The organism is Pseudomonas sp. PS1(2021) (assembly GCF_020405165.1).
In the GTDB taxonomy this organism is placed as follows: Bacteria; Pseudomonadota; Gammaproteobacteria; order Pseudomonadales; family Pseudomonadaceae; genus Pseudomonas; species Pseudomonas aeruginosa.
This window is the reverse complement of record NZ_CP084484.1, coordinates 4,472,344-4,922,309: the sequence shown is the minus strand read 5'-3', so window position 1 is coordinate 4,922,309 and position 449,966 is coordinate 4,472,344. Positions and strand designations below refer to the sequence as shown.

The following is a 449,966-nucleotide window of genomic DNA, read 5'->3' as shown; positions in this document are numbered from 1 at the left end:
TTGCCGAGCAGTTCGGGGTTTCCCGGCCGTCGCTGCGCGAGGCGATCCAGAAACTGGTGGCGAAGGGGCTGCTGGTCAGCCGCCAGGGTGGCGGCAACTATGTGACCGAATCGCTGGGCGCGACTTTCAGCGATCCGCTGCTGCACCTGCTGGAAGGTAACCCGGAGGCCCAGCGCGACCTGCTGGAGTTTCGCCACACGCTGGAAGGGTCCTGTGCCTACTACGCGGCGCTGCGTGCGACCTCCCTCGATCACCAGCGCCTGACCGAGGCCTTCGAGGCGCTCCAGGCCTGCTATGCGCGCAACGACCAGGTCAGCGCGGAAGAGGGTGCCGCCGACGCGCGCTTCCACCTGGCGATCGCCGAGGCCAGCCACAACACCGTGCTGCTGCACACCATCAAGGGCCTGTTCGACTTGCTGCGGCGCAACGTGGTGACCAATATCGGCGGGATGTACGCGCAGCGCACGGAAACCCGCGCGCAACTGATGGAGCAGCACCAGCGCCTATACGACGCGATCATCAGCGGTCAGGCGGAGCTGGCCCGGGAGGTGTCCAACCAGCACATCCACTATGTGCAGGAGGTCCTGGCGGAGGTCCAGGAAGAGGCGCGCAGGATGAAGCGCTCGCAGCGCCGGCGCAGCGTGCAGGAAGACTAGCGAGGCGCGGGCAGGGACGCGCTCAGTCGTCCTTGCCGTGGCGCATGGCGCGCTGGATCTCCCGATCGGAGTCGCGCTCCTTCTCGGTGTGGCGCTTGTCGAAGTCCTTCTTGCCCTTGGCCAGGGCGATCTCGCACTTGACCAGGTGCTTCTTCCAGTACATCGACAGGGCGACGCAGGCGTAGCCCTTCTGTTGCACGGCGCCGAACAGCTTGCCCAGTTCGCGCTTGTGCAGCAGCAGCTTGCGCGTGCGCACCGGGTCGGCGATCACGTGCGTGCTGGCGGTGGTCAGGGGCGTGATGTGGCTGCCGAGCAGCCAGGCCTCGCCATCCTTGAGCAGCACGTAGCTGTCGACCAGCTGGGCCTTGCCGGCGCGCAGGCTTTTCACTTCCCAGCCCGCCAGGGCGACGCCCGCCTCGAAGCGTTGTTCGATGAAATAGTCGTGCAGAGCCTTCTTGTTCTGCGCGATGGTCCCCGAAGGGTGTTTCTTCTGCTTAGCCATAGGCGGCGCATTATAGGGAGTCGCCGGCTTCACCGCTATGGGGCGGCGTCGCGCTTGAGGGATAGAGGTGAATTTCGGACAATGCCCACTCTTTTCCTGGCCGCTGGCCAAGGTTTTGTAAGAAAAGTCTTCAAGTGGCGTCAGGCTGCGCTGAGCGTTTTTTCTGCCGAACCCTGGCCCCGGTCGACGGGCGCAGCGCGCCGCCGTGGCGGATGCCGCCGTCCCGCCGGCTATGCTTGGGGAGTCGCCCGCTCGACAGCAGAAGTGAGAGTTCTATGAGCACCCATATCCAGCGTTCGGCGCTGTTGCCTTATCCCGCCCGCGCGCTGTTCGATCTGGTGAACGACGTGAAGCGCTATCCGGAGTTCCTGCCCTGGTGTTCGGCCAGCCAGGTCCTGGAGGAGAGCGAAAGCCTGATGCGCGCCGAGCTGACCGTGGCCAAGGGTAGCCTCAGCCAGCGCTTCACCACCCGCAACGTGTTGGTGCCGGGAGCTTCCATCGAGATGAACCTGGAAAACGGACCGTTCACCGAACTGCATGGCGTCTGGCAGTTCAAGGCGCTGGGCGAGAAGGCCTGCAAGATCACCCTCGACCTGACCTTCGATTACGCCGGGCCGCTGGTCAAGGCGACCCTCGGGCCGCTGTTCACCCAGGCCGCCAACACCATGGTCGACGCGTTCTGCCAGCGCGCCAAGCAACTCTATGGCTGAGATCGCCGTCGAGGTGGTCTACGCGCTGCCGGAGCGACAGGCGTTACTGCGCCTGAGCGTGCCGGCAGGTACCAGCGCACGCGAGGCCGTGCTGCTCTCCGGCATCGGCGAGGCCTTTCCAGGGCTGGATGTGCAAGGTTGCCCGCTGGGTATCTTCGGCAAGCTCCTGGCACGCCCGGAGGAGCGGATGCTGGAGGCTGGCGAGCGGGTGGAGATCTACCGTCCGCTGATCGCCGATCCCAAGGAGGTGCGCAAGCAGCGTGCCGCACGTGCCCGGAGCGAGCGCGAAGGCGGTTAGCCGCGGGGTTTCCTGCGGAAATGAAAAAGCCCGGCGAATGCCGGGCTTTTTCGTGGAACGCCAGCCGTCATTGCGGGCTGGGATCCAGAGGTTCGGGAGTCGGAACCGGTACCGGCTGGGCTTCGTCCACTTCGCGCTGGAGCTGTTCCAGGGTGGAGCCCGGTTTCGGCGGCTCTTCTTTCTGCGCTTCCGGTTTCTGCTGGTCGGCCGGCTGGGTGACGGTGGTGCTGCCTTCCTTGCCGAGGATCGCTTCGTCGCGGCTGACGCCGGGCATGAAGTCGCCGTTCAGGCCGGCCAGCTGGTCGCTGTCGTTGAAGAACAGGCTGACGCGCTCCTGCTGGCGACGACCGCCGCCCGGCTGGATGCTGTAGAGGTAGTCCCAACGATTGGCGTGGAAGGTATCGACGATGAGCGGGTTGCCCATGATAAACCGCACTTGGCGTCGGGTCATTCCGGGACGCAACTGGTCTATCATGTCCTGCGTTACGACGTTGCCTTGCTGGATGTCGATTTTATAGACGCCAGGAAACGAGCAACCGGCGAGTGCGGCAAGCCCCGCGAAAGCGAGACAGGTCAGCATGAGCTTGGCGTTTTGCATCGGTGAGCGACTTCCACTATCTTGGCTGGGCAAATAAAAGCCCGATCATACCCGTATTCCGGGATACTGCGAAACATCCCGCGCTGAGAAAGCAGACATGGTTGAAAATAGCGAACTTCGAAAAGCCGGCCTTAAAGTGACCCTGCCGCGGGTCAAGATCCTGCAGATGCTCGACTCGGCCGAGCAACGCCACATGAGCGCCGAAGACGTGTACAAGGCGCTGATGGAAGCAGGCGAGGACGTGGGCCTGGCAACCGTCTATCGGGTGCTGACCCAGTTCGAGGCCGCCGGCCTGGTGGTGCGTCACAACTTCGATGGCGGCCATGCCGTGTTCGAGCTCGCCGATAGCGGCCACCACGACCACATGGTCTGCGTCGATACCGGCGAGGTGATCGAGTTCATGGATGCGGAAATCGAGAAGCGCCAGAAGGAAATCGTCCGCGAGCGCGGCTTCGAGCTGGTCGATCACAATCTGGTGCTCTACGTGCGCAAGAAGAAGTAGTCGCGCAACGGTTCCATGCGAAAACGGCGACCCTGGGGTCGCCGTTTTCATTTTCCATTGAAGGAACGTTCAGTTCTGGGCGGCCAGGTTGACCAGTTTCTTCGCGTGGGCCAGGGATTCCTTGGTCAGGTCGACGCCGCCGAGCATGCGGGCGATCTCCTCGATCCGCTGGGCCTTGTTCAGGGTGGCGACCGCCGTACGGGTTTCGCTGCTGCCGCGTTCCTTGTGCACGAACAGGTGCTGGTGGCCCTGGGCGGCGACCTGCGGCAAGTGGGTCACGGTGAGGACCTGGCCGCGTTCGCCGAGGCGGCGCAGCAACTGTCCGACCACTTCGGCGGTGGGGCCGCCGATGCCGACGTCGACTTCGTCGAAGACCAGGGTGGGGATGCGCGAGGTCTGTGCCGTGATCACCTGGATCGCCAGGCTGATCCGCGACAGTTCGCCGCCCGAGGCGACCTTGGCCAGCCCTTTCAGCGGCTGCCCGGGGTTGGCGCTGACCAGGAACTCCACGCTTTCCAGTCCGTTGGCCTGCGGCTCGGCGCTGTCGCCGGGATGCAGGACGATGGCGAAGCGCCCCCCGGGCATGCCCAGGCGCTGCATCTCCTGCTCCACGCTGGCGGCAAGAGGTGCGGCCGCGGCCTGGCGCAGGCGGCTCAGTTCTTCGGCTTTTTCCTGGTAATGCCGGGCGTAGGCGGCCAGCTCGTCGCCCAGGCGTCCGACCGCTTCGTCGTCGGCGTTCAGCGCCTCCAGTTCGTCGAACAGGCGCTGCTGCAGGTCGGCCAGTTCGGCGGGCTGGACCCGGTGCTTGCGCGCCAGGGAGTAAATGACGTCCAGGCGCTCCTCGACCTGCTGCTGGCGATTGGGATCGGCATCGAAGTGGTCGACGAAGCGGTTCAGTTCGCCGATCGCCTCCTCGACCTGGATCTGCGCGCTGGACAACAGGTTGACCGCTTCGCCGAGAGCGGCGGGCTGGCCGCTGAACGAGGTCAGGCGGTTGAGGCTGGCATTGAGCGCGGAAAGGACGTTGCCGGCATCGCTCTCGCTGCACATTTCCACGACTTGGCGGCAGGCGGCGAGCAGGCTTTCGGCGTTGCTCAGGGTCTTCTGCTCCTGCTCCAGGCTTTCCAGTTCGTTTTCGCCGAGGGACAGGTTTTCCAGTTCTTCCAGCTGGTAGCTGAGCAACTGGTGGCGGGCGCGCTGTTCGTCGCCGCTACGCGACAGGCGTTCGAGTTCCTGGCTGGTCTGCTTCCAGCGTTGCGCGGCGAGCTGCACCTGGCGCGCCAGCTCCTGGCAGCCGGCGTACTCGTCGAGCAGGCGCCGGTGGGTCTCGCTCTTCAGCAGCGACTGGTGCTCGTGCTGGCTATGGATGTCGATCAGCAGTTCGCCCAGGCTCTTCAGGTCGCCCAGCGGGCAAGGCGTGCCGTTGATGTAGGCACGCGAGCGACCTTCGGCAGTGATCACCCGGCGCAGGATGCACGGACCGTCCTGTTCCAGGTCGCGCTCGGCGAGCCAGTCGCGGGCCTCGGCGATGGCACTGACGTCGAAGCTGGCGAGAATGTCGGCCTTGTCCGCTCCGGGACGTACCGCGCCGCTGTCGGCGCGGTCGCCGAGGGTAAGGCCGAGGGCGTCGAGCATGATCGACTTGCCCGCACCGGTTTCGCCGGTGATCACGCTCATGCCGGTAGCGAGTTCGAGATCCAGGTGCTCGACGATGGCGTAGTTGTGAACGGACAGGTGAACCAGCATGGCGGGCGGCTCCGTGGGTTTTGTCTGGTTATTTATACAGTATTTTTTCCGGCTGGCAATTGCCGCTCGCCCCTTGAACCGTGGAAAGCCGTCCCCATATAGCCGGCAACGTTGCGAACTTATGCGTTCGCCTTGTATTTGCCAGCTTATTTTTGAAGGAGAGTGGCATGGCTGACGAACAGCAGACCCTGGATCAACAGACCCCCGAGCAGCCCACCGGCGCCGCCGAGGACCTGACCGCCCGCGTGCAGGAACTGGAGGAGCAGCTGGCTGCCGCCCAGGACCAGGCGCTGCGCATGGTCGCGGATCTGCAGAACGTACGCCGGCGTGCGGAGCAGGATGTCGAGAAGGCGCACAAGTTCGCGCTGGAGAAATTCGCCGGCGACCTGCTGGCGGTGGTCGACACCCTCGAGCGCGGCCTGGAGATGTCCGATCCCAACGACGAGGCGATCAAGCCGATGCGCGAAGGCATGGAACTGACCCTGAAGATGTTCGACGACACCCTGCGCCGCTACCAGGTGGAGGCGCTGAACCCGGAAGGCGAGCCTTTCAACCCCGAGCAGCACCAGGCGATGGCCATGCAGGAAAGCGCTTCGGCCGAGCCGGGCAGTGTCCTCAAGGTGTTCCAGAAAGGCTACCTGCTCAACGGCCGCCTGCTGCGTCCGGCGATGGTGGTAGTCAGCAAGGCGCCGGCGGAAACCCCGCCGTCCATCGACGAGCAGGCTTGAAATTCGACGCGACGACCCCATCTGGGTAGTCAACCGAGCACGAGACCCACGGGCGGGTCGCACGGAATCAAAGTTTCTGGAGAGTGAATATGGGCAAAATCATTGGCATCGACCTGGGTACCACCAACTCCTGCGTGGCTATCCTGGAGAACGGTAACGTCAAGGTCATCGAGAACGCCGAGGGCGCGCGTACCACCCCCTCGATCATCGCCTACACCAACGATGGCGAAACCCTGGTGGGCCAGCCGGCCAAGCGCCAGGCGGTCACCAACCCGCAGAACACCCTGTATGCGGTGAAGCGCCTGATCGGCCGTCGCTTCGAAGAGAACGTGGTTCAGAAAGACATCCAGATGGTGCCGTACAGCATCGTCAAGGCCGACAACGGCGACGCCTGGGTGGAAGTGAAGGGCCAGAAGATGGCGCCTCCGCAGATTTCCGCCGAAGTGCTGAAGAAAATGAAGAAGACCGCCGAAGACTACCTCGGCGAGCCGGTCACCGAAGCGGTGATCACCGTTCCGGCCTACTTCAACGACAGCCAGCGCCAGGCCACCAAGGACGCCGGCCGCATCGCCGGCCTCGACGTCAAGCGGATCATCAACGAGCCGACCGCGGCGGCGCTGGCCTATGGCCTGGACAAGGCCAAGGGCGACCACACCGTGATCGTCTATGACCTGGGCGGCGGTACCTTCGACGTGTCGGTGATCGAGATCGCCGAAGTCGACGGCGAGCACCAGTTCGAAGTGCTGGCCACCAACGGCGACACCTTCCTCGGCGGCGAAGACTTCGACATCCGCCTGATCGACTACCTCGTCGACGAGTTCAAGAAGGAAAGCGGCATCAACCTGAAGGGCGACCCGCTGGCCATGCAGCGTCTGAAGGAAGCGGCCGAGAAAGCCAAGATCGAGCTGTCCTCGACCCAGCAGACCGACGTCAACCTGCCGTATGTGACTGCCGACGCGAGCGGTCCGAAGCACCTGAACGTCAAGGTTTCCCGCGCCAAGCTGGAGTCCCTGGTCGAAGACCTGGTGCAGCGCACCATCGAGCCGTGCCGCACCGCGCTGAAGGATGCCGGCCTGGATGTTTCCGATATCCATGAAGTGATCCTGGTCGGCGGCCAGACCCGCATGCCGCTGGTACAGAAGACCGTTGCCGAGTTCTTCGGCAAGGAAGCGCGCAAGGACGTCAACCCGGACGAAGCCGTGGCTGTCGGTGCCGCCATCCAGGGCGCGGTCCTGGCCGGCGACGTGAAGGACGTGCTGCTGCTCGACGTGACTCCGCTGACCCTCGGCATCGAGACCCTGGGCGGCGTGATGACCGGTCTGATCGAGAAGAACACCACCATCCCGACCAAGAAGTCGCAGGTGTTCTCCACCGCCGACGACAACCAGGGCGCGGTGACCATCCACGTGCTGCAGGGCGAGCGCAAGCAGGCCGCGCAGAACAAGTCGCTGGGCAAGTTCGACCTGGCCGACATTCCGCCGGCTCCGCGCGGCGTGCCGCAGATCGAGGTGACCTTCGATATCGATGCCAACGGCATCCTGCACGTCTCGGCGAAGGACAAGGCCACCGGCAAGCAGCAGTCCATCGTGATCAAGGCATCCTCCGGCCTGTCCGAGGATGAGATCCAGCAGATGGTCCGCGATGCCGAGGCGAACGCCGAGGAGGACCGCAAGTTCGAGGAACTGGCTGCCGCTCGCAACCAGGGCGACGCGCTGGTTCACGCGACCCGCAAGATGATCACCGAGGCGGGCGACAAGGCCACCGCCGAGGACAAGGCGACCATCGAGAAGGCGCTGGGCGAGCTGGAAGCGGCGGTGAAGGGCGACGACAAGGCCGAGATCGAGGCCAAGATGAACGCTCTGTCCCAGGCTTCCACCCCGCTGGCGCAGAAGATGTACGCCGAACAGGCCCAGCAGGGCGAAGACGCTCCCCAGGGCGAGCAGGCGAAAGCCGCTGACGACGTGGTGGACGCCGAGTTCGAAGAGGTCAAGGACAACAAGTAAGCCCCGGCTTGCTTCTGCCCCGCGTGCCGGCCAGGCCGGTACGCATGATCCGCCACGCGGGAGCCTGCTCCCGCGTTGGCGTGTCTGGAGGGTCCTTAATTGAGACGGAAAGGTTATGGCGAAACGAGACTTTTACGAGGTTCTGGGGGTTGAGCGTGGCGCCAGCGAGGCGGACCTGAAGAAGGCCTACCGCCGCCTGGCGATGAAATACCACCCGGACCGCAATCCTGGCGACAAGGAAGCCGAGGACAAGTTCAAGGAGGCCAACGAGGCCTACGAGGTCCTCTCCGATGCCAGCAAGCGGGCGGCCTACGACCAGTACGGCCATGCCGGCGTCGATCCGAATATGGGTGGGGGCGCTGGTGCCGGTTTCGGCGGGGCGAGCTTCTCCGACATCTTCGGCGATGTGTTCAGCGATTTCTTCGGTGGCGGCGGTGCCCGCGGTGGCTCGCGCGGCGGCGCGCAGCGCGGCGCGGACCTGCGCTACACCCTGGACCTCGACCTGGAGGAGGCGGTACGTGGCACCACCGTTACCATCCGCGTGCCGACCCTGGTCGGTTGCAAGACCTGCAACGGCAGCGGCGCCAAGCCCGGCACCACACCGGTCACCTGCACCACTTGCGGTGGTATCGGCCAGGTGCGCATGCAGCAGGGCTTCTTCTCGGTCCAGCAGACCTGCCCGCGCTGCCACGGCACCGGCAAGATGATTTCCGATCCCTGTGGCTCCTGCCATGGCCAGGGGCGCGTGGAAGAGCAGAAGACCCTGTCGGTGAAGGTGCCGGCCGGCGTCGACACCGGCGACCGCATCCGCCTCACCGGCGAAGGCGAGGCCGGCAGCATGGGTGGTCCGGCGGGCGACCTGTACGTGGTGGTCAATGTGCGCGAGCACCCGATCTTCCAACGCGACGGCAAGCATCTGTACTGCGAAGTGCCGATCAGTTTCGCCGACGCTGCGTTGGGTGGCGAGCTGGAAGTGCCGACCCTGGATGGCCGGGTCAAGCTGAAGATTCCGGAAAGCACCCAGACCGGCAAGTTGTTCCGCCTGCGCGGCAAGGGCGTGGCCCCGGTGCGCGGCGGCGGCGCCGGCGACCTGATGTGCAAGGTGGTGGTGGAAACCCCGGTGAACCTGGACAAGCGCCAGCGCGAGCTGCTCGAGGAGTTCCGCAAGTCGTTGCAGAGCGACACCTCGCATTCGCCCAAGGCCAGTGGCTGGTTCGAAGGCATGAAGCGTTTCTTCGACGACCTATAAACAAAGCCATGGGCGCGGCCTGACAGCCGCGTCCGGGTTCCGCGTGGAGTGGTTTTATGCGACGTATAGCCGTAGTGGGCGCCGCCGGGCGCATGGGCAAGAACCTGATCGAGGCCGTTCAGCAGACCGGCGGTGCCGCCGGGCTGACGGCGGCGGTGGATCGTCCGGATAGCACCCTGGTGGGGGCGGACGCCGGCGAGCTGGCCGGTCTCGGCCGGATCGGCGTGCCGCTGTCCGGGGACTTGGGCAAGGTCTGCGAGGAGTTCGACGTCCTGATCGACTTCACCCATCCCTCCGTAACCCTGAAGAACATCGAGCAGTGCCGCAAGGCGCGCCGGGCGATGGTCATCGGCACCACCGGCTTCAGCGCCGACGAGAAGCTGCTGCTGGCCGAGGCGGCGAAGGATATCCCGATCGTCTTCGCTGCCAACTTCAGCGTCGGCGTGAACCTTTGCCTGAAGCTTCTGGATACCGCGGCACGGGTGCTGGGCGACGAAGTGGATATCGAGATCATCGAGGCCCATCACCGGCACAAGGTCGATGCGCCGTCCGGCACCGCCTTGCGCATGGGCGAGGTGGTAGCCCAGGCGCTCGGCCGGGACCTTCAGGAAGTGGCGGTCTACGGACGCGAGGGGCAGACCGGCGCGCGGGCGCGGGAAACCATCGGCTTCGCCACCGTGCGCGCCGGCGACGTGGTGGGCGACCACACCGTGCTGTTCGCCGCCGAGGGCGAGCGCGTGGAGATCACCCACAAGGCTTCCAGTCGCATGACCTTCGCCCGTGGCGCGGTGCGTGCGGCGCTGTGGCTGGAGGGCAAGGAGAACGGCCTGTACGACATGCAGGATGTGCTCGGTCTACGCTGAGACGCTGCCGCACGTCGTCTTATTGGTGGACCGGAATGTCGCGATTCTGTAAACTACAGCTTTAGTGTGTCCACTAAAAGCAGCGCAGCATGAATCGAAAAAAAGCGGGATGACTCTTCACGGTGTCATCCCGCTTTTTTACACCTGCGCGACCAGTCAGGCTTGATTTACGGGAGGTCTTCTTGACTAAGCCAGCCATACTTGCACTTGCCGACGGCAGCATTTTTCGCGGTGAAGCCATCGGTGCCGACGGCCAGACCGTTGGCGAGGTGGTGTTCAACACCGCCATGACCGGCTACCAGGAAATCCTTACCGATCCTTCCTACGCCCAGCAGATCGTCACCCTGACCTACCCGCACATCGGCAATACCGGTACCACCCCGGAAGACGCCGAGGCCAACCGTGTCTGGGCCGCCGGCCTGATCATTCGCGACCTGCCGCTGATCGCCAGCAACTGGCGCAGCAAGCAGTCGCTGCCTGACTACCTGAAAGCCAACGGCACCGTCGCCATCGCCGGCATCGATACCCGTCGCCTGACTCGCATCCTCCGCGAGAAGGGTTCGCAGAACGGCTGCATCCTGGCTGGTGCCGACGCTACCGAGGAACGCGCGCTGGAGCTGGCTCGCGCCTTCCCCGGCCTGAAGGGCATGGACCTGGCCAAGGAGGTCACCACCGCCGAGCGCTACGAGTGGCGCTCCAGCGTCTGGAACCTGGAAAGCGACAGTCACCCGGAGATCCCGGCCGGTGAACTGCCGTATCACGTGGTGGCCTACGACTACGGCGTCAAGCTGAACATCCTGCGCATGCTGGTGGCGCGCGGCTGCCGCCTGACCGTGGTGCCGGCGCAGACACCGGCCAGCGAAGTGCTGGCGCTGAACCCTGACGGCATCTTCCTTTCCAACGGCCCCGGCGACCCCGAACCGTGCGACTACGCGATCCAGGCGATCCGCGAATTCCTCGATACCGAGATCCCGGTGTTCGGCATCTGCCTCGGCCATCAGTTGCTGGCCCTGGCCTCTGGCGCCAAGACCCTGAAGATGGGCCACGGCCACCACGGCGCCAACCACCCGGTGCAGGACCTGGACAGCGGCGTGGTGATGATCACCAGCCAGAACCACGGTTTCGCGGTCGACGAGAGCACCTTGCCGGACAACCTGCGAGCCACTCACAAGTCGCTGTTCGACGGTACCCTGCAGGGTATCGAGCGCACCGACAAGGTCGCTTTCAGCTTCCAGGGCCACCCCGAGGCGAGCCCCGGTCCGCATGACGTCGCCCCGCTGTTCGACCGCTTCATCTCGGCGATGGCCGAGCGTCGCTGAGGAGCAGAGCCATGCCGACCCTGGGGATAACCGATTTCTGGACCTACGTGCTGGGTGTGGTTTTCGTGATCCTGTTGCCCGGGCCGAACTCGTTGTTCGTCCTCGCGACTTCGGCCCAGCGTGGCGTGGCGACCGGCTACCGGGCCGCCTGCGGCGTGTTCCTCGGCGACGCGGTGCTGATGCTGCTGTCGGCCCTTGGCGTGGCGTCCCTGCTGAAGGCCGAGCCGATGCTGTTCATCGGCCTGAAGTACCTCGGTGCGGCCTACCTGTTCTATCTCGGCGTCGGCATGCTGCGGGGCGCCTGGCGCAAGCTGCGCAATCCCGAAGCGACGGCGGCGCAGGCCGAACAGGTGGATGTCCACCAGCCGTTCCGCAAGGCGCTGCTGCTCAGCCTGTCGAATCCCAAGGCGATCCTGTTCTTCATCTCCTTCTTCATCCAGTTCGTCGATCCCGGCTATGCCTATCCGGGCCTGTCGTTCCTGGTGCTGGCGGTGATCCTGGAACTGGTCAGCGCCCTTTACCTGAGCTTCCTGATTTTCACCGGTGTGCGGCTGGCGGCCTGGTTCCGCCGGCGGCAACGGTTGGCTGCCGGCGCCACTTCGGGCGTCGGCGCCCTGTTCGTCGGCTTTGGTGTGAAGCTGGCCACCGCAACCCTGTCCTGATTATTGCAACGAGAGTCCCATGCCAAAACGTACAGACATAAAGAGCATCCTGATCCTCGGTGCCGGCCCCATCGTGATTGGCCAGGCCTGCGAATTCGACTACTCTGGCGCCCAGGCCTGCAAGGCCCTGCGCGAGGAGGGCTACCGCGTCATCCTGGTGAACTCCAACCCCGCGACCATCATGACCGACCCGGCGATGGCCGACGCGACCTACATCGAGCCGATCAAGTGGGCCACCGTGGCCAAGATCATCGAGAAGGAACGCCCCGACGCGCTGCTGCCGACCATGGGCGGCCAGACTGCGCTGAACTGCGCCCTGGACCTGGAGCGCCACGGCGTGCTGGAGAAGTTCGGCGTGGAGATGATCGGCGCCAATGCCGATACCATCGACAAGGCCGAGGACCGCTCGCGCTTCGACAAGGCGATGAAGGATATCGGCCTGGCCTGTCCGCGCTCGGGCATCGCCCACAGCATGGAGGAGGCCTACGGCGTGCTCGAGCAGGTCGGCTTCCCCTGCATCATCCGTCCGTCCTTCACCATGGGCGGCACCGGCGGCGGTATCGCCTACAACCGTGAAGAGTTCGAAGAGATCTGCGCCCGTGGCCTCGACCTGTCGCCGACCAACGAGCTGCTGATCGACGAGTCGCTGATCGGCTGGAAGGAATACGAGATGGAGGTGGTCCGCGACAAGAAGGACAACTGCATCATCGTCTGCTCCATCGAGAACTTCGACCCGATGGGCGTGCACACCGGTGACTCGATCACCGTGGCACCGGCGCAGACCCTGACCGACAAGGAATACCAGATCATGCGCAACGCCTCGCTGGCGGTATTGCGCGAGATCGGCGTGGAAACCGGCGGTTCCAACGTGCAGTTCGGCATCTGCCCGAACACCGGGCGCATGGTGGTGATCGAGATGAACCCGCGGGTTTCCCGCTCCTCGGCCCTGGCCTCCAAGGCCACCGGTTTCCCGATCGCCAAGATCGCCGCCAAGCTGGCGGTCGGCTACACCCTCGACGAACTGCAGAACGACATCACCGGCGGTCGCACCCCGGCGTCGTTCGAGCCGGCCATCGACTACGTGGTGACCAAGATCCCGCGCTTCGCCTTCGAGAAATTCCCGAAAGCCGATGCCCGCCTGACCACCCAGATGAAGTCGGTCGGCGAAGTCATGGCCATCGGCCGGACCTTCCAGGAGTCGGTGCAGAAAGCCTTGCGCGGCCTGGAAGTCGGCGCCACCGGCTTCGATCCGAAGCTCGACCTGAACGACCCGGAGGCCGACAGCATCCTCAAGCGCGAGCTGACCGTGCCCAGCGCCGAGCGTGTCTGGTACGTCGCCGACGCCTTCCGCGCCGGCAAGAGCGTCGAGGAAGTGTTCGAGCTGACCCGCATCGACGAATGGTTCCTGGTGCAGATCGAGGACCTGGTCAAGGACGAGGAGAAGGTCAAGACCCTCGGCCTGTCCTCTATCGATCGCGAGCTGATGTACAAGCTCAAGCGCAAGGGCTTCTCCGACGCGCGCCTGGCCAAGCTGCTCGGCGTCACCGAGAAGAACCTGCGCAGCCATCGCCACAAGCTGAAGGTACTGCCGGTCTACAAGCGCGTCGATACCTGCGCCGCCGAGTTCGCCACCGACACCGCCTACATGTATTCGACCTACGAGGAAGAGTGCGAGGCCAACCCGTCGAGCCGCGAGAAGATCATGATCCTCGGCGGCGGTCCGAACCGCATCGGCCAGGGCATCGAGTTCGACTACTGCTGCGTGCACGCGGCGCTGGCGATGCGCGAAGACGGCTACGAGACCATCATGGTCAACTGCAACCCGGAAACCGTCTCCACCGACTATGACACCTCCGACCGCCTGTACTTCGAGCCGGTGACCCTCGAGGACGTCCTTGAGATCGTCCGCGTCGAGCAGCCCAAGGGCGTGATCGTCCAGTACGGCGGCCAGACCCCGCTGAAGCTCTGCCGCGCCCTCGAAGAGGCCGGCGTGCCGATCATCGGCACCAGCCCGGACGCCATCGACCGTGCCGAAGACCGCGAGCGCTTCCAGCAGATGGTCCAGCGCCTGAACCTGCGCCAGCCGGCCAACGCCACCGCGCGCAGCGAAGACGAGGCCCTGGCTGCGTCCAAGGCCATCGGTTATCCGCTGGTGGTACGCCCGTCCTACGTGCTGGGCGGGCGGGCGATGGAAATCGTCTACCAGGAAGAAGAACTCAAGCGCTACATGCGTGAGGCGGTTCAGGTTTCCAACGACAGCCCGGTGCTGCTCGACCACTTCCTCAACTGCGCCATCGAAGTCGACATCGACGCGGTATGCGACGGCGAGATCGTGGTGATCGGCGCGATCATGCAGCATATCGAGCAGGCTGGCGTTCACTCCGGCGACTCCGCCTGTTCGCTGCCGCCGTACTCGCTGCCGCAGCACATCCAGGACGAGATCCGCGAGCAGGTCAAGAAAATGGCCCTGGAGCTTGGCGTGGTCGGCCTGATGAACGTGCAGATGGCGGTGCAAGGCGAGGATATCTTCGTCATCGAGGTCAACCCGCGTGCCTCGCGTACCGTGCCGTTCGTCTCCAAGTGCGTCGGCGAGTCGCTGGCCAAGGTCGCCGCCCGCGTCATGGCCGGCAAGACCCTGGCCGAGGTCGGCTTCACCCAGGAAATCATCCCGCCGTTCTTCAGCGTCAAGGAAGCGGTGTTCCCGTTCGCCAAGTTCCCCGGCGTCGATCCGATCCTCGGCCCGGAAATGAAGTCCACTGGTGAAGTGATGGGCGTCGGTGATAGCTTTGCCGAAGCCTTTGCCAAGGCTCAGTTGGGGGCCAGCGAGATCCTTCCGACCGCCGGTTGCGCCTTCATCAGCGTCCGCGAAGACGACAAGCCGTTCGCCGCCCAGGTGGCTGGCGACCTGGTCGCGCTGGGCTTCGAAGTGGTAGCCACCGCCGGTACCGCGCGTGTCATCGAGGCCGCGGGCCTGCCGGTGCGTCGCGTGAACAAGGTGACCGAAGGTCGCCCGCACGTGGTGGACATGATCAAGAACGACGAGGTCACCCTGATCATCAACACCACCGAGGGCCGGCAGTCCATCGCTGACTCCTACTCCATTCGTCGAAACGCCCTGCAGCACAAGATCTGCTGCACCACCACCATTGCGGGTGGGCAGGCGATCTGTGAGGCGCTCAAGTTCGGTCCCGAGAAGACCGTTCGGCGTCTGCAGGATCTCCACGCAGGAATCAAGGCATGAGCAAGTTCCCCATGACCGTCCAGGGCGCCCGCGCCCTGGAAGAAGAAGTGAAACACCTGAAGGGCGTGCTGCGCCCGCAGATCAGCCAGGCCATCGCCGAAGCGCGTGAACTGGGCGACCTCAAGGAAAACGCCGAGTACCATGCGGCGCGCGAACAGCAGGGCATGGTCGAGGCGCGTATCCGCGACATCGAGGCCAAGCTGTCCAACGCCCAGGTCATCGATGTCACCGCCATCCCGCACAGCGGCAAGGTGATCTTCGGCACCACCGTCGACATCGCCAACGTCGAGACCGACGAGACCGTGACCTACCAGATCGTCGGCGACGACGAGGCGGATATCAAGGGTGGCAAGATCTCGGTGAATTCGCCGATCGCCCGTGCGCTGATCGGCAAGACCGAGGGCGATGCCGTGCTGGTGAGAACCCCGGGCGGCGACGTCGAGTACGAGATCGTCGAGGTTCGCCATATCTAAGCGCGCTCCGTTGCGCGCAGGCGCGATCAGTTGGCTGCTGGCCCAGACGTTCTGGGTCGGCGGCCTCTGGTTGCTGCAGTTCGTGGTCCTGCCTGCGTTGGCCAAGACCGGACTGGCGCCGTTGCTGGTGGAAACCGTAGCCGCGGCGTTGACGCCGCTGCTGATCGGCTTCGCCGGATTCTGTGCGGTGCTGCAGGCGCTGGTGTTGGTGTCGAGCCACGGGCCGAGGAGCCTCTGGCGAGACCTTCGCGGTCAGTTGTTGCTCGCCGTCGCGCTGCTCTGCCTGGTGTATTTCCTGGTGCGTGGGCTGGCGCCCGAGGCGGTGCGCTGGCTGCTGTTCAACTACCTGGCGGTGGCGATGTGTGGCCTGCTGCTGGTGTTGCAGCCGGTACCGGGGCGGGACGAGGAAGGCGTCTGAACCAGGTCGGGAAGTTTCCCGACCTTGGTTGGATGGGGCATCAGATGCCGGCGAAACGGCTGATGTTCGAGAGATTCTTGTTCGGCTTCGGGTTCTTCCGATAGACCAGCGCCATCTTGCCGATGCTTTGCACCAGGTCGCTGCGCGACTGCGCGCAGAGTTCGTCGAGCAGGGCGCGGCGATCGTCGCGCTCGGCCAGCGCCAGTTTCACCTTGATCAGTTCGTGATCGTTGAGTGCGCGCTCGAGTTCGGCGAGAACGCCTTCGGTCAAGCCGTTCTCGGCTACGATCAATACCGGTTTCAGGTGGTGACCGATAGATTTGAACTGTTTCTTCTGCTCTTGAGTGAGCGCCATAATCAGACCCCTGGGAAAAAGTCGTCTATTTTACCCCAGTTTTAGTCCAAGTGATGCTGCCCCCGCCGACCGGGGGTGCCCGAAGAGGTATTCCGTGGCCCGCTCCAAAACCAGCCAGCGTTGGCTGAAAGAACATTTCGACGATCCCTACGTGAAGATGGCCCAGCGCGATGGCTATCGCTCGCGCGCCAGCTACAAGCTGCTGGAGATCCAGGAGAAGGACCGCATCCTGCGTCCGGGCATGACCGTGGTCGACCTGGGCGCCGCGCCGGGCGGGTGGTCGCAGGTCACCAGCCGGGTGATCGGCGACCGTGGTCGGCTGATCGCTTCGGACATCCTCGAGATGGACAGCATCCCCGACGTCACCTTCATCCAGGGCGACTTCACCGAGGACGCGGTGTTCGCGCGGATCCTCGAGGCGATCGGCGATCATCCGGTAGACCTTGTGATTTCCGATATGGCCCCCAATATGAGTGGAGTGCGGGCCGCCGACCAGCCACGCGCCATGTATCTCTGCGAACTGGCGCTGGACCTGGCCGGCCGTGTGCTGCGGCCGGGCGGCGATTTCCTGATCAAGATATTCCAGGGCGAAGGTTTCGACCAGTACCACAAGCAGGCCCGGGAAATGTTCGACAAGGTACAGATGCGCAAGCCCCTGTCGTCGCGTGATCGTTCGCGGGAACAGTATCTGCTCGCACGCGGCTTTCGCGGGGAATAGACTGGAATGATTGACCCTATAGCCTGTCTATTGGTCGATGACCTGTTGTGCCGGGACGGGCGAGGGTTCATAAAGGGTTACAGACAACGCCTGCGTGCGCGGGCGCTTGTGTAGTACTTTTGGCCGGAAGGAGTCTGGCCGTCGTGTGAAGCGGTTTCCAGGACGGAGCCGGCTTCAGAGGGTAGTCAATTGAACGACATGGCAAAGAATCTGATTCTGTGGCTGATCATCGCGGCGGTACTGGTGACCGTGATGAACAATTTCTCGAGCCCGAGCGAGCCACAGACGCTGAACTACTCGGACTTCATCCAGCAGGTCAAGGATGGCAAGGTCGAGCGAGTGACCGTGGATGGCTATGTCATCACCGGCAAGCGTAGCGACGGCGATACCTTCAAGACCATCCGCCCGGCGATCCAGGACAACGGCCTGATCGGCGACCTGGTCAACAACAACGTCGTGGTCGAGGGCAAGCAGCCCGAACAGCAGAGCATCTGGACCCAGTTGCTGGTCGCCAGCTTCCCGATCCTGGTGATCATCGCCGTCTTCATGTTCTTCATGCGCCAGATGCAGGGCGGCGGCGGCGGCCGCGGTGGCCCGATGAGCTTCGGCAAGAGCAAGGCGCGCCTGCTGTCCGAGGACCAGGTCAAGACCACCTTCGCTGACGTCGCCGGCTGCGACGAGGCCAAGGAGGAGGTCAGCGAGCTGGTCGAGTTCCTTCGCGATCCGGGCAAGTTCCAGCGCCTGGGCGGCCGTATCCCGCGCGGCGTGCTGATGGTCGGCCCGCCCGGCACCGGCAAGACCCTGCTGGCCAAGGCCATCGCCGGCGAAGCCAAGGTGCCGTTCTTCACCATTTCCGGTTCCGACTTCGTCGAGATGTTCGTCGGCGTGGGCGCTTCCCGTGTCCGCGACATGTTCGACCAGGCCAAGAAGCACGCGCCGTGCATCATCTTCATCGACGAGATCGACGCCGTCGGCCGCCATCGCGGCGCCGGCTTGGGCGGCGGTCACGACGAGCGCGAGCAGACCCTCAACCAGTTGCTGGTGGAGATGGATGGCTTCGAGATGAACGATGGCATCATCGTCATCGCTGCCACCAACCGTCCGGACGTTCTGGACCCGGCGCTGCTGCGTCCGGGCCGCTTCGACCGCCAGGTGGTGGTCGGCTTACCGGATATCCGCGGGCGCGAACAGATCCTCAAGGTGCACATGCGCAAGGTGCCGCTGGGCGACCATGTCGATCCTGCCGTCATCGCCCGCGGTACGCCCGGTTTCTCCGGCGCCGACCTGGCCAACCTGGTCAACGAGGCTTCGCTGTTCGCCGCGCGCTCCAACAAGCGCATCGTCGACATGCGCGAGTTCGAGCTGGCCAAGGACAAGATCATGATGGGCGCCGAGCGCAAGACCATGGTCATGTCCGAGAAGGAGAAGCGCAACACCGCCTACCACGAGGCCGGCCACGCCATCGTCGGTCGCCTGGTGCCGGAGCATGACCCGGTCTACAAGGTGTCCATCATTCCGCGCGGACGTGCCCTGGGCGTGACCATGTTCCTCCCCGAGGAAGATCGCTACAGCCTGTCCAAGCGCGCGCTGGAAAGCCAGATCTGCTCGCTGTTCGGCGGCCGTATCGCGGAAGAGATGACCCTCGGCTTCGAAGGCGTCACCACTGGCGCTTCCAACGACATCATGCGTGCTACCCAGTTGGCGCGGAACATGGTGACCAAGTGGGGTCTGTCCGAGAAGCTCGGCCCGCTGATGTACGCGGAGGAGGAGGGCGAGGTGTTCCTCGGCCGTAGCGCCGGCAGCCAGCACGCCAATGTGTCGGGCGAGACCGCCAAGATGATCGACCAGGAAGTCCGGCGCATCATCGACGACTGCTACGGTACCGCCAAGCGACTGCTCGACGAGAACCGCGACAAGCTGGAGATGATGGCCGACGCACTGATGAAGTACGAGACCATCGACTCCGACCAGATCGACGACATCATGGCCGGTCGCGTGCCGCGCGAGCCGCGTGACTGGCAGGGTGGTTCGGGTACCGGCACCCCGCCGGCCAACCTGGAAGAGTCGGGCCGCCGCGAGAACACCCCTCCCATCGGTGGGCCGGCCGGCGAGCACTGAGAGCCCTGAATGAGCAATCCGCAATACCCGACCCGACTGCCTTGCGGCAGTCGGGTTCTTGATTTGGCCCGCCCACATGTCATGGGCATCCTCAATGTCACCCCCGATTCCTTTTCCGACGGCGGCCGTTACGACCGGCTGGACGATGCCCTGCGGCATGCCGAGCGCATGGTGCTGGAAGGCGCAACGCTCATCGACGTCGGCGGCGAGTCGACCCGTCCCGGTGCGCGCAGCGTTTCTCCGACGGAGGAGCTGGAGCGGGTCGCTCCGGTAGTCGAACGCATCGCCCGCGAACTGGACGTCGTGATTTCGGTGGATACCTCCACGCCTGCGGTCATACGCGAAACTGCGCGTCTCGGAGCGGGTCTGATCAACGACGTCCGTTCGCTGCAGCGCGACGGTGCGCTGGATGCTGCGGTGGATAGCGGCCTGGCGGTCTGTCTCATGCACATGCGCGGAGAACCGCAGACCATGCAGGATGCGCCTGCCTACCAGGATGTGGTGGCGGAAGTCGGCGCGTTCCTGCAGGAGCGTGTGGATGCCTGCGTGGCGGCCGGAATCGACCGCGAGCGGCTGTTACTGGATCCGGGTTTCGGTTTTGCCAAGACACTGGAGCACAACCTGGTGCTGTTCAGGCATCTGCAGGCGCTCCATGGCCTGGGCCTGCCGTTGTTGGTCGGCGTTTCGCGCAAGAGCATGATCGGCAAGGTACTGGGGCGGGAGGTGGACGAACGCCTCTACGGCAGTCTCGCGCTGGCGGCCCTGGCGCTGGCCAAGGGCGCACGGATAATTCGAGTGCATGACGTGGCGGCGACCGTCGACGTGATGCGAATGATCTCCGCCGTTGAAATGGCGGATTGAGCACGGAAGACAAAAGATGAGCAGAAAATACTTCGGGACTGACGGTATCCGTGGTCGTGTTGGCGAGTTTCCGATTACTCCGGACTTCGTTCTCAAGCTGGGCTGGGCGGTGGGCATGGCCTTCCGCCGGCAGGGCAACTGCCGGGTCCTGATCGGCAAGGACACGCGCAGCTCGGGTTACATGTTCGAGTCGGCCTTCGAGGCCGGGCTCTCCGCTTCCGGCGCCGATACCCTGTTGCTGGGACCGATGCCTACCCCCGGCATCGCCTACCTGACGCGGACTTTCCACGCCGAGGCCGGGGTGGTGATCAGCGCTTCGCACAATCCCCACGACGACAACGGCATCAAGTTCTTCTCCGGGCAGGGGACCAAGCTACCGGACGACGTCGAGCTGATGATCGAGGAACTGCTCGATGCGCCGATGACCGTGGTGGAGTCCGCCCGTCTCGGCAAGGTTTCGCGGATCAATGACGCGGCGGGGCGCTACATCGAATTCTGCAAGAGCAGCGTGCCGACCAGCACCGACTTCAACGGTCTCAAGGTCGTGCTCGACTGCGCCAACGGCGCTACCTACAAGATCGCTCCCAGCGTCTTCCGGGAACTGGGCGCGGAAGTGACGGTGCTGGCGGCCAGCCCGAATGGCCTGAACATCAACGACAAGTGCGGCTCCACTCACCTGGATGGCCTGCAGGCTGCGGTGGTCGAGCACCATGCCGACCTCGGCATCGCCTTCGACGGCGACGGCGACCGGGTGATGATGGTCGACCATACCGGTGCGGTCGTGGATGGCGACGAACTGCTGTTCCTCATCGCGCGTGACCTGCAGGAAAGCGGGCGGCTGCAAGGTGGTGTGGTCGGCACCCTGATGAGCAACCTCGGCCTGGAGCTGGCTTTGCAGGAACTGCATATCCCGTTCGTGCGGGCGAAGGTCGGCGATCGCTATGTGATGGCCGAACTGCTGGCTCGGAACTGGATGCTGGGAGGGGAGAATTCGGGACATATCGTCTGCTGCCAGAACACCACGACGGGCGATGCCATCATCGCTGCGCTACAGGTGCTGATGGCGCTCAAGCATCGCGGCCAGACCCTGGCCGAGGCGCGCCAGGGGATTCGCAAGTGCCCCCAGGTGCTGATCAATGTGCGCTTCAAGGGCGAAAACGATCCGCTCGAGCACCCCTCGGTGAAGGAGGCCAGCGTCCGCGTCACCGAGCAAATGGGCGGGCGCGGTCGTGTCCTGCTGCGCAAATCCGGCACAGAGCCGTTGGTCCGGGTGATGGTCGAGGGCGACGAGGAAGCTAGCGTTCGTGCCCACGCCGAACAGCTGGCAAAAATTGTTTCTGAGGTATGTGCTTGATTTTGCTTGCCAGTCTGGAAACTGTTGAGTAACATCTGCGCCCACTTTGCCCCGCGAGGTACAGCATGCGTCGACCCTTGGTGGCCGGTAACTGGAAAATGCACGGTACGCATTCCAGTGTGGCCGAGTTGATCAAAGGCTTGCGTCAGCTGGCGTTGCCGAGCGGAGTCGATGTAGCTGTGATGCCGCCTTGCTTGTTCATCAGCCAGGTCATCCAGGGCCTGGCCGGCAAGGCGATCGATGTAGGTGCGCAGAACAGCGCCGTCGAGCCGATGCAAGGCGCGCTGACCGGTGAGACTGCTCCCAGTCAGTTGGCGGATGTCGGTTGTAGCATGGTCCTCGTGGGCCACTCGGAGCGTCGCCTGATTCTCGGCGAGAGTGACGAGGTTGTGAGTCGCAAGTTTGCCGCGGCTCAGTCGTGCGGCCTGGTGCCGGTGCTGTGTGTCGGGGAAACCCGGGCGGAGCGCGAGGCGGGCAAGACGCTGGAGGTTGTCGCAAGGCAGCTGGGAAGCGTGATCGACGAGTTGGGTGTTGGAGCTTTTGCTCGCGCAGTCGTGGCTTACGAGCCGGTCTGGGCGATCGGGACCGGGTTGACCGCGTCCCCCGCGCAAGCCCAGGAAGTGCACGCGGCGATCCGCGCGCAACTGGCAGCGGAAAATGCCGAGGTCGCAAAAGGTGTGCGACTCCTTTACGGCGGCAGTGTAAAGGCGGCAAGTGCAGCCGAGTTGTTCGGCATGCCGGATATCGATGGGGGGCTGGTAGGTGGAGCCTCCCTCAATGCGGATGAGTTCGGCGCGATCTGTCGTGCCGCGGGAAGCTGAAGATGCTGGAAAAGGTCGTAATTGTCGTGCACCTGCTGATGGCATTGGGTCTTGTTGGCCTGATCCTCGTTCAGCATGGCAAGGGTGCGGATGCAGGGGCTTCTTTCGGTGCAGGTGCTTCGGCAACTGTTTTCGGAAGCCAAGGTTCCGCTACCTTTTTGAGTCGGATTACTGGTATACTGGCAGCGGTTTTTTTCTTGACCAGCCTTGGCTTAGCGTACTTCGCTAAAGAAAAGTCTGATGCTCTGCAACACATCGGGCTGCCGGATCCGGCAGTTCTGGAGCAGAAGCAAGAGAAAGCACCGGCCGCTGACGATGTGCCGGTTCTTCAGGAGCAGTCCAAGCCTGCGGAAAGTGCAGGCGATGTACCGGCGGCTCCTGAACAGAAGTAAGAGAAAGGTTTCTGCCGAGGTGGTGGAATTGGTAGACACGCTACCTTGAGGTGGTAGTGGCCATAGGCTGTAGGGGTTCGAGTCCCCTCCTCGGTACCATATAAGCAAGCCCCGTCCTGCGGGGTTTGTCTCCGCAAGGTTCGGTTGACCCATCAGGGTGTCGGTCGTATAATCTTGCACCAGCTTTGACGCGGGGTGGAGCAGTCTGGTAGCTCGTCGGGCTCATAACCCGAAGGTCGTTGGTTCAAATCCAGCCCCCGCAACCAGTTTTTCAGGGCCCCTTTTTAGGGGCTTTTTGTTAGCTGGACAGTCCATGCCACGGTTCCGAGTGGCAATTTAGGGATGGGCGTTTCGCCCATTTTTTGTTTCTACGACATACGCGAGGCGATCAGGTGTCGAGCAAGCTAGAACAGTTGCAGGCCTTGCTGGCCCCTGTGGTCGAGGCGCTCGGCTATGAGTGCTGGGGCGTCGAGTTCATTTCCCAGGGTCGTCATTCGGTGTTGCGCGTCTATATCGACCGCCCCGAAGGCATCCTCATCGATGACTGTGAAGCCGTCAGTCGGCAGGTCAGCGGTATTCTCGACGTCGAAGACCCGATCAGCGGCGAGTACACCCTGGAGGTGTCCTCTCCGGGCATGGATCGGCCGCTGTTCACCCTCGAACAGTTCGCCAAGCATGCCGGCGAGCAAGTGAAGATCAGGCTGCGTTCGCCCTATGAGGGGCGGCGTAACTACCAAGGCATTCTCCGTGGTGTGGAGGAGCAGGATGTGGTGGTCCTGGTGGACGATCACGAGTACCTGCTGCCGATCGATTCGATCGACAAGGCCAACATCATTCCCCGTTTTGATTGAGACGCGAATCCGCGGATCCAATGGATTGAAAGGCGAGGCGTACAATGAGCAAAGAAGTACTGCTGGTTGTTGAGTCGGTATCCAACGAAAAGGGCGTACCGGCCGGCGTGATTTTCGAGGCGCTGGAGCTGGCTCTGGCGACCGCCACCAAGAAACGTTTCGAGGACGAGGTCGACCTGCGCGTCGAGATCAATCGTCATAACGGCAGCTACGAGACTTTCCGTCGTTGGCACGTCGTCGCCGACGAGGACTACCAGGACCCCGCCACCGAGATCACCGTCGAGGACGTCCAGGAGCAGAAGCCGGGCGCGAAGGTCGGCGAGGTCATCGAAGAAAAGATCGAATCCATCGAGTTCGGCCGCATCGCTGCGCAGACTGCCAAGCAGGTCATCGTGCAGAAGGTCCGCGAGGCCGAGCGCGCCCAGGTGGTCGATGCCTACCGCGAGAAGGTCGGCGAGATCATTTCCGGTACCGTGAAGAAGGTCACCCGCGACAACGTCATCGTCGATCTCGGCAACAACGCCGAGGCGCTGCTGGCCCGCGACCAGATCATTCCGCGCGAGACCTTCCGCGTTGGCACCCGCGTGCGTGCCCTGCTGAAGGAGATCCGTACCGAGAACCGCGGTCCTCAACTGGTCCTGTCGCGTACCGCGCCGGAAATGCTGATCGAGCTGTTCCGCATCGAAGTACCGGAAATCGCCGAGCAGTTGATCGACGTGATGGCCGCCGCCCGTGACCCGGGCTCGCGCGCCAAGATCGCCGTTCGTTCCAAGGACAAGCGCATCGACCCGCAGGGCGCCTGCATCGGCATGCGCGGTTCGCGCGTCCAGGCGGTATCCGGCGAGATCGGTGGAGAGCGGGTGGACATCGTCCTGTGGGACGACAACCCGGCGCAATTCGTGATCAACGCCATGGCTCCGGCCGAGGTGGCGGCGATCATCGTCGACGAGGATACCCATACCATGGATATCGCCGTCGCCGAGGACAATCTGGCGCAGGCTATCGGCCGCAGTGGCCAGAACGTCCGTCTGGCCAGCCAGTTGACCGGCTGGACCCTGAATGTGATGACCGAGGCGGATATCCAGGCCAAGCAACAGGCCGAGACCGGGGATATCCTGCAGCGCTTCGTCGACGAGCTGGATGTCGACGAGGAACTGGCCCAGGTACTGGTGGAAGAGGGCTTCACGACTCTTGAGGAAATCGCCTACGTACCGATGGAAGAGATGCTCAGCATCGATGGCTTCGACGAAGACATCGTCAACGAGCTGCGCTCCCGTGCCAAGGATCGCCTGCTGACCAAGGCCATTGCGACCGAAGAGAAGCTCGCCGACGCACAACCGGCAGAAGACCTGCTCAGCCTCGATGGCATGAGCAAGGAGCTGGCCCTGGACCTGGCGCTGCGTGGCGTAACCACCCGTGAAGATCTGGCCGAGCAATCGATCGACGATCTGCTCGACATCGACGGCATGGACGAAGAGCGTGCCGGCAAGTTGATCATGGCCGCCCGGGCCCATTGGTTCGAGTAAGCAGTCGCGGCCTGAGGAGAGAAGTGCATGACGCAAGTCACGGTGAAAGAACTGGCCCAGGTGGTCGACACACCGGTGGAGCGCCTGCTGCTGCAGATGCGTGACGCAGGTCTGCCGCACACCAGTGCCGAACAAGTTGTAACGGATAGCGAGAAGCAAGCCCTGCTGACCCACCTGAAAGGCAGCCATGGCGATCGCGCCAGCGAGCCGCGCAAGATCACCCTGCAACGCAAGACCACTACCACGCTGAAAGTGGGTGGCAGCAAGACGGTGAGCGTCGAAGTTCGCAAGAAGAAAACCTATGTCAAGCGCAGCCCCGACGAGATCGAGGCCGAGCGCCAGCGCGAACTCGAGGAGCAGCGCGCGGCGGAAGAGGCGGAGCGTCTGAAGGCCGAAGAGGCCGCTGCCCGCCAGCGTGCCGAAGAGGAAGCGCGCAAGGCCGAGGAAGCTGCGCGTGCCAAGGCTGCCCAGGAAGCAGCGGCTACTGCCGGTGCCGAGAGTGCCGTGGTGGCGGATGTCGCGGTTGCCGAACCAGTGGCCAAGCCTGCCGCCGTGGAAGAGCGCAAGAAGGAAGAGCCGCGCCGCGTGCCCAAGCGTGACGAGGACGATGACCGCCGCGACCGCAAGCACACCCAGCACCGTCCCTCGGTCAAGGAGAAGGAAAAGGTTCCTGCTCCGCGCGTGGCTCCACGCAGCACCGACGAGGAAAGCGATGGTTACCGTCGCGGCGGTCGTGGTGGCAAGTCGAAGCTGAAGAAGCGCAACCAGCACGGGTTCCAGAACCCGACAGGACCGATCGTGCGTGAAGTGAACATCGGTGAGACCATCACCGTAGCCGAGTTGGCCGCCCAGATGTCGGTCAAGGGTGCCGAAGTCGTCAAGTTCATGTTCAAGATGGGCTCCCCGGTGACCATCAACCAGGTCCTGGACCAGGAGACCGCCCAACTGGTCGCCGAAGAGCTGGGCCACAAGGTCAAGCTGGTCAGCGAGAACGCGCTGGAAGAACAACTGGCCGAGTCCCTGAAGTTCGAAGGCGAGGCAGTCACCCGCGCGCCGGTCGTCACCGTCATGGGCCACGTCGACCACGGCAAGACCTCGCTGCTCGACTACATCCGTCGCGCCAAGGTCGCCGCGGGCGAGGCCGGCGGCATCACCCAGCATATCGGTGCCTACCACGTCGAAACCGAGCGTGGCATGGTGACCTTCCTGGATACCCCCGGCCACGCCGCGTTCACCGCGATGCGTGCCCGTGGCGCCCAGGCGACCGACATCGTGATCCTGGTGGTCGCGGCCGACGACGGCGTCATGCCGCAGACCCAGGAAGCCGTGCAGCACGCGAAAGCGGCGGGCGTGCCGATCGTGGTCGCGGTGAACAAGATCGACAAGCCCGAGGCCAACCCGGACAACATCAAGAACGGCCTGGCCGCTCTCGACGTGATCCCGGAAGAGTGGGGCGGCGACGCTCCCTTCGTCCCGGTTTCGGCGAAGCTCGGTACTGGTGTCGATGAACTGCTCGAAGCGGTCCTGCTGCAGGCAGAAGTGCTCGAACTGAAAGCCACTCCGTCGGCCCCGGGCCGTGGCGTGGTGGTCGAGTCGCGCCTGGACAAGGGACGCGGCCCGGTGGCCACCGTGCTGGTCCAGGACGGTACCCTGCGCCAGGGCGACATGGTGCTGGTCGGCATCAACTACGGTCGTGTCCGCGCCATGCTCGACGAGAACGGCAAGCCGATCAAGGAAGCCGGCCCGTCGATCCCGGTCGAGATCCTCGGCCTGGACGGTACGCCGGATGCCGGTGACGAGATGACCGTGGTCGCCGACGAGAAGAAGGCCCGCGAAGTCGCCCTGTTCCGTCAAGGCAAGTTCCGTGAGGTGAAACTGGCGCGTGCCCATGCCGGCAAGCTGGAAAACATCTTCGAGAACATGGGCCAGGAAGAGAAGAAGACCCTGAACATCGTCCTCAAGGCCGATGTGCGCGGTTCGCTCGAGGCTCTGCAAGGCTCGCTCAGCGGCCTGGGCAACGACGAAGTGCAGGTCCGCGTGGTCGGTGGCGGCGTCGGTGGCATCACCGAGTCCGACGCCAACCTGGCGCTGGCTTCCAACGCGGTGCTGTTCGGCTTCAACGTGCGCGCCGACGCCGGCGCGCGCAAGATCGTCGAAGCCGAAGGTCTGGATATGCGTTACTACAACGTGATCTACGACATCATCGAGGACGTCAAGAAGGCCCTGACCGGCATGCTCGGCAGCGATCTGCGGGAGAACATCCTGGGCATCGCCGAGGTGCGCGACGTGTTCCGCTCGCCGAAGTTCGGCGCGATCGCCGGCTGCATGGTCACCGAGGGCATGGTGCACCGCAACCGTCCGATCCGCGTGCTGCGCGACGACGTGGTCATCTTCGAAGGCGAGCTGGAGTCTCTCCGTCGCTTCAAGGACGACGTCGCCGAAGTGCGTGCCGGCATGGAGTGCGGCATCGGCGTGAAGAGCTACAACGACGTCAAGGTCGGCGACAAGATCGAAGTGTTCGAGAAGGTCGAAGTCGCACGCAGCCTTTGATGGCGAGTGCGTAACCACAGCGCCCGGGCCGGCTTCCAGCTGTCCCGGGCGTTTGTCGCTTTTTTTTCCAGTGACCGGGTGTCGCTGGAGGCAGGTTGAAAAATGGCAAAAGACTACAGCCGTACCCAGCGTATCGGCGATCAGATGCAACGCGAACTGGCTCAACTGATCCAGCGCGAGATCAAGGACCCGCGCCTGGGCCTGGTCACCATCACCGGTGTCGAGGTCAGCCGCGACGTGGCGCACGCCAAGGTGTTCATCACCGTCATGGGCCAGGACGATGCCGGCAAGATCGCCCTGAACATGGAAATCCTCAACGACGCCGCCGGCTACCTGCGCATGCTGCTGGGCAAGTCGATGAAGCTGCGCAGCGTGCCGCAACTGCATTTCCACTACGACGAAAGCATCCGCCGCGGCGCCGAGCTGTCGGCGCTGATCGAGCGTGCGGTGGCCGAAGACGGCCGCCGCCACGGCGACGAGACCGAGGACTGAGCGTGGCCCAGGTGAAGCGTATCCGCCGCTCCATCAGCGGCATCCTGGTGCTCGACAAGCCGCGCGGCATGAGTTCCAACCAGGCACTGCAGAAAGTCCGCTGGCTGCTCAATGCCGAGAAGGCCGGCCACACCGGCAGCCTCGACCCGCTGGCCACCGGGGTGCTGCCGCTGTGCTTCGGCGAGGCGACCAAGTTCTCCCAGTATCTTCTCGATGCCGACAAGGGTTACGAGACGGTGATGCGCATGGGCATCACCACCACCACCGGCGACGCCGAGGGCGAACTGCTCGCCGAGCGGGACGTGACCGTCGGTCGGGACGATCTCGAACAGGCCCTGCCGCGCTTCCGTGGCGACATAGAGCAGGTGCCGCCGATGTACTCGGCGCTGAAGAAAGACGGACAGCCGCTGTACAAGCTCGCCCGTGCAGGAGAGGTAGTGGAGCGCGAGGCGCGTTCTGTTACTATTACGCGCCTGGATTTGCTCTCCTTCGAGCCGCCCTGTGCGACCCTGGCCGTTTCCTGCAGCAAAGGCACCTACGTGCGTACGCTGGTGGAAGATCTCGGCCAGGTCCTGGGCTGCGGCGCGCACGTCGCGGCACTGCGGCGGACCCAGGCCGGGCCGTTCGCCCTGGCCCAGGCGATCACCCTCGAGACGCTCGAACGCGTGCATGCCGAAGGTGGTCCGGAAGCGCTGGACCAATTCCTGATGCCGGAAGACAGCGGCCTGTTGCATTGGCCGGTGTTGCAGTTGTCCGAGCACAGTGCGTACTACTGGCTGCACGGGCAGCCGGTGCGGGCCCCGGAAGCGCCGAAGTTCGGCTGGCTGCGGGTGCAGGATCACACAGGTCGTTTCATCGGTATCGGTGAAGTGACCGACGACGGGCGTATCGCCCCGCGTCGACTGATTCGGTCATAAGACCGATACGAGGGTGGCTGTCAGCAGGCACGGTCATTCCTCCTTTTAAAACACGGGAAGCGATTCCCGGCCTGTTCACTCAGAGGAAGCCCATCATGGCACTGAGCGTTGAAGAAAAAGCGCAGATCGTTAACGAATACAAGCAAGCTGAAGGCGACACCGGTTCCCCGGAAGTGCAGGTAGCCCTGCTGTCCGCCAACATCAACAAGCTGCAGGATCACTTCAAGGCCAACGGCAAGGATCACCATTCCCGCCGTGGTCTGATCCGTATGGTTAACCAGCGCCGTAAGCTGCTGGACTACCTGAAGGGCAAAGACGTGTCTCGCTACACTGCCCTGATCGGCCGTCTGGGTCTGCGTCGCTAAGCGACGCCGGTCGGCAGCTTGAAGCAAGGAGCTGGAAGTCTGGCGTCGATACCCGCACACGAGGCGGGTATCGGCGTCGGGCTTCCAGCTTCGCGCTTTCTAGGAATCGATTCGGGTCCGACTCCCGGCATTCCACCGATTTCCCCCAAGGCAACATAGAAGGTAAAGACACCGTGAACCCGGTAACCAAGCAATTCCAGTTCGGTCAGTCGACCGTCACTCTCGAGACCGGCCGTATCGCTCGCCAGGCCACCGGCGCCGTACTGGTCACCATGGACGACGTCAGCGTGCTGGTCACCGTGGTCGGCGCCAAGTCGCCGGCCGAAGGCCGCGACTTCTTCCCGCTGTCCGTGCACTACCAGGAAAAGACCTACGCCGCAGGCCGTATCCCCGGTGGTTTCTTCAAGCGTGAAGGACGTCCTTCCGAGAAGGAAACCCTGACCTCGCGCCTGATCGACCGTCCGATCCGTCCGCTGTTCCCCGAAGGTTTCATGAATGAAGTGCAGGTCGTCTGCACCGTCGTCTCCACCAACAAGAAGTCCGATCCGGACATCGCCGCGATGATCGGCACCTCCGCCGCCCTGGCGATCTCCGGCATTCCGTTCGCCGGCCCGATCGGCGCCGCCCGCGTCGGTTTCCATCCGGAAATCGGCTACATCCTCAACCCCACCTACGAGCAACTGCAGAGTTCCAGCCTCGACATGGTCGTGGCCGGTACCGAAGACGCCGTGCTGATGGTGGAGTCCGAGGCCGACGAACTGACCGAAGACCAGATGCTCGGTGCCGTGCTGTTCGCCCATGACGAGTTCCAGGCGGTGATCCGTGCCGTCAAGGAGCTGGCCGCCGAAGCTGGCAAGCCGGCCTGGGACTGGAAAGCCCCGGCGGAAAACACCGTGCTGGTCAACGCCATCAAGGCAGAGCTGGGCGAAGCGATCTCCCAGGCCTATACCATCACCATCAAGCAGGACCGCTACAACCGTCTGGGCGAGCTGCGCGACCAGGCCGTGGCCCTGTTCGCCGGCGAGGAAGAGGGCAAGTTCCCGGCTTCCGAGGTCAAGGACGTATTCGGCCTGCTGGAATACCGCACCGTTCGCGAGAACATCGTCAACGGCAAGCCGCGTATCGACGGTCGTGACACCCGTACCGTGCGTCCGCTGCGCATCGAAGTCGGCGTGCTCGGCAAGACCCACGGTTCCGCGCTGTTCACCCGTGGCGAAACCCAGGCCCTGGTCGTCGCGACCCTCGGCACCGCGCGTGATGCCCAGCTGCTGGATACCCTGGAAGGCGAGCGCAAGGACGCCTTCATGCTGCACTACAACTTCCCGCCGTTCTCGGTAGGCGAGTGCGGCCGCATGGGCAGCCCGGGGCGTCGTGAAATCGGCCATGGCCGTCTGGCCCGTCGTGGCGTCGCCGCCATGCTGCCGACCCAGGACGAGTTCCCCTACACCATTCGCGTGGTTTCCGAGATCACCGAGTCCAACGGTTCCAGCTCGATGGCCTCCGTGTGCGGCGCCTCCCTGGCGCTGATGGATGCCGGTGTGCCGGTCAAGGCGCCGGTCGCCGGTATCGCCATGGGCCTGGTCAAGGAAGGCGAGAAGTTCGCCGTCCTGACCGACATCCTCGGTGACGAAGACCACCTGGGCGACATGGACTTCAAGGTTGCCGGTACCGACAAGGGCGTCACCGCCCTGCAGATGGACATCAAGATCAACGGTATCACCGAAGAGATCATGGAGATCGCCCTGGGCCAGGCCCTGGAAGCTCGCCTGAACATCCTCGGCCAGATGAACCAGGTCATCGCCAAGCCGCGCGCCGAGCTGTCCGAGAACGCCCCGACCATGCTGCAGATGAAGATCGACTCGGACAAGATCCGCGACGTCATCGGCAAGGGCGGCGCGACCATCCGTGGTATCTGCGAAGAGACCAAGGCCTCGATCGACATCGAGGACGATGGCAGCGTGAAGATCTACGGCGAAACCAAGGAAGCCGCCGAGGCCGCCAAGCTGCGCGTCCTGGCGATCACCGCGGAAGCCGAGATCGGCAAGATCTATGTCGGCAAGGTGGAGCGCATCGTCGACTTCGGGGCCTTCGTCAACATCCTGCCGGGCAAGGACGGCCTGGTGCACATCTCGCAGATCAGCGACAAGCGCATCGACAAGGTCACCGACGTGCTGCAGGAAGGCCAGGAAGTGAAGGTCCTGGTGCTCGACGTGGACAACCGTGGCCGCATCAAGCTGTCGATCAAGGACGTGGCTGCCGCCGAAGCTTCCGGCGTGTAAGTCGAGTCGTGATCGATGAAAACAGGGCCCTCGGGCCCTGTTTTCGTTTCCGCGACACGCTTCTCGGCGAAGGGGGCGAATCCTTGCATTTTGCAAGCCCTGTCATCGCCAATTCGGCATTCTGCAACCGTCTCGCTTCCAGCCTATTTTTTAACTTATTGTTTTTAAAGGATTTTATTTTAGAGAAAAACTGGCACAGCGCTTGCGATATCTACTATGCAACTGACGCCAGGAATGGCTGCAGTTTTTCGAAATCCATAGGAGAAACCGCAATGAAATTCAGCAAACTCGCTATTGCCGCTGCTACTGCCACTGCTCTGAGCTTCTCGATGGCCAATGCGTTCGCTGCCCAGCCCATCAGCCTGGCGGCCAACGACACTATGCAGAAAACCGAAGAAGCGGTTTCCGATACCTGGATCACCAGCAAGGTGAAATCCAGCCTGATCGCCAACAAGAATGTCAGTGGCGTCGATATCAAGGTCGAGACCAACAAAGGTGTGGTTTCCCTTTCCGGCAACGTGAAGAGCGATGCCGAGCGTGACCTGGCGATCGAGACCGCCAAGGGCATCAAGGGCGTGAAAGCCGTTTCCGCCGATGGCCTGAAATCGGTCGAGTAAGCGCCCGGGCCGAACGACCCCTTTTCCCTCGTCACCAGGAGGAAGACCGATGAATTCCGATGTGATCAAAGGTAAGTGGAAGCAACTCACCGGCAAGATCAAGGAACGTTGGGGCGATCTGACCGACGACGATCTCCAGGCTGCCGACGGACATGCCGAATACCTGGTCGGCAAGCTGCAGGAACGCTATGGCTGGTCCAAGGAAAGGGCCGAACAGGAAGTTCGCGACTTCAGCGACCGCCTGTGAACAGGTAGAAAGAAGCCCCGCCGGGATTGCCCGGCGGGGCTTTTTCATGGGCGCTGGATTCAGTCGCCGCGCCGGCTCTGGATGGCGCTGAGGCGGTTGCCCTCGAAACGGACGAAATACAGCATGCCGTTCCATGGGCCATAGACCCATTCCTGGACCTCGACCTCGTAGCGCTTGCCCCATTCCCCGACGACCTCGCGATAACCCAGGCTGTCGCGGCTGCGTGGCTCGCCGCAGCGCGCAAGGACGTCGGCGCTGCTGTCGCCGGTACTCACCAGGCGGCTGCCGCAACGCAGCGAATCGGCCTGAGCATGTGCCAACGGCAGCAGGGACAGCAACGCCACCAGCCCGGTGCGCGGAAGCGAGCGATTCAACGCTTGAACTCGATGCGTTTCAGCTTGTTGGCTTCGAAGGTCAGGATGTAGGTCACGCCGTTGCGCGGGCCGTACACCCACTCCTCGACCTTGAATTCCCGCCGATCGTAGCTGCCCAGGGTATAGCCGACGTCGTCGCGGTGATCCGGATCGCCGCACTTTTGCTGTACTTCGAAGGCCCGGTCGCCGACGCTGACCAGCGCACTGCCGCAACGCATGGTGTCGGCCTGCGCGCTCGCGCAGGCAAGGTAGAGCAGGGGGGCCGCGAGGGCGGCGAATCGCTTGTGCAAGGTATCACTCGCTATCCAGGTGCAGTTGGGTGTCGACATTACCCTTGTCTTCGCCTTCGGCGAAACTGACGTCGATCAAGTAGATGCGATCGTCCGGCAACTGGCCTTTCTCCACCAGGTAATCCTTGATCCGGGTGGCCCGGGCCTGGCCGATCTGGCGCAGCAGCACCTGGCTCTTGGCCCAGGAAGCGATCACCGCTTCGCGCATCTTCGCGGTGCGTTCGTCGCTGTCCAGTTCCTTCCACTCGGCTGGTGGCTGCTGCTTCAGGCGGGTCCGGTAGATGCCTTCGAGCAGCGGTGCCTGCATGTTCTCCGGCACCTCGAGCTGCTTGGCGTCGCTCGGTACCTTGTCGCCGCGACGCTGGAGCATGCGGTAGTAGGTGTTCTGGTATTCCAGTTCGAGACGCTTGGCGCCGATCGAGGGACCGTCAGCCGCGGCGGAGGCCACGCCTTCCACTTCCAGGCGCAGCGCCGGCCGCTCCTTGAGCGCATCGGCGAGCTTGTCGAGGTTGGCCTGGGCTTCTGGCGTCAGCTCGTCGCTGCCCGCGGCGAAGGGTACCGTGCCGAGATCCTCGTTACCGCCGGCGGCGAGGCCGGCGATGAACTTGAACGGCGCCTGCACGGCGCGCAGGACCAGGTTGCGCAGGGTCTGCCAGACGATCGGCATGACGCTGAACTCCGGGTTGTTCAGATCGCCGGCCACCGGCAACTGGATATCGATGTTGCCCTTGGTGTCCTTGAGCAGGGCTACCGCCAGCTTCACCGGCAGGTCTACGGCATCCGGGCTGTCGACCTTCTCGCCGAGTTGCAGGCCTTCCAGCAGGACCTTGTTTTCCGCCTTCAGTTGGCTGCGTTCGATCTGGTAGTGCAGGTCCAGGTTGAGTCGCCCCTTACGGATGCGGTAGCCGGCGAACTTGCCGGAATAGGGCGTCAGGGTGGTCAGCTCGACGCGCTTGAAGCTGGTGGTGATGTCGAGTTTCTTCAGCGGGTCGAATGGGTCCAGTTCGCCGGCGATGGTCACCGGTGCGTACTTGTCGACCTTGCCCTTGATGTCCACCTTGGCCGGCTGCGAGTTGCGCGTGTCGAGGGTGCCGACTTCGCCGCTGAGCTGCTGGATGGCGGTACCGAACGGCGGCATCAGGGTCAGGTCGGCGAAGTTCGCCGAGCCGTTGTTGATCCGTACGCCGCCGATGTGGATGCCCAGCGGCTTGCTCGCCGGCGCGTTCTTGCTTTCGGCGGCGGCCTTGCCGGACGAACTACCCGGTTGCGGGATGATCAGCTCGCTGACGTTGGTGCTGCGATCTTCGTTGATGATGAAGCGGGCGTAGGGCTCCTCGAAGGACACGCTCTGGATCGACAGGCTGTCCTCGTGCCGATAGGCGAGGCCGTTGAGGGTCAGCTTGGTCCATTTGACGAAGTCGCGGTCCTTGATGGTATCCAGGGTATGCAACTGGCTGACTTCGGCGCTGCCGTCGACGCTGAAGGCCAGCGGCTCGACGCTCTTCAGGTCGACCGCCAGCTCGCTGCCAAGGAAGCCGCTGCGCAGTTCCAGGCGGATGAACGGCGAGATGTAGGCCTGGGCCACGCGCAGGTCGATGTCGCGGGTACTGACCTTGAGCCTGGCGCTGACCGGGTCGAGCACCACCTGGCCGCTGGCCTGGACCTGGCCGCGGTTGCCGAGGCCGGTCTTGAGCTTGAGGTCGAAGGGGGTCTTGCCGAGGCTGTCGACGTTCTGCAGGTCGAGGTCCAGCGGGCCGACTTCCAGCGGGACCTCGGTGGCCGGCTGGCGATCCACCAGGTGCGCCTTGTAGCCGCGCAGCTGGGCGTCGCGCAGGACGATGTGCCAGGGCTTGGCGGGCGTCTCCGCGGCGGCTTTCGTACTTTCCGGCGGAGGCGTCTTTGCAGTGTCGGCGAGCTGTTGCGGAGAGTCGCTGGCTGCCTTGTCGATTTCCGCAGTCTTGGCCGTTTCCTGCCCGGTTGCCTTGCCGGTCTTCGGAGCCTTGCTCGTCTCTTGCTTGGCTACCTTGTCGGCAGCGCCTTCCGCGACCTTGGCGGACTCTTTGTCGTCCGTTGCCCTTTCCGTCTCGGCGACGCTGGCGTCCTTCTCCGCCGGCCTGTCCTTGCCCGCTTCGCCCGAGGCTATCACGGCTGCCTTGGCGGCACCGTCGGTTGCCGGTTCGCGGGTGGTCTTCGCCGCGTCGGTCGGGGCAGCGGCGGGATCGGTGTTTTCCGCCGGCTTGGGTGCAGGCGCCTTGCGTGGCGGCGGAGTGAAGTCGGCGAACAGTTTCTGCCAGTCGAGCTGGCCGTCCTTCTCGCGCGCGGCCCAGGCCTCCAGGCCCTGGCTGCGGACTTCGCCGAGCACCACTTCCTGCTTGGCCAGGTCCAGGGTGGTAGCGGCCACGTCGAGGCTGGCGAGCTTGGCCAGCGGCTTGCCCTGGGGCGAATTGATGCTGAAGTCGGCGAGTTTCAGCGCGGCCTTGTCGAGCAGCAGCTGGGTGTCCTTGGACAGGTCCAGGCGATAGTCGCTGGAGAGGCTGACCACGCCGTTCTCCAGCACCAGCGGGGCATTGTCGCGGACATAGGGCCACCAGGCCTTGAGCTGGATATCCTTGACGCTCAGGTGGCCCCTGGACGTGATCGGCACCAGGGTCAGGTCGCCTTCCCAGTCGAGGCGGCCGCCGTTCGGGCCGGTGGCGACCAGGGTCATCTTCGCGCCGTCGTCGGGCAGGGTGCTGAGGTTGTGCAGCTCGAAGCCCAGCGGATCGAAGCTGAAGTCCACCGGCTCGCTCGGTCGCAGGTCCTGGAAGTGCAGGCTGCCCTCGGCCAGTTGGATGCGGTCGATGCGCAGCGGGAACGGGTCGCTCGGCTGTTCAGGCTCGGGCGATTCGCTCGGCGGGATCCTGAACAGTCTGGCCAGGTTGAGCTGGCCCTTCTCGTCGAACAGCAGTTCGGTATGCGGACCTTCCAGCTCGACGTCGGCCAGGTGCAGCTGGCGTTTCCACAGGCTGTCCAGCTGCAGGTTGGCGTACAGCCGGCGGAAGGCGAGCTGGGGGTTCTTCTCCTCGCCCAGGCGCAGACCCCAGAGGGTCAATTCCAGGCTGAAGGGGTTGAATTCGATACGTTCGAGACGTGCGGGGACGGTGGCGTATTGCGCCAGTTGCTGGTTGGCGACGCGCAGCCCGATGCCGGGTATGAGCAGAAAGCCCAGCAGGCAATAGACGAGGAAGGTGATCAGCAGGGCGCTGACAGCGCGTTTCAGTCCTTTGGGCATGGCTCTCTTTCGTTTTCCGTTCTAAGCGGTGCGTTGGAGTATGGCACGGCCTCAAGGTTCCGACCGTGATTCGCGCCGTTTCAGAGCCTTTGGACGGGTATTCTCGCTGTCACGGCACGAAAGTTCAGTGGCTCACCGGCGGCAGACCCATGCGCCGGCAGGCTCGATGCATCGAAGCGTTGCGCACCGCCCAGCGCAGCAAGGGTACGCTGCGCCTGACGCTGCCGCGGATCAGGCGGCGTTGTAGCGGACTGAACGGGAGGTCGAGCATCGATCCGGCCCATTCCGGCAACAGCTCGGCGCCTGCGCGCAGCATCAGCGCGCCGAACGGCCTGGCCAGGGTGCTGGGCGCTGGTGCGTTGAAGAGAATCCGCACCACTTCGCGGGTGCGTTCGTCGCAACGCAGGCGTGGACGCATGGCCTCCAGGTAGGCGGCGATCTGCTGGCGGTCGCGCGGTACCGCGCGGGCGCCGAGGCGTTCGGCGACCAGGGCGATTTCCGAGTAGTAACGGTCCTGCTCGCTGCCCGGCAGGTCGGGATTGAGATAGCGCAGGTAGGACTTGAGAAAGCTGCTGACCTCGGCGACATGCACCCAGGTCAGCAGGTCCGGGTCGCTGGCGGAGTAGGGCGTGCCGTCGGGCAACTGGCCGATGACGCTTTCGTGGATGCGCCGGACCCGCTCGATCAGTCGCTCGGCATCGGCCAGCGGGCCGTAGGTGGTGGCCGAGATGAACTGACCGGTGCGACGCAGGCGCCCGAGCAGGTCGTCGCGGAAATTGGAGTGGTCCCACACCCCCGCCAGGGCCAGCGGATGGAGCATCTGCAGGAGCAGCGCGCCGATGCCGCCGATCATCATGCTGCTGAAGTCGCCGTGGACCTTCCAGCAGGCGGCATCGGGGCCGAACAGGCCCGGATCGCCTTTCGGCGACTCGAAGTCGACACCGCCGACGGCGAGCCCGGTAAGGCTCAGCACCTGGCTTTCGATATGGCGACGGACGCTTTCCATGGGGGGCTCGCTACGACAGGGCAGGCACGAGCTTAACCCAGGCGCCGGAGAGACTGGAACCGTCCCGCGCCGCAGGGCGGCGGGACGGTTGCGCGGGTCAGCGGTTGAGGCGGTTGTCGATCAACCCCTGCACCACTCCCGGATCGGCCAGGGTCGAGGTATCGCCGAGACTGTCCAGCTCGTTGCAGGCGATCTTGCGCAGGATACGCCGCATGATCTTGCCGGAGCGGGTCTTCGGCAGGCTGGGCGCCCATTGCAGGTGATCCGGCTTGGCGAAGCTGCCGATCTCCTTGCCGACCAGGGCCAGCAATTCCTGTTGTAGCGCCTCGCTGGGCTGACTGCCGGCCATCAGGGTGACGAACGCGTAGATGGCCTGGCCCTTCACGTCATGCGGGCAGCCGACCACTGCCGCCTCGGCCACCGCATCGTGCAGGACCAGCGCGCTCTCGACCTCGGCGGTGCCGATCCGGTGTCCGGAGACATTGATCACGTCGTCGACCCGGCCGGTGATCCAGTAGTAGCCGTCTTCGTCGCGGCGCGCGCCGTCGCCGCTGAAGTAATACCCGGGGTAGGGCTTGAAGTAGGTGTCGATCATCCGCTGGTGGTCGCCGTAGACGCTGCGGATCTGACTCGGCCAACTGGCCTTGATCGCCAGTACGCCGCTGCCCGCGCCGTCGATTTCCTTGCCTTTCTCGTCGAGCAGCACGGGTTGCACGCCGAAGAACGGGCGGGTAGCCGAGCCTGGCTTTAGCGCAGTGGCGCCGGGCAACGGGGTGATCAGGATGCTGCCGGTCTCGGTCTGCCACCAGGTATCGACGATGGGGCAGCGCTTCTCGCCGACCACCTGGTAGTACCACTCCCAGGCCTCCGGGTTGATCGGCTCGCCCACCGAGCCGAGCAGGCGCAGGCTGCTGCGCGAGGTCTGGCGGACCGGGGCGTCGCCTTCGCGCATCAGCGCGCGGATCGCGGTCGGCGCGGTGTAGAAGATATTCACCTGGTGCTTGTCGATCACCTGCCAGAAGCGCGAGGCGTCCGGGTAGTTGGGCACGCCCTCGAACATGAGGGTGGTGGCACCGTTGGCCAGCGGGCCGTAGACGATATAGCTGTGTCCGGTGACCCAGCCGACGTCGGCGGTGCACCAGTAGACGTCGCCATCGTGGTAGTCGAACACGTACTTGTGGGTCATCGCCGCGCCGAGCAGGTAGCCCCCGGTGGTGTGCAACACGCCCTTCGGCTTGCCGGTGCTGCCGGAGGTATAGAGGATGAACAGCGGGTCCTCGGCGTCCATCACTTCCGCCGGGCAGTCGGCTGAGGCCGCGTGGAGCGCCTCGTGGTACCAGATGTCGCGGCCTTCGACCCAGGGTATGTCGCCCTGGGTGCGCTCGACCACCACCACGGTAGAGACGTCCGGGCAGTCCTTCAGTGCCTTTTCCACATTCTGCTTCAGCGGGATGTACTTGCCGCCGCGCACGCCCTCGTCGGCGGTGATCACGGTGCGGCAGTCGGCATCGAGGATGCGGTCGCGCAGCGAGTCCGGCGAGAAGCCGCCGAACACCACCGAGTGCACCGCCCCGATACGGGCGCAGGCGAGCATGGCGTAGGCGGCCTCGGGAATCATCGGCATGTAGATGCAGACCCGGTCGCCCTTTTCCACGCCGCGGCTCTTCAGCACGTTAGCCAGGCGGCAGACGTTGTGGTGCAGCTTGCGGTAGGTGATGTGCGCGGATTCGCTGGGGTTGTCGCCTTCCCAGACGATCGCGATCTGTTCGCCGCGGCGTTCCAGGTGGCGATCGATGCAGTTGTAGGCGACGTTCAACTGGCCGCCCTTGAACCAGGTGGCCTGGCCTTTCCTCAGGTCGCCGTGGTGGACGCTGTGCCAGGGCTTGAACCAATCGAGGAAGGCCTTGGCCTGCTCGCCCCAGAACTCGTCGGGGTTCTCGACGGATTGGCGGTACAGGCGCTGGTAGTCGTCGTCGTTCAGGTAGGCACGCTGGCGGACGGCGTCCGGCACCGGGTGGACGCTGATCTCGAACATGGCGGTTTCCTTTGTTTTTCTGCTCCGCAAGGTGTCGAGAGACCGCACGCGGCCCCTCTCCAGGTTCGACCAAGGGTGGGCCAGGCGAGAGCCATGTTCAAGTGCCAAAGGCGCGAGCGGGGAAGGCGCCGGGGTCAATCGCCGGACGGAATGAAAAAGCCCGGCCTAGGGCCGGGCTTTGGGGAGAGGCGGATCAGCCGCGATGGCGGCCGCGGAAGAAGTCGATCAGGCCTTGGGTCGAGGCGTCCTCGGCCGGGGTTTCCTCGCTGCCGACCAGGCGCGAATAGACACCCTTGCCGAGTTCCTTGCCAAGCTCCACGCCCCATTGGTCGAAGGCGTTGATGCCCCAGAGGATGCTCTGTACGTAGACCTTGTGCTCGTACATGGCGATCAGCGCGCCGAGGCGGCGGGCGCTGATGCGCTCGACCACCAGGGTGTTGCTCGGTCGGTTGCCCGGAATCACCTTGTGCGGCGCCAGGCGCTGCACTTCGGCTTCCGGCAGGCCCTTGGCGCGCAGTTCGGCCTCGGCCTCCTCGCGGCTCTTGCCGAGCATCAGCGCCTGGCTCTGCGACAGGCAGTTGGCGTACAGCCACTGGTGATGGTCGGCCACCGGGTTGTAGCTGCTCACCGGGACGATGAAGTCCGCCGGGATCAACTGGGTGCCTTGGTGCAGCAACTGATGGTAGGCGTGCTGGCCGTTGCAGCCGACACCACCCCAGATCACCGGCCCGGTGCCGCTGGTGACCGGCGTGCCGTCCTGGCGCACGCTCTTGCCGTTGGATTCCATGTCCAGTTGTTGCAGATGGTCGGTGATATTCCGCAGATAGTAGTCGTAGGGCAGGATCGCGTGGCTGTTCGCGCCCCAGAAGTCGCCGTACCAGACGCCGAGCAGGCCGAGCAGCACCGGGATGTTGCGTTCGAACGGCGCGGTCTGGAAATGCTGGTCCATGTTGTAGGCGCCGGACAGCAGTTCCTTGAAGTTGGAGATGCCGATGGACATGGCGATCGGCAGGCCGATGGCCGACCACAGCGAGTAGCGGCCGCCGACCCAGTCCCACATGGGGAAGATGTTTTCCTCGCGGATGCCGAAGGCGATCGCGGCTTCCTTGTTGCTGGAGACGGCGATGAAATGGCGGTAAAGCTCTTCCTCGGTGCCGCCCTGGGCCAGGTACCAGGCGCGTGCGGCCTGGGCGTTCTTCAGGGTTTCCAGGGTCCCGAAGGACTTGGAGGAAACGATGAACAGGGTGGTCTCGGCGTTCAGGCGGCTGGCCAGTTCATGGAACTCGCTACCGTCGATGTTCGCCAGGTAGTGGCAGCGCACGCCTTTCTGGGCGAACGGCAGCAAGGCTTCGGATACCAGTTGCGGGCCGAGGAAGGAGCCGCCGATGCCGATGTTCACCACGTCGGTGATCGGCTTTTCGGTATAGCCGCGCCACAGGCCGTTGTGCACGTAGCCCACCAGCTCGGTCATCTGGTGCAGGACGCGGTGGACTTCCGGCATCACGTCGACGCCATCGACCAGCACCTTGTCGCCGATCGGTCGACGCAGCGCGGTATGCAGTACCGGCCGGCGCTCGGAGGCATTGATCGCCTCGCCGTCGAACATCGCCCGGATCGCGTCGCTCAGCCGTGCTTCCTCGGCCAGCTTCACCAGCAGGTCGATGGTGTCCTGGCGAATCAGGTTCTTCGAGAAGTCGAGGAACAGTCCACAGGCGCTGAAGGAAAACCGCTTGAAGCGCTCCGGATCGTCGATGAACGCCTGGCGCATCCTGAAGTCCTGCAGTTCCTGGCGATGGGCGGCCAGGGCGCGCCAACTGTCGAGTTGCGTGGCATCCAGCGGAGTGAGGTGGTGCTTCATGGCTGACCTTCTGGTTGGAATTCGATGGCGCACTTATTTGAACATGAAAAAGCCCGGATGAAACCGGGCTTTATCCAGAGGGGGCGAGGTCAGGCGACCTGTATCGGAATCGCCTCGCTGGTATGGCTGAGCTGGTTGCCCGGCGCCATGTACAGCATGCGCGGCTTGTGGCTGGCCAGTTCGGCTTCGCTGTAGTGTGCGTAGGCGCAGATGATCACGCGGTCGCCGACCTTGGCCTTGTGTGCCGCGGCGCCGTTCACCGAGATCATCTTCGAGCCGTTCTCGGCGCGGATCGCATAGGTGGTGAAGCGCTCGCCGTTGTCGACGTTGTAGATCTGGATCTGTTCGTACTCGCGGATTCCGGAGAGGTCCAGCCAATCGCCGTCGATGGCGCAGGAGCCTTCGTAGTCGAGGACGGCATGGGTGACTTCGGCGCGATGCAACTTGGCTTTGAGCATGATGGCGTGCATGGGGCGACTCCTATCGGGTCCGCGGGGGGCGGCAGAGTATGGCGAGTCCGTGGTGAGCGCTCAAGCCCCCGGGAACCGGGGGCTCGGCATGCGTCAATCGAGGTGGATTGAGAGGTTGTCGATCAGCCGCGTACTGCCCAGGTAGGCGGCGGCCAGGATCACCAGTTGGCGGTCGCCGGGTACCCCGGGGCGCAGGCTGATCGGCTCGCGGATTTCCAGGTAGTCGGGGCGCAGCCCGGCCTGTTCCAGGGCCTGGCGGGCGTCGGCGAGCAATGCCGGGAAGTCCTCGGCGCCGGCGCGTATGCGTTCGCCGAGCTGCCGCAGGGTGCGGTAGATCGCCGGGGCGGCGGCGCGCTGCTGCTCGTCGAGGTAACCGTTGCGCGAGGACAACGCCAGGCCATCGGCGGCGCGCACCGTCGGCTCGCCGAAGATCTGCACCGGCAGGTTGAGGTCGCGGACCAGCTTGCGGATCACCGCCAACTGCTGGAAATCCTTTTCGCCGAACAGCGCGAGGTCCGGCTGGACCATGTTCAGCAGCTTGCTGACCACGGTCGCCACGCCTTCGAAATGGCCGGGACGACTGGCGCCGCAAAGGCCTTCGGAGACGCCGGGAACATGGATGCGGGTCTGCCCGTCCATGCCGTCGGGGTACATTTCCTCGACGGTCGGGGTGAACAGCAGGTGGCAGCCGGCTTCGAGCAGGCGTTCCTGGTCGGCTGCGAGGGTTCGCGGGTATTTGTCGAGGTCTTCGCTGGGGCCGAACTGCAGCGGGTTGACGAAGATGCTGACGACCACGAAGTCGGCGCGTTCGCCGGCTTTCTTTACCAGCGCGGCATGGCCGGCGTGGAGGTTGCCCATGGTCGGCACGAAGCCGATGCGCTTGCCTTCGCTGCGGGCGCGCGCCACCGCGGCGCGCAGTTCACGGACGGTCTTGACGGTGTTCATGCGTTGAATCCGTGTTCGGCGGCGGGGAAGGACACGTCCTTGACGGCGCGGACGTAGGCCGCGATGGCGGCTGGGATGCTCTCCTGGCCTTGCATGAAATCCTTGACGAACTTGGGCGAGCGGCCGGTCAGCGAGAGACCCAGCATGTCGTGCATGACCAGCACCTGGCCATCGGTCGCCGCACCGGCGCCAATCCCGATCACCGGGATCTTCACCGCCTGGGTGATCTCTTCGGCCAGCACGCTGGGCACGCACTCCAGCAGCAGCATGGCGGCGCCGGCCTGCTCCAGGGCGATGGCATCGGCGCGCAACTGGCGCGCCTGGGTTTCCTGGCGGCCCTGGACCTTGAAGCCGCCGAACAGGTTGACCGCCTGCGGGGTCAGGCCGAGATGCGCGCAGACCGGCACGCCCATCTGTGCCAGGCGGGCGATCGGCTCCGCCAGCCAGGCCCCACCCTCCAGCTTGACCATGTGTGCGCCGGCCTGCATCAGGCGGACCGCGTCGGCAAGGGTCTGGGCCACGGAATGGCTGGATTCGAAGGCCAGGTCGGTGACGATCAGGGAACCTTTGTTACCGCGTTTCACGCAGGCCGTGTGATAGGCCATTTCCTCGTTGCTGACCGGCAGGGTGCTGTCGTGACCCTGCAATACCATTCCGAGCGAATCTCCGACCAGAAGCACGTCCACGCCGGCCTGGCTGGCGGTGTGGGCGAAGGTGGCGTCGTAGCAGGTCAGCATGGCGATCTTCTCGCCGCTCTGCTTCAACCCTTGCAGGGTGGTCAGGGTTACATCAGGCATGGAAAGGCTCCTCGTTGGGCCGGTGATGAGCCGGCGCGGGGCAAACGGCCACTTATAGTCCGGATGGGGTGGCTCGAAGTCAATTGCAGGTGTTACCGCATTGTTACGGCGTTACTGCCACTGCCGAACGCCGCGCCGCCTGCGGTTGCGCGCGCAGTGTACGCCCATCCGCGACGTCCTTCGTCAGCTTTTCGGTAACAGTGTGAAGAGCCCGCCGCGAGGTATCCGCGCAGCGGCGGGCAGGCAGGGTCAGGCGCCCGGAAGGCGTTCGATGCCCTCGAACGGACAGGCCGCGAGCAGCTCCGGCAGGTGGCGGCCATCGGGCAGGCGCAGGTCGGGGGCGAGATCGGCGAGGGGATAGAGCACGAAAGCGCGCGCCTGCATGTGGTAGTGCGGCACCTTCAGGCGCGGCAGGTCGAGCAATTGTTCGCCGAACAGCAGGATGTCCAGGTCGAGCGTGCGCGGACCCCAGCGCAGGTCGCGGACGCGCCCCTGGTCCAGTTCGATGGCCTGCAGGGCGTCGAGCAGGTCGAGCGGCGCCAGGTTGGTGTCGAGGGCCGCCACGCCGTTGACGAAGCGCGGCTGGTCGGCGGGGCCGAGCGGGTCGCTGATATAGAGCGGCGAGACGGCGACCAGGCGGGTCTCGGGAAGCCGCTCGAAGGCATCGAGGGCAGCCTGGATCTGCTCGCGCGGTTCGGCCAGGTTGCTGCCCAGCGCCACGTAGACGCGCTGGATCATTCGCCGCTTCCGCCGCTGCCTTCCTTGCGCGGCCCGCGGCGCCGACGGCCGCTGTTGCCGCCGCGGCGACGCTTGCGCGGGGCGCTGCCGTCTTCCTGGCTGACCAGGTCGCGGATCATGTTGCGCCGCTCGCTGTCGCTGACTTCCTGGTAATCGGTCCACCATTGGCCGAGTCCTTCGGTTTCCTCGCCGGCACTTTCGCGCAGCAGGAGGAAGTCGTAGCCGGCGCGGAAGCGCGGGTTTTCCAGGAGCAGGTCGGCGCGCTTGCCCTGGCGTCGCGGCAGACGTTCCTGCATATCCCAGATCTCGCGGATCGGCAGGGTGAAACGCTTGGGAATGGCAATCCGCTGGCACTGTTCGCTGATCAGTTCGTGGGCGGCTTCCTGCATCGCCGGGATGGCCGGCATGCCTTTCTCCTGCAACTGCGCGACGCGCGCCGGCAGGGCCGGCCAGAGCAGTGCGGCGAAGAGGAAGGCCGGGGTTACCGGCTTGCCCTGGCGAATGCGCGCATCGGTATTGGCCAGGGCCTGGCGGATCAGCTTGCCGGTGTAGTCGGGGTTGGCCTGCAGTGCCTTGGCGCTGGCCGGGAACAGCGGCGCGAACAGTTCGTACTCGACCAGCAGTTCGAAAGTGCGCTCGGCCCGGCCGGCGAGGAACAGCTTGAGCACCTCGTCGAACAGGCGCGCCGAAGGGATTTCCCGCAGCAGCGGGGCCAGCCGGCGAATCGGCGCGGCGCTGTGCTTCTCGATCTCGAAGTCGAGCTTGGCGGCGAAACGTACCGCCCGCAGCATCCGCACCGGGTCTTCCAGATAACGCTGCTCCGGATCGCCGATCAGGCGGATCAGGCGATTGCGGATGTCGTGAACGCCATTGGCGTAGTCCAGCAGCCGCTCGCTGGTGACGTCGAAGTACAGGGCATTGATGGTGAAGTCGCGGCGCTGGGCGTCGTCTTCCAGGCTGCCATAGACGTTGTCGCGCAGGATGCGGCCGCTTTCGTTGCTGGACGCGCGGCTATCGCCATCGTCCTGGCCTTCCGGGTGATGGGCGCGGAAGGTGGCGACCTCGATGATCTCGCGGCCGAAGTGCACGTGTACCAGTTTGAAGCGGCGGCCGATGATCCGCGCGTTGCGGAATTCGGCGCGGACCTGCTCCGGCGTGGCGCTGGTGGCGACATCGAAGTCCTTGGGAGCGATGCCGAGCATCTGGTCGCGTACGCAGCCCCCGACCACGTAGGCCTGGTAGCCGGCCCGCTGGAGGATCTCGACGACCTTGACGGCGTTCCGGCTGAACTGGTCCCGGCGCAGGGAGTGCTGGTTGTTACCGATGACTTCCGGGGTTGTACGGACGGCGCGCGGACGGCGCAGGGGGGAACGAATGGTCTGGATCAGCTTTTTCAGCATGGATGTGTTATCGGGAGCACGATGTGGGTGATTGCACGCCTGCGTTGCTCAAACAGGACGGACGTCGGGTAATGCTGCGGCATTATCAGGACCTCTCGGGCGAGGCGTGTTCTGTACCCGTTGAATGTTTGGCCCCGCGACGCACAGGGCGTCCCGGGCGCCGGAACCGACTGCGCCATGCATCCTGACAGAAACGAACAGGGGCCGTACATCCTGTTCCCGCGAAGCGGGAGAGGGCCGGGAAGGCTGCGGTGAATCTGGCAAGGCATGCGGATGGCCGCATAGTCTGCGCGGATTCTAGCATTGGATGGGGAAATGGTGTAAGGCGAAGGAAAAACGGGAAAAACGGAGGGAGGGGGTGAAGCTACTGGGGGAGCCGAAGCTCCCCCCCAAGTAGGTGCGTGCTTTGTTTTTATTATGATTTCGGGCTTGTTGTTTTTGTTTGTCGACCCGTCCCTTGAGCCAGTCGCTTCAGGGATATCTCCCAGGCTGGGAGTTCAATAGCAAACGGATTGCTTTGGTCGCTGATGCTGCCATGATCGTCGAACGATCCAACCAGTCTGTGCGCTGCCTCGAGGCAGTTTTATTCTTCTTCCGACTGGCTGCGGGACGGGTCCCGACAGCAACTCCTCTCCAAAAGAATCAGTTAGCTGCGCCTCCGCGATTTTGTTTTTGTTGTGCTGGAGTCGTTACGTGTTGTTTTTATTGTCTTCGTCGTTGCTTGTTATTGTTGTTGTGCCAATACATAAGCAGATGCCGTGCCAGTTTTTCGAAACCCAGTAAAATCAAGGGGTTGAGGTTTTCGGTGGGTCGGCGGAGGGCACAAAAAAACCGGGTTCCCGTTACCGATGAACCCGGTTTCTGTTACGCGGTACGTCCGCGGTAACAGGTTGCAGGGTGTTACGAGTCGGCCGAGGCCCCTGATTTACGCCGCGGAATGCCCAGGCGCTGGCGGCGTTCCCACAGGCATTTGCGGCTGATGCCCAGCTTGCGGGCCAGCTCGGTCTCGGTCATGTGGTCCTGGTGCTCGAGGACGAAGTGCTGGAAGTAGTCTTCCAGCGAAAGGTCCTCGGTGGGCTCGTGGTTGCTGGCCGCGGCGCCCGCCGGGCCGAGGCCGAGGTCGGCGGCGAAGTCGTCCTCGAGGTCGTCCAGCTCGATGTCGATACCCAGCAGGTCGGCGTGGATTTCCTGGCTCTCGCTGAGGATCACCGCCCGCTCGATGGCGTTTTCCAGTTCGCGCACGTTGCCCGGCCATGGGTAATGGCGGATCGCCTGTTCGGCGTCGTGGGCGAAGCTGAGCGGCGCGCGCCCCATCCGGGTGCACTGGCGAGCCAGAAAGGCGCGGGCGATCTCCATCACGTCGTTGCCACGCTCGCGCAGGGCGGGCAGCTTCAGCGAGATCACATGCAGGCGGTAATAGAGGTCTTCGCGGAATTGCCCGGTCTTGGCCAGGGTTTTCAGGTCGCGGTGGGTGGCGGCGATCAGGCGCACGTCGACCTTCTGCGATTGCACCGAGCCGACCCGGCGGATCTCGCCTTCCTGCAATACGCGCAGCAGGCGGGCCTGGGCCTCCAGCGGCAGTTCGCCGATCTCGTCGAGGAACAGGGTGCCGCCGTCGGCCGCTTCGACCAGCCCGGCGCGCCCGGCGCTGGCACCGGTGAAGGCGCCTTTTTCATGGCCGAACAGCTCGGATTCGATCAGGGTTTCCGGAATCGCCGCACAGTTCACCGAGATCAGCGGCGCCTTGGCGCGCTTCGACAGGTTGTGCAGGGCGCGGGCGACCAGTTCCTTGCCGGTGCCGGACTCGCCCTGGATCAGTACCGTAGAGTCGGTCGGCGCGACCTTGCGAATCTTGCTGTACAGCTCTTGCATCGGCGCACAGGAGCCGATGATGCCTATCTCGCCGTCGGCTGCCGCCGGGCTGGCGCCGCGCTCGCCGCCGGCCTTGCCGCCGTTGGCGGAGACCGGGGCCGCGCTGCGGTTCTCCTGGCGGTCCTTGAGGATGCGCGCCACGGCCTGGAGCATTTCGTCGTGGTCGAAAGGCTTGGCGATGTAGTCCACCGCGCCCATCTTCATCGAATCCACCGCCGAACGCAGGCTGGCGTAGCTGGTCATGATCAGCACCGGAATGCCTTCGGCGAGCTTGATCAGTTCGGTGCCGGGGGCGCCCGGCAGGCGCAGGTCGCTGACCACCATGTCGAAGGAGGGGATGGTGTAGCGCTCCTGGGCTTCCTGCACCGAGCCGGCTTCGCTGACCTGGTACTGGTTGCGCTCCAGCAGGCGTCGCAATGCAGATCGGATAATGGTTTCGTCTTCGACGATCAGAATATGTGCCATGTATTCAGCTCTCTCGACGTGCTCGTCTACAGCTCGGCCGTCGGGCCAGGGTGCCGCGGCAGGGTCACGCGGAAGCGGGTGCCGCATTCTCGCTGGTGATCCGTCGGGCTCTCGATGGTTATCTGTCCATAATGCTCTTCCACGATCGAATAGACCAGTGCGAGGCCGAGCCCGGTCCCCTTGCCGGGGTCCTTGGTGGTGAAGAACGGTTCGAACAACTGGTCCATGATCGCCTTCGGGATGCCGCTGCCCTCGTCCTCGACGACCAGGTCCACGGTATGTTCCGAGGCTTCGCTGCGGACCCGGATCGCGCCGCCCGGCGGGCTGGCGTCGCGAGCATTGGAGAGCAGGTTGATCAGCACCTGGGCCAGGCGCTGCGAGTCGCCCTCGACCCAGTGCGCCGGATCGCAGAGGTTGAAGAACTCTACTTCGACGCTACGCCGGTTCAGCGACAGCAGTCCGATGGCCTCCTGGGCGACTTCGCTCAGGCACACCGGTTCCAGGGCCTGCAGGTGGCTGCCGGAGTGGGCGAAGCTCATCAACGACTGGACGATGCGCGATACGCGCTTGGTCTGGTCGAGGATCTGCTCGCTGATCTCGGTCAGCTCGCCGTCGCCTTCGCGTTCCTCGCGCAGGTTCTGCGCCAGGCAGGCGATGCCGGTGATCGGATTGCCGATCTCGTGGGCCACCCCGGCGGCAAGGCGGCCGATGGAAGCCAGGCGCTCGGAGTGGACCAGCTTGTCTTCCAACAGTTGGGTTTCGGTGAGGTCTTCCACCAGTAGCACCAGGCCGCTGTTGCCCGGCGCCAGGGGTTCCTCGATGGCCGCCTTGTGCAGGTTCAGCCAGCGGGTGTGGCCGTCGTAGACCAGGCGCTGCTTGTGCAGGTGCTCGTCGGGGGCGTCGATGAAACGTTCCAGCAGGCCCTTCCAGGGTTCGGGCAAGGCCGACAGGCGCGAACCGACGACCTTCTGCGCGCCGACCCCGGTGAGTTCCTCGATGGCGCGGTTCCACATCAGCACTTCCTGGTCCTTGGCCAGGGAGCAGACGCCCATCGGCAGGTCTTGCAGGGTCTGCCGGTGGTAGCGGCGCAAGGTGTCGAGTTCGGCAGCCAGGCCAGTCAGCCGGGAGTGATAGTCCTCCAGGCGGCTCTCGATGAAGTGGATGTCCTCGGTGACATAGCTTTCTTCGCTGGTCTTGTAGGGAAGGAAGGTCTCCACGATGTCCTGGGCGACACTGGGTCCCATCAGCCCGGAAAGGTTCGCCTCGATGCGGTCGCGCAAGCGACGCAGGGCATAGGGGCGACGTTCGTCGAAGGGCAGGTGGAGATCGCGCAGGGCCTGCTCGACCTCCTTCTGCGCGGTCTTGGCGCCCAGCGGCTTGGCCAACTGGCTGGCGAACTCCTGCGGCGAACCGGCGAACAGTTCGCGGCGTTGCGGACGGCGTACGTTGTCCACCGCGCAGGCCTCGGCGGCGCCTTTTTCCTCGTCGCTGGCCTCGGTGAACAGCGACACCAGGGTGAATACCAGCACGTTGGCCGCCAGCGAGGACAGCGCCGCCAGGTGCCAGTTCGAATCGTCCAGCACGTAGATCACGTCGAACAGCGGCAGGTACAGGCCCTGTACGTTCCCCATCAGGGGCAGCAGCATGGTGATCGCCCAGACCAGCATGCCGGCGATCAGCCCGGAGATGAAGCCACGGCGGTTGGCGGTCGGCCAGTACAGCACCGAGAGGGCGCCGGGAAGGAATTGCAGGGTGGCGACGAAGGACACTATGCCCAGGTTGGAGAGGTCCTGTTCGGCGCCCAGCAGCAGGTAGAAGGCGTAGCTGGCCATGATGATGGCGACGATCAGCAGGCGCCGGGTCCATTTCAGCCAGCGGTAGATGTTGCCCTGCGCCGGCGGCTGGTAGAGCGGCAGCACCAGGTGGTTGAGGACCATTCCCGAGAGCGCCAGGGTCATCACAATAGTCAGCCCGCTGGCGGCGGAGATGCCGCCGATGAAGGCGGCCAGGGCCAGGGCCGGGCTGTCCACCGCCAGGCCGAGGCCGATGGTGTAGTACTCCGGTGTGGTCGAGGCGCCGAGGCGCAGCCCGGCCCAGAGGATCGGCGGTACCGCCAGGCTCATCAGCAGCAGGAACAGCGGCAGGCCCCAACTGGCGGAAATCAGCGCGCGCGGGTTGAGGTTCTCGGTGAAGATCATGTGGAACATGTGCGGCATCACGATGGCCGCGGCGAAGAACACCAGCAGCAGCGTTCGCCATGGACCTTCGGCCAGCGGCGTGTGCAGGGTGGTCAGCGCGGTCTGGTTCTGCAGCAGCCAGACTTCCAGGCCTTCCGGCCCGCCGAAGACGCCGTACAGGGCGTAGAGGCCGATACTGCCGAGCATCACCAGCTTGACCAGCGACTCGAAGGCGATGGCGAACACCAGTCCCTCGTGGCGTTCGCGGGTGGCGATGTGGCGAGCGCCGAAGAGGATCGCGAACAGGGTGATCAGGGTGCAGAAGACGAACGCGACCCGCTCCTGGGCCGGGTCGCGGGTGAGAATGCTGATCGAGTCGGTGACCGCCTGGATCTGCAGGGCCAGCATCGGCAGCACGCCGATCAGCATGAACAGCGTGGTCAGGGCGCCGGCCCAGGTACTGCGGAAACGGAAGGCGAAGAGGTCGGCCAGCGAGGACAGCTGGTAGGCGCGTGTCACCCGGAGGATCGGATAGAGCAGCACCGGGGCGAGCAGGAAGGCCCCGGAAATCCCCAGGTAGATGGCGAGGAACCCGTAGCCGTACTGGTAGGCCAGGCCTACCGTGCCGTAGAACGCCCAGGCACTGGCGTAGACGCCCAGCGACAGGGTGTAGACCAGCGGGTGGCGTACCAGCCGGCGCGGCACGTAGCCGCGCTCGGTGATCCAGGCGATGCCGAAGAGGGTGGAGAGGTAGGCGACGCTGATCAGGATCAGCTGGGTCAGGCTAAAGCTCGTCAGCATCGCGCTGGCTCTGCAGGATGAAAGTGACCACGATGAGGATCAGCCACAGCAGGTACGGGCGGTACCAGGCGCCGTTGGGGTCGATCCACCAGTCCATGATGGCGGGGGAAAAGAGATAGATGCCCACGACCAGGAGCAGGACCAGTCGGTAGATGTACATGCCGCTTCCCTCATGCTTGGGCCGGCAGGCTACAGGCTGCGGGTGGGTGCCGGCAAGCCGCCGGGCGGGCTACAGGCGTTCCTCGGGAAGGGTAGCGCAGCGCGGGATGCGCGTGGCGTCCCAGTGCGCGACGCCCCAGGCCAGCGCCTCGCTGGCGCTGGCCTGGGCCAGTTCGGCCGGCGGCCGCTGGCCGAGCGCGCGCAGGGCGCGGGTCAGCGGCGCGGCGGCCTGCTCGGCGGGCAGTGGCGGGGAGCGGTAGGACTTGCCGAGCTTGTGCCCGTCCGGCTGGACGATCAGCGGCACGTGCAGGTAGCGCGGCTGGCTCAACCCCAGCAATTCCTGGAGGTAAAGCTGGCGCGGGGTCGAGTCGAGCAGGTCGGCGCCGCGGACGATGTCGGTGATGCCCTGCCAGGCGTCGTCCAGCACCACCGCCAGTTGGTAGGCGTAGAAGCCATCGCGGCGCTGGATGACGAAATCGCCGACCTCGCGGCCGAGATGCTGGTGGACTTCGCCCTGCACGCGGTCGACGAAGCGATATTCCAGCTCCGGCACGCGCAGGCGGATCGCCGCATCCTCGCGGGCGTGCCCGGCGTCGCGGCAGAAGCCCGGGTAGATCCCGGCGAATCCCTCAAGCTGCTTGCGCGAGCAAGTGCAGGCGTAGGCCAGGCCGCTGCGCAGCAGTTGCTCGACCACTGCGGCGTAGTCCGGGAAGCGTTCGCTCTGCCGCTCCACCGCGCCGTCCCATTCGAAGCCGTAGCGCTCCAGGGTTTCCAGGATCGCCTGCTGGGCGCCCGGGACTTCGCGGGGCGGGTCGAGGTCCTCCATGCGCACCAGCCAGCGGCCGCCGACGGCACGTGCGTCCAGGTAGGAGGCGACGGCCGCCACCAGGGAACCGAAGTGCAGGTAGCCGCTGGGCGTCGGGGCGAAGCGGCCTACATAGGAAGAGGTCATGGCGCGAGCGGTGCGGCGGGGAACGGCGGAAACGAAACGGGGCGCCTTGGCGCCCCGTCGGTCCGGCTCAGGAGCCGAGTTGCTTCTCGCGGATTTCCGCGAGGGTCTTGCAGTCGATGCAGAGGGTCGCGGTGGGGCGCGCCTCCAGGCGACGGATGCCGATCTCGACGCCGCAGGAGTCGCACCAGCCGTACTCTTCGTCTTCGATCAGTTGCAGGGTCTCGTCGATCTTCTTGATCAGCTTGCGCTCGCGGTCGCGGGCGCGCAGTTCCAGGCTGAATTCTTCTTCCTGGCTGGCGCGGTCGGCCGGATCGGGGAAGTTGGCCGCTTCGTCCTGCATGTGATGCACGGTACGGTCGACTTCTTCCATCAGCTCCTGTTTCCATTTGTTCAGGATCGCGGTGAAGTGCGCGCGCATGCGCTCGCTCATGTACTCCTCGCCCTTGGTTTCCTGATAGGGTTCGAAGCCGCGGGTCATCTGCTGGCTGCTCTGTTGTTTTGCTTTGGTGGACATGAATGGCCGCCTCTCACTTTCGCTAATCCTGTCCGCGGCAGGGTTCCCTCGCCGGCTCTCCGGCCCCGCGGTCGCAAGCGGGCGAACTTACCAGAACGATAACCTTGGCGCTACTCCCGGTTGTCGAGGCTGGTGTCGCCCGCGTAATGGCTTGGTTAGAATCGGTTTTTCCTCGCAAAGTTCGGAATATCCATGGCTACCTCCTATAGCGCGCGCAGTCGGGCCATCGAGCCTTTCCATGTCATGGCCCTGCTGGCGCGGGCCAACGAGTTGCAGGCCGCCGGCCACGATGTGATCCACCTGGAGATCGGCGAGCCGGACTTCACCACGGCCGAGCCGATCGTCGAGGCCGGGCGCGCCGCCCTGGCCGCCGGGCATACCCGCTACACCGCCGCCCGCGGCCTGCCGGCGCTGCGCGAGGCGATCGCGAAATTCTACGGCGAACGCTACGGGGTCGACCTCGACCCACAGCGCGTGCTGGTCACTCCGGGCGGTTCCGGAGCCCTGCTGCTGGCCAGCAGCTTGCTGGTCGACCCCGGCCGCCACTGGTTGCTCGCCGACCCGGGCTACCCGTGCAACAGGCATTTCCTGCGCCTGGTGGAAGGCGCCGCGCAACTGGTGCCGGTGGGGCCGGACAGCCGTTACCAACTGACACCGGATCTCATCGAGCGGCACTGGGATTCAGACAGTGTAGGCGCTCTGGTGGCGACGCCGGCGAATCCGACCGGGACCCTGCTCGATCGCGACGAACTGGCCGGCCTGTCGGGCGCCTTGAAGGCCCGCGGCGGGCACCTGGTGGTGGACGAGATCTATCACGGCCTGACCTATGGCGTGGACGCCGCGTCGGTGCTGGAAGTCGACGACGACGCTTTCGTCCTGAATAGTTTTTCCAAGTATTTCGGCATGACCGGCTGGCGCCTGGGCTGGCTGGTGGCGCCGGCAGCGGCGGTGCCTGAGCTGGAGAAGCTGGCGCAGAACCTCTACATCAGCGCGCCGAGCATGGCCCAGCAGGCCGCGCTGGCCTGTTTCGAGCCGACCACCATCGCCATTCTCGAAGAGCGTCGCGAAGAGTTCGCCCGCCGTCGCGACTTCCTCCTGCCGGCCCTGCGCGAGTTGGGTTTCGGAATCGCCGTGGAGCCGGAAGGCGCCTTCTATCTCTACGCCGATATCAGTGCGTTCGGCGGCGATGCCTACGCCTTCTGCAAGCACTTCATCGAGACCGAGCACGTGGCCTTCACTCCGGGGCTGGATTTCGGCCGCCACCAGGCCGGCCACCACGTGCGTTTCGCCTATACCCAGAACCTGCCGCGCCTGCAGGAAGCGGTGGAGCGGATCGCCCGCGGCCTGAAGAACTGGCGGCCCTGATGCGTTTCGAGCAGCCACTGGAAGAAGGCCGCCTGCTGCGTCGCTACAAGCGTTTCCTCGCCGATATCGAGAGCGCCGGCGGCGAGCGCCTGACTATCCACTGTCCGAATACCGGTTCGATGCTCAATTGCATGAGCGAAGGTTGCCGGGTCTGGTTCAGCCGCTCCAACGACCCCAAGCGCAAGCTGCCGGGGACCTGGGAGCTGAGCGAGACTCCGCAGGGCCGCCTGGCCTGCGTCAACACGGCGCGGGCCAACCGCCTGGTAGAGGAGGCGCTGCTGGCCGGGGACATCGCGGAGCTTGCCGGTTTCACCGCTCTGCGCCGGGAAGTGGCCTACGGCGTGGAGAACAGTCGCGCCGACTTTCGCCTGGAATACCCCACGGGCGCACTGTTCATCGAGGTGAAGAGCGTCACCCTGGGCTTCGACGAAACCGCCGTGGCGGCCTTTCCCGACGCGGTGACGCTGCGCGGCGCCAAGCACCTGCGCGAACTGGCGGCGCTGGCGCGGGAGGGGAACCGTGCGGTGCAGCTGTACTGCGTGAACCTTTCCGGGGTCGAGGCGGTGCGCCCCGCCGACGAGATCGATCCAGCCTATGGCAAGGCGTTGCGCGAGGCGGCGCAAGCGGGCGTCGAGGTGCTGGCCTATGGCGCCGAGGTGACGACGGAAGGATTGCACCTGGCGCGGCGCCTCCCGGTGCGACTCTGAGGCACAGCCGCGCCGTGGGGCGCGGCCACTCTCAGCGGCGTTCGAGCAGGACGCCGCTTTCCATGTGGTGGGTGTAGGGGAACTGGTCGAACAGCGCGCAGCGGCTGATCCGGTGCGTGTCGTGCAGTTGGGCGATGTTCTGCGCCAGGGTTTCCGGGTTGCACGAAATGTACAGGATGCGCTCGAAGCGTCGGGCCAGCTCGCAGGTGTCCGGATCCATGCCGGCTCGTGGCGGATCGACGAAGACACTGCCGAAGGCGTAGCTCTTCAGGTCGATGTCGGCCAGGCGGCGGAACGGGCGAACCTCGTTCAGCGCCTGGGTCAGCTCTTCGGCCGACAGGCGCACCAGGCTGACGTTGTCCACCGCGTTGTCGGCCAGGTTGGCCAGCGCCGCATTGACCGAGGACTTGCTGATCTCGGTGGCCAGCACCTTGCGTACCCGGGTGGCCAGGGGCAGGGTGAAGTTGCCGTTGCCGCAGTACAGTTCGAGCAGGTCGTCGTCGCGCTGGCCGAGCGCCTCATAGGCCCAGCCGAGCATCTTCTGGTTGACCTCGCCGTTGGGCTGGGTGAAAGCCCCCTCGGGCTGGCGGTAGCGGAAGCGCCGGCCGGCGACCGACAGTTCCTCCTCCACATAGTCGCGTCCGACGACGATGCGCTTGCCGCGCGAACGCCCCACCAGGTTCACGCCCAGTTCCGCCGCGAGCTTTTCCGCTGCCTGTCGCCAGGCGTCGTCGATCGGCCGGTGGTAGCAGAGGGTGATCAGCGCGTCGCCGGCCAGGGTGGTGAGAAACTCCACCTGGAACAGCTTGAAGCCCAGCGCCGGGTCGGCCCAGGCCGCCTTCAGGCGCGGCATCAGTTCGTTGATGCGGCGGCTGGCGATGGGGAAATCCTCGATCAGGATCGGAGTGTGCTTGTCGCCCTGCTCGAACATCGCGTAGTGACGTTTCTCGTTGCCGGTTTCCCGCCACAGGCGGAATTCGGCGCGCAGCCGGTAATGCTCGCGCGGCGACTCGAAGACCTCCGGCGCGGGTGCCGCGAACGGGGCCAGCAATCCGGCGAGGCGGGACTTCTTGTCTTCCAGTTGCGCGGCGTAGGCGCTGGGGTCGAACTGTGGACGGCTCATGCGTTGAAGAAGCCCAGCTTGATCACGAACAGCACGGAGAGGATCACCAGCGCCGGGTTCAGTTCGCGCCAGCGCCCGGACAGCACCTTGATCGCGGTCCAGGAAATGAAGCCGAAGGCGATGCCGGTGGCGATCGAATAGGTGAACGGCATGGCCAGCGCGGTGACGACCACCGGCGTGGCGACGGTGATGTCTTCCCAGTCGATCTCTGCCAGGCCCGAGGCCATCAGTACGGCGACGAAGAGCAGCGCCGGGGCGGTGGCGAAGGCCGGTACGCTGCCGGCCAGCGGGGCGAAGAACAGCGCGAGGAGGAACAGGATGGCGACGACGATGGCGGTCAGGCCGGTGCGGCCGCCGGCGCTGACGCCCGCGGCGGACTCGATGTAGCTGGTGGTGGTCGAGGTGCCCAGCAGCGAGCCGCCCATGGCGGCGGTACTGTCGGCGATCAGCGCGCGGCCCATCTTCGGCATGTGGCCGTCCTTGCCCATCAGTCCGGCGCGCTTGGCGACGCCGATCAGGGTGCCGGAGTTGTCGAACAGGTCGACGAAGAGGAAGGCGAAGATCACGCTGACCAGGCCGATGTCCAGCGCGCCCTTGATGTCCAGTTGGAGGAAGGTCGGCGCCAGCGACGGCGGCATCGAGACCACGCCGCCGAACTGGGTCACGCCGAGCAGGATGGCGATGGCGGTGACCACCAGGATACCGATCAGCACCGCGCCGGTGACGCTACGCGCCTCCAGGGCGACGATCAGGATGAAGCCGAGGGTGGCGAGGATTGGTGCCGGCTTGGTCAGGTCGCCCATGCCGATCAGGGTTGCCGGGTTGTCCACCACGATGCCGGCGTTCTGCAGGGCGATCAGTGCGAGGAACAGGCCGATACCGGCGGCGATCGCCGAGCGCAGCGGCAGGGGGATGCTGTTGATGATCCATTCGCGGATGCGGAAGATCGACAGCAGGAAGAACATGGTGGCGGAAATGAACACTGCGCCCAACGCGACCTGCCAGCTGTGGCCCATGTGCAGCACCACGGTGTAGGTGAAGAAGGCGTTGAGGCCCATGCCGGGGGCCAGGGCGATCGGGTAGTTGGCGATCAGGCCCATGATGGTCGAGCCGATGGCCGCTGCCAGGCAGGTGGCGACGAACACCGCGCCCTTGTCCATGCCGGTCTCGCCGAGGATGCTCGGGTTGACGAAGAGGATGTAGGCCATGGTCAGGAAGGTGGTGATCCCCGCCAGGATCTCGGTGCGCACCGTGGTGTTGTGCGCCTTTAGTTGAAACAGCTTTTCCAGCATGTTGGATTCCCCTGAATGTGCTCTGCAACGATCCCCATGGCGCCAGCAGAAGTGGCCGGCCGCGGAGCCGGCCGCCGACCAGGGAAAACCGAATTTCCGCGTGGCGGGCGTTGCATCGCTGTCTCGTCGGCGCGGTATCGCGAACGATCCCGGCAGACGGCTGAGTCCCGAAAATGCGCGAGCCGCATGAAACGACCCACGCACGCCAGGGGCCTCGCGGCGGCCTGCGTGGGGTTCATACGGCTCGAAAAGGCGCGCATCATACCAGTTCGCGGGAGAGGGGTGAATTTCCGCCAGTCTAGTCGATCGTCGCTTCGCGGAAGGGCCTGCTCGCCCGCCCGGCGCGGGCGGCGTTAACATAGGCGTTGGCGTCCGGACGGACGCTCCGCCCAGGTTTTCTGCAGTACCTCATCATGAAACGCTCGAAACTCGCACTCCTTCCGCTGGGCCTGGCGCTGCTGCTGGCCGCCTGCGCCAGCGATCCGCTGCCGATCCCGCAGCACAGCTTCGGGGTCTATGCCACCGCCAGCACGCCTTCCGCGGCGTTCCGCACCCTGGCCGACCCGCAGGGCAAGGCCATGCTGGTGGCGCTGAAGCCCAGCCTGACCCAGGCTGACGTACTCCGCGCCGAGGTCCTGTACGACCAGAACGGTCGACCCGGCGTCGAAGTCACCTTCACCGAACCGGCCGCCCGCCGCCTGGCCGCGCTGACCGGCGAGGCCCGGGGGCGCACTCTCGCGGTACTGGTGGACGGGCGCCTGCGCCTGGCGCCGCGGGTGCGCGAGCCGATCCGCAACGGCAAGGTCTATCTCGACGGGTTGGCTTCGGTCTACGAGGCCAGGGAACTGGCCGATCAGTTGAATGCGCTGGGAAGCCAGCCGGGGCGCTAAGCGCCCGGCTGGCGGCGAGGCTCAGAGCGTCTGGGCCTTGAAGGTATCGCAACTGGCCGGCGAGCCGCTCTCGAAGCCGGTCTTGAACCAGCGCATGCGTTGCGCCGAGGAGCCATGGGTGAAGGAATCCGGCACCACCATGCCGCGGCCCTGGCGTTGCAGGCGATCGTCGCCGATGGCGTTGGCGGCGTTCAGGGCTTCCTCGATGTCGCCCGGCTCCAGCCAGTTCAGCCGCTGCTGTGCACGGTTGGCCCAGACCCCGGCGAAGCAGTCCGCCTGCAGTTCCTGGCGTACCGACAGGCCGTTGGCGCCCTCCATGCGCGCGCCGCGCTGGCGGGCTGCGTTGATCTTGGCCGAGATGCCCATCAGGTTCTGCACGTGGTGGCCGACCTCGTGGGCGATCACATAGGCCTGGGCGAAGTCGCCGGCGGCGGAGAAGCGCTGTTCCATCTCGCGGAAGAACTCCAGGTCGAGGTAGACTCGGCGGTCGGCCGGACAGTAGAACGGCCCGGTGGCCGACGAGGCGAAGCCGCAGGCGGAATTCACCCCATTGCTGAACAGCACCAGCTTGGGCTGTTGGTATTGTGCCTGGCCGCTGGCGAAGATCTGTTCCCAGGTGTCCTCGGTGTCGCCGAGGATCGAGCGGACGAACTCGCTCTGCTCGTCATTGGCCGCCGGGGCCCGACCGCCGGCCTGCTGCTGGGTGGCCGGCGCCGGGCTGTCCATCTGGCCGAGCAGCGACCCGAGGATCTGCATCGGGTCCTGGCCCATCAGCAGGCCGACCACCACCACGATGGCCACCCCACCCAGGCTGAGGCCCTTGCCGCCGATGCGCATGCCGCCACCGCCGCCTGCGCCTCCTTCGCCCCGGGCATCAATCACGTTGTCACTGCGTCGTCCTTTGCGCCAGAGCATGGCGGTTCTCCTGTACGTTTCGCTTCTTCAGTGTTGTCGTCGTCCGCCGCCAGCGCCACCCCGACCGTCAGGCCGAGGTCAGCAGCTCGGCGCGGGCGAGCAGTTGGACGTGGCCGCCGACCCTTACGCTACCGTCTGTCGCGACCTGGACGTCGAGTCGGCTCGGCCGGTCGAGGAAGCGTCCCTGGTGCAGGACGAAGGGTTCGCCGCGCGCGGCAAGCCCGTATTCCACCAGGTAGGCGGCGACCGGACCGGCAGCGCTGCCGGTAGCCACGTCTTCCACCAGCCCCAGGTTGTCCCAGGTGCGGCCCTCGCGCCCGTCGACGTCGAGCAGATAGACAAACGCCGCGCCGAGTTTATCCAGGGCTTCTTGCAAATCGTTGACCTGACGGGCTCGACCCAGTGCCTCGGCGGTCACCGGCAGGAGCAGGTAGGGCAGGCCGGTGCTCACCACCCGCGGCGGATGCCCGGACAGGTCGTTGGCCGATAGCGAGAAGGCTTCGGCGAACCAGCGGCAGGTCCCGGCGTCCGGGGTGGCGCCGAATTCGGCGCGGCCCTGGTCCATCTCGGCGTAGAAACCGCTGCCCGCCCGCACGCTGCGCAGGGCCACCGACTTGCTGGCCAGGTGCAGCGTCCAGTGCTGTTCGTTGTCGCCGCCGCGCAGGTGATGGAGCAGGGCGGCGGCGCCGAGCAGCGGGTGGCCGGCGAACGGCAGTTCTTCCTCCAGGGTGAAGATCCGTGCGCGGAAGGCCCGTGGGTCGTCGCCCGGCAGCAGGAAGATCGACTCGAACTGGCGCAGTTCGCGGGTCCAGGCCTGCATGGCGGCGTCATCGAGGGCGCTGGCGTCGTCGAATACGGCCAGGCCGTTGCCGGTGAGCGGACGCTCGGCGAACACATCGAGTTGCCAGTAGCGTCGGGACATGGGCCTTTTCCTGTGAAATGGAATGAAAAACGCGAGGGGGGACTCGACAAGCAGCCTATCGGCCTTTATGTTCGCCGACAAGAAAGCGCCTGGCTGGCGCTTTCCAGGCCGCCGCAGCGGTCGGCGTCGCTCGGACGGTTCCGGGCGCTTACGTTACTCCGAGGACAGCATGGCTGAATCACGCCCTGCGCGCCGTTTCGCGCGCATCGACCGCCTTCCCCCCTACGTTTTCAATATCACCGCCGAACTGAAGATGGCCGCTCGTCGCCGTGGCGAGGACATCATCGACCTGAGCATGGGCAATCCCGACGGGCCGACCCCGCCGCATATCGTCGAGAAGCTCTGCACCGTCGCTCAGCGCGAAGACACCCATGGCTACTCCACCTCGCGTGGCATCCCGCGCCTGCGCCGGGCCATCTCGCACTGGTACCGTGACCGCTACGACGTGCAGATCGACCCGGAAAGCGAAGCCATCGTCACCATCGGCTCCAAGGAAGGCCTCGCGCACCTGATGCTGGCGACCCTCGACCATGGCGACACCATCCTCGTGCCCAACCCGAGCTATCCGATCCACATCTACGGTGCGGTGATCGCCGGCGCCCAGGTGCGCTCGGTGCCGCTGGTGCCGGGCATCGATTTCTTCAACGAGCTGGAACGGGCGATCCGCGAATCGATTCCCAAGCCGCGCATGATGATTCTCGGCTTCCCCTCCAACCCTACCGCGCAGTGCGTCGAGCTGGACTTCTTCGAGCGCGTGGTGGCGCTGGCCAAGCAGTACGACGTGATGGTCGTGCACGACCTGGCCTATGCAGACATCGTCTACGACGGCTGGAAAGCGCCGTCGATCATGCAGGTACCGGGTGCCAAGGATATCGCCGTGGAGTTCTTCACCCTGTCGAAGAGCTACAACATGGCCGGCTGGCGGATCGGCTTCATGGTCGGCAATCCCGAGCTGGTCTCGGCCCTGGCGCGGATCAAGAGCTACCACGACTACGGCACCTTCACGCCCCTGCAGGTGGCGGCCATTGCCGCTCTGGAAGGCGACCAGCAGTGCGTCCGCGATATCGCCCGGCAGTACCAGCAGCGCCGCGACGTCCTGGTGAAGGGGCTGCGCGAGGCCGGCTGGATGGTGGAGAACCCGAAGGCCTCGATGTACGTCTGGGCGAAGATCCCCGAGCCCTACGCGCACCTGGGCTCGCTGGAGTTCGCCAAGAAGCTGTTGCAGGACGCCAAGGTCTCGGTGTCGCCGGGGATCGGCTTCGGCGACTACGGCGACGATCATGTGCGTTTCGCCCTGATCGAGAACCGCGACCGCCTGCGCCAGGCGGTGCGCGGGATCAAGGCGATGTTCCGCGCCGACGGGCTGCTGTCGCCGCAGAGGAAGGTCGATAGCCTGGCGGAGTGATCCTCACGTCCTGCTACAAGGAAAAACGCCGTTTTCCCTGGGGAAAACGGCGTTTTCGTTAGCGTCCCGGGTACTCCGCCAGTACCGAGGCCTGGCCGCTCCTGGTCAGGCCGACGACCTGGTAGGCGTCCTGGCGGTCGCCCATTTCCATGCCCGGCGAGCCGACCGGCATGCCCGGTACGGCGGCGCCGACCAGGTCGGCGCGTTCGCGCAGCTTGAGGATGTCGGCTGCCGGCACGTGGCCTTCGACGAACTTGCCGTCGATCACTCCGGTATGACAGGAGCCCATGCTGTAGGGCACGCCGAGACGGCTCTTGACTGCGCTCATGTCTGCTTCCACATGGTCGGTGACCTCGAAACCGTTGGCTTCGAGGTGCTTGATCCAGTCCTTGCAGCAGCCGCAGTTGGCGTCGCGGTGGACGTCGATGGCCAGCGGTTCGGCGGCCTGGACCAGGGAACCGTGGAGCAGGGTGGCGGCCAGGACGGCCAGGGGTGCGAAGCGGCGCATGGGATTCTCCTTGCTGCGAGCGAATGCCGGGAGCATACCGCTGGCACCCGCCGCCACCCAGCCGGTGAGCTGTATCCACTTGTGACGAAGCGATGCGCTGCCCGCCGCGCCGGGTTGCCGTTGGGCAGGGACGGATTGTCGCAGCGAACTCGTCGGCGCGGTTTGGGTCTGCTGTCCTTAGGGTTGCCGGGGCGTTCGCCGCCGGTGTCGAACTGACCGCTGGGGGCAACAGGCCCGAGGAGAAAGGGGATGCTCTTCGCCCGTTTGGTTTTGCTGGTTCAGGCGCTGGTATGGGGCGCGCTGGGAGTGCTGTACTGGGTGCGTCCCTACGAGATGGCCAATCTCAGTGGCATGCTGCTGATGGAGCCTTCGGCGGTCAGCGATGCGCGGGTGTTCTATGGCGGCCATCAGTTCGCCCTGGCGTTGTTCCTGCTGTTCGCCCTGCGCCGGGCTTCGCTGGTGCAGCCGGCGTTGATCCTGGTAGTGCTGCTGCAATCGATCCTGACCCTGTCGCGGCTATTGATTGCCTGGATCGAGGGCGGGATGGAGGCCGACGGCAACCTGTTCGGCCTGCTGTTCCGCGGCGCAATGGCTGCCCTGGGGATCGCCGCCCTGTGGTGGCTGCAACGGCGGCCGCCCCGGCTGTCGGCACCCGGCGAGAGCGCCGAGCGTCGCGAGGACGACTTCGACGGCCTGTGACATTCAAGGTTGACTGCGACTCGGAAAGTCCTTCAGCAACTGCGCGACGCCGCGGTCGAACGCTTCCTGGGTCAGCGCCGGATCGTGCAGTTGGCGGCTCAGCACGCTTTCCAGAAGGACCCTGCCGTTGCTTTCGTCAAGGATGCGCAGCGCCAGCCTGGCCTCGGTGTCTTCGGTCAGTTGGGTCTGGGTGAAGACGCCATCCTGGGTGATCACCGGGCGCATTTCCAGGCCCGGCTGGCGTTGCAGGCCGAGGGCGTAGATCACCCGCAGGTCGCCGTGTTCCGCCTGGTAGCGATAGCCCTTGGCCTCCAGGGCGCGGCGCACGGCCGTATCGAAACGCTCCTCGAAGTCGATGCGGTGCCCCTCGGCGCGTACCGCCTGGATGAAGAAAGTCCGGTAATCCGCCGCTGTTACGCCAGGTGCGAGCCGTACGGGGCCCGGTTCATTGCGGCAGGCATAGAGCAGCAGGCCGAACAGGAGCAGCAGGACGAAGCGCAGGCTGAATCGGCGCATGGCGCGTTCCTTCCTCTTTTTTATCTTTGTGCCGCAAGCCTAGCCGTTGCCTCGCGGCTTGCCGCCCATCCCCCGTTGGGTCAGTCGTCCAGCTCCACCCAGAGGCCTTCGGCGTCTTCCCGGCAGGGCAGGGCGCGCAAGCGCTCGCCAGCGCAGGGGCCGGCGACGCACTCGCCGGACTCGATGAGGAACAGCGCGCCGTGGCTGGCGCAACGGATCAGGCTGGCGCTGTCGTCGAGGAAGGCATCGGGCTGCCACTCCAACGGGATGCCGCGATGCGGGCAGCGGTTCAGGTAGATGTAGGCGCGGCCGTCGCGACGCACCGCGAACAGCCGCCGCTCATCGACGAGGAAGCCGCGGCTGTTGCCTTCGGCGAGATGGGAAGAGGGACACAGGTGGATCATGGGCGCTCCGTTTGCCGGGATCATTATCCCTGATCCGGAGGACGGCTTTCACCTGTGGCATGGAAAGCGCCCGGCATGGCCAGGCGCTGGGTATGGGGGCACTTCCGTGTGCGAAGGGGTAACGGGTCAGATGTCCCAGACCAGGTTGACCGCGAAATTGCGGCCTGGCTGGGACAGTCGGTCGATGTTGGCCGGGGCCAGCGCCGAAGCCTCGCCGACGCTGTCGTAGCCGCGCACGTCATCCCACAGCCAGTATTTCTTGTCGGTCAGGTTGTAGAGACCGGCGTTGAGGGTCAGGTCCTTGCTCAGCCTGTAGTAGGCGCTGAGGTCGAGGACGCCGAAGCCCGGGGTCTTGAACTGGCTGGCGGTGCCATCCGGGGTGTGGAAGGTGCTGTCGTCGACGCGATCCTTGCGTTTGACCAGGGTCCAGCTGAGCAGCCCGCCGTAGTTGCCGTCTGCTTCGTCGTAGCCCAGGCCGAACACTCCGGTGAGTGGGTTGACGCTGTTGATCGGCTCGCCGTTGTCCTTGTTGCGACCGTAGGCGTAGGCCACGCTGCCCTGGGTGTAGAGTCCCTGCGGCGCGCCGAAGGCGCCCAGCTCCAGGCGGCCCTTGAGCTCGACGCCCTTGATCACCGCCCGCTCGATGTTGTTGGACTGGAAGGTCTGGCCGTTGCCGCCGGTGCTATCGGTATTCAGGGCGTCTTCGTCGATGAAGTCGCGATATTTGTTGTAGAACACCGCTACACCGAAGCTGCCTTCGTCGAACTTGCCGCGCAACCCGGTCTCGAAGCTCTGGCTCTTTTCCGGCTTGAGGTTGGGGTTAGGCTCGATGTGGTAGCCCGCCTGCAGGTTCTCGAATCGACCGTACAGCGCCTTGGCGGTGGGCGTGCGGAAGCCCTGGGCGTATTGGCCGTACCAGGTGTAGTGCTGGGCGAAGTCGTAGGTCACGCCGAACTTGGGCGAAACCCGGTGCCATTTCTTGTCCGACTCGTCGACCGCGGTGTTCTGGCTCTGCTTCATGGTGCGCAGGAACTCGTCGGTGATGTGCGGCTCCATGCGCGTGTAGTCGTAACGCAGGCCGGGAGTGAAGGTCCAGTCGTTCCAGCTGATGCTGTCCTGGGCGAACAGGGCGTAGGTCTTCACCGTCGGATCGGGAAAGTCGCTGCTGCGTTCCAGGGCATCGCGCGGGCTGTCCGCGCCGGTGTCCAGGTTGGTGCCGGTGCCGCTGCGCATGCCGGTGACCTTCTGGTGCTTGAGATTGATCCCGTAGCTCAGCAGGTGCTCGGTCTCGCCGATGGCGAAGCTCTTGTCCAACTGGCTGTCGAAGACCCACAGGCGTTCCTTGTAGGTAGTGTCGCGGGTGCGCAGGACCTTGCGGGTGATCGGGTAGTAGAACTCGCGGGTCGCCTGGTCGGTCTTCGCCAACTGGTAGTTCAGGCTCCACTGGATGCGATCGGCGACCTGGCTGTCGAGCAGGAAATGGTGCTCCAGGCCGTAGCGCTCGCGAGTCAGGGTGTCGTTGCCCTTGCGCCACTGGTACATGCCGCCCGGCAGCATGCTCGGCGGGATGGCCGGCTTGCCCTTGTCGTACGGGCCGCCATAGGCGCTCTTCTGGTCGGTATCGACGTCGCTCTTGTACTTCTCGAAGACCAGCCCGAAGCGGCTGCCCTCGGCGTAGTTCCAGCCCAGCTTGCCGAGCAGGCTGTAGCTGTCGGCGTCTTCCGGGTTGGCTTCGCTGCGCGAGAGCCCGGTGCCGCCGTGGCCGCCGTTGGATTCGGTCTCGTGGCCCTGGCGGTAGCCATAATGCAGCAGGCCGTCGAAGTCGTCGGCGCGGCCGGCGACGGTGGCCGAGGTCAACCAGGAGTGGCTGGCCGACTCGTAGCCGGCCTTCAGCCGGGCGCCGACGTCCTTGCCGTCCTTGATGATGTCCGACGGGTCGAGGGTGAAGTAGCTCACCGCGCCGCCGATGGCGTTGCTGCCGTACAGCGCCGAGGCCGGGCCGCGAAGGATTTCCACGCGCTTTACGATGTCCGGATCGACGTAGTTGCGGTGGGTCTGCGCGTAGGGGCCGCTGAAGAAGTCGTTGGGCAGTTCGACCCCGTCGATCTGCGTAAGGATGCGGTTCCCGTCGATGCCGCGGATGTTGTAGCCGGTGATCCCGGCACGCTGGCCGGCGCCGCCGACCGAGACTCCCGGTTCGTAGCGCACCAGTTCCTTGATGTTGTTGACGTTCTGCCGGTCCAGTTGTTCGCGGGTCTGCACGCTGACGGTGCTTGGCACCGAATCCACTGCCTGCTCGGTACGGGTGGCGGTGATGGTGGTCGGGGTCAGCGGGACGGCGTTCCCCGCCAGGGCCAGGGAAGGGCTGAGCAACAGCAGGGCCAGGCAGGGGCGCAGGGCGAAGGGCGGGGAGAGCGGCATGTGGGACTCCTTGGGTCGGGCCGGTGGCGAATAGCCAGGGGGACGTCGGGCGCACAAGGTACTGCCAGAAAAACGCTAATGCAAATAATTATCAAATGGATTCAGATATGCGTTTTGTGGCAAAGTTCACCTGTTTTTGCGCGTAGCGCGACCGAACCGGATATGCCCGAGGAACCGTCGATGAGCAGCACTCCCAGCCTTTCCCATTCCCCTGCCGAGCTTTACCGCGCCTGGCAGGACCTGCGCGCCGAGCGACCGCAGCTACGCGCGCGAGACGCCGCCGCGCTGTTGCAGGTCAGCGAAGGCGAGCTGGTCGCCAGCCGGGTCGGCATCGATGCCGTGCGCCTGCGGCCGGACTGGGCCGCCTTGCTGCCGGCGCTCGGCGAACTGGGGCCGATCATGGCGCTGACCCGCAACGAGCATTGCGTCCACGAACGCAAGGGGCCGTATCGCGAAGTGACGGTCTCTGCCAATGGGCAGATGGGCCTGGTGGTCTCGCCGGATATCGACCTGCGCCTGTTCCTGGGGGGTTGGAACGCCGTCTTCGCCATTGCCGAGGAGACAGCGCGGGGTACCCAGCGCAGCATCCAGGTGTTCGACCAGCAGGGCGTGGCGGTGCACAAGGTGTTCCTTACCGAGGCCAGCGACGTCCGCGCCTGGGAACCGCTGGTCGAGCGCCTGCGGGCTGCCGAGCAGGATGCCGTGCTGGCGCTGCACGAACCCCGCGCACCGGCTGCGGCGCTCGTCGATGCGCAGATCGATGCCGCCGCCTTGCGCGAAGGCTGGGCCGCGTTGAAGGACACCCATCATTTCCACGCCCTGCTGAAGAAGCATGGCGCGCAGCGCACCCAGGCGCTGCGCCTGGCTGGCGGCGAATGGGCCGAGCGCCTGGATAATGGCGACCTGGCGAAACTCTTCGAAGCGGCGGCCGAAAGCGGGTTGCCGATCATGGTGTTCGTCGGCAACGCCCACTGCATCCAGATCCATACCGGGCCTGTGTGCAACCTGAAGTGGCTGGACGACTGGTTCAACGTGCTCGATCCGGAATTCAACCTGCACCTGAAGACCACCGGCATCGCCGAACTTTGGCGGGTGCGCAAGCCGAGCACCGATGGCATCGTAACCAGCTGGGAGGCCTTCGACGCCGACGGCGAACTGATCGTGCAACTGTTCGGCGCGCGCAAGCCCGGCGAGCCCGAGCGCGACGACTGGCGCGAACTGGCCGAATCCTTCAAGGCGCTCTGAGGAGAGATCATGCGTATCGATCGACTATTCAACGGGTTGGCGCTGGGCATCCTGCTCGGCGCCGGCATGGCCCAGGCCGCCGAGCTGCCGCAACGCTGGGTGAGCGCGGGCGGCTCGCTGAGCGAATGGGTGGTGGCGCTGGGCGGCGAGAGCAAGCTGGTCGGGGTGGACACCACCAGCCAGCATCCGCAGGCGCTGAAACAGTTGCCGAGCGTCGGCTACCAGCGCCAACTGGCTGCCGAGGGCGTGCTGGCGTTACGTCCGGATATCCTCATCGGCACCGAGGAAATGGGGCCTCCGCCGGTACTCAAGCAGCTCGAAGGCGCCGGCGTGCGGGTCGAGATCCTCTCCGCCAAGCCGGATCTGGAGGCACTGGAAAGCAACCTGAAGAAGCTCGGCGACTGGCTCGGCGTGCCCCAGCGCGCCGAGGCCGCCGAACTTGACTATCGTCAGCGGCTGCGGCGCCAGGCGGACTGGATCGCGGCCGCGCAGAAGAGTCAGCCGGCCCCGGGCGTCCTGCTGGTGATCGGCAACGCCGGCGGTCAGTTGCTGGTAGCCGGGCGCAATACCGGCGGCGATTGGGTCCTGAACCGAGCCGGAGCACGCAACCTGGCTACCCATGAGGGTTACAAGCCGATCTCGGTGGAAGCCCTGGCAGCGCTCGATCCGGTCGCGGTGGTGATCGCCGACCGCAGCCTCGAAGGTGATGCGGCGCGTGCCGCGCTGCTCAAGCAGAACCCCGGGCTCGCCGCGACCCGCGCGGCGCGTGACGGACGTCTGCTGGTGCTTGACCCGACGCTCCTGGTGGGCGGCCTCGGTCCGCGTCTGCCGGATGGCCTGGCGGCTCTCTCCGCAGCCTTTTATCCTTCCGCGAAACCGCTGAGTACGGAAGCCGCCCATTGAAATCGGTTGTTCGCCCCCGCGCACTGTTCGGTGCGCTGGGGATTTCGCTCGTGTTGGTCCTCTGGTTGTCCCTCGCCCTCGGTCCCGTCAGCCTGCCGCTGGGCGATACCCTGCGCGCCGCGCTGCGCCTGGCCGGGCTGCCGCTCGATGGAACGGGCCTGGCCCAGGCGGAAATGATCCTCGGCCAGATCCGCCTGCCGCGGACCCTGCTCGGCCTGGCCGTGGGCGCGGTGCTGGCGCTGTCCGGGGTGGCGATGCAGGGCCTGTTCCGCAACCCGCTGGCCGATCCAGGGCTGGTCGGGGTGTCCAGCGGCGCGGCCCTCGGCGCGGCGCTGGCCATCGTGTTCGGCGCCTCGCTGGGTGGTTTGCCGGCGTTCCTCGCGCCTTACCTGCTGTCACTGTGCGCCTTCGGCGGCGGCCTGGGGGTGACCTGGCTGGTCTATCGACTTGGCCGCCGCGATGGCCAGACCAGCGTGGCCACCATGTTGCTGGCAGGGATCGCCTTGACCGCGCTGTCCGGCGCGGTGATCGGACTGTTTACCTATCTCGCCGATGACGCCACCTTGCGTACCCTGACCTTCTGGAACCTGGGCAGCCTGAACGGCGCCAGCTACCCACGACTCTGGCCGCTGCTGCTGGTGGCGCTGCTGGTGGCCTGCTGGCTACCGCGCCGGGCAGATGCGCTGAACGCACTGCTGCTCGGCGAGTCCGAGGCCCGTCACCTGGGCTTCGACGTCGAGCGATTGAAGGCCGAACTGGTGCTTTGCACTGCCCTTGGCGTCGGCGCCGCAGTGGCGGCGGCGGGGATGATCGGCTTCATCGGCCTGGTGGTGCCGCACCTGATCCGTCTGGTTGCCGGTCCGGATCATCGGACGTTGCTGCCGGCCTCGATGATGGCCGGCGCCATTCTCCTGCTGCTTGCCGACCTGCTGGCGCGCCTGGCGCTGGCTCCGGCGGAGTTGCCGATCGGCATCGTCACGGCACTGATCGGCGCGCCGTTCTTCCTTTATCTGCTATTGCGGGGGCGGGCCTGATGCTGCGCGTGGAGAACCTGTCCATCCGCCGTGGCGGAAAGACTGTACTGGAAGGCCTCGAACTGGAGCTGCGGCCTGGCGAGATGCTCGGCGTACTCGGCCCCAACGGCGCTGGCAAGAGCACCTTGCTTGGCGCTCTCTGTGGCGAACTGGAGCCGGCCGAAGGGCTGGTGCTGCTCGACGAGCGCGGCCTCGACGACTGGCCGGGCGTCGCTCGCGCGCAGCGCCTGGCGGTGCTGCCGCAGAGTTCGTCGCTGGGCTTCGCCTTTCCGGTGGAGGCGGTGGTCGGCTTCGGTCGGCTGCCCCATTCCAGCGGCCGCGAGCGCGATGTGCAGATCGTCGCCGAGGCCTTGGCGGCGGCCGACGCCAGCCATCTGGCCGGGCGCAGCTACCTGGCGCTGTCCGGCGGCGAACGCCAGCGCGTGCACCTGGCGCGGGTGCTGGCGCAGCTGTGGCCGGGCGAGCCGGGGCAGGTGCTGCTGCTCGACGAACCGACCTCGGCGCTCGACCCGCTGCACCAGCACACCACCCTGCAGGCGGTGCATGATTTCGCCCGCCGCGGTGCCTCGGTGCTGGTGATCCTCCACGATCTCAACCTGGCCGCGCGCTATTGCGACCGCCTGCTGCTGTTGCAGAATGGTCGCCCGCACCTGCTCGGTACGCCCGAGGAAGTCCTGCGCCCCGAGCCGTTGCGCGCGGTGTTCGGCCTCGAGGTCCTGGTCCAGCGTCATCCCGAGCGAGGTCATCCGCTGATCGTCGCCCGTTAAAGGAGTCGCCATGCGCATTCGCCTGTTCGCTTTCTGTCTGCTGCTGGGCGGCTGCCAGTCCCAACTGCCGCCGCTGCCTGATTGGCAGAGCGCGGAAGGGCGCGACGATCCGCAGACGGGACGAATAGTCGAATTGCGCAGCGGCGTGACGCTGAGCCCGCAGCAACTGGTCGCACGCCTGGCGGCCGCGCCGCGAGTGATCGTCGGCGAGAAGCACGACAATCCCGATCATCATGCCGTGGAACTGTGGCTGGCGCAGGCCCTGGGCGAATATCGGGCGCAGGGCAGCCTGCTGCTGGAAATGCTCGATCCCGGCCAGCAACCACGGGTGGATGCGGTCCGCGCACAACTCGGGACCGGCAAGCCGGTGGCGAACCTGGAGCAGGCCCTGGACTGGCAGAAAGGTTGGGACTGGACGCAGTACGGACCCCTGGTGTCCTGGGCGATTGCGCAACCCGCGCCGTTGCTGGCGGCGAACCTCCAGCGGAGCGAGATCATGCGCATCTACAGGGAGCGTCCGCCGCTTCCCGGAACGGCCTCCAGGCGTGACAGCGTGCGCCTGCCGCTGCTTGCGCAGATTCGCGAATCCCACTGCGGCATGCTTCCCGACGATCAATTGCCGGCGATGCTCGCCGTCCAGCAGCAACGTGACCGCCGCATGGCCGAGCGTTTTCGCGATGCGCCACTGCCGGCGATGCTCGTCGCCGGCAGCTTCCACGCCCGACGCGACCTCGGCGTACCGGTCCACCTGCGCGACCTTGGTGCGGAGAAGGGTGCGCAGGTACTGATGCTGGTCGAGGCCGGGCAGGCGGTAACGACGCGTGAGGCCGACTACGCCTGGTACACGCCGGCACAGCCGGACAAGGACTATTGCGCGGAGATGAAGAAGGCACGTTGAAGGAAGGGCGCGAGGCCTGGAGCCGTGTATCGCGCTACGTTTTCGCGGGCAAAAAAGGGCCGGTGTCAAGCCCTTCGTGCAAATCACGCGAGGCTTGAAACCATATACGGGGCAATAGGTTAGCTCTGTTTCGTGCCGCTTGCAGGGGATGCGGCGTTGTGGGCTGGGAGCCACATGAGAGCCCTGGGAAAGCAAGCCGGGTCGCGCTGTAGCGGTGACGATTGCCAAGGGACGGTGGGCTTATTCGGTCATCATAGCCCAATGGTTGGCTGCGCTCCAGAACTAAGAACGTGCAGCGTTGGCGGAACCTTCAAAGGATGGCGGTAGCCCCGAACCCTAATCAACAGCTTGACCTGAGCCGGCGAGATCGGCTTTGACTTCTGCTCCAATGCATAAAAAGTGTCCGCAACACCGTTTGAGGGACATGCAACAAGGTGTATAGTCAAGAGCAGCAAAAGTTCACTGTATCTTTCCGGTCACCATAGGGGGAAAAATGGCTGATAAAAAAGTAGTTTTCATTGCATTCGCTATCGAGGACGAGAGGCAGAGGGATTTCCTTAAAGGACAATCGTTGAGTCCACGAGCTCCTTACGAATTTGTAGATATGTCGGTTAAAGAACCGTATGACAAGGATTGGAAAGATCGCGTCCGCACTCGCATCAGACGGTCTCACGGTGTAATAGTGCTGGTGAGCAAAAATTCTCTCAATTCAAGCGGTCAGAAATGGGAAATTCAATGCGCCAAAGAGGAAAATAAGCCGATTCGTGGAATCTGGGCCTATTCGACAGATCGAACACAAATTTCTGGCGTTACCACTTATGCGTGGAGTGACAAGAATATTAGCGATTTTATCGACTCGCTATAGGTCAAGGTCATGCGCAAAGCACTAATAGTAGGGATTGATCATTACGCAAATATAAATTCCCTCAGCGGCTGCGTTAACGATGCCCACTCTGTCAAGGCGGTTTTGGAGCGACACGCCGATGGGACTGTCAATTTTGCAACTCCCCGAGTGATAACTGGAACAGGTCCAGCCGACATTGTTGAAAAGCATTTCCTCAAAGATGCTGTACGAGAGCTTTTTAGCGGCGATGCAGATATTGCGCTGTTCTATTTTGCCGGGCATGGATACATTGAGGATACCGGCGGCTTCCTTTGCGCAGGAGATTGCAGAACGGGCGATGATGGACTTGCTTTGTCGGAAGTTATGACTCTAGCCAACAACTCTAGGGCAAAGAATAAAGTCATTATTCTGGACAGCTGCCATAGTGGTATTGCAGGAGACACCTCGAATCTGGCCGGATTTGCTGAAATAAAAGAAGGAACAACAATCCTCACTGCATCAACAGCAGAGCAATATGCCATGGAAGCTCCGGGCGGCGGCTCTGGTGTTTTTACAAACTTATTTGTTGATGCGCTTGGCGGGGCTGCTGCGAACCTTGTTGGCGATGTTACCCCAGGTAGCGTCTACGCTCACATTGATCAATCACTTGGCCCATGGGCGCAGCGTCCTGTATTTAAGACAAACGTTAAAACTTTTGTTTCTCTAAGGAAGGCTGCACCTCCAATTGGCCTGGCCGATCTCCAGGCCATAATAAGGCATTTCCCGAGTGCAGATTATCAATTACCCCTAGATCCCTCATATGAGCCGGAACGCTCCGAGGAACAGCGCAATGACCCAACCATTCCAGCGCCCAATCCAGTGAATAACGCTATATTCGCCATCCTTCAGCGATATGTAAAAGTTAATCTTGTTCGGCCTGTTGGCGCACCCCATATGTGGCACGCTGCCATGCAGAGAAAAGCTTGCGAGTTAACAGTGTTAGGTCAGCATTATTGGAATCTCGTAAAAGAAGGCTTAATATAGGTCTTGAAATGACAGACAACTTATCTCTATTGTCACGCAAAGATCTCATAGAGAAACTAGCCGCTATTGAACATGAACGCTGGGCTCATTGGCAAAGCTATCTGCATGAGCAATGTGTGCGTCAAGAAGATGGCTCGCTTATAATTCCCGCCAAGCTTGCAGAGCGTTGGGAAAAGCAAATAGCCACCCCATATACAAGCCTAAGCGATGAAGAGAAAAATAGTGATCGAGAGCAAGTTTATAGGTACTTGCCAGTTATAGAGTCAGAGCTAAGCTCGGATTGGAGATGAGTTCCGAGTCCTCTTAAGATGCTAAATTTATATATCTATTTTCGGATTTTCCTGAATCCCCGATCCCCCGCCATGAAGGCTTCCAGCATGTGCGGGATCAGCGTCGCTGCATCGACAGATTCGCCATAGGTTTGCGCATGGAGCTGCGCATAGCGGTCGAGTTCGTCTTTCAGACTGGCCGGGCATGTAAAAGTCAGCTTGACGCTGCTGCTGGACGGCAGCGGCCCCAGCCGCAATTTCTTGGTTGGCGTGCTCATCGTGATGTTCCTCGATTGAACATGAGCGGCTGGTAGGGGCGAAGCGTCAAATCGCGCGCAACGATGATCCGCACCGGCAGGCCCGGCCGCTCGGTCAAGGTGGGCTGGATGTTGAGGTTGCGCCGGGTCATCTCCTGCCCGACCTGATTGATGCTGTCCTGCGCGCTGTCGCGCCCGGCGATGATGATGCGGTCGCCGTCCTGGCGGTTCTCCGGCGCGGCCAGCTCGGCGCCAACGCCCAGCAGCGTGGTTAGCACCGCACCGGCGAAGATGCGATCCCAATGCCAATCAACGCCATCCTCCAGGCCGGCATAGCCGGCCGGGTCAGTGCCGGCCAGGTTGTCGAGCGTGAGCGAAGACGTGTCGGGCAGAATGATCCTGTTCCAGACGACTTGAACGCGGCTCTGCCCGTAACTGACCTGGCTGTTGTAGCGGCCCAGGATGCGCGAACCCTGCGGGATCAGCAGGAAGCGCCCGGTGGCCGTGTCATAGACCGGCTCCGTCACCGTGGCGATCACGTCGCCCGGCAAGTCCGACTTGATGCCCGTCACCAGCGCCCCGGCGACCACCGTTCCGGCCATGACCTGATACGGCGAGGCAGGCAGGGTCAGATTGCCGGAATTACGGGTTTCCGTGGTTCCGGCTTGCTGGAACGCCTCCTTCTGGTCTTGCCGGTTCTGTATGGCCGTCGGGTCGGCGGGCTGGGCCACCGTCGAGGCCGGCCCGGCCGCCATCGGGTCGAATGCCGCATTGGCGGCGAAGCCCGGCGCGGCGGCGACCTGCGACTGCGCCACCGGCGCGGCGTCCTGCGCACCCGAACGGAAGAACACCGGCGAGGCTGCGGCTGACTCGGCCTCCTTGCGCAGCGCGTCGTTGGGGTCGTGGCCGGGGGCCGCGTAGGCGGCCGTCACCGGCTGCTGCGAGTTCACGATGGCCGGGCCAAGATCGCCGGGCAACGGCGGCCCCAGCTCCGGCACCGTGGGCGGCAAGGCCGGCGGCAGCTTGGAGTAGTCCGTCGGCAGCGCATCCAGCCCTTCCGACTTCGAGACGCGATCGACGTTGTAAAGCTCGGTCTGCTCGCCCGCACCGCGCCGCTGCGGTTGCAGCGACCACATCAGCGCGCCGAGCACGGCGACCGACAGGACGCCGGCGAGGATGGCCAGCGTGCGCCGGTTCAGGCGCGTGACCGGGCGCGGCTGGGCGCGCAGCGCCACCGCCTCGGGCGCGATCTTCCCCGCCTGCGGCGTGGCGAGGTCGGGAGTGTCGTCCTGGGTCATGGTCAGTTCCTCCGTGCCACGCCATCCGTGCGCTCGATCCGCACCACGTCGCCTTTGTCTCCACCCAGGCGCAGTTCGGCGGCGCCGAACAGCCGATCCACGATGTAGTACGGCGAGCGGAAACGGTAGTTCACCAGTTGCCCGTCGCCCTGCGCGCCGATCACGAACAGCGGCGGCAGCTCGCCCTGGGCGATGCCCGCCGGGAACTGGATATAGACCTTCTCGCCGTCATCGAAGGCGCGTAGCGGCTTCCACGGCGGATTGCTGCCACTGATCGCGTAGCGGAAGCGGATCTTCTCCAGCGACAGGCCGGTATCCACCGGCGCGGTCGCCTGTGCGGCCTGCGACTGGCGCTGCAAGGCCAGCATCCGGTCTTTCGGGTAGTCCCAGGACACCGACGCCATCCACGCCCTTTCCGTCGAAGTCAGTTCCAGCAGGTACGTCCGGCGGCTGGTGGTGATGACCAGGTTCGTCTTCAACCCGGAACGGATCGGCTTGACCAGCACATTGACGCGCAACTCGTCGCCGCTGCCGCTGGACGTGTCGCCCACGATCCAGCGCACGGTATCGCCGGCCGCGACCGTCACCAGTTCCTCGCCGGGCTGGAGCGAAACCACGGTCACACGCCCCGGCGCGGCATAGACCTGATAGAGCGCGCCATCGGTGAAGGGCCAGACTTGAATCGCATTGACGTAGCCTTCGCGTGTGGGCGCGATGCGCGCCTCTGCATTGGCCTTCGACACGCGCACGGTCTCGTCGGCCGGTTCCGGCGCGGGCTTGGCCTCGTCCACCTCCGGCAGCGGCTTTAGCTGCGCCGGCAGCGCCAGCGGCTCGGGAATGGCAACAACCTCCACCGGCTGGGGCGGTTCGGGCAGCGGCTGGGCCTGCACCGGCTCATCGAGCGAGATGGTTGGCGGCGGCTTGCCCTGAGTGGCGCAGCCCGAGAACAGGACAGTCGAGGCCAGCAGGATCAACGGCAAAGCGTAAAAGCGGAAAGGCAGGTTCATGGCTTGGCTCCTTCGGAAGAATCCAGTTCGCGGCTCCACGACAGGCCGTTGACGTAGATACCCAGCGGGTTCTTGCGCAGGCGCTGCTCGGTGCGCGGGGTTTGCAGGACGGTGGAAAGCACGGCGTTCCAGCGTTCGGTGCCGGCGGGTGCGCCATTGACGTACCGCTGTTCCGTCCAGCGCACGTTGAAAGATGTGTCGCTGGCGCGAACCACGCTGGTGATCTGCACCGTCACCGATTCGCGGCCGACGCGGGCGAACGGATCGTTCTTGCTGGCGTAATCGTTGAGCACGGCCGCGCCGCGGTCGGTGGTGTAGTCGTAGGCATCGAGCCAGTTCTGCCGCACGACGATGGGGTCGATGGACAGCGAGCGCACCAGACTGACGAAGTGCGCCAAGTGGTAGGCGATCTGCGCATCAGCCGGCTTGTATGGCGTGGCGGCCTCGCCGACCGCACGCACTTGTCCGGCCTGATCGACCTCGATGACGTAGGGCGTCACGATGGACTGCGCCGAGCGCCAGACCAGGCCGCCGGCCATCAGCAGCGCCAGCACCAGGCAACCGAAGGCCATCAAACGCCAGTTCTTCGCCTGCACGCGGGCCGAGCCGATGCGCTCGTCCCACACCTGGGCGGCGGCTTGATACGGGGTGGCAGGCTGCGGCGTATCGGCATAGCGCACCTGCGGTCGCTTGAATCGCATAAGGGTTCTCCTTGGTGGTCAGGTATCGGAATCGCGCAGGCTCGGGCCTTGCCCCGAGCCGCCGCCGTCGCCACCGCGAAGCGTGTGGGCGGCGGTGGTCGCGGCATGGGTGATCTGCTGGCGGCGGTGCATCCGCTTGGCCCAGGCGGGCTGCTCTTGCTTCTGCGAGCCGGCGGCGCCGTCCGCGCCGTCGCCTGCGGCGGATTGGCCGGACGCGGCCCCTGCGCCGTCATCGCCCGAAGATCCGTTCCAGCCGGAACGGAAGGAACTGGTCATCTTCTGCCCGGCGGCGGACGCGCCCGACGCGGCACGGCGGCCAGCGGCCTGTGCGCCGGTCTTGGCGATGTTGCCAAGACCAGCCGCCGCGCCTTTGGCCCCGCCGCCCGCAGCGGCGGAGCCGGCCTGGAACGCCGACCGGGCGCTGCCTGCCGCCGACGTGGCGGCACGCGCCCCAGCGCCGGCCAACTTGGCGGCGGCTGGCGCCATGCGCGCCCCGGCTGCTACGGCACCACCTACGCCGGTCGCGGCGGCACCGATGGCAACGCCCGTGCCGACAGCGCCGACAGCGGCACCGGCCATCGCGCCCGCGCCAAGCTGCGGCGCCCCGGACACCAGGCCGGTGGCGATGCCGGGGCCGAAGATGCCCAGTGCCAGCAGAGCGAGCGAGGCCAGCATCACCACCAGGGCATGGTCGATGGAAGGCTCATCCGGCACGGTCTGGAATTCGGCGAACAGCCCCGAGCCGATGCCGACGATCACGGCCAGCACCAGCACCTTGATACCGGCCGATACCACGTTGCCCAGCACCTTCTCGGCCAGGAAGCTGGTCTTGTTCCACAAGGCGAACGGCACCAGCACGAAGCCGGCGAGCGTGGTCAGCTTGAACTCGATCAGCGTGATGAAAAGCTGCACGGCCAGCACGAAGAAGCAGAGGATCACCACTAGCCACGCGAGGAACATCACCACGATCGGGTCGATGTTCGTGAACACTTCGGGGAAGCCAGCCATGTCGCCGATCTGTTCCAGAATCGGCGCCCCCGCGTCGATGCCGGTCTTCGCCAGCCGCCCCGGTTGCAGGAAGTTCTCCATCGTGATGGCCGAGCCGGTGGCCGTCAGGCCCAGGCCGGCGAACGAGCGGAACACGATGCCGGCCAGCCAGTTGAAGTTGCCGATGATGTAGGCGAACGCACCGACGTAGAGCACCTTGCGAAGCAGCTTGGCGATCACGTCCTCGCCCTGGCCGGTGGCGTGGCTCATGGCCCAATACAGGCCGGCGATGGTCATGTCGATGACGATGAGCGTGGCGGTGAGAAACGCCACTTCGCCTTGCAGCAGGCCGAAACCCGAGTCGATGTAGCGCGAGAAGGTATCGAGGAAGCGGTCGATGATGGTCACGTCGTTCATGGCGTGTCCTCCGGTGGGGCGAGCGGCGTGTCGCCTTCTTGCATGTCGTCGGCGGGTGTATCGAAGCTCGGCGGGATTGGCGGCAGTTCGGCCAGCGAGTCGTACTCGTCCGGCCCGGTATGGCCGGCGAAGAAGCGCTGCCGGAAGGCTTCGGCGGCGGCGCGGCAGGCGTCCTCGCCCACGGCCTGCCGGTCAGCCGCGCATTGCCCGCGCAGCGCCTTGAGCCGCACGGGATCGGCGGCCAAGGCGTCGGCCAGGTTCTCGGCCGGCTGCTGGCCGCAAGCGGTCAGCAGCACGGTCAGCAGGACGGAAGCGCATCGCATGACCGTCTCCCGTCAATTGCCATAGAAGTCCACGCGCTGCGGCGTGTACGGCGTGCCGGTGCCGAGGAAGCGCCGTCGTACTTCGCGGGCGCGCTCGGTGGCCGCCGCCTGCCGCGCCAGTTCGAGCGAGGTCGCGCGGTCCTGGGTGATCTGGAGCTGCTGCGCCTGGATCGACTGCTTGGCCTGCAAGGCCAAGAGCTGGTTGGTCGCCTGCGCGGCCTGCAAGGCGCCGGTGGCGGACTGGCTCTGGCTCACGAGGTCGGCCAGCGCGGTTTCGTCCTCGCGCAGGTTCTGCGATACCTGCGCCTGCATGCGCATCGCGGTATGCAGACCGTCGAGCGTGTGCTGCCAACGCTCCTGCGCATCCCGGTACATCTGATCGCCGCTGACGGTCGCGGCGTACTGCTCGGGGTACAGCCGCGCGAAATCGCGGTCGAGGTTCTGCACGTCGTAAGCCAGCCCCTGCGCCTCGGCGATCAGGCGTTCAGTGGTGGCGAGCGTCGAACGCAGGCGGTTGACGATGTTGAAGTCCAGGCTCGCCAGATTGCGAGCCTGGTTCATCAGCATCTGTGCTTCGTTCTGGAGTTGCTGAATCTGGTTGTTGATCTGCTCCAGCGTGCGGATGGCCGTCAGCGTGTTCTGGACGAGGTTGGTGGGATCGACCACGACCCATTGCGCCTGGACGGTAGAGACGGTGCAGAGCATGGCCGCGACAGTGGCGGCGAGAAGACGCTTTTTCATGGCTGGTTCTCCGATAGTTGGGACAAGAAGGAAACAGCCGCCGGTGCGGACGGCAGCAGGTCGGCGGCCCAGTCGAGGCCGCTATGGCGCAGCCAGCCGCCGGCAAAGCCCGGCGCGCCGACCTGCGCAAGAACGCGGTCGATGTCGCATTGATCCTGCGGAGTCGAAGCGCCCGCGAACGCGAGCGCGGCCGGCCCCAGGTCGAGGTCGAACAGGCGGTTGCCGAGGCGGGATTGGTAGTAGTAGTCGCGCTTGGGTTGCGCGGTGGCGACAATCTCGATTTGTCGGCTGCTGAGACCGAAACCGTCATAGATCGGGCGAATCTGCGGTTCCGTCGCCTGCGGGTTGGGCAAGAAAATGCGGACGGCGCAGCTTTCGATGACGGCCGGCGCGATAGACGATTCTTTGATGTCAGCCAGCGATTGCGTATCGAAAACGACGGAGACCTGTTTTTTCCGCAAGGTCTTCAGCCACTGCCGAAGCCGTGCCGAGAACACCGGGTCATCCAGAAACATCCATGCCTCACTGAGGAAAAGCATGGTTGGGGAGCCATCGAATCGTTCTTCCAGGCGCGCGAACAAGTAGCTCAGCACGGCCAGAACGGCGGCCTTGCTGTGCATCAGCTCTTCCATCTCGAAGCACTGCACGTCGGCCATTCCGAGCCGGTCGTGATCGGCGTCGAGCAACTTGCCGTGTGCGCCGCCGAGCACATAGGGCGACAGGGCCTGGCGCAGCGCGTTGGATTGCAGCAGCACGGAGAACCCGGTCAGCGTCCGTTGCTCCACCGGCGCCCCGGCGAGGCTCCCAAGCGCCGACCAGATCGCCGCCTTCTCGTCGGGGCCGACGATCACGCCTTCATGCAGCAGCCGGCCTTCCATCCATTCGGCCGCCCAAGTGCGGTAGCTTTCTTGGTCGATGCGCGCGAGCGGCTGGAATGCGATGCCGCCATCGGCCCCGAGGTCATAGTGCTCACCGCCCAGGCCCAGGATGGCGGCGCGCAAAGAGCGGCCTATATCGAAAGCGAAGATGCGCGATCCCGGGTAGCGACGGAACTGCATCGCCAAGGTCGCCACCAGCACCGACTTTCCCATACCGGTTGGGCCGACAATCATCGTGTGCCCTACATCGCCAATGTGCGTCACCAGCCGGAACGGCGTCGAACCATCCGTGCGGGTGACGATCAGCGGCGGGCCGTTGAGATGGTCGTTCCTCTCCGGCCCGGCCCACACCGCGGACAGCGGCATCATGTGCGCCAGGTTCAACGTGGAAACGATGGGCTGGCGCACGTTCGCATAGGCGTTGCCGGGGATGGACGACAGCCAAGCATCGACCGCGTTGAGCGTTTCGGGGATAGTGACGAACCCGCGTCCTTGGATGACGCGCTCCACCATGCGCAGCTTTTCGTCCGCCACGCCGGCATCCGTGTCCATCACGGTGACGGTGGCCGTCAGGTAGCCGAAGGCGACTTGATCGCTGCCCAGCTCCTGCAAGGCGGCATCAGCGTCGGTCGCCTTGTTGCTGGCGTCGGTATCAACCAGCGGCGACTCTTGCTGGAAGATGGTTTCTCTCAAGAGCGCGACCACGTTCTTGCGCTTGGCAAACCACTGGCGGCGCAGGCGGCCGAGTTCCTTTTCTGCTTCGGCTTTGTCCATGCAGACAAAGCGCGTACTCCAGCGGTAGCCGAAGCCCAGGCGGTTGAGGTCGTCCAGAATCCCCGGCCAGGTCGAAGTCGGGAAACCTCGCACCGACACCACGCGCAGGTGCTGGTCGCCCAGCGTGGGCGCCAGGCCGCCGACCAGTGCGCAGTCAGCCAGCAGCGCGTCGATGTGGAACGGCACTTCGGGCACGCCCACGCGGTAGCGTCGTGTCGAGACGGTCGCGTGCAGATAGGTCAGCGTTTCAGCGTCATCGAGCCAGGCGATTTCCGGCATCACGCCATCGAGCAGGTCGAAGACGCGATCGGTTTCCGCGACGAAGGTATCGAGCCGGCCACGCCAGTCCACGCCATCGCCGGGCGCGTTCTCGTAGAGCATCTTCGCGGCGCGAGCACGGGATTCTTCCGGTGGCAGATAGGCCAACGTCAGGTGATAGCCGCTCTCGAAGTGGTGACCCGATTCCTCGAAGGCGGCGCGGCGTTCCTCGTCCACGAGCCAGGACAGCGGTTCGGGAAAGTCGGAATGCGGATAGTCCGCCGCCGGCCGGCGTTCGGCCTCGATGAACAGCGCCCAGCCCGACCCCAGCCGGCGCAGCGCGTTGTTGAGCCGTGCCGACGTGGCGATCAACTCGCCTTGCGTAGCGCTGTCCAAGTCCGGCCCGCGAAAGCGCGCCGTGCGCTGGAAACTGCCGTCCTTGTTCAGCACCACGCCCGGCGCGATCAGCCCGGCCCAGGGCAGCCAGTCGGCGAGTAACGCCGGACGCTGGCGGTATTCGGCAAGGTTCAGCATGGCATCCCCCTCACACGTCCAGCAGCGGCTTGTGCTTGATGTGCCGCGCGAAGACCTGCATGAACTGCGGATCGACGCGCGCGCCCCAGACCGCCAGCGAGTGGCCGACGATCCAGAGCACCACGCCGGGAATCCACAGTTGCAGGCCCAGCCCGACGGCGGCGGCCAGCGTGCCGTTGGCGATCGCCACGGTGCGCGGCGCGCCGCCCAGCAGGATCGGCTCGGTCAACGAGCGATGCAGCGGCACTTCAAAGCCCGGAAGATCGGTCGCCGTACTCATACGACCGCCCCACCGGAGAAGCTGAAGAACGACAGGAAGAACGAGGACGCGGCAAAGGCGATGGACAGACCGAAGACGATCTGGATCAGCTTGCGGAAGCCCCCCGACGTGTCGCCAAAGGCCAGCGCCAGGCCGGTGGCAATGATGATGATGACGGCAACGATGCGTGCGACCGGCCCCTGGATCGACTCCAGGATGGATTGCAGCGGCCCTTCCCAGGGCATCGAAGAACCGGCGGCCTGCGCCGTGCCGGCCGTCATCAGCATGATGGCGGCCAGCATCAGGCCCCGATGGGCAGGCCGGGCCAGGCGCCGCAGGCGTGCAAGGATGGGCACCGGATTTACGGAAGTACGGAAAGCATGGCTAGGCGTCATGGCAGTTCTCCAGAGGGGTCGGGGGACGGGAAAGGCGCAGCGGCAGCGGCTGCGAGGGAAACCGGCGGCAGCTCGGGAAGCGGCGCTTCCAGCGCGTCCGCCAGTTGGTAGCCAGCGGCGTCGAAGCCGACGACGCGGGCGATGCTTTCGACGCGGCGCTTACGGCCACGTCCGGCGATGTGGATGACGACGTTGACCGCCTCGGCGATCAACGCACGCGGCGGGTTCACCGCGACTTCGAGAATCAGTTGCTCCAGCCGCAGTAGCGCGCCCAGCGCGGAGCCGGCGTGGATGGTGGCGATTCCGCCTGGATGGCCGGTGCCCCACACCTTGATGAGATCCAGCGCTTCGCCGCCGCGCACTTCGCCGACGATCACCCGGTCTGGGCGCAGGCGCATCGTGGCGCGCACCAGCTCCTGCATCGACACCACGCCCGCACGGGTGCGCAGCGGTACATGGTCACGGGCCGCGCATTGCAGTTCGATGGTGTCTTCGAGTACCAGTACGCGATCGCCCGTGGCAGCGATCTCGGCCAGCAGCGCGTTCGCCAGCGTGGTCTTGCCGGTGCTGGTGCCGCCGGCGATCAGGATGTTCTGCCGCTCGCGCACGGCGCGGCGCAGGAAGTCCGCCTGCCCGGCGGTCAGGATGCCGTCGGCCACGTAGCGATCCAGGCCGATGATGTTCACGGCACGCTTGCGCAGAGCGAAGGCCGGCCCCGGTGCGGCCGGCGGCAAGATGCCCTCGAAACGCTCGCCGGTTTCGGGCAGCTCGGCGGTCAAGAGCGGTTGGCCGCGATGCACTTCCGCGCCGACATGCGCTGCGACCAGACGAATGATGCGTTCGCCATCGGCTTCGGGAAGTTCGACGCCCAGCGGCGTGCGACCCGACGACAGGCGATCGACCCACAGGGTACGGTCGGGATTGAGCATGATTTCCACCACGTCCGGGTCTTCGAGCGCGGTGGCGATCAGCGGCCCCATTGCCGTGCGCAACATCTGGATGCGGCGATCCAGCGAAGTCGCGGCCGACGAACGTGGCTCGGGCGGGAACTGCGGAACGGCGCTCATGAGGCACGCTCCGCAGCACGTTCATGGGCTTCGGCCAATGCCGCCGCGTCATCCATGCGTGCGGTGTCCGGGTGCAGTTCTTCCACCACGTCGCGCACGAGGCTGCGGCCGCGCAGCAGGTGGCGGCCAAGCTGTTCGACGAACTGCTCGAAGCGCGCCTTGCCCTGGGCGCGGGCCGCTTCCTGATGCGCTTCGGGAACCGGCGTGCTGACGGTCAGGAAGTAGCGGACGAACAGCGCCAGCGTTTCGATCTGGATGTTCTGGTCACGCTCCAGGCGTTCGGTCTGCCGCGACAGGCGATCCAGCCGCTTGGCAATGGCGGCCTCGCGCTGATCGCCCGCGTCGGGAGACAGCCAGGACGCCAAGGCAGCGGCAACGATGCTGGACTTCGACACGCCTTTCTTGGCGGCCAGTTCGTCCAGGCGCTTGGCGTGCTCGTGCTGGATGAACAGGTTGAGGCGGTATTGGCTCATAAGTCGATTCCGTCGTTGGGGTCGAGGGAAGCCAGCCGGGCCGTGCGCTGCATGGCCGGATCGAGCTGGCCGGGAAGCGCGGCAAAGGCAGGCAGCGGCAAGTCGTCGTCATCGAGCAGCGCCAGGTCGTTGGCGGCTGGCGCTTGTTCAGGGTGGTACTCGGCAACCTCGGATAGCTCCGGCTGCCGGCGCGGGCCACCGTCGTCGGTGCCGCCCAGGCCATCGGCGGGTGCCACGGCCGGCGCGGCAGGCACGGCCGGAATCGCCAGGCCGCTCCAGTCGTCGGGGCGCGATGGCGGCGCGTCGGCGTACTGCCCGTCCGCCAGCGGGGGCGGCGGCAGCACGCGGCGCTTGAAATTGGCGTCGGCGTAGTAGCGCAGTTTCTTCGCCCGAATAGGCGCGACGCTGGACACCATCACCACGGCGTCATCTGGCGGAAGCTGCATCACTTCGCCTGGGGTGAGCAGCGGACGTGCGGTTTCCTGCCGGGACACCATCAGATGCCCGAGCCACGGCGCGAGCCGGTGGCCGGCGTAGTTGCGCTGCGCGCGCAGCTCGGTGGCCGTTCCCAGCGTTTCGGAAATGCGCTTGGCCGTGCGTTCGTCGTTGGTGGCGAAGGTCACACGCACATGGCAGTTGTCCAGAATCGAATGGTTCTGGCCGTAGGCTTTGTCGATCTGGTTGAGCGACTGCGCGATAAGGAAGCTGCGGATGCCGTAGCCGGCCATGAAGGCCAACGCCGTCTCGAAGAAGTCCAGACGGCCCAGCGCCGGAAACTCGTCCAGCATCAGCAGCAGCTTGTGGCGGCGGTCGATGCCGTCGCTGCCATCGAGCGATTCGGTGAGGCGCCGGCCGATCTGGTTGAGGATCAGCCGGATCAGCGGCTTGGTGCGGCTGATGTCCGAAGGCGGCACCACCAGATACAGCGACACCGGATGCTCGGAAGCAATCAGATCGGCGATACGCCAGTCGCAGCGCGAGGTGACTTCGGCCACCGTGGGATCGCGGTACAGACCCAGGAACGACATGGCGGTGCTCAGGACGCCGGAGCGTTCGTTGTCCGACTTGTTGAGCACTTCGCGCGCAGCGGAGGCCACCACCGGATGCGGGCCATCGCCGAGGTGGGGCGTGGTCATCATCCGGTGCAAGGTCAGCTCGAAGGGGCTGGCCGGGTCGGACAGGAAGTTGGCGACGCCGCGCAGCGTCTTGTCCTTGCCCGCATAGAGCACGTGCAGGATGGCGCCCACCAGCAGCGCATGCGAGGTTTTCTCCCAGTGGTTGCGCTTCTCCAGCGCCCCTTCGGGATCGACCAGGATGTCGGCGATGTTCTGCACGTCGCGCACTTCATGCGCACCGCGCCGCACTTCCAGCAGCGGGTTGTAGGCCGCCGACTTGGCATCGGTGGGGTTGAACAGCAGGCAATGCGAGAAGCGCGAACGCCAGCCAGCCGTAATCTGCCAGTTCTCGCCCTTGATGTCGTGGATGACGGCCGAGGCAGGCCACGACAGCAGCGTCGGCACCACCAGGCCCACGCCTTTGCCCGAGCGCGTGGGTGCGAAGGACAGGACGTGTTCCGGGCCTTCATGCCGCAGGTACTGGCGATCATGCTGGCCGAGGAACACACCGGCCGGCTGCGTCAGGCCCGCCTTGCGGATGTCGGCGGCATCGGCCCAACGCGCCGAACCGTAGGTCGTGACCAGCTTGGCCTGCCGTGAGCGCCACACCGACATGGCGATGGCGACCAGCACGGCCAGTAGGCCGCTACCGCCGGCAATCGCACCGCCTACGTCGAAAATGTGCGGCGCATAGGCATCGAAGAAGAACCACCACTCGAACAGTCGCCAAGGGTGATAGACCGGCGTGCCAAAGAAGTCGAACCAGGGCGAGCCAAGACGTACTTGATGTCCGAGAGCGGCCGCTGTCCATTGCGTTGCACTCCATACGCCGGCGATCACGATGCTGAAAACAGCGGCGATCTGCCCGAACAGCACGCCCTGACCTTGCATGACTGGCCTCCGATTTCTCCTGCGCTGATTCCTCGCTCACACGCGGCACAAGGACGTGCCGCATGGCGTGAGGATCGGTGCCGGGTCGGTGCCGGTCAAAGACCGTTATCGGAAGAAAGGTCGAGTAATTGGAAAGAATTAGGGCCGCATCGGGCCAAGGAAAAACGCCGCAAGCGAAGGCGCATTGCGGCGTGTCGGGCAGAAAATGAAAAGTTCGTGGCGAATCGCCAGCGATCAGAACTTGGGCGGGTTCTCCGGCGGCGTATAAGGTGTGTTGCCATCACCATAAAACCGCTTGCGCGTGGCCTCGGCTACCCGGTTGCACAACACGTCGCCCAGCTTGGGGCGGTCGGTCTTGCACTGCTGGCGCAGTTCCTTGAGCCGTTCGGGGTTGGCCGCCAGCTCTTCCACTGTCGGGATGTTGGCTGCGGAACCGGCGGACTTCTGTGGCCCATCGGACTGGCCGCAGGCAGTCAACACGGCAACCAGCAAGAATGGGATGATCTTCTTCATGGCGTCAGTTCCTCCGGGTGATCGGGATTACGGCCTCGTATGGGCCTGGGGGTTTCCGGCTGTTCGATGGCCTGTGCGCGCTCAATAAACCGCGCCAACTCGTCGGACGGATCTCCGTCCAGCCGCAACAGATAGGTCGTGAGGGGCGACACGCGCGAAGCTAGCGGCCGGGCCACTACACCCGGCTCACGGCTGGCGGCAATGTGTGCACTGCCTGCTAGGCCGAGCGCAAAACCGGCCGAGACTAGGGCCATCATCAGGTCGGTGGACGAAACCCTCTCTGCAATCAGTGGCTCCACATCCGCACGGCGCAACACCCGTTCAACTTGCTTGGCATGGCCCTCACATGCCTGTGGATCGCACAGAACCAGTGGATAGCGAAGCAACTCATCCAAGGGGATGCGCTTGTGGGCCAGAAGCGGATGCCGAGCTGGCACGGCCACCATCAGCGCATCGCTCCATGCGGGCGTGGCGACGATACCGTCGCCCACTTCGTCGGATTGAGCAAACCCTACGTCATACAGATCGCTATGCAGCCCCTTGATCTGTTGCGATAGGGGCACCTCGAAGAACCGGATTTCGACCTCGGGTTCTTCCTGGCGGCAAAGTACGAGCAACGCAGAAAGGCGCGACGGCGTGATGCCGTCGGACAATGCCACGCGCAACTGGCCATGAAAACCGTTTGCTGCCGCTTTCACGCTATCGCGTGCCTGCTCCAAGGCGGAGAGCACGCGGCGCACGTGCTCCAGAAACAGCTCGCCCGCACGGGTCAGCCGAGTGCTGCGCGTGGTGCGGGCAAACAGCATCACGCCCAGTTCTTCTTCCAGTTCCTTGATGGCCCGTGACAGTGGAGACTGCTCGATGTGCAGCCGCTCGGCAGCGCGGGCGAAATGGAGTTCCTAAGCAACCGCAATGAAGCAGCGCAAGTGACGAAGTTCCATAGTCTTGTCCTTCCATGATCCATGTTGATTCGGGGGACGAGATGCACGCCTGCTGTAGCACCAGTCGAGCTGAGGCCAAATATTGAATAAACAATTATACATGTGTTCATATATTAGTCAAAGAAGCCTGCACCGTGCCGTGGTGATGTTCGATTGTGAGGAGATGAATGGTGCAAGCTGCACGAGGGCCAATGGGCATCGTGGAGGCCGCTTGCCAAAATAGTGCGAGCCCCACCGGGGCTCGCGAGATGCGGAAGGTGCTATGCCTTCAGGGGGAAAGCCCGAATCAGGCTGGGTTGATTTCCAGCGCGCCGCGGTTGATCTGGTCGCGCTCCATCGACTCGAACAAGGCACCGAAGTTACCTTCGCCGAAGCCCTCGCGGTAGTTGCCCTTGCGCTCGATGAACTCGAAGAACACCGGGCCGAGCAGCGGCTCGGAGAAGATCGGCCTCACGCTCACGGCCTACCTGAACGTGCGTCTCGAAAAGCACTCCGACTCGCACAAGCGCAATCCCATGGACGTGTTCCGCGCGTCGGTCCAGAAATGGCCGGAGGTCGTGGAATGCCATGCGCTGACCGGCGACATGGACTATCTGCTGCGGGTGGTCGTCAGGAACATGGCTCACTACTCTCGCTTCGTGCTCGACACGCTGCTCAAGCACCCCAGCGTGCAGGACTGCAAGACAAGCTTCGTGCTGGATCGGGTAAAGAGCACCACGGCCTTGCCCTATGAGCATTCGGCCGATTGGTGTAGCGGGGATGCAAATAGCGCTTGACCTTCCAACCGTGGCAAGGACCAGACTTCAAACACCCCAACCCGAAAGGAGTTTTCCATGCAATTCCATCTCGAAGACATGACCTGCGGCGGCTGCGCCCGCACCGTTACGAAAACGATCCAAACGATCGACCCCAACGCCAAGATCGTCACGGACCCGCCGACCCGCCGTGTCGAGGTCCAGACCTCGGCCTCGCAAGAGCAGATCGCCGCGGCCCTGAGCGAAGCTGGCTTCCCGCCGCGCGCGCAGTAACACCGCGTCGTGGCCGGCCTGCACACAGGACGGCCGATGCGAGCACGTGCGCTGCGCCGTACCTGGCGCGGCGCTCAGTGCATCCCAAGGTAGGCGACCTTGGCCCACATCCACAGGGCCATCGCCACCATCATCAGGTTCTCGGTCAGGGACACGAAGCCCAGCGGCACGTTGCTGTCCCCGCCCACACAGGCGCACTTGAGTTCCCGGCGATCGACATAGACCGCCTTGAAAACCGACACGGCCCCGACGGTCCCGATGAACAGCGCCAACGGAATCGACACCCACATCCCCACGCCCGCGACCATCAGGACGCCTGCGATGGCCTCCGCGAACGGGTAGAAATAGGCATACCGAACCCAGCGCTTGGCCAGCAGGTCGTAGTTGAGGAACATCGTCGCGAAGCCGTCCACGTCCTTGAGCTTCTGCAGCGCCAGGAGACACATGGCAAAGGCCACGAACCACTCTGCCGCCTGAATGCTCCAGAGCTGGCCGAAGGCCGCCCAGCTCGCCGCCAGCGCCATCGCGGCCGCCATGGCGAACAGCGCGATCACAGGGGTGTAGGTCACGGCGTTCTTGTCCTTCACGGACATGCCGAAGAATTTGCGCAGGTCGTCGTAGCCGCCCACGCGCCGCCCGTTTATGAAGACCTGGGGCGTGGTCTCGACGCCATGCTCCTTCTTGAACGCATCCGTCTGCTCGCGGCTCGCCAAGTGTTTGTCCTCGACCTCGTAGCCCTTGCGGTTGAGCAGATCGAGCGACTTCAGCCCGTAGGGGCAGGTATGGCCGGGCATGACCATCCGGTAGAGCGTGGCTTGTTTGGGCGCAGACATGCTGGACTTCTCCTGTGGGACTTTTCATGGGCCGGCCGCAGCGCCGACTATCACGGATTGAAGGACTTTGACGACATTTCCAGCCTAACCGGCGGTGGTGCAAGGGGGTGTAGGCATCTGGCTCCCGGGGCGGTCGTCAGGCTGCAACGCCGTCAGTCCTCCGTCTGCCAGAGCAACCCCGCCGCAGGCCGGCGCGCCCGCGGCGGCACGCTGGGTCCTAGTGGTTCTCCTTGGCATGGTTGATCGTGTACTTCGGGATCTCGACGGTCAGGTCCTCGTTCGCCACGATGGCCTGGCAGCTCAGGCGCGATTGCGCCTCTAGCCCCCAGGCCCGGTCAAGCAGGTCGTCCTCGCACTCCTCGACCTCGTTGAGGGAATCGAATCCCTTGCGCACGATGCAGTGGCAGGTCGTGCAGGCACAGCTCATGTCGCAGGCATGTTCGATCTCGATGCCGTTGTCTAGCAGCGCCTCGCAGATCGAGGTGCCGACCGGCACGTTCAGCTCGGCGCCCTCGGGCGCCAGTTCAGGATGGGGCAAGACGGTGATCTTGGGCATGGTCTCTCCCGGCTGCTCAGTGCGCACGCGGCTTCTTTGCCGCTGCGTTGCCACTTGCACGCCGTGGCACGGCGCCGGTGCGCGCTTCGGGCTCGTCGTCGCTGGTATCGAGTTGCTCCAGCGTGTGCAGGATCGGGCAGTCGGGCCGTTCGTCGCCGGCGCAGCACCGGATCAGCGCCTTGAGCGTCTCGGCCATCTCCAACATGCTCGCGATGCGCCGGTCCAGCTCGGAGATGTGCTGCTGCGCCAGGCGCTTGACGTCGGCACTCCGGCGCGACTTGTCGTTCCACAGTCCCAGCAGGTCCGTGATCTCGGCCACCGAGAAGCCGAGGTCGCGCGCACGCCGGATGAAGTGCAGCCGGTGTACGTCGTCCTGGCTATAGGCGCGGTAGCCCGAATCGTTCCGGTCGGCCGGGGGAATCAAGCCGATCTGCTCGTAGTAGCGGATCATCTTGGCCGAGACCTTCGAGGCCTTGGATGCTTCACCGATGTTCATGGTGTTCCTCCTTTCTCAATGAGCGGTATCCGCCGCCAGCGGCGGCTGGAAGCGGCGCAGGCGCAGCGCGTTGCCGAGCACGAACACGCTGGACAGCGCCATCGCTCCGGCCGCGAAGATCGGCGACAGCAGCACACCGTATGCGGGGTATAGGACGCCAGCGGCCACCGGGATCAGGGCCGTGTTGTAGCCAAACGCCCAGAACAGGTTCTGGCGGATGTTGCCGATGGTGGCCTTGGACAGCGCGATGGCGTTGGGCACACCCTGCAGGTTGCCGGACATCAGCACCACGTCGGCCGACTCCACCGCCACGTCGGTGCCGGTGCCGATCGCCAGGCCCACGTCGGCCTCGGCCAGCGCCGGCGCATCGTTGATGCCGTCACCCACGTAGGCGATCTGGCCGTGGGTGGCCTTTAAGCGGCGCACGGCTTCGACCTTGCCCTCGGGCAGCACTTCGGCCACCACCTCGTCGATGCCCAGTTGCTTGGCGATGGCCTGCGCGGTACGCGCGTTGTCGCCAGTGATCATCGCCACCTTCAGGCCGAGCTGGTGCAGCGCGGCAATGGCCGCGGGCGTGCTGGACTTGATCGGATCGGCCACCGCGATGATGGCGGCCAGTCGGCCGTCGATCGCGGCGTACAGCGGCGACTTGCCCTCATTGCCCAGGCGCTCGGCCGTGCGAGCGAAGCCGCTCACGTCCAACCCCAGCTCACGCATGAAGCGATCGGCACCGACCTCGACACGCGCGCCGTCCACGGTGGCGCGCACGCCCATGCCCGTGACCGAATCGAAGTCTGTCATCGTCGGCAGCGCGATGCCACCTTCCACGGCCGACTCGACGATGGCGCGTGCGATCGGATGCTCCGAGCGCGATTCGACAGAGGCGACCTTCGCCAGCACCTGGTTGCGGTCAAAGCCGTCGGCAATCTCCAGGTCGGTCAGGACCGGGCGGCCCTCGGTCAGCGTGCCGGTCTTGTCCACGGCCACCACCTTGGCGTCCTTGAGCAGTTGCAGGGCTTCACCCTTGCGGAACAGTACGCCCATCTCGGCGCCCCGGCCCGTGCCGACCATGATGGAGGTCGGCGTCGCCAGACCCATGGCGCACGGGCAGGCAATGATCAGCACCGCCACGGCATTGACCAGCGCGAAGGACAGCGCGGGCGACGGGCCGAACACCAGCCAGACCAGGAAGGTCAGCACGGCGGCCAGCATGACGGCGGGCACGAACCACAGTGTCACCTTGTCCACCACGGCCTGGATCGGCAGCTTGGAACCTTGCGCCTGCTCGACCATGCGGATGATCTGCGCCAGCATGGTCTGACCGCCCACGGCGGTGGCACGCAGCGTCAGCGCACCCTTCTGGTTGACGGTGCCGCCGACCACGGTGCTGCCTTCCGCCTTTTCGACGGGAATCGGCTCGCCGGTGATCATCGACTCGTCCACGAAGCTGCGGCCCTCGGTCACTTCACCATCGACCGGCACGCGCTCGCCGGGGCGCACTTCCACGATGTCGCCCTGCGCCACGTCGTTGATCGGGATGTCCACGATGCGGCCGTCGCGCAGCACGTGCGCCTCCTTGGCCTGCAGGCCGACCAGGCGCTTGATGGCCTCGGAGGTGCGGCCCTTGGCCCGTGCCTCAAGAAAGCGGCCCAGCAGGATCAGCGCCACGATGACGGCGGCCGCCTCGTAGTACACGTTCACCGTGCCGGCCGGCAGCAGACTGGGCGCGAATGTGGCGACCATCGAATAGCCGAAGGCTGCGGCCGTGCCGACCGCGACCAGCGAGTTCATGTCGGGACCCAGGCGGAACAGCGCCGGGAAGCCCTTCTCGTAGAAGCGCCAGCCCGGAATGGCGAGCACCAGCAGGGTCAGCACGAACTGCAGATACCAACTCTGCTGGATGCCGATGGTGGAAGCCACCCACTCATGCATGCCGGGAATCATGTGCGAGCCCATTTCGAGCACGAACACAGGCAGCGCCAGCACGGCGGCCAGGGTCAGGTCGCGCTTGAGTTCGGCGCGCTCGGCGTCCTTCTTCTCGGCGGCTTCCTCGTCGGCCTGCGCGCCGGTATCCACCGGGTTGGCCTCGTAGCCGACCTTCTCGATGGCCGCGATCAGGTCCGCCACGGCGGCCACGCCGCGCACGGTGGCACGCTCGGTCGCGAGGTTGACCGTGGCCTCGGTGACGCCGGGCACGGCCTTGAGTGCCTTCTCGACGCGGCCCACGCAGGAGGCGCAGGTCATGCCCTCGACCGCCAGTTCGACGGTGCCAGCCGGCACGTCGTAGCCGACCTTCTCGACCGCCTGGATCAACGCGATGCGATCGACAGGACTGGCCAGGCGGATGTCCGCCCGCTCGGTGGCGAGATTGACGGACACGCTGTCCACGCCCGGCACCTTGGCCAGGGCGGCCTCGACTCGGCCGACGCAGCTCGCGCAGGTCATGCCCTCGATGGGTAGGCTGATCGCTGCTGCGGTGGCACGAGCATCACTCGTTATTGGCATGCTCATGGTTGTTTCCCATAGTTGATATTCGACATGGGGGAGCTTAGGGTTTACCATCGTGGGAAGGTCAAGCGCTTTTTTCGGGTACTGTCAGGTTTCAGAAATGGCCCGGCGCACGGGGGAAACGAGGGGCCTTGGTCGCCAGGCTCGCCCTGGTCCCGGGCTGTGCGCGCGCTCAAGCGGTCGCAGCCTCGTTGATCCTGAAGGGCACGAACAGCCGTTCGAGGGTAGGAATTTTTGAGAGATGACTCCACGCAAACCAGCCAGTGCCCCACCGAAGGGCCCAAGCACCGATCTGGCCTCCCTGTCACAGAATGACGTGACCATCCTGGCCGAGACTTTCCGGCTCCTGGGCGATCCGTCGCGGCTCAAGGTCATGCTGTGCTGCATGAAGGGGTCCACGTCGGTAAGCGACATCGCGGAAGCCGTCGAACTCTCGCAGTCGTTGGTCAGCCATCACCTTCGACTGTTGCGTGGAGCCCGTCTGGTCAAGGGCGCGCGCCAGTCCAAGCAGATCTTCTATGAGGTAGCGGACAAGCACGTGAGCCAGGTGCTGCTGGACATGGCCATCCACATCGTTGAGGACAACAGCGACGACTAGCCTTGGTGCGAAACAGCCCTTACCGCGTCCCGTGAGGCCTATCCTTTCGGCCAGATCCGGTGCAAGTCATCCACGACCAGCACGTGATGGTGCCCGCCTTGGTTCGCGTGCTGACGCAAGTGGGGGTGATCCGCCGACAGGTTCGGATGGTCATGGGCCAAGTCCGACGGGTCGCTGGCCGGCCACAGCCGAAGCGCCAGCGCCACGCCAGCTAGGCCGATCAAGGACATGACGACGAACGTCGATTGCAGCCCCATGGCCGCGCCGAAGCGTCCGGCCAGCGGGTAGCAGATGAGCCAGCAGGCGTGCGACAGCGCGAAGTGGGCCGCGAAGATCGCTGGACGGTCCTCGGCGTGGGCCGAGCGGCGCAGAAGACGGCCGGATGGCGTCTGCGCCACGCTGTAGCCAAAGCCGATCACCAGCCACAGCGGCAGCAACAGCGCATAGCTCGGCAGCAGTGCGCCGATCGCCGTGCCCACGACGAGGACAGCGGCGCCGGTGAGCATCGCGGGTCGGTCGGCTACTTTCTCCAGTAGGGACGGCAAGACGAAGGCGGCCACCATCGAGCCGCCTCCGAACGCCGCCAGTGCCCACGCCACCTCGACTTCGCCCAGGCCGAAACGCGCCTTCACGAGCACCACCGTGTTCACGATCACCATCGCGCCGGCCGCCGAGACGGCCAGGCTGATCGCCAGCAGGCCCCGCAGGCGAGGCGTGGCGAGGTAGATGCGCGTGCCGCGCGTCGTTCGCTCCCAGATGCCGCGGCGCGGGCCGGGGACGGACGTGGGCAACCGCACGCTGACCACGAGAGCGGCTGAAACGAGGAAACCGAGCACCGTTCCCGCGAACAGGTTGTGAAAGCTGATGACGGTCAGCAGCGCGGCGGCCAGCATCGGGGAAATCAGGCTTTCCAGGTCGTAGGCCAGCCGGGACAGCGACAGCGCCTTCGTGTAGTCCTCTTCGTCGGGAAGGATGTCCGGGATGGTGGCCTGGAAGGTCGGCGTGAAGCCGGCGGATGCCGCCTGCAGAACGAAGATCAGCAGGTAGATCTGCCAGACCTCGGTGACGAAGGGCAGGCACAGCGCGACGGCCGCTCGCACGAGGTCCAGCGCCACGAGCAGCGAGCGCCGCGGGAGCCGGTCGGCGAAGGCCTGCGCGACCGGCGCGACCCCCGCGTAGGCCAGCATCTTGATGGCCAGCGCCGTCCCGAGCACCGCGCCTGCATCCGCGCCGGCCAGCTCGTAGGCCAGCAGGCCGAGCGCCACCGTCATCAGGCCGGTGCCGACGAGCGCGATCACCTGGGCGGTGAACAGGTGGCGGTAGGTGCGGTTATTCAGGACGGAGAGCATCGGACGGCCTCAGAGCAGTTTGGTCAGCGCCTTCATTTCGGTCAGAACGGAGTCCTCGTCATGGGACAGGCAGTGGTCGATGTGGTCGTGGATCAGGACGCGCTTGGCCGCCGTCACCGCGCTTTCCACCGCCGCGAGCTGGCGGGCGATGTCGAGGCAGGTTTCTCCCCCTTCGATCATCCCGATGACGTGCCGCAGATGCCCCTCGGCGCGCTTGAGCCGCTTCACCAGGTCGGGATGGGTGGTGTGCTTATGCATGTCTTCCATGCTGAAATCATATCCCCCCAGGGGGGATACTGCCACTGGATGTTAGATCAACGGCTGCTTGCCAGGCGGGGGGAATGGTCGCCGAGCCAGGCTAAGGCAATTGCCCGGAGCGGCATCCCGGCCGTGGTGAGACGCGAACACAAATGTGTACAACAATTCACATGAAAACATGTTCATGTGTTATATTTTGAGCCACAGTCAAAGACCCAGTTTCCCGAGGCCCCATGTCCCAATCCCACGCACATGACCATGGTCACGATCACGACCATGATCATGACCACACCCCGACCGTGACCAGCGCCAACGAGCGCAAGGTCCTGCTGTCCTTTTTCCTGATCTTCGGCTTCATGGTCGTGGAGGCCGTCGGAGGCGTGCTGTCGGGCTCGCTGGCCTTGCTGGCCGACGCGGGCCACATGCTGACCGACGCCGCGGCGCTCGCACTGGCCTACGCAGCATTCCGGTTCGGCCGCCGCGCGGCCGACAGCAAGCGCACCTTCGGCTACCTGCGCTTCGAGGTCATCGCCGGTTTCCTGAACGCCGTGACCCTGTTCGCGATCGTCGCTTGGATCGCCTACGAGGCGTGGGAGCGGCTGCAGGCGCCGCCCGTGATCCTGGCCGGCCCGATGATGATCGTCGCCGTGCTCGGCCTGCTGGTGAACGTGCTCGTGCTGTGGATCATGACCCGCGGAGAGACCGATCACGTCAACGTGAAGGGGGCCATCCTGCACGTGATGGGCGACCTGCTCGGCTCGGTCGGCGCCATCGTCGCTGCGATCGTCATCTACCTCACGGGCTGGACGCCGATCGATCCCATCCTGTCGGTCCTGGTCGCGGCGCTGATCCTGCGCAGCGCATGGAAGCTGCTCGCCAAGTCGATCCACATCCTGCTGGAAGGCGCGCCGGAGGATGCTTCGCCGGAGAAGGTGGAGCAAGGCCTGATGGGCGCCGTGCCGGGCCTGGCGGCCGTCAGCCACGTTCACGTGTGGCAGCTCACCTCCGGGCGCACGATGGCCACGCTGCACGTTCGCCCCAACGTGGACGAGGAAGCACGCGCCGTGGTCAAGCGCGTCGAAGCGGTGCTTCGAGAGCAATTCAGCATCGAACACGCCACGGTCGGGATCGACTGGAACTCGGGCACCGACGAGAACGTCTGCAGCTTGCAGCCCACGTCGGAGCGTCAGGACCACAGCGGCCACGATCACAGCGGTCATGACCACAGCGGGCACGACCACAGCGGCCATGATCATGGCAATCACAAGCATGGCGGCGGGCACAGCCACGGCCATGACCACGACCATTCCGCTCCTGGTCACAGGCATTGAGGCCGCGCGAGCCGGCTCGCACTCCACTTGAGGATTTGCATCCATGACGTCCCGCAAAACCACCAGCGCCGACACCGCGCAATGCTCGACCACCAGCCACGACGCGGCGACCGATGCCCTCGCAATGTCGCAAAGTGACGTCGCTGTTCTGGCCGAGACCTTCCGCCTGCTGGGCGACCAATCGCGATTGAAGATCCTGCTGCAGTGCATGCATGGCTCGGTCGCCGTGGGGGACATCGCCGAAGCGCTCGACCTGTCGCAGTCTCTGGTCAGCCATCACCTGCGGCTGCTGCGCGGTGCGCGCCTCGTGCGCGGCGAACGCCAAGCCAAGCACATCTTCTACAGCATCGCGGACCAGCACGTCAGCCAGGTGCTGCAGGACATGGCGGTCCACATTTCCGAGGACAAAGCCGACGACTGACCAGGCCCAAGCACCCAGGCGAATGGCAGGTTGCGAGGCGCCGGTACCCACGCCGCCGGTTAGCCTCAAGGACGTCCTCGATGCGGCCTGGGCGCAACACCCTGAATCGCGGGCCCTGCCTGGGCGCCGGGATGCCGCGCAGGCACAGCAATGGGCGGCGGCAGCTTGGACGCCTGAGCCTCCCGCGCTCGCAATCACCCACAAGACCGACCGGTTCAACCGCACAACGGCACTCGTGAGCTGGATGTCGGAGTGGCCACAGCGACGACGCGGGGTTTTCCCACCACCTTGTCCATGCAGCCTGCCCGCTAGGGCAACCCAAAGGGCTTGACCTTGCCTTCGTTGTAACGCCTAGCCTCCACACAAATTTCTGCAGAGCGCTTCGGAAGGGCCGGAGTCCTGCATCCAAGAAAGGGGCACTTCCATGCGTAAAAAAATCAGAATCGTTGTGGTGGCAGGCGTCATCGCAGCCGTCGGGGGCATAGCGATTGCCGCCCGCGACGCCAAGGACGAGGGCAAGGCCGCGGCGCCCCCGGCGGGCGCGCCGATGGCGCCGCAGGTGCCCGTGGCCGAGGTCATCACCCGCACGGTCGCGCCATCGGCCGAGTACACCGGCTTCCTGGCCGCGCCCAAGACCGTCGAGCTGCGCTCGCGGGTCGGCGGCGCCGTCGATGCTGTGAGCGTCCCCGAGGGCAGCCTGGTGCGCAAGGGACAACTGCTGTTCCAGATCGACCCCCGACCGTTCCAGGTCACGCTCGACACGGCTGCGGCGCAACTGCAACAGGCCGAGGTGCTGGCCAGTCAGGCCCAGGCCGACTTCGACCGCGCCGAGCGCCTGGTGGCGACCGGCGCTGTCGCGCGCAAGACCTACGACGATGCCGTCTCCGCGCGCAGTGCGCGCCAGGCCCAGGTGCAAGCGGCCAAGGCCGCCGTCGCTGCGGCGCGGCTGGATCTGTCCTACGCCCGCGTCACGGCGCCCATCGCCGGGCGCGTTGACCGCGTGCTCGTGACCGAGGGCAACCTGGTCAGCGGCGGTGTCGCCGGCGCGGCCACGCTGCTGACCACGATCGTGTCCATCGACCCGCTGCACGTGTACTTCGACATCGACGAAGCCACGTACCTCAACGTCGTGAGCCGCTCGCGGCCCGCTGCGGGCGCCGGCGGCAAGGCCTCGCTGCCCGTGCAGGTCGGGCTGACCACGGACAAGGGTTTCCCGCACAGGGGCGCGCTCGACTTCGTGGGCAACACCATTGACCGAAGCACCGGCACGATCCGCGCGCGCGCCGTTGTGCCCAACCCGGATGGGCGCATGGCACCCGGCATGTTCGCCCGGGTCAAGCTGTCCACCGGCGCGGCGCGCGAGGCCGTCCTGATCGACGATCAGGCCGTGGGCACCGACCAAGGGCGCAACTACGTGCTGGTCGTGGGCGAGAACAACCAGGCCCAGTACCGGCCCATCGAACTGGGGCCGGTGGTGGACGGGCTGCGCGTCATCAACGGCAGCCTGCAGGCCGGTGAGAAGATCATCATCAAGGGCCTCGTGCGCCCCGGCATGGCGGTCACGCCGCGCATGGTGCCCATGCAGCCGCCCGCGGCACCGGCCGCCGGCGCGGACCCCGCCAAGGCTGACGGCGCGGCCGGCTCGGCGGAGGCCCGCAAATGAATTTCCCCCGCTTCTTCATCAACCGGCCCATCTTCGCCATCGTCCTGTCGGTGCTGATGCTGATCGCGGGCGCGATCAGCTACTTCCAGCTGCCGCTGAGCGAATACCCGCAGGTCACGCCTCCCACGGTGCAGGTCACCGCTAGCTATCCCGGTGCCAACCCGCAAGTGATCGCCGATACCGTGGCATCACCGCTGGAGCAGGCGATCAACGGCGTAGAAGGCATGATGTACATGCAGTCTCAGATGTCCACCGACGGGAAAATGGTGCTCACCGTCTCCTTCGAGCAGCATATCAACGCCGACATTGCGCAGATCCAGGTGCAAAACCGGGTCTCGCGGGCGTTGCCGCGCCTACCGCCTGAAGTTCAGCGCATCGGTGTTGTCACCGAGAAAACGTCGCCGGACGTTCTCATGGTGGTGCATTTGCTTTCGCCTGGAGGTCGATATGATCCGCTGTACGTCTCCAACTACGCCACACTTCATGTGAAGGATGATCTGGCTCGTACGCCAGGCGTCGGCGATGTCCTAGTCTGGGGCGCCGGGGAGTATTCGATGCGGGTCTGGCTCGAACCCGCCAAGGTCGCTGCTCGTGGGCTGATCGCGAGCGACGTGGTTGCCGCCATCCGCGAGCAGAACATACAGGTTGCCGCTGGTTCGGTTGGTCAGCAGCCGGATGCCTCGGCGGCGTTCCAGGTCACGGTCAACACTCTGGGCCGACTGTCGAGCGAGGAGCAATTCGGCGAGATCGTCGTGAAGACGGGCGCCGACGGCCAGGTAACTCGCCTGCGGGATGTCGCCCGCATCTCGATGGGGGCCGATTCCTACTCTTTGCGCAGCCTGCTCAATGGCGAGCCGGCGGTGGGGATACAGATCATCCAGAGCCCGGGCGCGAACGCGCTGGATGTGTCTAGCGCGGTGCGCGCGGCAATGGACCGACTTCAAGCTAAGTTCCCCGACGGCATTGAGTATAGGATCGCCTACGACCCCACGGTCTTCGTGCGCGCCTCGCTCCAGTCCGTCGCCGTCACGCTGCTGGATGCCATCTTCCTGGTGGTGATCGTGGTGGTGCTGTTCCTGCAATCCTGGCGCGCGTCGATCATCCCGCTGATCGCCGTGCCGGTCTCGCTGGTCGGCACGTTCGCGGTGATGCACATGTTCGGTTTCTCGCTGAACACACTGTCGCTGTTCGGACTGGTGCTGTCCATCGGCATCGTGGTGGATGACGCCATCGTGGTGGTGGAGAACGTGGAGCGCCACATAGCGCTGGGCGAATCACCCAAGGACGCGGCGCGCAAGGCGATGGATGAAGTGACTGGCCCGATCCTGGCCATCACCTCGGTGCTGGCAGCGGTCTTCATCCCCTCGGCGTTCCTGTCGGGGCTGCAGGGCGAGTTCTATCGCCAGTTCGCGCTAACCATCGCGTTCTCGACCATCCTGTCGGCGATCAACTCGCTTACGCTGTCGCCAGCGCTGGCCGCCATCCTGCTCAAGCCGCACCACGGCGCGGCCAAGCCCGATCGCGTCACGCGCATCATCGACGGCGTGTTCGGCGGCTTCTTCCGCCGCTTCAACCGCTTCTTCGACCGCGCCTCGAATTCCTACGTCGGGGGCGTGCGCCGCGCGGTGCGCGGCAGCGCCATCGTGCTGCTGCTCTACGTCGGCTTCCTGGGCCTGACCTGGCTGGGCTTCCACAAGGTGCCTGCGGGCTTCGTGCCCGCCCAGGACAAGTACTACCTCGTGGGCATCGCCCAGCTTCCGACCGGCGCCTCGCTGGATCGCACCGAGGCGGTCGTCAAGGAGATGACCAAGATCGCACTGGCTGAGCCGGGCGTCGAGAGCGTGGTGGCCTTCCCGGGCCTGTCGGTCAATGGACCGGTGAACCAGCCGAACACCGCGCTGATGTTCGCCATGCTCAAGCCCTTCGATGAGCGCAAGGACCCGTCGCTGTCGGCCTTCGCCATCCAGGGCAAGCTCATGGGCAAGTTCAGCCAGATCCCGGACGGCTTCGTCGGCATCTTCCCGCCGCCGCCGGTGCCGGGCCTGGGTTCTATGGGCGGCTTTAAGCTGCAGATCGAGGACCGGGCGGGCCTGGGTCCCGAGGCGCTTGCACAAGCACAGGGCCAGATCATGGGCAAGGCCATGCAGGCGCCCGAGCTGGCGAACATGCTCGCCAGCTTCCAGACCAATGCGCCGCAGTTGCAGGTGGACATCGACCGGGTGAAGGCCAAGTCGCAGGGCGTGTCGCTGACCGAGGTGTTCGACACCCTGCAGGTCAACCTTGGCTCGCTCTACGTCAACGACTTCAACCGCTTCGGTCGCACCTACCGGGTAATGGCCCAAGCCGATGCGCAGTTCCGCATGCAGGCTGAGGACATAGGCATGCTCAAGGTGCGCAATGCAGCGGGCGACATGATCCCGCTGAGCGCGTTCGCGACCATCGAGCGCAGTTCCGGCCCCGACCGGGTGATGCATTACAACGGCTTCCCCTCGGCGGACATCAGCGGCGGGCCAGCGCCGGGCTACTCATCCGGCCAGGCCACCGCCGCGATTGAGAAGATCGTGAGCGAATCGCTGCCTGACGGTATGACCTACGAATGGACGGACCTGACTTTCCAGGAAAAGCGAGTTGGCAATACTGCTATCTATATCTTCGCGCTGGCGGTGCTGCTCGCCTTCCTGTTCCTGGCGGCCCAGTACAACAGTTGGTCGCTGCCGTTCGCTGTGCTGCTGATTGCACCCATGGCGCTGCTCTCGGCGATCGCCGGCGTCTGGCTCTCTGGGGGGGACAACAACATCTTCACGCAGATCGGTTTCGTGGTGCTGATCGGCCTGGCCGCCAAGAACGCGATCCTGATCGTGGAGTTCGCCCGCGCGAAGGAAAGCGAAGGGGCCGATCCGCTGGCAGCCGTGCTCGAAGCCGCGCGCTTGCGGCTGCGCCCGATCCTGATGACGTCGTTCGCCTTCATCGCTGGCGTGGTGCCGCTGGTGCTGGCCAGCGGTGCGGGCGCCGAGATGCGCCACGCCATGGGCATCGCGGTGTTCGCCGGCATGCTGGGCGTGACGGTATTCGGCCTGGTGCTGACGCCGGTGTTCTACGTCGTGGTGCGCAAGCTGGCGCTGCGCCGCGAAGCGCGCCATGCCCGTGTCGGCATGACCGACCAGCACGCATGACGGCCAGGAGGACATACGACATGAAAACATCTTTCGCATTCACACGACCCGCCAGGACGCTGGCGCCGCTCGCCCTCGCGGCGGCGTTGACTGGCTGCTCCATGGCACCGAAGTATGACCGGCCCGCAGCGCCGATCGACACGGCTTATCCCTTGGGCGCGGCCTATGTGGAACCGGCGGCCGCGACGCCCGACGACGCGATCACGGCCGAGATCGGCTGGCGGGACTTCTTCCGCGACCCGCTGCTGCAGCAGTTGATCGGCATTTCACTGGAGAACAACCGCGACATGCGCAAGGCCGCGCTCAACGTGGAGGCGGCTCAGGCGCTGTACCGTATCCAGCGTGCCGAGATGCTGCCGAACCTGGGCGTTTCCGCCCGCGGCGCGTCAGAGCGCGTACCGGCCGACCTCAGCACCACGGGGCAAAGCGACGTGCTCCGGCGCTACGACGTGGCCGGGGTGACGGCCGCCTGGGAACTGGACCTGTGGGGCCGCATCCGCAGCCTCAGCGACCGGGCGCTGGCGTCCTACCTGGCCCTCGACGAGACCCGCATCGCCACGCAGATGAGCCTGGTGTCCGAGGTGGCCAGCGCCTACCTCACGCTGCGTGCCGACCAGGAACTGCTGCGCCTGACGAGCGACACCCTCGCCACGCAGAAGCGCTCCTACGGGCTGACCACCCAACTGGTGGAAGCGGGCAACTCCACGCAGCTCGACCTGCGCCGCGCAGAGATCGCGTTGCGCACCGCCGAGGCCAACCATGCCGCCTACACACGGCAGGCGGCCAAGGACCGCAACGCGCTGGTGCTGCTGTTGGGCCAGCCGCTGACGCCGGAGCTGTCCCGGCAGCTTGACGAGGCCATGGCGCTGCCGGACGACATCGTGCCGACCGGCCTGCCGAGCGGCCTGCCGTCCGAACTGCTCGCGCGCCGGCCGGACATCCGCGCCGCCGAGCAGATGCTGATCGGCGCCAACGCCAACATCGGCGCGGCGCGGGCCGCGTTCTTCCCGACGATCAGCCTTACGGGCTCGGCGGGCACGGCCAGCGCTTCGCTGGACGGCCTGTTCGATTCGGGCTCGCGGGCCTGGAGCTTCCTGCCGCAGATCACGCTGCCCATCTTCCGCGGCGGCGCGCTGCGCGCCAACCTGGACGTGGCGCACGTACAGAAGCGCATCGAGATCGCCAACTACGAGAAGTCCATCCAGGCGGCCTTCGCCGAGGTGGCCGACGGCCTGGCGGGCAAGCGCACGCTCGATGAGCAGATCCGCGCGGAGCAGCTCCTGGTGGCGGCCAGCCAGAAGGCCTACGAGCTGGCCGAGCAGCGCTTCCAGGAGGGCGTGGACGACAACCTCACTGTACTCGACGCGCAGCGCACGCATTACGGCACGCAGCAGACCCTGGTGCGCACGCGCCTGACGCGGCTGAACAACCTCATCCATCTGTACAAGGCGCTGGGCGGCGGCTGGACTGAGCACACGGTGCAATCGGGCGCCACGGCGCAGCAGTCCGCCCGGTCGCCGGGATGAGGGCCGGCGCGCAGCGGTGGCGTCCCCCATCGCTGCGCGCGGAGAGCTGGATGAGGATTGGTGAACTCGCGCGCTTGACCGGCACGCCCCCTGAGAACATCAGGTTCTACGAACGGGAGGGCCTGCTGCCCGCTCCCGAGCGGTCCCGCAACAACTACCGGCGCTATGGCCCGGCCCATGTCGAGCGGCTTTACCTGATTCGCAACTACCGCGCGTCGGGCATCGGCCTGGATGACATGCGCAACTTGCTGGGCTGGACGCATCGCGAGTCCCCGGAACCCGAGCTGCTGACGCAGGCTGTCCGGGACCATCTCGCCTATGTCGAGGAACGCATGGCGCAACTGACCCGGGTGAAAGAGCACCTGCTCGCATTGGAACGGCAGGCTGTTCCTTCTGCCGCTCGGGAGATTTGCGAGGAGCGACCAGGTTGCGGCGGTTCATGAGCATCGCATGGCCGAATCATGGTCGGATAACTGAACATATATTCATGCGTGTAATATTTCCGGCCAGACAAACGAACAAGAAAGACCGCCCATGACCGACCAGAGCATCACGCGCCGAAACATCGGCGTTCTCACCGCCGCGCAGGCGCTCGGTGGCGCCAGCGCGCCCATCGTGATGTCGCTGGGCGGGCTGGTCGGCCAGCAGCTTGCCAAGGACTCGGCCTGGATCACCTTGCCCGTGAGCCTGTTCGGCCTGGGTCTTGCCATCGGCACCTTGCCTGCGGCGTTCATCATGCGGCGCCATGGCCGCCGCAACGGATACGTGGTCGGGGTCGGCTTCGGCGTGGCCTCGGGCCTGATCGCCGCGCTGGGCATCATGCTGGCCTCGTTCTGGATCTTCTGCGCCGGCACCTTCCTGGCGGGCTTCTACGGCGCGTATGTGCAGAGCTACCGCTTCGCAGCCGCCGACACCGCCGAGGACGCGCTCAAGGCCAAGGCGATTTCCTGGGTAATGGTGGGGGGTCTCGCGGGTGCCATCATCGGGCCGCAGTTGGTGATCTTCACGCGCGACGCGGTAGCGGGCACGCCCTACGTCGGCAGCTTCCTCAGCCAGGCGCTGCTGCCGCTGATCGCCCTGCCGATCTTGCTGATGCTGCGCACGCCGCGCCAGACCCCGGCCGAAGCCGCCGCCGACAGCGGCCGCACGGTGCTGCAGCTCCTGGCGATGCCGCGCTACGCGCTGGCCGTGGCCGCGGGCGTGGTGTCCTATGGGGTGATGGCGTTCGTGATGACCGCCGCGCCGGTGGCGATGGTCAACCACGGGCATTCGGTGGACAACGCCGCCCTGGGCATCCAGTGGCACCTGCTGGCGATGTTCGGGCCGAGCTTCTTCACTGGGCGGCTGATGGTGCGCTACGGCAAGGAGCGCGTGACCGCCGTGGGCATGGTGCTGCTCGCCGCCTCCGGGGTGGTGGCCCTGGGCGGGCTCGGCCTGTCCCACTTCTGGGGCTCGCTGGCGCTGCTGGGCATCGGCTGGAACTTCAGCTTCATCGGCGCGACGGCGGTGGTCACCGATTGCCACACCCCGGCCGAGCGCAGCAAGGCGCAGGGCATGAACGATTTCTTCGTCTTCGCCGCCACGGCGGCCGTGTCGTTCCTCGCGGGATCGATCCTGCACAGCTCGGGCTGGCAGGCGGTCAACTGGATGATCTTCCCGGCCCTGGCGCTGATCTTGGTGCCGCTGCTGTGGCAGACCGCGCGAAAGCCGGTGCGGCTAGGTCCGGGCTGATCGGGCCGATGCGGGAGGTGTTCCATCTAGCGGTCGCCTCAGGCGCTACATCACCTGCTTCCACCGCTGCAGCTTCGACAGCGCGTTGTCGTAGGCGGCGGAAGTGAAGGACTGGATCTTGCGCCGAGGGTCTTCATCGGCATCAACGGCGAAATGAGGGGCTTGACCTTCCAACAATGGGAAGCCCTACAGTGACTCCATCAATCTCATTCAAGGAGTTTTTCATGAGAGTCAACAAGTTCAGCCTGTTGTTCATTGCGGGCGCCGTCGTGGTCGCCATCGGCCTGATGGCCGTTCAGAAGAAGGTGGTCCCGTCGGGTGAAGTGATGCAGGCCAATGCGAGCGGAGATCACCAAGGGCACGCGATGCCCTCCAGCGCCTCGGCCAATGACAGCCCTTCCACGACCGCGTATCGCGCCGTGAACGACCAGATGCACGCGGGGATGGGAGCGCAGTTCACTGGCAACGCCGACGTCGATTTCATGCGCGGCATGATCCCGCACCACCAGGGCGCGATCGACATGGCCAAGGTGGCGTTGCAGTACGGCAAGGACCCGGAGGTCCGCAAGTTGGCTGAGGAGGTTATCTCTGCGCAGGAAGGCGAGATCGCCATGATGAATAAGTGGCTTGGAGAACGCGGCCAACAGGCGGCGACCGGCAGCTCGGGCGACGCCTCGACGACCGCCTACCGTGCCGGCAATGACCGCATGCACGCCGACATGATGATTGACTTCAGCGGCGATGCCGATGTGGACTTTATGCGCGGCATGATCCCGCATCACCAGGGCGAGATCGACATGGCCAAGGTGGCGTTGCAGTACGGCAAGGACCCGGAGGTCCGCGAGTTGGCTCAGGAGGTTATCTCTGCGCAGGAAGGAGAGATCGCCATGATGAAGAGCTGGCTTGCCGCTCGGGGAAAGTGAAGGCACGACCATGAACCAAGCCAGCACCCCGCGCATCATCATCTATAGCACTCCAGCCTGCCCGGACTGTCGGGTGCTGAAGGAGTGGCTGTCCCAGCAGAGCATCGTGTTTGAAGAACGCGACCTGACCGACCCGAAGATTTCTGCGGAAGCCAAGTCACGAACCGGCGTGCGCGTGGCTCCGATCACGCTCATCGGTAATGAGGTCTTCTATGGCACCTTTGCGAGCCAGAAGCCGGGGCTGATGAAGGCGCTCGGCCGTTCGACAAGTAGATGAAGGGTCTCAAGAAATACTTGGCCCGCGCTGCCGTCCAAGCTCCCAAGATACGCCGCCACCGCGCACCACGGCGGCGATATGCTGCCCCAGCCGCTGCTCGATCACCGGCCGCCACGGCACCAAGCTGAATCCCATGCCGTCGTCCAGCATCGCGTAGCGCCCGCTGGCGAGCATGACGCTGCGCCGGTAGATGCCAGCCACGCGCTGCCCGTCGGCCACCGGGCGATGCTCCAGGCCGGTTTCAGCGGCAATGCCCTTCGCGGCCTGTGCCAGTTCCCGGTTGCGCAGTGTGCCCAGCAGGTTGCGCGCCAGGATCACGCGCTGCCCGCGCCGCTCGGCCAGCCCCTGTTCGGCCAGGAAGTCGGCGCGCTGTTGCATGGCCTGTTTGGCCTCGCCACCAAAGCCCAGGTCGCCCAGGCCCGAGCCGCCGCCGATCAACTGCTGGTCGAGCCACGTGGCCCCGATCACGCGGGCCTGCCGCTCGATGGGCAAGTGCGATTTCAGCTCCACGGCCACGCCGCCCAGGCGCTGCGCGTCGTACTGGCGGCCACGCTCGGCCAGGTCGTCCGGCACCTTCCATAGCCCTTCGGCAACGCGCTCCACAATGCCGGCCCGACGCAGGGCCTCCAGCCGGCGGATGTGGGCGGCGACGACTTCTTGCGGGTCGCGTCCGGCCTTGGCCCGGCCCTGCCCGATCGCCAGGTGATGGTCAGTGCGGTACAGGCCATCGCTCGCCAGCGCGGCGATGTTCTTGTCGGCTGCGCGCACGTCGGCCGAGCCTTTCACCTCCACCACGGCGCCGCTCGGGTAGTTCGCCAGCTCGTCGCGGGCGTTGAGCGCGACGTAATGGGCCTTGCCGTCCACCCCGTCGATGACCAGATAGCCCCGGTCGCGCAGCTCGTCGGCCAGCCCCTTCGCGGCCACACGGCCGAGGATGGTTCGGCCATCGTCCCCCGGCTCGAACACGGCCAGCTCGCGCGGCTCGCCGCGCATGGCCCGCTGCACGGTGCGGATGATGTCGCCGCGCTCGCCCAGCGCGCGCAATGTCTTTTCCGCATCGGCATGGATGGCCCAGGTGCCGGGCTGCGTCTCGTCGGCCAGGCCCAGGCGCTGCAAGTGTTGCAGGCGGCCGATTAGCATCAGGCGTTGGCGCTGCAAGCGGGGGGCGTTGAACCTTTCGACGCGCACCAGGCCATCGCCGCCGGCCTCGCCTATCTCACGCTTGAGGGTGCGATCCAGGCTCGTCCACCGCTCTTGCTCCACCTCACGCTGCAAGGTCTGCTGGATCTCCAGTTCGGTGCGCGGCCCCAGCCATTCGGTCGCCAGCTCGGCGGCGCGATAGCGGAAGCCATCGGCGATGTAGTCGCCCGCGATGATGAGGTCTTTGCCGGTGTCGTCGCGCCCGCGCACGACGATGTGCGTGTGCGGGTTGTCGGTGTTCCAGTGGTTCACGGCCACCCAATCGAGGCCCGTACCCAGGTCGGCCTCCATGCGGCCCATGAGGTGCCGCGTGTAGGTGCGCAGGTCTTCCAGCTCCGCGCCATCCTCGGGCGAGAGGATGAAGCGGAAATGGTGCCGGTCGTCGGCGCAGCGTTCCTTGAAGGCGTCGAGATCGGCCACGTCTGTCTGCGGCCCGTAGGCTTGGCCCGGCTCGCCGTCGCGGCCCACGCCGTCGCGCTCGATGTAGCGCAGGTGCTTGGCGAGCGACTGCGGGCTGGCCCGCTGGTGGTTCACCAGCAGCGTCTTGATGGTCGCGCGCCGCGACATAGGCGTCAGCTTCGCCCCGGCGAAGCGTGCTGCCGTGTGGCCGCGCCCCAGGCGCGAGCCGGGCCGCTGGCCGGTGCCACTCGCCGATGCCGGACGGCGCACCGTGGACTTGCCGCTGCTGGCTTTGCCCGCCTGTTTGAGCACCTTGGAAACGAAGCTCTGCCCCTGGCCCTTGCCCCGGTTCTTCGGGGCGCTGGGGCGCACGCGGAAATCGTCGTCGCGGCGGTCGGTCATGGCTGCGCTCCCTGCAAGCTCTGGCGTGTCCTGTCGTGCGAAGCACGCGGACATGCCTGCATTGGCGCGACCTTCGCGCCGAACGCGGCACGGCGGCAAAGCCGCTCCGTGCCGCGCCACCCCCATGTGCAGACTGGCTTTCGACGCGGCCCGGTGCCGCGTCCTTTTGTCTTGCCTTCCGCCTTTACCCCTCGCTGTCGCTCCGGGCATCGGCGGCCCGGCGGCGCTGAGCTGCTTGCAGCCAGCGCACCGGCGAACGCGCCAATGGCCGCAGGCCGGGCGCGTTCGAGGAAAGACGCCTGCACGCTGGATGGCTGCGCCGGATGTTGCGCGAAGCGCGGCGCGAATGCGCCCGCGCTGCACACGCGCGACGACACGGCAGCAGCCACTGGAACGACATGCTCGATGGCACGATGAGAGGCACGGCGACGTGCAGCGAATCGGCGGCCATCATGGGCGTGTCTCCAGCCAGACCGGGTGCGCGATGCCGATCACGGCGGATGCGCTGACCGGGCCGAAATAGCGGCTGTCAAACGACGCCGGATTGGTCACGCTTAACAGGAACAGCTCGCCCGGTTCAAGGCGGCGGCAGAGCTGCAAGGATGGCAGCGGCCGGCCCAGCCGGTCGGCAGGCAGCACGGCGGCCGCAGGCACGCCGTCGATGCGTACCTGCCCGGCGACGATGCAAACGTGTTGCGGCGCGACCGCGCCCACACGTTTGAGCAGCGGCACGCGCGTCGGCAGGTAGCCGCGCTGCGCAGCCAGCATGGCGGCCCTGTCGGGCAACGGCACCAGCACGATGCTGTCCACGGACAGCGGACGTGGCAGCGAGGCGGTGCGCGGGTCGAACGGTTCAATGCGATACCAACCGACCGCCACGCTGTCGGACGGGTTGTAGGTCAGACGCGGCAGCGGCGACACGAAAGCTGCCCAGGCCAGCGCAGCGAAGCCGACAGCGGAGAAGCCCGCCAGCACGATGCGAACGCGCAGGCGCGAGCGAGGATGCGGCGCGGGTTCGTGCGTGCATGTGGTGTTGGAGCGGGCCGTCATGGCAGCGCCCTCCCGGCCAGCCAGGCGGCGTGCCGCTCGGCGGTGTATTCGGGCAGCGCCAGGCGGGCCGCCAGACGGTTGCCCAGCGTGCGCCAGTACGCGGGCGACACGTCGATGGCGGCGATACCCTGCGCGTCGATGTTGTCGATGCGTTCCAGCACGACACGCACCGCGTTTTCGCCTTCGGCGTGCAGCAGCAGGCGTGCGCCCGGCTGCACACCGGGGATGCGCTGCATGTCGTCCAGTGGCGTGGCGGCTTGCATCACCTTGAGCTGCCAACGGATCGTGCCGTAGTCGTTTGCTTCCCAGCGCACGCGGCAGAACATTGCACGCGGCAGGAACACCGCGCAGCGCCGCCAGCGGTCGAGCCGCAGCATGCGCGCCGGTTCGCCGAAGCGCAGGTAGAGCTTGAAGCGATGTTCGATGTAGGCCAGCGCCACGCGCGTCAGTGGCACGTTGCCGGCCTCGCCGGCGAGCGTCGAAAGCGAAGGCAGCGACGCAGTAGCCGGTGCAGCCGTCGCCGCGTGAGCGGCAGGCAGAACGGATGCGTTCATGGCAGGTTCTCCGGGCGCTTGTCGGGAAACTCCCGTTCCAGCAGGCCGCGCAGCATTTCGGCCACGGTCACGCCCTGGCCGAAGGCGGCGATCTTGATGCGCGCGCGTAGCGCGGGCGTCACGTCGAGCGTGAGGCGTGCGGTGTAGAGGTCGCCCTTGTTGAGCGCATCGGCGTCGCCCTGGCGAATCCACGCCTCGGCGTGCGGATTCGCGGGCGGACGCGCACCGATGCCGACGCGCTTGCTGCGTGATGGCTTTGCAGTCATGTCGGCCACCGCAGCAGTTCGTCCACCAGCGCGGCTATCTCGCGTGCGGCGGCGCTGTCCGGCGCCGTCTCGCGTGCGAGCCGACCGGCGGCCACGCTGTCGGCGAAGACGATGCGCTGGCGAACCTCGGCGCGCAGTGCCGGCAGCGGCTGTTCGGCCAGCGACTGCCGCGCCTCCCGACCGATCACCGTGGTGCTGACGCGGCGGTTGATGACGAAGGCCGCGCGCAGCGCAGGCCGGAACACCTGGGCCTCGCGGATCAGTGCCACCATCTCGGCGCTGGCCCACAGGTCGTAGGGGCTGGGCTGCACGGGGATCAGCACGCGCTCGGCCGCCAGCAGCGCGGAGCGCGCCAAGGCGGCGATCCTGGGTGGCCCGTCGATGATGACGTGATCGGCCCGCCTGGCGAGTTCTGGGGCTTCCTGGTGTAGCGTCTCGCGGGCGAGGCCCACGGCGCTGAACAATCGTGGCAAGCCCTGCTGGCTTCTGCGCTGCGTCCAGTCCAGTGAGGAACCTTGCGGGTCGGCGTCCAGCAGGACGACCGATTGCCCACGCATCGCCAGCTCGCCAGCGATGTGGGTTGCGAGCGTGGTCTTGCCGACGCCGCCTTTCTGGTTGAGCAAGGCGACGATCATGGCGCGGCCCTCCGAACTGGAAAGCCAGCGTGGTTTTGCCTTGCCGAACGGGGTTGGTTTTTGGTCTGCCTTTGCCTTCGGTACTGCGGCGCTTTTTGCCTTTCGGCAGTTGTCCACCGAAACGGCGCTTCTCTACTAAAAGTTAGAGAATTTAAGTTAGTAATGTTAGAGGGCGAGAAAACCCAGTGCTGGCGCGGGTTTGCGGCCGATTGGCACGCCTGATAGCACGATAGTGCCACGCCTGATAGCACGATACCCCGCACGCCTGATAGCACGACACCATTCACAGCTTGTCCCGAAGTTATCCCCGTGCCGTAGGCGGCACGGGCCGAAAGGTCAGCAGCTCCGTTCCGTCGTCCGGCATCCGCTCGATGCCCAGGACGTAGCCGGGCAGCGACTGCCGCGCCACCAGTGCGCGCAGGTCGCAGGCGAAGTCGTAGGGCTTGGCGGTGCTGCCGGATTTCTGGTGCAGGTAGCGGAAGTCGAACTGCCAGCCGTATTCCTGCTTGCCGCCGTGCTTGCGCACCAGGCGGTACAGCCAGCGCTCGATACCGCCGGTGAGCCGGAAATACGCCGGGTCGATGGTCAGCACCAGGGCCGCATTGAGCACGCCCGCATAGAACCAATCCGGCAGGATCAGCTCGATACCCAGCGGCGTGCCGCTGGCATCGGCCAGCTCCTTCCACTCGTTGATCCACGAGAAGCGGTGCAGGCGTCGCCCGGTCGTCTCGCGGATGGATGTGGCCACCGTGGTCGATTGCAGGCGATCCAGCGCGGCCTTGAGGCGCTGGTAGTCGCGCAGCGACTTGCCTCGCCCGATGAAGCGCAGGATCTCGTAGGGCGTGGCGCGCATCAGCCGCGACGGCCGCAGGCCCGCATCCTTCGCCTCCACGATCTGCGAGGCCGCCCAGATCAGGATGTCGGCATCCCAGATGGTGGCGATGCCGTGTTCCTGCGTGCCTTCCACGCGGATCGTCACGTTGCCGGCACGGAAGTCGATCGGCGCCGTGCGCCGCGACTTCGCCAGCGAGAAGAACGGATAGGCCATCAAGTCCTGGCTGTCGCGCGGCGCCATGTCGCCGGGCAAGGCGCGGAACAGGTCGAGCTGTTCGCGCTCCTGTGCCGGCCGCTGCCGGGACGGCAGCGCGGGACTGGACATGACGGCGGCCACCCGTGAACCAACGATCAGCGGCGATCACGGTAGTCACCCGCATGGCGCTCGGCATACTCGGGGTCGGACGTGGCATCGAAACTGCGCGCATCGGCCCAGGCGTCGAGGTCGGACACCGCGTACATGACGCGACGGCCGAACTTGCGGAACTTCGGCCCGCCGCCGATCACGCGCTGTTTCTCCAGCGTGCGCGGGCTGAGGCGCAGATATTCGGCGGCCTCGTCGTTGGTCAGGTAGCGTTGGGGCTGCGCGGGCGCAGCGACAGCAGCGGCGGCAGGCCGCAAGGGAGCAGGTCGCATGGGATGTACCTCCATCAAGCCCGGCCACACCACGCGGCCGGATAGAGGCACTTTCAAGAAAGCAAGGCTTCCTGCTAAGGGACGATTTGCAGGGGGCGCGAAACGCCCCCCCCTAATGCGGTGCAACTGGCGGAAGCTGCGCCAGGCGGCGATAACCGCCGCGCATCAGCGCCTCGCCACGACGCACCAGCCGCCGCACGCGGGCACGCAAGGCGCTGTCCTTGTGCCAGTCGGCCGCGACGGCATCCGCGCCGAACAGCCCTTCGGCCACCTCGCGCAAGGACGCGCCCGTCAGGGTCGCGTCGAGCGCCTGGAATGTGTGCAGTTCCAGCAGCGCGGTGGGCGTGGGCCGGGAACGGGCCGCCGCCGCAGGCGCGGCAGCCGTCGCCACGGCCAGGGCGTCCAGTTCGGCCGCGAGCGTGCGATAGCGCGCGCAAGGCGTGGCGCAGGCGCGGGTCGCGTACAGGTAGGCCATGCCGTCTTCCATCCCTGGCCCGAGGGCGAGTCGCAGGCAGCAGCCCGGCCAGTGCGACACCAGCACCAGGCGCTTGCCGTCGTGGATCAGGTGCTTGCGGCCTGGGACGCGCCAGAACTCGAAGGCATAGGCATCGGGTGGCGGATCGGCATCGGGGTAAAGCTGCACCACGGCATCGTGGTCGGGGAACCAGGCCGGATGCGCGTCACGCGCATCCAGGGCGGGATCTTCCAACAGGCGCAGGCCCCAAGCCTGCGCCGCGTCCGGCTGGCGGCGACGGCGCAGCCAGTCGCGCCGGTAGTCGGGATTCCTGCGCAGGTACTCCCACGCCAGCGCGGGGCCATCGAGATGCAGCGTGTAGAGATACGCTGCGGTCGGATACCAGTGTGCGGCGCTCGAATCAGCCATGACGCAGCCTCCTGTCGATCAGCAGGAACGTCGCTATGGATTGCGGCTTGCGGAGCTACCGTTTCAACATCAAACTGCCATCAAGATCGGGGTAAGCTGTAACTTGTGGTGTCAAGACCGATTCGCTCCGGTGCATTGCCAAAATCGTCTGAACGCGACGGCTGCACCGCCGGAAAATGGTGCGCAGCACTGGACACCGTGCCGCAGCCCGCGCCAAAGATCGTGACTGTTTCCAACACAGTCGCACCGCTTCGGTGCAAGAGTGCGGAATCAGACCCGCACGGTCTCGACTAAGACCGAAATAGTCACAATGCGTCCCGGCTGGACGGACTGCGCAGGGTTCGATCAGTCCGTGATCGAGCCGTTCTCCTGCGCCAGCCGGACGTACTCCGACAGCGGGCGTGCCGCCTGGAAATACCGATCCCGCCGCACCGGCAGCTTGCGCGGCCCGACGATGGCAGCCAGGTCGGACAACTTCACCGTCCCCAAGGCGGGCATCCCGATCCCCAGGTCGATCAGGCCGTAGGCCGTATCGCCATCGGCGGGATCGAGCGAGGCCAGCAACCAGGTCGCGTGCGCGTCCGGGGTGAACAGCCGCACAGTCGGCACCGGATCGGTGTCCTGCCCGGTGGCGCGGGCCTGGCCGTTGGCCAGCAACCGCGCCCGTTCTTCATCGGTGACAAGCGGGATCACGGCCGTGTCCCTTCCACGAATGAACGAAGCCGCCGAAGCGTATCCCCGTTTCCGCACGGATGCACAGATGCGCAAGTCCACGCATCCGCAGAAGCGTAGAGGCACGAAGGCGCATGTACGGAAGTCAGGAAAGACACGGATCAGGCTCTCCGCTTTTGAAGAAATCCGCCGAGGCGGATTTCTGTAAAGGCACGAAAACAGGTGAGATTGGATGAATGAGTTAAAGATAACGTGGTTTTAATTGTGTTGCGAATCGACGCTTCTGTCTATGCAGAAGCGACCCGTCCAGCGCGGCCGACCAGTCGGTGCCACTACCTTCGACGCCGAATTGGCCCAGGCCTTCGGCGCGGCGGTGCGTGCGCTGCGTACGGAACGCGGCATCGCCCAGGAGACGCTGGCCAACCTGGCGGGCATCGAGCGCTCGCACATGGGCAAGATCGAGCGCGGCGAACATGCGCCGACCCTGGCGGTGATCTTCAAGATCGCCGGTGCGCTGGAATGCAGTACCGCGGTACTGATGGCCGAGGCGGAAAGCCGACTTCAAGCCGCCGAGGCATAGCCGCTGGAAGGAAACACCCCGCCGCAACGGGCGGGGCGCTGCGGCCGTCAGGCCGCCTTGGGCTTGCTGCGCGACCAGATCAGGTCGTGCGTGCCGTCCTCGTTCTCGATCAGGCGGGCATACACCGTCGCCGGGAACGAAGGATCGTCGATGCTCACGGACAGGTACTCGCGCCCGGCCTCACTGGTCTTCTTCCACGCCGCGCCGACCTCGTGGCCGGCCGCCTGGAGGTGGAAATCGGGGGCGTTCTCGCTGTCGCCCTTGTCGTTGGGAACCAGCTTGACCTTGACGTTGAGCGTCAGGGTGCGAAGCGTGCCGGTGAAGCCGTCTTTCTCTGCGGTGAAGGTGCCGATGTTTGCCATGATGTTTCTCCTTTCGGGTTGAACAAGGTCGCGCCAGTGCGTCCTTGTTGTGATCCGGCCGGCGGGGGATGGGCTGGCCGCACCGCGCAGCGGTCGCAACACCGTGGAGAACCTGGAAGCGAAAAGAATTTGCTGCGCGAGGAAGCCGCGCAGCGGCGGGGAAATTGTTTTCGCTGGAAGGTTGCGGCCATGAAGCCCAAGGCGCAGCCGTTCCCTCGCCAGGATTCACGACAAGCCAAGGACGCACGGGCCGCCCACTCCCGAATGGAGACGTGGCCGACTCGGCATCCCCGAGTGACGGCTTCACCGGCTTGCGCCCTGACGCGGGCAAGGCCAACAGCCCAACGGCAAGCAAGAACGCCCCTTGCCGCTGCTTGCGGCAACATGCTTGAGGCGTGGCGTGGATGCTCCATAGCGAGGCCGGGTGGCGTGTCGGTGAACCGTCCTTTGTGACGTACAGGCGCGAACCGCCAGCGTCGAGGACGGCACGCTTTCGCACAACCTGCCGCAGCAAGTCGCTGCGTAGGCCCGCGCAGGCCTGTTGCGGCGGGCGCGCTGCTCTCGCACTGCTCATGCGGCTTCGGCGAGTTGGTTCAGGCCCGGGCCACCAATTGGATCGAAAATGACTCTGGCACTTCAGGTCATTTGAAGGTGGGGCTTATGGCGCGCGCACGGCAAATAGGCTGAACATGCGCTGACAGCCCTGTGGTTCGGGGACTCAGAGTTTAATGGAACGGCCGGTTCTTGGAGGTTCCCATCAGTGGGAAACTTCCGAACGGTCTTTGCTTTGTGTAAATTTCGTTGAGGTTGGGCATCGCTTGAATGGGGATGGGCCAACAGCCCTGATGCCCTCTGGCCTTTGCATCGGCTTGAGGTCGTCAACTGAATCTGATTTTGTTTCTGGACAGGGTTACTGTTTGGCCCATCGAATAATGAGTTTGCAATGATAAGCAAGAAAATCAAACAGCGGCTTCATCGCTTCGTGTTGCATGCCGTCATCTTTTCAGCCTGCTGCGCGGTGATTGGTGTAGTGATTCTATCCATTATTGCAGGGCGTGCTGCCGCCATCGATCACGCCGAAGACAACGCAGAAAATTTGGCGATCTCGCTTGCCAGGCAGCTTGATGACACCTTCAAAATGGCCGATGCGACATTGGGCCCGATGGTCGATCTAATGGAAGGAGCTGCGCGAATCGATCCCGAGAAGCTTCATGCTCTGGTTCTCAGGCAGTTGGGGCGATCAGATCGGATTCAAGGTATTTTCGTGTACGACGAGCATGGAAATTGGGTGCTTTCACCGAAACAGGAGGGTGTCGCTCTCGCCAATAATTCCGATCGTGATTATTTTGTTTTTCATCAGAATCACGATGACGATCAATCTTACGTGGGTAAGCCCATCCTTTCACGCATGGACGGCGAGCGCATTCTGACCATCAGCCGACGCTTCAATAAACCGGACGACACGTTTGGCGGCGTCGTGCTCATCAGTTTCAAAACAAGCTATTTCGAAGCGCTTTACCAGCAATTCGACTTGGGCCCGCAGGGGTTGATCAACCTCGTGAATAGCGATGGCGTCGTCTTGCTTTCCTCCAGACTGAATAATGAAGTGGCGCAGAATGGCGATCAGTGCAAGTCAGATGCAACCCGGACGACCTGGCAGGCCAGCTCTGTGTCAGCGAAGGATAGACACAGGAACCTCATAATCGCTGCTTCCGCTCCTGTTCCCCCCTACGACTTATGCCTCGTAGTCGGTTTGGACGGGGACGAAGCGCTTTCGACCATGCCGCTATTGATCACCATGGGGGCCGTCGGTGGAGGGCTTATCGTCATGCTTCTGCTAGGGGCTGCCCTATGGCTGGATCGTAAATTGATCGAGACCCTCGGCAATGAAATCAAGCTGATCGAAGAGTCGAGAACGGACGCGCTGACGCTGGTTGCCAACCGGCGAGCCTTTGACAATCACCTCGCAGCGATGCTTCAGGCCGCCCCACTGGTGCCAACCATGGGGAGTATTCTGCTGATCGACGTCGATCACTTCAAAGGCTTCAACGATCGATACGGCCACCAGGAAGGTGACGAATGTCTACGCAGGGTTGCTCATGAATTGAGTTCGATTGTCCATCGGCCCGAAGACCTTGTAGCTCGCTATGGTGGTGAAGAGTTCGCGATCTTGCTGCCGGGATGCGGGCTTGCCGTGGCCTGCCGCATGGCGCAGGAAGCTGTGTCGCGCATCAAGGCACTGGGCATTGAACACGCAGGAAGCTCTCATGGTGTAGTGACGATCAGCATCGGTGTCGCGGCGACGGCCATTCCTGGGAGTTATTCATCTGCAGCCCTGATCCGGGATGCGGATCGTGCGCTGTATTGTGCCAAGCGCGAGGGGCGCAATTGCTTCCGCGAGCACAGTTAGCGGGTTCGCGCGTCCGCAGAACTCCTATACGGGCGCATTGGGGGCTGCAGTCTGCGGTTCCAGAATTACCGGCGACGAACCGCCAGCGTCGGGGACGGCACGCTTTCGCACAACCTGCCGCAGCAAGCCGGGGCGTAGCCGCCCACGCTCCACCTATTGCGTCGGGACGCTGGCTATCTCGCAAGCGGAGCGCGCAGCGCCGCAGGCGCGAAGGCGTGAGGGATTGAAGCCGAATGGCCGTGACGCCACCGGCGGCACGGGGCGCAGCCCGAAAGCCCGGTGGCGCATGGCGCCGACACGCCCAGGTCGTTCTATATTTTCAGTAAGAAACCCAAGATAAGCACATGACCATCCAGCTCCGACACGAAACCACGGACGATATTGCAGCCATCGAAGCCGTCACGATTGCCGCTTTTGCCGATGCACCGCACACCAGCCACACTGAGCAGTTCATCGTGTGCGCCTTGCGTGCAGCCAATGAACTGACGCTTTCCATCGTGGCCGAGGAACATTGGCAGGTCGTCGGCCACGTCGCACTGTCCCCCGTCATGATTACCGATGACCAAGGACGGAAGGCTGATGGTTGGTACGGGTTGGGGCCAATCTCCGTCCTACCGCAAAGGCAGGGGCAAGGCATCGGTTCGCGCCTGGTGGAACAGGCGCTGACCGAACTGCGAACCATGCGGGCCGCAGGCTGCGTACTGCTGGGCGATCCCGCGTACTACACGCGGTTTGGCTTTCAGGCCCATGCGGGGCTGCAACTGCCGGGCGTGCCGCCCGGCTATTTCATGGCGCTGCCCCTGCATGGGACAGTGCCGGAAGGCATCGCGCACTACAGCGATGCCTTCAACGCCGCCGCCTGAGCCAGCGCGAAGGCGGCGGCATGGCGTTTTAGACTATGGAACGAATGACCGCTATGCCAAATAGCCGGATGTATGACTAATGCTCAAAGTGATTGCCCAAGACTTCATCAAGCCAGAGTGCATCGAGAATGTCATTCCCCTGTATCGGGAGCTTGTCGAGAAAACCAAAGAAGAACCGTTGTGCGTGTCTTACGAGCTTTTCATCGACGAGAAAGACCCTGGACACTTTATCTTCATAGAGGAATGGCCTGATCGTGCTGCGTTGGATGCACACTGCAATACCGAGCATTTCAAGAGATTGGTGCCACTGATAGATAAGCATCAACGGTCGCCTGGAACCTATCTGCTCATGGGTGCCTTCGAGTAAGCCAAGCCTGACACGCCGAAGCGCCCCGGCCGGAACCGGGGCGCTTATCTGCGGTGCAAGGTCACGCGGCCAGCGCCTCGGCCTGCGGCACATCCGCCACGGCGGCGGCATCCTCCGGCGCTTCCGCGCCCGCATCCGCCGCCACGGCCTGCGCGTCCTGCTGCGGGGCTTCGGCGCGGAAAATGGCGGGCATCCAGCCGGTGCCATCGGCCAGCCGTTCGGCTTCACTGGCAATGTCGGCCTTCTTGAGCTTCGCCAGCCGGGTGACGTGCGATGGCGCGAACGCGCCCACGGCTTCCAGAATCACGGCCTTCGGCACATGCCGGAAGTAGCCTTCTGCGGTCGGCTTCCACCATGCCGCCATGTCCAGCCCCACGGCCTGCGCCAGTTCCGCGCCCGGCTGGTGCGTCGTGGCGCGAGGCGTCACCACGTCCACGGTCGCCGCCACGCATACCGCCAGCAGCCGCACCAGTTCGCCTTGCTCCATCGCCAGCAGCGCGGCGAACAGTTCGGCGCTGTCCTGCGGCAGCGCTTCGCCCGCGACCTGCTGCAATTCGCGCAGGGCCACGGCGGCGGGCGACTCGGGCCAGTCGGAGGCCATGCCTTCCAGCCGGCCTTGCACTTTCAGGCTCACGCCTAGCGGCAAATCGTGGCCGTAATGGCTGTCCTGCAAGACGGTCTGCACCATGCCATGCACCAGCGCGGCCAGCGCGACTTGCGGATGCCGTGCGACTTCGATTTGCAGCGCGGCGGTGCGGTGGGCGCTCAACCGCTGCGCCAGCCGGTCGGACATGGCGGCGGTCTTGGGCTGCTCGTCGTTCTCGCCTTCTTCGTCGTTCGCGGCTTCGCCTTCGCTGCCGAAACCCTGCCGCAAGCGTTCCAGCGTGCGCAGCGCCTTGGCTTCGGCTTCGCGCATCAACCCGCGATGAATCACGGTTTCGCCGTTGCGGTCGATGGTGACGATGGCACCGGCTGCGGCCTTCACGTTCGTGGCGTAGTCCTGCAAGCCATCTTCCAGCGTCTGCAACTGTTCGCCCAGGGTTTCGCCTTCTTCCTGCAAGGCATCGGCTTTTTCCTCGTCGTCGGCGTCCAGCGCGGCATCCACGGCTTCGGCCAGTTCGTGCAGCTTGGCTTGCAGCTTCTCGATGCGCTGCGCTTCGCGTTTGTTCGGGCTGCGGCGTTCCTGCGGGGCGCGCTGGAAGGCGTGCAGGTCGGCATGGGTCATGCCGGGCGTGGCATCCACCCATGCCCAGCCCTCGGCCTTCACTTCGGCGGCGATGCCCGCCAGCTTGTCTTGCGCCAGCCGCTCCAGCAGCGCGGCGTCGGCCAGATACACGCCCTTATCGCCTTCCGCGAACAGGTCGCGGCGAATGCCGCCGCCTTCGCGCTCGTAGGTGTCCAGCCCGACGAAGCGCACCAGCGGATGCCGGTGGGCGTCGATTTCGCGCTCGGTCAGGCGTTCGCGCAAGTGGGACGGATGGCGCTGCCACGTCGGCGCATCGTAGAACGCGGCCTCCTGCGCGGCGTGGTCGTCGGTGATGGCAAGGGCCATCAACTGATCGAGCGAGACGGCCTCGGCGCGGTAGTCGGCCAGCAGGCGCGGCGAGACGTTGGCGAGTTTCAAGCGGCGTTGCACCACCAGCGGCGTGACGCTGAAATCCGCTGCAATGTCCTCGATGGGGCGGCCTTCGGCCACCAGCGCGGCGAATGCCTCGAACTGGTCGGCAGGGTGCATGGCTTCGCGCTGTACGTTCTCGGTCAAGCTGGCCGTGCGGGCGGTGGCATCGGCCACCAGCAGGCAAGGCACCTCCCATTCCTTGCTGATGCGGTGCTTCTTCGCCAACAACTTCAACGCAGCGAGGCGACGGCCACCTGCCACGACTTCGTAATGCTCGCCATCGGCGGCGGCAATCACGATCAGGTTTTGCAGCAGGCCGACACGCTGGATGCTGGCGGCGAGTTCGGGGATGGACATGCGCGGGGTCTTGCGCACGTTGCGGCCAGTGGGCCGCGACACCAGCCGCGACAGCGGCACCAGAATCAGGTTCTTGGTCGGGTCGGCGGCTTCCAGCGCGTGGGCTTGAATGGCGCGGGCTTCGGTTTGGGTAATGGCATTCATGGTGATAACTCCTTGCGGTTGGGATGCAGCAGCGAAGAAAGCGGCAAGGGCTGCTGCCTGCCCCAGCCGCGTGGGGATTCAGGCTTTCAACTGGCGCATGCCATCGGCCAGCAGCCAAAGCGCACGGTTGAGGCGGATGTTCTGGTCGATGCCCTGCACCGGGCGGGTTTGCTGGCGGCGTCCGTTGGCGCTGCGCCCGCGCAGGCCGCCTTGGGTCAGGTTTTCTTGCGTGCGGTTGAACACGCTCCACAAGTCCGGGCGGCGGTCATCGAACCGGCGCGGCATCAGGATTTGCGATTCGGTAATGGGCGCGGGCTTGTCGGGGTCGTCGTACTTGAGGGCCAGCGCGGCGCGGGCGAACACTTCGGATTCGCCATCGTTCAAGGTGATGGCGCGCATGGCATCGCGGGATTCCTTCACGCGGTCGAAGCCACGCAAGACTTCGTAAGCGCCTTCGATGACGGAACCGGCCACGTCGCCTTTGTGGGGCACGCGCACGTCTGCCACGGTGTCGCCGCAGACAAGGCCATTGCTGCACACGAACCGGAACATGCCGGCCAGCATCTGATAGCTGCTCGTTCCGTCATGGGAATTGAGCAAGACGATTTCGTTGGCTTCCGCGCCGTTGATCTGGCTGGCATGGCGCAGGCGCAGCATGTGTTTGGTGTGCTCGCGCTTGCCTTCATCGCGCACGCGGGTCTGGCAAGCCATGAAGGGTTGGAATCCTTCTTTGCGAAGCTCGGCCAGCACGGCGGACGTGGGGATGTAGGCGTACCGCTCGGAACGGCTCTCATGCGGGGCATCCGCGAAGATGGACGGGGCCACGCGGTGAATCTGGTCATCGGACAGCGGGTAATCGCTGCGCAGCGAGGGGGAACGGGAAGCGAATCGGGATGCGAGTTGCATGGTCTTTCTCCTGACAAAGAAGGGTTTGCTGTTCAAACCGCACACCGGATTCCTAGATTCGGAGCCCAGCCTTTCGGCTGTTCGGTGCGGTCGGCACGAGGAACCCGGTTGGCCCTGTTGCCACCGTCTTTCCTGAGTTCATCGCCCGCGACGGTCAGGAGCGCGCGGACGGGGGCCGTCAAGGAGGAAAGCGCAGGGTTGGTGCGGCCCGCAGGCGCAGCCGAGGACACGGCCCTGCGCGCCTTGACGGCACACGGCCGCGGGCTACAGTCGCGGACAAGGTGATGAGGTCAGGGGAGACGGCTGGACATGGGAACGGCCATCCCTGTGTGCCGACCGCACGCAAGCGAAGCGCGCAGGCCCGGAGCTGGAAGCCGGGCCGGAGGCGTCAGGGATGGAAGCCCGTCAGGGGCGAGACTCGCGCAGCGAGGCTCGATGCAACGCACGACAGCGCGACCCGGCCATGCTTCTTGGCCGGGGACGCTAATGCATGGATGCCTGTTCCAGGCCCGGAAGCTAAAATTGCCAGCGACCCAGGGGTGTCTGTTTCCGAGACACCGCACCTTTCAGAACAACAATGTGCGAAGACTGCATGGACGCCGATCTCGAAACGATGACTAGCCGTCCGTACTGTGCAGGCCAACGCAGCGATACCCAGGCATTCTGGCGCGATCCGGCCTTGCCCTTCGTCGAGAGCCGCCGCGCCTGCCAGAGCCGGGCCTGCTACAAGCCCCACCATCACCCGACCTTTTCCATTGGTGCCGTCGATGGCGGCACCAGCGTTTTCACCGGTGCCGCCGATGGCCCGGTTCTCCTGTCCCCTGGCACGCTCGTCTTCGTGCCCGCATCACGTGTCCATGCGTGCAACCCGGCTCCGGACACCGCCTGGAGCTACCAGATGCTGCACCTGGACGCCGCGTGGCTCCAGGCTGTTCGGCGGGAGTACGCCCGAACCGACGCGATGGACGACGAGCCGGTGCGCATCGTGACCGATCCGGCGGTCTATGCGCACTTCTGCCGACTCAACGTGCTGCTGTTCAAGGAAGGCGACCCGATCGAGAAGGAAGCCGCGCTGATCGAGTTCGTCGGGGACTACGACACCGAACAGGGGCTCTCCATCAAAGGGCCGACCGTGCCGTCGAACCTGGCGGAGCGGATTCGGCCCGCCCTGGACTGTCTGTGTGCTTCGCCCACCGCCACTACCACCCTGGAGAAGTTGGCAGAGCTGGCAGGCATGAGCCGCTATCAGGTGATCCGGGCATTCCGCGCCGTCACCGGCATGACGCCGCACGCCTGGCAACTCAACCAGCGCGTCAACCTCGCCAGGGAGTGGATTCGCAGCGGTGACAGCCTTGCAGACGTGGCCCAGCATCTCGGCTTCGCCGATCAGGCCCATTTCCAGCGGGTGTTCAAGGCGCATGCCGGTGTGACGCCCGGCCGTTTCCGGGCCTGACGCCGCAAGCGGCGCGGCTGCAATTTCCTTCAATACGGAAGGCGCTGCGGCCGGCACACTGCGTAGAAAAACTACGAGTGCGTCCTGAATGCAGCCGTTCCTGATGATTGCCGCAGCGCATTTCCTGGCGCTGCTTTCTCCCGGCCCCGACTTCTTCCTGATCGCCCGAACCTCGCTGTCCGCCGGCTGGCGGGTCGCCAGCGGCGCCTGCCTGGGGATCGCCGTCGCCAATGGCGTTTTCATCGTTGCCGCCTTCGCCGGCATGGCGGCACTGCGCCCGGACAGCCTCCCGTTCGTCGTATTGCAACTGGCCGGCTGCGCTTACCTGCTCCATCTTGGCGTGCTGTTCATCCGCCACGCGGGCCGCAGCGACCTGGATGTCTCGAATGGCGGGCGTTCCACGGCACCCGCGCATCCTTTCATCGCGTGGCGACGCGCAACCGGCATGGGCTTCCTGTCCGGCATCCTGAATCCGAAGAACGCGCTGTTCTACGCGAGCCTGGCCGCGATGCTGACCGGCGCGCATGCCAGCGCGGGCTGGAAGACGATCTATGGCGTCTGGATGTTCAGCGTCGTGTTGCTGTGGGATCTGCTGGTCGCGGTCATGATCGGCAACCAGGCCGTCCTGCGCCGCTTCGCGCGGGCGCTGCCGTGGCTGGAACGCATCTCCGGTGCCATGCTGATCCTGCTGGCGGTGGCTGTCCTTGTCCTCCTGGCGCGTTGAGAAGCACGCGATAGGGAATGGATTTCCGAAACGCTGTCTCGGATTTCCGAGGCAGCGTTTCCCCCAGGGTCGAGACGCCGCAGGGCGGCGCGATGCCCCGCGCAGTCAGCGCGCCCCGCGCGCCACCGCCAGCAGGACACCGAAGCCGACCAGCAGCCCGCCGAAGGCGCGGTCGATCCAGTGGCGCACGGCCAGCAGCCGGTCGCGCACGGCCCCGGCCGAGAAGCAAAGCGCCACGAGGCCGAACCAGGCCATGTGCGCAACCGAGATGAATGCGCCGTAGCCGATCTGCACCGCCAGCGGCGTGTCGGGCCGCACCACCTGCATGAACAGGCTGACGATGAACACCGTGGTCTTCGGGTTCAGCGCATTGGTCAGGAAGCCGGTACGCAAAGCCGCCATATCCGACAGCGGCGCCACGGTACTGTCGGCCAGCGCGCCACTGGGCTTGGCGCGCAGCATCTTCACGCCGAGATAGATCAGATAGACGGCACCGACCAACTTGATGGCGTTGAACAGCCAGAGCGACTGCTGGATCAACAGGCCCACGCCGACGAGCGTATAGGTGACGTGGACGAGCACGCCCAGGCCGATGCCCAGCGCCGTCAGCATGCCGGCACGGCGCGACAGCATCAGACTGTTGCGCGTGACCATCGCAAAGTCCGGCCCAGGGCTGATGACGGCCAGCAAGGTGATTGTGATGACAGCTATCAATTCGGTCATGGCGTATCCTGTCGAAGAACAACGAATTAGCGAGATGCTAGCGACTGCATCCCCCGGTGAATAACGATGTTTTCTGACAAGAATGGTGAGCTGGAATCACCATCGAGCGATTCGCGCCTGCCTTCGCTGTTGGCCCTGCGCTGCTTCGAGACGGCGGCCCGGCTGGAGAATTTCAGCCGGGCGGCGGCCGAGCTGCACCTGACCCACGGCGCGGTCAGCCGCGCCGTGCGCCTGCTCGAAGACGAACTGGGCGTGGCGCTGTTCGAGCGCCGCAGCCGGCGCGTGTTCCTGACCGATGCCGGCCGCACGCTGGCGCGGGCCGTGGGCAATGGGCTGGATCTGATGCGGCAGGCCGTCGGCGAGTTGCGCGCCAGCGCCCGCCAGGGGCGGCGCTGGGTGCTGTCGTGCGAGCCGACGCTGCTGATGCGCTGGCTGATCCCGCGCTGGCCGGACTTCCAGGCCCGGCATCCGGGGATCGACGTACACCTGGTCGCCGGTGGCGGGCCGTTCTCCTTCGCCAACGGCATCGACCTGGCCATCCGCCGCGACGACTTCCCCTGGCCCGATGGCTACCACGCCGAACCCTTGTTCGCGGAAAAGGTCGGCCCGGTCTGCCGTCCCGACAAGGTGGCGGCCTGGTTCACCACGAAGAAGGCCGGCGCCGCGCTCAAGGCCGGCGCACCGCGCCTGCACACGCGCACGCGGCCGGGCGCGTGGCCGGAATGGGCGGCGGCCGCAGACCAGCGCGCACCTGATGCGCCGGGACAAACCTTCGATCATTTCTATTTCAGCTTGCAGGCGGCCGTGGCCGGCCTGGGTGTGGCGGTCGGCCCGTGGCATCTGGCACGCGACGATCTGGACAGCGGCGTGCTGGCCGCGCCGCTGGGTTTCGTGGAGGACGGCTCGCGCTATTGCCTGTTGTCGCCGCGGCCCTTGCAGCCCGATAGCCCGCAGGCCGATTTGCTGGCATGGCTGCGGGCCTTGGCATAGCCACAATCGGGCGCAGCAAAAAGGGGCCGAAGCCCCTTGGTCAGATCAGGCCGCGTTCTGCGAACGACGCCGTGGTGCTGCCAGCGACGATGACGTGATCGAGCACGCGCACGTCCACCAGCCCCAGCGCATCCTTGAGCCGCCGGGTCAGCGCCCGGTCTGCCGCGCTCGGCTCCGGGTTGCCACTTGGGTGGTTGTGCGAGATGACCAGAGCCGCCGCGTTGAGCCGAAGCGCCTCCTTGACCACTTCGCGCGGATGCACTTCGGCCGAGTCGATTGTGCCGTGGAACATTTCCCTGTATTCGATCAGCCGATGCTGCGTGTCGAGGAACAACACCGAGAACACCTCATGCTCGAAGCCGGCCAGCTTGGCAAGCAGGTATTCCTTGACCGCCGCCGGTGAAGTGAAAGACGTACCCCGCTGCATCTTCTGGTCGATGACCAGGCGCGCGGCCTCCAGAATCTGATCGGCCGATGCCAGCGCATAGTGCCCGTGAGAGTCACGCACCAGCAAAGCGTCATCGAACGAGGAAAAGGACAGTTGCGACATGATCGTGCTCCGGTTGCTCGGGCGGAATTGCCCGGAACCGTGTTCAGCACGGCGCAGCGCAAGCAGTCACAAGGTCGAAGACGGCCGCCAGGACGCCAGCGCGCATGGCGCGCGCCGCCTTTGACGGCGAGAACGCCGTGGTACGGTGAAGGGAACAGCAAGACCGCCTAAACCCCGCCCACTGCACACACCCGCCTTTAAGCAAGCGCAGCGCGCAGGCCCGCGAGGGCCGAAGGCGTCAGGGGGCAGCGCCGAATGGCCGCGATTCGGCACGAAGCGCGAGGCGCAGCCCGCGAACCCGACGGCGGCACGCCGGGACGCCCGGTTATCGCTTGCGTCTCTTGGGGACGATCGTTCCGCGAGATTCGATCAGCCGCCGCGTGTTCTCCAGTTCCTCTTGCAGCACTTCGGCATCCGGCAGCACCATCTTGTAGTTCGCCGCCATCACCTTGGACGGCAAGCCCTCCAGCGCATACCGCGCCAAGGCATGGCCCTTGTCGGCGCAGAGGATCAGACCCACGGGCGGGTTCTCGTCGGCAAACGTCCAGTGCTCCTTCGCATAGTTGCAATAGAGGTGCATCTGGCCCACGTCGGCATGGGTCAGCGCGCCGAGCTTCAAGTCGATGATGACCAGGCAACGCAAGCGACGATGGAAGAACAGCAGATCGACCCGATACCAGGTCTGGTCGATGCGCAATCGGCGCTGCCGCCCGACGAAGGCGAAACCGTCGCCCAGTTCGAGCAGGAAATCCTCCAGCCGCCGGATCAGGGCTTGCTCAAGATCGGATTCCGAATACTCATCCTTGAGGTCAAGGAACTCCAGCACATACGGGTCTTTGATCGCGTCGTCAGGGGTGACGGCATCCCCGGGGTTGGGCACGGCGCCCTTGACCAGCATCGCCGCCTTGTTCTTCGACAGCGCCGTGCGCTCGTAGAACTGGCTGTTGATCTGCCGGTCGAGCTGGCGCACGCTCCATCCGCCGCGCAGGGCTTCGGCCTCGTAGAAGCGGCGGGCGTGTTCGTCCTTGACCGACAGCAGCCGGACGTAGGCCGACCACGGCAGCGTGAAGACCTGGGCCAGTTCATCGAGGCGCCAGGGACGCGCCCGCGCCACTGGCGCCGGGGAAGATTCGCTAGACACTGTCTGGCGAATTGGCCAGGTCAGGAAGAACGACCGCATTTGCTGCAAGTTCGGGCGGCTGAACCCGCGCCCGAACTGCGCGGTCAAGTCAGCCGACAGCCGTTCGATCAACTGTTCGCCGTACCCGGCACGCCGCTTGCCCCGTTGCTCGGCCTCCACGATCCGGCGGCCAATCTCCCAATAGCTGGCGGTCATCAGCGCATTGACGCTGCGTGCCGCCGCATGGCGGGCGGCATCGAGCACTTCCACGATACCGTCGTGGATGCCGGCATAACCGGCTGGCGGGGCGGCGGGGGTGTCCCCCGCCACCGAAAGCGTCTTCTTGCTCATGCCGTCGCCTCCGCAAGGCGCCGCACGCCCGTGATGGCCTGCCGCCGGCTCGCCACCAGCTCGGCCGCTTCCCGCACCGGCTTGTCCTCGGTGTGGACGTAGTGCATGAACATCGCTACGGTCTTGTGGCCCGTCAGCTTCATGCCCACCTTGGTTGGCACGCCCGAATTGGCAATGTCGGTGGTGGCCCGGTGGCGGATACCGTGCGTGCCAACATGTGGCACGCCGGCGGCCTTGAGCACGCGCTTCCAACCGCCATAGTGCTCGCCGTGGGTCAAGTGTTTGGTCGCGTCGTTGGGCGACGGCAGGACATAGGGGCAACCTTCCAGGCGCGGCGCCGTCGAAAGCAGCCGATAGGCTTCCTCGCTCATGGGTTTGGAAATGCCGCCGGTCTTGCTGTCGGGCCAGACGACGCGACGCTTTTCCAGATCAATCCAGTCCCATTCGAGCGGGCAGATTTCGGAGCGGCGGGCGGCAAACTCGAATTGCAGGCGGATCGCCAGCGGGATGACGTAGTTCTCCAGTCCCTCGGCTTCCAAGTGCTCCAGGTGACGGAAGATCCGCACCAGTTCATCGTCCACGATGAGCCGGGTTTCCTTGCCGGGCGGGTACATGGGAACGTGGCGGCACGGATTGGTGCCGTCCGGGCGAAGGCCCCACACTTCGGCCAGGTTGAACATCTTGCGCAGCACGCCGAAGGTGCGGTTCGCCTCGGCCGGCTTGTGGGCCAGCTTCTTCATCAGTGCGGCCACGTCCGGGCGCTTCACTTCCTGCACCTTCATCCGGCCCATGATGGGAATGATGTTGCGGTCGATGACCCCCTGATAGCCGCGCTGCGTGCTCGGCTTGTTGCGCTGCTTGGAGTAGTCCTCCATGAAGGTCTGGCAATACTCCTTCATGGTCGGCGCCTTGCGGGCGGCATTCTTGGCCGCGCTGGGGTCGCCGCCCTTGCGCACTTCGGCCAGCCACTCCTGCGCCATGAAACGGGCCTGTTCGACAGTCAGTTCGCCAAACTGGCCCAAGGCAGGCTTGCGGCGCTCGCCGGCGTTCGTGCGGTACTGGAGCATGAACACCTTGCGGCCGGCCGGGGTGATCTTGCACAGGAAGCCGGGCACCACGGTGTCCCGGAGTTCGACGGCCTGCGCCTGGGGCTTTGCCGCATCGATAGCGGACTTGGTGAGTTTGATTCTTGCCATGACGACTCCTCGGAAACCTCGGTTTCCAAGAGCCACATGGGAGCCACGCGACCGGAAGCCGGGTCAAGTTTCGGAAAGCACCGGCATATGATGGACGCGCCTAAGTTATTGATAAACCTGCTGTAGCGGGCTTAGGCGTAGTCCAGCGAAATGCCGGGCTGGAGTCATCGTCAAACAAAAAAAGACCCGGCAAAGTGCCGGGTCGAAACCGTGATTAGCCTGATGAGGAGATAATCTGAAGAGTCCGACTGCTTGGTCTCTCAGCTTACCTGCTGGCCTCGCGACCAGTTGTTGTAATAATAACTATTCTCATTATCAGGTCAAGCCGGTTCTCATTCATTCCATCGCCAGCCGATGAACGGTCGTCTCCGGCCGAATCGCAGGCAAAAAAAGACCCGGCAAAGTGCCGGGTCAAAAACCGTGATTAGCCTGATGAGGAGATAATCTGAAGAGTCCGACTGCGTGGGTCTCTCAGCTTACCGGCTGATCTCGCGACCAGTTGAGTGACATAATAATGATTCTCATTTCCATGTCAAACGCTTTCGCCAAACTTTTCTGCTAGCTAGTCGCGAGCCCTCTGGAATGGGCCTCAGGCGCTGCGGCGCAGGCGCAGCTGGGTCACTTCCCGGTTAAGCAGGTCTATCCGCCGGGCCATGCCTTCGATCAGGCTATGGGCGATTCGCGGGTTGTTCTGCATAAGGCCGAGGAACTGCTCCTTGGGAATCACCATCACCGTGCAGGGTTCGCTGGCGACCACCGTGGCGCTGCGTTTCTCGCGAGTGAACACGGCCATGGCGCCGAAGATCTCGTCCTTCTGCACATCGCCGACTTTCTGGCCGTCCACCAGCGCTTCGGCATGCCCCTCGATGATGATGAACACATGATCCGCATCGTCGCCCTGGCGGATCAGCGCCTCGCCCGCGGCGAAGTGGCGGAAGCCGGTGGCCGGGCGGACTTCCGGCTGCTTCAGGTGCGCCAGCGCATCGCCGAGCAGGGCAGTCTGTCCGATCAGGTACTGCAATAGCAGTTCCTGACGTTCCTGGTCAGCATGGATGTGCTGGAGCAGCGCATCGCGCGAATAGGGCAGCAGGCGGATCGGCTCTTCGTTGGCATGCCGGCAGGCGGGGAGCTCGAGTCCGCGTCGAAGGCCGAGGAGGTCGCCTTCCTGGAGGTAGAACAGTGGGCGTTCGTCGACCAGCGCATGCAGCAGGCCGCTTTCCACCAGGAATACCTGGTCGGCGGGCAGCTCGCGTTCCAGGTCGTCGCTACGTTCCAGTTCCAGGGCGGGGCCGCTGGGTGCCAGGCCTTCGAGCAAGCGGTGAGGGATTCCCTGCAGGCGATTGATCAATTGGTCGGCATAAGCCGGTTGCTCGCCGAGTAGATACATGGCCATTTCCTTGAGCTGCCTGGTCGGGAGAGGAGGTACGAACGTCCACGAGACGATAGGTGGGCGCCCGGGGGGAGTAAATATCTTCCCGTGGCAGGTGTGAGCTAGCTCTTGTTTCGCACGGGGAAAGTCTCCAGCTCGCCGAGCAGTGCGGCCTTGTGGTCTGGGGACAGCTCGTTCCAGTGAACGTCGAGGAGTGCGCCTTCGATGGCATAGAGCAAGACTTTCGAGGCTCGGAAGCCGCGCGCGCGGACCGCGCGATAGGCTCCCACCGAGCCGAGCCGACGCAGATCGGTGGCGCTGTGGATACCCACGGCATGCAACCATTGGGTCGAGGTTTTCCCGAGGTTTTTCAGGTTCAGCAGTTCGTCGTTCATCGTCGGTCCTTGCGATGCCGCTCAGAAGCGTGATGGCGCGGAACTGCCTGGAACCGGTCCGGAGCCGACAGGGCCGGCGCGATGGAGCGAGATGGCCGACGCGAGCGGCCTTCGCCCTTACGATCCGGCGTAGGCGGTCCGGGACCGATCCTCAGCCGGCCGGGTACCTGCCAGAAGTGTAGCGGCCTCCCGGCAAAACGTGGCCTGGCGTGGTCCTTCCGCTTCTCAGGGCTCCGGCAGGTAGCGCAGGCGGGTGCCGAAGTTCACCGACATGCGGATCTCGTCCGGCGCCAGGCGCAACGGGAAATACGTACCGGATATCTGCGCATGGGCCAGGCTGGCGCCCTCCAGGCGCGCCTCGCGCAGATCCACGCCGCGCAGGTCGGCGCCGCGGAAATAGGCATCGCTGAAGTCGACGCGGGCGGCATCCAGCAGACGCAGGTCGAGGCCGCGGAAGTCGCCGCCGGCCAGGTCGATCCAGCCGTCGGCCGGCTTCTGTCGGTTGAAGCCTTCGATGTCTTCGGCGTGGAGCAGTTGGTAGAGCGGCGAGTCGAGCTGACGGGGCGAGTTCATGGGCGGCGTCCTGTGCAGAAGGCTCGCCGTGAGTATAGAAGAGCAGCGGCATGGCGCCCGCCCTGGAGGGGCGGGCGCCATGGCAGTTCGTTCAGAGACCGGGCAGGCGCTGGCGAATGCCGTCGACCAGCCCGTCGAGGCTGGCCGCGTCGTGGGTGTCTACGCGCTTGCTCTGGACCGTCTCCGCCGCTGTCAGCGGCTCGCGGGTAGCCTGCTGGGTGCGGATCACGTCGAGAGTCGCGTCGGACGGATCCTTGCCTTCCGCCTGGCGTTGCGCAAGCCAGCCGGCGATCACCGCTTCGGGCGCCTGGCAGTCGAGGATCAGGAACGGCACGCCGGTTTCTTCCGCGATGTGGCAAGCGGCCTGGCGCTGATTCTGCTTCAGGTAGGCGGCATCGATCACCACCGGATAGCCGGCCTGGAGGATCTTCGCGGCCAACTGGTGAAGGTGCGCATAGGTCGCTTCGCTGGCCTGGCTGCTATAGATGCCGGCGGCGAACTGGCCCCTGTCGTGTTCCGGCTGCTCGCCGAACAGACGCTTGCGTTCGATATCCGAGCGCAGGCGCACGGCGCCCAGAGCCTCCACCAGACGCATGGCCACCTGGCTCTTGCCGACCGCGGAGACACCATGGGTGACCGCCAGGAAGCGCGAGGGAATGGCGCTGTAGCTTTCCGCCAGGTTGGCGTAGTTGCGGTACTGGCGCAGGGTCGCGGCGCGCTGCACGGCATCGGTCTGGTAGCCGAGGCTGAACAGCGCGACCTTGGCGCGGACCATGGCGCGGTAGGCCTTGTAGAAGTTCAGCAGTTCCAGGGCCTGGTAGTCGCCGGTGTGTTCCAGATAGAGGCTGACGAAGCGTCGAGCGTGGCACTTCAGGCCGCGATCTTCCAGGTCCATCGCGAGGAAGGCGAAGTCGGCGCAGACATCGGTGAAGCGGAACGGTTCGTTGAATTCGATGCAGTCGAACAGCACTACCCTGCCGTCGATCAGCGCGGCGTTGCCCAGGTGGATGTCGCCGTGGCATTCGCGGATGAAGCCCTTCGCCTTGCGCTCCTGGAGCACCGGCAGCAGGCGTTCGAAGCTGCTTTCCGCCCAGGCTTCGAGGGCATCCAGCTGTTGCAGGTCGGCCTTGTCCTTGAGCAGCGGGCGAACCTGCTCGAAATTCTGCCGCACCGGCGCCATGCAGGACTCGGCGGTGCCCAGCGGGTGCTCCAGCGGCACCTTCGGAGTGTTCTGGTGGAAGTGCGCGATCTGCTCGGCCAGTTCGTCAATATGCTGGTTGGACAGTTCGCCGCGGCCCTGGATTGCCGCCAGCAGGTTGTCCTGCGGGAACTGGCGCATCTTCAGCAGGTATTCGATTGCCTCGCCGTCGCCGCCGATCCGCGGCGCCTCTTCGCTGCCGGTGATCGGCAGGACCTCCAGGTAGAGATCGTCGGTGAGGCGCTGATTCAGGCGCAGCTCTTCGTTGCAATAGAAGCGGCGCTTGTCCAGGCTGGTGAAATCGAGAAAGCCGAAATCCATCGGCTTCTTGATCTTGTAGGCGTAGGGACCGGTCAACAGGACCCAGGAGATGTGCGTCTCGATGACCTCGAAGCGCTCCACCGGGTGGGGGTAGAGGGCCGGGTTCTGCAGGGCGGCGATCAGGGTCTGGCTCACGGGATATCCTTGCCTCTGAAATATGCGAAAACCCGCATTATGGCGGGAAGGGGTGACAGTGCAAACCTCGCTGGCGGATAGCAACCATTTGCCGGATCGCCGGTCGAATGCGCCGCGCTGCCGCCGCGCCTATCCACCGGGGCCGCGCAGACCGTGGATGCCGCCGATGCGGTGTCTGTCCGCTGTGGATAAAGTACGTATAATGCGCCGCCATGACGCGTCCCCGATCCCCCCGTTCCCGTAACAGCAAAGCACGCCCGGCACCCGGCCTGAACAAATGGCTCAGCTGGGCTCTCAAGCTCGGCCTCGTCGGCCTGGTGCTCCTCGCCGGCTTCGCCATCTATCTCGATGCCGTGGTGCAGGAGAAATTCTCCGGCCGGCGCTGGACCATCCCGGCGAAGGTCTATGCCCGCCCGCTGGAGCTGTTCAACGGCCTGAAGCTGAGCAGGGAAGACTTCCTGCGCGAACTCGACGCCCTCGGCTACCGTCGCGAGCCCAGCGTGAGCGGCCCTGGAACCGTATCGGTGGCGGCCAGCGCGGTCGAACTCAATACCCGTGGCTTCCAGTTCTACGAAGGCGCGGAACCGGCCCAGCGCGTGCGCGTGCGCTTCAACGGCAACTACGTCAGCGGGCTGAGCCAGGCCAACGGCAAGGAACTGGCGGTGGCGCGCCTTGAGCCGCTGCTGATCGGCGGCTTGTATCCGGCGCACCATGAGGATCGCATCCTGGTCAAGCTCGACCAGGTGCCGACCTACCTGATCGACACCCTGGTCGCGGTCGAGGATCGCGACTTCTGGAACCACCATGGTGTGTCGCTGAAATCCGTGGCGCGGGCGGTGTGGGTCAACACCACGGCCGGCCAGTTGCGCCAGGGCGGCAGCACCCTGACCCAGCAGTTGGTGAAGAACTTCTTCCTGAGCAATGAGCGCAGCCTGAGCCGCAAGATCAACGAAGCGATGATGGCGGTGCTGCTGGAACTGCACTACGACAAGCGCGACATCCTCGAGTCCTATCTCAACGAGGTGTTCCTCGGCCAGGATGGGCAACGAGCGATCCATGGCTTCGGCCTGGCCAGCCAGTATTTCTTCAGCCAGCCGTTGGCCGAGCTCAAGCTCGACCAGGTGGCGCTGCTGGTCGGCATGGTCAAGGGGCCGTCCTACTTCAACCCGCGGCGTTACCCGGATCGTGCGCTGGCGCGGCGCAACCTGGTGCTCGACGTGCTCGCCGAGCAGGGCGTGGCGACCCAGCAGGAAGTCGACGCCGCCAAGCTGCGCCCGCTCGGCGTGACCCGGCAGGGCAGCATGGCCGACAGCTCCTATCCGGCCTTCCTCGACCTGGTCAAGCGCCAGTTGCGCCAGGACTACCGCGACGAGGACCTGACTGAGGAAGGGCTGCGCATCTTCACCAGCTTCGATCCGATCCTGCAGGAGAAGGCCGAGACCTCCGTCAACGAAACGCTCAAGCGTCTCAGTGGGCGCAAGGGGGTCGACCAGGTCGAGGCGGCGATGGTCGTGACCAATCCGGAAACCGGTGAGATCCAGGCCCTGATCGGCAGTCGCGACCCGCGCTTCGCCGGCTTCAACCGGGCCCTGGACGCGGTGCGGCCGATCGGTTCGCTGATCAAGCCGGCGGTCTACCTGACCGCTCTCGAGCGGCCGAGCAAGTACACCCTGACCACCTGGGTACAGGACGAGCCCTTCGCGGTGAAAGGCCAGGACGGCCAGGTCTGGCGACCGCAGAACTACGACCGGCGCTCGCATGGCACGATCTTCCTGTACCAGGGCCTGGCAAACTCCTACAACCTGTCCACCGCCAAGCTCGGCCTCGACGTCGGTGTGCCCAACGTGCTGCAGACCGTCGCCCGGCTGGGTATCAACCGTGACTGGCCGGCCTATCCGTCGATGCTGCTGGGCGCCGGTTCGCTCAGTCCGATGGAGGTCGCCACCATGTACCAGACCATCGCCAGCGGCGGCTTCAACACGCCGTTGCGGGGGATCCGCAGCGTCCTCACTGCCGACGGCCAGCCGCTCAAGCGCTATCCGTTCCAGGTCGAACAGCGCTTCGACTCGGGCGCCGTCTACCTGGTGCAGAACGCCATGCAGCGGGTCATGCGCGAAGGCACCGGGCGTTCGGTGTACAGTCAATTGCCGTCGTCGCTGACCCTCGCCGGCAAGACCGGCACCAGCAACGACTCGCGCGATAGCTGGTTCTCCGGTTTCGGCGGCGACCTCCAGGCTGTGGTCTGGCTCGGTCGCGACGACAACGGCAAGACGCCGCTTACCGGCGCCACCGGTGCCTTGCAGGTGTGGGCCAGCTTCATGCGCAAGGCGCATCCGCAATCGCTGGAAATGCCGATGCCGGAGAACGTGGTGATGGCCTGGGTCGACGCGCAGACCGGGCAGGGCTCGGCGGCGGATTGCCCGAATGCCGTACAGATGCCCTATATTCGTGGCAGCGAGCCCGCCCAGGGCCCAGGCTGCGGGAGCCAGAACCCCGCCGGCGAGGTGATGGACTGGGTACGTGGCTGGCTGAATTGATCCGAGAGGACCTGACGTGAAGAAGATTTTCGTATTCGCCGCGCTTGCCGGCAGTGCCGTGCTCGCGGGCTGCGCCAGCCCGCAGCACGGGGCGATCCCGGTGGTGGATTCCGGTACTCCGGTGTCCAACCAGGAAAGCGGCGGTTTCCGCATCACCCGTACCCAGGTACCGCGTACCCAGCAAGGCGCCGCCACCCAGGGCATTCCCCAGGGCGGCGACTCCGGTGTGGTGGTGATGGTGCCGCAGGGCGCCAATTCCGCACCGATCCAGACTTTCCCGGCGCAGTCCGGCGCCGCGCCGATCAGCAGCGCTCCGCTCGGCACCGGCACCCAGTACCAGGCTCCGCCCAGCAGCGCCTCCACGCCACCGCTGGGTGGCAGCTACAACATGCCGCCCAGCGGCGCCAGTCGTTCCGCGCCCACCGGCATTCCGGCCTCCGGCTCGGCCGGCAGCCTGGCGGCCGACGAGCAGTTGGACGGGCCGGTCCTGGCGATGCTCACAACCGCCCAGCAACAGCAGGGCAGCGGCGACCTGAACAGCGCCGCCGCCAGCCTCGAGCGAGCCCAGCGCATCGCTCCGCGCGAGCCGCAGGTGCTCTATCGCCTGGCCCAGGTGCGCCTGGCCCAGGGCGATGCGGCCCAGGCCGAGCAGGTCGCGCGCCGTGGCTTGAGCTACGCCAATGGCCGGCCGGCCTTGCAGGCCGGGCTCTGGGAACTGATCGCCCAGGCTCGGGAGAAGCAGGGAGACTCCGCCGGCGCTGCGCTGGCCCGGCAGAAGGCCAAGGTCAGCTCCTGATGGATCGACGGGTCTATGCGCTGGCCGACCAGTTGTTGCTGATCGAGCGTGAGTTGCGTGCCCTCGGCTGGTGGAGCGAAAGCAGCCCCGCCCCGGAAGCGCTGGCCAGCCCCGAGCCGTTCTGCGTGGATACGCTGGCGCTCGAGCAATGGCTGCAATGGATCTTCCTGCCACGGATGAAGCTGATTCTCGAAAGCGACAGCGCCTTGCCGCAAGCCTCGGGTATCCTGGCCATAGCCGAGGTGGCCTATGCGCAGCGTGGCGAGGAAGTCGCCGGCCTGCTGGCGGCGCTTGGCGAGTTCGACCGGCTGATCGGCGGGCCGTCATGAAGCTTCGGCAGTAAAGAAAAACCCGGCTACAGGCCGGGTTTTTCTTTGCTTCAAGCAAGGCGGAGAGCCGGGTCAGCCCCATGCTGCGGGACGGGGCTGTGTTCGCCTCAGCGGCAATTCTCCTGGATCGCCTTTTCGGCCTTGGCGATTCGCTCCTGGCGTTCTTCCTCGCCGAGGCGACGGAGTTCGCCCTTGCCTTCGTCGACCCTTACGCGCGGGTTGTTCTTCAGTTGCGCGAGGTTGTTGCGGGTCTCTTCGCAGAACTGCTTGCGCTCGGCCTCTTCCTTCGCCACTTGCTGCTTCACCTTGTCGTCGATCGCCTTCTGCTCGGGATCGGCCGGTTTCTGCTGGATGGTCGGTGCCGGGGTCGAGGGGGGCAGGGGGAAGTTGTCCGGCGGCGGGGCGGTCTGGGTATTCACCGTGGTCGCTTGCGCACCTTGCGGCGGTTGTGCGCCGAAGTGGGTGACGCCCTCGGCGTCGACCCATTTGTAGATCGGGGCGGCCATGGCGAAAGAGGAGAGGGCGAGCAACAAGCTGGCCGGGAGGATCATGCGTCGCATGCGGAGTCCTTGGAATGCGCTAACTGCGGCTAACTATAACCAAATCCGCCAGCGCGGCATGCTGCACGGCATCACAACCGCCGCCGGAGACGGCCTCGCCGTGGCAAGTCCTCGCGGGAATCATGGGCATTTTGGAAAAGTTTGCTCTAAATCGGAATTTTCTAGCCATAAAATCTGTTTTTGGTCATTGATCAGCTTTTTTATGGAAGGGTATGGCAGCTTCCTTGGAATTTTTTTTGATAATTTTCAGAATAAAGCTTGACTTGCGTTCGACGAATGCGAAGAATCCAAGCTCGCTGTAGCGGGCCGTCTGCAACCCAGTCCCCTCTCCGGCAGACCATGAGGTGCCTACCCGCGCCGAAAGTTACACCCTGCTTCGCGTTACCTCGCGCTGGGTGGAAGAGCTCCGTAACACCAGGCGCCCTTCCAAGTTTGCTCAATCGGCAGTTGACGTAGCCGGTGACTACCGTCACCCATGCTCTGCCGGGCAGCCAACCGAATTTCGGTCGCCCGCCCCTGGGTGGCCGTATAGCGTTCTAGAGGTGAAAACGTGGAGCTTTTATCTGGCGCTGAAATGGTCGTCCGCTCGTTGCGCGACGAAGGCGTTAAGTACATCTACGGGTACCCGGGTGGTGCCCTCCTGCATATCTACGACGCGCTCTTCAAGGAGCACGACGTGACCCACATCCTGGTGCGCCACGAACAGGCGGCTACCCATATGGCCGACGGCTACGCCCGCGCCACCGGCAAGCCCGGTGTCGTGCTGGTGACTTCCGGCCCGGGCGCGACCAACGCCATCACCGGTATCGCCACCGCATACATGGACTCCATCCCGATGGTGATCCTGTCGGGCCAGGTGCCGAGCAACATGGTCGGTACCGATGCGTTCCAGGAAACCGACATGGTCGGGATCTCCCGGCCGATCGTGAAGCACAGCTTCATCATCAAGCATCCCTCGGAAATTCCCGAGGTGATCAAGAAGGCCTTCTACCTGGCGCAGTCCGGTCGTCCGGGGCCGGTGGTCGTGGATATTCCGAAGGACATGGGCGACCCGACGCAGAAATTCGAATATTCCTATCCGAAGAGGGTCAAGTTGCGTTCGTACAGCCCGGCCGTTCGCGGTCACTCGGGACAGATCCGCAAGGCCGCCGAGATGCTCCTGGCCGCCAAGCGCCCGGTGGTCTATTCCGGCGGCGGCGTGATCATGGGCAATGCCGCGGCGCCGCTGACCGAGCTGGCGCAGATGCTCAACCTGCCGGTGACCAACACCCTGATGGGCCTCGGCGGGTATCCCGGCGCGGACCGCCAGTTCCTCGGCATGCTCGGGATGCATGGCAGCTTCACCGCCAACCTGGCGATGCATCACAGCGACGTGATCCTCGCGGTCGGCGCGCGTTTCGACGACCGGGTCATCAACGGTGCGGCGAAGTTCTGCCCGAACGCCAAGATCATCCACATCGACATCGATCCGGCGTCGATTTCCAAGACCATCAAGGCCGACATCCCGATCGTCGGCCCGGTGGACAGCGTTCTCACCGAAATGGTCGCGATCGTCAGGGAAATCGGCGAGACCCCGAACCAGGATGCCCAGGCTGCCTGGTGGAAGCAGATCGACGAGTGGCGTGGTAACCGTGGGTTGTTCCCGTACGACAAGGGCGACGGCAGCATCATCAAGCCGCAGACCGTCATCGAGACGCTCTACGAGGTTACCCATGGCGATGCCTTCATCACCTCCGATGTCGGCCAGCACCAGATGTTCGCCTCGCAGTACTACAAGTTCAACAAGCCCAATCGCTGGATCAACTCCGGCGGTCTCGGCACCATGGGCTTCGGCTTCCCGGCGGCGATGGGCATCAAGCTCAACTTCCCGGACGACGATGTCGCCTGCGTGACCGGCGAGGGCAGTATCCAGATGAATATCCAGGAACTGTCTACCTGCCTGCAGTACGACCTGCCGGTGAAGATCGTCAACCTGAACAATGGTGCCCTGGGCATGGTCCGCCAGTGGCAGGACATGCAGTACAACAGCCGTTATTCGCATTCCTACATGGAATCCCTGCCGGACTTCGTCAAGCTTGCCGAAGCCTACGGGCATGTCGGCATGCGCATCACCGACCTGAAGGATCTGAAGCCGAAGATGGAGGAGGCGTTCGCCATGAAGAATCGCCTGGTCTTCCTCGACATCCAGGTGGACGCCAGCGAACACGTCTATCCGATGCAGATCCGTGACGGCGCGATGCGCGACATGTGGCTGAGCAAGACGGAGCGTACCTGATCATGCGACACATCATTTCCCTGCTGCTGGAAAACGAGCCAGGCGCATTGTCCCGCGTGGTCGGCCTGTTCTCCCAACGCAACTACAACATCGAAAGCCTTACCGTGGCGCCGACCGAGGACCCGACCCTGTCGCGTCTGACGCTGACCACCGTGGGGCACGATGAGGTGATCGAGCAGATCACCAAGAACCTCAACAAGCTGATCGAAGTGGTCAAGCTGGTGGATCTGTCGGAAAGCGCCCATATCGAGCGCGAGCTGATGCTGGTGAAGGTCAAGGCCACGGGCGCCCAGCGCGCCGAGGTCAAGCGCACCACCGATATCTTCCGTGGGCAGATCGTCGACGTCACCAGTAGCGTCTATACCGTGCAACTGGCGGGTACCAGCGACAAACTGGACAGCTTCATCCAGGCCATCGGCACTGCGTCGATCCTGGAAGTGGTCCGCAGTGGCGTCACCGGCATCGCCCGTGGCGACAAGACTCTGAGCATCTGAACTGAAAGCAGGCCCGCGAGGCCTTACTGAAGGGGAATTCCCATGCGCGTTTTCTACGATAAAGACTGTGACCTCTCGATCATCCAGGGCAAGAAAGTTGCCATCATCGGCTACGGCTCCCAGGGCCACGCCCATGCCTGCAACCTGAAGGACTCCGGCGTCGACGTCACCGTGGGCCTGCGTAGCGGCTCCGCCACCGTGGCCAAGGCCGAAGCGCACGGTCTGAAGGTTGCCGACGTGAAGACCGCCGTCGCCGCAGCCGACGTGGTCATGATCCTCACCCCGGACGAGTTCCAGGGCCGCCTGTACAAGGAAGAGATCGAGCCGAACCTGAAGAAGGGCGCCACCCTGGCCTTCGCTCACGGCTTCTCCATCCACTACAACCAGGTCGTCCCGCGCGCCGACCTCGACGTGATCATGATCGCGCCGAAGGCCCCGGGTCACACCGTGCGTTCCGAGTTCGTCAAGGGCGGTGGCATCCCTGACCTGATCGCCATCTACCAGGACGCTTCCGGCAACGCCAAGAACGTCGCCCTGTCCTACGCCTGCGGCGTCGGCGGCGGTCGTACCGGTATCATCGAAACCACCTTCAAGGACGAGACCGAAACCGACCTGTTCGGTGAGCAGGCCGTTCTCTGCGGTGGTTGCGTCGAGCTGGTCAAGGCCGGTTTCGAAACCCTGGTCGAAGCCGGTTACGCGCCGGAAATGGCCTACTTCGAGTGCCTGCACGAGCTGAAGCTGATCGTCGACCTGATGTACGAAGGCGGCATCGCCAACATGAACTACTCCATCTCCAACAATGCCGAATACGGTGAGTACGTAACCGGTCCGGAGGTGATCAACGCCGAGTCCCGTGCTGCCATGCGCAACGCCCTGAAGCGCATCCAGGACGGCGAGTACGCGAAGATGTTCATTACCGAAGGTGCGGCCAACTACCCGTCGATGACTGCCTACCGCCGCAACAACGCCGCTCACCCGATCGAGCAGATCGGCGAGAAGCTGCGCGCGATGATGCCGTGGATCGCAGCCAACAAGATCGTCGACAAGAGCAAGAACTAAGCGGCTCCGGCGACAGACGAAGAAACGCGGCCCCGGCCGCGTTTTTTCGTTCTTGCCTGGCGATCTGGTATAAAGCCTGGGCCGGCGGAGTTGTCTTCCTAGTCAGAAGTGCTGTCGGCATATTCGTACCCCATCAGTTCCCAAGGAATTGTCCATGAGTGAACGTCCCGAGGAGCCGAACAAGGCCTCCGACGAAGAAAGCCTGCTGCCCATCGACGAACATATAGAAGAAGGGCACGACGCCGAAGGGCGGAAGGTTCGTCACCGCGGTATCTACCTGCTGCCCAACCTGTTCACCACGGCGGCCCTGTTTTCCGGCTTCTACGCCATCATCAATGGCATGAGCGGCCAGTTCGCCAACGCCGCCATCGCTATCTTCGTGGCCATGGTCCTCGATGGACTGGACGGCCGCGTGGCTCGCCTGACCAACACCCAGAGCGCCTTCGGCGCCGAGTACGACTCGCTGTCGGACATGGTCGCCTTCGGTGTGGCGCCGGCGCTGGTCGCCTTCGAATGGGCGCTTGGCAGCCTCGGCAAGGTCGGCTGGATGGTCGCCTTCATCTACGTTGCGGGCGCAGCCCTGCGTCTGGCTCGTTTCAACACCCAGGTCGGCAAGGCCGATAAGCGCTATTTCATCGGCCTGGCCAGTCCGGCCGCCGCGGCGCTGGTGGCGGGCACGGTATGGGCGTTCAGCGATTTCGAGATCCAGGGCGCCAAGGTTGCCTTCCTCGTCGCCCTGCTGGTCGCCGCCGCTGGTGTGCTGATGGTCAGCAACATCAAGTACCACAGCTTCAAGGATCTCGACCTGCGCGGCCGGGTGCCGTTCGTGGCGATCCTTATCGTGGTGCTGGCCTTCGCCGTGGTCTTTACCGACCCGCCGCGCATCCTCCTGTTGCTGTTCCTTGCCTACGCGGCCTCCGGTCCTGTGCAATACCTGCTGCAACTGCGTCGCCGGAAGCAGCCGAGCTGATGTAATTTCCAACGGGCTCCGTAGTCTACTGGCACAAAGCTGGTCATTGCGGAGCCCGTCATGCTGATCAAGATTCCCTCCCGTTCCGACTGTTCCGAGTCGGAAGTCACGTCCGAAACCCTCTACCTGTCCCGTCGGCGCCTGCTCGGCGCTTCCCTCGCCGGATTGGCGCTGGCCAGCGGCCTGCCACGCCTGGGCTTTGCCGACGAGCAGCGCTATGCCGGCGTCGAGTCGGTACCGGCGCCGGGCTGGTTCGCCGAAAAGCTACCGCAGACCCGCTGGCAGGCGGTGAATGTCCAGGGGGAGGCGATCACGCCATTCAAGGACGCCACCCACTACAACAATTTCTACGAGTTCGGGCCGAACAAGGGCGACCCGGCGGAAAACGCCTCGGCCCTGAAGACCGAGCCCTGGTCGGTGGTGATCGACGGCGAGGTCGGCAAGCCGGGTACCTATGCCCTCGAGGATTTCGTCAAACCCTACCAACTGGAAGAGCGCATCTATCGGCTGCGCTGCGTGGAAGCCTGGTCGATGGTGATCCCTTGGCTGGGCTTTCCCTTGGCGGACCTGCTCAAGCGGGTCGAACCCAATGGGCAGGCGAAGTTCGTCCGTTTCGAAACCCTGCAGCGTCCGGAACAGATGGTCGGCCAACGCTCCGGTTTCTCGGTGATCGACTGGCCTTATATGGAAGGCTTGCGCATGGACGAGGCGATGCATCCCCTGGCAATTCTGGCGGTGGGCATGTACGGGCGGCTGTTGCCCAACCAGAATGGCGCGCCGTTGCGCCTGGTGGTGCCGTGGAAGTATGGCTTCAAGAGCATCAAGTCTATCGTGCGTATCAGTCTGGTCCGCGAGCAGCCGAAGACCACCTGGGAAAGCATTGCCGCCAACGAGTACGGGTTCTATGCCAACGTCAATCCGCAGGTCGACCACCCGCGGTGGTCCCAGGCCCGCGAGCGGCGCCTGCCCAGTGGGTTGTTCAGTCCCAATGTGCGGGATACGCAGATGTTCAATGGCTACGGGAGTGAGGTCGCTTCCCTTTATAGCGGCATGGATCTGAGGAAGTACTACTGATGCGCTACTGGTATCTGCGCCTTGCGGTATTCCTGGGGGCGTTGGCGGTGCCGGCCTGGTGGTTGTACCAAGCCTGGATCTTTGCCCTCGGACCTGACCCGGGCAAGACCCTGGTCGATCGACTGGGGCTGGGCGCCTTGGTATTGCTGCTACTCACCCTGGCGATGACGCCACTGCAGAAGCTGAGCGGCTGGCCGGGCTGGATCGCCGTGCGCCGCCAGTTGGGGTTGTGGTGCTTCACCTATGTGCTGCTGCACCTGAGCGCTTACTGCGTGTTCATCCTGGGGTTGGACTGGGGGCAGTTGGGCATCGAGTTGAGCAAGCGTCCCTACATCATCGTGGGAATGCTTGGATTCATCTGCCTGTTCCTGTTGGCGATCACTTCCAACCGCTTCGCCATGCGCAAGCTCGGTAGTCGCTGGAAGAAGCTGCATCGCCTGGTCTACCTGATCCTTGGGCTCGGCTTGCTGCATATGCTCTGGGTGGTGCGGGCAGACCTGGAGGAGTGGACCCTGTACGCTGTGGTTGGTGCGTCGCTCATGCTGCTGCGGCTACCCTCGATCGCTCGCCGCCTGCCCAGGCTTCGAACTCGTCCCGGTGTTTCGTAATAAAAGTTTCAAATAAGTGTTGACGCCAGTTTCTATCTCCCTATAATGCGCACCACTCCCGGCGACGACGAAGAGTAAATGCTTGAAAATCAAGGATTTACGGATTCTCTCCCAGGGGTGGTGAAGCGCTTCGGCAGGTTGTTCGCCGCAGCGGTTCGGTCCCGAAAGGGGTTCGAAACGAAGCTTCATCGAGGTGCTTGACAGCGAATTTGAACGCTGTAGAATGCGCCTCCCGCTGATCGGAAGATGGTTTGAAGGTCGGCGCAAGCGGTTGAGTAGAAAAGAAAATTTTCGAAAATAACGCTTGACGGAACGAGAGGTTGCTGTAGAATGCGCGGCCTCGGTTGAGACGAAAGCCTTGACCAACTGCTCTTTAACAAGTCGAATCAAGCAATTCGTGTGGGTGCTTGTGATGTAAGACTGGTGATCGCAAGATTATCAGCAACGCAAGTAACACTCGTGAATTCGAGAGTTTTATCTCTTTTAAGAGAATGCGATTGCTGAGCCAAGTTTAGGGTTTCTCAAAACCCAAGCAGTATTGAACTGAAGAGTTTGATCATGGCTCAGATTGAACGCTGGCGGCAGGCCTAACACATGCAAGTCGAGCGGATGAAGGGAGCTTGCTCCTGGATTCAGCGGCGGACGGGTGAGTAATGCCTAGGAATCTGCCTGGTAGTGGGGATAACGTCCGGAAACGGGCGCTAATACCGCATACGTCCTGAGGGAGAAAGTGGGGATCTTCGGACCTCACGCTATCAGATGAGCCTAGGTCGGATTAGCTAGTTGGTGGGGTAAAGGCCTACCAAGGCGACGATCCGTAACTGGTCTGAGAGGATGATCAGTCACACTGGAACTGAGACACGGTCCAGACTCCTACGGGAGGCAGCAGTGGGGAATATTGGACAATGGGCGAAAGCCTGATCCAGCCATGCCGCGTGTGTGAAGAAGGTCTTCGGATTGTAAAGCACTTTAAGTTGGGAGGAAGGGCAGTAAGTTAATACCTTGCTGTTTTGACGTTACCAACAGAATAAGCACCGGCTAACTTCGTGCCAGCAGCCGCGGTAATACGAAGGGTGCAAGCGTTAATCGGAATTACTGGGCGTAAAGCGCGCGTAGGTGGTTCAGCAAGTTGGATGTGAAATCCCCGGGCTCAACCTGGGAACTGCATCCAAAACTACTGAGCTAGAGTACGGTAGAGGGTGGTGGAATTTCCTGTGTAGCGGTGAAATGCGTAGATATAGGAAGGAACACCAGTGGCGAAGGCGACCACCTGGACTGATACTGACACTGAGGTGCGAAAGCGTGGGGAGCAAACAGGATTAGATACCCTGGTAGTCCACGCCGTAAACGATGTCGACTAGCCGTTGGGATCCTTGAGATCTTAGTGGCGCAGCTAACGCGATAAGTCGACCGCCTGGGGAGTACGGCCGCAAGGTTAAAACTCAAATGAATTGACGGGGGCCCGCACAAGCGGTGGAGCATGTGGTTTAATTCGAAGCAACGCGAAGAACCTTACCTGGCCTTGACATGCTGAGAACTTTCCAGAGATGGATTGGTGCCTTCGGGAACTCAGACACAGGTGCTGCATGGCTGTCGTCAGCTCGTGTCGTGAGATGTTGGGTTAAGTCCCGTAACGAGCGCAACCCTTGTCCTTAGTTACCAGCACCTCGGGTGGGCACTCTAAGGAGACTGCCGGTGACAAACCGGAGGAAGGTGGGGATGACGTCAAGTCATCATGGCCCTTACGGCCAGGGCTACACACGTGCTACAATGGTCGGTACAAAGGGTTGCCAAGCCGCGAGGTGGAGCTAATCCCATAAAACCGATCGTAGTCCGGATCGCAGTCTGCAACTCGACTGCGTGAAGTCGGAATCGCTAGTAATCGTGAATCAGAATGTCACGGTGAATACGTTCCCGGGCCTTGTACACACCGCCCGTCACACCATGGGAGTGGGTTGCTCCAGAAGTAGCTAGTCTAACCGCAAGGGGACGGTTACCACGGAGTGATTCATGACTGGGGTGAAGTCGTAACAAGGTAGCCGTAGGGGAACCTGCGGCTGGATCACCTCCTTAATCGAAGATCTCAGCTTCTTCATAAGCTCCCACACGAATTGCTTGATTCACTGGTTAGACGATTGGGTCTGTAGCTCAGTTGGTTAGAGCGCACCCCTGATAAGGGTGAGGTCGGCAGTTCGAATCTGCCCAGACCCACCAATTGTTAGTGTGCTGCGTGATCCGATACGGGGCCATAGCTCAGCTGGGAGAGCGCCTGCTTTGCACGCAGGAGGTCAGGAGTTCGATCCTCCTTGGCTCCACCATCCAAACAATCGTCGAAAGCTCAGAAATGAATGTTCGTGAATGAACATTGATTTCTGGTCTTTGCACCAGAACTGTTCTTTAAAAATTCGGGTATGTGATAGAAGTAAGACTGAATGATCTCTTTCACTGGTGATCATTCAAGTCAAGGTAAAATTTGCGAGTTCAAGCGAATTTTCGGCGAATGTCGTCTTCACAGTATAACCAGATTGCTTGGGGTTATATGGTCAAGTGAAGAAGCGCATACGGTGGATGCCTTGGCAGTCAGAGGCGATGAAAGACGTGGTAGCCTGCGAAAAGCTTCGGGGAGTCGGCAAACAGACTTTGATCCGGAGATCTCTGAATGGGGGAACCCACCTAGGATAACCTAGGTATCTTGTACTGAATCCATAGGTGCAAGAGGCGAACCAGGGAACTGAAACATCTAAGTACCCTGAGGAAAAGAAATCAACCGAGATTCCCTTAGTAGTGGCGAGCGAACGGGGATTAGCCCTTAAGCTTCATTGATTTTAGCGGAACGCTCTGGAAAGTGCGGCCATAGTGGGTGATAGCCCCGTACGCGAAAGGATCTTTGAAGTGAAATCGAGTAGGACGGAGCACGAGAAACTTTGTCTGAACATGGGGGACCATCCTCCAAGGCTAAATACTACTGACTGACCGATAGTGAACCAGTACCGTGAGGGAAAGGCGAAAAGAACCCCGGAGAGGGGAGTGAAATAGAACCTGAAACCGTATGCGTACAAGCAGTGGGAGCCTACTTGTTAGGTGACTGCGTACCTTTTGTATAATGGGTCAGCGACTTATATTCAGTGGCAAGCTTAACCGTATAGGGTAGGCGTAGCGAAAGCGAGTCTTAATAGGGCGTTTAGTCGCTGGGTATAGACCCGAAACCGGGCGATCTATCCATGAGCAGGTTGAAGGTTAGGTAACACTGACTGGAGGACCGAACCCACTCCCGTTGAAAAGGTAGGGGATGACTTGTGGATCGGAGTGAAAGGCTAATCAAGCTCGGAGATAGCTGGTTCTCCTCGAAAGCTATTTAGGTAGCGCCTCATGTATCACTCTGGGGGTAGAGCACTGTTTCGGCTAGGGGTCATCCCGACTTACCAAACCGATGCAAACTCCGAATACCCAGAAGTGCCGAGCATGGGAGACACACGGCGGGTGCTAACGTCCGTCGTGAAAAGGGAAACAACCCAGACCGCCAGCTAAGGTCCCAAAGTTGTGGTTAAGTGGTAAACGATGTGGGAAGGCTTAGACAGCTAGGAGGTTGGCTTAGAAGCAGCCATCCTTTAAAGAAAGCGTAATAGCTCACTAGTCGAGTCGGCCTGCGCGGAAGATGTAACGGGGCTCAAACCACACACCGAAGCTGCGGGTGTCACGTAAGTGACGCGGTAGAGGAGCGTTCTGTAAGCCTGTGAAGGTGAGTTGAGAAGCTTGCTGGAGGTATCAGAAGTGCGAATGCTGACATGAGTAACGACAATGGGTGTGAAAAACACCCACGCCGAAAGACCAAGGGTTCCTGCGCAACGTTAATCGACGCAGGGTTAGTCGGTTCCTAAGGCGAGGCTGAAAAGCGTAGTCGATGGGAAACAGGTTAATATTCCTGTACTTCTGGTTACTGCGATGGAGGGACGGAGAAGGCTAGGCCAGCTTGGCGTTGGTTGTCCAAGTTTAAGGTGGTAGGCTGAAATCTTAGGTAAATCCGGGGTTTCAAGGCCGAGAGCTGATGACGAGTCGTCTTTTAGATGACGAAGTGGTTGATGCCATGCTTCCAAGAAAAGCTTCTAAGCTTCAGGTAACCAGGAACCGTACCCCAAACCGACACAGGTGGTCGGGTAGAGAATACCAAGGCGCTTGAGAGAACTCGGGTGAAGGAACTAGGCAAAATGGCACCGTAACTTCGGGAGAAGGTGCGCCGGCTAGGGTGAAGGATTTACTCCGTAAGCTCTGGCTGGTCGAAGATACCAGGCCGCTGCGACTGTTTATTAAAAACACAGCACTCTGCAAACACGAAAGTGGACGTATAGGGTGTGACGCCTGCCCGGTGCCGGAAGGTTAATTGATGGGGTTAGCGCAAGCGAAGCTCTTGATCGAAGCCCCGGTAAACGGCGGCCGTAACTATAACGGTCCTAAGGTAGCGAAATTCCTTGTCGGGTAAGTTCCGACCTGCACGAATGGCGTAACGATGGCGGCGCTGTCTCCACCCGAGACTCAGTGAAATTGAAATCGCTGTGAAGATGCAGTGTATCCGCGGCTAGACGGAAAGACCCCGTGAACCTTTACTGTAGCTTTGCACTGGACTTTGAGCCTGCTTGTGTAGGATAGGTGGGAGGCTTTGAAGCGTGGACGCCAGTTCGCGTGGAGCCATCCTTGAAATACCACCCTGGCATGCTTGAGGTTCTAACTCTGGTCCGTAATCCGGATCGAGGACAGTGTATGGTGGGCAGTTTGACTGGGGCGGTCTCCTCCTAAAGAGTAACGGAGGAGTACGAAGGTGCGCTCAGACCGGTCGGAAATCGGTCGCAGAGTATAAAGGCAAAAGCGCGCTTGACTGCGAGACAGACACGTCGAGCAGGTACGAAAGTAGGTCTTAGTGATCCGGTGGTTCTGTATGGAAGGGCCATCGCTCAACGGATAAAAGGTACTCCGGGGATAACAGGCTGATACCGCCCAAGAGTTCATATCGACGGCGGTGTTTGGCACCTCGATGTCGGCTCATCACATCCTGGGGCTGAAGCCGGTCCCAAGGGTATGGCTGTTCGCCATTTAAAGTGGTACGCGAGCTGGGTTTAGAACGTCGTGAGACAGTTCGGTCCCTATCTGCCGTGGACGTTTGAGATTTGAGAGGGGCTGCTCCTAGTACGAGAGGACCGGAGTGGACGAACCTCTGGTGTTCCGGTTGTCACGCCAGTGGCATTGCCGGGTAGCTATGTTCGGAAAAGATAACCGCTGAAAGCATCTAAGCGGGAAACTTGCCTCAAGATGAGATCTCACTGGGAACTTGATTCCCTGAAGGGCCGTCGAAGACTACGACGTTGATAGGCTGGGTGTGTAAGCGTTGTGAGGCGTTGAGCTAACCAGTACTAATTGCCCGTGAGGCTTGACCATATAACACCCAAACAATCTGATGATTGTGTGTTGTAAGGTGAAGTCGACGAACCGAAAGTTCGCATGAACCGCAAACACCTTGAAATCACATACCTGAATCCGGATAGACGTAAGCCCAAGCGAACGGATATCCAACCGAATTGCTTGACGATCATAGAGCGTTGGAACCACCTGATCCCTTCCCGAACTCAGAAGTGAAACGACGCATCGCCGATGGTAGTGTGGGGTCTCCCCATGTGAGAGTAGGTCATCGTCAAGCTCCTATTCCAAAACCCCTGGTCAGCGATGACCGGGGGTTTTGCTTTTGCGCGCGGAAAAGTGGCAAGCCAGCAGCGCTGCGGACGGTAATCGAAAAACTTCGAGAGCTGCCGGGCGGCGTACTTCCGAGGGCATGGGAGACGCGATTTGCACTGTGCGCTCGTCTACAATAGCCGACAAATCCAGCCGAGCTCATTCATGTCCGATACCGATGTCCGTGGCCTGCAGGATCTTCCCCTGGAAGAACTGGTTGCTTGCCATGAGTGTGATCTGTTGATGCGCCGGGAACCCCTGGGACCGGGCGAGAAAGCCAATTGTCCGCGCTGCGGTTTCGAGTTGGCCGCGCATCGCCATCAATGGAAACGCCGTTGCTTCGCGCTGGTTCTGACGGCGCTATTTCTCTATATCCCAGCCAATTTCCTGCCGATCATGAATCTCAGCCTGCTCGGCCAGACCCGCAGCGATACGGTCTGGACGGGAGTGCTCGGTCTTTACGACAGTGGCATGCAGGGCGTCGCCATCCTGGTATTCCTGTGCAGCATGGTGATCCCGTTGGTCAAGTTGCTCTGCCAGTTGCTGGTGATGATCAGCGTGCGTTTCGGCATCGCCCGTCACATCGGCATGCTGCTCTACCGCGGCTATCACCATCTGCGCGAGTGGGGGATGCTCGAGGTCTACCTCATGGGTATCCTGGTTTCCATCGTCAAGCTGATCGACATGGCCGACCTCAGCCTGGGCATCGGCCTGGCCTGTTTCGTGGCGCTGCTGTTCACCCAGGTCTGGCTGGAGGTCACCATGTCGCCGCACCAGGTATGGGAAGCGCTGGGCGGCGAGGACGACGATGCGCGCGCTTGATGCCGGAATCCTGGTGTGCGGCGAGTGCCACCAGTTGAATCGCGCCGACGGGGACGAGCATCCGCGTTGCAGCCGCTGCGGTGCGGTGCTGCACGCCCGGCGCCCAAACAGCCTCACGCGCACCTGGGCGTTGCTGATCACCGCGGCGATTCTCTACATACCCGCCAACCTGTTGCCGATCATGACGGTCAACCTCTTCGGCAGCGGAATGCCCGCCACCATCATGGAGGGCGTGGTCGAACTGGTGCATGCCGACATGTTCCCCATCGCCATGGTGGTGTTCGTCGCCAGTATCCTGGTTCCTACTTTCAAGCTGGTGGGCATCGCCCTGCTGCTCTATTCGGTACAGCGGCACCAGCCGATGTCGGCCCGCCAGCGTATCCTGATGTATCGCTTCATCGAATGGATCGGGCGCTGGTCGATGCTCGATATCTTCGTCATCGCCATCCTCGTGGCGCTGGTGAATTTCGGCAACCTGGCGAGCATCGAGGCCAACCTCGGCGCCGCCGCCTTCGCCAGCGTGGTGGTGCTCACCATGCTCGCCGCCGTGACGTTCGACCCCCGGCTGATCTGGGACAACACCAATCTGGATGACGAGAATGAGTGATCTGCCAAGTCCGAAGAAACACAAGACCTCGAACTGGTCGGCGATCTGGGTGCTGCCGCTGGTGGCCCTGGCCATCGGTGCCTGGCTGGCGTGGCGTGCCTTCGACCAGGCTGGCGTGGACATCCAGGTTCGCTTCGAGAGCGGCGACGGGATCCAGGCCAACAAGACCGAGGTGCTGTACAAGGGCATCTCGGTGGGCAAGGTGACCGACCTGCATGTCAGCAAGGACATCAAGGGCGTGGTCGCGACCATCGAGATCAAGAAGGAAGCCCAGGAGTACCTGAGCAAGGACACCCGCTTCTGGCTGGTCAAGCCGCGTGTTTCCCTGGCTGGCGTCACCGGCCTGGAGACCCTGGTCTCCGGCGTCTACATCGCGGTCGATCCGGTGAAGGGCGAGAAGGAAGAACGCTACTTCACCGCGTTGAAGGAGCCGCCACCCCTTTCCGACAAGCTGCCCGGCCTGCACCTGACCCTCAAGGCCGATCGCCTGGGCTCCCTGGAGCAGGGCAGCCCGATGTTCTACCGGCAGATCCAGGTCGGCCAGGTGAAGAGCTTCCAGCTGGGCGATGACCAGAGGACCATCGAGATCAAGGTGCACATCGAGCCGGCCTACGCCGACCTGGTGCGCAAGCACACGCGATTCTGGAACGCCAGCGGCATCTCCATTTCCGGCGGCCTGTCCGGCTTCAAGGTGCACAGCGAGTCGCTGCTGACCCTGGTCGCCGGCGGTATCGCCTTCTCCACCCCGGAGAACCGCACCGACAGCCCGCCGACCGATCCGAGCAAGCCGTTCCGCCTGTACGACGACTACGACGCGGCCCAGGCCGGTCTGCGCGTGAAGCTGAAGATGAACGACGTCAGTGGTATCGATCCGGGCCGCACCCCGGTGATGTTCAACGGCGTGCAGGTCGGCCTGGTCAAGTCGATCGACATGGGCAAGGACTACAGCAGCGCCACTGCCGACCTGGCGATGGATCCGCGGGTCGAGGACATGCTGCTGGAAGGCACCGAATTCTGGACCGTCAAGCCAAGCATCTCCCTGGCCGGCATCACCGGCCTCGAGGCCCTGGTGAAAGGTAACTATATCGACGTGCGCTTCGCCAAGAGCGGCGCGCCGAGTCGCGAGTTCACCATCCGCCCGAAAGCGCCGCCGCTGAACACCGACGCGCCCGGCCTGCACCTGGTGCTGACCAGCGACAAGCTCGGCTCGATCGATATCGGCGCGCCGATCCTCTACCGCCAGGTCCGCGTCGGCAGCGTGCAGAGCTACCAGCTGTCGCGCGACCGCCAGCGAGTGGTGGTGGGTGTGCACATCGAGCCGGAGTACGCGCACCTGGTGAATACCTCGACGCGCTTCTGGAACTCCAGCGGGATCACCCTGACCGGCAACCTCAGCGGCGTGCAGGTGAAGAGCGAGTCGCTGCAGACCCTGATCACCGGCGGGATTTCCTTCGACACCCTCGATCCGAAGGCGCCGACCGTGACCAAGGTGCGTCGCTTCACCCTCTTCGACAGCGAGGAGGCGGCGATGGCCCGTGGCGTGGAAATCCAGCTGAGCATCGACAATGCCGACGGCCTGCGCGAAGGCACGCCGATCCGCTTCAAGGGCCTGGACATCGGCAAGATCGAAAGCGTCGAGCTGAACCCGGACCTCTCCGGGGTACTGATGAAGGCCCGCCTGACTTCCGCCGGCGAGCGCGTCGCCCGCAGCGGAACCCGCTTCTGGGTGGTGCGTCCGGCGCTCGGCCTGCTGCGTACCGAGAACCTCGGAACCCTGGTCAGCGGCCCCTATATCGAGGCGCTGCCGTCGAGCACGCCGGGCGAGCGCCAGGCACGCTTCCAGACTCTCGCCGAAGCGCCCAACCTGCTGGGCCGGGAAAGCGGCCTGCGGCTGACCCTCAGCGCGCCGCGCAAGGGCTCGATCAAGCCGGGCAACCTGGTGACCTACCGGCAGATCCCGGTGGGCAAGGTCGTCGACCTGGCCTTGGGCGAACAGGCCGACCGGGTGCTGATCAGCATCCTCATCGAACCGCGCTACGTACCGCTGGTGCGTACCGGCAGCCGTTTCTGGAATGCCAGCGGCTTCGGCGTCGACGCCAGCCTGTTCAAGGGTCTGTCGCTACGCACCGAGTCGATGGAGGCGCTGATGGAGGGCGGCATTGCCTTCGCCACCCCGAACAATGCGCAGATGGGCGAGCCCGCCAAGCCGGGGCAGACCTTCGCCCTGTTCGATTCGGCCAATGACGAATGGTTGGAGTGGGCGCCGAAGATTCCTCTGAAGGAAACCGCCCGCCGCTGATTGTCGGACCGGCAAAAAAGAAACGCCGCTTACCTGGGTAAGCGGCGTTTTCGTTCATGCCTGCCTGCTGGGGAGTGGGTGTCAGTGAGTGCTGAGATGCGCCCGGGTAGTCAGCAGGTACACCGGCAAGCCGGAGATCAGGATCAGCAGCGCGGCGTAGGGTGCGGCGGCAGCGTACTCCAGGTTGGCGGTGTGCACCCAGACCGAGGTGGCCAGGGTCGACAGCCCGGTGGGACCTAGCACCAGGGTGGCGGTCAGTTCCTTCATGGTGTCGAGGAACACCAGCACGAAGCCGGCGCCGATGGCCGGCGAGATGATCGGCAGGGTGATCCGCAGGAAGGCCATCAAGGGCGTCTGGCCGAGAGTGCGGGCGGCTTCCTCCAACTGCGGCGAGGCCTTTTCCAGGGCCACGCGGATCGGTGCCTGGGTCAGCGGCATGAACAGCAGGGCATAGGCGACCAGCAGCAAGCCGGTGGTCTGGTAGGTGGCTGGCAGGTAGTGCAGCGAGAAGTACACCAGCGAGAGTGCGATCACCAGTCCCGGCAACGCTTGCAGCAGGTACGGCAGGCGCTGGGTCCAGCGCGCCAGGGCGCCGGGGTAGCGCACCACCAGGATGCTTACCGGCAGCGCCAGCAGGCAACTGAGCAGGGCCCCGCCGAAGGCCAGCGACAGGGAGGAAAGCAGGGTCGAGGCGATTTCCATCAGCGGGAAGCTGGCCGAGGAGCCTTCGTACAGCCAATAACCGAGCATCACCAGGGGGATACCGGTACCGACCAGCACCAGCGTCGCCAGCAGCGCCTGGAGCGGCCACTTGCCAAGCCCCAGGCGGACCCGTTCGGCCCGCCGCGCGCTGCCCTGGCCGGTGCGTACCAGGCGGCCGCGGCCGCGCATGCGCAACTCCAGCCAGAGCAGCAGGAAGCACAGTGCCAGGAGTACCGAGGAGAGCATCGCCGCGGTGGCGTTGCTGAACTCCAGTTCGAACTCCTGGTAGATGGCTGTGGTGAAGGTCTGGTAGCGCAGGATCGACAGCGCGCCGAACTCCACCAGCATGTGCAGCGCCACCAGTAGTCCGGTGGCGGCCAGGGTCGGGCGCAGCAGCGGCAGGGTGACCCGCAGGAACACCTGGCGCCGCGACAGACCGAGCATCCGCGCCGACTCCTCCAGGGAAGGATCGATGCCGCGCAGGGTCGCTGCTACCGGCAGGTAGACCAGCGGATACTTGGACATGGTCATGACCAGGATGGCGCCGCCGAGGCCTTCGTACATCGGGCTCAGCGAAACCCAGGTGAAACTGCTGACGAAGGCGGGGATGGCGAACGGCAGGCACAGCACCACGTTCCAGAAGCGCCGCGCCGGCAGGTCGCTGCGCTCCACGCACCAGGCCAGGGCCAGGCCGAGCAGGGCGCTGAGCAGGGTCACGCCGAACATCAGCCACAGGGTGTTGCCCAGCAAGCGGAATACGTAGGGGCGCCAGAGCAGTTGCCAGGCGCTGTGCCAGCCGGCGTCCCAGGCCTTGGCCGCGACGTAGAGCAGCGGCAGGCTGGCCAGCAGGGCGAGGAGCAGGACCGGCAGGAACAGCCAGAATGGCGTTCGCCGGCGCGAGCCCGTGCGCAGGCGCACGGGCGTGGAGGCGGCGCCGATCAATTCAGGCCAACGTCGCGTTCGAGGCTGAGGGCCTCGCTGGCCTCACCCAGATCGGCCGGGGTCAGTTTCGGTGGGTCCAGTTCGGCGAACGGCTTCAGCGCCGGATCGGCCTGCATCCCCTTGCGCATCGGGTACTCGGCGGACTGGCTGAGGATCGCCTTCTGGCCTTCCTCGCTGAGCATGAAGGCGACGAACTGCTGGGCTTCCCTGGGGTGCTTGCTGGACTTGAGCACCGCGGCGCCGGAGACGGTGACCAGAGCGCCCGGGTCCTGGTTGCCGAAGTAGTGCAGGCGCGAGTTCAACTCGCCCTTTTCCTTCTTCAGGGTGTACCAGTAGTAGTTGTTGATCAGCGCCATGTCGACCTCGCCGTTTTCCACGGCTTTCATGGCGGTGACGTTGTTGGTGTAGATCGAGCCGAAGGCCTTCAGGCCGGTCAGCCAATCCTCGGCTTCCTCCTGGCCCTTGAGCTTGATCACGGCGGCGACCTGTTCGAGGAAGGCGCCACTGGTGGGCACGAAGCCGAAACGGCCGGACCAGGACGGATCGGAAAGATCCATCAGGCTCTTCGGCAGATCCTTCTCGTCGATCTTCTTCGGGTTGTAGGCCAGTACCCGGGTGCGGGCGGTGATGCCGATCCAGTCGCCGTTGCCGCCGGCGTGCTCCGGCTCGACCAGGGCCAGGGTCTCTGGCTCCAGCTTGGCCAGCAGGCCGGCGCTGGCCAGGCGGATCAACGGTGGCGATTCCTCGGTGTAGAGCACGTCGGCCGGCGAGCGCGCGCCTTCCTCGGTGATCTGGCTGGCGAGCTGGCCATCGCCGCCCTTGCGGATCTTCACCTGGATGCCGGTCTTGTCCTGGAAGGCCTTGGCGATGGCGATACCGGTGGCGGCGTGCTGGCCATTGTAGAGGGTAAGGGTGACGGGATCGGCCGCCGCATTGAGGGAAAGCGAACCGAGCAGGCACGCCAGGGCGGCGTGGCGGAAACGGTTGAGAAGTCGAACAGGCATGGATTCTCCCCGTGGGTTACAAATGCGAATGTAACCAATTATATCTTCGCGGGAGCCTCGGGCCTATCGGAAAAGTCCACGGCCCTGTCAGGCAGGGCCGTGGCAGACGCTTCACGCCGGTTCGCCGGCTTCCTCCGGCTCGCTGGCTGCGCGGGTTTCGCCGCTGGCGGCGGCATCCCGGCGACGGATGTATTTCCAGTCGGCTTCGTCGATATAGATGCCGTTCGGGCCGCTACCGCCTTCCAGGTCGATCGCCACGTGTGCGGAAACCTGCGGCTTCACGCTCGCCAGGATCGGCACGAAGCCCAGTTGCAGGCTGGTCTCCAGCAGCGCGGCCTGGTTGCGCTCGTCGATGTCCGCCGCCTCGTCCAGGTAGTAGGGCAGGCGCACGCGCCCGGCCTGCTCGCGGTCCATCAGGTGCAGCAACAGGTACATGTTGGTCAGTGCCTTGATGGTCATGGTGGTGCCGTTGGAGGCGGCGCCGTCGATGTCGGTGTGCATGATCGGCTGGCCGTTGACCTTGGTGATCTCGAAGGCCAGTTCGAACAGGTCCTTCAGGCCCAACTGGTTGTGGTTGGCGGCGACCAGGCGGGCCAGGTATTCCTTGGCCTCCTCGTTCTTCGCGTCCTGCTCGGCGCTCTGGGTCAGGTCGAACACCGAGAGGTTCTCGCCTTCCTCGTACTGGCCGGCGCTGTGGATGATCTGGTCGATGTGCTTGAGCGCATCCTTGTTCGGCGCGAGGACGATGCGGAAGCTCTGCAGGTTGGAAACCTGGCGCTTGTTGATCTCGCGGTTGAATAGGGCCAACTGGTGTTCCAGGTTGTCGTAGTCGCTGCGGATGTTGCGCAGGGTCCGGGCGATGTCGGTGACCGCCGCGCGGCGCGCCTTGGCCAGCGTCAGGGCCTCGTCCTGGCGATGCGCGTAGGCGTTGATCAACAGCTTCAGGCGGCGCTCGGTGTCGTCTTCGCTATCGAACTTGGCGACGCCCTTCAGGCGCACCTGGGCGTACAGCGCCTCGATCTGCCCGTCGATGCGCTGCAGCGCCTGCCAGGTGTCCTGGTAGTCGTTGAGCAGCGGCAGCAGGTTGTCCAGCGAGTCGTCCACCGGCTCCATGAACGGCGTGCCGAAGGGCAGGTCGGCCGGCAGTAGCTGGCGGCGGCGCAGGGCATCTTCCAGGGTGCGCTCCTTGGCCTCCAGGTCGCCCAGTTGCCGGGCCACCAGTTGCAGGCGCGCGGAGAGTTGCTGGACGCGCTCGGCGAAGGCGTCGCTGGAGCGCTTGAATTCGTCCTGGGACGCCTCCAGCTGGGCCAGTTCGGCGAGCTTCTCGGGCTCCTCGGCGGTCAGCGTCTGGGTGCGGCGGAAGTCTTCCAGGGCCTTCTGCGCATCCAGCACGTCCTGGTACAGCTTCTCTGCCTGGGCCTTGCTCGCGGCGCGGTCGGCGGCGACGCTCTGCTGGGTCTTGAGCTGCTTCAGCTCCTTCTCCAGGCGCTCCTTCTGGTCGCGCAGGGCGGCGCGGTCGGCCAGGGCCTGCAACGCCGGCGGTTCGATGTGCGACAGGTCGATGCTCAGGCCAGGGGCTTCGAAATGCTCGCCCTTGAAGTGGTCGAGGATGGCTTCGACGCTCTTCACCCAGACGTCGCCGTCATCCAGGTTCACCCCGTTCTCGCCGAGCGGCAGGCTGAACAGCGCGCCGTTGAACAGACGCATCAGGCGTTCCACGTCCTGCTGGCTGAACTCCTCGCGCAGGCGTGCGTAGCTGTTGTTGTCGGCGTGTTCGAGCTGCTGGCGGACGTTCTTCAGGCGTTTTTCCAGGTCGCGCAGGCGCTCTTCCAGGTCTTCGCTGGAGAACTGCCGCGAATGGGCCAGGGCGCCGGCCAGTTCGTCGTGGGCATCCTTGGCGGCGAGCAGCTGTTGTTCGAGGACCTTGGCGTCGTCGACCAGGGCGAAGCGGGTCTTGAGCACCGACAGCTCGCCGAGCCAGCGCTGGATGCCGGCGATCTCGCGCTCCAGGCGCATCAGCTCCTGGGTGCCGCCACGCTGTTCGTTCTGCAGGCCGTCCTGCTCGGCGCGGTATTGCTCGTGCTGGATCAGCAGTTCCTCGCGGCGCGCCCCGGCGTAGTCGTGCCAGGTGCCGAGCAGGCTGTCGAGCAGCGGTGAAAGGCGGTGCATCTTGCCGCGCAGTACGTCGCGCTGGGTCACGCCGTTGGCCAGGGCTTCCACCAGCGGGCCGGCGGCGACCAGCGCCTGGTAGTCCTGCTCCATCCGCCGCACGTCGCGGAAGGCCTCCTCGCAGGCGGCGATGTAGTCGACGTTACCCGAGCGCAGGCTGTGCTCGAAGGCGTCGAGGAACAGCTGCTTGAGCTTGGCCGCGGTGATCTCGCGCATGTGCAGCAGGTTGATGAACAGCGAGCGGAAGGTCTTCAGGCTCTGCTCGCTGGTGGAGCGCAGCGGGATCATGGTCAGGTCGAGCGGGATCGACGAGTGCCCGCCGACCAGCAGGCGGCGCAGCTCTTCCGGCTTCACCTCGTAGGCCTTGATGCCTTCGCGCTCGAGGTTGGCGAACAGCTCGCGCTGGCGCAGGCAGGTACCGTTCTTCTGATAGTGGTCCAGGCTCAGCTCGCCGGCGTAGGCGAAGAACTGGTGGCCGAAGCCGCCGCCCGGGCCGCGCCCGGCCACGCCGATCACGTGCGGACCGTGGGGCAGCATCAGTTCGAGGAGGATGTAGCTGGTGTCCGAGGCGAAGTAGAAGCGCCGCGACTGCTCCATGCTGTACTTGCCGAAGCTCATGTCCGACAGGCGGGCAAGGATCGGGAACTGCAGGGCGTTGATCGAGGCGCTCTTGCCCAGGTTGTTGGCGCCGTAGATCGACAGCGGGTTTTCCAGCGGGAAGATACCCAGGCTGTAGCCGGCGGTATTGAGCAGGGCGAAGCGGCGGATGCCGTAGCGGGTCTGGCTCATGCGTCAGCCTCCTGTTGCGCGTGTTCTTCGGCGATGGCGCGGGCGAGGGCGTCTTCCTCGCTCTCTTCGGACAATTCTTCGTCGCTGGCCATCAGCGGTTCGATCTCGCCGTCATCGACCAGCACCGGCGTCTGCAACGGCAGGTCGGCGTGCAGGCTGGCGGACAGGTTGCGGTCCTGCTGCACCGACAGGCAGACGTCGAGGAAACGGTGCATCGGCGGCATGAAGCGGTACACGCCGCTGTCCTCGGAGGCGAAGCCGAGCTGGGTCAGGCGGCGCATGACCTTCTCTTCCAGTTCTTCCTGGGTCTGCACCTCGGCCTGGAGGAACAGGTCGCGGTATTTCTCCAGCAGCGGCGGCAGCTCTTCGCGGCCGATGCTGCCGCCGTCCAGCACGGACAGCGGGTCGCGGCCCTGGTCGGCGAGGTGTTCGACGAGGATGAAGGTGAACAGCGCCAGGCGTTGGGCGGTCTTGTTCACCTGGGCGCCGACCTGCTCCGGGACGAAGTAGTAGAAGCCGCGGGTGTCGCAGACCAGCTCGAAGCCCATGGCGCGGAACAGGCCGCGGTACTGGTCCTGGTGCGAGGACAGCTGGGTGTACAGCTCGGGGTCGCGGTGGCTGATGTGGTAGCCCTTGAACAGCTCGCGGAAGATCGGCGCGAGCTGGGTCAGTTCGGAGAGATCAAGATGCATGGGTTTCGCTCGCGGAAAGGGTGTCTGCGTCCCTGGCCTGGCCCTTGTCCTTGGCGGCGGGGTTCAGGGCGAAGGAGCAGAGGCTGACGCAATGTTCGGTGGTTTCGTACTCGCGGCGTTGCAGGCGTTCGCGCTGGAAGCGCGCGTCGCGCGACAGCCGGGAGAACCAGTAGAGCAACTCGTCGGTGGCGCCGTCCGGTTCCTGGGCCAGCAGCCATTGCATGAGGTCCGGCAGCGGCAGCGCCGCCTGGCAGCGTTCGATCATTTCCCGCGCGGTCCGCGGTGGTCGCGCCGGCCCGTTGCTCTTGCGCGTGCCGCTGGACTTGGGGAACTGCGCCGGCTTCGGCTCGAAGCGGGCGAGGGCGAAGACGTAGCTCTCGACCTGCGAGGCGGTGCCGAGGAAGGTGCTCTGCGGCCGGGTGAACAGCGGCATCGCCGCCTGCGGCACGGCATCCAGGCCCTTGCGCCGGATCGCCGCCAGCGCCAGGGCGGCGCCACGGGTCACCGCGTTGTGCCGGCGCGCTTCCTCGCGCAGCGGCAGCAATAATTCGCGGGCGCGGCGCAAGGTCAGCTGGGCGTTGGTCTGCATCTCGAGGATGCGCGCGTGGGTGCGCAGCACCAGGTCGTCGTCGACCAGGTGGCCGAGGCGCTGCTGTTCGCCGAGCAGGCGCAGCAGGACCTGTTCGACCCGCCGCACGCCCTGCTCGAAGGCGCCGTCGGCGCTGACCAGTTGGATCATTGGCTCGACGTACTCGTCCCAGGTCGCCAGGACCTCCGCGTAGCGCTGCGCCAGGGGAATCTGCCGGTCGCTGGTCTTGGCCCGCTCGGCCACGCCGATCAGTGCCTGCTCGTCATTGCCGAGCTTCTTCAGTACATCGCGCACGCGCATGTCGAGCAGTCGCAGCTGGCGCGCCAGGTCCTGGCTGTCGCGGGTCTCGAAGGCGTCCTGGATGTACCCGGCGAGGCGCTCCAGATGGCGCAGGTAGGCCTCGATCTCCAGGCACAGACCAAGGCGATGCTCGTGGCGCAGGTAGGCGAGGAAGTCGTGGATCTGCGCGTTCAGCTCGAAACGGTTGGGGCTCTTGGCCACCGGGACCAGGATATCCAGGCGGATCCACTGGTCGAGCAGGGCGGTGATTTCCGCCGGGTTGCTTTCCGGTAACTGGGTGTTCAACTGGCTGCGCAGTTCCGCCAGGCTCAGGGTGCCGGCATCGAAGCGCTCGCAGAGAGGCTCGAGCAGGGCCCAGTGTTCGGCAAGCGCACGCAGTACGCGTCGGGGGTCGATCATCGGGAGGGCCGGTCCGTGGAAAAAGCGCCGATTGTACTGCAAAGGCACGGGCGACGCAGACGCCGCCGATGAGTGCGATGCAGGCCGTCGACACGTCTGCGGCGCAGGTACGGGCCCGGTATCGGTGGGTGGCATCTGGCTATCACCGAAGTGTCGAAAAGCGGCAGTTTATGACTGCGTAAGGACTTTCCTGCCCCGCCTGGTCCGGGGAATGGGGCTTCCAGGGGCTGGCACGCTTTCTGCTGAAGTCCCCTGGCCTGTCTATTCCAAATGAATGCCGACTCTTGAACGACGCCGCCTACGCCGAGGCCCGCTGGGCCGAACTGCAGAACCAGGGTGACCTTGCCTGGGACCTGGATGCCATCACCAACCGCAGCGAGGCGATCGCCTTCCTCAAACGTTTCGAGAACCGCCTGTGCATCTACTCGGCCTATGTCGAGAAGCTCTACAGCAACTACAGCTTCGTGATTCCCGAGAGCGACCATGGCGGCATCACCATCCTGCCCAGCGAGCAGGCCTGGCACGACACCTTCCACGATATCCCGCTGGCCGCGGTGGAGCCCACCGGGATCCATATCCTGCCGGGCGAGACCATGGGCTATCGCGGGCTCTACCTGAAGATTCCCGGCGAGCACCGCCTGGTGGCGTCGAAGGAATTGCCGTTCCAGGAAGGGTTGAAACTGCTGATCCAGCGTTACCAGGCTCACGACGACGTGTTCCTGCCGATCCTGGTCAAGGGCGACCTGCGCGAGTACGAAGCGCGCATGCCCTCGCTACACCTGCACCGGATCAACCCCGCCCGCCTCAGCGCACACTCCCTGCTCAGCCTCAACGCCATCAAGGGCGCCATCGCCGACCATCTGATCGGCCTGTTTCGCCAGCAGTGAAAGGCTGACGTTACCCCCGTGTGACGATGGGTAACATCCATCCTGGCCGAGCGACCGCTCATCCGCTGCAGCGAGCGCGGCGACCGCGTCGTTCGGCGGTTTTTCTCGACTATGGGTCGGCCCCGATTCGCCCGGGGCTTTCTATAGTGACTACAGGTCGCAGTGTCTCTGCCGTCGGCCACGAGAAGAACAAGAGGTGAGCCCATGTCCCGTCGTCTGCCCTTCCTGCTGCGTTGCGCGCTGTTCTGCGGCGCCGGTCTGCTGGCTGCCACCGCCCAGGCGAGGATGGAGTCGCTGGACGACGACCAGCTTTCCGACGTGGTCGGCCAGGCCTTCATCAACCTCACCACCGACGCCGCCAACGGACTGAACTTCACCCGCATCAACTTCGGCGCCGACATCGAGACCCAACTGAACATGAAGAAGCTGCAGTTGGGCCAGTACAACCGCAGCGGCGAGCTTGCCGGCAGTGCCGACATCGCCATCGACAACTTCGCCCTGGGCACGGTCAACGACACCACCGGCGCGATCAACCCGTTCCTCATCAGCAATCCCTACATCGAGTTCGCCTACGACGGCAGCAAGATGGTCGGCATCCGTATCGGTTTCGGCGAAGCCAAGGGCTACCTCTCGGGCGATATCAAAACCCTCACCGGCAACGTGCCGGTGGACCTGTACGGCACCGGCAGCCAGTTGGGAGGCAGCATTTCCTGCGGCCTGCTGGCCCTCGACTGCCTGGCGGCGAAGACCGCCATCACTCTCACCGGCAGCTCTCAGTACACCGCCCAGGCAGAACTGGTGAACAGCTCCGGCAACCCCGACCCGATCCGCGCTGCCATGATCGGCCTGAAGAACGGCACGGCCCTGGACATGCACGACAGCACCATCATCGGCAGCCTGGTGAACGTCCTGCTGCCCTTCCTGACCTCCAACGACTGCAAGCTGATGGGCGCCCAGACCTGCTTCAACCTGGCCCAGTACCAGTCGTTCCCGATCGGCACCGTGGATCCGAACAACGCGCAGAACTTCATCGACTCGTCGAAAGGCTTCTTCATCTCGATGCAGAGCCAGAACGTCCAGTGGCGCGACCAGCAGGATCCCTCCAAGCTGGTCGCCGCGCTGGCCGGTGCCTTCCTCAACATGTCGCGCAACGCCGATGGAACGGCGCCGATCAAGGTCGACTTCGGTCAGGCCTTCAATGGCATTCCACGGCAGGACACCTGCCTGGGCGGCCTGAACAAGGGCTGCTGAGATGAGTCGCGCCTGCCTGCTCGCGGCCCTGCTGGCCGCCCCCTTCGCCCATGCCGAGATGACAGCGCTCGATGACGAGCAACTGTCGGACGTGCAGGGTGCCGGCATCGGCTTCGTCCTCGACAGCGCCATGGTCGACGGCAACAAGGCCACCATCGCGATCAATGGCGTGACCAACACCGCCACCGGGCAGAACGTGCCGATCACGGTAAAGGAGCTGTACGTCGCCGCCACTGGCAGCAACAAGGGCAGCACCCTGGCGCCGGTGACTCTCGGCCGTCTCAATTTCCCGTTCAAGCTGAATCTGGCCAAGGGTTCGGTGCTGACCACCCAGCTCGACGACGGGCGGGTGGTCAGCACCTTGCCGGACACCGCGGACGTGATCGAACTGGCCTTCCCCAGCCTGGTGAGCGGCGCCGGCGGCCAGCCGTGCATCGCTGGTTACGCCGGTGCCGGCAGCAACTGCTCGAGCCGGGCCAGCGAAAAGGTCGACGCCGGCATCCGCTTCGACTTCGGCGTCACTTCCACGCGCACCGATGTGCTCAACCTGGACTTCTCCGAACTGGCGATGGACGGTTCCTACCTGCGCTTCTGGGGCGCCAACGCGCGCAGCCAACTGGTTGGCGAGATGCGCCTGAACCTCTACGCCAAGACTTTCGAGATCATGTCCTGCGGTGCTGGCTCGCCCAGTTGCGTCAGCGCCGCCGAGCAGGCTGCGCGCACCGTCTACCTGACCAACGCCTATGCCAGCGTCGCGCTTGGCTACGGGAAGTCGCAGCCGTTGCTGTTCTCGGTCACCGCCGACGGCAACTTCACTTTCGAACTGCCCAAGCTGACCCTGGCCAACGCCGCCGACTTCTACGCCAATGCGCCGCGCACCAGCCTGGTGATCGAGAACCTCAACATCGGCGGTACCCGGCCAGGCTACGGGCAGGTACCGACCGGCGGCTACAACATGGGCCGCAACGAGATATCCGGGCTCAGCTTCAACTACCTGAAGGTGACGTCGCACAACCTCTGAGGTGGCGGCGCGAAACGAGGTACGCAGCACATGGCCAAGCAGACTCATCCACTGGCAGGCGGCATCGGCATCCTCGCGGCGCTGGCGCTGCTGTTCAGCGCTTCGGCCGGGGCCGAGTTGCGCTCGCTGGGCGATAGCGATCTGGACGACGTGGTCGGCCAGGCCGGGATCAGCATCAGCGCCTCGCTCAATCTCCAGGAAAATCCTTCGCAGACGCGCTGCGCCGGCGGCTGCGGCGCGCGCCTGGCGATCCAGCCGGCCGGCAGCGGCAACAACTACCTGGTGATCGACGATATCAGCGGCAAGTTCAGCTTCGACGAAGTCACCCTGGACGTGGTGACCATCAAGGACGGCTTCGGCGGCGACGGCGCTGCCTTCAACCGCCCGGTGCTGCGCGTCGGCCTGAAGGACACCAGCTTCCAGGACCTGCGCTTCACCATCGCTGGCGCCAACAAGGCGCGCGGTACCGATCCCGGGCTGGTGCAGACCAACCTGGTCAGCGCACGCATCGACGGCACCCTCAAGCTGCAAGGCAACGTCAACATCTTCACCGTCGCCCCGCGTTGAGGGCGAACCGTCGCATGGCGGGACAAAGCCGCTCCGCCGAGGTCGAAGAACCGCTATCATTGCCTGCCTGAACGCCGGGGGCGAAACCGTCCCCGCGCATCGCCTATTTGCCGGTGCCCGAGATTTGATCGAAGAACAGCGTCGCCGCGCCTTCCTGGGCGCGATGCAGATAACCAGTTGGCTGCCCCGCCAGCCGTTGCCGTTCGCCGCACCCTCGCGGCCGGAGTTGCTGGAGACCCCGCCCCGGGAAGAGCCGGCGGTGCCTGTGCGTGCGCGCGCCGCGATCGATGCGCCGCAGGCCCGCGTCCCGCAAGCCGAGGCGCCGGCCAGCGCGCCGAGCGTGGCTCCCGCCGCGCCCGTGGAAGGCCGGGGGATCCCGATCAGCCTGCCGAAGCCGGGCGCCCCGGCGGCGAAGAAAGCCGAGCCGGTCGCGCCGGTCGAAGAGGCCCCGGCCGAGCAGCCGGCGGTCCAGGCCCCGCCGCCGCGCTTCGCCTTGCAACTGCTGCAGGCGGGCTCCTGCACCCTGCTGGTCGAACTGCCCACCGGCGAACCCTTCGCCAGTCGCGATCCGGGTTACCTGCTGCTGCGCGACCTGCTGCGCGCCGCCGGCCTGCCGGACAGCCCGCGGTTGATCGGCGAACCGGTACGCTGGCCGCTGCTGGCGCGCGGCAACCTCGACCAGGGGCCGCAGGCGGCCCTGGAGTTCGTCCAGAGCTTCGTCGCCGCGCGCATGGAGGAGAGCGAGCGTAGCCGCTGCCTGTGGCTGGTCGGCCTGCCGGCGATCCGCTTCGCCGGCGAGGGCGACGAGGGCAGCCTGTTCCGCGAACTGCAGGTGGACGGTCTGGGCGCAACCTGGGCCGTGCCGGGCCTGGAAGCCCTCATGGAAGAACCCGCCCTCAAGGGCGAGCTGTGGCGCGCCATGCGCCGTGTCCGTCAGCGCTGGTCGAGCGAGATTCAATGAGCGATGCGATTTCCTTCCGCCCGATGACCGAGGCGGACCTCGATGCCGTGCTGAAAATCGAATATGCCGCCTTCAGCCACCCCTGGACCCGTGGCATCTTCAGCGAAGGCCTGAAGAACTACCATTGCTGGCTGATGTTCGAGGGTAGCCAGCAGGTCGGCCATGGCGTCATCCAGATCATCCTCGACGAGGCGCACCTGCTGAATATCACGGTGAAGCCCGAAAGCCAGGGGCGTGGCCTCGGTCTGCGCCTGCTCGAACACCTGATGCGCGAGGCGGCCGGCCACCAGGCTCGCGAATGCTTCCTCGAAGTGCGCGCTTCCAACCAGGCCGCCTACCGCCTCTACGAACGCTACGGTTTCAACGAGATCGGCCGCCGTCGCGACTACTACCCCGCCGTCGGCGGGCGCGAAGACGCCCTGGTCATGGCCTGTACCCTGTTCGACTGAGGCTTGCTCCGCTTCCCTGCCGGCAACTAGCTATCACTTGGAGTAGCTGGCTGGCCTTCTGGCACCGCCGTACCCTTACCAGCATTCCGATTCTCGCCTGCATACCGCAGGCAGGTCCCTTCATGCGGTAACCCTTCGCTGGAGTGCGAAGTCAGGTCGACAGCGGCCGGTGGCAGGATGCGCAGACTGGAGCCCCCCATGTGCGACACCCTGATCCTTCGCCACCAGGGCCAGACCTGGTTCGCCAAGAACAGCGACCGCGAGCCCGCCGAACCGCAGCGTCTGCTGCGCCTGCCGGTGGTGCGCAACGATCCGGAAGCGCGCTTGCGCACCACCTACCTCGACATTCCCCAGGCCGCCCAGCGGCATGCGCTGGTGATCAGCCAGCCGAGCTGGATCTGGGGCGCGGAAATGGGCGTCAATGAGCACGGCGTGGCCATCGGCAACGAAGCGGTGTTCACCAAGCTGACCCGTCAGCGCGGCACCGCGCTGCTCGGCATGGACCTGCTGCGCCTGGGACTGGAGCGCGGCGCCAGCGCCCGCGAGGCGCTGGAGGTGATCACCGGGTTGTTGCAGCGTTACGGCCAGGGCGGCCCGGCCGGCTACCGCGACAAGCGCATCCGCTACGACAACAGCTTCCTCATCGCCGACCCCGGCGAAGCCTGGGTGCTGGAAACCGCCGGCAACCTGTGGGCGGCGAAGAAGGTCGAGCGCTGGGCCATCTCCAACGCCCTGACCCTTGGCCACGAATTCGACCTGTGCAGCCGCGACCTCGAGGACCAGGCACGCCGCCAGGGCTGCTGGGATGGTCGCGGCGACTTCCACTTCGCGCGGGTCTTCGACACCCGCCTGCTACCCTGGGTCGGCGGCGCGCACCGGCGCTGTCGGATCAACCAGCGCTTCCTCGACAGCCTGCCTGGCGAGCCGGACTGGCACGCGCTGTTCGCCGCGCTGCGCCACCATGGCCCGCGCGGGGACCACTTCCGCCGCCACAACAACCGCCAGGTATGCATGCACGCCGGCAGCTTCTGGCGGCCTTCGCAGACCACCGCCAGTCTGGTCGCCCGCTTGCGCGACGACGGCCCGCTGCTGGCCGCCACCGGTACTTCGGCGCCGTGCCTGGGACTGTTCCAGCCGCTGTCCTTCGATCCGGCCTCCGGCACCGCCGTGCTCAGCCAGCCGCGCGAGGCGGTACAGGAGTCCCCCTGGTGGCGCTTCGAGGCGGTGCACCGCCGCGCGCTCACCGACCGCGCCTTCCGCCGGCTCCTGCGCAGCGGCCGCGATTGGCTGGAACGGGAACTCTTCGCCGACCTCGAACAGCCCGACTGGCCGCGCCTGGCAGAGGATGCCGCAGCCTGGCACGCCTGTTGGCATGATCAGGTCGCCATGCAGCCGCTGGCGCAGCAGCGCTGGTGGCGTAGCCACGCCGCGCTGTGACGCTTGTCAAACGGGCATCGCCTTCCGTAAGGTGCTGCACCGGTCAAACGAGGGGCATGCCATGAGCGACTTGCAGCAACTGTTCGAGAACAACGTCCGCTGGGCCGAAGCGATCAAGCAGGAAGACCCGGACTTCTTCGCCAAGCTGGCCCGCCAGCAGACCCCCGAGTACCTCTGGATCGGCTGCTCCGACGCGCGGGTGCCGGCCAACGAAATCGTCGGCATGCTGCCCGGCGACCTGTTCGTCCATCGCAACGTCGCCAACGTCGTGCTGCACACCGACCTCAACTGCCTGTCGGTGATCCAGTTCGCCGTCGACGTGCTCAAGGTCAAGCACATCCTGGTCACCGGCCACTACGGCTGCGGCGGCGTGCGCGCCTCCCTGCACAACGACCAGCTCGGCCTGATCGACGGCTGGCTGCGCAGCATTCGCGACCTCGCCTACGAATACCGCGAGCACCTGGAGCAGTTGCCGACCGAGGAAGAGCGCGTCGACCGCCTCTGCGAGCTCAACGTGATCCAGCAGGTGGCCAACGTCAGCCACACCAGCATCGTCCAGAACGCCTGGCACCGCGGCCAGTCGCTGTCCGTGCATGGCTGCATCTACGGGATCAAGGATGGCCTGTGGAAGAACCTCAACGTCACCGTCAGCGGCCTCGACCAGTTGCCGCCGCAGTATCGCTTGAGTCCGCTGGGCGGTTGCTGCTGAGAGAGGCGGAAGCTCTTTCCCACGAGTTCCCCTCTCCCTGGAGGGACAGGGGAACTGTCGAGGACGGCTTCAGAACTCCACGCTATACGTCAGGCTGTAGGTCCGCCCCCGTCCCTTGTAGTCGAACAGTCCCGCTGGTGCGAGCCCGCCGTAGTAGACCTGCGCGCGTTGTCCCCAGACCGTGGTGTAGTCCTTGTCCAGCAGGTTCTGGATGCCCGCGGTGAGGGTGCCCACCGGCAGCGCCTGGGTGCCGAGCAGGTCGAACAGCGCGTAGCCGTCGATCTTGTTGCCCGGCTCGTCGTTCAGGTTGAAGGTGCGCACGCCCTGCAGGCGCAGGCTGCGCTGGTCGTCCTTCCAGCCGACGAAGGCGCCGGCCTTGGACGGGCTGGCCGAGGTCACGTCCTGCTTCAGCCAGCGGCCGTCGACCTTCTCCTGGGAGCGGATGGCCAGGCCGTTGACGCCGACCTGCCAGTGATCGTCCAGCCAGTAGGTAGCCTGGCCCTCCAGGCCGTAGTTGCGCTTCTTGGTGTCCTGCTGCAGCACCGCCAGGGTCTTCGAGTCGTACTTGATGCTCTTGTCCGACCAGGAATAGAACGCCGCCACCTGGGTATCCAGGGCACCGTCGGTGTGCCGCCAGCCCAGCTCGACCTGCTTGGTCTTGATCCCGTCCAGCGGCGAGTCGTTCACGCTGACCCCCTGCAACAGCGGGTAGTGGCCATTGCCGTCGGCTGCGCCGTAGCGTCCGAAACCGTAGTACTTGGCCGGATCCGGCAGCTCGAAGCCTTCGCTGTAGTTGGCCCAGACCTGTTGTTGCAGGTTCAGCTTGTAGATGGCGCCGACGTTGACCAGGTTGACGTCGTAGTCCTTGCTCCCGCCCGGAACCGCGTCGGCGGTCTTGCCGAGGCCGTTGGCGATGAGGATCTGCTGGTTCGCCGCAACGAAGTCGCTGACGTCGGTGCTCATCGACTGGCGCCGCACGCCGGCGCTCAGGGTCAGGTCGTCGGTGGCCTTCCAACTGCCCTGGAGCAAGAAGGCGCGGCTGTCGGTATCGATGTCCGGGTAGCGGCCCAGCTTGGCCTGTTCACTGGCTACCAGCCCGCCGCTGGCGGCGGCGAGCGGCAGGTTGAAGAGCATCTGGTCGGACGTGAATTTTTCCCGGTCCAGGTCCACCCCGTAGGTCAGGCTGGCGCGCTCCCAGGTCTTCACCAGGGCCAGTTTCATCCCGTAGTAGTCGGTGTCCTGCTGCGAGGCCGAGTAGTAGGAGGTGCCGTAGTTGATCGCGCCGCTATTGCTGTAGCGGATGGTAGGGAAGGGATTGAAGGCCATCTTCTCGTTGCGGTAGTAGGCCTGCAGGTAGAGGTCGTGACCCAGCACTTCCGGCGCGTGGTAGGTGGCGTTGAACTGATGGCGCTTGCTCTCCGGCTCGCGGTCGAGGTCGACGCCGCCCTTGATCGAATAGGGTGCCCGTCCGCGCAGGGCGTCGAAGTTGCGCCCAAGATCGAGGCCGCGGTCGCCGTCGTAGCCGGAGTCGTAGTACTGCAGGCCGAGATCGAGGCTGTGGCCATTGGCGAAAGTGAAGCCAAGGCTGCCCATCAGGTCCACCGACCTGTTGTACTGCAGGTCGGTCTGGGTGATGTCCGTCAGTACCTGGTCGCCACTGCCGTCGTAGGCCGCTCCGTTCTTCTGGTAGGCGATGGCCAGGCGGCCGTTGAACAGGTCGTTGCCGCCGCTGATCGACTGCGCCGCGCGCAGGTCGTGGTCCTCATGGCTCTGGAAGCCGCTGCGGGCGCCCAGCTCGGTGTTGAAGCGAGTGTCGCCGCCGACGCCCTTCTTGGTCACGATGTTGATGATCCCGCCGGTGGCGCCGCCGCCGTACACCGCGCTGGCGCCGGACATCACCTCGATGCGCTCGATGTTGAATGGGTCGATGGAGTCGAACTGCCGGCTGATGCCCCGTGAACTGTTCAGCGACACCCCGTCGATCATCACCAGTACGCTGCGTCCGCGCAGGTTCTGGCCGTTGTTGGTACGACCCTGGGAGCCGATATCCAGGCCCGGGATCAATTGTCCCAACGCCTCCTTCAGCGGCACGCCGGCCTGGGTCTGCTGGTCCAGTTGCTCGCGCTCGATCACCCAGACCGTGCCGGGCAACTCGCTGATGCTGGTCGGCGCGCGCGAGCCGATCACCACCATCTGCTGCTCCACCGGATCGGCAGCCAGCGCAGGAGCGGAAAACGAAGCGAAGAGGGACAGGGAAAGCGCCAGGGGAGCCGGGCGCAAAGGGATGGAGCGGGGCATGAGGAGATTTCCGAGTTGCTGTTGTTTTGATGGGCGGCAAAGCTAAACAAATCGATAATGATTATCAAATGATTCGAACTGTTTCAATGAGGCATGCCTGGCATCCAAAGCAAGATGAAATGCCTGACACGGGGCGCTGCGCATGGCGTGGCCCTACAGCGGATCCTCGGGCATTCCTCGATGATGATGCGGTATGCACATCTGTCGCCGGAGCACTTGGAATCGGCGATGCGCTTTTCTCCGATTACTCAGTCTGGCTACAAATTGACCACATGAGGATCTGTGGTAATCTGTAGTGAAGTTAACGCTTAACGTTAAGGGTTAATGAATGATTCTGACCTTTCGCTGCGACGAGACTCGTCAGCTTTTTGAGACGGGTCTTTCGAGGCGGTGGGGAGCGATCCTCACAGTCGCTACGCGTAAGCTTGCAATGCTTCATGCGGCTACGGAGCTTCGAGACCTGCGCTCTCCACCTGGAAACCGGTTGGAGCCGTTGCAGGGAAAGCGGGCGGGCCAACATAGCATCAGGATCAATGACCAGTGGCGTGTCTGTTTCGTCTGGACGGATGCGGGTCCCGAAGAAGTCGAAATAGTTGATTACCACTGAGGAGGTGGACCATGGCTACCAATGGTATGCGCCCCATCCATCCTGGGGAAATATTGCGCGATGAGTTTCTGATGGAGTTGGATATCTCTCCAGCTGCTCTAGCACGCGCTTTGAAAGTCTCCGCTCCGACAGTGAACGATATCGTTCGTGAGCAGCGTGGTATCTCCGCAGATATGGCGATTCGTCTGGGGCGTTACTTTGATACGTCCGCTCAGTTCTGGATGAATCTCCAGAGTGAGTATTCGTTAGCAACTGCTTATGCGGCGAATGGCAAGCAGATCGAACATGAGATTGAGCCGCTGCTTGCTCACGGATAGCAGTGACGTTGATCGTAGAGCCCCGCAGATGCGGGGCTTTTTTATGCGAACCGTAAATCGGTAAAGGGGGGCGTAGACGGTTTGTAGTCTGCCGACCAAAACAAAAAGGGGTTAGCTTGCGCTAACCCCTTGAAAAATATGGTGGCTACACCGGGACTTGAACCTGGGACATCAGCATTATGAATGCTGCGCTCTAACCGACTGAGCTATGTAGCCGAGTGGCGCGCATTTTCCGTATCTCGGGCGGGGCTGTCAACCCCTGGGGCTAGATAATTTTCTGATCTTTCAATCGTTTAGACGGAAGGGGTCGGATCGCCGGAGAGAGGGCGATGGGGAGGGGCAGGAGCGAAAAGCCCCGGCGCTTGGCCGGGGCTTTCCTGGGACGGGAAGGGGATTACACGTTGAAGCGGAAATGCATCACGTCGCCGTCCTTGACGATATAGTCCTTGCCTTCCAGGCGCCATTTACCGGCTTCCTTGGCGCCCTGTTCGCCCTTGAACTGGATGAAGTCGTCGTAGGCGACCACTTCGGCGCGGATGAAGCCTTTCTCGAAGTCGGTGTGGATCACGCCGGCGGCCTGCGGGGCGGTGGCGCCGACGCGGACGGTCCAGGCGCGGACTTCCTTCACCCCGGCGGTGAAGTAGGTCTGCAGGTTGAGCAGGCCGTAGCCGGCACGGATCACACGGTTCAGGCCGGGTTCCTCGAGACCGAGGGACTCGAGGAACATGTCCTTCTCTTCGCCGTCTTCCAGCTCGGCGATCTCGGCTTCGATCTTGTTGCACACCGGCACCACCACCGCGCCTTCTTCCTCGGCGATGGCCTTCACCACATCCAGGTGCGGGTTGTTCTCGAAGCCGTCCTCGGCGACGTTGGCGATGTACATCACCGGCTTGCTGGTCAGCAGGTGGAAGCTGCGCACCAGGCGCTTCTCCTCGTCACCGAGGTTCTTCAGCAGCGAACGCGCCGGCTTGCCTTCGGTGAAGTGGGGGATGAGCTTTTCCAGCAGGGCCTTCTGGGCCAGGGCTTCCTTGTCGCCGCCCTTGGCGTTGCGGGCGACTTTCTGCAGTTGCTTCTCGCAGCTGTCGAGGTCGGCGAAGATCAGTTCGAGGTCGATGATCTCGATGTCGCGCTTGGGGTCGACGCTGTTGGACACGTGGATCACGTTGTCGTCTTCGAAGCAGCGCACCACGTGGGCGATGGCGTCGGTCTCGCGGATGTTGGCGAGGAACTTGTTGCCCAGGCCCTCACCCTTGGAGGCGCCCGCCACCAGGCCGGCGATGTCGACGAATTCCATGGTGGTCGGCAGTACGCGCTCGGGCTTGACGATCTCGGCCAGGGCGTTCAGGCGCGCGTCGGGCATCGGCACGATGCCGCTGTTCGGCTCGATGGTGCAGAACGGGAAGTTTTCCGCCGCGATACCGGATTTGGTCAGGGCGTTGAACAGGGTGGACTTGCCGACGTTGGGCAGGCCGACGATGCCGCAGTTGAATCCCATGCTATGTCCCTCGCGCTCAGACAGGCGCTAGAAAAGTGGTTCAGGCCTTCTGGCTGTGCAGCTTCTGCATCGCCCGGGTCCAGTCCCCGGCGAGCATTTCCGGCAGCACGCCGAGGGCGAAGTCGATGCTGGTGTCGAGCAGTTCCTGCTCGCTGCGCGGGGCGCGGCCGAGCACGTAACCGGAAACCAGGCTGCTGTGCCCCGGATGGCCGATGCCAAGCCGCAGGCGATGGAAAGAATTCTGATTGCCGAGCTGGGCGATGATATCGCGCAACCCGTTGTGCCCGCCGTGTCCGCCGCCGGTCTTGAGCTTGGCGACGCCAGGGGGCATGTCGAGTTCGTCGTGGGCCACCAGGATGGCGTCCGGGGCGATCCGGAAGAATCCCGCCAGCGCCGCCACGGACTGGCCGCTGCGGTTCATGTAGGTGGTCGGGATCAACAGACGAACGTCCTTGCCCTGGTGGCTGAACTTGCCGACCAGGCCGAAATACTTGCGGTCAGCCACGAGGCTGACGCCCTGGGCATGCGCCAGGCGCTCAACGAAAAGGGCCCCCGCGTTATGCCGGGTCTGGTCGTATTCAGGACCCGGGTTTCCCAGGCCAACGATCAGTTGTACGGCAGTCACGACGGGAGCCCCTCTCTATAAAAAGGCGATCGAGTAATGAATTACTCGGCGGCGCCTTCTTCGCTACCTTCTTCCTTCACCACGCGGGAAGCGTGGATGTTGGCAACGGCCAGGTCGTTGCCGTGGGCCAGTTGTACCAGCTCGACGCCTTTCGGAGCCTTGAGGTCCGACAGGTGAACGATCTGGCCCAGCTCGACCTTGGCCATGTCGACTTCGATGAATTCCGGCAGGTCTTTCGGCAGGCAGGAAACTTCGACTTCGGAGATGGTGTGGGAGATCTCGCCACCGGCTTGCTTGACGCCAACGGCTACTTCTTCGTTGATGAAGTGCAGCGGTACGTGGGCGGTCAGCTTGTGGTCGGCGACCACGCGCAGGAAGTCGGCGTGCATCACGAAGCCTTTCGCCGGATGGCGCTGCAGGGCCTTGATCAGTACGGTTTCCTTGGCGCCGCCAACGTTCAGGGCGATCACGTGGCTGAAGGCAGCCTCGTTTTCCAGGAGCTTGGCGATTTCGCGCAGTTCCAGGGTTACGGACTGGGGCTCTTTGTCGCCGCCGTAAACGACAGCAGGAACCAGACCGGCGTTACGACGCAGGCGGCGGCTCGCACCTTTCCCCAGATCGGAACGCACTTGGGCATTCAGAATAAAGTCGACCATTGTGTATCTCCAAAAATAACAATGCGCCCGAACGCTTGCGACCAGCGTTCGGGCGATTTCAAAGGCCCCGCCGGAGCGGGGCGTTTTCGTTCAGGCGCGTTCGCCGAGGCTGGGCCTCAGCGGAACATCGCGCTGATCGATTCTTCGTTGCTGATCCGGCGCATGGCTTCCGCAACGACCGGAGCGATGTCCAGCTGGCGGATGCGGCCACAGGCCTGGGCAGCGGCGGACAGCGGGATGGTGTTGGTCACCACCAGCTCGTCCAGTACGGATTTCTCGATGTTCTCGATGGCACGGCCGGACAGCACCGGGTGGGTGCAGTAGGCGATGACCTTGGCGGCGCCGTGCTCTTTCAGGGCCTTGGCGGCGTGACCGAGGGTGCCGGCGGTATCGACCATGTCGTCTACCAGTACGCAGGTACGGCCTTCGACGTCACCGATGATGTGCATCACTTCGGACTGGTTGGCCTTGGGACGACGCTTGTCGATGATCGCAAGGTCAACGCCCAGGGACTTGGCCACGGCGCGCGCGCGCACCACGCCGCCGATGTCCGGGGAGACGATCATCAGGTTCTCGAAGCGCTGGTCTTCGATATCGTCCACCAGCACGGGGGAACCGTAGATGTTGTCTACCGGGATATCGAAGAAGCCCTGGATCTGATCCGCGTGCAGGTCGACCGTGAGGACACGGTTGACCCCGACGACGGTCAGCATGTCGGCCACTACCTTGGCGCTGATGGCCACGCGGGCGGAACGCGGACGGCGATCCTGGCGGGCATAGCCGAAGTAGGGGATGACAGCGGTGATACGAGTGGCCGAGGAGCGGCGGAAGGCATCGGCCATCACCACCAGTTCCATCAGGTTGTCGTTGGTCGGCGCGCAGGTCGGCTGAATCAGGAATACGTCCTTGCCGCGGACGTTTTCGTTGATTTCGACGCTGATTTCGCCATCGGAGAATTTGCCAACTGAAACATCGCCAAGAGGAATGTGCAGCTGACGCACGACGCGTCGTGCAAGATCGGGGTTAGCGTTCCCCGTGAAGACCATCATCTTGGACACGCTACAGGTACCTGTGTCGACCGAAGGGATCCGGATGAAATACAGAAGAGGAAAATGGCAGGGGCGGCTGGATTCGAACCAACGCATGGCAGGATCAAAACCTGCTGCCTTACCGCTTGGCGACGCCCCTGTGGTATTGCTCGAATGCCGTTTCGGCATTCCTTTCTCAGACCAGAGTTTCCAGCTTCCGGTGCAACATCGAGATGTTGCTTCCTTTGGCGACGAACCTCTGAAGGTGGTCTGGAAGAAGGGCCGAGACTTTATCAGCTTCAGCTTTGTTTGGGAAGCTCCCAAACACACAACCTCCAGTGCCGGTTAATCTAGCTGAAACAAATTTGTTTAGCAAGATCAAAGCGTTACGAACTTCTGGGTAACGCCTCTCGACTACCGGCTGACAGTCGTTTCGGCTGTCCCCCTCGAGAACGGTGCGCACTTTAATGGCGGGAGAATCGCGTGTCAACAGTGGATCTGAAAAAATTTCTGCTGTGCTGACAAGTACTTGCGGAACCACGACGAGATACCAGGGCTCCGGGATGTCCACCGGGGTGAGCTTTTCGCCCACGCCCTCGGCGAAAGCCGCGCGTCCGCGGGTGAAGACCGGCACGTCGGCGCCCAGGCGCAGGCCCAGGGCGGCGATGCGGTCCTCGTCCCAGCCGAGTTGCCATAGATGGTTCAAGGCCAGGAGCGTCGTGGCGGCGTCGGAGCTGCCGCCGCCGATGCCGCCCCCCATGGGCAAGCGCTTGTCCAGCCAGATGTCGGCGCCTTGCGGGCTGCCGGAGGCTTCCTGCAGCCCGCGCGCGGCGCGCACGATCAGGTTGCTGTCGTGCGGCACCCCGGCGATTTCCGTGTGCAGGCGTACCTGGCCGTCCTGGCGGGCTTCGAAATGCAGCTCGTCGCCGTGGTCGAGGAATTGGAACAGGGTCTGCAACTCGTGATAGCCATCGTCGCGGCGGCCGAGGATATGCAGGAACAGATTGAGCTTGGCCGGGGCTGGCAGGCTGAGGCGCACGCTCATGTCAGCGGCCGAGCTGGCGCGGCTGCCAGTCCTTGATCACTAGGGTGACGTCGAGGTCCTGGCCGTGCAGTTTCAGGCGCTCGGGTAGCCAGTAGCCGTTCTGTTCGGCGTAGCGGGTGTATTCGATCTGCCAGCCGTCCTGTTCCAGGCGCGCCAGGCGGCTGTCGGCGTCGAGGGTCAGGCGGCTCTTGCTGTCCGGCGCCGGGAGGCCGCGTACCCACCAGAGCAGGTGCGAGACCGGCAGGCGCCAGCCTAGTTGTTCTTCCAGCAGTGCTTCCGGGGACTCCGCCTGGTAGCGGCCCTGCCCGGCGACCTCCAGGCTCACCGCGCCTTCACGCCCGGTCAGGCGTGCTGCGCCGCGGCCGAGCGGGCCGGACAGGCGGATGTCGTAGTAGCCCTGGCGCTGCAGCCAGAACAGGGTGCCGCTGCCGGAGTCGCGCGGGGCGCGGATGCCGACCTTGCCGTCGATCTGCCAGGCATCCAGCTCGCTGAGTTGCTGCTTGTGGGTTTTCCAGGTCTGCGCATCGCCCTGGCCTTCCAGGGCTTCGTGGGAGGTCAGGCCGGCGCAGCCGCTGAGCAGGGCCAGCGCGGAGGCGGCGAGGAAAAGACGTAGACGCATGGTTTCAAGGAGTCTCGGCGCCGGTCAGGCGCTTGATGGTGCGGCGCAGCACGTCGCTGTCGGGCTGCTTGTCGAGGTATTCGCGCCAGATGGCCCGGGCGTCGTCTTGGCGCCCCTGGGCCCAGAGGACTTCGCCCAGGTGCGCGGCGACCTCGTGGTCGGGGTAGCGCTGCAGCGCCTGGCGCAGGTAGCGCTCGGCGTCCGCCAGCTTGCCCTGGCGATAGTTGATCCAGCCCATGCTGTCGAGGATCGCCGGGTCGTCCGGGTTCAGCTTGTGCGCCTTGAGGATCAGCTCGCGCGCCTCGGTGTAGCGGGTAGTGCGGTCGGCCAGGGTGTAGCCGAGGGCGTTGAGGGCCATGGCGTTGTCCGGCTCGCGGGCGATGACGAAGCGCAGGTCCTTTTCCATCTGCGCCAGGTCGTTGCGCTTCTCCGCCAGCATCGAGCGGGTGTAGAGCAGGTTGAGGTCCTCCGGGTACTGCTTCAGACCCTCCTGGATGGCCTGCCATGCCTTTTCCTGCTGGTCGTTGTTGGACAGCGCCTCGGCTTCGATCAGGTACAGCTGGATGGCGTAGTCGGGTTGCTCGCTGCGCGCCTTGTCCAGGCGCTGGGCGGCTTCGTCGACTCGACCGGCCTTGAGCAGGACGTCGGTCTGGCGCAGTTGCGCCGGGAGGAAGTCATTGCCCGGGCCGACCTGGGCGTACTCGTCGAGGGCACGCGCGGTGTCCTTCTGTTCCTCGGCGAGGCGGCCGAGGTTGAAGTGGGCGGCGTCGACGTGGCTGTCGCGCTCGACCAGTTCTTCCAGGTAGATCCTGGCTTCGTCCCAGGCCTGGGCTTCCAGGCAGACCAGCGCCAGGGAGAAACGCAGGTCGTCGTCGTCGGGGAATTGCTGGACCAGTCCGGCGAACTCGGCCTTGGCGTCGTCCAAGCGGTTCTGCTCCACCAGCAGGCGCGCGTAGGCGAGGCGCACGCGCTTGTCGTCCGGGTGTTCCTTGATCCCGGCCTTGAGCAGCGGCAGGGCCTCGTCGCTGCGCTTCATGCTCTGCAACAGGCGCGAGCGGAGCAGCAGGGGGGCCACTTCGTGGCGGCTTGCGGAGTTGTCCTCGAGCAGGGTCAGGGCTTCGTCCGGGCGGCCGTCCTGTTGCAGCAGCAGGGCCTTGCCGAACAGCAACTGGCCGTTGTTCGGGTATTTCTTCAACAGGTGGTCGAAGCTCTGCAGCAGGCCGGCGCGGGTATCCGGGTCGGTCTCCGCGGCAGACAGGGCGAGGAAGTCGAAGTGCGTGTCGCCCTGGCCGTTGAGGACCTTCTCCATGTACACCATGGACTCCTCGTAGCGCCCGGCGCGGGCCAACTGGATCGCGGCGGCGCGTTGGGCATCGAGGTTGTCCGGCGCGCTGCGCGCCCAGAGCAGGGAGGTGTCGAGGGCTTCCTGGTCGGCGCCGAGGTATTCGGCGATGCGGAAGGCGCGCTCGGAAACCCCGGGGTCGCGGGTTTTCTGCGCCTGCACCACATAGTTGCTCAGGGCGATGTCGAAGCGGTTGCGCTGCCCGGCCAGTTCGGCCACCAGCAGCGAATACAGGCTGTCCTCGCTGAAGGAGCCGTACTTTTCCGGCTTGGCCTTGGTCTCGACCGCGGTGTCTTCCACCGGCGGGGTGCCATCGGGAGTCTTGTGGATAAGTGACTGGCAGCCGCCGAGCAGCAGCGTGACGGTCAGCAGCGCAAGGGATTTGTTCATAGAGGAAGAAAGCCGGCCTTGAACCTGCGAGGGTGGCGCCATCATGACATAAGCCGTCCGGCAAGCCCAAGGGGGCCGGGACGGGCGTCGACGAAGCTGTCTATGGGGTCAATACATCGGCAATGGTTGTCCTGCCCTTGGCGAAGTAGGAGAATTGCGCGTTTCCCCGATTAGCTCAGCGATCCTGCATGGCCTTCATTGCCCTCGGCATCAATCACAAGACCGCCTCGGTGGCTGTCCGCGAGCGCGTGGCTTTCACTCCGGAACAGATGGTCGAGGCGCTGCAGCAGCTCTGCCGCCTGACCACCAGCCGCGAGGCGGCCATCCTGTCGACCTGCAACCGGAGCGAACTCTACCTGGAGATCGACCATCCGACCGCGGACGACGTGCTCGCCTGGCTGGCGGACTACCATCGCCTGACTCTCGACGAGTTGCGCGCCTGTGCCTATGTGCACCAGGACGAAGACGCGGTGCGCCACATGATGCGCGTGGCCTCCGGCCTCGACTCGATGGTCCTCGGCGAGCCGCAGATCCTCGGCCAGATGAAGTCGGCCTACGCCGTCGCGCGCGAGGCCGGCACCGTCGGTCCGCTGCTCGGCCGCCTGTTCCAGGCCACCTTCAGTACGGCGAAGACCGTCCGCACCGATACCGCCATCGGCGAGAACCCGGTGTCCGTGGCGTTCGCCGCGGTGAGCCTGGCCAAGCAGATCTTCAGCGACCTGCACCGCAGCCAGGCGCTGCTGATCGGCGCCGGCGAGACCATCACCCTGGTCGCGCGCCACCTGTTCGAGCAAGGCGTGAAGCGCATCGTGGTGGCCAACCGCACCCTGGAGCGCGCCAGCCTGCTCGCCGAGCAGTTCGGCGCCCATGCGGTGCTGCTTTCGGAGATACCCGAGGAGTTGGCCAACAGCGATATCGTCATCAGCTCCACTGCCAGCCAGTTGCCGATCCTCGGCAAGGGCGCCGTGGAGCGCGCGCTGAAGCAGCGCAAGCACAAGCCGATGTTCATGGTCGACATCGCCGTGCCGCGCGACATCGAGCCGGAAGTCGGCGAACTGGACGACGTCTACCTCTATAGCGTCGACGACCTCCACGAAGTAGTGGCGGAGAATCTCAAGAGCCGCCAGGGCGCTGCCCAGGCCGCCGAGGAACTGGTCGGCAGCGGCGTCGCCGAGTTCATGCAGCGCCTGCGCGAACTGGCTGCGGTGGACGTGCTGCGCGCCTATCGGCAGCAGGCCGAGCGCCTGCGCGATGAGGAGCTGGGCAAGGCCCAGCGGCAACTGGCCAACGGTGCCGACCCCGCCGAGGTGATGGCCCAGCTGGCCCGCGGCCTGACCAACAAACTGCTGCACGCGCCCAGCGTGCAGATGAAGAAAATGTCCGCCGAGGGCCGCATCGACGCGCTGGCCCTGGCCCAGGAGCTGTTCGCCCTCGACGAGGGCGCGCCGCGCCACTGACCGGTACCTATGCCTGCATGAAAGCTTCTCTGCTGAAAAAGCTGGATGTCCTCAGCGATCGCTACGAAGAACTGACGGCGCTGCTCGGCGACGCCGAGGTGATCAGTGACCAGACCCGCTTCCGCGCCTATTCCCGCGAGTACGCCGAGGTCGAACCGGTGATCCTGGCGTTCCGCGACTACCGCAAGGTGCAGGCCGACCTCGAGGGCGCCCAGGCGTTGCTCAAGGACAGCGACCCGGAGTTGCGCGACCTCGCCGAGGAGGAGGTCGCCGAAGCGCGCGGCCGCCTCGCCGCCCTCGGCGACAGCCTGCAGCGCATGCTGCTGCCGAAGGATCCCAACGACAGCCGCAACGTGTTTCTGGAAATCCGTGCCGGCACCGGTGGCGACGAGGCGGCGATCTTCTCCGGCGACCTGTTCCGCATGTATTCGCGCTACGCCGAGCGCCAGGGCTGGCGGGTCGAGACGCTGTCGGAGAACGAGGGCGAGCACGGTGGCTACAAGGAAGTGATTGCCCGGGTCGAGGGCGACAACGTCTACGCCAAGCTCAAGTTCGAGTCCGGCGCGCACCGCGTGCAGCGGGTGCCGGAAACCGAATCCCAGGGCCGGATCCACACTTCCGCCTGCACCGTCGCGGTGCTGCCGGAGCCGGACGAGCAGGCAGCGATCGAGATCAACCCGGCCGACCTGCGGGTGGACACCTACCGTTCCTCCGGTGCCGGCGGCCAGCACGTCAACAAGACCGACTCGGCGGTGCGCATCACCCACATTCCCAGCGGCATCGTGGTCGAGTGCCAGGAAGAGCGCTCGCAGCACAAGAACCGCGCCAAGGCCATGGCCTGGCTGGCGGCCAAGCTCAACGACCAGCAGCAGGCCGCGGCGCAGCAGGCGATCGCCAGCACGCGCAAGCTGCTGGTGGGCTCGGGCGACCGCTCGGAGCGCATCCGTACCTACAACTTCCCGCAAGGGCGGGTCACCGACCATCGCATCAACCTCACCCTGTACTCCCTGGGCGAGGTGATGGAGGGCGCGGTGGAACAGGTGATCGAGCCGCTGCTGCAGGAATACCAGGCCGATCAACTGGCGGCCCTGGGCGACTGACATGACCACTATCTGTACCCTTCTCAAGGATTCCCAACTGCCCGATTCGCCCAGCGCCCGGCTCGACACCGAGTTGCTGCTGGCGGCGGCGATGGGCAAGCCGCGCAGCTTCCTGCGTACCTGGCCGGAGCGCATCGTGCCGCGCGAGGCCAACGAGCGGTTCGACGACTGGATCGCCCGTCGGCGCAACGGCGAGCCGGTGGCCTACATACTTGGCCACCAGGGCTTCTGGAGCCTGGACCTGGAGGTCGCGCCACACACACTGATCCCGCGCCCGGACACCGAACTGCTGGTGGAAACCGCGCTGGCGACCCTCGCGGCGGATACCGCTACGGTGCTCGACCTGGGCACCGGCACCGGCGCCATCGCCCTGGCCCTGGCCAGCGAACGGCCGCTGTGGACGGTGACTGCGGTGGACCGCGTGGAAGAGGCCGTGGCGCTGGCCGAGCGCAATCGCCAGCGGTTGCTCCTGGAGAACGTCGAGGTGCGCCGCAGCCACTGGTTCTCCGCTCTCGATGGCCGACGCTTCCGGATGATCGTCGGCAATCCGCCGTATATCCCTGCCAGCGATCCGCACCTGAGCGAGGGCGACGTGCGTTTCGAGCCGAAGAGCGCGCTGGTCGCGGGTAGCGATGGCCTCGACGATATCCGCCAGATCGTCGCCCAGGCGCCGCAGCATTTGCTGGACGAAGGCTGGTTGCTGCTCGAGCACGGCTATGATCAAGGGGCGGCGGTGCGCGAACTGCTCGGCGCCCGCGGCTTCGCCGGGGTACATACGTTGCGCGACCTCGGCGGCAACGAGCGGATCACTCTCGGACAATGGGCATGCTGAGCGACGAGGAACTGCTGCGCTACAGTCGCCAGATCCTGCTGGCGCAGGTCGACGTCGAGGGCCAGCTGCGCCTGAAGCGCAGCCGCGCACTGATCGTCGGTCTTGGCGGCCTGGGTTCGCCGGTGGCGCTGTACCTGGCCGCGGCCGGGGTCGGCGAGCTGCACCTGGCGGATTTCGATACGGTCGACCTGACCAACCTGCAACGGCAGGTCATCCACGATGGCACCAGCGTCGGTGTCGGCAAGGTGGAGTCGGCGATGCGCCGGCTGGGCGCGCTGAATCCGCAGATCCGCCTGGTCAGCCATAGCGCCGCGCTGGACAAGGACTCCCTCGATGCCGCCGTGGCGGCGGTCGACCTGGTGCTCGACTGCACCGACAACTTCGCCACCCGCGAGGCGGTCAACGTCGCCTGCGTGCGCGCCGGCAAACCCCTGGTCAGCGGCGCGGCGATCCGTCTCGAGGGCCAGCTTTCGGTATTCGATACCCGCCGCGACGAAAGCCCCTGCTACCACTGCCTCTACGGGCACGGCAGCGAGGCCGAGCTGACCTGCAGCGAGGCCGGCGTGATCGGTCCGCTGGTGGGGCTGGTCGGTAGCCTGCAGGCGCTGGAGGCGCTCAAGCTGCTGGCCGGTTTCGGCGAACCGCTGGTGGGCCGCCTGCTGCTGGTGGACGCCCTCGGCACGCGCTTCCGCGAATTGCGGGTGCGTCGCGATCCTTCCTGTGCCGTCTGCGGGCAACGCCATGGCGGTTGAGTCGGCCGCGGTCGGCGTTTTCGATTCCGGGGTCGGCGGGCTCAGCGTATTGCGTGAGATTCGCGCGCGCCTGCCATCCGAATCGTTGCTCTACGTCGCCGACAACGCCCATGTGCCCTACGGCGAGAAGAGCGCGGAGTACATCCGCGAACGCTGCGAGCGGATCGGTGATTTCCTTCTGGAGCAGGGCGCCAAGGCTCTGGTACTGGCCTGCAATACCGCGACGGCTGCGGCTGCGGCGGAATTGCGCGAACGTTATCCGCAGGTGCCGCTGGTGGCCATGGAGCCTGCGGTGAAGCCGGCCGCGGCGGCCACCCGCAACGGTCGGGTCGGCGTCCTGGCCACCACCGGAACTCTGAAGAGCGCGCGTTTCGCCGCCTTGCTCGACCGCTTCGCCAGCGACGTACAGGTCTTCACCCAGCCCTGCCCGGGGCTGGTCGAGCGCATCGAAGCCGGCGATCTCTATGGGCCGCAAACCCGGGCACTGCTGGAACGCCTGCTGGCGCCCATCCTCGAACAGGGCTGCGATACGCTGATCCTCGGCTGTACTCATTATCCCTTCGTCAAACCCCTGCTGGCCGAGCTGATCCCGGCGGAGATGGCGGTGATCGATACGGGAGCGGCTGTCGCCCGGCAGCTGGAGCGCGTATTGTCGGCGCGGGCGCTACTGGCCTCTGGCCAGGCCGCGACGCCGCGTTTCTGGACCAGCGCGCTGCCGGAGGAGATGGAAAGGATCCTGCCGATCCTCTGGGGAAGCCCGGAAAGCGTAGGAAAATTAGTCGTTTAGTCGTTCCTGGCAGACGTGTCAGCGATTTTTTGAACTAAAGCGTTTGGTCTAGTATCTGCTTTAGTAAGTGCGCTCTTATAATGCGCAGCTTGAATGCGGGGGCTTTCATGCAACTTTCGAAAAGGACGTTTCAATGAAGAAACTACTTCCGCTGGCCGTTCTGGCCGCACTTTCCTCCGTCCACGTGGCGTCCGCCCAGGCGGCGGACGTCTCGGCCGCCGTCGGTGCGACCGGCCAGTCGGGCATGACCTATCGCCTGGGCCTGAGCTGGGATTGGGACAAGAGCTGGTGGCAGACCTCCACCGGGCGCCTGACCGGCTACTGGGATGCGGGCTACACCTATTGGGAAGGTGGCGATGAAGGCGCCGGCAAGCATTCGCTGTCGTTCGCTCCGGTATTCGTCTACGAGTTCGCCGGCGACTCGATCAAGCCATTCATCGAGGCCGGTATCGGCGTGGCGGCGTTCTCCGGCACCCGTGTCGGCGACCAGAACCTGGGTTCCTCCCTGAACTTCGAAGACCGCATCGGCGCCGGCCTGAAGTTCGCCAACGGCCAGTCGGTCGGCGTTCGGGCGATCCACTATTCCAACGCCGGCCTGAAACAGCCGAACGACGGTATCGAGTCCTACAGCCTGTTCTACAAGATCCCGATCTAGTCGGCACGGGCGAAAAAAGCCGGGTTCATCCCGGCTTTTTCATGCCTGCGATTCTTCCGCCACGCCGCACCGCCCTATGGAAAGAGCGAGCCATTTGGCGGGAGGCGATAGCTCGCTGACGCGCCCTACGCGCGACCATCGCGCGGCGGCAGGTTGCGGAAAGCCGCCAGCGCCCGTTCGCGGCTGGCCTTCAGGTCGACCATCGGCCGTGGATAGTCGACCCCGGCGAACAGCCCCAGGCTGGACGGATCGTGGATCGCCTTGCGCTCCAGGCCGGCCAGTTCCGGCAGCCAGTGGCGGATGAACTCGCCGCGTGGATCGAAGCGTTCGGACTGCGAGAGCGGATTGAACAGGCGGAAGTAGGGGACCGCGTCGGTGCCGGTGGATGCGCTCCACTGCCAGCCGCCGTTGTTCGCCGCCAGGTCACCGTCGATGAGGTGGCGCATGAACCAGCGTTCGCCTTCGCGCCAGTCGATCAGCAGGTTCTTGCTGAGGAACATCGCTACCACCATCCGCAGGCGATTGTGCATCCAGCCGGTGGCGAGCAACTGGCGCATTGCCGCGTCGATGATCGGTATGCCGGTGCGCCCCTGTTGCCAGGCTTCGAGTTCCGCCGGGGCCTGGCGCCAGCGCAGGGCTTCGGTCTCCTCGCGGAAGGGGCGGTGCCGAGAGACCCGGGGGTAGCCGACCAGGATGTGCTTGTAGAACTCGCGCCAGAGCAGCTCGTTGATCCAGGTCGCGGCGCCTTGCTGGCCGCCGCTGAACTCGCCGCGGTTGGCAACCAGCGCGGCGTCCAGGCATTGCCTGGGCGAGAGTACGCCGGCGGCCAGGTAGGGCGACAGTTGGCTGGTGCCGGGAAGCGCCGGGAAGTCGCGCCGTTCATGGTAGTCGGCCAGATGCTGGTCGGCGAAGTCGCGCAGGCGTTCCTGCGCTACCTCTTCGCCTGCCGGCCAGAGGCGGCGCAAGCTATCGGCCGGCCGCGGGAAGGCGGGCACGGCATCCGGCAGCGGGTCGCTGGCCAGCGCGTGCGGTGGCTGGGGCTGCGGACGCGGGCGGACACCCGGCAGGGCCTGGTACAGCCGTTCGTGGCAGACCTTGCGGAACTGGCTGAACACCTGGAAATAGCCGCCAGTTCGGGTCAGCACCGAGCCGGGGGCGAAGAACAGCTGGTCGAGGTGGCTGTGGAAGGCCACGCCCTGTTCACGCAGGCGTTGGCCGACGGCCTGGTCGCGGCGTTCCTCGTTCACCCCGTATTCCTGGTTGACGTGTACCGCGCCGACTCCCAGCTCCCGACAGAGCCGGCCGATGACTTCCGGGGCTTGCCGCCAGTGGCCGCAGTCGCGCACCAGCAGCGGGATGTTCAGCGCGGCGAGCTGGCGTTGCAGCTCGCCCAGGTTGCGCAGCCAGAAGTCGACCTTGCAGGGCGCATCGTCGTGTTCCCGCCACTGCGCCGGGCTGAGCAGGTAGAGAGCCACGCAAGGGCGCCCATCGGCGGCGGCGAGGAGCGCGCTGTTATCGGTGGTTCGCAGGTCGCAGCGAAACCAGATCAGGTTCATCGGAAGTCCGTTCATGGGTTCAACAGACCTCGTTCGCCGAGCAGGCGGCGGGCTTCCAGGGGCGTGCTCGCCAGCAGCAGGCCAGTTAGCGCCAGGGTTTCGAAGGCTTCGCGCTGGATCTCCACGGCCGGTCCGACCAGCACCACCGGGCAGCTCACCCCTGCCAGCAGGCGCGGCAGGTGCTCCGGATTGAGGCGATGACTGGCGTACAGCAACACGCCGCGAGCTTCCAGGCGTTCGCAGGCCAGGGCCAGTTCGGCCGGTGGCAGCGGCCAGTCGAAGACCTGTAGCGGCACCTCGCCGCTGCCGAGCAACCAACTGCACAGCCAGAGGTTCGGTTCCAGCGACAGCTCGGACTGGTTGACCAGCAGCAGCGGCGCGCCCTGTTGCAGCCGTTGCTGGTGATAAAGGCGGGCGCCCAGCTTGCTGCGCAACCAGGAGAAGAAGAAGGCCCGCTCCATGCGCGCGCCGAACTGTCCCTGCCAGCGTCGTTCGAGGTGCTGCAGCAAGGGTTGCAGAAGCTTTTCGCAGAGGGTCGCTACCGGATAGAGCGACGCGGCCTGGTTGAACAGATCGTCGAGGCGTCGCTCGGCCAGCGCGGCGATGGCGTCCAGCAGCTGTTCGTGCAGGCGTTCCCAGGGGGATTCGACATCCGCCGCCGGGGTTTCCTCCGGACGCTCCAGCAGCGCGCGCACCTGGCTGATGGCGACGCCACGCTCGAGCCAGACGAGTATCCGGCGGATGCGCTCGACCTGCTCTTCGCTGTAGAGCCGGTGCCCCTTGCCGGTGCGTTGCGGCACCACCAGGCCATAGCGGCGCTCCCAGGCGCGCAGGGTGACCGGATGGACGCCGGTCAGACGAGTGACTTCGCGGATCGGCAGGCCGCCGCGTTCGAGGTGGGGCGAGTTCATCGGGAAATCCTAGAGCGCGTTGCGCAGGCCGAGTTCGGTCGGGTGCGGTTGCAGGTAGGCCTGCTGGGCGATGTATGCATGCGGGTGGCGACGGAAGTGGTGCTTTAGCAGGGTCAGCGGTACCACCAGCGGCACGCTGCCATGCCGGTATTGCTCGATCAGCTCGCGCAATTCACGCCTGTCTTCGGTTGCGAGGTCGCGTTTCAGGTAGCCGCTCAGGTGCAGCAACACGTTGCCATGGCTGCCGCGGGTCGCGCAGCGGCGCAAGCCCTGCATCAGCTCGCCGAAGTAGCGAGTGCCGAGGGCTTCCGGCTGGTAGTGGCCGGCTTCGCCGAGCAGGCGGCCGAGGCTGCGGTAGTGCTCCGGCGAATGGGCCAGCAACTGGTACTTGTAGCGGCTATGGAAGGCGACGATGGCCGAATGGCTGAGGCCGCGCTGGCGCAGGGCCTGCCAGTGGGCATGGGCATACACGCGGGTGAGGAAGTTCTCCCGCAGGACCGGATCGTGCAGCCGGCCTTCTTCTTCCACCGGTAGCTCCGGCAAGGCTTCGCAAAGGGCTGCGGCGAAGCGTCCACGGCCTTCGGCGCGCGGCGCGCCGCCGCCTTCTGGATAGACCTTGACCCGTTGCAGCCCGCAGGACGGCGAGCGTTGCATGAAGATGAAACCGTCCAGCGTATCCGCCCGTTGCGCCACCCGCCGCGCATATTCGGCGAGCGCTCCGCCGACCGCCAGGCCGTCGCGGCTCCGCGCCTCGGCGGCTTCCGGAGTGCCTTCCAGGCGAATCGCCGGGCGCGGCGTGCCCAGGCCGATGGCCTGTTCCGGGCAGAAGGAGACGAACTCGACGTGCCGCGCCAGTTCCTCGCAAAGCGCGGATCGCTTGTGGCCGCCGTTGAAGCGCACCGGTTCGCCGAGCAGGCAGGCGCTGATGCCGAGTCGGGGCGTCAGGGAAGGGTGAGATTCGTGCATCGGTGTCGTCTCCCAAGGGGAAAGGAGGTTCGCGCGCAGCTCGACAGCCAGGCGGTCATACGACACATCCTAGAACTTATCTTGTACAGGTCAATGTATTTGTATAGGTATTTTTTTGTCACATCGGGCCGCCAGGCGACGGCCCGATCCCCTCAGAGATGTTCCAGCAGGCGCCGCGCGGCTTCCTGGCCGCTGAGCCAGGCGCCTTCGACGCGGCCGCTGGAGCACCAGTCGCCGCAGGCGTAGATGCCCAGGTCGGGATCGCCGAGGGCGCCCCACTGGTGGGCCTCCGCCGGGCGTGCATAGAGCCAGCGGTGGGCGATGCTGAAGGCGGCTTCCGGTACGGCGCAGCCGATCACTTCGGCGAAGGCGCAGCGCAGGTGCTCGACCACGTCCTCCTTGGCCATGTCGATGTGCTGCCGGCTCCACTGGCTGGTGGCGTGCAGCACCCAGGTGTCGAGGGTGGTGTCGCGCCCCGGCTTGCTGCGATTGCAGGCCAGCCAGGCGATCGGACTGTCGTGCACGAAGCAGCCCTGCACCGGGGTGTCGAGTACCTCGCGGAAGCCCAGCGCCACCGCCCAGGTCGGCTCCATGACCACGCTCGCGGCGGTGGCCGCCAGTTTCGGCACGCTGGCCAGCAGCGGCGTGGCCTGGGGAGCGGGGATGGCGATCAGGACCTGGTTGAACGGACCGTGGTTCTGTCCCTCGGAGTCCTGCAGGTGCCAGTGCTGCTTGCCGCGGAAGACCTCGGTGATGCGGCAGGAGAAGACCACTTGCAGATCGGTGAGCAGGGCGCGGGTGATCGCACTCATCCGCGGGATGCCGACCCAGCGTGGCTGCTCGTCCGGGGAGGGGCTCAGCTGGCCGTCGCGGTATTGGTAGAGAGCGGGTTTCCACTCGTCCACCCAGCCTTCCTCGCGCCAGTGTTGCAAGGCGTCGAGGAAGCGCCGGTCGCGGGCGGTGAAGTATTGCGCGCCGAGGTCCAGCGTGCCGGCCTCGCTGCGCTTGCTGGCCATGCGGCCGCCGCTGCCGTGGCCCTTGTCGAACAGTTGTACGGTCTGGCCGGCGGATCTCAATGCGTGGGCGGCGGAAAGCCCGGCGATGCCAGTACCGATGATGGCGATGGGGACGCTCATGACATGCCTCTCTGGTTGTGTAGCGTCTGGACAGGCGAATCAGGTTTCTTGTACAAGCTTGATTTAATGTACAGTATTGTGCGTGCTTCGAGGCGCACCTTGCATCGCGCCGATGGCGCGCTTGCGGCGCACGGCTCGCTTCCTGGCCTGTCGAACCTTCAGACGTTCCGTTCGGAAGTATCAACCGAGTTATCTGAAGAATAGACGGCTGGCGCCGTTCACTAAGGCACCAGTGCGATGCAAGCCCTGTTCCTTGGCTGAGTCGAAAACGACGCCAGGGTTCCCCGGCCGGAGCCGACGGATCTTCCATCCACAGGATAACGCCGGAATGGGGGAAGGATGCACGGTCATCGGGCAGATCGATGTCCAGGGTCCAGACTGAAAGGGCACGCAGGCAAAACGAGGAGACAGCCATGCACATTCTCTTGACCGGCGGTACCGGCCTGATGGGTCGCCGCCTGTGCGCCCGCTGGCGACAGGCCGGGCACCGGCTGACCGTGTTCAGCCGGCGGCCGCAGCAGGTGGAATCGCTGTGCGGCGTCGGCGTGCGCGGCATCGATCGTTTCGACGAGTACGGCGACCAGCCGCTCGACGCGGTGGTCAACCTGGCCGGCGAGCCGATCGCGGACAAACCCTGGAGTCACAAGCGCAAGGCCCTGCTGTGGGAAAGCCGGGTACGCCTTACCGAGCGCCTGGTGGAATGGCTGGACGCTCGCGAGCAGCGCCCGGACCTTCTGTTATCGGGTTCTGCGGTGGGTTGGTATGGCGACAGCGGCGAGCGCCCGGTGACCGAGGAGGGGGCGGCGGCCGGCGAGGATTTCGCCAGCGAGCTATGCCTAGCCTGGGAGCAGATCGCCCGCGAGGCGGAGAAGCTCGGCACCCGTGTCGTGCTGTTGCGCACCGGCCTGGTGCTGGCCCCCGAGGGCGGCTTCCTCGGGCGCCTGTTGCCGCTCTACCGGCTCGGCCTGGGCGGACCGCTGGGTGACGGCCGGCAATGGATGCCGTGGATTCATATCGAGGATCAAATCGAGCTGATCGATTTTCTTTTGCGGCGGACCGATGCCAGCGGTCCCTATAATGCGTGCGCTCCCAACCCGGCGCGCAACCGCGATTTCGCCAAGGCCCTGGGCCGGGCGCTGCACAAGCCGGCGCGGATACCGACCCCCGGGTTCGTCCTGCGCCTCGGGCTGGGAGAAATGTCCGGATTGCTGCTCGGCGGCCAGCGAGCCTTGCCGCAACGCTTGCAGGACGCCGGCTACCGTTTTCAATTCACCGACCTGGACGTGGCGCTGGCCGATGTCCTGGCCGCCCGACGAAAGGATCAGGCATGACCGAGAATGCCCTGCTGTTGCTCAACCTGGGCTCCCCGGATTCGACCCGGGTGGAGGATGTCCGCCGCTATCTCGACCAGTTCCTCATGGATCCCTACGTGGTCGACCTGCCCTGGCCGCTGCGGCGCCTGCTGGTGTCGCTGATCCTGATCAAGCGTCCGGCCGAATCGGCGCACGCCTACAGCTCGATCTGGTGGGACGAAGGGTCGCCACTGATCGTCCTCAGTCGTCGCCTGCAGGAGGCGATGAAGCCGCACTGGCCGCATGGGCCGGTGGAACTGGCGATGCGCTACGGCCAGCCGGCCATCGAGAAGGTCCTGCTCGACCTGGCGCGCCGCGGTATCCGGCGGGTGACCCTGGCGCCGCTGTATCCGCAGTTCGCCGACAGCACCACGACCACCGCCGAACAGGAGGTGCGCCGGGTGATCGCCGCCCATCGCCTGGGCCTGGAGGTCAGCACGCTGCCGCCGTTCTACGACCAGCCGGTCTACCTCGATGCCCTGGTGGAAAGCGTGCGTCCGTACCTGCAGCAGCCCCACGACCATCTGTTGCTGAGCTTCCATGGCTTGCCCGAGCGGCACATCCGCAAGCTGGTGAAGGATCCTGCCCACGACCTGCTGGCCGAGAACAGCCGCAACGTCAGCCCCGAAGCCCTCGCCCTCTGCTACCGCAGCCAGTGCCTGCGCACCGCCGAGGCCTTCGCCGAGCGCGCCGGCCTGGAGCAGGGGCGCTGGTCGGTGTCGTTCCAGTCGCGCCTGGGGCGCGCCAAGTGGATCGAGCCCTATACCGACGCCAAGCTCGACGAACTGGTGCAGCGCGGGGTGAAGCGCCTGCTGGTGATGTGTCCGGCGTTCGTTGCCGACTGCATCGAGACCCTGGAGGAAATCGGCATGCGCGGCCGCGAGCAGTTCATCAGTGCCGGCGGCGAGGACCTGGTGCTGATTCCCTGCCTCAACGACCACCCCGCCTGGGTCGGCGCCCTGGCCGACATGAGCGGGCGCCTGGCCAGGGCGCTCTGAGAGCCTGTTCATGGATCCGCTGCGCGTCGCGGTGTGACGGCTTTGAAAGCAGGGTTTCAGTCCTGTCCTGCTCCAACTCCAGCTCGCGAGATGCTGGACAGGCTCTGAGCGCATGCGGCGGCGAATGACCTGGCGGTCATTCGCCGGAACCCGCTTCCCGCATTCAGCAGTTCTATAGTCCCTCGCCCTGGGTATAAGCCCGGATGTTGCCGGCTTATCCTGCCTGTCGACCCCTCCCTTCGCATCCGCCGCTTCGGCGGCGTCCAGGAGTTCGGCATGCATAACAACAATAACGGCTATCCCTCCAACCTTGCGGCCTGGACCACGGTGGCGATCCTCATGGTCGCCTATGTGCTGTCCTTCATCGACCGGCAGATCCTCAACCTGCTGGTCGGCCCGATCCGTCGCGACCTGGCCATCAGCGATACGGAAATGAGCCTGCTGATGGGCTTGTCCTTCGCCCTGTTCTACACCCTTTGCGGTATCCCGCTCGGACGCATGGCCGACAACCGCAGCCGGCGCGGACTGATCCTGTTCGGCGTGCTGGTGTGGAGCGCGATGACCGCGGCCTGCGGCCTGGCGCGCAGCTATTGGCAGTTCCTCACCTTCCGGGTCGGCGTCGGGGTCGGCGAGGCGGCGCTGTCGCCAGCGGCCTATTCGCTGATCGCCGACAGCTTCCCGCGCGAGCGTCGGGCGACGGCGATCAGCGTCTACTCGATGGGCATCTACCTGGGCTCGGGGCTGGCCTTCCTGCTCGGCGGGCTGGTGATCAAGTTCGCCTCGGCCCAGGGCGACGTGCACCTGCCGCTGTTCGGCGAGGTGCGCCCGTGGCAATTGATCTTCCTCATCCTCGGCGCCGCCGGCGTGCTCTTCTGCCTGTTGCTGCTGGCGATCCGCGAGCCGGCCCGGCGCGGAGTCGGCGCAGGCGTGGCGGTGCCGCTGGGCGAGGTCGGCGCCTACCTGCGGGCCAACCGCAAGACCGTGCTCTGCCACAATTTCGGTTTCGCCTGCCTGTCCTTTGCCGGCTACGGCAGCGGCGCCTGGGTGCCGACCTTCTTCGTCCGCACCCACGGCTGGGACGCCGGTCATGTCGGGGTGGTCTACGGCAGCATCGTCGCGGTGTTCGGCTGTCTCGGCATCGTCTTCGGCGGGCGCCTGGCCGACTACTGGGCGAAGCGCGGGCGCAGCGACGCGAACATGCGCGTCGGGCTGCTCGCCGCCTGGGCGGTGATTCCCTTCACCCTGGTCTATCCGCTGCTGGACAACGCCAATTGGGCGGCGGCGCTGATGGCGCCGACGGTGTTCTTCCTGAGCATGCCGTTCGGCGTGGCCCCGGCGGCGATCCAGGAGATCATGCCCAACTCGATGCGCGGCCAGGCCTCGGCGATCTACCTGTTCGTGGTCACCCTGTTCGGTCTCGGCGTGGGCCCGACGGCGGTGGCGCTGGTCACCGATTTCGTCTTCGCCGACGACATGGCGCTGCGCTACTCGCTGCTGCTGGTGACCCTGGCCGCGGTGCTTGGTGCGGTGGTCCTGCTGGGGATCGGCCTCAAGCCCTATCGCGCCAGCCTGGAGCACCTGAAGGACTGGAGCCTGCGACGGGAAGGCGAGGGCGGCGAGGATTGGAAGGCGTCCCGGCAGCCGGCCTGACTCAGTAGGTGAGGATCACCCGCACGGTATCGCTGTAGGTACCGGCGGGGACGTTGCCCTGGGCCGGGTTGACGATGGCCCGGTACGGCACGTTCTGCGCGGCGCCGCTACCGGTGCCTGCCTGGGTGTTGCTGGTGGTCCAGACCGTCGAGTCTCCCGGTTTGTAGAGGTTGTACTGGATCGCGTTGGCGCCGCTGAGCATTCGCCGCCAGCCGCCGCTGAAGTTGTTGCCGTTGTCGAAGCCGATGGTATAGGTGGCGTTCAGGGTGCAGCGCACGCCAATGTTCTGGTTCACCGCGGTGAAGGCCGAGACCAGCGCGGCGCTGCCGAAGCTGAGGTCCGGAGCGCTGTCGATGAAGCAGTCCTTGAGCACCGTCAGGGTAACGTTGACGCTGCTGCTGGCGGTGCCGTCGTCGTATACGCAGACTGGGCCGATGCCCGCCGCGCACAGGTGCCAGGCCCAGTTCAGGCCGATGGTATCGGTATAGGTGCCGGCCGGCAGGGTCACCCCGGTGGCGGTGCGCAGGTACAGCGGCAGGCTGCCGTCGGTGGCGTTGAACAGGCCGAGGATGCCGAGGAAGGTGGTGCTGCTCCAGCGTACCGTCGAGCCGACGTTGTAGACGGTGCCGCAGCCGTTGTCCTTGCAGATACTGTAGGGCAGGTAGGTGCCGCTGGCGGCGTTGTACAGCCGCGGCGTGGTGCCCAGCGGATTGGCGGTGCTGGCGATGGTCGCGTCGATGGTGTTGGTGCTGAGGATCGACAACAGGCTGCCGGTGCACTTGAAGCCGGTGGTGCCGGTGATGGTCTGGGCGGTGCTGGCCACGGTGAACGAGCTCAGGCTGCCGAAATTGCCGGTGCCGGAGCTGGTGGTGCAGGCGGCGAGCAGCAACGGGCTGGCGCAGAGCGTAGCGAAGCCGAGCAGGCAGGCGGACGTGGAGTGGCGGCTCATGGCGTATCTCCGATCGGGGCCGAGCAGGTCAGCGGGCCGACCTGGCTGACGGTGGGTTTGCGCGTGTCCAGGCGGAAGCGTGCTTGGCAGGCCCGGCCGTCGGGGCGGACCACGCGTAGCTGGTTGTCGCTTTGCAATCCTTCGAAATAGACCTGGCCGTCCCAGCCGACGCTGGCGCGCTGGCCGCTGCCGGTTTCTTCGGCCTGGCTGCCCAGCGGCAGCGGTTCGCCGCGCTCGTCCACCAGGCTGATGCTGGCGGCGACTACGGCACGGATCGGGAAGTCCAGCAGCAGGCCGCTGCCCTGGCGTACCGCCACGCGCTGCTCGACTTCGGGCGCGCTGACGTTGGCCGGAAGGTCCAGCGGCTCGATCTGGAACTTCGCCGGGTAGTAGGCCGCGACCCAGGGCACCAGCAGGTGGCCGTTGTCGTCGGTGCTGCCCATCAGTTGGTTCTCGTAGCGGATCGGCACCTGTGGATAACCCTTGGTGCTGACCAGGACGAAGGCGTCGTTGATCCGGTTGCTGGCGAACACGGCGTTGTCCATCCATACCAGCGAGCCGCTGAGATCGGCCCAGCGCGTGTAGTTGCCGGTCTCGCCATAAAGGCCGCCCTGCAGTTGCACGTTCTGCATGCGCCAGGTCAGGTCGGCCTGCTGGTAGCGGCTGGCGCCGCCGCCATAGCCGAGGTTCCAGCCGAGGCCGCCCTGGCTCGGCGTGGAGCGGCTCCAGATCACCCGCTCGCTGTAGCGTCGGTCGCTGTCGCGGGTGACGCCGATGTTCAGCAGGCCGTTGATGTCGAAGGGAATCACCAGTTGCATCAGCGCGCTGTAGCCGTCGCCGTCGAGATCCTTGTTCAGCGCCAGGTAGAAGCTGCTGCGGCTGCCGATCGGGCGGCTGTAGGAGAGGTTGGCCAGGCGCGTGCGGCTGCCGTCGCGGGCGCGGATGTCGAAGTAGCCGGTACCGATGGTGCCCTGCTCGTCGAAGGTCAGGCTGGCGGTAGCCTGGTCGGTGCGCCGGCTCAACTGGTACTCGCCGTCCAGGGTGCCGAGGTCGCCATAGCCGGCGCTGCGCTCGATGTGTTGCAGGCTGAGGCCGAGCCGTCGCGAATAGTAGGAGTAGCCGAGCAGGTATTGCTGGCCGCTGTCGCCCTGGCCGTCGCTGCCGCTGGCCGCCAGGCTGAGGGTGCCGAAGGTGGCCACGGCGATGTCGCCGCCGATGCCGAGCAGGCGCAGGTCGCTGGCGGCCTCGGCGTGGGTGGAGAGGGTCAGGCGGTCGCTGACGCCGTAGCGGTAGATGCCGCTGGCGGCGTTGTCGGCATAGGAGAAGTTGCGCAGGCCGTAGTCGTCGCGCAGGCGCCCGACGGACAGGTCGAAATCGCTCAGGCCGCGCGCCAGCAGGGTGTTGGATACGTAGAACGGCAGGCTGGTCACCACTTGTCGGCCCTGGGCGTCGGTGGTCACCACCGTGGCTTCGCCGGCTCCGTTGATGTACGGCACGTTGCTGATGGCGAAGGGACCGGGCTGCAGGTCGGCGCTGCTGGCCTTGTAGCCGTTGATGAACAGGTCGACGGTGCTGGGTACGGCGGCCTGGCCGTCGAAGCGCAGCAGCGGATAGGTGACCAGGTCCGGACGTACGCCGAAGTTGCGGGCGAAGCGAAAGCCGCCCATGCGTACCGGGGTGGTCCAGTTCAGCGCGCCGTTGACGTAGTCGCCCAGTTGGTAGCTGTGCATGTTGCGTTCGTCGTTGTACAGCCAGTAGGTGTCGTAGCGCAGGTAGCGGCTGTCGAGGTTGTCGGCGTCGCCGAAATAGCGGGTGTAGACGCCGGTGTTGGAGATCACCCCGAAGCCGTCGAACAGGCGTTGCTCGAGCAGCGCGGAAAGCCAGGGCGTGGCGCCGTCGGCGGGGTCCGAGTAGTACAGGTCGTAGTTGAACAGCGCGCCGAGGCTGCTGCGCGCCGGGGCGCGGGCGACCAGTCCGGGATCGTCGAAGCGCTGCTCCGGCAGCCAGTCCGGCGGCACTTGCAGGTGCAGTTGCTGGCTGGCGCTGTCATAGTCCGCCCGGACCTCGGGCAGGGCGTCCACCGCGACCTGTCCGGCGGGGTTGCCAGGCAGGCGCACGCCGGCTTCGCGCAGGGCCGCGGCGTCGAGCAGGTAATGGCCATCGGCGGCGTTGACCGGCACCACCTGGCCGCTGTCGCGGCCGTTGATCACCAGTTCCAGGTAGTAGAGGACGTTGCCGCCGCCGGACGGAGCGGGTTGCGGCGGCGGCAGTCCGGCCAGGTAGTCCGCCGCATGGACAGGGGAGAGCAGCGCCAGGCCGATCAGTAGCGAGCGGTGGCGGCGAGAGCGCCGCTGACACGGGCGAGGCACGGGACCGACGTCCGCCTCAGTACCCGGGAACGCTGATCGGCGCGTCGTTGTCCGCCAGTTGCAGTTTCAGGGTCATGCCGGCGTCCGGCAGCAGCCCCGGCGGCAGCGGCCAGCGCATCTGCCGGCCGGGCAGCACGTAGCCGAGCAGGCCGTCCAGCAGCGCCAGGCTGCGGCCGTTGCCCTCCCAGCGGACATGGCTGAGGCGGGCGTGCACGCTACCCTCGTTGCGCACCTGCAGGTAACGCTTGCCCTGTTCCTCGACCAGCCGCCAGGCCAGCTTCGGCCGGGTCGCGTCGGCCGGGTCGCGCTCGACATCGCTGCGGGGCTGGGTCCAGACGCCGTCGGCGCTGACGAACAGCGGTACCGAATAGCGCATCTGGAACTGCAGGGCGAGACCGGGGCTTCGTTGCGTCTGCCCCGCGTCGCCGTCGGGCACTTCGTCGATCAGCACCCGATAGGCTTCCTCCGGCGTGCTGGGCTGGCCGCCCTGGCGGATCAGCCGGACCAGCTGCCGGCGGCTCGGCTCGACCTTGACGAAGGGCGGGCTGGGAATCACTGCCTGCTGGTTGCGATAGACGTCCTGGAAATCCGCCTGGGACCAGCCGAGCACGCGCACCTGCAGGGTCACAGGTTGCTTGCCGCGATTCTCCAGCCACAGCGCCGTGGCCGGTTGGTCGGCTTCGATGGCCGGGTTGATCGGCCAGATCAGCACCGCACTGGCGGCTTGTGCCGGGCCGCCCAGGAACAGCGCCAGCAGCGCCGCAAGCCAGCGGCCGGGGCGGAGAGGTAGGTGTGGACTGGGCATGTGATCCTCCATGACGGCTCAGAACGAAAGGGTGACGGTGACGGTATCGCGGTAGTTGCCGGCGGACGGCAGGCTGCCGACCGCGAACAGGCGTGCGTATACCGTGTAGGTCTGGGTGCTGGCGGGAAAGTTGGCGATGGTCCGCGCGAGTGCCCCGTTGCCCCAGACCTGGGAGTAGGCGGCATCCTGGTAGAGCTGGTAGGCGAGGGTCTCGTTACCGCTCACCCGCTTCAGGTAGCGCTGGCTGCTGCTGCCGCCATTGACCCCGTAGTCGAGGGCGACGGAGACGGTCATTCCCGGAGTGCAGGTCAGGACGATGGAGCCGGCCCCGGAGCTGCTGGCGACGTTAACCGGACTGGCCAGGTTGCCGAGGGTGCCGAAGCTCAGGGTGCCGAGGTCATAGGCGTTGTCGCTGATGGCGGTGCCGAAGGCGCAGCCGTTGGCGACCACCGCCTCGACCTGGAAGGCGCGGCTGATCGGCGATGGATCGGCATGCGCGACCAGGCTCGGCAGCGGGAGCAGGAGAAGCGACAGGAGTAGATGCCGGCTGGACATCGGCATCACCAGCTGATGGTCACGTTGACGGTGTCGCGGTAGGTCCCGGCGACCGGCGTGGTCTGTACCGGCACCAGGCCGTAGATGGGGTACCACTGGTCGTTGCCGTTGCCGGTGGCGGCAACGCCGGTGGTGTTGTCCCAGACGATGCCGCCGGGGCGGTCGCTGTACAGGTTGTAGGTCAGGGTGAGGGCGGTGTTGGCGATGTTCGCCATGCGCCGCGTGGCGACGCTGCCGTAGAGCCCGCCGTCGAGCGTGATCGCATAGGTCTGGCCGCTGGCGCACTTGACCCGGATGGAGCCTGCGCCTTGCTGGCTGGTGGCGCTGATGGCGTTGTTCAGGGAGGCGTACTGGCCGAAGTCGAGGGTGCCGAAGGTGATCGCGCCGCCGCTGCCGACGCTACCTGCCTCGCAGGCCGGGAGCAGCGTGGCGCTCAGGACGATGGTGGCGGTCTGCGCGTTTGCCGGGTTGCAGCCGAGCAGGCAGAGCAGTCCTCCGGTGAAGTAGCGGTTCAGGCTCATCGGTCCCCCCAGGACCATGCTGCCCGGCGCCGCGCCTGGCGGCGCGTCTTACCAGGCGATGGTGACCAGCAGGGTGTCGGTGTAGGTCCCCGCCGTCGGCGTGGGCGTGCTTTGTCCGGTGGGCACCACGCGGCCATAGAGGGGGATGTTGACCGCGGTGCCGGTGGAGACCGAGGAGATGTCCACCGGTGTGTTGGCCTGGATCAGCGCGCTGCGCGCGGCGTCCGAATAGATGTTGTAGGCGATGGTGCTGCTGGTGGTGGTGGTGTTCTGCATGTAGCGCTGGCCGCCGCTGGCGTGCAGGCCTGCGTTCACCGTCAGGCTCGGGGTCAGGCCGGTGCTGCACTGGATCTGGATATTGCCGCTGGTGCCGACGGTCTGCGCGTCGACCACGTTGGTAAGGTCGGAATGGCTGCCGAAGTCCAGGGTTCCCCACTGGTTGATACCGCCGCTGACGCTGCCGTTGATGATGGTGCAGCCGGCACCGATGACCATCTGCACGCCGACCTGGCCGATCAGCGTACCGGCGGCCTGGGCGGTGCCCAGCAGGCTGGCGCAGGCACAGAACAACAAGACTGCCGGAGTGCGTTTATTCATCTCTAACTTCCTGTCGATAACGAATGTCGGTGACGCAGGACGATGTTGGCGGATAAATAAAGTTCCCACGACTTTAAATGATCGGCCTTATATATCCGCCAAACTCGAAGTTCATGGCTGGCGACGCGCCGGGTGCGGCGCAGAGCGGCTCGCCAGTCATGCTTGACTGGCTATATAGCAGCGCGAATAAGCCTCTGCCAGTTAGGTGACGTGATTGTTTGGAAAATACAGGGAAGTTTAATTACAAAGTAGTAAGCGATTGGCTACATGCTTTTGAAAATAACGTGGCGGGTGGAAAATGGACGGAACAGCGAAGTGTTCCGTCCGTTGTTTTCAGTGTGAGTCCTTGTGTTGTTCGTCGAGCGCCTTGTTCTGCCAGCCGTCGTTGCCCGGCAGCAACAGGTTGAGGACGATGGCGACGATGGCGCACAGGGCGATGCCCTTCAGGCCGATGTCGTCGGGGCCGGTACCGCTGCCGATCAGCACGCCGCCGATGCCGAACACCAGGGTCACCGAGACGATCACCAGGTTGCGCGCTTCCGAGAGATCGACCTTGTGCCGGATCAGGGTGTTCATGCCGACCGAGGCGATGGTGCCGAACAGCAGGCAGAGGATGCCGCCCATCACCGGTACCGGGATGCTTTGCAGGATCGCGCCGAACTTGCCGACGAAGGCCAGGGTGATGGCGATCACCGCCGCCCAGGTCATGATCTTCGGGTTGTAGTTCTTGGTCAGCATCACTGCGCCGGTGACTTCCGCGTAGGTGGTGTTGGGCGGTCCGCCGAACAGGCCGGCAGCCGAGGTGGCCAGGCCGTCGCCGAGGAGAGTGCGGTGCAGGCCGGGCTTCTTCAGGTAGTCCTGGCCGGTGACGCCGCCCACCGCGATGACCCCGCCGATATGCTCGATGGCCGGGGCCAGGGCCACCGGGACGATGAACAGGATCGCCTGCCAGTTGAATTCCGGCGCGGTGAATTTCGGCAGTTCCAGCCAGGGTGCGGCGACGATCGCGGCGGTGTCGACCACGCCGAAGACGAACGACAGGGCGAAGCCGACCAGCACGCCGGCGATGATTGGCACCAGGCGGAAGATACCCTTGCCGAATACCGCCACCACCAGGGTGGTGAGCAGCGCCGGCATCGAGATCATCATCGCGGTGCGGTACGGCAGCAACTCGCTGCCGTCGCCGGCCTTGCCCATCGCCATGTTCGCCGCGATCGGCGCCATCGCCAGGCCGATCGAGATGATCACCGGGCCTATCACCACCGGCGGCAGCAGTTTATCGATGAAGCCGGTGCCCTTGATCTTCACCGCCAGGCCCATGAAGGTGTAGACGAAGCCGGCGGCGACTACCCCGCCCATGGTCGCGGCCAGGCCGAACTGGCCCTTGGCGAGGATGATCGGGGTGATGAAGGCGAAGCTGGAGGCGAGGAACACCGGTACCTGGCGCCCGGTCACCAATTGGAACAGCAGGGTCCCGAGGCCGGCGGTGAACAGCGCGACGTTGGGATCCAGACCGGTGATCAGCGGCATCAGCACCAGCGCGCCGAAGGCGACGAACAGCATCTGCGCGCCTGACAGCACCTGGCGCCAGAGCGGCTCCTGGAAGGCATCGCCCATGTTCAGGCTTCCTTCTGCTTGGTACCGAAGATCTTGTCGCCGGCGTCGCCCAGGCCCGGAATGATGTAGCCGTTCTCGTCGAGCTTCTCGTCGATCGAGGCGGTATAGATGATCACGTCCGGGTGGGCCTGGCGTACCGCCTCGATGCCCTCGGGGGCGGCGACCAGCACCATGGCGCGGATTTCCTTGCTGCCGGCCTTCTTCAGCAGGTCGATGGTGGCGACCATCGAGCCACCGGTGGCGAGCATCGGGTCGATGATCAGCGAGCGTCGCTCGGCGATGTCCGGCGCCAGTTTTTCCAGGTAGGTGCGTGCTTCCAGGGTCTCTTCGTTGCGGGCGACGCCGACCGCGCTGACCTTGGCGCCGGGAATCAGGCTGAGCACGCCGTCGAGCATGCCGATGCCGGCGCGCAGGATCGGCACCACGGTGATCTTCTTCCCGGAGATCTTCTCCACCGTCACCGGGCCGGCCCATCCGGGGATTTCGTACTGTTCCAGGGGCAGGTCCTTGGTCGCCTCGTAGGTCAGCAGGGCGCCGACTTCCTGGGCCAGTTCGCGGAAGTTCTTGGTGCTGATATCGGCACGGCGCATCAGGCCCAGTTTGTGGCGGATGAGGGGGTGGCGGATCTCATGTACGGGCATGGGCGACTGTCTCCAACGGGGGGCGGGCAAAAAAATTGCGCTAGCGTAATGCATTCCGCACAGTCTGGACCATTATTCTGATTCGCACTCGACCGCCGGGGGTTGCCCGATGGCGACCGGATGAGTACCTTTGCCGACTTTTTCTCAGCCCAGCCAGGGAGAAGCACCATGTCCGTCGATCTCGCGCACATCCGCCAAGTCAGGGCGGAAGCCGACTGCCTGTTCAACAACGACGAGGTCGAGGCAGCCATCGGTCGCGTCGCCGAGGCGATCAACCGCGATCTCGGCGAGACCAACCCGGTGGTCTTCTGCGTGATGAACGGCGGCCTGATCTTCTCCGGCAAGCTGCTCCCGCTGCTCGACTTCCCCCTCGAACTGTCTTACCTGCATGCGACCCGTTACCGCAACGAGACCTCCGGCGGCGAACTGTTCTGGAAGGCCAAGCCGGAAATCTCCTTCATCGACCGTGATGTGCTGATCATCGACGACATCCTCGACGAAGGGCACACCCTCTCGGCGATCATCGACTTCTGCAAGCATGCCGGCGCACGCGCGGTGCACACCGCCGTACTGGTGGACAAGGAACACGAGCGCAAGGCCCGGCCTGACCTCAAGGCCAGCTTCACCGGCCTCTACTGTGCCGACCGCTACGTGTTCGGCTACGGCATGGACTACAAGGGCTACTGGCGCAACGCCGCGGGCATCTTCGCGGTCAAGGGGCTCTGAGATGGCCGGACCGCGCTACCTCGACCAGCAATTGTTCGCCGAACTGGCGAGCGGGGCGGGTAACGCGCCGCGTGGTCGCCAGCATCACAACTTCCACCGCATGGAGGAGCCCTGCCATCGCATGGCGGTGGGCCTCCAGCCGAATACCTACATCCCGCCGCACCGGCACCTGGATGCGGGCAAGGCCGAGGCGCTGATCGTGCTCAAGGGCCGTCTCGGCCTGCTGGTCTTCGCCGAGGACGGGGAACTCCTCGACAAGCGCGAGTTGAGCGCCGCTGGGGACTGCCCCGGTGTCGACCTGCCGCCCGGGGTGTTCCATGCCCTGGTGGTGCTGGAGCCGGACAGCATCCTGTTCGAATGCAAGGCCGGGCCTTACCGCCCGCTCGGCGAAGGCGAGTTCGCCAGTTGGGCGCCTGCCGAAGGCAGCGCCGATGCGCCGGCCTACCGGGACTGGATGCGCGCCCAGTTCGCCTGAGCGCTTCGCTTCGGCGGCGGGTCGGCAGCCATGCTAGAGTGCCGGCTCGCCCTGTCCGGAGGTCCCGATGTTCGCCCGTAGCCTGTGCGGCTCCCTGCTCCTGTTCGTCAGTCTGGCCGGCCTGGCCGCCGAGAATCCCCCGATGCACGCGCGCTTCCTGCCGCCCGACGACGGCCAGTTGCGCCAGGAGGCGCCGGAGCAGCAGCAACTGATCCAGATCACCGAGTACAGCGTGGTGCTGGGCAACCAGCGGCAGTCCAACCAGCAGCCGATCCCGATCACCACGCCGACCCTGCTGCGCCTGAAGGGCAAACCGCTGAGCAAGGGCGCGACCCTGGCCCAGGTGCTGATCCAGTTCGACAGCGAAGGCAAGAGCCTGAAGAAACCGGTCTACGATGCCGGGACCCGCACCCTCACGCTCAACTACCCGCTGGCGCAGTACCCGGCGTTGCTCGACCTGCTGCGCAACCAGACGGTCTATTGCCAGTTCCTCGCCTATCCCAACGGCCATGTCTGGGCCGACCTGCACACCGGCGCGGTACGCGCGCGTTGAGCCTCGCCGCGCGCCGGGAGTAAACTGCCTGGCCTTATCCCGCGCCGGGCGAGCCCGGCCCCAGAGCCGTTGAGAGAAAGCGATGCGCAAAGACAAGAAACAGATCATTGGCGAAGAGATCAGTGACGAGTCGATCAAGCTGTTCCTCGGCGTCGAGCCGGCCGACGACACGCCCCCCTCGCTGCACAAGCTGATCAAGGCCTATCGCGGCCTGCGCATCGACGACTTCGAGCGCTTCCTCACCTTCTTCCGCGAGGCCGGCTACGATCTCGATGCGCGCGACGCCAAGGGCAACGACTTCGTCGCCCTGGTCGCCGACCAGCGCCAGGCCGCGCCCTACATCGAAGCGCTGCAGGCGGCCAAGGGCGCCTGAGCCGGCCATGCGGTGAAAAGCCCGCCCTTCGGCGGGCTTTTTCGTTGCGCGGCCCGCCGAAGAATCCCACCCGTCGGCGAACGCCAGCACCCGAATGACGGCTGGCGGTGGCAAGGGACGATAGGCATATGGGCCTTCTCGCATTGCGGAGCGCCAGGGAGACAGGGGGGGCAATGGCCAGGACTGCTTTATTCGCTCTGCGAGAGGCTGCTGCTTTTCTACACTCACAGGAAAAACAGCCTGCCGAGGTTCCCATGTACGTCCAGCCCTACGTCTGCTTCAACGGCCGTTGCGAAGAGGCCCTGCGTTTCTATGAACACGCCATCGGTGCCAGGGTGAGTTTCCTGTTCCGTTTCGACGAGGCGCCCGGTCCGGTGGTGGTGCCGGAAGGCTGGTGCGACAAGGTGATGCACGCCAACCTGCAGATCGGCGATAGCCAGATCATGGCCTCGGACGGGCACGGGCCGGCGTTGCAGCCGATCTCCGGGATTTCCCTTTCACTGAATACCCGCGACCCGCAGCAGGCGCGGCGCTGCTATGACGCCTTGCTGGAGGACGGCGGGCGGGTCGAGCTGGAGTTGGGCAAGACCTTCTGGTCGCCCTGTTTCGGTACCCTGGTGGACCGTTTCGGGGTGTCCTGGATGATCAATTGCGAGGCCGGCGCCTGACTCCACAAATGAAAAAGCCGCCCGAAGGCGGCTTGTTCCGTCGCGCGGCTCACTCGGCGTTGACCGGGGCCTGCACGTTGTTCTTCGCGGTCAGTTCCAGCACCTCGCTGCAACGGCTGCTGACGCTGCGGTACAGCTCGGCGTCGCTTTCCAGCTCTTTCTCGCGAGCCGGGAAGATTTCCTTCAGCTTGGCGCTCCACTCCGGCGAGCGGGCCTGCTCCGGGAAGCAGCGCTCGATCAGGCCGAGCATGATCGAGACGGTCACCGAGGCGCCCGGCGAGGCGCCCAGCAGGGCGGCGATGGAGCCGTCGTGGGCGGCCACCAGCTCGGTGCCGAACTGCAGGATGCCGCCTTTCTTCGGATCTTTCTTGATGATCTGCACGCGCTGGCCGGCGACTTCCAGGCGCCAGTCCTCGGCCCTGGCTTCGGGGTAGAACTTGCGCAGGGCTTCCAGGCGCTGTTCCGGCGACTGCATGACCTGGCCGATCAGGTAGCGGGTCAGGTCCATGTTGTCGCGGGCCACCGAGAGCATCGGCAGGATGTTGCCCGGGCGTACCGACAGCGGCAGGTCGAGGAACGAGCCATGGCGCAGGAACTTGGTGGAGAAACCGGCATAGGGGCCGAACAGCAGGGATTTCTTGCCGTCCACCACGCGGGTGTCCAGGTGCGGCACGGACATCGGCGGCGAGCCGACCTCGGCCTGGCTGTAGACCTTGGCCTGGTGCTGCTTGACGATTTCCGGGTTGTCGCAGCGCAGCCACTGGCCGCTCACCGGGAAACCACCGAAGCCCTTGCCTTCCGGGATGCCGGAAAGTTGCAGGAGCGGCAGGGCGCCGCCGCCGGCGCCGAGGAAGACGAAGCGTGCCTGGATCTCGCGGTCGCCGCCGTTGCGGGTGTCCTTGACGGTGACCCGCCAGCCGTTATCGGCGCGGCGCAGGTGGGTGACCTTCTGGTTGTAGCGGATCTGCGCGCCCGGCTGTTGCGCCAGGTGTTGCAGGAGCTGGTTGGTCAGGGCGCCGAAGTTGACGTCGGTACCGCCCTCGACGCGGGTCGCGGCGATCGCTTCGTCGGCCGGACGACCCGGCATCATCAGCGGCATCCACTCGGCGAGGGTGGCCTTGTCCTCGGAGTAGACCATGGTCTCGAAAGCGTGGTGCCTGGTCAGCGATTCGAAGCGCTTCTTCAGGTAGGCGATGCCTTCACTACCGCGCACGAAGCTCAGGTGCGGTACCGGGTTGATGAAGGTCTTCGGCGAGCCGAAGGTGCCCTTGGCGACCAGGTGCGACCAGAACTGCTTCGACACCTCGAACATGGTGTTGATGCCCACGGCTTTCTTGATGTCGATGCTGCCGTCGGCCGACTGCGGGGTGTAGTTCAGCTCGCACAGGCCGGCGTGGCCGGTGCCCGCGTTGTTCCACGGGTTGGAGCTTTCGATCGCGCCGGACTCCTGGAGTTCGACGACTTCCATCTTCAGGTTGGGGTCGAGTTCCTTGAGCAGGACCGCCAGGGTCGCGCTCATGATGCCGGCGCCTACCAGCAGCATGTCGACTGTTTCGTGATCGTTTTGCGCCATTAACGCTTCTCCAAAATCTTCAGCACCAAATTGACGACAGACGGGGCGGGGCCGAGGCCGGTACGGGCCGGCAGGCAGCGGCGGAGGGAGCCGTCATGTCCGATTCTTCGCAACAACGGCGGGACGCCGGGCGTCATCGCCTATGGATGCCGGGCGCGGGGCTGGCGATCTGGCAGCCTGGCTGGCCCATGCGGGCATCCGGTCGTGCAAGCACATTCGCGACGGAACGGGCCGTCAGGCTCTGGTCATGAGGTATCCGCTGCGGTCGCGTCTGCGGGGGGCTGTTTCAAGCGCTAATGGCGCACTTACCGACGCAAAACTCTTCATTGCTCGCCACACTCTCGTGAAGTAGTGAAATACCTTCGATCCACGCTCTTTTGGAGACATGGGCCGGAAGGGCTCGTCTGTCGCGGGCATGCCTTCGCAGAATCTGCGGGGTCATGCGGCATTCCTTGCCGAAAAACTCGCTACAGGCGTTTCAGGGCGTCTGCCTCATGGGGCAGCGCTCTACTGGCGGCTCTCTGTGGGGGGATGGCGCGGGGGCCGGAACCCGATCAGGAGGCGTCCTTATAATCGGGGGGCGATTATAACGGTGAAAATCAAAAAATACCCCGCTCCTTAGACTTTTTTCCCATTCCCGGTCACGAAGTGCCCGCCGGCGAAAGCCCCCTGGGACAATCCGCCGCGCCGTATCTGCCAAACGCCGGGCATGCGTGCCCTGCGCCACCTGCCACAGGCGAGGAACCGCGCCCCGTGGCGAACGTCCAAGGCAATGCTGCGGTGCCTTCGCGGCGCCGTTATACTGCCGGCCATTCGTGCCCAACCCATGGAGAGATGAGCATGCTGCATCGCCTGTTGCTCAGCCTGATGACCGCAAGCGCCCTGGTTCTCGGCGGCTGCGCCCTGAGTCCGCAACAACTGGACCCGCAACCGGTCCTTAAAGGACCGTTGACCGCCGTCGGCCATGGCCAGCCGGTGGTGGTCAAGGTGGTCGATGGCCGTCCCGGCCCGTCCCTGGGCACTCGCGGCGGCCTCTACGCCGATACCAGCACCCTGACCGTCCGTAGCGAGGACGTGGTGCCCAAGCTCCAGGCCCAGGCCGAGACGGCCGTGCGCCTGCTCGGCTACACGCCTTCGGCCAACGCCTACAACGCGCCGCAACTGACCCTGACCCTGGCCGAGCTGAAGTACCAGTCGCCGAAGGACGGCGTCTACGTCACCCAGGCCGACATCACCGCGACCTTCCGCGCCGACGTGCAGAACAGCAGCCGGCGCTACACCGGTCGCTACGGCGCCTCGCTGAACCAGCGCTTCGGCATGGCGCCGAACCAGGCGACCAACAGCAAGCTGGTCAGCGAGGTGCTCAGCGACGCCCTGACCCGCGTATTCAAGGACCCGACCATCGCTCAGACCCTCGGCCAGCAATGAGCCGGCGGTAACGAGAAAGCCCGGCGGATGCCGGGCTTTTTCATGCGCTCGGGAAACTCAGGCGGCCTGGTGGAACGGGTCCGGCTCGCCGATGCTGATGCGTTCGTCGGTCTCAGGCAGGTCGAGGTGTTCATGGCCGCAGGCGGTGCAGTACACCAGCCAGCGGTCGTCCTGGACATTGAAGGAAAGATCGACGATCACGGCCTCGATCTCGTCCAGGTGGTCGATCAGATAGTTATGTTCGTGGGGTGCGGTTTCCAGCATGACGACTCTCCTGTGTTGTCGTTTGCCTGGGTGGGGTTCTGTGACCGGCAAAGCACTTTCAGACTAGTCGGTCACCCTGGCGAGGCCGCGCCTTTTTTAGACGGATTGCTGCTAACCGCTGCGCTTCGTCGCGACAACCCGGGTGCCGCTGGCCGTCGCTCATGCATTCTGGATAGAATTCGACCAGTCCTTCCCTGCCGTCCCCGACGGTCCGTCCTGTCATCAGCTCACCCAAGGCGTTATTCGGTAGCCCCGGCGTGTGGTCCTGTTGCGGAGGTTATCGATGTCCTTGCAAGCCTTGTGGGCGCTGTTCCTCGCCCATCCCGCCCAGGCCGTGAACGGCCTTGCGCTGTTCTTCGGTGTCGCCGGCGCCTGGCTGCTGCTGGCCACCCGCGCACGCGAGCGTCGCGCCCTGGCGCGCTGGGCCGCGGCGGGGGAGGCGGGGGAGGCGGGGGAGGCGGCATTGCCGATGGACGAGGCGACCCTGCGGATCAACCTGTTCTTCTACCGATTCGGCACCGCCTGCCTGGGCCTGGCGCTGCTGGTCAGCTGGGCCAGCACGCGGCTCTGAGAGCCCTGCTCGGCGAGCCGAACCGCACGCGGATAAGCGTATCGCGGTTATCCGTCCATCGCCTGCGGGTTCGAAGCCGTTGTCCGATGGAGAAGCCCGGCGGCGCCGGGCTTTCGTCTTCAGGATTGCTGCTTGATCCGGTATTGGTTGAGCACCGGGTTGGCGTATTGCAGCACCAGCCAGGGGCGCTGCTCGGCCGGGCATTGCTCCAGGCGGCGGTTCCATTCCTTGCGCGCCTTCTCCAGCTCCTCGCTGCCGAACAGGCTCTCGGCCGTGGGGACGGCGAGGCCCGGGTCGCGGTTCTCGCTCATCTCGTAGGCCAGGTAGTGCACCGGGAACAGACGGTAGTTGCCGAGGATCTGCCGGTCCAGTTCGGCGGCCAGCTGCTTGGCGTCGCTGAACTCGCCCTCCAGCTCGGCGCCGAAGTTGATGTGCACGCGGCCCTTGTAGCCGGTGATGCCCAGGGCGATGCTGGCATCGTCCTCGCCCGGCGCCTTGCGGTACTCGCCGGTGCTGGCGCGGGTGTGCAACTCGCGGGCCTTGGCCAGATCGCAGGGGTCGTATTCGTAGCTGATCGACACCGGGATGAAATGCAGGGCGCGCACCATTTCGGCGAAGGGTTCGTCCTTGCGGCTCATGTGGAACATCTTGAGGATCGCCGAGTCGGTACGGTCGTCGCCGTCCTTGGCCCGCCCTTCGGCCTGGGCGATCCACACCGACTGGCGGTCCTCGCGGATCGAGTGGTTGATGTAGGCGGAGAGCGTCTGGTAGGCGGCGAGCTTCTCGCGCCGGCCGCTCAGCGAACGGTGCACGATGAAGCTCTTGTTCAGGCGCATCAGGTCGCTGACGAAGGATTTCTGCAGCAGGTTGTCGCCGATGGCGATGCGCGGGGTCGGCAGGCCGGCGTGGTACACGGCGTAGTTGACGAAGGCCGGGTCCATCACGATATCGCGGTGGTTGGCGATGAACAGGTAGGCGCAGCCTGGCTTGAGGCGATTGACCCCGGAGTAGGTGACGCCATCGGTGGCCTTCTCGATGGTGTGGTCGACGTAGGGCTCGAACTTGTCCTGCAGCGTGGCGACGCTGCGGATGCCGGTGACCTCGCGGGCCAGGCGATGGGCTATAAGAGGTTTGAGCAGCCAACCGAGGGGACCGGCCAGGCGCGGGAAGCGGTAGCGGACCAGGGCGCCGAGGAAGGCGTCGTCGCTCAGGAGGCGTTGCAATACCGCGGGGACTTCGGCGTCACTGTAGGGTCGGATGGCTTCGAACTCGCCCATCATGCTTTCTGGTTCCATATGGATGCTGCGAAGGCCGCCCAAGGGGGTGGCCGAAAATTGAACCGCGCGATTATAAACGGAACTCATAGGGGGTGCAGCGATGCTCGAAAGCCAGGCCTATAGCTGCCCTTACTGCGGGGAACCGGCCGAGGCGCTGCTCGACCTGAGCGCCGGCGACCAGCAGTACTACGAGGACTGCCCGGTGTGCTGCCGGCCGATCCTGTTCGACCTGCGCACCGATGGGCAGGACTGGTCACTGAACGTCCGCCGGGAGGATGACTGATGCAGCGCGTATATGAGCCGGCCGACCTGCTGGAAGCCGAGATGCTGGTGGGAATGCTCGCCAGCGAAGGGATCGCCGCCCATGTCAGCGGCCGCCACCTGGTCGGCGCCATCGGCGAACTGCCGCCTGGCGGACTGCTGGCGTTGTTGGTGGCGGACGAGCAGACGGAGCGGGCGCGGGAACTGATCCTCGCCTACAACGCCGCCGCCCCGCTGGCCGAGGAGCCGCTGGAGCCCTGCGGCCCCGGCAGCCTGTTGTGTTGAGGCGTCCGCCGCTCAGTCGGCCGCCAGTTCGAAGACCTGCCAGCGCACCGAGCTGACGCCCTTCTCCAGGCTGACCCGGCTGACCAGGTGTTCCAGCTGCGCCGGAGCTTCGGGGGTGCCGAGCAGTTCGGCGCGGACTTCCAGCTTGGCCGGGTTGTCCAGATCCTCGCTGTGCAGCGATTGCAGGCGCAGGTCGCTGCTGCCGAGGCTGTGCAGCATCAGGCTGCGAACCTGGATCTCGTCCTCGGCGCGGCAGACGATCTGCACTTCGTAGCGTTGCTCGGCCTCGCTGGCCGGCAACACGTCCTGGCGGTTCAGGCGTTGGGCGATGTCGCGCAACAGGATGTTGGCGCAGAGCACCACCAGGCTGCCGAGCGTGGCCTCCAGCAGCAGGCCCATGCTGCACAGGACGCCGATGGCGGCGGTGCACCAGAGGGTGGCTGCGGTGTTCAGGCCGCGCACGTTGAGGCCGTCGCGCATGATCACGCCGCCGCCGAGGAAGCCGATCCCGGAGACCACATAGGCGGCGATCCGTGAAGCGTCGCCGGCCAGGCCGGGCACGCCCTGGGTCATCAGCACGAACAGGCAGGCGCCAGTGCTGACCAGCGCATTGGTGCGCAGGCCGGTGAGGCGTTGGCGCAGCTGGCGTTCGGCGCCGATCAGGGCGCCCAGGACCAGCGCGACCGCGACGCGCAGGAGAAATACTTTCCAATCCATGTTTCACCTCGTTGCCGGCCGACGGCCGGAGCTGGCGCGGGCCGTCGGTCCGCGCGGATAAAGGACGATGGATTGCGCAGGACCGCGGCTTCCCGCTGCGCGGTTGGCGCGAGGGAAGGGACACGAAGGGAAAATGGGGATGCGTCATCCCGGACGGGATGCGGATCGCCACTGTCCGCCATGTTCGGCGAGGCAGTGGCAGAGGGTTCTGCTGGACTAGCTCGCCGGATGGACCTGTCGCAATCGACTAGGGCTGTTGTCCAATGCAGGACTCCTGTGTGGGTTACAGAATGCGGGCGGCACCTTAAGCCTGGAGGATAGGCGCGTCAAGTTAAGATTGGGTTTCATTCAGCTTGCGTTCGGCAAGGCCAGTGTGGCGCTTCGGGTTACACTGTGCGGCTTTCCCTCACCAGGCAGTGCCAAGCATGAGTGGTCGTTACGCCCTGTTCCGCTGGAATCCGTCGCTGGCGGCCCTGCCGGGCTTTCCGGCGGATTGGCGGGCGCACTGGAACATTTCTCCGGCGAACCAGGTGCTGATGGTTCGCGAGGACGCCGGTGCGCGCCGCGCCGACATGGCGCGCTGGGGGCTGACCCCGGCCTGGCTCACCGACCTGTCGCGTACGCCCAGCCACGCACGGGCGGAAACCCTCGCCGAGCAACCGATGTTCCGCGAGGCGTTCCAGCAGCGCCGCTGCCTGCTGCCGGCCAACGGCTTCTATGAATGGCGCGGGGTGCGCAAGCGTCCGTACTGGGTCTCCACCGGCGAGCGCCTGTTGTTCTTCGCCGGCATCTGGGAGGCCTATCCGGTGCATGGACAAACCTGGCTCAGCGTGGCCCAGGTATCCCAGGCGGCCGCCGAGTTCCGCCGGCCGCTGCTGCTCGACGAGGCCGAGCAGGATACCTGGCTGGCTCCGGACACGCCGCTGCCGGCGCTGATAAGCCTGCTCGCCAAGCCCCAGCCGAACCTGCGCAGCGTGGCCCTGGCCGGCTTCGTCAACAAGCCTGAAACCGACGGGCCGGAGTGCCTGACCCCGGCCTGACGCTAGACCCTGAACTGATTCACCAGGCGCCGCTGCTGCTCGGCCAGGCGGGTCAGCTCGGCGCTGGCCTGCGAGGCCTCGTCGGCGCCGCCGGCCACCTGGTTGGCGACCTGGCCGATGTTGGCGACGTTGCGGTTGATGTCCTCGGCCACCGCGCTCTGCTCCTCGGCGGCGCTGGCGATCTGGGTGTTCATGTCGTTGATCACCGATACCGCCTGGGTGATCGACTCCAGCGCCTCGGCCGCCTGGCGCGCATGGCGCACGCTGTCGTCGGTGCGCTCCTGGCTGTCCTGCATGACCTTCACCACGTCGCGGGTGCCCTGCTGCAACTGCTGGATCATGCTCTGGATTTCTTCGGTGGCCTGCTGGGTCTTCTGCGCCAGGTTGCGTACCTCGTCGGCCACCACCGCGAAACCGCGACCCTGCTCGCCGGCGCGGGCGGCCTCGATGGCGGCGTTGAGGGCGAGCAGGTTGGTCTGCTCGGCGATACCGCGGATCGCCACCAGGATCGCGTTGATGTTTTCGCTGTCCTTGGCCAGGTTCTGCACCACTCCGACCGCGCGGCCAATCTCGCTGGCCAGGGCCTGGATCGCCGCCGAGCTGCTTTCGACGATCTGCTTGCCCTGGTGCGCGGCCTGGTCCGCGTGGTTGGCTGCCTCGGCGGCGTGGGTGGCGTTACGCGCCACGTCCTGGGCGGTGGCGGTCATCTCGTGGACCGCGGTGGCCACCAGTTCGATCTCCGCCAGTTGCTGCTGCACGCCCTGGTTGGTGCGGATGGCGATGTCGGCGGTGTGCTCCGAGGAGTCGCTGACCTTCTGCACCGATTGCACCACCTGGCCGATCATGTTCTGCAGTTTGCCAAGGAAGGTATTGAAGCCCTTGGCGATGGAGCCCAGCTCGTCGGCGCGCTCGCTGCTCAGGCGGCGGGTGAGGTCGCCTTCGCCCTGGGCGATGTCGTCGAGCATGCCGACCAATTGGCGCAGCGGCCGGGCGATGCCGTAGCCGACCAGCCAGACCACCAGCAGGCCGAGGGCCGCTACCACCAGGCCGGCCAGGCTCATGCCGAGGATATCCTGCTGGCGCTGGTCGCTCAGCTCGCCCTGGAGTTGCTGCAGTTCGCCGAATACCGCCGCCTGGGGAATCTGCAGCATGAGGGTCCAGCGCACGCCGCTGTCGGCGATGGTGAAAGGCAGGAACAGCTCGATGTGGCCGTGCTCGGCGTCGATGTCGTAGAGCGGCTGGTCGACCGTGAGGTTCTTCAGGTTGTCCACTTCGTTGCCGTCGAGGACGCTGCCGGCGGGCTCGCCGAGCTTGCTGTCGTCGCGGGTGTAGGCCACCAGGCGGCCGTTGCTGGCGATCAGCGCCATTTCCCCGGCGCCATCGTAGAGCTGCTGGTCGGCGCGCTTGAGCAGGTCCTGGATGAAGGCCAGCGAGAGGTCGGCACCGACTGCGCCGCGGAACTGGTCACCGACCATGATCGGCACGTTGAAGGACGACATCATCACGGTCTTGCCGCCCATTTCGTAAGGGGCCGGGTCGATGATGCAGGGACGCTTGTTCTCTTTCGGACAGGCATAGAACTCGTTCTCGCGCACCCCGGTGGGCAGCAGCTTTTCGCTATCGATGCTGTCGGCCATGGCCTCCACGATCGGCTTGCCGTCGGCGCCGCGATACCACCAGGGCAGGTAGCGGCCGTCCGGGCCGTAGCCCTTGCCGGGTTGCCCGGCGAAGGCGGCATCGGTATCGAAGGCATTGGGTTCCCAGGCCATGAAGGTGTCGAGCAGCTTGGGGTTGTTCTGCACGGTGCTGCGCAGCAGCGCGGAGATTTCGTCGCGGCTGGCGTTCAGCTGCGGCATGCCGTCGGCGCCCGGCTCGCCGAGCAGGCGGGTGCTGTTGGCCAGGCCGTGGACCACCGTCAGCGGATACTCCAGCTCGCGCTGGATCTGGCTGACCTGGGCGCGGGCCAGGGCCACCAGGCGCTCGTTGATGACCTTCTCCAACAGGCCCTGGGTGCGTTGCTGCACCAGCTCCTGCGTTCGCGCGCCGGCGAACAGGGCGTACAGCACCAGCACCACGACGACGCTTAGAACGCTGGCGCCGGCGAGGGCGGCGACAGAAAACTGGATCGACTTGAGCTTCATGATGGGACTTCTGACCCTTGTTGGAATTGTCTCTGAGGAGCTTATCGGCAGGAGGACGGCAAATCCTTAATCGGCCGTCGGAGATTTCCTCGCCAACGGCTGTTGCCGGCGTTCGAGGCGCGGCCTACCATGCGCTCGGCCTTCAGAGGAGAACAAAGGACCATGGCTCATCCCTTCCGATTCGCCACCCTCGCCGGCGCGCTGCTGCTCGCCGGTTGCCAGGCAGTGAACACCACCAGTGGCGGCGCCGTCGGCGTCGACCGCAAGCAATACATGTTCAGCATGTTGTCCAGCCAGGAAGTCGACCAGATGTACGCCCAGTCGTACCAGAAGACTCTCGGCGAGGCGAAAAGCGCCGGCGTGCTCGATACCAGCAGCGCCGACGCGCGGCGAGTCAAGGCGATCGCCCAGCGGCTGATCCCGCAGACCGCCGCCTTCCGCCCGGACGCCACCGGCTGGAACTGGGAAGTCAATGTGGTGAAGAGCGACGAGCTCAACGCCAACTGCGGTCCCGGCGGCAAGATCATTTTCTACACCGGGCTGATCGACAAGCTGAAGCTCACCGACGACGAGATAGCCGCGGTGATGGGCCACGAGATCGCCCACGCCCTGCGCGAGCATGGGCGCGAGGCCATGTCCAAGGCCTACGGCGTGCAGGTGGCCAGCCAGATCGGCGCCCTGGCCGGCCTCGGCCAGGAAAGCCTGCAACTGGCCAATACCGGCGTCGACTACCTGATGACCCTGCCCAACAGTCGTGCCAACGAGAACGAAGCCGACCTGATCGGTCTCGAGCTGGCCGCCCGCGCCGGCTACAACCCGGAAGCGGCGATCACCCTCTGGCAGAAGATGGGCAGGGCCAGCGGCGGCGCCAGCCAGCCCGAGTTCACCAGCACCCACCCCTCCGACAGTTCGCGGATGGCCAATCTCCAGGCCGCGATTCCCAAGGTGATGCCGCTGTACCAGCAGGCCAGGCGCGGCAAGTGAGGCCAGGGCGCGCGGTCGCGGGGGGCGGCCGGCGCGCCGACAGGCTTACCATCGGAAACGCCTGTTGTGTATTTCCGTAACCTGCTGTTTGGTATCTCGCCGGTGTTCGGCCTAGACTGCTGGCCGACCCGCTTGCGGGACCCGTGGACGAACAGCCACTCTCACGCCCTGGAGCTCATGTGAAATACGCCGTACTCGGAGCCACCGGCCTGCTGGGACATCACGCCGCGCGCGCCATCAGGGCCGCCGGTCACGATCTGGTGCTGATCCACCGTCCTTCTTCGCAGATCCAGCGTCTCGCCTATCTGGAGCCCGAGTGCCGGGTCGCCGAGATGCTCGACCACGCCGGCCTGGAACGCGCCCTGCGCGGCCTCGACGGGGTGATCTTCAGCGCCGGCTACTATCCTTCGCGGCCGCGCCGCTGGCAGGAGGAAGTGGCCAGCGCGCTGGGCCAGACCAACCCGTTCTATGCCGCCTGCCTGCAGGCCAGGGTGCCGCGCATCCTCTATGTCGGTTCGGCATATGCCATGCCCCGCCATCCCCAGGGACTACCGGGCCACGAGGGGTTGTTCTACGACAGCCTGCCGAGCGGCAAGAGTTCCTACGTGCTGTGCAAATGGGCGCTCGACGAGCAGGCCCGGGAGCAGGCGCGCAACGGCCTGCCGGTGGTGATCGGGATTCCCGGCATGGTACTCGGCGAACTGGACATCGGCCCGACTACCGGGCGCGTGATCACCGCCATCGGCAATGGCGAGATGACCCACTACGTCGCCGGCCAGCGTAACGTCATCGATGCCGCCGAAGCCGGGCGCGGACTGCTGATGGCCCTTGAGCGCGGGCGTATCGGCGAGCGCTACCTGCTGACCGGGCACAACCTGGAAATGGCCGACCTGACCCGGCGCATCGCCGAGCTGCTCGGCCAGCCTGCGCCGCAGCCGATGTCGATGGCCATGGCTCGCGCGCTGGCCACCCTGGGCCGCTTGCGCTACCGGGTCAGCGGCCAGTTGCCGCTGCTCGACGAAACCGCCATCGAGGTGATGGCTGGCGGGCAGTTCCTCGATGGACGCAAGGCCCGCGAGGAACTCGGCTTCTTCTCCACCACCGCCCTCGACGACACCCTGCTGCGCGCCATCGACTGGTTCCGCGACAACGGCTATTTCAATGCCTAGGACGGTTGGCTAGGGCAGCGCTTTTTCCGCGAAGGGTCGGGTCTGCAGTCCCAGCTGGGCGCGAAAGCTCTCCATGTCGAACATGGTGCACAGCTCCTGCAACTGGCCCTGCGGGTTGAACACCCAGAAGCCCATCGCGGAAATGCTCAGCACCTTGTCGCTGGCCGGATAGCCCAGGGTCGGCCGGACGATGGTGCCGATCAGCGTGCTCCAGGTGAACACCTTGCGTTCCTCGCCGATGCAGTCTTCGACCACGACCTCCAGGTCCGGCATCGCCGTGCGGATGTCCTGCAGCAGGCGGATATAGCCGGCGGTATCCAGGGGACGGCCGATGAACGAGCTTTTGTAGAGGAAATCCTTGCTGTGCAACTGCTCCACCAACGCCATGCGGCCCTTGTTCCAGGACAGCTCGATGTGATGGCGGGCGAGTCGTTTCAGGTCGTGTGAGGGCATCTCCGGCTCTCGAGGGCGAGTGGTGGGGCAGGCATCCGGTGCCTGCCTGAACTGTAGCCGTTCCTATGCATTTTGCATTGGCCGCCCAGCCATCCCGGGCCCGGCGGCGCAGTCCTTCAGAGCCAGCCGGTCAATTGCGCGGCGTGCCAGGCGGCGTACAGGCCAAGTGCGGCGAAGGCGGCCGCGGCCAGGCGGCGGATCAGGGTCAGCGGCAGCTTGTCGGCGGCCAGGTTGCCGATCAGTACCACCGGTACGTTGGCGATCAGCATGCCCAGGGTGGTGCCGATCACCACCAGCCAGAAATGCGGATACTGGGCGGCCAGCATGACCGTGGCGACCTGGGTCTTGTCGCCCATCTCGGCGAGGAAGAACGCGATCAGGGTGGTGAGGAAGGGGCCGTATTTCTTCAGTCCGGACTCTTCGTCGTCGAGCTTGTCCGGTACCAGCGTCCACAGGGCGACGGCGATGAAGGAGGCGGCGAGGATCCAACTGAGGGTGGCTTCCGAGAAGAAGCTGGCGACCCAGGCGCCCACCGCGCCGGCAGCGAAATGGTTGGCCAGGGTGGCGGCGACGATGCCGGCGATGATCGGCCACGGCTTGCGGAAACGCGCCGCGAGCAGGAGTGCCAGCAACTGGGTCTTGTCGCCGATTTCCGCGAGGGCAACGATGAGGGTAGGGACGAACAGCGATTCCATCAGGCTTCCTAAGGGGCGGGTCGACCAATCACCATGACACGCGCCATCTGCCCGCCCCGGGTCAGATCGTGCGTGTCATAGGTCTTGTCAAACCCTTGGCCTGTCTGGGCAGGCTTGGGTCGCGCGCGCCATGGTCTGCGGACCAAGTGTGTTGACGCGTGCCGGGCGAGGCCGGTGCGGCGCTCGCGGGAGACTACTCCCCTAGGACGGGGCGCATTCTGCCCAAGCCGGGCGGCTTGGGCAAGCCCGGGACGGAAACTTTCGTCCGGGAGGGCGGCGAGGGAGCCTGATCGCAAGGAAACGTGCCGGCATCCGCAGCGATCCGCGAGGAATCGCTGGGCGGCAGGGTGAGTCAGGTATTGGTCGGGCTGACGTCCATTTCGTGGTAGCGAACGAAGCGTGCGCGCTTCTTCCAGCGGTATCCCAGCCAGATCGCCAGGAACAGCGGCAGGCTGATATAGGTGGCGAGGAGGCCGATCCAGTCGATGCGTTCGCCCACCAGCGCCTGGTAGTTCTGCCCGAGGGTGATGACCATGCACAGGGCGAAGGCGAACAGCGGCCCGAAGGGGAACAGCTTGGCCCGGTAGGGCAGGTCTTCCAGGCGGCCGCCCTGGGCCAGGTAACCCTTGCGGAAGCGATAGTGGGAGATGGCGATGCCCAGCCAGGCGATGAAGCCGCACATGCCCGAGGTGTTCAGCAGCCATGTGTAGACGGTGCTGTCGCCGAAGGCCGAAGTGAGGAAGCACAGGGCGCCGACCAGGGTAGTGGCGTACAGCGCGTTGCGTGGCACGCCGCTGCGCGAGACGCGGGAGAACAGGCGCGGTGCCTTGCCCTCGAGGGCGAGGTTGTAGAGCATCCGGGTCGAGGCGTACATGCCGGAGTTGCCGGCGGAGAGGATCGCCGAGAGGATCACTGCGTTCATCACCCCGGCCGCCGCGGCGAAGCCGGCGCGCTCGAAGAGCAGGGTGAAGGGCGACACGCTGATGTCGCTGGCATCGTTCTTCAGCAGGTTCGGGTCGGTGTAGGGAATCAGCATGCCGATCACGAAGATCGCCAGGATGTAGAACATCAGGATGCGCCAGAACACCTGGCGAATGGCGATCGGGATGTTCTTCCGCGGATTTTCCGATTCACCGGCGGCGATGCCGATCAGTTCGGTGCCCTGGAACGAGAAGCCGGCGATCATCGCCACCCCGACCATCGCCTGGAAGCCGCCGACGAAGGGCGCGTCGCCCATGGTGAAGTTGCTGAAGCCGGGCGACTCCACGCCATGCATGATGCCGAAGATGGTCGCCAGGCCGACGCCGATGAAGATCACCACCGTGACTACCTTGATCAGGGCGAACCAGAATTCGCTCTCGCCGAAGCCGCGCGCGGAAATCACGTTGAGGCCGAACATGATGCCCAGAAAGATCGCGCTCCAGTAGATGCCCGGCACCTCGGGGAACCAGAAACTCATCACCAGTTGCGCCGCCACCAGTTCCGCGGCGATGGTCACCGCCCAGTTGTACCAGTAGTTCCAGCCGAGGGCGAAACCGAAGCCATCTTCGACGAACCGGCTGCCATAGGTGCAGAACGAGCCGGAAACGGGCATGTAGGCGGCCATCTCGCCGAGACTGGTCATGAGGAAGTACACCATCAGCCCGATCAGTGCGTAGGAAAGCAGCGCACCGCCGGGCCCGGCGGTGGCCACTGTGGCCCCGGAGGCGACGAACAGCCCGGTGCCGATGGAGCCGCCGATGGCGATCATGTTCAGGTGGCGCGGCTTGAGCACCCGCCGCAATTGCTGGCCCTGGCTGGCGTTCAGGTCAGTCATCGGCGGCCTCCCGGCGGGTGGCCACGGAAGGGTCTGGCTGCGGGCGTGCGGGCAGGGAGAGGAAAAGCTTCATTCACAGGGTTCCAGGCAGAAATCAGGAGCGACGGGCGGAGTAGATGCGGAAACCGTCGCCTTCGGCGAGTGTCCGGCAGGGGCCGAGGTGGCGTTCGATCAACGGCGGGTACTTCAGGAAGCTGTTGGCGACCAGGCGCAGTTCGCCGCCCGGCGCCAGGTGCTCGGCGGCGCGTTGCAGCAGGCGCTCGGAGGCCTGGTAGTCGGTGTGCACGCCCTGGTGGAAGGGCGGGTTGCTGACGATCGCGGCGAGTTCGCGCGGCGCGCCGTCGATGCCGTCGGCGGCGATCACTTCGCCGTCCAGGCCGTTGGCGGCGAGGGTCAGTCGGCTGCTCTCGACAGCGAAGGCGTCGACGTCGAGCAGGCTCAGGCGACTGGCGGGGTAGCGACGCTTGAGGACCGCCCCGAGTACCCCGGCACCGCAGCCGAAGTCCAGCAGATGGCCGCCGGGCAGGGCTTGCAGTTGCCCCAGCAGCAGCGCGCTGCCGCGATCCAGGCGGCCATGGCTGAACACCCCCGGCAGGCTCACCACCTGCAGCTCGCCATCGGCCAGCGGCAGGCTGTAGCGCTGGGCCAGGGCGTGCAGGTCGGGCTCGGCCGGCGCCTGTTCGATACGCACCTGCCAGAGCTGGCAATGCCGCGCGCTATCCAGTTTGCGGGGCTTGCCGTAGGCGGCCAACTGCTTGCTCGCGCGCTCGATCCCGCCGCGCTTTTCGCCGACCAGGAAGAGTTCGCCGCCGGGCAGGCGGGCGGCCAGGCTGGCCAGCAGGTAGTCGGTCAGTTCGCGGGACTTGGGCAGGAACAGAACGGCCGAAGTCCAGGCGCCGGTCGGCGCGCGCGTGTCGAAACGGCTACGGTCGGGGAAGCGGGCGTCCAACTGCGCCTGCTCGCCGGCGTGCCAGCTCCAGCCCTGGGCCTGCGGTAGCTCGGCGAGCAGGTCGTCGGCGGGCAGGCCGGCCAGCAGCAGCGGGGTCGCGAAGAGGTGGCGCTGGCGCAGCAGCACTTCACTGCGAGGGTCCATGCGGGCTCCGGAAAAAATGGGAAATCTTAACAGGCTTGGGCCTGGCATACCCGCATGGATTGTCGGCGAGGATCGCCGTTCATCCGTGCGCGGTGCCCGCAGCGCCGTATCAGCCGGCGTTGACTACCCGCAGGGCGCGCCCGGCCTTCCATGCCTCTGCGTTTTCCGCCAGTTGGCCGACGATGCGCTGCCGCGCCTCGCGACTGCCCCAGGCGTTATGGGGGGTGACGATCAGGCGCGGGATGTCGGGGGCCAGCAGCGGATTGCCGTTTCTCGGCGGCTCGACGCTGAGCACGTCGGTGGCGGCGCCGCCCAGGTGGCCGCCGCGCAGGGCGTCGGCCAGCGCCTGTTCGTCGACCAGGCCGCCACGGGCGGTATTGACCAGGAAGGCGCCAGGCTTCATCAGCGCCAGTTCGGCGGCGCCGAGCATCCCGCGGGTGTCCTCGGTCAGCGGGCAGTGCAGGGTCAGGGCGTCGACCCGTGGCAGGAGTTCGCCAAGCGGCAGGCGGTCCGCCCGGGCGGGCCGTCCTGGCAACTGACCGAGCAGCACACGCATGCCGAACGCCTCCGCCAGCCTCGCCACCGCCCCGCCCAGTTCGCCATGGCCGAGCAGGCCGAGGGTCTTGCCTTCCAGTTCGACGATGGGGAAGTCCAGCAGGCAGAACTGGCTGGATTGCTGCCAGCGGCCGCCGCGTACCGCGTGCTGGTAGTCCGGCAGGCGCGTAGCCAGGGCCAGCAGCAGCGCGAGGGTGTGCTGGGCTACCGAGGGCGTGCCGTAGCCATGGCAGTTGGCGACGACGATACCGCGCTCGCGAGCGGCAGCGAGATCGATGTTGTTGGTGCCGGTAGCGCTGACCAGGATCAGTTCCAGCTCTGGGCAGGCGGCGATGCATTGCGCGTCGATCGGCGCCTTGTTGCTGATCGCGACCCGCGCACCGTGCAGCCGCGCGGCGACTTCCTGCGGTTGGCTGGCGGCATGCAGTTGCAGCTCGTCGAAGGCGGCGTGCAGGGGGCGCATGTCCAGATCGCCGAGGTCGAGGGAGGCATGGTCGAGGAAAACGGCGCGCAGGGCATGGCTCATGGACGGTTCCTTGGCGGCAGCGGACGGGGGCTGCCTAGCCTAGCAAACCCGCGTGCCAGGGAGGTCTTCCGGTTTTCTTGACAGTGATTATCCAGAAAGTATTGTCGGTTTTTTGACGGTATTACATATTTAACCTCTGTAGTGTCATTTTTGAGTCACTCCGACGAACGGTCGCCCTTTCAAGTGGACAATTTTTGATCTGAAAGGCATTTTTTTGGCACACAAGGCGCAATGTGAATTGCTTCTCAGATTTTCGTCATTTAACTGACGAAATGCAGTGCTGGAAAACTGACGTGCGCCACGCAGATAGGGAGATTTTCATGGTCCGTCCGGATAGCCAGCGCGGCAAGCGCACCTCTTCGAAAGCTGGTAGGGAAGGGCGTTTCGTCCTTGCCGCCAGCAGCACCCTCATGTTCGCCATCGCCAGCATCAACGCGGCCATGGCGGCACCTACCGGTGCCCAGTTCAACCCCAACGAGATCAAGATCAGCCAGCAGGGCAAGACCACGCTGATCGACCAGAGCACCCAGCGCGCGATCATCAACTGGAAGGGCTTCGACGTCTCCGCCGACGAGGCGGTGCGCTTCAACCAGCCCGGCGTGACCTCGTCGACCCTGAACCGGGTCACCGCAGGCCAGGAAAGTGTGATCGCCGGGCGCATCTCCGCGCCCGGCCAGGTGATCATCTACAACTCCAACGGCGTGGTATTCAGCGGCTCGGCCAAGGTCGACGTGGGCTCCCTGATCACCACCACGGCGAACATCAGCGACGAACACTTCCGCCAGGGCAAGCTGATCTTCGACCAGCCCGGAAACCCCGACGCGCGGATCGTCAACGACGGCAGCATCAGCGTCGCGGAGAAAGGCCTGGCGGCCTTCGTCGCGCCGTCCGTGGCCAACAACGGCGTGATCAACGCCCGTCTCGGCACCGTGGCGATGGCCGCCGGCAACGCCGCGACCATCGACCTCTACGGCGATGGCCTGGTGTCCATCGCCGTGACCGACCCGGTTACCCGCAAGCCGCAGGATGCCCAGGCGCTGGTCAGCAACGGCGGCGCGATCCAGGCCGACGGCGGTAGCGTGCTGATCACCGCCGAGCAGGCTTCCCGGGTGGTCGACAACGCGGTCAACCTGTCCGGCGTGATCCTCGCCCGCGGTACCGAGGTGCGCGAGGGCAGCGTGGCGCTGGTAAGCAAGTCCGGGGACATCCAGGTCGCCGGCAAGATCGACGTCAGCGGTCCGAAGAGCGGCGGCGACGTGCTGGTCAGCGGGCAGCAGGTGGCCCTGGCGAGCACCGCCAGCATCGACGCCCGCGGCGCCGCACAGGGCGGCAGCGTGCGCATCGGCGGCGACTTCCAGGGCCGCGGCGAGCTGCCACGAGCGAAGAACGCTACGCTGGCCAAGGGCGCCAGCATCGACGTCTCGGCTACCGGCAAGGGCAATGGCGGCCTGGCGGTGGTCTGGTCCGACGGCAATACCCGCATGGACGGGCGGATCCTCGCGCGCGGCGGCGCCCAGGGCGGCAACGGCGGCCTGGTGGAGACCTCCGGCAAGGTCAACCTGAGCATCGCCGACAGCGCCTACGTCAGCGTCGCCGCACCCTACGGCAACGGTGGCACCTGGCTGCTCGACCCGACCACCCTGCGCATCGTCGCATCCGGCGGCACCTCAGGTTCGGTGGGGGGCGCCAACGGCGCCAGCGGCGACGCGACGGTGAATGCCTCGGTGGTCACCGGGGCGCTGGCAGGCGGCAAGGTGACCCTCAGCGCCAGCGACCGGCTGTCGGTGGAAGCGCCGCTGATCACCAGCAACCTGGGCGGCGCCAGTCGCGGCCTGGAACTGATCGCCACCGGACCTGCCGGTGCGGTGGATATCTCTGCGCCGATCCTGTTCCGCAACGGCAGCCTGGCAATCCGCGCCGGCGGCAACATCAACTTCCTCAGCGGCGGCACGCCGCAGACCAGCGGCATCGTCGACCTGGGTAGCGGCACCCTGTGGATGCAGACCAGCACCGCCGGCAAGATCAGCCAGCAGGCCGGTACCGCGCTGATCGCCGCCAACCTCGCCGGCCGCGCCGGTAGCATCGACCTGGCTTCCTGGGACAACTACGCCGGCAACCTGGCGCTGCAGACCTTCAACGGTACGCTCAAGTACCGGCAGAGCAACGCCACCGGCGTGACCACGAGCGGCACGGTGTTCGATCCGTTCATCAACCAGAGCATGACCGGCACGGCGCAGAACATCGTCTCCAGCGTCGGCACGCGGATTCTCGAGGCCAACAGCGTCGGCACCACCGGCAACTACACGCTGACCGCCGACGGCAACAGCGAGTTCGACCGCCTGGTGTTCACCGCGCTGCCCTATCGGCGGGTCAGCGGTTCCGCCAGTTTCCCGACCAACGACTCGTCGGACTACCTGGTGACCAACCTGCGCTACCAGGTCAACGGCAGCAACGTCACCGCCACCCCGAACGGCGGTGCGCCCAGCGGGTTCACCGTCGCCGCCGGCAACGGCAGCGTCACCACCTGGACCGGAAACTGGGGCACCAGTTGGGGCGTCAAGGGCTTCGGCGGCGTGATCGGCGTGACCGACGAACTGCAGTACGACGTCGGCACCGGCCTGACCGAGGAACTGATCTTCGGCCTCGGCGGCAAGACCAGCCGCGTCGATACTCGCCTGGACCTGTTCATGCGCGAGGGAGCGTTCAACAGCTTCGCCGAGCGCGCCCAGGTGGAGATGTTCAAGACCACCACCACTGCCGGCGACATCCTTTCCCGCCAGCAGACCGCCACCCTGACCGCCAATGACGCTACCCGCGTCTACGGTGATGTGAATCCGACTCTGACGGCCACGATGTCCGGCATCAACGCCATCGACGCCTACGTCAACAGCCAGTTCAACGACCTCTACCAGGCGACCGCCAGCACCACGGCGACCCAGGCGTCGAACGTCGGGCAGTACGCGATCACCGGTAACGCCAATGGCAGCGAGTATTTCAGCCAGCGTTACCAACTGGTGCGCCAGGACGGCAAGCTGACCGTCACGCCGGCGCAATTGATCGTCAGCGCCGACGCCAAGACCAAGGTCTATGGCGACGCCGATCCGACCCTCACCTACCAGGTCAGTGGCCTGAAGAACAGCGATACCGCCGCCGGCGTGCTGAGCGGCAACCTCGGCCGGGTGGCCGGGGAGAACGTCGGCAACTACGGGATACTTCAGGGCGGGCTGGGCCTCAACACGGCCAATTACACCCTCAGCTACGTCGGCAACGACCTGCGCATCACTCCGGCGCAACTGAACGTGATCGCCGATGCCAAGACCAAGGTCTATGGCGACCTCGATCCGGCGCTGACCTATCAGGTCTCCGGTCTCAAGCGCGGCGATACCGCCGGTGCGGTCCTCAACGGCGGCAGCCTGAGCCGCGTGGCTGGCGAGAACGTCGGCGTGTACGGCATCAACCAGGGTGGACTGGGCCTGGTCAGCAGCAATTACACCCTGAACTACCAGGGCAATAACCTGACCATCACCAAGGCACTGCTGAATGTGATCGCCGATGCCAAGACCAAGGTCTATGGCGATGCCGATCCGAGCCTGACCTACCAAGTCAGTGGCCTGAAGAACGGCGATACCGCTGGCGCGGTGCTTAACGGTGGCAGCCTGAGTCGCGTGGCTGGCGAGAACGTGGGTGTGTATGGCATCAACCAGGGCGGCCTGGGTCTGGTCAGCGCGAACTACGACCTGAGCTACCAGGGCAATAACCTGACCATCACCAAGGCGCTGCTCAATGTGATCGCCGATGCCAAGACCAAGGTCTATGGCGACGCCGATCCGGCACTGACCTACCAGGTTTCCGGGCTGAAGAACGGCGATACCGCCGGTGCCGTGCTCAACGGCGGCAGCCTGAGCCGCGTGGCTGGCGAGAATGTCGGCGTATACGGCATCAACCAGGGCGACCTGGCATTGAACAGCGGCAACTACGATCTGAGCTACCAGGGCAACAACCTGACCATCACCAAGGCACTGCTCAATGTGATCGCCGATGCCAAGACCAAGGTCTATGGCGATGCCGACCCGAGCCTGACCTACCAGGTCAGCGGCCTGAAGAATGGCGATACCGCTGGCGCGGTGCTCAATGGCGGCGGCCTGGTTCGTGTCTCCGGCGAAAACGTAGGCAACTATGCGATTCAGCAGGGTGGCCTGGGTCTGGTCAGCGGTAACTATGACCTGGCTTACCAGGGCAACAACCTCACCATCACCAAGGCATTGCTGAATGTGATCGCCGACGGCAAGACCAAGGTCTATGGCGACGCCGACCCGAGCCTGACCTACCAGGTCAGCGGCCTGAAGAACGGTGACAGCGCTGGTTCGATCCTGACCGGTGGGCTGAACCGCGTCGCAGGCGAGAACGTGGGTGTGTATGGCATCAACCAGGGCGACCTGGCATTGAACAGCGGTAACTACGACCTGAGCTACCAGGGCAATAACCTGACCATTACCAAGGCGCTGCTGAATGTGATCGCCGACGCCAAGACCAAGGTTTACGGCGACGCCGACCCGAGCCTGACCTACCAGGTCAGCGGCCTGAAGAATGGCGATACCGCTGGCGCGGTGCTCAATGGCGGCGGCCTGGTTCGTGTCTCCGGCGAAAACGTAGGCAACTATGCGATTCAGCAGGGTGGCCTGGGTCTGGTCAGCGGTAACTATGACCTGGCTTACCAGGGCAACAACCTCACCATCACCAAGGCATTGCTGAATGTGATCGCCGACGGCAAGACCAAGGTCTATGGCGACGCCGACCCGAGCCTGACCTACCAGGTCAGCGGCCTGAAGAACGGCGACACCGCCGGTGCCGTGCTCAACGGTGGCAGCCTGAGCCGCGTGGCTGGCGAGAATGTCGGCGTGTACGGCATCAACCAGGGCGACCTGGCATTGAACAGCGGTAACTACGACCTGAGCTACCAGGGCAATAACCTGACCATCACCAAGGCACTGCTCAATGTGATCGCCGATGCCAAGACCAAGGTCTATGGCGATGCCGATCCGAGCCTGACCTATCAGGTCAGCGGCCTGAAGAACGGCGACACCGCCGGTGCCGTGCTCAACGGCGGCAGCCTGAGCCGCGTGGCTGGCGAGAATGTCGGCGTGTACGGCATCAACCAGGGCGGCCTGGCATTGAACAGCGGCAACTACGATCTGAGCTACCAGGGCAACAACCTGACCATCACCAAGGCACTGCTCAATGTGATCGCCGACGGCAAGACCAAGGTCTATGGCGACGCCGACCCGAGCCTGACCTACCAGGTCAGCGGCCTGAAGAACGGTGACAGCGCTGGTTCGATCCTGACCGGTGGGCTGAACCGCGTCGCAGGCGAGAACGTGGGTGTGTATGGCATCAACCAGGGCGACCTGGCATTGAACAGCGGTAACTACGACCTGAGCTACCAGGGCAATAACCTGACCATCACCAAGGCGCTGCTGAATGTGATCGCCGACGCCAAGACCAAGGTCTATGGCGATGCCGATCCGGCACTGACCTACCAGGTTTCCGGGCTGAAGAACGGCGATACCGCTGGCTCGGTGCTCAATGGCGGCGGCCTGGTTCGTGTCTCCGGCGAAAACGTAGGCAACTATGCGATTCAGCAGGGTGGCCTGGGTCTGGTCAGCGGTAACTATGACCTGGCTTACCAGGGCAACAACCTGACCATCACCAAGGCACTGCTCAATGTGATCGCCGACGGCAAGACCAAGGTCTATGGCGACGCCGACCCGAGCCTGACCTACCAGGTCAGCGGCCTGAAGAACGGTGACAGCGCCGGCTCGATCCTGACCGGCGGGCTGAACCGCGACGCAGGCGAGAACGTGGGTGTGTATGGCATCAACCAGGGCGGCCTGGTGCTGACCAGTGGCAACTATGACCTGGCCTACCAGGGTAATGACCTGACCATCACCAAGGCGCTGCTCAACGTATTCGCCGATGCCAAGAGCAAGCAGGTCGGCACCGCCGACCCGGCGCTGACCTATCAGGTTTCCGGCCTGAAGAATGGCGATAGCGCCGGTCAGGTGCTCGCCGGCGGGCTCGGTCGGGTGGGCGGCGAAGCCGTAGGCCAGTACGACATCCTCCAGGGTGGGCTTGCCCTCACCAGCGGCAACTACCAGCTCAACTACCAGGGCAACCTGCTGAGCATCCTGCCGCTGCCGGTCACGCCGGGCGACCTGGGGCAACTGGCAGCGCTCTCCGACTTGCGCGAACTGCAGAAGGGGCGCGATCCGGATACCCCCGGGGATGCGGTCTACCGCACCACCACGCTGGAAAACCCGTTCCTCGAAAACCCGTTCCTGCGCGCCTACGCTCTGGGCATGGACGTCAGCGATCCTAACCTGCTGCCGGCTACCGCCGCGGGTCCGGCGGAGGACGCCAGTGCCAAGCGGGTGGGGCAGTTCACCGATCGTCCGCTCAGGGCAGAGGCCGAGAGTGGGGCGGGTTGCTCGAACCAGAGCTACCTGGCCGACTACTGGAGCTGCTTCAACAAGCCTCTGAATTTCTAACCCTTTTCGCAATGCGCACTATCGTCTCCGGGCGGTAGTGCGTCATCTGCCCGAGGTGAATGATGAAACCTTCGCAATGGACGCTTCGCTGGGTGACGCTCTGTGGCTGCGGGATGCTGGCTGCTTCCGCCGCCGCCGTGGAGTTGCCAGGGACTGTACAGCCATCCCAGCTCGATGAACGCTTCAAGCCCCGCAGCGAGCCGCAAGCCAAGCCCGAGGCGCCGCTGGTGGTGCCCAAGCAGGTCGCGCCGCAAGGCAGCGAACAGATCCGCTTCGAACTGCGCGAGATACGCATCGAAGGCAACACCCGCTATGACAAGGCGGTGCTCGAGTCCTATTACCAGCATATGCTCGGCAAGCAGGTGTCCCTGGCCGAACTGGTCGACCTGGCCAACCGCCTCACCGCCAAGTACCGCCAGGACGGGTACCTGTTGACCCAGGTAGTGGTGCCGGAGCAGAGCATCGAGGGCGGCAAGGTACGCCTGCAGGTGATCGAGGGTTACCTCGAACACGTGCAGATCAAGGGAACCGTCGATGGGCCGCGGGTGCGAGTGGAGGAACTGCTCGCGCCGCTGACCGAAAAACGTCCGCTGGATGCCGATACCCTGGAGCGCGGCCTGCTGCTGGTCGGCGACCTGCCGGGGGTCAACGTGCAGAGCGTGCTCAGCCCGGGTCAGGCGCTGGGCTCGTCGAACCTCGACGTGGCCTTGCAACAGCAGCGATACGAAGGCTTCGTCAGCCTCGACAACCGCGGCTCGCACTACACCGACCCGACCACCCTGGCCTTCGGCGCCACCGAGTTCTCCCGCCTGGGCTTCTACGAGCAGATCGACGTGCTCGGCGCGATCTCGCCGTTCAGCGATGCCACCCGCTACATCCAGTTGCGCGGTACGTTGCCGCTGGGTGGCATGTTCGCCGGCGATACCCTGCAGATCATGGGTTCCTATTCGAAGGTCAACCCGGACATTCCGGACTCGGTATTCCCCTTCGACAGCGTCAGCAAGAGCACCGAAGGCAGCATTTCCTACAACCATCCCTTCATCCGCTCGCGCTCGCAGAACCTGAGCGGCGGCCTGGCGTTGCAGTGGAAGGATACCGAGACCCGCCTGCGCGACTTCGCCAGCGACGCCTCGAACCCCGGTCGTGACCATGTGCGGGTGTTCCAGCAACGCCTGACCTATGACTGGGTCGACCGCTGGATGGGCATCAACCTGGCGGAGGTGCGCAACAACATCGGCCTGGACATGTGGGGCGCGACCAAGAAGGACGATGAACGTCGTTCCCGCGAAGTGGCCGACGGACGTTTCGTCTATCTCAACGGCAACATCGGGCGTCTGCAAGGGCTCGGCGGACCCTGGTCGGTGTATGGCGAGTTGCAATGGCAGTACAGCTTCGACCCGTTGCTGCCGAGCGAGCGCTTCGGCGTCGGCGGCAGCGGGATCGGTCGCGGCTTCGCCCCGGGCAACATCACCGGTGACCGTGGCTTCGCCCTGAAGCTCGAACCGCGCTATGGCCAGGCGGTGGGCTATAGCTGGCTGCGCAGCTACCAGGCCTACGCTTTCTACGACTGGGGCAAGACCTACAACCTCGACGTGGACGATGACGAGCAGCAGAAGCTCGGCTCGATCGGTGCCGGGGTGCGCTTCAACCTCACCGACCAGTTGTCGTTCAACCCGGAGATTGCCCGCCAGGTCATCGGCGAGCCAGCCGACCAGCGCGATGGGAAGCGCGAGACGCGGGTCCTGTTCAACGTGGTGGCGCGCTTCTGAACCCTGCCGGCCTCCGTTCCGGAGGCTGCTGACGGAGCCCCTCTCCGGTTCTGCGGAGAGGGAGGTTCGTGCTCAATTCCGAGTGTTCTTCTCAAACTTTCGATTTCTTCGATTTTTCATATCGATGCCGTCAATCCGTGCCAAGGCCGGTCGGAGAGGCGTATTCTTGCTGTAACTCCTGTGCTAGAGCGGTTAGTCGCACTATTTCAAACGTCGATGAATACTATTGGCGCGCTTCGTTTTCCAATCGAGTTTCCCGAACAGAGAATGGCCCCACGTAACGAATACCTGGAGCCACTGCCATGAAACGCCCGCTGATCCTCGCCATCGCCCTTGCTACCCTGACCGCCAATGCCGCCTTCGCTGCACCGCGGGTCGAATCCATCGCCCTGCGCGGTGCCCAACAACTGATCGCCTCCGACGGTTCCGACCGTACCCTCGAACGCCTGCGCAAGACCCAGGCGCCGCGCGTCCAGGAAGAACGCCGGGTCGCCGAAAGCGGCAGCGAGCAGACCATCGATCGCTTGCACCGCGACATGACCAGCCGCGAGGCGCGCCTGGCCGAGAACGGCAGCGAACAGACCGTCGACCGTCTGCACAAGGACATGGGGCGCGTCGATCTGCGCCTGGCCGACAACGGTAGCGAGCGCACCGTCGACCGCCTGCATCGGGAGATGCGGCGCCCCGCCTGACACCGCGGATCACGCCGCAAGGTGCGAGAAAAGCCCGGCTCGATGCCGGGCTTTCTTATTGCCGAGAAGGTGCGGTGTTCCATGGGGAGGACGGATAACGCCCCAGGCGTTATCGCCGATACGCCGCTGTCGGGGCAGCGACGCGCGACGGCATTGGCCTCAGTGCAGGCGGTCGCGTTGCGCCAGGCTAGGGAACAGCTTCATCCATGCTCCGGTGACCACCAGGGTGCCGACCCCGCCGAGGACCACTGCCGGTACCGTGCCGAACCAGTGTGCGGTGAGCCCGGACTCGAACTCGCCGAGCTGGTTCGAGGCGCCGATGAACAGGCCGTTCACCGCGCTGACCCGGCCGCGCATCTCGTCGGGGGTCTCGAGCTGCACGAAGGCGCCGCGGATGACCATGCTGACCATGTCCGCGGCGCCGAGTACCACCAGCACGCCGAGGGACAGCCAGAACGATTTCGACAGGCCGAAGGCGATGGTTGCCAGGCCGAAGATGCCCACGGAGAGGAACATGATCCGCCCGACGTTGCGTTCGATGCTGAAGTGCGCCAGCCAGAACGACATCGCCAGGGCGCCCACCGCTGGAGCCGAGCGCAGCAGGCCGAGGCCCCAGGGCCCGGTGAGCAGGATGTCCTTGGCGAACACCGGGAGCAGGGCGGTGGCGCCGCCGAGGAGCACGGCGAACAGGTCGAGGGAGATTGCGCCGAAGATGTCCGGTCGGCTGCGGATGAAACGGATGCCGGCGAGCAGCGAGTCGAGGGTGGCCTTGCCCTGGGTGAGCGGCTGGTTGCGTACCGGCAGGCTGAGCGTCAGGACGCAGGCGAGGACGTAGAGAGTCGCGGTCGGCACGTAGACCCAGGAGGCACCGAACGCATAGAGCAGGCCGCCGAGGGCCGGGGCGGCAATGGTCGCCGCCTGCATCGCCGAAGCCGAAGCGGCCACCGCGCGCGGGAACAGTCCGGCCGGTACCAGGTTCGGCAGCAGCGCCTGGGTGGTCGGCATTTCGAAGGCGCGGGCGGTACCGAGGGCGAAGGCGAGGACGAAGATCATGTTGCGGGTGATCTCTCCCGAAGCCGCGCCGAGCACCAGCGCCACCGCCACCAGGGCCTGGCCGGTCTGGCAGAGGGCGGCGATCCTGCGTCGGTCGTAGCGGTCGGCAACGTGCCCGGTGTGGAGCATGAACAGTACCCGCGGGAGGAATTCGACCAGGCCTACCAGGCCCAGGTCGAGGACATTGCCGGTCAGTTCGTAGATGTGCCAGCCGATGGCCACGGTGAGCATCTGGAAGCCGCTGGCGGTGCAGACGCGGGCCAGCCAGAAGGCGAGGAAGGGACGATGGCGGAGCAGGGAGCTGGGTTGGCTGGACATGCTGGGGTCGGGCGTTTCGAGAGGAGGGCGGAGAGTAACATGCGGTTACCTCTTGGCTGTTGCCATTGCCGAAATCGAAGATTCAGAGAAGCGCACGAAAAGGTTGGAGTCGACCTGGCGGACGACCAAAGTCGAGTGTCCATGGGGCCTTCCAGCGGTAGACGGGACTTTTCCTCGGGTGCGACTTGTCGCTAAAATTAACTCCTGAGTCAGGTTTTTCCGCCTGCGTGCTCCACCTCGTCCGTCCGGGCGAGCTGTTCAAGCCTGAATAACGACATGGGGGGGAACCGTACCACCCAGAGGAACTTGCATGTCCAACCGTGATATATCCCGGCGCGCCTTTCTCCAGGGCGGGTTGATCGCCGGCGTGGGTGTCACCCTGGCGCCGCTCGGCAGCCAGGCGTTCGCTGCCTTGTTCGAGAACCAGGTGACCGTTTCCGCCCAGCGCTGGATGGCGGGCAACGGCCAGGTCCGTTTCCGTAACGACGCCTTGTCCAAGGTCTGCGGCAACAAGGTGTTCGCCCGCGATATCCGCGCCAGGGACATGCCCGGCTGGCCGCAGCAGCAAGGCCACGCCATGTTGCTGAAGACCGTTCGCGCCGACCGCATCTACGAAGGCCACGACCTTTCCTGGCTGGGCGCCGAGTTGCAGCCGGACCGTATCGTCACCGCCGCCGACCTGGAGAAGGACGGCATCGTCTTCCCCGAGGCGCATTCGCCCGATCCGCTCCTGCCGCCGGGCAAGGTGCCGATGTTCATCGGCCATCCGGTGGCGATCCTGATCTGGAACGACTTCGAGCGCTTCCGCCGGGCCAAGCTCAAGCTCAAGTTCAACGACAAGGCGATCCGCTATGGCGCCCAGGCCCCGCTGTACCAGGGCGATCCCTACGGCAGCTATCGCTTCGTCCGGGTCGGCGGCAAGACGCCCTACGAGGACGACGAGTTCTCCAGCCTGAAGGACTCGATGCTGTTCCCCACCATCCTCAACCGCAAACCGGTATGGACCCGCGAGCCGAAGCTGCACGGCGACCTCACCGAGCAGGGGCTGTTCCATGCCAAGCGCATGGCCGAGCAACTGGAAAACCCGCCGCAGGACTGGCTGGTCTTCGACGAGCGCTACAAGACCCCATCGATCGAGCCGGCGGCATTGGAGCCGGACAACGGCAACGGCTGGTACGACGCGGCGAGCAAGACCTTGCACTTCGTGGTCGCCACCCAGTGCCCGTTCGAAGTCGCCTACGAAAGCGTGCACATGATCAAGCCGTCGCGCTTCGCCCTGGAGAAGCTCAACATCCATCCGGGCTATACCGTCGGCTACGGCTCCAAGGACAACAACATCTTCGTCTTCTATGCCGCGCTCGCCGCGCTGTATGGCGAGGGTGTGCCGGTGCGCCTGGCCAACGACCGCTACGAGCAGTTCCAGAGCGGCATCAAGCGCCACCCGTTCGACATCCGCTACCAACTGGCGGTAGACAGGAACGACCTCGGCTTCCGCATCTTCCGCGCCGACATGAGCGCCGACGGCGGCGGGCGCGCCAACTACAGCGCCTCGGTGGCGGCGGTGGGCGCCACCGCCGCGCAGTCGATCTACTACATGCCGCAGAACGACCTGGCGGTCACCGCCTATCATTCGCGCGGCGTGGAGGCCGGCTCGATGCGCGGCTACGGTACCCTGCAGACCATGGCCGCGACCGAGATGATGGTCGACGAGATCGCTGGCCGGCTGGGCGTCGACGCCATCGACCTGCGTCGTCGCAACGCCCTGCGCTCGGGCATGAAGAACACCCAGGGCGCGGTCCCGGCCGGTGCCCTGCGCCTGCACGAGATCCTCGACAAGGCCGCTGCCCACGAGGTCTGGAAGGACCGCGACGCACGCAAGAAGCGCTTCGACGCGGAGGACCCGGACAACTGGTATGGGGTCGGCTTCGCCATTTGCCAGAAGGACTTCGGCACCGGCGCCGAGGCGCCGATGGCGAGCATCGAGTTCAGCGCCGACGGGCGCATCAGCCTGCGCCACATCGGCACCGAGATCGGTACCGGGATGTCCACCTCGCAGGCCTTCGTGGTCGGCGACTTCCTCGGCCGTCCGGCGGACGAGGTGAAGACCGCCGAGACCGAATGGCCCGAGCTGCGGCTCACCACCAAGGGCAATCCCTACCTGATGAGCCAGGCCGAGCAGGACGCCGCGCTACGCGATCCGCGCTGGGTCGGCAAGCTGGCCTCGCCGTCGTCGGCGACCAACTCGGCGTTCTATTTCAGCCACGCCACCCGCGAAGCCGCGCGCGTACTGTTCAACCACGGCCTGTGGCCGGCGGCCCTGGCGCTGTGGCGCAGCGGTCCGTTCGGCGGCCAGGCCAATCCCTATATGGTGCGCCGCGAAAACGCGGTATGGGTCGACGGCCAGTTGACCGGCAACGGCCTGGCGCCGATTCCCTTCGCCGAGCTGGCGAAGAAGGCCCACGAGATGGGCCTGGTCACCGGCGTCAGCGTCCACGGCTTCAACCGCTGGAGCTGGGCCGAGGCGGACTTCGTCATCGATGGCGTGCGCGAGCGCCTGCCGCTCGACGCCATGGCGGTGAAGTACGGCGACGGCGCGCCGGGAGTGAAGAAGGCGATGATGAACAGCGCCGGCTTCCACCTGCTCGACCGGCAGAATCCGGCTTATCCGGCGACCCAGCTGAACAACGCGATGGTCACCTACTACAGTCCGGTGGCGACCCTGGTCGAGCTGAAGGTGAACAAGGGCAGCGGCGAGGTGCAGGTGCTCGACCACCATTCCTGGATCGAGTGCGGCCGGGTGCTGGTGCCGGAGCTGGTCAAGGGCCAGCTGGAGGGCGGCATCGCCATGGGTATCGGCCATGCGCTGCTGGAGGAAATGCCGCTCTACGAGGGCGGCCCTGCGGAAGGGGACTGGAACTTCAACCGCTACCGGTTGCCGCGGGCGAAGGACGTGGCGGTTTGGAACCAGACGGCGGAGATCCTCCCGCCGCTGTCGCCGACCGATCCGGCCAAAGGCATCGCCGAGGTGGTGATGATCCCGGTGGTCGGCGCCATCGCCAACGCCGTGGCGCACGCCACCGGCAAGCGCGTCCGCGACCTGCCCATCACTCCCGCCCGCATCAAGGAGGCCCTCCATGGCTAACCGCAAGCTCCAGATGACCCTCAACGGTCAAGCCGTCGGTCCGGTGGAGGTCGCCGAAGACCTGCCGATGATCGACTACCTGCACGAATACCAGAACCTCACCGGCTCGCGCCTGGGCTGTGGCCAGGGCATCTGCCATGCCTGCGTGGTGATCGTCGACAATCCGGACGGCACCAGCGAGGAAGTGCGCACCTGCATCACCGGCGCGCACTACTTCGACGGCAAGAAGGTTCGCACCATCGAGGGCCATGCCCAGCGCGACGAGAATGGCGACATCCGCGAGCTGAACCCGATCCAGCAGAAGTTCGTCGACCAGTTCGCCTTCCAGTGCAGCTATTGCGCGCCGGGCTTCGTCAACGCCGCCACCGTGCTGGTGGAAAAAGCCCAGCGCCAGCCGATCAAGCGCAGCGAGCTGGAGCAGGCGATCGAGGACAGCCTCGGCCATCACATCTGCCGTTGCACCGGCTACGTGCGCTACTACAGCGCCACCCGCGACGTGCTCGACGAACTCGGCCTGGTCAAGGAGGCTTGAGGATGAAGCGGACCCTTTCCGGCCTCGCCCTGGCGCTGGCCGCGCTGTCGCCGTTCCTGGCCTCCGCCGCCGGCGCCGACGCGGCGCTGGTCAAGCGCGGCGAATACCTCGCCCGCGCCGCCGACTGCATGGCCTGCCATACCGCCGAGGGCGGCGCGCCGTTCGCCGGCGGGCTGCCGATCCAGTCGCCGTTCGGCACCATCTACGGCACCAACATCACCCCGGACAAGGAACACGGCATCGGCGCCTACAGCGCCGACGAGTTCTTCGCCGCTCTTACCGAGGGCAAGCGCAAGGACGGCGCCTACCTCTATCCGGCGATGCCCTACACCTCCTATCACCTGATCGAGCGCGAGGATGCCGACGCCATCTACGCCTACCTGATGGCCCAGGAGCCGATCGCCCGGCCGGCGCCGCAGACCAGCCTGAGCTTCCCGTTCAACGTGCGCATGGGCCTGGCCGGCTGGAACCTGCTCTACGGCAAGAGCGTGCGCTTGCAGCCGGAGGAAGGGCGCAGCGAGGCCTGGAAACGCGGGCAGTACATGGTCGAGGTGCTCGGCCACTGCGGCGAGTGCCATACCCCGCGCAACCTGGCCGGCGCCCTGGAGCAGGACAAGCGCCTGAGCGGCGGCCTGCTCAACGGCTACCTGGCGCCCAGCCTGCTGCCCGGCGACCTTGCCGCGCGCGGTTGGACCCAGCCGGACCTGGCGAGCTTCCTCAAGCACGGCATGAGCGCCCAGGGCAGCATGTTCAACGAGATGTTCCCGGTGGTGCACCACAGCACCCAGCACCTCGACGACGGCGACCTGGCGGCCATGGCCACCTACCTGCTCGGCGACCAGCCGCCGCCGGCCAAGGTGGTCCAGGCGCTACCCGAGGCGCAGCTGAACGACAGCGGCAAGCGCGGTCGCCAGCAGTACCTCAACGTCTGCGCCGGCTGCCACGGCGGCGAAGGCGAGGGCAAGCCGCATATCGCGGTGGCGATGAACGGCAACACTACCCTGCGCCTGCAAGACCCGCGTAATCTGTTGCGAGTGATCGAAGACGGCATCGTCGAACAGCAGTTCACCGGCTTCGAACGCATGCAACCGATGCCCGGTTTCGCCGGGAAACTCGACGACGAGCAACTCACGGACCTGCTCAACTACCTGCGCCAGACCTGGGGCGGATTGCCCGGTGACCTCGGTCCCCAACAGGTCGCGCAATTGAAGACGGAGAGCGCTTCGGTGCATACCGTCAAGGTGAAGTGAATCGTGCAACACCTCGATCTACAGGTGGTCCGCCAGGCGCTGAAGTGGTCCGTGGGCGGCGAACGGGTGTGGTTCTGTACCGTGCTCACGACCTACGGCTCGGCGCCCCGTGCGCCGGGATCGCTGCTGGCGGTGAACGCCAACGGCCACTGGATCGGCTCGCTGTCCGGCGGCTGCGTCGAGGATGATTTCCTCGAACGGGTCGCCGCCGGCGGTTTCCCCGATCCCGCGGTGATCGTGCGCTACGGCGAGGGTGACGACCCGAACTCGAACGTGCGCCTGCCCTGCGGCGGCATCCTCGACGTACTGGTGGAAAACCTGGCGCCGGACTGCGACGTCCAGGCCCATCTGCGCGAGATGGAGTCGGCGTTGCTCGGCCAGCGCCGCCTGCTCCGCGAGGTCGAGCTGGGCAGCGGCGCGCGCAGCCTGCGCGACGATTCCAGCCACGGCCCACGGGCGGAACGCGACGGTGAGCGCGTGCGCCTGCGCGTCGGTGCCGCCCAGCGCCTGTTGCTGGCCGGCTATTCCAGCGTCGCCCATGCCTGCGCCGAGTTCGGCAAGGGCCTGGGCTTCGAGGTGATCCTCTGCGACCCGCGCGAAGAAGCCTTGCGCGGCGTGGTGCTGGAGGGGATCGAGATCCGTCGCGAGCTGCCCTCGCTGTTCATCGCCGACGGCGGTTGCCACGCCGATACGGCGGTGGTGGCGTTGACCCACGATCCGAAGATCGACGACCTGGCGATGCTCGAGGCGGTGCGTACCGAAGCCTTCTATATCGGCGTGATGGGATCGTGGGCGACCTCGGAGAAACGCTTCGAGCGCCTGCGGCGCATCGGCGGCCTGGGCGATGCCGAACTGGCGCGGATCCACGCGCCGATCGGCCTCAACCTGGGGAGCAAGACGCCGGCGGAAATCGCCCTGGCGGTGCTGGCGGACATTCTTCGCATCCGCAACGGCATTCCCCGCGAGCGGCTCTGATGGTCGCCGCCGACGAGGTGCTGTGCCTGGTCCTGGCGGCCGGGCAGGGGCGCCGTTTCGGCAGCGACAAGCGCCTGGCGCGGCTGGCTGATGGCACGACCCTGCTGGCGGCCAGCGTGGCGCGGGCGCGCGAGGCGTTCGCCGAGGTGCGGGTGGTGGTGCGTGCCGGAGAGACCCCGGCGAGCCTGGGCCTGCCGGCGCAACAGCGGCTTGTCCACAGCCTCGACGCCTCGTCGGGCATGGGCCACAGCCTGGCCGCCGGCGTCGCGGCGGCGAGGAACAGCCCGGCCCGGGCCATCGCCGTCCTGCTCGGCGACATGCCCTGGATCGCCGCCGATACCCTCGAGCGTCTGGCCGCGATGGCCACTCCCGAAGCCATCGTGTTTCCCCTGTACGACGGCCATCGCGGCCATCCGGTGCTGTTCGGCCGCGCTTTCTGGGACGCGCTTGCACAACTGGACGGCGACCAGGGCGCGCGCCGTGTGCTGCAGGCCCATCGTCCGGCCTGGTGCGAGGTGCCGTGCGACGATCCGGGCGTACTCCGCGACGTGGACACCCCGGCGGCGCTCGGCTGACTATTTTCCCGCTTTCAGGATCACGAACTTCGGATTCGCCGCGACCTGCTCGACCCCGCGGAACAGCCGCTTGAGCTTGGCGTGGTAGCCCAGGTGGCGGTTGCCGACGATCCACAGTTCGCCGCCCGCCGCCAGGGCATCGCGAGCCTGGAGAAACATGCGCCAGGCGAGGAAGTCGCCGACCACCTGCTGCTGGTGGAACGGCGGGTTGCACAGGACCAGGTCCAGCGAGCCCGCCGCCTGGCCGGCCAGGCCATCGTCGGCGCGGAACGTCGCCGGCCGCTCGCCCAGCGCCGCTCGCCAGTTTTCCCGCGCCGACTGCACGGCCATGTACGACTCATCCACCAGGGCCAGCTCGGCCTGCGGGTTGAGCAGCGCGTAGGCGATACCGAGCACCCCGTTGCCGCAGCCCAGGTCGGCGGCGCGTAGCGCGCCGAGGCTGCGTGGCAGGTGCGGGAGGAAGGCGCGGGTGCCGATGTCGAGACCCTCCCGGCAGAATACGTTGGCGTGGTTGAGCAGCGTCAGCGGCGGCTGCTCCAGGCGATAGCGGGTCGGATAGGGCGAGCGCGGTTGCGGGCGCTCCGCTGCCTCGGCGATCAGCAGGCGGGCCTTCTTCACCGCCAGCGAAGCGTGCATCGGGCCGATGTAGCGTTCCAGCAGGTCGCCGGCGGCGCGCGGCAAGTGCTTGACCATCCCCGCGGCGACGACCTGCGCGCCCGGTGCCAGTTGGCCGTGCAGGCGGATCAGTTGCTCCTCCAGCAACGCGAGGGTCTTCGGCACCTTGACCAGTACGTGATCGAAGGGCCCCACGGCGGTTTCGCTGGCCGGGACGAAGCGCACCGAACCCAGGTCGAGGCCGTTGCGCGCGAGGTTCTTGCGCAGGGCGAGGAAGCCCAGGTGCGAATCGCCGCTGCTGGTGACCTGAACGTGCGGCGCCAGGCTCGCGGCGAGGGCGCCGAAGGCGTCGTTGAGGACCAGCACCCGGCATTGCGCCGTCACGCCCCGTTCGTGCAACTGGTTGAGCAGGTATTCGTCGGCGGCATCGAACGCCTGGAGGGGCTCGCCGTCCTGCTCGGGCTGGCGGACCAGGTCGAGCTGGGCGAAGGGGGTGGCGAATAGAAGCATCGGGTTCCCGGCGGGGCGAATCCCGCTCGTCAATTAACAATCTGTCGAAACTGAGAGCTGGTTGGAGTTCTCCAGCTTGTGCGGCACACGGATATGCCGAAAAATTCTTTACCCGGCTCTGGTTAGTCGTTTCCTTACCGACGAGTCATCCAGCCGGGCACGCCAATAATAACCGGGCTAGGGCTTCGATAGCGCCTGTCATGACCCGGTAGCGCCTGGACGGGCGCCTTCGCCACTTCGAGCGGTGACCGTCACCCAACCCGTTTCCCGAACGAGACCCGTGCGAGCCGTCGCGGGGCTCGTCGTTGCCATCGCACAGGTACATCGATGTTCAAGCCGTTTGTCGGTGTGGCGCTCGCCGCACTGTTCGCCGTTTCCGCCGTCGCCCATGCCGAGGACGCCGGCCCGATCGTGATCAAGTTCTCCCATGTGGTCTCCGACGACACGCCCAAGGGCAAGGGGGCGCTGTTGTTCAAGAAGCTTGCCGAGGAGCGTCTGCCGGGCAAGGTCAAGGTCGAGGTCTACCCCAACTCGACGCTGTTCGGCGACGCCGACGAGATCGAGGCCCTGCGCGCCAACAAGGTGCAGATGCTGGCCACCTCGCTGTCCAAGTTCGAGCCCTATACCAAGCAACTCCAGGTGTTCGACCTGCCGTTCCTGTTCGATGACCTGGAGGCCCTGAAGCGTTTCCAGAAGCGCGACAAGAGCCGCGAACTGCTGCGCTCCATGGCCAAGCACGGTATCTATGGCCTGGCCTACTGGAACAACGGCATGAAGCAGCTTTCCGCCACTCGCGAGCTGCACCGGCCGGACGATGCCAAGGGCCTGGTCTTCCGTATCCAGCCGTCGTCGGTGCTGGAAGCGCAGTTCGCCATGCTCGGCGCCACCGCCAAGCAGTTGTCCTACGCCGAGACCCTCAAGGCCATGCAGGCCGGCAGCGTGCAGGGCACCGAGAACACCTGGTCGAACCTCGCCGGACAGAAGATCGACAGCGTGCAGCCGTACATCACCGAGACCAATCACGGCGCGCTCAGCTACATGCTGATCACCAGTTCGGCGTTCTGGACCGGCATTCCCTACCAGACCCGCACCGAACTGGAGAGCATCGTCGACGAGGTCACCCTGGTGGTGAACAAGGAAGCCGAAGCGCTCAACCAGAAGGAGCGCGAGCACCTGCTGGCAGCCGGCAAGAGCCGCCTGGTCAGCCTCAGCGCGGAAGAGCACGAGGCCTGGCGCAACGCCATGAAGCCGCTGTGGAAGAACTACGAGGCGCAGATCGGTAGTGACGTGTTGCGCGCGGCCCAGGTGGTCAACCGCAAGCGCTGATCGGCCGCTGGCTATTCCCGTCAGCGGGGATAGCCACAAGCCTTGCGGGTGTTTCTGCCGGGTGCTTTGCGGGACACTAGGGGAGTATCGGTATCCGGAGCGGACCATGACCGCCAGCGAAGAGAAATTCACCCGCCAGACGCTGCTCGACGTGCAGCCTCTGACTCCCAACCTGTTCACCCTGCGTACCAGCCGCGACGCGGGATTCCGGTTCCGCGCCGGGCAATTCGCCCGGCTCGGCGTGTACAAGCCCAGCGGCAGTATCGTCTGGCGCGCCTACTCGATGGTTTCGGCGCCTCATGACGAATTCCTCGACTTCTTTTCCATCGTCGTCCCGGACGGCGAGTTCACCAGCGAACTCAGCCGCCTGCGCGAGGGCGACCAGTTGCTGGTCGATCGCCAGGCCTTCGGCTTCCTCACCCTCGACCGCTTCGTGGATGGTCGTGACCTTTGGCTGCTGGCCACCGGTACCGGTGTGGCGCCGTTCGTCTCGATCCTGCAGGACTTCGAAGCCTGGGAGCGCTTCGAAAGCATCAAGCTGGTCTACAGCGTGCGTGAGAGCAAGGAGCTGGCCTACCGCGAGCTGATCGCCGGCCTCGCCGAGCGCGAATACCTGGCCGAGCATGCCCACAAGCTGCAGTTCATTCCGGTGGTGACCCGCGAGCAGGTACCCGGTTGCCTGAACGGACGTATCACCACGCTGATCGAGAACGGCGATCTGGAGCGTGCCGCCGACCTGGAACTGACCCCGGAGCATTCGCGGGTGATGCTCTGCGGCAACCCGCAGATGATCGAGGACACCCGCGCCGTGCTGAAGGCTCGCGGCATGAACCTCAGTCTGACCCGGCGCCCGGGGCAGGTGGCGGTGGAGAACTACTGGTAGGTGCTTGCCCGCGCAGTAGCGGCGGATAGCGCCGCCGCCCGGCGTGTTGTCCGGCAATGAAAAAGGGCCCGAACGGGCCCTTTTTCATTGTTCCGCCGACGCGATCACGACTTGTTCTGCTGGGCTTTCAGCAGATCGCGGATCTCGGTCAGCAGGGTTTCCTCGGCACTCGGCACTGGCGGTTCGGACGGCGCGACGGCTTCTTCGCGCTTGAGGCGGTTGATCGCCTTGACCCCCATGAAGATGGCGAAGGCCACGATGACGAAGTCGAGTACGGTCTGAATGAACTTGCCATAGGCCAGCACCACCGCCGGCACGTCGCCTTCGGCGGCCTTCAACGTTATCGCCAGGTCGGAGAAGTCGACTCCGCCGATCAGCAGTCCGATCGGCGGCATGATCACATCGCCCACGAAGGACGAGACGATCTTGCCGAAGGCCGCGCCGATGATGATACCGACAGCCATATCCACGACATTGCCCTTGACGGCAAAGGCTTTGAATTCACTCAGAAGACCCATGGGTTCACTCCCTGTATTTCGCTAATAGGTAAAGGCAGTCTAATGCAGCCTTCGGCAAGTTGCTCAGGCTGGAAGATTGGTGTTTTGGTTCCCCCCGGCAACGCGAAAATTCGCAAGGCATACGTTTGCGTCGGGTCTTGTGGGGAGAAACGAAGTTTAGAGGAAAAACATTACACTCATGTCGATTTTCAGGAATTCGCCAAGAAAGAAGACAAAGCAACTTCGGCAACTTGGAACTGCGCCATGCAGATGCCGGAAGTTGAAGTTGGAGTGGCGAGGTTCTCCGACCTAACTTCGCAGGCAAATAACGAAGGTGAACTCGTTTACCGGCGAGCGAACTGGGAGTCCCTGGTGCACCAGCGCGGGCTTTCTTCGGCTGGCGGTCTTTTTTTATTTCTTTTTGCGATTCATGGGCGCATTGATATTCCTAATCGGCGCGGTGAGGTTTTTCAATTTAGCGTCGCCGGCGGCGCTCCTTACCTTGGTCGGGCGCAACAAGACGCCTGACAAGCCATTAGGAGCTCTTCCATGAACCCTTCCCTGAACGCCTTCCGTCCCGGCCGCCTGCTGGTGGCGGCAAGCCTGACCGCCAGCCTCCTGTCGCTGTCCGTGCAGGCCGCGACCCTGACCCGTGACAACGGTGCGCCAGTGGGCGACAACCAGAACTCGCAGACCGCCGGGCCCAACGGTTCGGTGCTGCTGCAGGACGTGCAACTGCTGCAGAAGTTGCAACGTTTCGACCGCGAGCGCATTCCCGAACGCGTGGTGCATGCCCGCGGCACCGGCGCCCATGGCGAGTTCGTCGCCAGCGCCGATATCAGCGACCTGAGCATGGCCAAGGTCTTCCGCAAGGGCGAGAAGACCCCGGTATTCGTGCGCTTCTCCGCTGTGGTGCACGGCAACCACTCCCCGGAGACCCTGCGCGATCCGCGCGGTTTCGCCACCAAGTTCTATACCGCAGACGGCAATTGGGACCTGGTGGGCAACAACTTCCCGACCTTCTTCATCCGCGATGCGATCAAGTTCCCGGACATGGTCCATGCCTTCAAGCCGGACCCGCGCAGCAACCTCGACGACGACTCGCGACGCTTCGATTTCTTCTCCCACGTGCCGGAGGCGACCCGCACCCTGACCCTGCTGTATTCCAACGAGGGCACCCCGGCCAGCTACCGGGAAATGGACGGCAACAGCGTGCATGCCTACAAGCTGGTCAACGCCAGGGGCGAAGTGCACTACGTGAAGTTCCACTGGAAGAGCCTGCAGGGCCAGAAGAACCTCGATCCGAAACAGGTGGCGGAAGTCCAGGGTCGCGACTACAGCCACATGACCAATGACCTGGTGAGCGCGATCCGGAAGGGCGACTTCCCGAAATGGGACCTGTACATCCAGGTGCTCAAGCCCGAGGACCTGGCGAAATTCGACTTCGACCCGCTGGACGCGACCAAGATCTGGCCGGGCATTCCCGAGCGCAAGATCGGCCAGATGGTGCTGAACCGCAACGTCGACAACTTCTTCCAGGAAACCGAACAGGTCGCCATGGCGCCGTCGAACCTGGTGCCGGGCATCGAGCCCTCCGAGGATCGCCTGCTCCAGGGACGGCTGTTCGCCTACGCCGATACCCAGATGTACCGGGTCGGCGCCAACGGCCTGGGCCTGCCGGTCAACCGCCCGCGCAGCGAGGTCAATACCGTCAACCAGGACGGCGCGCTGAACGCCGGACACAGTACCAGCGGGGTGAACTACCAGCCGAGCCGGCTCGATCCGCGCGAGGAGCAGGCCAGCGCCCGCTACGTGCGGACCCCGCTGAGCGGCACCACCCAGCAGGCGAAGATCCAGCGCGAGCAGAACTTCAAGCAGACCGGCGAGCTGTTCCGCTCCTACGGCAAGAAGGACCAGGCCGACCTGATCGCCAGTCTCGGCGGGGCGTTGGCGATCACCGACGACGAGAGCAAGTACATCATGCTTTCCTACTTCTACAAGGCTGACAGCGACTACGGCACGGGCCTGGCCAAGGTGGCCGGGGCCGATCTGCAGCGCGTCCGGCAACTGGCGGCGAAGCTCCAGGATTGATCGCAACCGGGGCGGCCATCCAGGCCGCCCTTCCTCTATCGGTTTGGTGGGAGATGACGACGATGCGAGGTTGGATTCTGGCAGGCTTGCTGCTCGCGGCGCTGGCCGCGCAAGCTGGCGAGGTGCATGGGGTCGAGGTCGAAGCGCGGTTGCGCGACTACTTCTTCGATGCCGCCCGACGCGGTGACCAGGCCATGCTGAAGGAGTTCGTCGAGGCCGGCTTCGACCTCGATGTGCAGGATGCCAAGGGCTATACCGGGCTGATCCTGGCCGCCTACCACGGCCATGGCGGAGCGGTGGAACAATTGCTGGAGGCCGGTGCCGACCCCTGCGTCCAGGATGCGCGCGGCAACACCGCCCTGATGGGCGCCATCTTCAAGGGCGAGGTCCGCATCGCCCGGCGCCTGATCGGCGCGCAATGCGGCCCCGACCAGCGCAACGGCGCAGGGCAGACCGCGGCCATGTACGCGGCGCTGTTCGAGCGCGAGGAGCTGCTCCAGGCGCTGTCGGCGCGCGGTGCCGACCTTGGCGCCCGCGATGCGCTGGGCAACAGCGTGGAAAGCCTGCGACGCGGCGAACTGAACGGCACTGCGGCGGCGAGGTGATCGGGGGCAATGTTCGGAGGAGGCCTGCTGGGCTAGTCTGGAGGTGTCGTATACAACGTCAGAGGAGGTCCGTCATGCCGCTCGAGCAACATCCGCTTTCCCGGGAGTTTCCGGATTTTCATGCCGAACTGAAGCAACTTCATGGCAACGACGCCCACTTCACTCGCCTGGCGGCGGACTATGAGAGCCTCGACAAGCGCATCTATGAGGTCGAGGGCGGTCGCGAACCCCTCGACGACCTGGCGCTGCAGGGGTTGAAGCAGCAACGGGTGCAACTCAAGGACGAAATCGCCGAGAGGCTGAGGAAGGCCAACGGAAAAGGCCATTGATTCATTCACGACAACGGCATGAAAAAGGGCGCCTCCGGCGCCCTTTTTCATGTGGGCATGCTCAGAAGGCGCCGCCGAAACGGAAACTCTGTCCGACCGCGACGAAACCCAGGCCCACCAGGGTGATCGCGGCGATGTGCCAGCCCAGCTTCGGCAGGCTCTCGGCGTCCAGGTTCGGGATCAGGCGCAGGCGCGCATGCACGCCCAGGGCGGCGGTCGCCGCCAGGAGCAGCAGCTTGAGCTGCAGGGCACGGGCCACCGACGTGGCGCCGAACCAGTGGTCGAACGGCAGCCACAGGCCGCTGACCACCTGCAGCAGCAGGGCGGGGATGCCGATCCGCTCGTAGACCTGCTCGAAGGCGCGGATCGCCTGGGGATCGCGGCGGCGCAGGGCGCCGGGGAGGATGCCGAGGGCCAGGACCAGGTGGCCGCCGACCCAGATCGCGGCACCCAGCAGGTGCAGGAACAGCAGTGTGCGCATGGAAGTCTCCTTGTCCGGCCATCAGTGTCGCGCGAAGCGCGGTCGATCGAGGCTGATCGGAATCAAGCCAGCGGCTATCATCTGCGCTTTGCCCGCGAGAGGAGTTCCCATGGCCAAGGCCAAGCGCATGTACGGCTGCACCGAGTGTGGCGCGACCTTCCCGAAATGGGCCGGCCAGTGCGCGGACTGCGGGGCCTGGAACACCCTGGTGGAGACCGTCGTCGAGGCCGCGCCGAGCGGCTCCGGCCGCGGCGGCTGGGCCGGCCAGCAGGCCAACCTGAAGACCCTGGCGGAGGTCAGCGTCGAGGAAATGCCGCGCTTCACGACCGGCTCCACCGAACTGGATCGGGTTCTCGGCGGCGGCCTGGTGGACGGTTCGGTGGTGCTGATCGGCGGCGATCCCGGCATCGGCAAGTCGACCATTCTCCTGCAGACCCTTTGCAACCTGGCCAGCCGCGTCCCGGCGCTGTACGTCACCGGCGAGGAATCCCAGCAGCAGGTGGCGATGCGCGCGCGGCGCCTGTCGTTGCCGGAAGACAAGCTCAAGGTGATGACCGAGACCAGCATCGAAACCATCATCGCCACCGCGCGCCAGGAGCAGCCGCGGGTGATGGTGATCGACTCGATCCAGACCATCTTCACCGAGCAGTTGCAATCGGCGCCGGGCGGCGTCGCCCAGGTCCGCGAGAGCGCCGCGATGCTGGTGCGCTATGCCAAGCAGAGCGGCACGGCGATCTTCCTGGTCGGCCACGTGACCAAGGAAGGCGCCCTGGCCGGCCCGCGGGTGCTCGAACACATGGTCGACACCGTACTGTATTTCGAGGGCGAATCAGACGGCCGCCTGCGCCTGCTGCGGGCGGTGAAGAACCGCTTCGGCGCGGTCAACGAACTGGGAGTGTTCGGCATGACCGACAAAGGCCTGAAGGAAGTGAGCAACCCTTCGGCGATCTTCCTCACGCGGGCCCAGGAAGCGGTGCCCGGCAGCGTGGTGATGGCCACCTGGGAAGGCTCGCGGCCGATGCTGGTGGAGGTCCAGGCGCTGGTCGACACCAGTCACCTGGCGAATCCGCGGCGGGTGACCCTGGGCCTCGACCAGAACCGCCTGGCGATGCTGCTGGCGGTGCTGCACCGGCACGGCGGTATCCCGACCTACGACCAGGACGTGTTCCTCAACGTGGTGGGTGGGGTCAAGGTGCTGGAAACCGCCTCCGACCTGGCGTTGATGGCGGCGGTGATGTCCAGCCTGCGCAACCGCCCGCTGCCGCACGACCTGCTGGTGTTCGGCGAGGTCGGGCTGTCCGGCGAGGTGCGTCCGGTGCCGAGCGGCCAGGAGCGCCTGAAGGAAGCCGGCAAGCATGGTTTCAAGCGTGCCATCGTACCCCTCGGCAACGCGCCGAAGGAGGCGCCGGCGGGATTGCAGGTGATCGCCGTGACGCGCCTCGAGCAGGCCCTGGACGCCCTCTTCGAGTGACCCGCCTCAGTCGTCGTGGGCGCTGACCAGCAGGGCCAGCTCGCGCTCGAGGAGTTCCTCGTCGCCCAGGTTCAGTTCCACCAGGCGGCGCAGGTGGCTGATGGAGTCGAGGTCGATGTGCTGGCATTCGAAGCCGAGCAGGCCGTCGCGAGCCCAGGCCAGGCTGATCTCCATGCGGATCAGTACATCCAGGCCCAGGTACAGGCGGGCCTCGAAGGGCCGTTGCGGGTCGCCGTTCCAGTCCTGCGGCTGGCCGACCAGGATGCCGTGCAGGGAGACGTCGTGGAGCAAGACCTCCCAGCGCCGTTCGCCCTGGAGGATCTCGCTGTCGGCGTCGAAGGCGATCCGGTGGAAACGTCGACGTTCGTCGTGCTGGTCACTCATGTCGCGATCCCTCGGTGCGCGCTGCTGGATACCACTATAGCCAAGCCATGCCGGCGGGGAAGTGGCGGAATTCGATCGGCGGTGCCGTCCGTCCCCGCCTGTGCGGCTGGATCGGCGGCATGTGTCCGAGTTTGACAGTTCGTCAAGTCTCGCCAAAGCTGCTAAAGCGTTTTTCTCCAAAATACAACTGCGGAGCGCAGACATGGACAAGCGACTTTTGAGCAAGGGGTTGGTTCTGGGGCTGCTGAGCCTGGGCAGCATGACGGCACACGCCGACGCGGCAGGCGGTAATGGCTGTGGTTGGGGCAACATGGTGTTCGAGGGCCAGCGCGGCCTGTTCCCGCACCTGCTGGCCACCACCACCAACGGTACCTCGGGCAACGCCACCTTCGGCATGACCTCCGGGACCAACGGTTGCAACACCAATGCACGCCTGGGCTATGGCGGCCGCTCGATCTTCGCCATGAACGGGATGCTCGACAACATCGCCGAGGACATGGCCAAGGGCCAGGGCGAAGCGCTCGACGCCTATGCCGTGCTGCTCGGCGTGGAAGCCAAGGACCGGGCGCACTTCGCCCAGGTCACCCAGCAGCATTTCGGCGAGATCTTCGCGAGCAAGGATGCGACGGGCGAACAGGTCCTGAGCAACACCCTGGCGGTGATGAGTCGCGACGGCACCCTGGCGCGCTACGCCAAGCAACCGGCCTGAGACCTCAGGCCCAGGAAAGAGCCCGCTACGGCGGGCTTTTTCGTGTGCGCGGCCTGCCCGCCGGAGGTTGCCGCCTTCGTTGCCACGGCAGACGAACGGCTTGGGCATGCGGCGTTTTCCCAGGGCGCTTCCTACGGAGAGGGCAAGGTCGCGCCGAAGCGTTTTCGCCTGGCCGGCCCTTGTCGGCCATGGACTTTTCCGGCGGATTCCTGCGACATTGCGCCTACCGCCATCGCGCGGTAACCGCTCTAGACTAAGGTCGTATGACCCCTGGTCGGTTCGCGGCTAGAATTTTCGCTGCAGAACTGCGCCCTCCATCTGTCGGAAGCCAAACACTATGAACAATAACAATAGCCTGCTACGTCACCTCGCCTGGCTGGTGGTGGCGATCGTGGGCGCCGCGGCCCTGGGCGTCGTCGCCCTGCGTCGTGGCGAAGCGATCAACGCCTTGTGGATCGTGGTGGCGGCGGTGGCCATCTACCTGGTCGCCTACCGTTACTACAGCCTGTTCATCGCCAGCAAGGTGATGCAACTGGACCCCAACCGCGCCACTCCCGCGGTACTCAACAACGATGGCCTGGACTACGTCCCGACCAACAAGCACATCCTCTTCGGCCACCACTTCGCCGCCATCGCCGGCGCCGGTCCGCTGGTCGGTCCGGTCCTTGCCGCGCAGATGGGCTACCTGCCCGGCACCCTCTGGCTGATCGCCGGCGTAGTCCTCGCCGGCGCGGTGCAGGACTTCATGGTCCTGTTCATCTCCAGCCGCCGCAACGGCCGCTCGCTGGGTGAGCTGGTGCGCGAGGAAATGGGCCAGGTGGCCGGGACCATCGCGCTGTTCGGCGCCTTCCTGATCATGATCATCATCCTCGCGGTGCTCGCGCTGATCGTGGTGAAGGCTCTGGCCGACAGCCCCTGGGGCATGTTCACCGTCCTCGCGACCATTCCCATCGCGCTGTTCATGGGCGTCTACATGCGCTTCATCCGCCCCGGCCGGATCGGCGAGATCTCGATCATCGGGGTGTTCCTCCTGCTCGGTTCGATCTGGCTCGGCGGGCAGGTCGCGGCCAGTCCGGAATGGGCGCCGCATTTCACCTTCAGTGGAATCCAGATCACCTGGATGCTGATCGGCTACGGCGCCGTCGCCTCGGTACTGCCGGTGTGGCTGCTGCTGGCGCCGCGCGACTACCTGTCGACCTTCCTCAAGATCGGCACCATCATCGGCCTGGCGATCGGCATCCTGATCGTCATGCCGGAACTGAAGATGCCGGCCCTGACCCAGTTCACCGACGGCACCGGCCCGGTCTGGAAAGGCAGCCTGTTCCCGTTCCTGTTCATCACCATCGCCTGCGGCGCGGTGTCCGGCTTCCACGCGCTGATCTCCTCGGGGACCACGCCGAAGCTGCTCAACCGCGAGCCCGACGCCCGCTACATCGGCTACGGCGGCATGCTGATGGAGTCCTTCGTGGCGATCATGGCGATGGTCGCCGCCTCGGTGATCGAGCCGGGCATCTACTTCGCCATGAACAGCCCGCCGGCGGTGGTCGGCGCCGACGTCAACGCGGTGGCCGCGACCGTCAGCAGCTGGGGCTTCGCCATCACGCCGGAGCAACTCACCCAGACCGCCCAGGACATCGGCGAGACCACCATCCTGGCCCGTGCCGGCGGCGCGCCGACCCTGGCGGTGGGGATCGCGCACATCCTCCACCAGGTGCTGCCGGGCGAGAACACCATGGCCTTCTGGTACCACTTCGCGATCCTCTTCGAGGCCTTGTTCATCCTCACCGCGGTGGACGCCGGCACCCGTGCCGGGCGCTTCATGCTGCAGGACCTGCTGGGCAACTTCGTGCCGGCGCTGAAGAAGACCGAGTCGTGGACCGCCAACATCATCGGCACCGGCGGCTGCGTGGCGCTGTGGGGCTGGCTGCTGTACCAGGGCGTGGTCGACCCGCTGGGCGGGATCAATACCCTGTGGCCGCTGTTCGGCATTTCCAACCAGATGCTCGCCGGCATCGCGCTGATGCTCGCCACCGTGGTCCTGATCAAGATGAAGCGCCAGCAGTATGTCTGGGTCACCATCCTGCCGGCGGCCTGGTTGCTGATCTGCACCACCACCGCGGGCCTGATCAAGATCTTCGACAGCAACCCGGCGGTCGGCTTCGTCGCTCTTGGCGAGAAGTACGCCACCGCGCTGGATGCCGGCCAGGTGCTGGCGCCGGCCAAGGATATCGGCCAGATGCAGCACGTGGTGCTGAACGCCTACATCAACGCCGGTCTGACCGTGCTGTTCCTGCTGGTGGTGTTCAGCGTACTGTTCTACGCCATCAAGGTCGGCATCGCGGCCTGGGGCAAGAGCGAGCGGACCGACAAGGAAACCCCGTTCGAGCCCATCCCCGACGCCTGACCGGCCGCGCTCCCCGGTTCGCCGGGGAGCCTTAACGAGGAACTCGCCATGTTCAATGACCTCAGTCGCATGGGCAAGTACCTGGGCCAGGCCGCCCGGATGCTGGTCGGCATGCCCGACTACGACACTTACGTCGAGCACATGCGCAACAAGCACCCGGACAAGCCGGTGATGACCTACGAGGAGTTCTTCCGCGAGCGCCAGGAGGCGCGCTACGGTGGCGGCAAGGGTCGGCCGATCCGCTGCTGCTGAATCCCCATCCTTCCGCGGGCCACGTCTGACGTGGCCCGCGTCTTTTCTGGAAGTTGCGCATGTCCGAAGTAGCCAACGACAACCACGCCCCGATCCCCGTCACCGTGCTCACCGGCTTCCTCGGCGCCGGCAAGACCACCCTGCTCAAGTACCTGCTGCAGGCCGAGCACGGCATGAAGATCGCGGTGATCGAGAACGAGTACAGTGAGACGCCGATCGACGGCCAGTTGCTCGGCGTCGAGCCGGTGCAGGTGATGACGCTGTCCAACGGCTGCGTCTGCTGCTCGATCAACACCGACCTGGAAAAGGCCCTGTTCCTCCTGCTGGAGCGCCGCGACAACGGCGAAATCGACTTCGACCGCCTGGTGATCGAGTGCACCGGCCTGGCCGATCCGGCGCCGGTGGCGCAGACCTTCTTCGCCGACGAGGAACTCTGCCAGCGCTACGTGCTGGACGGCATCATCACCCTGGTGGACGCCGCCAACGCCGAGCGTCACCTGCAGGAAACCATCGCCCAGGCCCAGGTCGGCTTCGCCGACCGCATCCTGGTGAGCAAGACCGACCTGGTCGACGCCGCCACCTTCGAGGCCCTGGGCCAGCGCCTGCAACGGATCAACCGGAGGGCGCTGGTGCATGTGGTCGAGCACGGCCGCATCGACCTGGCGCACCTGCTCGACGTACGTGGCTTCAACCTCAACGCCGACCTCGGTCCTGGCATCGGCCTGCGCCCGCTGCGAGCGGTGGCAGCCAAGGACAGCCGCGATCGCATCGGCACCCTGGTACTGCGCAGCGACACGCCGCTCGATCTCGAAAGGCTGAGCGAGTTCATGGACGACCTGTTGCAGTGGCATGGCAATTCCCTGCTGCGCTACAAGGGCGTGCTGAACATCGCCGACGAGCCGCGTCGCCTGGTGTTCCAGGGCGTGCTGCGACTCTACGGCTTCGACTGGGATAGCGAGTGGCGGGACGACGAGGCGCGCGAGAGCGTGATCGTGTTCATCGGCGACAACCTGCCGGAGGACAGTATCCGCGAGGGCTTCGAACGCATCGTCGAAGGCCGCTGAGGCGCATCGACGCCAAAGGAGCGTGGAAATGGACAGGAACGCATTGATCGGCGCCTGGCGGGACTGCATCCGTGGCGCGGACAAATCCTGGGTGCTGTTCGCCCAGGGCACTTGCGTGATCCTCACGCAGCCGGAGCCGGACCTCGCGGCCCAGGCGCGGGCATTGCTGGCCGAGTGGGGAGCGGTACAGGTCGGCACGCCGGCGGGCGACTTCGGTGTGATCACCCTGGACAACGGCCGCGGCTGGGTGGTGACCGGGCATCACCCGGACATCCTTACCTTCGTCCCTCGCGAGGAACTGGAGGAGGACGCCGGCGAGCTGCTCGTCGGCATGCACGGCCGCTCCCGGCGGGGCGAGGATGCCGAGGCCTTGGCGGTGATCCATGTCGAGGACCGGCGATAACGCTACCCGGCGCCTCCTCCCTCGGAGGAAATGAAAAAGCCCGGCATTTGCCGGGCTCTTTCGTCTTGCCTTGTCGCTTAGTTGCCGTAGACCGGGAACTTGGCGCAGATCGCCTTGACCTTCTCGCGTACGCCGTCGACCACGGACTCGTCGCCCATGTTCTCGAGGATGTCGCAGATCCAGCCGGCCAGCTCGCGGCACTCGGCTTCCTTGAAGCCGCGGGTGGTCACGGCCGGGGTACCGATGCGCAGGCCGGAGGTGACGAACGGCGAGCGCGGGTCGTTCGGGACCGAGTTCTTGTTCACGGTGATGAACGCGCGGCCGAGGGCGGCGTCGGCGTCTTTGCCGGTGATGTCCTGCTTGATCAGGGAGAGCAGGAACAGGTGGTTCTGGGTGCCGCCGGAAACCACGTCGAAACCGCGGTCGAGGAAGACCTGGGCCATGCTCTGGGCGTTCTTCAGGACCTGCTGCTGGTAGGTCTTGAACTCCGGCTGCAGGGCTTCCTTGAAGCACACCGCCTTGGCCGCGATCACGTGCTCCAGCGGACCGCCCTGGGCGCCGGGGAATACTGCGGAGTTGAGCTTCTTCTCGATCTCCTCGTTGGCGCGCGCCAGGATCAGGCCACCGCGCGGACCGCGCAGGGTCTTGTGGGTGGTGGTGGTGACCACGTCGGCGAACGGCACCGGGTTCGGGTAGACGCCAGCGGCGACCAGGCCGGCGACGTGGGCCATGTCGACGAACAGGTAGGCGCCGACCTTGTCGGCGATGGCGCGGAAGCGGGCGAAATCGAGGACCTGGGAATAGGCGGAGAAGCCGGCGACGATCATCTTCGGCTTGTGCTCCACGGCCAGGCGCTCGACTTCGTCGTAGTCGATCAGGCCATTGGCGTCGATGCCGTACTGCACGGCGTTGTACAGCTTGCCGGAGGAGGAGACGCTGGCGCCGTGGGTCAGGTGGCCGCCATGGGCCAGGCTCATGCCGAGGATGGTGTCGCCGGCCGACAGCAGGGCCAGGTAGACCGCGGCGTTGGCCTGGGAGCCGGCGTGCGGCTGGACGTTGGCGTAATCGGCGCCGAACAGTTGCTTGGCGCGGTCGATGGCCAGTTGCTCGACGATATCGACGTACTCGCAGCCGCCGTAGTAGCGCTTGTGCGGATAACCTTCGGCGTACTTGTTGGTCAGCACCGAACCCTGGGCTTCCATCACCGCCGGGCTGGTGTAGTTCTCGGAGGCGATCAGCTCGATGTGCTCTTCCTGGCGCTGGGCTTCCTGCTCCATCGCGGCAAAGAGTTCGGCATCGTAGCGGGCGAGGGTCAAATCACGGCTGAACATGGCGGTCCTCATAAGGATCGGTGCTGGGAAAAGGCGCGCATTCTAACCCATGCGGCGGGTGCTGGCACATGAAAGGCCATCATGTCGCGGACAAGCGGCGCTCAAGCGCGCCGCACGGCGGCTCAGCCCTCGTTGAACATGAACAGCACGTCGCTGGCGTAGAGCATGCCGAACTGCTCGGCGGGCATCGGCCGGCCGAACAGGTAGCCTTGCACCTCGTCGCAGCCGTGCTCGCGAAGGAAGTCCAGCTGGGCCTGGCTCTCCACGCCCTCGGCGATCACCATCAGGTTCAGGCTGTGGGCCATGGCAATGATCGCCCGGGCGATCTGTGCGTCCTGTTCGCCGTGGGGCAGGCCGTCGACGAAGCTGCGGTCGATCTTCAGCACGTCGATGGGGAACTGCTTGAGGTAGTTCAGCGAGGAGTAGCCGGTGCCGAAGTCGTCCACCGCGATGGCCAGGCCGAGGCGCTTGAGCCCGGAGAGGATCTGCATGGCCTCGGCGACGTCGCTCATCAGGATGCTTTCGGTCAGTTCCAGCTCCAGGCATGCCGGCGGGATGCCTGTCTCGTAGAGGATCGCGGCGATCCGCTCGCCCAACTGGCCATCGGCGAACTGCCGTGCCGAGAGGTTCACCGAGACCTTTGGCACCCGCACCTTGGCCTTGTGCCAGCTGCGCAACTGCTTGCAGGCTTCCGCCAGCAGCCAGTCGCCGACCTGGGCCACCAGGCCGATCTCCTCCAGCACCGGAATGAACTCGCTCGGCGGAACCAGTCCGCGGCGCGGATGCTGCCAGCGCAGCAGGGCCTCGGCGCCGGTCAGGCGGCGGCCGTCGCCGGTGAACTGCGGCTGGTAGTGGAGGACGAACTCGCCCAGTTCAAGGGCGCGGCGCAGGTCGCTTTCCAGTTCCAGGCGCTCCAGGGCGCGAGCGTTCATCTCGGCCTGGTAGAACTGGAAGTTGTTCTTGCCCATCTCCTTGGCGTGGTACATCGCCGTGTCGGCGTTCTTCATCAGCAGGCTCAGTTCGGCGCCGTCCTGGGGCGACAAGGCCACGCCGATGCTGGCGGTGACGAAGAATTCACGGCCTTCCAGGGTGAACGGCCGGGCCAGACGGCCGAGGATCAGCTCGGCGACCTGGATCGCCCGTTTCAGGGCGATCTCGCGGTCGCCCTGGGAAGGCAGCAGCAGGGTGAATTCGTCGCCGCCCATGCGCGCCACGGTATCGTCCTGGCTGACGCAGGCGCTCAGGCGGGTCGCCACTTCCTGCAGCATGCGGTCGCCGGCGGCGTGGCCGAGGGAGTCGTTGATCGGCTTGAAGCGGTCGAGGTCGAGGAACATCAGCACCACCCACTGGCCGTTGCGCTCGGCCTGTTGCAGGGCGGTATGCAGACGGTCCTGGAACAGCGTGCGGTTGGGCAGGTGGGTGAGGGCGTCGTAGTAGGCCAGGCGGTGGATGCGCCGCTCGCTGGCCTTGCGCTCGCTGATGTCGCTGAAGAAGCAGACGAAGCTGACCAGGTCGCCTTCCTCGTCGCGCACCGCGGTGATGCCGACCCAGGATGGATAGAGCTCGCCGGTCTTGCGCTTCTGCAGGATCTCGCCTTCCCAGCTGCCGCTGTGCTGCAGGCTGGCGAGCACGTGCTTGAGCTGGTTGGCTTCCTGGCGGTCGGCGGTGAGCAGGCGCGGCTGCTGGTCGAGCACATCGGCCGGGCTGTAGCCGGTCAGGCGCGAGAAGGAATCGTTGACCTGGACGATGTAGCCGGCCGGGTCGGTGACCATGATCGCCGCCGTGGAGTGTTCGAATACCGTCGCCGCCATCCGCAGCTCGCGTTCGGCGCGGCGCTGCTGGCTGATGTCGCGGGCGATGCCGAGCAGGCCTTCGAAGCGGTCGTGCTCGTCCCACATCAGGACGATCCGCAGTTCGATGGGAATCTTGCGTCCGTCGGCGCGCAGGCAGTCGAGGGCGAACAGATGCTGACCAGGGTTTTCCCGCAGCTCGGCGAGCTTCTGGCGGTCGCCGATGGCGTGCCGCACGCGGCGCAGCAGGCCGTTCAGGCGGCCGAGCTGGCGCGGGTTGGTGGCGGTCTGATGGAGGCCGTTGAGCAGCGCCCATTCCGGGCTGTAGCCGAACACGTGCTGTACCGAGGGGCTGACGTAGCTGGCGTTGAGCTCGGCGTCGGTGGAGAAGATCACGTCGCTGATGTTTTCCGCCAGCATGCGGTAGCGTCGGCCGTTCTCGCGCAGCGCGTTGTTCGCCTCGACGGTGAAGGTGATGTCCTTGGCCACGCCGATCAGGCGCGCCACGCGACCGCTGCGGTCGCGGCTGAAGGCCTGCTCGCGGATGTCGAACCAGTGCCAGCGGCCGTCGCGGTGGCGCCAGCGCAACTGGCTGTCGAGCAGCAGGCCGTCGCCGACCACGTGCTGCAGGTTGCGGATGCGCCAGTAGTATTCCTGGTCGTCGGGGTGCAGCAGGGTTTCCCAGAAGTTCTCGCCCATCCGCGCCAGTTCTTCCTGGTTGTAGCCCAACTGCTGGCCCAGGTGATGGTTGCTGAAGATCACCCGGCGCGCGTGCAGGTCGTGGATGTAGAGGGTATCGGGCACCGCCTGGACCGCGTCCGACCAGAACTTCTCGCGCTCGATCAGCGACAGTTCGACTTCCTTGCGACTGGTGACGTCGGACAGGCTGAGGGGCACCGCATGCCATTCGCCGGGGTTTTCCGGCAGGCGCAGTTGCAACCACAGGTGCCGCGGCGTGCTCTTGCCGCAGCGCAGCGTGGCTTCCAGTTCGAGTACCGGCCGGCGTTCGATGAGCGCCTCGATCACCTGCAGGCGCAGGCTGTCCGGTTGTAGCGGGCCGTGGTCGAGCAAGCGCTGCCAGGCCTGTTCGGTGGAATCGATCTGTAGCAGGCGGCGACTGACATCGTTGATCTCGGTGATGCGGATCCGCTCCAGCAGCGCCTGCTGCCGCCCGGGTTCGCCGGCGAGCCAGGCGCGCAGTGCGGCGCAGCTGTCCAGGCCTTGCTCCACAAGAGCCTGGCGCAGGGCGGAGAGGTCGAGCACGCAGAGGGCCACGCCGACCCCTTCGAAGATGTCCTGGTAGCGCCGCCGGGTTTCCTCCAGGACGCCGAGGGCGTGCTGTTCCTCGGTGACGTCGCGCAACACCCAGACCTGCCCGCCCTGGAGTATCTGCTCGCGGAGGGTCCAGGCCTGGTCGGCGAGCGCCGGATAGCTGGCCAGCGGATGGCGGCTGAGGGTGAACGTCCGCGGCTCGCCGCGCACCCGCAGCGGCAGCAGCTCGCTACGGGTCTCGCCGTCGCCACCGGCGTCCGTCAGCCAGCCTGGCTCGAGGTCCGGCAGCAGGCCCAGCAGATGATGCTGGCGGGCCTGGGCCGAACTGATGCCGAAGAGGCGTTCGGCCTGGGGATTGAGGTAGCTGAGGCGGCCGTCGGCGCGGGTCACCAGCACCCGCTCGTCGATCGCCGCCAGTGCCGTGGCCGCCTGGCGCAGGCTGCGCTGCGAGGCCAGGGTCATGGCGCGCAGGCCCTGTTGCTCGCGGTGCAGGCGCAGCAGCATGTACACGGTGACGCCGACCAGCAGGAGGAAGATCGCCAGCTCGCCGCCGATTCCCGGCAGCAGGCCGAGCCGCACTCGCGTGCTGTCGTAGAGCCCGCGAAGCTGCCAGTCGCTGTTGCGCAGCGGTTCCACGCCGAGGGTCTGCATGTCGTCGAGCAGCGCCGTGCTCCCCGGGGTATGCCAGAGCACCCGCCCGGCGTATTGGTCTTCCAGGCGCCAGAGCAGGTTGCCGGTGGGCAGGTCGGGACTCCACTGGGCGAGGCTGTCGCTGGCCAGGTGCAACAGCCAGAAGCCACTGTCGCGGCGGCTGCCGGGTTCGCGCAGGGGCAGGTAGAGGGATTCGCCGTCGCGCGGGTCGAGGCAATAGTGGTAGAGGCCGGAGCCGGCGTGCTGGCGCAACTGCTCGGGCAGCGTCGTTTCCGGCGACGGGCTGTCCGTCTGCGGGGCGCTGTCCACCCATTGCAACTGGCGCACCTGCGGCAGCGCATCGCTGATGCGCGGCAACAGCCTGCCCTGTATCTCGCCACGCTCGCTGGGGGGCACGCCCGGGAGCAGGGCGAGGGCGGTGCGCGCCTTGAGTTCGAGGGTCAGGGACAGGCGGTCGTTGAGACGATCGAGCTGGGCCGCGGCTCGCTCGTGTTCGAAGCGTTCCTGCTGGCGCAGCTCCTGGCTCATCTGCCAGAGCAGCAGGCCGAGCATCAACAGGACCAGCAACAGCAGGCCAGCCTTGGCTGCCGGTCGGTCGGGTACGGTCAGTGGGTCGCCGGCGGGAGGCGGCGACGGGGTTAGCGAGGGGGTCGACACTGACCGGAATTCCTGGGGGAGGTGTGATTCGGTAGACAGTTAGGATGCCCGGAAGCAAGGCCAAGTGCCAGTATCGCCGACGAGCGTCACGGTCCTTTCCGGCTGTCGAGGCACTTTGTCGCAGGACCGGTGACGACTGATTTTCCCGAGTGTCGAGCAGGCCTCCGGGCGGCCGAAGTCGACGGCACGCGGATCGGTCCGTGCCATGCGGCGACGAGAGGGGCGCCGCCGCGGGCGCGAGGGTCAGGAGCGAGCCGGATTGGAGGCGCCATGGAGGAACATCTGCTCCAGGGTATGCGCGGAATTGGAGCTGGCCGCCCGTCCGCGACGTTCCGCATCGACCATGCCGTAGACCAGGGTGATGAACAGTTCGGTGAACACGGCCGCCGTGATGTCGATGCGAAACACGCCTTTCTGCTGTCCGCGCAGGAAGAAGGCGTCCAGCGCTTCCAGGTAGGACTGCCAGCGTGCGCCTTCGCCGTGCGGGTCGAGGAAGTCCGGGCGGTACTGGAATACCAGGAATACCAGCAGCTCGCGGTGGGTGAGGTGTTCCTTGATCAGGCGCTGCAACGCCTCCAGAGGCTCGGCATGCTCCAGGTCGCAGGCCTGGATGATCTGGTTCAGTACGGTCTCTCCGTGGTCCTCGAGCATCTGCACCAGGTTGTCCCGCGTGCCGCAGAAGCGGTGCAGGGTGGCCTTGCTTACGCCGGCCGCCTCGGCCAGTTCCTTCAGCGTCGCTCGCGGGCGGTCGACGATAGCGACTGCCAGCGCCTTGATGAGTCGCTCGTCATGGGAAATCAGGGTCATCGATGGGTCCCGGTTGGTTTTTCTGATTGTGCGCATTGTGCAGAAAACTGGCCTCGCGTCCAAAGGAATTAGCTGTCAAAAGATCATTTGAGACAATATTGACTCAATTAGCTCGAAAAAGTACCATTCGATCCGTTTTCAATCAACGGTCGGGTGTGTCATGGCTGATTTGCGTGCAATAGGAAGGATCGGGGCGTTGGCTATGGCCATCGCGTTGGCGGGTTGTGGGCCGGCGGAAGAGCGACAGGAGGCCGCCGAAATGGTGTTGCCGGTGGAGGTCCTGACGGTGCAGGCCGAGCCCCTGGCGCTGAGTTCGGAACTGCCTGGGCGGATCGAACCGGTGCGTGTCGCCGAGGTGCGCGCGCGGGTGGCCGGCATCGTCGTGCGGAAGCGCTTCGAGGAGGGCGCCGACGTCAAGGCTGGCGACCTGCTGTTCCAGATCGATCCGGCACCGCTGAAGGCTGCGGTGTCGCGCGCCGAGGGTGAGCTGGCGCGGAACCGCGCGGTGCTGTTCGAGGCGCAGGCGCGGGTGCGTCGCTACGAGCCGCTGGTGAAGATCCAGGCGGTCAGCCAGCAGGACTTCGATACCGCCACCGCCGACCTGCGCAGCGCCGAGGCGGCGACCCGCTCGGCCCAGGCCGACCTGGAGACCGCGCGCCTGAACCTCGGCTACGCCTCGGTCACTGCGCCGATCTCCGGGCGCATCGGCCGCGCGCTGGTGACCGAGGGCGCGCTGGTCGGGCAGGGCGAGGCGACGCTGATGGCGCGCATCCAGCAGCTCGATCCGATCTATGCGGATTTCACCCAGACCGCGGCCGAGGCCCTGCGCCTGCGCGACGCCCTGAAGAAAGGCACCTTGGCCGCCGGCGACAGCCAGGCGCTGACCCTGCGCGTCGAAGGGACGCCCTACGAGCGCCAGGGCGCGTTGCAGTTCGCCGACGTGGCGGTGGATCGCGGCACCGGCCAGATCGCCCTGCGCGGCAAGTTCGCCAACCCCGACGGGGTCCTGCTGCCGGGCATGTACGTGCGCGTACGTACGCCCCAGGGCATCGACAACCAGGCGATCCTGGTGCCGCAACGGGCCGTGCACCGCTCCAGCGACGGCAGCGCCCAGGTGATGGTGGTGGGCGCCGACGAGCGCGCCGAGGCGCGCAGCGTCGGTACCGGCGTCATGCAGGGTTCGCGCTGGCAGATCACCGAGGGCCTGGAGCCGGGTGACCGGGTCATAGTCGGCGGCCTGGCTGCGGTGCAGCCGGGGGTGAAGATCGTGCCGAAGCCGGATGGTGCCCAGGCGCAAGCCCAGTCACCTGCGCCGCAACAGTAAGGGCGGGTTCGCCCCGAGGATTTTCCGATGTCCGAATTCTTCATCAAGCGGCCGAACTTCGCCTGGGTGGTGGCCCTGTTCATCTCCCTGGCCGGCCTGCTGGTCATTTCCAAATTGCCGGTAGCGCAGTACCCCAATGTCGCGCCGCCACAGATCACCATCACCGCCACCTATCCCGGCGCCTCGGCGAAGGTGCTGGTGGACTCCGTCACCAGTGTGCTCGAGGAGTCGCTGAACGGCGCCAAGGGCCTGCTCTACTTCGAGTCGACCAACAACTCCAACGGCACCGCCGAGATCGTCGTCACCTTCGAGCCGGGCACCGATCCGGACCTGGCCCAGGTGGACGTGCAGAACCGCCTGAAGAAAGCCGAGGCGCGCATGCCGCAGGCGGTGCTGACCCAGGGCCTGCAGGTCGAGCAGACCAGCGCCGGTTTCCTGCTGATCTATGCGCTCAGCTACAAGGAAGGCGCTCAGCGCAGCGACACCACCGCCCTCGGCGACTACGCCGCGCGCAATATCAACAACGAGCTGCGGCGCCTGCCGGGCGTCGGCAAGCTGCAATTCTTCTCTTCCGAGGCGGCCATGCGGGTCTGGATCGATCCGCAGAAGCTGGTGGGCTTCGGCCTCTCCATCGACGACGTGAGCAATGCCATCCGCGGGCAGAACGTGCAGGTGCCGGCCGGCGCCTTCGGCAGCGCACCGGGCAGTTCCGCGCAGGAGCTGACGGCGACCCTGGCGGTGAAGGGCACCCTGGACGATCCGCAGGAGTTCGGCCAGGTAGTGCTGCGCGCCAACCAGGACGGCTCGCTGGTCCGGCTCGCCGATGTAGCGCGCCTGGAACTCGGCAAGGAGAGCTACAACATTTCCTCGCGACTGAACGGCACGCCTACCGTGGGCGGGGCGATCCAGCTGTCGCCCGGGGCCAACGCGATCCAGACCGCTACCCTGGTGAAACAGCGTCTCGCCGAACTGTCGGCGTTCTTCCCCGAGGACATGCAGTACAGCGTGCCCTACGACACCTCGCGCTTCGTCGACGTGGCCATCGAGAAGGTGATCCACACCCTGATCGAAGCGATGGTCCTGGTGTTCCTGGTGATGTTCCTGTTCCTGCAGAACGTCCGCTACACCCTGATCCCGTCCATCGTGGTGCCGGTGTGCCTGCTGGGTACGCTGATGGTGATGTACCTGCTGGGGTTCTCGGTGAACATGATGACCATGTTCGGCATGGTCCTGGCGATCGGCATCCTGGTGGACGACGCCATCGTGGTGGTGGAGAACGTCGAGCGGATCATGGCGGAGGAGGGGATTTCCCCGGCCGAGGCCACGGTCAAGGCGATGAAGCAGGTGTCCGGCGCCATCGTCGGCATCACCCTGGTGCTCTCGGCGGTGTTCCTGCCGCTGGCTTTCATGGCCGGTTCGGTGGGGGTGATCTACCAGCAGTTCTCGGTGTCGCTGGCGGTCTCGATCCTGTTCTCCGGCTTCCTCGCCCTGACCTTCACCCCGGCGCTGTGCGCCACGCTGCTCAAGCCCATTCCCGAAGGGCACCACGAGAAGCGCGGCTTCTTCGGCGCCTTCAACCGTGGCTTCGCCCGCGTCACCGAGCGCTATTCGCTGCTCAACTCGAAGCTGGTGGCGCGCGCCGGACGCTTCATGCTGGTGTACGCCGGCCTGGTGGCCATGCTCGGCTACTTCTACCTGCGCCTGCCGGAAGCCTTCGTGCCGGCGGAAGACCTCGGCTACATGGTGGTCGACGTGCAACTGCCGCCTGGCGCTTCGCGCGTGCGCACCGATGCCACCGGCGAGGAGCTCGAGCGCTTCCTCAAGTCCCGCGAGGCGGTGGCTTCGGTGTTCCTGATCTCGGGCTTCAGCTTCTCCGGCCAGGGCGACAATGCCGCGCTGGCCTTCCCGACCTTCAAGGACTGGTCCGAGCGAGGCGCCGAGCAGTCGGCCGCCGCCGAGATCGCCGCGCTGAACGAGCATTTCGCGCTGCCCGACGATGGCACGGTCATGGCCGTGTCGCCGCCACCGATCAACGGTCTGGGTAACTCCGGCGGCTTCGCATTGCGCCTGATGGACCGTAGCGGGGTCGGCCGCGAAGCGCTGCTGCAGGCTCGCGATACTCTTCTTGGCGAGATCCAGACCAACCCGAAATTCCTTTACGCGATGATGGAAGGACTGGCCGAAGCGCCGCAACTGCGCCTGTTGATCGACCGGGAGAAGGCCCGCGCCCTGGGGGTGAGCTTCGAGACCATCAGCGGCACGCTGTCCGCTGCCTTCGGCTCGGAGGTGATCAACGACTTCACCAATGCGGGGCGCCAACAGCGGGTGGTGATCCAGGCCGAACAGGGCAACCGGATGACCCCGGAAAGCGTGCTCGAGCTATACGTGCCTAACGCTGCTGGCAACCTGGTACCGCTCAGCGCCTTCGTCAGCGTGAAATGGGAAGAGGGACCGGTGCAATTGGTGCGCTATAACGGCTACCCGTCGATCCGCATCGTCGGTGACGCCGCGCCCGGCTTCAGCACCGGCGAAGCCATGGCGGAAATGGAGCGCCTGGCCTCGCAGCTGCCGGCCGGCATCGGCTACGAGTGGACCGGCCTGTCCTATCAGGAGAAGGTCTCCGCCGGGCAGGCCACCAGCCTGTTCGCCCTCGCCATCCTGGTGGTGTTCCTGTTGCTGGTGGCGCTCTACGAGAGCTGGTCGATCCCGCTGTCGGTGATGCTGATCGTGCCGATCGGCGCCATCGGCGCGGTGCTCGCGGTGATGGTCAGCGGTATGTCCAACGACGTGTATTTCAAGGTCGGCCTGATCACCATCATCGGTCTTTCGGCGAAGAACGCGATCCTCATCGTCGAGTTCGCCAAGGAACTCTGGGAGCAGGGGCATAGCCTGCGCGACGCCGCCATCGAGGCCGCGCGCCTGCGCTTCCGGCCGATCATCATGACTTCCATGGCGTTCATCCTCGGCGTGATACCCCTGGCCCTGGCCAGCGGTGCCGGCGCGGCGAGCCAGCGTGCCATCGGCACCGGTGTGATCGGCGGGATGCTCAGCGCCACCTTCCTCGGCGTGCTGTTCGTACCTATCTGTTTCGTCTGGCTGCTGTCGCTGCTGCGCAGCAAGCCGGCACCCATCGAACAGGCCGCTTCGGCCGGGGAGTGAACGAGATGCGCAAACCTGCATTCGGCGTATCGGCGCTGCTGATCGCCCTGACCCTCGGCGCCTGCTCCATGGCGCCGACCTACGAACGTCCCGCCGCGCCGGTGGCCGACAGCTGGAGCGGCGCCGCCGCCCAGCGCCAGGGCGCGGCGATCGACACGCTGGATTGGAAGAGTTTCATCGTCGATGCCGAACTACGCCGCCTGGTGGACGTGGCCCTGGATAACAACCGCTCGTTGCGCCAGACCCTCCTGGATATCGAGGCGGCCCGCGCGCAGTATCGAATCCAGCGCGCCGACCGGGTTCCGGGCCTGAACGCCGCTGCCACCGGCAACCGCCAGCGGCAGCCGGCCGACCTGTCCGCCGGCAATCGCTCGGAAGTGGCCAGCAGCTACCAGGTCGGGCTGGCCCTGCCGGAGTACGAACTGGACCTCTTCGGTCGGGTCAAGAGCCTGACCGACGCAGCCCTGCAACAGTACCTGGCCAGCGAGGAGGCAGCGCGCGCGGCACGGATCGCCCTGGTCGCCGAGGTCAGCCAGGCCTACCTGAGCTATGACGGCGCCCTGCGGCGCCTGGCGCTGACCCGTCAGACCCTGGTCAGCCGCGAGTATTCCTTCGCACTGATCGACCAGCGCCGCGCGGCCGGCGCCGCCACCGCGCTGGACTACCAGGAAGCCCTTGGCCTGGTGGAGCAGGCGCGCGCCGAGCAGGAGCGCAACCTGCGGCAGAAACAGCAGGCATTCAACGCGCTGGTGTTGCTGCTGGGTAGCGACGATGCCGCGCAGGCGATTCCGCGGAGTCCGGGGCGGCGGCCGAAGCTGCTGCAGGACATCGCACCCGGCACGCCGTCCGAGCTGATCGAGCGACGCCCGGACATCCTTGCCGCCGAACATCGTTTGCGGGCGCGCAACGCGGATATCGGCGCGGCGCGCGCGGCGTTCTTCCCGCGCATCAGCCTGACCGGCAGCTTCGGCACCTCCAGCGCGGAAATGTCCGGCCTGTTCGATGGCGGCTCGCGCTCCTGGAGCTTCCTGCCGACGCTGACGCTGCCGATCTTCGATGGCGGGCGCAACCGTGCCAACCTGAGCCTGGCCGAGGCGCGCAAGGATTCGGCGGTGGCCGCCTACGAGGGGACCATCCAGACCGCTTTCCGCGAGGTCGCCGACGCCCTGGCGGCCAGCGATACCCTGCGTCGCGAAGAGAAGGCCCTGCGCGCCCTGGCGAACAGCAGCAACGAAGCCCTGAAGCTGGCCAAGGCACGCTACGAGAGTGGCGTCGACAACCACCTGCGCTACCTCGATGCGCAGCGCAGCAGCTTCCTCAACGAGATCGCCTTCATCGACGGCAGCACCCAGCGGCAGATCGCCCTGGTCGACCTGTTCCGCGCGCTCGGCGGAGGCTGGGACGAGGGACGGAGCCTGGTGGTACATCGAGGCGGCAGGAGTTGAGCGGGTAAACGTGTGGGAAACGGTGCTAGCGGGTGGCAACTGCCGCCCGCTCAAGGGCTGGCAGGTTGTGCGGGGTTCGACGCGCCACGCAGGAACAGCTCCTCCAGCGTGGCGGACAACCCGGCGCTGGCCGCGCGACCGCGGCGCTCGGCATCGACCATGCCGTAGATCAGGACGATGAAGAGTTCGCTGAAGGTCGCCGCGCTGATATCGATACGGAACACACGCTTCTGCTGGCCGCGCAGGAAGAAGGCGTCCAGGGCTTCGACATAGGACTGCCAACTGGCGTCCCCATGCCCGGCCTGGCGTCCCGGGTTCTGCTCGAACATCAGCAGCGCCAGCAGGTCGCGCTGGGCGAGGTGTTCCCGGATCAGCTCGCGTAGCGCTTCCCGCGGCTCCAGCCGCTGCAGGGCGGCGCTGTGGGTGAGGCGTTCGAGGGTACTCCTGGCATGGCTTTCCAGGCGCCGCTTGAGACCTTCGCGGGTACCGCAATGACGGTTCAGGGTTGCCCTGCTCACTCCTGCCAGTTCCGCCAGTTCTCCCATGGTGGCGCGCGGATGATTGACCATCGCGGTGGCCAGGGCCTTGAGCAGGCGCTGGTCCTGAGACGACGGGGTTGGCGCTGGGTCGAGACTGTCCCTGTGCGGGGAGTCGGGTAGCTGGGCGGATCTGGGAGCGAGTGTCATTTTTGAGGTTTTTTTTGTTCTTTTGAGACTGATTTGGATCAATTGTAGCAGGCTGGATCTCCCCACGCCTTGCTTCGCGTCAGGTCTTGAGCGGCAGCACCATGGCCGCGAGCAGTGCCAGGCCCACCCAGACCTCGCACGGGGCGATGGTCGCCGCCTCGCTCAGGCAGAACGCCTTTGACAGGACGAGGGTAGCGGAGACAGTAAGGGCGGCCAGTACGCTGCTCAGCGTCACCGTAACGGCCTGGAATCGGACGGCGAACATCCGCCGGCAAAGCGCCCCGCCCCACGAAAACCGGGGTGGCTGGCCAGCTTTCTCTCGGTCTGTCATATACTTGGCCGAGTTTTTTTCCTTTTCTTCATGAGGTGCTCGTTTTGGCTCAGTACGTCTACACCATGCATCGGGTCGGCAAGATCGTTCCGCCCAAGCGTGAAATCCTCAAGGACATCTCCCTGTCGTTCTTCCCCGGCGCCAAGATCGGCGTGCTCGGCCTGAACGGCGCGGGCAAGTCCACCCTGCTGCGGATCATGGCCGGCGTCGACACCGAGATCGAAGGCGAGGCCCGGCCGATGCCGGGGATCAACGTCGGCTACCTGCCGCAGGAGCCCAAGCTGGACCCGCAGGCCACCGTGCGCGACATCGTCGAAGAGGCCGTCGGCCAGATCAAGCAGGCCCAGGCGCGGCTGGACGAGGTCTATGCCGCCTATGCCGAGCCGGATGCCGACTTCGACGCCCTGGCCGCCGAGCAGGCCAAGCTGGAGGCGATCCTGCAGGCATCCGACGGACACAACCTGGAACGCCAGCTGGAAGTCGCCGCCGACGCCCTGCGCCTGCCGCCGTGGGATGCCAAGGTCGAGCACCTGTCCGGCGGCGAAAAGCGCCGCGTAGCGCTGTGCCGCCTGCTGCTGTCGGCTCCCGACATGCTGCTGCTGGACGAACCGACCAACCACCTGGACGCCGACTCGGTGGCCTGGCTGGAGCATTTCCTGCACGACTTCCCCGGCACCGTGGTGGCGATCACCCACGACCGCTACTTCCTCGACAACGTCGCCGGCTGGATCCTCGAACTCGACCGTGGCCATGGCATCCCGTTCGAAGGCAACTACTCCGGCTGGCTGGAATCCAAGGCCGCCCGCCTGGCCCAGGAAGCCAAGCAGGAAGCCTCCCACGCCAAGGCCATGAAGGCCGAGCTGGAGTGGGTACGCCAGGGCGCCAAGGGCCGCCAGGCCAAGTCCAAGGCGCGCCTGCAGCGCTTCGAGGAACTGCAGTCGCAGGAATTCCAGAAGCGCAGCGAGACCAACGAGATCTACATCCCGGCCGGTCCGCGCCTGGGCGACAAGGTCATCGAACTGCACAATGTGACCAAGGGCTACGGCGACCGCGTGCTGATCGACAACCTGTCCCTGAGCATTCCCAAGGGCGCCATCGTCGGTGTGATCGGCGGCAACGGCGCGGGCAAGTCGACCCTGTTCCGCATGCTTACCGGCAAGGAGCAGCCGGACTCCGGCACCATCGAGATCGGCGAGACCGTGCAGATCGCCAGCGTCGACCAGAGCCGTGACAGCCTGGAAGGCAACAAGACCGTGTGGGAGCAGGTTTCCGACGGTTTCGAGCAGATCAAGATCGGCAACTACGAAGTCCCGTCGCGCAGCTATGTCGGTCGCTTCAACTTCAAGGGCGCCGACCAGCAGAAGTTCGTCAAGGACCTCTCCGGCGGTGAGCGTGGCCGTCTGCACCTGGCCCTGACCCTGAAGCAGGGCGGCAACGTGCTGCTGCTCGACGAACCGTCCAACGACCTCGACGTGGAAACCCTGCGTGCGCTGGAAGAGGCGCTGCTGGACTTCCCCGGCTCCGCCATCGTGATCTCCCACGACCGCTGGTTCCTCGACCGGATCGCCACCCACATCCTCTCCTACGAGGACGATGGCAAGGTGACCTTCTTCGAAGGCAACTACACCGAGTTCGAGGCGGACCGCAAGAAGCGCCTGGGCGACGCCGCGGCCCAGCCGCACCGCGTGCGCTACAAGAAACTGGCGTAAGCGCACCCTCGAGAAACCGCCCGCCGGCGTTGCCGGCCGGCGGTTTTTTCATGCCTGGAATTCAACGAGCCATGCGCTGGGGAACATGGGAACTGCGCAGGGACACCTCCATCGGCGGTACCCGGGGGAGGCTCCCACGCAGCATGCCTGAGCCTTCACCTAACTAAAGATGGGGGTGCATCGACGGCCGCGATGGTGTCAGCTCTGCTAGTGGTCTGCGCAGCCGATCCGTGCGCTCAATACCGCCTGCCCGGAGAGGCCGCGCCATATGGCGAAGCCCGGCGGAATCGAGTACCGGCATTGGCCGGGCGGACCAGCCGCTACCTTCGCTCGGCGCTGGCGCCTCGGGGTAGCGTTGCCGGTGGTGGCGGCTTGTGCGCTGTCTCCATCATCAGCAGTATGGCCGTTCGGCCTGTATCGCCGGCCTTGCGGCGGTACGACCGGGCGGGCCTTGAAGGGATGCGAGCGGTCGGGTGCGAATGCCAACAACAAACAAGCACGAATCATTGATCTCCCTGCGGGGGATCGGCAAGGGCTACCTCCTGGGGGGGCAGCCGCTGCAGATACTGAAAGACGTCTGCCTGGACATCTTTCCCGGAGAAAGCTGCGCGATCGTCGGCGCGTCGGGCTCGGGCAAGAGCACCCTGCTGAATATCCTCGGCCTGCTCGACCGCCCGGACAGCGGTGCCTACCGCTTCGCCGAGCACGACATCTTCAGCGTCGACGGGGACCGACTGGCGGCGATCCGCAACCGCCTGATCGGCTTCGTCTTCCAGAGCTTCAACCTGTTGCCGCGGCTGAACGCGCTGGACAACGTCGCGCTGCCCCTGAGCTATCGAGGGATGCCGCGCCGCGAGGCACTGGAGCGGGCCGAGGCGATGCTCGCCCGGGTCGGCCTGGCCGAGCGCGCCGGCCATCGTCCGGCGGACCTTTCCGGCGGCCAGCGGCAGCGCGTCGCCATCGCTCGCGCGCTGGTCGGCGAGCCGGCGCTGATCCTCGCCGACGAACCAACCGGCAACCTCGACGCGAGCACCGCGAAAGAAGTGCTGGAGCTGCTCCTCACCCTCAACCGCGAGCGCCAGGTGACCCTGGTGGTGGTCACCCATGATCCCAGCCTGGCCGCCCGTCTCGGGCGCCAACTGACAGTGCGGCATGGCGAGGTGCACGAGGACCTGGCGGAGGCCTGCCGGTGAGCGCCAGCCCGTCGCCCCGGCAATTGCTTCACGAGGCCCTCGCCAGTCTTCGCGGGCTGGGGCGCCGCTCGCTGCTGGCGTTGCTGGGTATCGTCATGGGCTGTTCATCGGTGATCGCGATGCTGAACATCGGCAGCAACGCGACCGACGAAGCGATGAGCATCTTCAAGGACATGGGCACCGACACCCTGGTGGTGCAGTTCCCGTTCGCCCCGCAGGCGCCGATGCCGATGCCGGCGTCGCTCGACACCGAACCGCTGCTCCGCGACGTGGCCGGTCTGGAGCACCTGGCGGCGCTGGGCCTGTACTCGGCGCCGGTGACCTTTCATGGACGCACCAGCAACGTCAGTATCGTCGGCGCCAGCGCCGGGCTCGCGGCTGCCGCCAGGCTGCGGCTGCGCGAAGGACGTTTCCTCTCGCGCTTCGACGATCACGACACCTACGTGGTGGTGGGCGCGACAATCGCCGAGGCCCTGGAGGCGCCCGGCGATCCGCTGCGCCTCGGCGAGCAACTGACGGTCAACGACTATCTGTTTCGCGTGATCGGCATTCTCCAGCCGCAGGCCAGCGCCGCTCTCTTGCCGTTCGCCGCCAACGACTCGCTGTTCGTGCCGGCGCCGGGCATGCCGCGCCTGCAGCCGGCCGCCGAGGTCAGCCATGTGGTGGCGCGGGTCTCGCCGGGAGCGGACGTCTATAGCGTCGGCGCGGCCCTGGGCGCGGCCCTGACGGCGCGGTTGCCCGGTCACGAGGCGCAGGTCCAGGTCTCGCAGCAGGTGCTCGATGGACTCAAGCGGCAGACCCGGACCTTCACCTACCTGCTGGCCGGACTGGGGATCATCTCCCTGCTCGGCGGCGGCGTCGGAGTGATGAACGTGATGCTGATGAGTGTCGCCGAACGCCGCCGGGAAATCGGCGTGCGAATGGCGCTGGGCGCGCGCCAGCGGGACATCCGCAACCTGTTCCTGATCGAGGCGGTGACCCTGACCGCCGCGGGCGCGCTGTCGGGCGCGGTGCTCGGCGTGGCGGCTGCGTATCTCTACGCCAGGTTCTCCGGCTGGACCTTCTCCCTGGCCTACGCGGCCCTGCCGCTGGGGATGGGCAGTACCCTGCTGGTGGGGCTGTTCTTCGGGCTCTATCCGGCGGTCTCGGCGGCTCGCCTGCAACCGGTCGAGGCGCTGCGCGATGAATAGGTGGGGCCTGGGCGTGCTGTGGCTGGTCACCGCTCTTCCGGTGGCGGCCAGCGTCAACCCGGCGCTGAGTCCGGACGTACCGAGCATGGCCCGCGAGCAGGGCAGGTCGGTGCTGCTCAGCGAGCAGGTGATCGACCTCAGCCTGAGCGACGCGGTCTATCTTGGCCTGCGCAACAACCGTGGAATCCGTAGCGCCTACCTGCAACGGATCGCGCAGAAGTTCGACCTGCGCGTCGCCGCCGACGCCTTCAACCCGAAGCTGGTGGTGCGCGGCGACTATCGCGCCAACCGCGCCACCGAAGACCGCACGAGGACCAGCAATGTCTCGCCCACCGCGACCCTGCTTGGCGAATATGGCACTCGCTTCAGCCTGGCCTGGGTCAAGCAGTTCCGCACCGCCGACGAGGCCGGGCGCTACCGCAGCGATGGCCTCGACCTGACCGTCGTCCAGCCGTTGCTGCGCGATGCGGGCTGGGACGTCACCACCGCGCCGCTGCGCCTGGCACGTCTCTCCGAAGACGCCAATCGCCTGCAACTCAAGGCCAGCGTGTCGCAGACCATCAGCCAGGTCATCGGCGCCTACCGGGAGCTGCTGCGCGCCCAGGAGCAGGCGCGCATCGCTCGCGAAGCCCTGGCGCGGACCCAGGAGCTGCTCGAGGTCAACCGGGCGATGATCCGCGCCGGGCGAATGGCCGAATTCGAGATCGTGCAGACCGAGGCCGACGTCGCCAGCCAGGAGCTCAACGTCGAGGAGTCCACCAACCAGGTCGACAGCGCACGCCTGGCCCTGCTGCAACTGCTGGCGCTGGACCTGTCGACGCAAATCCGCGCCAGCGATGCGCTGGCCGCCACGCCGATCGAGGTCGACCGCCAGCAGGCGATCAGGACCGCCCTGCAGCAGCAACCGGAATACCTGCAACGCCTGATCGGCAGTCGCCAGGCCGACCTCAACCTGGTGCTGGCGAAGAACCAGCGCCTGTGGGATGTCTCGCTGGTGGGCGGCGCCAGCCAGATCCGCGACCGCTACAGCGAGGGCGGTGGCGACAATTCACGCAGTTGGGACAGCTACGCCGGGGTACAGGTGGAAATTCCCATCGGCGACCTCAGCCGCCGGCAGGCCGAGGTGCGCGCCCAGGTCGACGTAGAGAACCAGAAGATCCTGATCGAGGATGCCCGGCAGACCCTGGAGCAGAACGTCATCGATGCGGTGCGCGACCTCGGCACGCGCTGGCGCCAGTACCAGATCGCCCAGCGCGCCACCGCGTTGTCGCGGCGCAAGCTGGAGATCGAACGGGAAAAGCTGCGCGTCGGGCGTTCGAGCAACTTCCAGGTGCTGAGCTTCGAGACCGACCTGCGCAACGTCGAGAACACCCAATTGAATGCTCTGATCTCGTTTCTCAATGCGCAGACGCAGCTCGACCTGATCGTCGGCATGACCCTGGATAGCTGGGAGATTTCGCTCAATGACCACTGACCGGTTTTCCTTCCTGCGCCGGCCGGCATTGTCGCTCGCCGCCGGCCTGGCGGTTGTTGCGGCGCTGGCCTGGCTGGTCCTCGCCGGCGGCACCGCGAAACGCACGGAAGGGGAGCGCTGGGTCGCCGTACGGGCGGCCCCGCTGGTGCATCAGATCGGCCTGGTCGGACGCCTGGAACCGGGGCGCGTGGTGACCCTGGCGGCGCCCTTCGCCGGCAATGTCGAGGCGCTGCTGGTGGAGCCGGGACAGCGGGTCGCGGAAGGACAGGAGCTGCTGCGCATGGACACCCGCGAGATCGCCGTGCAGGTGCGCGAGGCACAGTCGGCGTTGCTCAAGGCCCGTCGCACCCTGCAGGACCTGCGCGACTGGGAGCGTGGCGAGGACATGGCGCGGGTCCGTCGTGCCCTGCGCAGCGCGCAGCTGGCGCAGAGCAGCACCGAGCGCAAGTTGCGCGAGACCCGCGAGCTGTTCCAGCGCGGGATCGTCCCGCGCAACGAACTCGACGATCTCGAACAACAGGCCAGCCAGCAGCGCATGGACCTGGAGGCGGCCCGGCGGGAAGTGGAGTCGACCCGCGCCAAGGGGCAGGGCGAGAATCGCCAGATCGCCGAAATGGACCTGGCCAACGCCAGCGTGAAATACGAGACGCTGCAGGCCCAGCTGGATGGCCGTACGGTGCGCGCGCCCTTTGCCGGTATCGTCGTCGCGGCGCCCGGCCTGGCTGGCGAGCAGGGCAGCCGCGAACCGGTGCAGGCCGGTAGCAAGCTGGGGCAGGGCCAGGCGTTGTTCGGCCTGGCCAGCGTCGAGCGGCTGAAGGTATCTGCGAAGGTTTCCGAACTGGATATCAACCAGTTGCGCGAAGGGCAGGCGGTGGAAATCAGTGGCGACGGCTTCGAGGGCACCACGCTGGCGGGCGTCATCGCCGCCCTCGGTGGTCAGGCTCTGCCCGGCATGGCCCAGGGAGGCAGCCCGCAGTTCGAGGTGACGGTGTCGGTAGCGCCGCTTGATCCCCGCCAGTTGCAGAAGATTCGTCTGGGAATGAGCGCCAAGCTGACGGTCACCACCTATCGCAACGAACAGGCCATCGTCGTGCCGCCGGAGGCGATACGCCACGAGGGTGACCGGCTGTTCGTGGACGTTCGCCAGGCTCCCGGCGCCAGCGTGATGGCGCAACAGGTCAAGATCGGACGCTCCACGCCGGAGGGCGTGGAGGTGTTCGAGTTGCAGCCGGGTCTCGTTCGCGTGCCGTCCTCGTCCGACCGATAGTTGGCAACCTAACTTTGGGTTGGCTGGGTGGCTTCGCGAGCTGCCAATTCTGGTAGGTACGCCCCGTCATGGTGCGTTTCTTCCCGACGCGGATGTTGACAGAGGTATCAGGATTCCTTCGCGACGACGCTTCGTCCGCCCTCCACGGCATTCACCGACCTTCCTTCGGAGGGGCAACCCCCTTCTTTCGCTAGGCTTTTCCAGAGCCGCGCTGACCGTACTCTGGCTCCCGTCGTTGACTGGTCCACTGCCCCTTCGTGGTGATTGCCAGCCCTGTCAGGCCTGCGTTCGCGGAGGTCGGCCAGGTGGGCATCTCGAGGCGCGGCGGGTTGGCAAACCCTATCGGATCTTTCCGATATCCGGTCTGTCCCGGCTCGTCGTGGGGACCGTCAGCGTCGGCACCGGATAGGACTCATGAGGTAAAGCCTCTCCCGATCCCGGTACGCACGGCCAAGGCGGGTGGTGTGGTTCGCCTGGCAGGTGGATCGGACGGGAAGGCACAAGGTGGTCGTGGGGGCGGGTCGGCGACGATCCTGCCGCATGATCAAGGCTCGGCAACCGCGAGCGTTGCCAACTCACTGGAAGGATACAAAACAATGAAATCCATCAAGTCCCTGCCGTCCTTTGCTGCTCTTGCTCTCTGCCTGAGCGTTTCGTCCATGGCCAGCGCGGCCACCATCACCCCGGTCAACTCGGCCTTCACCGCACCTGGCACCATCAGCGTGAGCTCGCCGGCGTCGCTCAATCTGCCAGTGACCTGCAACATCACCTTCAAGGGCAAGACCGCCGCCGATGGTTCCTATGCCTCGATCGACAGCGTCACCGTCAGCGGCAGCAACACCCTGTGCAGCGTGCCGCAGATGACCGGCCTGCCGTGGAAGCTGACCGTTTCCAGCACCACCGCCGGCAAGGTCGATGGCGTCGGCTTCAAGATTCTCTCCTCTACCTGTGGCCCGAGCACCGTCAACGGTTCCTGGAGCAACGCCACCAATACCCTCAGCGCCAGCAATCAGTCGCTGGCAGGCAACTGCAAGATCAACAGCCTGAGCGTGAAGCCGACCCCGGCCTTCGTAGTCAACCCGTAATCCGGGCTGCCGCTGGCGCCCTCGGCGCCAGCGGTTTCGCGCTCCCGCTGCCAGGCGTCCTTCGCGGGCCGGCAGGTCCGAGGGAGTTTCCGCCGGAAGCGGCGCAGAATCTCGTTCGCACATGGAAAACGGTCTGGGGGAGGGTGTCCGCCAGGACGCTCAAGCAGGCCGACCATCGTGCCCCGTGCACTAGCAGTCCACCAGGGGTGAAACCTTGAACAACAAAAACGATATTTCCTGCCTGTTTGCCAGAAAACCATTGCCATTGCTCTGCGCCCTGATCGTCGGCGGACTGTTCGGCACGTCCCAGGCGCAAGCCGGCGGCTTCATGGTGCCGACCACCAACACGGCGGGCTGGGGCCGCGCGATGGCAGGCGGCTCGCTGTTTCCCAACGATCCGAGCGCCGCGTTCAACAACCCGGCGGCCATGGCGTTCATCGACAAGCGGATCGCCCAGTTGACGGTCAACTACGCCGATATCGACATCAAGTACAACGGCGATGCCTACGACTACCAGGGTAATCCCATGACCGGCGGCTACCAGGACGGGCCGGGCACCCCCGAGCTGGGTACCAACGATGGCGGCCAGGCCGGATTCGGCGCGTGGCTGCCGACCGGCTTCCTGGTCGTACCGATCAACGACCGCTTCGCCTTCGGTCTGAGCCAGGTCGTTCCGATGGGAATGCGCAGCACCTGGGACCCGAACTGGAAAGGCCGCGATTTCGCGGTGGACACCAAGATCGAGACGATCGGCCTGACCGGCTCCCTGTCGTTCAAGGTCAACGACAACTTCTCCCTGGGCGCCGGGGTGATCATCCAGCGCACCTCCGGCTTCGTCAGCCAGAACCTCGATCTCTATGCCTCGGCCGCCAACTCCCCGGGCATGGGCGGGATTCCGTTCCCGGCCTCGAACTCGTCCGCGCTGATGCGGGTCAAGGTGGACAACACCTCGCCCGGCTTCTTCGCCGGCGCGGTGTGGAAGCCGACCGACCGCGACACCCTGGGCTTCGCCTACCACGCGAAGATCCGCAACAAGCTGAAGGGGCACTACAACCTCTACGACCACGACGGTGGACTCACCGAGGGCGCCATCGAGGGCGGCACCCCGGGCCTGGCCTATCCGGGCCTGGACCTGCGTATGGGCGCTTCCGCCTCGGCGCGCCTGGATATCCCCGCCTACGCCTCGCTGGATTGGGTACACCAGTTCAACGACCGTCTGAGCCTGGGCGCCAGCGCCACCTGGACCGAGTGGTCGTCGTTCCAGGACCTGACCCTCAAGTCCCACGGCAACACGATCGTCTCCATTCCCTACACCTACCGGAACACCTGGACCCTGGCGGTGGGCGGCGACTACAAGGTGACCGACCAGTGGACCATGCGCGCCGGGGTCGCCTACGACCAGACGCCGACCCACAATGCCACCCGCGATCCGCGGATTCCCGACGGCGATCGCTACTTCGCCTCCCTGGGCGCCGGCTATCGCTTCCAGTCGATGCCGGAGTTGTCGATCGACGCGGCCTACTCGCGGCAATTCGTCAAGGAGGTGCCGTTGAAGACGGTCAACCAGGATCGCCTGGGCGGCGGGCGGCTGGATGGCAGGGCAACCAGCAAGGGACAGGTGTTCAGCCTGTCCGCGACCTACGACTTCTAGACCCGGCCGTAGGTAGAGGAAGGGCCTCCCCCTGGCGGGGGAGGCCCTTTCGCATCTGGCGCCGGGATGCACGCGAACGGTGCTTTCGTCGCCCTTCAACAGTGCGTGGCCAGCCCGGGAGGCAGCCTGGTTCCGGGCGCGTGCTCTGGCCCGAGCCGTTCTGGCGGACCCGGAAAGTTTCAGTTTTGCACCATAAAGATTCATCAATGCGTCATTTCGCACTTTCTAGGTGCCGCCTGGCTTGTTAGAGTCACGCGCAAAAAATTGTTCACAAAACTAGAAACCGGTGAGAAAAATGACGCAATCCGTCGACGCTTTCCTCGAGCGCCTGAAGCGGCGCGATCCCGATCAGCCCGAATTCCACCAGGCGGTGGAAGAGGTGCTGCGTTCCCTCTGGCCGTTCCTCGAGGCCAACCCGCACTACCTGGAAGCCGGCATCATCGAACGCATCGTCGAACCCGAGCGGGCGATCCTGTTCCGCGTACCCTGGGTCGACGACCAGGGCCGGGTACGGGTCAACCGTGGCTACCGGGTGCAGATGAGCAGCGCCATCGGCCCCTACAAGGGCGGCCTGCGCTTCCATCCCTCGGTCAACCTCGGGGTGCTGAAGTTCCTCGCCTTCGAGCAGGTCTTCAAGAACTCCCTGACCACTCTGCCCATGGGCGGCGGCAAGGGCGGCTCCGACTTCGATCCGAAGGGCAAGAGCGACGCCGAGGTGATGCGTTTCTGCCAGTCGTTCATGAGCGAGCTGTACCGCCACGTCGGCGCCGACCTGGACGTGCCGGCCGGCGACATCGGCGTCGGCGCGCGTGAGATCGGCTACCTGTTCGGCCAGTACAAGCGCCTGTCCAACCAGTTCACCTCGGTGCTGACCGGCAAGGGCCTGAGCTATGGCGGCAGCCTGATCCGCCCGGAGGCGACCGGCTTCGGCTGCGTCTACTTCGCCCAGGAAATGCTCAAGGATCGTGGCCGCGGCTTCGACGGCCAGCGGGTGGCGATCTCCGGCTCGGGCAACGTCGCCCAGTACGCGGCGCGCAAGGTCATGGAAATGGGCGGCAAGGTGATCTCGTTGTCCGATTCCGAAGGCACCCTGTATGCCGAGGCGGGGCTCTCCGACGAGCAGTGGGAATACCTGATGGAGCTGAAGAACGTGCGCCGCGGGCGCATCCGCGAGATGGCGGAGCAGTTTTCCCTGCAGTTCCTCGAAGGGCGCCGGCCCTGGGGCCTGGCCTGCGATATCGCGCTGCCCTGCGCGACCCAGAACGAACTGGATGCCGAGGATGCGCGGCGCCTGCTGGCCAACGGCTGCGTCTGTGTCGCCGAAGGCGCCAACATGCCCTCGACCCTGGAAGCCGTCGACCTGTTCCTCGAGGCCGGCATCCTCTACGCGCCGGGCAAGGCGTCGAACGCCGGCGGGGTGGCGGTGAGCGGCCTGGAGATGTCGCAGAACGCCATGCGCCTGCGTTGGAGCGAGGGCGAGGTGGATACCAAGCTGCACGGCATCATGCAGTCGATCCACCATGCCTGCCTGCTGTACGGCGAGGAGCAGGGGCGGGTCAACTACGTGAAGGGGGCGAACATCGCCGGCTTCGTCAAGGTCGCCGATGCGATGCTGGCGCAGGGCGTGGTCTGAGGTCGTCCCATAGAGGAAAAACGGGGCTCCAGGGGAGCCCCGTTTTTCCTTGTGGCGGTTATTCCGCGGGACGCGGCGTGGTCTCCGTGCTGGCCGGCAGCAGCGGATATTCGACGCGCGGCTGCTTGCCGCTCAGGCTGTGCAGGAAGGCGACGATGTTCTCCACTTCGTCCGGCGCCAACTGCTTGCCGAGCTGGGCGTTGCCCATGATCGCCACCGCGTCCTTGAGTTCCCAGACCTGGCCGCTGTGGAAGTACGGCGCGGTGAGGGCGACGTTGCGCAGGGGCGCGGCGCGGAATACGTACTCGTCGCTCTGGGTCTTGGTCACGGCGAAGCGGCCCTTGTCGCCGCTGGGCAGCACGCTGGCGTCGGGCTTCTTCACCAGGCCGAACGGGAAGTAGGCCTGGCCGCCCAGGTTGATGCCGTTGTGGCAGGCGCTGCAGCCACTGTCCATGAATGCCTTGAGGCCTTTCTTCTGCTGTGCGTCGAGGGCTTTGTCGTCGCCCTTGAGATACAGGTCGAAGGGCGAGTCCGGAGTCACCAGGGTCGCCTCGTAGGCCTCGATGGCCAGCGCCATGTTGTCGAAGCTGACCGGCTTGCCGGCCTTGGGGAAGGCCTTGCGGAAGGCGTCCACGTATTCCGGGATGCTGCCCAGGGTCTGTTCGACCAACTGCGGGGTACTGTGCATCTCGACGCTGTTCTGGATCGGACCCTTGGCCTGCTCCCCCAGGTCCTTGGCGCGGCCATCCCAGAACTGCGCGGCATTGAACACCGCGTTGAAGACCGTCGGCGAATTGCGTGGCCCCTTCTGCCAGCCGTGACCGACCGACGTCGGGACGTTGTCGGCGCCGCCGGTGCCGACGTTGTGGCAGGTGTTGCAGCTGAGCACATGGCTGCGTGACAGGCGCGGGTCGAAGAACAGTTTCTTGCCGAGTTCGCGCTGTTGCTCGCTGATGGGCTGGCCGCGTAGCTCGGTGACCTGCTCGGGGATGGGTTTGAACAGCGCGCTGGCCTGGTCGTGCAGGGCATCGGCCTGGGCGAGGGGCGTGGCGAACGACAGCAACAGGCTGCCAAGCGGGAGCAGTTGCGAGGACTGCATCTTTTTTTCTCCTTATCAGGCGTTACAACCGGTCCTGTGAGGAGAGGCCAGCGGCGCGCTGCTCGGCTTGACGTGGATCAAGCGCACCGGGATCGGTGCTGCGGATGGTTGTCGCAGCGTGCTTCAGCGCTCGCGCAAGGCCCGGGCCAACGCGCGGTCGCGGTCGCGCTGCCAATCGTCGTCGCGGTCGTCCCACTGGCGTTCCTCGAAACGCCGCCGCTCTTCGCTCCGCGCCATCGACCGGCATTGCTCGAAGCCGTCGCCCCAGCCGCTGGCGTAGATCGCCTCGCGCAGGTAGCGGGGGACGTCCTTGCGGAATTCGCCGCTGATCGAGCCGGCCGCCTGGCGGCCGCTACCGCAGCCATCGTCGAAACCGTCGGCATAGGCGGGCGGGTAGCCCTTGGCGAGCAGGTACTGGTGGGTGCTTTCGCAGCCGCCGAGCAGGGTGGCGGTGAGCAGGATCAGGGCGAGGACAAGCACGCCGAGACGCGAAGAAGACATGGCCGGGACTCCTCGACCGCCGGGATGGGGCTCCCGGAGATTCGCGCCGGGCCCGCTGGCAGGTCCGGCGCGAGTCTAGGTCGGCATTGGTGAGGAATTCGTCAAGCCGATGTGATGACGATGCGATGACCGCCGCCGTCCAGCGCCTGGTCGCCGATCCTCACCGGCAGGAAGCGTTCGATAACCCGGCGGTTGCTTTGCAGATGGGCGCTCAGCCGCGGCGTGGTGAAGCTGCCGGCGCCGGCCAGGGCCATGGGCAGCAGCAATTGGTCGGCGAGGTGCTCGTCCGCCGCGCAGCCGCTTTCCATCCAGCCGATGGCTTGCGTCGCGACCTGTTCCGCCACCCGTTCGGCGCTGACGCCGGCCTGGCCGAAGGCGCAGAAGGTCGCGCAGATGTGCTCGCAGTCGATCCGCAGCAGCAGGGCGTTGCCCGGCCCCTGGTCCTCCGCGAGGAACTCCAGCTGGCCTTCTTCGTCGCTCCAACCGAGGCGCTGGCGGACCCTCTCCAGCTCACGCTCGCCGACGTGCCCGGGAATCCCGGCGAGCAGCGCCCGCGCCTGGCGCCGCAGCGCCGCGCCGGGATGCTCCAGTTGCAGCGGCCGCCAGCGTGCCGGGCGTACCCGCGCCAGCAGCTCGCCACCGCCGGCGGGTACGAAGCCGTGGCGCAGCAGTTCCAGGTCGACTTCCGCGCCCATCCGCTGCAACAGCGGCAGCCAGCTGTCGCGGAGAAAGTCCGCCGGCGGCGCCAGTGGATTGTGGGTGCCGCCGCTGATCCTCACCCGGCTTTCGCCGTTGGCCGCGAGCAGCGCCGGCAGCAGGGTTTGCAGTACCAGCGAGCAACTGCCGGCGGAGCCGATGGCGAAGGCGTAGTCGCCGGCGCGGATCGCACCGGGCCGGAACGCCAGCTCGCGTGAGCCGAGCTCGGCACCCTCGACCTCGGCCGCGCAGATTTCCGCCGCCGCGCGCACCGCGGTGAGGTGCTGCCGCAGCAGCCCCGGACGGCTGCGCCGGCCACGGATGTTGCGGATGCGCAGCGGCTGGCCGCTGGTCATCGACAGGCTCAGGGCGCTACGCAGGATCTGCCCGCCGCCTTCGCTGCCGTCGAGTTCGATGAGGTCCTTTCTCATGAGGTTTCCCTTGTGTATTGCCATATCTTGTCGTGGAGGTAGCGATCCAGCAGTCGGCTGTCCTGGCGCGCGCCGGTTGGTTGGGTGGCCCCTCGTTCGGCCTGGAGCAACTCCGCTTCGATGAAGCGTTGCAGCGCCAGGCGCGGAGGGCCGTAGGCCGATTCGTCGCGCTGACGCTTGAGGCTCAGCAGGGCATCCAGTTCTTCGCGCAGCGACGGATCGTCCAGCGTGGCTTCCACTAGCCTCTCGAACGCCACCGGCGGCAAGCCCAGGCCTGCATCCAGCCAACGCACCGCGAACAACGGACGCAGGACGTAGAGGTATTTCTTCAGCCGGACGCTGTCGCCCTTCAGGTAGCCCCGGTAGTTCTTGCGTGCCATCGACAGGTAGTGATGGCGACTGCCTGGTACGGAGTGAAAGGCGCTGCCCAGCCAGAGCAGTTCCTCGCGCACGCCAGGCTCTTCCCGATACACCAGCGGCGAGCCGAGCCACTCCAGCAGGGCCGGGTTGGATTTGCGCATCAGGCGCAACGCCTTGCGCAGTTCCCAGCCGCTGATGTCCAGCTCGTCGCTCAGCGGACGTTCTATCACGTCGCGAGGTTCCTCGACGCGCTGATACCACTCGGGCTGATGCACATAGACGAAGCGTACGTCGTAGTCGCTGTCCGGCGAAGCGAAGCCCCAGGCCCGGCTGCCCGACTCGCAGGCGTAGAGCACGACTACGTCGTGCTCGCGTTCGATCCGTTCCAGCTCATCCAGTACCCGCTCGCGCATGGCGGCGGGGAGCGGATGGCGTTCTTCCCTGTTCATTTCGATTCTTCCCCAGCGGGCGCCACAGGGCGCCCGTCATCCTTTCACGCACACCACCTGACGCAGGGTGTGCAGCACTTCCACCAGCTCGCGCTGGGCTTCCATGACCCGGTCGATGTCCTTGTAGGCCATCGGGATCTCGTCGATCACGTCGGCGTCCTTGCGGCATTCGACGTGGGCGGTGGCGCGCGCCTGGTCGGCGACGCTGAAGACCTTCTTCGCCTTGGTCCGGCTCATGGTCCGCCCGGCGCCGTGGCTGCACGAGCAGAACGCTTCCTGGTTGCCGAGGCCGCGGACGATGAAGCTCTTCGCCCCCATCGAGCCGGGAATGATGCCGAGCTGGCCCTTCTGCGCGGACACCGCGCCTTTGCGGGTGACCAGTACCTCCTGGCCGAAGTGGCGCTCCTTCTGCACGTAGTTATGGTGGCAGTCGACCGCCTCCAGGTTGGCTTCGAACGGCTTGCGGATCACCTGGCGCGCCGCCTCGATCACCGCGTGCATCATCAGCGCGCGGTTCTGCCGGGCGAAATCCTGGGCCCAGCCGACCGCTTCCACGTAGTCGTCGAAGTGCCGGCTGCCTTCCTCGAAGTAGGCCAGGTCCTTGTCCGGCAGGTTGGCGATGTGCTGGCGCATGTCCGCCTTGGCCAGTTCGATGAACAGGTTGCCGATGGCGTTGCCGACCCCGCGCGAACCGCTGTGCAGCATGAACCAGACGCGGTCGGCCTCGTCCAGGCAGACCTCGATGAAGTGGTTGCCGGTGCCGAGGGTTCCCAGGTGCTGGCGGTTGTTGGTCTTCTCCAGCCTCGGGTGCTTGTCGGTGATCGCCTTGAAGCGACCGGCGAGCGCCTTCCAGGCCTGGTCGGCGGCCTCCGGTACCTCGTGCCAGGCGCCGCGGTCGCGGCGGCCGAAGGTCTTGCCGTGGGGTACCGCCTGCTCGATGGCGCTGCGCAGGCCGTGCAGGTTGTCCGGCAGGTCGGCGGCGACCAGCGAGGTGCGCGCGGCGATCATTCCGCAGCCGATATCCACGCCCACCGCGGCCGGGATGATCGCGCCGAGGGTAGGGATCACGCTACCGATGGTCGAGCCCTTGCCCAGGTGTACGTCAGGCATCACCGCCAGGTGCTTGAAGATGAAGGGCATCTTCGCTGTGTTCAGCAACTGCTGGCGCGCTTCCTCCTCCACCGGGACGCCCTGGGTCCAGAGCTTGATCGGCTTGCCGCCGGCCACTTCGAGGATATTCATGTCTTTCATCGTGCTTTCCTTGTGCTCCGCGCCGTCTTGTCGACGGCGCGGCCATCGTTCGTGATCAGGCCTGCTTCAGCGTGACCAGTCCGTTCAATACCTGGTCCAGGCCACCGAATACCGAAATCCGGTCGATGCGCTCGGCCACCCGCTCCAGGGTTTCCAGTTCCTTCAGACGCAGCGCGGTCGGGTTTTCCTCCATGACCTTCGCGGTATTCAGCAGCGAGCGGGTCGCCGAGGTTTCCTCGCGGCGGCGGATCACATTGGCCTGGGCCGCCTTCTCCGCCTCCACCACCTGCGCCAGCAGGGTCTTCATTTCGCCCGGGATGATGATGTCGCGTACGCCCAGGCCGCTCACTTCCAGGCCGCTGTCTTCCAGCTTGGCGGCCAGGTGGGCGCTGACCGCTTCGTCGATCGACTGCTTGTTCTCCAGCAGTTCGTCGAGGGTACGGGTGCCCACTGCCGCCCGCAGGCCGAACTGCAGCTCGCGGTACAGATACTCCAGCGGTTTGCTCAGCCGCGAGAAGGCGGTGAGCACGTCGCTGTAGCGCCAATTGGCGGCGAGGTTCAGGCGCAGGCTGACCTTGTCGCGGGTGAGGATCTCCTGGCCGCTGACCTCTAGCGCCTGGATACGGGTGTCGACCAGTTCCACGCTGACTTGCCGGTTGTAGCGCCAGAAACCGTATTGTCCAGCTTGCAGCAGGCCGGCAAGGGCGCCGTCGACCTTGAGCACGCCGACCTGGAACGCCGGCACCTGGACCAGCAACACTGCGTCCAGGCCCGCCAGGGCGCGGTCGCGCAGGTTCGGCTGGTGCAACTGGGCGACCAGCGCGGCGGACAATCGATAGTCCTGGGTCAGGTCGATGCGCTCCAGGCGCTGCTCGGTCTGGCCTTTCCAGTACAGTCGGCGGCTGCCCGGTGCGAGCAACTCCACCAGCACGCCGTCCTCGTAGCGCAGGCCGGCCTCGTTGTCGCCCAGGTCCATCCGGGTGAAGTAGCGCTCCACCAGCTGCGGTTCGCTCTGCCGCAGGTAGCCGGCCAGGCGGTGTTCGAACTGCGGGGTGTTCAGGCTGAAGCTTTCCAGGCTCAGGCGGTCGTACGGATCGAAGCGGCGGTAGGTGCCCGGTTCGAGCACGGCGAGGAAGTCGCCTTCGGAATACAGCAGGCCGCGTTCGTTCTTCTTCACGATAAAGCGCTTCAGCATTTTCATCTCTTCATTCCTTTCATTCTTCCGTGGTGCCGGTGTTGCCGGCCCGTCGAGCGTCGTGGGTGGAGCGCGGAGGAGGTTGGCCTGGCGGACGTCCTGTCCATATGATCGATTCCCTCGATCCCCGGCCTGCCTTGCCCCGTGCCCGAACCGCGGGCCGGACGGGCCGGCGGCGGCTTCGGCTCCCTTGCGTTGTCCGGCCTTCCTGGCCGCTTGCGCAGTTCGCCTCGGCCACACCGGCGGGTGTTGCCATTGAGTGATTGCCGTTAAGGCAACGTTCGAGCGGGAGTCGAACCCGCGACAGACCATTTCGTGGATGGTTGCTCTACCAGGCTGAGCTATCGAACCGCGAAGCGGCATTGCCGTCATTCGCGAATGACCGTCGTTGTTGCGGGCGGCATGCACGACGCCGACACCAGGGGTGGGCTCGGGCACCGGCGGGACTGGAGTCCCGACCCGTCGGCCTGCATGGGCGATGCGGTCGAAATGGATATAGCGAGCGGCGTGCCAGGTTTTTATCGATGAGACTGTTTCTTGCTTAACTGTTTGATTTTAAAGGTGAATAAATTTTTTATTGCGCTTCGTCGGCGAATTCGATGGAGAGATGCCTGGCTATTTCTATATATTTTCATATCGATCTTTATCTTGAAGGATAAGCGGTGATGAAACGCACGGTCGCCATCGGCTTCATCGGCGCCACCCTCGACCGTCTCGGCAAGGGCGCGGCGCGCTGGCAAAAGTGGCGGCCGAGCATCGGCCTGTGCCAGCAGCCGGACCTGCTGATCGACCGCCTCGAACTGATCCACGGCAACGACGCCCGCGACCTCGGCCTGGCCGAGCGGATTCGCGCCGACATCGCCGCGGTGTCGCCGCATACCGAGGTCCGCCTGCAGCAGATGGAACTGCGCAACCCCTGGGACTTCGAGGAGGTCTATGGCGCCCTGCACGATTTCGTCAGCGCCTACCCCTTCGACACCGAGCGCGAGGACTACCTGGTGCATATCACCACCGGGACCCATGTCGCGCAGATCTGCTGGTTCCTCCTTACCGAGGCGCGCTACCTGCCGGCCCGGCTGGTGCAGACCTCGCCGTCGCGGCGCAAGGACGAGGCGCGCCATCCCGAGGGCTCGGCGACGCTGATCGACCTCGACCTGTCCCGCTACGACCGCATCGCCTCGCGGTTCCGCCGCGAACAGGAGGAAAGCCTGGCTTTTCTCAAGTCGGGAATCGCCACGCGCAATGCCGCTTTCAACCGCTCCATCGAGCAGATCGAGCGGGTCGCCGTGCGTTCGCGGGCACCCATGCTGCTGGTGGGGCCGACCGGTGCCGGCAAATCGTTCCTCGCCCGGCGCATCTATGAACTCAAGCGCAGCCGGCACCAGCTCGACGGGCGTTTCGTCGAGGTCAACTGCGCCACCTTGCGCGGCGACGGCGCGATGTCGGCACTGTTCGGTCACATCAAGGGCGCCTTCACCGGCGCGCAGAATGCGCGCGAAGGCCTGCTGCGCGCAGCCGACGGTGGCATGCTGTTCCTCGACGAGATCGGCGAGCTGGGCGCCGACGAACAGGCGATGCTGCTCAAGGCTATCGAAGAGAAGCGCTTCTTCCCGCTGGGTTCGGACCGTGAGGTGGAGAGCGACTTCCAGCTTATCGCCGGGACCCACCGCGACTTGCGCGGACGAGTGGCCGAAGGCCTGTTCCGCGAGGACCTGTTCGCCCGCATCAACCTGTGGACCTTCGAGCTGCCGGGCCTGGCTGGACGCCGCGAGGACATCGAGCCGAACATCGACTTCGAACTGGAGCGGCACGCCCGCGAGCAAGGGCGGCAGGTGCGTTTCAACCTGGAGGCCAAGCGTCGCTACCTGGCCTTCGCCGGTTCCAGCGAAGCGCGCTGGGCCGGCAACTTCCGCGAGCTGTCGGCTTCCATCACACGGATGGCGACCCTGGCCGACAGCGGGCGGATCGACGAGGCGCTGGTCGAGGAGGAGATCCTCCGCCTGCGCCAGGCCTGGGGGCTCGATGCGGGCCGGGAGCCACTGGCCGATCTGCTGGGGCAGCGGGTGGAGGCCCTGGATCTGTTCGACCGCCTGCAACTGCAGGCGGTGCTGGAGGTGTGCCGCGGGGCTAAGACCCTTTCCGAGGCGGGACGCCGGCTGTTCGCCGTTTCGCGCCAGGACAAGCGCAACCCCAACGACGCCGACCGGCTGCGCAAGTACCTGGCGCGTTTCGGCCTGGACTGGGCGCAGATACGCGCCTGAACACCACTTCGGGATATCCTTGGCGTCTTTTCACGGGCTCCAGGGACGAATGCCGATGAGCGAGATAATGGACGTCGAGCGACTGCGCCAGCGCTGCGCGGCCGGCGAAAGCTTCAAATACCTGTATTTCTGGGGACATCGCCCGGCGACGGATGACAAGGTCGGCAAGAGCTGTTTCAGCCAGTGGTACGAGGCTTCGTTCAAGCTCGACGGGGTGCGCTACGCCAGCGCCGAGCATTACATGATGGCGGCCAAGGCACGCTTGTTCGACGACCCTAGGTTGCTCGAGCGCATCCTGGCGGCGCGCAGCCCAGGCGAGGCGAAGGCCCTCGGCCGCGAAGTCGCCGGCTTCGACGAGGCACGCTGGAACGCCGAGCGGGTGGGAATCGTGATCGAAGGCAACCTCGGCAAGTTCGGCCAGAACGCTTCGCTGAAGAAATACCTTCTGGGCACCGCCGACCGGGTGCTGGTCGAGGCCAGCCCGGTGGACGCGATCTGGGGCATCGGCCTGGCCGCGAGCGATCCCCTGGCAGCCGAGCCGGCGACCTGGCAAGGCCTCAACCTGCTCGGCTTCGCCCTGATGGAGGTGCGCCGGAGGCTGGCTCAGTAGTAGTACCAGCGCAGCTCCAGCTTCACCTCGTTGATCGGCTTGCCGACATGGCTGAACTCGCGTTCGGCGCTCAGGCGCAGGCCGAGGTCGCGGCCCAGCTCCACCTGCTGGACGAAGCCCAGGCTGCGGCGCACTTCACCGTTGTGGAAGTAGTCGCCCTTGGCCTCCAGGGTCAGGTTGCCCAGCGGGTTGCGCCACAGCAGGCCGCTGTCGAAGCCCACCGCCGGGGCGATGGCGGCGGCGAAGTCCCTGTTGTTCTCGATCCGCGCGGTGCCCATGGCGTAGAGCAGCAAGTCGTCGCCGAACATCCAGCTGCCGCCGGCGCCGCCGTTCAGGTGGCTGACCAGGTTTTCGTCGCCGTCCTCGCCCGGCACCCGCTCCAGGCCGCCGGCGACCTGCCAGGACAGCGGCTTGAGCAACTGGTTGCGCGGGGTCAGCGAGCGGATGGTGACCAGGTCGAGATTCTGCAGCTGCCAGCGGTTGCCTTCGTACTGGCGCAGCTTGAGCTGGCCGATCTCGATCTGCGCGCCGAGGGGGAAGCCATAGGCGTTATCGGCGAGGTCATGGTAGGCCATGCGCAGGCCGTACTCGGCGAAGGCGCGGTCATCGCGGCTGCCGACGCCGAACTGCCAGGTCCGTGACTCGTGGCCGTCTTCCGGCTGGCCGGGGCGCTCGACCTGGAGGTCCGGCGGCGGGTTGCGGTTGATCGCACGCAACAGGTTGTAGCTGCGCGAGGCGATGCCGCTGTCACGCGCCTGACCGGTGGCGCGGTAGCGCTCCAGGCGGAAGGCGGCGTCCTGGATCAGCGCCTGGCGCGGCATCGGCAGGGCCTTGAAGTCGGGAGCGTCGAGCAGGCTGTCGTCGTCCGCCAGGCGCTTGGCCCAGTCGCGCTCGGCATGGTCGAGCGGTTCGGCGCGGGCGAGCAGTTCCTTCTCGCGCGACGGCCGGTAGTCGATGCGCTCGATCAGCCCGGCGTTCTTCACCGCGCGGACGGTGTCGGTGGGGATCGCGGTAAGCGGGAACTGCTCGGTCAGCTCGATGCCCGGGCGGGCGATCTCCATCAGTTCGAGCAGGCGGAACGAACAGTTCTCGTCGAAGAAGTAGTAGTCGAAGCGGACCTGCTTGAGTTCCCAGACGTGTTCGACCATGCGCCCGGTCTCCTCGGGCGTCAGGTTCAGCTTGTATTCCCAGAGGTCGCGGTTCTCCAGGCGGCTGTATTCGGCCAGCTTCTCCCGGTACGGGACCAGCGCGAACATGCCGGGATAGCCGCCCATCAGGCCTTTCCAGGCATAGAGGATGCTGTTGTCCATGCCTTCGATGTAGGCGCCGAAGTTCAGCGCGTAGCTGAGCAGGGCAGTGTTGTTGCTGGTGACGTCGGCCTGGTCGATGCGCAGCAGGGTGTGGCCGAACATCGACGACGGGCTGTTCAGGTAGGCCGCGGGGAACACCAGCACCGCGCTGTGCGGGTTGATGTCGCGGTACCAGTTGTCGTATTCGCCGCACTGCGGCTGCGGCAGGTCGTCGAGTTGCAGTTGCTGGCGCAGCCAGCGGGTGCGCGCCGGGTAGACGCACTGAGCGTGCTTGTCGCCAAGGCTGGGCGAGGCATAGAGCGCCTTTAGCGTGGCCGCCAGTTCGGCGTCCGGGTGGCTCTCGCCGTTGTCGGCGAGGAAGAACCGCTCGTCGTCGACGTAGCTGCGCCAACCGCCGAGCTTGCCGCGTTCGTAGTGGCCGAGGGCGATCCAGTAGGGATCGGCGGCCAGTTGCTGGAGGCGGGCCTCGGGAACCGTGGGCGCAGCCAGAAGGGGGGAGCAGGCGCACAGCGCCATCCAGGGCAACAGGCGTTTCGGCATCGGCAAGGCTTAATGCTTGGGGAAAGGGGCCTGCCCGCGAACGGGCAGGCGGCGAGGCTCAGGCCTGCTCGGCGTACTTGGCCAGGCGGGCGTCCTGTTTCAGGATCGCCTGGGTGTTGGCATAGACGTCGGCGGCGGTGGCGTCGGACTTGTTGAAGATCTCGGAGAAATGCTCATGGGTGACGGCGGCGAAGTGCTCGCGGTCCTGCGGTTGCACGCCCAGCACCACGGCATAGGTGGTCAGCGCTTCGCCATTGCCCTTGGCCATGTCTTCGGACAGCTCGTCCATCATGCTGCCGAGCACCAGCAGGGGCTTGCCGCCATAGGACAGCGCGCCGTTGGTATGGCAGCCGTTGGTGCCGGTGGTCATGCCGAAGGTGTTGTTGCCGGAAGTGCCGTTGGTGGTCGCCGCGACCACGTGGGTGGCCACGCCGCGCTGGCCTTTGAAGAGCATGTTGCCCCAGCCGCAGCCGGCGCCGCCGGGAGCGTCGGCGAAAGCGTTGAAGGAGGCGGCGGCGAACAGGGTACCGAGCAGAATCCGTTTCATCGTTTGTTCTCTCTTGAGGTGGATCGGAGCCATCTGGAGCGGGCCAGCGACGCCGTGAGCTTTTCGGAATGCCACCGGGGTGTCAAGGCACCGAATGGGTGGCAGCGCGCAATGCCGGGCGAAAATTGACCGGCGTCAGCGGCAATCCGCTTGGAACCGTCCAGACTTGGGAAAGTTCTGGTCGGTCTGAGCGAAACCGGCCTTGGTCAGCCGTTCCTCATGCAGGAGGTGGATATGAGCGCTTTCGACCCCGCTACCGCCCTGGAAACCCTGGCGACCGAGTACGCGGCACGCGCCGCGGCGATCCGCCGGGACCTGGCGCGCAGCCATTCGCCGGACTTTGCCGAGCAGGCGGTGCAGCGCCAGAACGACGAAGTGCTCGAAGGCCTGCTCGCCGAGGCGGAGGCGGGGATGCGCCAGGTCGGCCTGGCCCGCCTGCGCCTGGCGGAAGGTCGCTATGGCCAGTGCGAGCGCTGTGGCGAGGCTATCGAACCGGCGCGCCTGGCCGCCCTGCCTGCGGCGGAATACTGCCTGCGCTGCGCCGACCTGGTACATCGGTGAGATAGCGCCATCCGCGCCTTGTCAGTGGCGCGAGGCTGGGGGGAGAATGCGGGCGACGACACCCCGCGGCGATCTGCCGCCCGATGCAAGGATTCCCGATGCCCGATTCCGTCGCTGCCGGCCTGCGCCTGGCGCCAGAAGAACTGACCCGCCCGTTCGCTCCCGAGCAATTCGCCTTCGACACCACCGATGACCTGGAGCCCTTCCGCGGCGTGCTGGGCCAGGAGCGTGCGGTCGAGGCGCTGCAGTTCGGTGTGGCGATGCCGCGTCCGGGTTACAACGTATTCGTCATGGGCGAGCCGGGGACCGGACGCTTCTCCTTCGTCAAACGCTATCTGCAAGCCGAGGGCAAGCGCGTCGCCACGCCCTCCGACTGGGTCTACCTGAACAATTTCGACGAGCCGCGCGAACCTCGGGTGATCGAGCTGCCGCCGGGCAGCGCGACCGAATTCAGCGCCGACATCGACCGTCTGATCGACAACCTGATGTCGACCTTCCCGGCGGTCTTCGAGCATCCGGCCTACCAGCAGAAGAAGAACGCCGTCGACCGCGCTTTCAACCAGCGCTACGACCGCGCCCTGGACTCGGTGGAGCGGCGCGCCCTGGAGAAGGACGTGGCGCTGTACCGCGACAGCGCCAACGTCGCCTTCACCCCGATGAAGGACGGCAAGGCCCTCGACGAGGCCGAATTCGCCCAGTTGCCCGAAGCCGAGCGCGAGCGTTTCCACAAGGATATCGCCGCCCTCGAGGAGTACCTCAACGAGGAACTGGCGAGCCTGCCGCAGTGGAAGCGCGAGTCGAGCAACCAGTTGCGCGAGCTCAACGAGGAAACCATCACCCTGGCCCTGCAGCCCCTGCTGGCGCCTCTGGTGGAGAAGTACAACAACAACCCGGGCGTCTGCGCCTACCTGCAGGCGATGCAACTGAACCTGCTGAAGACCGTGGTCGACCAACTGGTCGACGACAGCCGCACCGACGCCCAGCGCAAGCAAGGGCTGATCGAGCAGTACGCGCCGAACCAGGCCATCGTCCACCACGCGACCAGCGGCGCGCCGGTGGTGTTCGAGTCGCACCCGACCTACGACAACCTGTTCGGCCGCATCGAGTACAGCTCGGACCAGGGGGCGCTCTACACCAGCTACCGGCAGTTGCGTCCGGGGGCGCTGCACCGGGCCAACGGCGGCTTCCTGATCCTGGAAGCGGAAAAGATGCTTGGCGAGCCGTTCGTCTGGGACGCGCTCAAGCGTGCCCTGCAGTCGCGCCAGTTGAAGATGGAGTCGCCGCTGGCCGAACTCGGCCGCCTGGCTGCGGTTTCCCTGACCCCCCAGGTGATCCCGCTGCAACTGAAGGTGATCATCATCGGCTCGCGGCAGATCTACTACACCCTGCAGGACCTCGATCCGGACTTCCAGGAGATGTTCCGGGTGCTGGTGGACTTCGACGAGGACATCCCGCTGGGCGAGGACAGCCTCGAACAGTTCGCACAGTTGCTCAAGACGCGCACCTCGGAAGAGGGCATGGCGCCCCTCAGCGGCGCGGCGGTGGCGCGACTGGCGACCTACAGCGCGCGCCTGGCCGAGCACCAGGGGCGGCTTTCGGCACGGATCGGCGATCTGTTCCAGTTGGTCAGCGAAGCCGATTTCATCCGTCAGCTGGCGAACGAGGAGGTGATCCAGCTCGGCCACATCGAGCGTGCCCTCAAGGCCAAGCAGACCCGCACCGGACGGGTGTCGGCGCGGATCCTCGACGACATGCTGGCGGGGATCATCCTGATCGACACCGCTGGCGCCGCGGTCGGCAAGTGCAACGGACTGACCGTGCTGGAGGTGGGCGACTCGGTGTTCGGCGTGCCGGCGCGGATTTCCGCGACCGTCTATCCGGGCAGCAGCGGCATCGTCGATATCGAGCGCGAAGTCAACCTCGGCCAGCCGATCCACTCCAAGGGCGTGATGATCCTTACCGGCTACCTGGGTAGCCGCTACGCCCAGGAGTTCCCCCTGGAAATCTCCGCCAGCATCGCCCTGGAACAATCCTACGGCTACGTGGACGGCGACAGCGCCTCGCTGGGCGAGGTCTGCACGCTGATCTCGGCGCTGTCGCGTACGCCCTTGAAGCAGTGCTTCGCCATTACCGGCTCGATCAACCAGTTCGGCGAGGTGCAGGCGGTCGGCGGCGTCAACGAGAAGATCGAGGGCTTCTTCCGCCTCTGCGAAGCGCGCGGCCTGACCGGCGAGCAGGGTGTGATCATCCCGCGCGCCAACGTCACTACCCTGATGCTCGACGAGCGCGTGTTGCAGGCGGTGCGCGCCGGGCAGTTCCACGTCTACGCGGTGCGCGAGGTGGACGAGGCGCTGGCGCTGCTGGTGGGCAAGCCGGTCGGTGCCCAGGACGAGAAGGGACGCTTCCCGAAAGGCAGCGTGAACGATCTGGTCGTGGCGCGCTTGCAGGAGATATCCGAACTCGGCATGGAAGAGGACGACAAGGAAAAGGACAAGCCGGCGGAGAAAGAGACCGTCGCGGCGAAGGACAAGGCCGCGGCGAAGAAGGACTGAGTCCGGCGCGTTGCCGGAACCTGCCGAGGGCGGGGCTAGAAAGCCCCGCCCTCGTGCGTTTCAGCCCTGTGGACAAGTTCCCGCCGGCGCTATGCGGAACCTGGCGGCAGGTGTAGGCTCAAAACTGGGAACCCCCGTGAGGATGCCGCCATGCCGCGTAACCTCTGCCTCATCCGCCCTTGTCTGGGGCTGACCACGCGAATCGAATGCGTGGTCAGGCCGCTGGCCGGAGAGAACGGACTCTGGACCCTGCTTTGCGCCGCCGGCATGTCCGGCTCCCAGCCTTCGGCGATCAAGGCCCAGGGCCCCTTCCACGGACCGCTGGTGGCCGAAGGGGTGTTGCAGGCGATTGCCGACTGCCTGGCCCAGCAAGGCTATATCGAAGCCGTCGACCCGCCGATCTGGCGCCTGCACCTGCAGGGCGAACTGCGCCGACTCAATGGCGAACGACGGCCGCATGTCGGCGACTACCTGTTTCGCCCGGAATCCTGAGCGGCGCCTGGGCAAAGCCTGAGCAATCCGGCCGAGGCCCCGTGCCATCATCGCTGGCGGGATCCATCCCGGCTCGGTGCACATATTTATCCACAGATTTTCTGGATAAAAACCGCCGGCCGCTGCGTTATACTCGCCGCCCCATTTTCCCCTGCACATACACACAAGAGACCATGGAACGCTTTTTCGAAAACGCCATGTACGCCTCGCGCTGGCTGCTGGCTCCCATCTACATGGGCCTGTCGCTGGCGCTGCTGGCGTTGACCATCAAGTTCTTCCAGGAAATATTCCACGTCATCCCGAACATCTTCGCGATGGCCGAGGCCGACCTGATCCTGGTCCTGCTCTCACTGATCGACATGGCTCTGGTTGGCGGCCTGTTGGTCATGGTGATGATCTCCGGCTACGAGAACTTCGTTTCGCAACTGGACATCGACGAAGGCAAGGAAAAGCTCAGCTGGCTGGGCAAGATGGATTCCGGCTCGCTGAAGAACAAGGTGGCCGCCTCCATCGTGGCGATCTCTTCGATCCACCTGTTGCGCATCTTCATGGACGCGAAGAATGTGCCGGACAACAAGCTGATGTGGTACGTGATCATCCACATGACCTTCGTGCTCTCGGCGTTCGCCATGGGCTACCTGGATAAGCAGACCCGTCACTGACGACCCTCTCCAGTGTTTCGCTCGCGCCGCCCGGCCGTTGTAAAACGGACGGGCGGCGGCGTTTCCGGCTTGCGTTGCCTGCCGCCTGGGCAAGACTTTCCTGTGATATCGGGCGGACGCCGGGAGCGGGCGTCCTTCGCATCGTCGGGGCCTGCCGGCCGGACGATGCCGGGAATCGGGCCGGCGCTGTCGGGACCGAGGCGGTTGGCGGAAACCTGGAGGCTTCCGCTGCCTGCGCAACCTCGAGAGGTTCGCGATGAACATGCAGGATCTCGCCGGCCGGGTCCAGGCCGGACATATCGACGCCTTGCACCTGGTGTCGCTGGAGGGCGGCATCTATGTCCTGGAGGCGCAGATGGGCGACCGCGCCTATCCGGTGGAGGACGATCTCGGCCAGCCGGTCAGCCTGCGCTCCGTGGAGCATGCGCGCCAGGTACTGCGCGGGCTGGACAGGGTTCCGGTGGAGTTGGTGTGCGCCGATGTCGATGACGAGATGTGTGGACTCCTGGCCGAGTCGGGTTCGTTTATCGGCGGGCTGCCGCTGTCGATCCGCCAGGGTTGAGCACAAGCGGCTGCGCTGGTAGGGGGGAAGGGCCTTCTGTGCTAGGCTGGCCGCCCTTTTTCGACCCCACAGCGGAGCAGCGCCATGAGCGAACTCAACCTGACCACTGACGAAGCCCGTGTCAGCTACGGCATCGGCCGTCAACTGGGCGACCAACTGCGCGAGAATCCGGTTCCGGGCATGACCCTGGACGCAGTCCTGGCCGGCCTGTCCGATGCGTTCGCAGGTATCGACAGCCGGGTTTCCGGCGAGGCGCTGTCGGCCAGCTTCCAGGTGATCCGCGAGCGCATGCAGGCCGAAGCCCAGGCCAAGGCCGAAGCCGCCGCTGGCGAAGGCCGCGCCTACCTGGCCGAGAACGCCAAGCGCGAAGGCGTGACCGTGCTGCCCTCGGGCCTGCAGTTCGAAGTGCTGAGCACTGGCGAGGGCGCCAAGCCTTCCCGCGAGGATACCGTGCGCACCCACTACCACGGCACCCTGATCGACGGCACCGTATTCGACAGCTCCTACCAGCGCGGCCAGCCGGCCGAGTTCCCGGTGGGCGGCGTGATCGCCGGCTGGGTCGAAGCGCTGCAACTGATGAACGCCGGCTCCAAGTGGCGCCTGCACGTACCGAGCGAACTGGCCTATGGCGGCCAGGCGGTCGGCAGCATTCCCCCGCACAGCGTGCTGGTGTTCGACGTCGAACTGCTGGAAATCCTCTGAGGCGCATCGGCCCCAGGAAGGAGCGAAACGCCCCGTCGAAGCATCGACGGGGCGTTTTTCATTGCGGCATCAGTAGCGGGCATCCAGCGGACGCTTGTCCTTCGGCCAGTCCTTGATCTTGTCCGGGAAGTCCGGGCGCGGCTGGTGCGAAAAGTACTCCGCGACGTCCACTGCGTCCTGGTCGCTGAGGCCGCCCTGGCCGAGCGGGAAGCGTTCCTGGAAGCCGACCGGCATGTTGTGCTTGACGAAGGCGGCAGCGGTGAAGGTCCGCGCCATGCCGGCGCCGATATTGAACGACTCGTCGCCCCACAGCGGTGGGAAGAGCATCTCGCCGGCGCTGTTCCTCAGCCCCTCGCCATTCTCGCCATGACACACCGCGCATTGTCGGGCGTAGACCTTGCGGCCGTTCTCCGGGTCGGGCTTCAGCGCCGGGTCGACCTTGCCGACGCCGCGGCCGGCGACCTTGTCCTGCGGCCGGGTGTTGTTCTTCATCCAGTCGAAGTAGGCCACCATCGCCTGCATGTCGGCAGAGTCCGGCGGCAGAGGCTTACCGTTCATCGAGCGCCGGAAGCAGCCGTTGATGCGCTCCTCCAGGCCGATGACCTTGCCCGCCCGGGGCGCGTAGCTGGGGAAGAACGCCGAGACGCCGACGAAGGGCGAGCCGTCGGCTACGGTTCCAGCGTTCAGGTGGCAACTGGTGCAGTTCAACTGGTTGCCGACGTTCGCCGGCAGCAGCTCGCGGGTCTCCAGGTGCAGGCGCATGCCGCGTACCACCTGTTCGGCGTTCGGCGCCGCGAGCATGTCCGCCAGGCGTGGAGAGACGAAGGTCGTGGCCGGGCCGTTGCCGGCCTCGATCCGCTGGCGCAGTTTCTTCACCTGGCCGGCATCGATCGACGAACCCTGGTTGCCCCAACTGCTGCGGACGAAGCTGAGGATCTCGGCGATTTCGCGGTCTTCCAGCTGGGCGAAGCCGGGCATGGTGTAGACCCGCGAGTGGGTTGCGGTCTCCGCGGTTTTCCAGCCGGTAAGGGTGATATGCAGTAGCGTGCTCGGGTTGGCCGAAGCGACCGTGGGGTTGCCGGCCAGCGGCGGGAACATACCCGGGACGCCGCTGCCGTCCTTGCGGTGGCAGTCGGAGCAGAACTGCGCGTAGCCGAGACCGCCCCGCGAGCTGTACAGGTCGACCGGTGCTGCCAGTGGGCGTTCGCTGTCGGGCATGGGCAGGTCGTCCTTGCCGGCCGGCAGGGACTTCAGGTAGCTGGCGATGGCCAGCAGATCGTCGTCGCTGAAGTGCTGGGTGCTGTGGTGGATGACATCGGTCATGCTGCCGGACACCGTGGCGAAGCGGTTCTGCCCGGTCTTCAGCAACTGCACGGTGTCCTCCACCGTCCACAGGTTGCGCAGGCTCAGCGCTTGCCATTGTTCGACGGTTTCGCCGGCGAGGTAGAGCTGCCCGGAACGACCGGCTTCGCTCATGGCTTTTTCCTGGAAGGCGATGCCGCGCGGAGTATGGCAGGCGCCGCAGTGGCCGAGTCCCTGTACCAGGTAGGCGCCGCGGTTGATCACCGGGTCCGCGTCGCTGGAGGGGGTGAACGGCGCGTCGTCGAGGAATGCCCAGTTCCACAGCGACAGGCCCCAGCGCTGGTTGAACGGCCAGCTCATCGCGCTCGGCGTATTCGCCTGGGTGACGGGTTGCACGCCGTGCATCAGGTAGGCGTACAGCGCACGCATGTCTTCTTCGCTGATCTTGGCGTAGGACGGGTAGGGCATCGCCGGATAGAGATTCACTCCCTCGGCGGTCACCCCCTTGCGCATGGCGCGGGCGAACTCTTCGAAGCTGTAGCGGCCGATGCCGGTCTCCCGGTCGGGAGTGATGTTGGTCGAGTAGATGGTACCCATTGGCGTCTTCAGCTCCAGGCCGCCGGCCATCGGCGCGCCCTGCGGGCCGGTATGGCAGGCGATGCAGTCGCCGAGCTGGGCCACGTAGCGGCCTTTTTCGATGAGCGCAGCGTCCGTGGTCGGTTCGCTGGCATGGAGCAGGGGAACGATGGAGCACAGCGCGCCGAGCAAGCCGAGGCGCGGGAAAGAAGCAGGCATTTCCTCATCCTTAGGCGTAGGCGTGGGGCGGTCCCCTCGGCCACGGTCCATTCTTTTTTTCGTTATGCGGCCGTCGACAGGACGACGGTCACGCCGCTGTTGTAACGGCTTTCAGGCGAGGTCGGCTTGATGTGGATCAGGCAGGAATCCCTATCGCGGCTAGGGGCTGCCGGCGTGCTCGGGCGAGGCGTTGCGGAAAGACCGGGACATGAGGAAAGTGACTCCGGGAAGGTCGTCCGTGACCTTCCCGGAACCGGCCGGAGGCGCCTTTGCCTCCGTTCGTGCGATCCGCCTCCCGGGCAGCGGCGCACGGATGACGCGTCCTGGCGTCATCGCAAAGGCTCAGCGCAGGGCGCGGGCGTAGCAGAAGAGGAACAGGTTGCGTACCAGCTCCTTGAGGATCAGCGGTTCGCTCGAGTTCAACTCGTGCAGGTCCAGGCCGCCCTGGTCACGCAGTTCGTCCAGCGCGTCTTCTTCCAGGACTGCGCAGATTTCCCCGGTTTCCCGGTGCAGGATCCGCAGGTAGGGGTGTGGCCGATCAAGCCAGGCATCGATCAAATAAGTCATGGCGCTCATCTCCGTGACAAGACTGTGAGATGAGAATAATTCTTATTATCGTAATAGCAAGTCTTGATCGTGCCTTTCGTCGCAAAACGAAAACGCCGCCGTGAAAACGGCGGCGTTCGTCACAAGTCGAGCCCGGTTCAGTGGGTTCGGGCGACAGCGAATTCGCTGAGTTCGACCAGGGCGGAGCGGTATTCGTTGTCCGGCAGCGTATCCAGGCAGGCGATGGCGCGGGCGGCGTAGTCGCGGGCGAGGTTGGCGGTATAGTCCAGGGCGCCGGCAGCCTCGACGGCGGCACAGACGCTCTCCAGGTCCTGGCTGCCGCCTTGCTGGATGGCCTTGCGTACCAGCGCGGCCTGCTCCTCGGTGCCGTCGCGCATGGTGACGATCAGCGGTAGGGTGGGCTTGCCTTCGGCGAGGTCGTCGCCGACGTTCTTGCCGAGGGTCGCGGCGTCGCCGCGGTAGTCGAGCAGGTCGTCCACCAGTTGGAAGGCGATTCCCAGGTAGTCGCCGAAGCGGCGCAGTGCCTCGGACTGTTCCTCGCCGGCCTGGCACAGCGCGGCGGCGCTGTGGGTCGAGGCCTCGAAAAGCATCGCGGTCTTGCCGCGGATCACTTCCATGTAGGTCTCTTCGGTAGTGCTGGCGTCGCGTACCTTGGACAATTGCAGCACTTCGCCCTCGGCGATCACCCGGGTGGCCTGGGATATGATGCGCATGACCGGCATGGAACCCAGCTCGACCATCATTTCGAAGGAGCGGGCATAAAGGAAGTCGCCTACCAGCACGCTCGGCGCGTTGCCCCACAGGGCATTGGCGGTGGAGCGGCCGCGGCGCAGGCCGGAGGCGTCGACGACGTCGTCGTGCAGCAGAGTGGAGGTGTGCAGGAATTCGATGGTGGCGGCCAGCAGGCAGAGGTCGTCGCCCTTGTAGCCCAGGGTCTTGCCGGCGAGCAGGACCAGCAGCGGGCGCAGGCGCTTGCCGCCGGCGGAGATGATGTAGTCGCCGATCTTTTCCACCAGGGGAACGCGGGAGGTGAGTTGGCGACGGATGATCCCGTCGACGGCGGTGAAATCTTCCGCCACCACGCGGTAGAAGGCCTGGGGTTGCATCAGTGACAATAGCTCCACAAAGATTGCGCGGCATGCTAGGTGGCAGGGGGGGGACTGTCAAGGAAAGGCCCGTGGCACTTGCCTCGGCCTGGACCTTTCCGTACAATCGCGGGCCCTGAACTTCCTTGGCATACCCTGCCTTACGCAATTGCACGGGCGTCCGATCCGACCCCATGCAGCCATGCCGGCCGATTCCTACTTCTATAAAGCGTCGGGTGAGCAGGTTTAACGGAGATACACATGTACGCAGTGATTGTTACCGGTGGCAAGCAGCACAAAGTCACCGAAGGCGAATTCCTCAAGGTCGAGAAACTCGACGTCGCTACCGGCGAAGCGATCGATTTCGACCGCGTCCTGCTGGTTGCCAATGGCGAAGACGTGAAAATCGGCCTGCCGGTCGTCGAAGGTGCGAAGGTTACCGCTGAAGTGGTTTCCCACGGCCGTCACGACAAGGTCCGCATCATCAAGTTCCGCCGTCGTAAGCACCACATGAAGCGTCAGGGCCACCGCCAGTGGTTCACTGAAATCAAGATCACCGGCATTCAGGCCTAATTCCTTTCTGGAGGATATGACTCATGGCACACAAAAAAGCTGGCGGTTCTACCCGCAACGGCCGCGACTCAGAAAGTAAACGCCTTGGCGTGAAACTGTTCGGCGGCCAGGCTGTAAAGGCTGGCAACATCCTGGTTCGTCAGCGCGGCACCAAATTCCACGCCGGTTACGGCGTTGGCCTGGGCAAGGACCACACCCTGTTCGCGAAAGTGGACGGCGTGGTCAAGTTTGAGACCAAAGGCGCCTTTGGTCGCAAATACGTGAGCATCGTTGCTGCCTAAGCAATAGCTCGCTGAAAAAGCCCTGTCTCGCGACGGGGCTTTTTTGTTTCTGCGCCGGCTTCCGGCCATGCCCTGCTTTCGGGGCATCCTGTATCCTATGTTTTTTCTGTTAACCCGCCCTCGTGGTGGGAGGCATATCCATGAAATTCGTCGATGAAGTATCAATCCACGTGAAAGCCGGTGACGGCGGCAATGGCCTCATGAGCTTTCGTCGCGAGAAGTTCATCGAAAAGGGCGGTCCCAACGGCGGCGACGGTGGCGATGGCGGTTCCATCTACCTGGAAGCCGACGTCAACCTGAACACCCTGGTCGACTATCGCTACACCCGCCGTTTCGATGCCCAGCGCGGCGAGAACGGCGGCAGCAAGGACTGCACCGGGGCCAAGGGCGACGACCTGATCCTGCCGGTGCCGGTCGGTACTACCGTGATCGACGCCAATACCCAGGAGATCATCGGCGACCTGACCGAGCCCGGTCAGCGGCTGATGGTCGCGCAGGGCGGCTGGCATGGCCTCGGTAACACCCGTTTCAAATCCAGTACCAATCGGGCGCCGCGCCAGACCACCCCGGGCAAGCCGGGCGAGGCGCGCGACCTCAAGCTGGAACTGAAGGTGCTGGCCGACGTCGGCCTGCTGGGACTGCCGAATGCCGGCAAGAGCACTTTCATCCGCGCAGTGTCCGCGGCCAAGCCGAAGGTGGCCGACTATCCGTTCACCACCCTGGTGCCGAACCTCGGCGTGGTCAGCGTCGGTCGCTACAAGAGCTTCGTGGTCGCCGACATTCCCGGCCTGATCGAAGGTGCCGCCGAAGGCGCCGGGCTGGGCATCCGCTTCCTCAAGCATCTGGCGCGGACCCGTATCCTCCTGCATCTGGTGGACATGGCGCCGCTGGACGAAAGCGATCCGGCCGATGCCGCCGAGGTCATCGTTCGCGAGCTGGGTCGCTTCAGTCCGGCGCTGACCGAGCGCGAGCGCTGGCTGGTGCTGAACAAGATGGACCAGATCCTCGATCCGGCCGAGCGCGAGGCGCGCAAGCAGGCGGTGATCGAGCGGTTGGGCTGGGAAGGCCCGGTCTATGTGATCTCCGCCCTGGAGCGCGATGGCACCGAGGCGCTCAGCCAGGACATCATGCGCTATCTCGACGAGCGTACCCTGCGCCTGGAAGAAGATCCGCAGTATGCCGAGGAGCTGGCCGAACTCGACCGGCGTATCGAGGACGAGGCGCGGGCCCGTCTGCAGGCCCTGGACGATGCGCGCGCGCTGCGGCGTTCGGGGCTGAAGAACGCTGGTGCGGTGGATGACGATGATTTCGATGATGAGGAAGACGACGGCGACGGTCCGGAGATCTTCTACGTTCCCTGATGGCGTGATACCCCGCCGGGCGGGCCGGCGGGGCTGAAGAGTCGAAGCCTGGGCTTCTAAGGTTGAGGGTATGCGGGACAAGGTGACTGGCGCGCGGCGCTGGGTGGTGAAGATCGGTAGCGCCCTGCTGACGGCCGATGGCCGTGGGCTGGATCGCAATGCCATGGCCGTTTGGGTCGAGCAGATGGTGGCGCTGCATTGCGCCGGCATCGAGCTGGTGCTGGTGTCGTCCGGCGCCGTCGCCGCCGGTATGAGCCGCCTGGGCTGGGTGTCCCGACCTAGCGCGATGCACGAACTCCAGGCCGCCGCCTCGGTGGGACAGATGGGGTTGGTGCAGGCCTGGGAGTCCAGCTTCGCCCTGCATGGCCTGCAGACCGCCCAGGTGTTGCTGACCCATGACGACCTCTCCGACCGCAAGCGCTACCTGAACGCCCGCAGCACCCTGCGGACCCTGGTCGAGCTGGGCGTGGTCCCGGTGATCAACGAGAACGACACGGTGGTCACCGACGAGATCCGCTTCGGCGACAACGACACCCTGGCGGCACTGGTGGCCAACCTGGTCGAGGCCGACCTGCTGGTGATCCTTACCGATCGCGACGGGATGTTCGACGCCGATCCGCGCAACAATCCCGATGCCCAACTGATCTACGAGGCGCGTGCCGACGATCCGCAGCTCGATGCGGTGGCCGGCGGCAGTGCCGGCGCCCTGGGGCGCGGCGGAATGCAGACCAAGCTGCGGGCGGCGCGCCTGGCGGCGCGTTCCGGCGGGCATACGGTGATCGTCGGCGGGCGTATCGAGCGTGTCCTCGACCGCCTGCGCGCCGGCGAACGCCTCGGCACCCTGTTGACCCCTGATCGCAGTCGCAAGGCGGCGCGCAAGCAGTGGCTGGCCGGCCACTTGCAGATGCGCGGCACCCTGGTGCTGGACGATGGGGCGGTGAAGGCGGTGAGCCAGGATCACAAGAGCCTGTTGCCGGTTGGGGTCAAGGCGGTCCAGGGCAGCTTCCGTCGCGGCGAGATGGTGGTCTGTGTGGACCAGGGCGGGCGCGAAGTGGCGCGCGGCCTGGTCAACTACAGTGCGCTGGAGGCGCAGAAGATCCTCGGTCAGCCGACGGATGCCATCGAGGCCTTGCTCGGTTACGTGGATGGGCCGGAGCTGGTGCATCGCGACAATCTGGTTCTGGTCTGAGGAGAGGGCGAATGCGCAAGCTCGCGGGGTTGCTGGGTGGTCTGCTGCTGTTGCCGGCGCTTGCCGGGGCGGAGGAGATCGGCGAGGTTTCCACGGTGTTCAAGTGGGTCGGGCCGAACGACAAGATTGTCGTCGAGGCTTTCGACGATCCCAAGGTGCAGGGCGTGACCTGCTATCTGTCGCGCGCCAAGACCGGTGGGGTCAAGGGCGGCCTGGGGCTGGCGGAGGATCGCGCCGAGGCGTCGATCGCCTGTCGCCAGGTGGGGCCGATCCAGTTCAGTGGCGAACTCAAGGATGGCGAAGAGGTGTTCAAGCAGCGCACTTCGCTGGTGTTCAAAAGCATGCAGGTGGTGCGCTTCTTCGATCGCAAGCGCAATGCCTTGGTCTATCTGGTCTACAGCGACCGGGTGATCGAAGGTAGTCCGCAGAACGCGGTGACGGCGATTCCCCTCATGCCATGGCCGACCGCTCGCTGAAGCAAGCGAGTCGCGGGCAATAAAAAACCGGCCATTGGCCGGTTTTTTATTCGAGCAAGGCGTGCCTTAGGCGGCAGCGGTGCTGAGGGCCTTGATGTGGCCGCTCAGACGGCTCTTGTGACGAGCAGCCTTGTTCTTGTGGATGATGCCTTTGTCAGCCATGCGGTCGATCACCGGTACAGCGGCGGTGAAGGCGGCCTGGGCTTTTTCCAGGTCCTTGGCGTCGATGGCTTTCACGACGTTCTTGATGTAGGTGCGCACCATGGAGCGCAGGCTGGCGTTGTGGCTGCGACGCTTCTCAGCCTGTTTGGCGCGTTTTTTGGCGGAAGGTGTGTTGGCCACCGTCGAGCTCCTCGAAAAAAACTGGGTAAATAGCGAACAAATTAAGGCCGCGAATAATGCCGTCGCCTCCAGGGGTTGTCAAGGGGCTGCGCATGCGGCCGGAAAGATCGGCGACGGATGTCGCCTGCTTTCTTGCGGGTGATTTATTCCGGCGCGCATTCTACACTCGGCGCGCCCTTGCGGACCGCCGTTCGGCGGCGAGGGCGCACTCGCGCGATGAACCGGCCCGGCCGGTCGCGGTCTTGGACAGGATCAATTTCGACATGCCGGCAGCCCGACATCCATGAATCTTCTCAAATCATTGGCGGCGGTGAGTTCCATCACCATGCTGTCGCGGGTCCTCGGCTTCGTCCGCGATACCATCCTGGCGCGGATCTTCGGTGCCGGCCTCGCCACCGACGCCTTTTTCGTCGCCTTCAAGCTGCCCAACCTGTTGCGGCGGATCTTCGCCGAGGGGGCGTTTTCCCAGGCTTTCGTGCCGATCCTGGCAGAGTACAAGAACCAGCAGGGCGAGGAGGCGACGCGGACCTTCATCGCCTACGTTTCCGGCTTGCTCACGCTGGTGCTGGCGCTGGTCACGGCGCTCGGCATCCTCGCCGCGCCTTGGGTTATCTGGGTCACCGCGCCGGGCTTCGCCGATACCCCGGAAAAGTTCGCCCTGACCACCGACCTGCTGCGGGTGACCTTTCCTTATATATTGCTGATCTCGCTGTCGTCCCTGGCCGGCGCGATCCTCAACACCTGGAACCGCTTCTCTGTGCCGGCCTTCGTGCCGACCCTGCTGAACGTCGCAATGATCGGCTTCGCGCTGTTCCTCACGCCTTATTTCGATCCGCCGGTCATGGTGCTGGGCTGGGCGGTGCTGGCCGGCGGCCTGTTGCAGCTCCTCTATCAACTGCCGCACCTGAGGAAGATCGGCATGCTCGTGCTGCCGCGCCTGAACCTCAGGGACAGCGGCGTCTGGCGGGTGATGAAGCTGATGCTGCCGGCGATCCTGGGGGTCTCGGTGAGCCAGATCTCGCTGATCATCAACACCATCTTCGCCTCGTTCCTGGCAGCCGGTTCGGTGTCCTGGATGTACTACGCCGACCGCCTGATGGAGCTGCCTTCCGGCGTATTGGGCGTGGCGCTGGGGACGATTCTCCTGCCGATGCTGGCGAAGACCTATTCGAACAAGGATCGCCATGAGTACTCGCGCCTGCTCGACTGGGGCCTGCGCCTGTGCTTCCTGCTGGTGCTGCCGTGTTCGCTGGCCCTGGCGATCCTCGCCGAACCTCTGACCGTCTCGCTGTTCCAGTACGGCAAGTTCACCACGGTGGACGCGGCGATGACCCAGCGCGCGCTGGTCGCTTACTCCGTCGGCCTGCTCGGCATCATCCTGGTCAAGGTTCTTGCGCCGGGCTTCTATGCCCAGCAGAACATCCGTACGCCAGTGAAGATCGCGCTCTTCACCCTGGTTTCCACCCAGCTGATGAACCTGGCCTTCATCGGCCCGCTTCAGCATGCCGGCCTGGCCCTGTCCATCGGCCTGGCCGCCTGCCTGAATGCCGGGCTGCTCTACTGGCAACTGCGCAAGCAGCGTCTGTACCTGCCGCAACCGGGCTGGGCGAAGTTCCTGGTCAAGCTGGTGGTCGCGGTGCTGGTGATGTCGGCGGTGCTGCTGGCCACGATGCACTGGCTGCCGGCCTGGGAGCAGGGCGCCATGCTGGAGCGATTCCTGCGCCTCGGCCTGCTGGTGGTTGCCGGTCTCCTGGCCTATTTCGGTATGCTCGCGCTGCTGGGTTTCCGCCTGCGCGACTTTTCCCGTCGGGCGGTGCTGTGAAGCGCGTCCGGGCTGGCGGCGGGATCATGCCGTTTTGCCTGTTGTCCGGCGCCCGGTACGCGTATAATCGACCACTTTCTGAGCAATAAGCGTGCTATGCAGCTGCTTCGCGGACTACACAACCTGCAGCCCCTGGCCGGGGGCTGCGTCGCCACCATCGGTAACTTCGACGGCGTCCACCTCGGGCACCAGGCTATCCTGGCGCGTCTGCGCGAGCGCTCGCTGGAGCTGGGCGTACCCAGCTGCGTGGTGATTTTCGAGCCGCAGCCGCGCGAGTTCTTCTCCCCCGATTCGGCGCCGGTGCGTCTGACCCGCCTGCGCGAGAAACTCGAGTTGCTGCGTGGGCAGGGCGTCGACGTGGTGCTCTGCCTGGCCTTCAACCGCCGCTTGCGGGAGCTGTCGGCAGCCGAGTTCGTCCGCCAGGTCCTGGTCGATGGACTGGCGGTGCGGCACCTGGAAGTGGGCGACGATTTCCGTTTCGGCTGCGACCGCTCCGGTGACTTCGCCTTCCTGGTGAACGCCAGTCGCGAGCAGGGGTTCACCGTCGAGGCGGCCGCCACCGTCGAACTGGACGGCGTGCGGGTGAGCAGCACGCGGGTCCGCCAGGCCCTGGCCGAGGGCGACCTGCATCTCGCCGAGCGCCTTCTGGGGCGTCCCTTCAGCCTGAGCGGACGGGTCCTGCATGGACAGAAACTCGGCCGGCAACTGGGCTCGCCCACGGCCAACATTCAACTGAAACGGCGCAAGGCGCCGTTGAACGGGGTCTACCTGGTCAGTACGCTGGTCGATGGCCAGCGTTGCCAGGGGGTGGCGAACATCGGCACCCGCCCTTCGGTGAACGGCGACGGCCGTCCCCATCTGGAAGTGCACCTGCTCGATTTCGCCGGCGATCTATACGGCCGGCATCTGCAGGTGACCTTCCACCAGAAGCTGCGCGACGAGCAGCGTTTTGCCTCCCTGGAGGCACTCAAGGCGGCGATTCTCGCGGATATCGCCGCCGCCCGGGCCTACTGGCTGGGCCAACCGCTTGATTGAAGAGATCCTGAACAGGCCCTGAGATGACCGACTACAAAGCGACGCTAAACCTTCCGGAAACCGCCTTCCCAATGAAAGCCGGCCTGCCCCAGCGCGAGCCGGAAACCCTGAAGTTCTGGAACGACATCGGTCTGTACCAGAAGCTGCGGGCCATTGGCGGCGACCGTCCGAAGTTCGTCCTGCACGATGGCCCTCCGTACGCCAACGGCAGCATTCACATCGGTCACGCGGTCAACAAGATTCTCAAGGACATCATTGTCCGCTCCAAGACCCTGGCGGGCTACGACGCGCCCTATGTGCCGGGCTGGGATTGCCACGGCCTGCCCATCGAGCACAAGGTCGAGACCACCCACGGCAAGAATCTTCCGGCGGACAAGACCCGCGAACTGTGCCGCGAATACGCAGCCGAGCAGATCGAAGGGCAGAAGGCCGACTTCATCCGCCTGGGCGTGCTCGGCGAGTGGGACAACCCCTACAAGACCATGAATTTCGCCAACGAGGCGAACGAAATCCGCGCCCTCGCGGAAATGGTCAAGCAGGACTTCGTGTTCAAGGGCCTGAAGCCGGTCAACTGGTGCTTCGACTGTGGTTCGGCGCTGGCCGAGGCCGAGGTCGAGTACGCCGACAAGAAGTCGCCGACCATCGACGTCGGCTTCCCGGTGGCGGATGCCGACAAGCTGGCCGCGGCCTTCGGCCTGGCGGCCCTGGACAAGCCGGCGCAGATCGTCATCTGGACCACCACGCCCTGGACCATCCCGGCCAACCAGGCGCTGAACGTGCATCCGGAGATCGACTACGCGCTGGTCGATGCCGGCGATCGCTACCTGGTGCTGGCCGAGGCCCTGGTCGAGTCCTGCCTGGCGCGCTACCAGCGCGAGGGCAAGGTGGTCGCCACCGCCAAGGGCGAGGCGCTGGAACTGATCAACTTCCGCCATCCGTTCTACGAGCGCCTGTCGCCGGTGTACCTGGCCGACTACGTGGCCCTCGATGCCGGCACCGGTATCGTCCACTCGTCGCCGGCCTACGGCGAAGACGACTTCTATACCTGCAAGCGCTACGGGATGAGCAACGACGACATCCTCAGCCCGGTGCAGAGCAACGGCGTCTACGTCGACTCGTTGCCGTTCTTCGGCGGCCAGTTCATCTGGAAGGCCAACCCCAACGTGGTGGCCAAGCTGGAAGAGGTCGGCAGCCTGCTGGCCCACGAAACCATCAATCACAGCTACATGCACTGCTGGCGGCACAAGACGCCGCTGATCTATCGCGCCACCGCGCAGTGGTTCGTCGGCATGGACAAGCAGCCCAGGCAGGGTGCTTCCCTGCGCGAGCGAGCGCTGGAAGCCATCACCCAGACCGAATTCGTCCCGGGCTGGGGCCAGGCGCGTCTGCACGGAATGATCGCCGGGCGTCCCGACTGGTGCATCTCGCGCCAGCGCAACTGGGGCGTACCGATCCCGTTCTTCCTGCACAAGGCCAGTGGCGAACTGCATCCACGCACCGTGGAGCTGATGGAAGAGGTCGCGCAGCGAGTCGAGAAGGAAGGCATCGAAGCCTGGTTCAAGCTCGACGCCGCCGAGCTGCTCGGCGAGGAGGCCGCGCAGTACGAGAAGATCAACGACACCCTGGACGTCTGGTTCGACTCCGGCACCACCCATTGGCACGTGCTGCGTGGTTCCCACCGGATCGGCCATGCCAGCGGCCCGGTCGCCGATCTCTACCTGGAAGGTTCCGACCAGCACCGCGGCTGGTTCCACTCCTCGCTGCTGACCGGCTGCGCGATCGACAACCATGCGCCGTACCGCCAGTTGCTGACCCACGGTTTCACCGTCGACGAGTCCGGCCGCAAGATGTCCAAGTCGCTGGGCAACACCGTGGTGCCGCAGACCGTCATCGATACCCTGGGCGCCGACATCCTGCGCCTGTGGGTGGCTTCGACCGATTACTCGGGCGAGATCGCGGTATCCCAGCAGATTCTCCAGCGTAGCGCCGATGCCTACCGGCGGATCCGCAATACCACGCGCTTCCTGCTGTCCAACCTGAACGGTTTCGATCCGGCCACGGATCTGCTGCCGCCCCAGGAAATGCTGGCCCTGGATCGCTGGGCGGTCGATCGCGCCCTGCTCTTGCAGCGCGAGATCGAAGAGGCGTACCGCGAGTACCGCTTCTGGAACGTCTATTCCAAGGTGCACAACTTCTGCGTACAGGAGCTGGGCGGGTTCTACCTGGACATCATCAAGGACCGCCAGTACACCACCGGCGCCAACAGCGTCGCCCGGCGCTCCTGCCAGACCGCACTGTTCCACATCGCCGAGGCCCTCGTGCGCTGGATCGCCCCGATCCTGGCGTTCACCGCCGAGGAAGTCTGGAAGTTCCTGCCCGGCGAGCGTGCCGAGTCGGTAATGCTCGCCACCTGGTACGACGGCCTCAGCGAACTGCCGGCCGACGTGACGCTGAATCGCCAGTACTGGGAGCAGGTCATGGCGGTGAAGGCCGCGGTCAACAAGGAGCTGGAGAACCAGCGCGCGGCCAAGGCCGTGGGCGGCAACCTGCAGGCCGAGGTCACCCTGTATGCGGAAGACGCGCTGCAGGCCCAATTGGCCAAGCTGGGCAACGAGCTACGCTTCGTCCTGATCACCTCGACCGCGACCCTGGCGCCGCTGTCGGCGGCTCCGGCCGACGCGGTGGACAGCGAAGTCGCCGGCCTCAAGCTGAAAGTGGTCAAGTCGACCCACGCCAAGTGCGGTCGTTGCTGGCACCATCGCGAGGACGTCGGTCAGCACGCTGCGCATCCTGACCTGTGCGGTCGCTGCATCGAGAACATCGAAGGCAGCGGCGAGGTTCGCCACTATGCCTGACGTCGATCGTTTCGGGCGCTTGCCCTGGTTGTGGATCACCGTGCTGGTGTTCGTCCTCGACCAGGTCAGCAAGGCGTTCTTCCAGGCCGAACTGAGCATGTACCAGCAGATCGTGGTGATCCCCGATCTGTTCAGCTGGACCCTGGCCTACAACACCGGTGCCGCCTTCAGCTTCCTGGCCGACAGCTCGGGCTGGCAGCGCTGGCTGTTCGCCCTGATCGCCATCGTCGTCAGCGCGATCCTGGTGGTCTGGCTGAAACGCCTGAAGAAAGGCGAGACCTGGTTGGCCATCGCCCTGGCGCTGGTGCTCGGCGGCGCCCTGGGCAACCTTTACGACCGCATGGTCCTTGGCCACGTGGTGGACTTCATCCTGGTGCACTGGCAGAACCGCTGGTACTTCCCGGCGTTCAACCTGGCCGATAGCGCCATCACCGTCGGCGCCGTCATGCTGGCGCTCGACATGTTCAGATCGAAGAAATCCGGAGAAGCCGCCCATGGCTGAGTCGACCCGCATTGGCCAGGAGAGCCGCGTCACCCTGCATTTCGCCCTCAAGCTGGAGGACGGCAACATCGTCGACAGCACCTTCGACAAGCAGCCGGCCTCGTTCAAGGTCGGCGACGGCAACCTGCTGCCGGGCTTCGAACAGGCGCTGTTCGGCTTGAAGGCTGGCGACAAGCGCACCCTGAGCATTCTTCCCGAGCAGGGTTTCGGCCAGCCGAATCCGCAGAACGTGCAGATCATGCCGCGCGACCAGTTCCAGGACATGGAGCTGGCCGAGGGCCTGCTGGTGATCTTCAACGACGCGGCCAAGACCGAACTGCCGGGCGTGGTCAAGGCGTTCGATGAGCAGCAGGTGACCGTCGACTTCAATCATCCGCTGGCCGGCAAGACCCTGGCCTTCGAAGTCGAGATCATTGACGTCCAGCCGGCCTGAACCGTCGGTCGCTGCGCCCTTCCCAAGCGGGGAGGGCGGTAGCAAGGTTCATTCGTCCAATCACCGCGTCGCCCACGAGACCGCCATGCAAATCAAACTCGCCAATCCCCGCGGCTTCTGCGCCGGCGTGGATCGCGCCATCGAGATCGTCAACCGTGCCCTCGATGTCTTCGGCCCGCCGATCTACGTGCGTCACGAGGTGGTGCACAACAAGTTCGTCGTGGACAACCTGCGCCAGCGCGGCGCCATCTTCGTGGAGGAACTCGATCAGGTGCCGGACAACGTCATCGTCATCTTCAGCGCCCACGGCGTTTCCCAGGCGGTCCGCAAGGAAGCCGAGGGGCGCGGCCTGAAGGTTTTCGACGCGACCTGTCCGCTGGTGACCAAGGTGCACATGGAAGTGGTGCGCTACAGCCGCGACGGCCACGAATGCGTGCTGATCGGGCATGAAGGGCACCCCGAGGTGGAAGGCACCATGGGCCAGTACGATGCCAGCAACGGTGGTGCCATCTACCTGGTGGAGGACGAGGCCGACGTCGCCGCGCTGGAGGTGCGCAAGCCCGAAGCCCTGCACTACGTGACCCAGACGACCCTGTCGATGGACGACACCTCGAAGGTCATCGATGCCCTGCGCGCCAAGTTCCCGCAGATCCAGGGACCGCGCAAGAACGACATCTGCTATGCCACCCAGAACCGCCAGGATGCCGTGAAGGAACTGGCCGACCAGTGCGACATGGTCCTGGTGGTGGGCAGCCCCAACAGTTCCAACTCCAACCGCCTGCGCGAACTCGCCGAGCGGATGGGCACGCCGGCCTACCTGATCGACGGCGCCGAGGACATGCAACGCGGCTGGTTCGACGGTGTGCGTCGCATCGGAATCACCGCAGGCGCTTCCGCGCCGGAAGTGCTGGTGCGCGGCGTGATCGCCCAGCTACGCGAGTGGGGGGCGTCGGAGGAGCAGGAACTGGAGGGGCGGGAGGAGAACATTACCTTCTCGATGCCCAAGGAACTGCGGGTCAAGGCTTTGTGAACCGTGCGCAATGAAAGAGCCCCTCTTGTAGAGGGGCTCTTTCGTTTCAGCGCCAGCAGTCGTTGACGGTGCTGTTGTTGCCGGTCTTGCCGGCTGCGCCGCGTTCGCCGAGCTGATTGAGGGTCAGCTTGCCGCAGGTCTTGTCGCGGGTCTGCGAGTTGATCGGCGTGGCGGTCAGGGTATAGGTGGTGCTGGTGGGCGTCGCTATGGTGAGGTTGTACAGGTTGTTCGGCGAGTTGGCCGAACTCATGCCCAGCTTGGCCACGTCCTTGGTGTAGCCGACCCCGGGGTTCTGCGAGTAGTAGCGTTCCTGGCGCGCGGCCGCGTCCGAGAGCAGCGCCTGGCCCTCGGTGCGGTTGGAGCGGATCACGTAGTTCTGGTAACTGGGAATGGCGATGCCGAGGAGGATGCCGATCACCGCCACTACCACCACCATTTCCAGCAACGTGAAGCCCTTCTGTCTTGTCCTCATCGGGGCTGCTCCTCCCCGTCCTGGCGGGGCTGTTCTTTCTCGATCATCTCGGCCAGCTCCTGTTCGCTCATCTGTTTGTGAATGTAGATATCGGTGATGGTGGACCACGGCTGGCTGACGGTGCCAGAGTAGGACACCACGGAGCCCGGCTTGACCTGAAACAGGCTGGGCATGCCGTTCCTGACGGTGCTGTTGGGCAGGCGGTAGAGCCGGTGGTCGATGTCCACCAGGTTCTTCTCGACCTGGACTTCGAAGACCACGCCAGCGCCTTCGAAGGTCTGGGGATCTTCGGCCCAGCAGAGGCCGGGAACGGCCAGGGCCAGCAGCATAGGCAGCACTTTCATATCAGTTCTTTCCTTCGATGGGGCGCCAGTTCTGGCGGCCACGGGTGTTCGGACCGGGGTTCACGGTCAGGCATTCGCCCGAGGAGCAGACTTCCGGATTGCCCTGTTCGTTGGTGCTCAGCGTCAAGCCTCCCAGGCCTTTCTGCTCGGTACCGGATACCGCGACGTTCTGCTTGTTGTAGCTGTAGTCGGATTTCGAGTCCACGACGCCCTGGCGTGCCAGGTCGAACACGGTGAAGCTGGTGCGACCGCCGGTATAGGGATCGAGGCCATAGGTCCAGTTGCTGGCGCCGTCGGCACAGGGGTCATCGTTCGGGGTGATGGTTTGCAGCAGCACCACCTGGCCGATGGCGATCATGTCCTCGATCAGCATCTCGCCCTTCAGGGTGCCGTTGACCATGAAGTCCAGATACCAGCCGGACTGCTTGGTGCTGCCGTCATTGTTCAGCCAGTTGACCGGGTTCTGACTGGCGATGCGAATGGTGCGAGCGGTCGAGGCGAAGGTCGAGTCGGCCTGGAGGTCCAGGGTCTGCTGCTGCAGGTTGCCGCGCGTCAGTCGGGGTGTGCTGCCCGCGGCTTCGCCCTTGGTTTGCTGGTCCCAGATGCCGTAGAGCGTCTGGGCGCGGCTGGTATCGGCCCGGGCGTCGGCGTTCTCGAAATACTTGCCGGTACCGAAGATCACGATGTAGCCCTTGCGTGTCGGATGGCGAACCAGTGAGGGCGCGGCGGTGATCGCTTGCGCCGCGCCGGCGGAGTCGACCGCCGAATAGAGCGGCTGGCCACCGAAAGACACCCTGAAGCTCGAGGCCACCGCCGGGCCGTCGTTGGCTCGGCTGAACGGATCGTCCTGGTTGACCTTGCCGGCGATCAGGTCGAAGCGCCAGAGGTTGCCTTGCAGGTCGCCGGCGTAGGCGTAGTCGGCTACGCCGTCGCTGTTGTTGTCTGCCAGGCGAGGGCTGGATAGACCGTTGGGTACGCCGGTCCTGCCGGTGACTTCCAGTTTGCGGGTGATGGCCCCGGTCTCCAGGTCGATGATCAGCAGCGCGGCCTTGTCGTTCAGGCTGGAATAACCGTTTCCGGTGACCACGGCCCACTTGCCGTTGTGCAGCCGGGCGACCGTGGGTTTGGGGAAGCTGTAGCCAAGGTCGGGCTCCTGGTCCACGCCGATTTCCCAGAGCAGCTTGATGTTGGCGGGGTCGGTCACGTCGAGGGCGAACAGACCCTTGCCGCCGGCGCGCAGGCTGCCGATCAGCACGGTATGCCAGGCGCCGCCGAAGAAGGCGTCGGCGACCACCGGCGAGCCGTCGACGTAGAACTGGTGGGCGCCGCCCTGGTAGCCGCGGGCGGTCAACTTGTGGAGCTTCTCGAAGACCGCGCTTGGGATGAAGGCGAAGGTCTCGTTACCGTCGGTATCGAAACCGTGCAGCATGCCGTCGTTGGCGCCGACGTATACCCGCGGGGCACGGGTTTTCTGTGCTTCTGCGAACGTGGAGTAGTTGCCGCTGGGCTCGATCGGCTGGGCCAGGTAGGTCAGGTACTGGGCCTTGCCGACCGTCGCCGGCGAGGAGTTGATGATATCGCCGAGGATCGAGTTGCGGGTGCGGAAGTTGTCGCTGTTCTCCTTGCTGCGATCGCCACGCAGGAAGGCCACTCGGTCCTGGCCCTTGGTGTCGGCGACATCGTTGCGGTCCGGATCGCGGTTCAACTGCCGCTGCTGGTCGGCGCTGAGGCTGCCCCAGGTGAACTCCTTGAGGCCCGAGGTACCGGATCCGGCCATCATGATCTTGCGGCCAGCTCCACCGTTGGGCATCGCGTCGAGGATACTCTGCGCGCTCCACAGCTTGGTCTGCACGGTGGCCTTGTCCTGGGTGGTCAGGCTGTAGCGGGTCAGGTCGCCAGCCCAGTTTTTGTCGCTGGCGAAGCTGGTCTGGTAGGCGAAGCGGGTCAGCTTGTCGCCAGTGTCGTCTTCCTGCAGGGACGAGCTGATGGCGGGGCGGGATGCCGGCAGGTCCTTGCCCGAAATTCGGTTGAGGATGTCCTGGAAGGCCGCGACCAGTTGGTCCGGCGAGTCGGCGCTGAAGAACTCGCCCCGGGAGTTCACTGCGGCGTGCCACAGGTCATAGACGTTGTTGCTATGGTTATTCGAAGCGTTCGGCCAGCTGAGGCGCCCGGCGGCGATTTCGTCATAGCCGCCGGAGTAGGTGGAACCCTCCCACTTCGGGCTGGTGAGGCTGGTGGTCAGGCCCAGGCCCAGGGTATAGGTCACCATGTGCTGCCAGGTCGCCGGATCGTTGCGCGGATTCCAGTACTCCGCCGAGGGATTGGCCTGGTCCGGGTAGGGAATGTACGGCTTGATATTGTCGTCGATATCCGGCCGGGCATCGGTGGCCCAGTAATGGAAGGCCTGGTCGGCCAGGGTATTGGACGCAGCATCCCTGTAAGGCGTCTGGCTGCTGTAGCTCTTGCCATCGGGGAGGCTACGACTCGTGCTGTCGGCATTGCCTACGCTGGCCGAGTCGTTGTTCCAAAGACCATCGGTCATCAGAATGTGATAGCTGCCACGGCAGCTGTATTCCGGCGAGGTCTGGGTACCAGGTCGATAGGCATAGGGGCCGTTGACGCCGGTCTTCTTGAGAAACTCCCCTGCTCGAGTCATGGCCTGACGCAGCGGAGTACCACCTCCGACCGACAGGTTCTCCAGCCAGTTGAAGAAGTTCACCCGATGTTGCCCGGTGAAGTCTCTCAGGTAGTTGTTGTAACAGTTACTGGAGCCACTGCCGATCAGGCACGAGGAACTGTTCAGTAGTTGCCAACTGATCCGGGCGTTTTCAGGCAGGCTGTAGAACGCCAGGTTAGCGGCGGTCTGGGTGGCCAGGGCGCGGGTACGATAGAAGGAGTACCAGTTGGCGAAGTTCTGCTGCTGGGCCGCGCCGCTGATTTCCACACGGGTGTAGCAACTCGAAGTGGTGAGGCTGCAACCGCGGCCCCCGCTGTATTGGTAGTAGAAGGCAGGAGCCCCGTACCAGTCGATGCTGGACTCGGTGCCTGCTCCCGATCCGCCCTGGTACTGCACCGTTGGCCTGTAGTCACGGGAAAGGTTTACCCGGCCTTCCTGAGTGAAACCGTTGCGCCATGCCGCGGTGAAGCTGGGCTTGGAATAGTCCTGCACCTGGATCTGGCCATTGGAAAGGGTCACCTTTTTCGGCAGCTTGTACTGGGTATTCGGGTCGAAGTACATCGGGTTGTAGCTGTTCGACGCGAAATAGACGTTGTTGCGGCTGTTGACCAGGCTATCCGGTGCATAGGCATAAGCCATACTGCCCGAGTCGTCGAGAGTCACCAGCATGTTCGGGGCGACGCCCTGGATCAGCATCAGCGGCTGCTGGCTGACCGACAGGGCGGCGGCGTGGGTGGTCTGGGCGGAGAGCAGGACGGCGCCGCTGAGCGCGGCTGCCAGCGAGGTCTTGCCGATCTGGTGGAGTACCGATTTCATGCGAGGCTCGATCAGTTGGTATAGAGATGGGCGAGAACGGTCTGCAGGACGGTTTCGCTGTTGGTCTGGTTGCGCGCGACGCTATTGGTCTCGTAGTAGAAGGTGCCGATGCCGCGCATCAGGTTGCCGTATTCGGGGCTTTCCGCTTCGTTGACCTGGCCGCCCGAGGGAATGGGCAGGTTGTTCCACTGCACGCTGTAGAGCGTGCCCGCGGTGGTCGCGCTGCTGATGTCGCTGCCGCGGTAACTCATCCAGGTATTGGCGATGCCCTTCAGCACGCCGACCGGATTCTGGTGGGTGTCCGCCAGCTTCAGGTTCAGCGCGGCGAGGTCCAGCAGGCAGGGGCGGGCCACGTTGTCGGCCGTACAACCGGTGCCGGGCTCCGGCGGACGCAGGGTGTTGACGAAGCGCCGCTCGCCTTCGCGGAGTCCGGACTCGGCGGCGTTCTGCAAGCGAGTCTGTTCGATGACGTTGCCGGTGATGCGGCTTTCCAGTACCACTTCGCGCATGCTCGAGACCGCCAGCAGGGTGACGATCACCAGGATCGCCAGGGCGATGACCAGCGTGGCGCCGCGCTGTTGTGCAGGGAAGTTGTTCATGGCACGAGATTCCTGAGTGTCTGGCTGCCCTTGGCGATCTGGTAGAGGCGGTCCTTGTCATTGCCTTGCAGGCTGGTCTTGGACGAGGGGTAGAGCGTGATCCAATCGTCCAGGGTCTTGCTGTCGCCCTGGCGCAGGTTCTTGTCGCTGGCCATCAGCGCGGAGTAGCGCAGGGCACGCACCGGACGGTCGGCGATGTTGGCCTGTTCGACGAAGCTTTCCACCTCGCGTTTGCCGGCCATGGTCGGGCCGACGCCGTACTCGAGCTTGAAGTCGACCAGGCCGCTGACGATCTCCTGGCCTTTTTCCTTGATTGTCTGCGCGGAGCAGGCGAGGCTGCCGGGGACATCGGCGGTCGCGGGAACGAACAGAACGCGTGCGGTGATGGCCTGGGCGGTAGCGAAGGGATCGCTAGGGGTGGTGATCGAGTTGCCTTCGCAGTCGTAGGCTTCGCCTGGCGCCGGTTGATAGCGGTAGCAGAATCCGCTCTGGCCGGCCTTGACCACGGCGGGCACCAGGGTTGAGCCGGCTTTGAATGCCTCGCAATAGGCGGTTTTCTGCTGCGCCGGGAAGGCAAACTCGTTGGGGTCGTCCGCACGCCTACGGAAACCCACCTTGGCCAGTTGCTGGTCCAGGAACATCATGGCGAAGCGTCCGTTTTCCTGGTTGCCTGCCTGGCCTTGCTGGAACAGGTAGTTGCGCTTGTTGTCCAGGTAGATCTGGGTAATCCCGAGAATCAGGAAGCTGCTGATGGCGAGGGCCACCAGTAGTTCGATCATGGACAGGCCCGATTGCCGTCGGGAGCGGTTGTTCATGCTCATGGCTCGACCCTGAGGGTGTAGTAGCAGAGGGAGGTGTCGGCGCTGCTGTCGGCGGCGTTGACGCAGGCGCCTTGCTTGCCGCGCCAGGCCAGGCGGATTTCCAGCATGGAGCCCTTGCCGTCGCAGTCGCCCGGCTTCGAGCTGCGGCAGATGTAGTAGTCGCTCTTCAGCAGGTCGCCAGCGCCTGGCAGTTCGTTCTTCACCTGTTCCGCCCAGCATCCCAGGCGGTCCTTGATCGCGTCGGGCAATGGCGTGCAGGAGGACGGCGCGGTGGGGAACGCCGACCCCTTGGCCTTGAAGAAGTCGGATTGCGTGGCCATCTGGTCCTTGACGTCGTACAGCGCCTTCGGGCTCGCCCGCATGCTTTCCAGCAGGTTGCTGCCGAGCATGGCTGCCTTGTTGCGCTCGACCGAGTCGGCGGTGTACTGGATGGTCTTGCCCTGCATGGCGATCATGCCCAGCACGCCGATGCTGATCAGCAGCAGGGCGACCAGCACTTCGATCATGCTGAAGCCGGATTGGTGCAGCGACCTGTGTCGCGATTTCAATAGCATGACTGGGGCGCCTTGGAGGAAGGTTCGAGTTGGATCCGGCCGGCCTGGCTGATGCTCAGCACGCGGCCCCCGTCGGTCTTGCCGTTCTGGCAGATTGCGAAGGTTCGTTCCGTTGGCGGTACGAGGGTACCGTTGGCCGTGAAGGTCAGATGTTCCACGGCGCTCTTTTCCTTCGCTGTCAGCGTGGCGGCACGGAAGCCGTCGTGTTTGCGCAGGGGCGCGGCGATCGAGCCGGAGGCCAGGACACCTATGCTCAGGCCCTTGCCCCAGTCCTTGTCCTTCAGCGCCTGGATGCTGATCGCGCGCCTCTGGGACACGGCTTCGCTGCGAGCGTACTGCAGCATCGCATTGAGTTCCTCGGCGGCGCTCTGCAGTTCGTTGCGTTCTGTCAGCTGCTTGAAGTTCGGAATGGCGAAGCTCGCCATGATGGCCAGCAGGACGACGATGATCAGCAACTCGATCAGGGTGAAGCCGGTCGAGTTGGAACGATATGACATGCGGTTGCTCCAGGGGGTCTACGCCTGGAAAGCATGCCAAACGGGCCTGGGAGCGTCTTGCGGTCGTTGACGGTCGGCCCGTGGGGCAGGACAACTGGTCCATGATCATCCGGAAGTGCTGCATAGCTCACGTTTCTCCCGGTTCTCCCTGGCGCTCGCGGTACGGAGCCGGCCCTGCCGGTTGAGGATCAGTTGCCAGGCAACGGTATGCCTTCCGCAGAGCAGAAACCGCCCGTTGTGAATGTTGAGCTGGCCGCTGGGGAGGAACCTGAGGCGGTTCGAACGGTTCCAGCGGAGCCTTTCCTTCTTTGCAAGCGCGCGTCCCACGAGGAGCCGCTTCCCTCCGTCTTCCGCCAGCAGCCAGCCCTCTCCCCAGTCGCTGCCGCAGTGACGGCCATCGGTCGACGGACAGAGCGTCACCGGGCGCTGGTAGGCGACGGCATGGGTTCTGCCCAGCTGGATGCTCGCGCTCAGCTCGTGCAACACACTTCGCTGGCGATTGCCGTCCAGCCAGGCTGCCATCCCGGGCAGCGCCAGGCTTCCCAGTATCCCCAGCAGAACCAGCGCAAACAGCAGCTCGGTGAGCGTCAACGCTCTCTGCGACCTTTCGACCATGGCAGGCGGTCCTTTTGCTCGTATCATTCCGCGACGGTCGTATCTCGCCGGATTTTCCCCGTTGCCTCAATCAGCTGCGGGATGAGGCGTATGACCGACTTTTCTGCAACCCCTGTGTGATCGTGGAGGCCCTGGTGTCGGAAAGAGTTGTGGTAGTGGGCGCTGGCGTCATCGGCCTGTTGACCGCCCGGGAGCTGGCGCTCGCCGGACTGCGGGTGACCCTGGTGGAGCGGGGCGAGAGTGGGCGTGAGGCATCCTGGGCGGGAGGCGGGATCGTCTCGCCGCTCTATCCGTGGCGCTACAGCCCGGCGGTGACCGCCCTGGCGCACTGGTCGCAGGACTTCTACCCGGCCCTGGGGCAGCGTTTGCTCGACGAGACCGGGCTCGATCCCGAGGTCCATACCGTTGGCCTGTACTGGCTGGACCTGGACGACCAGACCGAGGCACTGCAGTGGGCACGCAAGCACACTCGGCCGTTGAGGGACGTGCCGATCGAGGAGGCCTACGCGGCGGTGCCCGGGCTGGGCGCCGGCTTCCAGCGGGCGGTCTACATGTCGGGCGTGGCCAATGTGCGCAATCCTCGCCTGGCGCGCTCATTGCGGGCATCCCTGCAACAATTCGCCAATCTCGAACTGCATGAACAGACGGAGGTGCGCGGCTGGTTGCGCGACGGCGATCGAGTGGTCGGCGTGGCGACCTCGCGTGGCGAGATTCGTGGCGACAAGGTGCTGCTGGCGGCGGGCGCCTGGAGCGGCGAGTTGTTGAAGCCGCTTGGCCTGGAACTGCCCGTGGTACCGGTGAAAGGGCAGATGATCCTCTACAAGTGCGCGGCGGATTTCCTGCCGCGCATGGTGCTGGCCAAGGGGCGCTACGCGATTCCGCGGCGCGACGGCCACATCCTGATCGGCAGCACCTTGGAACATTCGGGCTTCGACAAGACGCCGACCGACGAGGCGCTGGAAAGCCTCAGGGCGTCTGCGGCAGAACTGTTGCCGGAACTGGCGGACATGCAGCCGGTGGCCCACTGGGCAGGGTTGCGCCCGGGCTCTCCCGAAGGCATCCCCTATATCGGTCCGGTGCCTGGCTTCGACGGGCTCTGGCTGAATACCGGGCACTACCGCAACGGGCTGGTCCTGGCACCGGCGTCGTGCCGTCTGCTGGCGGATCTCATGAGCGGGCGGGAACCGATCATCGACCCGGTCCCCTACGCCCCGGCTGGTCGCCTCTGAGGAGCGAAAACCAAAAGGCCTGTCTTCGGACAGGCCTTTTCACTTTCAGTCGATGCCCAGCTTTTTCAGGCGGTAGCGCATCGAGCGGAACGTCAGGCCCAGGCGCTGGGCCGCGGCGGTGCGGTTCCAGCGGGTCTCCTCGAGCGCCTGCATGATCAGCTTGCGCTCGATGTCTTCCAGGTAGTCCTCGAGGTTGTCTATTTCGCTCAGGCTCGCGGCGCCTTCCTGGCTGGCACCCGGCGCATCGGCCAGGCGCAGGTCGTGAGGCTGGATCTGGTCGTCTTCGCACAGGGTGTAGGCGCGCTCCAGCATGTTTTCCAGCTCGCGGACGTTGCCCGGGAAGCGGTAGTTCTTCAGCTTCTCCTGTGCGTCGCCGGTCAGCCTGGCGGCCGGCAGGCCGGTGTCGCCGGCCAGGCGCTTGAGGATGCGTTCGGCGAGCAGCGGGATGTCCTCGCGGCGTTCGCGCAGCGGCGGTACGCGCAGCTCGATGACGTTGAGGCGGTAGTAGAGGTCCTGGCGGAAGCGCCCGGCGCCGACTTCGGCGGCGAGGTCCTTGTGGGTGGCGCAGAGGATGCGCACGTCGACGGCGACCTCCTGCTGGCCGCCGACCGCGCGCACGGCCTTTTCCTGGATCGCCCGGAGCAGTTTGACCTGCATGGCCATCGGCAGGTCGGCGACTTCGTCGAGGAACAGGGTGCCGCCGCTGGCGGCCTGGAACAGGCCCTGCTTGTCTTCGATAGCGCCAGTGAAGCTGCCTTTCTTGTGGCCGAAGAACTCGCTTTCCATCAGTTCGGAGGGAATCGCGCCGCAGTTCACCGGCACGAACGGCCGCTCGATACGTGGCCCCTGCTCGTGGATCAGGCGCGCCACCAGCTCCTTGCCGCTACCGGACTCGCCACTGATGTAGACCGGCGCCTGGCTGCGCGCCAGCTTGCCGATCTGGTTGCGCAGGGCGCGCATCGGCGGCGACTCGCCGAGCAGGCGGTTGTCCACCGGCGCTTCCTCGGCTTCCGGGTTGCGCAAGCGCAGGGCGGTTGCCACCAGCTCCCGCAAGCGACCGAGGTCGACCGGTTTGGTGAGGAAGTCGAAGGCACCGGCCTTGAGCGCCTGGATCGCGGTGTCCAGGCTGCCGTACGCGGTGATCATGGCCACCGGGGTCTGTGGATGGCGCTGCTGGATGTACTGGACCAGATCGAGGCCGCTGCCGTCCGGCAGGCGCATGTCGGTGAGGCACAGGTCGAACGGCTCGCGGGCCAGCAACTCGCGGGCTTCCTTGACGTTGCGGGCGCTGCGGGTGTCCAGCTTCATGCGGCCGAGAGTGATTTCCAGCAGTTCGCGGATATCCGGTTCATCGTCGACGATCAGGGCTTTTTGTCGGCTCATGCGTGCGGCTTCCGTCAGCTGAGTTTGCGCGGGTGGGCGAAGGTGATGCGGAAGCAGCCGCCGCCTTCCTCGCGATTGCGGTAGTCGATCCGTGCCTGATTGCTCTCGCAGAGCTCGCGGGAGAGATAGAGGCCCAGGCCGGTACCTTTGCTTTCTGTAGTAAAGAAGGGTTCGAACAGGTTGTTCAGTTTGTCCGCCGGTACGCCGGGACCGTCGTCGATGACTTCCAGCACCGGCAGGTCGCTCTCCGGGTCGCGCGCGAGGCTCAGCCAGACCTGGCCGCGCCCGTGCGCCTGGGCGCTGTAGCGAAGACCGTTCTGCACCAGGTTGCTCAGCACCTGGTTCAACTGGTGTGGGTCCATGCGGGTCTGGATGTCGCCGGCACCGAGCTGCAGGTGCAGTTGGCTGTCGTTGCGCAGCCTGCCGGGGTATTCGTCGACGAACCGCTGAAGCCACTCCTTCAGGTCGAGCTGCTGCGGTTCGGCCTGGCGGCGACGGGAGAGCTGCAGGACGTTCTCGATGACCAGGTTCATCCGCTTCGACTGGTCCTGGATGATCTGCGTCAGGCGTCGGTCCGGGGCATCCAGTTCCTCTGACTCCTGCAGCAGTTGGGCGGCGTGGCTGATCGCGCCCAGCGGGTTGCGGATCTCATGGGCGATGCCGGCGGTCAGGCGGCCGAGACCGGCCAGCTTCATCTGCTGCGCCTGCTGGGCGATCTGCGAAATGTCTTCGAGGAAGATCAGCACGTGCTGGTCGTCTTCGCGGTTGAGGCTGATAAAGCTGGGTTGCACCGTCGGGCCATCCGGCACCACCTTGAGCGTCGGCGGACGGAGGCTGGGATTCAGGCGCCATTGCTTCATGCAGTGCATCAGCATCGGGCTGTGGCGGCCGAGGCTGGCGCCCTGCACGTCGTCCTGCCTGAGCAGGCCGAGGGCGGCCTGGTTGGCGAGGAGGATGGCCTGACGGCTATCGACCACAAGGATGCCGGTGCGCATGCGCTGCAGGATCAATGCGTTGAGTTCCTCCAGGTTGGCGACCGTCTCGGCGCGTTCTTCGGCCAGCGTTTCGGTCTGCTCCTGGCGCCGCACCAGGGCCTGGATCACCAGCGCGGCGGCGAAGCACAGGGTGCCGAGGCCGCCGGCCTGGACGTAGTGGTTGGTGGCGTCCGGACTGCTCAGGCTGAGGAAGAAGGTCAGGTAGAGCAGACCGAGGCTGGCCGCCGCCGCGATGACCAGGCCGATGCGCCCGCGCAGCAGGATGTTGGCAATGGCCACCGCCACCACCAGCAGGCTGCCGATGCCGCTGGGTACGCCGCCACCTGCGTAGAACAGGCCGCAAAGCATCAGCACGTCGGTGAGCGCGAGGATGAAGATCGGCAGCAATTGCCGTGACGGCGGCAGGAACAGCGCGACCAGGATGTTGAAGACCAGGTAGCACCAACTGCCGACATGGAACAGTTCAGGGTGGACGAGCTTGAGGACCTGATCTTCCAGTTCGCTGGAGATCAGCAGGACCAGTACCAGGCCGATGGTCAGGCGGTACAGGTGGTACAGACGGAGGATGCGTTGCCCCTGCTCCTCGCTCAGCCGTAGCCGTTCAGCGCGCACGGTCGCCCTGGTCCTGGCGCAGGTGCGCCTGGCTGCAATACCAGCGTTGTTCGTGGGCGAGGGCGTTGGCCTGCGGCACGTGGACGCCGCAATGGGCGCAGCGGACCATCGGCGATGCGCTCGGCTCGTCCTGCGGACGTTGCTGCTGGCGCGGAGTGGGACGGGTAAAGCGACGCCAGAGCCAGAACGCGATGGCGATCAGGGCGATCCAGAACAGGAGGCGGAAAAGGCCCATGGTGATCTCGGAGGCTGGAGAAAGCTGCAGTTTAGCCAAGCCGCCGGCTCGATCCCAGCCGGGAAGGTCCAGGCTGTGCGGCGTTTGGCGCTGGGAGAGGCATGGCGGCGGGCAAAAAGAAGGGAGGCCTGCGCCTCCCTTCGGTGTTTCGTGCGATCAGTCGAAGAGACCGAAGGTCATGTAGCTCCACCAGGAGCGGCCGGAGTCTTCGTCGTCATCGCTCTCCGGCTTCTCGTCGTCGGCGCTGTGATCCTGGTTTTCCGGCTTCAGTTCGGCGGGGATCTCCCGCTCGGCATCCTCGTACTGCTTGATCACGTCCTTGGCGGCCTGGGTTTCCATGTGCGGCGGCGGCTCGCCGCCTTCGATCAGGCCCAGGGTGGCCTTGGCCAGCCAGGAGCGGGTGTCGGCCTCGCTTTCGCGGGCGACGAACTCGCCATCCTTGAGGCTGGCGTTATCCGGATAGTTGAGCTTGAGGGTTTCCAGGCTGGTGCTGGCCAGGTCGTCGAGACCCAGGCGACGGTAGGCTTCGACCATGATCGCCAGGCCATCGCCGACGGCCGGGGTTTCCTGGAAGTTCTCTACCACGTAGCGACCGCGGTTGGCGGCGGCGACATAGGCCTGGCGCTTCAGGTAGTAGTGGCCGACGTGCACTTCGTAGGCCGCCAGCAGGTTGCGCAGGTACACCATGCGCGCCTTGGCGTCCGGGGCGTAGCGGCTGTTGGGGAAGCGGCTGGTGAGCTGGGCGAACTCGTTGAAGGAGTCGCGGGCGGCGCCCGGGTCGCGCTTGGTCATGTCCAGCGGCAGGAAGCGCGCCAGCAGGCCGCGGTCCTGGTCGAAGGAGGACAGGCCCTTGAGGTAGTAGGCGTAGTCGACGTTGGGGTGCTGCGGATGCAGGCGGATGAAGCGTTCGGCGGCGGCGCGGGCGGCTTCGGGCTCCATGTTCTTGTAGTTGGCGTAGATCAGCTCGAGCTGGGCCTGCTCGGCGTAGCGGCCGAAGGGATAGCGCGATTCGAGGGCTTTCAGCTTGGTGACGGCGCTGTTGTAGCTCTTGTTGTTGAGGTCGTCCTGCGCCTGCTGGTACAGCTGGCTCTCGCTCAGGTTCTCGTCGACAGTCTCCTTGTTCGAGGAGCAGGCTGCGGTGAGGGCGAGGATGGCGATCAGCAGCAGGTGTTTCACTTGCATGGCGGCTTGCGTCCCTGGGACGGTCGGCTTGGCCTCAACCGTCTGTTATGATTGGCGCCCCAGGCACCCCCTGGGACAAAGACCCCGTATTTAACCACAGCGCGTAGCCGATTCCAAAAGCCGCGCTGAGCATCGTCTCCTACTCATGTCCGATATGATTCAACGCGCGGCCGAGGTGCCGTTCGAGCTGGGTGGCCAGCGTCTCGACCAGATCGCCGCCCAGCTTTTTCCCGAACACTCCCGCTCCCGTCTGGCCGGCTGGATCAAGGACGGACGCCTGACCGTCGACGGCGCCGTGCTGCGCCCGCGCGACATCGTCCACAGCGGCGCGCAACTGGTCCTGGAGGCCGAGCAGGAAGCCCAGGGCGAGTGGCTCGCACAGGACATCGAGCTGGAAATCGTCTACGAGGACGAGCACATCCTGGTGATCGACAAGCCCGCCGGCCTGGTGGTCCATCCGGCTGCCGGCCATCAGGACGGCACCCTGCTGAATGCCTTGCTCTACCATGTCCCGGACATCGCCAATGTGCCGCGCGCCGGGATCGTCCACCGCCTGGACAAGGACACGACCGGCCTGATGGTGGTGGCCAAGACGCTGGAGGCCCACACCAAGCTGGTGGCGCAACTGCAGGCACGGTCGGTCAGCCGCATCTACGAGGCGATCGTGATCGGCGTGATCACCTCCGGCGGCACCATCGATGCGCCGATCGGACGGCATGGCGTGCAGCGGCAGAAGATGGCGGTGGTCGACGCCGGCAAGGTGGCGGTCAGCCATTACCGCGTGCTGGAACGCTTCCGTGCGCACACCCATACCCGGGTCAAGCTGGAGACCGGGCGTACCCACCAGATCCGCGTGCACATGAGCCATATCGGCTATCCCCTGGTCGGCGATCCGGTCTACGGTGGGCGCTTCAGGATTCCCCCGGTGGCCAGCCAGACCCTGGTCCAGACTCTTCGCGAGTTCCCCCGGCAGGCGCTGCACGCGCGCTTCCTCGAACTGGATCACCCGGCCACCGGCGTGCGCATGAAGTGGGAGTCGCCGCTGCCGGAAGACTTCCTCTGGCTGCTCAGCCTGTTGCGCCAGGATCGCGAGGCGTTCGTCGGATGAACGCCTGGCTGACCCCCGACTGGCCGGCGCCGGCCCGTGTGCGGGCCTGCGTGACCACGCGCAGTGGCGGGGTCAGCCAGGCACCCTTCGACAGTCTGAACCTTGGCGCCCACGTCGACGACGATCCGCGCGCCGTGGAAGAAAACCGCCGACGCCTGACCGAGCGTCTGGAATGCCGGCAGAGCTGGTTGGACCAGGTGCACGGAGTGACGGTGGTGGAGGCCGACCCGAGCCGGGTGCTCAGGGCCGACGCCAGCTGGAGCGCGATGCCGGGCGTCGCCTGTACGATCATGACCGCCGACTGCCTGCCGGCGTTGTTCTGCGACCGCTCGGGCACCCGCGTGGCCGCGGCCCATGCCGGCTGGCGCGGGCTGGCGGCGGGCGTGCTGGAGGCGACGGTGGACAGCCTGGGCGTGCCCGGCGACGAACTGCTGGTCTGGCTGGGGCCGGCGATCGGCCCGCGGGCCTTCGAGGTCGGCGGCGAGGTCCGCGATGCATTCGTCGCTGCGCACGCCGAGGCGCGCTCGGCTTTCGTACCTAGCGCCAATCCGGGCCGCTTCATGGCCGACATCTACCGACTCGCGCGGATCCGCCTGGGCGCCCATGGCGTCACCGCCGTGCATGGCGGTGGCTTCTGCACCTTCAGCGATACCGCGCGCTTCTATTCCTACCGCCGCTCGTCGCGTACCGGCCGTTTTGCCAGCCTGGTCTGGCTCCAGGACTAGGCCCGCGCAGGTTATCCGGCGGCAACTGACCGATGTCACGGTCCGGTCGCTTGAACCGCGGAAAATCGCCCTTATCTACTGAGTCATCTCGGCGGGCTTTTCTTCATCAGGGACACCCATCGTTCCGGCCCGCTCTATAGAAGGAAGGACGACCCATGCGAATAGACCGTTTGACCAGCAAGCTGCAACTGGCGCTCTCCGACGCCCAGTCCCTGGCCGTTGGCCATGACCATCCGGCCATCGAGCCGGTGCACCTGCTTTCCGCCCTGCTCGAGCAGCAAGGCGGTTCGATCAAGCCCCTGCTGATGCAGGTCGGCTTCGATATCGCCGCCCTGCGCAGCGGCCTCAACAAAGAACTCGACGCGCTGCCGAAGATCCAGAGCCCGACCGGCGACGTGAACCTGTCCCAGGATCTCGCACGCCTGCTCAACCAGGCTGACCGCCTGGCCCAGCAGAAGGGCGACCAGTTCATCTCCAGCGAGCTGGTATTGCTGGCCGCGATGGACGAGAACACCAGGCTCGGCAAGCTGCTGCTCGGCCAGGGCGTGTCGCGCAAGGCGCTGGAGAATGCCGTGGCCAACCTGCGTGGCGGCGAAGCGGTGAACGACCCGAACGTCGAGGAGTCGCGCCAGGCGCTGGACAAGTACACCGTCGACATGACCAAGCGCGCCGAGGAAGGCAAGCTCGACCCGGTGATCGGTCGCGACGACGAGATCCGCCGGACCATCCAGGTCCTGCAGCGGCGGACCAAGAACAACCCGGTGCTGATCGGCGAACCCGGCGTCGGCAAGACCGCCATCGTCGAGGGCCTGGCCCAGCGCATCATCAACGGCGAAGTGCCGGACGGCCTCAAGGACAAGCGCCTGCTGGCCCTGGACATGGGGGCGCTGATCGCCGGTGCCAAGTTCCGCGGCGAGTTCGAGGAACGCCTGAAGGCGGTCCTCAACGAACTGGGCAAGCAGGAAGGCCGGGTCATCCTGTTCATCGACGAACTGCACACCATGGTCGGCGCCGGCAAGGCGGAAGGCGCCATGGACGCCGGCAACATGCTCAAGCCGGCTCTGGCGCGCGGCGAGCTGCACTGCGTCGGTGCTACTACCCTCGACGAGTATCGCCAGTACATCGAGAAGGATGCCGCGCTGGAGCGCCGCTTCCAGAAGGTGCTGGTGGACGAACCGAGCGAGGAAGACACCATCGCCATCCTCCGTGGCCTCAAGGAACGCTATGAAGTGCACCACGGGGTGAGCATCACCGACGGCGCGATCATCGCCGCGGCCAAGCTGTCGCACCGCTACATCACCGATCGGCAACTGCCGGACAAGGCCATCGACCTGATCGACGAGGCCGCCAGCCGCATCCGCATGGAGATCGACTCCAAGCCGGAGGAACTGGATCGTCTCGACCGTCGCCTGATCCAGCTGAAGATCGAGCGCGAGGCGCTGAAGAAGGAAGACGACGAAGCCACCAGGAAGCGCCTGGCCAAGCTGGAGGAGGATATCGTCAAGCTCGAGCGCGAATACGCCGACCTCGAGGAGATCTGGAAGTCCGAGAAGGCCGAGGTGCAGGGCTCGGCGCAGATCCAGCAGAAGATCGAGCAGGCCAAGCAGGAGATGGAGGCGGCGCGGCGCAAGGGCGACCTCGAGAGCATGGCGCGCATCCAGTACCAGACCATCCCGGACCTGGAACGCAGCCTGCAGATGGTCGACCAGCACGGCAAGACCGAGAACCAGTTGCTGCGCAACAAGGTGACCGACGAGGAAATCGCCGAAGTGGTTTCCAAGTGGACCGGTATCCCGGTGTCGAAGATGCTCGAGGGCGAGCGCGAGAAGCTGCTGCGCATGGAGCAGGAGCTGCATCGGCGAGTGATCGGCCAGGACGAGGCGGTAGTCGCCGTGTCCAACGCCGTGCGCCGTTCGCGCGCCGGCCTCGCCGATCCGAACCGGCCGAGCGGCTCGTTCCTCTTCCTCGGCCCGACCGGGGTGGGCAAGACCGAGTTGTGCAAGGCGCTGGCCGAGTTCCTCTTCGATACCGAGGAGGCGCTGGTGCGGATCGATATGTCCGAGTTCATGGAGAAACACTCGGTGGCCCGCCTGATCGGCGCGCCTCCGGGCTACGTCGGCTTCGAGGAAGGCGGCTACCTGACCGAGGCGATCCGCCGCAAGCCTTACTCGGTGGTGCTGCTGGACGAGGTGGAGAAGGCCCATCCGGATGTATTCAACATTCTCCTCCAGGTGCTCGAGGACGGACGCCTGACCGACAGTCACGGGCGTACGGTGGACTTCCGCAACACCGTGGTGGTGATGACCTCCAACCTCGGTTCGGCACAGATCCAGGAGCTGGCCGGCGACCGCGAGGCGCAACGTGCCGCAGTGATGGACGCGGTCAATGCGCACTTCCGTCCGGAATTCATCAACCGGATCGACGAAGTGGTGGTATTCGAGCCGCTGGCTCGCGAGCAGATCGCCGGCATCGCCGAGATCCAGCTCGGTCGCCTGCGCAAGCGCCTGGCCGAGCGCGAGCTGAGCCTGGAACTGAGCCAGGAGGCGCTGGACAAGCTGATCGCCGTCGGCTTCGACCCGGTCTATGGCGCACGCCCGCTGAAGCGGGCCATCCAGCGCTGGATCGAGAACCCGCTGGCGCAACTGATCCTGGCCGGCAAATTCGCGCCGGGTGCCAGTATCTCGGCGAAGGTGGAAGGCGACGAGATCGTCTTCGCCTGACCTCTTCGTGGACGGACAGGGAAAGCCCCGCTTCGGCGGGGCTTTTTCATGGGCGTCCGGTGGGAGTGAGAGCGCTGCCGCATGCAGTGGAAGGGCCGTTTTGCCGCTCGTGGAAAAAGAAGAAAAACTTTTTGGATCAGAGGGTTGACATGCCCGCGTGCATCCGTAAAATGGCGCGCCTCTGAGACGCGAATCCAGCAACACCGGAAGCGTCCAGGGTTGGAAGAAAGACGTTCCGCGATAGCTCAGTCGGTAGAGCAAATGACTGTTAATCATTGGGTCCCTGGTTCGAGTCCAGGTCGCGGAGCCAACTTCCAATCGGGGTATAGCGCAGTCCGGTAGCGCGCCTGCTTTGGGAGCAGGATGTCGGGAGTTCGAATCTCTCTACCCCGACCACCTCATACTTGGGTCGTTAGCTCAGTCGGTAGAGCAGTTGGCTTTTAACCAATTGGTCGTAGGTTCGAATCCTACACGACCCACCATTTCAGGTTCATGGCTCCACTGGATAATCTCTAGTGGCTGGGCTGGTTGCACTCTAAGTTGCCGGTCTGCAGCCGTCTGCCGCGAACATTAGGCCCCCTCTGGCGTGATGTCAATATGAGATAACCCACCGTAATTGGTGGGTTTCTTCGTTTTTGGGCCTCTGATTCCTTCTGACTGACGTGCAAAAACGCCCCCGGTGTAATCAGCGATTAAAGGGGGTAGATGAGCGGGCACACCGCTGTGCATGTCTCCGCCAGCAGGTTGACGCCTGGAAACTAGATGCTCTCGGCCATTCCCGTCTTTCTACTGGCCGGGCGATCGAGTTACAGCGGCCTTACCGTTCGCCGGAAAGTCGCCTGCATTTCATCGTGCTAGGTCATTCCGCTTTGGCTGGCACTCTCCCACCGGGGTGAGCGCCCCTGTTCCGGCCTTGCTGCGGTCATTAACGCTGAGGCAGAGCGTGCCATGTACTGCGCCATCAAACCCATCACGACCGTCTGTTCGAAGCGCTCTGGCGATGGCGAAGCCCAGCTCTCGGCCCCATGGCACGGCATCTCGCTGATGACAGGAGGGGGGAGAGACAAGCGCGTCGCCGGTCGAGCCGACTCCGGCGCGCGAGCACGGGCGGCAGGCCGTGCAGCCCGCGTTGCCGATGGTTGCTTGGCGTGTGAAGAGGGTGGCCGGGCAGCCGATGGCTGCTCGGAGCGAGAAGGCGGAACCGGCGCGGCAGCCTGTGGCGAGCGGCTGTAGTCGATTTTGTGCCGGTGTCTCAACGCATCGTGCGCTTGTCGCCTTTCGTCGAGCACGGCCCGAATCTGATCGTGATCCGTCTCGATATAGCTCATTGTTGTTTGGATATTGGAGTGGTTGAGTAGATCCTTGGCGACATGGATATTGCGCTCATGCTGCTTCATCAGGTCACTCGCCAGCGTATGCCTGAAGCGATGCGGTGTCATGCGCACGCCGACTTTCTCCGTCAGCTTCCGGTACATGGCTTCGACCTGATCGCTGTTCATTTCCTGGCGCGAGTAATGGGGCGAGAAGCGATTGACGTTGAACAATTGATCCGTGCTCTTGATTCCCGCGGTCTCGGCTTCATTCAGGAGTCGATGTATGTGGGGAGCCATGCCGTCAGTGATGGGGATGGAGAATTCCCGGTGGGTCTTTTCCGTCTCGCCGCGCACCACGATGATTCGGTTGTCCCACTGCACGTCGCATTTGCGAATGCACAGCAGGGCATTGAGGCGGATGCCGGTATCGTAGAACGTCTCGAAGACGCATCGCCAGAACCAGGCCGGGGTGATCTGGGCGCGCTCGCCCGTACAGTGCTCGGAGCTCTCCAGTACTTTTAGCCAGGCCCGTGCGTTCTGTATGGCCTCGAGCGCCACGGTTTTACTGGGTCGCTTCGGTGGAATCACGCCGGTTTTATTGAAAGGATTCACCTGGGTGTGCGTCAACAGTTCGGACTCGATGGCATGTCCCCAGATGGTGCGCAGGTGGCTCGAATAGGTGTTCCAGCTCCGCTTGGACAATCCCTGCTCCAGGACTTCGCGGCGCCATTCCAGTATGCCGCGGTGGGTTATCTCATGTACGGAGACGGCTGGGCCGAAGTGGCGGATCAGGGCGCGAGCAGCTGCCCGGTAGGTCTTCTGGCTGGCCTGGCGCAAGTCATGCGCGAGGAGGTACTCCTCGGTGAGCTGAAGCGGGGTCATTGTGCACCCCCTTCAGCATCGTTGATGACGGTAAGGCTTGGGTTGTCCAGGGGCTGCTCAGGGAACAGCAAGGTCGGATCCTGGAGCAGATAGGCCTTGAGTTCTTTCGTCTTGCGCGGACCTGATACCTTGATGGTCCAGATGTTCAGGCTCTTGCTGGTCTTGCGATGCAGGTTCTGTTTCTCGAATGCGCGCTGCACCAGTTTCCAGCCGTTGGTCTCCTTGGCCTGGGCCAGTTTTTCAAGCTCAGGATGCTCCTGGACATAACGCTTGAAGATTCCTGGCGTGACCAGCATGGCGGTCCCGTCGACGGTATGCACCAAAGCCTTGGTGTCGTTAATGAACAGGCGACGGGCCGCGATGCCAGATTTCATCCAGCCAACGAATCTCTGTCCCAGATCAGTGCTTCTGCTAGGCATAAATACGTCTTCAACTGTTTCGGGAGCGTAATCTGCTGGCTCCGCGGTTCCTAATGGCTGCTGTAGGTTCTCCTCCCCGCGAGTGTTGGTAGGAGAAGCAGCTGATGAGTCGTGGCTAGTGTCTAGCTCTTCTGGTGGCGAATTGATACTACCAAGAAGCGCGTACAAATCGTCTGTTTCTTCCTGGTCATCAGTTGAGGGCTTCGCAACTCTCGGCGCAGGTTGGCGGAGCGTCATCTTGGCTTCTGGTACCTGTGGCTGTTCAACCAGTTCGATGGGGATTTCGCAGGTTGTTTCCGACTTTTCCGTGGAGGTGTTTCCATCTGCAACGACGAGTGATCCGCTGTAGGGTGCGGGACGCTCGGCAGGGTCTGTCCAGATCAGGGCTGGAGCAATCTTGAGCAGCGTGAACTTGTTTCTCCATCCAGCACCGTTGTCTACCGTGGCCGTCCAGATGGCCTTGTCCTCGGCGTTGGTCTGGATGATGGCTTGGTCCTGAAGCATGTTGAAGAGCGTGCTATTGGAAGAGGGCACGCCTTCGATTCCCTGGGCTAGTAGGTAGGCTCTCAACTGGTCGGACACAGGCTTGCTCACGAGCCAGAGTGCGTCCTGGGTCAGCCAGCCGTCGGACGGGCCGCCCGGTTGATTCAGCTTGAACTTGTCCTTCACCAGGAAGCGAAGGCCGTCTGCCAACTGCCGCTGCAGCGACTGCTTCGGTGCGGCCAGTGCTCGATCAGGATTCCCCCCGAGCTCCTGCGCCACAGACGCCTGGTCTGCCTTCACGATGATCTCGCCGAGGATCCCGGCGTGCTCGTACTGCCCAGCGAACAGGTATATCAATTGAGCCCACAGCTCTGGAAAGCGACTGAGCCAATCGAGTGCAGTGCGCGGTAGCAGTTGGTGGATGAGGAGTGCTGAGGCAGCGCCGTGGAGCTGGTATTCGCGGGACTTCACGTACTTGAAGCGGTATGGCTGGTTGATCGGACCGTTCCAAGGGTGCCAGGTGCTGCCGTCCTGAAGCTCTACCTGCAGGTCTACGACGATCTTGCCTATGTCGTGAGCCAGGGCGCCATACGCCGCGGCGGCCGACCAGGCTTCAGCCTGGGCTGACTGTGACTCCGGCGCTGCTCCGATCGGGAGCAGGTAGGTCTGCCGTACCTTCAGTGCGTAGGCCACGATCTCCAGGCCGTGATCGATCATCCCGCCTGGATGGGCATGGTGATGGTTTTCCGAAGCAGGGAGCTGCTGGACCAGCTCGGCATAGTTGGCCAGTGGCCGCCGGTAGATCTCCTCGAATTGCTGCTTGGATAGCGAGGCACGTTGCCAGATGTTCTCCAGTAGCTGCCGGCGGCGAGGCGTGCCGAGCAGTTCCATACTGCTCAGAGGAGGGAGGAATCCCCCAGGGGCAGCTTTGGTTAGTGGGCTGGGGGAAGGCTTCCTGGATATCCAGGAAAGGAGTTGAAACATGGGAAGCTCCATGACGATTCATGGAGTGGGCTTTTCCACCAGATCAGGGGCTGCAACAACGATAAAACAACGTTAGCGGGGAAGGGTATTTTGTTGGCGATGTGCCATCTTGGTCTTGTGCTTTGCCTGGGAGGAACTGGGCCAGGCTCAACCATGGGGCACCTGCTGGTGGGTGTTCACCCGTAGCCTTTTCTTGTTCGCCGGCGCGAACGAAGCCATTTCTGCCTTCCGGCAGGCCCTTTCGGGTAGGGCTTTTACCCTTGTGAACCATTCCCTTCGCCCTTCAAGCCCATTTCCCCTTTGGGCCATTTGTGCCCCGGTGTCGCCGGAAAAATACTTCATGGGTCAGGTTTGGTTTTTTCGAGGCGCCGCACCCTGTAACTGGGCACCCTCTCGTTGCGGACCTGGCCAATCTGGCCGAGTCAGACAGGAGATGGATACGATGAACCATGACGACATACTGAATAACCGGGCGGAGCTACTCCAAGAGCAAAACGGGGATGACAGCGGGAGCCTATGCCATGACGAACTCATCTTTGCGCTGCAGGATAAACATCACGCCTTCTCCCTTGGCTTGAGCACCATTCTTCAGTGCTTGAGAATGGCCGAGCATGAAGGGGCGGTCCCCGAACTTCCCGAGAGCTGGTGGAGCCGGATGGCTAATCGATACAGGCTGAATTGATTATTTTCATGGAGAGCGGTGCGCTATGGATGTCTACAAGTTGAAGCCAGAGGAAACTGATGAGCGACCAATCGAGCGCGAACGTTTCGAAGAAGAAACGCGACGCCAGGAGCCTTGGTTCTCCACCTCTGAAAATGGCACGGAGGGACATTTCGCTGTCTGTCCCGCCTGTGACAATCCAGTACAAATCATAGGTCTTTATCATTTGCCCGCCAATGTGGCTCGTCCCTATGGGCGTCATTACGCTCGTTCGGTTCGAGACCTTGCCGAAGCGGATGAGGAGGCGCGAGAGAACTGCCCTTATTTCAAACCAAGGGTACACCAAAAGACAGAGCGGAAAGCCTCGGTAAACGGCACGCCTCTGAAAATAGTAAAAATACTGATCGAGCAGTTCGACAGGGTTATTTACCTGCTGCGGAAAGAACTGGGCGTGAATATCTCTCAAAACCTGGCTATCCGGATGCTGGAACAATACAGAAGGGAGAGAGGATATCTTTATACTGGGGCAACCCTGACCAATATTCCCTGGATATTTGCCTATATGGCTGATTCTCAGAGTCTTTTCGGACAGCTTTTACTCGATGACGACCTTATCAAGGCAGTCTCCGCTGAAGTGCCTGCGGCCTCGATTGATGAGTATAGCCGAGTCTCCTCGAAGGTGGATGAGTCAGGGAGAAAGGAGTATTTCGATCTCAATATGTGCTTTGTGAAGCACCGGTTTCGTAAGGACAGCCTTGAGGGTGAGCTGACCGAGGGGATGGAAATGCTGGTTTCCACAGAGCGGAAAGGAAAGGCTATCGATATATATACGAAGTCGATTGTATTTAACCGCCAGTATTTCCAACGTTTGATTGCTTTGCCCGAGGATCATCCGCATAGAGACCGTAGCTTGGTCGAGGCGGCGCGTCGGGTGCTGGGTGACTTGCTGCCCGCCGGATGATCCGGAGATGATATTCGGCTTCGAAGTCATCGGTTGCGAGGCAGGTGGCGCTCAAGCTCCATCGAGTCGTGCAGCACGCGAACTACCTTGAGCACCTGGTCTGTCGCAACCTAGTAGAAGACGAAGTGCCTGGGGCGGATGACCTTACCGACGTTGGGCATCGAGCGGCAGTAAACGCAAAAAACGAGGTGGATGCTTCGCAGGCCTGCGCCTACTTCTTCACGGTCGAGGCTGCTCGATGTTCTGGGCACGGGTTGCCAATTCAGCTGTTTCGGCGTATAGATGATGGCAGTATGCCCTTTTCTGAGGGCGAGGAGAGCGATGATGAACGCACATGCCAACAAAGGTTTCGCCGCCCGGGTCGGTTATGCTCTGGGGTCGATTGTGCGCTTCTTCCTGCATGACCGCCGCCCTGTGCTGCGTTGGGTCAAGCGCGTCAGCCTGTTCGTGGCTCTGTTCATTATCCTTGTCCAGAACTTTACCTGGCTGGCCAGTACATTCATGACCTTGCTGTCGTTTGGGTTGATTGGGTGGGCGCTGGTTAAAGGTGACTTTTCGATCTTCCAGCAGTTGGAGAAAGATGCAGCCCAGGCCGCGTCATATAGACGAGATTTTTTTGGAAACAAGCTAGACTGGATGGGACGACGAGAGGATGGGATCCACTCTCATAATGAGTAACAAAATGAAAGGGGGCTGTTAGCCCCCTTTTTTGTCAGTCTCCCTTAGAAATTGATGATATTGCTTGCTTGGCTACTCCCCCACCTTGAGCTCCAGCTTGTTCTACTCCTCTAGTGCCGTTACTGAGATCACTGAGAACTGTCCCAACTTTCATGCCGGACCAGCCAACTGCGGTAATCCACAGTGTTGGCAGTATCACGAACATAGATCCCATGACGAAGTTCAGAATTGCATCTTGAGTAGCCGTGTCCAGTCCCATAACTGGGTTGAATGAAAGATGCGGTGATCCTGAGCCGTAGAAGGCATCAAGTATCGTGCTGTCGATGTATCTGGCCAGTTGGAACCAGAAGTCGACGAACATCATGGCGAAGAACACCACCGTCATGGTCATCGCCACCTGCAACTGGTATGAGCCGATAATCAGGATCATCGGCATGCAGATGACCATGGCCATCTTCAGGAACGACATCACCATGGGCAGCGCCTGGCGGACCATGTCCATGGCAGGAAAGTAGGCCAGGCTGCCCAAGGCCACGCCGAAGGTGCCTCCGGTACGAGCCAGTCCATTCCAGACGGTACCGCCAACCTGCCCACCATAGTCGGTATAGACATTGCCTTTGACCTGGCTCGAGGGGGAAATGACCTGGCGGATCACGGCCTCGGTCACTTCGTCCTGGTTCAGCCACTTCGCCCACTTGAGGAAGCTGGTCATCAGGTCCGGATCCACCTGGTCCTTGATCCGATCACGCAAGCCGATCCCTGAGTCAGCCCACCACTGCTTGCAGGTGGGGTAGCCACCACCACCGCCTACCTGGGGCAGGCCAGCATCGCGGGTAGCGTTGTAGGGCCAGGGCTCGCGTGGGGTCTTTGAGTAGTCGGTGTCGTAGTAGCCCGGAGTGTTGAGCAGGTAACGCGAGCCGATCCAACTCAGGTCCTGCAGGGCTTTGTTATTCTCGGCCACCGAGCCCAGATCGGGCTGGCGCATGAACAGTCGCGCGCGGGAGGGGCCGTAGCAGTCCCTGGAGAAGTCGGCGACTTCCTGAGCCAGCAGCGGGTTATTGATCCGGGTGTTGTCCACCTCCATGCGCATCTGCCGCAAGTCCGCCCCGCAGGGGATAGAGGCGACGGCGGCAGCGGTGAAGCCTTTGGACAAGGCATGCATCATCGCCCACCAGATCGGCATCTGTGCGCTCTTTCCGGCTAGACTGCTGAAGGAGGTCGACCAGCCGGTGTCCGCCGGTGCCGGCAGGTTGTACTGGCACTGCTGGGCGCGGGCCTGGTCGAACTGGAGGGTGTCGAAGCTGACGGGGATAAAGGGGATCCCGGCAAACGCCACGACAACGTAGCCCATGTACATTTGGGTTTCGATCCGAGCCAGGGCCAGTACACCCTTGTTGCCTTCATCGGCTCCTTCGCCGCGGACCTTCAGCCACTCGCGAATGACGATAGTGATGAAGGGAATCGCGAAGATGCCGGTATCGGAGATGATGTTCCAAATCCCATTATTGATGATCCAGCCTAGGAGGGTGAGGTAGTACTCCAGGTAGTCATTGGTCATGAAGGTCATGCTAAGCCCCCCGTGTGAACGTAGGCTTTGCTGGACTCGAGCAGGACGAACAGCAGAATGACCAACAACTCGATGCGCAGGATGCGCGGGCGCTGTGCCGCAGGGAATGCTCTCTTCTGTTTCACTTTCAGCCAGCCGAACGCAAGCAGGCCGTACAGACAGAGCCTCCAGGCCAGTAGCGAGTCGTAGTGCTGGTCGCGCCAGGCCTCAAGAGCCTGAATACCGCCGAAGTAGTGCACGGCAACCACGCTGAGAAAAAGGCCGGCCAGCGATAGGAGGAGTAGCATCAGCAGGCCAAGCAGTGTGATGCTCAGCAGCTTGCGCGCAGTGAAAGCTGAGTTTGGCTTGTTCATCAGAGGCGCCCCTCGGATTTACGGTCGGTTTTGGCGGGTTCCTGCAGGCGATCGAGGCGATCGGCATCGGGCGCCGACTCGAACACGCCACTGGACCCTGCGGCGCGCTGTTGCCCGCGCTCGATGACCCGCATGGGCGAATTGCTTGCCAACTCGCGACGGAGTTCCAGTTCGGTCTTGAGATTGGAGATCTCCTGCTGCAGGAGGCTGGTCTGCTGATCGACGGCTTGGGTGGCCAGGCCGTTGGCGGCGACGTTGGGCTCCTTGGCGCCGGCGAACATCAGGCGCTGCAGTAGCAGTGCCTTGCTGAGCACGTCCATCAGGGAGACATCGGACGCCAGGCGGCGCGCCAGGACGTCCTGGTCACGCTCGTCGCGCAGCGCCTCGATGACGCCGCGGGTGATCGGCAAGGCATCGGTGCCGGCCGCAGCCAGGTTCTCTGCGGTTAGTGGTTTCCTCTTCGACAGCAGTTCCTGCAGCGACTGGAGCTTCTTGTCGTAGGTCTCCTGGATCAACGGGGTAAGGCCGACACCTGCCGCCGTCACCGTCTTCTGGCAGCCTTCGCAGGTCTGTTGCTGTTGCTCCCCCAGTACCCGGGTGGCGAATGCGGCGGCTTCCTGGGGGGAGGACCAGGTGTTGCAGACCAGGCCGTTGTTGCAAGTGGCGGAAGGCACTCTCGACGAGTCATTCACCGAGCGGCTGGTCAACAGGTTGTAGCCCGCCCGGGTCACGTCGTTGACGATGCGAATGGGCTTCTGGCCGGAGCCGCCGGCCTTGTCTCCACCGACCCAGGTTACGCCATCGTTACCGCCCTTCTTCTCCACTGCTTCGAGGGCGGATACGGCGTCTTTCCCGCCAGAGGCCAGCGTGGCGCCCAGGGCCTGACCTTCGGCGATTTTCCCCCAGCCGGTCTGCTCGCCAGCGATGTCGGCCATCTTCTCGGCGATCGCTCTGCAAGTCCCTTTCGAACGGTCGTAGTCGATCCGCGCCTGCAGGATGCCATTGGTGATCAGGTTGTAGAGCTGAGGGTTCGCGCGCTGGATGATCAACGCCGGCAGCGACATGACCGCGCCGGTCGCGTTCTGGATGACTGAGCCCATGATGTTCTGGAAACCCTGTGTGGCACCGTTGAGCTGGTTCTCCAGGGTGGTGCTCAGGTTCATGTTTCCGCACATCATGTCGTTGTTCCAGCCGAAGCCGACGCCGATCGAGTCCATCTGGCCGGCGCTGCCCATGCTCACCGCACTGCCGCCGCCAATGCTGTAGAGGACCTCGTCGCTGAGCACCGTGCCGGTCTTGGACACGTTGATCGGGTCGTCGGCCTGGGCAAGTTGCGCTGCGAGCAGCCACATCAGCGCGACCGAGGTGATGTTCATTCGCATGATTCGTCTCCGTGTCCTTATTGGAAGTCGGTACTGCCGAGGAAGATCTGCCCCTTGCGCTGGCAGCAGGAGTAGGGACGCCAGAGCGCCCAGGCGTAATCGCCGTCGACGGCTTGCGTCTTCGGCCCTGAGTTGGGAAACACCGCGCAGTTGAGGCTCAGGGATGGGGTCAGCTCCTGCCATTTCCCGGTCGAGGCATCGCCCTCTTTCAGCTCGCCCGCCGGCCAGTAGCCGTCCTTCGGGGCTGCGCGCATGGGGAGGTAGACGTGGAGCTGGCCGATTCGCGTGGTGATGTCGCCGGCGCGCTGGGCGATGACGGCCGCCGTCTTGTAGTCGTCGGTCTGGTGCAGGAATCCGCTGCGCGGATAGAGGTTCCCCCACATGTCGCCGGAGAAGATTCCACCCACCTCGCGCAGCCCTGGGATCAACGCTTCGGGGTACACCTGCTCGGGAATTCCATGCCGCCAGCCAATGGCGTCCAGTGTGCTGAGGAAGTAGGGCACCAGCGGAAAGGTGGCGCCAGGACAAACGTACCCAGAGGCGCTGGCGAACCGGCTGAACGTGGCCCCGCCAGGATGGCCGATCACATCCGCTTCCTTGAAGCGGCCGATGCTGTTCTCGGCCTTGTAGTTGGTGGTCGCGTCATTGCCGGCCTGGGCGAGTGGATTCGGTGCGCCCAGCGCCGACACCTCGGTCCAGGGGTTGCCCCCGGTATTCGCGTAGCTGGAGACGACTGCGTCAGGCACGTAGTGGCGGACCTTGACCGACGTCTTCACTTTGCAGCCATGCGGGCCGCAGAGCAGCCAGTAACAGATCCCGACGACCTTGTATTCGAGGCACTGAGGGGAAAGGGTGGAGGAGACGATGGCAGCGCTGTTGATCGCGGCCGAGGCCGTGAACGAGAGGCTGAAGGTGGCGGCCGCCGCTGCCAGGCCGCGGAGGTTGAGGCTGGTCATCAGCGCGACCTCCTGGCCTTGGCGATCAGCTCAAGCGCGCGCGAAACATCCGGTTCGCCGTAGACCACGTACTGCCTATCGACTACTACGGCAGGGATCTTCTCGACACCGAGACTCCACGCATCGGCGACGTCTTGTTGTGCCTTGACCAGCTCTGCCTGCAGGCGGCGCCCATCGGGGCTTTGTAGCAATCGCTTAAACGCCGCTTGAGCATGCTGTGGATCCTGGGGCAAGGCGGCAGTCAGTTGCTCTTCGAGGTGTTCCTGGGCGTCCAGAAACAGAACACGCGACGATCCGGTGGCAGAGACCGGATGAGCCTTGTCGGTGATGACCCAGGTTTCGGCCTGGCTCGCGCCGCTCAGCAGTACCAGTAGTACGCCAACGGCCAGCGTTTGTGGCCGCCGGCCAGGGGGGGAGTGATGAAGAGGCATGGGTCTGTACCGGTTCTAGAAAGGTACAGACAGCAGACAGGATCACTTCCGATAGGGCAGCAGGAAATCATCAACTCGTAGGTGGTGTATTTTTTCGAGCCGTGATCGAGCGCTGCCACGTACATAAGTAGGGGTGACGCCTGCATGTCCTGGGTAGCATAATTCCTGTATGTAGCTGGCTAATTGATATTAGGGAGTAGTCGAAGTCATGGAGCGCTTGCTCGAGAGCATTTACATCAATGCTCGGCCGGCAATGGAGTTGAGGCTTAGCCTCACCAGCTCCGGCCGCAAGAGAATGGTAAAGATTGTGGATGGGGAGGAGGTCGAGGTTCTGCCAGGTGAAGTGCAGTGCATCCTGGAGGCCCAAAAGAGGGATGTTGGAATCCTCGCCGATTTCTTAGCCAAGAGTCTCTTGGCGCGACGCTAGAGATCCTTGGCTAGCCAGTCTATCGCCGACAGCAACGTGGTCTCGTCGGCCATGCCTTCAAGCTTCACGCTTCGTCCCGTCTGGTTGTCCCGGATGACGAGGGTCGGGGTCGCTGTAATGCCCTTCGACCGTGCAATGTCGATGTCCAACTTGATATCTGAGTCAATAAGTTCGTTGTCTTTCGCACATTTCTCCAGTCGAGCCTGGTCCAGTTCAGGAAAGTCCAATGTGCCGCCAGGCAGCCCGCCCCCGTTGCCGGCCGACTGAGCGAAGATCGCATCGATAGCGCTCCAGAAGGCTTTGGCGCCGCCTTGGATCCCCGCGCACTCCACCAGGCGAGCCTGGTGGCGGGCCGCCTCGCCATGCATCTGCAGGGGAAGATGGCGCCAAACCAGGTTCACGTCCGGATGGCTGTCTACCCAGCGCTTAAGCCGCGGGGTGTAGACCTTGCAGAAGGGGCACTCCAGGTCGGCGTATTCATTGATCGTCCAGCGCGCTTTCGCATCGCCGTAGAGGCTGTGGTTGGCTGGCAGGCCCTTCACCAGAAGCTCTACCCCTACGGCGGATGCAGCCAGCAAGACCAGCAGCAGCCCCGCCCAGGGCAGGGCGGGACCTTGAAATCGCTTCGCTGCCCAGCCGCCCTTCAACAGTCTCACGCTTGCCTCCGCTGTAGGATTTCCGCGCGGTCCACGGCCTCGATGAGCGCCTGTTGGGCCGTATCAGGCTGTGGATGCTGTTGCAGCCATTCATCCAGGAGCTGCTTTATCTGCGGGACTATGTCTCGGCGATCGACCGCCCTCAGTTGTATCTGCTGCAGCTCCTCGATCAGTACAGGAGCGCATATCCTGAGCGTCTGCAGGGCATCTTCTTCGGGGTTCTGCAGGATCTGGGTCAGGTTGTCGATCAGGTTCTGGGTCAGCGAATTCAGAGCTCTCATTCGTCCTGGCACTCCACTGCCGGTTGGTCTGGGAAAATAATGGGGAAGGGTGGCAGGCCGCGCGCCTGGTCGAGATCCGCTGCGACCTGCAAGGCCGCCTCGAGCTCGTCGCAGCCGGTGGCTTGCATGATGCTGTAGCGCTGGTTCTTTTCTTCGTTTTCGGTCATGGCCAGGGCCAGGTAGAGACTCGGGGGAACCACACGAAAGAGGTACTCCTTGCCCTTGGCCAGGAGCACGCCCTCGGTGAACTTGCCGCTTTCCTTGCGGGCCGAGAGCATCATCGACTTCTGCGCCGGCGACAGCTCGCGGAACCTGGAGATCTTCTCTACCTCGTCGGGGGGCATGTTCAGGCATAACCACCACTCGATCATGTTCAGCATCGGTGCCCCGGAGGCTGGGATGTCGTCGATGTTCTGGGTGGCGAGCCAGAACCAGGCGCCCAGTTTCCGCCACATCTTGGTGATCTTCATGGCGTAGGGCAGCAGCAGCGGGTGCTTGGTGATGATGTGCCCCTCATCGGTGATCTTGACGATGGGCCGGCCCTTGAACTGGTCGCGTTCGGCGATGTTGTTCACGGTGTTCAGCAGCGAGATGTAGGCGATCCCGAGCTGGGCGGCGTAGCCTTCGCGCGCGTAAGTCGCGAAATCCACCACGGTGAGGTCGGCTTCAGGCCAGGGCGTGCCTTCGCGATTGAACATCTCGCCGTCGGCACCCATGCAGAACATCTGCATGGCTTCCGCCATTTCGGCCAGGCGCGCGCGCCGTTCTGGCGCGGAGCCATCGCTCCTGGAGGCCTCGTAGAGCGCATCGCGCACGTCCTGGGTGAGCACCGTGCGGTTCGCGGCGGCGCAGGTCCTGGCCGCCGCCAGAATCGCCTGGCGGATGGCGCTGCGATCGGCACGGGTCAGGCGCGCGTCTTCCTTCTCTTCGCCGCCGGTGATCATCAGGCGCGCGACGATCTCCATCTCGCCGAGGATGTCTCGTTGATCGTCCTCGAGGTCGGCCTTGCTGCCCTGGACCGAGTCCGAGGCCTCGATGTCTTCGGCATCCAGGACCTTCACCTGGTCGGGACTCTCGACCAGCTTGATGGCGTCCGCGAACGGCGCCAGGCTGACGCCGGAGCCCGGGGCGAGGCGGACACGGTGGACCGAGAGGCCAAACCGCTTGGCGAAGTCGGCCAGCAGGCCGAAGCTGTTGCCCGCTTCCGCGACGAACATCCGTGGCAGGTACATGGCGAGCATCTGGCTGATGAGGTTGGTCAGGGACGCTGACTTGCCGGACCCGGTTGGGCCGAAGATGAAGCCGTGGGCATTCATCTGCCGGTCCAGCTTGTTGAACGGGTCGAAGGTCAACGGCGCGCCGCCACGGTTGAACAGCGTGAAGCCGGGGTGTCCGGTACCGGTGGTGCGCCCCCAGATGGGCGACAGGTTGGCGATGTGCTGCGCGAACATCATCTGGGTGTACCACTCCAGGGCTCGCTTTTCGTTCGGATCGAAATTGCAGGGCAGCCAGCGCAGGTAGCTGTTCAGCGGTCCCACTTCGTTCTGCGGTTCGACCGGCACCAGGCCGGCGCCGAGCAGCACGTTGCTCAGGGTGATGCAGCGCTCCTCCAACTGGGTATGGTCGCGGCCGCGCACGAACAGAGCGATCGAACCGCGATAGAGCTTGTGCTCCCGGCCGATCAGGCGGCGAACGGTGGCCACGTCCTCGCGGGTGTGGATCGAGGCCTGGTTGTCACCAACGGCCTTTTTCGAGAGCTGCTGCAGATGCCCTTCCAGCATGTCCTGCGGCGTCACCACCATGGTGATACACAGCAGCGTATCCTCGGGCATGCGATCGAACAGGGCGTTCAGGCCATCACCCTTGAGCGTCTCGCCGGTGAAATGCCCTGTCAGCGGCGCCTTGTTCAACTGGTCGACCACGATCACTCGGTGTGGCATGGCATCGAACAGCCATACGCCCTGGGTGGCATCGGAAACAGGCTGCCGATAGAACAGGTTCTGGGAGAAGTCGGTGCCGTCGGCCAGCGGCAAGTCATCCTGCAGGATCGGTTCGTCCGGCCGGCATACCAGTTCGTAGAAGCGACGTAGATCCGCATCGGTCTTGCCGAGGTGATCCGGGTGCGGGTTGAACCAGCGGATCAACCAGTTCCTGATCTCCTGTCCGCCCATGCGCGAAGCGACGATGCCGGCGTTCGCCAGGCCGCCTTGGATACGCTCGCAGATGGACTTCAGGTACGCCGCCGGGTCCTGTCCGCGAATCTGCGCATCCGCCTTGCGGATCCGGCGGTAGACGACCATCCGCACGCGCCGCTGTTGTCCTCGCCAGGGCAGCTTGCTGACGGCGGTGTCGACGAACAGTCCGCCCGGCTTCGAAATGCCCTCCAGGTGATGCTTCATGAGCGCCAGGTACATCTCGCTGAAGGCTGATCCTCGCGCTCGAGGATGGACGTACTGCCTCAACTGCTCCTGGAAATTGTCCCAGCTGATCTCGTCCTGGGCGTAGAACTGGACGATCCAGGGCGAGGTTTCGTGCTCGTCGAAGGAGTTCTGCAGGGCTTCTTTCAATGCGTCCCGGGCGTTCTGCATCCAATTGGGATCGCGACCCTCGGTGCCCAAGGGCACCAGCTCGAAGAAGACGGCACGCGAACGTCCATCTTCCAGGAGCATCACCTGTTCGTCGGGCAGGTACTCGGCCCAGGGCAGCAGGTCGACGAACGATGGGTCGTGATCGTAGAGGCGTGACGCTTCAGCCTGCGTGGCGCCATTCTTGCTCCCGGTGTTGGGTAAAGGGATACCCATGGCGGCCAGTCGCGCCAGATAGCGCTCAGTCGCTTCTTCCACGGCCGCTACGTCCAGCGCTCCTGAATCTTCGGGAGCGTCTGCCGGTACCGACTGAGGCTGTGTGCGACCGCGCAGAAGGGTTTGAAAAAGGCCCATCAGTAGTCCTCCGTGCGCTCGCCCGGCATGGCGTACTGGACTCGCTGGTAGAAGGGGAACACGGTGGTATAGCCCGGTACCGGGGCGGGATCGCTGCCGGCTAGGTGCGGGAACACATACATGACCAGGTCGGGATTGGGCAGTCGTTTGAACTGGCTGTGGATCTCGTTGCTGGCCGTGCGGGTGTAGTCGGCCTGGTCGTTCGCGGAGGCAACCTGCTGCGGATTGATCGGGCGCCGCAGCGTTTGCCTGGCATCGAGGAGTAGCCGGCCACGGCTGTTGCCTATCGAGCTGGTTGCACCTTGTTCCCAGACGTCGAGCATGTTGGCCTCGCCGTGGGGCAGCATCTCCTCCTTGCTGGTGGAGCACGCTGCCAGGGTTAGCGCGCAGGCCAGGCCGGCGCAGAGACGAAGAAGGGGGTTAGTCCAGGTCTGCTGTTGCATGAGCGGCTCCAGAGCTGTAGTCGACCTTGCGGCCCTTGAGTTCGTAGTCGATCGCCAGTTGCTGATCGAGATGCACTGCGACCCGCGCACCTGGCTGCACGTAGACGGCGGCGAAGGCCTCCCCGTACAACTTGTTCATCCACTGCCGGATGTCGCTGACGCCGCCGGAGAGGATGCTGTTGAGGGCCGAGTTGCTGTTGGTTCCGGTCGTCCCGAAGCTGGTGCCGTTGCCGCTGAAGACGGTACTGGTGTTGTTCTCGTCGGCGTCCAGGAGCTTGGCGATGCCGGCCCCGGCAGCCGTGAGTAGGCTCTGATTGCCCAGGTACTCCTTGGCATTGGATCGGCGATCACCGGCGATGCAGGGGATGCCGTAGGGGTCGCTGATCCAGCCGAGGCCGCCCTGGATGGTTTTCTGGTCGGCGCTGGCGGTCTGGTTGTTGTTGCTCTGGTTGTCATTCACCTCCTCGGCCGGCGCCGGGAAGGTGCGCACGGTCCCGTCGTTGAACACGAACGTGAGGCTGCGGATCTGCCCACGCACGCAGGAGAGTGTCCAGTCGCCCGAGGCGGTCCCGCTGGCTACCGCGCCGGCCACGTCCGGCAGCTCGATGCCGTTGGCGGTGAGATTGTCCGGGCCGATGAGGATTTTGAACGGGTAAGGATCATTGACCGTCCCGTCGACCGGCACACGACCGATCAGCGCGGACATGGCCACCGATCCCATGAGCGTCGAGTTCTGCGGCAGCGTGTAGGTCTTGCGGACGAGCTTGCGGTTTTCCAGGTCGGATCGCTGTTGGCCGACGGGGTGCAGCCCGTCATCGATCCGCTCCAGCGCGTTCTGTCCGCGATCGACCGCATTGCCGAAGGAGGTCGGGAAGCTGAATCCGCTCGGTTGGGTGGTGGAGCCGGCGGCCAGCGGCTGGCCATTGGCATCGACCGCGCGGGCGTCCTGGGGCTCGATCCAGACGATGTCCGATGACGACGAGCCCGCTCCCTGAAAGTGCTGGCCATCCTCTGGTCGCACGCCGAATCCTACGGGCAGGTCGGTGTCGCCGGCCTCGGGAATGTGGGTTAAGTTCTCGAGCCGTTTCTGTACCTGGTCCAGGATCGTCTGGCTACGGTTTTCCTGCTGTTGCTGCAGCTCCTGGGCGGTGTTGTTGAGCTTCTGCTCTATGTTCTGATCGATGTTGCGCAGGCGGCCCTGCAGGTTCTCATTGGCGGCTTTGAGCGAGTCATTCTCTTGGATCACCTTGCTGATCTGGTCCTTGAGCTGCCGGCTTTCCGCCACGATGGTGCGTAGTGTGTCGGCGGGCGTGTCGCCGTCGATGCCCAGGGTTGCCGCTTCTTCCGACGTTACCGTCGGGGTTGCGGCGCCTTGTGACTGCGCACTTTCTTTCTTGCCCATCATGCTCACGCCGATCAGGATGGCGCCGATCACGACGGGGACGACCAGCAATTTCAGGAGGGGATTACCGGTCAGCGCCACGACGGCCTCCTTTGGGATCGATCTGGCTGATGGAGGAGGGCAGGAGCGCGTCGGCAAGGCCGCGGCCGCGCGTCACCAGATACACGGTAGTGGTGTCGGAGGCGTCGCCCCGGGCTCCCAAGTACGGGTGCTGGAAGGTCGCGGCGACGAAATTGCCCATCAGGTCCCTGGGATCCAGGGCCAGGTGCTGGGCGCTGGCGTTCTGCAGCTTCACCGCCGTGACGTAGTAGTCGTCCAGCCGCCAGGCGCCCAAGGCGGTAGCCGTGATGGGTAGGCTGGGGAGCAGGGTGGTCAGGTCGAGCTGTCGCTTGACGCGCACCTGACCGACGCCATCTACCGGTTCCACCGTGCGAAGCGGGGCATAGAGCATCTGCGCCGCATAGCGCGTCAGAACCACGGGGACGGGCGTTTCGCGCGGCACGGCCTTCGGTGCTTCTGCCTGCTCGGTCTGTTTCGCTGCTGCCGATGGCTGGGCTTCCCGGGGCTGGCCATAGTGCGGAGCCACGGGCTCGCCGGCGACGATCCTGACCGGCTCGCGCGGTTGTTGATCGGCTGCGGCTTCGGTGGCGGCGATATCTATGAGCATCTGCTCGCCATTGGTCGCGTCTTGCAGACGCAGCCGCGCCGGAGGAATCGGCTCGTTGGCGAGCAGGTAGAGTGCACCGCCGGTACTCTGGACGCGCAACTTGCCCTGCAGGTCCCGAGGAACGCCGACTCGCACGTTCCTGTCGACGAACACAATGCGTTCCTGGCCGACCGTCAACGGAATGGCCAGCGGAATGCGCTCCCAGCGCAGAATCTCCACCGCTTGTGCCAGTGCGGGTAGGGCAAGCATCAGCAAGAGCGTGGCTCTCGACTTCCGGATCATAGACCGCCCTCCCGCTTGGTGGGGGCGACCGGCTCCTCGAGTTCGATACGTTGAGGCGTATCGGAGTAGCAGTCCCACTGCAGGCCGAAGGGATTGGTCTCTGGGTCGACGTCGGCGCGGATGACGTGCAACGGGTAGCGGGCCAGCGCGCGCTTGATTTTCTCGCCGGCGTAATACTCCGTGCTGTCCATGTCCAGGTTGACGGTCCAGTCATTGATCGAGTGCTGGATCACGCGGCCATTGCTCTCGCCAATGCCTCGACCGGGGATTTCCGAGGTGGTGCGCTCGCGTCCCCTGAGCTCGCCGGCGTTACGACGAAACTCGAAGTCTTTCTCCAGGAAGACTTTGCAGGAGGGAGTGAGGTAGGCGGCGTAGCGGAACAGGTTTCCCTTGTAGTCCACCTCGCCGTCCTTGGGCCAACGTTGCACCTGCTGGAAGATGTAGAGACCGAATGCATAGACACTCTCTGGCGGAATGTCCCACCACAACCGGGTGCTCCCTGAACGCAAGTCGGGCGGAATGTGGATCCAGAGGTCCTTGCGGGCTTCCCAGACGCAGTAGGCCAGCACCACGATGACCATGCACAAGAAGCCGGTGATGAACCGGAACGTGTTGATGTGAGCCTGCTGTTGCGCGGTGTGTTTTCTGAAACTCATGGGGACTCCGTGCGTCGACTGGTCCAGGCGCCGGAGCGCGTCACCAGGCGACGGTTGCCGAAGACGGGAAAGCGCAGCGAGAGGGCCAGCTCCACCTGGCGGTAGAACCAGGTGTCAGGCCGCCCCCGCTTCATCCGCCGCAGGACGCGGCTGCCGATACCCAGGCCGAGGGCGCCTACCAGCAGCGCGCCCAGTGGAATGCAGGCAGCGTTACCTGCGACCAAGGCAGCCGGGATGCCAAGAACGAACCCGACTGCTCCGCAGGTGAAGACCGTGATCCACATTTCGTCTGCGGTCAGGCCGCCGATGACCACCGGTTGCCGGTTCAAACGGGTCGGCAGGAAGCTGAGGGTTCCATCCTGAAACAGATGTTCTTCGGGCATGGGAAGGCCCTTACATGATGGTGGTGGCTTTGGTGACGAGATAAATGATCAAGATCAGCAGGCCGACACCTACGGCTACGCCCGCTCCGAGATCCGACCACTTCTTCTTCCCGTCATGGATGGCGTGATAGGTGCCGTAGGTATGCCAAGCGACCCCAAGAAAGACAGCTGCGCAAATGAGGAGCGCGAGGAGCATCGCTCCGTCATAGCCGAAGTTCTGGATGGTTTGCATGATTCCCGACCCTTCCCCACGGCTAGGGGCCTCGGGTTTGGGGAGTGCAGCCAAGGCGACACCTGGGAGTGCCAAAGAGATGGCTGCCAGGCGCCGGCAGAGGGTGGACAGTTTCTGGAGGGTGAATTTCAGCATGAGTGTCTCCGTATGGGTCAGCTGAGGAGGAAGAAAGAGGTGATGCCGAGGAGGACCACGATCCGTATCGCGGAAACGCCGGCAGTGGCGCTGTCGAGGTTGTTGGTGGCCCAGCCGCGCCAGGTGCTGTACATCGCCCAGGCGGACCACAGCAGGAGAAAGGTCATCGCTGCTCCAATGAACAGCCCCTCGCCGGCCGATGGGGGAAAGCCAGCGGCGGCCTGGAACGCTGATGTCTGGGCTCCGCTCATGCTCACGGCATCGGCCCTCCGCGCAGGGTGTAATTCCCGGATAGGTCGGAAGGGTCACGCGGCTGCGCGCGGCTGGGGGTCATGTAGTCCTGCAGGCCTTGGCGGATGCGCTGCAGGTCAGCGGCCAGGCGTGAGTAGTCGAAGTAGAAGCGCTGTCCGGGCTCATCGGCGCTCTGGGCACTGCGGCGGGCGGTGTCCTCGAGGGCGTTGAGCTGCCGGATCATCACCTCCAGGTTCGCCTGCTCGGAGGCGCTCGCTGCGAAAGCTCCTGTGCGACCAGCGCACTGCAGGCCAAGACGGCCAGGCAGCTTCGGCGAAGGGATGGATGTGGAGTGTTCACGGCGAATCTCTTGCAGATCAGGGTGCGATCAGCTTGCCGATCGCCCTGATTCCATTCCGCAAGAAATACTCGGCGCGGGTTCGGGGTATTTTTTTATGAGGTTGCGCGCTTGAAAAACAGCAGGTAGCTGACGGGCAGAGCGACGCCCCAAGCCCAGCCTTGGGCGTTTTGATTGCCGATCTCGGTTACGCCCCGCATGAGTGGCTGAACGCTCACCAGCTCCCAGCCTTCCTGGCCCAGACGCACGACCTCGGCCCAGCGCAGAGGGTTGAGCAAGGCGTGGTCGTCGGGTTCCAAGGTGTCTTCTTTGTGTTTGAACATCGCGACGCCCTTGGTGAGGGTTTTGTAGGGAATGACGATGTTCTCGACATGGTATTCGAAGGACTGTTTTATGCTCATGGTGTGCTCCTGGATCGGTTCGGGGAAAACCGCACCGTTTCAGGGGCAGGGGGAGGGCTTCAATCGAAAATACCCTTACTGGGTACCGTGGATTTCTGCAGTTTCGCTTTACTCCCTATTACTGACCACCAGCTCCTTCAGCTTTCTCTCGTCCACGTACCGCTGCATGATCGACAGCACCAAGCTGTTGATGGCGAGGATCTTCATCGCTCGGGTCACTGCGACGTAGATCAGGTTCAACTCATCGTCGCGCTTGCCTGGGTCGGTGTCGGGGGACAGCGGGTCCGCGTTGAAGTCGTCGTACAGGCAAACGAAATCCCATTCCAGCCCCTTGGCCTTGTGTGCGGTGGTCAGGGTGATTGTTGCGTCCAGCTCATCGTCAAGGGTCAGTGAGCGAAGCTCAAGGATCCGCGCAGGCAGATCAGGGTAGGTCGATATGATCTTGATCGAGCGAAGCATCTCACCGTCCTGGCTGATCTCGGCGATCTCCACGTACTGGGTGTAGTCGCGGTAGTCACGGAGCAGTTTCTTGTTCTGGACGTTTTGGCGTAGGCCTCGGCTGAATGCGTACAGATCCTCCAGGTCGCGCAGCGAGTAACTGTCGATACCGCCTACCCAGTGGAATTTGGGCTCCGGATGATTGCGGACCAGCTGCAGGGCATTCTCGATGACGCCGATAACGGTGCGGTGAATGAAAGTGCGGTGAGGAAGGTCCGCCGGGAGGGACTTTTTCACCAGCGTCTGCGGGCCCAATCCTTGAAGTTTCCGTGTCTCGCCCTTGTAGGAGAGGATGATGTTGGCCACGTGCGCAATCGCGGGGCCGAACCGCCAGCTCTGGGTCAGGTAGTGCTCCTCGGCGCCGACCATCCAGTCGCTGTTCAGGGCATCTTCCGCGCCTCTGAACCGGTAGAGCTGCTGGTGGGGATCGCCGACGATAGCCATTCTGATGCGCTGCCAGTGGGCAATGTCCGCGATCACTGGGTTGATGTCCTGTCCCTCGTCCAGGAGCATGCAGTCGAAGCGCTGGCTCAAATCGGGCTTGCTCAGTTGATACAGCTTCAGGTAGCCGTCATGGGGCATCAGCATGCCGGTGTCCTGGAGATCTACCATGCGCCTCCAGACTACTCGCGCCATGTCCAGGCCCTGCTTGAGGAAGCGTTCCTGGGCACTGGTGAGGAACGCCTTGTCGCGGAAGCGCGGGAAGTGCGGTCGGCCGAGTTCCGCGTCGGCGCTGGCCATGTAGTTGTTCAGCGTGGCCAGCACGTCACGTACCAACTCCCAGTCTTGGGTATCGAGTCCGCGGGCGATATCGGTCAGACGCAGGTTCTTCGTCTTCTTGTGGGCGTACTGGATGCCGTACACCGCATGAGCCAGGCTGTGGGCGGTCTTGCAGACTACGTTGCGGGGAAACTTGCCCTTCGCGGCTTTCTCCACCGAGCTGTTGTAGCAGAGATAGAGGATTCTCAGGGTAGGGTTCGCCTTGGCAAAGCCCACCAGGGTGGTCGTCTTGCCAGTGCCGGCGAAGGCCCGCACCAGGATCTTCGATGCCTTCGACTGGATGATCGGTGACTGTTCGTGAGTCCACTGCATAGGTGTCTCCGGAGATACGAGGGCTTCCAGATTGGTAGGTGTCTGGTTAAACAGGGGGGCTGTGGCTGTGGAGCTAGTCAGGGCATGGCATCATTTGTCGTTCGTCTCCCTGAAGGCATCGAAATGAAAATTTGGCGATTTGCGTTGATCTTTTTGATTCTGCTTTTTGCTGTCGCGTGGTTCTCATCTAGCGAGTTGAGATCACACGCTGTGCCTTGGTTGATTCACTGGTTCGAGGTGCTCAACCGATAGTGCGCCGGTGACGAATACACAGGTAGCAAAGGTGCGTAATGACCATTGTCATAGTCGCCAGGCATAGTGAAAATCCGGCACATAGCGTGAGAAATGCCGCACCCTCGGCGGCCCCTGTAGTCGCGTGGGGGGCTATCGTCTCCATTGTTGGAATCAACCGATTTATCACCTGTACCACGGCATAGACGTATAGCATCGAGGTCACGCTGAGCCAGGCGAGCGGAGTTAAAACGGCCTGTCTGGTCCATGGACCACGACGAGTACCCACTCGAACCCAGGTTGCGATGAGCAGCCATTGGACTGACAGCAATACCAGGGCGACTTCGACGAGGATTTGCCAATACGTGCCGGTCTCCTTGAGCCTGCCCATCGTCATGAGTACAGCCGCTGAAAGCAGCAGTACAAGGACAGTCAGCGTGATCCAACTGGCGTGTAGAGCCGTGTCGCGCGAAGGCAAGAGTTGTTTAAGCGGTAGGGCCATGAGCGTCTCCTCGAGGACTAGAGGTATTTCTTGAAGGTGGATGCTGTGATGCACACCGCTACGCCGAGCAGCGCGGCGCAGGGCAGCAGGATGAGCAAGGGGTTGATGCTGATGGGGATTGCCAGGTAGAGCGTCCAAGGGACGACCGCTAGCGGAATGATGCTGCCGCGCGCCTTGTGGTAGAGGTAGCTGGACTCCCGGCCGGCGCCGAACTTGCGCAGGTCCCGGCGCACCAGGCCGTCCACCAGGCCGGTGAACGCGGCCATCAGGAACAACGGGATCGTCATGACCAGGATCACCAGGCGCACGACAAATGTCAGCACCGTGTACAGCGCGGCCAGGCCGTAGTTCTGCAGCGTGGAGACGCCCTGGGCGGTGAGATAGCGAACGTCCAGAGGGCTCCGTGGCCCGGCCTGCGCGATGGTGGTCATGTTGGTCATCCAGTCGACTATCCCGGTCTTCACGAACAACCAGTCATAGGCCAACTGGGCCAGCCAGGTGGCGGTTCGACCTGGCTCCTGCACGATGACGCTGTGCAGCAGACCCTGCGACAGCCAACTGAGTTCGTACTCGAACATTGCCTGGGCATGCTTCCAGCCCGCGTCAGGCCAGAAGAAATACAGGCAAACCCACTCTACGATGATTGCGCCGACCAGCGAACCGAACATCACGCCGAGAAATTGGAAGGGCGTACTGATGATGGTGCCGACCAGGGTCTTCTGGCTCTCTTGTTGCTGCTCTGCACGTTGAGTGACTTCAGCCATCATGCGGCATCCTCACCGGCGCCGAGGTGACGGAAATCGTCGACCAGGTCCTGGGGCAGACCATCCTGCAGGGCGGAGTATCCCGGCGCCTCCCACCACTCGCTGTTGGCGGCCTGGCCCTTGCGCATACCGGCAGCCAGCTCCTGCAGGCTTTTCGGCATCACCTCGTCGGGATCGACCGCCGGCAGCGGCATTCGGATCTTCCAGAGATTGCCGCCCTCGAGCAGCGCGAACGCCTGTCCTTTGGGCAGACCAACGATGTGGGCCGGCTCGAGCATCGGCACGCTGGTCATCTGCACCTGGTCGTGCGAGCTGGAGGTGAAGGCTGCCTTCTTGTTGTTGATTGCGTCGTTGGCGCCGCTCGCCGGCGTGCTGGTGTAGATCTGGACCTTGGGGAGCTGGTTGGTCAGGAGTTCGGCCGTGGCGGTCTCGCGCACCCGCAGCATGAACAGGTTGTTGAAGTTGCCGATGATCTGACCGGCCTTCGCGCGGGAGCCGATCTTGGCCTCGATGTCGCTCATGGTCTGGGTGTAGGCCGTCACCTGCACGCCGGCGCCGCCCGCTTTGTTGACCATGGGGATGAACTCGTCGCCAATCAGCTCGTTGAACTCGTCGGCATGCAGGTTGATGCGGACCTTGCCGCCAGCGAGCGAGCCGGGCAGGCCGTCATCGACACCATGCTTGTAGATGTGACCCGCCACCGAGACCAGGTCGCTGAACATGGAGTTGCCCACCGCGGCGGCGACCTCGGTATCCGATAGTGCGTCGAGGCCGACGTAGACCACGGCGCGTTTGCGGATGACCTGCATCCAGTCGAAGATCGGCCGCGGATCGTTGAGGTCCGCGTAGTTGGGCGAAAGCAGCTCCGAGATCCGCCCAGTGGTGAGTTTCTCCAGCAGCGGCAGCAGCGAGGCCACGATCTTGTCGAAGTAGGTCTTGTCGTAGCGCACTGCGCTCTTCAGGCCTTCCATGACCGGGTCGGCGATGCGTTTCTGTGTCAGGTACTGGTCGATGGCCACGACCCGCAGGGGCCGTCCTTTCATGTTGAACGGGATGTTCTTGTCGTTGAGCTTGCCCTCGATCTGGATGATCGTGTCCCAGGCCCTGGGATCGTGCTCGCTGATGTATTTCTGGGCATATTCGACGAACAACGCATCGATGTTCACGACGTGGCGGAGGATCTGCTGGTAGTCCGGGCGGATACCCAGCGCGTGCAGCGCGCGGGCGATGATGTTGACGAACCGCCAGGCGAACTCACGGAACGCCGCGCTGTTGCCTTCGCCGGAGAGCTGGCCGGCGACGCGGGTGGCGACCTCGGAGATCCGGCCGAACCGGCCGACGGCGTTGTAGCGTGCCGACAGGTCAGGATGACCGAGATGGAACACGTAGAACTCATCCAGGCGGCCGGCACGCTCGCACTCCACGTACATACGCTTGAGCAGGTCAGCATCGCCTTTCGGGTCGAAGACGATCACCACCTCGTAGTCCGGCTGCTCCTCTGCGCGCCGGCGCCGATAGCCGTGGTGAACCGTCTGGGTCCGCCGACCCATCTTCGCCCGCCGGCGTCGGCCCCGGCAGTGGGTGCGGCGAATATCCTGGGTGATGAACAGCTCCGCGAGTCGCGTCTTACCTACCCTCGTAGTGCCGAGTACCAGTGTGTGGCCGACGCGCTCGCCCAGTTGCAGGCCTACGTCCTGTTCGCGCGGCTCGATGCCATGGAGCCGAGGCAAACCGCCCACGGGCGGCAGCGGCCGTGCGGGGTTCCAGGCCACGTCCCAGGCAGTGGCTTTGGCGACCAGCTTCAGGGGGAAGGGGGCGAACTCGAGCTGCTTCTCCAGCCGGCGCGCGCGCTCGTAGAGCGGCGAGGGCTCGACGTAGGAGGCGAACTGGGGCAGGTAGGTATCTGCCAGGCGCTGCGTATGCTTCTGCGTCCAGCGAAAGCCCTTGCCGATGAACAAGTGTTCGTTGCTGACCGGCATTTCGGCGCTGGTCATCGTGTACTTCGGCAGTCGGCGAATGTTCCGCCGGTAGCGGAGCACCACGCCGGCCTGCTTCAGCCGCACGACGCCCAGCCAGACGAAGCCCAGCGCGGCCACGATGCCGAACAGCGGAGTGAGGGCGAACGTCCACGGCGCGACGATGCAGAGCGCGGCCGCGGTGAAGCACACGGTGGTGGTGTAGAGCTCCACGGCAGGCCGCAAGAGCGCTTCCAGCGGGTACTGGCCAGCCATGGGTTACACCTTCAGGCTTGCCGGCGAGTGCAGGCGGCCCGGTCGGCGGCGCTTGGCATGAAGTTCGAGCACCTGTTTCCTGGCTTGCTCTACCTCATGATCGGGCAGCATCTGCTCCAGCAGCTCACAGAGGGTCGATTCGTCCTCGAGGGCCGTGGACGTCACCTCACCGCCGTAGCGTGAGATCAGGCCGAGCAACTCCTGGTACATGAGTTGGCGTGCCTGAGCGTCGCTCGGCTGCTTGATGACCAGGGTGATCAGGTGAGTAGTCATGAGGACTCCTACTGCTGGATGGCGGTGGATGTGATGAGGGCGGGGTAGTGCCGCAGTCCGAGCCGGTCGACCAGGTCGTCCGCCGGCGCCGGCAATATCTGAAGTCCTTTCCCCCAGGCACGGATTTCCGTCAGGCGCGCTTCGCTGGCCACGTTCACTGCCAGGCCCACAGCGTGGAGGCCTCGGAGCTCGTCGCCTCGCTCTTTCAGCCAGGTTCGAGACAGCGTGTCGTCGCCGACGAGGAACAGAGGTTGCAGGCCTGGGGCGTTGATGGCGCGCCCCTGAACCTGGCCTGGCGAAAGGCGTGCCGAGCGAACTGGAAACGCACCTGAGCCACGGACACCCAGGTCGCCAGGTCCTGGTGCGGCAGCGGATGGCTGCGGATCCAGGCCCTGGTAGTAGGGGAGCGCTGAGGCTCCGCCGAGGTCTTCGACAACGATCAGCCCGGCGGCCCAGGCTTGAGTCGCGAACGCCGTGCAAAATGCCAGCGTGGCAAGGATCTTCTTCATGGATTGGTCACCAGTAGGTTGACGCCGAGGACTTGGCTAAGGTGGCGGGATACCGTCCTACGGTATTTGGCGGCAGGCGCGCCGCCGGCGGGGCGGTGGTAGCGGCCGGCAACTTGGATCCAGTCCACCGGTCTTCCCGGGGCGGATGCATACAGGGCGTCCCGCTGCTCGATCAGGATGTCGGAGGTGGCGTCCAGGTTCTTGTACGGATCCAGGGACTCGCAGGGGCTGGAGAAACGATGTCCGTTCCAGCCGATGTTGACCTGGCCGAGGCCGGAATCGACGCTCTTGGCCCCGTAGAGGTTGATTGCCGCGAGTAGCGCTGTGCAGGCGGCGGTGCGGGTCGCGTAGTAGTAGGATTTCCCTGCGACGTTCAATGTCCAGGGCCAGGGAACGTATTCGCCGCGCAGCAGGACCTTGCTCTCGGTCAACGCGACCGAGTAGAGCACCTCGGCCGGAACCCCTTTGGGCAGGGCGATCTGCTTATACGCCGGCGGTGGATCCACGGCGGCCTGAGCGATGTTGACCAGGGCCAGCAGGGTGGCCAGTTGGAGGGCTCGAACTACAGACGTTGCCATCGGCCGTTCACCTCCTGTACCAGGGCGGGAAGGGCCCCACCCAGTCCCAGGGCCATCCAGCGGCCCTCGTCATGATTGAGCGTGATCTGCTTGCTGCGAACCTTCTTCGGGTCGATGCCGGCGAGGATTGCCCAGTGCCGCACTCGCTCTGCGTCGTTCTGGCTACCGACGAAGTAGAGGTCGAACTCCTTTTCTGCATGTTGCAGGTCGCGCACCCGCTGGATGCAGGCGGTGCAGTTGTCCTGGACAAACAGCGCCAGGCGTCCGCTGCTCTGTAACGCTGGGCTCATGTTCGGCGCGCCTGATGGGTTAGCCGTGCTGCTTTCGGTGAGGCGGATCACCCCCTCGCCTGGATAGGCGCGGGCGAAGGCTTCGTCGTATGCGCGCTGGTAGGCGAGTTCCTTCTCGACGCGGCGCCGTTCGGCCTGGACCTGTAGATCGGCATACCGCCGCCGTTCCTCTGCCGATCGCGCCTCGATGCCCAGCGCGGTCAGCGGGTCAATGCCAGGCGAGTACACGCCCCGGGGGCCCTGCATGAGCGTCTGGTAGCGGGTCCATTCCTGTTGGTTCAGTCCCCACTCCTGGGCCAGGTCGCTCTGAGATGTCTTTTGTTTCAGCGTGCCGAGTTGGCTACCGGACAGCTGGCTGCTGGTCTCTCGGCTTGCCGCAGCCTCCTGGCCGACTGCGGGATAGCTCAGCAGCAGCACCAGGCCGGACAGGAGCGATACGGTTCTGATCATGGGCGGGGTCCTATGGTTGGATGCGAACGCTGCGCGAGGCGCCGGCGACGTCGAAGTGCGCGGTACCATCGTCAAGGTCGGTCAGTCGCCAGTTCGTGCCGGCGACGGCATCTCCCTGGCGAATGAGGTAGATCTGGCTGAGCTGGGTGGATCCCGGAGGTGCAACCGACAGAAACCGTTCGCCCCCGCGATACTCCACGCCAAGGATCGAGAAGGGCGGGGGCTCCATCGGTTTGGGTTTCGGCTTGGGCTTGGCGGGTATGGGGCGTTTTGGCGCTGGCACGATCAGCGGCGGCGCTTTGGCCTGCTTTTCTTGAAGCGTGCGGACAGAACCGTCCAGTGTCTCCACGGTTGCCTTGAGCACCAGGATATCGCCGGCCGAGGCGGTGGTCTGAGCCAGGTTCTCGACGGCATCGGAGGCCTGCTTGGCGAACGCCTGCGCGGCGTCAATGCGGTTGGACAGCGCCTGCTGGCCTGAGCGGAAGTCCTCGTTGCTGACCAGGTGCTGTCCATCCACGGCGTCGAGGCGCTCGTCGACTCGATTCAAGCGAGCCAGGATCGCCTCTAGCGAGGTCTTTTCCGCGGCACTATCCACGCCTGATCGGAGCTGAACGAGTTGGTACTGCTGGTAGCCCAGCAGGCCGGCCATTGCTGTCAAGCAGAGGCCAAGAATCATTGATGCAGGGGATGGGCGTTTCAGTTTCATGGGTGTCCTCGCGCGAAGCCAGGGACACCCTCTCAAACGAAGCACATCTGATGCAGTAAAAAATAGTCAGTCGGAGGGGGAGGTATTTTTTCAGGCAGGGACCTTGCAGCCCAGAGGGACGGCTCTAGCAGTGTGAAGATGCCTGGAGAGCAAGGGGCTGACCTCACAACTTATTAAACTACGGCCACTCTGCATGGGGCAGTGCGTTGTGCAGGTGGTCCTACTGAAATCCGGCAGGAGCCCGTTTTCTGAATATGTGTGTCCTGCCATTTTTGACAGTTCAGGCTTGACAATAGGGTCATCTCCGAAGGGTTGACTTACACTCTTCGGCGGTTGCCGGTATGGGACCAAACATAAAGGAGATATTCAATCGAGGACTGAGACATGCCTTTCCGAATGACCTGTTTGCAAGCTGCCATCACTGTGGCATTCGCCACGTCCACCTCTTTCGCTTTCGCCGCGCCGTTGCCGGATGCCGGCAAGCTCACTGAACCCAATCAGCCAGGACAGATGCTGACCACGGAGCAAGCGTTTGAGGCCGAGATTCTGGAAGTAGCTAAAGCGCAGCGCGTTTCGCCGAATCAGGCGCGCAGCATCTTGAACATTGAGGCGCAGTCGGGCGAGATCGTTGCGGCAATCCGGGAGCGATATAAGAACCGGCTCGCGGGAATCTTCATTGAGCACAACGCTGAGGGCCATCGTCTGGTTGTCCGTCTGAAAGGCGCGGAGCTTGTTCCGAAGCAATCGCACCAGTTCGGCGATGACGTCCTGATCGTCGATTTCCAGCCTGGCGCAACACATACGGTCAACGAATTGGTGGCCGCGTTGAATACTGTGACTCAAGGCGATGTTGCCGCCAGTATTCCCGGTGCACACGGCGGATATGTTGATGAACGCACCGGTGAACTGGTGATAGAGGTCAACCCTAATTCTGAAGCTGGCAAGGGCTCAGCCGCGGTTGTAGCCAGAGAGATGGTCCAGAAGCTTGTGGGCGTCCCTGTTCGGATAGAAAAGGGCGAAGCAGCCGAGATCCAGGCGGTGTTCGGTAGTGGTACCCTAGGCAACGGTTGTACAGCAGGGTTTACGGTCAACCATGCCGCTTCTGGCTTGCAGGGCGTTCTGACTGCGGGTCACTGCCAGACCGCTAGCGGTAGCGATACGTATTCAGGTATCGACGGTGCAACCGCCACCTTGGAGCAAAAAGGCTGGGTGCAAAACGCTAAAACCGATCTTCTCTGGTACAAGGGAACGACAGAAGAGAAGTTCGGTCCCTGGTTCTATGCGGATGCTTGGCGGCAAGTTACCGGTCGCCGCACACAAGCGGCAACTGCGGTGGGCGCGAGCTTTTGCCATTATGGCAAGACATCGGGTTACTCTTGCGGGGTTATCAAAACCGTGTATGGCAACCCAGGCTCTATCTGCGGTGCGCCGAACGAAAGCAACCCCTGCAATGCATCGTTTGTGGGCGTTGAAGGCACGGACTTGCGCTGCCTGGGTGGCGACAGCGGTGGTCCCTGGTTTACCGCCGCTACCTTGGCCGCTGGCATCCATTTCGCAGGACCGAAGAGTGGCGTGGGCCGGTGCTGGTACTCCAGCACCGACTATGCTTACTCGGATCTCGGGTTGAATCTGCTGTATAAATAGTTGCCATAATCTCGGGCAAGAACGGTCAAGCCTTCGGGCTTGGCCGTTGTTCTTCAGGGGTATCATTCGGACATGAAGACCACACGAATTCTTACACTGGTGGGTCTGTTCATTGCCAGTCCAGTTTTTGCGACAGACGCTCCACGTCCTGCTGGCCACCCGCAAGCGCATGGGGAGTCCATGGAGCCGCCGGCAGACGCTGGCCCGCTCGTTGAGCGCTTGCGTGCACAGTATGGCAAACGGCTTGCTGGCTTGTATTTCGAGAAATATCCTGACCGTCTTGTCGTGCGCCTGACGGGCGAAAATCCGGTGAAGACGCAGATACGCCGGATCGGTGCGCAGCGAGTCGAGGTTGTGTTTCTGCCAGGTGCGGCGCATACCTACGCGCAACTGACCGAGACTCTGGAGAAGCGGGGTAGCGAGATCGACCGCCTGTTGCCTGGCGCACATGGAAGATATGTCGATGAGAGAACCGGCGAAGTAGTCATTGCTGTACAGCCTGACGCGACAGTGGCTGACGCGCAGCGAGCCGAACTGGAGAAGGCTATCGGCGCTCCGGTTCGGATTGAGGTTGCGGAGCCAGCCGTATTGCAGAGGGGCCCATAGAGCGCAGGCAGATTACTCCGTTGAGTACCAGCTCCATCGTTCGCGCTCTGGCAACTTCTTGTACGCGGTCGATCAAATCGGAGCTGGTTTTTAGAGACTCCTGACAGTCGTCAGCTAATAGACGTCTACAGCGCTTAGTTTAGCTTCATCAAACCGCTCAGTTGTTGGGGCGGAGAACCGAAAACGCTCTCCAGGACCTATATCTGCACCATGTGCTAAGGTATTGCCAACGACCTCGCCTCCTCTATAGAGTTTGAATTTTACAAATAAGTTACCAATAGGAACCTTGCTAATATTTTTCGCCACCCCCGTAATGCTGGAGTATGCACCGTTACTAACAACTTGAATGTCAGAGACCTCAACTCTTTCATTCGCCATTGCGAGTGAAGAGGTTAGGAGGATTGCCGATAAAATTAAATTTTTCACTGAGTGGGTTCCTTTTTAAGAGTGATCGAATGAGACTTTTAACAGTAAACTATGCAGCTATCAAGCCCTATATGGAATTTGGGGTAATAGTCTTGATATTCGACCTCGGAAGTAATTCTTGAGATATAAAAAAAGGCCACCCGAAGGTGGCCGATGTTTCATGCTGCAATGAGCAGTCGTGCCAACGCCATCTCCACCGAATCCCCATCCTGGTTCAACGAGTCGAGACCTGACTCGGGAACGTCTCCCGACGTGCTCTGAGCCACAGCGATCTTCTTGGCCATCAGCTGTAAGCAGGTGATCTGCGAGCTGCCGGCGTAGCCGAAGAACACCACCCGCACCGGGTGCTTCTGCCCGATCCGCCACGACCGCCGCGCGGCCTGCTGCAAGGTGTACACGTTGTACCCCGTCTGCAGGAACGCGATGGTCGGGAAGTCCAGCAGGTCCAGCCCGGTCTTCACCAGCTCCGGGTTGGTGATCAGCACATCGATGCCGCGATCGACCTGGTCGAGGATCCAATCCTCGCGTCGAGCGGTATCGACCGAAGCACGTAGCACAGCCACCTTCAGCCCGGATTGCTCGAGCACTTTCTTCAGCCTGGACGTGGTGTCGCGCGTCCCGCTGTAGACGGTGTATGCCAGAACCTTGCGGCCCTTCGCTTTCTCCTCGAGGCAGAGGTCCACCAGCGCCTGCTCCTTGGGCATCAACTGCTCGTCGCCGAAGATCGCTGGCACGAAGGCCAGTGTGTCCCGGCTTCGCGGATGCTTGACGATCTCCGGTCGGAAACAGCAGTCCGGCCAAGCCAGCAGCACGTTGAGGACCACGCCCAGGAGCGTGGTATCTCGTCGCGCCAGAGCCTGGCGGAGCTCCGCTGTCAGCGTGGCCGCCAGGCGCTGATAGGCCGAAGCCTGATCAGGCGCCATCGGCACGTCGACGAACTCCTCCTGGTAGTCGGGCAGTACGTTGCCACCGATATCCTTGAGCTTCAGGAACACGGTGAACGGCAATACGAAGCGGTGGATGCCCTTCGGGCCGAAGCCGGGAGCCTTCACCGTGCGTACCGAGAGCTTCTTACCCCGCGCTGTCTTGTGCGAATCACCGTCGCGCTCGGTGTAGATATCCTTGAGCACACCGTGGTCGCGCATGAACGACATAGCTGCGGGAGCCATGCTGCCGCGCGCGTTGGGCCGATAGCCGTCCTCGATCATGCGCTGGGTGAGGATGCGGAACAGGAGATAGAACAGATCGTCGGCGTAGCCGCCCATGAGCGTTCCGGTCAGCAGCACGGTTTTCCGTGCCTTGGCTGCGAGAACGCCCATGGCCTGGCCCTGGGCCGAACCGCTGTTCTTGTACTCATGCCCCTCATCCACCACCAGCAGGTGTGGGATGAAAATAAAGTTTCATCCTAAGAGCCTCATGAAGCGCCCATTTTTAAGAGGGGCAATGATTAGCAAAGTTGCTTAAAGTTTCATCCTAAGAAATGGAATACAGCCAAAATGGGTGTAAACCGTGATAATAAAGTTTCATCCTGATCTTGCATGCATTACGAATTACCGCCGGCCTCAGTTGATGCCTGATCGGTGGATATCCTCCATGGCGATCTCCTTGGCGACCCCGGAGATGTCGATCATGAGGACAATCATGCAGAACAAAGAAGGAGCAACTCATAGGCACTGGGCAAGCTCGATTGACCTCTGCCTTGTTAAGGAAACTCCGAACAAGCTCCTGCTGATCTGTTGAAATAGCACCCCCGTCGTTCCTGATCCCTGATGCATGACCCAGATGAGCTTTTCCGATGTCGAGTACGCCGGCAAACGCAAACAGACCCGGCGTGAGCGCTTTCTAGCAGAGATGGAGCAGGTGGTGCCTTGGGCAGGCTTGCTGGCACTGATCGAACTGTTCTACCCCAAAGCCGGTAATGGTCGACGACCGTATCCGCTGGAATCCATGCTGCGCATCCATCTGCTGCAAAACTGGTTTGCCCTGAGCGATCCAGCGATGGAGGAAGCGCTGTATGAGATCACCTCGTTACGGCAGTTTGCTCAGTTGTCACTGACCCAGGGCAGCATCCCGGAAGACACGACGATCATGAATTTCCGCCACCTGTTGGAGAAGCACGGTTTGGCGTCCGGCATCCTAGCCGTGATCAACGACCACCTGGGTGATCGAGGCTTGTCACTGCGCCAGGGCACCATCGTCGATGCCACCATTTTTCATGCCCCCAGCTCGACCAAGAACCAGGACGGCAAGCGCGATCCTGAGATGCACCAGACCAAGAAGGGCAACCAGTATTGTGTGTCACGAACACAGGTCAGATGACCTGTGCTGCTGTGCCGAAGATGGAAGTAGGCCTTCCGAAGTCGGCTTGCAGGAGCGGACTTCAAACCACCCGGTGCTGCTGCATCCAAAAGGTGTGGTGGTGAGCGACCGAGGAAAAGTCATCCCTGAGGATGGCAGGTGAGTATGGAGAAGATGAGCGAAAGCAAACCGTCCGATGACGCATCGTTATGCCCAAGGTGCTGCCGAAACTGAGGTGGAGTACTGGCTTCAGGACAAGTCGGGGCGTTACCTGCTTACGGACCCGATGGCAGCCGGTGTATAGGCGGCATGATCTTCATACAGGCTTTGGTACGGAACGTGAGAACCTTGTTCCAGATGCGAAGAAAAATGACAAATGGCCAACACCATGAGGAAGAATACCGATGCTGGAACGAGGGGCGGAGCTTCCCGTAGTAGCGATGAAGCCTCTGTAATGGAGGTGGAGCGAAGGGGCGGCGTTATCCGGCCGACGAGCGTTGCCAACCTCCGGGGATGAGTGGCGTGAGCTCGGCGAAACCTTATGACATAGCGAAACGCACGGTATGGGACGCCTACCAGCAGGTCAGGGCCAACCGCGGTGCTGCCGGCATCGACGATGAAACCATCGCCGATTTCGAGCGGGATCTGTCTAAGAATCTCTACAAGCTGTGGAATCGGATGTCGTCGGGGTCGTACTTCCCGCCTCCGGTCAAGCAAGTAGAAATTCCCAAGGCATCGGGAGGCACGCGCAAGCTGGGAGTGCCCACGGTTGGTGATCGTGTCGCGCAAACCGTGGTCAAGCTTCTCATCGAGCCGGAGCTGGACTCGATCTTCCACTCGGACTCCTATGGGTACCGGCCGGGACGATCAGCGAAGCAGGCGGTGGCGATCACGCGTGAGCGCTGCTGGCGATACGACTGGGTGGTGGAGTTTGATATCAAGGCAGCCTTCGATCAGATCAATCATGGGTTGCTGATGAAGGCGGTGCGCCTGCACATCAAGGAGGACTGGATACTTCTGTACATCGAGCGGTGGCTGGTTGCGCCGTTCGAAACGGATGACGGCATGCGCGTCCCACGCGAACGCGGCACCCCGCAAGGTGGAGTGCTCAGTCCCCTCCTGATGAATCTGTTCATGCACTATGCCTTCGACACCTGGATGCAACGTACCAGCCCCAACTGCCCGTTTGCCCGCTACGCCGATGATGCGGTGGTGCACTGCCGCAGTCGAAAGCAAGCGGAGTACGTGATGCGCTCCATTGCTTCACGGCTGGCTGCCTGTGGCTTGACGATGCACCCGGAGAAATCGAAAGTCGTGTACTGCAAGGACAGTAACCGTCGCGCAGGTTATCCGCATGTGAGCTTTACCTTCCTCGGCTTCACCTTTAGGCCGAGGAAGGCGCTCAGCAAACAAGACCAGCTCTTCACGAGCTTTTCCTTCCGGGAGCGAGTGCGGATGCCTTAAAGCGGATGCGGCAAGCGGTACGCAGGTGGCGACTCAATCGCCAAACCCACGTGACGCTGGTCGACGTGGCTCGGCTCTACAATCCAGTGATACAGGGGTGGTGGCAATACTATGGCTCGTTCTATCGGACAGCCATGCTTGGCATCTTCCAGCACATTGACCGCGCGCTTGAACGCTGGGCCCGACGAAAATACAAGGCCCTTCATAGGCGCAAGCGGCGCATTAGCCAATGGCTGGACAAGATGCGGACTGTGGTACCCCGGCTGTTTCATCACTGGCGAGTGACCGGGCAGCAAGGTTGGATAACGGGAGCCGTATGACGCGAGAGTGTCACGTACGGTTCTGCGAGCGGCTGCGGGGGCAGTTCCCGCGGCCGACTCACCACTTCGGCATGAAAGCGCACATTGGTGCCGACGCCGAGTCTGGCCTGGTGCGTAGCGTGGTCGGCGCAGCAGCCAACGTGGCCGATGTCACGCAGGTCGATCAGTTGCTGCATGGTGAAGAAAACGAAGTCTGCGCCGATGCAGGTTACACCGGGGTGGAGAAGCCTCCCGAGCATGAAGGGCGCGAAGTCATCTGGCAGATTGCGGCTCGGCGCAGCACCTACAAGAAACTCAGTAAGCGCAGTGCCTTGTACAAAGCCAAGCGCAAGATCGAGAAGGCCAAGGCCCAAGTGCGCGCCAAGGTCGAACACCCGTTCAGAGTGATCAAGCGTCAGTTCGGCTACACCAAAGTGCGCTTCCGTGGCTTGGCTAAGAACACGGCGCAGCTGGTCACGCTGTTTGCCCTGTCGAATCTGTGGATGGCGCGCCGACATTTGCTGACCGATGCAGGAGAGGTACGCCTGTAAAACGCAGAAATCCGGGAAAAACCCGGATTTCTGGATGAATTAGCCGGCTGTGGTCGGCCTGGAAGCACATGGAGCAAGCTACAGCCTGACTGGCGCTGACTTGTTCGGAGTTTCCTTAATGTCCGTTCAAGTCCCAGGGCTGAGTTACGTCGTAGCGCCGACCTTCGGTGTGGCCCACCACGCGGGCCAACGCGGTTCAGTGCCAGAACGCATGTCCAAGGGCCCGGTGGCTAGCCAGATGCTATCGACGCGAGTCACTGAGCGAGCCCACGAACAAAGAGGGCCTCCTTCAGGATCGGAGGCTGGCAATGGCAGCCTGACTTAAACGAAACGGCCTCCACAAAAGTCGGTGCGCAATATATAAGCCAAGATTGGTATGATGCCCTGAAGTTTGTGATGCACACCTCAACCGGAGTTAAGGATGATCCGTCCCGCACCGATTCAGCTCACTTAAGGATGGTCTGAAAAAGACTTCCGAATCTGGTGAAATACGCCGATCCCGCCAGCTGAGTTTTTCCATGAAGCAGATGACCTTCGCCGACGCCGAGTACGCCGGCAAGCGCAAGCAGACCCGTAAGGAATTGTTCCTGATCGAGATGGATCAGGTGGTGCCGTGGAAGGGATTGATTGCCCTGATCGAACCGCACTACCCAAAGGATGAAGGTGGTCGTCCAGCCTATCCGCTGATGGCCATGTTACGTATCCATCTGATGCAGAACTGGTTCGGCTACAGCGACCCGGCCATGGAAAAAGCGCTCTACGAGACGACCATTCTGCGTCAGTTCGCCGGGCTGAGCCTGGAGCGCATTCCCGACGAAACCACCATCCTCAACTTCCGTCGCTTGCTGGAGAAACATGAGCTGGCAGCCGGCATCCTCGGCGTAATCAATGGCTATCTGGGTGACCGAGGTTTGTCGTTGCGCCAAGGCACTATCGTCGATGCCACGCTGATCAATGCGCCAAGTTCGACCAAGAACAAGGACGGCAAGCGTGACCCGGAAATGCACCAGGCCAAGAAGGGAAACCAGTATTACTTCGGCATGAAGGCGCATATCGGCGTTGATGACGAGTCCGGCCTGGTGCACAGCGTGGTGGGGACGGCAGCCAACGTTGCAGACGTTACCCAGGTCGACAAACTGCTGCACGGTGAGGAGAACATGGTCGGTGCCGACGCGGGCTACACCGGCGTAGAGAAGCGCCCGGAACATGAAGGCCGTGAGGTGATCTGGCAGATCGCCGCCCGCCGCAGTACGTATAAGAAGCTGAGCAAGCGCAGCGCGCTGTACAAAGCCAAGCGCAAGATCGAGAAAGCCAAGGCCCAGGTGCGTGCCAAGGTCGAGCATCCGTTCCGGGTGATCAAGCGTCAGTTCGGCTATGTGAAGACACGCTTCCGTGGCCTGGCGAAGAATACGGCACAGCTGGTGACGCTGTTTGCGCTGTCGAACCTGTGGATGGCGCGCCGGCATTTGCTGACGAATGCGGGAGAGGTGCGCCTGTAATGTGGGAAATGGCCGCTGCGAGGTTATCGCGGCGGCCAGAAACACTGAAATGAGCGGGTGATCTGATCGTTTTTGATTGGTTTGCTGCTTTCAAAATCGGCGACGGCTGAAGTCGACTGAAAATACAGGACTACTTCAGACCATCCTTAAGGCTTTTAGCACTATGCTGATCCGAAGATTTATTGATTTATGCAAGTGGCGAGACTTGGTGTTCAATCTTGTCGCGAAGGAAATCAAGATCCGCTATATGGGGGCCGCACTAGGCTTTGCATGGTCACTGGGTAACCCACTCGTCGTCACCCTCACCTACTACATGGTGTTCACCTACATACTGCCTAGTAATCAGGACAGATTCGCCTTGCATCTTGTGACTGGGGTAGTCCACTGGATGCTCTTCAGTCAGATAATCCTGCAAAGTAGCGATTGGCTTATCGGCAATAATAGCCTGATTCGCAAGCTTAGTTTCCCGAGGATATTGCTACCACTGTCAGGTGCCCTGACTGTCGGCGCGTTCTGGCTGGTAGCTATTGCGGTCTATGCAGCTCTCTACAAGTTCCTCGGCGGTTATCCAGGTAGTGCGTTGCAGTGGTACCCCCTGGTGCTAATGCCCTATGTCCTGATGATTATGGGCCTTGCCTTGGCCATCAGTGTTTTGCAAATCACTTGGCGCGACATAAAGCATGTCACCGAGGTGTTTGTACCTCTTCTGTTCTGGCTCACCCCCATCGTTTGGGTTACCTCGGCACTGCCGCACGATATCGCTCAGATCGTTTCATTCAACCCGCTTGCACCATTCTTCAACAGCTTCACGGCGATTTTGCACGAGAGCGTGCAGCCGTCCTTGCGAGACCTCGCCCTGTGCTGGGGGATAGGGTTAGCCTCAATCATCACCGGGCTACTGGTGTTTAAGCGTGCAGACAAGGTGGTCGAACTTTTATGAGTAAGGTCATCCTCAAGGTCGAAAGCCTAGTCAAAGACTTCACCATCCGTCACAACCACGGCGGCATGAAACACAAGCTTGCCGGGCTATTTAATCCGCGCTTCCAGGAGCGCATCGAAACACTCCGCGCCGTAAACGATGTCTCCTTCACCCTATGCAAGGGCGAATCTCTTTCGCTTATCGGCCACAACGGCTCAGGGAAAAGCACGCTACTCCAGCTGGTCAGCGGAATTCTCCTGCCGAGCAGCGGTTCCGTTCAGTCTTTCGGTCGAGTGGCACCGTTGATCGAGCTTGGGGTCGGCTTCCACCCGGAGCTGACCGGAGAGGAAAACATCTACTTGAATGCCAGCCTCTATGGGCTGAGAAACAAAGAAACCCGCGCTCGCTTCAACGACATCGCTGATTTCTCCGGGCTTGGAGACTTCATTGATACGCCCGTCAAAAACTACTCGTCAGGCATGTACATGCGCCTGGGCTTCTCTGTGGCCGTACATGTTGAGCCTCAGATACTGCTGGCTGATGAGGTTCTGGCGGTAGGTGATCAAGACTTCCAAGACAAGTGCTATCAGCGCATTCGCCATATGCAGGAAGACGGTATGGCTTTGATTCTGGTGACCCACTCAAAAGAGCAGGGTCAGCGGTTCTGCCAGCGGTTCCTGCATCTTGAAAAGGGGCGCGCTATCGATGAGGGCTGCTTCTAGCGCTCAGTAATCGACGAACGCGACACAGACACGCCATCAGGCAAACACATAGACCAACTAGAGGTGACTCTATGCTCCAAATTATCGTACCTATGGCTGGCGCCGGCAGCCGTTTCGCAGTAGCAGGCTACAAAGATCCCAAGCCGCTCATCCCTGTGCATGGCGTGCCGATGATCAAGGTTGTGATCGACAACCTCACCCCCCAACGTGACCACAAATTCATCTTTATCTGCCAGGCCGCGCATGTTGCAGCTTATGGTTTGCGCGAAAAACTCAGCACTTGGGCGCCGGGTTGCGAGATCGTAGAACTCAACGGCCTGACCGATGGAGCAGCCTGCACCGTTCATGCAGCCAAGGCCCTGATCGACAACGAGCACCCGGTAATGATCGCCAACAGCGACCAGTTCGTGGACCTGGATATCGACGACTACCTGGCCGCCATGGATAACGCTGCCGCAGATGGCATCATCATGACCATGAAGGCTGATGACCCTAAGTGGTCCTTCGTCGGCTTCAATGAGCTGGGAACCATCAACCGCGTAGTCGAGAAAGAAGTTATTTCCGATGAGGCAACGGTTGGCATTTACAATTTCCGCAGCGGTCATCAGCTGATCGAGGCCATCGAGCAGATGTTCCAGAAGGGCCTGCGCGTCAACGGCGAATTCTATGTCGCTCCAGCCTATAACGAAATCATCGAGAAAGGCGCCAGGATCATCCACTACACCGTAGGCTCCGAAGGCCAGGGTATGTTCGGCCTTGGCATCCCGGCAGACCTCGATTACTTCCTCGCTCAACCTATCAGCCTGCAAGCAACTGCTGGGAAGGGCTGCTGATATGGAAATCATTAGCCATCGGGGCTACTGGCTTGAACTGCATGAACGGAATCAGCCCGTCGCTTTCCATCGTTCATTCGACTTGGGGTTTGGTACTGAAACCGATGTTCGTGACTGCGCTGGGCGCCTTCTGATATCCCATGACATGCCTACCGGCGATGAAATGACCCTGGATGATCTCTTGGACATCATGGGGGGGCGCAATTTGCCGCTTGCGATCAATATCAAGGCAGACGGCCTGGCCAAGGCTATTGCAGCCAAGTTCACCGAAAGAGGCCATACCAACTGGTTTGTTTTCGACATGGCAGTGCCAGACATGCGCAGCTATCTCGCTGAGGGCGTCAGCACTTATACGCGATACAGTGATGTAGAGCCCTCGCCGGCGTGGTTGGAGCAGTGTGTCGGTGTCTGGCTTGATCATTTTGAGCCGGGTTACCACCCAAATCGGGAAATCGTGAAGCACCTGAATCAAGGGAAAAAAGTCTGCGTGGTTTCACCTGAACTGCATGGCCGCGATGTTTCCCACGCTTGGGACTCCCTACATATGCTCAATGATTTACCCGGGCTTACGCTTTGCACTGACAGGCCAGAGCAGGCTCATGCGTTTTTCAGTAAGGCTCGTTAAGCGGCCATTCACTTAAGGGATTAAACAATGATCAAAGCTGTTATTTTCGATATGGATGGTGTCCTCATCGAAGCCAAAGACTGGCACTACGACGCCCTGAACAAGGCACTGAATCTGTTTGGCTACAACATCAGCCGTCATGACCATCTGACCAGTTATGACGGCTTACCGACTTCTCGCAAGCTGGAAATGCTGAGCGCTGAGCACGGCCTCCCGAAAGCACTGCACTCTTTTATCAATGAGATGAAGCAGGCCTACACGATGGAAATCGTATACGCCCAATGCAAGCCCACTTTCGTTCATCAGTACGCGCTGTCCTCCCTGAAGAACCAGGGCTACAAGCTGGCAGTAGCCTCCAACTCCATCCGCAATACGGTTGAGATCATGATGGAGAAGTCGTGCCTGGATCAGTACCTGGATCTCAAGCTATCCAACCAAGATGTTGCCAAAGGTAAGCCATCGCCGGATATCTACATCAAGGCCATTCAGGATCTCGGCCTGCTGCCCCACCAATGCCTGATTGTCGAGGACAACGAGAACGGTATCCGCGCTGCTCGCGCTTCCGGCGCCCACGTCCTTGAGGTCGCTGAAACCACTGACGTGAATCTCGAAAACATCCTCAATAAGATTGAGGAAATCAACGCCATGGCCAGTTACAAGGAGGTATCCCTGTGAACAAACACCCCAACATCATCATTTTGGCCGGCACCAAAGCCGGCGAGTCGCATCATGAGGGCGATTTCCCCTATTACCTCACCGAAGCGGACGGCGTACCCCTGATTCAGTCGCTGATCGAAAATTGCGCCTCCCTCAACCCGGACAAAATCGTCTGCATGTTCCCGGTTGCGGAGGTGAACAAGTATCACCTGCGCAACATGGTTGCCCAGATGCACCCGGCCGCCGTAGCCCACCCGGTTCACGAATCCACCATGGGCGCTGCCTGCACTGCTCTGCTGGCCAGCGAGGACATCGATAGCGATTCCGAGCTGATGATCATCAGCGCCAACGAAATCCTGGATGAGCCGTTCCACAAGATCATCACGAGCTTTCGGGCCGAAGGCCGCGATGCAGGTGTGGTGATCTTCAAGTCCCTTCACCCCCGTTACGCCTTTGTTCGGCTGACGGATACCGCTGATGTGATCGAGGCTGCTGAAAAGAACCCGATCAGCCCTCACGCGGTTGCTGGCCTGTATTGGTTCAAGCAGGGAAAAATGTTCGTCGAGGCGGTCAAGCACATGATCCGCAAGGACGCCAAGGTCAACGATTCGTTCTACATCGCCCCGGCCCTGAACGAGCTGGTTCTGCAGCATAAGAAAATCGGCGCTTACCGTGTTGAGCCCGCTAAATACCGCCCGCTGAAAAGCGCAGCACAGGTTCACGCCTACGAATCTCACGGGAGCCGCGCATGAACACAGCAAACCTTGGCGACATGGTGAAGGGCTGGTTTGTTGGTGGTTTTGAGCCAACAGCATTCAGCACCCAGGCCTGTGAAGTCGGTGTAAAGGCATATGCGGCCGGTGATAGCGAGGTGGCCCATTACCACAAGATCGCCACTGAGGTGACCCTTGTGCTCAGCGGCTCGGTCTCCATGTGCGGTAAGACCTGGGGCGCCGGCGACATTATCGTTCTGGAACCCGGCGACATCACTGCATTCGAGGCCCTCACCGACGCCACAACCGTGGTGGTTAAGGTGCCTGGCGCGCTCGATGACAAATACATTGTTAGCGAATAACTGATGAAGACGACCCTGCTCAAACACCACAGATCCCTCGGTTACCTTAAAACTCGGAAGCTCGTGGACCTGCCGGCCGATCTGGATCTGCCGGCCAGTACCTCCAACCTGATCACCTTCAGGGCCAGCACGAAGTTGAAAGCTGCGGAGGTCATCAAAAATCTCCACGCGGCCATGCGGCCGACGAGCATGTTTGGGGCAGGGTCTTACGCTTTCTACGGAGTACAGAGCGATTCTCCGCTCGCCCCGCTGCTTTTGTGGGACGCTGCGCACTTCCTTCTTGTTGGCCAGCGCCTGACCGTTATCGAAGATTCGCCTATGGCGTCTTACCTCGACAGGGAATATTTCCGCTCGGGCCTGGTAGCAGTGGAGCGCACGCCCACCAAAATCGTTTATGAGAAAGTAGCGAAGCTACCGGCCGAGGGTGACGACGATCTCGATAGCTGGACCTTCGGCATTCCCGTAGGCCCAGAAGACGCCACGGTGCTGAACGCCGTTGTTAAGCGGATTTTGGAGATTGATATCCCCAACAAGGAAATCGTCCTCTGCGGCACTCCTGGCCAGAACTTCGCCTACTTCGACCAGGTACGAATCGTCGGTGAAGACATCACCGCGCCACCGGTTCAAATCTGCAAGAAAAAGAATCGCCTGGCTCAAGAGGCCACCTACAACAACCTGGTGATCCTGCACGACCGGGTTTTTTTGCCGAAGCATTTTGGTGAAATGGTTCGCCGCTTTGGCCCGCGCTATCCGCTGATGACGCTTCAGAGCATGTTCTTCGACAACCGGGTGTCGCTGCATCCACGTCGATACTCCGACTACGGCCTGGCCATGGGTGAAATTGCTCAGGGCCTGCAGGGCCTTCACCGCACTTCGGGCGCGGCGGTGAGCATTGCACCTTCGGTCTTCACGGAGATCGAGCGTACTGGCTTTTGCTTTGCGAGCCCCATGCGGTTCTCAAAGGATATGAGCTACCCGACCGGCAGCCTCTACATCTGCCGAAAAGAGGTCTGGAACGCATACCCCTTGGACGAATCCCTGTTCTGGGTTGAATTCGAAGATATCGAGCAAGGTTTGCGCGCCGGCGAAGCCGGTATCCCAAGTCGCGTCAATCCCTTCGGCATCTCCCAGTCGATTACATCCCGAGCGCTTCTCGGTGTGCGCTCTCCTGTTGAGATGGCATCTGGCAAGCTTGGCTACACAAGCCCCAATTTCTTCTCGATTTTAAGCAAGAAGCCCCTGTTCAAGATGTCAACGCCGGCGGCGCTCGCAAAACTGCGGCTTTTCGCCAACAAGTACGTTGCAAACCACGAAGGATTCAGCATACCGACCGGCGCCAAAGCGATGTCAGCCCGGAAATGGGTTGAACTGATCAACCTCGTCGTACAGCAATCGACATTCGGCAACGACATTGAATCTGTCCGCCAATTCATTGCCGACTACGAGAAATTTGTTCTCCTGGATCAACTGCCCAACACGCAGCAGGAGGCCATTGCTCATCAGTTCCTGCTCGATCCTGCAGCTGCCAAGCAGTCGCTGATTACCAGTAGCAGCGAGATCCGAAACATGCTTTATCAGCGCCCCTATCAGAGCTGGTTCTATCAGGGCCTGGGCGATTACTTCCACCGCAACCTGTTGTCACTTCCCGGCATCCTGATCTCTGCCGTTCGGGCATACGCCAGCAACGGCAAGGTTTTCTACTTCGAGAGCCTGCCTGCTGCCGTAAAGGCGATCTACAACTCAACGCCCTTCAGCTCGTACACGGAGAAGTCAAAGTGAAAATTTTCGTCGCTTCCAACGGCTTTGATGAAACGCCAGGCCAGCTTGTCGCACAGCTTGCACGCATCGATGTGAAGCCGGGCAAGGCCACGCCCGTTGTGGTTGTTGATGAGCGCTACACGATCAAGCAGGCGCTGACTGACGGTGCAGAGCCCGCGTGTGCCGCATTTCACCTTGACGACTTCCTTCATGAGAAGGGCAGCATCGCTGATGGCGTCATGGTCGTAGACACCAATCAGATTGCCACCAAATTAAGCGGCCTGGCATCAGACTGGGTTGTATTTGAGTTTGGTCAAAACGATCAGCAGACCTGTTTGGATTTCGTCCGCAAGGTCAGCCGTTACAACTACATGAACCCGGCTATGCGCGGCCGCAACGTAGTGTTCTCGGTACCCAGCATGTACCTGGCTTTCTTCGCTCGCATGCTCAATGAAGCGTTCAACAATCTGCCTGTCGGGCCACTCGCAGTCGCCCAGTCCGGGCAAGTTGGGATGCTGATGATGTCCACTAAGATCGAACGTGTCTTTGTGAGCCTTCCGCTTCTTTCAGCGCCACTCATCCGCCTGAATCGGCTGGTGATGTTCGTCTACCGGCGCTTTGTAAAAGCGGTTTAGGGCGCCACTGCCGCTGAGGATTTGATGTGAAACGAAGAACTTTGATGGCCGGGATGCTCTTGGCCAGCGGCGCTGTCGCGGGCCATCTCGCAACTAAGCGTCTCTATGGCAGCGCCTCTACAGTTCAGAGCCCTGCTGATTTTGCCGCAGCGATGTCCGGTGTTCGACTTCAGTACGTCAGCCAGGAGCTGCTTCTGAAACTCTATACCCAAACCGTGGCTGACCAGGATCGTCAACAGATTGTCCGCGAGGTGGTGAACCACAATCGCAATCTGTTCGTGGCCAATGCATACGAGCGGCACCATGGCCAGCCCGGCTTCTATAGAGTGACTGAGTAACCCATGTTTATCGACACGCTGATTATCGGAAATGGTTTTGCTGGCCGGACAGTCGCCGGCGGCCTGCAGGGCGAGTGTCTCATCGTTGAACGCGGTGAAAAGTTCAATATCTTCGAGCGCCGTCAGCGCTTCATGCAGATGGACAAGACATACCGTCACGACGCGCTTATCCGCCGGTCCTACGAGTCAAAGCACCCGTTCAACGTGCCCGAGCAGATGCCCAAGGACTGCGGCTCTGAGTACATCTTGGTCGATGGTGGGTGCTCCAATCACTGGGGTGGCCTCAGCTTCAGGCTGAGCGAGAATGTGTTTGAAAACCGAGCGGGAAATTTTCCCTGGCCTTTTAGCTACAAGGATCTGACGCCCTACTACAACCGGGCGGAAACCTTGCTTCGCATCAGCGCCGACCCGCGTGACCCTGATGGGCGCAACCCCCGGGCTCATATCAAAGGATCTGATCTCTGGCATCAGGCGCTCGGTCAGTATTTCCCAGGCGCATACATCGGCGCTCAGGCGCACAACCTGTCAGGAGAAAACCCTGATGGGCAAGGGCAGTGTCTCGGTGCTGGCGACTGTGAACTTTGTCCGATGGATGCCAAGACGCGCTCGCTTCATGTGAGAGCCGGTGCCCAGGTGCTGAATGGCGTCATGGTTGACCGCCTGCGTTTCGAGGGTGGCAAGGCCGTCGAAGCCCTGTGCATGACTGAAGACGGCCCACTCGCTATCGGTTTTAACCGGGTGATCATCGCTGCCCACGGTGTCGAATCGCTGAAGGTGCTCTGGAAGAGCAATCTTCCTGAGAACACCCCAGCGCACCTGCTTGGCCATCACTACCAGGACCATGCGGTAGCCGAACTGGCGTGCTCAATGCCCGGGGCGAAAGTGCCGTTCTTGCAGGTAAATACTGCTGCACAGGTGGTGATCCCTGAGCTGTCTGGTGAGCATGACGGGATCGAGTACACGACCCTTGCCCTGATGACGCCACCCAGCGAAGCCGCTGCTGCCGCCGCGCTCGATATCGGCAAGGTGAATGCATGGAGCCTGCAGGGCGCAATTGCTGATATGGGGTCGGTCTTGAGCTTGTATGTGCTGCTTGAAATACCGCCGGAGTGGGACGTTTCGCTCTCATATGCCGATGGAAAGGTCTCCATGGATACGGGCGGCTATCACAAGAACAAGGTTCGCTATAACGCGGTCATCGACACCATCTACCGCAAGATGGCATCCCTCGGGGCCAATCCCATACGCGCCGCCGAGCAGAAGCACTACATGAATGCCTTCGGTACCCACCACCTGGTAGGGATGCTGTCCATGGGCGAAGGCCCACGCGCAGTCGTAGGGTCAGACTTCAAGCTCAAGGGCACTGAGAACGTCTCGATTGCAGGTTCAGCGCTTTTCCCTCGTTGCGGCTCAAGGAACCCAACCGTTACCGTTGTGGCGACTAGCCTCATGTTGGCAGAGGGCCTCAATGCTGAAATGAGCGGTTCACTGATTAGCAAGGCTCTTTGAGATGAGTCAATGGTTGGCTAAGGTGGACTCACGCGAAATTAGCGTGGCTATCCAGGGGCCTCTATACCGCTCACTGGCCCCTACCAGGGGAATAGATGCTTGCGTCGCGTCCGTGCGCAAGCATCTGCCTCACGCAGAAATTATCGTCTCCACCTGGGCGGATGAGGATCTGTCCGATATCGACGCTGACCATATCGTTACAGCTGCAGACCCTGGCGTACTGCTCGACTTCAACGGTAACCGCCACAACACAAACCGCCAGATCGTTTCGACCGTTGCCGGTATTCAGGCTTCGAGCAGAGATTATGTGCTCAAGCTGCGCTCTGACCACGTTCTGACTGGATCGCGCATAGCTGTCATGGGCGCCTATGACCCTTCGGTGCCCTTCGGTAAGCGCCTGCTCAAAAAGCCCATCACCGTAAGCACCCTGTTCATCCGAAACCCCGCGAAAGTACCCCTGCTGTTCCACCTCTCCGATCTGGTGCAGTTCGGCACCCGCGAGGACATGCTTGAGTTCTGGGACCAAGAGCTTAAGCTTCAGGAAGAAGCTTTCGCCCCTACTCCCTACAAAAATCCCATCGGAAATTTCGTAGGGTACAGCGCTATGCGGATGACCCCTGAGCAGTGCTTGATGCTTGGTTTCATGCGTAAGAAGGGTTATCACATCTCTCTGCAGACACCGGGGGATATCTCACCTGAGCTTGTGGAACTGTCTGAACGCCTGCTCTCCGAAAATTTCACCGTGCTCGACTGGGAGACCTGTGAGATTGATTTCCCTGAGCGTTTTCGCAAAACCGGCTACTCGCTGAAAACGGTCTACACGGCCAGTGAGCTGAAGGCTGCTGGAGAACTTGATCCATATGGCCGTAAAGCACGGTACCGAAAAATTTGGCTGAACAAGTACATCTTCAACTATGGCCGCTTGGCCTGGTGGATTGCGCTGGCGTCGATTCTGCTCACAGCAGTGTCTCCAGACATCGCAAAGACCGCCAGGACCTTCATGCGCAAAATCAGGGGGCTTGAGCACCCCAATAACGACAGGGTTTGAGAGGTAGTCGTGAAGGTATTGGTTACTGGTGCTTCAGGGTTTATGGCCCGTTCATTGTTGGCCAGGCTCCGCGCAACGCAAGGAATCCAGCTCGTCACACTTTCAAGGAAAAAGGAACTCCCTGACGTCCTCGACTCCAGCACCCTCAATCAGTGCTTCTCTACTGCGAACTTCCTGGACCTTCTCAGCGGCGTTGATGTTGTTGTCCATACCGCAGCACGAGCCCACGTCTTGAATGAGACCGCAGCCGATCCGCTCGCCGAGTACCGGAAGGTCAATGTCGACTTCACGCTCAACCTCGCCCGGCAATGCGTCCAGAGTCAGGTGAAACGCTTCATCTACATCAGCTCAATCGGCGTTCATGGTGTTACCAGCGACCAGCCATTCACTGTATGGGACGTGCCCGCACCGGAGGAGCCATACGCCATTTCTAAGATCGAAGCGGAGCGTGGGCTGGTGAATCTATGCCAAGCTCGTGATATGGAGCTAGTCATCATTCGCCCACCACTGATCTACGGTCGGGAGGCTCCGGGCAACTTCGCCAGAATGGTAGGCTGGGTTTCCAGCGGTATACCTCTCCCCCTGGGGGCTGTCGATAACCGGCGATCACTGATCAGCATCGCCAACCTCGTCGACCTTATCTTGGTCTGTCTCGATCACCCCCGTGCAGCAGGCAAGGTACTACTGGCCTCAGATGGGGAGGATGTTTCCACCCCCGATTTGCTGCGCCGCGTCGCACGAGCGATGGGCAAACCCGCCCGCCTGATCCCCGTCCCCACAACGGTTCTTCGTGCTGTCGCTAGTCTTGTAGGTAAAAAAAGCATGGCCAGACGGCTTACCGGCTCGCTGCAAGTTGACATGAGCAGCACGACCGCATTGCTCGGATGGACTCCACCCTTCAGCCTTGATGAAAGCCTAGCTCAATGCTTCGGGAGCCCCGATGTGCGCCAGTAAGGATCAGCACTCTCATACTCATACCAAGCTGATTCTAGCACCCAACATCATTCAATCCTTGGCAAGCATTGCGGATTCCACGGTCATCTGGCCACCCATTCCATGAGCATCTGACCACTGATTCCACGGTGATCCGGCCACCCAGCAAGCATATTGGCCGCACTAAGGTGATTCCAAGCGGTTCGGCGTGCAGCCTAGGGCATCACGTATACGCTGCTTCCAGCCATAAAACCCAGCATGGTTGGTGCCAGATAAACCTTCTTTGGGGTGATTTACAGAGTGCAAAGGCTCACAGAAGCGCGTCATAGTGCGCGGCCAGCGCAACGAACCTTTCACTGTCTGCCTCAGGAACTTGTCGATGCATTTCTCGGCTTCAACACCTGCTTTGAAGCCCATGATCCGCGTTGACATGGTCTTCCGGTTGTCTGAGGTATCTATTTCTAGAAGGTAGCGTTGATCGCCGTTTTGCAGCCTGAACCTCGCCAGCAGATAACAGCGTGATTTTTCGTGATCGATCATGTGGTAGCGGCAGCGTGGAACGGGCGGCAGCGGCCTTACCTCCAGTGATACCAGCGCAACTCCAGACTCTTGGGTGATCTGTTCAATGATCTCACGGAGCAGCGAGAAGCGATCCGCAAACCGCTCATGCTCCTCCCCCTCGCCCAATTGCTGGAACTCTCCAGGCGCTATGCCACCGCCGCTCACGGGATCAGCTACGCCGAAAAACTTGCTCTCTCTGCTCGGACATTGCTCGTCGTCGACCTTCTTGCCGTGACCGTTGGCACGCTCCCCGTTGTAGGAGATCTTGGTGCGCAACTGAGCATCAAACGTGACTCCCTCAACGGGCAGGTGAATCAACCTCTGCTCCTTGGCAGCAGTCGGCTCTTCGTCAGCATCCACCTCCACCTCTTCAGCTCCCGATGGCACAGATACACAGCCTGTGTTCTCTCCCCTGACGGGCAACTTGAGAGCAGGGTGATGGAAAAAAATATCACCGCGATGGCTAAACCGGAGCCCCTGAAGCTTTTCGATCTCCCAGACCAGCAATTCGTTGCTTTCCGGATCAAAGGGGCCTCGCACATCCATGGTGGTACCCACGAGGGAAGGGGGTGCCATGAAGTCGAACTGCCACCTGGCATACGCCGACTCTTGCGGTATCCGCTCTTGCCTTTGATTGAGGCTTTGCCAGATTGACTCGAAGGATCGCTTCACATCCTGATTCAGCAGCAGCCAACTGAAATGGTCTCTGTATCCCTTGATTTTGAGAAGCTGACTTGGCGCACCTGTCTTCGGGGGCGTATGGATATGAACAACATCGCCCTCTCTGTAGACCGTGAAGGCCATGTCCAAGCCATTCGGTGCGAAGGCTGCACGGACGATGAAGGCAGCGTGGAAGAACATTTTTCGCGCCAGCTCGAATTTCGGCAGCCAGACGGTCAGACTGCGGATTTCGGTGAACGTGACCGAGCGTTTCGCTAATACGTGACCGGTGCTTCCGCCCCGGTTGCGCGGGTTGTGGATTGTAATCGCATCGGTCACGATGCGGTTTGCTCCTCAGCTTTTTTCCGGCGCAGTGACTCGCCCTTCAACGTCAGTCGGTAAGCGCTGTGCACCAGGCGGTCAAGGATGGCGTCGGCCAGGGTCGGGTCGTTGATCCAGCCATGCCAGTGTTCGATTGGTAACTGGCTGGCCAGGATGGTGGAGCGGTTGCCGGCACGGTCGTCGATCACTTCCAGCAGGTCGTGCCGGGCACCTTCTTCCAGCGGGGCCAGCGCCCAATCGTCCAGCACCAAGACATCGACCTTGGCCAGCTGTTGCAGGGTACGGCCGAAGCTGCCGTCGCCATGAGCGATGCGCAGTTGCTCCAACAGGCGCGGGGTGCGCAGGTACAGAGTGCTGTAGCCCTGGCGGCAGGCCTGGTTGCCCAGGGCGCAGGCCAGCCAGGTCTTGCCGGCGCCGGTCGCGCCGGTCAGCAGCAGGTTGTGCTGCTGGCGGATCCAGTCGCCGCCTGCCAGGCTGGCGATCAGGCGCTCATCCAGGCCGCGGCCAGGGCGGCGGTCGAGGTCTTCCAGGCAGGCGTTGGCATATTTGAGCTTGGCCTTCTTGCGCAGCCGTACCAGGCGCTGGTTGTCACGCCAGGCCAGTTCGCGGTCGAGCAGCAGGCCGAGGCGCTCATCGAAGCTCAGGCTGTGGCTGGCCGGCAGCGTCCATTGCTCTTCCAGGGCGCGGGCCATGCCGTCCAGGCGTAGCTGGTGCAGTTGATTCAGGGTGTGTTGCAGCATCATCGAACAGCTCCTGTTGCGGGGGGTGGTAGTAGTCGGCGCCACGGACGTTCTCGTGGTCGCTGGGTAAGCTCGTTTCGGCGGTGCGCGTGGGCAGCGGCTGCTGATCCAGGCCTTGCTGGAGCAGGTTGCGCACGCTGCGCCCGGTGAAGGCGCGCAGCTGGACGGCCCGTTCGGCGGCGGCTTCCAAGCGTGCATTGCCGTAGCGACGAGCCAGCGAGAGCAGGCCGAGACAGGCGCGGTAGCCCATCTCCGGATGCGGCTTGTGGGTCAGCTGGTGATCGATCAGTTGGCGCGTGTAGGGGCCGATCCGCGCGCCCCAGTCGAGCAGGCGTTGCGGCGTCCATTCGCGATGGGCCTGGTGTGCGGCGGGCATGTGTTCGCGCTGGGTGCTGTAGGCGCCGCGACGGCCCAGCAGCACATGGCTGGCCACGCGCCGGTTGCCATGCAGCACTTCCAGGGTGTGCGCTGTCAGCCGCACCTCGACGCTCTGCCGGGCCAGGGCGGAGGGCACGCTGTAGAAGCTGCCATTGACCTCGATGTGGTAGTCGATGTTGACCTTGCAGCGCTTGAAGCTGGCGACCTCGTAGGGATGTACCGGCAGCGCTCGCAAGGCCGGGCGATCCAGGCGCTCGAACCAGTCGCGCCGGCAGCCATCGAGGCGCTTGAACGGGCGTCGATTCAGCTCCTCCAGCAGCTCGGCGATGGCCTGGTTAAGCGCATGCAGGCTGAAGAACTGCCGGTGGCGCAGTCGCGCCATGATCCAGCGCTCGACCACCTGCACCGCCACCTCGGCCTTGGCCTTGTCCTGGGGTTTGCGTGGCCGGGCCGGCAGGATCACCGTCTGGTAATGCCGCGCACACTCCAGCGTTGCCCGGTTCAGACCCGGCTCGTAGCGATCTGGCTGGGCGACCAGGGCGCGCGGATTGTCCGGCACAACCATCTCCGGCACACCGCCAAAGTAGGTCAGTGCCTGGCCCAGCGAAGTCAGCCAGTCCACCTGGGTTTCGCCCGGCGTCGCGCAGGCATAGGTGTAATTCGAGGCGCCCAGGGCGGCGACGAAGATATGCGCCCGGCGGACTTCGCCGGTGGCCGGGTCGACCACCGGCAGCGTCGGCCCTGCATAGTCGATGAACAGCTTCTCGCCCGCGCGGTGCACCTGGCGCATCGAACGTTTGAGCGTCTGGGCGTAGCGCCGGTAGTGCTCGACGAACTGGGTGTAGCGGTAGGTCGGCTGGCCCGCATGCGCGGCGAGATATTCCTCCCACAGCAGCTGCAAGGTCACGCCCTTGCGCCGCAGCTCGCGGTGGATGCTCAGCACGTCGGGTGGCACCCGCTCACCGCGCGGCTTGTTTGTCGGCGCCGACGCAAACAAGGCGGCCGCCAGTGCGGCCTCGTCCATGGCCGCCAGCGCCGGCCAGTCCAGTCCGGCCACGCGCGCCGCCGTGACGTATTTGCTGACCACGCCTTTGGACAACTGCAAGGCGCGGGCGATCTTCTCGTGGGACAAACCGGCCTCGAACTTGAGGCGCAGACATTCTTTGATGTTTCGCATGGCTACTCGCGGCGCCGCCATCTTCCCCTCCCGAAATCGGGCGAGGGTGACGGCGCATCAGGTCATGCGCAACGAGAGGAAGGCTTTCGCTAAGCCGTGACCGGCGATTTCGGTAAGCCGTGACCGCCGGTTTCGGAACGGGCGGAAAATCGGTCACGTTGCTACCGAAATGAGCGGTCACGCGTTAGCGAAATGACCGGTCACGATCTACCGAAACGGCCGGTCACGATGCTCCGAAATCCGCAGTCAGACCATTGACCTCGAACACAAAGCATCGCTGTCCAGATATCTCAGGATTTGCAGCAAGCCTTCTGGCCAGACGTGGGCACTCACCCAACTGCCGTTCCCGCCAGGTATCTATTGCAGGAAGCACCACCGTCTTCTTGAAACCACTGGGACGATAAGGAGCCCCTTCTTCGCCAAGAAACTCGCGACCAACGGCCAAGACACACGACATCTCCTGTGCGAACCGCTGCAACTGCAACTTACCGTTACGCTCAAAGAGAGCCGCCAAGCGCCACTCGGCCGCCGAAGTCGGGGCCCTGAAAAAATTTCCAACGGCCAGCAACCTGGATCCGTTCGGGATCTGACGAAATACTGTCCTATTCAATCCAACTTCCTACCAATCGAATGAATTCAGTGGTCAGAGGTGCCATCTTGCTCTTTTCTAACCCACAACGCTTTTCCAGCTCCCAGCGCCTGGACGTTATGCCAGTCTGTACATCCTCCAGCATTGCTGCAGTCAGGCGACGGATCTGATATTCCCCGACAGACTCGGCATAGCGATCCAGGAAAGTGCGGCACAGGGGCAGTTGAGCGAGATGATGCTCGACTGATGCCCGATGGGGTAGCTGCTGCAGGAACCAGTTGCGACTCCTGCGCGGAAGGCTCCGGTCTTCTTCGCTGTCTCTGCCAATTCGGATCAGCAGGCGTACCAGCTTTCTGTCTCGCGCTTGCCAGTCAACATAGCTGTTGTTGCCCTGTCGGCGCGGTCTGGCCTGATTCTCAGCCATCAGCCAGCTTCGGTCATGACGATAGAGCCAGGCGTAACATGCCTCTCCTCCGTTTTGCCTGGCAGCCTTGGCGCCACCGTGGTTATCCAGTGCTTGCAGCCAAACGGCTCGGTATTGCTGCTTTTGCTCAAATTCAGCGGGGAGCAGCTGCACTGACCGGTCGGAGGCAGGGTCGACCTGGCGAATCTTCGCCTCGCTGATCAGCTCGCCAGCATGCTGGCCAGGGCGCAGACTGGTCCAGACGATCAGATGCTGCAGCGCACTGAATCCCTTGCGATGCTTCCTGAACATCGCCAACAGCCAGGGCGGAGGCTCCCCGGATGTCAGCAGACCGTTCGCAGCAAGCCAATCCCTGCGATGGGATGCCAGGATCTTCTCCCAGATGACTGCAGCCCTGACCTGCCGGCCGCGCCTGGCGCCGCACTCTGTAGCCAGATACCGGTACAGATTGGTCCAGCGTCCGTAGCCAGGCGATTGCACCTCTTCGAGCGCCAGCAGCTGCATGGCAGCCTTGGCGAGCCTGATAGCCTCTTCGCCCACGGGACTCACGCGAAGATCACGAGGCAGAAACAGTGGAGAGGCTGGATGAAACTCATGCCGCTGCGCTCGACGGAACGGGATGGGTGAGCCCAGGAGCTGGCAGCCATGCTCTGGGCAGGCATCTATCCCTTGGATCTGCCAGCTACGCCGCCAGTAGGGCTCACCGAAACGGACCGCCATGTCCTCGAAGCAGACAGGGCAGTAACGCAGCCACTCGGGCCATTTGACCAAGGCCGTCGATGCCCCAGACAAACCAATCGTCGGCCGGTCAGGAGCGAGCATGGCCTGAAAAAGATCGGTACGGCGCTCCGGCGGAATGAAAGGGGCATAGAGCGGGAACAGCGTGTGATTCAGGATCATGCCTTCCGCATCCAAGCCCGTGTTGTTCGCCAACGCAGTCAGGTGTGTGGGCAGATCGGTGATCGCGGCGACCTTGCTGTCACCGAACAGCATGTACAGCAAGGTCTTGTGGTTGCCTATCCCCAGATGTACCCGGCACCGGGCAATACCGCTGTAAAGCAGTTCGTCCGGGTAGAGCCTGGGGAAGTACATGTCAGCTCGCTCTCAGCAGAGGCCGCAGATCGAGGATCAAGCCAGCCTGCTTGAATCTGTCATAGGCCTCGCTTTCAGGCCCATCGGCATAACGTCGGCGCAGATCCTCCTCGGATAGGCACCCCCACTCCGTCCGCTTAACTCTGGAAATGCCGGGCCTCTTGGGAGCGTCCTGCGCGAGGTAGGCCGTGGCCTTGTGAATCAGGGCCGCCAGCGGGATGTCTGCGGATTTCGGAGCATCGTGACCGGCCGTTTCGGTAGATCGTGACCGGTCATTTCGCTAACGCGTGACCGCTCATTTCGGTAGCAACGTGACCGATTTTCCGCCCGTTCCGAAACCGGCGGTCACGGCTTACCGAAATCGCCGGTCACGGCTTAGCGAAAGCCTTCCCTCTCGTTGCGCATGACCTGATGCGCCGTCACCCTCGCCCGATTTCGGGAGGGGAAGATGGCGGCGCCGCGAGTAGCCATGCGAAACATCAAAGAATGTCTGCGCCTCAAGTTCGAGGCCGGTTTGTCCCACGAGAAGATCGCCCGCGCCTTGCAGTTGTCCAAAGGCGTGGTCAGCAAATACGTCACGGCGGCGCGCGTGGCCGGACTGGACTGGCCGGCGCTGGCGGCCATGGACGAGGCCGCACTGGCGGCCGCCTTGTTTGCGTCGGCGCCGACAAACAAGCCGCGCGGTGAGCGGGTGCCACCCGACGTGCTGAGCATCCACCGCGAGCTGCGGCGCAAGGGCGTGACCTTGCAGCTGCTGTGGGAGGAATATCTCGCCGCGCATGCGGGCCAGCCGACCTACCGCTACACCCAGTTCGTCGAGCACTACCGGCGCTACGCCCAGACGCTCAAACGTTCGATGCGCCAGGTGCACCGCGCGGGCGAGAAGCTGTTCATCGACTATGCAGGGCCGACGCTGCCGGTGGTCGACCCGGCCACCGGCGAAGTCCGCCGGGCGCATATCTTCGTCGCCGCCCTGGGCGCCTCGAATTACACCTATGCCTGCGCGACGCCGGGCGAAACCCAGGTGGACTGGCTGACTTCGCTGGGCCAGGCACTGACCTACTTTGGCGGTGTGCCGGAGATGGTTGTGCCGGACAATCCGCGCGCCCTGGTCGCCCAGCCAGATCGCTACGAGCCGGGTCTGAACCGGGCAACGCTGGAGTGTGCGCGGCATTACCAGACGGTGATCCTGCCGGCCCGGCCACGCAAACCCCAGGACAAGGCCAAGGCCGAGGTGGCGGTGCAGGTGGTCGAGCGCTGGATCATGGCGCGACTGCGCCACCGGCAGTTCTTCAGCCTGCATGCGCTTAACCAGGCCATCGCCGAGCTGCTGGAGGAGCTGAATCGACGCCCGTTCAAGCGCCTCGATGGCTGCCGGCGCGACTGGTTCGAGCGCCTGGATCGCCCGGCCTTGCGAGCGCTGCCGGTACATCCCTACGAGGTCGCCAGCTTCAAGCGCTGCAAGGTCAACATCGACTACCACATCGAGGTCAATGGCAGCTTCTACAGCGTGCCCTCCGCCCTGGCCCGGCAGAGCGTCGAGGTGCGGCTGACAGCGCACACCCTGGAAGTGCTGCATGGCAACCGGCGCGTGGCCAGCCATGTGCTGCTGGGCCGTCGCGGCGCCTACAGCACCCAGCGCGAACACATGCCCGCCGCACACCAGGCCCATCGCGAATGGACGCCGCAACGCCTGCTCGACTGGGGCGCGCGGATCGGCCCCTACACGCGCCAACTGATCGATCACCAGCTGACCCACAAGCCGCATCCGGAGATGGGCTACCGCGCCTGTCTCGGCCTGCTCTCGCTGGCTCGTCGCTACGGCAATGCACGCTTGGAAGCCGCCGCCGAACGGGCCGTCCAGCTGCGCGCCTTCACCGGGCGCAGCGTGCGCAACCTGCTCCAGCAAGGCCTGGATCAGCAGCCGCTGCCCACGCGCACCGCCGAAACGAGCTTACCCAGCGACCACGAGAACGTCCGTGGCGCCGACTACTACCACCCCCCGCAACAGGAGCTGTTCGATGATGCTGCAACACACCCTGAATCAACTGCACCAGCTACGCCTGGACGGCATGGCCCGCGCCCTGGAAGAGCAATGGACGCTGCCGGCCAGCCACAGCCTGAGCTTCGATGAGCGCCTCGGCCTGCTGCTCGACCGCGAACTGGCCTGGCGTGACAACCAGCGCCTGGTACGGCTGCGCAAGAAGGCCAAGCTCAAATATGCCAACGCCTGCCTGGAAGACCTCGACCGCCGCCCTGGCCGCGGCCTGGATGAGCGCCTGATCGCCAGCCTGGCAGGCGGCGACTGGATCCGCCAGCAGCACAACCTGCTGCTGACCGGCGCGACCGGCGCCGGCAAGACCTGGCTGGCCTGCGCCCTGGGCAACCAGGCCTGCCGCCAGGGCTACAGCACTCTGTACCTGCGCACCCCGCGCCTGTTGGAGCAACTGCGCATCGCTCATGGCGACGGCAGCTTCGGCCGTACCCTGCAACAGCTGGCCAAGGTCGATGTCTTGGTGCTGGACGATTGGGCGCTGGCCCCGCTGGAAGAAGGTGCCCGGCACGACCTGCTGGAAGTGATCGACGACCGTGCCGGCAACCGCTCCACCATCCTGGCCAGCCAGTTACCAATCGAACACTGGCATGGCTGGATCAACGACCCGACCCTGGCCGACGCCATCCTTGACCGCCTGGTGCACAGCGCTTACCGACTGACGTTGAAGGGCGAGTCACTGCGCCGGAAAAAGCTGAGGAGCAAACCGCATCGTGACCGATGCGATTACAATCCACAACCCGCGCAACCGGGGCGGAAGCACCGGTCACGTATTAGCGAAACGCTCGGTCACGTTCACCGAAATCCGCAACCCAGGGAATGCCTTTTTCCTGCCAGTAGCGCCTTTCAAGCTCAAGCCTCTCGATAACTTCAGGCTTCTGCAAGTCGGTACTGTACTTGGCCTGAATCGCGATGCTCGGGCGCTGAGGATCTTCGAAATCCACCAGAAAGTCGCTGGTCAGTACCTGCGGGGTACCCTTATAACGACCGTGGGGTAGGCCAAGCTCCTCGGCGATGCGCACCGTATCTTCGACCCGCATCGGAAACTGTTCACGGATATCGGTGACATGGGGAGACCGATCCAAGGTCAGGAAGATGGCCAGTTCAAGATCGGATAGAAGATGGTGTAAACGCCGGTTCTTGCTGCCAGGCAGGCGGTGGGAGCGACCCAGCGAGGACACGTCCCTGGTGTAGATGAAGGGCTTGTAGTCCGATCCCTGGCCTTGGCCACGCCCGTCCTTGAGCCTTCTATCGATCTGGGCCTGGGTAAGCCCCTTGAATGTTCCAGACATGAGAAAGCCTGCCCCCGCTGTGTCGATGACCTCAACATAGCGGATGCAGGCTCAGGATGAAACTTTATTTATAAGGATGATACTTTATTTGAACGGATGAATCTTTATTTGCATCCCACAGCAGGTCGAAGTAGCCGTTGGGAAGTTGTCTTTTTATGAACTCGGTCGGTTGGTAGCCGCCTTCGCCGAAGCCGAACTCGATGTTCGCCATCGATCGCTCCATGCGTTTGGCCTGCCGATCGCTGAAGACGAAGTCGCCCTTGGCGTCCATCAGGTTGATGAACTCCGAGACGTTGTCCACCAACATCGTGGCCAGGAAGTCCTCGCCGAAGTCGTTCAGCAGGCGCTCCGCCCTGACCGGGCCGATGGTTGGAATCCGACACATCGACGTGAGGATCGTTGCGCGCCGGTTGCCGCCGTCAGGCTTGCCTGGCCGGATCAGCGTCCAGAGCGCCCCACGACAGGAGGAACAGGTACGTCGACGGTCACCACGCTCGAACTCCTCCACCGTGACCAGGTTGCCTTCCAGGTCCTCGAGGACCTGGCCGCAATCCGGGCACGCAGCGAGCAGTTGGCCGCCGGCGGCGCGCTTCTTCCAGCAGGCGAGCCGCCAATGGAAACCCATCCGCATCCGCACGCGGCCGAGGATGAAGAACTCCTGGCGTCCGTCGTAGGCGTCGCCCATCTGATCTCGTAGCTTGAGCAGCTTGAGCAGAGTATCTGGGCCATTGAGTACCCAGACGCGGGCGGCTGGGATGGTCTCCAGAATCTCGCGGCGCCACTTGTAGACCAGGTGCGGCGGAGAGATGACCAGGGTCCGGCGATAGCCGGCCGCGTGCATGACCGCTGCGACAGCGATGGCCATCATGGTTTTCCCGGTGCCCATCTCGGCGTTGATGATCCCGGCCTGCTCGTTACGGTCCAGCAGCAGGGCGGTGATGGCCTGGACGACCTCGGCCTGGGCCGCGAAGGGCTTGCGCTTGAGTCGGTCCATCACCAACTGGCGGTGAGCGTTGTCGGAGCCGGTATAGACCGGGGGGTTGGAGCGATTGAGCGACTCCAGGAGCTCGTCGCCGAACTCGTCGATGAAGTCGGTCAGGTTGATGTTCAGGGAGGAGGCGGCCAGGGCGGCCGGTTGGGTCTGAGCGTTCATGTGCATCTCCTGCAGGTGAAGGAAGAAAGCAGGGCATGCACGTCCCTTTCGGGTATCGCCATACCCTGCAGGGTGGAGTGGAAGGAATCGCCGTGGGGGCGAGGTCAGTAGTCGCTAGGGAGCAAAAGCGTGGTTGAGCTGCGGTCTGCCTCGGTGATGATCCAGAGCCTGGATTCGCCGCCGGCATCGATGTCGTAGGACGACAGCAGCCTATCGCCGAACTTCAGGGCTCTCTGGTTGGTGTTCCAGTCTTCCTGGTCCAGCGTCCCCCAATCTCCCGCCAGATGGCGGTTCAGCAAAGGCGCTGGGTTGAGTTGACCGGTTTCCACCAGGTGGCTCACGGCAGCGGTCATTACGACTTGGCCAGGGCTGAACAGCAGCGGTTCGGGGGCCGGCTCAGGTTGGGGCTCTTCAGCCTCTTCCGTGGTCGCAGCCGACGAGCTGATGGTCAGCACGCGGCCCTGATTGACCGAGGAGGGTGTCATTTCCCATGCCCGGATGATCGGGATGAAACGGTCTGTGAGGATCCTCACCTCGGTGATGTTGCCGTCTTCGTCTTCGGTGAATTCGGTCTTGCGGGCCTTGTCCTTGTAGGTGTCACCCTTCACGACCAGGATCCGGCCCGACTTCGAGCGCACGACGCCGGAAATCGCGCCGGCGGCCAAGGCCAGGGCCAGGTGCCAGCGAGACAGCTCGCGGACTGGTGGGCGGGGCTGCAGCCCCGCTTGCGCGAAGTGCAGGTTGAAGTCAGGCCAGAGACCTCGCAGCCGCTGGATCTCGCCGGCGAACTGCTCCGGCTCCAGGGTTACTCGATAGAAGTGCTCCAGCTCGCTGGTGGCCGGCAGAACCACATAGGGTTCCCACGGCCAAGCCGCTGGAATTTCCTCGGCCTTTTCCTGGCCCGCGCCGATCGCCTGCAGGCGAGACCTCACCTGATTGGCGTCCGCCCGGGCCAGGTCCTGTCGACGGACCCGGATGCCGAAGATCACCACCTGTTTGAAGGTAGGATCCGCGGCTGCGTAGATGCGCAGGCCGGTGAAGTGGTTGCTCAACCAACCGGTCAGCTCATCGTCCAAGACGTAGTGAGGAACAATCAGGACCATGACGCCGCCGTACTGCAGCAACGGCAGGCAGCGCTGGTAGAACGCTTTCTCCAGACGCCTGCGGCCGCTGCCCTGGTACTGCGACGCACCGGAGTGGTCCGCCACCAGGTCGCCATAAGGCGGGTTGAGCCAGAGCAGTCCGAACGACTGCCTGCTGATCATGGTGTCGAAAAGGTCACTGTGCAGCACTCGCTCAAGCAAGCCTCGAGCATGGTCGGCGCGCTCGCGGTCGTACTCGACAGCGAGGGCTTGGACCTTGTCGCGGCCGAGGATGTGTGCTGCCTCAGCCAGGGCAACCCCCTCACCGGCGCAGGGATCACAGATCCTCATCCTGCCCGACGGGGCGGGAGCGAGGGCTTGCAGAGCGCGTTCGAGGGTGACCTCATCGGTAGGGAAGTAGCCGTTGCGTGCAAAGTTGCGCGCCAAGCGCGGGAACATGAGGGCCATGGGGCCTCCTTGAGTCTGAGAGGGATGGCTCAGGCTTGTGCCTGAGCATCGGTGGTAAGAATGCTTTCGCGGATCAGCTCACCGAGGGTGGGCTCGAGCACGTCGACCCGCAGGGCGAGTCGCCAGGCGCAGACGTTGCCGATCGTCCCTGGCAGGGCGGTCAACATCTGGTGCTGGGTGAGGACCTCCATCACCGGCTCGCGCCAGTGCTGCAGGAGGGGGAGCGGACAGGTTTCCATCACCAGCGGCCAGAGCCTCTGGTGTGGATCCTCATCGCGCTGCAGGAGTGCGAAGGCGAGGTGATTGCCTCGGTCGGGCGCCGAGGCGCGCCGATCGAACAGCCAAAGATTGAGCAGGCTGCCGAACAACGTGCTGCGGAACTGGCGGGTGGTGCGTTTCTCCAGGAGATCCTGGTTTGGGAAGACAGGTAAGCGGCGGCCGTCCACGATGATGTGGAAATGGTCGATGCCATTTTCTTCCCGGCCCAGCGTCAGCCTGGCCAGGAACTCTTGTGTCACGGTGTCGCGGCCCCAGGCCGAAAGAAAGACCAGGTTGCGCTGCTCGTCGCACACGCAGGCGTCGACGTACAGGTCTGGGCACTCTTCGATCTGGTAGAGCGGGGTGGGACTGGGCATAGGAACCTCCTGGAAGGAGGAGCCACGCCGCCCTCAAGGGGCGGTGAAGCCCCTCGGGGTGTAGTCCAACTGGTGCAGGGGAGCGTGGTGGCTACCGAACGCTCTTGGTGTGAGGGTCGAACCTGAGCCCATCGGCTTGGTGCAGCGGCCCTTGGCCGATCAGGAAGACCTGGCAGAGGTACTGATCGCGTAGCGCGACAGCCGCTTCGGCCTGCTCCAAGGTCAGCGACAGCTCCTCGATGAACAGGTCGATGAGCTCGTCGTCGCCGGCGACGTCGTTGTTGGACAGTTGGTCCTCGAGGTAGGCGAGGGTTTCCTGGGTGAGGTTGGTGAACAATGGGTTCATGGTGTGCTCCTGGTGGTAGACGAGGAGCGCCCTTGAGGGAGCCCCTCAAGGGAAGTGGTTGGTGCGGTCAGGCTTGGTGTTCGTGCGTCAGGCGTTCACGCCATTCCTGGTTGATCTCATCGTGAGCCAGGTCCAGGAACTCCAGCGGACAGCCGTAGTAGAACGGGCCGGCGCTTTCCGGAATGGTCTTGTAGCCCCATTGCCCGGCCGAGCAGTCCAGCAAGTGCAGCTCGATCATGGTGATCGAGTGACCGGCCGGCTTGCCGAAATAGAATCCGGCAAGGTGAAAAGTTCGTTTTACGACAGTCCAAAGTTCATTGCCGGAGACTGCGTGTGCCAGCACCTCGGTGCTGCCTGCGAAGGTACTGGTTGGGGCCAGCAGCTCACGCAGCAGGTCTTCCTTCGTCTGATGTGAGAAAAGCCATCCCATAGGTGTGCTCCTGTGGTTGGCCAGGTCTCCCTGACGGGAGAACCCGGCAGGGGTGGGTAGGGTGTTGCTTCAGCGTGTTGCGCGCTCAAGGCGCTGGAGGAGCCGGTAAGCTGTTTGCCTGGCCTGCCAGTCGCAGTACAGCCATGGCTCGTTGTCGGCCGCATGCTCCGGCGAAGGGGTCTTCACCCGCTCACGCAGTGCGATGATGGCCTGGTCGACGACGGATCGGTCGAACACTGCATCGCGGAACTGGTCAGCCAGATTGTCCAGTCCGACCTCGCGCAGCGAGGCGCAAACCAGCAACAACTCCTCGCTGAAGCCTGGGGTGTTGTAGATCGATTTCATGCGGCCTCCTTGCGGGTCCACACTTGTTGTTTGAAGTCGAGCTCATAGCCCAGCGCGCCGAGCCGCACGCACTGTTGACGTAGCCGCTTGCGGTCGACCGTGGTGTCCAGCTTGACGATTTCGCCTAGCGGCCAGACCGTCCCGAACAGCTCTGCATCTGCGTCTGTGTCCGGAGTGGCGGCCTGCTCTGCAGGAGCCGGAGGGGACATACCGAAAGGCGCGTCCTCCCCTGTTGCAGCGGGGCGCAGAGGCTTCGGTTTCTGGGGCGACTTCGGCGGTACCGCCGGGGCTACTGTGGGCTGCTGGATCGCGGGCACTTCGTCGAGCGGATCCACCTCATTGCCAGAGAGACGCTCTGCCTCCTCGTCGCTGAGGTTGTCCACGTCGTCCAGCGTCATGCTGTCCAGCTTTGCGCGGATCTCGACGACCAGCCGGCCGCCGGTGGTGTAGTAGGAGGGACGGATCTCGGTGATGGCGAAATCACCGCGGTACTTGCCTTCGATGTGCTGGTCCAGGAGAGCGTCCTTGATGACGAACTCCCCGATCGAGGTCGAGAGCTTTCCCACGTTGAACTCGCCATTGCGACCGTTGATGGTTCGAATGGCCAACTGGCCGGGTATGTTGATCATGGCGTGACCTGCGAAAAGGATGATCCCGCCGAAGCGGGATCGTGGTGAGGGGAGAACTACTCGGTATCCGGGTTGCCCGGGAGGCTTTCTTCCTGCAGCTCGATGCGCAGGTAGGAAGGCTCATCGGACGGCTCGACTATCGAGAGGACCAGCAGCGCGAGCGCGCGGTCCTGCCCCTCTTCCTCCTTGTGGTACAGGTGGAATTGGATGTGCTTCGCGGTCGGCTGGAGCGAAAGCTCCTGCCAGGCGGTTTGAACGACACTGGCCAGCCGGGTGCCCATCTCGTCGACCCTGGCAGGGTTGGCGAGATAGACCAGGCGCAGCCAGGCCGCGTTGGTGAGAACGATCGGGAGTTTGAGGTACGCAGCAGTGTGGCCTGCGCTGGAGTGGTTGTTGAGAGAGGTCATGAGAGGTCTCCGAATACGCAGGCCTCTCCCGCGGGATGAGGTCCCCGCGTGGGTGGGTAGGATGCACTCCATCACTTGCGTGATGCGACCGCGCTGCCGAGTGCTGTGGCGGTCTTGGGTGGGTTAGCGCTTGCGCGCCGGAGCCTTAAACCCTGGCTCCTTGGGAGGCGCTGTCAACGACAGCGAGCCAATTCGAATTCGAGGGCTGGCGGGATGTCCCGCCGGCCGGATTGCTCAATCGTCATAAAGTGGCAGGCCCTTAAGCGTGGGCGCGAATGGATCGAGTACCAGGAACCGAATGTCTGCTTGTCCCGCGAGGTGAAGTAGATCGACCAGGTGTTCGTCGAGGCCGAAGGCAAGCTGTTCTTGTCGAAGAGCGGCTGCGGTCATCTCCAGGATCTCCAGACACTCATCCGTCCAAGGGGTGTTGTGCAAGCGAAAGCCCACGGCACCGTGCTCGTTACACCAGAAGAGCGATACCAACACCGAGGGCAAGCGGATTGGCATCTTGGTCGAGAACCTTTCGTAGAGGCTATTCCACGCGCTGATGGGTAGATGTGTTTTTCTGATCTCCCAGCAGCGGTTATAACCGCCACCGAACGAAAGGTATCGAACGACACTCTCGGCTTGGGTCAGTGAGTATTGATCTCCGATAAGCTTTTTTCTGCCGTCCTGCTCACCGTAGATGCTGTAAAGTACGTTTCTCACTATTCCTTGGTGAGGGCATTTTTCAACTCTTTCATCGTCTAACTCTTGGACTACCACGGCGAAATCGTTATTGAAGTAGCACAGCTCGCACTGAAAATATTCGTCTGGGAGGTGCTGCTGGGTTTCATGCAGAGCGCGGTAGCACGGTAGATTGTTGCCTTCGTCAGTGATCTGCAGGTTTCGCTCGATGCGGAAACTCTCATAGCCGCGAATAAACGGGTTGAGTTGAGTCATGGGATATCTCCGGTTGCCGGGAGGCCCATGCCCTTGGAGGCTATGGACCTCCAGGTGAGTAAGGGGCGCCGAAGCGCCCAGGTGATGTCGAGTTGTTGCAGTTAACGCGATAGGTCTTCTTAATATTCCCGTTGCGTCCAAGTGCCGTTGTCTAATGCCTGTTGGGCAAGTTCGCGTGAGGGGTAATATTCAACCGACTCGCGCGAGGCTGGTCCTTCTTCATCAAGGGTGCCGATATAGAAGCCGGCGTTGGACATAAGAACCTGCAGCGGCAGTTCGAGACGAAGATGGGCGAGTGCCCGCTTTCCGTAGTGCATGGTGATTCTCCTTTCGGTAGGAAACACCAGTCCCACGGGGGACTGTGGTCCCCTAAATGGGAAATGTTTGGCGATTAGGCCAGGGCAGATACCTGGGCATTGTTGCTGGCCAGGAGCAGCCAGGCGAAGTTGCAGAAATGACTGCTAAGCAGCAACTCGTCCTCGACGTCGGAGAGGCAAACTTCCTCTACTTCCGGCAGGGCGGGCAGATCTACGATTTGGATATTGCTCATGATGATCTCCAGATAATGGAGAACACCACGCCCTGGGGAGATGGTGCCCCCCGGATGGGTATGCGATGAAGAGTGGCGCATAGCGTAGGTAGTGAAAGGCCCTCGGGATGAGGGCCGGTATTCAATCAAGCCGTGTTCAAGCAGCGGCTTGTTCAGCGTGCTCAGCGGGGGCTGCGGGCTCACCTTGAGGTTCGCCTTGGCCTTGCTGGGCTTTTTCAGCTTCTTCCTTCGCATCGTAGACGGTGGTGCCATCCACTTTGATCCAGGAGATGAAGAGCAGCCGGCCTTTGAGGCTTGCGCCGGACTGGCCTTTTTTCTCGCCTTTCTCGTAGGTGAAGGGATCCGCCCAGATGTCGCCGATACGGAAGGAAATCAGCACCTTCTTCTCGGCCTCGACTGCTTCCTTGCAACGGCGGACAAGCTTTTCAGCCTGGGCGCCGACCACTTTGCAGTCGATGTAGGAGTATTCCACGCTGTCTGCCGCGCCATGGAGGGCTGCGACGGTTACGGCGAGGAATGGTTCACCTCGGCGGATCGGTACCTCGCGGATGCGATTGAGGTAGCCGATACCGGTGGTGTGCAGGTCGAAATACTTGGCTTCTTGGGCTTGGGTGTTGTTGCTCATGATGATTCTCCAGTTTCGGGGTATACGGATTTAATGGTTGATGGGGCACCTTTACCCCACCAACCTGATACCATTATCAGATGGTTGATAGATCGACTCCGTAGTTGAGTTCCTCTGCGAAGTCCGGCAGTCCGTAACCGATGGTTTTCTTGTAGAAAGGAGAGACCTTCGCAGTCGGTGCCTTCTTCTTGTGCTTCGTGGTGTAGAGCATTCGTGCCCGCATCACCTCGAAGGAGTAACCGCGCCCTTCACGGTTCTTGTCCTTGGCCAGTCGGTTGATGGACTCCGTGTAAGCGTTGGTGACGGGCATGTCCGTCTCGAAGTAGGTCATGGTCTCTTCGCGCCAGTTTCCCACTGCCCTGACCAGATCGCTCCAGACTTCCTTTTGGCCTTCGGGATGGTGGCTATCCACTCGTCCAGGGCGGCTTCTGCCTGGAGCCGTGTGGTGGCGTCCCAGATGCCGTAGAAGCGCTCCTTGTGCTCGTAGGCGGCCAGCAGTTGCGGGAACGCGCCTGTCCAGGTCTCCATGATGAGGCGCTCCCGGTCTGAGACTTCGTGAGCGCGTTTCAGCAGGATTTTCCGGTCTCCCTTGAGAGTCCGGCTCTGGGACGGTTTCAGCTCCTTTCTGAGGCCCTTGCGCACTCTCTCTAGGGCATCGTTGGCCATGCGCACCACATGGAACTTATCGACCACGATACGGGCCTGGGGCAGCACAGCCTTGACCGCTGCCCGGTAGGGGTTCCACATGTCCATGCTGACGATCTCGACCTTCTGCCGGTCTTTCAGCTTCATCAGGTAGTTGGTCACCACGTCCTGGCGGCGGGTGGCCAGCAGGTCGAGCAGGGTTCGCTCCTCAATGTTGGTCAGAATGCAGCGGTAGCGCTTGTTCAGGTATAGCTCGTCAATGCCCAGGATGCGGGCGTCTCGAAGCGGTGCCAGCGCCCCAGGAACTCGGCGCGGGCGTTGAAGATGTCGCGCACCGTCTTCTCGTCCAGGCCGGTCTGTGCCGCCACAAAGGTGTAGGGGTGGTTGAAGGATTCCTTCTCCACGTACTCATGCAGCCGCAGTGTCATACGGAATCCGTCCACCATCTCCGGTAGCTGGGGCCTGAATGTTGTCTTGCAGGCCCGGCAGGTGTATCGGCGGCGGACCACCCAGAGAGTGACCCGCTTGCCGTGGATGGGCAGATCACGATAGGGGAACGTCACGCTTGCCGAACCGCACGAACTCACCCTGCACGCCGCACCCCTCGCAGGCTACTGGTGTAGGTGCTTCAAGCCGAAAATGTATGTCTTCATTCTGCTCATCAGAATCCACCAACTGGTACCCAGGAAGGCTTAACGAATTAATCATCTCCCGCCTTGATCAGAAAAACAGGTAGGTGGCGTAACCGGCAATCATCGCCATAGCAAAAATGACTGCTAAAAACGCCGCTAAAAGCTTCAGCGTGAACAAAGAGCGCAACAGAATGAGCTCAGTCAGGCTGGCTCCGGCACTGCCGATGATAAACGCTAGCACCGTCCCGGCACCCACGCCTTTGGCCATCAGAGCCGCTGCCAGAGGTATGACGGCTTCAGCGCGAATATACAACGGCAGGCCGATGACAGCGGCAACTGGAATGGCAAAGGGATTATCTGGGCCTGCATACTGCTCCAATAAGTCAGTGGGCATGAAACCATAGATCACGCTGCCAATCGCAATACCGATGAGCAGGTAAGGCAACACATCGATAAAGTCCGACCAAGCTTCCCGCCACACACCACTGTACTTCCCTTCTTTCTTAACCGTGACAGTGGGTTGACTGTCACAGCATTCGCTAGACGTAGAGACTGTTGTCTTCCTATCAGCCCCGCAAGAAGCCGTCTTCGGAGTGGTGTCGCAGCTGTTGGTGCCGCAACTCGATGCGGTCGATGTAGCACTGCACGGGCTTGCTGATGAACTACATCCACTGCTCTCTTGTGTCGCCGTCCGGCGCACATAACGCTCGAAGCCAAGCGTGTGAAGCAGCCATCCGGCACCTACCGCGACCACCAAAGCGGCGAGCACATAGATAGCAGTAAGTGTCCATCCAAACGTGGCAACCAGCAGGCCGACGACGATAGGATTCAGCAACGGAGATGAGAAAAGAAACACCATCATCGGCCCAAAACCGGCCCGTGCCCGAATCAACCCTTTCAACATGGGGATAGTCGAGCAACTACAGAAGGGCGTTATAGCTCCTAAACCAGCAGCAAGAAAATAGCCTCGCTTCCCACTGGAAGTCAGTAACGCTTCCACCTTGGATGGTGGGATGTGACGTTGAAGAACTCCGACCAGCAAGCTAATGCCAATGAATAAAACCGATAGCTCGATAGCGAGAAAGGCGAACATGCCTAGAGCGTCTTGGAGTTGAGATGACATTCAATATTACTCCTATATTTCTAGTATTGTCGAAATGATGTACGCAGCCTACTTGCGTTTATCCGACCTGTCAACTATAATTCTAGAAACATCGAATTATTGGGGCGTGCTATGGATCACGAAAAGGTTGCAGCCAGCTTAGCTGAGCTAGGAATAGTCACCGACTGTCCGTGTTCCGCTTTCTGGTCAAAGCTGGCCATGATGGGGCTTCGGTCGGAGATATCCAGAAGGGGCTGGGTATTCCTGCTTCGACGCTATCACATCACCTTGCGCGCATGGCCAAGGTAGGGCTGATCCGGCAGGAGAAACATAGCCGCACGATTGTCTGTATACCCGAGTATGGGCACCTAGAGAATTTGATCGGTTTCTTACAAGAGGAATGTTGTGCAGGTGTCCGGATTGCGCATGAACCAGAACCGCTTTGACGCTTGCCCAGCTCTCGCTGTCCTCCCTAGTCAGCATCGCTATGAAGACTCAGGCGAAGGTGGAAACAGAAAATTGGCAGTAGAGTAGGCTGAAGAGGATCAATCAGATAATCCGCTGAGAAAGATTTTCTTCTTTACATCTTTGGCATTTTATCAACCAGAAATTCCGGATACCCCAGTTTCGTAAGCGAAAGCGGAGAAACACCTTGCCCGTCAGGGAAAAGTATTCCCCGCATGGGTCGGTATTGGGAGGTAAATCAGAGGGAGAGGGCTTCCATCAACCTGTGGGTTGATTGATCGCGCTACCGGAAGCTGGTGCGATCTTGGGTTCGATCTACACGGAAATCCGTGTCGTAGTCTTTCAGATCATGACTACTGGGGGAGGTTTGCCGACAACGTCAGCAGCTCACGTGGTAAAGGATGGGCAGGGGAAAAATGAATGTCAATACCCATGAAATGAAAAAAGCGCCCAGGGTTGGGCGCTTTCATGGTCAATGATGACGGGGAAGAATCCGATGTTTTTGGCACCAGGTCTTGACTTGAGGCCAACTGAACCAGAGGGCTATGCCGGAGCAGATAACCACCAGGCTGGTCATGATGATCATGCCGAACTCGGTCTGGGACATTTCACTCCTCCTCCTCGGTGAGAGCGATACCTATGAGCCAGATTACCATACCCATGACGAAAGCATATGCCGTCAGCAAGCGGTGCTCGCTGAGGAAGATGCCCACCAGGCTCGCGGCAACGGCAGTGGTACCGATTTTTCGGAGATCATCTGCGAATGCAGAACGTTTCGATTTCATGGTTTTCCTCGAAAAATGCCGGAAAACCACCCTGCGGGATGGTTCCCGGCAGGGTTGGGTGGTAGCAGTGGCTATTAGCGGCCGAGAGCAGCTACTTGTTCATCCGTCATGGTGGACAAGTAGTCCTGCCAGCGTTGGTGGTATTGCTCCTGAGTACGCCGATGGAGTTCCCAAGAGACTGCGCTACCAGGAGGTGCTGGCAAAAGAGCAATCTCATGATCGTTCAGGGACTCTAACTGGAGAGGGGGCCTCCCCATTTCGCTTTCGGAGTTGGGTGCAATCAAATGGTCGAGGAACCCATCTTGAGCTCCTTCCTGACTGGCGTTTCAGCTTTGGCGGTCGCCTTGGCCGGCTTGGGTTGGCGTGCGCGCTTGGGCTTTTGCACCTCGCGCGTATTGGCTAGATACCAGTCATTCAGGTTGACCTTCTTTAGCCGGACGATGGCTGGGATGTCGCTGATGTGTTCTAGCTCGCCAGCGGTCGGGCCGGCCAGGAAGGCAGGATCGATGCGCTGGACGCTCAACGCAACCGGCGCTTGTGCTTGCACTACGACCGGAGGGCGACTGAGCGCTCGGCGGAACTCACGCACAACACTGCCGAGGGCAAAGCCGATTTCGAAGCTGGTGGATTGCTTGGACATGGTGTTTCTCCTGCAGGTTGAGGGTGCGGAGAAAACACTGGCCCTGGCGGGGAAGTGGATTCCCCGCTGGGTTGCGGAAGGGAGCTTCTATCGACCGAGGCCGACCGACCGCGCTACCAGAAGCTATGCGGTCTTGGGTTGGATCAACACGGTGGGCTGTGCTGCAGCCTTTCGGATCCGAGCTGCATGGGGCATGTTGCTGACAACGTCAGCAGGACATGGGAGGAGGTTGTACGCGTTGAGCGCGGAGGTCAAGGAGAATAAGCGACAGCCCCTATAAAGGGGCTGTCGGGCGGGAGCCAGGCGAAATCAGTGAGCGGTGAACAGCTCAGCCAGGCTCTGGGCGGTGAGGATGGCGTCGGCCCAGGCTTCGAGCTGGGCCTGGGTGGCGGCTTCCAGCCGGGCGCGATCGGCAGCCGACAGCGGGCCAAAGCGGCGCTCCGCCAATCGGGTCAATAGTGCCGCCTGACCTTCCTGGCGTCCTTGCTGAAGACCTTGCTGAAGACCTTCGCGCTTCCAGGTTTCGGACCATTGTCCGGTGTGTTCGGTGAGCATGATGTAGATGTCCTCCAAGGTTTCGGTCGACGGTAGCTGGTTGGCTTGCCGGTTGAGTTTTTCGGCGACGGTATGCCGGATCCAGACGTTGAAGGCACGCCTTACACTATCACATTCGGGGGCGTGCAACAGCTTTTGCAGGGTCTTGACGGCTTCGATCGCGTGTTGAGGGTGGGCGCTGTTTTCCAGGTGCAGGACTTGGGCTACCAGGTTGTCGTCCTTGGGCAAGGTTGTGACATCCAGGTGTCGTTCGTCGAGCAGGAAGTAGCGCAGTTTGGGTTTATAGGCGGCCAGGGGCGAGTCCGCGGGGATCTCGAACAGGTCGGCGGTGTCGAGTGGGCCGCTCCATCGGGCGCTACCGTTGTAGAGGACGATAGGGAAGACCGGTGGTAGAGGCTGTCCAGGCAAGACGACCCTCTGTCGGGCGAGGTCCTGGTAAAGCAGACCTATGTAGGTCATCAGGCGAATGGCCATCCAGTAGTCGTCGGTGCTCTGGAACTCGAGCAACAGGTAGAGGTAGATCCAGTGGTCATTGTCGAGGCGAACGCGCCATAGCAGGTCGTTGTGGCGGTCGCGCAGGTCGTCGGAGACGAATTGGCCGCTGACTTTCTCCAGGGATTTGAAGTCCAGGCGCTGGACCCACTGTTCGGGGACAAAGCCGCGGAGCAGGTCGCGGACCAGGTCAGGGTGGGAGAATAGGAGTTTGTAGGCGCTGTCATATTGGGCCATTGAATTTCTCTTGGTGGATGATGAGGGCGTCCCAATGGGGCGAGCGTAGTGAGATTGTGCCGAGCGGCGTCAGAAAGGGTCGAGCATGGTGAATCTCCTGTGTTGCGGGCACGATGGAGAACACCGACTCCTTGATGGGAGGGTGTTCCCATCAAGAGGGGGGAGGAGGCGCTCCAGCAGAAGCTGCTGTATCCGCGCTGCCGAGCGCTGTGCGGACTTGGGGGTGGATCGACACGCTGGATTGTGCTGCAGCATTTCGGATCCGAGCTGCATGGGGGCATGTCGCTGACAACGTCAGCAGATCACGCGTTCATCATCGAAGCGGGGGGGCGAAAGTGTCAAGGTCAAGCAGGAGGGGGAGCGGATGCAGCGGGCGGAGAGCGAGGGCGGAAGAGCGCGGCTGGTAGAAACCCTGTCAAAGGTTTCCCCAGCCGTGTCTGGAAGGGGAGTCAAGTGAGCCACCTGTGGTTGAATCGTCGATCCCTGGGCATTGATCGTCTCGATCCCATCACCCGGCCATTATCGTGGCTTGGCCAGCAAACAGTAGGCACGCATCCGCGTACAAAGGGAGCCCTGCGTATCACCGGCGGGCCACCGGCAGGGAGAAGGATCCCGATGGGTAGCCTGATAGTCCTAGAGCAGGAGCATCAGGCTACCCATGGAGAGGGGAAAAGGAGGGGCCGTAACACCAGTACGACCCTTAAATCGAGGAAACACCGAACCTCTTGAGAACCCTATGTGCCTTTAAACTCGCTCGACACGAGTTGACGGCTGCATGACAAGCAAAAGAACAGGGAGACACAGGGAGAATTCTCAACCAGATCCGCACGCCCCACCCGGTGTTGTAGCGTGCTTACGGTTTGGCGATGAGGCGAACCTGCATCACCAGGGCGCTACTGATGACCGTCAGTAGCCAGCGGGGTGAAATCAAAGTTGATGGCATTATGTGTTCAGAAGGCCGGTTTATCAAGCTGCGCCGGGGTTTACTGGCCTGTGGGGGTTAGTTGACCGCGACCACCGCGCCCTCGGGGATGGGTGCAGGGAGCACAATGGCAGTGGCTCCGAGGCGGCGCGTGACTAACTGGCCGTTGCGCCTGACGCCAACCAGGTCGGATTCCGTACCGGCATCCACGGCTGCCGCCAGCCCTGCCGGCGGCGAGGCGATGAAGGCGTAGCTGGTGTCGGCGGCGATGTAGCCCTGAAGCCGCGCTGGCTTGCGGAACCAGGCCGGTAAACCAAGAGCGGAGTCCGCCGGCGAACCGCTGAAACCGGGGTTGGCGTGTGCGTACTCCGCCAGCCTGGAGCGGTAGAGCAGCAAGCTCCTGGCCAGGGTATCGACCTCGGCCAGTTCGGCGCTCGAGGTCGCGTGGTCGCTTTGTACACTCAGCCAGGTTCCGGTGAGCAGGGTGAGCAATAGGGCAATCCAGAGCAGCGGCATGATATCTGGAGGACTCCCTAGTTGAGGTAGGTGGCCGTCACACGCATGCCGGCGGAGTTGCCGAATCCTGCGAGCACAACGGTGCTGTAAAGGCAGAACCGGTGTCCGGCTTTCACCATGGCGGAGATCGAGGCGTCTTCAACTACGTCAGCGTTTCGCCCAGCGGTGGAGCGCGCTTGACCGACGATCACGCCATCGACTTCCAGGCGCAGAACGCCGGGGCCGGAGCCATTGATCAGCGCGTCCCTGGAGACCGCTTGGCAGTGGGTGCGGGGTCGGTTATCGGCGGGATACTGTGCCAGCACCACAGGGGTGGCGATATTCACGCCACTGGGCCGTTTCCACAGCCCATCGGTGCAGAATAGGGGGCCGCTGTTGTCTCTGCCTACCAGGCCATTGGGGAGCATCCTGCATTTTCTGCCGCCAAACCATTGATCTGAAGGTACTCGCCGACGGTCGTTCTGCCTTCGGAGGTGAGCTTTCCTCCTCTGAGCTCACCGCCGGTATAGACGCTCTTGTTCATCCACGACCTGACCCAGGCGCTGTCGCTCATGTACCAGCCACCGTCCCATTTCTCGTTGTACCAGCCCGAGTTGCCGCGGGTCCTGAACCAGCCACCCGTGTAAGTCTCGCCAGAGATATCGGCGGTTCCTGCCTTCACTGTGCCAGTGGCAGTCATGTTGCGTGCGCTGATGTCCGCGCTGGTGGTGATGTTGCCGCTGGCCGTGATCGCTCCGGCAGCGGCGATATTGTTGCCGCCCATGTTCAACGCCGTGTTCATCCGGTTGAGCTCGGGATGGCCGGGGACGGAATTGCGGTAGAGGTATTCGTTGGCAATGGCACCGTCCTGGAAAAACAGCGCCGTCGCCAGGTGTCCAGCGCCGGGATCGCTGCCGAAATTGCTTAACGCCACCTGCCAGGCGGCGCCCTGAGCAATGCCGGTATTGGCTTTCGAGATGTACCCTCCCTGAGCGCCCATGAGCTGGGCGATCCGCCGGATCGACATCTCCGGGGCTGCCTGCCCCCCAGTGGTGACGATCAGTGTTTCGAGTTGGTTCGCGGCGGGCTTGCGAGCCCGCACCTGGTACTGCTGGCCGAAGATGTTGGTGTCGCTGAAGCCTGCGGGCAGGTAGCGGGTGTTGCGCAGCATCGGGACGGTGATCACCGCCGGGGCCGTGGCGCCGGCGCTGGCCAGAACCGTGCTGAAGTTGTCCTTCAGGTATTTCTCCGCTGCCTTGGCCACCTGTTGTTGCTGCTGGGCCGCGTGCTGTTCATTCAGGCCGTCCAGGTAGCTCATCAAGACTGAGATGCCACCGGTAGTCGCGATTGCGATCACGACCAGGGCGATCATCAATTCGATCGAGATAAAGCCGCGGTTGAGCTTGGTGTTATTCATAGGTTGGCTCCCACAGGCTTCTGCGAGCCTGGCGATTCACGTCGTCCTCAAGCAGGTGAATCTGCTGCCGGCGAATCTTGTCTCGCATGGCGACGGAATCCACACTGGTGAAGAGCAACGGTTCCGCGTGCAGCCGTCGAGCGGCGCCATCACTTACCAGTTCCTGGCAGATCACCGCCTGAATGCCCTCGGCGACCACATCGTAAGCATTGGATGCGAGCGGTTTGGCCAGGGTGATCAGCCGTTCGATGGCTTGGGGGCAGTTTTTCGCGTGGATGGTCGAGATGACCAGGTTGCCGTTCAGCGAAGCTTTGCAAGCCTGATAAGCGGTGTCTTCGTCGCGGATTTCGCCAATCAGCACCAGGTCGGCTCCGGTACGCAGCGTGCGCAACAGGGCTTCGCTGTAGCCTCCCGAGCGTCGCGAGGTCCTGACCTGGATACAGCGGCCGAGTCCATGCTGGCCGCTGAGATTGGTTTCCTGCGGATCTTCGACGGTGAAGCCCACCCCGCCCAGGGTTTGCAGTCGGGCGAGGATCAGAGAGGCGGCAGAGGAGGTTTTTCCGGTCGCCATATCGCCACAGAACAGGACCAGGCCCTGCAACTGCGGATCCATCAGGGCGGAGACCACTTCGCTCGGATAGCCGATGTCTTCGAAGCTTCTGACTTGGGCCGTCGACCGGCGCAGCACGAAGACACTCCCGCCGTTGAAAGCATCTTCCAGTTGGGTAACGCGCAGTAGCACGCCGTCGACGACGATGGCGAACTCAGGATCCTGCAGCTCCTCCAGCGTTTGCCTGCAGAGCTGGAGCAGTTCCTGGGCGTGCGACTCCCACTCGCGAGGCACCTCGACTCGGCGCGCGCCGACGCCGGCCAGGCCCTTCACGTCGGCGAAGCCTTCACCGAGGTAAAGGTCGACGAACTGAGCCTGAATGATCGGGTTCACACTCACGAACTGTAGGTCCAGGTAATGCTGTTGCTATCGCTGCTGCAGGCCTGGGTCGCAGCCGCAGTGGTGACCTCACCAGTGATAGCGGTGCCGCTGTTGATCTTGGTCTGCTCGAAGGTGTTCTTCGCGATTTTGGTGCCCAGGGTGATACAGGCATCCTTGGGCAGCTTGCTGGTGGTGATCGAGAAGCCCATGCCGGTGGACGAGACAGTGACCGATCCGCCGTAGACGTTGTAGACGACGCCGGAGGAGACACTCATGTTCTTCGGCACGCCGTTGATTGCGATCAGGCTCGGGATCAGGTTGGTACCGCTGGAGCCGTAGCCCGAAGAGGTCTTCAGGGCACGTGCGTTGGCCGCAATGACGCTGATGTTGCGCTGTTCCTCGTTGGCGTTGGACGAACTGAACATCCCAGCCGCTGCGGCCAGGCCCAGGCCGACCCCGATGGCGATGATGATCAGCACGATGATCATCTCGATGGAAACGAAACCGCCCTGCGTCGGACGGGAGGTGCGTTGCGTAGTGCTCATGGAGCGCTCCTTGGTGAGGTTTCAGTGGTTCATGGATTGGATGAGCTGCTGTGCCTGGTAGGCGCCGAGCAGGACCAGGATCATCAGCGCGCCGATGAAGATCAGGGCGAAGTTCTTCACCAGCCCGGCGGCCAGCTCGATCTGCTTGAGGCTGGTCTCCTGCCAGCGGCGGCTGAACTTGACCAGAGCTTCGGAGAAGCCTCCCCGGTTGGCGAGGATGCACAGGTACTGGATGGCCTGTCGGTCGGGGAAATCGTGACCGGCGCTGCGAAGGGCGACTCCCAGGTTCTGGCCCAGGCCCACGCCGTAGCGGGCAGCTTCCAAGCGCTGCTTCAGCCAGGGCGGGGAGATCTTGATCATGCTGGCCAGGCTGTCGTAGGGGCGTATGCCGGCGTTGAGCATGACGGCCATGTTCAGCAGGAAGGTGGTGCCCTGGAGCATGCGGTAGATGGACCAGGGCGGCAGCATCCGGTCCAGCCAGACCCGGCCTTTCCAGCGGTAGGTCGGTAACGTGACGATGACCACCACCGTGAGGGTGATGACGGCGACCAGAACGTAGATACCAGGTCCTGTGACGAAGCTGGCAATGGCGTTGAGCGTGGCGAGCGGGCCGGTCCACGTGACTGGATCGGAGAGCCTGGCCAGGCTGGGGACCATGCGATAGGCCACGATGCACAGCAGGAACACCATCATGGCGGACAGCGCCGAGGGATAGAGCAGCGCCTGCCAGATGGTGGCGCGGATCCTGGCCTGGGCCTCGACCAGGGAGACGGCATCGCCCATGGCCTGAACCAGGTTGCCGCTCATCTCGCCGGCCTCGATCAGCGCTCGCTCCTGGGCGGGCAGATAGAGCGCCATGGCGGTGGCCAGACGCTTGCCGTTGGACAGCCCCATCAGCGCTTCGCGACTGGCGATGGCCACCGGATGAAACGGATGCTGTCCCTCATGAGCGAAGATCTTGTGCACCTCTGCCACAGCGTCCTTCAACGGGACCCCGTTTTCGAGCAGGGTGGACATGCTTTCGTAGAACTGCAGGCGTTCCTTGCGGCCGAACTGCTTGCTGTAGAAGGCGAACTGCAACTGCTCCCAGAAGCCCCCCATCAGCACGCCTCCTGCGAGTAGAAGCTGTCGTCGAGCAGATGCTCATCGAAGTCGAGTGGCCCAATGAAATCCTCGACCATCTGCGGGTCGAACATACCCTCGTTGATGCGGCGGATGGCGTGGGCGTGCTTGGTGATGCCCTGCATGGTCTTGACCCAGTAGTTGCGTGCCTCGGCTGGGCCGCCTTTGGCGAACACACGCATGAAGGCGAGGGTGGGCAGCACCACCTCGGCGACGATCGAGCGGCCGTTGACCCCGGAGCCACGGCAGGCCTGGCAGCCAGGCCCCTTGACGTACACCTGGGAAACATCGGTCAAGCGCTGGACCCGTTCGACCAGGTCGAGCGCGAGCTGGTCTTGGTGGTCTTGGAAGCGCACTTTGCAGTGGGGGCAGAGCTTAGGCAGCAGGCTCTGGTTGATCAGGCCGGTCAGCAGGGCCGGATCGAACAGCAAGCCGGGGTCGACGCCCAGGTCCTTCAGGCGCTGGACAATGCCGATCGCGCTATTGGTGTGCAGGGTCGACCACAGGCCGTGCCCGGTCATCGCGCCACGGAAGGCGGCGACAGCGGCGAAGAGGTCGCGCACTTCGCCGATCATCATGTAGTCCGGATCCAGGCGCATGCCGTTGGCGATGCCTGCGGCCCAGGCCTGGCGTTCTGCGTCTGGGTCAGTGGCGTCATAGACCAGTGGGGTCTGGTTGATGCCTTCGCCGCGAATGCGGTATTCCGGTGGATCCTCGATGGTCAGGATATGCTTGGATCCGCCATGCAGCTTATCGAGTCCTTCCATGGTGACCTTCAAGGTCATCGACTTCCCTGACCCGGTGGGGCCGGACAGGATGTTGATGCCGTAAGGCATGCGCATCATGCGATCGAACAGCGCGTTCTGCTCGGGCAGGTAGCCGAGCTGCTCCAGGCTGTCGAGGCCGGTATCGTCGTAGAGCAGCCGCAGGATCATCAGGAACCCACCGGCGCGCGGGCGGGTCGCGATCCGGGCGCCGAACAGGTTCAGCTTCTCGACGAAGGCCTGGCTCATCCGCGCGTCCTGGTCCAATTGCGGCTTGAAAAGCGGCTCGGCCACGTCGCACATGGACTGGTAGATGGTTGCGCAAAGTTCGTGCAGTTCCTGGCTGCGGTACTGCTCGACGGTCTTCAGCAGGCCGTCGACGCGGAAACGGATCTTGCTGCCGGTGCCGGCGGGACTCACGACGAAATGCACGTCACTGGCGCGCAGCTCTGTGGCCTTACGAATGATCTTGACCACGCGCTCCTGCATCTGGGTGGCGCGCTGGCCATCGCTATCGACCAGGCCGTCCATGGCGACGGCGCGGTAGAGCTGGTGAATGGTCTGCAGGTCGGTGAGGTTGAGCTGGTATCGGAAGCCACGGCGATCGAGACGGTCGATGAACGACAGAACGTGAATGTCGTTCTGGTGGCTCTCCGATAGATAGAGCGTGCCGTCGGCGGCCAGGGCCATGATCTCTTGCAGGTGCTTCGAGACCTCCCACTCGCCACCGTCGGCGGTGAGCAGTTGGGTCACCATGGAGGGCTGTACAAGCGCGGCAATTTGAAGGTTCGTCATGGCGGTACCTACTGGATGAACGGCTGCGGTACCGCCCCGGGCAGCGCCGGCGGAACGGAGGCGCCTTGGGCCGAGGAGGCGGCTTGGGTCGGGGCAACGCTGGAGAAGCCCACGGGCACGCGGTTGCCGTCCTTGTCGGTGAGTACGACCTGGTCCAGGAAATCGACTCGACGCGGTAGTTGCCCGGCAGCTCCGCGCCGCTGGCGGCGTCCACCTCGTACCCGCCCGGGAACAAGAATGTGGCAGTCATCTTGCCGCCGGCGCCGTAGATGGTCCGCACCACTGGCGGAACCGGCTGCGTGATCGTCGGCGCCGCCGCCGGCACCGGCATGGCGAACGTCTGCCCCTGGGCGCTGACGACCTGGCCGGTTTCGCCTTTGCCCTCCAGTTGCCGCTGCGCCGTGGCCAGACGCACCTTGGCCTCGGTGAGGATGGCCTGGGCCTGGATCTCCGCCAGTTCGCCAACGGTGCCGGCGCAGGCCTGGCCGGACGCGAGGAGGAAGAGCACGGCCACGGCCATGCCGATCGGCTCAGTTCGCATAGATTTCTCCTGTGACAGTCCAGTCCAACTGGCTGTCCTTGAGCGTGGTTTCGAGGTTGGTGATGCGGACCCCGGCGGCGGGCAGCCCCTGGAAGGTCAGGTCTGCCGGGAGCCTGGTCTGGGCGCTGAAGGTGAATTTCTTCCAGGAGGGCAACACCACTTGCTGCTCCGTCGCCGCTTCCGCGCCAGGAAGGGGCGGAGTTGTCTCCTGGCTGATCGACAGCTTGGGCTCGACACCCTGACGGTACAGATGGCTGGTGAGCGCCTGCAGCGCGTCGTCGGCTGGCTGCAGCGGCTCATCGCTACCGATGGCGACTTTCAGGTCGACCTTCAGGGCCGCGGTGTTGCCGTTGTCGATGACGAAGGCGGGGCGGTCAGCGAACAGGTGCTGGCTGGCCGCTGTCAGGTCGGCTGCCGTGCTGTTGCCGGTACGGTGGTAGGTGGCGACCAGGACCCTGCCGTCGCACTTGCTGGATTCGAAGAGCCAGCCCTGGATCGACAGCGACAGTACCCCCGTTGCCTTGCTACAGGCGCGTAGCATGTCCTCGAGGTCAGGCATGAGCGTCCAAGGCTTCTGCAATGAAGCCAGGTCCAGCGGCTGCTTGGCCTGGGCGTTCTTCTCGGCCAGCTCGGCGAGGCGCCTCTGCTCCTCGAGGAGCGCGGCTTGTCTGGCGAGCTCTTGCTGGTGGGCATTCCATAGGTAGTAGGCGGTTAGCGACCCGCCTACCAAGCAACCGAGCAGGGCCACTGCCGTCCACTCTCTGGCGGACAAGCCGAAGGTGAGTTGCCGGAGGCGGTAGTCGCGCCGCAGGCGCTTCGGCGCGAGCAGTTCCTCGATGTCGAAGTCCTTGACGGGGAAATCGAATCCTTCGGGAACGAAGACCTGTGCGTTTCGAAGCACGCCGCGCGTAGAGAGCTTCCTGATCCGGTCCCTGGCTTCGTCGAAGGTAGTGACCAGGTCCTGGCCGGGGACGATCGCACCATCGAGCGTGGCGACCAGTGCGTAGCGGTCCTCGTCGACCTTCCAGCAGGCCAGGAAGTCGCCTTCGAACTGGCCTGAAAGCGCCGAGGCCAGGGAGTACATGCCCTTGACTGCGCCTTGCGACTTCGAAACGAAGCCGGCCTGGATCACTGTCGGCGAATGGCGGATGGCAACGATGTCCAGATGCTCTTCCTTGCCCAGCTTGCGCGCTTCCTTCATGTACTGCCGCTGGCTGGATAGCGGCCGCCAGAACAGGCCGCTGACGAACTTGTTGCCGTGGTAGCTCAGGATCGAGACGTCTGGTCCACGGCTACCGATGTCAGGCTTCTCCATGGTTCAGCCCAGCACGACGGGGGTGATCAGCACCACGATGACCTCGCGTTTGGTATTGCGGGTCAGCCCGCCGCCAAGGCCGAAGAATCCGGCGTCGCCGGTGCCGACCTTGTTGGTATCCTCGGTGGTCTGGTCGAAGCCGGAGAGCACCAGGTCTCGCCGCTGCGCAGGCGTACCTTCTGGTCGAACAGTTGTATGTCGTAGCTCGGGAACTGGGCTTTGGAGTCCCCGCTGGTCTGCATTTCGAACGTCGGTCTGGAGGTCATGTTGATGTTGATCTTCAGCAGCATCTCGCCGCTTTCCATCACGAACGGCAGCAGGCTCATGTTGTAGCCGCTGGTCACGGCGCCCGGGATCAGCGAGGTGGTACTGCCGACCTGGGCGACGTTGGAGATCTGGCTGGAGGCCAGGTAGCTGTCGTAGCGGCCGATCTGGATCGGCGCCGACTGGAGGTTGAGCGTGGTCACGGACGGGGAGCGGACGGTCGAGACGCGACCCTGCTGGGCCAGCGCCTGGACCATGGCCTTGGATCCTGCCCAGGCACTGTTGGCGGTATCCAGGATGCTCACGGAGCCGGAGATCGCGCTTTGATCGATGCCTGGCATGGTGTTCTTCAGGCCGATGCCCCACTTGTTGTTGAGCGACTTGTAGACCAGGTTCCAGTCGATCCCCAGTTGATCCTTGTCGGTCAGGGCGACCGAGAGCACGTTGACGTTCAGCAGCACCTGCTTGGTGATGCTCTCGTTCTCCCGGTTGACCAACTGCTGGACGCGGTTGAGGACCTCTGGTCGGTCGGTGACGGTCAGGGTGCCCGTGGCACGCGACAGCGACATGCGTCCCATGCTCGGCGTCAGCATCGAGTTGATGCTGTTCTCTATGTCGCTGAGGATCGAGGTCTTCAGCTCGGAGCTGGTGGTCTGCTTGCTGCCGGAGTCGCCGCTGATGCCGGAGCTGCCATTCTGTCCAGTGGATCCGGAGCCATCCCCGCTGATGCCGGCGGCCGTCGTCATACCGGAACGCACGGTGGAGTCCACCGTGTTGACGTCGTCGAAGGCGTAGATGCGGAAGGTCCGAGTGTCCAGGTAGTAGAACTCGACCCGTTTCTCGGTTGGGTTGTAGCGCCAGGACACGCCGGCGCGGGCGGCGATGAGATCGAGGAACCCGCTGACCTTGCCGTTCCATTTGATGTTGTACAGAGACCGCGGGCCGTAGGACCCGAAGCTCGACCCGATGCTGCCGCCGGCACCTAGGGACATGCCGTTGGCGACGGAGGCAGGAAACAGCATGGTGGCCATGTCCTGGCCGCCTTGGATGGGCGGCGGGGCGTTGCTCGCGCGCTGCTGAGGTTGCAGGGCAAAAGCGGCCGGGTTCAGCGCGTCGGGCGTGATACTGACCGCCAGGTGGCATTGGTTGATGACTTCCTGGGCGGCCTCCTGCAGCGACGCTGCGCCTGCAGGGCGCCACGTCACGATGCAGTCACTGGACAAAGTGTGCGAAACGCTCAGGGGTTTCGTGCTGACCCAGGGTTTGTCGGAGAACACCACCGTATCGCGGCGATCCGGTCGGGTGTTGCGCATCTGTGCTGCGATCGTCGACGCGGAATCTGCCGTAGCTTCGACACGATCCGCCGACTCGTTCACCCGTGTGACCGAACAACTGGCCAGCGCGGGGATCAGGAGGCAAGGCAAGAGGTTCTTCAGGGGGGCACGCATCAGTTCTTGCGCTCCTTGATGATGATCAGGGACTGCGGCCGGCTGGCGTTCACCAGGAAGGGCCGTTCGGCAGCGTCATACAGCGGGAACAGCTCGGATACCGCGTCCTCGAAGGAGCCGTGGAAGCTCAGGGGAGCTTCGATCGGATAGTTGAGATCCTGCGGCTCCCAGCGGACCGTCCAGCGTGCGCGCTTGGCCCAGGCTTCCAAGGTGTCGCGCAGGGTTGATCCCGTCTCGGCTGACCAGGACTGTGCCAACTGCCGGCTCGGCTCCGCCGGCGTGAGCACCTTGACCGGAGGGGCGGAAGCCACGGCCGGAGTGGGCGGCATGGACTTCACGGCGGAAGCCAAGGGCTTGATCGGTGCCAAAGCCGCGGGAGGAGAAGAGGGGTGGCCATCCTTGGCCGGTGCTGCTGGGGGGAACACAGTGGTGGATTCAGGCTTCTTGGTCGGAGCGGGGCTGGTTGTGATCGGCGCCGGCGTTGGCACCGAGGCGACCACGACGGGCGACTCCAGCGTGCTGACTTTCTCCGTGGAGGAGGGTTGCGCTACCGCCGCTGGAGTTGGGGCAGCGGGCTTCGCATACAGTTGCTGGACTGGTTTCGGCCTCGGCGCCGGGGGAAGTTGATAGCCCGGGCGAAGCACGAAGCAGACCTGCCGCGCCACTTCGTCGACCTTAACCTGCCAGGCTGGACCGGAGAGGACCTGGAGGGTGTTGCGCAGGGTCATGGGGCCGAGCTTGTACTGAGCCGCCGGCAGCGGCCGGGTGTAGAGGATGTTCACATGACCGGCCTCTGCCGGGCACAGCGAGTAACCCGAGCGGCTCATCACGTACTGCATGGCATCCTTGACACTCGGGTTCATGCTCGACGGGATGGTCACGTCGATGATCTGTGCCATCAGGTCGCGCTGGCCAGCGTCCGGCTGGGTGCTGACCAGGGTGTAGCGCCCGTAGCGCACGACGGGCTCCTTCTCCGGTTGTACGCCATTCGGGTACAGGTCCGGTGAGAGCAGGTCTGGATTGCGGCTGCTGTCGAAGGCGGGCCTGGCCGGCTCAGCCTTGTGGGTCGTGCAGCTGGCGAGCAGCAGGCACAGCGTGAGAGTGGTCAACTGCCTGGTCATTGAGGCCCCCTTTGATGATGGGGCACACAGTGGCAGGCCATCCGCCATGCTTCAGCAGGAAATACTCGGCTGGAACCTGGTGTATTTTTTAACTCGCTCGAATGTGGTGCTGTGGTCAGTGATACGCCGGAAGGTTAGGAGGCGTTTCGATGGCTGTGAGGCATACTACATGATGTCATCGCGGCTTCATTGCCCCGACTCGAAGTGAGGAACTAATGAACGTATTTGCGCTTATCACTAATCCCGAAGAACCTATCGATCTGACCGAAGACAACTACTACAGACGAACTAATAGAAAGGAGCCGTACATCCAGACGGTTAACGGTGAGCTGAGGTCATATGCAATCTGCCCGTCATGCCAAAACCCAACTGTCATGGTTAACAGAACAGCAACGGAAACCCGTAGTGGTAGTTTCTATGCGAGGCATCATAAGGGTAATGTTCGTGGTATTGCTAACTATAATGAGAGAAGGTATTTAACGTGTCGTCTCGCTAATGCGGCAAGAATGGATCAAAAGGTAAGACGTCCTTCGTCTCGGAAAGAAGAAAGTGATGAGGTTAAGGTGGCTTTGGTAGAGGCGTTTGATCTAGTGGTTTCGTTTATCGAGTCAGATACTGGAGTCAGGTTCGTAGATCGGGTTTTAGAGGAGATGCTTGAAGATTTCGGCAAGAACAAGGGCTATGAATATTCGGCGATCAATTTGTACAACCTGCCCTATGCGTTTGCTTATATGACAGAGTCCAAGGATATTTATGGGTGTTCTGTAAGCAATGAGGTTGCAGAGGAAATAAACAAATTATCCGAAGGTTTTTGGGCTAGGTCTTACTTTGGCTTGCATTACATAAATAGGAAGGAGGGTAGCCGCTCCAAGATACGGCTACTGTTCTTCGGTCATACGGAGTCGATGAAGAATGGTGGGAGAGAGTCTATCGTCATGCGGGTCGTGGAGATACCTCCAGGTGCAGAGGTTGACACTGCCAGAGTGCTTTATGAGAAATCGATCATCCTCGACAGTGCCAAGTTCTACAACTACTACATGAAGCGCAAACGGCGCGTGGAAATGGCACGGTCAAAGCTGCGTTAACAATGTCTCTCTGATTTTTGAGTCCATCACTGACTCTATCTCATCGTAGGTGAAGGGATATCGTGCAATTTCATCCTCGACGAGTTCTACGTATAGTGCTGGAACCGTAGGTTCACGGTGAAGGTAATATAAGGCGATTGCTGTCGCCATTTCGCAAAATCTATCTGGTTCTGACAGCGCCTCCTTAATATTCGCTAGCAGCTCTGGAGAGGCGGCTTGTGCGAGCTCGTAGAGCGCCTCGATCTTCAGCAGCGCTTGCAGAACCATATTTTTTCTGTAATCGATAGTCGGTGAGGGCTGCTCGAATCTCATTTTGGGGCGTCTCCTGCTGAACAGTCGTGTCGTTGTGAACGAGCTTGCTTCTTGCTCGGTCGTGTTGCAGCGGGAAATACTCGGTTGGTGGGTATATCCTTTTATCCTGCGACACTTAGCCCTCGGCAAGGCTCGCCGCCAGCAGCGCGCGGTTCCCATCGACCTGCTCGGGCTCAATGAGGTCCTGGGCAACCTGGCGTTTCGCGTTGAGCAGTTGCCACAGCTGCTCGTCGATCGTGCCCTCGACCAGTGGGATCTTCACCACGACCATGCGGAGCTGGCCGTTGCGGTACGCGCGGTCTTCAGCTTGTTCCTGCTGACCGGGAGTCCAGGGCAGGCCGAGGAAAAACACGTAGTTCGCCGCAGTGAGGTTGTTGCCCGTCCCGGCGGCCGCCGTGGTGCAGATGAACACCCGGCAGTCGGGATCCTGCTGGAAGCGATCGATCGCCTTCTGCCGCTTGGTGAGCGAGTCATTGCCCACCAGCGTGACGCAGCCGAGCCCGGCCTGCTCGCAGAGTTCCTTCAGCGCAGCCACGGTCGGCTTGAACTCGCAGAACAGGATCACCTTGTCCTCGGCGTCGAGCTCGCTCAACAGGTCCATCGCCACGCGCACCTTCACCGTTTCCAGGTAACGCCGCAGCGCGCCGAGTCGCGCGAAGACCGGTCGGTCCTCGAGGCGCAGCACGTCGTATTGCTGGCGTTCCTCGGTGGAGAGGGCCACCTTCAGCAACTGCCGCTGCTTTCCCTTGAGGCTGGGCAGCACATCTTTGCGCCTGCGCAGCATCCAGTCACCCAGCTCCGCCCGCAGACTCTGGCGGAACTCCGGGTTGCCGGCGAAACGGTCGCAGAACTCTTTCAGCGGCAGTTGGCCGATGGGGTGGCCTGAGAGGCGCAGCAGGGTGTGCAGCTCGGTCTCGCGGTTGAGCACCGGCGTGCCGGTAAGCAGGTAGCGGTTCGGCACTTGGGCGGCAATGTCGAAACCGTGCCGCGTGCATTGCGCCGTCGGTTCCTTCATCCGCTGCGCCTCGTCGATGACCATCACGGCGAAGCGCGAAGCGTTGGCGACGAAGGGGCTCAACTGCTCGTAGTTGACGAGGATCCACTGCGCCTCTGGGGTGTCCTGCTGGATGGCCACGGTGGCCGAGGGATAGACCTCCTGGATCTCCCGCTGCCAATTGATCAGCAGGGTGGCCAGGGTGATGACCAGAATTGGTCTGCCCGCCGCGCGGATCGAAGCGGCAATGACCGCCTGGCGGGTCTTGCCCAGTCCCATGTCGTCGGCCAGTAAGGCGCTGGTCCTCTGCAGCAGATGAGCGATGCCGTCAGGCTGGTGGGCCAGTAGTGAGTAGCCCTGGAGCGCCGCCTCGATATCAGCCGAGCTGTACTCGGTGCGCTCGATCTCCGGCACCGCGGCGAGGTAGATGTCAGAGGCTGACTCGTCCTCCTGGGATGGCGTTGCCGGTTCCTGCTGTGGACCGCCGATGCTCATGCTGGGCAGCTCGGTCGACGGCGCGAAGCTGCCGTCGCTGAGCAGCTCCTGGACAGTATCCAGAATCTCGAATTGTTCCTCGGCGAGGCCAAGCTCCAGAATCAGGTTGCTTCGGAGCAGCTCGGGAGTGGTGTCGATGCGCCAGGAACTCGATGGGCGCAGGAATACCCCGCGCATCCGCCGAGCCACCGCCACCACACCAGGATGGAACTCGCCTGACAGTAGGACGCCTCCCTCGGCCAGGGGCGCGATGCGCAGCAGCATCCCCCAGGTGAAGGCCTGTCGGTCAAGCAAGGCCTGCGCGGATTCGACCAAGGAGCTGAACTCCCGCCAGGACTGGGAGTGAAGGCCTCCAGCAAGCTCGGCGAGACGGTTGTACAGAGTGTCCAGTTCAGGCAGCAGCTTGCCTTTGGGGACCCGCCAGTAGCGGTGCAACGGATGCTCCCGGGCGCTGATGAAGAAGCCGGACAGCTCTAGCAGCGCGCGGTTGCTGCCTGCGATGTAGGGGATCTTCAAGCCGAAGTCGTAGCCGTCGAAGATCGCCCGCTGCAGAAGCGTCGAAGGTGTCGCGGAGGTACGATTGACCAGGCGTGGACGGTTCATCGGTCTTCCAACTGAGTGAGCAGCCACTTCGCCGTGGCTTCGGCGAGGCCCGCCTTCCAGCGACCATTGGCGAAGCGCGTCATGTGGACGGTCATGTCGGGCCAGTTCAGGTTCGTCGCTATGGCTCCAGAGCGAATTCGTTCCATGAACCAGCGGTATGCCTGGCCGGCAGGCGAGTCGGTCGGCACGGGGGCATTATCGAATTCGCGCAGTTGCACCGTGGAAAGGTGTTTGGGACTCCAGGGCCTACCTATAGGCTCGCCATGCTCACGCCTGAGCTCCAATTCGGCAGAGGCCAGCGGACGACCAGCCTCACGGACTGAGAGCAGTCGACAGTCTCCTCGGTAGGCGGCCTGGTCGTAGCTATCGATGCAATGTGCCAGAGCGATATGTTCGGCATAGAGGTCGGCGGGGCAGCGGAGCTCGACGATCTGCAGGCCATTAGGGCAATCGACAAGACCGACAGGCAGCATTCCCTCCCAGGTGGTGTACTCGTCGGTGTCGACCAGATCGGGCAGGCTGCTCTGCACTGCAGCACGCAGCTCCCTCTGGACCTGGTGGTAGTCGTCCACCAGGTTGCCAGCCTGTCGGTAGGTACAATGACCCAGATACGCTTTCAGGGCGCTGCGCGCCTGCCGAACAACCTGTGAGTTCCCCTGGTCGAGGGCGGAATAGAATTCCTTGATGTCGCTCAGCCGTGCAGTGATTGCAAGCCATGCCGGATCCTGCCAATCCGACGGGCAGCCGTTGAAGAGACGGTTATAGTCGGGCTTGGCGTTGTGAATTTGCCAGGGGATCGCATTGTAGGCGGCATAGAATGCTGTCCATTGAGCGCGAGTGATCGGCCGCCGATTACCTAGCGATGCAGCCAGTAGGAGAGCATGCCATCCCGAATATCGGCCTTCCCGTTTGCGATGGAAGAGAGCGCCTCCCGCACGGCCGGGACTTACGTGACTAAGAAATCGAATCGAGGCCCGTGGCGCCTGAAATAGCCAGGCGAAAAAGTTGATGACCGAGATCCCTTCGTCCGCGACCTGCCCAAGAATACGGCCCATATCGAGGTAAAAACCGCATGGCATGGCTGAGGCCTGCGGTCGTTCACTATCAATCAGGGAAAAGGGGCAAGGAAGGTAATGGTGGATGCTCTCGCCGTTGTCATTGGTCGTCGTGTGAGGCCAGACTCCCTCCTCGCAATCCACCAGTAGCGGCGTCAAGACCGGCTGAGCCTTCAGCATTTGCAGCCGGCGCACCTGGTTGCCTTGAGCCAGCCAGTTGTAGAGCTGGGGCGAGAGGCACCGAACCGAGCGGATGGCGAACAGCAGGTCTTGGTCCAGGACCTGTCTGAAGGTTCGCAAGACCGCTCCGATCTGCTTCAAGTAGAACTGGTGCCTTGGCGCGTAGTAGCGCTTGTTGCTGTGGCTCGGATACACGAGGCGATGTGGAAGTCCGAGGTCGTCCCTGGCCATCTGTGTGGCTAGGTCGTGCGCTCGCTTGGTGTATGAGCTGAGTACAGCAACTGCGTCGTCGAACTTCTCAAGGCGCTGTAGCAGCTTCAACGCCCCTGCTGGGGACGGCGTGCTTGCCGGGATACGATGGGTAGGCTTGCACTCCCACGCACCGATCAGTTGACCGTCGAACACCTGGAGTAGTGGCCCTGCACGCATGATGGTGTAACGCACACCGTTGTCTGCAGCGACGGTGATGCACCAGCACCTGGTCGTAGAGGTGCTGCGCAGGTAGTGACGGATGAACTTGGTTCGAGCTGTCCCAGCGAGGGAGAAATGCGTTGCCCAGGTGTTGGCAACGGCGAGCTGCCGCTCGCTGTAGCGGGCAAGGAATGGATCCTGTAGCGGCCCGCTAGGGGAGGCGTTGTCGAGAGGTGCCACGCGCATGCTCCTGTGTAAGCGAGCAGCACTGTGGCTGGTCGGTGTGCTACGGATCGATGGGAAATGTTCAGGCCACGCGGCCTGTATTTCTTTGGATTACGAGGCCAGGAACACCAGGTGGACGCTGAGAGTCACTGCAAAGAGAATTAAAACGGTGAAGCTGAACATCATGACCTTCATGGCCACTGACCTCAAAAGGAGCCCCCGACAGGCCTGTGTGCGGGAACAGGGTGTCGGGGGCGGGGAACACGCCGGGGATATACAGCGTGTATGGCTGAGCGTAGCTGGCCCGAATAGCGATGCAAGTCTGACTGCGAACTCAGCCTGAAATGAGACATTTCAGCCTTGCCTTCCAGCCTCGCGGTTGCTCTTCAGATGGTTTTCCCCGCATGAGGTCGATGAGTTGCTCCCTCGCCTGTGCTTCATTCAGGGATCTTTCCTCCTGGGTCTTGAGGTTCAACCAGTTCAATGTGGTCTGGTAGGTATCCATCTTCCAGCCAGCAGTATCTTCCCGGCCCAACTGCACACGCTCCGGATGGATTTGCACAGGTAGCCCTTGTAGCAGGAGTTGTTGCCGGAGTTGCCCGTACAGGCGGTAGAAGCTGTCGTTGACCTGGTAGTGGTTGAGCGTCACGTCGTGGAGCTGGCTCTTCTGCTGCTCGGCCAGGAAGAATCGAGCAATACAGGTGCGGTGGTTGCCGTCGGAGCCGACGTAGAAATTCAAGCCATCGAGTGTGTTGTAGTGGATCGCGGGCCTGCGCTCCGTTGGCTGCAGGTAGTAGCTCGGGTTGTCCAACAAGGCCTGCAGGTTTCGCTGCATTCGCTTGCCGCCAGTGAGGAAGTCGAGCCAGGACCTTCCCCGGTAGTCTTTGCGGTCGGTACCCACGACGCGGAACACATTGATCGATCCCGTCTCGGTCCAGTAGTGGCTTTGAAGGAAGGCGTGCTTTTCCTGGGGGTAGGCTTCCTCCCACGACAGCAGGACCTCTGATGCCCATGCTGGCGGTTGCTCGACTTGCCTGCGCACGAAATCGAAGTTGAGGTTTCTATCAGTGCGGGTCTGCGTCGTCATACATCACCTATAGCCCGCGCGGGTTGTCAAGATCAGGCTGGCCGTTCTTGTCAGGGTAGCTGACCTTGCAGCCGGTTGTGCGGTAACCGCTGCAGCCCCAGAAGTCGAAGCCGCCCTTGCCGGCTTTCTTGCGGTGGGCCAGGGGCAGACCGCACTTGCCGCAAAGGAAGTCGCTGGTCGGCGCCGAGGAGATACTGGCGGTGGAGCTTGCGCGTGGTTCGTCCTGTGCGCTGGGGAGCGAGCGGAGTGTCTGCAGTTCTGTCTGTAGTAGCTGGTAGAACTGCTGGACCACGTTCATGTAGGTGTCCTCGCTGTTGGCGATCCGGTCCAAGGCGACCTCGAGGTTGCGGGTGAAGTCGAGGCTGAGGAAGCTGAAGTTGTGCTCCAGGAGCGCGATGGTGGCCTCTCCCAGCTCGCCGGGGATCAGGCTTCGCCCCTTCATCTGCACCTGGCCCTTGTCGATGATGTTCTTCACGATAGAGGCGTAGGATGATGGCCGACCAATCCCGTGGCGCTTCATCTCACCCACCAGACTGGCGTCGGTGAATCGCTTGGGAGGGGTGGTTTTCTTCTCCAGGACCTCGCCGCTGTAGACCTTGAGTATCTGGCCAGGCTCCAGCGCCGGGATGGGATTTGAAGGCGTTTCGTTCTTCTGCTCCTCTGCGTCATCGCCCTGCAGCAGTTTTCGCCAGCCAGGCACGCTCAACAGCTTCCCTTTGGCGCCGAAGCGCAGCGGCTTTTTGTCGGGGCCGACGCCCAGGAGGGTGATGGTTCTCACTGCGTACACGGCAGCTTCGATCTGGCTGGCAAGCGCACGAACTCGAATGAGCTGGTACAGGGCCTGCTCATCAGCAGTTTCACCGGCGGTAGCGGCCGTCCAATCGGTGGGGGTGATGGCGGGGTGGCCCTCTTGGGCGTCCTGGTCAGCCTTGAACATCCGCTGTTGCTCAACACACTTCAGCCCCAATGCCTTGGCGACAGCACGGATATCCGGCATGGAGTCCTTCGAAATATTCGGGTTGTCCGTCCGGTGGTAGGTGATGAGCCCCTGTTCATACAGCCGCTGGGCGATCTTCATCGTCTTGTCGGGTGACCACTTCAGCGCATTCCCGGCGGCCATCTGGAGCGAGGAGGAGATGAAAGGTGGCGGAGGCGTATCGGTTTCTTCGCCATCGATGCAAGTCTCGACGATGACATTGCGTATAGCCCCCACCAGTTCTGCGAGTTGACGATCCTGGACATACGGGAACTCCTTGCTGGCAAACGTGGGCACTGGATCCCACTCCGCCTTCCAGGTGCGGCCGTCGCTGGGCGAAACGAAGGCCAGTTCCACCCCGAAGTGCTTGATTGCTGTGAAGGCGCGAATCTCCCGCTCTCGCAGGACCACCAGGTACACCGCGACGGACTGCACGCGCCCGGCGGTGGTTGGCCTGCCCATCACGCGCCGCAGCTCTGGCGTGACCAGATACCCCACCAGGCGATCGATGACGCGACGGCATTCCTGCGAGGCGACCTTCGGGAGGTCCAGACGGCGCGGCGAGCTGAGCTCGGCGCTGATGCACGACTTGGTGATTTCCTTGAAGGCAACGCGCTTGTAGTTCTTGATCCCGGCAGCCTGGAGGATGTGCCAGCCGATGCTTTCGCCTTCGCGATCCGGGTCGGATGCGACGTAGATTTCCACGGCTTTCTGCCGCAGCTCCTTCAGCCGTGCTACGGTTTTTTCCTTGCCCGAGAGGATCTGGTAGTGCGGTTTGAAATCCTGGCCCACGCCGACGGTGAGCATCTGCGGATCCTGCCCGTGAACGGGTAGGTCTCTGATGTGGCCGGCTGTCGCCTCGACCTGCCAGGTCACGTCGGGACGAATCGAGGGGAGAAGGGACCTCAGCTTTTTCAGCTTGCCCGGGGCTTCAATGATTACGATGTGCATCGGCGGAATCTCTCGGAACAGTCGGTCGAACTGTCGCGATCAGAGAGCGGGCCAACAATGCGAAATGGACGGTGCGCTGTTGCAGTTTTCGGGAGGAACTAAAGGGTAAAGTCATCAGAAGTCGAGCTGCTGTTGCTGCTCCTGGGCATACCCTTTCAACCAGGACGCTCGCATAGCAGGATGACTGTAGGGGCAGTCGAACACCCGTAGCCCTTTCCGCGCGGCCTCAGCACCAATAGCCCGTACAGTCCGGTGGGGATCGTTGAAGTGTCGTCTGTCCAGCTTGTCGGTATCAGTCGCTCTCTTTGACACACTGCACCTCGTACTGCGAGATTTCCGGATCGGAAGCCCTTGCCACCAGAGACTTCACGAACGGGCGGCCAAAATTAAGACAGGGAGTTTGCAGGCGCCATCCTTCGAAACTGGTTGGCGTCATACATTGCCCTTCCCACGCGAACGAGATCGGCGCGATTTTGCTCGGACATTCCGGACATGTAATTGAGGATATCCAGCTGCTCTTGAGTGAGCGCTTTCACCGCCGCTGGAACATGTCGGCCAGTGACTACGTATAGAACGTCGACTCCGATCTCGATGGCTTTAAGCAGATAGGTGGTATCGGGACTGCGCCGTCCCTTCTCATACGAAACCTGAGTGTTCTTCGTCACCCCACAGTGCTGTGAAAAGGCGTCTTGGCTCATTTCCAGTCGAAGCCTTTCTTCCCTCAGTCGATTTCCGATCATTGTGGTTGATCCAGTTGCTCGAGTGTTTTTAAGAGGCTGCGGGCGGCGAAGAGTGATGCTTGCCACCCGCAGCTTCACGAATGGGCGGCCAAAAATTAAGCCGCCTGCTACATGGGGATGTCGTCGTCGAAGGCGCTGTCGTAGTCCTGCTGCGATTGCGCATCCTGCTGAGCAGGTTGCTGCGGCACCTGCCGAGACTGATGTTGTGTCGACTGGCCGTTGGTAGACGGCAACAGGGTGACCTCGGCCAGGCGATGCGGAAGGATGGAAATGCGCGAGGCTTCGACCTTCAGCGCCTGGACTTCTTCGCCTGACTCTTTGTCCGGCCAGCGGTCCATGATCGCCCTGCCTTCGACCTTGACGCGCATACCTTTCGTGAACAGTTCGGCGAAACGCTGGGCATCCTGATGCCACCACTCGACGCTGCACCAGAAGCCGCCGCGATCCTTGTAGCCGCCTTGCCCATCGGGAATCGAGTTGTCGAACATCACGTTCAGTCGCAGCAACTGCCGCGGAGGATTGTTGCCGTTGGGGAAGCTGCGGTGCTCCGGCGCCGAGCCGATGTTGCCTTCCCAGAAGACGGGGGTAGCCATGATGAATCTCCAGTCGGTTGAGTAGGGGGTTAGTGGGTGGAGCGTGGTTTGAAGGGGGCGCGAGTGGCGCGGCTGGCCACGTACCCGAGCAGCTCGCGCGCCTGTCGTGACGTGGCGGCCAAGGTGTTGGCCATGTGCTCCTTGAACACATCGCTGGCGAGCTTTTCGACGCCGCTGTCGTAGAGGGAGTTGAACAGCAACTCGGCATCGTGGGCCGAGCGCAGCAGGCCGTAGAGCAGGTCCTTGGCGATGGAGGAGCCGGCCACGCTGGGCAAGGACTTGGCGGCCACGCCTTCACCGATGATCTGACCCTGGAGGAAGTTCAGGGCCTGCTTGATCTGCTCGGGAGTCGCCGCGTTCAAGGACTCGACGGCCAGGTAGTTGCATACGACCTGTTCTGTCCTGGGGCGGGCCGGCTCGCCGAGGGTGTGGTCGCGCATCAGGTCGAGGGTCTTGATAGCGAACTGGAGCAGGTGGTTGTGGCTGAGGATCTCGGGTTGCTCGATGATCGCCTGTTCCATCTTGTTGAAGGCGTTGATGTAAGCGACCTTCCAGTGCATAGCTTCCTTGCCAGTGAACCCCATGCAGAGAAGGGTGAAGCCGTCGCGAGTCATGCGCACGTATGGCTCTGGCCTGTTGTTCGCTCCCGTGCGGGAACACTCCTCAAAATTGAGGAGTGCAAAATCCTCGGGACATTCCAAGTTTTTGATATCCCGTAACACGTTGTCGTGCCTCTTCCGAAAATGCTTGGCGACGTCGAGGCTGGTCGTGGTGGGCTTGCCGCCGATGATCTCGACGCTGACCTCGGTGGAGGGCTGGGCTTTGGTGTTGGAAACGGTCTTGCTGCTGATGTTGCTCATGTTGTCTCTCCGTTGGTGATTGCTTCGTCGAAGGTAGAGCGGTACAGCTACATGCCCACGGAACCAGGGCGGGTCTGACTCTGCTGCAGTCGGCCCATGAACTCGGCCTCGGCCTGGTCCATCTTCTCCGCGCACTCTGCGGCCTGCTTGCCGATGGAGTGGATCAGGCTGATCTGCATGTTGAGGGTGATGCGCTGCAGCTCCATCTCGTAGAGGTCTTGCAGCAGGTATTCCGGGGTCTTGTCCTGGCGCAGCATTTCCGCCCACACCCCGACGCCCATCCGCCGGGTTGCAATGTGCTGCCAGCGAAGAAAGGTTGTGTGGGCGGATGTACGCTGCTCGATGAGTCGGGTGGGCAGAAGAGTGAAGGGAGGGCGACGAACCTGGGCCAGCAGTCCCTGGGCAAGTTCCAGTAATCCCTGCTCCAGGGCTTCGCACTGTTCCGCCAACTGGGCCAGCTCCCTATTACCTTTAAAAGGCTTTAAAAGGCCTTTTAGTGAGGCACTGTGTTGCAACGCCTGGAAGGCAGTTTGTTGCAGTGGGCGGAAGGCACTTTGTTGCAGAGCGCCTTGCTGGTCCTTATCGAGCTGCCGCATTCCGATCAGTCCTCGAGCTCGACACGGTCAGCGTCATCATCGGCATCACCGTCAGAGCGGCCCCGGGTGATCGGCGGAGCGAAGTTCGAGCGTCGAGTGCCCTCCAGGATGTCCTGCGGGATCTCGCCGAACTTCTCGTACATCTTCCGCGCGGCTTCGGCGCGAGCATTGTTTGCGGCGAAGTCGTCGCGAGTGGCACCCGAGAACTGGTAGCTCTGGGCCAGACCAAAGAGGCTGCGCAGCACCGACGCGCCTTCGTCGAGCCAGACCTCCATGTCGCGGCGACCGACCAGCCCGACGTGCTGGGCCAGCAGGATTCGACGGGCGAGTTCGTCGTAGTTGGTCAGGAGATAGACTGCCTTGAAGCCGAGAGGGTTGGAGATGAACAACGGGACCTTGACCGGTGTGACGGACAGGTTCTCGGAGATATCGAGGGTCGCGGGCAGCTTGGCCATGACGTCATCCAGTCGCTGGTCGATGGCCTTGAGTGCGGCTTGGCAGCTCTCGACTTTCTCTTCGATCTGAAGCAGCCACCAGTCGGAGTACGGATCGTCCTGTGCTGCCCCGCGGTGCATGCGATTCACGTATGCGCAGAAGCCGGAGAGGCCGAGGATGCTGTGCTTGGCATCCGACTTCTGCCGGCCGGTCCAGATGCGGGCGGCGTGATAGGTGTGAAGCGTCAGGGCGACATCGCTGCGGAGAGAGCCGATCTGAAGCCGATGGGTTTCAGCCATGGTGCAGTGTTCCTATATAGGGAAGGGGTTCGGCCACATCGTGCTGATCGGGGTAGGAGCGCGCAGTAGGAAATACATGGTTCGTCGCTGGGGAATTTCCCATGGCGACTCGGAGCAAGGCACCCAGCTCGCTGTCGGCGCCGAAGTCAGTTCCTGGTGGAGTGGTTCCAGTGGAAACACTCATCTTGCCGTTGGCGCCGACTTGGGTATCTCTACCGTTGGTAATCTGGTTGGCAGTTCATGTAGTTGGCTTTGTTGCATGAAGCTCCCCACATCGCTTTTTCTGCCATTTCAAAGCGATACATCTCAACCGTAATGGTCAACACGGTTACTGAATACCCGAACACGGTCAGCATTAACAACAGCCTGAGTTCTCGGTCGTTCCACGCATCTGTAAAAAGTGCAGAAAGAACGAGAACGACCAAAAAGAAAGGGGCCATGCTCAAGAACATTGTTTGAGTTCCTCGTGAGTGGTGATGCCTCGCTTTGGCGAAGTGTTTCGGCCCGAAACACCCATCTTGCCGCCGATACCGAAGTGGATCCCTGGCAGAGTGATTCCAGTGGAATCACCCATCTTGCCGCCGGTGCCGTGGCTTGGTCCTGGCAGAGTGGTGCGGGCCGAAACACCCAGCTCGCCGCCGGCACCGAGGTCGATCCTTGGCAGAGTGTTGCGGGCCGAAACACCCAGCTCGTCGCCGGCACCGAGGTCGATCCTTGGCAGAGTGTTGCGGGCCGCAACACCCAGCTCGCCGCCGGCGCCGTGGCTTGGTCCTGGCAGAGTGTTGCGGGCCGCAACACCCAGCTCGCCGCCGGCGCCGTGGCTTGGTCCTGGCAGAGTGTTGCGGGCCGCAACACCCAGCTCGTCGCCGGCACCGAGGTCGATCCTTGGCAGAGTGTTGCGGGCCGAAACACCCAGCTCGCCGCCGGCACCGAGGTCGATCCTTGGCAGAGTGTTGCGGGCCGAAACACCCAGCTCGCCGCCGGTGCCGTGGCTTGGTCCTGGCAGAGTGGTGCGGCCCGCACCACCCAGCTCGCCGCCGGTGCCGTGGCTTGGTCCTAGCAGAGTGGTGCGGCCCGCACCACCCAGCTCGCCGCCGGTGCCGTGGCTTGGTCCTAGCAGAGTGGTGCGGGCCGCAACACCCAGCTCGTCGCCGGCACCGAGGTCGATCCTTGGCAGAGTGTTGCGGGCCGAAACACCCAGCTCGTCGCCGGCACCGAGGTCGATCCTTGGCAGAGTGGTGCGGCCCGCACCACCCAGCTCGCCGCCGGTGCCGTGGCTTGGTCCTGGCAGAGTGTTGCGGCCCGCACCACCCAGCTCGCCGCCGGCGCCGTGGCTTGGTCCTGGCAGAGTGGTGCGGCCCGCACCACCCAGCTCGCCGCCGGCACCGAGGTCGATCCTTGGCAGAGTGTTGCGGGCCGAAACACCCAGCTCGTCGCCGGCACCGAGGTCGATCCTTGGCAGAGTGGTGCGGCCCGCACCACCCAGCTCGCCGCCGGTGCCGTGGCTTGGTCCTGGCAGAGTGTTGCGGCCCGCACCACCCAGCTCGCCGCCGGCGCCGTGGCTTGGTCCTGGCAGAGTGGTGCGGCCCGCACCACCCAGCTCGCCGCCGGCGCCGAGGTCAGGACCTGGCGAAGTGATTCGGGCCGAATCACCTAGCTCGCCGCCGGCGCCGAGGTCGATCCTTGGCAGAGTGTTGCGGCCCGCACCACCCAGCTCGCCGCCGGCGCCGAGGTCGTTCCTTGGCAGAGTGGTGCGGCCCGCACCACCCAGCTCGCCGCCGGTGCCGTGGCTTGGTCCTGGCAGAGTGGTGCGGCCCGCACCACCCAGCTCGCCGCCGGTGCCGTGGCTTGGTCCTGGCAGAGTGGTGCGGCCCGCACCACCCAGCTCGCCGCCGGTGCCGTGGCTTGGTCCTGGCAGAGTGGTGCGGCCCGCACCACCCAGCTCGCCGCCGGCGCCGAGGTCGTTCCTTGGCAGAGTGGTGCGGCCCGCACCACCCAGCTCGCCACCGGTGCCGAGGTCAGGACCTGGGAGAGTGATGCGGGCCGCATCACCAAAAAACACGACGCCCGACCGAGACTTTCTCATGGCTCATCACCCCGCTCAGTTGGCACGCTCGATCCGTGCCTGGGCCGAATGAGGTCCTTGAGCTGGCTGAGGACCTCGCTCCCTGTCCGGGTATCCCCCCTGGGCTGGACCTGAGGCTGTGTAGGCGCTATGGGGCTTGATGGTGCCGGAGCACGAATGGGGCGTTCCGTTGCGAGGATGGTTCGCTCAGCCGGTTCTTCCGGAGCCCAAGAAGCGTTGAACTTGCCCTGGACTGCACGCTGGATGAGCGTCATGAGGTAGCCGAACGGATTACCGACGGTTCCGCCGGCACATCGGTGCCGCCACTGCTCGATGATGGGTAGCCGAAGATCCTCGGACACCCGTCGGAGCGCGCTTACCGCCTGGATCCGTTGCTCGGCCTCCAGTGCGTGCAGGAGGTCCTGCCAGTTCGGATGGGCTTCCTCGCGTGCTCGCGGTTGTACTGGTTTTTTACATACAGAATCTTGTTTGTATGTATACGTACTATATGAGTTCGGCATCCGAACCAAGGGCGTACTCGGCGGATTCTGTCTGGGTTCGGCATCCGAACTCAGCGGTAAAGCGCATTGCTTGTTGCTGATTTCACTGAGTTCGGCTTCCGAACTCGGGGTTGAATGAGGTAGATCGGGCAGAGTTCGGATGCCGAACTCTGCCGCTGGATCCGCTTCGAGCTGACTATCGATAGCCCATTGCTGGTGGTTCAAGCGTCCCTCGAGCTTCTCCAGATGGGTTGGGAGGCGGCGACCAACGTCCGGGTCATCCCTGAACTCCCGCCAGGTGATCTGGCCGATTTCGCGTATGGCTCGGTTGCTGTGGTCGGTGGATTGGCTCAGCAATTGCATGTAGTCGCTGTCCAGCTCCAAGGCTTCGGCTGGAGAGACAGGCTCGTCGTGAAGGATGTAGACGTTGCCTTGCACCTGCCCGTTGAGATCGTTGCGCAGTCGCCGACCAAGACTGAGCCAGCGTGTCAAACGAAGGACCGTGAGTGCCTTGGCGATGGTTTCGCGCGAGGCAATCTTGCCCGGTTGCATGCCGAGGTAGGGGCGCAACTGCTCGTATGTCGGGAACGCGGTCAGCCCGTCGTCGTTGATGAGCAAGCGGAACACTTGCCAACAGTTCCGCTCCAGCGGGGTGAGGCGTTTATCCAGCAGCAGGCGCCGAGGAACGGTTTCATGCGGGTTGCCGCTGAAAATGATGCCGGAATATTGTTGAGCCAGCGGTTCGCCGCTTTCGGCAGCAAGCCGCTTCTTAAACAAGTGGTCCTCGAGATGTCCCGAGGCCGAGTCCAGCAAGGTCGAAATGGGAAAGCGCGACAGCCTCATGGTCATGGTGTCGTATCGCCATCCGACTGAACCAGGTTGAGGAGTTGCTGCTGCGCAGACTCAATCTTCAGGGCGGGACTCTGTGGCGGGTGAGCCGCAGGCGAGGGGAGGTGAGCGCTGACGCTGGCCAGGTAAATGGTGGTGGGCTTGGCCTGTCCTTTCCTGTTTGGTTGATAGAGGTTGTCTTTCAACCAACTCTGGATGAGAGACCAAACGATGGCGAGGCTGATGAACTCTGGACTGTCTTGTTCGATTCCGGCGTTGATTTCCTCTGTGAGGATCATCGCGATGTCCAGCAACTCCATGCTGTCCTCAAGGCGGACCTGGTTTTCATGCATCAGATGCTCCCAGCGGAACCAAATCTGGCGCTCGATCTGTTCATCGAGCTGCCGCCAGCGACCGCGGCGCGGGTGGATCTCCAGGATCAAGCGCTTGGTGGCGGTGTCCTCCGGCGACAGGCCGAAGAAGCTCTGGATCATCGTGGTGGTGGCTCCTAGCTTCAGTGCGCGCTCGATTTGCAGCTCTTCCTGCGCGCTGCGCTCGGCGGTGGCCAGGATTTTCTCCATGACGTCGATGTTCACTCTGACGTCTACCCAGGAAACCGGGGTATTGGTCAGGATGCTCATGACGGCAGGCTGTTGGAGCTGAGCCAGAATTTCCGGCCGTAGCCCCATCTCGGCACAACGCCTGAGCTGGCCGTTGCGCAGGTGGTTGAGCACCTGGGTCAGCACCGCTTCATTGATCAACGACTTCGACATGTCGATCTCTCCCCAAGTCGTGCGAAATCACTGGTCGGTAGCTGCTTGCTCGGAGGCGGCCGGCGGCAGCTCAAGGTCAACCAGACGTCGGGCAAGACGAATGATTCGGAACAGTTTCACCAGGGCTGCGTCATTGAGACGTCCTGCCTGGCTGGATGGTTGATCGCTTGTTGTGGGTTGACCCAGCAGCAACTGAGCGAAGCCAGCTGAGAACTGGAATTCACCCAGTGCATCGCGGCAGGTCTGTTGATCGTGAGTGTTCAGAACGACTTGGACCTGGCCGCTGAGCGCTTGAAGCAGCGTCATGAGGTGCAGCGCTGAATCAGTAATCTCACGGTCTTCATTGGGCTCGCGATACGTGTAACCCACACCGCCCTGGATCCTGACGATTTCGCCAGGGGCGCCGACGTGCAGAGCGATCTCTTCAGCCAGGTCAGCGATGTGCTGTCGCAGGATCTCGGGGGTATCGATCGACCGCTCGATGTACCAGAGGTCGGTGATCGGGTGCAGACCGCCGACTTGCACTGGGATTGCCTGCAGGGCTGTTTCATCGAAGACAGGTAGATGTTCACCCTCAAGGCCGGCAAGCCGTTGGCGAGTCTGCTGGATCTTGGTCGATACCGGGCTCACGATATGGCCTGCCAAGACCGCTGCACGCTCCTCGTCGGTCAGTTGCTGTTGTTGGACTGGTGGCGGAGCTGGCAGGGTAGATGTACCCGGGGGGCTCTTGGTCTTGGACGTTTGGAGGCCGGTAGCGGGGCTCTGTATTTGTGCTTGCCCAGTAGACGACGCAGCAGGGTTTTCCTGCCCAACTGGTGGAATTTCAGGTGGCCCGGCAGGTGTGGGCAGGTCGACCAGAGTGCCGCGGCGTTGTTCCTGCTGCCCGTTGGTGATCTCGAGCAGGATCTGGTCATAACGCAGGCCCAGGGGACGCTTCATCTGGCCGATGAGTTCGTCCTGGAAACGCTCGAAAATGAATTCGTCAGGGCTACTGTCGAAGATTGCCAGTGTGTCCTGGAACAGCATCTCGAAGTCGACACCCTCACCGGAGTAGAGGCGTTTCCAGCAGCCCAGGGAAGCCTTGCGCAGTGAGAGAATGCGAGAGACACGATCAACTCCCAGGCCCGAGTACAGCATGCTTGGAATGGCTGGAAGCAGTATCTCAACGGCATCCAGCATCCTGCTGATGTGAGAGTGCGAGACCGGATAGCCGTCATCGGTGAGCTTCCGAGATAGCTCGCGGATGCCGACCGGTTCTCCTTTCTCCTTCTCATACCAGGCTTTCGCTTTCTGAATGCCGACGGCTCGCTCGATGAACTTGAGGTCGCCCTTCAGATCGTTCTCAGCCAGGTGGCCAGTCAGCGCGATGATTTCGCCGCGCTGCTTGTCCCAGGGCCTGAACAGGCAGTTGAAGCGGAAATAGCGCTCGTCTCCGGTCTCCTTGTAGAGCTCGTTGAGCGCCTCGAGGCGGGTGTTGCCGCCGTTGCGGATCCGGTACTTGTCTTCCCCGGGGCGCCGGGTCACCGGTGGTGGCGTATCGAGGCCTCGGTGCCGGATCGACTCTTTGATCTCGTCGAATTTGGGGTTGCGAGTGGTCCGGGGGTTATCGTGCCAGGGGAGGACGTCGTGGAGTGTCAGCCTCATGGGCGTGTCGCTGATCGGGTCCGACAACTGCTCCAGAACCGGCGGCGCGGTAAAACCAGGGGCAAGTAGCCGGTCTTTCAGATCTTGCGGGTTGATCTTGGCCATACTCATGCCTCCGCCACCTGAGGCGTGTTCGCCGCAGCCAGCTCTGCCTGCAGACGCTGGTTCTTGGCGAAGAGCTCGTCGACCATTCGGTTCGCTCGAGCGAGTTCTTCTTCGAGCTCGTTGCTGCGCTCCAGCCGGTAGACGATCTCGCTGTTGGCCGAGCGGTGGTTATCCGCGGCTTTTTGCTTGAGTTGATCGCGGAGCCCTTGCGGCATGCGTACAACAAACTTGTCTTCTGCGTGTTTGCGGTCGATCGAAGTAACGTTCTTCATGTTGTTCTCCTGCAGATCGCTCAGTAATGAGCGGCCGTGGTCTGGAATGAGGGCGATGGAGACGCATTGCTGGCCTGGAAGAAGTCCAGTTGTGCCAGCCCCTCTAGCGCAGCGCTGTTCAGCCAGAGGCACTCGATTCGCTCTCTGGAGCCGTCTGCATAGGCGTGGCGGTCGACTCTGTGCCAGGTGCTGTAGAGCTCGTCGTAGAGGGGGCAGGGGTATCCGGAAAGCACCACCATGCCGCGCAGCCGTTTGAGGAGTGCCGCCAGCTCTTTGTGCTGGTTGTCGTCCAGTTCGTACCTGTACGACTTGCCGGTTGCGTTGTGGCGCACCTTCGTGCTGCGGGTCGAGTGGACGTAAGGCGGGTCCACGTAGTGCAGCGTATTCGGCCGGTCGTGATACTCCATCAGCGCGAGGGCGTCGCGGTTCTCGATCACCACGCCCTGCAGGCGTTCTGTTATCGCGGTCAGCGTGTCGGGGTAGTTGCGCCAGTCCAGTGCAGGTCCGGTACCGGATCTGGTCGAGGTTGAGCGGAACCCTGTACGTTCGCCGGACGCAGCTGCGGTACCGAAACCTTGCAAGCTTCGGATCACCAATCGCCGAGCGCGCTCGAGCGGATCGGTTGTTTCGACGTAGCTGGCTTCGAACTCGTCCCGAGCAAATGGAGTGAGAGTCAGGGCTTGGCGCAGCTTCTCTCCGTGATCGCGCGCGACGCGGAAAAGGTTCACCACGTCCCCGTCGAGGTCGTTATAGATCTCGGCGTAGCTGCGGGCTTTCCGGAGCAGGACGGAGGCTGCGCCGCCGAAGGGCTCGACGTAAGTGTGATGTGGCGGCAGGTGCTGGATGATCCAGGGAGCAAGCTTCCACTTGCCTCCGTGGTAGCGCAGGATTGGGCGACGAACCCCTTTCATGACGTGCTCTCCTGCTCCGCCTTGCGGCGCTTGAGCTGGTCGCGAAGCTGAGTGGGGAGACTGCTGATCTGCAGCGTGTCGCGCTCCTCGTCGTACTCGATCCTGGAGCCCAGCAGGTGCGCCTCGAAGCTGATCGACAGGCCCTCGGCGCGGCCGGTGAATCGGCGGAACTGGTTGAGGGTGCGCTTGTCCGCCGGGATTTCCGGCGACAGGCCGTAGTCCTTGTTGCGGATGTAGTCGTAGAACGCCCGCGGTTGCTGGTCGTCCATCAGTTCCGAGAGCGCGTCGAGGGTCATCGGCTCGCCGATGCGCGCCTGCGAGGTGGCGTAGTCGACCAGCGTCTCGGTCTTCTCGCGGGCCTGCTGCTCGGCCATGCCCTCGCTTTCCACGAAGTCGCTGAAGGCCTTGAGCAGGGTGCGGGTTTCGCCCGGCGAATCGACCCCTTCCTGGCAGCCGATGAAGTCGCGGAAGTAGTCGGAGAGCTTTCTCCCGCCCTTGCCCTTGATGAACGAGATGTACTGCATCGACTGCTTGTTGTTACGCCATTCGGAGATATTGATCCGCGCGGCCAGGTGCAACTGGCCGAGGTCCAGATGGCGCGACGGGGTGACCTCCAGCGACTCGTTCACCGCCACGCCTTCGCTGTGGTGCAGCAGGGCGATCGCCAGGTAATCGGTCATGCCCTGCTGGTAGTGGGCGAACAGGACGTGGCCGCCGGTGGAGAGGTTGGACTCTTCCATCAGCTTCTGCAGGTGCTCCACCGCTTCGCGGCTGAAGCCGACGAAATCGCGGTCGCCCTCCAGGTACTCGCCGAGCCAGCCGCTGAACGGGTAGGCGCCGGACTCGCCGTAGAAGAAGCCCCAGGCCTTGTTCTTGGCGTTGTAGCTTTCGTTGAGGTCGGCCAGCAGGTTCTCGATGGCCTGGGAGCCGCCCAGTTCGGCGTCGCGCGCGTGGAGCACGGCCGGGGTGCCGTCGGGCTTCTTCTCGATCAGGTGGACGATGGCGTGTTTGATAGGCATCAGAAAGACTCCTGGTTCAGGGAACGCTGCCTGTCGGCTCGACGGAGCAGGGCGCGGGCATTGAGCTCGCCGCGTGCGTCGCTTGGCGTGGAAGAGATGAAGATCGAGGCGCAGCCGATCTTGCTGAGCTTCAAGTGGCCGCCGGCGGAGCGGTCGACGCTCCAGCCTTCGGCTTGAGCGAAGGCCACCAGCCGGCGAACGCTTTCCCGGGCGCCGCGAAGGAAACTACGCATTCGTGGTCTCCTCGCTGTTGAGCTGCAGCCAGGTCTCCATCTCTGCAAGGGAGCGGGAAGGCTATCGGTGGCGGCGGCATCCAGGAGACGTTTCACCAGCGCCTGAAGGCTGCGACGATCGCTCTGCCGGCTGCAGGCCAGGTCGTCATGCGCGGAACGCAGCATGCGGACCTCTGTGCGCAGTTGAGTGCATACGTCGTCAGTTGCTACTGGTGCCGTTGACGCGACAGGTGACCGCGACCGTGTCCTGAGGCGGTTTTCCCACTCTCCCTTGCTGCCGAGAAGCGATGGCCACGACCTACACTCCAACCGCTGGTCCAGTAGCGCGACTTTCCGCAGTCAGGGCAGGGCTGTGCGCCGCTGCCATCCAGGTGATAGCCGCAGTTCAGACAGATCCACGAAGGACCTTCACGCAACTTGAGCTCGAGCATCAGCTCGCCTTTCTGGAAGTGCTCGAGCGGTCGGTAGGCAGTGACGTCAGCCATCGCACGCTACCTCCTTGGGATTGCCACAGGACAGCTCCCAGCGGCTCTCGACGCGCTTTTCGTGGTCGCCTGCCTGTGCCGGCATACGGGTGATGTAGGCGTTGTCCTCGCCAAACAGCCGTTCGTCAAGGCGGGAGGCTGCCACCTTGTCGCTCCAGGTGCAGGTCGCACGCTGCTTCTTAATGGTATTGGTCCAGAAGCCGGCACCATCGAACTTGACGATGCACTGATAGGTCTGGGACGCCTTCATGATTCGGCCTCCTTGCTGAGTGCATCACCGACCTGAACGGCCACCAGTTCGGGCAACTCCGGCTCATGCCCGGGATAGTTGTTGGCCAACTGATGCAGGAACTCACGCGCGGCGTCCTTGCTGCCTGCAATGCGGAACACGGCGGTGAGGTGCTGGGAGTCCTGAGTGCCGCAGCAGAGGTACGGCACCAGGCTCACTTTCAGCGAGCAACTGAACAGGTGTCGCGGGATCCATACCGACCAGAAGTAAGCCGAAAGCAATTGCCCCGGAGCGCGCGTAGTGACCACCAGAGTCCCGGCCTGGGTGGTCGAGATTTCGATGTACCCCAGTTCCTCCAGCTCACGAAGCTCTCGCTCCATCGAACTGGGTGCGACCGTGCTCTCGTCCCGCGAAAGGCGCGAGATCACTTGGCTGAGGGCGTCCAGCTCGATGGGGTTGACCCCAACGTGATTGGCATGAACCACTGCCGAGTCGGTGAACGCGGCCGAGGCGTGGATACTCGGAAAGCGGGCTTCAGTGTTCATCAAAGACAGCCTCCAACTGATGGACGTCGTAGCTCCCGCAGCAGGGGCAGACCAACACCTCGGCTTCTCCTTCTGGGGTGTTCTCGGCGGGGAGAACCTGGCGCACCAAGTGGTGTGGGTGGTGCCGGCCACAATTCATGCACTGGTGGGTGACCAGGTGCTGGGAAGTGTTCATGCATGGGCTCCTTGCCGGCGTGGGCCAGCAACTGGCAGTTGAAGATGAGATGAAAAATGAGGTTGCAGGACCGGTAGCGCTGAAGGCGTGACGGTCGCTGCTAAAAGGGAGCCGGACGCATCCGGTGGTAAGGTCGGCGGTGCGAACCAAAACCAGACAGACCACAGGAGGTCCGGCATGAACGCAGGCAAAGAGGGGATGTCGCAGGGTGTAAAGGCGTACGAGCGCATACTCACCCGCCTAATCGAGCGATATAGGAAGGACAATGGTTTGGAAAAGGACCAGCCGCTGGCCACTGAAGATGTAGTGGTGCTCCAGCAGCAGTATTTGCTCAACGTCTTGGGCACTGCACTTGCAGAGAAGTACAGTTGGCCCCTGGGTGAGGTCGTCGCGATCGATTTCGCGCTCATAAGACGCTACTCCTGGACGCCGCCGCAGGTGCAGGCGCTGTCTCCTGCTCATAAATGGCTAGCCATTTGCGATGAGCTGGAGCCGCTTCATGTCCCGGAAGAGGCGCGTCGGGTGTGGCGCGATGAGAGACAGGTGTGGGGACCAGTTCCCATAGATAGTAGGAAGGACGACCTCGAGGTGTGGCGGGAAGCGTTTGCCCAGTAGTATCCGTGGACGAGCTAGAGGTCATTGGAACGGTCGCTCTCTCACCCCATTCGTAGTCTGCTGGCGGACTGTTCCAGCTCTCCCAGAGAGGCCGCCCCCTCAGCTCAATGATGAGTTCGTCATGAGCGGCCAGGATGGCTGCACGCTGGGTTGGCAGGTCCAGGGCTTGGCTGGGGTCGTCAAGCGCGAAGGCGAGCGTCTGCCGGCACAGGCCAAGGGCCTGTAGGTAAGGTTGCAGGCCTGCGCTTGGCCAGGCGTCCTCGATCTGCGAGGTCGTCCAGCCTTTGTCGGTAAGTGCTTGGCGTAGGGCTCCCTCTAATGCCGAAGCCCGAACGAACGGCCGGGTCGTCCGGTCGAGCCCCGTTAACCAGAGTACGGGGCTCGGCCCTTCGTGGGTCCGCAACTGTGCAACGGCGCTTTGCAGTGCCTTCAAGACAGAGTAAGCATTCGTCTGAGCGACTTGTCGCTCGAGCTGGCGCTGCCTGAGCCAGGTCGCATCGATACCCAGGAAAGAAAAGGTGTGCTGCAGTTGCCTGAAGATATCTTGCATCAGGGGAACGAGATTAGCCTTCGACAGCCCCAGTCGTTCGTAGTGGGGGAGCCGTGCCAAATGAGCTCGCAGGAAGGCCTCTGCCTGTGCTTCGCCATGAAAACCACTGGGCTCGGCCATGAGTGACTCGATCAGTGCATGGGACAGGTCTTGGAGCCAGTCTGGACTTGGACTCTGGGCGCAAGGCTGGGGAGGATTGGTAGCAGGTTGCTGGTCACGCATGACTAGACTCCTTGCCGGCTCCCGCCGGCGAGAGATCGGAGGGGAGGGCAGGGACGGCAGGGCGTCGTGCAGCCTGTGGCCACAGGCGCGAAAGGGAGCCGGACGCATCCGGTGGTAAGGTTGGCGTCGCCAAACAAACCCACCCAGACCACAGGAGGTCCGGCATGAAGAACGAATACCGCTTTGGATACGACGAGATGCTTATCCAGATCCAGGCATGCGTTCCTGACTCACAAAAGGGGGACGGATTGCCTATGACGATGGCCAGAGCGCAATGGATAAGCCAAGTCTTTGTGCTGTGTACCCTTGGTAACTCACTGGCACGTGACAAAGGCTGGAGGCTATGGGGCATGGATGCCATTGAGTATGCGCTCATGCGTTGCTACTCCTGGCCACTGGAAACCATTCGGGAGATGCCAATTCGGGATAGGTGGCTAGCACTGCATGAAGAGCTGGCGGATTTGCAATGGGATGAAGAGGCTCAGCAGGTATGGCTAGCGAAGATCGAACCAGTGCTGCCAGGCGCACCGGGGACGGACTACGACGTCTGGCGTTCGGATGCGCCAGGATTTCAATTACCCCAAGCTCCTGGCTATCTAGTGGTCCGGTAACGAATGCTTCGGGTCTCGAGCGCTTATCGGGCCAAATCTGTTCGGGGTCGATCCTGACCACCGTGGAAAAGCGATAGCCGTGCTCCTGCCAGTGCAAGACTGCCCCGCACCGGTGACTAATCAATCCCTCCTGCTCGAGCCGCTGAGCCACCCAGCTTGGGCGTAGCCCTCCGTATGGTATGTCCTCACGGCTGTTAAGAATGTACTCGATGACACCGTGGATGAGGGCAGCGCTGGGAACAAGTAGGCAGGCATCCAATAGCCAGGCATTGGCGGCGGACCCGTCATACACTCGTCCGTGGTGGCAGAAGTTCTGCAAGGCTTGTATCCATTCGGCGCTCGCTATCGAAAGGAGATTGTTAGCGGGCTGCTGGTCACGCATGACTAGACTCCTTGCCGGCTCCCGCCGGCGAGAGATCGGAAGTTCAATGAAGGGGCTCATGCAAGAGCTCCCTGCCAAGTTGGTGCAAGGTCGGCGAAGCGGGTCTGGTTGGCGATGAAGGCGGCGCGGACGGTGCCGATCGGGCCGTTGCGGTACTTGCCGATGATGATTTCGGCAATGCCCTTGGCCTCGGTGTTGGGGTGGTAGACCTCGTCGCGGTACACGAACATGATCACGTCCGCGTCCTGCTCGATTGCGCCGCTCTCACGCAGGTCTGCGTTGTTCGGTCGCTTGTTCGGCCGGTTCTCCAGGCTGCGATTGAGCTGGGACAGGGCCACGACGGGGCAATCCATTTCCTTGGCCAGTGCTTTCAGCGAGCGGGAGATTTCCGAGATCTCGGTGGCTCGGTTTTCCAGGCCTGGGCAGCGCATCAGCTGCAGGTAGTCGACCAGGATCAGTACGGGGTGGCCGTACTTCCTGGCTGCACGGCGAACCTTGGCGCGCAGCTCTGTCGGCGTCAGGTTGCCCTGGTCGTTGATGACCAGTCGGCTGCCATAGTCGTTTATGCGCTGGATCGCGACGGTCAGCCTGGGCCAATCCTCTTCTTGCAGTTGGCCCTTCATCAGCTTGCCAAGGTCCAGGTGGCCGAGCAGGGCAGCAAGCCTGAACAGCAGCTGCTCTGCTGGCATTTCCATGCTGTAAACCTGGACAGACTTCTGTTGGTCGCTCTGTAGCGCGGCGTCGATCAAGTTGAGGGCAAACGACGTTTTGCCCATCGAGGGACGGGCACCGACGATGATGAGATCCGACTTCTGTAGTCCGCCGGAGAGCTCGTCGAGATCCTTCAGGCCTGTCGGGACCCCCGTTACCGTCACGTTGTTGTTGAAGCGGTAATCGATGGTGTCGACGATCTTCGCGAGGCCCTTGTTGATATCGACAAAGTCGGACTTGTGCTGATCTTGGCCGAGGGCGAACAGCTTCTGCTCGATCTCCTCCTGAACCTCACAGGGATTCGCCTGGTGGTTCGAGGCGGTTCTGGTGCAGTGGTGCCCGAGAGACATCAACTGCCGCAGGTGCGCCCGATCGCGAACGATCTGCGCGTAAGCCTCGATATTGGCCACGGAGGGCGTGTTGTCAGCGAGCTGGCCGAGGTAGGCCAGCCCGCCGGCTTCTGGAAGGTCTTCGATCGCTTCCGACACCGTCACGACGTCAAACGGGGCGTCCTTCGCGGCCAACTCGCTGATGGCGGTGAAAATCAGCCGATGCTCATGCCGGAAGAAGTCCTCCTTCTGCAACTGATCGCCGACAATGTCCCATGCCGCGTTGTCCAGCATCAGGCCGCCGAGTACCCCTTGCTCCGCCTCGACGGAGTGCGGCGGCGTGAGTTCCAGAACACTCACTTCGAGTCCTCCCGGCCGATCTGCATGAACGTGCTTCCGCCCGGGGCGCCGATGATCTCCAGCGCTTTCACCTCCACCTTGGCGGACTCGATGGCGATGTTCGAGAGAGCAGAGCGAGTCATCGGGAACCTCCCTGCTCGAGCGCGCCCTGAACTCGCCGGCTGACGCCGCGGTGCAGGCGAGTGTTTTTGCCGTGCTCCCAGCCTGCGTGCAGCGAAGCCTGGTCATAGGCCAGGGGCTTCGTCGGCGCCGCCGGCTCCAGGTACTTCAACGCCGGATGGTGTAGTTCGAGGTAGGCCTTGATGGCTGCTTGAGTCGACTCGTCCGGCCTGCCGGCAAAGTCACGTACCAGCGAACGCACTGCGAGAAGCCAGCCTTCGACGAAGAGCTTGCTGCGACGGCGCTTGGTCGACAGCTTGCAGCGCTTCTGTTGGGCGACATGAGCCGAGCGCGCCGCCACCAGTTGGTGGTGGAGCGTAGAGTAGGCGTGAGCGGCCAGCTCAGGGCCGATTCCTCGGCCCATGAACTTGAACGTCCAGCCCGCTGGCATCGCGTATGCCGCCAGGTAGTCGCAGCCGAAGGAACTGGCGCAGATCCCGGCCAGTTCATGCAGCCATGGGGCAGGAGAGCGCCTGGTTCGAGTGGGAACGCACGCGGTTTCCACCGTGTGGGCCGAGATCTCCGTATCGCTGAGGTCGAACTGGCGCTTCAGGATCGCGGCCTGGCGCAATGCGGTTTCCGCCTCGTTCGGCGTGGCCCCCTTGGCATTCGCCAGGGCCATCAGCTTCTCGACCTTGGCGAGGACTTTTTGCTTGTCCATTACGCGCCCCCCTTGCAGCAGGTTGAGCCCTGCTCGGTGGCGGAGCGGTCAGGGGAGAGGTTCGAAGTTGGGTAGATTCGGTCTGCGACCTGTCTTACCCGGTCGACAATAGCCAGGGCTGCTACGTCGCCCAGTGCGACCTCCAGGGCGGCGAGCAGGTTGGCCATCAAGAACTGCTCACGCTCGTCCGCGTGGTTTTTTGCGCTTGGGCGCCTGTTCCAGTCGACCTGTGCTGAATACCTCGCTGTTACTGTGTCTGGCTCGCAGTAGGACGGCCCGATGTAAACCTGGCAGTCCAGGCATTCAATGGCACAGTTCCAGGCATTGGTGTCGAGCAGCTCGGGTTCCAGCATTCGAATGTTCGTGCTGCCGCAGAGCGGGCAGGGCTTGAGCTTGGGGTCACTCGGGGCTGCCGGTTCCAGCTTCTCCAGCTCCTCCAGCTTGGACTCAAGCGAGGCGACCCTGGCCAGGGCGGCGTCGCGCTGATTCAAGGCCTTGGCACAAGCCTCGCTGAGCAGGCGTTCATGCTGTTCTGCTGCCGCATCGAGATCGATTGGACTCAGGTGCTCTCCGAGCGGTCGCACGTACTGGCACACCGGGCCGTTATCGGTATCGTGGATCGATAGCACGAACCAACCGGAGCCTTCGGGTCGCGTTGGGATCCACTCGCTGTATCGTTGGTCCGATCGTGCAGAGTCGTAGAGGCGAGGCGCATCCGACTCCATGAAGACGGTCTGCAACTCAAGGCCAAGCCGGCGCAGCGTTTCCTGCGCCTCGTTGGAAGAGCAGTTGTCGGCCAGGTCTGGATAGTTCGGATGGGTCCAGAAGCCGAACTGGTCGCGCTCGACCAGGTGGGCTTGAATCATAGGCTTCATGCCAGGCCCCCCTCGCTCATGCCAAGCACTGCACTTGCCTCTGCGGCCAGTTGCTGGCCTTCCGGGCTAGGCGAGCTGCCGACGAAGAGCATCAGCCGCTCGATGACCTTCACGGTGTCCTGGGAGGGTTGGGCGAACTCGGCCAGGTGATCGATGGCAGTCGCGATATTCCAGATAGCCCTGTTCATGTCCCGCTGGATCACGTGGATCGAGCTGGCATTGGCCGCGATGGCCAGTTGCGACTTCGTCTGCAACAGTAGGTCGTGGGCGATTTGGAGCAGGGCGTTCTGCAGGGGCTGTCCACAGGCACGCTGCTGAGCGCGAACCGGAGCGACAAGGCCCTGCAGCATCGCAGCACCTTCAGCCTCGACCAGCAGATTGTCGGAAGCACCGGCGGCAGCGCCTGCTTTGGCCATGTAGCCTTGCACGTAGGCGTCGAACTGGGTCTCGGCGATCAGGCTCAGGATGAGGTTGTTGCGGTTCTGGAGGTTCATATGAGGCCCTCCGGAGCCGATTGCAGAGCGTCTGTCCAGAGCTGAAGGGTTTCCTGCTCCTCGCTGGTCAGAGCGATCTGTGCGGTGCAGTCAGCGACCTTCTGCTTGATGACGCGCAGGCGCTCCTCGACTTCTCTGCCATCGTCGTAGGCGATTTCGTGAGTCAGGTGGCTAATGAAGTCACATCGCAGGCTCCCCACCTGACTAGCGAAATACTCGGCTTCACTGCGCCACCCGATGAGCTGCTTGGGACGCTCCAGCCAGCGTTTGAGTTTTGAGTGGAGCTGGTGCGTGGAGTACAGGGGATCGAACACCTTGGCCCGGTTGTAGATCAACGCGATCTGCAGGATTTCCAGCCGCTCTTCGAGCGTATTTCCCGGAAGCGGGTAGTTCGAGGCGACCAGTTGCTTGGCCAGGCGCCCGCGCAGCTCACGCCGCTTCTTGGCCTGTTTCTCGTCGCGATCACGCTTTTCCTTCGCATGCTCGACCTGCTGGTTCACCGAGTCGAGCAAGCGCGCAGCGTCTTGTAGGAGCTGCTTTTGCTCGAAGCTCAAGTAGCAACCCAGCTTCCCGAACAGGTCGGTACCGCCACCAGTCAGCTTGCGTATTTCTCGCGCAGCGCCGGTCAACTTGGCCTGTTGGCTCCGAAGGTCGGCGGCGCTGCCGAACTTGTTCAGTTGCAGCACAAGTTCCGCGTCGACGTCGCGGGCTTGGGTGATAGGAGGCTTCGCCATGTCAGCGCCCTCCCTTGACCAGTGCTGCTACCGCCTCCGGCGTCAGCGCGAGGAAGCGGTCAGTCCACTCGGGGAAAATCTCGATGGCCAGGTCGCGGATGATTTCAAGCGCGGATGGTGAGGTGCGGTTCGAGGGCTGGCGGTATTCCAGGCGGTGGGCTGGTAGCCCGAGAGACGCGGCGTTCCTGAAGACAACGGCATCCGGAACGGTCGTTTCGAGGACAGAAATGTCCCGATGCTCGTCGAAGATGGCTCGCACGTTGTGGTGGATGGTCCGAGCGTCATTGGTCTGGTCCAGGCAGTTGATGACGATCTGAACCTTGGGGATCCGCATGCCGAGACGCTCATAGGGGCGTAGGCCGTCGAGCATTTGCATGGTGCCGCGGTTGAACTCGCGGGCGGTAAGCATGTTGGGTTGGAGGGGGGAAACAACCAGGTCCGATGCCAGCACCACCATTTCGAGGAGAGCAGAGCGCGCACCCTGGGTGTCGATCAGCACCAGGTCGTAGCCTTCTTTCAGAGCGGGCATCAGGTTCGCCAGGCGTAGCCGGCCATCGGGCGCCTGGAGCAGTAGGTTGTTGAGCTGATTGTTCTGGTCGTTGGAAATCACGACGTCCAGGTTGGGGATAATCGTCCTGGAGATGATCCTCGCCGGGTCCGTTATGTTGGCGGCGAGCAGGTCGTAGATGCCGCCCTGGGCAACTTCCGGAAGCTCGTAGTACGAGGATAGGGAGGGCTGGACGGGGTCCAGGTCGATCAGGAGGGTTTTTAGGCCGGCATCGGCGCAGATCGCACCGAGGTTGGCGGTGGTGGTGGTTTTGCCTGCACCACCCTTCGTGGAAATGACCGAAGTCGCTATCATGTTCTCAGCCTCTAATGTGGGGTCATTAGAGGCTGCAGAGTTAGGCAGCGTTGAATGCTAGGAGTGGGATGGCTCGTTCTTCCCACATGCCTACAACCAATTATCTTTTAACCAATTGGTCGTAGGTTCGAATCCTACACGACCCACCATATTCAAGACGAAAAAGCCCACCTGCGAAGGTGGGCTTTTTCGTTTCTGTACCCTTATTTTCCGAATGCTGGCCTGTGGGAAGGAGGAGGGGCCGCTCTTCCAGCCCTGTTTCTCCGACGCCTGGCCTTCCCGCATGGCATTCATCGAGCGTCTGGAGGCGGCGGGCCCTGAGGCCCGGCCGCTCCATCGAACAGGAAGCCTCCCGGTACGGGTACCGGGAGAATCGATTCACAGGTTGTAGTGGCGACCTATCATTGGAACGGTCGCCGCAGCCCCGTATACCGAGTTCCAGGACTGCCAGCCAAAATTGATGCCGAACAGTCCGCCATGGATCTGGTTGGGGATTTGTGGCTCCAGCCTGCCGCTGGCCGAAGAACCCATGACATTCCCCTGGTTCCAGGCGACCAGGCCGCCCAGCAGACCCGAGCCTCCGACCTTGCCGGAAGCGGAAGCGCCGCTGATGGTGGCGGTGCTGAAGCCCACCAGCCCGCCAATATAGCTATCGTAGCCCGCCGTCACATCGCCGCCGGCCGAGGCCCCCAGGATGAGAGCCTGCCAGCCCTCCAGGGAGCCGACCAGTCCGCCGGCCCTGATCCCGGCGCCTCCGCTCACCGCACCGCTGGCCTTGGCGGAGCGGATCGAGGTGTTTTCACCGCGGCCGACCAACCCTCCCAGGTTGTGGCCGGTCTTGTCGTTCACGATTCCATGACTGCTGGCGAGCATCAGCGAACCTCGCAGGTCACTGCCGATCAACCCGCCGATGGCCCTGGAACCACTGGCGCTGACGTTGCCCGAAGCCGAGACGTTCGTCAGCGAGGCGGCATCGTTATAGCCGACGAGTCCGCCGACGCGACTGCCCTTGCCCCCGGTGACATTGCCGGATGCCGCCAGGGTGCTGTGGTTGCCGCCCCGGTTGTGGCCGATCAGCCCTCCCACGTCACTGTTCGCCCCTGCGTTTACCCACCCGGAGGCCTTCAGGTTGGAATGATTGCCGCCGAGGTTGGACCCTATCAGGCCACCCAGGGTTTTGCCGCTGCCGTCGGTGACTTCGCCACTGGCGGAACCGTTGATGACGGAGCCGTACAGGTTTTCTCCGAGCAGACCGCCAACCGCTTCTGCTCCGCGGGTAGCGACATTGCCCTTGGCGGAGGCATTGACCAGCGAGGCATTGGCGTTGAGACCGATCAGGCCGCCGGCCTGGAGCAGCGACCCACCACTCAGGTTGCCGCTGGCACTGACGTTGGCCAGGTTGCCTGCCTGGTTGTGGCCGATCAGGCCTCCCAGGTAGCGACCGGCTTGCAGGCTGACATCGCCATGGGCGCTGGCGTTGTTGATGGCCGCGTTCAGGTTCCGGCCGATCAGCCCGCCCAGTGCTTCCGCGTCTGTGCCCCGGACCTTGCCGCTGGCCGTGGCGTGGGCAATACCACTGTTTACGTTGAGGCCGATGAGCCCACCGTACAGGCCGCGCTGTCCGTTGCCTGAGACGTCGACGGAGGCGGAAACGTCCGCCAGTCCGCCGGCGGAGCTGTATCCGACCAGTCCTCCCAGGTTCATCCCGTGACCGCTCAGCGACAGCGTTCCCTGACTGCCGCTGCTGCGGATGAGGCCGCCGCGGTTCCTGCCTACCAGGCCCCCCGCGCCGTAGTGGCTGGCATGGTCCTTCAACTGGCCGGAGATGGCAAAATCGGCCCGGCTGTTGGAGATGCTGGCCACGCCCCTGGCTGTGCTGATGTTTTCGGCTGCGAGTCCGCCCAGAGCATAGGTGTGGCGGTTGCCGACCAGCGTGCCGCTGGCGCTGGCGTTGTCGATGCTGCCCAGGTTCAGCGCGACCAGCCCGCCGAGGCTGTTCAGCTGCGAGGCCGCGGCGATACGGATGTCGCTGGCGTTCACATTGTCGATGCGACCGAGGTTGACGGCGGCCAGGCTACCGACTTGGACGTTGTAGTGGGTGGCCTGTGCTCCATCGGCGGAAATGCGTTCCAGGTTCAGGTTGCGAAGGGTGCCCCGGTTGACGCTGAACAGGCCGGAGTAGGCGCCGGTGCCGTAGACGGCGAGATTATCGATGGTGTTGCCCAGGCCGTCGAAGGTACCGCCGAAGGCGCTGGCGTTGCCTATCGACAGGAAGCTGGAATGGCCGCCTGCGATTCGATTGCCGAGGGCATAGCTGCCGCCCAGGTTCCTATCGATGCCGCGCAACTGCTGCAGGTCCTGGATCACGCTGTAGTCCCGCCCATTGGCGCGGAATCCTGCGTTCTTGCCGGACAGGGTGATCCGGGTGCCTTCGGCCAGGGCATAACCCTTGTCCGAATTGAATTCGACCCGGGCTCCCTGGCCAGTGAGAGAGAGGCTGTTGTCGATACGGAGAGGGCGCTGCCCGGCATTGAGAGTAAGGCTGGCGTTTTCTCCTGGGCCGTCAGCGCGCCATTGATCCTGAGGTCCCCGCGCTCGGCGGTTAGCGTCAGGCCGTTGCCGCTGTCCCAGGACAGCGGCGCGCCGACATGCGCGTTGCCCCGGGTGGCGACCACTTCGACGTTGCTTGTGGAAAGGTTGCGGGCCAGGGTATCGGCATGCAACGTCGGGCCTTTTCCCGCGCTGCTTGGATTCGCCAGGCCGGAACCGACATTCTCGTTGCTCCGGGCCTGAACGGTACGTGACCTGACGTTGGTGGCGGAGTTGCCGAAGACCTTGTTACCGCCGGTCTGGACCTGCACGACATGCACATTGCCGGCGTCGGCGGCGATATCGGGTAGCGTCTGGACCTGGACGATGCTGGAGCCATTGGCGCCTGGGCTCAGGTTGGGGAGAGTCTGGGTCTGGACGACATCGATTCCGCTGACGCCGGGGCCGATGTTGGCACCGCTCTGGCTCTGCACGATTGTGACGCCATTGACGCCCGAGCCGATGCTGGGGCCGCTCTGGCTCTGCACGACGCTGATGCCACTCGCGCCTGAACCGATATTTGCGCCATTCTGGCTTTGCACAACGGTGATGCCACTTGCGCCAGAACCGATATTGGCACCGTTCTGGCTCTGCACGACAGTCACGCCATTGACGCCCGAGCCGATGTTGGGGCTGTTCTGGCTCTGCACGACGCTGATGCCACTCGCGCCGGCGCCGATATTGGCGCCATTCTGGCTTTGCACGACGCTGATGCCACTGGCGCCCGAGCCGATGTTGGCGCCGCTCTGGCTCTGCACTGCGGAGGTACCGTTGGCACCGGCGGCGAGGTCGACGGCCGGCTGCTGCTGAACGATGGTCACGCCGTTGCTATCGGACGCATTGGCCCCGGCTGGGCCCTGCGCTACATGGACCTGGCCGGAACCATCACCGGCAGCGTTTGCCTGGCCGACAGCGGCTACGCTGACCTCGTGCGAGAGAATCCTCCAGGTGCCGGTTGCGCCCTGGTCGGCATGGGTGTCCACCTGCGCGGTTCGCTGTATCTCGACGTTCGCGCCCTGGTTCAGCACCAGGCCGCCATTGCCTCCGCCGATGGCGCTGGCGTCCTGCTTGCCGGCCACCCGCACGGTCCCCTGTTCGCCGCCGTCGAGGACGATGCGTCCTTCCGCGCTGCGTAGCGTCCTGGCCTCGAGAGTGCCCTGGTTGTTGACGACGGTCTTGAGCAGGCTGTCGGCGCTGCGGGCGCTCATCAGCACCTGGCCGCCATCGGCGCGGATGAGGCCGCCGTTGTGTGCGAGAGCGTCGACCGAGCCCTTGTCCACCTGCAGGTTGAGCAGGCCGTCGCCGTCGAAATTGAGGTTGATGCCCTGGCCTGCGCCCAGGGCCACGTCGCCGAGTTGCGCCTGGATCACGCCGTCGTTGCTGACCCGGGCGCCCAGCAGGGCGATGCTGCCGCCTTCGCTGGCTTGCAGGCTGCCGGCATTGCTTACGGTTGCGCCGGAGTCGCCGGAGAACTGGTAGTTGCCGGCGAGGAAGTCCCTGTCGGCCAGGTCCAGGGTGGAAGCCACCAGGCCGCCTACATTGACCTGGGCGGACTTGCCGAAGACCACGCCGTTGGGATTGACCAGGAAGACCTTGCCGTTGGCATCTATCCGCCCCTGGATATCGCTGCCGTTGCGGCCGATCACCCGGTTCAGGGCGACGGCGTCCTGGCCCGGCTGGTGGAAGCTGACCCGCTCATCGGCACGGACGCTGAACTCGTTCCAATTGGTGATCAGCTTGTGGCTCTGCTGGTCGATGACCATATGCCGGCCATCGGTGGATGTCTGGAATCCGGCATCGCCTGAAACGACCGTGGCGCCGCTGGGCAGGGCGAAGGCGGGGGCCTGGCAGAACAGGCCGAGCAGTGACGCTCCGGCGACTACGAGCGCCTTGCCGCGTCCGCTCTTGCTGCGCCGACGGGTACCTTCGCTTGCGACGTTCCAACAGCCTGTGGCCTGGTTCCAGACCAGCGTATAGCTCTTGTTCATGGCTTTTCCTTTCAGTGGGGCCCGCCGGCATGGCGGGCGGGAGCTTGCTCAGAAGTAGCGGGTCGCTTGCAGCCACAGCCGGGGAGTGCGCTCGGGCTCGATGTTGTTTTCCTGGCTCAGGGGCCAGGCGGCGGTCAGGCTGACCTGGTGATCCGTTCCGTACCAGGTTGCGCCGCTGCCGACGGCGGCCATGCGGTTGCGATTGCCTTCCGTGGTGTTGGGGTGCTTGAGGAATTCCACCGCGCCCTGGTCGACGAACGAACTCAGCTGCCAGCCCGGAGCCAGGCTGTAGCGCAGCTCCGCACTGGCTTGCCAGCCTTCGTCGCCGTAGCCCTTGTAGCTGCCCAGGGGGAACGCCCGAACGCCGTAGGGGCCGCCCATGTCGAACTGTTCCGCGCTGTCGAGGTTGCCGCCGCTCCACTGGGCGTTGAGTTGGGCGAACAACTGCAGGCGGTCGCCCAGGTGCTGCAGGCGTACGGCGTTGAGCATGATCTTGTCGAAGCTGCCGGCGGTACCGATGGTGTAGCGGTCCAGCAGCCGCTCTTCGCCGGAGTCGATGGCGAGCTGGCCGTGGGCATAGGCCAGCGAGAAGCCGCTCTGTCCACCGCCAAACAAGCGGTCCTGGGCGTTTCCGCTGATGCTGGCGGTCCACAGGCGGATCTCCTTGCGGCTATGCCTCCCGGTACGCTCCTGGTCATCGCGAAGTCGCTTGTTTTCATATTGCAACTGGGTGGACAGGCTTAAGCTGCGGCTACGCAGCAGGGGCTGGCTGACGAACAGACTGTCGGTAATGGCCCGGCCATGGGCGTCCAGGCGCGAGAAATCGCGTACCAGTCGATAGGTCGTCTCGGCGTGGGCCAGTCCGATGCGCGTGCCTCGGGAACCAAGGGGCAGTTGATAGGCTGCACGGTAGTAGCGTTGGTGCCGGTCGCTGCCCAGCAGGCTCAGTCTCGCCTGGTCGCCCAGTCGCAGCGGACTGTTGAAGTCGAGGGTGGTTCCCAGGCGATATTCCCCCATGTAGCGGCCGCCATAGTTGTCTGCCTCCAGCCTGCCGCCGACCAGTGGGCCGGGGCGGGCCTCGACGCGCAAGTCCGTGGTTCCCTGCGCCTGGCCCGGCAGCAGGGTGCCTTTGGCCTGGAGGCCGGGAATGTCGCTCAGGAGCAGAAGCGCACGCTCCAGCTCCGAGCCCTGGACCGCGGTATCTCGTTCGAGTGCGCTCAAGGGGCGGAGTAGAACGCGGTCCAGCGTTCGGGACGTGTTGTGCAGTTCGATCCTGCCGTAGCGTCCCTCGAGCACTTCGATGCGTACCGTTCCATCCTGGATTTCCTGTGCCGGGAGGAAGGCGCGCGCCAGCACATATCCCTTTTCCTGATAGAAATCGCCGATGCGGGCGGCGGCGGCGTGCAATTGGCTCAGATTGAGTTCCTGGCCCGGCAGGTCGTGCAGGAGCGCCAGCAGGCGTCGATCGTCGAACTGCCTGTTGCCGCTGAGTTGGAAGCGCTTGACCAGCACCGTCGGGCCGCCCTCTTCGGCAGCCCGTGATACGCCGTCCTCGGGGCTGGGGCGCTCGGCGTCCAGTTCCACCGGCGCGGGCAGGTTCAGGCGTCGGCTTTCCACGTCACGCAGCGCCTGCCCCGCATCCGGGGCGGCATTGGCAAGGCAGGACGACAACATGGCCATTCCCATGAGGCCCGTACGGAGCAGCGGTCCGGCCCTGAGGGATGGAACGATCGAAGTGGAACTGCCGGAAGGTTTTGGAGAGGGAGGTGGGAAAGAAAGGCTAGCCTGGTTACGCGGAAAAGCTGGATGCATGGTCAATCGGCCCGGAGCGCGGTTCTTGCAGAGAAAAGAAGCCGATATCCGCAGGCATGTGCAGAACGATCGGTTTCAAGGCGGAGAATCGAGTGGGCGATAGCCTGAGGCGAGGCTGAAACGGCGACAATCGTAGTTTTCTGGCTTTGGCCGGTAGAACTTCTTGGTTTTCGTAGGGGACTGGGAGGACTGCTGTAGGAAAAAACTCCGGTGATAATGGGCTCGGCAGCGGAAGCGGCGGAAACAGTGGGGCGGAAGTAGCGGCTGAGCGCGACTCCGTATCGCGACCGTGGCGGTCATGATCAAAGGGCCTGTCCGACTATCGCCCGCCGTTCGGTCTGGCGGCTGGAGCATGGGCAGGACGCAGCGCTAGAATGCCGTTCTCGGTTTAAGGGCCCTCTCAGGCTGAGCATCAACGGAGTGTGTCTTTCGGTTCTTTTTCGTGGCGTTCACCCATGACCGGCACCAAGCCCACAACGCCCGTAGCCCGCTATTTCCACCAAGAGGCGCAACGGCGCGGCTATGTGCTGGACGCAGCCCAGGGCAATGCCATTCTTCATCTCGATCGATTGGCGGAGCGCTTGCGTCGAGGTCCGTCGCTATTCCGGCAAGCGCCGCGCAGCCTCTACCTGTGGGGGCCGGTCGGGCGCGGCAAGAGCTGGCTGATGGATGGCTTCTTTCGCAGCGCCGATTTGCAGGGCCTGCGCCGGACGCATTTCCATGCGTTCTTTCGCCGGCTTCATGACGGTATGTTCCGCCGCCAGGGGCGGCCCGATGCCCTGGGCGGTGCGCTCGATGAACTGCTAGGAGATTGCCGGCTGCTTTGCTTCGACGAATTCCATGTCCACGACATTGGCGACGCGATGCTGATAACACGCCTGTTCAGGGAGCTGTTCCGCAGGAAGATCACCCTGGTCTGCACCTCCAACTACGCGCCGCGGCAACTGCTGCCCAATCCGCTCTACCACGAACGCTTTCTGCCGGCGATCCGGTTGATCGAGACGCGCATGGAAGTGCTGGAAGTAGCCGGCGCCCGGGACTACCGGACGATTTCGCCGCGGCAGGAGATCGCTTCCGGTTATGCCAGCGGCGGGTATTGCTGGCCAGCCTCATGCGCTTGCCTGGACGAGCTGGGCTTGTCCGCGCCCGAGCCCTCGCAACGCGTGACCCTGCAAAGCGGCGCGAGGACGTTGCAGGCGCGCGCGGTGTGCGGCGACCTGGTGTGGTTCGCCTTCGCCGACCTTTGCGAGGCGCCAACCGCGGTGATGGACTACCTTGCCCTCGGCGAACGCTTCTCTACCTGGGTGCTGGAGGGCGTACCGCCGATGGCGCGCTGTTCGGTCGCCGCCCAGCAGCGCTTCATCAATCTCGTCGACGTCCTTTACGACAATGACCGGCGTTTTTTCCTGAGTGCCGAAAAGGCGCTGCCGGACCTGGTCGAGGGCAGCGACCTGCCTGCGGACATGCAGCGTACCGCCAGTCGGCTGGCGCAGTTGCGCCAGCTTCGCTGTTGAAGGAACGCCCCGCGCCGACGGCAAACGGGGCGTAATGGCTCAGTGCAGCTTGAGGCGTGGCTCGGTGCTGCGCAGGCGGCCGCTAAGCATCAGCATCGCGGTGCGCAGCGGACCGTACAACGCCATCTGGTGCATGCGGTATAGCGATACGTAGAACATCCGCGCCAGCCAGCCTTCGAGCATGACGCTACCCATCAGATTGCCCATCAGGTTGCCGACCGCGCTGAAGCGCGACAGCGAGATCAGCGAACCGTAGTCGCGGTAGTGATATTCGCCCAGCGGCTTGCCTTCGAGACGGGCACGTAGCGATTTCACTAGCAGCGAGGCCTGCTGGTGCGCGGCCTGGGCGCGCGGCGGCACGTTGCGCGGTTGCTCTCCCGGTTGCGCCGGCTGGGGACAGGCGGCGCAGTCGCCGAAGGCGAAGATGTCGTCGTCGCGGGTGGTCTGCAGGGTCGGGCGGACCACCAGTTGGTTGATACGGTTGCTTTCCAGGCCGTCGAGTTCCTTGAGGAAGGCCGGAGCCCGGATGCCTGCCGCCCAGACCTTGAGCGTCGCCGGGACGAACTCGCCGTCGCCGGTCCAGAGGCCGTCCGCATCTACCTTGCTCACCGCCGAGCCGGTCATCACCCGTACGCCGAGCTTGCTCAGGGTCTGGTGCACCGGCTGGCTGATACGCTCGGGCAGCGCCGGCAGCACCCGTGGGCCGGCTTCGACCAGGCTGATGTGCAGGTCTTCCGGGCGGATCCGGTCGAGCCCGTAGGCGGCCAGCATCTGCGCAGCGTGGTGCAGTTCCGCAGCCAGTTCGACGCCGGTGGCGCCGGCGCCGATGATGGCGATACTCACTGCGTTGTTGTTCGCGTCGTGCCCGGTATGCGCACGCAGGTACTGGCCGAGCAGCTGGCGATGGAAGCGTTCGGCCTGGGCGCGGGTATCGAGGAAAATGCAGTGTTCCGCAGCGCCCTCGGTGCCGAAGTCGTTGGTGGTGCTGCCGACGGCGATCACCAGGGTGTCGTAGGCGATGTCGCGCTCGGGAACCAGTTCAACGCCATTCTCGTCCACCAGTGCGGCCAGGCGGACCCGCTTGCCGGCGCGATCCAGGCCCTGCATGCGGCCGAGCTGGAATTCGAAGTGGTTCCACTTCGCCTGGGCGACGTAGTTCAGCTCGTCCTCGGAGGAGTTGAGCGAGCCGGCGGCGACTTCGTGCAGCAGGGGTTTCCAGATGTGGGTGAGGTTGGCGTCGACCAGGGTGACCTGGGCCTTGCCGCGTTTACCCAGGGTGCGGCCGAGACGGGTGGCGAGCTCCAGCCCGCCGGCGCCGCCGCCGACGATCACGATGCGATGGGACATGTGGATATCTCATAGTGGGAATTCCGTGAGGCGGTCGTCGGGAGCGTGGCTCGACCGGACGACTCAGGCCAGGTAGCTGAGGAGGCGGCTGAGCAGGCCCAGGCCGATGACCACGGCGAGCAGGACGAACATCAGGAACCACGGGCGGAACGGCGCACGCTCGACCTGGTGCAGCGGCGAGGCGAGGTACTGCTCGACCTTCTGCTGGTCTTCGGGGCTCAGTCGGCTGGACATGGCAGGCCTCCGTTTTCGATGTCGGTCATTCTAGACAGACAGGGGGCTCGATCACCAGCGGATCGTCGAGGCGGATCACTCCGCTGCCGATCACCCGCGCGGTGATGCCGCCCTGTTCGCGCACGCTTTTCAGCGTGCGGTGGTCGATGTGCTTTTCCAGGCGTCCGCAGGGTTGGTACCAGCCAGTGGTTTCCAGCAGCGCGCCGCCGAGGCGGAAGCGACGGTCCTTCAGGCTGAGCAGGTTGATGCCGGCGACGGCGATGTTGCGGCGCATCTCGTTGGGCAACAGCGGCCTGCCCAGCAGGGTACCGAGGGCCTCGATGTGTTCCCATTGCACCAGGGTGACCTGGCGCGGCGGGTGCGGGTGGTCGCCCGTCAGTCCCAGGCCGCGCCGTGCCTCCACCGCCTCCAGTTCCTGGATCGGCGCGCGGCTGCCGGAGCGCACGCCGATCCACTTCACCCGCCCTTCGCTCACAGGCCTACCCCGGCGTCGAACAGGATGCTGCGGCCGAGGTTGGCGCGCAGGAATTCGGGGGCGCCGGAGTGAGCGAAGAGCACCCGGGCAAAGGTCGGACCGACCATCGACAGCGAGCGCCAGCCTTGGCGCAGGTATTCGGTGGGCGGCGGGAAGGGCGTATTGAAATCGGGCACCGCGCGCTTCAGGTTGACGAAGGCCAGCAGGTCCAGTTCGCCGTGGTCGATGCCGCGCTCGCTATAGTTGTGCGCCTTCTTGCGCAGGGTTGGCGCCAGCCGTGCCTGCAGCTCGGCGGCGGCGATCCGTTGTGGCCGCTCTTCGCGGCGGATCAGTTGGCGCAGGCTGACGGCCTGGCGGCGACGGGTCAGTTCCTCGCGCCACTCCTCGTTCAGCCGGCGACCTTCATCGAGGACGAAGAACACCTCGAAGCCGGCACCCTTGAACAGGACGTCCGGCGGCTGTTCCCCGGGGGCGGCGAAATCCTCCTGGCGATAGGGCACGTTGAGGGCTTCGAGGAAGCGCTGGCAGACCCAGCGCTCGCGGTCCCATTTACGTGCGTTGGAGAGGAAGTCGTTGGCTTGTTCGGCCTGACGGGTGAGCAGGCGCAGATAATCCGCTTCGTTCATGGGCTCAGCTTAGTCTGCCGGCGGGCCCGCTTTCCAGCCCGCAGGCGTTCCGGCTGCGACAATCCGTCCCGGAGCGCGCCAGCGGCGAGGCTCGGTGTACACTGCCGTTCCCCTTGGGCCGGAGCCGTTCCGATGCAACTTCGCAGCGTCATCGCCGCCGATCACCCGGCACTCTTCGCGCTATGGTCGCGAACGCCAGGTATCCGCCTCCGTGCGGAGGACGCCTATCCCTTCTTCCTCGCCTACCTTCAACGCAACCCCGGGCTGAGCCTGCTGGTCGAAACCGAAGGGGAGGTGATCGCCTGCCTGATGGCCGGGCATGACGGTCGCCGTGGTTACCTCCAGCACCTGGTGGTCGATCCCGGTTATCGAGGGCTGGGGCTGGCGCGGCGGATGCTCGACGAGGTGTTGGCACGCCTGGCGAGGGAGGGGATCGGCAAATCCCATGTCTTCGTCCTGGATGCCGCCGAGGAGGCACAGGCATTCTGGCGAGCCCAGTCGGACTGGGAGCGGCGCAAGGACATCCAGGTATTTTCCACTCGGGAGGGACACGCGTGAAACGACTGCATTGGGTTCTGCTGGCCATGCTGCTGCCCGGCCTGGCGCTGGCCGTGGAGAAGGGCTCCACCCTGGAGCCCTGGACGTTGCAGGACCAGTTCGAAAAGGCGCACTCGCTGGACGACTCCACCCGGGTCCTGCTGGTGGCGCGGGACATGGACGGCTCGAAGCTGGTCAAGGCGGCGCTGGCGGAACGCCCAAAGGGCTACCTGGAGGCACGCCACGCGCTGTTCCTGGCGGACATCAGCCGCATGCCGGCGCTGATTTCCCGGCTTTTCGCGGTGCCGGCCATGCGTGACTACAGTTATCCGGTGCTGCTCGATCGCGACGCGGCCATCGCTTCTCGCTATGCCTCGGACGAGGGCAAGGTCCTCTGGGTCAGGCTGGAGCAGCGCCGCGTGTTGGAAACCCGCCAGTTGGATTCGCCGGTGGCCCTGCGCATCGCCCTGGAACAACTGCAGCCGTGATCGCTGCCGAATTGCTGTCGGCGGAAAGCCTGGAACTGGGCTGGGCCATCTATGCGCCGGTGCTGCTGCTCGCCGCCTGGCGCGCGCCCTGGGTCGAGCTGGTCAGCGATACCCGCCGCCAGCACCTGGTGTTCGGTACCATGCTCGGGCTGTTCCTGCTCTGGCTGGTGCGCCGGGACTTCGAGTCGGGACTGTCCTTCCATTTCATCGGTATGACCGCCGTCACCTTGCTGCTCGACTGGCCGCTGGCGATCGTGGTGGGGCTGGTGGCGCAACTGGGCTTGTGCCTGCTCGGCCGCCAGGATTGGCTGGCGATCGGCGTCAACGGCGTGCTGCTGGTGGCGATCCCCGCGCTGATCGCGGAGCTGGCGGCGTTGTTCGTGGAAAAGCGCCAGCCGCGCAACCTGTTCGTCTACATCTTCTGCTGCGGTTTCTTCCCGGCGGCCCTCACCGCGGTGGTGGTCCTGCTGCTCGGCCTTGGCGTGGTCTGGATCGACGGCCTTTTCCCGATGCCGCCCTGGCTGGAGGACTTCGCTGGTTACCTGTGGCTGATCATGTTCCCCGAGGCCTTCATCAACGGCACGGTGATCACCGGCCTGGTGGTCTACTACCCGGAGTGGCTGGAAACCTTCAATCGCACGCGCTACCTGCAGGCGCCCTGGAAGGACGAAGAGCGCAAGCCCTGATGACCAGTCATTCGCCAGGTTCATGGCGGGCGGCGGCTGACTTGCGTCAGTGTTTCGGACGAAGCTGGCCGCGATCCTGCCGTTTTCCCAGGTGAGGAGCGGAACATGGGTGTCCATGAATGGGCCCGAGAGGGCCTGCGAGAGTTGCTGTCGAAGAGTGACGAGGCGGACCGGGCAATGCGCCTGCGCGCGTTGCTCAGCGCAATCGTCGAACTGAACCGGGCGGAGCGCGATGCTGGCGACCTGGCCAGCGAACTGCAATTTCTTGCGGAGAATCTCGACGACCAGCGCGACTACGCTTTCATGCGTCCCTGAAGGAACGGGCCAGCCGGATTGGCTGGCCCGTTGCGTTCAATGCTCGCGAGGTGGCAGGTCGGCGGAGAAGATATCGTCTTCCAGGGTGTCGCCGGGGATCGCATGTTCCTCGGCGGCCCAGGCGCCGAGATCGATCAGCTTGCAGCGGTCGGAGCAGAAGGGGCGGTACTTGTTGTCGCTTTTCCATTCGACGGGCGCGCCGCAGGTCGGGCACTCCACGGTCAGGGGCTGGCTCATGCTCGGCCTCCTCGCAAGGTCAGGTAGAAGGCGTGCAGTCGTTCGACTTCACGCTGCAGGTGGGACAGGTCGCCGTCGTTGACCAGCACGTCGTCGGCGTGCTTCAAGCGCTCGTCGCGCCGGGCCTGGGCCTGGAGGATCGAGCGCACCTGCTCCTCGGAGACCTTGTCGCGAAGCATGGTGCGCTGTAGTTGCAGATGTTCCGGGGTATCCACCACCAGCACGCGCTGGGTCATCTGGCGCTGGCCGGACTCCACCAGTAGCGGCGAGACCAGGATAGCGTAGGGTGATTCGGCCCTGGCCAGGTACTGGACGATCTCCGCGCCGATCAGCGGGTGCAGCAATTGCTCCAGCCAGCGCCGTTCCTCCGGCGCCTGGAAGATCCGCTCGCGCAAGGCGGCGCGGTCGAGCTGGCCATCGGGCAGGAGAATGCCGTCGCCGAAGCGTTCGACGATCTTCGCCAGGGCCGGACGCCCCGGCTCCACCACCCAGCGGGCGGCATGGTCGGCGTCCACCAGGTGGACGCCGAGGGAAATGAAATGCTCGGCGGCTGCGCTCTTGCCGCTGCCGATACCGCCCGTGAGGCCTAGTATCCAGGGTTGGGTCATTTGAATCCGGCGAATTGCAGATAGGTCCGGGTTATTTGATCACCCCAGAGCAAAGCAATCCACCCGGCAATCGCCAGATAGGGACCGAAGGGGATCGGCGTGCCGCTTTCGGCGTTGCGCAGGCGCAGCATGATCACCCCGAGGATCGCCCCGACCAGCGACGACAGCAGGATGGTCAGCGGCAGGATCTGCCAGCCGCCCCAGGCACCGAGCATGGCCAGCAGCTTGAAGTCGCCGTAGCCCATGCCCTCCTTGCCGGTCACCAGCTTGAACAGCCAGAACACCGACCACAGGCTCAGGTAGCCGAACACCGC

422 protein-coding genes, 11 tRNA genes, 3 rRNA genes, 19 pseudogenes and 1 riboswitch (2 of these 456 only partly in view) are annotated in these 449,966 nt (G+C 64.0%); of the genes and pseudogenes, 207 read left to right on the top strand and 248 right to left on the bottom strand.

Translation table 11 applies throughout. From position 1 onward, the window contains the following. Positions 1-656 carry the 3' portion of an FCD domain-containing protein gene (locus LE197_RS23655; RefSeq protein ID WP_003095221.1) on the top strand. Its footprint begins 118 nt before the window's first position, so 656 of the gene's 774 nt are visible here — the last part of the coding sequence; the start codon falls outside the window, past its left edge; its stop codon occupies positions 654-656. Positions 657-678: 22 nt separating this feature from the next. Here LE197_RS23655 and smpB read toward each other — a convergent pair whose 3' ends face one another. Next, complete coding sequence (gene smpB / locus LE197_RS23650) at positions 679-1,158, bottom strand: SsrA-binding protein SmpB (RefSeq protein WP_003100496.1); 480 nt, start codon at positions 1,156-1,158, stop codon at positions 679-681. Between the two features lie 275 nt (positions 1,159-1,433). On the opposite strand from smpB, the gene LE197_RS23645 reads away from it, so the two are divergent. Together LE197_RS23645 and LE197_RS23640 are read left to right on the top strand one after the other, a co-directional pair. After that, complete coding sequence (locus LE197_RS23645) at positions 1,434-1,868, top strand: type II toxin-antitoxin system RatA family toxin (RefSeq protein WP_003100497.1); 435 nt, start codon at positions 1,434-1,436, stop codon at positions 1,866-1,868. After that, positions 1,861-2,166, top strand: coding sequence for an RnfH family protein (locus LE197_RS23640; RefSeq protein WP_003100502.1), 306 nt, complete (start codon positions 1,861-1,863; stop codon positions 2,164-2,166). Before LE197_RS23645 ends, LE197_RS23640 begins: the two co-directional genes overlap by 8 nt. A 67-nt stretch (positions 2,167-2,233) precedes the next feature. Here the strand turns inward: LE197_RS23640 and LE197_RS23635 are convergent, their stop codons facing one another. After that, positions 2,234-2,764: an outer membrane protein assembly factor BamE gene (locus LE197_RS23635; protein ID WP_003113904.1), complete on the bottom strand. Its 531-nt coding sequence runs from the start codon at positions 2,762-2,764 to the stop codon at positions 2,234-2,236. Between the two features lie 97 nt (positions 2,765-2,861). On the opposite strand from LE197_RS23635, the gene fur reads away from it, so the two are divergent. After that, a complete protein-coding gene (gene fur, locus LE197_RS23630; protein WP_003095216.1) occupies positions 2,862-3,266 on the top strand; it encodes a ferric iron uptake transcriptional regulator in 405 nt (134 codons plus the stop codon). A gap of 69 nt (positions 3,267-3,335) precedes the next feature. Here fur and recN read toward each other — a convergent pair whose 3' ends face one another. Then, positions 3,336-5,012, bottom strand: coding sequence for a DNA repair protein RecN (gene recN, locus LE197_RS23625; protein ID WP_003100507.1), 1,677 nt, complete (start codon positions 5,010-5,012; stop codon positions 3,336-3,338). A 167-nt stretch (positions 5,013-5,179) separates the two neighbouring features. Between recN and grpE the strand changes: the two genes are divergently transcribed. The 9 genes from grpE (at position 5,180) to LE197_RS23580 (ending at position 15,968) form a co-directional block, all read left to right on the top strand. Further along, positions 5,180-5,740 carry a nucleotide exchange factor GrpE gene (grpE, locus tag LE197_RS23620; protein WP_003095213.1) on the top strand — a complete coding sequence of 187 codons (561 nt, stop codon included), beginning with the start codon at positions 5,180-5,182 and terminating at the stop codon, positions 5,738-5,740. Between the two features lie 89 nt (positions 5,741-5,829). Continuing rightward, entirely contained in the window at positions 5,830-7,743 is a 1,914-nt protein-coding gene (gene dnaK / locus LE197_RS23615; protein WP_003095212.1) for a molecular chaperone DnaK, read from the top strand. A gap of 115 nt (positions 7,744-7,858) precedes the next feature. Continuing rightward, positions 7,859-8,992: a molecular chaperone DnaJ gene (gene dnaJ / locus LE197_RS23610; RefSeq protein WP_003095211.1), complete on the top strand. Its 1,134-nt coding sequence runs from the start codon at positions 7,859-7,861 to the stop codon at positions 8,990-8,992. A 56-nt stretch (positions 8,993-9,048) separates the two neighbouring features. Beyond that, positions 9,049-9,855, top strand: coding sequence for a 4-hydroxy-tetrahydrodipicolinate reductase (gene dapB, locus LE197_RS23605; protein ID WP_003095210.1), 807 nt, complete (start codon positions 9,049-9,051; stop codon positions 9,853-9,855). Between the two features lie 182 nt (positions 9,856-10,037). After that, complete coding sequence (gene carA, locus LE197_RS23600; RefSeq protein WP_003095209.1) at positions 10,038-11,174, top strand: glutamine-hydrolyzing carbamoyl-phosphate synthase small subunit; 1,137 nt, start codon at positions 10,038-10,040, stop codon at positions 11,172-11,174. Positions 11,175-11,185: 11 nt separating this feature from the next. Continuing rightward, the gene (leuE, locus tag LE197_RS23595; protein WP_003095208.1) at positions 11,186-11,836 is read left to right on the top strand and encodes a leucine efflux protein LeuE; all 651 of its coding nucleotides are present in this window, start codon (positions 11,186-11,188) and stop codon (positions 11,834-11,836) included. 19 nt (positions 11,837-11,855) lie between these two features. Further along, positions 11,856-15,077 (top strand): carbamoyl-phosphate synthase large subunit, encoded by a 3,222-nt coding sequence (gene carB / locus LE197_RS23590; protein WP_003095207.1) that lies wholly within the window; start codon positions 11,856-11,858, stop codon positions 15,075-15,077. Further along, positions 15,074-15,550 carry a transcription elongation factor GreA gene (gene greA / locus LE197_RS23585; RefSeq protein ID WP_003095206.1) on the top strand — a complete coding sequence of 159 codons (477 nt, stop codon included), beginning with the start codon at positions 15,074-15,076 and terminating at the stop codon, positions 15,548-15,550. The genes carB and greA overlap by 4 nt, the downstream gene beginning before the upstream one ends. Before the next feature lie 10 nt (positions 15,551-15,560). Continuing rightward, on the top strand, positions 15,561-15,968 hold the full coding sequence (locus LE197_RS23580) for a DUF4149 domain-containing protein (protein WP_003109321.1): 408 nt from the start codon (positions 15,561-15,563) through the stop codon (positions 15,966-15,968). Positions 15,969-16,008: 40 nt separating this feature from the next. On the opposite strand, the gene yhbY is transcribed toward LE197_RS23580, so the two are convergent. Next, a complete protein-coding gene (gene yhbY / locus LE197_RS23575) occupies positions 16,009-16,323 on the bottom strand; it encodes a ribosome assembly RNA-binding protein YhbY (RefSeq protein ID WP_003095204.1) in 315 nt (104 codons plus the stop codon). Positions 16,324-16,417: 94 nt separating this feature from the next. Here yhbY and rlmE point away from each other — a divergent pair, with 94 nt between their 5' ends. The 17 genes from rlmE (at position 16,418) to LE197_RS23490 (ending at position 32,431) form a co-directional block, all read left to right on the top strand. Beyond that, on the top strand, positions 16,418-17,041 hold the full coding sequence (gene rlmE, locus LE197_RS23570) for a 23S rRNA (uridine(2552)-2'-O)-methyltransferase RlmE (RefSeq protein WP_003095202.1): 624 nt from the start codon (positions 16,418-16,420) through the stop codon (positions 17,039-17,041). 198 nt (positions 17,042-17,239) lie between these two features. Further along, positions 17,240-19,159: an ATP-dependent zinc metalloprotease FtsH gene (gene ftsH / locus LE197_RS23565; RefSeq protein ID WP_003095200.1), complete on the top strand. Its 1,920-nt coding sequence runs from the start codon at positions 17,240-17,242 to the stop codon at positions 19,157-19,159. Positions 19,160-19,168: 9 nt separating this feature from the next. Next, on the top strand, positions 19,169-20,020 hold the full coding sequence (gene folP / locus LE197_RS23560) for a dihydropteroate synthase (RefSeq protein WP_031637886.1): 852 nt from the start codon (positions 19,169-19,171) through the stop codon (positions 20,018-20,020). A gap of 16 nt (positions 20,021-20,036) precedes the next feature. Further along, a complete protein-coding gene (gene glmM / locus LE197_RS23555; protein WP_003095196.1) occupies positions 20,037-21,374 on the top strand; it encodes a phosphoglucosamine mutase in 1,338 nt (445 codons plus the stop codon). A gap of 65 nt (positions 21,375-21,439) precedes the next feature. Then, complete coding sequence (gene tpiA, locus LE197_RS23550; RefSeq protein ID WP_003100513.1) at positions 21,440-22,195, top strand: triose-phosphate isomerase; 756 nt, start codon at positions 21,440-21,442, stop codon at positions 22,193-22,195. A gap of 2 nt (positions 22,196-22,197) precedes the next feature. Continuing rightward, positions 22,198-22,587, top strand: coding sequence for a preprotein translocase subunit SecG (gene secG, locus LE197_RS23545; RefSeq protein WP_003095194.1), 390 nt, complete (start codon positions 22,198-22,200; stop codon positions 22,585-22,587). Positions 22,588-22,600: 13 nt separating this feature from the next. After that, positions 22,601-22,686, top strand: a tRNA-Leu gene (locus LE197_RS23540). A 90-nt stretch (positions 22,687-22,776) separates the two neighbouring features. After that, a tRNA-Met gene (locus LE197_RS23535) sits at positions 22,777-22,853 on the top strand. 126 nt (positions 22,854-22,979) lie between these two features. Further along, positions 22,980-23,438: a ribosome maturation factor RimP gene (gene rimP / locus LE197_RS23530; RefSeq protein ID WP_003095193.1), complete on the top strand. Its 459-nt coding sequence runs from the start codon at positions 22,980-22,982 to the stop codon at positions 23,436-23,438. A 44-nt stretch (positions 23,439-23,482) separates the two neighbouring features. After that, on the top strand, positions 23,483-24,964 hold the full coding sequence (gene nusA / locus LE197_RS23525) for a transcription termination factor NusA (RefSeq protein ID WP_003095192.1): 1,482 nt from the start codon (positions 23,483-23,485) through the stop codon (positions 24,962-24,964). 27 nt (positions 24,965-24,991) lie between these two features. Beyond that, positions 24,992-27,514 (top strand): translation initiation factor IF-2, encoded by a 2,523-nt coding sequence (gene infB / locus LE197_RS23520; RefSeq protein WP_023108798.1) that lies wholly within the window; start codon positions 24,992-24,994, stop codon positions 27,512-27,514. Positions 27,515-27,616: 102 nt separating this feature from the next. Then, positions 27,617-28,006 carry a 30S ribosome-binding factor RbfA gene (gene rbfA, locus LE197_RS23515; RefSeq protein ID WP_003095188.1) on the top strand — a complete coding sequence of 130 codons (390 nt, stop codon included), beginning with the start codon at positions 27,617-27,619 and terminating at the stop codon, positions 28,004-28,006. 2 nt (positions 28,007-28,008) lie between these two features. After that, on the top strand, positions 28,009-28,923 hold the full coding sequence (gene truB / locus LE197_RS23510) for a tRNA pseudouridine(55) synthase TruB (protein ID WP_003100522.1): 915 nt from the start codon (positions 28,009-28,011) through the stop codon (positions 28,921-28,923). Positions 28,924-29,018: 95 nt separating this feature from the next. Then, positions 29,019-29,288: a 30S ribosomal protein S15 gene (gene rpsO, locus LE197_RS23505; protein WP_003095184.1), complete on the top strand. Its 270-nt coding sequence runs from the start codon at positions 29,019-29,021 to the stop codon at positions 29,286-29,288. 173 nt (positions 29,289-29,461) lie between these two features. Next, positions 29,462-31,567, top strand: coding sequence for a polyribonucleotide nucleotidyltransferase (gene pnp, locus LE197_RS23500; RefSeq protein ID WP_003095181.1), 2,106 nt, complete (start codon positions 29,462-29,464; stop codon positions 31,565-31,567). A gap of 272 nt (positions 31,568-31,839) precedes the next feature. Next, on the top strand, positions 31,840-32,184 hold the full coding sequence (locus LE197_RS23495; RefSeq protein ID WP_003095177.1) for a BON domain-containing protein: 345 nt from the start codon (positions 31,840-31,842) through the stop codon (positions 32,182-32,184). Positions 32,185-32,233: 49 nt separating this feature from the next. Beyond that, a complete protein-coding gene (locus tag LE197_RS23490; protein ID WP_003095174.1) occupies positions 32,234-32,431 on the top strand; it encodes a CsbD family protein in 198 nt (65 codons plus the stop codon). Positions 32,432-32,490: 59 nt separating this feature from the next. Here the strand turns inward: LE197_RS23490 and LE197_RS23485 are convergent, their stop codons facing one another. The 16 genes from LE197_RS23485 to dksA form a co-directional block, all read right to left on the bottom strand. Further along, the gene (locus LE197_RS23485; protein ID WP_003100526.1) at positions 32,491-32,805 is read right to left on the bottom strand and encodes a DUF2845 domain-containing protein; all 315 of its coding nucleotides are present in this window, start codon (positions 32,803-32,805) and stop codon (positions 32,491-32,493) included. After that, on the bottom strand, positions 32,802-33,095 hold the full coding sequence (locus LE197_RS23480) for a DUF2845 domain-containing protein (protein ID WP_003100541.1): 294 nt from the start codon (positions 33,093-33,095) through the stop codon (positions 32,802-32,804). Before LE197_RS23480 ends, LE197_RS23485 begins: the two co-directional genes overlap by 4 nt. A gap of 4 nt (positions 33,096-33,099) precedes the next feature. After that, positions 33,100-36,366 carry a DUF748 domain-containing protein gene (locus LE197_RS23475; protein WP_023089666.1) on the bottom strand — a complete coding sequence of 1,089 codons (3,267 nt, stop codon included), beginning with the start codon at positions 36,364-36,366 and terminating at the stop codon, positions 33,100-33,102. A gap of 124 nt (positions 36,367-36,490) precedes the next feature. Continuing rightward, positions 36,491-37,372: an oxygenase MpaB family protein gene (locus LE197_RS23470; protein ID WP_003113910.1), complete on the bottom strand. Its 882-nt coding sequence runs from the start codon at positions 37,370-37,372 to the stop codon at positions 36,491-36,493. 97 nt (positions 37,373-37,469) lie between these two features. Then, a complete protein-coding gene (gene acs / locus LE197_RS23465; protein WP_015648005.1) occupies positions 37,470-39,407 on the bottom strand; it encodes an acetate--CoA ligase in 1,938 nt (645 codons plus the stop codon). 193 nt (positions 39,408-39,600) lie between these two features. After that, on the bottom strand, positions 39,601-41,265 hold the full coding sequence (gene pgi / locus LE197_RS23460) for a glucose-6-phosphate isomerase (RefSeq protein ID WP_003100194.1): 1,665 nt from the start codon (positions 41,263-41,265) through the stop codon (positions 39,601-39,603). An 89-nt stretch (positions 41,266-41,354) separates the two neighbouring features. Then, the gene (gene panD / locus LE197_RS23455) at positions 41,355-41,735 is read right to left on the bottom strand and encodes an aspartate 1-decarboxylase (RefSeq protein WP_003095150.1); all 381 of its coding nucleotides are present in this window, start codon (positions 41,733-41,735) and stop codon (positions 41,355-41,357) included. Positions 41,736-41,828: 93 nt separating this feature from the next. Next, positions 41,829-42,680 (bottom strand): pantoate--beta-alanine ligase, encoded by an 852-nt coding sequence (panC, locus tag LE197_RS23450; protein WP_015503696.1) that lies wholly within the window; start codon positions 42,678-42,680, stop codon positions 41,829-41,831. Further along, positions 42,677-43,477, bottom strand: coding sequence for a 3-methyl-2-oxobutanoate hydroxymethyltransferase (gene panB / locus LE197_RS23445; protein ID WP_003095147.1), 801 nt, complete (start codon positions 43,475-43,477; stop codon positions 42,677-42,679). Before panB ends, panC begins: the two co-directional genes overlap by 4 nt. Before the next feature lie 249 nt (positions 43,478-43,726). Continuing rightward, positions 43,727-44,215 (bottom strand): 2-amino-4-hydroxy-6-hydroxymethyldihydropteridine diphosphokinase, encoded by a 489-nt coding sequence (gene folK, locus LE197_RS23440; RefSeq protein ID WP_023108797.1) that lies wholly within the window; start codon positions 44,213-44,215, stop codon positions 43,727-43,729. Further along, complete coding sequence (locus LE197_RS23435; protein ID WP_003095142.1) at positions 44,212-45,615, bottom strand: polynucleotide adenylyltransferase PcnB; 1,404 nt, start codon at positions 45,613-45,615, stop codon at positions 44,212-44,214. The genes folK and LE197_RS23435 overlap by 4 nt, the downstream gene beginning before the upstream one ends. A 900-nt stretch (positions 45,616-46,515) precedes the next feature. Next, positions 46,516-47,952 carry a two-component system response regulator CbrB gene (gene cbrB, locus LE197_RS23430; protein ID WP_003095138.1) on the bottom strand — a complete coding sequence of 479 codons (1,437 nt, stop codon included), beginning with the start codon at positions 47,950-47,952 and terminating at the stop codon, positions 46,516-46,518. A gap of 26 nt (positions 47,953-47,978) precedes the next feature. After that, positions 47,979-50,930 (bottom strand): two-component system sensor histidine kinase CbrA, encoded by a 2,952-nt coding sequence (gene cbrA, locus LE197_RS23425; RefSeq protein WP_014834135.1) that lies wholly within the window; start codon positions 50,928-50,930, stop codon positions 47,979-47,981. Further along, positions 50,914-51,090 (bottom strand): hypothetical protein, encoded by a 177-nt coding sequence (locus LE197_RS23420; protein WP_003095129.1) that lies wholly within the window; start codon positions 51,088-51,090, stop codon positions 50,914-50,916. Before LE197_RS23420 ends, cbrA begins: the two co-directional genes overlap by 17 nt. A gap of 69 nt (positions 51,091-51,159) precedes the next feature. Beyond that, positions 51,160-52,041 carry a tRNA glutamyl-Q(34) synthetase GluQRS gene (gene gluQRS, locus LE197_RS23415; protein ID WP_003116072.1) on the bottom strand — a complete coding sequence of 294 codons (882 nt, stop codon included), beginning with the start codon at positions 52,039-52,041 and terminating at the stop codon, positions 51,160-51,162. Positions 52,042-52,108: 67 nt separating this feature from the next. After that, positions 52,109-52,555 (bottom strand): RNA polymerase-binding protein DksA, encoded by a 447-nt coding sequence (dksA, locus tag LE197_RS23410; protein WP_003095122.1) that lies wholly within the window; start codon positions 52,553-52,555, stop codon positions 52,109-52,111. Positions 52,556-52,747: 192 nt separating this feature from the next. Here dksA and LE197_RS23405 point away from each other — a divergent pair, with 192 nt between their 5' ends. Together LE197_RS23405 and sfsA are read left to right on the top strand one after the other, a co-directional pair. Then, on the top strand, positions 52,748-53,920 hold the full coding sequence (locus LE197_RS23405; protein ID WP_003095120.1) for a pyridoxal phosphate-dependent aminotransferase: 1,173 nt from the start codon (positions 52,748-52,750) through the stop codon (positions 53,918-53,920). Next, complete coding sequence (sfsA, locus tag LE197_RS23400; RefSeq protein WP_023108796.1) at positions 53,920-54,627, top strand: DNA/RNA nuclease SfsA; 708 nt, start codon at positions 53,920-53,922, stop codon at positions 54,625-54,627. Before LE197_RS23405 ends, sfsA begins: the two co-directional genes overlap by 1 nt. A gap of 31 nt (positions 54,628-54,658) precedes the next feature. On the opposite strand, the gene trmA is transcribed toward sfsA, so the two are convergent. Both trmA and LE197_RS23390 read right to left on the bottom strand, forming a co-directional pair. Then, positions 54,659-55,750 carry a tRNA (uridine(54)-C5)-methyltransferase TrmA gene (gene trmA, locus LE197_RS23395; protein ID WP_003116071.1) on the bottom strand — a complete coding sequence of 364 codons (1,092 nt, stop codon included), beginning with the start codon at positions 55,748-55,750 and terminating at the stop codon, positions 54,659-54,661. Continuing rightward, a complete protein-coding gene (locus LE197_RS23390) occupies positions 55,747-57,042 on the bottom strand; it encodes an NCS2 family permease (protein WP_023108795.1) in 1,296 nt (431 codons plus the stop codon). The genes trmA and LE197_RS23390 overlap by 4 nt, the downstream gene beginning before the upstream one ends. 413 nt (positions 57,043-57,455) lie before the next feature. Here LE197_RS23390 and LE197_RS23385 point away from each other — a divergent pair, with 413 nt between their 5' ends. Then, complete coding sequence (locus LE197_RS23385) at positions 57,456-57,932, top strand: SecDF P1 head subdomain-containing protein (RefSeq protein WP_003100175.1); 477 nt, start codon at positions 57,456-57,458, stop codon at positions 57,930-57,932. Positions 57,933-57,953: 21 nt separating this feature from the next. Here LE197_RS23385 and LE197_RS23380 read toward each other — a convergent pair whose 3' ends face one another. Beyond that, positions 57,954-58,847, bottom strand: a complete 894-nt coding sequence (locus LE197_RS23380; RefSeq protein WP_003095112.1) for a neutral zinc metallopeptidase — start codon at positions 58,845-58,847, stop codon at positions 57,954-57,956. A gap of 67 nt (positions 58,848-58,914) precedes the next feature. Then, a complete protein-coding gene (locus LE197_RS23375) occupies positions 58,915-59,769 on the bottom strand; it encodes a PhzF family phenazine biosynthesis protein (protein WP_003116070.1) in 855 nt (284 codons plus the stop codon). A gap of 169 nt (positions 59,770-59,938) precedes the next feature. Here LE197_RS23375 and alaC point away from each other — a divergent pair, with 169 nt between their 5' ends. After that, a complete protein-coding gene (gene alaC / locus LE197_RS23370; protein ID WP_003100170.1) occupies positions 59,939-61,174 on the top strand; it encodes an alanine transaminase in 1,236 nt (411 codons plus the stop codon). A 58-nt stretch (positions 61,175-61,232) separates the two neighbouring features. On the opposite strand, the gene LE197_RS23365 is transcribed toward alaC, so the two are convergent. Beyond that, positions 61,233-61,682, bottom strand: a complete 450-nt coding sequence (locus LE197_RS23365) for a DUF411 domain-containing protein (protein WP_003146125.1) — start codon at positions 61,680-61,682, stop codon at positions 61,233-61,235. A gap of 249 nt (positions 61,683-61,931) precedes the next feature. Here LE197_RS23365 and LE197_RS23360 point away from each other — a divergent pair, with 249 nt between their 5' ends. Further along, positions 61,932-62,381, top strand: a complete 450-nt coding sequence (locus LE197_RS23360) for a DUF4345 family protein (protein WP_003095105.1) — start codon at positions 61,932-61,934, stop codon at positions 62,379-62,381. 3 nt (positions 62,382-62,384) lie between these two features. Here the strand turns inward: LE197_RS23360 and LE197_RS23355 are convergent, their stop codons facing one another. From LE197_RS23355 to phuR, 3 genes are all read right to left on the bottom strand, one after another. Further along, the gene (locus LE197_RS23355) at positions 62,385-62,897 is read right to left on the bottom strand and encodes a DUF4136 domain-containing protein (protein ID WP_003095104.1); all 513 of its coding nucleotides are present in this window, start codon (positions 62,895-62,897) and stop codon (positions 62,385-62,387) included. An 80-nt stretch (positions 62,898-62,977) separates the two neighbouring features. After that, complete coding sequence (locus tag LE197_RS23350; RefSeq protein WP_003121065.1) at positions 62,978-63,325, bottom strand: Rieske (2Fe-2S) protein; 348 nt, start codon at positions 63,323-63,325, stop codon at positions 62,978-62,980. A gap of 102 nt (positions 63,326-63,427) precedes the next feature. Continuing rightward, the gene (phuR, locus tag LE197_RS23345) at positions 63,428-65,722 is read right to left on the bottom strand and encodes a heme/hemoglobin uptake receptor PhuR (RefSeq protein WP_003113453.1); all 2,295 of its coding nucleotides are present in this window, start codon (positions 65,720-65,722) and stop codon (positions 63,428-63,430) included. A 180-nt stretch (positions 65,723-65,902) separates the two neighbouring features. Here phuR and LE197_RS23340 point away from each other — a divergent pair, with 180 nt between their 5' ends. The 8 genes from LE197_RS23340 (at position 65,903) to LE197_RS23305 (ending at position 72,726) form a co-directional block, all read left to right on the top strand. Next, on the top strand, positions 65,903-66,967 hold the full coding sequence (locus tag LE197_RS23340; RefSeq protein WP_016852160.1) for a hemin-degrading factor: 1,065 nt from the start codon (positions 65,903-65,905) through the stop codon (positions 66,965-66,967). A gap of 9 nt (positions 66,968-66,976) precedes the next feature. Beyond that, complete coding sequence (locus tag LE197_RS23335; RefSeq protein WP_023108794.1) at positions 66,977-67,870, top strand: heme/hemin ABC transporter substrate-binding protein; 894 nt, start codon at positions 66,977-66,979, stop codon at positions 67,868-67,870. Positions 67,871-67,920: 50 nt separating this feature from the next. Further along, complete coding sequence (locus tag LE197_RS23330) at positions 67,921-68,904, top strand: FecCD family ABC transporter permease (protein WP_003121063.1); 984 nt, start codon at positions 67,921-67,923, stop codon at positions 68,902-68,904. Then, complete coding sequence (locus LE197_RS23325; RefSeq protein WP_003095098.1) at positions 68,904-69,671, top strand: heme ABC transporter ATP-binding protein; 768 nt, start codon at positions 68,904-68,906, stop codon at positions 69,669-69,671. Before LE197_RS23330 ends, LE197_RS23325 begins: the two co-directional genes overlap by 1 nt. A 10-nt stretch (positions 69,672-69,681) precedes the next feature. Then, positions 69,682-70,569: a ChaN family lipoprotein gene (locus LE197_RS23320; RefSeq protein WP_003116068.1), complete on the top strand. Its 888-nt coding sequence runs from the start codon at positions 69,682-69,684 to the stop codon at positions 70,567-70,569. Positions 70,570-71,062: 493 nt separating this feature from the next. Further along, positions 71,063-71,434 carry a TIR domain-containing protein gene (locus tag LE197_RS23315; protein WP_071540641.1) on the top strand — a complete coding sequence of 124 codons (372 nt, stop codon included), beginning with the start codon at positions 71,063-71,065 and terminating at the stop codon, positions 71,432-71,434. A gap of 9 nt (positions 71,435-71,443) precedes the next feature. Further along, entirely contained in the window at positions 71,444-72,436 is a 993-nt protein-coding gene (locus tag LE197_RS23310) for a caspase family protein (protein ID WP_071540640.1), read from the top strand. Between the two features lie 8 nt (positions 72,437-72,444). Beyond that, the gene (locus LE197_RS23305) at positions 72,445-72,726 is read left to right on the top strand and encodes a hypothetical protein (RefSeq protein ID WP_071540639.1); all 282 of its coding nucleotides are present in this window, start codon (positions 72,445-72,447) and stop codon (positions 72,724-72,726) included. A 35-nt stretch (positions 72,727-72,761) separates the two neighbouring features. Here the strand turns inward: LE197_RS23305 and LE197_RS23300 are convergent, their stop codons facing one another. The 16 genes and pseudogenes from LE197_RS23300 to LE197_RS23225 all read right to left on the bottom strand — a co-directional run. Continuing rightward, positions 72,762-72,983 carry a DUF2274 domain-containing protein gene (locus LE197_RS23300; protein WP_033938303.1) on the bottom strand — a complete coding sequence of 74 codons (222 nt, stop codon included), beginning with the start codon at positions 72,981-72,983 and terminating at the stop codon, positions 72,762-72,764. Then, positions 72,980-74,260, bottom strand: a complete 1,281-nt coding sequence (locus LE197_RS23295; RefSeq protein ID WP_058158353.1) for a TrbI/VirB10 family protein — start codon at positions 74,258-74,260, stop codon at positions 72,980-72,982. The genes LE197_RS23300 and LE197_RS23295 overlap by 4 nt, the downstream gene beginning before the upstream one ends. Positions 74,261-74,262: 2 nt before the next feature. Beyond that, a complete protein-coding gene (trbG, locus tag LE197_RS23290) occupies positions 74,263-75,267 on the bottom strand; it encodes a P-type conjugative transfer protein TrbG (protein ID WP_058158354.1) in 1,005 nt (334 codons plus the stop codon). Further along, the gene (trbF, locus tag LE197_RS23285; protein ID WP_044316453.1) at positions 75,264-75,968 is read right to left on the bottom strand and encodes a conjugal transfer protein TrbF; all 705 of its coding nucleotides are present in this window, start codon (positions 75,966-75,968) and stop codon (positions 75,264-75,266) included. Before trbF ends, trbG begins: the two co-directional genes overlap by 4 nt. Positions 75,969-75,986: 18 nt before the next feature. Continuing rightward, a complete protein-coding gene (gene trbL, locus LE197_RS23280) occupies positions 75,987-77,372 on the bottom strand; it encodes a P-type conjugative transfer protein TrbL (protein ID WP_058158355.1) in 1,386 nt (461 codons plus the stop codon). After that, a complete protein-coding gene (locus tag LE197_RS23275) occupies positions 77,369-77,695 on the bottom strand; it encodes a hypothetical protein (RefSeq protein WP_058158356.1) in 327 nt (108 codons plus the stop codon). Before LE197_RS23275 ends, trbL begins: the two co-directional genes overlap by 4 nt. A gap of 12 nt (positions 77,696-77,707) precedes the next feature. Further along, positions 77,708-78,436: a P-type conjugative transfer protein TrbJ gene (gene trbJ / locus LE197_RS23270; RefSeq protein WP_058158357.1), complete on the bottom strand. Its 729-nt coding sequence runs from the start codon at positions 78,434-78,436 to the stop codon at positions 77,708-77,710. Then, the gene (gene trbE, locus LE197_RS23265) at positions 78,433-80,880 is read right to left on the bottom strand and encodes a conjugal transfer protein TrbE (RefSeq protein WP_058158358.1); all 2,448 of its coding nucleotides are present in this window, start codon (positions 80,878-80,880) and stop codon (positions 78,433-78,435) included. Before trbE ends, trbJ begins: the two co-directional genes overlap by 4 nt. A 10-nt stretch (positions 80,881-80,890) precedes the next feature. After that, positions 80,891-81,160: a VirB3 family type IV secretion system protein gene (locus tag LE197_RS23260; RefSeq protein WP_023081460.1), complete on the bottom strand. Its 270-nt coding sequence runs from the start codon at positions 81,158-81,160 to the stop codon at positions 80,891-80,893. After that, on the bottom strand, positions 81,157-81,534 hold the full coding sequence (locus LE197_RS23255; RefSeq protein WP_058158359.1) for a TrbC/VirB2 family protein: 378 nt from the start codon (positions 81,532-81,534) through the stop codon (positions 81,157-81,159). Before LE197_RS23255 ends, LE197_RS23260 begins: the two co-directional genes overlap by 4 nt. Further along, positions 81,531-82,601, bottom strand: a complete 1,071-nt coding sequence (gene trbB / locus LE197_RS23250) for a P-type conjugative transfer ATPase TrbB (RefSeq protein WP_058158360.1) — start codon at positions 82,599-82,601, stop codon at positions 81,531-81,533. Before trbB ends, LE197_RS23255 begins: the two co-directional genes overlap by 4 nt. Continuing rightward, positions 82,598-83,074, bottom strand: a complete 477-nt coding sequence (locus LE197_RS23245) for a ribbon-helix-helix protein, CopG family (protein ID WP_033938318.1) — start codon at positions 83,072-83,074, stop codon at positions 82,598-82,600. The genes trbB and LE197_RS23245 overlap by 4 nt, the downstream gene beginning before the upstream one ends. Beyond that, a complete protein-coding gene (locus tag LE197_RS23240) occupies positions 83,071-85,080 on the bottom strand; it encodes a conjugal transfer protein TraG (protein WP_058158361.1) in 2,010 nt (669 codons plus the stop codon). Before LE197_RS23240 ends, LE197_RS23245 begins: the two co-directional genes overlap by 4 nt. Positions 85,081-85,314: 234 nt before the next feature. After that, on the bottom strand, positions 85,315-85,593 hold the full coding sequence (locus LE197_RS23235) for an EexN family lipoprotein (RefSeq protein ID WP_106468509.1): 279 nt from the start codon (positions 85,591-85,593) through the stop codon (positions 85,315-85,317). Next, positions 85,590-86,534 (bottom strand): annotated as a pseudogene (locus LE197_RS23230) (LysR family transcriptional regulator). Before LE197_RS23230 ends, LE197_RS23235 begins: the two are co-directional and overlap by 4 nt. A gap of 286 nt (positions 86,535-86,820) precedes the next feature. Then, positions 86,821-86,979 (bottom strand): annotated as a pseudogene (locus LE197_RS23225) (4-hydroxyphenylpyruvate dioxygenase); the annotation flags it as partial. Between the two features lie 70 nt (positions 86,980-87,049). On the opposite strand from LE197_RS23225, the gene LE197_RS23220 reads away from it, so the two are divergent. Continuing rightward, the gene (locus LE197_RS23220) at positions 87,050-87,310 is read left to right on the top strand and encodes an Lrp/AsnC ligand binding domain-containing protein (RefSeq protein WP_019396553.1); all 261 of its coding nucleotides are present in this window, start codon (positions 87,050-87,052) and stop codon (positions 87,308-87,310) included. 57 nt (positions 87,311-87,367) lie between these two features. Beyond that, the gene (locus LE197_RS23215) at positions 87,368-87,562 is read left to right on the top strand and encodes a heavy-metal-associated domain-containing protein (protein ID WP_003821167.1); all 195 of its coding nucleotides are present in this window, start codon (positions 87,368-87,370) and stop codon (positions 87,560-87,562) included. A 74-nt stretch (positions 87,563-87,636) separates the two neighbouring features. On the opposite strand, the gene LE197_RS23210 is transcribed toward LE197_RS23215, so the two are convergent. The 4 genes from LE197_RS23210 to LE197_RS23195 all read right to left on the bottom strand — a co-directional run bounded on the left by LE197_RS23210 (position 87,637) and on the right by LE197_RS23195 (position 91,958). Beyond that, on the bottom strand, positions 87,637-88,395 hold the full coding sequence (locus LE197_RS23210) for a MauE/DoxX family redox-associated membrane protein (RefSeq protein ID WP_008786745.1): 759 nt from the start codon (positions 88,393-88,395) through the stop codon (positions 87,637-87,639). 217 nt (positions 88,396-88,612) lie between these two features. Then, entirely contained in the window at positions 88,613-88,951 is a 339-nt protein-coding gene (fdx, locus tag LE197_RS23205) for an ISC system 2Fe-2S type ferredoxin (protein ID WP_008786744.1), read from the bottom strand. A 16-nt stretch (positions 88,952-88,967) separates the two neighbouring features. Continuing rightward, positions 88,968-89,447 carry a Cu(I)-responsive transcriptional regulator gene (cueR, locus tag LE197_RS23200; RefSeq protein ID WP_008786743.1) on the bottom strand — a complete coding sequence of 160 codons (480 nt, stop codon included), beginning with the start codon at positions 89,445-89,447 and terminating at the stop codon, positions 88,968-88,970. A 15-nt stretch (positions 89,448-89,462) separates the two neighbouring features. Continuing rightward, positions 89,463-91,958: a heavy metal translocating P-type ATPase gene (locus LE197_RS23195; RefSeq protein WP_008786742.1), complete on the bottom strand. Its 2,496-nt coding sequence runs from the start codon at positions 91,956-91,958 to the stop codon at positions 89,463-89,465. A gap of 238 nt (positions 91,959-92,196) precedes the next feature. Here LE197_RS23195 and LE197_RS23190 point away from each other — a divergent pair, with 238 nt between their 5' ends. After that, the gene (locus LE197_RS23190) at positions 92,197-92,553 is read left to right on the top strand and encodes an ArsR/SmtB family transcription factor (RefSeq protein WP_008786741.1); all 357 of its coding nucleotides are present in this window, start codon (positions 92,197-92,199) and stop codon (positions 92,551-92,553) included. Between the two features lie 38 nt (positions 92,554-92,591). Here the strand turns inward: LE197_RS23190 and LE197_RS23185 are convergent, their stop codons facing one another. Beyond that, complete coding sequence (locus LE197_RS23185; protein WP_008786740.1) at positions 92,592-93,902, bottom strand: MFS transporter; 1,311 nt, start codon at positions 93,900-93,902, stop codon at positions 92,592-92,594. Positions 93,903-93,911: 9 nt separating this feature from the next. Further along, a complete protein-coding gene (locus LE197_RS23180; protein WP_019396551.1) occupies positions 93,912-94,169 on the bottom strand; it encodes a metal-sensing transcriptional repressor in 258 nt (85 codons plus the stop codon). 224 nt (positions 94,170-94,393) lie between these two features. On the opposite strand from LE197_RS23180, the gene LE197_RS23175 reads away from it, so the two are divergent. From LE197_RS23175 to LE197_RS23135, 9 genes are all read left to right on the top strand, one after another. Further along, a complete protein-coding gene (locus LE197_RS23175) occupies positions 94,394-95,491 on the top strand; it encodes a cation diffusion facilitator family transporter (RefSeq protein WP_008786738.1) in 1,098 nt (365 codons plus the stop codon). A 43-nt stretch (positions 95,492-95,534) separates the two neighbouring features. Then, positions 95,535-95,912, top strand: a complete 378-nt coding sequence (locus LE197_RS23170) for an ArsR/SmtB family transcription factor (protein WP_008786737.1) — start codon at positions 95,535-95,537, stop codon at positions 95,910-95,912. A gap of 424 nt (positions 95,913-96,336) precedes the next feature. Then, on the top strand, positions 96,337-97,575 hold the full coding sequence (locus tag LE197_RS23165) for an efflux RND transporter periplasmic adaptor subunit (RefSeq protein ID WP_021162752.1): 1,239 nt from the start codon (positions 96,337-96,339) through the stop codon (positions 97,573-97,575). Beyond that, complete coding sequence (locus LE197_RS23160; protein WP_226033711.1) at positions 97,572-100,748, top strand: efflux RND transporter permease subunit; 3,177 nt, start codon at positions 97,572-97,574, stop codon at positions 100,746-100,748. Before LE197_RS23165 ends, LE197_RS23160 begins: the two co-directional genes overlap by 4 nt. A gap of 20 nt (positions 100,749-100,768) precedes the next feature. Beyond that, positions 100,769-102,274 carry an efflux transporter outer membrane subunit gene (locus LE197_RS23155; protein WP_008786734.1) on the top strand — a complete coding sequence of 502 codons (1,506 nt, stop codon included), beginning with the start codon at positions 100,769-100,771 and terminating at the stop codon, positions 102,272-102,274. A 50-nt stretch (positions 102,275-102,324) separates the two neighbouring features. After that, complete coding sequence (locus LE197_RS23150) at positions 102,325-102,717, top strand: MerR family transcriptional regulator (RefSeq protein ID WP_019396549.1); 393 nt, start codon at positions 102,325-102,327, stop codon at positions 102,715-102,717. Positions 102,718-102,808: 91 nt separating this feature from the next. Next, entirely contained in the window at positions 102,809-104,005 is a 1,197-nt protein-coding gene (locus LE197_RS23145) for an MFS transporter (RefSeq protein ID WP_008786732.1), read from the top strand. 224 nt (positions 104,006-104,229) lie between these two features. Further along, on the top strand, positions 104,230-104,928 hold the full coding sequence (locus LE197_RS23140) for a DUF305 domain-containing protein (RefSeq protein ID WP_024892198.1): 699 nt from the start codon (positions 104,230-104,232) through the stop codon (positions 104,926-104,928). A gap of 10 nt (positions 104,929-104,938) precedes the next feature. Beyond that, positions 104,939-105,205 carry a glutaredoxin family protein gene (locus LE197_RS23135; protein WP_008786730.1) on the top strand — a complete coding sequence of 89 codons (267 nt, stop codon included), beginning with the start codon at positions 104,939-104,941 and terminating at the stop codon, positions 105,203-105,205. Between the two features lie 6 nt (positions 105,206-105,211). Here the strand turns inward: LE197_RS23135 and LE197_RS23130 are convergent, their stop codons facing one another. The 6 genes from LE197_RS23130 to parA all read right to left on the bottom strand — a co-directional run bounded on the left by LE197_RS23130 (position 105,212) and on the right by parA (position 109,711). Next, positions 105,212-107,206, bottom strand: coding sequence for a relaxase/mobilization nuclease domain-containing protein (locus tag LE197_RS23130; RefSeq protein ID WP_019396546.1), 1,995 nt, complete (start codon positions 107,204-107,206; stop codon positions 105,212-105,214). Between the two features lie 184 nt (positions 107,207-107,390). Continuing rightward, positions 107,391-107,660 carry a hypothetical protein gene (locus LE197_RS23125; RefSeq protein WP_226033710.1) on the bottom strand — a complete coding sequence of 90 codons (270 nt, stop codon included), beginning with the start codon at positions 107,658-107,660 and terminating at the stop codon, positions 107,391-107,393. Next, entirely contained in the window at positions 107,657-108,256 is a 600-nt protein-coding gene (locus LE197_RS23120) for a S26 family signal peptidase (RefSeq protein ID WP_024892197.1), read from the bottom strand. The genes LE197_RS23125 and LE197_RS23120 overlap by 4 nt, the downstream gene beginning before the upstream one ends. Further along, positions 108,253-108,810, bottom strand: coding sequence for a DUF2840 domain-containing protein (locus LE197_RS23115; protein ID WP_106468510.1), 558 nt, complete (start codon positions 108,808-108,810; stop codon positions 108,253-108,255). Before LE197_RS23115 ends, LE197_RS23120 begins: the two co-directional genes overlap by 4 nt. Next, a complete protein-coding gene (locus tag LE197_RS23110) occupies positions 108,807-109,076 on the bottom strand; it encodes a chromosome partitioning protein ParB (RefSeq protein WP_106469695.1) in 270 nt (89 codons plus the stop codon). The genes LE197_RS23115 and LE197_RS23110 overlap by 4 nt, the downstream gene beginning before the upstream one ends. Next, positions 109,073-109,711: a ParA family partition ATPase gene (gene parA / locus LE197_RS23105; RefSeq protein ID WP_106468511.1), complete on the bottom strand. Its 639-nt coding sequence runs from the start codon at positions 109,709-109,711 to the stop codon at positions 109,073-109,075. The genes LE197_RS23110 and parA overlap by 4 nt, the downstream gene beginning before the upstream one ends. Between parA and LE197_RS23100 the strand changes: the two genes are divergently transcribed. After that, on the top strand, positions 109,710-109,850 hold the full coding sequence (locus LE197_RS23100) for a hypothetical protein (protein WP_158704774.1): 141 nt from the start codon (positions 109,710-109,712) through the stop codon (positions 109,848-109,850). The two genes, parA and LE197_RS23100, sit on opposite strands and share 2 nt — an antisense overlap. Positions 109,851-110,012: 162 nt before the next feature. Here the strand turns inward: LE197_RS23100 and LE197_RS23095 are convergent, their stop codons facing one another. The 4 genes from LE197_RS23095 to LE197_RS23080 all read right to left on the bottom strand — a co-directional run bounded on the left by LE197_RS23095 (position 110,013) and on the right by LE197_RS23080 (position 112,757). After that, positions 110,013-110,870, bottom strand: a complete 858-nt coding sequence (locus tag LE197_RS23095) for a replication initiator protein A (RefSeq protein ID WP_106468512.1) — start codon at positions 110,868-110,870, stop codon at positions 110,013-110,015. Between the two features lie 26 nt (positions 110,871-110,896). Then, the gene (locus tag LE197_RS23090; protein WP_106468513.1) at positions 110,897-111,181 is read right to left on the bottom strand and encodes a helix-turn-helix transcriptional regulator; all 285 of its coding nucleotides are present in this window, start codon (positions 111,179-111,181) and stop codon (positions 110,897-110,899) included. 112 nt (positions 111,182-111,293) lie between these two features. After that, a complete protein-coding gene (locus LE197_RS23085; RefSeq protein WP_106468514.1) occupies positions 111,294-112,064 on the bottom strand; it encodes a DUF2285 domain-containing protein in 771 nt (256 codons plus the stop codon). A gap of 345 nt (positions 112,065-112,409) precedes the next feature. Next, complete coding sequence (locus LE197_RS23080) at positions 112,410-112,757, bottom strand: DUF2958 domain-containing protein (protein ID WP_199792477.1); 348 nt, start codon at positions 112,755-112,757, stop codon at positions 112,410-112,412. A 268-nt stretch (positions 112,758-113,025) separates the two neighbouring features. On the opposite strand from LE197_RS23080, the gene LE197_RS23075 reads away from it, so the two are divergent. Further along, the gene (locus tag LE197_RS23075; RefSeq protein ID WP_006452450.1) at positions 113,026-113,316 is read left to right on the top strand and encodes a helix-turn-helix domain-containing protein; all 291 of its coding nucleotides are present in this window, start codon (positions 113,026-113,028) and stop codon (positions 113,314-113,316) included. Between the two features lie 47 nt (positions 113,317-113,363). Here the strand turns inward: LE197_RS23075 and LE197_RS23070 are convergent, their stop codons facing one another. Further along, on the bottom strand, positions 113,364-113,678 hold the full coding sequence (locus tag LE197_RS23070; protein ID WP_106468516.1) for a DUF736 domain-containing protein: 315 nt from the start codon (positions 113,676-113,678) through the stop codon (positions 113,364-113,366). 943 nt (positions 113,679-114,621) lie between these two features. Here LE197_RS23070 and LE197_RS23065 point away from each other — a divergent pair. From LE197_RS23065 to LE197_RS23055, 3 genes are all read left to right on the top strand, one after another. After that, positions 114,622-116,088: a diguanylate cyclase domain-containing protein gene (locus LE197_RS23065; RefSeq protein ID WP_106468518.1), complete on the top strand. Its 1,467-nt coding sequence runs from the start codon at positions 114,622-114,624 to the stop codon at positions 116,086-116,088. Between the two features lie 344 nt (positions 116,089-116,432). Beyond that, positions 116,433-116,951, top strand: a complete 519-nt coding sequence (locus LE197_RS23060) for a GNAT family N-acetyltransferase (protein ID WP_106468519.1) — start codon at positions 116,433-116,435, stop codon at positions 116,949-116,951. Positions 116,952-117,030: 79 nt separating this feature from the next. Then, positions 117,031-117,318: a putative quinol monooxygenase gene (locus LE197_RS23055; protein WP_106468520.1), complete on the top strand. Its 288-nt coding sequence runs from the start codon at positions 117,031-117,033 to the stop codon at positions 117,316-117,318. A gap of 61 nt (positions 117,319-117,379) precedes the next feature. On the opposite strand, the gene LE197_RS23050 is transcribed toward LE197_RS23055, so the two are convergent. Together LE197_RS23050 and LE197_RS23045 are read right to left on the bottom strand one after the other, a co-directional pair. Continuing rightward, positions 117,380-119,437 (bottom strand): ParB/RepB/Spo0J family partition protein, encoded by a 2,058-nt coding sequence (locus LE197_RS23050; RefSeq protein WP_106468521.1) that lies wholly within the window; start codon positions 119,435-119,437, stop codon positions 117,380-117,382. A 78-nt stretch (positions 119,438-119,515) separates the two neighbouring features. Then, on the bottom strand, positions 119,516-120,343 hold the full coding sequence (locus tag LE197_RS23045) for a DUF932 domain-containing protein (RefSeq protein WP_033939133.1): 828 nt from the start codon (positions 120,341-120,343) through the stop codon (positions 119,516-119,518). A gap of 613 nt (positions 120,344-120,956) precedes the next feature. On the opposite strand from LE197_RS23045, the gene LE197_RS23040 reads away from it, so the two are divergent. Next, complete coding sequence (locus LE197_RS23040) at positions 120,957-121,796, top strand: AraC family transcriptional regulator (protein WP_106469697.1); 840 nt, start codon at positions 120,957-120,959, stop codon at positions 121,794-121,796. Positions 121,797-121,884: 88 nt separating this feature from the next. Then, a complete protein-coding gene (locus tag LE197_RS23035) occupies positions 121,885-122,520 on the top strand; it encodes a LysE family translocator (protein ID WP_033939131.1) in 636 nt (211 codons plus the stop codon). Positions 122,521-122,625: 105 nt separating this feature from the next. On the opposite strand, the gene LE197_RS23030 is transcribed toward LE197_RS23035, so the two are convergent. Then, positions 122,626-123,243: a LysE family translocator gene (locus LE197_RS23030; RefSeq protein WP_033939129.1), complete on the bottom strand. Its 618-nt coding sequence runs from the start codon at positions 123,241-123,243 to the stop codon at positions 122,626-122,628. A 66-nt stretch (positions 123,244-123,309) separates the two neighbouring features. On the opposite strand from LE197_RS23030, the gene LE197_RS23025 reads away from it, so the two are divergent. Further along, positions 123,310-124,233 (top strand): LysR family transcriptional regulator, encoded by a 924-nt coding sequence (locus LE197_RS23025; protein ID WP_106468522.1) that lies wholly within the window; start codon positions 123,310-123,312, stop codon positions 124,231-124,233. Between the two features lie 40 nt (positions 124,234-124,273). Here the strand turns inward: LE197_RS23025 and radC are convergent, their stop codons facing one another. From radC to LE197_RS22990, 7 genes are all read right to left on the bottom strand, one after another. Continuing rightward, the gene (gene radC, locus LE197_RS23020) at positions 124,274-124,783 is read right to left on the bottom strand and encodes a RadC family protein (protein ID WP_033939127.1); all 510 of its coding nucleotides are present in this window, start codon (positions 124,781-124,783) and stop codon (positions 124,274-124,276) included. Between the two features lie 325 nt (positions 124,784-125,108). Further along, on the bottom strand, positions 125,109-126,254 hold the full coding sequence (locus tag LE197_RS23015) for a PDDEXK nuclease domain-containing protein (RefSeq protein ID WP_033939121.1): 1,146 nt from the start codon (positions 126,252-126,254) through the stop codon (positions 125,109-125,111). Beyond that, positions 126,251-127,450 (bottom strand): tyrosine-type recombinase/integrase, encoded by a 1,200-nt coding sequence (locus LE197_RS23010; RefSeq protein ID WP_106468523.1) that lies wholly within the window; start codon positions 127,448-127,450, stop codon positions 126,251-126,253. The genes LE197_RS23015 and LE197_RS23010 overlap by 4 nt, the downstream gene beginning before the upstream one ends. A gap of 589 nt (positions 127,451-128,039) precedes the next feature. Further along, the gene (gene cbpA, locus LE197_RS23005; protein WP_003095096.1) at positions 128,040-128,837 is read right to left on the bottom strand and encodes a cAMP-binding protein CbpA; all 798 of its coding nucleotides are present in this window, start codon (positions 128,835-128,837) and stop codon (positions 128,040-128,042) included. 104 nt (positions 128,838-128,941) lie between these two features. Beyond that, positions 128,942-129,214: a TfoX/Sxy family protein gene (locus tag LE197_RS23000; protein WP_003095094.1), complete on the bottom strand. Its 273-nt coding sequence runs from the start codon at positions 129,212-129,214 to the stop codon at positions 128,942-128,944. Positions 129,215-129,439: 225 nt separating this feature from the next. After that, positions 129,440-129,787 carry a pentapeptide repeat-containing protein gene (locus LE197_RS22995; protein ID WP_003095090.1) on the bottom strand — a complete coding sequence of 116 codons (348 nt, stop codon included), beginning with the start codon at positions 129,785-129,787 and terminating at the stop codon, positions 129,440-129,442. Between the two features lie 91 nt (positions 129,788-129,878). After that, entirely contained in the window at positions 129,879-131,441 is a 1,563-nt protein-coding gene (locus LE197_RS22990) for a bifunctional aminoglycoside phosphotransferase/ATP-binding protein (RefSeq protein WP_003095088.1), read from the bottom strand. Between the two features lie 212 nt (positions 131,442-131,653). Between LE197_RS22990 and mrcB the strand changes: the two genes are divergently transcribed. Genes mrcB through LE197_RS22975 form a run of 3 tightly spaced genes read left to right on the top strand, consistent with a single transcriptional unit; the run spans position 131,654 to position 135,103 of the window. Continuing rightward, positions 131,654-133,978, top strand: a complete 2,325-nt coding sequence (gene mrcB / locus LE197_RS22985) for a penicillin-binding protein 1B (RefSeq protein ID WP_003100154.1) — start codon at positions 131,654-131,656, stop codon at positions 133,976-133,978. Positions 133,979-133,994: 16 nt separating this feature from the next. Next, entirely contained in the window at positions 133,995-134,774 is a 780-nt protein-coding gene (lpoP, locus tag LE197_RS22980; protein WP_003095080.1) for a penicillin-binding protein activator LpoP, read from the top strand. Continuing rightward, positions 134,774-135,103 (top strand): YqcC family protein, encoded by a 330-nt coding sequence (locus LE197_RS22975; RefSeq protein ID WP_003100152.1) that lies wholly within the window; start codon positions 134,774-134,776, stop codon positions 135,101-135,103. The genes lpoP and LE197_RS22975 overlap by 1 nt, the downstream gene beginning before the upstream one ends. A 107-nt stretch (positions 135,104-135,210) precedes the next feature. On the opposite strand, the gene LE197_RS22970 is transcribed toward LE197_RS22975, so the two are convergent. Next, positions 135,211-135,663 (bottom strand): DUF4124 domain-containing protein, encoded by a 453-nt coding sequence (locus tag LE197_RS22970; RefSeq protein WP_003095076.1) that lies wholly within the window; start codon positions 135,661-135,663, stop codon positions 135,211-135,213. Here LE197_RS22970 and LE197_RS22965 point away from each other — a divergent pair. From LE197_RS22965 to LE197_RS22895, 15 genes are all read left to right on the top strand, one after another. Then, a complete protein-coding gene (locus tag LE197_RS22965; RefSeq protein WP_152934532.1) occupies positions 135,653-135,925 on the top strand; it encodes a hypothetical protein in 273 nt (90 codons plus the stop codon). The genes LE197_RS22970 and LE197_RS22965 overlap by 11 nt on opposite strands. Before the next feature lie 288 nt (positions 135,926-136,213). After that, complete coding sequence (locus LE197_RS22960; protein WP_023108793.1) at positions 136,214-137,938, top strand: acetolactate synthase 3 large subunit; 1,725 nt, start codon at positions 136,214-136,216, stop codon at positions 137,936-137,938. Between the two features lie 2 nt (positions 137,939-137,940). Next, a complete protein-coding gene (ilvN, locus tag LE197_RS22955) occupies positions 137,941-138,432 on the top strand; it encodes an acetolactate synthase small subunit (protein ID WP_003095069.1) in 492 nt (163 codons plus the stop codon). Between the two features lie 42 nt (positions 138,433-138,474). Next, positions 138,475-139,491 carry a ketol-acid reductoisomerase gene (gene ilvC, locus LE197_RS22950; RefSeq protein WP_003095066.1) on the top strand — a complete coding sequence of 339 codons (1,017 nt, stop codon included), beginning with the start codon at positions 138,475-138,477 and terminating at the stop codon, positions 139,489-139,491. Between the two features lie 154 nt (positions 139,492-139,645). Continuing rightward, positions 139,646-140,461 (top strand): CDP-diacylglycerol--serine O-phosphatidyltransferase, encoded by an 816-nt coding sequence (gene pssA / locus LE197_RS22945; protein WP_003095061.1) that lies wholly within the window; start codon positions 139,646-139,648, stop codon positions 140,459-140,461. Between the two features lie 60 nt (positions 140,462-140,521). Further along, a complete protein-coding gene (msrP, locus tag LE197_RS22940) occupies positions 140,522-141,535 on the top strand; it encodes a protein-methionine-sulfoxide reductase catalytic subunit MsrP (RefSeq protein ID WP_003116065.1) in 1,014 nt (337 codons plus the stop codon). Beyond that, complete coding sequence (gene msrQ / locus LE197_RS22935; RefSeq protein ID WP_003100143.1) at positions 141,535-142,143, top strand: protein-methionine-sulfoxide reductase heme-binding subunit MsrQ; 609 nt, start codon at positions 141,535-141,537, stop codon at positions 142,141-142,143. Before msrP ends, msrQ begins: the two co-directional genes overlap by 1 nt. Positions 142,144-142,683: 540 nt before the next feature. Then, positions 142,684-144,216, top strand: a 16S ribosomal RNA gene (locus LE197_RS22930). 64 nt (positions 144,217-144,280) lie between these two features. Continuing rightward, positions 144,281-144,357: transfer RNA gene (locus LE197_RS22925), tRNA-Ile, on the top strand. Between the two features lie 28 nt (positions 144,358-144,385). Beyond that, positions 144,386-144,461 (top strand) — tRNA-Ala (locus tag LE197_RS22920). A gap of 223 nt (positions 144,462-144,684) precedes the next feature. Then, positions 144,685-147,570, top strand: a 23S ribosomal RNA gene (locus tag LE197_RS22915). A gap of 143 nt (positions 147,571-147,713) precedes the next feature. After that, positions 147,714-147,829: ribosomal RNA gene (rrf, locus tag LE197_RS22910) — 5S ribosomal RNA — on the top strand. The 16S, 23S and 5S rRNA genes sit together here with 2 tRNA genes alongside, the layout of an rRNA operon. Before the next feature lie 146 nt (positions 147,830-147,975). Continuing rightward, positions 147,976-148,683 (top strand): paraquat-inducible protein A, encoded by a 708-nt coding sequence (locus LE197_RS22905; protein WP_023187661.1) that lies wholly within the window; start codon positions 147,976-147,978, stop codon positions 148,681-148,683. After that, positions 148,670-149,290: a paraquat-inducible protein A gene (locus LE197_RS22900; RefSeq protein WP_003107436.1), complete on the top strand. Its 621-nt coding sequence runs from the start codon at positions 148,670-148,672 to the stop codon at positions 149,288-149,290. Before LE197_RS22905 ends, LE197_RS22900 begins: the two co-directional genes overlap by 14 nt. Further along, positions 149,283-151,589, top strand: a complete 2,307-nt coding sequence (locus tag LE197_RS22895; protein WP_023108792.1) for a PqiB family protein — start codon at positions 149,283-149,285, stop codon at positions 151,587-151,589. Before LE197_RS22900 ends, LE197_RS22895 begins: the two co-directional genes overlap by 8 nt. 81 nt (positions 151,590-151,670) lie before the next feature. Here LE197_RS22895 and LE197_RS22890 read toward each other — a convergent pair whose 3' ends face one another. The 5 genes from LE197_RS22890 to mksB all read right to left on the bottom strand — a co-directional run bounded on the left by LE197_RS22890 (position 151,671) and on the right by mksB (position 159,175). Further along, complete coding sequence (locus LE197_RS22890) at positions 151,671-153,209, bottom strand: ABC transporter permease (protein WP_003141642.1); 1,539 nt, start codon at positions 153,207-153,209, stop codon at positions 151,671-151,673. Between the two features lie 20 nt (positions 153,210-153,229). Further along, positions 153,230-154,237 (bottom strand): iron ABC transporter substrate-binding protein, encoded by a 1,008-nt coding sequence (locus LE197_RS22885; protein ID WP_003095046.1) that lies wholly within the window; start codon positions 154,235-154,237, stop codon positions 153,230-153,232. Positions 154,238-154,348: 111 nt separating this feature from the next. Further along, the gene (gene mksF, locus LE197_RS22880; protein ID WP_023108791.1) at positions 154,349-157,195 is read right to left on the bottom strand and encodes an Mks condensin complex protein MksF; all 2,847 of its coding nucleotides are present in this window, start codon (positions 157,193-157,195) and stop codon (positions 154,349-154,351) included. Beyond that, the gene (mksE, locus tag LE197_RS22875) at positions 157,192-157,887 is read right to left on the bottom strand and encodes an Mks condensin complex protein MksE (protein ID WP_003095041.1); all 696 of its coding nucleotides are present in this window, start codon (positions 157,885-157,887) and stop codon (positions 157,192-157,194) included. The genes mksF and mksE overlap by 4 nt, the downstream gene beginning before the upstream one ends. Then, the gene (gene mksB, locus LE197_RS22870; RefSeq protein WP_003095037.1) at positions 157,877-159,175 is read right to left on the bottom strand and encodes an Mks condensin complex protein MksB; all 1,299 of its coding nucleotides are present in this window, start codon (positions 159,173-159,175) and stop codon (positions 157,877-157,879) included. The genes mksE and mksB overlap by 11 nt, the downstream gene beginning before the upstream one ends. A 284-nt stretch (positions 159,176-159,459) precedes the next feature. Between mksB and LE197_RS22865 the strand changes: the two genes are divergently transcribed. The 8 genes from LE197_RS22865 to can all read left to right on the top strand — a co-directional run bounded on the left by LE197_RS22865 (position 159,460) and on the right by can (position 166,457). Next, positions 159,460-160,062: a hypothetical protein gene (locus LE197_RS22865; RefSeq protein WP_003095035.1), complete on the top strand. Its 603-nt coding sequence runs from the start codon at positions 159,460-159,462 to the stop codon at positions 160,060-160,062. Between the two features lie 204 nt (positions 160,063-160,266). Then, positions 160,267-161,313, top strand: a complete 1,047-nt coding sequence (locus LE197_RS22860; RefSeq protein WP_003106143.1) for a DUF6160 family protein — start codon at positions 160,267-160,269, stop codon at positions 161,311-161,313. Position 161,314: 1 nt separating this feature from the next. After that, positions 161,315-162,334, top strand: a complete 1,020-nt coding sequence (locus tag LE197_RS22855) for a hypothetical protein (protein WP_003095031.1) — start codon at positions 161,315-161,317, stop codon at positions 162,332-162,334. 30 nt (positions 162,335-162,364) lie between these two features. Further along, positions 162,365-162,901: a DUF6160 family protein gene (locus tag LE197_RS22850; protein WP_003141635.1), complete on the top strand. Its 537-nt coding sequence runs from the start codon at positions 162,365-162,367 to the stop codon at positions 162,899-162,901. 259 nt (positions 162,902-163,160) lie between these two features. Then, positions 163,161-163,862 carry a protein TonB gene (locus LE197_RS22845; RefSeq protein ID WP_078451009.1) on the top strand — a complete coding sequence of 234 codons (702 nt, stop codon included), beginning with the start codon at positions 163,161-163,163 and terminating at the stop codon, positions 163,860-163,862. Beyond that, the gene (gene rimI / locus LE197_RS22840; RefSeq protein ID WP_003095025.1) at positions 163,859-164,311 is read left to right on the top strand and encodes a ribosomal protein S18-alanine N-acetyltransferase; all 453 of its coding nucleotides are present in this window, start codon (positions 163,859-163,861) and stop codon (positions 164,309-164,311) included. Before LE197_RS22845 ends, rimI begins: the two co-directional genes overlap by 4 nt. A 198-nt stretch (positions 164,312-164,509) precedes the next feature. Next, positions 164,510-165,748 (top strand): C69 family dipeptidase, encoded by a 1,239-nt coding sequence (locus LE197_RS22835; protein ID WP_023108790.1) that lies wholly within the window; start codon positions 164,510-164,512, stop codon positions 165,746-165,748. A 61-nt stretch (positions 165,749-165,809) separates the two neighbouring features. Next, positions 165,810-166,457 (top strand): carbonate dehydratase, encoded by a 648-nt coding sequence (gene can, locus LE197_RS22830; protein ID WP_003095021.1) that lies wholly within the window; start codon positions 165,810-165,812, stop codon positions 166,455-166,457. Between the two features lie 69 nt (positions 166,458-166,526). Here can and LE197_RS22825 read toward each other — a convergent pair whose 3' ends face one another. Next, positions 166,527-168,755, bottom strand: coding sequence for a TonB-dependent receptor (locus tag LE197_RS22825; protein WP_023108789.1), 2,229 nt, complete (start codon positions 168,753-168,755; stop codon positions 166,527-166,529). 150 nt (positions 168,756-168,905) lie between these two features. Here LE197_RS22825 and LE197_RS22820 point away from each other — a divergent pair. The 3 genes and pseudogenes from LE197_RS22820 to LE197_RS22810 form a co-directional block, all read left to right on the top strand. Beyond that, a pseudogene (locus tag LE197_RS22820) lies at positions 168,906-169,031 on the top strand (integrase); the annotation flags it as partial. A gap of 52 nt (positions 169,032-169,083) precedes the next feature. Beyond that, positions 169,084-169,362, top strand: coding sequence for a type II toxin-antitoxin system RelE/ParE family toxin (locus LE197_RS22815; protein ID WP_003113526.1), 279 nt, complete (start codon positions 169,084-169,086; stop codon positions 169,360-169,362). 11 nt (positions 169,363-169,373) lie between these two features. Next, complete coding sequence (locus tag LE197_RS22810; protein WP_003099268.1) at positions 169,374-169,679, top strand: HigA family addiction module antitoxin; 306 nt, start codon at positions 169,374-169,376, stop codon at positions 169,677-169,679. Positions 169,680-169,818: 139 nt separating this feature from the next. Here the strand turns inward: LE197_RS22810 and LE197_RS22805 are convergent. The 9 genes from LE197_RS22805 to lbcA all read right to left on the bottom strand — a co-directional run bounded on the left by LE197_RS22805 (position 169,819) and on the right by lbcA (position 176,924). After that, positions 169,819-169,895 (bottom strand) — tRNA-Met (locus LE197_RS22805). Between the two features lie 178 nt (positions 169,896-170,073). Continuing rightward, positions 170,074-171,174 carry a redox-regulated ATPase YchF gene (gene ychF / locus LE197_RS22800; RefSeq protein ID WP_003099270.1) on the bottom strand — a complete coding sequence of 367 codons (1,101 nt, stop codon included), beginning with the start codon at positions 171,172-171,174 and terminating at the stop codon, positions 170,074-170,076. Positions 171,175-171,214: 40 nt separating this feature from the next. Beyond that, on the bottom strand, positions 171,215-171,799 hold the full coding sequence (gene pth / locus LE197_RS22795; RefSeq protein WP_003099278.1) for an aminoacyl-tRNA hydrolase: 585 nt from the start codon (positions 171,797-171,799) through the stop codon (positions 171,215-171,217). A gap of 41 nt (positions 171,800-171,840) precedes the next feature. After that, entirely contained in the window at positions 171,841-172,455 is a 615-nt protein-coding gene (locus LE197_RS22790) for a 50S ribosomal protein L25/general stress protein Ctc (RefSeq protein ID WP_003099279.1), read from the bottom strand. Between the two features lie 116 nt (positions 172,456-172,571). Continuing rightward, positions 172,572-173,513, bottom strand: coding sequence for a ribose-phosphate pyrophosphokinase (locus LE197_RS22785; protein WP_003099281.1), 942 nt, complete (start codon positions 173,511-173,513; stop codon positions 172,572-172,574). Positions 173,514-173,568: 55 nt separating this feature from the next. Continuing rightward, positions 173,569-173,643, bottom strand: a tRNA-Gln gene (locus LE197_RS22780). A gap of 36 nt (positions 173,644-173,679) precedes the next feature. Beyond that, positions 173,680-174,528 (bottom strand): 4-(cytidine 5'-diphospho)-2-C-methyl-D-erythritol kinase, encoded by an 849-nt coding sequence (ispE, locus tag LE197_RS22775; RefSeq protein ID WP_003146058.1) that lies wholly within the window; start codon positions 174,526-174,528, stop codon positions 173,680-173,682. 1 nt (position 174,529) lies between these two features. Continuing rightward, on the bottom strand, positions 174,530-175,147 hold the full coding sequence (gene lolB, locus LE197_RS22770) for a lipoprotein insertase outer membrane protein LolB (protein WP_003095005.1): 618 nt from the start codon (positions 175,145-175,147) through the stop codon (positions 174,530-174,532). 4 nt (positions 175,148-175,151) lie between these two features. Beyond that, positions 175,152-176,924, bottom strand: coding sequence for a proteolytic complex protein LbcA (gene lbcA, locus LE197_RS22765; RefSeq protein ID WP_003162407.1), 1,773 nt, complete (start codon positions 176,922-176,924; stop codon positions 175,152-175,154). 143 nt (positions 176,925-177,067) lie between these two features. On the opposite strand from lbcA, the gene hemA reads away from it, so the two are divergent. The 6 genes from hemA to pagL all read left to right on the top strand — a co-directional run bounded on the left by hemA (position 177,068) and on the right by pagL (position 182,462). Further along, positions 177,068-178,336, top strand: coding sequence for a glutamyl-tRNA reductase (gene hemA / locus LE197_RS22760; protein WP_003095001.1), 1,269 nt, complete (start codon positions 177,068-177,070; stop codon positions 178,334-178,336). A 17-nt stretch (positions 178,337-178,353) separates the two neighbouring features. Beyond that, positions 178,354-179,436 carry a peptide chain release factor 1 gene (prfA, locus tag LE197_RS22755; RefSeq protein WP_003099290.1) on the top strand — a complete coding sequence of 361 codons (1,083 nt, stop codon included), beginning with the start codon at positions 178,354-178,356 and terminating at the stop codon, positions 179,434-179,436. 1 nt (position 179,437) lies between these two features. Beyond that, positions 179,438-180,268, top strand: coding sequence for a peptide chain release factor N(5)-glutamine methyltransferase (gene prmC / locus LE197_RS22750; RefSeq protein WP_003121049.1), 831 nt, complete (start codon positions 179,438-179,440; stop codon positions 180,266-180,268). Next, the gene (locus LE197_RS22745; RefSeq protein WP_003099296.1) at positions 180,262-181,020 is read left to right on the top strand and encodes a molybdopterin-synthase adenylyltransferase MoeB; all 759 of its coding nucleotides are present in this window, start codon (positions 180,262-180,264) and stop codon (positions 181,018-181,020) included. Before prmC ends, LE197_RS22745 begins: the two co-directional genes overlap by 7 nt. Then, positions 181,010-181,807, top strand: coding sequence for a glutamate racemase (gene murI, locus LE197_RS22740; RefSeq protein WP_003099300.1), 798 nt, complete (start codon positions 181,010-181,012; stop codon positions 181,805-181,807). Before LE197_RS22745 ends, murI begins: the two co-directional genes overlap by 11 nt. 133 nt (positions 181,808-181,940) lie before the next feature. Continuing rightward, positions 181,941-182,462, top strand: coding sequence for a lipid A 3-O-deacylase (gene pagL / locus LE197_RS22735; RefSeq protein WP_003099307.1), 522 nt, complete (start codon positions 181,941-181,943; stop codon positions 182,460-182,462). Positions 182,463-182,587: 125 nt separating this feature from the next. Here the strand turns inward: pagL and phrB are convergent, their stop codons facing one another. The 4 genes from phrB to LE197_RS22715 all read right to left on the bottom strand — a co-directional run bounded on the left by phrB (position 182,588) and on the right by LE197_RS22715 (position 187,031). Next, complete coding sequence (gene phrB, locus LE197_RS22730; RefSeq protein ID WP_003121048.1) at positions 182,588-184,033, bottom strand: deoxyribodipyrimidine photo-lyase; 1,446 nt, start codon at positions 184,031-184,033, stop codon at positions 182,588-182,590. Further along, complete coding sequence (locus LE197_RS22725; RefSeq protein ID WP_003094990.1) at positions 184,030-184,929, bottom strand: MerR family transcriptional regulator; 900 nt, start codon at positions 184,927-184,929, stop codon at positions 184,030-184,032. Before LE197_RS22725 ends, phrB begins: the two co-directional genes overlap by 4 nt. A gap of 9 nt (positions 184,930-184,938) precedes the next feature. After that, positions 184,939-185,895, bottom strand: a complete 957-nt coding sequence (locus tag LE197_RS22720; RefSeq protein ID WP_003099314.1) for a DUF523 and DUF1722 domain-containing protein — start codon at positions 185,893-185,895, stop codon at positions 184,939-184,941. A 152-nt stretch (positions 185,896-186,047) separates the two neighbouring features. Beyond that, positions 186,048-187,031 (bottom strand): NAD(P)/FAD-dependent oxidoreductase, encoded by a 984-nt coding sequence (locus LE197_RS22715; protein WP_003457069.1) that lies wholly within the window; start codon positions 187,029-187,031, stop codon positions 186,048-186,050. A gap of 413 nt (positions 187,032-187,444) precedes the next feature. Between LE197_RS22715 and LE197_RS22710 the strand changes: the two genes are divergently transcribed. The 3 genes from LE197_RS22710 to LE197_RS22700 all read left to right on the top strand — a co-directional run bounded on the left by LE197_RS22710 (position 187,445) and on the right by LE197_RS22700 (position 191,031). Then, positions 187,445-188,362, top strand: coding sequence for a TIGR01777 family oxidoreductase (locus LE197_RS22710; protein ID WP_017002048.1), 918 nt, complete (start codon positions 187,445-187,447; stop codon positions 188,360-188,362). After that, positions 188,359-189,381: a ferrochelatase gene (gene hemH, locus LE197_RS22705; RefSeq protein WP_023108788.1), complete on the top strand. Its 1,023-nt coding sequence runs from the start codon at positions 188,359-188,361 to the stop codon at positions 189,379-189,381. The genes LE197_RS22710 and hemH overlap by 4 nt, the downstream gene beginning before the upstream one ends. Before the next feature lie 276 nt (positions 189,382-189,657). After that, positions 189,658-191,031: a spinster family MFS transporter gene (locus LE197_RS22700; protein ID WP_003099328.1), complete on the top strand. Its 1,374-nt coding sequence runs from the start codon at positions 189,658-189,660 to the stop codon at positions 191,029-191,031. Between the two features lies 1 nt (position 191,032). Here LE197_RS22700 and LE197_RS22695 read toward each other — a convergent pair whose 3' ends face one another. The 8 genes from LE197_RS22695 to upp form a co-directional block, all read right to left on the bottom strand. Next, positions 191,033-191,980 (bottom strand): spore coat U domain-containing protein, encoded by a 948-nt coding sequence (locus LE197_RS22695; RefSeq protein WP_003099330.1) that lies wholly within the window; start codon positions 191,978-191,980, stop codon positions 191,033-191,035. Continuing rightward, positions 191,977-194,349 (bottom strand): fimbria/pilus outer membrane usher protein, encoded by a 2,373-nt coding sequence (locus tag LE197_RS22690; protein WP_003114701.1) that lies wholly within the window; start codon positions 194,347-194,349, stop codon positions 191,977-191,979. The genes LE197_RS22695 and LE197_RS22690 overlap by 4 nt, the downstream gene beginning before the upstream one ends. A 16-nt stretch (positions 194,350-194,365) precedes the next feature. Then, the gene (locus LE197_RS22685; protein ID WP_023108787.1) at positions 194,366-195,154 is read right to left on the bottom strand and encodes a molecular chaperone; all 789 of its coding nucleotides are present in this window, start codon (positions 195,152-195,154) and stop codon (positions 194,366-194,368) included. Between the two features lie 18 nt (positions 195,155-195,172). Further along, positions 195,173-195,715, bottom strand: a complete 543-nt coding sequence (locus LE197_RS22680; protein WP_009316220.1) for a spore coat U domain-containing protein — start codon at positions 195,713-195,715, stop codon at positions 195,173-195,175. Next, positions 195,715-196,248, bottom strand: a complete 534-nt coding sequence (locus tag LE197_RS22675; protein WP_023108786.1) for a spore coat U domain-containing protein — start codon at positions 196,246-196,248, stop codon at positions 195,715-195,717. Before LE197_RS22675 ends, LE197_RS22680 begins: the two co-directional genes overlap by 1 nt. A gap of 30 nt (positions 196,249-196,278) precedes the next feature. Beyond that, a complete protein-coding gene (locus LE197_RS22670) occupies positions 196,279-196,827 on the bottom strand; it encodes a spore coat U domain-containing protein (protein WP_003117437.1) in 549 nt (182 codons plus the stop codon). 333 nt (positions 196,828-197,160) lie between these two features. Next, complete coding sequence (locus tag LE197_RS22665; RefSeq protein ID WP_003094970.1) at positions 197,161-198,444, bottom strand: uracil-xanthine permease family protein; 1,284 nt, start codon at positions 198,442-198,444, stop codon at positions 197,161-197,163. A gap of 2 nt (positions 198,445-198,446) precedes the next feature. Continuing rightward, positions 198,447-199,085: a uracil phosphoribosyltransferase gene (gene upp / locus LE197_RS22660; protein ID WP_016562364.1), complete on the bottom strand. Its 639-nt coding sequence runs from the start codon at positions 199,083-199,085 to the stop codon at positions 198,447-198,449. A 168-nt stretch (positions 199,086-199,253) separates the two neighbouring features. Between upp and LE197_RS22655 the strand changes: the two genes are divergently transcribed. The 5 genes from LE197_RS22655 to LE197_RS22635 all read left to right on the top strand — a co-directional run bounded on the left by LE197_RS22655 (position 199,254) and on the right by LE197_RS22635 (position 201,880). Continuing rightward, entirely contained in the window at positions 199,254-199,811 is a 558-nt protein-coding gene (locus LE197_RS22655) for a hypoxanthine-guanine phosphoribosyltransferase (RefSeq protein WP_003099341.1), read from the top strand. 1 nt (position 199,812) lies between these two features. Next, entirely contained in the window at positions 199,813-200,286 is a 474-nt protein-coding gene (locus tag LE197_RS22650) for a WbuC family cupin fold metalloprotein (RefSeq protein ID WP_003094965.1), read from the top strand. Between the two features lie 67 nt (positions 200,287-200,353). Beyond that, positions 200,354-200,839 (top strand): hypothetical protein, encoded by a 486-nt coding sequence (locus tag LE197_RS22645; RefSeq protein ID WP_003094962.1) that lies wholly within the window; start codon positions 200,354-200,356, stop codon positions 200,837-200,839. Positions 200,840-200,921: 82 nt separating this feature from the next. Beyond that, positions 200,922-201,212 carry a PA4642 family protein gene (locus LE197_RS22640; RefSeq protein WP_003094960.1) on the top strand — a complete coding sequence of 97 codons (291 nt, stop codon included), beginning with the start codon at positions 200,922-200,924 and terminating at the stop codon, positions 201,210-201,212. A gap of 254 nt (positions 201,213-201,466) precedes the next feature. Further along, entirely contained in the window at positions 201,467-201,880 is a 414-nt protein-coding gene (locus LE197_RS22635; protein ID WP_003094957.1) for a VOC family protein, read from the top strand. A 49-nt stretch (positions 201,881-201,929) separates the two neighbouring features. On the opposite strand, the gene mqo is transcribed toward LE197_RS22635, so the two are convergent. Then, positions 201,930-203,453, bottom strand: coding sequence for a malate dehydrogenase (quinone) (gene mqo, locus LE197_RS22630; protein ID WP_023108785.1), 1,524 nt, complete (start codon positions 203,451-203,453; stop codon positions 201,930-201,932). Positions 203,454-204,293: 840 nt separating this feature from the next. Between mqo and LE197_RS22625 the strand changes: the two genes are divergently transcribed. Then, positions 204,294-204,881, top strand: a complete 588-nt coding sequence (locus LE197_RS22625; RefSeq protein WP_003094953.1) for a YajG family lipoprotein — start codon at positions 204,294-204,296, stop codon at positions 204,879-204,881. 57 nt (positions 204,882-204,938) lie between these two features. On the opposite strand, the gene LE197_RS37175 is transcribed toward LE197_RS22625, so the two are convergent. Then, on the bottom strand, positions 204,939-205,145 hold the full coding sequence (locus LE197_RS37175; RefSeq protein ID WP_003094951.1) for a hypothetical protein: 207 nt from the start codon (positions 205,143-205,145) through the stop codon (positions 204,939-204,941). Positions 205,146-205,428: 283 nt separating this feature from the next. Here LE197_RS37175 and LE197_RS22615 point away from each other — a divergent pair, with 283 nt between their 5' ends. Further along, positions 205,429-205,716 carry a hypothetical protein gene (locus LE197_RS22615; RefSeq protein ID WP_023108784.1) on the top strand — a complete coding sequence of 96 codons (288 nt, stop codon included), beginning with the start codon at positions 205,429-205,431 and terminating at the stop codon, positions 205,714-205,716. 119 nt (positions 205,717-205,835) lie between these two features. On the opposite strand, the gene LE197_RS22610 is transcribed toward LE197_RS22615, so the two are convergent. Then, complete coding sequence (locus tag LE197_RS22610) at positions 205,836-206,996, bottom strand: 1-acyl-sn-glycerol-3-phosphate acyltransferase (RefSeq protein ID WP_003099351.1); 1,161 nt, start codon at positions 206,994-206,996, stop codon at positions 205,836-205,838. A 97-nt stretch (positions 206,997-207,093) separates the two neighbouring features. Between LE197_RS22610 and LE197_RS22605 the strand changes: the two genes are divergently transcribed. Continuing rightward, positions 207,094-207,276, top strand: coding sequence for a CPXCG motif-containing cysteine-rich protein (locus LE197_RS22605; RefSeq protein ID WP_003094945.1), 183 nt, complete (start codon positions 207,094-207,096; stop codon positions 207,274-207,276). Further along, positions 207,276-207,539 carry a putative signal transducing protein gene (locus LE197_RS22600; RefSeq protein WP_023108783.1) on the top strand — a complete coding sequence of 88 codons (264 nt, stop codon included), beginning with the start codon at positions 207,276-207,278 and terminating at the stop codon, positions 207,537-207,539. The genes LE197_RS22605 and LE197_RS22600 overlap by 1 nt, the downstream gene beginning before the upstream one ends. 12 nt (positions 207,540-207,551) lie before the next feature. Here LE197_RS22600 and LE197_RS22595 read toward each other — a convergent pair whose 3' ends face one another. Then, positions 207,552-208,256 (bottom strand): MgtC/SapB family protein, encoded by a 705-nt coding sequence (locus LE197_RS22595; protein ID WP_023108782.1) that lies wholly within the window; start codon positions 208,254-208,256, stop codon positions 207,552-207,554. 425 nt (positions 208,257-208,681) lie between these two features. On the opposite strand from LE197_RS22595, the gene LE197_RS22590 reads away from it, so the two are divergent. Further along, positions 208,682-209,296: an SOS response-associated peptidase gene (locus tag LE197_RS22590; protein ID WP_023108781.1), complete on the top strand. Its 615-nt coding sequence runs from the start codon at positions 208,682-208,684 to the stop codon at positions 209,294-209,296. Positions 209,297-209,298: 2 nt separating this feature from the next. On the opposite strand, the gene LE197_RS22585 is transcribed toward LE197_RS22590, so the two are convergent. Further along, entirely contained in the window at positions 209,299-211,437 is a 2,139-nt protein-coding gene (locus LE197_RS22585; RefSeq protein WP_003099358.1) for a methyl-accepting chemotaxis protein, read from the bottom strand. Between the two features lie 162 nt (positions 211,438-211,599). Here LE197_RS22585 and LE197_RS22580 point away from each other — a divergent pair, with 162 nt between their 5' ends. Next, positions 211,600-212,421 (top strand): M48 family metallopeptidase, encoded by an 822-nt coding sequence (locus LE197_RS22580; RefSeq protein ID WP_003099360.1) that lies wholly within the window; start codon positions 211,600-211,602, stop codon positions 212,419-212,421. Positions 212,422-212,564: 143 nt separating this feature from the next. Then, the gene (locus LE197_RS22575; protein WP_003121034.1) at positions 212,565-213,590 is read left to right on the top strand and encodes an NAD-dependent epimerase/dehydratase family protein; all 1,026 of its coding nucleotides are present in this window, start codon (positions 212,565-212,567) and stop codon (positions 213,588-213,590) included. A gap of 9 nt (positions 213,591-213,599) precedes the next feature. On the opposite strand, the gene LE197_RS22570 is transcribed toward LE197_RS22575, so the two are convergent. From LE197_RS22570 to LE197_RS22550, 5 genes are all read right to left on the bottom strand, one after another. Continuing rightward, positions 213,600-214,043, bottom strand: coding sequence for a nuclear transport factor 2 family protein (locus LE197_RS22570; protein ID WP_003099368.1), 444 nt, complete (start codon positions 214,041-214,043; stop codon positions 213,600-213,602). 116 nt (positions 214,044-214,159) lie between these two features. After that, positions 214,160-214,738, bottom strand: coding sequence for a TMEM165/GDT1 family protein (locus tag LE197_RS22565; RefSeq protein ID WP_003094926.1), 579 nt, complete (start codon positions 214,736-214,738; stop codon positions 214,160-214,162). 90 nt (positions 214,739-214,828) lie between these two features. Beyond that, positions 214,829-214,952: riboswitch (yybP-ykoY riboswitch) on the bottom strand. A gap of 138 nt (positions 214,953-215,090) precedes the next feature. Beyond that, positions 215,091-216,554, bottom strand: coding sequence for an amino acid permease (locus tag LE197_RS22560; protein ID WP_003094922.1), 1,464 nt, complete (start codon positions 216,552-216,554; stop codon positions 215,091-215,093). A gap of 94 nt (positions 216,555-216,648) precedes the next feature. Further along, positions 216,649-217,647, bottom strand: a complete 999-nt coding sequence (locus LE197_RS22555) for a class I SAM-dependent methyltransferase (protein WP_003117439.1) — start codon at positions 217,645-217,647, stop codon at positions 216,649-216,651. Between the two features lie 109 nt (positions 217,648-217,756). Continuing rightward, positions 217,757-218,728 carry a 2-hydroxyacid dehydrogenase gene (locus LE197_RS22550; RefSeq protein WP_023108780.1) on the bottom strand — a complete coding sequence of 324 codons (972 nt, stop codon included), beginning with the start codon at positions 218,726-218,728 and terminating at the stop codon, positions 217,757-217,759. Between the two features lie 320 nt (positions 218,729-219,048). On the opposite strand from LE197_RS22550, the gene cdrA reads away from it, so the two are divergent. The 3 genes from cdrA to LE197_RS22535 all read left to right on the top strand — a co-directional run bounded on the left by cdrA (position 219,049) and on the right by LE197_RS22535 (position 227,734). Then, on the top strand, positions 219,049-225,273 hold the full coding sequence (gene cdrA, locus LE197_RS22545; protein ID WP_059309787.1) for a two-partner secretion system adhesin CdrA: 6,225 nt from the start codon (positions 219,049-219,051) through the stop codon (positions 225,271-225,273). Positions 225,274-225,335: 62 nt separating this feature from the next. Further along, positions 225,336-227,042 carry a two-partner secretion system transporter CdrB gene (cdrB, locus tag LE197_RS22540; RefSeq protein WP_003094915.1) on the top strand — a complete coding sequence of 569 codons (1,707 nt, stop codon included), beginning with the start codon at positions 225,336-225,338 and terminating at the stop codon, positions 227,040-227,042. Positions 227,043-227,344: 302 nt separating this feature from the next. Then, positions 227,345-227,734: a hypothetical protein gene (locus LE197_RS22535; protein WP_003106768.1), complete on the top strand. Its 390-nt coding sequence runs from the start codon at positions 227,345-227,347 to the stop codon at positions 227,732-227,734. A gap of 159 nt (positions 227,735-227,893) precedes the next feature. Here LE197_RS22535 and LE197_RS22530 read toward each other — a convergent pair whose 3' ends face one another. Beyond that, positions 227,894-229,105 carry an MFS transporter gene (locus LE197_RS22530; protein ID WP_023100251.1) on the bottom strand — a complete coding sequence of 404 codons (1,212 nt, stop codon included), beginning with the start codon at positions 229,103-229,105 and terminating at the stop codon, positions 227,894-227,896. A gap of 310 nt (positions 229,106-229,415) precedes the next feature. Here LE197_RS22530 and LE197_RS22525 point away from each other — a divergent pair, with 310 nt between their 5' ends. Genes LE197_RS22525 through LE197_RS22505 form a run of 5 tightly spaced genes read left to right on the top strand, consistent with a single transcriptional unit; the run spans position 229,416 to position 235,579 of the window. Continuing rightward, positions 229,416-232,247 (top strand): xanthine dehydrogenase family protein molybdopterin-binding subunit, encoded by a 2,832-nt coding sequence (locus LE197_RS22525; protein ID WP_023108778.1) that lies wholly within the window; start codon positions 229,416-229,418, stop codon positions 232,245-232,247. Then, on the top strand, positions 232,240-232,779 hold the full coding sequence (locus LE197_RS22520; protein ID WP_003094903.1) for a (2Fe-2S)-binding protein: 540 nt from the start codon (positions 232,240-232,242) through the stop codon (positions 232,777-232,779). The genes LE197_RS22525 and LE197_RS22520 overlap by 8 nt, the downstream gene beginning before the upstream one ends. 2 nt (positions 232,780-232,781) lie before the next feature. Beyond that, on the top strand, positions 232,782-234,029 hold the full coding sequence (locus LE197_RS22515; protein ID WP_003141588.1) for a cytochrome c: 1,248 nt from the start codon (positions 232,782-232,784) through the stop codon (positions 234,027-234,029). Positions 234,030-234,032: 3 nt separating this feature from the next. Next, on the top strand, positions 234,033-235,004 hold the full coding sequence (locus LE197_RS22510) for an XdhC family protein (RefSeq protein ID WP_023108777.1): 972 nt from the start codon (positions 234,033-234,035) through the stop codon (positions 235,002-235,004). Further along, positions 235,004-235,579: an NTP transferase domain-containing protein gene (locus LE197_RS22505; protein ID WP_023108776.1), complete on the top strand. Its 576-nt coding sequence runs from the start codon at positions 235,004-235,006 to the stop codon at positions 235,577-235,579. Before LE197_RS22510 ends, LE197_RS22505 begins: the two co-directional genes overlap by 1 nt. Here LE197_RS22505 and LE197_RS22500 read toward each other — a convergent pair whose 3' ends face one another. After that, entirely contained in the window at positions 235,580-236,704 is a 1,125-nt protein-coding gene (locus LE197_RS22500) for a methyltransferase (protein ID WP_023108775.1), read from the bottom strand. 327 nt (positions 236,705-237,031) lie between these two features. Here LE197_RS22500 and LE197_RS22495 point away from each other — a divergent pair, with 327 nt between their 5' ends. Then, entirely contained in the window at positions 237,032-238,030 is a 999-nt protein-coding gene (locus tag LE197_RS22495; RefSeq protein ID WP_003121339.1) for a DctP family TRAP transporter solute-binding subunit, read from the top strand. 106 nt (positions 238,031-238,136) lie between these two features. Further along, entirely contained in the window at positions 238,137-238,913 is a 777-nt protein-coding gene (locus LE197_RS22490; RefSeq protein WP_023108774.1) for a ferredoxin--NADP reductase, read from the top strand. Positions 238,914-239,017: 104 nt separating this feature from the next. Here LE197_RS22490 and mscL read toward each other — a convergent pair whose 3' ends face one another. Beyond that, complete coding sequence (gene mscL, locus LE197_RS22485; protein ID WP_003104883.1) at positions 239,018-239,431, bottom strand: large-conductance mechanosensitive channel protein MscL; 414 nt, start codon at positions 239,429-239,431, stop codon at positions 239,018-239,020. Between the two features lie 42 nt (positions 239,432-239,473). On the opposite strand from mscL, the gene LE197_RS22480 reads away from it, so the two are divergent. The 4 genes from LE197_RS22480 (at position 239,474) to LE197_RS22465 (ending at position 242,435) form a co-directional block, all read left to right on the top strand. Further along, on the top strand, positions 239,474-239,938 hold the full coding sequence (locus tag LE197_RS22480) for a hypothetical protein (RefSeq protein ID WP_170872211.1): 465 nt from the start codon (positions 239,474-239,476) through the stop codon (positions 239,936-239,938). Positions 239,939-239,959: 21 nt separating this feature from the next. Next, positions 239,960-241,501 (top strand): catalase KatB, encoded by a 1,542-nt coding sequence (gene katB / locus LE197_RS22475; protein WP_003094881.1) that lies wholly within the window; start codon positions 239,960-239,962, stop codon positions 241,499-241,501. Between the two features lie 53 nt (positions 241,502-241,554). Then, positions 241,555-242,106, top strand: coding sequence for an ankyrin repeat domain-containing protein (locus LE197_RS22470; protein ID WP_019681461.1), 552 nt, complete (start codon positions 241,555-241,557; stop codon positions 242,104-242,106). A gap of 74 nt (positions 242,107-242,180) precedes the next feature. Then, positions 242,181-242,435 carry a YdcH family protein gene (locus LE197_RS22465; RefSeq protein ID WP_003104887.1) on the top strand — a complete coding sequence of 85 codons (255 nt, stop codon included), beginning with the start codon at positions 242,181-242,183 and terminating at the stop codon, positions 242,433-242,435. Between the two features lie 61 nt (positions 242,436-242,496). Here the strand turns inward: LE197_RS22465 and LE197_RS22460 are convergent, their stop codons facing one another. Continuing rightward, a complete protein-coding gene (locus LE197_RS22460) occupies positions 242,497-242,916 on the bottom strand; it encodes a CopD family protein (protein ID WP_226033709.1) in 420 nt (139 codons plus the stop codon). A 109-nt stretch (positions 242,917-243,025) separates the two neighbouring features. Here LE197_RS22460 and radA point away from each other — a divergent pair, with 109 nt between their 5' ends. Continuing rightward, positions 243,026-244,387, top strand: a complete 1,362-nt coding sequence (gene radA, locus LE197_RS22455) for a DNA repair protein RadA (protein WP_003094867.1) — start codon at positions 243,026-243,028, stop codon at positions 244,385-244,387. 6 nt (positions 244,388-244,393) lie between these two features. On the opposite strand, the gene mapZ is transcribed toward radA, so the two are convergent. Next, positions 244,394-244,771 (bottom strand): cyclic di-GMP-binding protein MapZ, encoded by a 378-nt coding sequence (gene mapZ / locus LE197_RS22450; protein WP_003094864.1) that lies wholly within the window; start codon positions 244,769-244,771, stop codon positions 244,394-244,396. Between the two features lie 202 nt (positions 244,772-244,973). Here mapZ and LE197_RS22445 point away from each other — a divergent pair, with 202 nt between their 5' ends. The 5 genes from LE197_RS22445 to LE197_RS22425 all read left to right on the top strand — a co-directional run bounded on the left by LE197_RS22445 (position 244,974) and on the right by LE197_RS22425 (position 249,603). Next, positions 244,974-245,480: a DUF3015 domain-containing protein gene (locus LE197_RS22445; protein ID WP_003094862.1), complete on the top strand. Its 507-nt coding sequence runs from the start codon at positions 244,974-244,976 to the stop codon at positions 245,478-245,480. 337 nt (positions 245,481-245,817) lie between these two features. Next, a complete protein-coding gene (locus tag LE197_RS22440; RefSeq protein WP_003094859.1) occupies positions 245,818-247,884 on the top strand; it encodes a carbon starvation CstA family protein in 2,067 nt (688 codons plus the stop codon). Between the two features lie 48 nt (positions 247,885-247,932). Continuing rightward, a complete protein-coding gene (locus tag LE197_RS22435) occupies positions 247,933-248,136 on the top strand; it encodes a YbdD/YjiX family protein (RefSeq protein WP_003094856.1) in 204 nt (67 codons plus the stop codon). 59 nt (positions 248,137-248,195) lie between these two features. Then, positions 248,196-249,200, top strand: a complete 1,005-nt coding sequence (gene yjiA, locus LE197_RS22430) for a GTPase (RefSeq protein ID WP_003094852.1) — start codon at positions 248,196-248,198, stop codon at positions 249,198-249,200. 22 nt (positions 249,201-249,222) lie between these two features. Beyond that, on the top strand, positions 249,223-249,603 hold the full coding sequence (locus LE197_RS22425) for a hypothetical protein (RefSeq protein ID WP_003121337.1): 381 nt from the start codon (positions 249,223-249,225) through the stop codon (positions 249,601-249,603). 77 nt (positions 249,604-249,680) lie between these two features. On the opposite strand, the gene glyA is transcribed toward LE197_RS22425, so the two are convergent. The 3 genes from glyA to nfxB all read right to left on the bottom strand — a co-directional run bounded on the left by glyA (position 249,681) and on the right by nfxB (position 256,111). Next, positions 249,681-250,934, bottom strand: a complete 1,254-nt coding sequence (glyA, locus tag LE197_RS22420) for a serine hydroxymethyltransferase (protein WP_003094846.1) — start codon at positions 250,932-250,934, stop codon at positions 249,681-249,683. 122 nt (positions 250,935-251,056) lie between these two features. Further along, positions 251,057-255,304, bottom strand: a complete 4,248-nt coding sequence (gene morA / locus LE197_RS22415) for a cyclic di-GMP receptor MorA (RefSeq protein WP_226033708.1) — start codon at positions 255,302-255,304, stop codon at positions 251,057-251,059. A 243-nt stretch (positions 255,305-255,547) separates the two neighbouring features. Further along, positions 255,548-256,111: an efflux pump transcriptional repressor NfxB gene (gene nfxB, locus LE197_RS22410; RefSeq protein ID WP_003094842.1), complete on the bottom strand. Its 564-nt coding sequence runs from the start codon at positions 256,109-256,111 to the stop codon at positions 255,548-255,550. A gap of 160 nt (positions 256,112-256,271) precedes the next feature. On the opposite strand from nfxB, the gene mexC reads away from it, so the two are divergent. From mexC to oprJ, 3 genes are read left to right on the top strand one after another with little or no spacing between them, the layout of a single operon-like run. Next, entirely contained in the window at positions 256,272-257,435 is a 1,164-nt protein-coding gene (gene mexC / locus LE197_RS22405; protein ID WP_004352726.1) for a multidrug efflux RND transporter periplasmic adaptor subunit MexC, read from the top strand. Between the two features lie 27 nt (positions 257,436-257,462). Beyond that, positions 257,463-260,594, top strand: coding sequence for a multidrug efflux RND transporter permease subunit MexD (gene mexD, locus LE197_RS22400; protein ID WP_003161410.1), 3,132 nt, complete (start codon positions 257,463-257,465; stop codon positions 260,592-260,594). A gap of 5 nt (positions 260,595-260,599) precedes the next feature. After that, positions 260,600-262,039, top strand: coding sequence for a multidrug efflux transporter outer membrane subunit OprJ (gene oprJ / locus LE197_RS22395; protein WP_004352729.1), 1,440 nt, complete (start codon positions 260,600-260,602; stop codon positions 262,037-262,039). Positions 262,040-262,089: 50 nt separating this feature from the next. Here oprJ and escR read toward each other — a convergent pair whose 3' ends face one another. Further along, positions 262,090-262,608 (bottom strand): TetR/AcrR family transcriptional regulator EscR, encoded by a 519-nt coding sequence (gene escR, locus LE197_RS22390; protein ID WP_003094834.1) that lies wholly within the window; start codon positions 262,606-262,608, stop codon positions 262,090-262,092. A gap of 196 nt (positions 262,609-262,804) precedes the next feature. Then, on the bottom strand, positions 262,805-262,990 hold the full coding sequence (locus LE197_RS22385) for a hypothetical protein (protein WP_003161413.1): 186 nt from the start codon (positions 262,988-262,990) through the stop codon (positions 262,805-262,807). Between the two features lie 110 nt (positions 262,991-263,100). On the opposite strand from LE197_RS22385, the gene ettA reads away from it, so the two are divergent. The 8 genes from ettA (at position 263,101) to gdhA (ending at position 274,258) form a co-directional block, all read left to right on the top strand. Then, positions 263,101-264,765 (top strand): energy-dependent translational throttle protein EttA, encoded by a 1,665-nt coding sequence (gene ettA / locus LE197_RS22380; RefSeq protein ID WP_003094829.1) that lies wholly within the window; start codon positions 263,101-263,103, stop codon positions 264,763-264,765. Positions 264,766-265,271: 506 nt separating this feature from the next. Further along, a complete protein-coding gene (locus LE197_RS22375; protein WP_003103142.1) occupies positions 265,272-265,958 on the top strand; it encodes an ABC transporter ATP-binding protein in 687 nt (228 codons plus the stop codon). Continuing rightward, positions 265,955-267,148, top strand: a complete 1,194-nt coding sequence (locus tag LE197_RS22370; RefSeq protein ID WP_023108771.1) for an ABC transporter permease — start codon at positions 265,955-265,957, stop codon at positions 267,146-267,148. The genes LE197_RS22375 and LE197_RS22370 overlap by 4 nt, the downstream gene beginning before the upstream one ends. Next, on the top strand, positions 267,141-268,622 hold the full coding sequence (locus LE197_RS22365; RefSeq protein ID WP_003103137.1) for a TolC family protein: 1,482 nt from the start codon (positions 267,141-267,143) through the stop codon (positions 268,620-268,622). The genes LE197_RS22370 and LE197_RS22365 overlap by 8 nt, the downstream gene beginning before the upstream one ends. After that, positions 268,612-269,889, top strand: coding sequence for an efflux RND transporter periplasmic adaptor subunit (locus tag LE197_RS22360; protein ID WP_003103134.1), 1,278 nt, complete (start codon positions 268,612-268,614; stop codon positions 269,887-269,889). The genes LE197_RS22365 and LE197_RS22360 overlap by 11 nt, the downstream gene beginning before the upstream one ends. 596 nt (positions 269,890-270,485) lie before the next feature. Continuing rightward, positions 270,486-270,974, top strand: a complete 489-nt coding sequence (praA, locus tag LE197_RS22355) for an alkane oxidation protein activator PraA (RefSeq protein WP_003119407.1) — start codon at positions 270,486-270,488, stop codon at positions 270,972-270,974. Positions 270,975-271,233: 259 nt separating this feature from the next. Then, on the top strand, positions 271,234-272,625 hold the full coding sequence (locus tag LE197_RS22350; protein ID WP_003123403.1) for an outer membrane protein transport protein: 1,392 nt from the start codon (positions 271,234-271,236) through the stop codon (positions 272,623-272,625). Positions 272,626-272,920: 295 nt separating this feature from the next. Next, positions 272,921-274,258: an NADP-specific glutamate dehydrogenase gene (gdhA, locus tag LE197_RS22345; protein WP_003094817.1), complete on the top strand. Its 1,338-nt coding sequence runs from the start codon at positions 272,921-272,923 to the stop codon at positions 274,256-274,258. A 58-nt stretch (positions 274,259-274,316) separates the two neighbouring features. On the opposite strand, the gene ccpA is transcribed toward gdhA, so the two are convergent. The 7 genes from ccpA to LE197_RS22310 form a co-directional block, all read right to left on the bottom strand. Next, positions 274,317-275,357, bottom strand: a complete 1,041-nt coding sequence (gene ccpA, locus LE197_RS22340; RefSeq protein WP_031761160.1) for a cytochrome-c peroxidase CcpA — start codon at positions 275,355-275,357, stop codon at positions 274,317-274,319. A 123-nt stretch (positions 275,358-275,480) separates the two neighbouring features. Further along, the gene (locus LE197_RS22335; RefSeq protein ID WP_003107850.1) at positions 275,481-275,858 is read right to left on the bottom strand and encodes a hypothetical protein; all 378 of its coding nucleotides are present in this window, start codon (positions 275,856-275,858) and stop codon (positions 275,481-275,483) included. Positions 275,859-275,959: 101 nt separating this feature from the next. Next, positions 275,960-276,985 (bottom strand): RNA 3'-terminal phosphate cyclase, encoded by a 1,026-nt coding sequence (gene rtcA / locus LE197_RS22330; protein ID WP_023108769.1) that lies wholly within the window; start codon positions 276,983-276,985, stop codon positions 275,960-275,962. Then, entirely contained in the window at positions 276,982-277,794 is an 813-nt protein-coding gene (locus LE197_RS22325; protein WP_003105094.1) for a nucleotidyltransferase domain-containing protein, read from the bottom strand. The genes rtcA and LE197_RS22325 overlap by 4 nt, the downstream gene beginning before the upstream one ends. Before the next feature lie 36 nt (positions 277,795-277,830). Further along, positions 277,831-279,045 (bottom strand): RtcB family protein, encoded by a 1,215-nt coding sequence (locus LE197_RS22320; protein ID WP_003119410.1) that lies wholly within the window; start codon positions 279,043-279,045, stop codon positions 277,831-277,833. Between the two features lie 55 nt (positions 279,046-279,100). Further along, the gene (locus LE197_RS22315) at positions 279,101-280,246 is read right to left on the bottom strand and encodes a slipin family protein (RefSeq protein WP_023108768.1); all 1,146 of its coding nucleotides are present in this window, start codon (positions 280,244-280,246) and stop codon (positions 279,101-279,103) included. Positions 280,247-280,517: 271 nt separating this feature from the next. Next, a tRNA-Arg gene (locus LE197_RS22310) sits at positions 280,518-280,591 on the bottom strand. Positions 280,592-280,905: 314 nt separating this feature from the next. On the opposite strand from LE197_RS22310, the gene rtcR reads away from it, so the two are divergent. Continuing rightward, positions 280,906-282,501 carry an RNA repair transcriptional activator RtcR gene (gene rtcR / locus LE197_RS22305; RefSeq protein WP_023108767.1) on the top strand — a complete coding sequence of 532 codons (1,596 nt, stop codon included), beginning with the start codon at positions 280,906-280,908 and terminating at the stop codon, positions 282,499-282,501. 55 nt (positions 282,502-282,556) lie between these two features. After that, entirely contained in the window at positions 282,557-283,111 is a 555-nt protein-coding gene (locus LE197_RS22300) for an NADAR family protein (protein ID WP_004352744.1), read from the top strand. On the opposite strand, the gene LE197_RS22295 is transcribed toward LE197_RS22300, so the two are convergent. Both LE197_RS22295 and LE197_RS22290 read right to left on the bottom strand, forming a co-directional pair. Continuing rightward, positions 283,105-284,961: a DUF4105 domain-containing protein gene (locus LE197_RS22295; protein ID WP_031761159.1), complete on the bottom strand. Its 1,857-nt coding sequence runs from the start codon at positions 284,959-284,961 to the stop codon at positions 283,105-283,107. The two genes, LE197_RS22300 and LE197_RS22295, sit on opposite strands and share 7 nt — an antisense overlap. Before the next feature lie 58 nt (positions 284,962-285,019). Continuing rightward, positions 285,020-285,508, bottom strand: coding sequence for a DUF3015 domain-containing protein (locus LE197_RS22290; RefSeq protein ID WP_003094783.1), 489 nt, complete (start codon positions 285,506-285,508; stop codon positions 285,020-285,022). A 234-nt stretch (positions 285,509-285,742) separates the two neighbouring features. On the opposite strand from LE197_RS22290, the gene LE197_RS22285 reads away from it, so the two are divergent. From LE197_RS22285 to LE197_RS22260, 6 genes are all read left to right on the top strand, one after another. Further along, positions 285,743-286,069, top strand: a complete 327-nt coding sequence (locus LE197_RS22285) for a TraR/DksA family transcriptional regulator (protein WP_003112819.1) — start codon at positions 285,743-285,745, stop codon at positions 286,067-286,069. Between the two features lie 98 nt (positions 286,070-286,167). Further along, complete coding sequence (locus LE197_RS22280) at positions 286,168-288,621, top strand: Lon protease family protein (RefSeq protein WP_003094777.1); 2,454 nt, start codon at positions 286,168-286,170, stop codon at positions 288,619-288,621. A gap of 150 nt (positions 288,622-288,771) precedes the next feature. After that, entirely contained in the window at positions 288,772-289,113 is a 342-nt protein-coding gene (locus tag LE197_RS22275) for a hypothetical protein (protein ID WP_003094775.1), read from the top strand. A gap of 173 nt (positions 289,114-289,286) precedes the next feature. After that, positions 289,287-289,775, top strand: a complete 489-nt coding sequence (locus tag LE197_RS22270; protein WP_003094773.1) for a TIGR00645 family protein — start codon at positions 289,287-289,289, stop codon at positions 289,773-289,775. A gap of 256 nt (positions 289,776-290,031) precedes the next feature. Beyond that, entirely contained in the window at positions 290,032-290,337 is a 306-nt protein-coding gene (locus LE197_RS22265; protein WP_003105116.1) for a DUF6482 family protein, read from the top strand. Between the two features lie 84 nt (positions 290,338-290,421). Then, complete coding sequence (locus LE197_RS22260; protein ID WP_003094769.1) at positions 290,422-291,039, top strand: FKBP-type peptidyl-prolyl cis-trans isomerase; 618 nt, start codon at positions 290,422-290,424, stop codon at positions 291,037-291,039. Between the two features lie 69 nt (positions 291,040-291,108). Here LE197_RS22260 and LE197_RS22255 read toward each other — a convergent pair whose 3' ends face one another. The 3 genes from LE197_RS22255 to LE197_RS22245 form a co-directional block, all read right to left on the bottom strand. Further along, on the bottom strand, positions 291,109-293,136 hold the full coding sequence (locus tag LE197_RS22255; protein WP_003123400.1) for a c-type cytochrome: 2,028 nt from the start codon (positions 293,134-293,136) through the stop codon (positions 291,109-291,111). A 342-nt stretch (positions 293,137-293,478) separates the two neighbouring features. Beyond that, complete coding sequence (locus LE197_RS22250) at positions 293,479-293,703, bottom strand: hypothetical protein (RefSeq protein WP_003094765.1); 225 nt, start codon at positions 293,701-293,703, stop codon at positions 293,479-293,481. Positions 293,704-293,840: 137 nt separating this feature from the next. Next, positions 293,841-294,809, bottom strand: coding sequence for a polyprenyl synthetase family protein (locus LE197_RS22245; protein ID WP_003094763.1), 969 nt, complete (start codon positions 294,807-294,809; stop codon positions 293,841-293,843). A 240-nt stretch (positions 294,810-295,049) separates the two neighbouring features. On the opposite strand from LE197_RS22245, the gene rplU reads away from it, so the two are divergent. The 5 genes from rplU (at position 295,050) to LE197_RS22220 (ending at position 298,668) form a co-directional block, all read left to right on the top strand. Beyond that, the gene (gene rplU, locus LE197_RS22240; protein WP_003094761.1) at positions 295,050-295,361 is read left to right on the top strand and encodes a 50S ribosomal protein L21; all 312 of its coding nucleotides are present in this window, start codon (positions 295,050-295,052) and stop codon (positions 295,359-295,361) included. 23 nt (positions 295,362-295,384) lie between these two features. Then, positions 295,385-295,642 (top strand): 50S ribosomal protein L27, encoded by a 258-nt coding sequence (rpmA, locus tag LE197_RS22235; RefSeq protein WP_003094760.1) that lies wholly within the window; start codon positions 295,385-295,387, stop codon positions 295,640-295,642. Between the two features lie 140 nt (positions 295,643-295,782). Further along, positions 295,783-297,003 (top strand): Obg family GTPase CgtA, encoded by a 1,221-nt coding sequence (cgtA, locus tag LE197_RS22230; RefSeq protein ID WP_003094758.1) that lies wholly within the window; start codon positions 295,783-295,785, stop codon positions 297,001-297,003. Between the two features lie 70 nt (positions 297,004-297,073). Beyond that, positions 297,074-298,192 carry a glutamate 5-kinase gene (gene proB, locus LE197_RS22225; RefSeq protein ID WP_003094756.1) on the top strand — a complete coding sequence of 373 codons (1,119 nt, stop codon included), beginning with the start codon at positions 297,074-297,076 and terminating at the stop codon, positions 298,190-298,192. Between the two features lie 11 nt (positions 298,193-298,203). Then, positions 298,204-298,668, top strand: coding sequence for a CreA family protein (locus tag LE197_RS22220; protein WP_003094746.1), 465 nt, complete (start codon positions 298,204-298,206; stop codon positions 298,666-298,668). A 66-nt stretch (positions 298,669-298,734) separates the two neighbouring features. Here the strand turns inward: LE197_RS22220 and rpsT are convergent, their stop codons facing one another. Further along, entirely contained in the window at positions 298,735-299,010 is a 276-nt protein-coding gene (gene rpsT, locus LE197_RS22215) for a 30S ribosomal protein S20 (protein ID WP_003094744.1), read from the bottom strand. Positions 299,011-299,293: 283 nt separating this feature from the next. Between rpsT and murJ the strand changes: the two genes are divergently transcribed. The 6 genes from murJ (at position 299,294) to ispH (ending at position 306,687) form a co-directional block, all read left to right on the top strand. Beyond that, positions 299,294-300,832, top strand: a complete 1,539-nt coding sequence (gene murJ, locus LE197_RS22210) for a murein biosynthesis integral membrane protein MurJ (RefSeq protein ID WP_023435611.1) — start codon at positions 299,294-299,296, stop codon at positions 300,830-300,832. Positions 300,833-300,928: 96 nt separating this feature from the next. Continuing rightward, positions 300,929-301,867: a bifunctional riboflavin kinase/FAD synthetase gene (ribF, locus tag LE197_RS22205; RefSeq protein ID WP_003110419.1), complete on the top strand. Its 939-nt coding sequence runs from the start codon at positions 300,929-300,931 to the stop codon at positions 301,865-301,867. 23 nt (positions 301,868-301,890) lie between these two features. Then, the gene (ileS, locus tag LE197_RS22200) at positions 301,891-304,722 is read left to right on the top strand and encodes an isoleucine--tRNA ligase (protein WP_003102617.1); all 2,832 of its coding nucleotides are present in this window, start codon (positions 301,891-301,893) and stop codon (positions 304,720-304,722) included. Continuing rightward, positions 304,715-305,224: a signal peptidase II gene (gene lspA, locus LE197_RS22195; protein ID WP_003102615.1), complete on the top strand. Its 510-nt coding sequence runs from the start codon at positions 304,715-304,717 to the stop codon at positions 305,222-305,224. The genes ileS and lspA overlap by 8 nt, the downstream gene beginning before the upstream one ends. Further along, positions 305,217-305,657 carry an FKBP-type peptidyl-prolyl cis-trans isomerase gene (gene fkpB / locus LE197_RS22190; protein WP_023108763.1) on the top strand — a complete coding sequence of 147 codons (441 nt, stop codon included), beginning with the start codon at positions 305,217-305,219 and terminating at the stop codon, positions 305,655-305,657. The genes lspA and fkpB overlap by 8 nt, the downstream gene beginning before the upstream one ends. Positions 305,658-305,742: 85 nt before the next feature. Next, positions 305,743-306,687 (top strand): 4-hydroxy-3-methylbut-2-enyl diphosphate reductase, encoded by a 945-nt coding sequence (ispH, locus tag LE197_RS22185; RefSeq protein ID WP_003094724.1) that lies wholly within the window; start codon positions 305,743-305,745, stop codon positions 306,685-306,687. 46 nt (positions 306,688-306,733) lie between these two features. Here the strand turns inward: ispH and pilE are convergent, their stop codons facing one another. The 8 genes from pilE to LE197_RS22145 all read right to left on the bottom strand — a co-directional run bounded on the left by pilE (position 306,734) and on the right by LE197_RS22145 (position 314,082). Further along, complete coding sequence (gene pilE / locus LE197_RS22180) at positions 306,734-307,159, bottom strand: type 4a pilus minor pilin PilE (RefSeq protein WP_003094721.1); 426 nt, start codon at positions 307,157-307,159, stop codon at positions 306,734-306,736. Then, positions 307,156-307,503 carry a type 4a fimbrial biogenesis protein PilY2 gene (gene pilY2, locus LE197_RS22175; protein ID WP_003102609.1) on the bottom strand — a complete coding sequence of 116 codons (348 nt, stop codon included), beginning with the start codon at positions 307,501-307,503 and terminating at the stop codon, positions 307,156-307,158. Before pilY2 ends, pilE begins: the two co-directional genes overlap by 4 nt. 1 nt (position 307,504) lies before the next feature. Next, entirely contained in the window at positions 307,505-310,996 is a 3,492-nt protein-coding gene (pilY1, locus tag LE197_RS22170) for a type 4a pilus biogenesis protein PilY1 (protein WP_003123397.1), read from the bottom strand. Positions 310,997-311,007: 11 nt separating this feature from the next. Further along, positions 311,008-311,595 carry a type 4a pilus minor pilin PilX gene (gene pilX, locus LE197_RS22165; protein ID WP_196679323.1) on the bottom strand — a complete coding sequence of 196 codons (588 nt, stop codon included), beginning with the start codon at positions 311,593-311,595 and terminating at the stop codon, positions 311,008-311,010. After that, positions 311,592-312,416, bottom strand: coding sequence for a type 4a pilus minor pilin PilW (pilW, locus tag LE197_RS22160; protein WP_003119422.1), 825 nt, complete (start codon positions 312,414-312,416; stop codon positions 311,592-311,594). The genes pilX and pilW overlap by 4 nt, the downstream gene beginning before the upstream one ends. After that, the gene (gene pilV, locus LE197_RS22155) at positions 312,413-312,970 is read right to left on the bottom strand and encodes a type 4a pilus minor pilin PilV (protein ID WP_003119423.1); all 558 of its coding nucleotides are present in this window, start codon (positions 312,968-312,970) and stop codon (positions 312,413-312,415) included. The genes pilW and pilV (LE197_RS22155) overlap by 4 nt, the downstream gene beginning before the upstream one ends. Then, positions 312,961-313,467, bottom strand: coding sequence for a Tfp pilus assembly protein FimT/FimU (locus LE197_RS22150; RefSeq protein ID WP_003102598.1), 507 nt, complete (start codon positions 313,465-313,467; stop codon positions 312,961-312,963). The genes pilV (LE197_RS22155) and LE197_RS22150 overlap by 10 nt, the downstream gene beginning before the upstream one ends. 105 nt (positions 313,468-313,572) lie before the next feature. Then, positions 313,573-314,082 carry a Tfp pilus assembly protein FimT/FimU gene (locus LE197_RS22145; protein WP_017002065.1) on the bottom strand — a complete coding sequence of 170 codons (510 nt, stop codon included), beginning with the start codon at positions 314,080-314,082 and terminating at the stop codon, positions 313,573-313,575. Positions 314,083-314,216: 134 nt separating this feature from the next. On the opposite strand from LE197_RS22145, the gene thiO reads away from it, so the two are divergent. Then, entirely contained in the window at positions 314,217-315,311 is a 1,095-nt protein-coding gene (thiO, locus tag LE197_RS22140) for a glycine oxidase ThiO (protein ID WP_023108762.1), read from the top strand. 45 nt (positions 315,312-315,356) lie between these two features. Here thiO and pilR read toward each other — a convergent pair whose 3' ends face one another. The 4 genes from pilR to LE197_RS22120 all read right to left on the bottom strand — a co-directional run bounded on the left by pilR (position 315,357) and on the right by LE197_RS22120 (position 319,718). Beyond that, a complete protein-coding gene (pilR, locus tag LE197_RS22135) occupies positions 315,357-316,694 on the bottom strand; it encodes a two-component system response regulator PilR (protein ID WP_003094694.1) in 1,338 nt (445 codons plus the stop codon). A gap of 14 nt (positions 316,695-316,708) precedes the next feature. Continuing rightward, positions 316,709-318,301 (bottom strand): two-component system sensor histidine kinase PilS, encoded by a 1,593-nt coding sequence (gene pilS / locus LE197_RS22130; RefSeq protein WP_003094692.1) that lies wholly within the window; start codon positions 318,299-318,301, stop codon positions 316,709-316,711. Next, positions 318,291-318,536, bottom strand: coding sequence for a PP0621 family protein (locus LE197_RS22125; protein WP_003102591.1), 246 nt, complete (start codon positions 318,534-318,536; stop codon positions 318,291-318,293). The genes pilS and LE197_RS22125 overlap by 11 nt, the downstream gene beginning before the upstream one ends. Before the next feature lie 156 nt (positions 318,537-318,692). Continuing rightward, positions 318,693-319,718, bottom strand: a complete 1,026-nt coding sequence (locus LE197_RS22120) for an outer membrane protein assembly factor BamD (RefSeq protein WP_003102590.1) — start codon at positions 319,716-319,718, stop codon at positions 318,693-318,695. 145 nt (positions 319,719-319,863) lie between these two features. On the opposite strand from LE197_RS22120, the gene rluD reads away from it, so the two are divergent. The 6 genes from rluD to LE197_RS22090 all read left to right on the top strand — a co-directional run bounded on the left by rluD (position 319,864) and on the right by LE197_RS22090 (position 324,753). Next, positions 319,864-320,826 carry a 23S rRNA pseudouridine(1911/1915/1917) synthase RluD gene (gene rluD, locus LE197_RS22115; protein ID WP_003094686.1) on the top strand — a complete coding sequence of 321 codons (963 nt, stop codon included), beginning with the start codon at positions 319,864-319,866 and terminating at the stop codon, positions 320,824-320,826. Beyond that, positions 320,823-321,551: a peptidoglycan editing factor PgeF gene (gene pgeF, locus LE197_RS22110; RefSeq protein ID WP_019682292.1), complete on the top strand. Its 729-nt coding sequence runs from the start codon at positions 320,823-320,825 to the stop codon at positions 321,549-321,551. The genes rluD and pgeF overlap by 4 nt, the downstream gene beginning before the upstream one ends. 155 nt (positions 321,552-321,706) lie before the next feature. Further along, positions 321,707-324,271 (top strand): ATP-dependent chaperone ClpB, encoded by a 2,565-nt coding sequence (gene clpB, locus LE197_RS22105; protein ID WP_003094682.1) that lies wholly within the window; start codon positions 321,707-321,709, stop codon positions 324,269-324,271. A gap of 234 nt (positions 324,272-324,505) precedes the next feature. Further along, positions 324,506-324,581 (top strand) — tRNA-Asn (locus LE197_RS22100). Positions 324,582-324,590: 9 nt separating this feature from the next. Next, positions 324,591-324,667 (top strand) — tRNA-Pro (locus LE197_RS22095). 10 nt (positions 324,668-324,677) lie between these two features. Continuing rightward, positions 324,678-324,753: transfer RNA gene (locus LE197_RS22090), tRNA-Lys, on the top strand. Between the two features lie 372 nt (positions 324,754-325,125). Here LE197_RS22090 and xerC read toward each other — a convergent pair. Next, a complete protein-coding gene (gene xerC / locus LE197_RS22085) occupies positions 325,126-326,466 on the bottom strand; it encodes a tyrosine recombinase XerC (RefSeq protein ID WP_003150279.1) in 1,341 nt (446 codons plus the stop codon). Then, the gene (gene mobH, locus LE197_RS22080; protein WP_034005329.1) at positions 326,463-328,352 is read right to left on the bottom strand and encodes a MobH family relaxase; all 1,890 of its coding nucleotides are present in this window, start codon (positions 328,350-328,352) and stop codon (positions 326,463-326,465) included. Before mobH ends, xerC begins: the two co-directional genes overlap by 4 nt. A 442-nt stretch (positions 328,353-328,794) precedes the next feature. Between mobH and LE197_RS22075 the strand changes: the two genes are divergently transcribed. Then, complete coding sequence (locus LE197_RS22075; RefSeq protein WP_034005327.1) at positions 328,795-329,034, top strand: hypothetical protein; 240 nt, start codon at positions 328,795-328,797, stop codon at positions 329,032-329,034. Positions 329,035-329,059: 25 nt separating this feature from the next. After that, entirely contained in the window at positions 329,060-329,974 is a 915-nt protein-coding gene (locus tag LE197_RS22070) for a hypothetical protein (RefSeq protein WP_034005325.1), read from the top strand. A gap of 26 nt (positions 329,975-330,000) precedes the next feature. Here LE197_RS22070 and LE197_RS22065 read toward each other — a convergent pair. Then, positions 330,001-330,207, bottom strand: a pseudogene (locus tag LE197_RS22065) (type II toxin-antitoxin system RelE/ParE family toxin); the annotation flags it as partial. A 91-nt stretch (positions 330,208-330,298) separates the two neighbouring features. Here LE197_RS22065 and LE197_RS22060 point away from each other — a divergent pair. Beyond that, complete coding sequence (locus LE197_RS22060) at positions 330,299-330,652, top strand: hypothetical protein (RefSeq protein WP_003156420.1); 354 nt, start codon at positions 330,299-330,301, stop codon at positions 330,650-330,652. Between the two features lie 34 nt (positions 330,653-330,686). Here the strand turns inward: LE197_RS22060 and LE197_RS22055 are convergent, their stop codons facing one another. The 5 genes from LE197_RS22055 to LE197_RS22035 are packed head-to-tail and all read right to left on the bottom strand — an operon-like array spanning position 330,687 to position 335,341. Beyond that, positions 330,687-332,219: a conjugal transfer protein TraG N-terminal domain-containing protein gene (locus tag LE197_RS22055; RefSeq protein ID WP_034005323.1), complete on the bottom strand. Its 1,533-nt coding sequence runs from the start codon at positions 332,217-332,219 to the stop codon at positions 330,687-330,689. After that, on the bottom strand, positions 332,216-332,572 hold the full coding sequence (locus LE197_RS22050; RefSeq protein ID WP_096760077.1) for a hypothetical protein: 357 nt from the start codon (positions 332,570-332,572) through the stop codon (positions 332,216-332,218). The genes LE197_RS22055 and LE197_RS22050 overlap by 4 nt, the downstream gene beginning before the upstream one ends. Then, a complete protein-coding gene (locus tag LE197_RS22045) occupies positions 332,572-333,954 on the bottom strand; it encodes an integrating conjugative element protein (protein ID WP_033987979.1) in 1,383 nt (460 codons plus the stop codon). Before LE197_RS22045 ends, LE197_RS22050 begins: the two co-directional genes overlap by 1 nt. A 17-nt stretch (positions 333,955-333,971) precedes the next feature. Continuing rightward, on the bottom strand, positions 333,972-334,910 hold the full coding sequence (locus LE197_RS22040; RefSeq protein WP_023110947.1) for a TIGR03756 family integrating conjugative element protein: 939 nt from the start codon (positions 334,908-334,910) through the stop codon (positions 333,972-333,974). Next, the gene (locus LE197_RS22035) at positions 334,910-335,341 is read right to left on the bottom strand and encodes a TIGR03757 family integrating conjugative element protein (RefSeq protein ID WP_015503381.1); all 432 of its coding nucleotides are present in this window, start codon (positions 335,339-335,341) and stop codon (positions 334,910-334,912) included. Before LE197_RS22035 ends, LE197_RS22040 begins: the two co-directional genes overlap by 1 nt. Positions 335,342-335,549: 208 nt before the next feature. Between LE197_RS22035 and LE197_RS22030 the strand changes: the two genes are divergently transcribed. Continuing rightward, complete coding sequence (locus LE197_RS22030; protein WP_004347910.1) at positions 335,550-335,768, top strand: hypothetical protein; 219 nt, start codon at positions 335,550-335,552, stop codon at positions 335,766-335,768. Here LE197_RS22030 and LE197_RS22025 read toward each other — a convergent pair. From LE197_RS22025 to LE197_RS21925, 21 genes and pseudogenes are all read right to left on the bottom strand, one after another. After that, entirely contained in the window at positions 335,765-336,424 is a 660-nt protein-coding gene (locus LE197_RS22025) for a DsbA family protein (RefSeq protein ID WP_011666760.1), read from the bottom strand. The two genes, LE197_RS22030 and LE197_RS22025, sit on opposite strands and share 4 nt — an antisense overlap. Beyond that, entirely contained in the window at positions 336,421-336,705 is a 285-nt protein-coding gene (locus tag LE197_RS22020) for a hypothetical protein (RefSeq protein ID WP_003086159.1), read from the bottom strand. The genes LE197_RS22025 and LE197_RS22020 overlap by 4 nt, the downstream gene beginning before the upstream one ends. Then, positions 336,702-339,644 carry a conjugative transfer ATPase gene (locus tag LE197_RS22015; protein ID WP_034057604.1) on the bottom strand — a complete coding sequence of 981 codons (2,943 nt, stop codon included), beginning with the start codon at positions 339,642-339,644 and terminating at the stop codon, positions 336,702-336,704. The genes LE197_RS22020 and LE197_RS22015 overlap by 4 nt, the downstream gene beginning before the upstream one ends. Further along, a complete protein-coding gene (locus LE197_RS22010; RefSeq protein ID WP_003121022.1) occupies positions 339,644-340,087 on the bottom strand; it encodes a TIGR03751 family conjugal transfer lipoprotein in 444 nt (147 codons plus the stop codon). Before LE197_RS22010 ends, LE197_RS22015 begins: the two co-directional genes overlap by 1 nt. Then, on the bottom strand, positions 340,065-341,570 hold the full coding sequence (locus LE197_RS22005) for a TIGR03752 family integrating conjugative element protein (RefSeq protein WP_003121021.1): 1,506 nt from the start codon (positions 341,568-341,570) through the stop codon (positions 340,065-340,067). The genes LE197_RS22010 and LE197_RS22005 overlap by 23 nt, the downstream gene beginning before the upstream one ends. Then, positions 341,554-342,438, bottom strand: coding sequence for a TIGR03749 family integrating conjugative element protein (locus LE197_RS22000; RefSeq protein ID WP_033948693.1), 885 nt, complete (start codon positions 342,436-342,438; stop codon positions 341,554-341,556). The genes LE197_RS22005 and LE197_RS22000 overlap by 17 nt, the downstream gene beginning before the upstream one ends. Next, positions 342,435-343,094, bottom strand: coding sequence for a PFL_4703 family integrating conjugative element protein (locus LE197_RS21995; RefSeq protein ID WP_015648292.1), 660 nt, complete (start codon positions 343,092-343,094; stop codon positions 342,435-342,437). The genes LE197_RS22000 and LE197_RS21995 overlap by 4 nt, the downstream gene beginning before the upstream one ends. Then, entirely contained in the window at positions 343,091-343,477 is a 387-nt protein-coding gene (locus tag LE197_RS21990; protein WP_009316296.1) for a TIGR03750 family conjugal transfer protein, read from the bottom strand. The genes LE197_RS21995 and LE197_RS21990 overlap by 4 nt, the downstream gene beginning before the upstream one ends. Before the next feature lie 10 nt (positions 343,478-343,487). After that, positions 343,488-343,844, bottom strand: a complete 357-nt coding sequence (locus LE197_RS21985; protein WP_009316297.1) for a TIGR03745 family integrating conjugative element membrane protein — start codon at positions 343,842-343,844, stop codon at positions 343,488-343,490. A 17-nt stretch (positions 343,845-343,861) separates the two neighbouring features. Then, positions 343,862-344,101 carry a TIGR03758 family integrating conjugative element protein gene (locus LE197_RS21980; protein WP_003099839.1) on the bottom strand — a complete coding sequence of 80 codons (240 nt, stop codon included), beginning with the start codon at positions 344,099-344,101 and terminating at the stop codon, positions 343,862-343,864. Then, positions 344,098-344,435: pseudogene (locus LE197_RS21975) on the bottom strand (RAQPRD family integrative conjugative element protein). The gene LE197_RS21980 and the pseudogene LE197_RS21975 overlap by 4 nt, the downstream one beginning before the upstream one ends. Before the next feature lie 93 nt (positions 344,436-344,528). Further along, positions 344,529-344,834, bottom strand: a complete 306-nt coding sequence (locus tag LE197_RS21970) for a hypothetical protein (RefSeq protein ID WP_003099832.1) — start codon at positions 344,832-344,834, stop codon at positions 344,529-344,531. A 108-nt stretch (positions 344,835-344,942) separates the two neighbouring features. After that, positions 344,943-346,424, bottom strand: coding sequence for a UvrD-helicase domain-containing protein (locus LE197_RS21965; protein WP_096760190.1), 1,482 nt, complete (start codon positions 346,422-346,424; stop codon positions 344,943-344,945). A gap of 241 nt (positions 346,425-346,665) precedes the next feature. Then, positions 346,666-347,157: a hypothetical protein gene (locus tag LE197_RS21960; protein WP_003099826.1), complete on the bottom strand. Its 492-nt coding sequence runs from the start codon at positions 347,155-347,157 to the stop codon at positions 346,666-346,668. A gap of 17 nt (positions 347,158-347,174) precedes the next feature. After that, positions 347,175-347,921: a TIGR03747 family integrating conjugative element membrane protein gene (locus LE197_RS21955; protein WP_003099824.1), complete on the bottom strand. Its 747-nt coding sequence runs from the start codon at positions 347,919-347,921 to the stop codon at positions 347,175-347,177. Beyond that, a complete protein-coding gene (gene traD, locus LE197_RS21950) occupies positions 347,921-350,152 on the bottom strand; it encodes a type IV conjugative transfer system coupling protein TraD (protein ID WP_003099821.1) in 2,232 nt (743 codons plus the stop codon). Before traD ends, LE197_RS21955 begins: the two co-directional genes overlap by 1 nt. 3 nt (positions 350,153-350,155) lie before the next feature. Further along, the gene (locus tag LE197_RS21945; RefSeq protein WP_003099820.1) at positions 350,156-350,425 is read right to left on the bottom strand and encodes a hypothetical protein; all 270 of its coding nucleotides are present in this window, start codon (positions 350,423-350,425) and stop codon (positions 350,156-350,158) included. Between the two features lie 8 nt (positions 350,426-350,433). Next, the gene (locus LE197_RS21940) at positions 350,434-350,934 is read right to left on the bottom strand and encodes an integrating conjugative element protein (protein WP_033987976.1); all 501 of its coding nucleotides are present in this window, start codon (positions 350,932-350,934) and stop codon (positions 350,434-350,436) included. Beyond that, positions 350,931-351,512: a hypothetical protein gene (locus LE197_RS21935; RefSeq protein ID WP_015648301.1), complete on the bottom strand. Its 582-nt coding sequence runs from the start codon at positions 351,510-351,512 to the stop codon at positions 350,931-350,933. Before LE197_RS21935 ends, LE197_RS21940 begins: the two co-directional genes overlap by 4 nt. Further along, positions 351,497-352,252 (bottom strand): TIGR03759 family integrating conjugative element protein, encoded by a 756-nt coding sequence (locus tag LE197_RS21930; RefSeq protein ID WP_023093868.1) that lies wholly within the window; start codon positions 352,250-352,252, stop codon positions 351,497-351,499. The genes LE197_RS21935 and LE197_RS21930 overlap by 16 nt, the downstream gene beginning before the upstream one ends. 10 nt (positions 352,253-352,262) lie before the next feature. After that, the gene (locus LE197_RS21925; RefSeq protein WP_063879068.1) at positions 352,263-352,901 is read right to left on the bottom strand and encodes a hypothetical protein; all 639 of its coding nucleotides are present in this window, start codon (positions 352,899-352,901) and stop codon (positions 352,263-352,265) included. 441 nt (positions 352,902-353,342) lie between these two features. Between LE197_RS21925 and LE197_RS21920 the strand changes: the two genes are divergently transcribed. After that, entirely contained in the window at positions 353,343-354,602 is a 1,260-nt protein-coding gene (locus LE197_RS21920) for a S1 family peptidase (protein ID WP_023093866.1), read from the top strand. A 72-nt stretch (positions 354,603-354,674) separates the two neighbouring features. Continuing rightward, positions 354,675-355,208 carry a hypothetical protein gene (locus LE197_RS21915; RefSeq protein ID WP_124014673.1) on the top strand — a complete coding sequence of 178 codons (534 nt, stop codon included), beginning with the start codon at positions 354,675-354,677 and terminating at the stop codon, positions 355,206-355,208. A 114-nt stretch (positions 355,209-355,322) separates the two neighbouring features. Here the strand turns inward: LE197_RS21915 and LE197_RS21910 are convergent, their stop codons facing one another. Both LE197_RS21910 and LE197_RS21905 read right to left on the bottom strand, forming a co-directional pair. Beyond that, positions 355,323-355,634 (bottom strand): FxLYD domain-containing protein, encoded by a 312-nt coding sequence (locus tag LE197_RS21910; RefSeq protein ID WP_124014672.1) that lies wholly within the window; start codon positions 355,632-355,634, stop codon positions 355,323-355,325. A gap of 158 nt (positions 355,635-355,792) precedes the next feature. Then, a pseudogene (locus LE197_RS21905) lies at positions 355,793-357,013 on the bottom strand (helicase-related protein); the annotation flags it as partial. Positions 357,014-357,407: 394 nt separating this feature from the next. On the opposite strand from LE197_RS21905, the pseudogene LE197_RS21900 reads away from it, so the two are divergent. The 17 genes and pseudogenes from LE197_RS21900 to LE197_RS21815 all read left to right on the top strand — a co-directional run. Continuing rightward, positions 357,408-357,926, top strand: a pseudogene (locus LE197_RS21900) (IS5 family transposase); the annotation flags it as partial. 519 nt (positions 357,927-358,445) lie between these two features. Next, positions 358,446-359,716: pseudogene (gene ltrA, locus LE197_RS21895) on the top strand (group II intron reverse transcriptase/maturase). 59 nt (positions 359,717-359,775) lie between these two features. Continuing rightward, a pseudogene (locus LE197_RS21885) lies at positions 359,776-360,246 on the top strand (IS5 family transposase); the annotation flags it as partial. A gap of 518 nt (positions 360,247-360,764) precedes the next feature. Continuing rightward, positions 360,765-361,745: an IS5 family transposase gene (locus LE197_RS21880; RefSeq protein ID WP_058127944.1), complete on the top strand. Its 981-nt coding sequence runs from the start codon at positions 360,765-360,767 to the stop codon at positions 361,743-361,745. A gap of 163 nt (positions 361,746-361,908) precedes the next feature. After that, entirely contained in the window at positions 361,909-362,685 is a 777-nt protein-coding gene (locus tag LE197_RS21875) for an ABC transporter permease (protein WP_058127945.1), read from the top strand. Continuing rightward, on the top strand, positions 362,682-363,386 hold the full coding sequence (locus LE197_RS21870; protein ID WP_021702559.1) for an ABC transporter ATP-binding protein: 705 nt from the start codon (positions 362,682-362,684) through the stop codon (positions 363,384-363,386). The genes LE197_RS21875 and LE197_RS21870 overlap by 4 nt, the downstream gene beginning before the upstream one ends. Before the next feature lie 71 nt (positions 363,387-363,457). Then, the gene (locus LE197_RS21865) at positions 363,458-364,219 is read left to right on the top strand and encodes a glycosyltransferase family 2 protein (protein ID WP_058127946.1); all 762 of its coding nucleotides are present in this window, start codon (positions 363,458-363,460) and stop codon (positions 364,217-364,219) included. A 1-nt stretch (position 364,220) separates the two neighbouring features. Beyond that, complete coding sequence (locus LE197_RS21860) at positions 364,221-364,844, top strand: hypothetical protein (RefSeq protein WP_058127947.1); 624 nt, start codon at positions 364,221-364,223, stop codon at positions 364,842-364,844. Positions 364,845-364,871: 27 nt separating this feature from the next. Next, positions 364,872-365,519, top strand: coding sequence for an HAD family hydrolase (locus LE197_RS21855; protein ID WP_058127948.1), 648 nt, complete (start codon positions 364,872-364,874; stop codon positions 365,517-365,519). Next, on the top strand, positions 365,516-366,253 hold the full coding sequence (locus LE197_RS21850) for a glycosyltransferase family 2 protein (RefSeq protein WP_058127949.1): 738 nt from the start codon (positions 365,516-365,518) through the stop codon (positions 366,251-366,253). Before LE197_RS21855 ends, LE197_RS21850 begins: the two co-directional genes overlap by 4 nt. Continuing rightward, a complete protein-coding gene (locus tag LE197_RS21845; RefSeq protein WP_058127950.1) occupies positions 366,250-366,576 on the top strand; it encodes a hypothetical protein in 327 nt (108 codons plus the stop codon). The genes LE197_RS21850 and LE197_RS21845 overlap by 4 nt, the downstream gene beginning before the upstream one ends. Before the next feature lie 3 nt (positions 366,577-366,579). After that, positions 366,580-368,355: a hypothetical protein gene (locus LE197_RS21840; RefSeq protein ID WP_058127952.1), complete on the top strand. Its 1,776-nt coding sequence runs from the start codon at positions 366,580-366,582 to the stop codon at positions 368,353-368,355. Then, positions 368,352-368,969, top strand: coding sequence for a hypothetical protein (locus LE197_RS21835; RefSeq protein ID WP_058127953.1), 618 nt, complete (start codon positions 368,352-368,354; stop codon positions 368,967-368,969). The genes LE197_RS21840 and LE197_RS21835 overlap by 4 nt, the downstream gene beginning before the upstream one ends. A 26-nt stretch (positions 368,970-368,995) precedes the next feature. Then, positions 368,996-369,307, top strand: a complete 312-nt coding sequence (locus LE197_RS21830) for a hypothetical protein (protein WP_123906754.1) — start codon at positions 368,996-368,998, stop codon at positions 369,305-369,307. Positions 369,308-369,310: 3 nt separating this feature from the next. After that, positions 369,311-370,816: a GMC oxidoreductase gene (locus tag LE197_RS21825; RefSeq protein ID WP_058127956.1), complete on the top strand. Its 1,506-nt coding sequence runs from the start codon at positions 369,311-369,313 to the stop codon at positions 370,814-370,816. A gap of 1 nt (position 370,817) precedes the next feature. After that, complete coding sequence (locus tag LE197_RS21820) at positions 370,818-371,864, top strand: WavE lipopolysaccharide synthesis family protein (protein WP_058127959.1); 1,047 nt, start codon at positions 370,818-370,820, stop codon at positions 371,862-371,864. 9 nt (positions 371,865-371,873) lie between these two features. After that, entirely contained in the window at positions 371,874-372,818 is a 945-nt protein-coding gene (locus tag LE197_RS21815) for an NAD-dependent epimerase/dehydratase family protein (protein WP_226033705.1), read from the top strand. Positions 372,819-372,980: 162 nt separating this feature from the next. Here LE197_RS21815 and LE197_RS21810 read toward each other — a convergent pair whose 3' ends face one another. The 5 genes and pseudogenes from LE197_RS21810 to LE197_RS21795 all read right to left on the bottom strand — a co-directional run bounded on the left by LE197_RS21810 (position 372,981) and on the right by LE197_RS21795 (position 378,760). Continuing rightward, positions 372,981-374,357, bottom strand: a complete 1,377-nt coding sequence (locus LE197_RS21810; protein WP_226033704.1) for a Tn7-like element transposition protein TnsE — start codon at positions 374,355-374,357, stop codon at positions 372,981-372,983. Beyond that, complete coding sequence (gene istB / locus LE197_RS21805) at positions 374,354-375,103, bottom strand: IS21-like element IS1474 family helper ATPase IstB (protein ID WP_126621874.1); 750 nt, start codon at positions 375,101-375,103, stop codon at positions 374,354-374,356. The genes LE197_RS21810 and istB (LE197_RS21805) overlap by 4 nt, the downstream gene beginning before the upstream one ends. Then, positions 374,991-376,676, bottom strand: a complete 1,686-nt coding sequence (gene istA / locus LE197_RS21800) for an IS21 family transposase (protein WP_126621873.1) — start codon at positions 376,674-376,676, stop codon at positions 374,991-374,993. The genes istB (LE197_RS21805) and istA (LE197_RS21800) overlap by 113 nt, the downstream gene beginning before the upstream one ends. Before the next feature lie 223 nt (positions 376,677-376,899). Continuing rightward, positions 376,900-377,265 (bottom strand): annotated as a pseudogene (locus LE197_RS37170) (transposase); the annotation flags it as partial. Continuing rightward, positions 377,258-378,760, bottom strand: coding sequence for a TnsD family Tn7-like transposition protein (locus tag LE197_RS21795; RefSeq protein ID WP_058127964.1), 1,503 nt, complete (start codon positions 378,758-378,760; stop codon positions 377,258-377,260). The gene LE197_RS21795 and the pseudogene LE197_RS37170, both read right to left, overlap by 8 nt. Before the next feature lie 448 nt (positions 378,761-379,208). On the opposite strand from LE197_RS21795, the gene istA (LE197_RS21790) reads away from it, so the two are divergent. Together istA (LE197_RS21790) and istB (LE197_RS21785) are read left to right on the top strand one after the other, a co-directional pair. After that, positions 379,209-380,894: an IS21 family transposase gene (gene istA / locus LE197_RS21790; protein WP_126621873.1), complete on the top strand. Its 1,686-nt coding sequence runs from the start codon at positions 379,209-379,211 to the stop codon at positions 380,892-380,894. Continuing rightward, positions 380,782-381,530: pseudogene (gene istB / locus LE197_RS21785) on the top strand (IS21-like element IS1474 family helper ATPase IstB). The gene istA (LE197_RS21790) and the pseudogene istB (LE197_RS21785) overlap by 113 nt, the downstream one beginning before the upstream one ends. Before the next feature lie 92 nt (positions 381,531-381,622). Here istB (LE197_RS21785) and LE197_RS21780 read toward each other — a convergent pair. From LE197_RS21780 to LE197_RS21710, 15 genes and pseudogenes are all read right to left on the bottom strand, one after another. Further along, positions 381,623-382,105: pseudogene (locus LE197_RS21780) on the bottom strand (TnsA endonuclease N-terminal domain-containing protein); the annotation flags it as partial. A gap of 118 nt (positions 382,106-382,223) precedes the next feature. Continuing rightward, positions 382,224-383,258: pseudogene (locus tag LE197_RS21775) on the bottom strand (SNF2-related protein); the annotation flags it as partial. 104 nt (positions 383,259-383,362) lie between these two features. After that, complete coding sequence (locus LE197_RS21770; protein WP_003099801.1) at positions 383,363-384,808, bottom strand: DUF6094 domain-containing protein; 1,446 nt, start codon at positions 384,806-384,808, stop codon at positions 383,363-383,365. 29 nt (positions 384,809-384,837) lie between these two features. Continuing rightward, positions 384,838-385,443 (bottom strand): hypothetical protein, encoded by a 606-nt coding sequence (locus LE197_RS21765; protein WP_034066024.1) that lies wholly within the window; start codon positions 385,441-385,443, stop codon positions 384,838-384,840. A 91-nt stretch (positions 385,444-385,534) separates the two neighbouring features. Continuing rightward, on the bottom strand, positions 385,535-385,789 hold the full coding sequence (locus LE197_RS21760) for a hypothetical protein (protein WP_003149550.1): 255 nt from the start codon (positions 385,787-385,789) through the stop codon (positions 385,535-385,537). A 67-nt stretch (positions 385,790-385,856) separates the two neighbouring features. Then, a complete protein-coding gene (locus LE197_RS21755; protein ID WP_003134152.1) occupies positions 385,857-386,219 on the bottom strand; it encodes a hypothetical protein in 363 nt (120 codons plus the stop codon). Between the two features lie 69 nt (positions 386,220-386,288). Beyond that, positions 386,289-386,564: a hypothetical protein gene (locus LE197_RS21750; RefSeq protein WP_003099794.1), complete on the bottom strand. Its 276-nt coding sequence runs from the start codon at positions 386,562-386,564 to the stop codon at positions 386,289-386,291. Continuing rightward, positions 386,561-387,193: a DUF3275 family protein gene (locus tag LE197_RS21745; RefSeq protein WP_003099792.1), complete on the bottom strand. Its 633-nt coding sequence runs from the start codon at positions 387,191-387,193 to the stop codon at positions 386,561-386,563. Before LE197_RS21745 ends, LE197_RS21750 begins: the two co-directional genes overlap by 4 nt. Before the next feature lie 56 nt (positions 387,194-387,249). Next, the gene (locus tag LE197_RS21740) at positions 387,250-387,600 is read right to left on the bottom strand and encodes a hypothetical protein (protein ID WP_003099791.1); all 351 of its coding nucleotides are present in this window, start codon (positions 387,598-387,600) and stop codon (positions 387,250-387,252) included. A gap of 234 nt (positions 387,601-387,834) precedes the next feature. Beyond that, positions 387,835-388,542, bottom strand: a complete 708-nt coding sequence (locus tag LE197_RS21735) for a hypothetical protein (RefSeq protein ID WP_023093680.1) — start codon at positions 388,540-388,542, stop codon at positions 387,835-387,837. A gap of 119 nt (positions 388,543-388,661) precedes the next feature. Further along, a complete protein-coding gene (locus LE197_RS21730; RefSeq protein ID WP_003149542.1) occupies positions 388,662-388,859 on the bottom strand; it encodes a hypothetical protein in 198 nt (65 codons plus the stop codon). 74 nt (positions 388,860-388,933) lie between these two features. After that, positions 388,934-389,092, bottom strand: a complete 159-nt coding sequence (locus tag LE197_RS21725) for a hypothetical protein (RefSeq protein ID WP_003134147.1) — start codon at positions 389,090-389,092, stop codon at positions 388,934-388,936. A gap of 136 nt (positions 389,093-389,228) precedes the next feature. Further along, complete coding sequence (locus tag LE197_RS21720) at positions 389,229-389,717, bottom strand: STY4534 family ICE replication protein (RefSeq protein WP_023093679.1); 489 nt, start codon at positions 389,715-389,717, stop codon at positions 389,229-389,231. 76 nt (positions 389,718-389,793) lie between these two features. Then, positions 389,794-391,070 (bottom strand): annotated as a pseudogene (locus LE197_RS21715) (ISL3 family transposase). A 12-nt stretch (positions 391,071-391,082) separates the two neighbouring features. After that, the gene (locus tag LE197_RS21710) at positions 391,083-392,117 is read right to left on the bottom strand and encodes a permease (RefSeq protein WP_054441708.1); all 1,035 of its coding nucleotides are present in this window, start codon (positions 392,115-392,117) and stop codon (positions 391,083-391,085) included. A gap of 111 nt (positions 392,118-392,228) precedes the next feature. On the opposite strand from LE197_RS21710, the pseudogene LE197_RS21705 reads away from it, so the two are divergent. Further along, positions 392,229-392,542, top strand: a pseudogene (locus tag LE197_RS21705) (ArsR/SmtB family transcription factor). Positions 392,543-393,033: 491 nt separating this feature from the next. Here LE197_RS21705 and LE197_RS36940 read toward each other — a convergent pair. The 15 genes and pseudogenes from LE197_RS36940 to LE197_RS21635 all read right to left on the bottom strand — a co-directional run bounded on the left by LE197_RS36940 (position 393,034) and on the right by LE197_RS21635 (position 406,950). Continuing rightward, positions 393,034-393,168: a hypothetical protein gene (locus tag LE197_RS36940; RefSeq protein WP_003099783.1), complete on the bottom strand. Its 135-nt coding sequence runs from the start codon at positions 393,166-393,168 to the stop codon at positions 393,034-393,036. Position 393,169: 1 nt separating this feature from the next. Beyond that, a complete protein-coding gene (locus LE197_RS21700) occupies positions 393,170-393,346 on the bottom strand; it encodes a hypothetical protein (protein ID WP_003149538.1) in 177 nt (58 codons plus the stop codon). 280 nt (positions 393,347-393,626) lie between these two features. Continuing rightward, positions 393,627-393,986: a hypothetical protein gene (locus LE197_RS21695; protein ID WP_226033702.1), complete on the bottom strand. Its 360-nt coding sequence runs from the start codon at positions 393,984-393,986 to the stop codon at positions 393,627-393,629. A 309-nt stretch (positions 393,987-394,295) separates the two neighbouring features. Beyond that, positions 394,296-395,270 carry an Rpn family recombination-promoting nuclease/putative transposase gene (locus LE197_RS21690; RefSeq protein WP_003149531.1) on the bottom strand — a complete coding sequence of 325 codons (975 nt, stop codon included), beginning with the start codon at positions 395,268-395,270 and terminating at the stop codon, positions 394,296-394,298. A 1,000-nt stretch (positions 395,271-396,270) separates the two neighbouring features. Further along, a complete protein-coding gene (pilM, locus tag LE197_RS21685) occupies positions 396,271-396,708 on the bottom strand; it encodes a type IV pilus biogenesis protein PilM (protein ID WP_023093677.1) in 438 nt (145 codons plus the stop codon). Positions 396,709-396,725: 17 nt separating this feature from the next. Then, positions 396,726-397,034, bottom strand: a complete 309-nt coding sequence (locus tag LE197_RS21680) for a hypothetical protein (protein WP_134303573.1) — start codon at positions 397,032-397,034, stop codon at positions 396,726-396,728. A 9-nt stretch (positions 397,035-397,043) separates the two neighbouring features. Next, positions 397,044-398,104, bottom strand: a pseudogene (gene pilV / locus LE197_RS21675) (shufflon system plasmid conjugative transfer pilus tip adhesin PilV); the annotation flags it as partial. Further along, the gene (locus tag LE197_RS21670) at positions 398,097-399,053 is read right to left on the bottom strand and encodes an ATPase, T2SS/T4P/T4SS family (RefSeq protein WP_023911863.1); all 957 of its coding nucleotides are present in this window, start codon (positions 399,051-399,053) and stop codon (positions 398,097-398,099) included. The gene LE197_RS21670 and the pseudogene pilV (LE197_RS21675), both read right to left, overlap by 8 nt. Beyond that, positions 399,050-399,580 carry a type 4 pilus major pilin gene (locus tag LE197_RS21665; RefSeq protein ID WP_003120996.1) on the bottom strand — a complete coding sequence of 177 codons (531 nt, stop codon included), beginning with the start codon at positions 399,578-399,580 and terminating at the stop codon, positions 399,050-399,052. Before LE197_RS21665 ends, LE197_RS21670 begins: the two co-directional genes overlap by 4 nt. 21 nt (positions 399,581-399,601) lie before the next feature. Beyond that, the gene (locus tag LE197_RS21660) at positions 399,602-400,681 is read right to left on the bottom strand and encodes a type II secretion system F family protein (protein WP_003123335.1); all 1,080 of its coding nucleotides are present in this window, start codon (positions 400,679-400,681) and stop codon (positions 399,602-399,604) included. Then, positions 400,681-402,261, bottom strand: a complete 1,581-nt coding sequence (locus LE197_RS21655) for a GspE/PulE family protein (protein ID WP_003099761.1) — start codon at positions 402,259-402,261, stop codon at positions 400,681-400,683. Before LE197_RS21655 ends, LE197_RS21660 begins: the two co-directional genes overlap by 1 nt. Before the next feature lie 217 nt (positions 402,262-402,478). Next, positions 402,479-402,781, bottom strand: a pseudogene (pilP, locus tag LE197_RS21650) (type IV pilus biogenesis protein PilP); the annotation flags it as partial. Positions 402,782-402,791: 10 nt separating this feature from the next. Further along, on the bottom strand, positions 402,792-404,117 hold the full coding sequence (pilO2, locus tag LE197_RS21645) for a type 4b pilus protein PilO2 (RefSeq protein WP_003099758.1): 1,326 nt from the start codon (positions 404,115-404,117) through the stop codon (positions 402,792-402,794). Positions 404,118-404,120: 3 nt separating this feature from the next. After that, positions 404,121-405,829 (bottom strand): annotated as a pseudogene (locus LE197_RS21640) (PilN family type IVB pilus formation outer membrane protein). After that, positions 405,829-406,950: a TcpQ domain-containing protein gene (locus tag LE197_RS21635; protein WP_003448658.1), complete on the bottom strand. Its 1,122-nt coding sequence runs from the start codon at positions 406,948-406,950 to the stop codon at positions 405,829-405,831. The pseudogene LE197_RS21640 and the gene LE197_RS21635 overlap by 1 nt, the downstream one beginning before the upstream one ends. A 215-nt stretch (positions 406,951-407,165) precedes the next feature. Between LE197_RS21635 and LE197_RS21630 the strand changes: the two genes are divergently transcribed. Further along, positions 407,166-408,035, top strand: a complete 870-nt coding sequence (locus LE197_RS21630) for a hypothetical protein (protein WP_023110985.1) — start codon at positions 407,166-407,168, stop codon at positions 408,033-408,035. On the opposite strand, the gene LE197_RS21625 is transcribed toward LE197_RS21630, so the two are convergent. The 12 genes from LE197_RS21625 to LE197_RS21570 form a co-directional block, all read right to left on the bottom strand. After that, on the bottom strand, positions 408,021-408,347 hold the full coding sequence (locus tag LE197_RS21625) for a hypothetical protein (protein WP_023110984.1): 327 nt from the start codon (positions 408,345-408,347) through the stop codon (positions 408,021-408,023). The two genes, LE197_RS21630 and LE197_RS21625, sit on opposite strands and share 15 nt — an antisense overlap. 115 nt (positions 408,348-408,462) lie before the next feature. Further along, the gene (locus LE197_RS21620) at positions 408,463-410,439 is read right to left on the bottom strand and encodes a DEAD/DEAH box helicase (protein WP_023113616.1); all 1,977 of its coding nucleotides are present in this window, start codon (positions 410,437-410,439) and stop codon (positions 408,463-408,465) included. Next, positions 410,436-412,325: a hypothetical protein gene (locus LE197_RS21615; protein ID WP_044061709.1), complete on the bottom strand. Its 1,890-nt coding sequence runs from the start codon at positions 412,323-412,325 to the stop codon at positions 410,436-410,438. The genes LE197_RS21620 and LE197_RS21615 overlap by 4 nt, the downstream gene beginning before the upstream one ends. Positions 412,326-412,644: 319 nt before the next feature. Then, positions 412,645-413,397, bottom strand: a complete 753-nt coding sequence (locus LE197_RS21610; protein WP_003149513.1) for a hypothetical protein — start codon at positions 413,395-413,397, stop codon at positions 412,645-412,647. A gap of 7 nt (positions 413,398-413,404) precedes the next feature. Continuing rightward, positions 413,405-415,324 (bottom strand): type I DNA topoisomerase, encoded by a 1,920-nt coding sequence (gene topA, locus LE197_RS21605; RefSeq protein ID WP_034026384.1) that lies wholly within the window; start codon positions 415,322-415,324, stop codon positions 413,405-413,407. Positions 415,325-415,438: 114 nt separating this feature from the next. Continuing rightward, on the bottom strand, positions 415,439-415,636 hold the full coding sequence (gene crpP / locus LE197_RS21600; RefSeq protein ID WP_071580329.1) for an ICE-associated protein CrpP: 198 nt from the start codon (positions 415,634-415,636) through the stop codon (positions 415,439-415,441). Positions 415,637-415,710: 74 nt separating this feature from the next. Beyond that, the gene (locus tag LE197_RS21595) at positions 415,711-416,064 is read right to left on the bottom strand and encodes a helix-turn-helix domain-containing protein (RefSeq protein WP_003120979.1); all 354 of its coding nucleotides are present in this window, start codon (positions 416,062-416,064) and stop codon (positions 415,711-415,713) included. A 107-nt stretch (positions 416,065-416,171) separates the two neighbouring features. Then, positions 416,172-416,657 (bottom strand): single-stranded DNA-binding protein, encoded by a 486-nt coding sequence (locus tag LE197_RS21590; RefSeq protein ID WP_003149511.1) that lies wholly within the window; start codon positions 416,655-416,657, stop codon positions 416,172-416,174. A 29-nt stretch (positions 416,658-416,686) separates the two neighbouring features. After that, positions 416,687-417,517, bottom strand: a complete 831-nt coding sequence (locus LE197_RS21585) for a Rha family transcriptional regulator (protein ID WP_003149509.1) — start codon at positions 417,515-417,517, stop codon at positions 416,687-416,689. 47 nt (positions 417,518-417,564) lie between these two features. Then, positions 417,565-418,113 carry a DUF3158 family protein gene (locus LE197_RS21580; RefSeq protein ID WP_003149507.1) on the bottom strand — a complete coding sequence of 183 codons (549 nt, stop codon included), beginning with the start codon at positions 418,111-418,113 and terminating at the stop codon, positions 417,565-417,567. Between the two features lie 5 nt (positions 418,114-418,118). After that, entirely contained in the window at positions 418,119-418,847 is a 729-nt protein-coding gene (locus tag LE197_RS21575; RefSeq protein ID WP_003149505.1) for a PFL_4669 family integrating conjugative element protein, read from the bottom strand. A gap of 212 nt (positions 418,848-419,059) precedes the next feature. After that, a complete protein-coding gene (locus tag LE197_RS21570; RefSeq protein WP_003149503.1) occupies positions 419,060-419,299 on the bottom strand; it encodes a hypothetical protein in 240 nt (79 codons plus the stop codon). Between LE197_RS21570 and LE197_RS21565 the strand changes: the two genes are divergently transcribed. Together LE197_RS21565 and LE197_RS21560 are read left to right on the top strand one after the other, a co-directional pair. Further along, positions 419,299-419,907, top strand: coding sequence for a hypothetical protein (locus tag LE197_RS21565; protein ID WP_058157281.1), 609 nt, complete (start codon positions 419,299-419,301; stop codon positions 419,905-419,907). The two genes, LE197_RS21570 and LE197_RS21565, sit on opposite strands and share 1 nt — an antisense overlap. A 213-nt stretch (positions 419,908-420,120) precedes the next feature. Then, positions 420,121-420,504: a hypothetical protein gene (locus LE197_RS21560; RefSeq protein WP_226033699.1), complete on the top strand. Its 384-nt coding sequence runs from the start codon at positions 420,121-420,123 to the stop codon at positions 420,502-420,504. 425 nt (positions 420,505-420,929) lie between these two features. Here the strand turns inward: LE197_RS21560 and LE197_RS21555 are convergent, their stop codons facing one another. The 10 genes from LE197_RS21555 to LE197_RS21510 all read right to left on the bottom strand — a co-directional run bounded on the left by LE197_RS21555 (position 420,930) and on the right by LE197_RS21510 (position 428,631). Further along, entirely contained in the window at positions 420,930-422,255 is a 1,326-nt protein-coding gene (locus tag LE197_RS21555) for an STY4528 family pathogenicity island replication protein (RefSeq protein ID WP_034000556.1), read from the bottom strand. 2 nt (positions 422,256-422,257) lie between these two features. Then, a complete protein-coding gene (locus tag LE197_RS21550; protein WP_003157035.1) occupies positions 422,258-423,013 on the bottom strand; it encodes a DUF2857 domain-containing protein in 756 nt (251 codons plus the stop codon). 27 nt (positions 423,014-423,040) lie between these two features. Beyond that, entirely contained in the window at positions 423,041-424,768 is a 1,728-nt protein-coding gene (locus tag LE197_RS21545; protein WP_034005340.1) for a ParB family protein, read from the bottom strand. After that, a complete protein-coding gene (locus LE197_RS21540) occupies positions 424,765-425,034 on the bottom strand; it encodes an Arc family DNA-binding protein (RefSeq protein ID WP_003157038.1) in 270 nt (89 codons plus the stop codon). Before LE197_RS21540 ends, LE197_RS21545 begins: the two co-directional genes overlap by 4 nt. A 20-nt stretch (positions 425,035-425,054) precedes the next feature. Further along, on the bottom strand, positions 425,055-425,945 hold the full coding sequence (locus tag LE197_RS21535; RefSeq protein WP_003157039.1) for a DNA adenine methylase: 891 nt from the start codon (positions 425,943-425,945) through the stop codon (positions 425,055-425,057). After that, positions 425,942-426,964, bottom strand: coding sequence for a nucleoid-associated protein YejK (gene yejK / locus LE197_RS21530; protein ID WP_034005342.1), 1,023 nt, complete (start codon positions 426,962-426,964; stop codon positions 425,942-425,944). The genes LE197_RS21535 and yejK overlap by 4 nt, the downstream gene beginning before the upstream one ends. Then, positions 426,964-427,197 carry a hypothetical protein gene (locus tag LE197_RS21525; protein WP_003103841.1) on the bottom strand — a complete coding sequence of 78 codons (234 nt, stop codon included), beginning with the start codon at positions 427,195-427,197 and terminating at the stop codon, positions 426,964-426,966. The genes yejK and LE197_RS21525 overlap by 1 nt, the downstream gene beginning before the upstream one ends. Positions 427,198-427,674: 477 nt before the next feature. Further along, a complete protein-coding gene (locus tag LE197_RS21520; protein WP_003117031.1) occupies positions 427,675-427,932 on the bottom strand; it encodes a hypothetical protein in 258 nt (85 codons plus the stop codon). Beyond that, a complete protein-coding gene (locus tag LE197_RS21515; RefSeq protein ID WP_003120967.1) occupies positions 427,929-428,456 on the bottom strand; it encodes a hypothetical protein in 528 nt (175 codons plus the stop codon). Before LE197_RS21515 ends, LE197_RS21520 begins: the two co-directional genes overlap by 4 nt. Further along, positions 428,446-428,631, bottom strand: a complete 186-nt coding sequence (locus tag LE197_RS21510) for a hypothetical protein (RefSeq protein WP_010792222.1) — start codon at positions 428,629-428,631, stop codon at positions 428,446-428,448. Before LE197_RS21510 ends, LE197_RS21515 begins: the two co-directional genes overlap by 11 nt. 177 nt (positions 428,632-428,808) lie before the next feature. Between LE197_RS21510 and LE197_RS21505 the strand changes: the two genes are divergently transcribed. Both LE197_RS21505 and LE197_RS21500 read left to right on the top strand, forming a co-directional pair. Continuing rightward, positions 428,809-429,246, top strand: coding sequence for a hypothetical protein (locus LE197_RS21505; protein ID WP_010792221.1), 438 nt, complete (start codon positions 428,809-428,811; stop codon positions 429,244-429,246). Between the two features lie 936 nt (positions 429,247-430,182). Further along, complete coding sequence (locus LE197_RS21500; protein ID WP_021263367.1) at positions 430,183-430,629, top strand: hypothetical protein; 447 nt, start codon at positions 430,183-430,185, stop codon at positions 430,627-430,629. Between the two features lie 438 nt (positions 430,630-431,067). Here the strand turns inward: LE197_RS21500 and dnaB are convergent, their stop codons facing one another. The 7 genes from dnaB to LE197_RS21470 are packed head-to-tail and all read right to left on the bottom strand — an operon-like array spanning position 431,068 to position 436,196. Next, the gene (gene dnaB / locus LE197_RS21495) at positions 431,068-432,411 is read right to left on the bottom strand and encodes a replicative DNA helicase (protein WP_023082650.1); all 1,344 of its coding nucleotides are present in this window, start codon (positions 432,409-432,411) and stop codon (positions 431,068-431,070) included. Further along, positions 432,408-432,533 (bottom strand): hypothetical protein, encoded by a 126-nt coding sequence (locus tag LE197_RS36935; protein ID WP_003117026.1) that lies wholly within the window; start codon positions 432,531-432,533, stop codon positions 432,408-432,410. Before LE197_RS36935 ends, dnaB begins: the two co-directional genes overlap by 4 nt. Next, positions 432,530-433,231 (bottom strand): DUF2786 domain-containing protein, encoded by a 702-nt coding sequence (locus LE197_RS21490; protein WP_003157045.1) that lies wholly within the window; start codon positions 433,229-433,231, stop codon positions 432,530-432,532. The genes LE197_RS36935 and LE197_RS21490 overlap by 4 nt, the downstream gene beginning before the upstream one ends. Further along, positions 433,231-434,106 (bottom strand): Lar family restriction alleviation protein, encoded by an 876-nt coding sequence (locus LE197_RS21485; protein ID WP_003157046.1) that lies wholly within the window; start codon positions 434,104-434,106, stop codon positions 433,231-433,233. The genes LE197_RS21490 and LE197_RS21485 overlap by 1 nt, the downstream gene beginning before the upstream one ends. Then, positions 434,103-434,600: a hypothetical protein gene (locus tag LE197_RS21480; protein ID WP_003111783.1), complete on the bottom strand. Its 498-nt coding sequence runs from the start codon at positions 434,598-434,600 to the stop codon at positions 434,103-434,105. Before LE197_RS21480 ends, LE197_RS21485 begins: the two co-directional genes overlap by 4 nt. Then, the gene (locus LE197_RS21475; RefSeq protein WP_023108754.1) at positions 434,597-435,334 is read right to left on the bottom strand and encodes a hypothetical protein; all 738 of its coding nucleotides are present in this window, start codon (positions 435,332-435,334) and stop codon (positions 434,597-434,599) included. The genes LE197_RS21480 and LE197_RS21475 overlap by 4 nt, the downstream gene beginning before the upstream one ends. 1 nt (position 435,335) lies before the next feature. Beyond that, positions 435,336-436,196 (bottom strand): ParA family protein, encoded by an 861-nt coding sequence (locus LE197_RS21470; RefSeq protein ID WP_003157048.1) that lies wholly within the window; start codon positions 436,194-436,196, stop codon positions 435,336-435,338. Between the two features lie 19 nt (positions 436,197-436,215). Here LE197_RS21470 and LE197_RS21465 point away from each other — a divergent pair. Further along, positions 436,216-436,345, top strand: a tRNA-Ser gene (locus LE197_RS21465). Positions 436,346-436,574: 229 nt separating this feature from the next. On the opposite strand, the pseudogene tpsA4 reads toward LE197_RS21465, so the two are convergent. Continuing rightward, a pseudogene (gene tpsA4 / locus LE197_RS21460) lies at positions 436,575-440,773 on the bottom strand (two-partner secretion system exoprotein TpsA4). A 48-nt stretch (positions 440,774-440,821) separates the two neighbouring features. Then, positions 440,822-442,459 (bottom strand): ShlB/FhaC/HecB family hemolysin secretion/activation protein, encoded by a 1,638-nt coding sequence (locus tag LE197_RS21455; protein ID WP_031637874.1) that lies wholly within the window; start codon positions 442,457-442,459, stop codon positions 440,822-440,824. Positions 442,460-443,007: 548 nt separating this feature from the next. Between LE197_RS21455 and zapE the strand changes: the two genes are divergently transcribed. Next, on the top strand, positions 443,008-444,099 hold the full coding sequence (gene zapE / locus LE197_RS21450) for a cell division protein ZapE (RefSeq protein WP_049284759.1): 1,092 nt from the start codon (positions 443,008-443,010) through the stop codon (positions 444,097-444,099). 39 nt (positions 444,100-444,138) lie between these two features. Here zapE and LE197_RS21445 read toward each other — a convergent pair whose 3' ends face one another. The 4 genes from LE197_RS21445 to LE197_RS21430 form a co-directional block, all read right to left on the bottom strand. Beyond that, entirely contained in the window at positions 444,139-445,446 is a 1,308-nt protein-coding gene (locus LE197_RS21445; protein WP_003112837.1) for an NAD(P)/FAD-dependent oxidoreductase, read from the bottom strand. A gap of 63 nt (positions 445,447-445,509) precedes the next feature. Continuing rightward, positions 445,510-445,680 carry a DUF3094 family protein gene (locus LE197_RS21440; RefSeq protein ID WP_003094672.1) on the bottom strand — a complete coding sequence of 57 codons (171 nt, stop codon included), beginning with the start codon at positions 445,678-445,680 and terminating at the stop codon, positions 445,510-445,512. 25 nt (positions 445,681-445,705) lie between these two features. Continuing rightward, positions 445,706-446,155, bottom strand: a complete 450-nt coding sequence (locus LE197_RS21435) for an MOSC domain-containing protein (protein WP_003094670.1) — start codon at positions 446,153-446,155, stop codon at positions 445,706-445,708. Further along, complete coding sequence (locus tag LE197_RS21430; RefSeq protein ID WP_003094668.1) at positions 446,152-446,781, bottom strand: DUF1780 domain-containing protein; 630 nt, start codon at positions 446,779-446,781, stop codon at positions 446,152-446,154. The genes LE197_RS21435 and LE197_RS21430 overlap by 4 nt, the downstream gene beginning before the upstream one ends. Positions 446,782-446,913: 132 nt before the next feature. Here LE197_RS21430 and LE197_RS21425 point away from each other — a divergent pair, with 132 nt between their 5' ends. The 4 genes from LE197_RS21425 (at position 446,914) to LE197_RS21410 (ending at position 448,807) form a co-directional block, all read left to right on the top strand. Next, positions 446,914-447,339: a GNAT family N-acetyltransferase gene (locus LE197_RS21425; protein ID WP_003103865.1), complete on the top strand. Its 426-nt coding sequence runs from the start codon at positions 446,914-446,916 to the stop codon at positions 447,337-447,339. Continuing rightward, a complete protein-coding gene (locus LE197_RS21420; RefSeq protein ID WP_003103866.1) occupies positions 447,336-447,806 on the top strand; it encodes a hypothetical protein in 471 nt (156 codons plus the stop codon). Before LE197_RS21425 ends, LE197_RS21420 begins: the two co-directional genes overlap by 4 nt. After that, positions 447,803-448,492 carry an energy-coupling factor ABC transporter permease gene (locus LE197_RS21415; RefSeq protein ID WP_003103868.1) on the top strand — a complete coding sequence of 230 codons (690 nt, stop codon included), beginning with the start codon at positions 447,803-447,805 and terminating at the stop codon, positions 448,490-448,492. The genes LE197_RS21420 and LE197_RS21415 overlap by 4 nt, the downstream gene beginning before the upstream one ends. A 105-nt stretch (positions 448,493-448,597) precedes the next feature. Further along, positions 448,598-448,807 carry a hypothetical protein gene (locus LE197_RS21410; RefSeq protein WP_003094660.1) on the top strand — a complete coding sequence of 70 codons (210 nt, stop codon included), beginning with the start codon at positions 448,598-448,600 and terminating at the stop codon, positions 448,805-448,807. Positions 448,808-448,843: 36 nt separating this feature from the next. On the opposite strand, the gene yacG is transcribed toward LE197_RS21410, so the two are convergent. The 3 genes in view from yacG to pilD are tightly spaced (each overlapping or abutting the next) and all read right to left on the bottom strand, a layout consistent with a single transcriptional unit that may run on beyond the window. After that, complete coding sequence (gene yacG, locus LE197_RS21405) at positions 448,844-449,044, bottom strand: DNA gyrase inhibitor YacG (protein WP_003094656.1); 201 nt, start codon at positions 449,042-449,044, stop codon at positions 448,844-448,846. Beyond that, positions 449,041-449,652, bottom strand: coding sequence for a dephospho-CoA kinase (gene coaE / locus LE197_RS21400; RefSeq protein WP_003094654.1), 612 nt, complete (start codon positions 449,650-449,652; stop codon positions 449,041-449,043). The genes yacG and coaE overlap by 4 nt, the downstream gene beginning before the upstream one ends. Further along, on the bottom strand, positions 449,649-449,966 hold the end of the coding sequence (pilD, locus tag LE197_RS21395) for a type IV prepilin peptidase/methyltransferase PilD (protein WP_003107301.1). It continues 555 nt past the right edge of the window; only the last 318 of its 873 coding nucleotides appear in the window; the start codon falls outside the window, past its right edge — the gene reads right to left on this strand; its stop codon occupies positions 449,649-449,651. Before pilD ends, coaE begins: the two co-directional genes overlap by 4 nt.

Coding starts and splice junctions, on each gene's coding strand:
- dnaJ (WP_003095211.1), top strand. CDS start 7,859: ATGGCGAAACGAGACTTTTACGAGGTTCTGGGGGTTGAGCGTGGCGCC.
- escR (WP_003094834.1), bottom strand. CDS start 262,608: ATGGTCAATCATCCGCGCGCCACCATGGGAGAACTGGCGGAACTGGCA.
- yhbY (WP_003095204.1), bottom strand. CDS start 16,323: ATGGCGCTCACTCAAGAGCAGAAGAAACAGTTCAAATCTATCGGTCAC.
- LE197_RS22615 (WP_023108784.1), top strand. CDS start 205,429: ATGTCCTTGCAAGCCTTGTGGGCGCTGTTCCTCGCCCATCCCGCCCAG.
- LE197_RS22565 (WP_003094926.1), bottom strand. CDS start 214,738: ATGGAATCGCTGTTCGTCCCTACCCTCATCGTTGCCCTCGCGGAAATC.
- LE197_RS23335 (WP_023108794.1), top strand. CDS start 66,977: ATGCGTATCGATCGACTATTCAACGGGTTGGCGCTGGGCATCCTGCTC.
- LE197_RS21990 (WP_009316296.1), bottom strand. CDS start 343,477: ATGCCCGAAGAACATCTGTTTCAGGATGGAACCCTCAGCTTCCTGCCG.
- LE197_RS22520 (WP_003094903.1), top strand. CDS start 232,240: ATGGCTAACCGCAAGCTCCAGATGACCCTCAACGGTCAAGCCGTCGGT.
- LE197_RS22070 (WP_034005325.1), top strand. CDS start 329,060: ATGGATGTCTACAAGTTGAAGCCAGAGGAAACTGATGAGCGACCAATC.
- LE197_RS22530 (WP_023100251.1), bottom strand. CDS start 229,105: ATGTCCAGCCAACCCAGCTCCCTGCTCCGCCATCGTCCCTTCCTCGCC.
- LE197_RS23100 (WP_158704774.1), top strand. CDS start 109,710: ATGGCGCGGCCCTCCGAACTGGAAAGCCAGCGTGGTTTTGCCTTGCCG.
- LE197_RS21485 (WP_003157046.1), bottom strand. CDS start 434,106: ATGAAGCCTATGATTCAAGCCCACCTGGTCGAGCGCGACCAGTTCGGC.
- LE197_RS23130 (WP_019396546.1), bottom strand. CDS start 107,206: ATGACCGACCGCCGCGACGACGATTTCCGCGTGCGCCCCAGCGCCCCG.
- LE197_RS21595 (WP_003120979.1), bottom strand. CDS start 416,064: ATGATCGGAAATCGACTGAGGGAAGAAAGGCTTCGACTGGAAATGAGC.
- LE197_RS22290 (WP_003094783.1), bottom strand. CDS start 285,508: ATGAAACGGATTCTGCTCGGTACCCTGTTCGCCGCCGCCTCCTTCAAC.
- LE197_RS21770 (WP_003099801.1), bottom strand. CDS start 384,808: ATGGCCCTCATGTTCCCGCGCTTGGCGCGCAACTTTGCACGCAACGGC.
- LE197_RS23635 (WP_003113904.1), bottom strand. CDS start 2,764: ATGCAAAACGCCAAGCTCATGCTGACCTGTCTCGCTTTCGCGGGGCTT.
- lbcA (WP_003162407.1), bottom strand. CDS start 176,924: ATGATGGCGCCACCCTCGCAGGTTCAAGGCCGGCTTTCTTCCTCTATG.
- can (WP_003095021.1), top strand. CDS start 165,810: ATGAGCGACTTGCAGCAACTGTTCGAGAACAACGTCCGCTGGGCCGAA.
- LE197_RS21500 (WP_021263367.1), top strand. CDS start 430,183: ATGAAGAACGAATACCGCTTTGGATACGACGAGATGCTTATCCAGATC.
- trbB (WP_058158360.1), bottom strand. CDS start 82,601: ATGAGCGCCGTTCCGCAGTTCCCGCCCGAGCCACGTTCGTCGGCCGCG.
- LE197_RS21410 (WP_003094660.1), top strand. CDS start 448,598: ATGGGTGTCCATGAATGGGCCCGAGAGGGCCTGCGAGAGTTGCTGTCG.
- LE197_RS21545 (WP_034005340.1), bottom strand. CDS start 424,768: ATGAGTATGGCCAAGATCAACCCGCAAGATCTGAAAGACCGGCTACTT.
- trbF (WP_044316453.1), bottom strand. CDS start 75,968: ATGCGATTCAAGCGACCGCAGGTGCGCTATGCCGATACGCCGCAGCCT.
- ftsH (WP_003095200.1), top strand. CDS start 17,240: ATGGCAAAGAATCTGATTCTGTGGCTGATCATCGCGGCGGTACTGGTG.
- LE197_RS21690 (WP_003149531.1), bottom strand. CDS start 395,270: ATGGCCCAATATGACAGCGCCTACAAACTCCTATTCTCCCACCCTGAC.
- panB (WP_003095147.1), bottom strand. CDS start 43,477: ATGCCTGATGTAACCCTGACCACCCTGCAAGGGTTGAAGCAGAGCGGC.
- LE197_RS22460 (WP_226033709.1), bottom strand. CDS start 242,916: ATGCGCACACTGCTGTTCCTGCACCTGCTGGGTGCCGCGATCTGGGTC.
- LE197_RS21925 (WP_063879068.1), bottom strand. CDS start 352,901: ATGGCCGGCCTGCTGGGCTACCAGCAGTACCAACTCGTTCAGCTCCGA.
- LE197_RS23350 (WP_003121065.1), bottom strand. CDS start 63,325: ATGATCCCGGCAAACGGAGCGCCCATGATCCACCTGTGTCCCTCTTCC.
- LE197_RS23315 (WP_071540641.1), top strand. CDS start 71,063: ATGGCTGATAAAAAAGTAGTTTTCATTGCATTCGCTATCGAGGACGAG.
- radC (WP_033939127.1), bottom strand. CDS start 124,783: ATGTCGCAACTGTCCTTTTCCTCGTTCGATGACGCTTTGCTGGTGCGT.
- istB (WP_126621874.1), bottom strand. CDS start 375,103: ATGATGCTGCAACACACCCTGAATCAACTGCACCAGCTACGCCTGGAC.
- topA (WP_034026384.1), bottom strand. CDS start 415,324: ATGCACATCGTAATCATTGAAGCCCCGGGCAAGCTGAAAAAGCTGAGG.
- LE197_RS23340 (WP_016852160.1), top strand. CDS start 65,903: ATGAGCAGCACTCCCAGCCTTTCCCATTCCCCTGCCGAGCTTTACCGC.
- LE197_RS22675 (WP_023108786.1), bottom strand. CDS start 196,248: ATGGTCCTGGGGGGACCGATGAGCCTGAACCGCTACTTCACCGGAGGA.
- LE197_RS21760 (WP_003149550.1), bottom strand. CDS start 385,789: ATGAACCCATTGTTCACCAACCTCACCCAGGAAACCCTCGCCTACCTC.
- LE197_RS23145 (WP_008786732.1), top strand. CDS start 102,809: ATGACCGACCAGAGCATCACGCGCCGAAACATCGGCGTTCTCACCGCC.
- proB (WP_003094756.1), top strand. CDS start 297,074: ATGCGGGACAAGGTGACTGGCGCGCGGCGCTGGGTGGTGAAGATCGGT.
- LE197_RS23495 (WP_003095177.1), top strand. CDS start 31,840: ATGAAATTCAGCAAACTCGCTATTGCCGCTGCTACTGCCACTGCTCTG.
- LE197_RS22285 (WP_003112819.1), top strand. CDS start 285,743: ATGAGCGCTTTCGACCCCGCTACCGCCCTGGAAACCCTGGCGACCGAG.
- LE197_RS23055 (WP_106468520.1), top strand. CDS start 117,031: ATGCTCAAAGTGATTGCCCAAGACTTCATCAAGCCAGAGTGCATCGAG.
- lolB (WP_003095005.1), bottom strand. CDS start 175,147: ATGCGTCTACGTCTTTTCCTCGCCGCCTCCGCGCTGGCCCTGCTCAGC.
- smpB (WP_003100496.1), bottom strand. CDS start 1,158: ATGGCTAAGCAGAAGAAACACCCTTCGGGGACCATCGCGCAGAACAAG.
- LE197_RS21935 (WP_015648301.1), bottom strand. CDS start 351,512: ATGGCAACGTCTGTAGTTCGAGCCCTCCAACTGGCCACCCTGCTGGCC.
- LE197_RS21470 (WP_003157048.1), bottom strand. CDS start 436,196: ATGATAGCGACTTCGGTCATTTCCACGAAGGGTGGTGCAGGCAAAACC.
- LE197_RS22580 (WP_003099360.1), top strand. CDS start 211,600: ATGGCTCATCCCTTCCGATTCGCCACCCTCGCCGGCGCGCTGCTGCTC.
- parA (WP_106468511.1), bottom strand. CDS start 109,711: ATGATCGTCGCCTTGCTCAACCAGAAAGGCGGCGTCGGCAAGACCACG.
- LE197_RS21425 (WP_003103865.1), top strand. CDS start 446,914: ATGCAACTTCGCAGCGTCATCGCCGCCGATCACCCGGCACTCTTCGCG.
- rluD (WP_003094686.1), top strand. CDS start 319,864: ATGTCCGATATGATTCAACGCGCGGCCGAGGTGCCGTTCGAGCTGGGT.
- hemA (WP_003095001.1), top strand. CDS start 177,068: ATGGCCTTCATTGCCCTCGGCATCAATCACAAGACCGCCTCGGTGGCT.
- LE197_RS21695 (WP_226033702.1), bottom strand. CDS start 393,986: ATGTCCAAGCAATCCACCAGCTTCGAAATCGGCTTTGCCCTCGGCAGT.
- LE197_RS23150 (WP_019396549.1), top strand. CDS start 102,325: ATGAGGATTGGTGAACTCGCGCGCTTGACCGGCACGCCCCCTGAGAAC.
- LE197_RS21945 (WP_003099820.1), bottom strand. CDS start 350,425: ATGACTACTCACCTGATCACCCTGGTCATCAAGCAGCCGAGCGACGCT.
- clpB (WP_003094682.1), top strand. CDS start 321,707: ATGCGAATAGACCGTTTGACCAGCAAGCTGCAACTGGCGCTCTCCGAC.
- LE197_RS23010 (WP_106468523.1), bottom strand. CDS start 127,450: ATGGCAAGAATCAAACTCACCAAGTCCGCTATCGATGCGGCAAAGCCC.
- LE197_RS23260 (WP_023081460.1), bottom strand. CDS start 81,160: ATGAGTACGGCGACCGATCTTCCGGGCTTTGAAGTGCCGCTGCATCGC.
- pilO2 (WP_003099758.1), bottom strand. CDS start 404,117: ATGGAGAAGCCTGACATCGGTAGCCGTGGACCAGACGTCTCGATCCTG.
- LE197_RS22270 (WP_003094773.1), top strand. CDS start 289,287: ATGGAACGCTTTTTCGAAAACGCCATGTACGCCTCGCGCTGGCTGCTG.
- LE197_RS21840 (WP_058127952.1), top strand. CDS start 366,580: ATGAAGACGACCCTGCTCAAACACCACAGATCCCTCGGTTACCTTAAA.
- msrQ (WP_003100143.1), top strand. CDS start 141,535: ATGCGCTACTGGTATCTGCGCCTTGCGGTATTCCTGGGGGCGTTGGCG.
- LE197_RS22465 (WP_003104887.1), top strand. CDS start 242,181: ATGCCGCTCGAGCAACATCCGCTTTCCCGGGAGTTTCCGGATTTTCAT.
- mapZ (WP_003094864.1), bottom strand. CDS start 244,771: ATGAGTGACCAGCACGACGAACGTCGACGTTTCCACCGGATCGCCTTC.
- LE197_RS23035 (WP_033939131.1), top strand. CDS start 121,885: ATGCAGCCGTTCCTGATGATTGCCGCAGCGCATTTCCTGGCGCTGCTT.
- LE197_RS22515 (WP_003141588.1), top strand. CDS start 232,782: ATGAAGCGGACCCTTTCCGGCCTCGCCCTGGCGCTGGCCGCGCTGTCG.
- pssA (WP_003095061.1), top strand. CDS start 139,646: ATGAGTGAACGTCCCGAGGAGCCGAACAAGGCCTCCGACGAAGAAAGC.
- LE197_RS22010 (WP_003121022.1), bottom strand. CDS start 340,087: ATGCAACAGCAGACCTGGACTAACCCCCTTCTTCGTCTCTGCGCCGGC.
- ispE (WP_003146058.1), bottom strand. CDS start 174,528: ATGAGCGTGCGCCTCAGCCTGCCAGCCCCGGCCAAGCTCAATCTGTTC.
- pilV (WP_003119423.1), bottom strand. CDS start 312,970: ATGCTATTGAAATCGCGACACAGGTCGCTGCACCAATCCGGCTTCAGC.
- LE197_RS22360 (WP_003103134.1), top strand. CDS start 268,612: ATGACCACTGACCGGTTTTCCTTCCTGCGCCGGCCGGCATTGTCGCTC.
- LE197_RS21630 (WP_023110985.1), top strand. CDS start 407,166: ATGAACGTATTTGCGCTTATCACTAATCCCGAAGAACCTATCGATCTG.
- LE197_RS23375 (WP_003116070.1), bottom strand. CDS start 59,769: ATGTCCCGACGCTACTGGCAACTCGATGTGTTCGCCGAGCGTCCGCTC.
- trbL (WP_058158355.1), bottom strand. CDS start 77,372: ATGAACGACGTGACCATCATCGACCGCTTCCTCGATACCTTCTCGCGC.
- carB (WP_003095207.1), top strand. CDS start 11,856: ATGCCAAAACGTACAGACATAAAGAGCATCCTGATCCTCGGTGCCGGC.
- LE197_RS23325 (WP_003095098.1), top strand. CDS start 68,904: ATGCTGCGCGTGGAGAACCTGTCCATCCGCCGTGGCGGAAAGACTGTA.
- yejK (WP_034005342.1), bottom strand. CDS start 426,964: ATGCCTATCAAACACGCCATCGTCCACCTGATCGAGAAGAAGCCCGAC.
- LE197_RS23090 (WP_106468513.1), bottom strand. CDS start 111,181: ATGCGACCTGCTCCCTTGCGGCCTGCCGCCGCTGCTGTCGCTGCGCCC.
- gluQRS (WP_003116072.1), bottom strand. CDS start 52,041: ATGACCTCTTCCTATGTAGGCCGCTTCGCCCCGACGCCCAGCGGCTAC.
- mobH (WP_034005329.1), bottom strand. CDS start 328,352: ATGTTTCAACTCCTTTCCTGGATATCCAGGAAGCCTTCCCCCAGCCCA.
- LE197_RS23420 (WP_003095129.1), bottom strand. CDS start 51,090: ATGTACATCTACCGACTGGTCCTGCTCCTGGTCGTGGGCATCTATCTC.
- LE197_RS21820 (WP_058127959.1), top strand. CDS start 370,818: ATGAGTCAATGGTTGGCTAAGGTGGACTCACGCGAAATTAGCGTGGCT.
- LE197_RS23320 (WP_003116068.1), top strand. CDS start 69,682: ATGCGCATTCGCCTGTTCGCTTTCTGTCTGCTGCTGGGCGGCTGCCAG.
- mqo (WP_023108785.1), bottom strand. CDS start 203,453: ATGGCGCAAAACGATCACGAAACAGTCGACATGCTGCTGGTAGGCGCC.
- LE197_RS21515 (WP_003120967.1), bottom strand. CDS start 428,456: ATGAACACTGAAGCCCGCTTTCCGAGTATCCACGCCTCGGCCGCGTTC.
- LE197_RS23185 (WP_008786740.1), bottom strand. CDS start 93,902: ATGCTCTCCGTCCTGAATAACCGCACCTACCGCCACCTGTTCACCGCC.
- mscL (WP_003104883.1), bottom strand. CDS start 239,431: ATGGGTCTTCTGAGTGAATTCAAAGCCTTTGCCGTCAAGGGCAATGTC.
- dksA (WP_003095122.1), bottom strand. CDS start 52,555: ATGTCCACCAAAGCAAAACAACAGAGCAGCCAGCAGATGACCCGCGGC.
- LE197_RS22320 (WP_003119410.1), bottom strand. CDS start 279,045: ATGAAAGACATGAATATCCTCGAAGTGGCCGGCGGCAAGCCGATCAAG.
- LE197_RS21995 (WP_015648292.1), bottom strand. CDS start 343,094: ATGAGTTTCAGAAAACACACCGCGCAACAGCAGGCTCACATCAACACG.
- LE197_RS22790 (WP_003099279.1), bottom strand. CDS start 172,455: ATGGTCGACTTTATTCTGAATGCCCAAGTGCGTTCCGATCTGGGGAAA.
- cdrA (WP_059309787.1), top strand. CDS start 219,049: ATGGTCCGTCCGGATAGCCAGCGCGGCAAGCGCACCTCTTCGAAAGCT.
- LE197_RS23360 (WP_003095105.1), top strand. CDS start 61,932: ATGCTCTTCGCCCGTTTGGTTTTGCTGGTTCAGGCGCTGGTATGGGGC.
- pilR (WP_003094694.1), bottom strand. CDS start 316,694: ATGAGCCGACAAAAAGCCCTGATCGTCGACGATGAACCGGATATCCGC.
- LE197_RS23195 (WP_008786742.1), bottom strand. CDS start 91,958: ATGAGCATGCCAATAACGAGTGATGCTCGTGCCACCGCAGCAGCGATC.
- LE197_RS21765 (WP_034066024.1), bottom strand. CDS start 385,443: ATGCCCAGTCCCACCCCGCTCTACCAGATCGAAGAGTGCCCAGACCTG.
- nfxB (WP_003094842.1), bottom strand. CDS start 256,111: ATGACCCTGATTTCCCATGACGAGCGACTCATCAAGGCGCTGGCAGTC.
- LE197_RS21710 (WP_054441708.1), bottom strand. CDS start 392,117: ATGTCATCTCAACTCCAAGACGCTCTAGGCATGTTCGCCTTTCTCGCT.
- LE197_RS23490 (WP_003095174.1), top strand. CDS start 32,234: ATGAATTCCGATGTGATCAAAGGTAAGTGGAAGCAACTCACCGGCAAG.
- LE197_RS22480 (WP_170872211.1), top strand. CDS start 239,474: ATGCAGCCTTCGGCAAGTTGCTCAGGCTGGAAGATTGGTGTTTTGGTT.
- pilM (WP_023093677.1), bottom strand. CDS start 396,708: ATGCCGCTGCTCTGGATTGCCCTATTGCTCACCCTGCTCACCGGAACC.
- LE197_RS23025 (WP_106468522.1), top strand. CDS start 123,310: ATGTTTTCTGACAAGAATGGTGAGCTGGAATCACCATCGAGCGATTCG.
- trmA (WP_003116071.1), bottom strand. CDS start 55,750: ATGAGCCGTCCACAGTTCGACCCCAGCGCCTACGCCGCGCAACTGGAA.
- LE197_RS23215 (WP_003821167.1), top strand. CDS start 87,368: ATGCAATTCCATCTCGAAGACATGACCTGCGGCGGCTGCGCCCGCACC.
- glmM (WP_003095196.1), top strand. CDS start 20,037: ATGAGCAGAAAATACTTCGGGACTGACGGTATCCGTGGTCGTGTTGGC.
- LE197_RS23050 (WP_106468521.1), bottom strand. CDS start 119,437: ATGAATGCCATTACCCAAACCGAAGCCCGCGCCATTCAAGCCCACGCG.
- LE197_RS22295 (WP_031761159.1), bottom strand. CDS start 284,961: ATGCCGAAACGCCTGTTGCCCTGGATGGCGCTGTGCGCCTGCTCCCCC.
- LE197_RS23355 (WP_003095104.1), bottom strand. CDS start 62,897: ATGCGCCGATTCAGCCTGCGCTTCGTCCTGCTGCTCCTGTTCGGCCTG.
- LE197_RS21870 (WP_021702559.1), top strand. CDS start 362,682: ATGAGTAAGGTCATCCTCAAGGTCGAAAGCCTAGTCAAAGACTTCACC.
- ileS (WP_003102617.1), top strand. CDS start 301,891: ATGACCGACTACAAAGCGACGCTAAACCTTCCGGAAACCGCCTTCCCA.
- LE197_RS23175 (WP_008786738.1), top strand. CDS start 94,394: ATGTCCCAATCCCACGCACATGACCATGGTCACGATCACGACCATGAT.
- LE197_RS22045 (WP_033987979.1), bottom strand. CDS start 333,954: ATGCGAATGAACATCACCTCGGTCGCGCTGATGTGGCTGCTCGCAGCG.
- mrcB (WP_003100154.1), top strand. CDS start 131,654: ATGACGCGTCCCCGATCCCCCCGTTCCCGTAACAGCAAAGCACGCCCG.
- LE197_RS21655 (WP_003099761.1), bottom strand. CDS start 402,261: ATGACGAACCTTCAAATTGCCGCGCTTGTACAGCCCTCCATGGTGACC.
- glyA (WP_003094846.1), bottom strand. CDS start 250,934: ATGTTCAGCCGTGATTTGACCCTCGCCCGCTACGATGCCGAACTCTTT.
- LE197_RS23435 (WP_003095142.1), bottom strand. CDS start 45,615: ATGCTGAAAAAGCTGATCCAGACCATTCGTTCCCCCCTGCGCCGTCCG.
- oprJ (WP_004352729.1), top strand. CDS start 260,600: ATGCGCAAACCTGCATTCGGCGTATCGGCGCTGCTGATCGCCCTGACC.
- phrB (WP_003121048.1), bottom strand. CDS start 184,033: ATGAACGGACTTCCGATGAACCTGATCTGGTTTCGCTGCGACCTGCGA.
- LE197_RS22895 (WP_023108792.1), top strand. CDS start 149,283: ATGAGTGATCTGCCAAGTCCGAAGAAACACAAGACCTCGAACTGGTCG.
- LE197_RS22335 (WP_003107850.1), bottom strand. CDS start 275,858: ATGTCTTCTTCGCGTCTCGGCGTGCTTGTCCTCGCCCTGATCCTGCTC.
- LE197_RS22710 (WP_017002048.1), top strand. CDS start 187,445: ATGCACATTCTCTTGACCGGCGGTACCGGCCTGATGGGTCGCCGCCTG.
- LE197_RS21550 (WP_003157035.1), bottom strand. CDS start 423,013: ATGTCGAAGTCGTTGATCAATGAAGCGGTGCTGACCCAGGTGCTCAAC.
- LE197_RS21440 (WP_003094672.1), bottom strand. CDS start 445,680: ATGTCCAGCCGACTGAGCCCCGAAGACCAGCAGAAGGTCGAGCAGTAC.
- LE197_RS22055 (WP_034005323.1), bottom strand. CDS start 332,219: ATGACCTTCATGACCAATGACTACCTGGAGTACTACCTCACCCTCCTA.
- ychF (WP_003099270.1), bottom strand. CDS start 171,174: ATGGGATTCAACTGCGGCATCGTCGGCCTGCCCAACGTCGGCAAGTCC.
- cgtA (WP_003094758.1), top strand. CDS start 295,783: ATGAAATTCGTCGATGAAGTATCAATCCACGTGAAAGCCGGTGACGGC.
- LE197_RS22825 (WP_023108789.1), bottom strand. CDS start 168,755: ATGCCCCGCTCCATCCCTTTGCGCCCGGCTCCCCTGGCGCTTTCCCTG.
- LE197_RS21610 (WP_003149513.1), bottom strand. CDS start 413,397: ATGACGACGCAGACCCGCACTGATAGAAACCTCAACTTCGATTTCGTG.
- LE197_RS21590 (WP_003149511.1), bottom strand. CDS start 416,657: ATGGCTACCCCCGTCTTCTGGGAAGGCAACATCGGCTCGGCGCCGGAG.
- LE197_RS22645 (WP_003094962.1), top strand. CDS start 200,354: ATGTTCGCCCGTAGCCTGTGCGGCTCCCTGCTCCTGTTCGTCAGTCTG.
- LE197_RS23305 (WP_071540639.1), top strand. CDS start 72,445: ATGACAGACAACTTATCTCTATTGTCACGCAAAGATCTCATAGAGAAA.
- fkpB (WP_023108763.1), top strand. CDS start 305,217: ATGGCTGAGTCGACCCGCATTGGCCAGGAGAGCCGCGTCACCCTGCAT.
- LE197_RS22250 (WP_003094765.1), bottom strand. CDS start 293,703: ATGACTTATTTGATCGATGCCTGGCTTGATCGGCCACACCCCTACCTG.
- pagL (WP_003099307.1), top strand. CDS start 181,941: ATGAAGAAACTACTTCCGCTGGCCGTTCTGGCCGCACTTTCCTCCGTC.
- LE197_RS21455 (WP_031637874.1), bottom strand. CDS start 442,459: ATGGGAATGGCCATGTTGTCGTCCTGCCTTGCCAATGCCGCCCCGGAT.
- dnaK (WP_003095212.1), top strand. CDS start 5,830: ATGGGCAAAATCATTGGCATCGACCTGGGTACCACCAACTCCTGCGTG.
- LE197_RS23085 (WP_106468514.1), bottom strand. CDS start 112,064: ATGGCTGATTCGAGCGCCGCACACTGGTATCCGACCGCAGCGTATCTC.
- LE197_RS23110 (WP_106469695.1), bottom strand. CDS start 109,076: ATGACTGCAAAGCCATCACGCAGCAAGCGCGTCGGCATCGGTGCGCGT.
- alaC (WP_003100170.1), top strand. CDS start 59,939: ATGGCTGAATCACGCCCTGCGCGCCGTTTCGCGCGCATCGACCGCCTT.
- rimI (WP_003095025.1), top strand. CDS start 163,859: ATGAGCGATGCGATTTCCTTCCGCCCGATGACCGAGGCGGACCTCGAT.
- trbJ (WP_058158357.1), bottom strand. CDS start 78,436: ATGAAAAAGCGTCTTCTCGCCGCCACTGTCGCGGCCATGCTCTGCACC.
- LE197_RS22495 (WP_003121339.1), top strand. CDS start 237,032: ATGTTCAAGCCGTTTGTCGGTGTGGCGCTCGCCGCACTGTTCGCCGTT.
- LE197_RS22625 (WP_003094953.1), top strand. CDS start 204,294: ATGCTGCATCGCCTGTTGCTCAGCCTGATGACCGCAAGCGCCCTGGTT.
- LE197_RS21725 (WP_003134147.1), bottom strand. CDS start 389,092: ATGAGCAATATCCAAATCGTAGATCTGCCCGCCCTGCCGGAAGTAGAG.
- LE197_RS21490 (WP_003157045.1), bottom strand. CDS start 433,231: ATGGACAAGCAAAAAGTCCTCGCCAAGGTCGAGAAGCTGATGGCCCTG.
- LE197_RS36935 (WP_003117026.1), bottom strand. CDS start 432,533: ATGACTCGCTCTGCTCTCTCGAACATCGCCATCGAGTCCGCCAAGGTG.
- rpmA (WP_003094760.1), top strand. CDS start 295,385: ATGGCACACAAAAAAGCTGGCGGTTCTACCCGCAACGGCCGCGACTCA.
- LE197_RS22900 (WP_003107436.1), top strand. CDS start 148,670: ATGCGCGCGCTTGATGCCGGAATCCTGGTGTGCGGCGAGTGCCACCAG.
- LE197_RS21660 (WP_003123335.1), bottom strand. CDS start 400,681: ATGGGGGGCTTCTGGGAGCAGTTGCAGTTCGCCTTCTACAGCAAGCAG.
- trbG (WP_058158354.1), bottom strand. CDS start 75,267: ATGAACCTGCCTTTCCGCTTTTACGCTTTGCCGTTGATCCTGCTGGCC.
- LE197_RS23075 (WP_006452450.1), top strand. CDS start 113,026: ATGCAGAAGCGACCCGTCCAGCGCGGCCGACCAGTCGGTGCCACTACC.
- LE197_RS22315 (WP_023108768.1), bottom strand. CDS start 280,246: ATGAAAATGCTGAAGCGCTTTATCGTGAAGAAGAACGAACGCGGCCTG.
- LE197_RS23065 (WP_106468518.1), top strand. CDS start 114,622: ATGATAAGCAAGAAAATCAAACAGCGGCTTCATCGCTTCGTGTTGCAT.
- radA (WP_003094867.1), top strand. CDS start 243,026: ATGGCCAAGGCCAAGCGCATGTACGGCTGCACCGAGTGTGGCGCGACC.
- LE197_RS21855 (WP_058127948.1), top strand. CDS start 364,872: ATGATCAAAGCTGTTATTTTCGATATGGATGGTGTCCTCATCGAAGCC.
- murI (WP_003099300.1), top strand. CDS start 181,010: ATGGCGGTTGAGTCGGCCGCGGTCGGCGTTTTCGATTCCGGGGTCGGC.
- LE197_RS22600 (WP_023108783.1), top strand. CDS start 207,276: ATGCAGCGCGTATATGAGCCGGCCGACCTGCTGGAAGCCGAGATGCTG.
- LE197_RS22150 (WP_003102598.1), bottom strand. CDS start 313,467: ATGTCATATCGTTCCAACTCGACCGGCTTCACCCTGATCGAGTTGCTG.
- LE197_RS23015 (WP_033939121.1), bottom strand. CDS start 126,254: ATGAGCAAGAAGACGCTTTCGGTGGCGGGGGACACCCCCGCCGCCCCG.
- gdhA (WP_003094817.1), top strand. CDS start 272,921: ATGACGCAATCCGTCGACGCTTTCCTCGAGCGCCTGAAGCGGCGCGAT.
- LE197_RS21570 (WP_003149503.1), bottom strand. CDS start 419,299: ATGTTCTTGAGCATGGCCCCTTTCTTTTTGGTCGTTCTCGTTCTTTCT.
- pilY1 (WP_003123397.1), bottom strand. CDS start 310,996: ATGAAATCGGTACTCCACCAGATCGGCAAGACCTCGCTGGCAGCCGCG.
- LE197_RS23115 (WP_106468510.1), bottom strand. CDS start 108,810: ATGAACGCATCCGTTCTGCCTGCCGCTCACGCGGCGACGGCTGCACCG.
- LE197_RS21625 (WP_023110984.1), bottom strand. CDS start 408,347: ATGAGATTCGAGCAGCCCTCACCGACTATCGATTACAGAAAAAATATG.
- LE197_RS22505 (WP_023108776.1), top strand. CDS start 235,004: ATGGTCGCCGCCGACGAGGTGCTGTGCCTGGTCCTGGCGGCCGGGCAG.
- LE197_RS21700 (WP_003149538.1), bottom strand. CDS start 393,346: ATGAAATCGAAACGTTCTGCATTCGCAGATGATCTCCGAAAAATCGGT.
- LE197_RS22610 (WP_003099351.1), bottom strand. CDS start 206,996: ATGATGGGCGAGTTCGAAGCCATCCGACCCTACAGTGACGCCGAAGTC.
- LE197_RS23385 (WP_003100175.1), top strand. CDS start 57,456: ATGAAACGCTCGAAACTCGCACTCCTTCCGCTGGGCCTGGCGCTGCTG.
- LE197_RS22590 (WP_023108781.1), top strand. CDS start 208,682: ATGAGTGGTCGTTACGCCCTGTTCCGCTGGAATCCGTCGCTGGCGGCC.
- LE197_RS23365 (WP_003146125.1), bottom strand. CDS start 61,682: ATGCGCCGCTTCGCACCCCTGGCCGTCCTGGCCGCCACCCTGCTCCAC.
- LE197_RS22670 (WP_003117437.1), bottom strand. CDS start 196,827: ATGAATAAACGCACTCCGGCAGTCTTGTTGTTCTGTGCCTGCGCCAGC.
- LE197_RS23300 (WP_033938303.1), bottom strand. CDS start 72,983: ATGAGCACGCCAACCAAGAAATTGCGGCTGGGGCCGCTGCCGTCCAGC.
- infB (WP_023108798.1), top strand. CDS start 24,992: ATGACGCAAGTCACGGTGAAAGAACTGGCCCAGGTGGTCGACACACCG.
- LE197_RS21940 (WP_033987976.1), bottom strand. CDS start 350,934: ATGAAGAAGATCCTTGCCACGCTGGCATTTTGCACGGCGTTCGCGACT.
- traD (WP_003099821.1), bottom strand. CDS start 350,152: ATGGCTGGCCAGTACCCGCTGGAAGCGCTCTTGCGGCCTGCCGTGGAG.
- panD (WP_003095150.1), bottom strand. CDS start 41,735: ATGCACGCCATCATGCTCAAAGCCAAGTTGCATCGCGCCGAAGTCACC.
- LE197_RS21795 (WP_058127964.1), bottom strand. CDS start 378,760: ATGTACTTCCCCAGGCTCTACCCGGACGAACTGCTTTACAGCGGTATT.
- cbpA (WP_003095096.1), bottom strand. CDS start 128,837: ATGTATCTACTCGGCGAGCAACCGGCTTATGCCGACCAATTGATCAAT.
- LE197_RS22525 (WP_023108778.1), top strand. CDS start 229,416: ATGTCCAACCGTGATATATCCCGGCGCGCCTTTCTCCAGGGCGGGTTG.
- LE197_RS22300 (WP_004352744.1), top strand. CDS start 282,557: ATGAGCGAGATAATGGACGTCGAGCGACTGCGCCAGCGCTGCGCGGCC.
- LE197_RS23405 (WP_003095120.1), top strand. CDS start 52,748: ATGGCTACCTCCTATAGCGCGCGCAGTCGGGCCATCGAGCCTTTCCAT.
- ispH (WP_003094724.1), top strand. CDS start 305,743: ATGCAAATCAAACTCGCCAATCCCCGCGGCTTCTGCGCCGGCGTGGAT.
- mksF (WP_023108791.1), bottom strand. CDS start 157,195: ATGAGCCAGACCCGCTACGGCATCCGCCGCTTCGCCCTGCTCAATACC.
- LE197_RS23235 (WP_106468509.1), bottom strand. CDS start 85,593: ATGAAGAAGATCATCCCATTCTTGCTGGTTGCCGTGTTGACTGCCTGC.
- LE197_RS23160 (WP_226033711.1), top strand. CDS start 97,572: ATGAATTTCCCCCGCTTCTTCATCAACCGGCCCATCTTCGCCATCGTC.
- praA (WP_003119407.1), top strand. CDS start 270,486: ATGAAATCCATCAAGTCCCTGCCGTCCTTTGCTGCTCTTGCTCTCTGC.
- ilvN (WP_003095069.1), top strand. CDS start 137,941: ATGCGACACATCATTTCCCTGCTGCTGGAAAACGAGCCAGGCGCATTG.
- LE197_RS22030 (WP_004347910.1), top strand. CDS start 335,550: ATGGAGCGCTTGCTCGAGAGCATTTACATCAATGCTCGGCCGGCAATG.
- LE197_RS21825 (WP_058127956.1), top strand. CDS start 369,311: ATGTTTATCGACACGCTGATTATCGGAAATGGTTTTGCTGGCCGGACA.
- LE197_RS23245 (WP_033938318.1), bottom strand. CDS start 83,074: ATGAGCCAATACCGCCTCAACCTGTTCATCCAGCACGAGCACGCCAAG.
- pilW (WP_003119422.1), bottom strand. CDS start 312,416: ATGAGCATGAACAACCGCTCCCGACGGCAATCGGGCCTGTCCATGATC.
- LE197_RS22640 (WP_003094960.1), top strand. CDS start 200,922: ATGCGCAAAGACAAGAAACAGATCATTGGCGAAGAGATCAGTGACGAG.
- LE197_RS23045 (WP_033939133.1), bottom strand. CDS start 120,343: ATGCAACTCGCATCCCGATTCGCTTCCCGTTCCCCCTCGCTGCGCAGC.
- LE197_RS22815 (WP_003113526.1), top strand. CDS start 169,084: ATGATTCTGACCTTTCGCTGCGACGAGACTCGTCAGCTTTTTGAGACG.
- murJ (WP_023435611.1), top strand. CDS start 299,294: ATGAATCTTCTCAAATCATTGGCGGCGGTGAGTTCCATCACCATGCTG.
- LE197_RS22745 (WP_003099296.1), top strand. CDS start 180,262: ATGCTGAGCGACGAGGAACTGCTGCGCTACAGTCGCCAGATCCTGCTG.
- LE197_RS22715 (WP_003457069.1), bottom strand. CDS start 187,031: ATGAGCGTCCCCATCGCCATCATCGGTACTGGCATCGCCGGGCTTTCC.
- coaE (WP_003094654.1), bottom strand. CDS start 449,652: ATGACCCAACCCTGGATACTAGGCCTCACGGGCGGTATCGGCAGCGGC.
- LE197_RS22585 (WP_003099358.1), bottom strand. CDS start 211,437: ATGAAGCTCAAGTCGATCCAGTTTTCTGTCGCCGCCCTCGCCGGCGCC.
- LE197_RS22060 (WP_003156420.1), top strand. CDS start 330,299: ATGAACGCACATGCCAACAAAGGTTTCGCCGCCCGGGTCGGTTATGCT.
- LE197_RS23060 (WP_106468519.1), top strand. CDS start 116,433: ATGACCATCCAGCTCCGACACGAAACCACGGACGATATTGCAGCCATC.
- pilE (WP_003094721.1), bottom strand. CDS start 307,159: ATGAGGACAAGACAGAAGGGCTTCACGTTGCTGGAAATGGTGGTGGTA.
- ccpA (WP_031761160.1), bottom strand. CDS start 275,357: ATGCAGTCCTCGCAACTGCTCCCGCTTGGCAGCCTGTTGCTGTCGTTC.
- LE197_RS21520 (WP_003117031.1), bottom strand. CDS start 427,932: ATGAAGGCGTCCCAGACCTATCAGTGCATCGTCAAGTTCGATGGTGCC.
- LE197_RS22265 (WP_003105116.1), top strand. CDS start 290,032: ATGAACATGCAGGATCTCGCCGGCCGGGTCCAGGCCGGACATATCGAC.
- hemH (WP_023108788.1), top strand. CDS start 188,359: ATGACCGAGAATGCCCTGCTGTTGCTCAACCTGGGCTCCCCGGATTCG.
- LE197_RS23070 (WP_106468516.1), bottom strand. CDS start 113,678: ATGGCAAACATCGGCACCTTCACCGCAGAGAAAGACGGCTTCACCGGC.
- LE197_RS22810 (WP_003099268.1), top strand. CDS start 169,374: ATGGCTACCAATGGTATGCGCCCCATCCATCCTGGGGAAATATTGCGC.
- LE197_RS22255 (WP_003123400.1), bottom strand. CDS start 293,136: ATGCCTGCTTCTTTCCCGCGCCTCGGCTTGCTCGGCGCGCTGTGCTCC.
- LE197_RS22075 (WP_034005327.1), top strand. CDS start 328,795: ATGAACCATGACGACATACTGAATAACCGGGCGGAGCTACTCCAAGAG.
- cbrA (WP_014834135.1), bottom strand. CDS start 50,930: ATGCTGACGAGCTTTAGCCTGACCCAGCTGATCCTGATCAGCGTCGCC.
- LE197_RS23640 (WP_003100502.1), top strand. CDS start 1,861: ATGGCTGAGATCGCCGTCGAGGTGGTCTACGCGCTGCCGGAGCGACAG.
- rplU (WP_003094761.1), top strand. CDS start 295,050: ATGTACGCAGTGATTGTTACCGGTGGCAAGCAGCACAAAGTCACCGAA.
- upp (WP_016562364.1), bottom strand. CDS start 199,085: ATGCCCGTACATGAGATCCGCCACCCCCTCATCCGCCACAAACTGGGC.
- LE197_RS21750 (WP_003099794.1), bottom strand. CDS start 386,564: ATGAAATCGATCTACAACACCCCAGGCTTCAGCGAGGAGTTGTTGCTG.
- LE197_RS21505 (WP_010792221.1), top strand. CDS start 428,809: ATGAACGCAGGCAAAGAGGGGATGTCGCAGGGTGTAAAGGCGTACGAG.
- lspA (WP_003102615.1), top strand. CDS start 304,715: ATGCCTGACGTCGATCGTTTCGGGCGCTTGCCCTGGTTGTGGATCACC.
- LE197_RS22995 (WP_003095090.1), bottom strand. CDS start 129,787: ATGAACTCGCCCCGTCAGCTCGACTCGCCGCTCTACCAACTGCTCCAC.
- LE197_RS21930 (WP_023093868.1), bottom strand. CDS start 352,252: ATGATCAGAACCGTATCGCTCCTGTCCGGCCTGGTGCTGCTGCTGAGC.
- LE197_RS21755 (WP_003134152.1), bottom strand. CDS start 386,219: ATGGGATGGCTTTTCTCACATCAGACGAAGGAAGACCTGCTGCGTGAG.
- leuE (WP_003095208.1), top strand. CDS start 11,186: ATGCCGACCCTGGGGATAACCGATTTCTGGACCTACGTGCTGGGTGTG.
- yjiA (WP_003094852.1), top strand. CDS start 248,196: ATGTCCGAAGTAGCCAACGACAACCACGCCCCGATCCCCGTCACCGTG.
- LE197_RS22325 (WP_003105094.1), bottom strand. CDS start 277,794: ATGAACAGGGAAGAACGCCATCCGCTCCCCGCCGCCATGCGCGAGCGG.
- LE197_RS22220 (WP_003094746.1), top strand. CDS start 298,204: ATGCGCAAGCTCGCGGGGTTGCTGGGTGGTCTGCTGCTGTTGCCGGCG.
- LE197_RS22125 (WP_003102591.1), bottom strand. CDS start 318,536: ATGGGCCTTTTCCGCCTCCTGTTCTGGATCGCCCTGATCGCCATCGCG.
- LE197_RS22275 (WP_003094775.1), top strand. CDS start 288,772: ATGCCGCGTAACCTCTGCCTCATCCGCCCTTGTCTGGGGCTGACCACG.
- LE197_RS23255 (WP_058158359.1), bottom strand. CDS start 81,534: ATGACGCCTAGCCATGCTTTCCGTACTTCCGTAAATCCGGTGCCCATC.
- LE197_RS21510 (WP_010792222.1), bottom strand. CDS start 428,631: ATGAACACTTCCCAGCACCTGGTCACCCACCAGTGCATGAATTGTGGC.
- ribF (WP_003110419.1), top strand. CDS start 300,929: ATGCAGCTGCTTCGCGGACTACACAACCTGCAGCCCCTGGCCGGGGGC.
- LE197_RS22720 (WP_003099314.1), bottom strand. CDS start 185,895: ATGCACGAATCTCACCCTTCCCTGACGCCCCGACTCGGCATCAGCGCC.
- LE197_RS23275 (WP_058158356.1), bottom strand. CDS start 77,695: ATGCGATGCGCTTCCGTCCTGCTGACCGTGCTGCTGACCGCTTGCGGC.
- LE197_RS22570 (WP_003099368.1), bottom strand. CDS start 214,043: ATGCCCTCACACGACCTGAAACGACTCGCCCGCCATCACATCGAGCTG.
- LE197_RS22595 (WP_023108782.1), bottom strand. CDS start 208,256: ATGGATTGGAAAGTATTTCTCCTGCGCGTCGCGGTCGCGCTGGTCCTG.
- tpiA (WP_003100513.1), top strand. CDS start 21,440: ATGCGTCGACCCTTGGTGGCCGGTAACTGGAAAATGCACGGTACGCAT.
- LE197_RS21845 (WP_058127950.1), top strand. CDS start 366,250: ATGAACACAGCAAACCTTGGCGACATGGTGAAGGGCTGGTTTGTTGGT.
- LE197_RS21865 (WP_058127946.1), top strand. CDS start 363,458: ATGCTCCAAATTATCGTACCTATGGCTGGCGCCGGCAGCCGTTTCGCA.
- istA (WP_126621873.1), top strand. CDS start 379,209: ATGGCGGCGCCGCGAGTAGCCATGCGAAACATCAAAGAATGTCTGCGC.
- LE197_RS21970 (WP_003099832.1), bottom strand. CDS start 344,834: ATGAGCATAAAACAGTCCTTCGAATACCATGTCGAGAACATCGTCATT.
- LE197_RS21445 (WP_003112837.1), bottom strand. CDS start 445,446: ATGTCCCATCGCATCGTGATCGTCGGCGGCGGCGCCGGCGGGCTGGAG.
- LE197_RS22970 (WP_003095076.1), bottom strand. CDS start 135,663: ATGCGACGCATGATCCTCCCGGCCAGCTTGTTGCTCGCCCTCTCCTCT.
- LE197_RS21555 (WP_034000556.1), bottom strand. CDS start 422,255: ATGAGGCTGTCGCGCTTTCCCATTTCGACCTTGCTGGACTCGGCCTCG.
- LE197_RS22020 (WP_003086159.1), bottom strand. CDS start 336,705: ATGAGAGCTCTGAATTCGCTGACCCAGAACCTGATCGACAACCTGACC.
- cbrB (WP_003095138.1), bottom strand. CDS start 47,952: ATGGCACATATTCTGATCGTCGAAGACGAAACCATTATCCGATCTGCA.
- LE197_RS21635 (WP_003448658.1), bottom strand. CDS start 406,950: ATGACCAGGCAGTTGACCACTCTCACGCTGTGCCTGCTGCTCGCCAGC.
- LE197_RS22260 (WP_003094769.1), top strand. CDS start 290,422: ATGAGCGAACTCAACCTGACCACTGACGAAGCCCGTGTCAGCTACGGC.
- LE197_RS22040 (WP_023110947.1), bottom strand. CDS start 334,910: ATGACCAGCCTCAACCTCCGCGGCCTGGCAGCGGCGGCCGCCACCTTC.
- LE197_RS21540 (WP_003157038.1), bottom strand. CDS start 425,034: ATGAAGAACGTTACTTCGATCGACCGCAAACACGCAGAAGACAAGTTT.
- LE197_RS21730 (WP_003149542.1), bottom strand. CDS start 388,859: ATGCACTACGGAAAGCGGGCACTCGCCCATCTTCGTCTCGAACTGCCG.
- LE197_RS22965 (WP_152934532.1), top strand. CDS start 135,653: ATGCGTCGCATGCGGAGTCCTTGGAATGCGCTAACTGCGGCTAACTAT.
- mksB (WP_003095037.1), bottom strand. CDS start 159,175: ATGATCGACCCCCGACGCGTACTGCGTGCGCTTGCCGAACACTGGGCC.
- LE197_RS23170 (WP_008786737.1), top strand. CDS start 95,535: ATGACGTCCCGCAAAACCACCAGCGCCGACACCGCGCAATGCTCGACC.
- LE197_RS22145 (WP_017002065.1), bottom strand. CDS start 314,082: ATGGTCGAAAGGTCGCAGAGAGCGTTGACGCTCACCGAGCTGCTGTTT.
- mexD (WP_003161410.1), top strand. CDS start 257,463: ATGTCCGAATTCTTCATCAAGCGGCCGAACTTCGCCTGGGTGGTGGCC.
- LE197_RS23140 (WP_024892198.1), top strand. CDS start 104,230: ATGAGAGTCAACAAGTTCAGCCTGTTGTTCATTGCGGGCGCCGTCGTG.
- fdx (WP_008786744.1), bottom strand. CDS start 88,951: ATGCCCAAGATCACCGTCTTGCCCCATCCTGAACTGGCGCCCGAGGGC.
- mexC (WP_004352726.1), top strand. CDS start 256,272: ATGGCTGATTTGCGTGCAATAGGAAGGATCGGGGCGTTGGCTATGGCC.
- LE197_RS22605 (WP_003094945.1), top strand. CDS start 207,094: ATGCTCGAAAGCCAGGCCTATAGCTGCCCTTACTGCGGGGAACCGGCC.
- LE197_RS21525 (WP_003103841.1), bottom strand. CDS start 427,197: ATGCGTAGTTTCCTTCGCGGCGCCCGGGAAAGCGTTCGCCGGCTGGTG.
- LE197_RS22560 (WP_003094922.1), bottom strand. CDS start 216,554: ATGACTGACCTGAACGCCAGCCAGGGCCAGCAATTGCGGCGGGTGCTC.
- folK (WP_023108797.1), bottom strand. CDS start 44,215: ATGATCCAGCGCGTCTACGTGGCGCTGGGCAGCAACCTGGCCGAACCG.
- LE197_RS22975 (WP_003100152.1), top strand. CDS start 134,774: ATGGATCGACGGGTCTATGCGCTGGCCGACCAGTTGTTGCTGATCGAG.
- LE197_RS23000 (WP_003095094.1), bottom strand. CDS start 129,214: ATGAACGACGAACTGCTGAACCTGAAAAACCTCGGGAAAACCTCGACC.
- LE197_RS23295 (WP_058158353.1), bottom strand. CDS start 74,260: ATGACCCAGGACGACACTCCCGACCTCGCCACGCCGCAGGCGGGGAAG.
- xerC (WP_003150279.1), bottom strand. CDS start 326,466: ATGACCCCGCTTCAGCTCACCGAGGAGTACCTCCTCGCGCATGACTTG.
- LE197_RS22435 (WP_003094856.1), top strand. CDS start 247,933: ATGTTCAATGACCTCAGTCGCATGGGCAAGTACCTGGGCCAGGCCGCC.
- istA (WP_126621873.1), bottom strand. CDS start 376,676: ATGGCGGCGCCGCGAGTAGCCATGCGAAACATCAAAGAATGTCTGCGC.
- nusA (WP_003095192.1), top strand. CDS start 23,483: ATGAGCAAAGAAGTACTGCTGGTTGTTGAGTCGGTATCCAACGAAAAG.
- LE197_RS21720 (WP_023093679.1), bottom strand. CDS start 389,717: ATGAGCAACAACACCCAAGCCCAAGAAGCCAAGTATTTCGACCTGCAC.
- LE197_RS23180 (WP_019396551.1), bottom strand. CDS start 94,169: ATGGAAGACATGCATAAGCACACCACCCATCCCGACCTGGTGAAGCGG.
- LE197_RS22000 (WP_033948693.1), bottom strand. CDS start 342,438: ATGATCCGGAAGTCGAGAGCCACGCTCTTGCTGATGCTTGCCCTACCC.
- LE197_RS22860 (WP_003106143.1), top strand. CDS start 160,267: ATGTCCCGTCGTCTGCCCTTCCTGCTGCGTTGCGCGCTGTTCTGCGGC.
- LE197_RS21965 (WP_096760190.1), bottom strand. CDS start 346,424: ATGCAGTGGACTCACGAACAGTCACCGATCATCCAGTCGAAGGCATCG.
- LE197_RS21955 (WP_003099824.1), bottom strand. CDS start 347,921: ATGGCTGAAGTCACTCAACGTGCAGAGCAGCAACAAGAGAGCCAGAAG.
- LE197_RS22685 (WP_023108787.1), bottom strand. CDS start 195,154: ATGCCCAGTCCACACCTACCTCTCCGCCCCGGCCGCTGGCTTGCGGCG.
- dapB (WP_003095210.1), top strand. CDS start 9,049: ATGCGACGTATAGCCGTAGTGGGCGCCGCCGGGCGCATGGGCAAGAAC.
- LE197_RS22850 (WP_003141635.1), top strand. CDS start 162,365: ATGGCCAAGCAGACTCATCCACTGGCAGGCGGCATCGGCATCCTCGCG.
- LE197_RS22665 (WP_003094970.1), bottom strand. CDS start 198,444: ATGGGCGATGCCTTCCAGGAGCCGCTCTGGCGCCAGGTGCTGTCAGGC.
- pgeF (WP_019682292.1), top strand. CDS start 320,823: ATGAACGCCTGGCTGACCCCCGACTGGCCGGCGCCGGCCCGTGTGCGG.
- pgi (WP_003100194.1), bottom strand. CDS start 41,265: ATGAAGCACCACCTCACTCCGCTGGATGCCACGCAACTCGACAGTTGG.
- panC (WP_015503696.1), bottom strand. CDS start 42,680: ATGAACACCGTCAAGACCGTCCGTGAACTGCGCGCCGCGGTGGCGCGC.
- LE197_RS23475 (WP_023089666.1), bottom strand. CDS start 36,366: ATGCCCAAAGGACTGAAACGCGCTGTCAGCGCCCTGCTGATCACCTTC.
- LE197_RS21585 (WP_003149509.1), bottom strand. CDS start 417,517: ATGAGCAACATCAGCAGCAAGACCGTTTCCAACACCAAAGCCCAGCCC.
- msrP (WP_003116065.1), top strand. CDS start 140,522: ATGCTGATCAAGATTCCCTCCCGTTCCGACTGTTCCGAGTCGGAAGTC.
- LE197_RS22015 (WP_034057604.1), bottom strand. CDS start 339,644: ATGGGCCTTTTTCAAACCCTTCTGCGCGGTCGCACACAGCCTCAGTCG.
- mksE (WP_003095041.1), bottom strand. CDS start 157,887: ATGCATCTTGATCTCTCCGAACTGACCCAGCTCGCGCCGATCTTCCGC.
- LE197_RS22365 (WP_003103137.1), top strand. CDS start 267,141: ATGAATAGGTGGGGCCTGGGCGTGCTGTGGCTGGTCACCGCTCTTCCG.
- LE197_RS22655 (WP_003099341.1), top strand. CDS start 199,254: ATGTCCGTCGATCTCGCGCACATCCGCCAAGTCAGGGCGGAAGCCGAC.
- LE197_RS21985 (WP_009316297.1), bottom strand. CDS start 343,844: ATGCTGAAATTCACCCTCCAGAAACTGTCCACCCTCTGCCGGCGCCTG.
- yacG (WP_003094656.1), bottom strand. CDS start 449,044: ATGAGCCAGCCCCTGACCGTGGAGTGCCCGACCTGCGGCGCGCCCGTC.
- LE197_RS22035 (WP_015503381.1), bottom strand. CDS start 335,341: ATGCCTCTTCATCACTCCCCCCCTGGCCGGCGGCCACAAACGCTGGCC.
- LE197_RS22635 (WP_003094957.1), top strand. CDS start 201,467: ATGTACGTCCAGCCCTACGTCTGCTTCAACGGCCGTTGCGAAGAGGCC.
- LE197_RS23125 (WP_226033710.1), bottom strand. CDS start 107,660: ATGATGGCCGCCGATTCGCTGCACGTCGCCGTGCCTCTCATCGTGCCA.
- LE197_RS21745 (WP_003099792.1), bottom strand. CDS start 387,193: ATGATCAACATACCCGGCCAGTTGGCCATTCGAACCATCAACGGTCGC.
- LE197_RS21915 (WP_124014673.1), top strand. CDS start 354,675: ATGAAGACCACACGAATTCTTACACTGGTGGGTCTGTTCATTGCCAGT.
- LE197_RS22050 (WP_096760077.1), bottom strand. CDS start 332,572: ATGAACAAGCCAAACTCAGCTTTCACTGCGCGCAAGCTGCTGAGCATC.
- LE197_RS21740 (WP_003099791.1), bottom strand. CDS start 387,600: ATGACCTCTCTCAACAACCACTCCAGCGCAGGCCACACTGCTGCGTAC.
- LE197_RS22500 (WP_023108775.1), bottom strand. CDS start 236,704: ATGCTTCTATTCGCCACCCCCTTCGCCCAGCTCGACCTGGTCCGCCAG.
- sfsA (WP_023108796.1), top strand. CDS start 53,920: ATGCGTTTCGAGCAGCCACTGGAAGAAGGCCGCCTGCTGCGTCGCTAC.
- LE197_RS22650 (WP_003094965.1), top strand. CDS start 199,813: ATGGCCGGACCGCGCTACCTCGACCAGCAATTGTTCGCCGAACTGGCG.
- LE197_RS23310 (WP_071540640.1), top strand. CDS start 71,444: ATGCGCAAAGCACTAATAGTAGGGATTGATCATTACGCAAATATAAAT.
- prmC (WP_003121049.1), top strand. CDS start 179,438: ATGACCACTATCTGTACCCTTCTCAAGGATTCCCAACTGCCCGATTCG.
- rbfA (WP_003095188.1), top strand. CDS start 27,617: ATGGCAAAAGACTACAGCCGTACCCAGCGTATCGGCGATCAGATGCAA.
- LE197_RS23190 (WP_008786741.1), top strand. CDS start 92,197: ATGACTCCACGCAAACCAGCCAGTGCCCCACCGAAGGGCCCAAGCACC.
- LE197_RS21480 (WP_003111783.1), bottom strand. CDS start 434,600: ATGAACCTCCAGAACCGCAACAACCTCATCCTGAGCCTGATCGCCGAG.
- rtcA (WP_023108769.1), bottom strand. CDS start 276,985: ATGAGAAAGGACCTCATCGAACTCGACGGCAGCGAAGGCGGCGGGCAG.
- LE197_RS36940 (WP_003099783.1), bottom strand. CDS start 393,168: ATGTCCCAGACCGAGTTCGGCATGATCATCATGACCAGCCTGGTGGTT.
- rpsO (WP_003095184.1), top strand. CDS start 29,019: ATGGCACTGAGCGTTGAAGAAAAAGCGCAGATCGTTAACGAATACAAG.
- LE197_RS21575 (WP_003149505.1), bottom strand. CDS start 418,847: ATGGCTGAAACCCATCGGCTTCAGATCGGCTCTCTCCGCAGCGATGTC.
- LE197_RS22700 (WP_003099328.1), top strand. CDS start 189,658: ATGCATAACAACAATAACGGCTATCCCTCCAACCTTGCGGCCTGGACC.
- LE197_RS23135 (WP_008786730.1), top strand. CDS start 104,939: ATGAACCAAGCCAGCACCCCGCGCATCATCATCTATAGCACTCCAGCC.
- LE197_RS23380 (WP_003095112.1), bottom strand. CDS start 58,847: ATGCTCTGGCGCAAAGGACGACGCAGTGACAACGTGATTGATGCCCGG.
- LE197_RS22280 (WP_003094777.1), top strand. CDS start 286,168: ATGCCCGATTCCGTCGCTGCCGGCCTGCGCCTGGCGCCAGAAGAACTG.
- LE197_RS21920 (WP_023093866.1), top strand. CDS start 353,343: ATGCCTTTCCGAATGACCTGTTTGCAAGCTGCCATCACTGTGGCATTC.
- secG (WP_003095194.1), top strand. CDS start 22,198: ATGCTGGAAAAGGTCGTAATTGTCGTGCACCTGCTGATGGCATTGGGT.
- LE197_RS21860 (WP_058127947.1), top strand. CDS start 364,221: ATGGAAATCATTAGCCATCGGGGCTACTGGCTTGAACTGCATGAACGG.
- LE197_RS23470 (WP_003113910.1), bottom strand. CDS start 37,372: ATGGAAAGCGTCCGTCGCCATATCGAAAGCCAGGTGCTGAGCCTTACC.
- folP (WP_031637886.1), top strand. CDS start 19,169: ATGAGCAATCCGCAATACCCGACCCGACTGCCTTGCGGCAGTCGGGTT.
- greA (WP_003095206.1), top strand. CDS start 15,074: ATGAGCAAGTTCCCCATGACCGTCCAGGGCGCCCGCGCCCTGGAAGAA.
- LE197_RS23240 (WP_058158361.1), bottom strand. CDS start 85,080: ATGCAAGGTCAGGGCGTGCTGTTCGGGCAGATCGCCGCTGTTTTCAGC.
- LE197_RS22440 (WP_003094859.1), top strand. CDS start 245,818: ATGAACAATAACAATAGCCTGCTACGTCACCTCGCCTGGCTGGTGGTG.
- LE197_RS23155 (WP_008786734.1), top strand. CDS start 100,769: ATGAAAACATCTTTCGCATTCACACGACCCGCCAGGACGCTGGCGCCG.
- LE197_RS21475 (WP_023108754.1), bottom strand. CDS start 435,334: ATGGCGAAGCCTCCTATCACCCAAGCCCGCGACGTCGACGCGGAACTT.
- LE197_RS23095 (WP_106468512.1), bottom strand. CDS start 110,870: ATGTCCAGTCCCGCGCTGCCGTCCCGGCAGCGGCCGGCACAGGAGCGC.
- ilvC (WP_003095066.1), top strand. CDS start 138,475: ATGCGCGTTTTCTACGATAAAGACTGTGACCTCTCGATCATCCAGGGC.
- LE197_RS23040 (WP_106469697.1), top strand. CDS start 120,957: ATGACTAGCCGTCCGTACTGTGCAGGCCAACGCAGCGATACCCAGGCA.
- fur (WP_003095216.1), top strand. CDS start 2,862: ATGGTTGAAAATAGCGAACTTCGAAAAGCCGGCCTTAAAGTGACCCTG.
- LE197_RS21620 (WP_023113616.1), bottom strand. CDS start 410,439: ATGAACCGTCCACGCCTGGTCAATCGTACCTCCGCGACACCTTCGACG.
- LE197_RS22445 (WP_003094862.1), top strand. CDS start 244,974: ATGGACAAGCGACTTTTGAGCAAGGGGTTGGTTCTGGGGCTGCTGAGC.
- cueR (WP_008786743.1), bottom strand. CDS start 89,447: ATGAACATCGGTGAAGCATCCAAGGCCTCGAAGGTCTCGGCCAAGATG.
- LE197_RS21580 (WP_003149507.1), bottom strand. CDS start 418,113: ATGCGGCAGCTCGATAAGGACCAGCAAGGCGCTCTGCAACAAAGTGCC.
- LE197_RS22725 (WP_003094990.1), bottom strand. CDS start 184,929: ATGAACTCGCCCCACCTCGAACGCGGCGGCCTGCCGATCCGCGAAGTC.
- LE197_RS22120 (WP_003102590.1), bottom strand. CDS start 319,718: ATGCAAGTGAAACACCTGCTGCTGATCGCCATCCTCGCCCTCACCGCA.
- LE197_RS22385 (WP_003161413.1), bottom strand. CDS start 262,990: ATGTTCGCCGTCCGATTCCAGGCCGTTACGGTGACGCTGAGCAGCGTA.
- LE197_RS23120 (WP_024892197.1), bottom strand. CDS start 108,256: ATGACGGCCCGCTCCAACACCACATGCACGCACGAACCCGCGCCGCAT.
- LE197_RS21875 (WP_058127945.1), top strand. CDS start 361,909: ATGCTGATCCGAAGATTTATTGATTTATGCAAGTGGCGAGACTTGGTG.
- acs (WP_015648005.1), bottom strand. CDS start 39,407: ATGTTCGAGATCAGCGTCCACCCGGTGCCGGACGCCGTCCGCCAGCGT.
- LE197_RS37175 (WP_003094951.1), bottom strand. CDS start 205,145: ATGCTGGAAACCGCACCCCACGAACATAACTATCTGATCGACCACCTG.
- rtcR (WP_023108767.1), top strand. CDS start 280,906: ATGAAACGCACGGTCGCCATCGGCTTCATCGGCGCCACCCTCGACCGT.
- pilY2 (WP_003102609.1), bottom strand. CDS start 307,503: ATGAAAGTGCTGCCTATGCTGCTGGCCCTGGCCGTTCCCGGCCTCTGC.
- LE197_RS22490 (WP_023108774.1), top strand. CDS start 238,137: ATGACCGCCAGCGAAGAGAAATTCACCCGCCAGACGCTGCTCGACGTG.
- phuR (WP_003113453.1), bottom strand. CDS start 65,722: ATGCCGCTCTCCCCGCCCTTCGCCCTGCGCCCCTGCCTGGCCCTGCTG.
- cdrB (WP_003094915.1), top strand. CDS start 225,336: ATGAAACCTTCGCAATGGACGCTTCGCTGGGTGACGCTCTGTGGCTGC.
- LE197_RS23210 (WP_008786745.1), bottom strand. CDS start 88,395: ATGTCTGCGCCCAAACAAGCCACGCTCTACCGGATGGTCATGCCCGGC.
- LE197_RS23645 (WP_003100497.1), top strand. CDS start 1,434: ATGAGCACCCATATCCAGCGTTCGGCGCTGTTGCCTTATCCCGCCCGC.
- LE197_RS22695 (WP_003099330.1), bottom strand. CDS start 191,980: ATGAGCCGCCACTCCACGTCCGCCTGCCTGCTCGGCTTCGCTACGCTC.
- pilX (WP_196679323.1), bottom strand. CDS start 311,595: ATGAACAACTTCCCTGCACAACAGCGCGGCGCCACGCTGGTCATCGCC.
- LE197_RS22470 (WP_019681461.1), top strand. CDS start 241,555: ATGACGACGATGCGAGGTTGGATTCTGGCAGGCTTGCTGCTCGCGGCG.
- LE197_RS22550 (WP_023108780.1), bottom strand. CDS start 218,728: ATGAGCCATGCCCTGCGCGCCGTTTTCCTCGACCATGCCTCCCTCGAC.
- LE197_RS22885 (WP_003095046.1), bottom strand. CDS start 154,237: ATGCCTGTTCGACTTCTCAACCGTTTCCGCCACGCCGCCCTGGCGTGC.
- LE197_RS23030 (WP_033939129.1), bottom strand. CDS start 123,243: ATGACCGAATTGATAGCTGTCATCACAATCACCTTGCTGGCCGTCATC.
- LE197_RS22835 (WP_023108790.1), top strand. CDS start 164,510: ATGTGCGACACCCTGATCCTTCGCCACCAGGGCCAGACCTGGTTCGCC.
- LE197_RS23220 (WP_019396553.1), top strand. CDS start 87,050: ATGGACGTGTTCCGCGCGTCGGTCCAGAAATGGCCGGAGGTCGTGGAA.
- LE197_RS23165 (WP_021162752.1), top strand. CDS start 96,337: ATGCGTAAAAAAATCAGAATCGTTGTGGTGGCAGGCGTCATCGCAGCC.
- prfA (WP_003099290.1), top strand. CDS start 178,354: ATGAAAGCTTCTCTGCTGAAAAAGCTGGATGTCCTCAGCGATCGCTAC.
- LE197_RS23390 (WP_023108795.1), bottom strand. CDS start 57,042: ATGCTGGAAAAGCTGTTTCAACTAAAGGCGCACAACACCACGGTGCGC.
- LE197_RS22535 (WP_003106768.1), top strand. CDS start 227,345: ATGAAACGCCCGCTGATCCTCGCCATCGCCCTTGCTACCCTGACCGCC.
- trbE (WP_058158358.1), bottom strand. CDS start 80,880: ATGCTGAACCTTGCCGAATACCGCCAGCGTCCGGCGTTACTCGCCGAC.
- LE197_RS21665 (WP_003120996.1), bottom strand. CDS start 399,580: ATGAGCACTACGCAACGCACCTCCCGTCCGACGCAGGGCGGTTTCGTT.
- LE197_RS21880 (WP_058127944.1), top strand. CDS start 360,765: ATGAAGCAGATGACCTTCGCCGACGCCGAGTACGCCGGCAAGCGCAAG.
- recN (WP_003100507.1), bottom strand. CDS start 5,012: ATGCTGGTTCACCTGTCCGTTCACAACTACGCCATCGTCGAGCACCTG.
- LE197_RS22245 (WP_003094763.1), bottom strand. CDS start 294,809: ATGCAACCCCAGGCCTTCTACCGCGTGGTGGCGGAAGATTTCACCGCC.
- LE197_RS21430 (WP_003094668.1), bottom strand. CDS start 446,781: ATGAACGAAGCGGATTATCTGCGCCTGCTCACCCGTCAGGCCGAACAA.
- LE197_RS21535 (WP_003157039.1), bottom strand. CDS start 425,945: ATGAAAGGGGTTCGTCGCCCAATCCTGCGCTACCACGGAGGCAAGTGG.
- katB (WP_003094881.1), top strand. CDS start 239,960: ATGAACCCTTCCCTGAACGCCTTCCGTCCCGGCCGCCTGCTGGTGGCG.
- grpE (WP_003095213.1), top strand. CDS start 5,180: ATGGCTGACGAACAGCAGACCCTGGATCAACAGACCCCCGAGCAGCCC.
- LE197_RS22680 (WP_009316220.1), bottom strand. CDS start 195,715: ATGCCGATGTCCAGCCGGCATCTACTCCTGTCGCTTCTCCTGCTCCCG.
- LE197_RS21735 (WP_023093680.1), bottom strand. CDS start 388,542: ATGACTCAACTCAACCCGTTTATTCGCGGCTATGAGAGTTTCCGCATC.
- LE197_RS21960 (WP_003099826.1), bottom strand. CDS start 347,157: ATGGCCCTACCGCTTAAACAACTCTTGCCTTCGCGCGACACGGCTCTA.
- LE197_RS22855 (WP_003095031.1), top strand. CDS start 161,315: ATGAGTCGCGCCTGCCTGCTCGCGGCCCTGCTGGCCGCCCCCTTCGCC.
- LE197_RS22555 (WP_003117439.1), bottom strand. CDS start 217,647: ATGGACCCTCGCAGTGAAGTGCTGCTGCGCCAGCGCCACCTCTTCGCG.